Here is a 457627-nt window from a genome sequence, read left to right on the forward strand (position 1 = left end):
ACGGTGTGCACTCCGGGAATGCCGAACACCTGCTCGACCCCGTAATCCTCGAGTAACTTGACCAGTACTTCGCCACACGTCGCCATGTCGATTGCCCTTTTTGTTCGTTTGAGACACCGAGTCCCTGGTCGGAGCGGGCTTGCTCGCGAAGGCGGTGTGTCAGCCAACATCAATGGGGATGACACACCGCATTCGCGAGCAAGCCCGCTCCCACAAGAGTCCGTGGAATGAGCTCATTGAACGGGCGGCAGGTAGCGGCAACAATCGATTAAAAGTCATACTAGCCATGTCCTCACGTCATAGCTTGGTTCCCCATGAAACGACTGCCTCCCCTGCCCGCCCTGCACACGTTTCTGATCACCGCGCAGTGCTGCAACTTCACCCGGGCGGCCGAGCAGTTGCACATCACTCAGGGCGCCGTGAGCCGGCAGATCGCCGGGCTGGAGGATCATCTGGGGTATGAGCTATTCATCCGTCTGGCCCGAGGCCTGGAACTGACCGCCGAAGGACGCGACTGGCTGCCACGGGTGGAAAAGATCTTCGGTTTGATCAGCGAAGCCACCGAGCAGATCGGGCGCAAGCGGCAAACCCTGCAACTCAAGGCCCCCAGCTGCGTGATGCGCTGGCTGGTGCCGCGCCTGCTGCAATGGCAAAAGGAACGCCCGGACGTGCCGGTCAAACTGACCACCACGCTGGCCCATGGCGTCGACTTCCAGCGCGAGCAATTCGATGCGGCGGTGATCTACGGCACGCCGCCGGACAACTCCTCGACTGCCCTGCACCTGTTTGATGAACAACTGACACCGGTCTGCTCGCCAGCATTATTGAAAGGCCCGCCGGCGCTGAGCGAACCGGCCGACCTGCAACAGCATCTGCTGCTGCATCCGACCCGCGACACGCAGGACTGGACCGTGTGGCTGACCGCCGCCGAATTGCAGTTGAGCAACGTCAACAACGGGCAGCATTTCGAGACGCTGGATCAGGCAATGTCGATGGCGTCGCATGGGACGGGGGTGGCGATTGGCGACTGGTCGCTGATCGGCGACGACCTGCGCGCCGGACGGCTGGTGATGCCGTTTGATCTGAAGGTGAAGACGGGGCTGGGGTACTACGTGGTGATGCCGCAGGGCGGGGAAGCGTCGCCGCAGCTGGAGGAATTGATGATCTGGCTGGTGGAACAGGCGCATACCCGCTGAAACACCACATTCCCCTGTAGGAGTGAGCCTGCTCGCGATGACGGTGGGTCAGTGACATTTACTTCGACTGACACACTGCTATCGCGAGCAGGCTCACTCCTACAATTGGAACGTGGGGAGCATCAGTAGCCGACGGTAAACCGCTGACGCGAATGCTTCGGCGTTTCCACTTCGTCAATCAGCGCAATCGCATAATCGGCGAAGGTGATCCAGCTGCGACCTTCAGCACTGAACAGTAAATGATCCTTGCCAACGCGGAAGGTGCCGGTGCGCTCACCTTCGACAAACTCTGCCGATGGCGAGAGGAAGGTCCAGTCCAGTTCCTGCTCCGAACGCAAGGCATCGAGAAACGCCGCGCCAGCACTGGCCTCGGTTTTGTACTCGGCGGGGAAACCCGCACTGTCGATCACTAGGCTGTCGTCCGGCAGCAACAGCGAACCGGCACCGCCGACCACCAGCAGACGCTTCACACCCGCCTGCTTCACCGGGCCGACCACGGCACTGGCCGGTACCGTGGCGAAGTGCGCGGCGCTGATCACCACGTCGTGACCGGCCACTGCCGCTTGCAGCGCCGCCGAATCCAGCACATCGACATTCTTGCTGACTACACCGGCACGCGCGCCGATCTTCGAGGTGTCGCGGGCGATGGCGGTGACGCTATGCCCGCGACGCAGGGCTTCTTCCAGCAGTTGGCTACCGGCACGGCCGGTGGCACCAATGATTGCGATCTTGCTCATGACATTCTCCAGTTGGCTTGAGAGTTTCAACGACGGCATAAATCTAATCTTGAAGCGGTATTCCCTGTGGCGAGGAAGCTTGCTCCCGCTGGAGGGCGAAGCACTCCCCGCCTGTTTCAGATTCAACGTATTGGCAGGTTTTGCGCCTGCCGCGCAGGCGAGCGGGAGCAAGCTCCCTCGCCACAAAAGTCCTCTGGACCTCTGTTTCAGATCAATCGGGTTACCACTTCATCTCGCCCTTGGCGACTTTGGCGCTCAGCTCCAGCGAGCTTTCTTCGCCGAGTGTCGGGTAGCGCTTTTTCATCGCCGCGATCAGTGCAGCGGAATCCTTGGCATTGGCGGTTTCTTCGTCGAAAGCCTTAATGTAATCGGCAGTGAATTTCACGCTGGCCAACGAACGGCTGCTCTCGCCCAGGTAGTGACTGGGCACTACGGTTTTCGGCTTCAGGGTTTCGATCGCGTGCAAGGTTTGCAGCCAGTCGGCGTGGGATTGCGCAGTCTGGGTATCGGCCATCCACACATGAATGTTCTCGGCGACCACCACGCCACCGACCACCGCCTTGAGCGACGGAATCCACACGAAGCTGCGATCCGGTTGTTTGCCGTCCAGACCGACCACCTGCAATTTCTGCCCTTCGAGCATCAGGCTATCGCCCTTGAGCACGCCCGGCACGATGGTTTTGGCCGGTACGTCGTTACCCATTTTCGGGCCCCAGAAGGCGAGTTTGCCGGCGACGGTTTTGTTGATGTGATCCACGGTCGGCTGCGAAGCCAGCACCTTCGCGTCGGGGAAAGCCTGGGTCAGGGTGTCGAGGCCGAAGTAGTAATCCGGGTCACCGTGGCTGATGTAAATGGTGGTCAGGTGCTTGCCGCTGGCGCGGATCTTTTCCACCACCTGCTCGGCCTGGGCCTTGCCGAATTGTGCATCGACCAGGATCGCGTCTTTCTCGCCGCTGACCAGCACCGAGGTCACCGGGAAGATCGCGTTGGTGCCCGGGTTGTAAACGTCCAGTGTCAGGTTGGCGGCAGCGGCGTGGGCCGCGAAACCGAGGGTGGCGGTGGCCAGCAAAACGCGCTTGAGGGTAGTGAAGCCGATCATTTGTTGCTCCGTGGTCCGAATGCCGTGTTTGGCGATGGGACAGAGCTTAGTTGCCTGACTCGGTACAAAAAATGCGATGCTTGGACATAGTTTGTTTCTGAAAGCGGGCAAATCATGGATCGTCTTCAAGCAATGCGCGTGTTTGTCACGGTGGTGGATCTGGGCAGCCAGTCGGCGGCGGCCGATCATCTGGACCTGTCACGGCCAGTGGTGTCGCGTTATCTGGCGGAGCTGGAAGACTGGGTCGGTGCGCGCCTGATGCACCGCACCACGCGCAAATTGAGCCTGACTGCCGCTGGCAGCGAAATTCTGCCGCGCTGCCGGCAGATGCTCGAACTCTCAACCGACATGCAGGCTGCCGTCAGCGAACCCGACGAGGCACCGCGCGGACTGCTGCGCATCAGTGTCAGTACCTCGTTCGGTCAGGCGCAACTGGCCGATGCGATGGCGGCGTACGTCAAGCGCTACCCCGGGGTCAGCGTCGACATGCAGATGCTCGACCGCACGGTGAATCTGGTGGATGAGCGCATCGACCTGGCGATCCGCACCAGCAATGACCTGGACCCGAACCTGATCGCCCGGCGCCTGACCGTCTGCCGCTCGCTGATTTGCGCCGCCCCGGCCTATCTGCGCGATAACCCGCCGCCGCAGCGGGTCGAGGACCTGAGCCGGCACAACTGCCTGACCCACTCGTATTTCGGCAAGAGCCTGTGGCATTTCGAGGAGGACGGTGAGCCCGTTTCGGTGCCGGTGCAGGGCAACATCAGCGCCAACGAGGCCAGCACATTGTTGCGCGCCACCCTGGCCGGTGCCGGCGTGGCGATGCTGCCGACTTATCAGGCCGGGGTGCATGTGCATACCGGTGAGCTGGTGCGCCTGCTGCCGGATGCCGAGCCACGGCAGATGAACATCTACGCGGTCTACGCCTCACGCAAGCACATGCCGGCGGCACTGCGCAGCATGCTGGATTTTCTCGTCGAACGATTCCCGGAAAATCCCGACTGGGATATGGGCCTGTAAATACGATTCCCCTGTGGAAGCGGGCTTGCTCGCGAAGGCGGTGTATCAGTCTGGATTGTCGTCGACTGACACCACGCCTTCGCGAGCAAGCCCGCTCCCACAGGGGGGGGGTCACATAGGCGAAATCCGTGGCTGGCAACTCTGTACCGCTGACCTATGCTGAAAGTAATACCGCAGGGTATGCGTTCAGAGGTCTACGCCATGAACATCAGAACAAGAAGGTACTTCGCGATTTTCATCACCTGCGCCGCCACGCTAGCGCTGTACGGCACCGCGGCCTGGCGGGTCGAGCAGTTGCGACAACTGCCGCGCGAATACGCCAGCTGCAATTTTGAGCGCTGTATTCCGCACAACGCGACGCTTAATGCGCTGCGCTGATGTAGCTGAAGCGAACCCTGTAGGAGTGAGCCTGCTCGCGATAGCGGTGTGTCTGTCACCTGCAATATTGGTCATGACGGCGCTATCGCGAGCAGGCTCACTCCTACAGGGGATATGTGGTGGTTACAGATTCACTGTTCGGCCTTCAACCGGTCGCGAAAGGCTTTTGGCGAAATCCCCACCCTGCGCCGGAACAGGCGCGTGAAGTTGGTCGGATCGGAAAACCCCAACAGCTCCGACATCTCGTAAATGGTCATGCTGGTGTAGGTCAGCAAACGTTTGGCTTCCAGTAACTGGCGTTCGTGCATGATCTGCAGCGCCGGCTGCCCTGCCAGTTCGCGGCAGGTGCCGTTGAGGTGTGACACCGAAATCCCCAGGCGATGGGCCAGGTCTTCGACCTTCACATGCTGGCGGTACGTCTCCTCCACCAATTGAATGAACCCGTTGAGGTATTCGCGCTGGCGTTGCGGCCGCTGGCTGGCGTTATGGCGCACGAGCGCCTGCCGGCTGACCCAGACCATGATCACGCTGACCAGCGAATGCATGAGCATTTCCCGCGCGGGTTGATGGCCGTTGTACTCGGCCTGCAAAGCTGAAAACAGACTGTTCAGGTACTCCGCGTCCTTGCCCGCCGGGTAGTGCTCGGCCTGGGCCAGTGCGTGCACCGAGCTGCCCAGCTGCGCCTGCAAGTGATTGATCAGCGGATTGGCGAGGGTGACGACAAATCCCTCGACGTCCTCGGAAAAGCGAAATCCATGCACCGACAGTGGTGGCAAAACCTGAATGGCGGGCTGGTCGAGCTGCGTGCGTTGTCCTTCGATTTCAAGCTCTGCCTGACCTTTGAAGACGAAGAGCAACTGGCACAAATCGGCATGACGGTGGGGTTTGATTTCCCATTGATGTTCGCGGCTGCGTTTGGAAATGGTTTCACAGTGCAGCAAGTCAGGGGTCGGCCAGTCCAGGCTTTCACCGTAGAGCTTGAACACCGGAATCGAAGGCAGGTCAGGCTTGTTCATCACTTCAATCCAGGCCTCGAGGTTGCGGGCGATAATCGCACCGATTGGCAGAATGTACAGGTATCGGCTCAGTTTTCACCTTCAATTGACAGACCCGCAAGGGAAAAATGCAAGCACTCGATCCATAAAAATCATTCACCGGCGCCTGTCGCGTGAAGCTTGCGAGTCATAAAAACAATGAAAACGCTGAAAACCCAAGTCGCCATCATTGGCGCCGGTCCGTCCGGATTGCTCCTCGGTCAGTTGCTGCACAACGCCGGCATCGACACCCTGATTCTCGAACGCCAGACACCCGACTATGTCCTCGGACGAATTCGCGCCGGCGTGCTTGAACAAGGCATGGTAGAGCTGTTGCGCCAGGCCGGCGTAGGCGCGCGCATGGATGCCGAAGGGCTGGTGCACGCCGGCTTCGATCTGGCACTGGATGGGCGTCTGGCACACATCGATCTGCAGGGTTTGACCGGCGGCAAAACCGTCATGGTTTACGGTCAGACCGAAGTCACGCGCGACCTGATGGCCGCTCGTCGGGAGGCTGGCGCACTGTCGTTTTATGAAGTGAGCCATGTCGTTCCTCACGGCATGAAAAGCGACGAGGCGTTTGTCACCTTCGAAAAGGATGGCGAAACCTGGCGCGTCGATTGCGATTACATTGCCGGTTGCGATGGTTTCCACGGCGTCGCCCGGCAGTCGATTCCCGAGGACTGCCTGAAGATCTTCGAACGGGTCTATCCGTTCGGCTGGCTGGGGATTCTCGCCGACACCCCGCCAGTGCACGAAGAGCTGGTCTACGCCCGGCACGAACGCGGCTTTGCCCTGTGCAGCATGCGCTCGGCCACGCGCACCCGTTACTACCTGCAAGTACCGGCTGAAGAAAACGTCGCGGACTGGTCCGACGAGCGCTTTTGGGCTGAGCTGAAAACCCGCCTGCCCGCCGAGCTTGCCGAAAAACTGGTGACCGGCCCGTCGATTGAAAAAAGCATCGCGCCGCTGCGCAGTTTTGTCGTCGAGCCGATGCAGTACGGACGGATGTTTCTGCTCGGCGATGCCGCGCACATTGTGCCGCCCACCGGCGCCAAAGGCCTGAACCTGGCCGCCAGCGATGTCAGTACGCTGTTCAACATTCTGCTGAAGGTTTATCGCGAAGGGCGCATCGATCTGCTGGAGAAATACTCGGAAATCTGCCTGCGCCGGGTATGGAAAGCCGAACGTTTCTCCTGGTGGATGACTTCGATGCTGCACCGCTTCGACGAACATGATGATTTCAGCCAACGGATCAGCGCCTCGGAACTGGACTACTTTGTCAGCTCCGAAGCGGGTCGAAAAACCATTGCAGAAAATTACGTCGGACTTCCGTACGAGGCTATCGAATAGCCTGCTACCGACTTACACTGGCGAGCATCCACCCGCGCGCAATGGCCGTGCGGGTCCATCACTGCCCGCAGGCTCGCCCGTGACCAATCTCAATCACCCTGAAACGCCCAAACCGGCCATTCGCAGCGTGCTGGTCGCGTTGATGATGGCGATTTTTCTCGGCGCGCTGGACCAGACCATCGTCGCCGTCTCGATGCCCGCCATCTCTGCCCAATTCAAGGACGTCAGCCTGCTGGCCTGGGTGATTTCCGGGTACATGGTGGCAATGACTGTGGCGGTGCCGATCTACGGCAAACTCGGCGATTTGTACGGGCGACGCAAACTGATGCTGTTTGGCATGGGCCTGTTCACCCTCGCCTCGCTGTTCTGCGGCATGGCGCAAAGCATGGAACAACTGGTGCTGGCGCGGATTCTTCAGGGCATCGGCGCCGGCGGGATGATCTCGGTGAGTCAGGCGATCATCGGCGACATCGTCCCGCCGCGCGAACGCGGGCGTTATCAGGGTTACTTCAGCAGCATGTACGCGGTGGCCAGCGTCGCCGGGCCGGTGCTCGGCGGCTACATGACCGAGTACCTGTCGTGGCGCTGGGTATTTCTGATCAATCTGCCACTGGGGTTGGGCGCCTGGTGGGTTGCCAATCGCAACCTGCGCGGGCTGCCGATTCCGCAGCGCAAACCGATCATCGATTACTTCGGCACGCTGTTGATGATCATCGGTTTGACCGCCCTGCTGCTGGCCATCACCCAGGTCGGTCAGGGGCATTCGTGGCGCAGCAGCGAGGTGCTTGGCCTGTTGGCCTGTGCGGTGCTGGTGCTGGCGGTGTTCGTCTGGCATGAACGCCGGGCGCGTGAGCCGCTGCTGCCGATGCACCTGTTCACCAACCGCAATGCGTTGCTGTGCTGGTGCACGATTTTCTTTACCAGTTTTCAGGCAATTTCGCTGATCGTGTTGATACCGCTGCGCTTTCAGAGTGTCACCGGCGCCGGGGCCGATAGTGCCGCGCTGCACCTGTTACCGCTGGCCATGGGCTTGCCGATCGGTGCCTATTTCGCCGGCCGGCGCACGTCGATCACCGGGCGCTACAAACCGCAGATCCTGACCGGCGCGATCCTGATGCCGCTGTCGATTCTCGGCATGGCCTTCAGTCCACCGGAAGCGACGTTGCTCAGTGGCGTGTTCATGCTGCTCAGCGGGATTGCCGGCGGCATGCAGTTCCCGACGTCACTGGTCGGTACGCAGAACTCGGTGGAACAACGCGACATCGGCGTCGCCACCAGCACCACTAACCTGTTCCGTTCACTGGGTGGCGCGGTGGGTGTGGCGTTGATGTCGGCGCTGTTGCTGGCGTTGTTGCAGGATTCGAGTTTTGCCCATCTGGCGAGCAACTCGCTGCTCAGCGAAGGGCATTCGGGCAATGTGCTGCTCGACGGTTTGAACGCCGCACCGGGCGATGCGCAGAACGCCTTGCGCGCCGAGCTTTCGGTGACGTTCCGGCATCTGCTGTGGGTGAGTACCGCGGTGTCGCTGCTGGGGCTGGCGGCGGCGATCGCGATGCCGAACAACCTGCTGCGCGGGCGCGAGCACGGCGCCAAATAACAGCAACATCGCTAAACCCTGTAGGAGTGAGCCTGCTCGCGATGAGGGTGTGTCAGTCGACATCACTGTTGAATGACACTCCCTCATCGCGAGCAGGCTCACTCCTACAAAGGCAGTTCACTCAAGGACTGTAGTAACCCACCGCCACCAGAAAATGCCCGACCTTCTTCAGGTAGGCATGCTTGTCCTCGACCTTGCCGGTCACCGGATTTTTCCAGCGGTATTCGTATTCGCCGTCGTCCTGTTTGGCGATCAGCGCCAGAATCGGCTCGCCCACCGGTTTGCCTTCCGGGTCCTTGATCTTGCTGAAATCGGTGTTGATCAAGCGCAGGTTGGTGCCGTGGGCAACGTAGCGTTGGGTGTCCAGATCGACCACGAACACGTACAGGTCATCCTGCAGATACCCGCCCTTGAGCGAGTTGATGGCCGTCAGCGTGCCCTTCTCGTTTTTCCCCAGATCGGTTGCAGCCTTGTCGAGAAGTGCCTTGGCCTGCTCGGCTGATGCACGCGGCAGGTAATAACCGACTGCCAGAATCCGCTGGCCGATACGCTGGTAATACACATGCTTGCGCTCGACCTTGCCGTCCGCCCAGTTCTGCCAGCGGTATTCGGCTTGCTGGATGCCGTTGCCTTCCGGCACCAGCAAGGCGTCCTTGAAGGCTTTCTGTAAATCCGGCGCAAGCACTTCGCTGACGTCACGGCCGATCAAGGCTGAGGATGGCCCGCCGCTGGCGAGCATCACGCCTTTGGTGTCGACCACGAACACATAGCGATCCTTGTCGACGAACTCGCCCTGACGGCTGAACGCGGCGAAGGCCTTGTCGCCATTGTCGTGGTAATAGGCCAGCGCCTTTTCCAGCAAAGCGATGGCAGCCTTGCTGTCGTCCTTTTGTGTGGCGGCGTTGACCTGCCCTGCCCCCACAAAAAGCATCACCCCGAACCACGCCACTTTATGCAAAAACCCCATAACGCATCCCTCGTTCTTGTTGGTGTTTCAAGAGCGTAGACGGCTTGGGGTCGGACGGAGGTCGAAGATGAATCCGGAAGTTGCCGCATTTCCTGTGGCGAGGGAGCTTGCTCCCGCTCGGCTGCGAAGCAGTCGCAAAACCTGCAAATGCGCTCTACCTGAACGAAAGCAGGGGAGCGCTTCGCACTCCAGCGGGAGCAAGCTCCCTCGCCACAAAGGTTCCTGAGTCAGGCCTTACGGCCGGGCATTGATCTGCTGCTGCAGGTTCTGGATCTGCGCCTGCAGGGTATTGATGTTGCGGGTCATCTGCCCCCGGAACGCATCAAACTCGGCAGTATTGCCGCCACCCTGGGCAGCGGCCGGGCGGTTGTCCTGTTCGCTTTTGAGGACGACGATTTCCTGCTCCAGACGCTCGATCGCCGCGCTCGGATTGCCTTGCTTTTTCAGCGCGGTGATATCAGCGCCGAGGCTTTTCAGTTGAGCGTCATAACTCTTGAGCTGCGCATCGACCTTGCCGGTGTCGGCCGGGGCGCTTTTCAGGGTCGCCAGTTCGGCGCTCAAGGCTTTGACCTGAGCCTGCAACTGGGTATTGGCGTTCTGTTGTTCGGTGGTCTGCGCGGTCATCTGCGCCAGACGCTTGTCCAGATCACTGGTCTGACCCACCACGCCTTGCTGCTGTTTGCTTTGATCCAGCAACTGGGTTTCCAGCTGTTTGATCTGCAGCTTCAGGGCTTCGCTGTCGCTGTTGACGTTGCTCTGACTGGCGACGACCTTGCCGGAAATGTCCTGCAGGCGTCCCGCCGCTTCCTCGCTGATGCGCGCAAAGCTTTCCTGGGTCGCGACCAATTGCTGCTCCATCAGCGAAATCTGCTGGAAACTCCACCAGGCCAGACCGATGAAGGCAAAGAACAATGCGCCGACCAGTGCCCACAACGGCCCGGTACTCGCAGCCTTGACCTTGACCACCGGCGGCGTGCGCGAGTGCACGGAGGTGCGGGCGGTGGGCGGAATGTCATCGTCGTCAAAGGTGTCGGCCCGCAGGCTCGGTACATCGTCGAAATCGTCGTTGGCATCGTTACGCATGGACATTGAGGCAACCTTTGTGGAACGCGGTGATGGCTAAATGCTGCGAAGTATAACCGCCGCAGCCGCAGGGATTGACCCTCAAGCGGCAGTGCGGTTCATTGCCGGCCGAGCGACTTGTATCAACGGATGTCCTGAGCTTTCCACCAGCCACAGAACTCGTCGAGGGCCGACCACAGGCTGACTTTCGGATCGTAGTCCAGATAATGCCGGGCGCGGCTGATGTCGAGGGTGAAATTTTTCTTCATGACCTGCATGCCTAGCCGCGACAGGGTCGGCTCCGGGCGTCCCGGCCAGAGTTTGCACACGCCTTCGTTGAGCGCAGCAACGCTGTAGGCCAGACCGTACGAGCGGTATTTGCTGACCTGCGGCACTTCCATCTTGCGCATCACATAATTGACCACATCCCACAGCGGCACCGGCGCGCCATTGCTGATGTTGTAGGCCTTGCCCAACGCGGAACCGGCTGCCAGCAGACTACTGAGCAGCGCTTCGTTGAGGTTCTGCACGCTGGTGAAGTCGACCTTGTTCAGACCGTCGCCAATGATCGCCAGACGCCCCTTGCGCTGCATGTTCAGCAGGCGCGGGAAGATGCTCATGTCGCCGGCGCCAGTGACGAAACGCGGGCGCAGGGCGATGGTTTCCAGACCGAATTCCTGCGCGCCAAAGACCTTTTGCTCGGCCAGGTATTTGGTCGCCGCGTAGTGATGTTTGAAGCGCTTGGGCACTTGCTCTTCGGTCAGGCCGAGGTGATCGCGGCCATCGAAATAGATCGACGGCGACGACAGATGCACCAGCCGCCGCACGCGCTGCTTGAGGCAGGCTTCGACGACGTTTTCGGTGACCTGCACGTTGCCCTGATGAAAGTCCTGATAGCGCCCCCACAAGCCGACGGCGCCGGCGCAGTGCACCACGGCTTCGACGTCGGCGCAGAGCTCACGCACCAAGTCCGCATCGGTGAGATCGCCCGGGACGAACTCGGCGCCACGGCGCACCAGATGCTCGACGCTTTCGGCCCGGCGACCGTTGACCCGCACGTCCAGGCCCTGCTCCAAAGCGAAACGCGCAAAGCGTCCGCCAATGAAGCCGCTTGCGCCGGTGACCAGAATTTTCATGTAACGCTCCGATGTCTTTCGTTTACCTGATACGTCTGTCTTGACGCTGACCGTCAGCCCAAGGGCACCAGCCAGCGCGGTGAAGAACGTAGCAATTGCTCGGTCAGCAAGGCCAGCAGCTGACCGCCATTGCGCCAATGATGCCAGTACAACGGCACATCGATCGGTTTATCTGGCAACAGTTCGCGCAATACGCCGCGTTGCAGTTGATCGCGCACTTGCAGTTCCGGCACCAGTCCCCAGCCAAACCCGGCTTCGGTCAGGCGCACAAATCCTTCGGAGGACGGGCACAAGTGGTGCTCGAATCCGCCATCGACACCCAAGGATGCGAGGTAGCGATGCTGGAGAAAATCGTCCGGGCCGAACACCAGCGCCGGGGTCCTCGGCAGCTGTTCGGCGCGCACGCCGTCGGGGAAATGCCGCTCGATAAACCCCGGACTGGCCAGCGCCCGATAGCGCATCGCCCCGAGCAACACGCTGCGCGCACCGGCCACCGGGCGTTCGCTGGCACAGACACACGCCGCAACCTCCCCAGCACGCATGCGCTTGAGGCCAACGGTCTGATCTTCCACCACCAGATCCAGCAATAAATGCTGTTCGGCGCAGAAATCGCCCACGGCTTCGGCCCACCAGGTGGCGAGGCTGTCGGCGTTGATGGCGATGCGCAGACGCTCCGGCAGGCCTTCTTCGTCGAGCGCCGGCACCAGGGTCTGCAAGTCACGTTCGAGCAGGCGCACCTGCTGCACATGGTTGAGCAGCCGCCGGCCGATCTCGGTCGGCGATGGCGGCGTGCCGCGTACCAGCACCGGTTGGCCGACCCGCGCTTCCAGCAATTTGATCCGCTGGGAAATCGCCGATTGTGACAAGCCCAAAACCTGCGCGGCGCGTTCGAATCCGGCCTGTTCGACCACGGCAGCCAGCGCGGAAAGTAATTTGTAGTCGAACATCAGTTTTCCTAATGAGCGATCAGCACTATTGGTTTTTCTTATACCGCTTTCGACCGGAGAATAGCCAGCAAGCACTCTTTATCAAGGAACACTGCAATGGCTGGCGAAACCTCACTCACGACCTTGCTGCGCAGCATGAGCCCGCAGCTCAACGCCGGCGAATATGTGTTTTGCACCCTGCGTGACGACCCGTTGCCGAGCGGTGTGGAGATTGTCGGCAACTTTCGCGAACAGGAAGGCCTGACCGTGATCCTCGAACGCTCCCAGGCTGAACACGCCGGGTTCAGTTTCGATTATGTCGCGGCGTGGATCACCCTCAACGTGCATTCGGCACTGGAAGCAGTCGGCCTTACCGCTGCGTTCGCCAGCGCGCTGGGCAAGGCCGGAATCAGTTGCAACGTGATCGCCGGTTACTACCACGATCATTTGTTTGTCGGTCAGGCCGACGCCGAGCGCGCCATGCAAGTACTGCGCGATCTCGCAGCCAACGCGGAGTAAATCTTATGTGGCAAAGCTATGTGAACGGATTGCTGGTGGCGTTGGGGCTGATCATGGCGATCGGTACGCAGAACGCTTTTGTGCTGGCGCAGAGCTTGCGCCGCGAACATCACCTGCCCGTCGCCGCGCTGTGCGTCGCCTGCGATGCGTTACTGGTTGCTGCGGGCGTGTTCGGCCTGGCGACCGTGTTGGCGCAGAACCCGACATTGCTGGCGATCGCACGCTGGGGCGGCGCCGTCTTTCTGATCTGGTACGGCAGCCAGGCGCTGCGCCGGGCGTTCTCGAAACAGAGTCTGAATCAGGGTGAAAACCACACTGTACGCTCGTTGCGCGCAGTGATGCTCAGCGCGCTGGCGGTGACGCTGCTCAACCCGCACGTTTATCTGGATACCGTATTGCTGATCGGCTCCCTCGGTGCGCAGCAGTCAGTACCGGGCGCTTATGTCGTAGGCGCGGCGAGTGCTTCGCTGCTGTGGTTTTTCACCCTCGCCCTTGGTGCGGCATGGCTTGCACCGTGGCTGGCGCGGCCGAGTACCTGGCGGATTCTTGATCTTCTGGTGGCAGTGATGATGTTCACGGTGGCGGGCCAATTGATTATCGCCAACTGATTTATTCCAAAAGGCTCTGGAACCTCTATCCCACACAGTTGTTGCGTGGTTAAGCCTTGACCCCGGTGCTATGATCCGAACCCTGCGCCGCAAAGAGTAAAAACTCGTCGGTGCATTTCTGGCCGCCCGTGATCGGCCTTGCGCTCACCGCAACAGACCTGATTAGGAGAATCATCATGGCTTTCGAATTGCCGCCGCTGCCTTACGCACACGATGCCCTGCAGCCGCACATTTCCAAGGAAACCCTGGAATTTCACCACGACAAGCACCACAACACCTATGTCGTGAACCTGAACAACCTGGTGCCAGGCACCGAGTTCGAAGGCAAGACCCTGGAAGAGATCGTCAAGACTTCCTCGGGCGGCATCTTCAACAACGCCGCTCAGGTCTGGAACCACACTTTCTACTGGAACTGCCTGGCGCCAAACGCCGGCGGTCAACCAACCGGCGCACTGGCTGAAGCCATCAACGCGGCTTTCGGTTCGTTCGACAAGTTCAAGGAAGAGTTCAGCAAAACCTCGATCGGCACCTTCGGTTCCGGCTGGGGCTGGCTGGTGAAAAAGGCTGACGGTTCCCTGGCCCTGGCCAGCACCATCGGCGCCGGCAACCCGCTGACCAGCGGCGACACCCCGCTGCTGACTTGCGACGTCTGGGAACACGCTTACTACATCGACTACCGCAACCTGCGTCCGAAGTACGTTGAAGCGTTCTGGAACCTGGTCAACTGGAAGTTCGTCGCTGAGCAGTTCGAAGGCAAAACCTTCACCGCTTAAGCTGCGCGCCAGTCAGAAAACCCGGCTACGGCCGGGTTTTTTTATGCCTGCTATTCCCCCGTAGGAGCTGCCGCAGGCTCGGGCCGCGATCGGACGATCTTTTGACTTTGATCTTGAAAAATAAAATCAAAGGATCGCAGCCTGCGGCAGCTCCTACAGGGAATAGCGTTTTTCTCACAATGAACGCTGGCTCCGGCCACTTGCTGGTGCAGCCCAGCGGGCTAACATCAAACCGAGGAAAATTTGTTCCAGACGGCTCAAGTTGAGGACTGAAACTACCGACACAGTACAAATAGAGTTGACACTCCAGGCCGTTGTATTTCGGCAACGCCACGGGCAAATATCTCGGGACTTGATTGTCCCTTTGACTGCCAACACGGGATTGCCAATACTCATGGCAACTTGACGCTACCCGCACGGAACAAGGAATAACCCTTTGAAGCTGGAACTCAAGAACAGCTTGTCGGTGAAGTTGCTCCGGGTCGTGCTCCTTTCGGCATTGATCGTCGGCGTGGTCTTGAGCTGCGCCCAGATCGTTTTCGATGCCTATAAAACCCGCCAGGCGGTGGCCGGCGACGCCCAGCGTATCCTCGACATGTTCCGTGATCCCTCGACTCAGGCGGTCTATAGCCTGGACCGGGAAATGGGCATGCAGGTGATCGAAGGCCTGTTTCAGGACGACGCGGTGCGCCAGGCCTCCATCGGCCATCCCAACGAAGCGATGCTCGCGCAAAAGTCCCGTGAGTTGCAGCACTCCAACAGCCGCTGGCTGACTGACCTGATTCTCGGTCAGGAACGCACCTTCACCACCCAACTGGTCGGTCGCGGCCCGTACAGCGAGTATTACGGCGACCTGAGCATCACCCTCGACACCGCCACCTATGGCGAGAGTTTCATCGTCAGTTCGGTGATTATTTTCATTTCCGGCGTCTTGCGCGCCCTGGCCATGGGCCTGGTGCTGTATCTGGTTTATCACTGGCTGCTGACCAAGCCGCTGTCGCGGATCATCGAGCACCTGACCGAAATCAATCCCGATCGCCCCAGCGAGCACAAGATTCCGCAGCTCAAGGGTCACGAAAAGAATGAACTCGGCATCTGGATCAATACCGCCAACCAGTTGCTCGAATCCATCGAACGCAACACCCACCTGCGTCACGAAGCGGAAAACAGCCTGCTGCGCATGGCTCAGTACGACTTCCTCACCGGTCTGCCGAACCGCCAGCAATTGCAGCAGCAACTGGACAAGATTCTGGTCGACGCCGGCAAGCTGCAACGCCGGGTCGCAGTGCTGTGTGTGGGGCTGGATGATTTCAAAGGGATTAACGAGCAGTTCAGCTACCAGACCGGCGACCAGTTGCTGCTGGCGCTGGCCGACCGCCTGCGCGCCCACAGCGGTCGCCTCGGCGCCCTCGCCCGGCTTGGCGGCGACCAGTTCGCCCTGGTGCAGGCCGATATCGAACAGCCTTATGAAGCGGCAGAGCTGGCGCAAAGTATCCTCGATGATCTGGAAGCGGCTTTTGCCCTCGACCATCAGGAAATCCGCCTGCGCGCGACCATCGGCATCACCCTGTTCCCGGAAGACGGCGACAGCACCGAGAAGCTGCTGCAGAAGGCCGAGCAGACCATGACCCTGGCCAAGACCCGCTCGCGCAACCGCTATCAGTTCTACATTGCCAGTGTCGACAGCGAGATGCGTCGCCGTCGCGAACTGGAGAAAGACCTGCGTGACGCGCTGATTCGCGACCAGTTCTACCTCGTCTATCAGCCGCAGATCAGCTATCGCGATCACCGCGTGGTCGGCGTCGAGGCACTGATTCGCTGGCAGCATCCGGAACACGGTCTGGTGCCGCCGGATCTGTTCATCCCGCTGGCCGAACAGAACGGTACGATCATCGCCATAGGCGAATGGGTGCTGGATCAGGCCTGCAAGCAGTTGCGCGAATGGCACGATCAGGGCTTTGTCGATCTGCGCATGGCGGTCAACCTGTCCACCGTGCAACTGCACCACGCCGAGTTGCCGCGGGTGGTCAACAACCTGCTGCAGATCTACCGCCTGCCGCCGCGCAGTCTGGAACTGGAAGTCACCGAGACCGGCCTGATGGAAGACATCAGCACCGCCGCCCAACACCTGCTGAGCCTGCGCCGCTCCGGGGCGCTGATCGCCATCGACGACTTCGGCACCGGCTATTCATCATTGAGTTACCTGAAGAGCCTGCCGCTGGACAAGATCAAGATCGACAAGAGCTTCGTTCAGGATCTGCTGGATGACGACGACGATGCGACCATCGTTCGCGCGATCATCCAACTGGGCAAAAGCCTGGGCATGCAGGTGATCGCCGAAGGCGTGGAAACCGCCGAGCAGGAGTCCTACATCATCTCCGAAGGCTGTCACGAAGGTCAGGGTTACCACTACAGCAAGCCGCTGCCTGCCCGGGAGCTGACGGCCTACCTCAAGCAAGCCCAACGCACCAATGCTGCCATTCTCTAGAAGATCAAAAGATCGCAGCCTGCGGCAGCTCCTACAGGGATCGCGTGCCCCTGTAGGAGCTGTAGAGTGAAACGAGGCTGCGATCTTTTGATCTGCGCCATCACACTGGCGTAAATAAGAAATATTTCCAGCCACAGCCCTTTACACATAATGCGAAAGATTTGCATTATGTCGCAGTTTTGCGCACCCCCAGCGCGAGTCCACTCAACTATCGAAGCAGGATGTTCGCCATGATTCGTATGCCTCTGGCTACCGCCAGTCTGCTGGCCATCGCTATTTCCCTCGCCGGTTGCGGCGAAGGCAAAGACAAGGCTGCCGCCCCGGCCGCGCCGACGCCGGCCGCCAGCACCGCTGCCGCTCCAGCACCTGCCGCTGCCGGTAAAGTCGATGAAGCTGCGGCCAAGGCTGTGGTCGCGCATTACGCCGACATGGTCTTCGCCGTATACAGCGATGCCGAATCCACTGCGAAAACCCTGCAAACCGCGGTCGACGCGTTCCTCGCCAAGCCGAACGCCGACACTCTGAAAGCCGCCAAGGCTGCCTGGGTCGCCGCCCGCGTACCTTACCTGCAGAGCGAAGTGTTCCGCTTCGGCAACACCATCATCGACGACTGGGAAGGTCAGGTGAACGCCTGGCCGCTGGACGAAGGCCTGATCGACTACGTCGACAAATCCTACGAGCACGCGCTGGGCAACCCGGGCGCCACCGCCAACATCATCGCCAACACTGAAGTGCAGGTCGGCGAAGACAAGGTCGACGTGAAGGACATCACTCCGGAAAAACTCGCTAGCCTCAACGAGCTGGGCGGTTCCGAAGCCAACGTCGCCACCGGCTACCACGCCATCGAATTCCTGCTCTGGGGCCAGGACCTGAACGGCACCGGCCCGGGCGCCGGCAACCGTCCGGCGTCGGACTACCTGGAAGGCGCCGGCGCCACCGGCGGTCACAACGATCGTCGCCGTGCCTACCTCAAAGCCGTGACCCAACTGCTGGTCAGCGACCTGGAAGAAATGGTCGGCAACTGGAAGCCGAACGTGGCTGACAACTACCGCGCCACCCTGGAAGCCGAACCGGGCGAATCCGGTCTGCGCAAAATGCTGTTCGGCATGGGCAGTCTGTCGCTGGGCGAACTGGCGGGCGAGCGCATGAAGGTCTCCCTGGAAGCCAACTCCCCGGAAGACGAACAGGATTGCTTCAGCGACAACACCCACAACTCGCACTTCTACGATGCCAAAGGCATTCGTAACGTGTACCTGGGCGAGTACACCCGGGTTGATGGCACCAAGCTGACCGGCGCCAGCCTGTCGTCGCTGGTGGCCAAGGCCGACCCGGCCGCCGACACCGCGCTGAAAGCCGATCTGGCCGCTACCGAAGCCAAGATCCAGGTCATGGTCGATCACGCCAACAAGGGTGAGCACTACGACCAGTTGATCGCGGCCGGCAACACCGCCGGCAACCAGATCGTACGTGACGCCATCGCCGCACTGGTCAAGCAGACCGGCTCGATCGAAGCCGCTGCCGGCAAGCTGGGCATCAGCGACCTGAACCCGGACAACGCTGATCACGAGTTCTGATCACGCGCGTTCGACTGAAAAAGGCGACCTTCGGGTCGCCTTTTTCATGCCTGCCATGCACGACCCTCTGTAGGAGTGAGCCTGCTCGCGATAGCGGTGTGTCAGCCAGAAATTAGTCGAATGACACTCCGCTATCGCGAGCAGGCTCACTCCTACAAGGTTTTTGCATTGGTCTTGAGACTTGCCCCATATCAAGCAAACGATAATTCCTCTTATTCAAACCCCCTCGCCCTGTTAGACTTTGCGCCTTTGTTTTCGCCCGTCCGCAGGATGTCTGATGCCCTCGCTGCCGCTTCGCTTGTCCGCACTGTTTCTGGCCCTGGGCCTGAGTGCCTGCGATGACGCCCCGCGTTTTACCAAGGCTGAGCCGGGTGAAGCGCGTTCGGGCGGGGCGGCGACCGTGCGCAAGACCGATCAGAATGCGTTCTCCCTGCCCTCGGCCAACCTGCCGCCGTCGCGTCGGGTCGACTTCAGCGTCGGCAACAGCTTCTTCCGCAGTCCGTGGGTGATCGCCCCGTCGACCACCACCGCCCGCGATGGCCTCGGCCCACTGTTCAACACCAACGCCTGCCAGAACTGCCACATCAAGGATGGTCGTGGGCACCCGCCAGCGCCGGATGCGGCAAACGCGGTGTCGATGCTGGTACGCCTGTCGATTCCCGATTCACCGGCCTACGCCAAAGTCATCGAGCAACTCGGCGTGGTGCCGGAGCCGGTCTACGGCGGCCAGTTCCAGGACATGGCCGTGCCCGGCGTCGTTCCGGAAGGCAAGGTGCGCGTCGAGTACACCCCGGTGCCGATCCGCTTCAAGGACGGCACCGAAGTGGAGCTGCGCAAACCGGTTCTGCAATTCACTCAGTTGGGCTACGGCCCGATGCACCCGGACACGCGTTTCTCGGCCCGGGTCGCGCCGCCGATGATCGGCCTCGGCCTGCTCGAAGCGATTCCCGAAGACGCGATCCTCGCCAACGCCGCCGCGCAGGCCAAAGAGAACAACGGCATTAAGGGTCGCGTAAATCGGGTCTGGGACGATGAATTACAGAAAACCGTGGCCGGCCGTTTTGGCTGGAAAGCCGGGCAACCTAATCTCAATCAGCAGAATGTACATGCGTTTTCCGGAGACATGGGCCTGACCACCAGCCTCAGACCCTTCGATGACTGCACCAACGCGCAAACCGCGTGCAAGCAGGCACCCAACGGCAATGGCCCGGACGGCGAGCCGGAAGTCAGCGACAACATCCTGCGCCTGGTGCTGTTCTATACGCGCAACCTCGCAGTGCCGGCACGTCGTGGCGTCAACGACGAACAAGTACTGGCCGGCAAGAATCTGTTCTTCCAGGCTGGCTGCCAGTCCTGCCACACGCCCCAATACACCACCGCCGCCAACGCCGCCGAACCTGAACTGGCCAATCAAGTGATTCGCCCGTACAGCGATCTGCTGCTGCATGACATGGGCGATGGTCTGGCCGACAACCGCACCGAATTCCAGGCCTCCGGCCGCGACTGGCGCACCCCGCCGTTGTGGGGGATCGGTCTGACGCAGGCAGTCAGTGGTCACACCCAGTTCTTGCATGACGGTCGCGCCCGCAATCTGCTCGAAGCCGTGCTCTGGCATGGCGGCGAAGCGCAGCAGGCGCAGCAACAGGTTTTGTCTTTCAACGCCGAACAGCGTGTCGCGCTGCTGGCGTTTTTGAACTCACTTTAAACACTTAAAAGAATCGGGAGCCCGACATGTTCCGTCCCAAGTTGTTGTTCGCCAGCCTTGCCGCGCTCGCCCTCGGCGCCTGCTCGCCGCAGGATCCGCAAGCGGTCACCTCGGCGGCCATCGCCAAATCGGTGATCCTGCCGACTTACACCCGCTGGGTCGAAGCCGACAAGCAACTGGCCGTCAGCGCCCTCGCCTACTGCCAGGGCAAGGAAACCCTGGAAACCGCCCGCGCCGACTTCCTGCACGCGCAGAAAGCCTGGGCCGAGCTGCAACCGTTGCTGATCGGGCCGTTGGCCGAGGGGAACCGTTCGTGGCAGGTGCAGTTCTGGCCGGACAAGAAAAACCTCGTTGGCCGTCAGGTCGAGCAACTGGTGGTCGCGCAACCGCAAATCGACGCCGCCGCTCTGGCCAAATCCAGCGTCGTGGTGCAGGGCCTGTCGGCTTACGAGTACATCCTGTTCGATGAAAAACCGGACGTCGCCAACGCTGAGCAGAAAGCCAAATACTGCCCACTGTTGATCGCCATCGGCGAGCGCCAGAAGCAATTGGCCGAAGAAATTCTGCAGAGCTGGAACAACACCGACGGCATGCTCGCGCAAATGAGCAAGTTCCCCAACCAGCGCTACGCCGACTCCCACGAAGCGATCGCCGATCTGCTGCGTGTACAGGTCACCGCACTCGACACCCTGAAGAAAAAACTCGGCACGCCAATGGGCCGCCAGAGCAAAGGCGTGCCGCAACCGTTCCAGGCTGATGCGTGGCGCAGCCAGTCGTCGCTGACCGCGCTGCAAGCCAGCCTCGCTGCAGCCAAAACCGTCTGGGAAGGCGTCGACAACAAAGGCCTGCGCGGTCTGTTGCCGGCCGAGCAGAAACCGTTGGCGGACAAGATCGACGCTGCCTACGCCGCGTCACTGAAACTGTTCGACAGCAGCCAGCGCTCGCTGACCGAAATGCTTCAGGACGACGCCGGTCGTCAACAACTCAACGATCTCTACGACAGCCTCAACGTCGTCCATCGCCTGCACGAAGGCGAACTGGCCAAGGCGCTGGGCATCCAACTGGGCTTCAACGCCAACGACGGTGACTGATGAGGGCAAGTGCCATGCTGCGACGCCAGGCTCTGACTTTAGGTAGTTTGCTGCTGGGAGCAGTGACACTGGGCGGCTGGACGCTGTTCAAGCGCAAGGATCAGAGCCCGCTGTTGCTCTCGGCGCGCGACGACACCGACGGCAGGCATTACGCCGTCGGTTATCGGCTGGATGGTACGCGGGTGTTCGCCACCGAGGTCGGCCAGCGCTGCCACGACATCATCAACCACCCGACGCTGCCGATCGCGCTGTTCGTCGCCCGCCGCCCGGGCACCGAGAGCTACCTGATCGACTTGCGCGACGGGACGTTGCTGCAAACCGTGACTTCGCAGCCGAACCGGCATTTCTACGGCCACGCCGTGGTGCACAAGGACGGCGAATACCTGTACGCCACCGAGAACGACACCACTGATCCGGGGCGTGGCCTGCTCGGGGTGTACAAGTTCGAAGGCGAGCGGCTGGTGCACAGCGGCGAGATTTCCACCCATGGCCTCGGCCCGCATCAGGTCTCGTGGATGCCCGATGGCGAAACCCTGGTGGTGGCCAACGGCGGGATCCGCACCGAGGCCGAAAGCCGCGTCGACATGAACCTCAACGCCATGGAACCGAGCCTGGTGCTGATGCAGCGCGACGGCACCCTGCTGAGCAAGGAAACCCTTTCCCAGCAGATGAACAGCGTGCGTCATCTGGGCATTGCCAGCGACGGCACCATCGTCGCCGGCCAGCAGTTCATGGGCGCCTCGCATGAGCGCTCCGAGCTGTTGGCGATCAAGCGTCCGGGCCAACCCTTCGTGGCGTTCCCGGTGCCGGAGCATCAGTTGCAGTCGATGGGTCACTACACCGCCAGCGTCGCAGTCCACAGCGATCTGCGTCTGGTGGCGCTGACCGCGCCGCGTGGCAATCGCTTCTTCATCTGGGACCTGGACAGCGGCGAAGTGCGTCTCGACGCGCCGCTGCCCGATTGCGCCGGCGTTGGTGCGGTGAAGGATGGTTTCGTCGTGACCTCGGGTCAGGGCCGCTGCCGCTACTACGATTGCCGCCAGGATGAGCTGCTGGCCAAGCCGCTGGAATTGCCGGCAGGGCTCTGGGACAACCATCTGCACCTGATGGCCTGAATCAACGCTGTAACTGTGGCGAGGGAGCTTGCTCCCGCTGGACTGCGCAGCAGTCCCATGCTCTTGAGTTAAAAAGCGGGGCCGCTTCGCGCCCCAGCGGGAGCAAGCTCCCTCGCCACAGGGGTTTTATTCGTCCTCACTGTAATAACTGCCAGTTGGAATCCCTACCTGACTCGGAGTAATGTGCCCGCCTGTCTCACCTGATTTATCCAAGGAACTGGAAATATGCTGCGTCGCCGCATGCTGATCATGTTGGGTGTTGTCTTGCTGGTCGTCCTGGTATTGGGCGGGTACAAAGCCTTTTCGATCTACACCATGATCCAGGGCTTCTCCAAACCAAAACCGCCGATCAGCGTCGCCGTGGCCCGCGCCAGCGAACAGCCGTGGCAGATGCGTCTGCCCACCGTCGGCTCGCTGAAAGCCTTGCAAGGCGTCGAGCTGAGTCTGGAAGTCGCCGGCACCGTCACCGAACTCAAATTCGAATCCGGACAGAAGGTCAAGGCCGGGCAACCACTGCTGCAGCTCGACAGCGCGGTCGAAACCGCCCTGCTGGAAACCGCCAGGGCTGACCTGGGACTGGCACAACTGGATTTCGGTCGCGGCAGCCAACTGGTCGATAGCCGCGCGATCTCCAAAGGCGAGTACGACCGTCTCTCCGCCGTGTTGCAAAAGAACAAGGCCACGGTCAATCAGCTCAACGCTTCGCTGGCGAAAAAACGCATCCTTGCGCCGTTCAGCGGCACTATCGGCATCCGTCAGGTGGACGTCGGCGACTACCTCGCCAGCGGCAGCAAAATCGCCACCCTGCAGGATCTGAGCAGCCTCTACGCCGACTTCTATGTGCCGGAGCAATCGGTGCCAAAACTGGCCATCGGTCAACCGGTGCAGATCGGCGTCGCGGCCTATCCCGGGCAGAACTTCCCCGGCGCCATCAGCGCGATCAACCCGATTGTCGAAAGCACCACGCGCAATATTCTGGTGCGCGCAACCCTGGCCAACCCCGACGGTAAATTGCTGCCGGGCATGTTCGCCAGCCTTGAGGTGTTGCTGCCCGATCCGCAGAAACACATCGTGGTCCCGGAAAGCGCGATCACCTACACCCTGTACGGCAACTCGCTGTACGTGGTCGGGCAGAAAAAGGCCGAGGACGGCAGCGTCGAAAAAGACGACAAGGGCCAACCGGTACTGATCGCCGAGCGCCGCTTCATCGAGACCGGTGAGCGCCGCGATGGCCTGGTGATGATCAACAAGGGCGTGCAGAGCGGCGAACAAGTGGTGACCGCCGGCCAGATCAAACTGGACAACGGCGCACACATCGCCATCAGCGACGACAAGACCCTCGGCGAGCAGAACAGTCCGCCTCGCGCCGACTGATCAAGGAATCCCCATGGCTTTTACCGATCCGTTCATCCGCCGCCCGGTGCTCGCCACCGTGGTCAGCCTGCTGATTGTGCTGCTGGGTTTCCAGGCCTGGAGCAAGCTGCCGCTGCGCCAGTACCCGCAAATGGAAAACGCCCTGATCACGGTGACCACCGCCTACCCCGGGGCCAACGCCGAGACCATTCAGGGCTACATCACCCAGCCGATGCAGCAAAGCCTGGCCAGCGCCGAGGGCATCGACTACATGACCTCGGTGAGCCGGCAGAACTTCTCGGTGATCTCGATCTACGCGCGCATCGGCTCGAATACCGACCGTCTGTTCACCGAGCTGCTGGCCAAGGCCAACGAGGTGAAAAACAAACTGCCGCAGGACGCCGAAGACCCGGTACTGAGCAAGGAGTCGGCCGACGCCTCGGCGCTGATGTACATCAGCTTCTTCAGCAAGGACTTGAGCAACCCGCAGATCACCGACTACCTGTCGCGGGTGATCCAGCCGAAACTGGCGACCCTGCCGGGCATGGCCGAGGCGGAGATTCTCGGCAATCAGGTGTTTGCCATGCGCCTGTGGCTCGACCCGGTGAAGCTCGCCGGTTTCGGCCTCAGCGCCAGCGACGTGACCAACGCGGTGCGCCAGTACAACTTCCTCTCCGCCGCTGGCGAGGTGAAAGGCGAGTACGTGGTCACCAGCATCAACGCCAATACCGAACTGAAGTCCGCCGAAGCCTTCGCCGCCATTCCGCTCAAGGTCAGTGGTGACAGCCGCGTGCTGCTCAGCGATGTCGCGCGGGTCGAGATGGGCGCGGAAAACTACGATTCGATCAGCTCGTTCGGTGGCACGCCGTCGGTGTACATCGGCATCAAGGCCACGCCCGGGGCCAACCCGCTGGATGTGATCAAGGAAGTGCGCAAGCTGATGCCGGAACTGGAAGCGCAGCTGCCGCCCAACCTCAAGAGCGAGATCGCCTACGACGCCACGCTGTTTATTCAGGCCTCGATCGATGAAGTGGTGAAAACCCTGTTCGAAGCGGTGCTGATCGTCATCGTCGTGGTGTTCCTGTTCCTTGGCGCGCTGCGCTCGGTGGTGATCCCGGTGGTGACCATCCCGCTGTCGATGATCGGCGTGATGTTCTTCATGCAGATGATGGGCTATTCGATCAACTTGCTGACCCTGCTGGCGATGGTGCTGGCCATCGGTCTGGTGGTGGATGACGCGATTGTGGTGGTGGAGAACATTCACCGACACATCGAGGAAGGCAAGACGCCGCTGGAAGCCGCACTGGAAGGTGCGCGGGAAATCGCCATGCCGGTGGTGTCGATGACCATCACCCTGGCGGCGGTGTATGCGCCGATCGGCTTCCTCACCGGACTGACCGGGGCCTTGTTCAAGGAGTTCGCCCTGACCCTGGCCGGTGCCGTGGTGATCTCCGGGGTCGTCGCCCTGACCCTGTCGCCGATGATGTGCGCCCTGCTGTTGCGCCACGAAGAAAACCCCACTGGCCTGGCGCACCGCCTCGACCGCATTTTCGACGGTCTCAAGCGCCGCTACCAGAGCATGCTCCACGGCACATTGAACACGCGGCCGGTGGTGCTGGTGTTCGCGGTGATCGTGCTGTGCCTGATCCCGGTGTTTCTCAAGTTCACCAAGTCGGAACTGGCACCGGATGAGGACCAAGGCATTATTTTCATGATGGCCACGGCCCCACAGCCAACCAACCTTGATTACCTGAGCACCTACACCGACGAATTCATCAAGATCTTCAAGGAGTTCCCGGAGTACTACTCCTCGTTCCAGATCAACGGCTACAACGGCGTACAAGCGGGCATCGGCGGCTTCCTGCTCAAGCCGTGGAACGAGCGCAGTCGCACGCAGATGCAGATCCTGCCCGAGGTGCAGGGCAAACTGGAAGGCATCCCGGGCTTGCAGATCTTTGGCTTCAACCTGCCCTCCCTGCCCGGCACCGGTGAAGGCCTGCCGTTCGAGTTTGTGATCAACACCGCCAACGACTACGAGTTGCTGCTGCAAGTGGCCGACCGGATCAAGAAACGCGCCATGGAGTCCGGCAAGTTCGCCTTCGTCGACCTTGATCTGGCGTTCGACAAGCCGGAAGTGGTGGTCGATATCGACCGTGCCAAAGCCGCGCAGATGGGTGTGTCAATGCTTGACCTCGGCAGTACCCTGGCGACGCTGCTGGGCGAGGCGGAAATCAACCGTTTCACCATTGAAGGCCGCAGCTACAAGGTGATTGCCCAGGTCGAGCGACCGTTTCGCGATAACCCCGGCTGGTTGAACAACTACTACGTGAAGAACACCCAGGGTGAGCTGCTGCCGCTGTCGACACTGATCAAGGTCAGCGACCGGGCGCGACCGCGCCAGCTCAACCAGTTCCAGCAACTCAACGCGGCGAAGATTTCCGGATTCCCGTTGGTCAGCATGGGCGAGGCCATAGACACCGTACTGCAGATCGCCCGGGAAGAAGCGCCAGCCGGTTTTGCCTTCGACTATGGCGGCGCCTCACGCCAGTACGTACAGGAGGGCAGCGCGCTGTGGGTAACTTTCGCCTTGGCGCTGGCGATCATTTTCCTGGTGCTGGCGGCGCAGTTCGAGAGCTTCCGTGATCCGCTGGTGATTCTGGTGACGGTGCCGCTGTCGATCTGTGGAGCGTTGATCCCGCTGTTCCTTGGCTGGTCGAGCATGAACATCTACACCCAGGTCGGGCTGGTGACCCTGATCGGGCTGATCAGCAAGCACGGGATCCTGATCGTCGAATTCGCCAACCAGTTACGCAAGGACAAGGGTCTGACCGCGCGCGAAGCAGTCGAAGAAGCGGCGGCAATCCGCTTGCGCCCGGTGTTGATGACCACGGCGGCGATGGTGTTCGGCATGGTACCGCTGATTCTGGCGACCGGTGCGGGCGCCGTGAGCCGGTTCGATATCGGCACCGTGATTGCAACGGGGATGTCGATCGGCACCCTGTTTACGCTGTTCGTGCTGCCGTGCATCTATACCTTGCTGGCGAAACCGGATCCGCAAGAAGCCGCATAACCCCTGTAGGAGTGAGCCTGCTCGCGATGGTGGTCTGTCAGCTGAAAATGATGTGAATGACGCACCGACATCGCGAGCAGGCTCACTCCTACAGAGGATCCAAGTTGGCCAGGGAATAAAAAGGCCTCGCATCTGCGAGGCCTTTCATTTTGGCTTCAACCGGTTCAACTCTGTGGCCTCATCCCTTGAGAAAGTCCGAACATGAACAGCAATAAATCATGATCAGGTTGAGTGGCCACGGAGGCTTTCGCCACCCGTGGTACTGCGCAGCGAGCATCGCCTGTGGTAGCACCGATCACCTGCATGCGGGGCTGCTCCCAGGCTGCCACCGCCAATGAAGCAACTGCCAAGGCTCCAACCAGAAACAAACCTCGTGCAATTTCGAGTTTCATCGCTATAAACCTTTGATAGCGCTGCCAAACGCCGTCTCGTAAAAGTAGACGAGTTTTTTCCAGTCCGTATCGCTGAACGACGAATGGCGCCGCAATTGCTTCATGTCATGGGAGGCCGCGCGATAAGCGGTCAGACGCTGGCGGCATTTTTCCAGATCGATCAATGCGACTTCGACCTGTGCCGAATCACCTTCGCCGGTCACCCGTACAAAAACGTGTTTGATGTAGATGCAGCTGTGCTGCCAACGGCCCTTGTGCATGCGCGCAAGGTTTTCGGCGAGGTCTTTAAGGACGCGCTCGTAAACCGCTTCGCCATATTGGGCACGGCCGCCGGCGGCTTCCCACTTTTCCAGCTCGTCGAAACCGTCCAGCGACTTGGTCACCAGCAGCGCACGCCACTTGTACTGCGGATCGGGCTGCGCGCCGCAGAAAACGATTTGCGGAACACGCACACCGAGACGGCTGACACCGGTCAGCGCATCCAGCTCACGCAAGACTGTCGGCCGCCCAAATGGGTGCAGCCAACTGCGATAGATATGTCCGGTCTGGCGCTTGGCATACAGTAACTGGCCGTCACTGCCCACGACTCGTTGCACACCACTTTCCCCGCCCCGGCGCACGTTGGGTTCTTCCACCCATTCACCGCGCTGGTTCCAGTAGTAATCGAAGCGATCCTGGGGAGCGACTTCCGTTTCGGCTGCTATTTGCACCGCCATCCTGCTACCTCTTGCGTAATACGTAGACCCGCCACATGGCATAGAGCGGAATAAAATCCAGTTGTTCCTGAATGCGAAAACCTGCCGCTTCGAATTCTTTTTCTACTGTCACAGCCGGTAACACAAACCGATTCTGGTAACCCTCCTGCCCACGCCGCTGTTCAGCGCGCTTGCGTTTCCAGGCCTTGAAATTACCGTCTACCCACAACGAAATGATGACGCTGTCCCGGGTGACACGTTCGAATTCGCGCAGAATCGCCCGTCGATGCTCGGCTTCACCGATGTGGTGCAGCAAACGCATGCAGAAAATGCTGTCGACGGCGTTATCGGGCAAAGCAATGTCGAACGCTGACGTGTGCAAGGGTTGTACCCGTTTCACGACGTCGGCCGGTTGCGCCTGCATCGCGGTCTTGATCATCGACTCGGAGTTGTCCGCGCCAATGATCACCCGGTTGGGCTTTTCCGCCAGCAACGGCCAGAAACGCCCTGCACCGCATGGCAGATCCAGAACCAGCCCCGGCTCGCCCGCTAGCGTCAACGCCTTGCGGGCCAACTGCTCGTCGCGCCAATGAGACAACCGACGACCTAAACCGTGCTGGTGCTTGCGCAAATATTTTTGTGCATGCTGGTCATCATACTTTTCGGAAAAATCGAGCTTGATCGGTCTGCTCATTGCGGAACTCCTGAATAACTGATGCCCCAACCATAGGTAGAGGCATGTCAGCGTCAGGTCGTCCCTTTGTGAAAATTACGTCAGGTAAACCGGCGAAGTATTACAGGGTTTTACAGGGAGAAAGCAATAGCGCGGGGCCATCAACTATTGTCAGCGCAGCCCCAGCGTCACCTCGAAACGGCAACCATTGGGTTCCACAGTACTCAACCTCACTTCCCAGCCTTGGTTCTCGCAGATCCGCTGCACCAGCGACAAGCCCAGGCCCAGGCCTTCGCCGCGCTTTTCATTACCACGCACAAAGGGCTGGAACATGGCTTCGCGCTTTTCCTCGGGAATGCCGACGCCCGAGTCTTCGACGATGAAACCGTGGTCGATGAGTGTCAGGCGAATGAATCCGTGTTCGGTGTAGTGGCAGGCGTTGCGCAGCAGATTACCCATGACCGCGCCGAGCAGGGTGGCGTTGAAGCATGTGTCCGGCGGGTTGCCCGGCTCGAACAACAGTTGCAGCCCTTTCGATTCGATCGGTTCGCGCCAGATACTCAGCAGTCCGTCGGCCACTTGGGCAAGGTTCTGCTGCGGCGCGGAACCGGCGTCTTCACGCTGGGCACGGGCGAGCATCAGGAAGGTCTGCACCAGTTCGCGCATTTCCTCGCTGGCTCGGGCAATTCGCTCGACCTGAGCCCGGCCGCGTTGATCCAGCCCCGGGTTTTCCAGCAGCAGTTCGCAGGAACTGGCCAGCACCATCAACGGCGTGCGCAGTTCGTGGCTGACGTCGCTGGTGAACAGCCGCTCGCGGGTCAACGCCTGACGCAGACGACCAAGCGTGGCATCGAACGCCACTGCCAGTTCACCGACTTCATCAGCCGCATAATCCGGGGCCAATGGCGGCGCCAACCCCAGCAACTGATCGCGATGCCGCACTTGTCGCGCCAGGCGCACCACCGGTGCCATGACCTTGCGCGCCAATACCCAGCCGAGGAATACCGCCAGCGCCAGACTGAGCACAAAACCCACCAGCACCACAGCGAACAGCACGCGTTCGCGCTCTTCGAAATCGCTTTGATCCTGCAGCAACACGTAACGACGACCGTCGACGATTTCGACCATCGCGTGATACGACAGCTGCTCGCGGAACACTTCGTGGAAGCCGGCATCGAGGTGACGCAGATCCTTGGGCAGTTCGAAATCACCCGGCCCGCCGCTGAAATAGAACAACTGATCCGGTTCCGGGCGATGGCTCCAGTCCGAGACGTTGTCCATCAGCAGCAGGCGCTGCAGGTCGCCGCCCAGTCCCGCCGAAATGAGTTTTTCCTCCACCAGGTGCACGGTCGCCACAATGCCCATGGCGAAGGCCCCGGCCACCAGCGCACTCATCAGCGCAAAGGCGATGATGATCCGCTGGGAAAGGCTTTGCTTAAACTCCATCACGCCCCTCGGCCAAGCGGTAACCCACGCCGTGCACGGTTTGCAGCAACGGCTTGGCGAATGGTTTGTCGATCACCTGACGTAATTGGTGGACGTGGCTGCGCAGGCTGTCGCTGTCCGGGCAGTCATCGCCCCACAGCGCTTCTTCGAGAATTTCCCGCCGCAGGACGTGCGGGCTCTTCTGCATCAAGACCGCCAGCAGCTTGAGGCCGACCGGGTTGAGTTTGAGCAACTTGCCCTCGCGGGTCACTTCCAGCGTGTCGAGGTCGTAGGACAAGTCGCCGACCTGCAGCGCACGGCGGCCGCCACCCTGAGTCCGGCGCATGACCGCCTCGACCCGCGCCGCCAGCTCGGACAAGGCAAACGGTTTGACCAGGTAATCATCAGCCCCGGACTTGAAGCCCTGCAGACGGTCGTCCAGTTGATCACGGGCGGTGAGCATGATTACCGGCGTGTCCCGCCGGGCATCTTCACGCAGACGCTTGCACAGGGTGTAGCCGTCGATTCCCGGCAGCATGATATCGAGCACGATCAGGTCGTAATGCTCGGTGGCGGCCAGGTGCAGGCCCGACAAGCCGTCCTGGGCGCAATCGACGGTATAGCCTTTGAGCCCCAGGTAATCGGCCAGATTGGCCAGGATATCGCGGTTGTCTTCGACCAACAGAATTCGCATTGGCATCTCCTCCGTACACAGTGACGGCCGTCATGGCCCGCGCAGCTTAAGGCCATCGCCGGTTCAGGGCTAGGGCCGGCATGCGCGCAAGTCCACTTGCCCGACCAAATCAAATAAACAACGAAGTTTTCACCATCGATTCACAACCTGGCGACAGCGGCGCCTCGACACTCCCGCGCCATTGACCTGAGGAAAAACGAGACAATGGACTCTTTCAAGACAGCGCCCATGCGCTTTCTGCTGCTTATCAGCGGCGCCTGGCTGATGATTTTTCTCCTGACTCGAGCGGTCTTGCTGCTGACTCACCTGGATGAGGCCGGTGGCCTTGCCCTGTCGGTGTTCGGCATCGGCGCGCTCTACGACCTCGGTTTCCTGGCATACGCGGCGCTGCCGATGGGCTTGTACCTGCTGCTGTGCCCGCCAAGCCTGTGGATTCGACGCGGACATCGCGGATTTCTGCGCGCTCTGCTGACCATCAGCCTGTTCGCCATGCTCTTTGTGGCCGTGGCGGAATGGCTGTTCTGGGATGAGTTCGGCGTGCGCTTCAACTTCATCGCCGTCGATTACCTGGTGTACTCGGATGAAGTGCTGAACAACGTCCTCGAGTCGTACCCGATCGGCAAACTGCTGAGCCTCCTCGCGGTACTCGCCGTGGTGATCAGTTTTGCCCTGCGCAAGCCGTTCAATGCCGCGATGAATGCGCCGCTGCCAGCGCTGCGCGGGCGTCTGCTCAGTGCGTTGGGCCTGTTGATCGTCGCAGGTCTGAGCCTGCAACTGCTCAGTCAGGACGCCCCGCGTGCCCAGGGCGGCAACGCTTACCAGAACGAACTGGCCAGCAATGGCCCGTATCAGTTCTTCGCCGCGTTCCGTAACAATGAACTGGACTACACCCAGTTTTACCAAAGCCTGCCGGCGGAAAAAGTCGCCAGTCAGATCCGTGCCGAATTGAGCGAAAGCAACGCTCGCTTCGTCGGCCAGGACCCGGAGGACATCCGTCGGGTGATCGACAACCCGGGAACCCCGTGCCAGCCGAACATTGTGCTGGTGACCATCGAAAGCCTCAGCGCCAAGTACCTGGGCAGCAATGGTGACGGTCGCAACCTGACGCCCAACCTCGACGCCTTGCGCAAGCAGAGCCTGTATTTCAGTAACTTCTACGCCACCGGCACCCGCACCGACCGTGGTCTGGAAGCGATCACCCTGGCCATCCCGCCAACGCCGGGGCGCTCGATCGTCAAGCGCATCGGCCGTGAAAGCGGTTTTGCCAGCCTTGGCCAGCAACTGAGCGCCGTGGGTTACGACAGCGTGTTCGTCTACGGCGGCCGCGGCTACTTCGACAACATGAACGCGTTCTTCAGCGGCAACGGCTATCGCGTCGTCGATCAGAGCAGCGTCGATGAAGCCGATATCCACTTCAAGAACGCCTGGGGCATGGCCGACGAAGATCTGTATCGCCAGACCCTGAAACTGGCGGATGCCGACTACGCCAAACAGCAACCGTTCCTGCTGCAACTGATGACCACCTCCAACCATCGTCCTTACACCTACCCGGACAACCGGATCGACATCAAATCCGGTAACGGTCGTGATGGCGCGGTGAAGTACACCGACTATGCGATCGGTCAGTTCCTTGAGCAGGCGCGGCAGAAGCCTTGGTTCGACAACACGATCTTCATCTTCGTCGCCGACCACACCGCAGGCAGCGCCGGCAAGGAAGACTTGCCGATCGCCAACTATCAGATCCCGCTGTTCATCTACGCGCCGAAAATCATCGAGGCACGCGAGAGCGCACAACTGGCCAGCCAGATCGATCTGGCCCCGACGCTGCTGGGCTTGCTGAACCTGGATTACACCTCGACGTTCTTCGGTCGCAACCTGCTGCAGGACAACGCGCTGCCACCGCGCGTGGTGGTCGGCAACTATCAGCATCTGGGTCTGTTCGACGGCAAGGATCTGGCGATCCTCAGCCCGCGCCAGGGCTTGCGCCGGCATGACGATGCGCTGACTGAAAGCCGCGAATCGCGGGTCAGCAGTGACGATCCGCTGGTCGACCGGGCGATCTCCTACTACCAGACCGCCAGTTATGATTTCAAACAGCAGTTATTGAGCTGGAAGCCGGCAAAGGACAGCATTGTCCAGGTCAGCCAACAGTAGCCGTCAATAGTGTGGGAGCGAGCCTGCTCGCGAATGCGCTGTATCAGTCACAGCTGTGGTGACGGGGTGATTGCTTTCGCGAGCAGGCTCGCTCCCACAGGGGACGGTGTGAAGCCTGAAATCCGGGCAATAAAAAACCCCGCCGGCTCATCGCAGGCGGGGTTTTGCGTTACAGGGTCAAGGCTGGCTTACATCATGCCGCCCATGCCACCCATGCCGCCCATGTCTGGCATACCGCCGCCAGCCGAGCCTTCTTTCTTCGGTGCATCAGCAACAGCTGCTTCGGTGGTCAGGATCAGACCGCCGATCGAGGCTGCAGCTTGCAGAGCGGAACGGGTGACCTTGGTTGGGTCCAGGATGCCCATTTCGATCATGTCGCCGTATTCGCCCGAAGCAGCGTTGTAACCGAAGTTACCTTTGCCGTTCTTCACTTCGTTGACGACTACGCTTGGCTCGTCACCGGAGTTGGCAGCGATCTGGCGCAGCGGCGCTTCGACAGCGCGACGCAGTACAGCGATACCGACGTTCTGGTCAGCGTTGTCGCCGGTCAGTTCGGTCAGAGCTTCCAGAGCACGGATCAGCGCAACGCCACCGCCAGGTACCACGCCTTCTTCAACGGCTGCACGGGTTGCGTGCAGGGCGTCTTCAACGCGGGCCTTCTTCTCTTTCATTTCAACTTCGGAACCAGCGCCAACCTTGATCACTGCAACGCCGCCGGACAGCTTGGCCAGACGCTCTTGCAGTTTTTCACGGTCGTAGTCCGAGGAAGTTTCGGCAACCTGGGCGCGGATCTGAGCGATACGTGCTTCGATGTCGCCTTGTACGCCAGCACCGTCAACGATGATGGTGTTTTCCTTGGACAGGGTCACGCGCTTGGCGTTACCCAGGTGCTCCAGGGTGGTGCTTTCCAGGCTCAGACCGATCTCTTCGGAGATCACGGTACCGCCGGTCAGAACGGCGATGTCCTGCAGCATGGCCTTGCGACGGTCGCCGAAGCCTGGAGCCTTGACGGCTGCAACCTTGACGATGCCACGCATGTTGTTCACAACCAGAGTCGCCAGGGCTTCGCCTTCAACGTCTTCGGCAACGATCAGCAGTGGGCGGCCGGCTTTGGCAACGGCTTCCAGCACTGGCAGCATTTCGCGGATGTTCGAGATCTTTTTGTCGACCAGCAGGATCAGCGGGCCGTCGAGCTCGGCAACCATGGTGTCCGGCTTGTTGACGAAGTACGGGGACAGGTAGCCACGGTCGAACTGCATGCCTTCTACAACCGACAGTTCGTTTTCCAGGCCCGAGCCTTCTTCAACGGTGATCACGCCTTCTTTACCGACTTTTTCCATGGCTTCGGCAATGATGTCGCCGATGGAGTTGTCGGAGTTGGCGGAGATGGTACCTACCTGAGCGATAGCCTTGGTGTCAGCGCATGGCTTGGACAGGGCTTTGAGCTCTTTGACGATCGCGATGGTCGCTTTGTCGATACCGCGCTTGAGGTCCATCGGGTTCATGCCGGCAGCGACGGCTTTCAGGCCTTCGTTGACGATCGACTGAGCCAGAACGGTCGCAGTGGTAGTACCGTCACCAGCGTCATCGTTGGCACGGGAGGCAACGTCTTTGACCAGCTGCGCGCCCATGTTTTCGAAGCGATCTTCGAGTTCGATTTCTTTGGCGACGGAAACGCCGTCTTTGGTGATGGTCGGAGCGCCGAAGCTCTTCTCGAGAATCACGTTACGGCCTTTCGGGCCCAGGGTCGCTTTTACCGCGTCAGCCAGAACGTTGACGCCTTTGAGCATCTTGGAGCGAGCGGCATCGCCGAACTTAACTTCTTTAGCAGCCATGATCGATATTCCTTAAATACTTTGTAGTAACGGGAAAATGAACGGGGGTATCAGCCTTCGATAACAGCGAGGATTTCGTTCTCGCTCATTACCAGCAGGTCTTCGCCGTCGACTTTCACAGTGTTGCTGCCGGAGTAAGGACCGAACACAACCTTGTCGCCTTCCTTCACGGACAGTGCACGCACTTCACCGTTTTCCAGAGCCTTGCCCGGGCCTACAGCGAGAATCACACCGTGGTTGGCTTTTTCAGCAGCCGAACCTGGCAGGACGATACCGCCAGCGGTTTTCTTTTCTTCTTCGCTGCGACGGATGACGACGCGGTCATGCAGAGGACGAAGCTTCATTGTCGATCTCTCCTAATTGTGGTTTTCATCGGCCGGTGTAGTCCCGGCGGGTTTAACAAATCCGGCCTGCGCCGGTTGCGGTTCGTCGAGCGAGCCGCGGAAGTCTGTCCGGCTCAAATGCCGGAAACCTTTCGGTGACCGATACATAAGGGCGCATATGCTTATTACAAGGGCGAGGGCAGAAAATTTTTCATCAATTGCCCCTTGAATGCCGCGCATAAACAAACGGCACCCGAAGGTGCCGTGTCGAAGCAGGGGTTACTTGCTGTCGCGATGTTCGAACTCGCCTTCGATCACATCACCCTCGCGGCCCAGAGGCTGGCGCGGTGCAGGACCGCCACGGGGTTGCAGGTCGTCGGCAAAGGCACGTTGACGCATCGCCTGTTCTTCGGCGCGCTGACGCATTTTATTGGCCAGCAGACGACGGGTGAATGGCAACAGCATCACCAGACCGACCACGTCGCTGATGAAGCCCGGCAGGATCAACAGGCCACCGGCCAGTGCCAGCATCAGGCCTTCAAGCATGGTCTGCGCGGGCAATTCACCGCGATTCAGGCTTTCACGGGCACGCAGTGCCGTGGCCAGACCGGCGACGCGCAGTACGAACACACCGAACATCGAGCCGAGAATGATCAGCAGCAGGGCCGGGAAAAACCCGATCGCCCCTGCCACTTTGACGAATACGAACAGCTCCAGCACCGGAAACAGCAGAAAGAGCAACAAAAAAGGGCGCATCAAAGATTCCTCAACGCAAGAAATGCCTTGCAGTAAGCCTTAGATGACGTCGCCCTTTCGTGAATTCAAGCGTCGGCCACCGCATTTTTTGGCCAGACCTCGGCGTGAGCCAGAGAAACCAAGGCTTCGCGCACTTGTATCGGCGTATGACAAGGTGCTTGAAACGGTAGCCAGTACAACGCCTGACCGATGCGCAGGTGCATGCCTTCGCTGTCGATTCCGGCCAGTTGCGCCGGGACGGTTTTCGGTAGGCCGGTCAGCTCAACGTAATGGGCGATAGCTTTGGCGTGATCGCTGTTCATGTGCTCGACCATGCTGATTTCAGCCTTGCCGGCAAACGGGTTGGCCAGGGTCACTTGATCGACCCAGTGAATCGCGCCGAAACCGCCGATGTAGCGGTGCCGCACCGGATTGAGCACCCAGAAATCAAAGTCGTGGGCCTTGTGGTAGTTCTTTGAATCGGGGAAATACCGGTAATAACGCTCGGCGGCGGCTTCGATGGCAGCCGGGTCTTCGAGCTTCTGCGCTTCGGCCAGATAGGTCAGGCGACCAACGGCCTGCACGTCGTCGGCCTCGCGCTCACCCACCAGCAGCGAACATTTCGGATCTTTCTGCAGGTTGTGGGTGTGCTGGGCGATGCGGCTGATCAGGATCAGCGGGCGGCCCTGGTCATCCAGGCAATACGGCACCACCGAGCCGAACGGAAAACCGGGCATCGATTTGGAGTGAGTGGACAATACGCCACGGTATTCCTTGAGAAGCAATTCTCGGGCATTCTTGGCCGCTTCAACGCTCAATTTATGACTCCTTAAATAGAATCCGTCGAAAAAACGGACAGGCGCCTGGGGATAAGTCCCGGTCACGCCATCGGGCAATGCTCATGTGCAATCTGGCCATAACCGGTACGGATCGAGCGTCGCCAATAACAAAAACCACTCAGACCGGCTATCGGGGCATGCGAATGCAACTCAACGACAAAGTAATCATTATCACCGGCGGTTGCCAGGGTTTGGGCCGCTCCATGGCCGAGTATTTCGCCGGCAAAGGCGCGAAGCTCGCGCTGGTCGACCTCAATCAGGAAAAACTCGACGACGCGGTCGCGGCCTGCAAGGCCAAGGGCGTCGAGGCGCGCAGCTATTTGTGCAACGTGGCCATTGAAGAACAGGTCGAGCACATGGTCGCGCAGGTCGCCGAAGATTTCGGCGCGATCCATGGCCTGATCAACAACGCCGGGATCCTGCGTGACGGCCTGCTGCTCAAGGTCAAGGACGGCGAAATGACCAAGATGAGCCTGGCCCAGTGGCAGGCAGTGATCGACGTCAACCTGACCGGCGTGTTCCTGTGCACCCGTGAAGTCGCGGCGAAAATGGTCGAGCTGAAGAACAGCGGCGCGATCATCAATATTTCTTCGATCTCCCGTGCCGGTAACGTCGGCCAGACCAACTACTCTGCCGCCAAGGCTGGCGTGGCCGCAGCCACCGTGACCTGGGCCAAGGAACTGGCGCGTTACGGTATTCGTGTGGCAGGCATTGCGCCGGGCTTCATCGAAACCGAGATGACTCTGGGCATGAAGCCGGAAGCGTTGGAGAAAATGACCTCGGGTATTCCGCTCAAGCGCATGGGCAAGCCGGAAGAGATCGCCCATTCGGCGGCGTACATCTTCGAGAACGACTACTACACCGGGCGGATTCTGGAGATGGATGGCGGGTTGCGTATCTAAGCGCCACCTCAAAACCAACTGTAGGAGTGAGCCTGCTCGCGATTGCGGTCATTCATTCAACATTTTCGTTGAATGTTAATCCGCTATCGCGAGCAGGCTCACTCCTACAGGTTTTCAGCGTTACCGATTGATCAATCGTCGCTGATGCTGATATTAGGCATCGCCGGCGTCGCCGCTTCCTGCAACACAATGCGTGCGCCGACGTGGCGGGCCAGTTCCTGATAGACCATGGCAATCTGGCTGTCCGGTTCGGCGATCACCGTTGGCTTGCCGCCATCGGCCTGCTCGCGGATCAGCATCGACAGTGGCAGCGAAGCCAGCAGTTCGACGCCATATTGGGTCGCCAGTTTTTCGCCACCGCCCTCACCGAACAGATGCTCGGCATGTCCGCAGTTCGAGCAGATGTGCACCGCCATGTTTTCCACCACGCCCAGCACCGGAATGTTGACCTTGCGGAACATTTCCACGCCTTTGCGCGCGTCCAGCAACGCCAGATCCTGCGGGGTAGTGACGATCACCGCACCGGCCACCGGGACTTTCTGCGCCAGGGTCAACTGGATGTCGCCGGTACCTGGCGGCATGTCGATCACCAGATAATCCAGGTCGCCCCACGCGGTTTGCGTGACCAGTTGCAGCAGTGCGCCGGAGACCATCGGCCCGCGCCAGACCATCGGCGTGTTGTCGTCGGTCAAGAACGCCATCGACATGACTTCCACACCGTGGGCCTTGAGCGGCACGAACCACTTCTGATCCTTGACCTCAGGGCGGGTGCGCTCCGGGATACCGAACATGATGCCCTGGCTCGGGCCATAGATGTCGGCGTCGAGAATCCCCACCTTGGCGCCTTCGCGGGCCAGCGCCAGCGCGAGGTTGGCCGCAGTGGTCGACTTGCCCACGCCGCCCTTGCCCGAAGCCACGGCGACCACGTTCTTGACGTTGGCCAGCCCCGGGATCTGGGCCTGGGCCTTGTGCGCGGCGATCACGCTGTTGACCTCGACCTTGGCGATCGTCACCCCATCGAGGTTTTCGATGGCCAGTTGCAGCAACTGCGCCCAGCCGCTCTTGAACAGACCGGCGGCGTAACCGATTTCCAGCTGCACATTGACGCGATCACCGACGATCTCGATGTGCTTCACGCAACCGGCGCTGACCGGGTCCTGGTTCAGGTAGGGGTCGGTGTATTGGCTGAGGACGGCTTCCACCGCTGCGCGAGTGACGGCACTCATGGGCAACTCCGATAACAAGACTGGGAAAAGATGGCGGGTATCGTACCCCGCAGATTGATTTGTGGTCAGGCGATTTATGCTTTGACTCGACTTTGTGGCGAGGGAGCTTGCTCCCGCTCGACTGCGCAGCAGGCGCAATCAGGCTTATCAGGTCTTTCCGACATTACCGGGATGGGGCGGCTTCGCCACCCAGCGGGAGCAAGCTCCCTCGCCACAATGTATTGCGGTCAGTCCATCCGGTTATTGCAGTGGCCGCATCCGGAAACAGGTGCACAGGGTGAAAAATATGCGCCAGCGCTTTATAGTGGCCGACCTCCGTTTCATCAAGTAGCGAAGCCCCACATGTCCGAACCACGCAAGATCCTCGTCACCAGCGCCCTGCCCTACGCCAACGGTTCGATTCACCTTGGCCATATGCTGGAATACATCCAGACCGATATGTGGGTGCGCTTCCAGAAGCATCGCGGCAATCAATGCATCTATGTCTGCGCCGACGACGCCCACGGTTCGGCGATCATGCTGCGCGCGGAAAAGGAAGGCATCACCCCGGAACAACTGATCGCCAACGTGCAGGCTGAACACAGCGCCGACTTTGCCGAGTTCCTGGTCGACTTTGACAACTTCCACTCCACTCACGCCGAAGAAAACCGCGAGCTGTCGAGCCAGATCTACCTGAAGCTGCGTGACGCCGGGCACATCGCACAACGCTCGATCACTCAGTATTTCGACCCGGAAAAGAAAATGTTCCTGGCCGACCGCTTCATCAAGGGCACCTGCCCGAAGTGCGGCACCGAAGACCAGTACGGCGACAACTGCGAAAAATGCGGTGCAACCTACGCGCCGACCGATCTGAAAGATCCGAAGTCGGCGATCTCCGGCGCCACTCCGGTGCTCAAGGATTCCCAGCACTTCTTCTTCAAGCTGCCGGACTTCCAGCAGATGCTGCAGACCTGGACCCGCAGCGGCACCCTGCAGGATGCCGTCGCGAACAAGATCGCCGAGTGGCTGGACGCCGGCCTGCAGCAGTGGGACATCTCCCGCGATGCGCCGTACTTCGGTTTCGAGATCCCGGACGAGCCGGGCAAGTATTTCTACGTGTGGCTGGACGCGCCGATCGGCTACATGGCCAGCTTCAAGAACCTGTGCAATCGCACGCCGGAGCTGGACTTCGACGCGTTCTGGGGCAAGGACTCGACCGCCGAGCTGTACCATTTCATCGGCAAGGACATCGTCAACTTCCACGCCCTGTTCTGGCCCGCCATGCTCGAAGGCGCCGGCTTCCGCAAGCCGACCGGAATCAACGTGCACGGCTACCTGACCGTCAACGGCCAGAAGATGTCCAAGTCCCGTGGCACCTTCATCAAGGCCCGCACCTACCTAGATCACCTGTCGCCGGAATACCTGCGCTACTACTACGCAGCCAAACTTGGCCGTGGCGTCGACGACCTCGACCTGAACCTCGAAGACTTCGTGCAGAAGGTCAACTCCGACCTGGTCGGCAAAGTCGTCAACATCGCCAGCCGCTGCGCCGGTTTCATCCACAAGGGCAACGGCGGCCTGCTGGTCGACAACAATGCCGCGCCAGAGCTGACCGAAGCGTTCCTCGCCGCTGCGCCGAGCATTGCCGACGCCTATGAAGCCCGCGACTTCGCCCGCGCCATGCGTGAAACCATGGCCCTGGCCGACCGCGCCAACGCCTGGATCGCCGACAAGGCCCCATGGTCGTTGAACAAGCAGGAAGGCAAGCAGGATGAAGTCCAGGCGATCTGCGCCACTGGCATCAACCTGTTCCGCCAGTTGGTGATCTTCCTCAAACCGGTGCTGCCGCTGCTGGCCGCCGACGCCGAGGCCTTCCTCAACGTCGCCCCGCTGACCTGGAACGACCACACCACGTTGCTGGCCAACCATCAGTTGAACGAGTTCAAACCGTTGATGACCCGCATCGACCCGGTAAAAGTACAAGCCATGACCGACGCCTCGAAAGAAGACCTGACCGCCAGCCAGACCGACACCGGTGCCGCCGCGCCTGCGGGCAATGGCGAACTGGCCAAGGATCCGCTGTCGCCGGAAATCGACTTCGACACCTTTGCCGCCGTCGACCTGCGCGTGGCTTTGATCGTCAAGGCTGAACACGTTGAGGGCGCCGACAAGCTGCTGCGCCTGACGCTGGACATCGGTGACGAGCAGCGCAACGTGTTCTCCGGAATCAAGAGCGCTTACCCGGACCCATCGAAACTCGACGGTCGCCTGACCATGATGATCGCCAACCTCAAGCCGCGGAAAATGAAGTTCGGCATCTCCGAAGGCATGGTGATGGCCGCCGGCCCTGGCGGTGAAGAAATCTACCTGCTGAGCCCGGACAGCGGCGCCAAGCCGGGTCAACGCATCAAGTAAGACCCAGCGCTGAAACGATCCCACAGGCATGTTCTGCAGGCCTGTGGGATTTTTCATATCTGGCCCACCCATCGCGGGTGCCGGATAATGCCTAACCTTAAGTGACACCCGCCCGTTGCTGCCGGCAGAACCATGACCGAACTTGCGCTTACGCTGATCAGTGCCGCCCTGCTCAACAACTTCGTGTTGCACTGGCCGCTGGGCGTCGATCCGTTGCTGGCCGGCAGTCGGCGCCAGGTGCATGCGCTGGGGCTGGCGACGGCGTGCCTGATGCTGAGCGTCGGCTTCATCGGTTATGTGCTCTGGCACTGGCTGCTGGTGCCGCTGCAACTGCAGGCCCTGCACCTGTTCGTGTTCCTGCCGCTCAGCGTGCTGCTGATCACGCCGCTGCTGAAGCTGCTGACTCGCGCGCTGCCTGACTGGCCCTTCGATGGGCTATGGCCGTTGTTGCTGGGCAATGCCGGCGTGCTGGGGCTGGCCTTGATCAATGCACAAAATGATCGCGGCCTGCTGCAGGCAACGGCGTTGAGCCTGGGTGCCGGGCTGGGCTTCTGGCTGGTGCTGAGCCTGTTCAGCGACTTGCGGGAACGCACGGCGGACAACGACATTCCCCTGCCCTTTCGCGGCTTGCCGATCGACCTGATCGGCGCCGGATTGATCGCAGTGATTTTTCTCGGATTCAGTGGACTGATCAAAACATGAGTCTGATTCAACTCATCGATGCCCTCCTGCCGCAGACCCAATGCGGCAAATGCGGCCACCCCGGGTGCAAGCCCTATGCGCAAGGCATCGTCGATGGCGAACCGATCAACAAGTGCCCGCCCGGCGGTGACGAAACCGTCGCCGCCCTGGCAGAACTGTTGAAAGTGCCGGTGCTGGAACTGGACGTCAGCCGTGGTTCGGCACCGCCGCAAGTGGCCTACATCCGTGAAGCCGAGTGCATCGGCTGCACCAAGTGCATACAGGCCTGCCCGATCGACGCCATCGTCGGCGCGGCAAAACTGATGCACACCGTGCTGATCGACGAATGCACCGGTTGCGACCTGTGCGTGGCGCCGTGCCCGGTGGACTGCATCGAAATGCACCCGCTGCCGCTCGGCACCTTGCCGGTGGTCGGTGGCCTGGCTTCCAGCCTTGAAGAACAACGCGCGCGCGCAGCTAAACGCGATCATGCGCGCCAGCGGTTTGAACGCCGCAACGCCCGCCTGCAGCGCGAAGAACAGCAGAAACAGGCTGAGCGCGAAGCCCGGGCGCAGCGCGCAGCGCAACCGGCGGTGGCCACTCTTGATCCGGTGCAGGCTGCTCTGGAACGGGTGCGCGCGCAGAAAGCCGCGACCGCCGACGCGGCATTGAAGAAAGCCAAGATCGATGTCGCCATGAGCCGCGCGCAATTGCACAAATCGCTGAAAGCCTTCGGCCATCCGCCGACCTTCGAACAGCAATCGCAACTGATCGTGTTGCAACAGCAGTTTGAAGCCGCCGAACAGGCGTTGGCGAAACTCGAAAGCAGCGCCGCCGCCACTCCAGCCGCTGCGGCCCCGGTTCTGACGAAAGATGCCGACCTGAAGCGGGCGAAAATCCAGCTGGCCATGCGTCGCGCCGAACTGAAAAAGGCCCAGACCGCCGAAGCACCAACGGAGCAGATTGCCACGCTGGAACAGGCACTGCGTGACGCCGAGCAAGCGCTTCACGCCGCTGAGGCGGCAAGCGAGCAGCCTGCGCCTGAGCTGGTGCGGGTGGAAAAGCGCCCGATCGACAATCAGCTCCGCCAGTTGAAAACCGAACTGGCCTACGCCCGCGCCGACCTGAACAAACTCGAACGCCGCGCCGACACGCCGAACGACATCCTCGACAAGGCCCGCGCTCGCCTGCAGGCCGCCGAGCGTCAGGTACAAGACCATGTCGCTTCGTGAGACACCGGACGATCGCCTGCAACAGGCGATGAAGCTGGTGCTGCTGGCCACGCTGCCGGGGCTGTTGGCGTTGTTCTGGTTTTACGGCTGGGGGGTGTTGATCAACCTGATCCTGGCGGCGAGCACCGCGCTGTTGATCGAAGCCTTCATCGTCCGCCTGCGCCGACAGCCACTGCAACCGACGCTCAGCGACGGCAGCGCACTGGTCACTGCGACACTGCTGGCCGCCGCCCTGCCACCTTATTGCCCGTGGTGGCTGACCGTGACGGCGGTGGCTTCGGGTCTGTTGTTCGGCAAGCATTTGTACGGTGGCATCGGCAAGAATCCGTTCAACCCGGCGATGCTCGGTTTCGCCTTGGCGATGCTGCTGTTCCCGCAGCCGATGACCCACTGGCCAGCGCATGGCATGAATCTGCAGGCCGCTTTTGCACAAGTCTTGAATCTGGGCCCGGCCCCGGACGCCTGGGCTCAGGCCACCGCGCTGGACAGCCTGCGCATCAACAAAAGCCTGACCATGGATGAGCTGTTCGCGGCCAACCCGGCGTTCGGCCGTTTCGGTGGACGCGGTGTGGAATGGATCAATCTGGCGTTTCTCGCCGGTGGACTGTTTTTATTGCAGCGCCGGGTGATTGCCTGGCACGCGCCGGTCGCCATGCTGGGCAGTCTGTTTGTCGTCAGCCTGCTGTGCTGGAACGGCTCAGGTTCGGATTCCCATGGTTCGCCGCTGTTTCATCTGCTGAGCGGCGCGACCATGCTCGGTGCCTTTTTCATCATTACCGAACCGGTGTCCGGCGCCAAAAGTTCGCTGGCCCGGCTGCTGTTCGGCGTGGGTGTCGGCTTGCTGACCTATCTGATCCGCACCAGGGGTGGCTATCCGGACGGCGTTGCGTTTGCGGTGTTGCTGATGAACCTCTGCGTGCCGGCCATGGAACGCTTTGCGGCCGCCCGCCAGACGCAGGTGAACTCATGAACCGCGCGGCCTCTGTCATCACGCTGGTGCTGATGGCCGGCACCGGTCTCGGCCTGACCTATCTGGTGCAGCGCGTCAGTGCACCGCAGATTGCCAACGAACAACGCCTGCTCGACAGCCGCACGCTGCTGGATGTGCTCGCGCCCGATGCCTATGACAATCAGCCGCTGGAACAGCCGCTGGCGTTGATTGATACGACGTTGAGCCACAGCACCCTGCTGGCAGGTTACCGCGCTACCAGACTGGGGCAGCCGGTGGCGGTGTTGATGCGCACGCGGACCGAGGGCTATGCCGGCGTTATCGAACTGCTTATCGCCATTGATGCCAACGGCAGGCTGCTGGGGGTGAAAACCTTGCGGCACAATGAAACACCGGCGCTCGGCGGACTTATCGGCGACTGGCCGAATCACTGGCTGGCGACTTTTACCGGTAAATCACGCAACGCACCTGACGATGCGGGCTGGGCACTGAAAAAAGATCAGGGACAGTTCGATCAACTGGCGGGCGCGACCATCACGTCCCGGGCAACCGTCAATGCCATTCATGACGCCCTGCGCTACTTTGACGAACACCGGGCAACCTTGCTGGGGAGCGGATCATGAGCCGGCCAACGAATCTGACAAAAACGTTGATGTTGATGCTGCTGCTTGGCACCAGCGCAACCCTGTCGGGCGCGCTGGGGATGCTGTTGATGTCGAGCGCTGTGGTGGTGGTTTACGGCACATGCATCGGCCCGCTGCGCTCGAAGTTGTCGGGCATTAGCCTGATGCTGGCCAGTGTGTTGCTGGCCGCCACCCTGACCAGTTGCGCCAATATCCTCGCGCAACGCTGGGCGCTGCAGTGGCACCAGGCACTCGGAGTCTATGGCGGGCTGATCGCCTTGCAATGCGTGGTGCTGGAATACAATGGATTCTTTCGTCAGGCGCTTGCCCAGCGCCTGAGTTTTTTTGGCCTGGCGAGCGGGCTGCTACTCGCGCTGGCGGCACTGCGTGAACTGTTCGGTCAGGGCCACCTCGGCCGTGGCCTGTCTGAACACTGGCAAGGCCTGGTTCTGTTCAGCGACGGACTGCACTTGCTCACTCTGATTCCCGGCGCCTTTATCCTGCTCGGGCTACTGCTCGCTGCCCGCCAGGCATGGACTCGCTCGAACGCTCTCTCCAAGGAAGCACATCACCCATGAATGCCGCAAAACGTCTGGAAATCTTCCGCAGACTTCATGAAGACAATCCCGAGCCGAAGACCGAGCTGGCCTATTCCTCGCCGTTCGAATTGTTGATCGCGGTCATTCTCTCGGCGCAATCAACCGATGTTGGCGTCAACAAGGCCACGGCCAAACTGTTCCCGGTGGCCAATACCCCGGCTGCGATCCACGCGCTGGGCGTCGAAGGGCTGTCCGAATACATCAAGACCATCGGCCTCTATAACAGCAAAGCGAAAAACGTGATCGAGACCTGCCGCATGCTGGTTGAGCTGCACAATGGCCAAGTCCCGCAGACCCGTGAAGAACTGGAAGCGCTGCCAGGCGTGGGTCGCAAGACGGCCAACGTGGTCCTCAACACCGCTTTTCGCCAGTTAACCATGGCGGTCGACACGCACATTTTTCGCGTGAGCAACCGCACCGGCATTGCCCCGGGCAAAAATGTGGTTGAAGTGGAAAAGAAGCTGATGAAGTTTGTGCCAAAAGACTACCTGCTGGACTCCCACCACTGGCTGATTTTGCACGGTCGCTATGTGTGCCTGGCGCGCAAGCCGCGCTGTGGCAGCTGCCGGATCGAAGATTTGTGCGAGTACAAACACAAAACCTCGGACGATTGATTGGCTATTGGAATAATTGATTCTTCGATTGAAAAAATCTTTTTTACCCGCAGCAGGAATATCGATATAAGGAGCGCCAAAGGCAGTCTTAGCCTGGAGTTCACCTTATGACTGACAGCAAAGAACAACTGGACGTAGATGAAGATTTTACCGCGGTGGAAACCGACGACGCCGAACCGGTGGTCGAGGTCGCCAAGACCAATCTGAGCAAACGTCGCACCATCGATAACATGCTTGAGGAGCGCCGACTGCAAAAGCAATTGGCCGATTACGATTTTGATCTCTGACACTTGAAAGCCTCCCGAACCGGAGGCTTTTTACTTTCTGCACAATCCGACACTGAGCGGCCCATGCTCCGTCGGCATTAATGATCATCAGACCAGTCCGTTGCGTTGTGCCAATTCAATCAGGTCCACCAGCGAGCGGGCATTGAGTTTCAATAACAGACGGGTCTTATAAGTGCTGACCGTCTTGTTGCTGAGAAACATGCCATCGGCAATTTCCTTGTTGGTCTTGCCACGCGCCAATTGCTGCAACACCATCATTTCGCGCCCGGAGAGGCGATCCACCATATCGGCCTCACTGGCATTACCAAGACTGGTACGCACGGTGTGCAGGGCCTGGTTTGGAAAATAGCTGTAGCCGGACAGTACAGCTTTGATCGCACTCAGCAACTCAGTCAGATCCTGTTGTTTACATACATACCCCGCAGCACCCGACTGCATGCAGCGCATTGAAAAATGCCCCGGTGCCTGGGAGGTCAATACCAGAACTTTCAACGGCATGGGTGTCGAGTTCAGACGCGCAATAACTTCAAGACCATCGAGTTTCGGTATTCCGATATCCAGAATAACGATATCCGGCATCTGTTCACGTGCAAGTTGCAAAGCATCCACACCATTATCCGTTTCTGCAATGACTTCGTAGCCATGACGCTCCATCAGCATACGCACAGCAAGACGAATGACGGGATGATCATCCACGATCAGCACTTTATTCATGGGCAAGTCCAGTTTCGCTGTTCGAATTTTTAGAGCACGCACAATAGCCCAGTCACTTCTGACATGGCACAAGAGAGTTTCATTGCAATCCCAGCAAAGGACATTCCCTACAGCAAATAAAGATTATTCCTACAAAAAAATCCATACAGGCGATTTTTAAATGGGATGACGTATCTTTCCGCCTTCACATCGATGCGAAAAACATGACGCCCTGGAAGCCACGCGTACTCCTCCGTTGAAGCAGAAGGCTCTGTGAGCGTCTGAAAAAACGCGATAATTCATTGACTGCGCGTCGCTACGCACCGTCAGCCCCCGGCGGATTATAAATTGTAAAAAACAACATGAAACCCATCAAAAACACTTTGAAAAATCAACGTCTGAAACAAGATACTTCTACCCAAGCGATTTTTTTTAATATAAAAATAGCCCAACTACCAAGTTGTAGCCCTCCATACAAAACAATTCAACACAAGCACTGGAAATATATTTAATGAGCACTCCCCATGATAAAAATCAAAAGAAAAATAACCAACCCCATGACTGTAATTGCGATATTTGCATTTATTTCCGAATCATCAGCTGCCATTTCCCTGCCCTTCCTTGATAACACCGAAAGGGAGGTCTATATCTGGTTCCTGATCAGCTTTCCGTTCTACTTGTTGCTGCTATTCTTTTTAACGCTGAACTTCAACTACCGTTCGCTTTATGCGCCTTCGGATTTCGATAAGGACGACAGCTTCCTAAAAAATTTCGAGGAGTTGAAACAGCGCGAGCTCCACTCCTGCTCGCCTCCAGCAAAAGCATTTGTGGCAGCAGGCGAAACATCAGCTGCAAACGGATTGGAATGGACTTTGTCTGTCCATAGCATCGACCTCAGGCAACTCCCCCCTGGCGGCGCTGGCGAATCCTGCGCGGAGCGACCGTGGATTGAGCACAACATTCAGCTGCCTAAATCCATCGGCACATTGTGTGCCTTAGATGTACGGCGGTTGAGCAGCGCTCAGGCGTTCAATGCGCTGGTCGAACACTTTCCGCATCTTGGCAAGCAACCGCCCAGGGCCGTGGTATTTCTGACCGACACTGCGTGCGAAGTTTTGCTCAAGCAAATTATCCCCGGCCTTATCAAACAGTCGAAAAAAAGCGGTGGCGCCAAACTTCTCGTTGCTTACAACGTGAGCACGCAAAGCACCACGGTTTTGAAAGGAGCATGAACGCAGAGTAGATGCCAGAAGTGGACATTCAAGAAAATGCCGGAGTTAACGGTAACGATCAAAGCTATGGATTAACGCCAGACAAACACAGAAATGAAAATGGCGGCATTGTCATTGAGACAAGCCGCCATTTTTACAGCCCTGTAAGGCTTAGAACAGCTTGCGGCCTTTGTTGGCAGCAATGCGCATGCGCAGCGCGTTGAGCTTGATGAAGCCCGCCGCGTCGGCCTGGTTGTAGGCGCCGCCGTCTTCTTCGAAGGTCGCGATATTGGCGTCGAACAGCGAATCGTCGGACTTGCGGCCGGTAACGATCACGTTGCCTTTGTACAGTTTCAGGCGAACCACACCGTTCACGTTGACCTGCGAAGCGTCGATCATCTGTTGCAGCATCAGACGCTCCGGGCTCCACCAGTAGCCGGTGTAGATCAGGCTGGCGTACTTCGGCATCAGCTCGTCTTTGAGGTGAGCGACTTCGCGGTCCAGGGTGATCGATTCGATGGCGCGGTGCGCGCGCAGCATGATGGTACCGCCCGGGGTTTCGTAGCAGCCACGGGACTTCATGCCCACGTAACGGTTTTCAACGATGTCCAGACGACCGATACCGTGAGCGCCACCGATCTTGTTCAGCGTTGCCAGTACGGTGGCCGGAGTCATTTCGACGCCGTCCAGCGCAACGATATCGCCGTTACGGTAGGTCAGTTCCAGATATTGCGGGGTGTCGGGAGCCTTCTCCGGGGAGACGGTCCAGCGCCACATGTCTTCTTCGTGCTCGGTCCAGGTGTCTTCCAGCACGCCGCCTTCATAGGAGATGTGCAGCAGGTTGGCGTCCATCGAGTACGGGGACTTCTTCTTGCCATGACGCTCGATCGGGATCGCGTGCTTCTCGGCGTAGTCCATCAGCTTCTCGCGGGACAGCAGGTCCCACTCACGCCATGGCGCAATCACTTTCACGCCAGGCTTGAGTGCGTAGGCACCCAGTTCGAAACGCACCTGGTCGTTGCCCTTGCCGGTGGCGCCATGGGAAATGGCGTCGGCGCCGGTTTCGTTGGCGATTTCGATCAGGCGTTTGGCGATCAGCGGACGTGCGATGGAAGTACCCAGCAGGTACTCGCCTTCGTAAACGGTGTTGGCGCGGAACATCGGGAACACGAAATCGCGCACGAATTCTTCGCGCAGGTCATCGATGTAGATTTCTTTGACGCCCATGGCCTGAGCCTTGGCGCGAGCCGGCTCGACCTCTTCGCCCTGACCCAGGTCAGCGGTGAAGGTCACCACTTCACAGTTATAAGTATCCTGCAGCCACTTGAGGATCACCGAAGTGTCCAGGCCGCCGGAATACGCCAGAACGACCTTGTTTACGTCCGCCATGCCATCACTCCACGGGGTTCTACGGAAAGCCGAGGAGTCTACCGCTCAAATGCGATAATTTACAGAGGCGCGACAGCTTAAGACGACAAAGCGACAGAATCTGTCGAGAGCGCGACGATGACCGATGGGTCAGGAAGTCGCCGCAGCATTGGCTGGTGTGCTGGCTTGCGGCGCTGGCGCGGTAGTCGGCGCCACTCGCGCAAGCTTCACGCTGACCCGACGATTCTTCGCCCGGTTGGCCGCATTGTTGTTTGGCACCAGCGGGTATTGCTCGCCATGGAAACGCACGGTGATTTGCGATTCGGCGATACCGTTGGCCTTGAAAAAATCGACCACTGCCAGCGCGCGACGGCGCGACAGTTCACGGTTGGTCAGACGGTTGCCGCTGTTGTCGGAGTAGCCATCGAGCTCGATGTGATTGACCGTCGGATCGGCCTTCATGAACTCGAGCATTACCTGCAACTTGGCTTTGGCGGCGGCATCCAGATCGGTGCCTTCACCGGGGAAGCCGACCTGAGACTGTTTTACCTGATCGAAATTCTGCGGCAGCAATTTCGCCACACACGTCTGGTAATCATTGAACGCTTTGCTGAACTTTACCGGCAGCAGACGCACTTCCGAAACCCGGCCATCGCCAGACGCACGGCGCACCACCGGACTGCGACCATCGAGCAGACCGCTGATCAATCCGCCGGCCTGGGATTGTGAGCTGTTGAACAGCACGTTGCCGGTACCGATCCTGACGCTGCCCAGGTTGATGTCGTTGCGCCCCGGCTGCCATGGCGCCGCCGCCGCAAGCAACGTCGCCGAACCTCCGCCGAGCATGGCGTTGTAGGCATTGAGGCGGAATATCGCCTGCTCGCCGGCCTTGCGCACAAACTGGCCCGAACCGAAATCGGTGATCGGCTGGGTCAGGCGGCACTCGAACTTGTCGCCCTCGACCGTCCACTCAATGTTCTCCAGACGCGTCTGGTAAGTCAGCGCCATCGCGGGGAGGCTGGCAAACACACTGAGCAAGGCTAAATATCGCTGGCGCACGGGAGGCTCCATTGGCTTCTGTCACACAAAGACCGATTCACACTATGTTTACGGCATACCTACGGGATATCGGAAGGTTCCTGCAAAACTTGATAGCGGGTGCCTGCAAGAGTCTTTTCCGGTAGCATTCCCCTCAGTTTGACCCGCCTGGAATCCCCTCATGTCCGACCGCCTGACCCTGCTGCGTCCCGACGACTGGCACATTCATCTTCGCGATGGTGCCGTGTTGACCAATACCGTTGCCGATGTTGCGCGCACCTTTGGCCGCGCCATCATCATGCCCAACCTGGTACCACCGGTGCGCAACGCCGCTGAAGCCGACGGCTATCGCCAGCGGATTCTCGCTGCCCGCCCGGCCGGCAGTCGCTTCGAACCGCTGATGGTGCTGTACCTCACCGACCGCACCCAGCCCGAAGAAATTCGTGAGGCCAAGGCCAGTGGTTTCGTGCACGCCGCCAAACTGTACCCGGCCGGCGCCACCACCAACTCCGACTCCGGCGTGACCAGCATCGACAAGATCTTCCCGGCGCTGGAAGCCATGGCTGAAGTCGGCATGCCGCTGCTGATCCACGGCGAAGTCACCCGTGGCGATGTCGATGTCTTCGACCGCGAAAAGATTTTCATCGATGAGCACATGCGCCGTGTGGTCGAGCGATTCCCGACGCTCAAAGTAGTGTTCGAACACATCACCACCGGCGACGCCGTGCAGTTCGTCAACGAGGCTTCGGCCAACGTCGGCGCCACCATCACCGCGCATCATCTGCTGTACAACCGCAACCACATGCTGGTGGGCGGGATTCGGCCGCACTTCTATTGCCTGCCGATCCTCAAGCGCAATACCCATCAGGAAGCCCTGCTCGACGCCGCCACCAGCGGCAGCGCCAAGTTCTTCCTCGGTACCGACTCGGCGCCGCACGCCCAGCACGCCAAGGAAGCCGCCTGCGGCTGCGCCGGCTGCTACACCGCGTACGCCGCCATCGAGCTGTATGCCGAAGCGTTCGAACAGCGCAATGCGCTGGACAAGCTCGAAGCATTCGCCAGCCTCAACGGCCCGCGCTTCTACGGCCTGCCGGTCAACACCGATCACATCACCCTGGTTCGCGAAGAATGGACCGCCCCGACCAGCCTGCCATTCGGCGAGCTGAACGTTATCCCGCTGCGCGCCGGTGAAAAACTGCGCTGGCGCCTGCTGGAGGAACACGCGTGAGTGAAGACCATTTCGACGATGAACTGGACGGTCAAGGTGGCGGCGGCGGTTCCCGTCATCCAATGGCAGCGCGTTTTCGCGGCTACCTGCCGGTTGTTGTCGACGTAGAGACCGGTGGCTTCAACTCGGCCACCGACGCTCTGCTGGAGATTGCCGCGACCACCATCGCCATGGATGAAAAGGGGTTTGTCTACCCGGATCACACCTACTTCTTCCGTGTCGAGCCGTTCGAAGGCGCCAACATCGAAGCAGCCGCGCTGGAGTTCACCGGGATCAAGCTCGATCACCCGCTGCGCATGGCCGTCAGCGAAGAAACCGCGCTGACCGACATCTTCCGTGGCATCCGCAAGGCGCTGAAGGCCAATGGCTGCAAACGGGCGATCCTGGTCGGCCACAACAGCAGTTTCGACCTTGGCTTCCTGAATGCTGCGGTTGCGCGTCTGGACATGAAGCGCAACCCGTTCCACCCGTTCTCCAGCTTCGACACCGCGACACTGGCCGGTCTGGCTTACGGTCAAACCGTCCTGGCCAAGGCCTGTCAGGCAGCGGACATCGACTTCGACGGCCGTGAAGCGCATTCGGCGCGTTACGACACCGAGAAGACCGCTGAGCTGTTCTGTGGCATCGTCAACCGCTGGAAACAGATGGGCGGCTGGGAAGATTTCGACGACTGATCCTCGTCGGACAAATCCCGCGCATAAAAAAACCGGCCACATGGGCCGGTTTTTTGTACCGCGACGTTGCGCCTTACAGGGCAGCAGCGTTCTCGGTCAGGTAAGCCGCAACGCCTTCTGGCGAAGCGTTCATGCCTTTGTCGCCTTTTTTCCAGTTCGCAGGGCAGACTTCGCCGTGCTCTTCGTGGAATTGCAGCGCGTCGACCAGACGGATCAGCTCTTCCATGTTACGGCCCAGCGGCAGGTCGTTGATGATCTGCGAGCGGACAACGCCCTTGTCGTCGATCAGGAACGCGCCACGGAAAGCCACGCCGCCTTCGGACTCAACGTCGTAGGCCTTGGCGATTTCGTGCTTCATGTCGGCAGCCATGGTGTATTTCACCTGGCCGATGCCGCCATTGTTCACTGGGGTGTTGCGCCAGGCGTTGTGAGTGAAGTGCGAGTCGATCGACACGGCGACCACTTCCACGTTGCGCGCCTTGAAGTCGGCCATGCGGTTGTCCAGAGCGATCAGCTCGGACGGGCAGACGAAGGTGAAGTCCAGTGGGTAGAAGAACACCAGGCCGTATTTGCCTTTGATGGCCGAGGACAGGGTGAAGCTGTCAACGATCTCGCCATTGCCGAGTACGGCCGGGACGGTGAAGTCTGGGGCTTGTTTGCCTACGAGTACGCTCATGGATATCTCCTGGTGAATAACTTGAAGTTCAGGGTCCGGGCCAGCCTGCCACCCTGAGGCGACAGCCCTGTGACACGAACCCTCTTCGCAAGGGCCGACCATCATACACTGCGTTTTTCGCCTGTCCTTAACGGTTTTTTGCCCAAGGCGGATAACGGAACAGCATTTTCGGGGCCAGGCAATTCGCCATTAATCACCGTTCGTCAGTGACCAGCCTTTCGATCGAAAACCATTCAGAAAGCACTTTGACAATCATTCTCGTTAACATTAAGATCCATCGCAATTGAGTCACAACCAGCGACGGTTCTCACTTATGTATGTTTGTCTCTGCACTGGCGTCACCGACGGACAAATCCGCGAAGCGATCTATGAAGGTTGCTGCAGCTACAAAGAAGTCCGCCAGGCCACCGGCGTCGCCAGCCAATGCGGCAAATGTGCGTGCCTTGCCAAGGAAGTGGTTCGCGAAACCCTGACCAAGCTGCAAACCGCTCAGGCTGCGATCCCCTACCCCGTAGAATTTACCGCGGCATAATCACCCCTATTTCAAAGAACCGGACATATGTCCGGTTTTTTTATGCCTGCAAATCAAGCGCTTAGGCGCTAGACGCGGAACACAAACATTCTTATTCAGATTTAATTTCATTTATTATTCAATAACTTAGGTTTGACACTTATAAATACCAAGCTCAAACTCCGCCTTATATACAGCTAATACAGGGCAGGACTCCCATCATGAAAGGCGACATTACAGTCATCCAGCATCTCAACAAAATCCTTGCCAATGAACTGGTCGCGATCAATCAGTACTTCCTGCATGCACGCATGTATGAAGATTGGGGCCTGAACAAGCTGGGCAAGCACGAGTACCACGAATCCATCGACGAGATGAAGCACGCGGACAAGCTGATCAAGCGCATCCTGTTCCTCGAAGGCCTGCCGAACGTCCAGGACCTGGGCAAGCTGCACATCGGTGAGCACACCCGGGAAATGCTGGAATGCGATCTGCGTATCGAGAAGACCGGCCACGCCGATCTGAAAGCCGCCATCGCCCATTGCGAATCGGTTGGCGACTTCGGCAGCCGTGAACTGCTCGAAGACATTCTTGAGTCCGAAGAAGAGCATATCGACTGGCTGGAAACCCAACTGGGCCTGATCGATAAAGTCGGCCTCGAAAACTATCTGCAATCGCAGATGGGCGAAGAGTAAGTTAGCGCACGCTGAATCCGAGACACTAAAAAGCCCCGCCCTCTTTCGAGGTGCGGGGCTTTTTATTGGCAAATCCCGGATCAGATGCAGATCCCTGTGGGAGCGAGCTTGCTCGCTCCCACAAAAGCCGGATCAGGCTTCGGACTTGTTCGCAGCAGCCGCTTCGACAGCCGCCTTGATGGTGCTTTGCAACGAACCGTCTGCAGCCATCTCGGTCATGATGTCGCTACCGCCGACCAGCTCACCGCCAACCCACAGTTGCGGGAAAGTCGGCCAGTTGGCGTACTTCGGCAGATTGGCGCGGATTTCCGGGTTCTGCAGGATATCCACGTACGCAAACTTTTCGCCACACGCCATCACGGCCTGCGCAGCTTTCGCGGAGAAGCCACACTGCGGGGCATTCGGCGAGCCTTTCATGTAAAGCAGAATGGTGTTGTTGGCAATCTGCTCTTTAATCGTTTCGATGATATCCATGGAGCACCTCGGCTGAACTTTCCGACTCATGGGTCGGCACGGTGACGCATTGTAACGGAATCCCGAGCGCCATGCTCGGTCTCCCCGACGGTCATGTTCAGGCCGCAGCCACGGTCACCGGCACGCCATTGAGCGCGGCGTTCCCCGACAGTTCATCAAGCTGGCATTCATCCGTCAGGTCGTTGGCACTCGAACCTGGCTGCCCACTGGCGATTGCCATTTGCACACCTGGCCGCGCATGCCCCCAACCGTGCGGCAGGCTGACCACGCCTTTCATCATGTCCAGACTGCCGATCACCTCGACCTCGATCTGCCCTACCCGCGAGCTGACGCGAACTAACTGACCATCGTTAAGCCCACGGCTGGCGAGATCATCCGGGTGCATCAGCAATTGATGCCGTGGCTTGCCCTTCACCAGCCGATGGTAGTTATGCATCCAGGAGTTGTTGCTGCGCACATGCCGACGGCCAATCATCAACAGCTCATCAGCGGCTGGCGCCTGCAAGGCCGCGAAACGTGCGAGGTCTGCGAGGATCTCCGGTGGTGCGGCCTGCACCCGTTGATTCGGCGTCTTGAGGCGTGCAGCCAGATTAGGCTTCAACGCCCCAAGATCAATCCCGTGCGGATGATCGAACAACGTCGCCAATGACAGCTTTTGCTCGGACGCATCTCCGTACAGCCCCATGCGCAGGCCCATGTCGATCATCTTCGCCGGCGGCATCGTCGGTTTCAGCTCCTTGCCAGTCTTCTCGGCAAACGCCTTGGCCAGACCGACAAAGATCTCCCAGTCGTGTAATGCGCCGTCGGGCTTGGCGAGAATCGCGCGGTTGAAGCGGGTGACATTGCGCACCGCGAACAGATTGAAGGTGGTGTCGTAATGATCGTTCTCCAGCGCCGAGGTCGACGGCAGGATCAGGTCGGCGTAACGCGTGGTCTCGTTGATGTACAGGTCGATGCTGAGCATGAACTCCAGGCCATCCAGCGCCTGCTCCAGTTGCCGGCCGTTTGGCGTCGACAACACCGGATTGCCGGCCACAGTGATCAGCGCGCGAATCTGCCCTTCGCCTTCGGTGAGCATTTCTTCGGCCAGCGCCGACACCGGCAACTCGCCGCCGTACTCGGGTCGCCCGGAGACCCGGCTTTGCCATTTGTTGAAATGCCCGCCCGAGGTCGATGCCACCAGATCCACCGCTGGCTCTGTGCACAAGGCACCGCCGACGCGATCGAGATTGCCAGTCACCAGATTGATCAACTGCACGACCCAATGGCATAGCGTGCCGAAGGCCTGAGTGGAAACGCCCATCCGGCCGTAGCAAACAGCGCTTGGTGCAGCGGCGAAGTCCCGGGCCAGTTGGCGGATCTGTTCAGCGGGAACGGCGCACAGCGGGCTCATGGCTTCGGCAGTGAACGTGGCGACGGCTGCGCGCACTTCATCAAGGCCATCAACCGGCAAGTGACAGTCACGGGTCAGGCCTTCATTGAACAAGGTGTTGAGCACCCCGAATAGCAACGCCGCGTCGCCACCCGGCCGCACGAACAAGTGCTGATCGGCGATGGCTGCCGTTTCGCTGCGCCGCGGGTCGACCACCACCACTTTGCCACCGCGCGCCTGAATCGCCTTCAGGCGTTTCTCGACATCCGGTACGGTCATGATGCTGCCGTTCGATGCCAGCGGGTTGCCGCCGAGGATCAGCATGAAATCGGTGTGATCGATGTCCGGAATCGGCAACAGCAAGCCGTGGCCGTACATCAGGTAACTGCTCAGGTGATGCGGCAACTGATCGACCGAGGTCGCCGAGAAGCGGTTGCGCGTCTTCAGCAGGCCGAGGAAATAGTTGCTGTGGGTCATCAGCCCATAGTTGTGCACGCTGGGGTTGCCCTGATAGACCGCCACCGCGTTCTGCCCGTGACGTTCCTGAATCGCCGCCAGACGTTCGGCCACCAGCGCAAAGGCCTCGTCCCACTCGATCGGCAGCCATTCGCTGCCGACCCGGCGCATTGGCTGGCGCAGGCGGTCGGGATCATTCTGGATGTCTTGCAGGGCCACGGCCTTGGGGCAGATGTGCCCACGACTGAAGGTGTCGAGCGCATCGCCCTTGATCGAGGTGATCGCGACGTTGCCATCGGTTTCGGTGGTCTCGATAGTCAGACCGCAGATGGCTTCGCACAGGTGGCAGGCACGGTGATGGAGAGTCTTGGTCATGGCCAGTCTCTGTCTTGTTCTGGGCAGGCAATCACGCCCGCGGGAACAAAACTATGGCCCCGACGCAGATCCTGCGCCAGCGACGTTCGTCTTGTGAATCGACGGTTATCAGGCGAGCCGATAAACCGCCATGATCAGTTCGACGGCAGCTGCGGCGGCGCAGCCAGCTGAATTTCCTGAATGGTTTCGATCTGCTCGTGGGCGACATGCACGCCGGTGAGTTCGCCGATCAACCGCCAGTGCTCGTCGAGCCCGGCACTGATGGTCGCCATGCGATCGATCATGTGGCGGCCGGCGGTCTTGACCACTTCGTCCTCGCTACGCAGCAGTTCGAAGGACATTGAAGTGACCGACGCGGTGAGATGCGTGAGTGAGCGAGCCGTGTGGCCCAGCAGTTCCATTAACAGTTTTTCTTTCGATTCCATGCGGAGGCTTCCTGCGTCGCTCGAAACTTATTTATAACCCAGCACTTTGCTTTAGCAAATGTTTCAGTCTGAGCATCCGACCAAGTGATGGCGTGGCGCCACAGTCGTAAACCGACCTGGTCGACCTGATCCCCGCCACGGCGCATTGCCAAGCCCGGCGAGGCCGGTGTACAAAGAGGCTCGCGGCTGTCCTGAACCCGGCTTCAAATGCGCGGCTGCAACATCCAGTGCGCTCTCCGAATCCCGCAAAAACCGTAGCCTATTGGCGTAACGCGACATTTAGTGTCAATATCGCGCCTTCCCCTATTTCGTCGCCCCGTGCGGCTTACGCCGCAGGTCTCGCCCGTTGTTCCGTTAAACAAGGCTTTGAGCATCTGCGGTCTGTAGCAAAAAGGTAGTCAATGATGAGCGCAAGGCACTTTCTCTCCCTGATGGATTGCACGCCCGAAGAGCTGGTCAGCGTGATCCGTCGAGGCGTTGAGCTCAAGGACCTGCGTAACCGCGGCGTACTGTTCGAGCCGCTGAAAAACCGCGTCCTGGGGATGATCTTCGAGAAATCCTCGACCCGTACCCGGATCTCCTTCGAGGCCGGCATGATCCAGCTCGGCGGCCAGGCGATCTTCCTGTCGCCGCGTGACACCCAACTGGGCCGTGGCGAGCCGATCGGCGACTGCGCCATCGTCATGTCGAGCATGCTCGACGCGGTGATGATCCGTACCTTTGCCCACAGCACCCTGACCGAATTCGCCGCCAACTCGCGCGTGCCAGTGATCAACGGCCTGTCCGATGACCTGCACCCGTGCCAGTTGCTGGCCGACATGCAGACCTTCCTCGAGCACCGTGGCTCGATCCAGGGCAAGACCGTGGCCTGGATCGGCGACGGCAACAACATGTGCAACAGCTATATAGAAGCGGCGATCCAGTTCGACTTCCAGTTGCGCGTTGCCTGCCCGCAAGGCTACGAGCCCAATCCTGAATTCGTCGCCCGCGCCGGGGATCGCGTGACCATTGTCCGCGATCCGCAAGACGCCGTGCGCGGTGCGCATCTGGTGAGCACCGATGTCTGGACTTCGATGGGTCAGGAAGAGGAAACTGCCAAGCGCCTGAAACTGTTCGCACCGTTCCAGGTGAACCGCGCCCTGCTCGATCTGGCGGCTGAAGATGTGCTGTTCATGCACTGCCTGCCAGCGCACCGCGGTGAAGAAATCAGCCTCGACCTGCTTGATGACCCGCGTTCCGTCGCCTGGGATCAGGCAGAAAACCGTCTCCACGCACAGAAGGCCCTGCTCGAGTTCCTCGTCGAACCGGCATATCACCACGCATGAGCCATGAACTACTGCTGAACCTGCGCAACCTCGCTTGCGGCTATCAAGATCAACGCGTGGTGCAGAACCTCAATCTGCACCTCAACGCCGGTGACATCGGCTGCCTGCTCGGCTCGTCCGGTTGCGGCAAGACCACCACCCTGCGCGCGATTGCCGGTTTCGAACCGGTGCACGAAGGGGAAATCCAGCTCGGCGGCGAGACCATCTCCAGCGCCGGTTTCACCCTGGCGCCGGAGAAACGCCGGATCGGCATGGTGTTCCAGGATTACGCGCTGTTCCCGCACCTGAGCGTCGCGGACAATATTGCCTTCGGCATCCGCAAGCACCCGAACAAGGAGCGCGTTACCGAAGAGCTGCTGGAACTGGTCAATCTGAAGAACCTCGGCAAGCGCTTCCCGCACGAGCTGTCCGGCGGCCAGCAACAGCGAGTTGCTCTCGCCCGCGCCCTGGCGCCGGAACCGCAATTGCTGCTGCTCGACGAGCCGTTCTCCAACCTCGATGGCGAACTGCGCCGCAAGCTCAGCCACGAAGTGCGTGACATCCTCAAGGCCCGTGGCACCAGTGCGATTCTGGTGACCCACGACCAGGAAGAAGCCTTCGCCGTGAGCGATCACGTCGGTGTGTTCAAGGAAGGTCGGCTGGAACAGTGGGATACGCCCTACAACCTCTATCACGAACCGGCGACACCGTTTGTGGCGAGTTTCATCGGTCAGGGCTATTTCATTCGCGGCCAGCTCGGCAGCCCGGAATCGGTGCAGACCGAACTCGGCGAACTGCGCGGCAACCGGGCCTACACCTGGCCGGTGGGCGGCGCGGTGGATGTGTTGCTGCGTCCGGATGACATCGTTTATGCGCCGGACAGTGGGTTGAAAGCGCGGATCGTCGGCAAGACTTTCCTCGGTGCCTCGACCCTGTATCGCCTGCAACTGCCGACCGGTGCACAGCTGGAATCGATCTTCCCCAGCCATGCCGACCATCAGGTGGGTGCGGAGGTGGGGATTCGAGTAGCGGCTGAACATCTGGTGTTGTTCCAGGCATCGGGCAGCACCGCCGCACAAGTCCCGGCAGTGGAAAACGGCGTGCGCCGCTACAGCACCGCCCTCTGATCCGCGCTGGATCAAAACTGTGGGAGCGGGCTTGCTCGCGAATGCGCTGTGTCAGTCAACGATGAAGGTGACTGATACCCTGCATTCGCGAGCAAGCCCGCTTCCACATTTGGTTTTGGGTTCAGCCCAAGATCAGTGTGCCACTGGCAACCAGCGTCGCATTCCCGCCGATCTTCACCCGCTCCCCCTCCAGCCGACAGAACAGCTCCCCGCCCCGCGCCGAGCGCTGGCACGCGGTCAAACTGGATTTGCCCAGACGTTTCGACCAGTACGGAATCAGGCTGCAATGCGTCGAGCCGGTCACCGGGTCTTCATTGATGCCGATCGCCGGGGCGAAATAGCGCGAGACGAAATCATGCTGGTTGCCGCGCGCGGTCACGATGGCGCCGAGCCACGGCAGTTTCGCCAGCGCGACCATGTCCGGCTTGCAGTCGAGCACTGCCTGCTCCGACTCCAGCACCACAAACAACTCGTTGGAGCCGAGCACATCCACCGCCTCGACGCCCAGCGCGCGCTCGACATCCAGCGTCACGCCAATTTCTGACGGCACAATCGACGGGAAGTCCAGCCACAGGCGATCGCCCTCGCGACTGACGCTCAGCGGCCCCGACTTGCAGGTGAAGTCCAGCCGCTCGGCGTTTTCCTTGTAGACCTCGAACAACACATAGGCGCTGGCCAGTGTGGCATGCCCGCACAACGGCACCTCGGTGGTCGGAGTGAACCAGCGGATGTGCCACGCTGCGCCTTCGCGCACCACAAACGCGGTTTCCGCCAGGTTGTGTTCGGCGGCGATCTTCTGCATCAAATCGTCCGCGAGCCAGGCATCGAGCCGATACACCATCGCCGGGTTGCCACTGAACGGCCGATCACTGAACGCATCAACCTGATGAAATTCGAGCTGCATAACCTTCTCCCTGAATGAGTCGGCAGAGCATGCAGCCGCGCTGCGCTCAGCGCCAGTGACAGAAGCGGGCAATTTTCTTCATACAGAACGCAAGGTCATGCACGACCGATGTCGGCGAATTTGGCCTGGGTGTGTTCAGCCAGAACCGCCGGCGCCAACTCGACTTCCAGGCCGCGTCGGCCAGCACTGACATAAATAGTCGCAAAGCCTTGGGCCGAGTTATCGATGAAGGTACGCAGACGCTTCTTCTGCCCCAGCGGACTGATGCCGCCCAACAGGTAACCGGTGGAACGCTGCGCCGCCGCCGGGTCAGCCATTTCGACTTTCTTCACGCCCGCCGCGTGGGCCAAGCCTTTGAGGTCAAGACTTCCGACGACCGGCACCACCGCCACCAGCAATTCACCTTTTTCGCTGGCAGCGAGCAGCGTCTTGAACACCTGCGCCGGCTCCAGCGCCAGCTTCTCGGCGGCCTCCAGCCCATAGGATGCGGCTTTCGGGTCATGTTCGTAACTGTGCACGCGATGTTCGGCACGAACTTTTTTCAACAAGTCCAACGCAGGGGTCATGGCAGCTCCAGGCTCGGCATCAACAGAAAAATCATGCGCCGGATTCTAGGCCATCACCTCGCAAAAGGCTCTAGCGCAAGCCCCGTTTTCCGGGCTTTGCGGGCATATCGCCGAACTAGCGCCGCGTTCACTCGCAGGATCATTCAGCAGGCTGATAGTTTAATTGTGACCGGCGGTTCACTTTCGACCTTTGACAGGTTTGTTTCTTGTCTATATTTTTTCGAATCTGAATAATGTAAGAATTATCATCACCGCAGCACCCAGCAGTAACCGGGAACAGGATGGGGATCCTGCCCCGGGGAAAATCGCGCCTTGCCCTGACGGCAAACGCGCCAGACAACAACAAAAATCGAGGTTTTCAATGACAACTGCTTTACAGCAACCTTCGCTTTCCGGCCAATGTCTGGCCGAGTTTCTGGGGACTGCACTGCTGATCTTCTTCGGCACCGGTTGTGTCGCCGCGCTCAAAGTCGCGGGCGCCAGCTTCGGTCTGTGGGAAATCAGCATCATCTGGGGCGTCGGCGTGAGCATGGCGATCTACTTGACCGCCGGGGTTTCCGGCGCGCACCTGAACCCCGCCGTGAGCATTGCCCTGAGCATTTTCGCCGACTTCGAAAAGCGCAAACTGCCGTTCTATATCCTGTCGCAGATCGCCGGCGCGTTTTGCGGTGCGCTGTTGGTGTACACGCTGTACAGCAATCTATTCTTCGATTACGAACAAACTCACCACATGGTGCGTGGCACCGCCGCCAGCCTTGAGCTGGCCTCGGTATTCTCGACTTTCCCCAATCCGGTACTGTCCACCGCTCAGGCATTCCTGGTCGAGATGATCATCACCGCGATCCTGATGGGCGTGATCATGGCCCTGACCGATGACAACAACGGTCTACCGAAAGGCCCGATGGCACCGCTGCTGATCGGCCTGCTGATCGCGGTGATCGGCAGCTCGATGGGCCCGCTGACCGGTTTCGCGATGAACCCGGCGCGTGACTTCGGTCCGAAACTGATGACTTTCTTCGCCGGCTGGGGTGAAATTTCCTTCACTGGCGGTCGCGATATTCCGTACTTCCTGATTCCGATTTTTGCACCGATTGTCGGTGCCTGCCTCGGCGCTGCCGGGTATCGCGGGCTCATCGCCCGTCACCTGACCGGCGCCACACCTGCTACAAAGGATGCAGAACCGGCCATTGACGGCAAACCAAGAACTTCTTGAAACAGTCGGCGCGGGTTCCTGCCCTTTAGAGCCCGCGCCACGGCCCACTCTCCCTTATTTCGTCCAAGGCAATCGACATGACCGACATTCAGAATAAGAACTACATCATTGCCCTCGATCAGGGTACGACCAGCTCCCGCGCGATCATTTTCGACCGCGACGCGAACGTGGTCTGCACCGCCCAGCGCGAATTCGCCCAGCATTACCCGCAAGCCGGCTGGGTCGAACACGATCCAATGGAAATCTTCGCCACCCAGAGCGCAGTGATGGTCGAAGCACTGGCCCAGGCCGGTCTGCATCACGATCAGGTGGCCGCCATCGGTATCACCAACCAGCGTGAAACCACCGTGGTCTGGGACAAGACCACCGGTCGTCCGGTGTACAACGCCATCGTCTGGCAGTGCCGCCGCAGCACCGAGATCTGCCAGCAGCTCAAGCGCGATGGCCACGAAGAGTACATTCGCGACAACACCGGCCTGGTCACCGACCCGTATTTCTCCGGCACCAAGCTGAAGTGGATCCTCGACAACGTCGAAGGCAGCCGTGAGCGTGCGCGCAACGGCGAACTGCTGTTCGGCACCGTCGATAGCTGGCTGATCTGGAAATTCACCGGCGGCAAGGTGCACGTCACCGACTACACCAACGCCTCGCGCACCATGCTCTTCAACATTCACTCTCTGGAGTGGGATTCGAAGATGCTGGAAATTCTCGACATCCCGCGCGAGATGCTCCCGGAGGTCAAAGCCTCTTCGGAAATCTATGGTCGCACCAAGAGCGGCATCGCCATCGGCGGTATCGCCGGTGACCAGCAAGCGGCACTGTTCGGCCAGATGTGCGTCGAGCCGGGCCAGGCAAAAAACACCTACGGCACCGGCTGCTTCCTGCTGATGAACACCGGCGACAAAGCGGTGAAATCGCAGCACGGCATGCTCACCACCATCGCGTGCGGCCCACGTGGCGAAGTGGCGTACGCTCTGGAAGGCGCGGTGTTCAACGGCGGTTCGACCGTGCAGTGGCTGCGCGATGAACTGAAGATCGTCAACGACGCTCACGACACCGAATACTTCGCCAATAAAGTGAAGGACAGCAACGGCGTGTATCTCGTACCGGCCTTCACCGGTCTCGGTGCTCCGTACTGGGACCCGTATGCCCGTGGCGCACTGTTCGGCCTGACGCGTGGCGTACGCGTGGATCACATCATCCGCGCTGCGCTGGAATCGATCGCCTACCAGACCCGCGACGTGCTCGACGCCATGCAACAGGACTCCGGCGAACGCCTCAAGGCCCTGCGCGTGGACGGCGGCGCAGTGGCCAACAACTTCCTCATGCAGTTCCAGGCCGACATCCTCGGCACTCAGGTCGAGCGTCCGCAAATGCGTGAGACCACTGCTCTCGGCGCAGCGTATCTGGCCGGTCTGGCGTGCGGTTTCTGGGGCAGCCTCGACGAACTGCGCGGCAAGGCCGTGATCGAGCGTGAGTTCGAACCGAGCCTGGAAGAAGTCGAGAAAGAGAAACTGTACAAAGGCTGGAAAAAAGCCGTCAGCCGCACCCGTGACTGGGCGCGTGAAGACGCTGAATAAGCCAACCTTCAGAGACTGATAGGCAACTAACTGGTCGGGAGCGGATTCCTGCGGCATCATGGGCAAATTTTGCACGGCAGCCCAAAGGAAGCCCCATGAATCTGCCTCCCCGTCAGCAGCAAATCCTCGAGCTGGTCCGCGAACGCGGCTATGTGAGCATCGAGGAAATGGCCACGCTGTTCGTTGTTACCCCGCAAACCATCCGCCGCGACATCAATCAGCTCGCGGAAGCCAATCTGTTGCGCCGCTACCATGGCGGCGCGGCCTATGATTCAAGCGTCGAAAACACCGCCTATGCGATGCGCGCCGACCAGATGCGCGACGAAAAACAACGCATCGGCGAAGCCATCGCCGCGCAGATCCCCGATCATGCCTCGCTGTTCATCAACATCGGCACCACCACCGAATCGATTGCCCGCGCCCTGCTCAATCACAACCATCTGAAGATCATCACCAACAACCTGCACGTCGCCTCGATGCTCAGCGCCAAGGATGATTTCGATGTGCTGCTGACTGGCGGCAACGTGCGCCGTGACGGCGGTGTGGTAGGTCAGGCGAGCGTGGACTTCATCAATCAATTCAAGGTCGATTTCGCACTGGTGGGTATCAGCGGCATCGACGAAGACGGTAGCCTGCTCGACTTCGATTATCAGGAAGTGCGCGTGTCGCAGGCGATCATCGCCAATGCGCGGCAGGTGATTCTGGCGGCGGACTCCAGCAAGTTCGGGCGCAACGCGATGATCCGCCTCGGTCCGATCAGCCTGATCGACTGCCTGGTGACCGATCAGCAGCCGGTGCCGGCACTGGCGCAGTTGCTGAGCCAGCACAAGATTCGTCTGGAAGTCGTTTAAACCCCACTTGGTGCAGCTCCCCTGTGGCGAGGGAGCTTGCTCCCGCTGGGCTGCGAAGCGGCCCCAAAACCATCCAACCCAATTCATCCAGCCACGCCTTGCGCACCGGATTTACGACGGCTGCGCCGCCGAGCGGGAGCAAGCTCCCTCGCCACAAAAGTGCCTCAGCAATTCTAAATGTTCGAAAATTTTCTTTTAGCCGCCCTTCGATGAGTTTTTTCAATCGAACGTGACTGGCTGCGCGCGTCTTTATGGGCTACCATTTTCGCAAATGAACATTTATGTTCGATTTCCAAGACAGAAAATCAAAAGAGCCCGAGGCCAGCCGATGTCCACATCTACCTTGCGTACGCCCCCTATCTCCGAGATCTACGACGTTGCCGTGATTGGCGGCGGGATCAATGGCGTGGGGATCGCAGCGGATGCCGCCGGTCGCGGGCTTTCGGTGTTCCTTTGCGAAAAGGATGACCTGGCCAGCCACACCTCGTCGGCCAGCAGCAAGCTGATCCACGGTGGCCTGCGCTACCTCGAACATTACGAATTCCGTCTGGTGCGTGAAGCGCTGGCCGAGCGCGAAGTGCTGCTGGCCAAGGCGCCGCACATCGTCAAGCCGATGCGTTTCGTGCTGCCGCACCGTCCGCACCTGCGCCCGGCGTGGATGATCCGCGCCGGTCTGTTCCTCTATGACAACCTCGGCAAGCGTGAAAAGCTGCCAGGTTCGAAAAGCCTGAAGTTCGGTGCCGACAGCGCATTGAAAAGCGAAATCACCAAAGGCTTCGAGTACTCCGATTGCTGGGTCGATGACGCCCGCCTCGTCGTTCTGAATGCCATGGCCGCCCGGGAAAAAGGTGCCCATGTGCACACCCAGACCCGTTGCGTCAGCGCCCGCCGCGCCAAGGGCCTGTGGCACCTGAACCTGGAACGCGCTGACGGCAGCCTGTTTTCGATCACCGCCAAAGCTCTGGTGAACGCGGCCGGCCCGTGGGTCGCCAAGTTCATCCGTGACGACCTGAAGATGGAATCGCCGTACGGCATTCGCCTGATTCAGGGCAGCCATATCATCGTGCCGAAGCTGTATGAAGGCGATCACGCGCACATCCTGCAAAACGAAGATCAGCGCATCGTCTTCACCATTCCGTACCTGAATCACTTCACCCTGATCGGCACCACTGACCGCGAATACACCGGTGACCCGGCGAAAGTGGCAATCACCGACGGCGAAACCGATTACCTGCTGAAAGTGGTCAACGCCCATTTCAAGCAGCAGATCAGCCGCGACGACATCCAGCACAGCTACTCGGGCGTGCGTCCGCTGTGCAATGACGAATCCGACAACCCGTCCGCCGTGACACGCGATTACACCCTGGCGCTGTCCGGTGGCGGCGAAGAAGCACCGCTGCTGTCAGTGTTCGGCGGCAAGCTGACCACCTACCGCAAACTCGCCGAGTCGGCGATGGCCCAACTGATGCCGTACTTCACCCAGATGCGCCCGAGCTGGACCGCCACCGCGACCCTGCCCGGCGGCGAAGACATGACTACCCCGCAGGCCTTGAGCGCGCAGATCCGCGACAAGTTCGACTTCGTCCCGACCGAGATCGCCCGCCGCTGGGCCACCACCTACGGCAGCCGCACCTGGCGCATGCTCGAAGGCGTAGAGTCGCTGAATGACATGGGCGAACACCTCGGCGGCGGGCTCTACACCCGCGAGGTCGATTACCTGTGCAGCGAAGAATGGGCCACCACTGCGCACGACATTCTGTGGCGCCGCAGCAAACTGGGCCTGTTCACCACCCCGGCCGAGCAAGAGAAACTGGCGGCTTACCTGGGCAAGGTCGAGCAAGCCCGCAAGACTGAAGCGGCCTGACGTTTACAGCGCTTGAAACGAAGCCCCTGAATCTCACGATTCAGGGGCTTTTTTGTTTATCCGGGCTGGCCACTTTACCTGTGGCGAGGGAGCTTGCTCCCGCTGGGTCGCGCAGCGGCCCCATTTATAAAAGCGGGCCTGCTGCGCAGTTCAGCGGGAGCAAGCTCCCTCGCCACAAAGGTCGCGCTGCCGAAAACAACCGACGACAGATCGTTCGGATTTCCGAACGCGACCTCCCGGTCAATTCGGATAACCGGATCAGCCTCAGCCAAAAACACCGACACAAAACTTTAATCACCTTATAAATCAAGCCATTAGCCACTATCGACTGGTCTGGCACGACTCATGCTCTACACTCTCTCGACGAATGCCTGCTGTGCCAACACTTCAGGAGCCGTCAGGCATTCGAAGCACAAAAGGGCCGACGAACTGGCTCCATAAAAAAAACAATTCGAGGAAAATTTGATGCGCATCGTTCCCCATATCCTGGGCGCAGCCATTGCGGCCGCTCTGATCAGCACGCCAGTTTTCGCCGCCGAACTCACCGGCACCCTGAAGAAGATCAACGATTCCGGCACCGTCACCCTCGCTCACCGCGACAGTTCCATCCCGTTTTCCTACATCGCGGATGCTTCCGGTAAACCCGTTGGCTACTCCCACGATATTCAGTTGGCCATCGTTGAAGCCCTGAAAAAAGACCTGAACAAGCCAGACCTGCAGGTCAAATACAACCTGGTGACCTCGCAAACCCGTATCCCGCTGATCCAGAACGGCACCGCGGATATCGAGTGTGGTTCCACCACCAACAACGCCGAGCGCGCCCAGCAAGTCGACTTCACCGTCAACATCTTCGAAATCGGCACCCGTCTGCTGGTCAAGAAAGACAAGGATGGCAACCCGTCCTACAAAGACTTCGCCGACCTCAAAGGCAAAAACGTCGTGACCACCGCCGGCACCACGTCCGAGCGCATCATCAAAGCGATGAACGCCGACAAGCAGATGGGCATGAACATCATCTCCGCCAAGGACCACGGTGAATCCTTCAACATGCTGGAAAGCGGCCGCGCCGTTGCCTTCATGATGGACGACGCCCTGCTGGCCGGTGAAGAAGCCAAGGCCAAGAAGCCGGCCGACTGGATCATCACCGGTACGCCGCAGTCGTTCGAAGCCTACGCGTGCATGGTTCGCAAGGACGACCCGGCCTTCAAGAAGGCTGTGGATGACGCCATTGTCGGCCTGTTCAAGTCCGGCGAGATCAACAAGATCTACAGCAAGTGGTTCGAGAGCCCGATTCCACCAAAAGGCCTGAACCTGAACTTCCCGATGAGCGACAAGGTAAAAGATCTGATCGCCAACCCGAGCGACAAGCCGGCGCCTGACGTAAAAATCTGATTCCTGACTAACCTTATCACCTGAGGGAGCCATCCTCCCTCAGGCGTCTGTTACCTGCTGGTTTTACAGTGGAACACTCGACCTGGCGGTTTTCGAGCCGATCGCGTGTGCCCGGCGTTCAACGTCGGACGGGAAAGGATCTTCCCCAAGCGGGTGCTTGTACATCGATCGATTTCGAGGGGAGACCCTAATGAATTACAACTGGGACTGGGGCGTGTTCTTCAAGTCCACCGGCGTTGGCAGCGAGACTTATCTCGACTGGTACATCGCCGGCCTGGGCTGGACCATTGCCATCGCCATCGTGGCATGGATCATCGCCTTGCTGCTGGGCTCCATTCTGGGGGTCATGCGCACGGTGCCGAACCGCCTCGTATCGGGCATCGCGACCTGCTACGTCGAACTGTTTCGCAACGTGCCGCTGCTGGTGCAGCTGTTCATCTGGTACTTTCTGGTGCCCGACCTGCTGCCGCAAAACCTGCAGGACTGGTACAAGCAGGATCTGAACCCGACCACCTCGGCCTACCTGAGTGTCGTCATCTGCCTGGGTCTGTTCACCGCTGCCCGGGTCTGCGAGCAAGTGCGCACCGGCATCCAGGCGCTGCCACGCGGCCAGGAATCCGCCGCCCGCGCCATGGGCTTCAAGCTGCCGCAGATCTACTGGAACGTGCTGCTGCCGCAGGCCTACCGCATCATCATTCCGCCGCTGACCTCGGAATTCCTCAACGTGTTCAAGAACTCCTCCGTGGCGTCCTTGATCGGCCTGATGGAACTGCTGGCGCAAACCAAACAGACCGCCGAGTTCTCGGCCAACCTGTTTGAAGCCTTCACCTTGGCCACGCTGATCTACTTCACCCTGAACATGAGCCTGATGCTGCTGATGCGCATGGTCGAGAAGAAAGTTGCAGTGCCCGGCCTGATCTCCGTGGGGGGTAAATAATGGACTTCGATTTCAGCGGCATCATCCCCGCGATCCCGGGCCTGTGGAACGGCATGGTCATGACCTTGCAGTTGATGGTCATGGGCGTGGTCGGCGGCATCGTGCTGGGGACGATCCTCGCGCTGATGCGCCTGTCATCCAGCAAACTGCTGTCGCGCGTGGCCGGCGCCTATGTGAACTACTTCCGCTCGATCCCGCTGCTGCTGGTGATCACCTGGTTCTACCTGGCGGTGCCGTTCGTGCTGCGCTGGATCACTGGCGAAGACACGCCGATCGGTGCGTTCACCTCCTGCGTCGTGGCCTTCATGATGTTCGAAGCCGCGTACTTCTGTGAGATCGTCCGGGCCGGCGTGCAGTCGATCCCCAAAGGCCAGATGGCCGCCGCGCAAGCGATGGGCATGACCTATGGCCAGACCATGCGTCTGATCATCCTGCCCCAGGCGTTCCGCAAGATGACCCCGTTGCTGCTGCAACAGTCGATCATCCTGTTCCAGGACACCTCGCTGGTCTACACCGTGGGCCTGGTGGACTTCCTCAACTCCGCCCGCTCCAGCGGCGACATCATCGGTCGCTCCAACGAGTTCCTGATCTTTGCCGGTGTCGTCTACTTCATCATCAGCTTTTCCGCCTCGCTGCTGGTCAAGCGTCTGCAAAAAAGGTTTGCCGTATGATCTCCATCAAGAATATCAACAAGTGGTATGGCGACTTCCAGGTGCTGACTGATTGCAGCACCGAGGTCAAGAAAGGCGAAGTGATCGTGGTCTGCGGCCCATCGGGGTCGGGCAAGTCGACCCTGATCAAGTGCGTCAACGCGCTGGAGCCGTTCCAGAAAGGCGACATCGTTGTCGACGGCACCTCGATTGCCGACTCCAAGACCAACCTGCCGAAACTGCGTTCGCGCGTCGGTATGGTGTTCCAGCACTTCGAGCTGTTCCCGCACCTGACCATCACCGAGAACCTGACCATCGCGCAGATCAAGGTGCTGGGCCGCAGCAAGGAAGAGGCGACCAAGAAAGGTCTGCAACTGCTGGAACGCGTTGGCCTGTCGGCGCATGCGCACAAGCACCCGGGGCAACTGTCCGGCGGTCAGCAGCAGCGTGTGGCGATTGCCCGCGCACTGGCCATGGACCCGATCGTCATGCTGTTCGACGAACCGACCTCGGCGCTCGACCCGGAAATGGTCAACGAAGTGCTCGACGTGATGGTGCAACTGGCCCAGGAAGGCATGACCATGATGTGCGTGACTCACGAAATGGGCTTCGCGCGCAAAGTGGCTGACCGGGTGATTTTCATGGACGCCGGCAAGATCATCGAAGACTGCAAGAAAGAAGAGTTCTTTGGCGACATCAGCCAACGCTCCGAACGCGCGCAGCACTTCCTCGAGAAAATCCTGCAGCACTAAAAGCAACACCGATTTGCCCTTGTGGCGAGGGAGCTTGCTCCCGCTGGGTCGCGCAGCGGCCCCAAAACCTGCCAATGCGATCGATCTGAAACACCGCATTGAATGGATTTACGACTGCTTCGCAGCCGAGCGGGAGCAAGCTCCCTCGCCACAGGTTCCAGGCTCGACCAAACCAGTGCGTCGTCCGCGGCAGCGCTGGTTGACCCAAGGCAACTGTGATGAAATGCGACCCCAATCTCTATCGCGCAGCGCCGCCATCACTTGCCGTGAAGCCCCGTCTGATTCGCCATCTGTTCCTGCCGCCGCTGATCATCATCCTGATGATCGGACTGGGTTACATCGGCTTCTGGACCAGTGAGCATTTCGGCATCCGCAGCCTCAGCGAAAATGGCCAGCGTCAGCTCGAACTGCACGCGCGCACGGTCGAAAGCGAGATCAGCAAATACACCTACCTGCCCAGCCTGCTGGAACTGGAAACCAGTGTCCCGCAACTGCTGGCCGACCCGACCCCGGAACACCGGCAAACGGTCAATGCATACCTTGAAGGCCTGAACCGGCGCAGCCGCAGTCGGGCCATCTACGTGATGGACACCACCGGCCGCGTCATGGCCACCAGCAACTGGCGCGACGTCGACAGTTATCTGGGTGAAGACCTGTCCTTTCGCGCCTATTTCCAGAACGCCGTGCGCGGCGAGCCCGGACGTTTCTACGGGATCGGCAGCACCAGCGGCGAACCCGGTTACTACCTCGCCCATGGCCTGGAAGAACACGGCAAGATCATCGGCGTCGCCGTGGTCAAGGTGCGCCTCGAAGCGCTGGAAGAACGCTGGCAGCGCGCACGCCTGGAAGCCTTCGTCAGCGACGAGAACGGCATCATCATTCTCTCCAGCGATCCGGCACGGCGCCTGAAATCGGTGGTGCCGCTGAGCGATGAAACCAAAGAGAAGCTCGCCCGCAGCCTGCAGTATTACTGGTTCCCGCTCAACGAACTGCAACCGCTGGCCCGCGAAACCCTGGCCGACGGTGTGGAGAAACTGACCTTCCCGGCCAACAGCGAATTGAGCGCCGATGACGACAGCATCAGCTACCTGGCGCAGACCCGGCCGCTGAGCGACACGCCATGGAATTTCACCCTGCTCACACCGTTGCAGGACTTGCGTCGTGAAGCGGTCAATCAGGCAATCCTGGTGGCGGTGGCTTTCGCGCTGGTGGCATTCCTGCTGATCGCCTGGAACGAGCGGCGCAAGGTCATCGCCACCCGCCTCGCCGCCCGCGAAGCCTTGCAGGAAGCCAACAATCAGCTGGAGCGGCGGATCACCGAACGCACCGGCGACCTGCGCGCCAGCAACGAACGGCTGAAGAGCCAGATCCGCGAGCGCCGCCAGGCCGAAGAGACCCTGCGTCGCGCTCAGGACGAACTGGTGCAGGCCGGCAAACTCGCGGCCATCGGCCAGATGTCGACCAGCATCGCCCACGAACTGAACCAGCCGCTGGCGGCGATGCGCACCCTGTCCGGCAACACCATTCGCTTTCTGGAACGCGGCCAGCTCGACGTCGCCAGCACCAACCTCAAGACCATCAACGACCTGATCGACCGCATGGGCCGGATCACCGCCAGCCTGCGCTCGTTCGCCCGCCGTGGCGATGACAAGGGCCAGGCCAGCCTCGGCAAAGCGGTGGACGCGGCCCTGCAAGTGCTCGGTGCCCGGGTCGAGAGCGCGTCACTGCAACTGCATCGGCAATTTCTCGACGTGCAGGTGCAGATCGACCAGACCCGCCTCGAACAGATTCTGGTCAACCTGATCGGCAACGCCCTCGACGCCATGCAAGCGCAACCTTCGCCGCAGCTGTGGCTGGAAGGCGAAGAGTTCAACGGCAAATATCGCCTGCGGGTGCGCGACAACGGTCACGGCGTCGATGCCGAAACACGCAAGCATCTGTTCGAGCCGTTCTTCACCACCAAACCCGGTGAACAGGGTCTGGGCCTCGGGCTGACCCTTTCCGCCAGCCTCGCGGCCGCCACCGGCGGGCACCTGGGTGTCGAACACCCGGCCAGCGGTGGCACCACCTTCGTCCTCAGTTTACCGTTGGTAAGCCCTACTCCTGCCGAGCCAATATGAACCACGACCTTAGTGTGCTGATCGTCGAAGACGACCCCCATGTGCTGCTCGGCTGCCAACAGGCGCTGACCCTGGAAGACATTCCCTGCATCGGCGTCGGCAGTGCCGAAGAAGCGCTGGAGCGGGTCGGCGACAACTTTGCCGGGATCGTCATCAGCGACATTCGCCTGCCCGGCATCGATGGCCTGGAACTGCTGACGCGCCTCAAGGCGCGCGACCGCAGTTTGCCGGTGGTGCTGATCACCGGTCATGGCGACATCTCCATGGCGGTCGGCGCGATGCAGAAAGGCGCCTACGATTTCATGGAGAAACCGTTCTCGCCGGAGCGCCTGGTGGACGTCGCTCGTCGCGCGCTGGAGCAACGCAGCCTGGCTCGGGAAGTGTCTTCGCTGCGGCGGCAACTGGCCGAGCGCGATTCTCTCGAAGGCCGAATCATCGGTCGTTCACCCGCCATGCAGAACCTGCGCGAGTTGATCGCCAACGTCGCCGACACTTCGGCCAACGTGCTGATCGAAGGCGAGACCGGCACCGGCAAGGAACTGGTCGCCCGCTGCCTGCACGACTTCAGCCGCCGCCACAGCAAGCAGTTCGTCGCGCTGAACTGCGGCGGCCTGCCGGAAAACCTCTTCGAAAGCGAGATCTTCGGCCACGAGGCCAACGCCTTCACCGGCGCCGGCAAACGGCGCATCGGCAAGATCGAACACGCCGACGGCGGCACACTGTTCCTCGATGAAGTGGAAAGCATGCCCCTGCCGATGCAGATCAAGCTGTTACGGGTATTGCAGGAACGCACCCTCGAACGCCTCGGTTCAAACCAGAGCGTGGCGGTGGATTGCCGGGTGATTGCCGCGACCAAATCCGACCTCGACGAAGCGAGCAAGGCCGGTGAGTTCCGCAGCGACTTGTACTACCGCCTCAACGTGGTGACCCTGGAACTGCCGCCACTGCGCGAGCGCCGTGAAGACATCCTGCAACTGTTCGAGCACTTCAGCCAGCAGTCGGCGCTGCGTTTCGACCGGGTGTTGCCGGAGCTGGACAACCAGACCCTGTCGAACCTGATGAGCCACGACTGGCCGGGCAACGTGCGCGAACTGCGTAACGTCGCCGAGCGCTTTGCCCTCGGTCTGCCGGCCTTCAAGAAATCCGGCGCCAGCGGCGGCGGTCAGGGTCTGGCATTTGCCGAAGCAGTGGAAGCGTTCGAACGCAACCTGCTCAATGACGCCTTGCAACGCAGCGGCGGCAACCTGACCCAGGCCAGTCTGGAACTGGGCATGGCCAAGACCACGCTGTTCGACAAAGTGAAAAAATACGGGTTGAGCCACTGATGGATCTGATACTCAAAGCGGCACTCGGCGCGGCGGTGGTGGTGATCCTCGCTGCGCTGTCGAAAACCAAAAACTACTACATCGCCGGGCTGGTACCGCTGTTTCCGACCTTTGCCCTGATCGCCCATTACATCGTCGGCAAGGGCCGCTCGATCGACGATCTGAAGGCGACGATTGTGTTCGGCATGTGGTCGATCATTCCGTACTTCATCTATCTGGCGACGCTGTACGTGATGGTTGACCGCATGCGCCTGGAGGCTTCACTGGCGGTGGCGGTGGTCGCGTGGCTGATCGCGGCGACCGTGCTGGTCACGGTCTGGGTACGCCTGCACAGCTGATCACAGCCTGGGCTTCACTCATGATCTGCCGGATCGCCCCGATACATCCGCCAGCTCTTTGAGTGACCGTGATGGCCTCTTCGCGAGCAAGCCCGCTCCCACATTTGAAATGCGCTCCCCTTGTGGGAGCGGGCTTGCTCGCGAAGAGGCCCGAATCAACACCGCCAAAACCTCGGCTATAACAGCTTGCCGCCTGCCACCGGTTCGATCTGCGCCCAGTGCGACGTGTCTTCACGATGCGCCTGCAAATACGGCAACACCGCCGCCAGCAAGGGTGCCTTGAACGCCTCCTGAAAGCGATGGGCCAACCCCGGAATCAGTTTCAACTGACTGCCGCGAATGTGCGCCGCCAGATGCACGCCGTGCATCACCGGCAACAGCGGATCGGCCGTGCCGTGCACCACCAGCGTCGGCACGCGCAATTGATTGAGCAAGGCCACCCGGCTCGGCTCGGCGAGAATCGCCATGATCTGCCGCTTCACGCCTTCAGGATTGAACGCCCGGTCGTAGGCCTCCGCCGCCTGATGCAGCAACGCCTGCCGGTCATCGGTCACCGCGGGGCTACCGAGCGCGGCCAGCAGATCGGCCTGCTGCTCCAGTGCCACCTCGCGATTCGGCGCGCCACGCCGGGCCAACAATTGCACCAGTGCAGCACTGGGCGCCGGCAAACCTTCGGCGCCGGAACTGGTCATGATCAGCGTCAGGCTCTCCACCCGTTGTGGCGCCATTGCCGCCAGATGCTGGGCGATCATCCCGCCCATGCTCGCGCCCAATACGTGAAACTGCTCGACGTGCAACGCGTCCATCAAGCCCAGCGCATCGTCGGCCATGTCCGTCAGCGAATAGGGCGCCGACACCGGCAAGCCGAGTTTGTAGCGCAGCACTTCAAAGGTCAGGTTGGCCTCGACCGGTGCCTGCCGCCAGGTCGACAGGCCGACATCGCGGTTGTCATAGCGGATCACTCGAAAACCCTGCTGACACAGCGCAACCACCACTTCGTCCGGCCAGTGGATCAACTGACCGCCCAGGCCCATGACCAGCAACAGCGCCGGATCCGAAGCACGGCCGATGCTCTGGTAGGCAATACTCACTTGTTGCAGATCGACATGCTCGGTCGGCACATTCACGTCGCAACGCCCCGCCGCGAACGCTGACGTACCGAATAAAAACGCGGCCAAAACGGCCGCGAGCGAAAAAAATCCCTTGATCATGAAAAACACCGAAACGCAGAACCCCAGTAGAGCGCGAGTCTGATGAAGTTTGTTCAAGCGCGCTGCCACAGTTGCGTGACAGTTTGATGAAGATTGCCGAGCGGTCATTTGTGCAGGCCGTTCAGCAGGCGGACACACTCTGTAAACAGAACACCGCAAAGCGATACTCGAGTACCGCACCCGCCTCCGACGGCTGACCTCTAATGGCTTGAAATCCGGCTCAGCCCGGCCTTTCAAGTCATTGGAATCCTTTCGTCATGTTCGACCTCCCCACCCCCGCCACGGTCGATTTCGGCCTGCCCCATTCGTTGCCGAAGAACCTCGATCAGAACCTCTACCAACAGGCCAGCGCGCGTCTGCGCGATTGTCATCGGCAGTGGCTGGAATTGATGGCGCAAGCCACACGCGACGACTGGGATCAGCGCGCAACCGGCACGCCGTTTTCGCGTAGGGATCAGGCGCTGCTTATCTATCGTCAGCACTTCGAGGCGAGCTGCCTGTATGCCCATGCACAAGGAACTCTGCAGGCTGCGCCCCTGCAGAGGCTGCTGACCAGCGTTGACCCGCAGACCATACGCAGCGACGTTGCCATCCGCCAGCCACGGCTCGCACGTCGTGATGAGAGCCAGCTCACCTTGCCCGGGGCGCTGCTGATTCGTCTCGACCCGACGCAACATTTACTGTATCTGCCCTCGCACGACCCGGCACTGCAGCTGTTCAGCCAACACGCCGATCTGCAGGACTGGCTGTTCAGCCATTGCCGGCAGAGCGGGCAATACTCACAGCTGGAGGCGGTGACGCTGGTCGAGCCGGTGCTCGGTCAGGATCCGCTGCGCCTCAACCTGCAAATGCTGTTCACGGCTTCAGCGTCGACGAGCGATTTCCACAAGCTGATCGGCGCACCGTCCGAACATTCGATCGACGCATTGCCTGCCTCCGACGACGTCGCGCTGTTCGGTCTGCTGAGTCCGGGCATTCCTTTCAACCAGCGCAGTCGGGCGCTTGACGTTGAGCAGCGGGCCCTCGAACGCTTGCTCGGCGATACCGCTGCGGCAGAGCTGAACAACCCGCAACGGCAACAACTGGCGCAGCATTTCGACGCGCTGAGTGAAGCCCGGCAAGCCAGCCACGCTGCGGCATCAGCACTGCTCGAAAGCCGCAATCCGCTGAAAATGCTCGAGCTGCGCCATGCCACGAACGTCCATCACCACGCCCTGCTTCAGGCCCGTGTCGCCGGGCTGCGCGCCGAGGTCGAACTGCAAAGGGCGCTGGATCAACTGACCGTCGAGGAGCATCGGCGAATCATCGCGATGCTGGACGCACCGGGGCGCCACTTGCCGACGACGGACGGCGTTATCGCCCGCCTATCGCTGGCGGCGGCAGACCAGAACAATACCGCCGTCGAGGAGCTGCATGGCGTACTGATCATAGCGACGACCGCCGCACTGGAGCCTGAGTCGAGCGACAGCCTGCTGCTTTACTGGCCGGGTGAGTTCGGCGGGCTGCAACGTTTTACTTCACGTACAGCGCTGGAACAGGACCTGTTCAAACGCTCGCCGAACGACGGCGGGCTGACCCTGTACCTGACGCCGCTCACGGGGGACCCTCTGGCCTGGTCCCTTGATCGACAGCTTTATGAATGCGAACAACAGGCCGCGCAGATCCTGCTTGACAACCCGCTGCCCGGCCGTGCCGACCAACGCCGGGCCGAGATGGAAAAGCTGCGCGAACAACACCTGCCGCGCCTGACCGTAGCGGTCGCGCAGGCCCGCGAACAGGCATTTACCGAACGTCAGGCGCAAGACCGCAGCGCAGCGCTGGCCGGCAACCTGCCTGCATGGTTTGAAAAGCTGGACGACGCGCCACGTGCACGGATCAAAACGCTGATCAGCCAGTACCTCGGCGCCATGCAACGCGCTCATGCGTTGCTCGAACGGGAATTACCGCCGCGTCAGGCCTTCGCCGAACAGCGCATCGACGCCCGCTTGCGCGCAGACTTCGCGCTCAAACAAAGCGTGAGCGTGAGCCTCGATCTGCCCGACTCGACTTTCTGGCAAAAGACCGTGATGGAAGGCGCCGCGCCTGGCACACCGCAACGCAATATTCTGACCGCGAGCGACAAGCGCGGCGAGCTCACCCTTGAACAACTGGCACAGGAAAACATCGATCAGGACATGGAGTGGCGCCTGTCCTTCATGCGGGCCAGGATCAGCGCCGAGAACGCCACTGATCGACAGCGCCTCGAAGCCGGGATCACCCCGGTCTATTTGCGCATACTGGTAACGGAGCTGGATCTGCCCGGACGTTACGAAGAACTGATTCGCCAGACGTTTTTCGGCGCACCGGGAGAACCGGCGTTTCAGCAGGCCTGGCGCCGTGAATGCCTGAGCGAACCGTGGCGGCTGATGCTCCGGTTGCAAGGTGAATTCGCCCTGCTGCAACGGCACATCGACAGTGCCGGCCATGCCGTGCTGAAGGTCGCCATCGATGCGACTACACCTCAGGCGTATGCCGTTAATGGACAACGCATCGCGCTGCTGCCGGTGCACCTGACGGTCGGTGGAGAGGACACCGCGCATCAGGGGCCGAGCACGCTCGCGGGTGTCACGTTCATTGTCGAGCAAACCAGTGGCCTGACCCTGCTCTACTTGCCCGACAGCACCGACGCGATCTTCCTGCGTCAGTACGAAACACTGGAACAGGCGCGGGTGGATCTGTTCAAGCGTTGTGTGGACAGCAAAATGGTCAGCTACCTGGCCGGACGCGCGGTGAGCGGCGAGTTTGCCAGCCATGTCAGCCGGATCAACCAGGCACAACTGCGCAATTTCGATGCGCTGATCGGCGTCGGGACGGCCTGGCCGGCGACCACATCGCTGGCCACTCATTTACTGAACGTGCACATGGGCCGGTTGCTGGAGGCCCATCGCAGCAGTTCACGTTCCAACGATGCGTTGTATCTCGAACGCTGTGCACTGAAGTCCGGGGCGTTGTTCAACTATCTGAAAATGGCTATCGGCATGTTGCCGTTCGTGGGCGCGGCCGTGGCCCTGTATGACGCCTGGAACAGTGCCAATCTGGCGGTCGCGGCGTTCTTGCGCGGCGAGCTCGGACATGGTCTGGCGGAGGTGGAAGCGGTGCTGCTGTCGCTGATCGACGCGGCAATGGATGTGCTTCCCGGAACCGTCTCGGCCCCAGCAGCCGCACGTCTGGCCAGCCGCCAGCGGCAACGCGCGACATTGGGCAGATCCGCCGCGATGCCGACATCCTGGCAATGGGCCAGGCAGTCGCTTGAGCGTTTCAAGGGTTACGAGTACGAATTCGACATCTCCCTCGCCGGCCTGCAACCGGCCACCCACGGTGTCTATCGCAACGTCTACCGCCACGCCGATGGCGACTTCATCGTTCGTCAGGGCCGCATCTATCGGGTTCAGCTCAGCGATGCGCCACGCGGCTGGAGGCTTTACGGCACATGGATGCGCAGCTACAAACAACCGATCGCCCTCGACGAAAACGGCCAGTGGAACACCCACTACGCGGTGTACGGCACCGTGCTGGACGGTGGCGGTGCAGGCGGCGGCGCTGTGCTCGGACATCTTGCCGACGGCATGGACCCGCTCTGGCCCGCGCCAATTCGCCAGTGGTTGCCGCGCTGGTGGACCGATCGGCAACTGCGCCGGCAATTGACCCTGACCAACACCGCCGACGCCTATACCCGGCGCCTTGATACCCAGACACGTGCTTCCAACCAGTTGCTGGAGAACTACCAGAAACTCGACGTTGCCCAGCGCAAGCCACTACACACAACAGTCGACGCAGCATGCCTGAATGACATCGACCTCGCGATCGCCCAATACGACAACCTTGCCGAACTGTTGCCCCTGAGCCATGGCCGCAAGCGTCTGCAGATCGAAGACATCCGCAGCCGCTGTGCCTGGATCGTGGTCGACCGCGCCGTACAGCGCGTCACCGTCGCCCGCGACCGCTTGCTGGAACACCTGAACCGGATCGACGCGCTGGTCGCCGAGTCCGATGCCACCCCCTTCGACAATACAGCGACCCATATAAAACTCATGGCCCGGCGCAAGCAGGTACGCAAGGATTTCCTCAAGGAGTTCGATCAACTGCACGCGATCACCGAGCAGGCCAACCTGTGGAACAACCGCATCAGCAAACAAGCGCAGAAAGTCCGGATGGCGAAAGACATGACCGCGCTTAATCGCAACCTTGGCGATAACACGCACCACTACCTGAGGACTGCGCATCTGCTGGAAATCATTACCCGCTACGACGCGGTCACCGACCTGTCTTGGGTGTATTTTCATACCCAACTCAAAGACGCCCGGGTCAAGGTCGGGCGCGCGCTCCTGACCCAGCATCACCTGCCAGAAGTCAGCGCCAGCCTGGTCGAGCGCAAACAGGTAATCGAGGATTGCCTGCAGATCTACGCCGGTTTCCGTCGTCAGCTCAACGCCTGGACGCTGGGTTATGCGCAGCATCTGGATCTGGAACAGGTCGGGCCATTCCTTGATGGCCTGACCAAGGTCGAAGCACACGCGCGGCACTCGATCAAACAGCGCCCGCCGATCAGACCGAGAGAGCCGGGCGGCAAGCAACTGTTCGAAACCGAGGACAACCAATTGCTGATCGGTACCGAAAGCATTGACGCCGGCACCCGGGAAAAACGCTTCACCGTCGAAGGCATCGACGGTTTCCGCGAAACCTGGCTGCCGCGCTCCAGCGGCAAATATCATCTGCAAGCCCGCCCCGCACCCGCCGCAACAGCGCTGCCGACCGATGTTCAACCATTGCTCGCGGAAGCGCGAAAACGTCTGGAGGCGGTTGCGGCCTACAGCGCCAAGGTGCAGGGCTACACCCGTCAGGACATGTTGCCGGTGGATCTGGAACACATGTTCAGCAGCGAAGCGACCGAGCTGAGCACCCGCGCCCAGGCCATCGAACGGCTGTCGCCGAGCGAACCGCTGGTGCTGCAGTTGCACGCCATGGCCGATGAACTGCGACGTAGCGGTCGTACCCTGCGCATTGATCAGTCACTGCGCAGCAAGACACCCACCGAAGGCTATCTGGATTATTTGCTGCAACAGCAAGTGGTGGAGATTCGCAAGGAAGGAGCGCTGCGGGCACTGGGCAAACGCGCTGACGGACGCAAGGATTTCCTTCAGGAATACCAGGTGCGCGACCTCACCCGCACGCCCCCGCGCACGTTGTGGTATGCGCACTTTCACTACACCTCGGACAAGGTGCCGTTCGCCGACTTCGTCAAAGCGCATCTGAAATTGCCGGAGCAACGCAATCTCGGTTTGCAATGGCAGCAGGCCCAGGCTGCCGGCGGCACACAGGTCGAGACGATCTGGCGCGGCGACATCGGCAAACCGCTGGGCATCCAGCACTTCGCTGATCTCTAGAGCAAAACCGGCGGGGCACTGACTGTGCCCCGCTGCTGTTTGAGCGGTCGACAGCGCCTTCAACATGAGACAAACTCACCGTCTTCGAATTTGTCACAAATTTTCCTCATGGGGCCAGCCGTGCTTGAAATCCGTCATCTGAAAACCCTGCACGCCCTGCGCGAGGCCGACAGTCTGGTCGATGCCGCCGACCGCCTGCACCTGACCCAATCGGCGCTGTCGCACCAGTTCAAGGAACTGGAGGAACGCTTGGGTATGCCATTGTTCGTGCGCAAGACCAAACCGGTGCGCTTCACCAGCGCCGGCCTGCGCCTGCTGCAACTGGCAGATGCGACCCTGCCACTGCTGCGCGCCGCCGAACGTGACATCAGTCGTCTGGCCGGTGGCACCGCCGGACGCCTGCACATGGCGATCGAATGCCACAGCTGTTTCCAGTGGCTGATGCCGACCATCGACCAGTTCCGCGACGCCTGGCCGGAAGTCGAACTCGACCTCGCCTCGGGCTTCGCCTTCGCCCCGTTGCCGGCACTGGCCCGCGGCGATCTGGACCTGGTGGTGACTTCCGATCCGCTGGACATCGCCGGCATCACTTACGTGCCGCTGTTCACTTACGAAGCGATGCTCGCGGTGGCCAACCAGCACCCGCTGGCGAGCAAACCGTACATCGTTCCCGAAGACCTGCTGACTGAAACGCTGATCACCTACCCGGTGGAACGCGATCGGCTGGACATCTTCACCCGCTTCCTCGAACCGGCCGACATCGAACCGGCGCAGGTGCGCACCTCGGAGCTGTCGGTGATGATGATGCAACTGGTCGCCAGCGGCCGTGGCGTCTGCGGCATGCCGCACTGGGCGCTGCACGAATACAGCTCGCGCGGTTACGTGAAGGCCAAGCGGCTGGGAGAGAAAGGTCTGTTTGCCACGCTGTACGCGGCGATCCGCGCCGACATGCTCGATGCACCGTACATGCGCGATTTCCTGCTGACGGCCAAGGACACTTCCTTCTCGACGCTGGATGGGGTCAGCGCGGTTCGCTGAACTGCATTGTGGGAGCGGGCTTGCTCGCGAATGCGGTGTCTCAGTCACAGGGATATCAACTGACCGATTGCCTTCGCGAGCAAGCCCGCTCCCACAAGGGCTCAGTGAGAAATCAGAGTTGTCGCCACATGTGAATCTTGTCGAAGTAGTCTTCGCCGACCCGTACCGCCAGCGGCTCCAGTCCGAACTGGATGAAGCCGCAGCGCTGGTACAGCTTGAACGCGGCGTCGTTGCCAGCGGTGACGGTCAGTTGGATCAGTTTCAGTGCCGGATGGGTGTGCGCTTCGGCGATGGCAGCCTGCACCAATTCACGGCCCAGACCGTGCTGGCGAAAATCGGCTGATACGTACATGCCGAACAGGGTCGACTTGTGCCGGGCCTTTTCCCGAGGTTCGAACGCCAGGCCGACGATGCCGGCCAGTGTGCCTTCCTCGAACGCGCCGAACACCGCGTCGAGCTTGCTGGTCAGCCGTGCTTCCCACCAGCTCAGCGGCATCACCGCGCGCTCGCGCACGCTGGAGGTGAACGCCTGCGGATGGCGGTCGTAGGCTTCGAGCATCAGCTCGCGGTAAGCCAGCGCATGACTGGCGTCGAGGCGCTCGATCCACATGCTCAGGCCGTCCTGCGTTGTTCAAGCATCAGGCGCACCGCCAGAGCGGCGAGTACAAAACCCATGAAATAACGCTGCAGCGCCAGCCATGTCGGGTTGCGCACGAACCAAGAAGCGATGCCTGCCGCGAACAGCGCGATCAGCAGATTGACGCTGAAACTGACGCTGATCTGGGTCAGGCCAAGAATGATGCTCTGGGTGAACACCGAGCCGTGTTCGGGGGTGATGAATTGCGGAAACACCGAGAGATAGAACACGGCGATTTTCGGGTTCAGTGCGCTGGTGAGAAAGCCCATGGTGATCAGTTTGCGTGACGAATCCGCCGGCAGTTGCTGCGCTTCGAACGGCGAGCGCGCACCGGGTCTGACCGCTTGCCAGGCCAGCCACAGCAGGTAAAGCGCACCGGCCCACTTCAGCACTTCATAAGCCATCGGCACCGCCAGAAACACCGCGGTCAAACCCGCCGCTGCAGCAAACATATGCACGAAAAATCCCGCGACCACACCAAGCAACGAGGTGACCCCGGCCTTGCGCCCCTGGCAGATCGAACGCGAGATCAGGTAGATCATGTTCGGCCCCGGCGTCAGCACCATCAACAGCGCCGCGGCGGCGAAGATCAGCAAGTCTGGAAGCGGGATCATGGTGGGCGTCCTGTGCGTGGAGGATCAGGCGATCGCGGTCAGTGAGCTGCGATAAAACGGCAGGATCAGGTCGCGTGTCAATGGCGCCAGAACCAGACCCGCGTCAGTGGCCGGATCGATCCAGATCACTTCCTCGATTTCGGCAGCGGGCGTCACATCGGCGTCGATGGTTAGTTGAAAGATCTCCGCTTGCACGACGAATCCCGGCTCGTTGGCGGCCGGTGCCGAGAACTGGCCAAGGAAGCAGGCCTGCGCCGGGTCGATTTGCAGGCCCAGCTCTTCTTCCAGCTCGCGGGCCAGTGCGTGCACCGGCAACTCATGCGCTTCGATCTTGCCGCCCGGTTGCATGAACGCCGTGGTGCCGCGCTTGCGCACCAGAAGGGTCTGGCCTTCGGAATTGAGCAGCAGCGCAGCGGCAATTCGAATGAGGCCGGAAGGCTGAGTGGGAAAAGTCGACATACAAGAAAAGCCTTTGGCGCAAAAACGGCAAGCATCACATGCTTGCCGTTACCGAGCAAAGCCACTGCCGAAGATTTTACGTGGCTTGCTGAAAATCCATCTCCGGCGGCTGACGACGAAAGCCGCCGGTGAGCACCGCCAGATACACCACGCCAATCGCCAGCCAGCTCAGGCCCAGATACACCGCCAGGTGATCGAGGCTGACCATCAGCCACAAGTCCGCCACCAGCCCGATGAACGGGAAGACCAGAAACAACACCAGCTCACGCGGGCCCTTTTTCTCACCACCGATCCAGTAGTAAAAAATCACCGACAGGTTGACCAGGCTGAAGGCCAGGAACGCGCCGAAGTTGATGAACGAGGTCGAGGTGGTCACGTCGAGTTTCAGCGCCAACAACGCCACCACTGCACACAGCAGGATGCTGTTGACCGGTGTGCCGAAGCGCGCATGCAAGGTGCCGAAAAACGACTTGGGTAACACGCCGTCGCGGCCCATCGCAAACAGCAGGCGCGAACCGCTGGCCTGGGCCGACAACCCCGAGGCGAACTGGCCGACGATCAGGCCGATGAGGAAGATCGAGACGAACAGATCACCGCCAATGTTGCGCGCAATTTCATAGGCTGCCGAGTCGACGCTGTCGAACTGGTATGACGGGTGCGCGATCTGCACGAAGTACGACACCCCGACGAAGATCAGTCCGCCGATCAGGGTGATCAGCATGATCGCCCGTGGAATGGTGCGCCGTGGGTCGCGGGTTTCTTCGGTCAGCGTGCTGACCGCATCGAAGCCAAGGAACGAGTAGCAAGCGATGGCCGCGCCGCTCATGATCAGCGGCATCTGCATATCGCCGTTGAAGAATGGCTTGATCGACCACAACGGCGTGCGCGCATCGCCGCCAACGTAGTGCACGCACAGCGCGACGAAGGCGATCAGCACCAGAAATTGCACCAGCATCAGCAAGGCGTTGATGCCGTTGGCCAGTTTCAGACCGATGATGTTGATCGCGCTGGTGATGCCGATGAACGCCAGTACCCAGATCCACTGCGGGATCGACGGGAAAGCCGACGCCAGATACGCCGCGCCGATCAGCCAGATCGCCATCGGCAAGAACAGATAATCGAGCAGCACCGCCCAACCGGCGATGAAGCCGAGCTTGGGACTGATCGCCTTGCGCACATAACTGTAGGCAGAACCGGCGACCGGGAACGCGGCGGCCATGCGCCCGTAGCTCATGGCGGTGAAGAACATCGCCACCAGTGCCGCCAGGTACGCGGCCGGGACCATGCCGGCGGTGGATTGCGCGAGGATGCCGAAAGTGCCGAGGACAATGATCGGCGTCATATAGGCGATGCCGAACAGCACCACCGACCCTAATGACAGGGTGCGTTGCAAACGAGCCATGAGCGACTTACTCCGAATGTTATTGGATTTATGGCAGAGCCGAGTTCGGCGAATGTTTCGGGTGTGGCGTTGTTGTTTTTGGATCAAACAGGCGTGTTGTCTGGACTGGCCTCTTCGCGAGCAAGCCCGCTCCCACAGTGACCGCGTTCCCCTGTGGGAGCGGGCTCGCTCGCGAAGACGTCAGCGCGCTCGACACGCAATTCGGATCAACACAACGGAATCAGCAACTCACGCAGTCCAGAAGCGTGCTCCACCACCTCCCCCGGCAGTTTCAAACGCTGATCATCCAGATAGCGGTAATCCTTGCGCGCAATCGCCAACCGGTCGAAATCCAGCTCGACGCTGAACTGCCCTTCCTCACGCCCCGCTTCGAACAGCAATTCCCCCAACGGATCGACCAGCGCACTGCCACCGGCAAACATCAAACCGTCGTCCCCCGCCTCAACGCGATTGACCATCAGCGCAAACGCCTGATTCTCCTGGGCGCGGGCCATGATTGCGGTACGGTGGGTCGGCGCATACGGATCCATGTTGCCGTTGGTCACGATCAGCAATTCGGCGCCCAATTGCGCCAGTGCGCGGGCGGACTCAGGGAATTCGATGTCGTAGCAAATCAGCAGGCCGACGCGCACACCGTTCCACTCGCAAGTGGCATAGCGGTCGCCCGCCTCGAACACGCCGCGATCCGAAGCCCAGAGGTGGGTCTTGCGGTATTTGAGCGCGATGCCTTCCGGGGTGATCAGCAGCGTGGTGTTGTAGAAGCGCCCGTTGTCGTTCTCGGCCATGCCGATCACCACGGCGATGTTGCGCTCACGGGCGGCGGCCTGCACGGCGCTGACGGTCGGGCCATCGACCGGCTCGGCGATCTGCGCCACCGTGTCGGCGTTCGGGAAGCCCATCAGGTGGGTTTCCGGGAACACGATCAATTGTGTTTCGGCAGCGCACGCGGCAATCGCCGCGAGAGCACGTTCGAGGTTGTACGCCGTGTCTTTGTCACGGCCCGCCAGTTGGGCGAGTTCGACTTTCATCGCGAGTCCTTGTGGTCATGGCCGGGCGCTGAAAGATTGCCCGGTGGCTGTCTGTGGGCCAGTATGCGCAGCAAGCAACCGGCCAGGGAATCACGCGGCCGGGGTAACCCGATAGGGGTAGATCCATGACCGTTTCGTTTGATGACATCACCTGGCACCGCGCCGTCGGGCAACTGATCGACGCGCTCGACAAGCCGAATTTCTGGGCGCAACTGGTGCGTTTGCTCGACCAGTACGTGGCGTTCGATAGTTGGGTGGTGCTGCTGTTCAGTGCCGATCAGCACCCGCAGGTGTTCGCCGAATGCCCCGGCGAGGACGGCAGTCCCGACCCGCTGTTTCAGGATTATCTGCGCGGGTTGTACCTGCTCGACCCGTTCTACACCGCCTGCCGCGAGCAGTCGCGCACCGGGTTGTACCGCCTGTCGGAGGTGGCGCCGGAGCATTTCGAGCTGACCGAGTATTACCAGCGATACTTTCGTCTGAATGTGGTCGCCGACGAAATCCAGTTCAATTGCCAGCTCGAAGGCGAACGCACGTTGTGCCTGTCGCTGGGCAGTGAAAAACGTTTCACTGGCGAACAGATTGCCTTGCTGTCATTGATCCAGCCGTGGGTGCTGGGCCTGTTGCGTCAGCGCCTGCCGTACGAGATCAACCAGACCGTGGCCCTCGCTGCCGCGCCTGCACCCGCTGACTGGCGGGTGCAACTGGAAGCGTCGGTGCAACAACTCAAGGGTGCGCAACTGACCGCCCGGGAGCTGGATGTCGGGCGTTTGATGCTCAGCGGTTGCTCCAGTAAAGAAATCGCCCGTAAGCTGGAAATCTCCGTAGAAACCGTGAAAGTCCATAAGAAACACATGTACAGCAAGCTGGGGATCAAATCCCAGTCGGAGCTGTTTTCGATTTTTCTCCAGGCGCAGAACGCCTGATACAGCGCTGTGAGCTTTTCTGTGGGAGCGAGCTTGCTCGCGAAAGAGCCGTCATAACCGACATATGCGTTGACTGGCCCACCGCTTTCGCGAGCAAGCTCGCTCCCACAGGGATCTGCGGCGCTGAACAATCCAAGTCCGAACCAAGGAAACCGTATGAGCCTGTCACTCCTGAGCCGCTACGCCTTCTTTGCCGTCTGCGTGATTTTCACCCTCGCCAGCCTGCCCTTTCTCGAACACGACTGGCTGTGGCCGATCACCGCCGTCACCGGCGTGCTGAGCCTGCTCGGTCTGTTCGACCTGCTGCAAAGCCCGCACGCGGTGCGCCGCAACTACCCGATCCTGGGCAACATCCGCTATCTGGTCGAAGGCATCCGCCCGGAGATCCGCCAGTACCTGCTGGAATCCGACAGCGACGCCCTGCCCTTCTCCCGCGCCCAGCGCTCGCTGGTCTATTCGCGGGCGAAAAATGAAAGCGCCGACAAACCTTTCGGCACGCTGATCGACGTCTATCAATCGGGCTTCGAATTCATCGGCCACTCAATGCGCCCGGCGCCGTTGAGCGACCCGAGCAGTTTCCGCGTCACCGTCGGCGGGCCGCAATGCACGCAGCCGTATTCGGCCTCGGTGTTCAACATCTCGGCGATGAGCTTCGGCTCGCTCAGCGCCAACGCGATCCGCGCGCTGAATCAGGGCGCCAAACTCGGCAACTTCGCCCACGACACCGGCGAAGGCAGCATCAGCCCGTATCACCGCGAACACGGCGGCGACCTGACCTGGGAACTGGGCAGCGGCTACTTCGGCTGCCGCACCAGCGACGGCCGTTTCGACCCGGAACGCTTCGCCACTCAGGCACAGAATCCGCAGGTGCGGATGATCGAAATCAAGATGAGTCAGGGTGCCAAACCCGGCCACGGCGGGATCCTGCCCAAGCACAAGGTCACCCAGGAAATCGCTGACACCCGCGGCATCATGATGGGCGAAGACTGCATCTCGCCGTCACGCCACAGCGCGTTCTCCACGCCGATTGAAATGATGCATTTCATCCAGCAACTGCGTGAACTGTCCGGCGGTAAACCGGTGGGTTTCAAGTTCTGCCTCGGGCATCCGTGGGAGTTCATGGGCATCGCCAAGGCCATGCTGGAAACCGGCATCCTGCCGGACTTCATCGTGGTCGACGGCAAGGAAGGTGGCACCGGCGCAGCGCCCGTGGAGTTCACCGACCACATCGGCGTGCCGATGCGCGAAGGCCTGCTGTTCGTGCATAACACCCTCGTGGGCCTGAACCTGCGCGACAAGATCAAACTCGGCGCCAGCGGCAAGATCGTCAGCGCCTTCGACATCGCCAGCGTGCTGGCCATCGGCGCCGACTGGGCCAACTCGGCACGCGGTTTCATGTTCGCCATCGGCTGCATCCAGTCGCAGAGCTGCCACACCAACAAATGCCCGACCGGCGTCGCCACCCAGGACGCTCTGCGCCAACGCGCCCTCGTTGTCCCGGACAAGGCCCAGCGCGTCTACAACTTCCACCGCAACACGCTCAAGGCGCTGGCGGAAATGCTCGCCGCAGCAGGCCTTGAGCATCCGTCGCAACTGTCGGCCAAGCACCTGGTGCGCCGCATGTCGGCGACCGAGATCAAACTGTTCTCGCAGCTGCATGTGTTTCTGAAACCGGGGGAATTGCTGACTGGGGAAGTGAATGGCGAGTTTTACTCGCGGATGTGGCAGATGGCGCGGGCAGACAGTTTCGAGCCGCAGGAAGTGGCGGCAGCATGATGATCGATGCGCCGGTCCGACCGGCAGGCTGGCGCATCAGCTCCGCTGCTGGCGAAACAACACAAAGCGGAAAAAGCCGTAGCCCGACGTCAGGTTCAGCGCGGTAAACACCGTCACCGTCAGCAAGCCATGCCAGCCACGGGTATCGGCAATCGAGCCGATGCCGAAGCTTGCTCCTCCCAGCAGACACATAAACAGCAAATAACCGAATACCGACGTTTTGCTGTCAAAGATGTAGAGCATATTCACGTAAAACGAGAACGCCGCCGCCACGCAAAACGCGGCGAAGTTACTGGCTGCCTGGGTCAACCCGACGGCGCTGCACAAAACAAAAAACATCTGCCAGTGGATAAATGCATCGGCGATTCCAATCACTGTCAGCGCTGGAAATCCTTTCATGTTCATTCCTTGCCATGGCTTCGTTCGGCTGACTTTTGAAGCTAGGGCAAGGCGCTTGAGCGGTCTACTGTCAGAAATTACAGGTACAGGGTGGATTGCGACAAACGGTCAGGCTCACCACTGCAGCAATCTGTCTTGTTGAGAGGTTGTATCGCTCTTTCAGACTCGTGGTTAAAGCCCCTGTAGCGTCCATGAAAAAAGCCTCGACCAATGGGCCGAGGCTTCTTTATGACCGCACTTTCAGCTTACGAAGCCGAACGCACCGCACCCTGCGTTTCGCCGGTCGGCTGCAACTTGAACACGTAGAACAACACGGTCAGCAGCACCAGGAACACCGGCCCCACATACAGCGCCACGCGCGTGTCCGGGAAGTACGCCATCAGGCCGACCACCAGCACCAGGAACGCCAGCGCGAAGTACGAGCTGACCGGGTACAACCACATCTTGTATTTCAGGCCGGCACGTTCGCTGGCGCTCAGGCCTTTGCGGAATTTCAGTTGCGCCAGCAGGATCATCACCCAGGTCCAGATCGCGCCGAAGGTCGCGATCGAGGTGACCCAGACGAAGACTTTCTCCGGCACCAGGTAGTTGAGCAGCACGCCGATCAGCAGCGCGAAAATCGACAGCAGCAGCGCGCGGCGTGGCACGCCATTGGAGGTCTTGGCGAACCCGGCCGGAGCCTGGCCGTTCTGCGCCAGGCTGTAGAGCATGCGCCCGGTGCTGAAGATGCCACCGTTGCACGACGACAGCGCCGCAGTAATCACCACGAAGTTGATGATGCCGGCGGCGGTCTTGATCCCCAGACGCTCGAAGGTCATCACGAACGGGCTGCCCTGAGTGCCGATTTCGTTCCACGGGTAGATCGACAGGATCACGAACAGCGCGCCAACGTAGAACAGCAGAATGCGCCAGAACACCGAGCCGATGGCATCGGGAATGGTCTTCTGCGGGTTCTTCGCTTCACCGGCGGTCAGGCCGATCATCTCGACACCGAGGTAGGCGAACATGACCATCTGCAGGGACATCAGCACACCGGTCACGCCGTTGGGCATGAAGCCGCCGTGGGCCCACAGGTTGGAAATCCCCAGCGCCACGCCGTCGTTGCCGAAACCGAAGGCAATGATGCCGACGCCGCCGATGACCATGGCGATGATGGTGACGATCTTGATCAGGGCGAACCAGAACTCGAACTCACCGAAGGCTTTTACCGCGATCAGGTTGATCGAGCCCATGCTGATCAGCGCCGCGAGGGCCCAGATCCAGCGCGGTACATCGGGGAACCAGATGCCCATGTACACGGCGACGGCGGTGATTTCCGCGACGCAGGTCACCAGCCACAGGAACCAGTAGTTCCAGCCGGTGAGAAAGCCCGCCAACGGGCCGAGGTAGTCCTGGGCGTAGCGGCTGAACGAGCCGGCCACCGGGTTGTGTACGGCCATTTCACCGAGGGCGCGCATGATCACCAGGATCGCCAGACCGCCGAGAATGTAAGACAGCATGATCGCCGGGCCAGCCATTTCAATGGCCTTGGCCGAGCCGAGGAACAGGCCGACGCCGATACAGGCACCGAGTGCCATCAGGCGAATATGCCGTTCGCCGAGTTCGCGTTTAAGCGGGCCGCCGTGAGCGGTCTCGCCATGGGGCAGGTGATTGCCGACTGGCATAGGGATACAACCTCGTCTTGTTATTGGATATGACCACCGTGTGTCGAAGCCTCGACCGATAGGCCTCAGCTTCCCGACACCGCGCCTGCTTCGTGGGCAGACGCGTCATGCAGGACCCTGCCTGCAAGATCAGCGGGGCGTGCAGTATAGAAAGCTTGATACAGGGATTTTCACTCTATAATCAACAACATTCAGCTAGAAGTCTCGGCAGAAAGCCGCTTTGCGGAGAGATATTACCTGATATGCGTAGGAATATTCACCACAAAAAAGGCTGGCGAGTATTGCACGATGATGGTGCACCGTCATGGCCCTGCTTTGGTGGTATTGCGTGGGGGACGGCTCTAGCACAACTGTTTCAATGAACTTTACTGTCTAATCTCCTGTGGCGAGGGAGCTTGCTCCCGCTCGGCGGCGCAGCCGTCGTGATACCCGCGCACGCGGTGTTTCAGACAGATCTCGATTAGGGGGATTGGGGCTGCTACGCAACCCAGCGGGAGCAAGCTCCCTCGCCACAGAGGATGCGACATCTGGAAATTTTCGGACAGTCATCGCGGACCCAATTTTTGAATGCTGCGACTAGCGTGAATAAGGATTGAACTCGCAAAGGACGCAACGGAATGCGTAAACCCCTACATTCACATCGGCTCCGCCGAGGGCGTTGTTCGGAGTCAGGACGTGCTTATCTCATAACCGCCGTGGTGTATCAGCGACGCAGAATATTCAGCGATTGGCAGGTGGGGCGTTTGTTGGTAGCGGAACTCCGGCGAGCTCATGACCAGCGATGGGTCGACTCGATCGCCTGGGTGGTGATGCCTGATCACCTTCACTGGTTGGTCCAGCTGGAAGAAATACATATTGAACGTCTGATGCAAGCGGTGAAATCCCGAAGCACATTGTCGATCAACCGTGCCCTGAACCGAAAAGGCGCGTTTTGGCAAACCGGCTATCACGACCGCGCCATCCGTGATGGTGAGGACTTGAAACCGTTCGCCCGTTACATCATCGCCAATCCTCTACGGGCCGGCCTGGTAGAAAAAATTGGTGACTACCCACTCTGGGATGCCTGCTGGCTCTAAAGCTCCCACCCCCCCTGTGGCGAGGGAGCTTGCTCCCGCTCGGCGGCGCGGCCGTCGTATTACCCGCGCACGCGGTGTTTCAGACAGATCGCGATTAGGGGGATTGGGGCTGCTACGCAACCCAGCGGGAGCAAGCTCCCTCGCCACAGGTGCAGTTTTCTTCAGAAACCACCCCCACTCAAACCCCGTACTTTTTTTCCCCCATCACCAACCACCGTCTAAGCTTCAGTCAAGTCCGATCAATCTGCGTGAATGGATCAATCGACTATGGGCGCTTTGTGGCAAACCGATTCGAGTAAAGCCGTGGTTCCGACTGAACGTGTGGATGAAGCGCCTGTTCCCCCCCAAAAACGCCGCAGCCGACATGGCTGGAAGGCGTTCTGGTTGTTGCTGCTGATTATCGCCATCGTGGTGGGTCTGGCCGCGAGCAAGGAAATGCGCACCTCGCGTTTCCAGTCCCGTGAGCTCAGCCAATACGCCGCCTCGCTCAAATATCAGTTGGAACCCGGCCCCAGCGAAGCGATCCGCTATCCGGGCAATGGGCCGTTCGATTTGCGTCTGGGCTACAGCTCCCTCGACGAATTCCTGCCGCGTCTGCTCAAGCGCAATTACGTGATCACCGAGCAGTCGCGGTTTTCGCCCGCGCTGCTGAGCTACACCGACAAGGGCCTGTTCGTGCCCTATTCGGAAAAAATCCAGGCCGGGCTGTCGATTACCGATTGCCGCGCTGCGCCGTTGTATCAGTACAAGTACCCGCAGCAGCTGTATTCGAGTTTCGCGGCGATTCCGCCGGTGGTGGTCAGCAGTCTGCTGTTCATTGAAAACCGCTTTCTGCTCGACCCCAGACAACCGCTGGCCAACCCGGCGGTGGACTGGCCGCGCTTCGGCATGGCCGCCTGGTCGCAGGTGGCGAAGTTGTTGAGCCTGCCGGGGCAATCGGCGGGGGGCAGCACCCTGGCGACGCAACTGGAAAAGTACCGGCACTCGCCCGATGGACTGACGGTGTCCGGCGCCGAGAAGATCCGTCAGATGATTTCCGCCAGCGTGCGCGCCTATCAGCCGGGGCCGGAAACCCTCGGCGCGCGGCAGAACATCATCCGCGACTACCTCAACAGCGTGCCCCTCTCCGCCGTGCCGGGGCATGGCGAAGTACACGGCATGGCCGAAGGTTTGCGGGTCTGGTACGGCAGCGATTTCAACCAGGCCAATGCACAGCTGAACAGCCCGGCCACTGATCCGCAAGCCATGGCCGACAAAGGTCTGGCCCTGCGCGAAATGCTCTCGCTGATGATCGCCCAGCGTCGCCCTTCGCATTACCTGAACAAGGGCCGTGAAGAACTCGCCAACCTCACCGACAGCCACTTGCGCCTGCTCAAGCAGAACGGCGTGATCGACGCCGCGCTGGCCGATGCCGCACTGGCGAGCAAGGTCACCTACCGCGACTGGCAGACCCAGCCGACCATCCAGCCGATCGAAACCAACAAGGGCATCAGCGTCGCCCGCAGCCGTCTGGCGAGTATGCTCAACCGTCCGCTGTATGACCTCGATCGCCTCGACCTGTCGGCCACCAGCACCTTGCAGGGCGAATTGCAGACCCAGGCCACCGACTACCTGAAAAAACTCGCCGACCCCACGTTTGCCGGGCAGATCGGTTTGATCGGCGAACGCCTGCTCACCCCCACCAGCACCACCCAGGTGCGCTACAGCTTCACCCTGTTCGAACTGACCCCGGACGGCTCGCGCGTACGCGTGCAGACCGACAGCACCGACCAGCCGTTCGACATCAATGAAGGCAGCAAACTGGAACTCGGTTCGACGGCGAAGATGCGCGTGCTCACCACTTATCTGCAGATCATCTCTGAACTGCACGACAAGTACGGCGCCATGAGCGTGCCGGAACTGAAGAAAATCGAAGTGCCGGATCAGGATCGCTTGAGCCAATGGGTGATCGATTACCTGATCCAGAACAAGGATCACGATCTGTCGAAAATGCTCGGCGCCGCGCTCGACCGCAAGTACTCGGCCAGCCCCGGCGAGGCGTTTTTCACCGGTGGCGGCCTGCACGTGTTCAACAACTTCCGCAAGGAAGACAACGGCCGCCTGCCGACCCTGCGCGATGCGTTGCGCGAGTCGATCAACCTGCCGTTCATTCGCCTGATGCGCGATGTGGTGCGTTACGTCACCTACTCCGGCCCCAACAGCAGCGCCGAGTTGCTCAAGGACGACCGTGACCCGCGACGTCAGGAATACCTCGCCAGTTTTGCCGATCGCGAGGGCACTTCGTTTCTGCTCAAGTTCTGGAAGAAGTACAGGAACAAGGACACCCAGGCGCGCCTCGACACCTTCCTCGACAGCATGCGCCCAACGCCGATCCGCATGGCCGCCGTGCACCGTTATCTGCTGCCCGATGCCAGTCAGGAAGATTTCAACAGCTTCGTGCGCGCGCACCTCAAAGGCGCCAAGCTCAACGAGAAACTCACCGACGACCGTCTGATCCGGCTGTACGACGCTTACGGCCCGGGTACCTACGATCTGCCGGATCAGGGCTTCATTGCCAAGGTTCACCCGCTGGACCTGTGGCTGATGGGCTACCTGCTGCACAACCCGGACGCCACCTTCAGTCAGGTGGTAAAGGCCAGCCAGTTCGAGCGTCAGGAGGTCTACAGCTGGCTGTTCAAAAGCAAACACAAGGGCGCCCGTGACAGCCGCATCCGCACCATGCTGGAGATCGAGGCGTTCCTGGAAATTCACCAGCGCTGGCAGAAAGTCGGCTATCCGTTCGATCACCTGGTACCGTCACTGGCCACCGCCATCGGCAGTTCCGGCGACCGCCCGGCGGCACTGGCGGAGCTGATCGGCACCATCCTCAACGATGGCGTGCGCATGCCAACCCTGCGCATCGACAGCCTGCACTTTGCCGCGGGTACTCCCTATGAAACGCGCCTGACCAACGACCCGCATGTGGGCAAACGGGTGATGCCATCGGAGGTCGCCACGGCATTGCGCGAAGCCCTTTCGCAAGTGGTGGACTCGGGCACAGCGAAACGGGTTTCCGGCAGTTTCAAAATCGCCGACGGCACCCCGCTGGTCATGGGCGGCAAGACCGGCACCGGCGACAACCGCATCGAAGCCATCGGCTCCGGCGGGCGGATCCTCAGTTCGAAGTCGATCAACCGTACCGCGACCTTCGTGTTCTACATCGGCAACAACCACTTCGGCACGCTCACCGCGTTCGTCCCCGGACGCTCGGCGGAGAATTTCAAGTTCACCTCGGCGCTGCCGGTGCAAGTGCTCAAGGGCATGGCGCCGATCCTCTCGCCGTACCTGCAACCGGGTACGCACACGATGTGCCAGGCGCCGGAGGTCACCGCCGCCCGCTAAGCCACGAAAGCAATGTGACGTGGTGGTAACTGTGTATTTTTCACTCTCTGTTTTTCGAAGCCTCCATGCGCAACCCCGGCGGTTTCAACCGGGTATTTGCGCTTTTTTCACCCACTGTCCTTGCCTAGGCTGATCGCTCCATTTTTGATCAAGGACGATCCAGCAATGCCCACCCTTTCCCCGCAGGGGCAACCGCCACGCACGGCGCACCTCGTCTCACCGGATGTCAGTGTTCATTATCAGACGATCGAAAAAGCCATCCCGGCCTGGCTGCGCGCAAGCTCAGCCAAGCGGGTCAATGAATTGCAGCTGCACCGACTGAAGCTGCCGGCCTGGTATCAAGAGGTATCGGACGCCGAACATCTGCGTCTGCAACAGCAGATGCAAAATGCCTGGAAAGCACAAAACGATGTGGACAAGGCCTTGAGCAGTCTGCAAGACGTCTACGCCTTCGCCAAACCGTTATTACAGCAGGCACTGCACCAGCGCTTCGGCGTCGAGGACGATGTCGAGAACACCTGGCTGCGTCTGTACGCACCCGTCAACAGCGCGTGGTGGACCCATGACTTTGCCGGCGCAACCACCAGCCGCACCGTCTCGCTGCTCGACGCTGCATTGCATAATTTTTCCCGTGATGAAGCGTTCAGTCCGGACTCGGAGTTCATCACCCGCCCCGATGCCAACGGCCACTTCACGGTCAGGCCGCTCAAGCACAAACTGAGTATCGAGCAGTTCAAGTCACTGTGCCGCGAGCTGAATATCGGCGCCCGATACGAGCAGCATTTGAACGATTTTCTGCGCTCGGGCAACCGCGTGGCCCGCCAGGTTTTGCAGTACCGGGTCATCTTCAGTCAGAAAAGTACATTGAGCGTCTGTGCCCAGTTGGCCCTGGCGAAAAAGGACATTGACCGCGATGCCTACGAGGTCATCCAGGGCATGCTCGATGACCGGCGCAACCTGCGCTGGCGCGGGCGAGCCATCAACTACTACAACCTCGCCATGATGGATACGGCGCTGACCGGCATCACCCTCATCGCCCCTGACGTGGACTCCGCCAATGCCCCGGTTCCGGTGATTGCCTATGTGCCCCATGACCCGGAGCATCCGCTCAGACAATACGCCTCGGCGCTGGACTTCATGGCGGAACTGACGCGGCAACTGCGCGACCGCGACTCCGCCGGCAGCTATCAGCGGTTTTTCAGCCAGTTCGTCAACCATCAGCAACGCGGGCATTTTTTTGCAGGCTTGAACGCCCGCCTGAGCACCGTGAAATGGCACGCCGTACCGCCGGGAACCCACCTGCCCAGTTGGCGCGAAACGCCTGTGGATCACCCCGACCTGCGCTTTCGTCTGACGAAAATCCAGGACGACCGCGATACCCGTTACACCGGCAGTCTCTGGGCTTACTTCCATCAGCAGAAGCTCAACAAGATTTTCAATGACGCGCGGGAGATCGCCATTTCCACCGAGTATGCCGACCGCATGGCCCGCTGGGCCTGGTGGGACAACCTGGGGAAAATCCTCTCGGATATCTTCAACGTGGCGCTGCTGGTGGTGACCCCGCTGGTGCCGGGGCTCGGCGAGTTGATGCTGGCGTACACCACGTATCAACTGCTCGATGGCGTCTTTGAAGGCATCGTCGACATGGCCGAAGGGCACCTGGCCGAAGCGGGTGAGCAAGCCATCGGCGTGCTGCAAAGCATCGTCCAGCTCGGTGCCTTCGCCGCTGGCGCCAGCCTGGGACGTGTCGCACGGGTCAAGCTGTCGTCGTTTGTCGAAGGCCTGAAACCGGTGCAGTTGGCCGATGGCCAGACCCGCCTGTGGAATCCGGATCTGGCGCCCTATCGTCTGCCGGAACAGACCCTGCCGAGCCCGGCCCGCCCCGATGCGCACGGCGTTCATACGCTGGGGGACAAACAGCTGCTGCGCCTGGATCAACACCTGTTCGAGGTGACCAAGGATCCGGTTTCCGGGAAACACCGCCTGCGCCATCCGCGACGTCCCCGGGCCTACGCGCCGACACTTGCGCACAACGCAGACGGGGCCTGGGTCTGTGAAACGGAAAACCCGCGTCTGTGGGACGGGCAAAAACTGATGCGGCGCATCGGTCATCGCACCGATGGTTTCAGCGACGCGCAACTGGAGCACATGCGCCTGCTGACCGGCACCGACGAGGACATGCTGCGTCGCATACATGTTGACAACACCCCGCCGCCACCGTTGCTCAGCGACACACTGGAGCGTCTCGGCCCGGCGCGCGCGGTGCAGCCCGACGCGCCACTGTCGCCGGCGGCCAGCCAGGTGCTCGTGGATTGTCCACAGTTGACGCCGGTTCTCGCCGAACGGGTGGTGTCCCATGCCCGGCCGATGGAACAGCAGCAAGCCACGACGCAACGCCGTCTGCCCTTGCGTTTGCGCACGAGCGCCCGCGAGGTGCAGTTTGAATTGCAGTCCGTGCGCGCCGCCCAGGGTTTGCAGCAGGAGGCCCTGAGCAACATCGACAGCGAACGGCTGATCCTCGGCGCGCTGCGGCATTACAGCGATACCTTCGGTGCGCTGCGGATCGAAATCCGTGAAGGCACGTTCGACGGCGAGTTGCGTTGCGAGGCCGGAGCACCGGTCGCCGAGCGCGTGCGGGTGCTGGTGCGGGTCGCTGCCGATCGCTATCAAGTGCGCGATGGCGCGGACCTGCCGATCCACCCCGCCAGTGGCTTGTACGAGGCAATCCTGCAGGCGATCAATCACGATGGCCGCAGTGCCCTCGGGTATCGAACCGACGACATCGAACCGTTCAAGCAGTGGATCATCGCCAGAACCCAGGCCCCCAGCGAGCGGCGCACGCTACTCGCCAGCCCGCCGATCCGCCCGATCGCTGAATACAACACCCTGTTTCTGGTACGCGGCCCGGGCCTGAGCCGCAATGCCGCCACGCTGGAGCAACGCATCCAGGATCTGCATCCGCATTTCAGCCCGAGCGAGGTCGAAGCGTTTGCCAGTGCCCTGACCGAACGCGGCGAGCCGCTCAAGGCCATCGAGGAGCACGAAAACGAACTCGATGAACTGCGGGTCATCGTCCATCGCTGGCGCTATCAGCAACCGCAGACCTGGGGGCCGGGCAGTCAGGGCTTCCGTGACGGTGGCGGGCTGCATATCTACGAAAGTCTGCTGGACTGCTTCGAACGCAGGAACGCGCACCTGGGCAACCGCGCCGACCCGTCGGCCTATGCACTGGATCTGTCGCGGGAACTGCTGTCCACGAATCTGGAAACCTGGTGGGCGAAACGTCCGCCGCTGAAGAAGTTTCTCGACAAGGTCACGCTGCTCAACCTCGACAACGCGCGTTTTTCCCCCGACGCCAACGGCCTGCTCAAGGATTTTCCGAACGTGGTCGAGCTGAGCGCCAAATACTGCGAGCTGACGCGTTTGCCGGACCGCATCGGGACTACGATGCGCCGCCTCGAACGTCTGCGCCTGAACAACAACCACATTGTGCTGGACCGCTCCGCCGTCGAACGGCTGGGCAGCCTGACCTACCTCGAGGTGCTGAGAATGGACGACAACCCGCTGGGGCTGTCGCCTGATCTGTCGCGCATGCCGCGCTTGAAGGTGGTGGCGCTGAAGAACACCGGCCTGACCACCTGGCCGGGCGGCATTCTGGCCAAGCCACGGCCACGCGGTTTGCTGCTCGATCTGCGCGGCAACCCGCTGACGGTAATCCCCGACGTGCCGAGTGGTTCCGATGCGCAATGGCTGGTGGCGCGCACGCGTCTGGACGTCGCCGCCCTGTCTGATCTCAACCAGTTGCGTTACCAGGACAGTCGCCGTTCGATGGCACTGCCACCGGAGCCGATCATGCCGGTCGCCATCCCGGGTACCTCGATCATTTCCAACTACGGCGCCGACTACTGGTCCGACGTGCCGGGCTGGGGCATTGATCGCGAAACACCGTGGACAGAGCTGGTGGAAGATCCCATGGCCGCACCGTTCATGGCGACGTTGCTCAGCGTGCGTGAGTTTGCCGATTTCCGCGCTGGCGGAACGGCGCGCGAGCAGTTGATGCAACGCGTCTGGCGCATGCTCGACGCCGTGCACGTCGACAGTCGCTTGCGCGAAAAACTCTTCACCATGGTGGTGGCGCCCGTGGATTGCGCCGATGCCGGTGCGCAGCTGTTCAACCACATGGGGGTGAACGTGCTGGCTTATGAGGCGCATGCCTATTCGGTCGAGCCGAAGGAACTGGAACTGAAACTGGTGACGCTGGCCAAAGGCGCGGCGCGCCTGGAACAAGTCAACGAAATCGCCCGGGCCGATGTCGCCAGCCGTGGCGGCAACCCCGACGACGTGGAGGTTTATCTGGCCTACCAGACCGGCCTGGCCAAACGTCTCGGCTTGCCCTGGCAGTCCGAGGGCATGCTGTACCGGCCGGTGTCCGGCGTCACTGACGCGATGATCGATCAGGCCTGCGACACGGTACTGGCGCTGGGAGAAGGCGATGGCCTGGTCAACCAGATGCTTGAGCTCGACTTCTGGAAAGAGTATCTGATCGAGCGCTATCCCGTGCGCCTGGAAAGCAACAAGCGTCTGTTCCAGCACCGCTACGAAGCCCTTGAATCGCTGCGCGAAATCCAGCGCCAGTGGGTGCAATCGACCGTGGCCGAGGAACGCGCAGCCTTGCGCGAACAGCTCAAGACGTTGATGAACGATCTGCCGGCGCCGGCAACCGTGGTGTTCAATGAAGAACCGATCAGCGACACGCTGTTCGAGCGGCTGCTGGTCGATCTGGCGGATGACGAAAAAGAGCTCGCGCGTCGCCTGACCCGTGAAGCCCTGACCCGCGCCGGGCTTTGATAACGGTGCGCCGGTCTGCCCGTTGCACATCGGGCAGACCGGGCAACCTCAGGGCGCCGCCGCATTGAAGATCAGGTGCACGTTGCCATAGTAATTCCCCGGTTTGTAGCCGCCGGCAGGCGTGATCGGCTGGATCTCCAGCGCGTAACGCCCGCCGGCCCTGGCCTGCTCTGCAGAAACCACCTGACGCGGCGTCTCGTGAGTCAGCACGGTATCGGCGAAACTGACGCGCAGATAAATGTTCTGCTCCTCGCGACCATTGGACAGAAACGCTGCGTTCTCCAGGCGGGCCTCGATGGCACTGGTGTCGTGCCTGAGGTCGAAGTGTTTGCGCAATCCGCCGAGGCTCTTGGTGCTGATATTCCACGGCAGAATCTGCGCACGATGAATCCAGTCCGTTTCGGCCGGTATCACATAAAACCCCAGCGTCGGAATATCCACCGACACCTCGAACCGGTGCTCTTCGCGTGCCGTAAACGATTCTGCGCTGAACAGGGTCAGCACGCCCGCGCACAGGATCATCAACGATGGCTTGATCATTTCAGGCCCCCCCTGATGATTGGCCGGCTACGCGCAGGGACTTCTTGCTGTCGCCTTCCACCAGATTGAAGCGGTATTCACGTCCGGCCTGCTTGTCGAACTCGAAACTGTTGCCTGCGCGGATGTGGTGTTTGGTGGTTGGCTGGCAGGCGGTTTCGTCTTTCAGCGCACAATTGCGGAACTCGTCGATCAGCACCACGGTGTTGCCGTTATTGCGCACTCGATACGTGGCCGGGGTGTCTTCAATCACGCTGTCGAAGTGACTGCTTTTCGGGCGCACAAAGAACACCGTACCGAAACCGGTCATGACGTTGACCCCGGCCGACAGCGTGGTTTTGTATTGCTCACGCTCTTCGGCGGACACGGCGAATTCGTCTTCCTTTTCCGGCACCACCGGAATGAACCGCACGCGGAAATAGCGCTCGCGGTCACGCTCGCCCATCATCAACAGACGCGTACCCTGCATGCCGTTGGCCGGCACGATCAGTCGCGCGGGGCTGGCCATCAGGCCGTCTCGACTGCTCATGTCGGCCTGGCTCTTGACCTCGATTTCCCGCGAGGTGCCGTCGGCGTCGTAGAGGATTTCGAGGATGTTGACCTTGACGAATGCGGTGCTGTCGCCGCTGTTGAATACCCGTTTCAGGTACGTGCTCTTGTCACCGTCGAGGTAGTCGTAGACCGTCCCGACATTGATCTGCGGGCCGGCCTGCAGGGCAAAGGGCAGCCCGCTCAAAACCATTGCTAACACCAGACGCTTCATCACCTTGATTCCTTGGTCGTTGAACACAATGCCGAGTCGACTCATCGATACGCAGCCCATCAGATATCCGAGTCCCAGATCACAATGACGATGCCGGAATACGAGCCTCCCGCACCGGGTTGCAGCATCCCGGCCATCGAATATGGCGGAACTTCGAAGTGCAGGGTTCCCGGCGTTCGATCCACGTAGAAACCCGGTTTGAAATACTGCTCATTCCCTGGTCCTGGCCTCAGTCGCAAGCGCCTCACAGGCTGGCCGGCAAGGTCGGTTATCCCGTTGGGCAGGCTGACGCTGACGAACAGCTCCACTCGACGGTTAGCTTCACGGTCCTCCAACGCGCATTCGCCATTCAATCCTGGGCCGCAGCCTATCGACATCTTGAAACGCGATGACGCCGAGATGTTGAAGGTCTGGTCGCGGAACAGCCCGACCGGCCGCCGTCCGGCCTGCAGCCAGCTCTGCCAGCCACCGACGGGGACCATGCGGATCTTTTCACCACCGGGAGGAATTTCAACCTTGAGGGTGTGCTGCACATTCAGATTGAAATTCAAGGTCAGAGACGAACTAGACGGCAACATCACATCGCCAAAATCGAAATCCGCATTCGGTCCGACGCGGTAGGTCAGCGAACCGCTGTAGTCACCCGACGACATGCCCAGCGGGTCGGGGGTGACCAGTTCATAGGCAAAATCGAGGTGCTCAAGACGCAACCACGGCACATCAAACTTCGCCTGTTTGGTGCAGGCAGCGGCCGCTGGCGTTTTCCAGAAAAACGAGTATGAATCGGGGGAATACCAACCCACACCGCTGTACTGACAGGGTTCGGGTGCATAGACCCAACTCAAGCCCCACAACAGGTTGTGGGCGCTGCGATCGTCTTCGGCGCCCTCCACCAGTTTCATCACCTTGTCGGTCACATAACGCGAACCGATACCGACGATCCGCACCTTGACGATTTTTGGCTCGCGGGTGGTCTCGTGATAGACCGTCAGCTCACGCCACTGCACGGGTACCTGAAACGTTGCCCCTTGCCGCGGCGAAGGGTGATTCGCCGCAATCGGCGCACGAGCGTTGAACTGAATCGGCACCTGCAAGCTGAATATTTCGTGCTGCTCGCACTGCGCCGGATCGTAGGTGCAGTAACCACTGGAGGGCGTGGTGTTCTGGAACTTGTTGCGGTGCGGATAAGACGAGTCCGGCTTGAACTCGGCGGTGATCGACACCTGTTCGGCGTGAGCCGCAGATACCGTGCCGGCGACCAGCACAACAGCGGCCAGCCCGCAACGCAGGTATGTAGCCAAGGGTGAGACGTTCATGTCTGCAAATCTCCTGAAACAGGCCTTATCAACCCGCGGTGTGGGCCTTATGGGTGACGTCGGCCAATGTGTCCGGCGAGCAGCGCAAATCGCCGATCATCAGCACGTTGTTTTCGCGGCGGTGGTTGTCGATATCGAGCCGGAACTGGCACAGCAGTTGATCGGCGTAGCGCACTTCGAGGGTCGGTGAGCCGGCGTGCATTTCCATCGAGAAAAACCCGTCGACTTCGCTGACCCCGCGGCTGGCGTGATTGATCACGTGATGGCCCTTGAGCGGCTGGCCCTGCGGGTCGAGCAGGCGTCCGAGTACGGTGACGGTTTTCATCACCCGCACCTTGCGGTACTCCACACCGCCCTTGTTCAGGTGGTAGCGGGTACGGGACGGTTCGATGCTGGCGGCCGGAACGTGATTGCCTACGAAATCGAAGCCCACCGAGCTGTTGCGGTACGCCGTGAGCGGGATGAAATTGCGCCCCGGCCGCAGCGCTGAACTGCCACCGCTGAGGTCGTCGGCGCGCAGGGCGATGCCGGCGATATCCGACTCGACATCGACGATCATCCCGGCGCCACGGCCCTGATGCTGGCTGGTCATGAGCAGTTGCTGACCGCCGACGATCACGCTGCTGTCGAGGTTCACGCCACCGGTGAAGTTGCCGTTGTAGGACGAGCGCTGCACGAAGCCGTCGCCATTGACCCAGTCGGTACGAAAGTTGGCCAGGCTCGAAAGACCGACGCCGTAGGTGTCGGTCAGCGCCGTGACCGAAACGCTTTGCAGAATGTGATCCTGCAGATCCTTGCGGTAGCCGATCGAGCCATTGTTGTCGCGCCCGCCATCGCGGGCGGTGCGGCTGCCGATGCTGCCGGAAATCTGCTGGCCCGGGCCGCCCAGCGCCATGTTGATGCTCAGGTCGATCCCGCGATTACGCGCCTCGCCACTGCTGTAACTGCCCGGCCGGTCGAACAGCGACAAGCGCCAGTTGGCATCGCTGCCAAACAGCTCGGTGCGTTGCGTCCAGCCCAGGTCCATGCCCACGCCTTCGACGTTGCCTGTGCTGTGCGAAACCCGCGCACTCAAAGAACTCTTGCGGCTGATGCGATGGTTGAGCGCCAGCGACGAGTTGCTGGTTTCGCCGGTGAACACATTGCGCTGCCGTACGCGAGTGCCGTCGGGCAGCGTGTCGTAAGTGTTGCGGGTGTCGAGCCAACTGCGGTTGTGGCTGACCACCAGGCTGCCGGCGCCATAGTTGTATAGGCCCTGCACATCGGCGCCGGTGCCGTGGTCTTCGGTCTGATAGAGGTTGGCGAAGAGGCTGATGCTGTCGGCCAGGCTCCAGTCGATCGAAGTGCCGTACTGCAAGGTATCGCGTACCTGACGCGCCGACAGGCCGAGGATCACCCGCGGGTGCAGCAGGTAGTTGAGGGCGGCGCCGGCGGTGAGATCACCGCTTTGCTGTTCTTCCCAATTGCTCAGCAGTTTGCTTTCCTGCCCGGCGAACACGTTGTAGCGCCAGCGCTGGTCGAGGTTTTGCCAGTTCACCGGTTTGTAGACCAGCTCCTGAGTGGTCGCGGTGGTCTGGCCATCCTCGATCAGGCGCACTTCGACTTCGTAGATGCCACCGGGCAAGGGCCGGGTGTCCAGCGTCTGTAAACCGGCCGGCACGGCTTGCGTGTTGATCAACAGGCCATCGCGATAGATCTCCACCGACGCCTGGCGATTGGCCGTGACGAAAATCGGGTAGACGCTGGGCCGCGGGCTGTCGACCGCCAGGCTGTCGGAGCTGCCATACATCACGCCCACCGCCGTATCGGGGCTGGTGCCGAACGACCGGGGTTGGCGGGTCAGGCCTTCGGAATTGGGGGTGAAATAGCCCAGGCGGAAAAAACTGCCCTGCAGTTCGCGCTGGGTGTAAAGCTCGTGTACCGCATGATAGGTCTTGGTGTCCGGCCCGCCGAGGCGCGCCAGTTGCATATTGAAGGCCTGGCTCCAGTTGCCGAGACTGGCACTGGCTTCCAGACCGAAACGTCCGCCCAGATCCTGATTCTGGCCGCCATTGAGGTTCAGTTGATTGCGCAGCATCAGACCGCTGCTGCCACCCTCGGGCTGCTCATGGAAGCGTTGCGTCTGCAGATCGCGCTCGGCATTTTCGGTGGCGATCGAGAGCAGTGAGTTTTCCAGGTTGTAATGCACCGCCAGCAGTTGCTCGGGGCATTGCCCGCTGCAGCTGCCAAGCGCTACGCCGGATTTGAGGAGACTGGCCCAGGTTTCGCGCTCGACGGCGCTGATACGGCTGTCACTGGTGTCGGTGAAGTCGAGCAAGGTAATGCGATCATCGCGCGACAATATAATCATTGCCTCGCCCAGCGGTTGTTGATCAAGTTCGACACGAACCGCCAAAGGCACATCAAAGAAATGCTCTTCAAAGTCCGCCGGAAGACCTTTCGCCTGAGCCAGCAAACTTCGCGGGGTATTATCGACTGGAGGCGGCGCCGCCAGTACGCTGCTGCTCAAAAGCAACGCAAGCGCAGCCGCGATGGGCGTCATCGGATACATGGATTAATACTCTGATTACCGGAAGTAAAAGCCCGGCCGGGCAACTTCAAAGTTGCCGGCCGGTTACGTTACTGGACAAGTAACGTCAGGTATTGCCGTTATGAATCAAACCGAAGGTTCGACGACCAGCATGACCACACCGGTGTAGTCGCCAGCGGCCGGTTTGGCACCGGTAGCGCTGATCTTGAAGGGCGCGCGATAACGCGTATTGGACTCGGTATCACCCACTACTTCCTGCGAGGTGGTGGTCAGCGTCTTGCCGTTGAGTTCGACTTTCAAATCGATGGTGTTGCTACCGCCAATCAGCTTCGGCACCCCTTCCAGACGTGCATGAACCTTGCCGGCAGTGTGCAGCACGTCGAAGTGCCCGTTGACTTCGCGCATCGAATTGGTGGCCGGGTTGTAGCTCATGTCCTGATCCTTGTTGACCAGATCGGCATCCACCGGCACCGCATAGAAGTCGTCAGCCGGCACGTGCGCCACGAGACTGATGGAGTGCTTGGCTTCAGTGGCGGCAAACGCCATCGAAGCGCTCATGGCCAGGACAGTCAGAGGGGCGGCAAAGGCGAGTTTCTTGAGCATCATTGAATACCTGTCTTATATAAATTAGTTGAGTCGTCGAGCAGTCAAGGCGAACAGAACAGTCACGAGCAGTCAGTGCTCACCGTTAACTTTCAACGCCGAAGAATGTTCAACCAATTTATCTTTAAAGTAAGCAGGCAACGTCCTGCGACCTTGTAGCCTGGACGCCATTAGATGAGAAAGAAAAAACCGCGAAATTCAGGAAAGTTCCAGTCCAACTGTAAGATACAGACTACAGCGCGCCAGCCTAATGACTGCACGCGCCACAACTTCACAGCAACTTCCGTAAGACATGTACCACACTTTCCCGGAAATAAAGGGCGAAACGGAATATTAGAGAATCTGCACTAATCTGCGCCTTTGCCAGGGGATTTAATACTGCGTTTTCTTGATCATTTTCCGGTTTTTTCGACCGCAGATTCGATCGGTCAGGTGTGCGCCGTTGGTCAGGAGCCCTTGTCAGCGCGCAAAGATATATCTTAAGTTGTATCTAAACACGACGAGAGAGCAGGAAAATGAGAGACCATCATTCCCCCCATCATCACCGCGAACACGGCGACGGCCGTGACGGCTTCGAAAAACGCCCCGGGCGTGAACGCGGCGGACGCGGCCCACGGGTGTTCGCCCCCGGTGATTTGAAATTGTTGCTGCTGGCGCTGATCGCCGAGCAGCCGTGCCACGGCTATGACCTGATCCGCCAGATCGAAGGCATGTTCGACGGCGCCTACAGCCCAAGCCCCGGGGTGATCTACCCGACCCTGACCTTTCTTGAAGAAAGCGACTTGATCAGCGGCGACGCCGAGGCCGGCAAAAAACGCTACAGCGTGACCGACGCCGGTCGTTTGTCCCTAAGCGAGCAAGCGGTAGCGCTGGATGGCGTGCGCATGCGCATCGACGTCAGCAAACGCTCGTTGCGCGGCCATGACCGGCCGCCGGAAATCCACGAGGCGGTGCACAACCTGCGTCACGCCTTGCAACTGCACCACGGACGCTGGAGCGCGGAAGAAATTCAACGGGTTGCCACGCTGCTCAACGACACCGCCAAAGCCATCGTCGACGGCCCTGCCGTTCAAACTGCCCCGGAGAAAGCCGAATGACTGCAGTCGATACCCAAACCATTCACCGTGTGATGCACGAAATCAAACGCCGCAAACTCGAAGTCCTGCGCGTGGTCGACCTGACCCCGCGCATGCGCCGCATCACCCTCGGCGGGCCGGAGCTGGCCGGGTTCATCAGCCTGGGCACTGACGATCACGTCAAACTGCTGTTCCCGCAGAACGCCGAACAGGCTGCAGCGCTGGAGACCATGGTGCTCGGCGCCGGCAAGGACAACGGCCCGCTGCCCGAGATGCGCGACTACACCCCGCGCCGCTATGACCTGGAAAAACTCGAGCTGGACATCGACTTTGTCCTGCATGGCGACGGCCCTGCCTCGACCTGGGCCGAACAAGCCACGCCGGGGCAATTCCTGCACATCGGTGGGCCACGCGGCTCGATGATCGTGCCGGACATCTTCGACAGCTACCTGCTGATCGGCGACGAAACCGCCCTCCCCGCCATCGCCCGCCGCCTCGAAGGTCTGGCGGCCAATCGCAAGGCGCTGGTGGTCATCGAAGTGGAAAACGGTGCCGAGCAACAGGTGCTGGAAAGTGCAGCGCAGGTCAATGTGATCTGGGTACTGCGCGAGGGCAGCAAGGACAACCTGCTGACCACGGTCAAACAGTTGCAGGTGCCCAAGGGTAATCTGTATGCATGGGTGGCGACCGAGACCAAGGTCTCGCGACAGATTCGCCGGGTGTTGCTGGATGAGCATGGGCTCAATGAGCAGTTCGTCAAAGCCGTCGGCTACTGGCGCGCCGAAGGTTCCGCAGAAGAGTGATTTGCCCTTGTGGGAGCGGGCTTGCTCGCGAATGCGATCGATCATTCAACCATGATGTTGACAGACCTGACGCCTTCGCGAGCAAGCCCGCTCCCACATTGACCTTTTAACTTCGTCCTGACTGCCAGCGGTCGATCCCGATCACCAGCAAGCCAATCAGCACAAACCCCACCAATATCCCCCCGGCATTGATGAACACCTGTGCATAACCCAGCAGCGCCACATCGATGAACGGATACGCATACGCGCCAAGCAGATGCCCGCGCAGCAACGCGTAAATGAAATATACCAACGGGTAAATCAGCCACAGCGGCAGGTGCCACAGGCGTAACGTCCCTTTGGGCACGCAGCACCACCAATAGCCAAGAAACAGCAGCGGCATCACGTCATGCAGTAATTCGTCGGCAACAAACTGCCAGCCCTGCGGGTGCCACAAATGCCGCAGCAGAATGCTGTAGGCCAAGCCGACCACCGCGATGCTGACCGCAATCCCGCTGCTGACCCACGGCTGGAGAAACCAGCGCTGTGCGGCGGATTCACGCCCGGTGGCAGCGCAGGTCAGCACCGTTGCCACCAGGGTGTTGGTCAGCACCGTGAAGTAACTGAAGAAACTCACCAGCCCCCCCAACAGGCTGGCATCGACACTCAGTCGCGCAAGGAAAATCAGATACAGCTGAATACTGAGCCCGGCCCAGCCGAGACTGGCGATGACAGTGATCAGGCGTCGCCGCGCAACGGCGTCCATCTCAGACCGGGCGCTTGGTGCGCATCAGCTTCACGTACAAGCGCTCGACCTTTTCCCGCGCCCACGGGGTTTTGCGCAGGAAGGTCAGGCTCGACTTGATGCTCGGATCGCTCTTGAAGCAACGGATATCGATGCGCTCGGCCAACCCCGACCACTCGTAATGCGCCACCAGCGCATTGAGGATCTGTTCGAGGGTTACGCCATGCAGCGGATCGGGAGTGTGGTCGTTCATGCCAGGCCTTTGGACGGAGTGAAAATGCACAAGCCGCGCACCTTAGCCGAGGGGCCGGTCAGGTGGAAGGCCTTGCATCAAATGTAGGCCAACCGCAGAAGATCGCAGCCTGCGGCCACCGCCACAATGCGCCCGTTTGCCGCACTGTTACCGAATCAGAAACGCTGCATGTCTGCAAAAGCCCTTTGTCTTTTTGTTACAGATCATTATCCTGCCGCCCTTCAGCTGAATCGCTTCACTGCCTGCGTCAAATTGAAGCGCTCGGTTTACCCCCGGAAAACACCAAAAAAAGACTGACCCATGCCTGATTTTTCCTTCTCCAGAGACAGCGCTATCTCAGCCCTGCGCCTGCTCGGCGGCTGCACCGCGCTCGGCTTCGCCACCTACGCCCAGGCAGCCCCCGCCTTCGACAGCGACTCACCGTGGATGCTCGGTGACTGGAACGGCACGCGTACCGAACTGGCGGAAAAAGGCTACGACATCAAACTCGATTACACCGGCGAAATGGGCAGCAATCTGCACGGCGGCTACGACCACGATCGCACTGCGCGCTACAGCGATCAGTTCGGCGTGGGCACGCATCTGGACCTGCAAAAAATCCTCGGCTGGGACGATGCCGAATTTCAACTGACCATCACCAAGCGCAGTGGCAACAACATCAGCAACGACCGGATCAACGATCCGCGCGTGGGCGGCTTCACTTCGGCCCAGGAAGTCTGGGGCCGTGGCCAGACCACGCGCCTGACGCAGATGTGGTACCAGCAAAAATTCTTCGACCAGAAGCTCGACATCAAGGTCGGCCGCTTTGGTGAAGGCGAAGACTTCAACAGCTTCCCGTGCGACTTCCAGAACCTGGCGTTCTGCGGCTCGCAGGTCGGCAACTGGGTCGGCGGCATCTGGTACAACTGGCCGGTCAGCCAATGGGCGCTGCGGGTCAAGTATCACCTGACCCCAGAGCTGTACGCGCAGGTCGGCGCCTACGAGCAAAACCCGTCAAACCTCGATCGCGGTAACGGCTTCAAACTCAGCGGCAGCGGCACCCAGGGCGCCGTGCTGCCGGTGGAGCTGGTGTGGACGCCGAAGCTCAATGGCCTGCCGGGCGAATACCGTGCCGGTTACTACTACAGCAGCGCCAAGGCCTCTGACGTCTATAAAGACCAGAACGGCCAGCCTGCTGCACTGAGCGGCGAAGCCTACCGCAGCGCGTCGAGCAAGCACGGCGTGTGGTTCGGTGCGCAGCAGCAAGTCACCAGCCTCGCCAGCGACCACTCGCGCGGCTTGAGCGTGTTTGCCAACGCGACGATGCACGACAAGAAAACCAACGCGATCGACAACTACGTGCAGGCCGGCGTGGTCTACAAAGGCCCGTTCGATGCCCGCGCCAAGGACGACATCGGTTTCGCCCTGGCCCGCGTGCACGTCAACCCGGCCTTCCGCAAGAACGCCGAAGCGAGCAATCAGGCGCAGGCGGTTTACGACTACGACGACCCGTCCTTCCTGCCGCCGCAGGACACCGAATACAGCGCCGAGCTCTATTACGGCGTGCACCTAGCCAACTGGCTGACCGTGCGCCCGAACCTGCAATACATCCGCCATCCCGGTGGCGTGAACGACGTCGACGACGCCCTGATCGGCGGGATCAAGATCCAGTCCTCGTTCTAAAGATCTGCGCAAATCCCAAATGTGGGAGCGGGCTTGCTCGCGAAAGCGGTGTGTCACAAAACGGATGCATCGACTGACACGACGCCTTCGCGAGCAAGCCCGCTCCCACAGAGATTGATGAAATTCGTTAGCCAGACAAGTTTTTATCTGAACCATACCTGTGCCCAATCGTCATCTAAAGTGACTACAGCGCGGGACTACATAAACGTCACGGAGAATCACACTATGAGCACCGAAAGTGCTTCGAGTCGGGGCCGTCTGCTACCGAGCCTGCTCGGCATTCTGCTTCTACTGATGGGCCTGGCCATGCTGGCCGGGGGAGTCAAGCTGAGCATGCTCGGCGGCTCGCTGTACTACCTGCTGGCCGGTATCGGCATTGCGCTGAGCGGCATTCTGTTGCTGCTGCGTCGTCGTGCAGCGCTGGGCCTGTACGCCATCGTGCTGTTCGCCAGCACGGTCTGGGCCCTGTGGGAAGTCGGTCTGGACTGGTGGCAACTGGTACCGCGTCTGGCCCTGTGGTTCGTTCTCGGCCTCGTGATGTTGCTGCCGTGGTTCCGTCGTCCGCTGCTGCTCAATGGCCCGGCGCCGATGGGCACGGGTGGCCTGACCGTGGCCGTGGTGCTGGCCGGTGTGACTGCCCTGGCCAGCCTGTTCACCCACCCGGGCGAAACCTTTGGCGAACTGGGCCGCGACACCGCGGACATGACCAGTACCGCACCGCAAATGCCTGAAGGCGACTGGCAGGCCTATGGCCGCACCGAATTCGGTGACCGCTACTCGCCGCTGAAGCAGATCACTCCGGCCAACGTCGGCAAGCTGCAAGAAGCCTGGCGCATCCAGACCGGCGACCTGCCAACCGCAGATGACCCGGTCGAGCTGACCAACGAAAACACCCCGCTCAAAGCCAACGGCATGCTCTATGCCTGCACCGCGCACAGCAAAGTGCTGGCGCTGGATCCGGACACCGGCAAGGAACTGTGGCGCTTCGACCCGCAGATCAAGAGCCCGGTCGGCTTCAAGGGCTTCGCCCACATGACCTGCCGTGGCGTGTCGTACTACGACGAAGCCGCTTACGCCAAGTCTGAGAACGCTGCCTCGGCCGTTATCTCCGAAGCTGGCAAAGCCGTTGCTCAGGCTTGCCCGCGTCGCCTGTACCTGCCAACCGCCGATGCGCGCCTGATCGCCCTGAACGCCGACACCGGCAAGATCTGCGAAGACTTCGGCAAAAACGGCGTGGTCGACCTGACCCAAGGCATCGGCCCGTTCACCGCCGGTGGCTACTACTCCACCTCGCCAGCGGCGATTACCCGTGATCTGGTGATCATGGGCGGTCACGTCACCGACAACGAGTCGACCAACGAGCCATCGGGCGTAATCCGCGCCTTCGACGTGCGCGACGGTCACTTGGTGTGGAACTGGGACAGCGACAAGCCGGACGCCACCGAGCCATTGGCGCCGGGCGAAACCTACAGCCGCAACTCGGCCAACATGTGGTCGCTGGCCAGCGTCGACGAAAAACTCGGCATGGTTTACCTGCCACTGGGCAACCAGACTCCAGACCAGTGGGGCGCCGACCGCACTCCAGGCGCCGAGAAATTCAGCGCCGGCATCGTCGCCCTCGACCTGGCCACCGGTAAAGTGCGCTGGAACTACCAGTTCACCCACCACGACCTGTGGGACATGGACGTTGGCAGCCAGCCAACCCTGCTCGACATGAAAACCGCCGACGGCGTGAAACCGGCGCTGATCGCCCCGACCAAACAGGGCAGCCTGTACGTCCTCGACCGTCGTGACGGCACGCCGATCATCCCGATCAAGGAAATCCCGGTTCCGCAAGGCGCCGTGAAAGGCGACCACACCGCACCGACCCAGGCCCGTTCGGACCTCAACCTGCTGGCCCCGGAACTGACCGAAAAAGCCATGTGGGGCGCCAGCCCGTTCGACCAGATGCTGTGCCGCATCCAGTTCAAGGAACTGCGCTACGAAGGCCAATACACGCCTCCGTCGGAACAGGGCAGCCTGATCTACCCGGGTAACGTCGGCGTGTTCAACTGGGGCGGCGTCTCGGTCGACCCGGTTCGCCAGATGCTGTTCACCAGCCCGAACTACATGGCCTTCGTTTCTAAAATGGTGCCACGCGAGAAAGTCGCCGCCGGCAGCAAACGCGAGAGCGAAACCGCTGGCGTGCAGCCAAACACCGGCGCGCCATACGCGGTGATCATGCACCCGTTCATGTCGCCACTGGGCGTTCCGTGCCAGGCCCCGGCCTGGGGCTACGTCGCCGGTATCGACCTGACCACTGGCAAAGTCGTGTGGAAACGCAAAAACGGCACCAGCCGCGACAGCTCGCCGATCCCGATCGGCTTCACCCTGGGCGTGCCAAGCATGGGCGGCTCGATGGTCACTGCGGGCGGCGTCGGCTTCCTCAGCGGCACCCTCGACCAGTACCTGCGTGCCTACGACGTGAACACCGGTAAAGAACTGTGGAAATCGCGTCTGCCTGCAGGCGGGCAAGCGACCCCGATGACCTACACCGGCAAGGACGGCAAGCAATACGTGCTGCTGGTTGTTGGCGGTCACGGCTCGCTGGGCACCAAGATGGGTGACTACGTGATTGCGTACAAACTGCCGGAATAAGTTTTAGCGGCGGTAAAGGAAGGCGATGCTCCGTGAGGGGCATCGCCTTTTTTGTGCACATCGATGTTGAATTCACCCCAAACACTGTAGGAGTGAGCCTGCTCGCGATAGCGGTATTTCAGTCAATACTTTCGGTGACTGATTTACCGCTATCGCGAGCAGGCTCACTCCTACAAAGGAAGGTGTTCCTCCTACAGAAGCGCGTTGTGAGCGGGAGATTTCCGACAGGATGCGTCGGTTGTGCCTCGGAAGTCGGGTGGATAGGCTTTGGTGGTCGCTGGAAATTCAGCGGCCGGGCGTCGCGGCCTGATAACTGATGCATAATCGCCAACCTGACAGCACCTCGGATGCCTGTTGGTTGTGTCATGGCGGCTGTGCGCGGGATACCTTCTTTGGGGGTATGCCGATTCCTCAGTTATCGGTCCGCGAACCCGCGTACAGCTGCCACCTCAGATTGCGTCGCGGCAATTGAAGGTAGCTCCACTTCACCAACTGAGAATTCATCATGATCAAACCCACACCGAATCCCCCCGAAACCTCCCCCTACGAATCCCTCGATTCCAGAAAACTCCACGACGCCGCCGAGCGTGCGCTGGATCACTACCTGAAACCCTCCGCCGCCACGGTGAGACTCCACAAGCCCAGCAGCATGTTCCAGGTCGCCCCGGACATGGACAACGAAAGCCTGCTGGTTCACGCCTGCGAATCACTGGCCCAAGCCAGCCTCATGACCAGCGACATCGCCGCGTACATCGACATCCCGCAGCGCCGGACGATTCTGGCCATTCAGCAAATCATCATGCTCGCCGAACTGGCGGTGAATCGGGTGCTGGATAATGTGGAAATCACCCAATCTGCGGCACACAACTGAGCCATAGTGGGAGCGGGCTTGCTCGCGAAAGCGTCAGCACATCCAACACTTGCGGTGACTGACACACCGCTTTCGCGAGCAAGCCCGCTCCACAGTGGAATTGGGTGAGTCAGGTGGAGATTGGTCGGCTCGTAGACCGCCATCGCGAGCAGGCTCACTCCTACAGTTTGAACCCGGTGCATTCAGGTAGAGATTGGTCGGCTGTCAGGCCGCCATCGCCGGCAAGCCAGCTCCCACAGCTTTGATTTGTGTATGCCCCATGCGGCGCAGCCGCCCCACTCAAAACAATGAGCGCAAGCTCGAGTACCGCTCTTGATCTTGATCCACGGGCGACGTCGGAAGGCTTCGTTCCGGGATTGAGCCGGGGGTGGGAGCGCAGCGACCGTTTGGCGCAGCCAAACACAGCGAGAGGAGGTGCAGCGAAGCAAACCGGAGGCGCTGCCCCACGGATCAGTCCCGGAGCGAAGGAACCCCGAGCCCCAGCGAGCGGGCCGTACGCAGGAGCAAGCCTTTTTTTGCTTACTTTTTTGAGGCGTTTGTCAAAAAAGTGAGTCGCCGTAAGGGCGAAACCCTAAGTAGCCGTTACCGAAAAAACGGATATGTACACAAAAAAACCAAGAACCTGGTCGGCCCAAAGGCCGCCAAGATCCAGAGCAGCCCCTGTCAAAACCCTGAACGCACAAGCAGAAACACCGCCCCCCATTGAAACCACCCAAAGCCTGCCCCATCTAAGACCCATACCCCATTGCGCAGGTGCCCCATGAGCGACCAGCAAGAATTCCCGGACAACCCAGACGACACCGAAGCGGAACACATCGAACACACCTCCTCCGGCAAAGGCCTGGCCCTGCCCGGCCAGAACCTGCCGGACAAGGTCTACGTCATCCCGATCCACAACCGCCCGTTCTTCCCGGCCCAAGTGCTGCCGGTCATCGTCAACGAAGAACCCTGGGCCGAAACCCTCGATCTGGTGAGCAAATCCGACCACCACTCCCTGGCCCTGTTCTTCATGGACACGCCCCAGGAAGACCCGCGCCACTTCAACACCGGCGCCCTCCCCGAATACGGCACCCTGGTCAAAGTCCATCACGCCAGCCGCGAAAACGGCAAACTGCAGTTCGTCGCCCAGGGCCTGAGCCGCGTGCGCATCAAGACCTGGCTCAAACACCACCGCCCGCCGTACCTGGTCGAAGTCGAATACCCGCACCAGCCGACCGAGCCGACCGACGAGGTCAAGGCCTACGGCATGGCGCTGATCAACGCGATCAAGGAACTGCTGCCGCTCAATCCGCTGTACAGCGAAGAGCTGAAGAACTACCTCAACCGCTTCAGCCCCAACGATCCATCGCCACTCACCGACTTCGCCGCCGCCCTCACTTCGGCGACAGGTAATGAGCTGCAAGAAGTGCTCGACTGCGTGCCAATGCTCAAGCGCATGGAAAAAGTCCTGCCGATGCTGCGCAAGGAAGTCGAAGTCGCGCGCCTGCAAAAAGAAATCTCCGCCGAGGTCAACCGCAAGATCGGCGAGCATCAGCGCGAATTCTTCCTGAAAGAACAACTCAAGGTGATCCAGCAGGAGCTCGGCCTGACCAAGGACGACCGCAGCGCCGACCTTGAACAATTCGAGCAACGCCTGGAAGGCAAAGTCCTGCCGGCACAGGTGCAGAAACGCCTCGAAGAGGAAATGAACAAACTGTCGATCCTCGAAACCGGCTCGCCAGAGTACGCGGTCACCCGCAACTACCTCGACTGGGCGACCTCGGTGCCGTGGGGCGTGTACGGCGAGGACAAACTCGACCTCAAGTACGCGCGCAAGGTACTCGACAAACACCACGCCGGCCTCGACGACATCAAGGACCGCATCCTCGAATTTCTCGCGGTCGGTGCTTACAAAGGCGAAATCAGCGGTTCGATCGTGCTGCTGGTCGGCCCGCCGGGTGTGGGTAAAACCAGCGTCGGCAAATCCATCGCTGAATCCCTCGGCCGGCCGTTCTACCGCTTCAGCCTCGGCGGTATGCGTGACGAGGCCGAGATCAAGGGCCACCGCCGCACTTACATTGGCGCGCAACCGGGCAAACTCGTCCAGGCGCTGAAAGACGTCGAAGTGATGAACCCGGTGATCATGCTCGACGAGATCGACAAGATGGGCCAGAGCTACCAGGGCGACCCGGCCTCGGCGCTGCTGGAAACCCTCGACCCGGAACAGAACGTCGAATTCCTCGACCACTATCTGGATCTGCGCATGGACCTGTCGAAAGTCCTGTTCGTGTGCACCGCCAATACCTTGGATTCGATTCCCGGCCCGTTGCTGGACCGGATGGAAGTGATTCGCCTGTCGGGCTATATCACCGAAGAAAAAGTCGCCATCGCCAAGCGCCACCTGTGGCCGAAACTGCTGGAAAAGGCTGGCGTGTCCAAGGGCAGCCTGAGCATCAGCGACAGCGCGCTCAAAGCCTTGATCGACGGTTACGCCCGTGAGGCAGGGGTGCGCCAGCTGGAAAAACAGATGGGCAAACTGGTGCGCAAAGCGGTGATGAAACTCATCGAAGACCCGAAAGCCGTGATCAAGCTCAGCCCGAAAGACCTCGAAGCCTCGCTGGGTCATCCGGTGTTCCGCAATGAACAAGTGCTGTCCGGCACCGGTGTGATCACCGGTCTGGCGTGGACCAGCATGGGCGGCGCGACCCTGCCGATCGAAGCCACGCGGATCCATACGCTCAACCGTGGCTTCAAACTCACCGGGCAACTGGGCGACGTGATGAAAGAGTCGGCGGAGATCGCCTACAGCTACGTCAGCTCGCACCTCAAACAGTTCGGTGGCGATGCGAAGTTCTTCGACGAAGCCTTCGTCCACCTGCACGTACCGGAAGGTGCCACACCGAAAGACGGCCCGAGCGCCGGCGTGACCATGGCCAGCGCCCTGCTCTCGCTCGCCCGCAATCAGCCACCGAAAAAAGGCGTGGCCATGACCGGCGAACTGACCCTGACCGGACATGTACTGCCAATTGGCGGGGTACGCGAGAAGGTGATCGCGGCGCGGCGGCAGAAGATCTTCGAACTGATCCTGCCGGAGCCGAACCGGGGTAACTTCGAGGAACTGCCGGATTATCTGAAGGAAGGCATTACCGTGCACTTTGCCAAGCGCTTTGCGGATGTGGCGAAAGTGTTGTTCTGATTCAGACATTGGTCGTTATCAATCAAACAACGATAACGACCAATACTTCTTCGCATAGCCGAGCACTTCTTAATTGCCAAGCGATATAAAAAACTGACATTTCTGACAGTTCCGAAGTTTTCCATCTTGAATAAGCTCTACCTTGTTTCTCCCCCCAGGTCAGACACAGGAGCTTCAAGATGAATAACTCAAAAGATGCAAGGACGTTTGCTCGCGGTATTTTGACAGCCTACATTCCAGAGGACGTCAACTTCTCGACCGATAAACTAATCATAAGTACTCATAAAGAAATCCTAGCCCTGGAAGGAACCTACCTCCGTACTGACCAACCGAACTTTTCAAGAAACGTCAGGGTTTTCCTGACAAAAAAAGACCAGAAGTATCCGCACAATGGCTGGCATAACTTTCCTGCAGAAAATATCAGAGTCGAATATGACGGAAATTTTAACGCCGATTTTTTTAGGACCATTCCGGGAGAAGGCGTTATTTTTCTCAATCTTGACCCTGCCACCCATTGCTACTCCTATGCTATGGATATAAGTTTCACAAAAGAGGGCAGTAACGAAAGTTTTCATGTTATCTGCTCATCTACAATGATCCATCAATAATCTGCTGCTGATCAAAATCAGCATTTTTGCATCGGCCGGCGCTACGTTGCCGGACTATCTGAAGGAAGGCATTACCGTGCACTTCGCCAAGCGCTTTGCGAATTTGGCGAAAGTGTTGTTCTGACAGTTATCCAGAGCCTGACACGCCGCCTTCGCGAGCAAGCCCGCTCCCACAGGGTTCTGTAGTGAACACAGCATTTGTGGTCACCACACAACTACTGTGGGAGCGGGCTTGCTCGCGAAGGCGTCTGTGGCAACACCACAGAACCGCCTGACCGTCACACTTTGTCTCATTCTCAGTTATGCTCGCCGTTCGTCGTCAACGCCGGAGCCACTGAGCCTATGTCCGCCACTCGCCTGTTTGTCCCTCTCGCCCTCTCTTTGCTGGCCGCCTGCGCCACGCAGCCAAAACAGAACGTGACCGTGGAAAACCAGAGCGAATGCCCCGTGCAGTTAACCAATGGACAAAACCTGATCGTGATGCTGCCGAGCAACCCGACCACGGGCTATCGCTGGGCAATTCAGGATTCGGCCGGCGGCGTGCTGCATGCCCTCAGCCCTGAGGTCTACAGCAGCCCGAAAGACTCGGGCATGGTCGGTGCGGGCGGTTTCTCCACTTGGCGCTTTCAGGCCTTCGCCACCGGCACCGGCCGCCTGCGCCTGACCTCACAGCAGCCGTGGGAACCGGAAGTTGAACCGGCAGAAACCTTTGACTGCGCCATCTCGGTGAATTGATCGTGGGCTGGCTGATTCTGGCGCTGATGGGCGCGGTGACGTTTCTTTACGGCGTCAGCACCCATGCGGCGCTGCTGTGTCTGTTGGTCAAACCGTTACCGGTGCTGGCGCTGCTCGGCTGGCTGCACGACGCGCCACCCAGCGACTATCGGCGCTGGATCAGTCTGGGGCTGATTTTCTCTGTGCTCGGTGACGTGTTGCTGGCGTGGCCGGGGGATTTGTTTGTGTTTGGTCTGGGTGCGTTTCTGGTTGCGCATCTGGCGTACCTCAAGGCTTACCTCAGCGATTGCAAACGTCTGGCGCTCTTGCCGCTGGTGCTCGCGCTCGGCGTCGGCGCGGTGCTGCTGGGGATTTTGATTTCCAGTGGCCTCGGGCCGTTGCTGGTGCCAGTGCTCGTCTATGGCACCGCGATCAGCGCCATGCTCTGGCGCGCCCTCGCCCGCCTCGGCACCGACGTGCCCAAGCGTTCAGCGCTGCTGGCGGCGGCGGGTGCGCTGGCGTTCGTGTTCTCCGACAGTGTGATTGGCATCGACCGCTTTGTGGCGCCGTTTCACGCCGCGCCGTATGTGATCATCCTCAGTTATTGGCTGGGGCAGTGGGGGATCACGGCCTCCGCGTTCTCCAAAAACCCCCACTAACCCCTGTGGCGAGGGAGCTTGCTCCCGCTGGGTTGCGAAGCGACCCCAAAATCGCCACACGAGATACTGCAGGTATATCCGGTAATCAGGTTTTGCGACTGCTGCGCAGCCGAGCGGGAGCAAGCTCCCTCGCCACAGGTGTGTGCTTAAGGCTTGCTTGCGGCGCTTTATCCGACAACCCAAGCAACCCCGCGCCAACTTGGCTAAAATGCCGGCCTTTTCCACCAACACCGCCGGAACCGCCGTGAGCAAAGAACCCGATCGCATTTTCGCCCAGCCGATGGCCCAGGTGCCTGACTTCGCCTTCAACGAGGACGTGGTGCGGGTGTTCCCGGACATGATCAAGCGCTCGGTGCCGGGTTACCCGACCATTGTCGAAAACCTCGGCGTACTCGCGGCGCAATTCGCCCAACCGAACAGCGTGCTGTACGACCTCGGTGCTTCGCTCGGCGCCGTGACTCAGGCCCTGCGCCGTCACGTGCGCACCGACGGTTGCCGGGTGATCGCGGTGGATAACTCGGCGGCGATGGTCGAACGCTGCCGTGAATACCTCAACGGTCAGGATTCGATGTTCCAGGAGCTGCTCCCGGTCGAAGTGATCGAAGGCGACATCCTCGCGCTCGAATTCAAACCGGCCTCGGTGGTGGCGCTGAACTTCACCCTGCAATTCATCGCCCCCGAGCAGCGCACCGCGTTGCTCTCGCGTATCCGCCAGTCGCTGCTGCCCGGCGGCGCGCTGATTCTGTCGGAGAAACTGCGCTTCAACGATGCGCAAGAGCACGCGCTGCTCACCGATCTGCACGTCGCGTTCAAACGCGCCAACGGCTACAGCGAACTGGAAATTGCCCAGAAGCGCAGCGCCATCGAAAACGTCATGAAGCCCGACAGCCTCGAAGAACACCGCGAACGCCTGTTGGCCGCCGGGTTCTCGAAAGTCGTGCCGTGGTTCCAGTGTCTTAACTTTGCCTCGTTGATTGCCTTGCCATGATTGATCTGTCCCCCCTCGCCCGCCGTCTGGCCGGCACCCCGCTGGCCGACTGGGCCAACACCCTGCAAGTGCAACTCGACAAGAAAATGGAGAAAGGTCACGGCGATCTGGAACGCTGGCAGAGCGCGCTGGACGCGTTGCCGAAACTCCAGCCGACTGAAGTCGATCTACTCAACGGCCTGAAACTCGACACCGACTGCGACGACGAAACCCGCGCACAAATGCGCACCGCGCTGATGGGCCTGTCGCCGTGGCGCAAGGGGCCGTTCGACCTGTTCGGCGTACACGTCGACACCGAATGGCGCTCGGACTGGAAGTGGTCGCGGGTGGCCCCGCATCTGGACCTGAAGGGCAAACGCATCCTCGACGTCGGTTGCGGCAACGGTTACTACATGTGGCGCATGCTCGGCGCCGGTGCCGACAGCGTGATCGGCGTCGATCCGAACTGGCTGTTCTTCTGCCAGTTCCAGGCCGTGCAGCGTTATCTCTCGGAGCCGAATGCCTGGCACCTGCCGTTCCCGTTCGAAGACCTGCCGCCGAACCTCGAAGGCTTCGACACGGTGTTCTCAATGGGTGTGTTCTACCACCGTCGTTCGCCGATCGAGCATTTGCTGGCGCTGAAGGATTGCCTGGTCAAGGGCGGCGAGCTGGTGCTGGAAACGCTGGTGGTCGAAGGCGACAAGCATCAGGTGCTGGTGCCGGAAGATCGCTACGCACAGATGCGCAACGTGTGGTTCCTGCCATCGGTACCGGCCCTGGAATTGTGGCTGCGCCGAGCAGGCTTTACCGATGTGAAATGCGTGGACGTCAGCACCACCACCGTTGAAGAACAGCGCGGTACCGAGTGGATGAAGTACCAGTCGTTGAGCGACTTCCTTGATCCCGAGGATCACAGCAAGACCATCGAAGGGCTGCCGGCGCCGATGCGCGCGGTGATTGTGGCCCGTAAGTAACCCTCTCAAACACCGCATAACCTTGTAGGAGTGAGCCTGCTCGCGATAGCGGTCTGACAGTCAAAGCAATGTTGAATGTCAGACCGCTATCGCGAGCAGGCTCACTCCTACAGTTGGGGGTTGTGTTTATTCAGATGGCTTTGCGCGACGGGCTCTGAAGAATTCGGTCAGCACTGCTCCACATTCTTCGGCCAGCACCCCACCTTCATACAACACCCGGTGATTCAAAAAGCCCTGGGTAAAGAACTGCCCCTGACTCTGCACAATCCCGGCCTTCGGCTCCAGCGCGCCATACACCACCCGCGCAATGCGTGAATGCACGATCAGCCCGGCGCACATGCTGCACGGCTCCAACGTCACGTAGAGCGTGCTGCCCGGCAGGCGATAGTTATTCACAGCTTGCGCAGCGGCGCGGATCGCGACCATTTCCGCGTGGGCACTCGGGTCGCTGGTGGTGATCGGGCAGTTGTAACCACGGCCGATGATCTCGCCGTTCTGCACCAGCACCGCGCCCACCGGCACTTCGCCGAGGGCTGCGCCTTGGGCGGCGAGATCCAGGGCTTCGCACATGAAATCGCGATCACGGCTGCGGTCGATGATCGCGGCGGGGCGAATCTGGCGCATCACTTCACCTCGATGGCGGCCATCAGGCCGGTTTCCATGTGGTCGATCACGTGGCAATGGAACATCCACACCCCCGGGTTATCCGCCACCAGCGCCACTTGCGCACGCTCGTTCTTGCCCAGCAGATAAGTGTCGGTGAAGTACGGGGTGATCTTGTGCCGGTTCGACGCAATCACCTTGAAGCTCATGCCGTGCAGGTGAATCGGGTGCTGATACTGAGTCATGTTCTTCAGTTCGAAGATGTAGCTCTGGCCCAGCTTCAGGCTGGCAATCGGCCGATCGGCGCAGGTTTTGTCCGTGATGTCCCAGGCCTTGCCGTTGATCTGCCACAGACTCGGTGGCTTGCCGTTGTCGACATTCACCGACACCGAACCGACCCATTCGAAATTGAAGTTGAGTTTCTCGGCATTCGCCAGATCCGGCTCGGCCACCGGGTTGGCGGGCAAGGCTTTCGGCCACTCGGTCGGCGCATCGTTATTGGCTACCGAACGCAAAGTCCCCAGTCGCACCGGGCCGTTGCGCAGCGACAACTCTTCACCGGCCGGCGGCGCCTTGATCGCCAGGCAAATGCGCATGCCGGGGCCGAGCCAGTATTCCTTGCCCAGCGGCCGCGGCTCGATCGGGTTGCCGTCCAGCGCATAGATCTGCGCCTCAACGCCGGGGATGTTGATGCGATACGTCAGGGTGTTGTCGAGGTTGAGCAAACGCACCCGGGTGATCTGCCCCGCCGGCAACTCGATCACCGGCGTTGGCACGCCGTTGATGGTCGACAAGCGCCCCGCCGTACCGCCACGGGCCGCTTCACGGGGGATGCTGAATTCGACGAAATTGCCTTGCTCGTCAATGTGCCAATTCTTCAGGCTCAGGGTTTTTTCGTACTTGAAACCGGTCGGCTCGCGCTCTTCGACAATCAACGGCCCGACCAACCCGCGCCCCAGCTCTTCGCTGCTGCTGACGTGCGGGTGATACCAGTAGCTGCCGGCGTCCGGCACGCGGAATTTGTAATCGAAGTATTCACCGGGCAGCACCGGCAATTGCGAGACGTAAGGCACGCCGTCCATCTCCAGCGGCAGACGAATGCCGTGCCAGTGAATGGTGGTCGCCACCGGCAGGTGGTTGATGAAGCGCACCCGCAACCACTCGCCCTGACGCACACGCAATTCAGTGCCCGGCGCCGATGGGCCGAACGCCCAGGCTTCGGTCTTGTGCCCCGGCACCAGCTCAACGTCCAGTGGCGCCGCGATCAGCTCGTAGTCGTGGCCCGCGTCAGCATCGGCCATCTTGCCCAGCCAGTAGCGCGACGCACCTCCCGCCCCGACACCAACGACAACAAGACCGGCCAGGCCACCGAGGATTTGGCGACGGGTAAAGGACATGAACTCAACTACCTCACGTATCTGCGTCGGGCACCGGGCCCGCAAAAGGCAAATACGATACACCTGCAATTGCGAAACAGTAAGGGCAGCGCGGCGGATGGACGCAGTTGCGCCTCGCGCGTACATCATTTCGATCGCTCAGGTGACATAACTATGTAGTGCACATGCAGCGAACAGCCGGGCCATCCTGTGCCACCCGTTTCTCAAGGACAGAGAGCCCGATCACATGACCAACCCGATGCCCAACGCCGCCGACAAGGCCGCGCTCAAGGCGATTGCCGCCACCGTCATCCAGACCTGCCCGAGCCTGCAGGACGCCGCTCGACAGGTCGCCAGCGACCTGCTGAACAAATACCAGGTTCACGGCCTGGATCCGGATCAAGTGTATTTCCACCGCTTCAACGCCTCGCAAAGCAGTTCGAAAGCCTTCACCGGCTGGGAGCATGTGCACGCCACGCCCACTTCAAGCATGACCCTGACCCAGTTGGTGATTCACCGTTTCCGCGTCGCCGATCAGGACAACGCCGACCTGCTCGACGTCTATGGCGGCTTCTACACTGCCGGCCCCGATGCCCGCACCTTCGATGACAGCAATGAAGTGCGCCTGCATGGCAACGACGTACTCAGGGACTTCTGGAGCATCGACTTCAGCGCGCTGTACGACGCTCAACTGAACGCATACTGGAACACCCGCGGCAGCAACTTTCGTATCCTGGCCAAGTGCAATTTCCTGATCAAAGCGCTACAGGCGCGGGATAAACGTCAGCTGAGCGACGAGGATTTCCAGTTCGTCACGCAAGCGGTGATCGGCTCGCTGACGTGGCCGGTCAGCCTGCCAATGCTGCAGGCCCAACACCCTTGCCCGAACAGTGTGCGCACGCTGGACATTGCCGGTTACGCCGCTACCAACGTCCTGCGCTTCGTCGCGCCCCAGGGTCGGCAGATCCTCTACCTGCCCGGCAACGGCGATGCCTTCCATGTACTGGAAAGCGCCACCGACCTGCACTTCTGGATCCTGCAGCGGATGAACACACCCGTCGTGCGCGAGACATTCCTTGCGCATTTCTCGCTGGCCGACCGGCAGCAGATCAACGCCAATCTTGGTGACCTGATGAATCGCCTGGTGGCGACGTGGGGCCGCTACGATCACTCGATGATCAATCAGGACAACCGCGCGGTCAGTGGCGACGCCTTCACTTGGCTGAGTGACTCGACCCGCGTGGCGATGTTTGCCGAAGCCAGCCTGTCCCTGACCTCCAACGGTGACCTGCGCAAGAAGCTGTGGATCGGCTACCTCAGCGCCGGGGTCAAGGTGTTCGGGCCAATGGCCGTGGTCGGCTGGCCAGTCGCATTGCCGGTGATCGGCGCCAGCATTGCCAACATGGGGCTGAACATCGATCAGGCGGTCAATGGCAAAACCGCCGCCGAGCGCAAGGCCGGGATTCTCGGTGCGGTGCTCAGCGGCATCGACATGCTGTTCAACCTACTGGCACTCAAGGGTCCGGGATCGCTGGCCGAGGTCGGCCCCGAAGTGGATGCCGCCGAAGCGGCGGAGATGGCTGACCTGACCGATAAAGGCGGGACGCCGATGGGTGGGCCTCAACTGCCGATTGCCACGCCCTTGATTGAAGACACCCCACGACCGGTCGTTCCGCCGAACTGGCAAGCCAATGAGTTGCTCGACGGCATTACACCGGTGAGCGAGCCCGGAAAATTCCAGGGCATTTATCTGCTCGATTCAAACCCGTCGACCGCCATTTTGATGGATGACACCGCCTATTACGTACGCTACGAAGCCGACATCAACGGCAGCGGACACTGGGCGGTCATCGATCCCGAGCATCCCCACGGCTTTACTCGTTCGATCCCGGTACGCCTGAACCCTGAGGGTGAATGGGAAACCATGCCCCGTGCAGGACTCAGCGGCGGCGGCAAGTCTTCGGGTCTGGCCGGTTCAAGCAGCCGCAACCCGGTGGCCGCCCTGCCCGCCTCGCAATACGACGTACCTGCACCACTCAAGGCACACCTGGAAGAAGGCGCAGCGGGACTGAATGACGAAGCCTTGCGCGATTTCTACGACAGCCTGAACGAGTTCGATGCCTACCGGGATTTCAAGGTTATCCGCAAACGCCTGTATCACGATGCACTAGATTTTTTCAGCACGCTGCGCCTGCCCGATCGTCCTCCGGTGCCCGCCCTTGCGGCAGATGCGACCGCCGAAGAAATCATCGAAAAAATCCTCGAACATGCCCGGGGCCTGGTTATCGGCGAGAGCCACACGGCCATCGGCAGCAAGCAATGGCTGATCGAGAACATGCAATTGCTCGCCAGCAAACAGGTGAAGAGCCTGTACATGGAGCACCTGCTGACCGACTTCCATCAAGCCGCGCTGGATGAGTTCTTCCGCACGGGCAACATGCCGCAAAAACTCGAGGCCTATCTCAAGGCACTCGACGTCGGCAACATGACCGATCCGCTGGAGCGCTACACGTTCCTGGAATTGGTCAAGGAAGCCAGAAAGCAGGGGATCCATGTACAAGCCATCGATTGCATGGCGAGTTACCGACTCAACGGCATGGACTTGCCTGCGGGCAACAACACCGCGCGGCAGAAAATGATGAATTACTTCGCCCGCCTGATGATCCGTGCCGATCAGTCCGCACGCGGCGCGCACAAATGGGTGGCGCTGATGGGCAACTCTCACTCCAACACTTTTGATGGGGTTGCTGGCGTCAGCGAACTGGAAGAGGCGATCGGCATTCGCGTCGAGGATGTTGCCGAAGGGACTTCACGGGGCATTGAAGTGGATCCCGGGAGAATCCTGCCGTTGGGCGGTACGGCGCATGATCGTTCCGCGTTGGTCAGAGGCGACTTGCGCCTGCAAATCGAAACTCCCTGGACCGCGCACACCATGACCGAATTCGAAACCCTGCTGCCTCGCCATGGCATGTACTCCCTGAAGCAACAACCCAACCTGACATTCATCGTGCATCGCAGCCGCACGCGAGAACTGGTACGGACCGTCATCGACACCGACGGCAAACATTTCTACATCGAACGCCCCGGCTGGCCTTCGGTGAGCGGTAAACGCTACCCGAGCATGAAAGCGCTGCTGCAAGCTCTGGATGACATGGGCATGCAACTGGGTGGCTGGTCAAAACCGCTATAACGCCAAAACAGAAAAGCCGTGTGAAACGAATTTCACACGGCTTTTCGATTGCAGCGATCAAGCCTTTACGGCTTGCTCGGCATTATTCCCACTCAATGGTCGCCGGCGGCTTGCTCGACACGTCATAAGTAACGCGCGAAATGCCTTCGATTTCATTGATGATGCGGCCGGAGACGGTTTCCAGCAGTTCGTAAGGCAGGTGTGCCCAACGTGCGGTCATGAAGTCGATGGTTTCCACGGCACGCAGGGCCACGACCCAGGCGTAACGACGGCCATCGCCGACCACGCCAACCGATTTCACTGGCTGGAACACCACGAATGCCTGGCTGACTTTGTGGTACCAGTCGGCTTTGCGCAGTTCTTCGATGAAGATGTGGTCGGCACGACGCAGCAGGTCGGCGTATTCCTTCTTCACTTCACCGAGGATGCGCACGCCCAGACCCGGGCCCGGGAACGGGTGACGGTAGACCATGTCGTACGGCAGCCCCAGTTCCAGACCCAGACGACGGACTTCGTCCTTGAACAGTTCGCGCAGTGGCTCGACCAGTTTCAGGTTCATCTCTTCCGGCAGGCCGCCCACGTTGTGGTGCGACTTGATCACGTGCGCCTTGCCGCTTTTCGCGCCAGCCGACTCGATCACGTCCGGGTAGATGGTGCCTTGCGCCAGGTACTTGATGTTGTCCAGCTTGCAGGATTCGGCATCGAACACGTCGATGAAGGTACGGCCGATGATCTTGCGCTTCTTCTCTGGATCGGCTTCGCCGGCCAGGTTGTTGAGGAACTGCTCTTCAGCGTTGGCGCGGATCACCTTGACGCCCATGTTCTCGGCGAACATGGCCATCACTTGCTCGCCTTCGTGCAGACGCAGCAGGCCGTTGTCGACGAAGACGCAGGTCAGTTGATCGCCGATGGCTTTGTGCAGCAGCGCCGCAACCACCGAGGAGTCAACGCCGCCGGACAGACCCAGCAGCACGTTGTCGGTGCCGACCTGTGCGCGGATGTTGGCAATGGCGTCTTCAGCGATCTTCGACGGAGTCCACAGGGCTTCACAGCCGCAGATGTCGAGCACGAAGCGCGAGAGGATGCGACCGCCCTGCTTGGTGTGGGTCACTTCCGGGTGGAACTGCACGCCGTAGTAAGCGCGTTCGTCGTTGAACATGCCGGCGATCGGGCAGCTTGGGGTGCTGGCGAGGATGTGGAAGTCTTCCGGCATCTTGGTGACCTTGTCACCGTGGCTCATCCACACGTCGAGACCGAACAGGCCGTCGGCGTCGATGTGGTCTTCGATGCCGTCGAGCAGGCGGCTCTTGCCGACCACGTCAACGCGGGCGTAACCGAACTCACGCAGCTCGGAACCTTCAACCTTGCCGCCCAGTTGCTCGGCCATGGTCTGCATGCCGTAGCAGATACCAAAGACCGGCACGCCCAGGTCAAACACCGCTTGTGGGCAGCGCGGGCTGTTGGCTTCGTGCACGGACTCGGGGCCGCCGGCGAGGATGACGCCTTTAGGTGCGAATTCGCGGATCGCCTCTTCGTCCATGTCGAACGGGTGCAGCTCGCAGTACACACCGATCTCGCGCACGCGGCGGGCAATCAGTTGGGTGTATTGCGAACCGAAGTCGAGGATCAGGATGCGGTGAGCGTGAATGTCGAGGGCCATGATTCAGTCTCGTCTAAGTAATTCAGAAACAGTCGTGATTCAGAAACAACTCGGGGCTGAATAAAACAGCCCCGGTTGCTTAACGATTTGCTTGAAGCATCAACCTACGCGGTAGTTTGGCGCTTCTTTGGTGATCTGCACGTCGTGAACGTGGGATTCGGCCATACCGGCACCTGTGATCCGCACGAACTCAGGCTTGGTGCGCATTTCTTCGATGTTGGCGCTGCCGGTGTAACCCATCGAGGAACGCAGACCGCCCATCAACTGGTGGATGATCGCCGTCAGGGTGCCTTTGTACGGCACACGGCCTTCAATCCCTTCCGGAACCAGTTTCTCGGCGCCTGCCGAGGAGTCCTGGAAGTAACGGTCGGAAGAACCTTGCGCCTGGGACATGGCGCCCAGCGAACCCATGCCGCGATAAGCCTTGTACGAACGGCCCTGGAACAGTTCGATCTCGCCCGGGGCTTCTTCAGTACCGGCGAACATCGAACCCATCATCACGCAGGACGCACCGGCTACGATGGCCTTGGACAGGTCACCGGAGAAACGGATGCCGCCGTCGGCGATCAACGGCACGCCAGTGCCTTCAAGGGCAGCGGCGACGTTGGCGATGGCACTGATTTGCGGCACGCCGACACCGGCGACGATACGGGTGGTGCAGATCGAGCCAGGGCCGATACCGACCTTGACCGCATCGGCGCCAGCTTCGGCCAGGGCCTTGGCGGCTGCGCCGGTGGCGATGTTGCCGCCGATCACCTGCACTTCAGGGAAATTCTCTTTGACCCAGCGAACGCGGTCGATCACGCCCTTGGAGTGACCGTGTGCGGTGTCGACCACCACCACGTCCACACCGGCGTTGACCAGCGCGGCAACGCGGTCACCGGTGTCTTTACCGGTACCGACGGCAGCGCCAACACGCAGACGACCTTGATCATCCTTGCTGGCCAGTGGGTAGGCTTTGGCTTTTTCGATGTCTTTGACGGTCATCATGCCTTTGAGGGCAAACTTGTCGTCGACGATCAGGACTTTTTCCAGGCGGTGCTTGTGCAGCAACTCGCGGACTTCGTTCTTGTCGGCGCCTTCACGCACGGTGACCAGACGCTCTTTAGGCGTCATCACTTCACGTACGGTGGCTTCCAGACGGGTTTCGAAGCGGACGTCACGGGAGGTGACGATGCCGACCAGGTCGCCATCGTGCAACACCGGAACGCCGGAAATGTTGTGCATGCGGGTCAGTTCGAACAGGTCACGCACCGTGGCATCAGCCTCAATGGTGATCGGATCCTTGACGACGCCGGCTTCGAACTTCTTGACCTTACGCACTTCGGCAGCTTGCTGCTCGATGGTCATGTTCTTGTGGATGATACCGATACCACCTTCCTGAGCCATGGCGATTGCCAGACGGGCTTCAGTGACGGTGTCCATGGCGGCAGAAACCAGAGGGATATTCAGCTCGATGCCACGGGTAAGGCGGGTCTTGAGACTGACTTCGTTAGGAAGCACCTCGGAATAACCAGGCACTAGGAGAATGTCGTCGAATGTCAGAGCTTCTTGGCTGATACGCAGCATCGCGGGGGCTCCCGAGCGGGAAAATGGAAGCGCGCCATTATAGTCAGACACCCCCTGCTGTTCAATGTAAAACTCAGCTTTATATCAATGTTGCTGATATACGGAGACCCCCGCCGCTACAGCTCCACCTTGACCCAAGAGACAGGTTGATCGAGCCAATCGGCGAACTCGTCGATAAAGCTCTGCTTGAACCCTGCTTCCAGCCAGTTGTTGAAGATGAAACCCAAGTTGGAAAATGCACATTCCTGCAAGTACAGAAAGCCGTTGATATCGTCTTCATGCCCGCATTCCGGGCAGGTGAAGTTGTCGGTGCGGCCTGGAAACCAGTCTTCAAGGCTTTCGAACAGCGCTTCGCCGACTTCGCGGCGGCACTCGGCGCACCCGGCTTCTTCGAGAAAGCCCTTGGCCGGCGTGTAGATGCAGCGCTTGACGATGATCTCCAGGCCATTGATCGGCTCACCGAAGGGCAGCGCCTCGGGGTGCAGCACCACCGCACGCGCGCCGTCGGCAATCGCATGGGCCATGCGATTGCCGGTGCGGCCGCAAGTGGTCAGCTGTTCTTCGATGATGTTCTTGCGCACCAGCCAGCGCACTATCGCCCGCGCCCGGGGTTCGTGGACCGGCAGGGTGGAGATTTTCGGGACGATGATGCTTTGCGAATTCATGGTGCAAGCCTGCTGCAAATACCGAGATTTACCCCTGTAGGAGTGAGCCTGCTCGCGATAGCGGTGGGTCAGACACATCAAGATCAACTGATACACCGCTATCGCGAGCAGGCTCACTCCTACAAAGGAATTGCGGCCGGCAGCTTAATCCCTGAAGAAATCCGGTCAAGTACTCACGCCATACTAATAATGTAGCGCCCGATCAACGCAATCCCGCTCGCCAGCACCAGCCAGGTCACCAATCGCACAAACGCCTCGCGCGACAATCTCATGGTCAACCGCCGCCCGATCCACAAGCCCAGCGCCATGGCAGGCAACAGACAAACCGCCAGCATCAACAAGGGTAGCTCGGCATACACCCCGGCGATGGCGAACAGGCTCAAACGCACCACCGTGCTGCAACTGATCAGTGCACTTTGCGTGGCCCGCGCCGCGTCCTTGGGCAGGCGGCTGTTGAGATAGATCGCATATAAAAAGCCGCCGCTGCCAAACAGCGCGCCAAACAGCCCGCCTACCGTGCCCATCGGTAGCGCCCATGCGGCAGACAACTGCGTCGGCCGGGTTTTCACCCACAGGCTGTAAACCGCATAAGTGCTGATGAATAACCCCATCAACAGCAGCAACAGATCGGATTTGAGGTTGAGCAGGAAAATCACCCCCAACGTGCATCCCACCGCCATGCACGGCAGCAGCCGTAACAACTCAGGCTTCGCCACATCCCGGCGCGAGGGCAGCAGATTGCCGAACGCCGCGACGAAATCCAGCAGCACCAGCAGCGGCACGATTTTCGACAACGGCATGAACAGAATCAGAATCGGACCCGCGACCAGTGCGGTACCGAACCCGGCAATCCCGAACACGATATAGGCCAACGCGATTCCCAAGCCGATCACCACCCAGCCACCCGCGCCCCACGCCCATTCACTCAACAACCCCACCACGCTCATCGATCCGCTTCCTTTATAAGCCTGTGATGACTTTAGCCAGCACCAAGCCTTGCGACTAATATGATCAAAGTCGCTCACCCATCTCGAAAAGGCATACCTGATGCTTTCAACCCGCCAACTGCGCTACTTCGTGGAAATCGCCGAATGCGGCAGTTTCAGCGCCGCCGCTGAACGCCTGTTCATCGCGCAGTCAGCGCTGAGCCGGCAGGTCAAGGACATGGAAGCGCGCCTGCAAACCCCGCTGTTCGAACGCACCGCGCGCCAACCCCGGCTCACGGCGGCGGGTGAGGCGTTTTTGCCGCGGGCCAGAAACCTGCTCAATGAACTGAGCAAAGCCAGCGTGATGGCCACTGAGGTCGGCAATGGTCAGCTCGGCACCTTGCGCCTGAGTCATTCCAGCACCGTGTCGATCAGCGGGCATTTAATACATCGGATCAGCACTTATCTCGATCAGCAGCAAGGCGTGTCGCTGGACATCGGCAAGTTGTCCTCCGAAGCGCAGCTTGAGGAACTCGCGGAAGGACGCCTCGACATTGGCCTGTTGCGCCTGCCGGTGTTGCGTCAGCGCGAAGGCATTCAGGTTGTGCCGTTGTTCACCGAACGCCTGCTGCTGGCGGTGCCGAACGATCATCACCTGGCCGATTCAGCCGCTGTCGAATTGGCGCAACTGAAGGACGAGCCGTTTATCTCGATCCCGCATCCGCAGCGTGGCGGGCTCAGCTATTTGTGTGCCGACCTGTGTATGCGTCAGGGCTTTTTTCCCAAAGCGGCACGAGTGATGTCGCGCAAGACTACGCAATTGCAGTTGATCCAGGCTGGATTCGGCATCGCCCTGCTGCCCGAATCAATGCAGGACATCGCCCCCGGCGGTGTACGATTTCTGCCGCTGAGCGATCCCGACTGCCAAAGCACCGTCGCCCTCGCCCATCGCCAGAATCCCACGCCACTGGTTCAACACTTCATCCAGACCTTCACAAATTCCCCCTGTGGGAGCGGGCTTGCTCGCGAAAGCGGCGTGTCAGTCGAAACTTGATTTGCCTGCCACACCGCTTTCGCGAGCAAGCCCGCTCCCACAAGGGGTTTTGTGTTGGGTCATGGTGATCGGTAGGCGAATGCCTTTAAACTGCGCCCCATGATTAAAGATCCCTTTGCAAGACTTGGCCTGGACCGTGAAGTCCTGACCGTCAGCCAGCTCAACGGCCGCGCGCGGGTGTTGCTCGAAGACGTGTTCAGCAACATCTGGGTCGAAGGCGAAATCTCCAACCTCGCCCGCCCGGCGTCCGGTCACGTGTATTTCACCCTCAAGGACAGCGGGGCGCAGGTGCGTTGCGCGCTGTTCCGCAATAATGCGGCGCGGGTGCGCCAGGCGTTGAAGGACGGCCTGGCCGTGAAGGTGCGCGGCAAGGTCTCGCTGTTCGAAGGGCGTGGCGACTATCAGCTGATTCTCGATACCGTGGAGCCGGCCGGTGACGGCGCGCTGCGCCTGGCCTTCGATGCACTGAAGGAAAAGCTCAGCGCCGAAGGTCTGTTCAGTGCCGAACGCAAAGTCCCGCTGCCGGCGCATCCGCAGCGCATCGGCATCATCAGTTCGCCGACCGGCGCGGTGATTCGCGACATCATCAGCGTGTTCCGCCGCCGGGCGCCGCAGGTGCAACTGACGCTGATTCCGACTGCCGTGCAGGGCCGTGAAGCCACCGCGCAAATCGTCCGCGCCCTGAAACTGGCCGACGCCCGTGGTTTCGACGCGCTGATCCTCGCCCGGGGCGGTGGTTCGCTGGAAGACCTCTGGTGCTTCAACGAAGAGGCCGTGGCCCGCGCGGTCGATGCCTGCGTGACGCCGATTGTCAGCGCCGTCGGGCATGAAACCGACGTGTCGATCAGTGATTTCGTGGCTGACGTGCGCGCACCAACGCCCTCCGCTGCCGCCGAGCTGTTGGCCCCGGATTCGAGTCACCTGATCCGTCAGGTCGAAAGCCTGCACCGGCGTCTGGTGATGCGCATGCGCGACCGACTAATGCGCGATCGTCTGCGCCTGGAAGGCATGGCCCGCCGCCTGCGCCACCCCGGCGAACGCCTGCGTCAGCAAGCACAACGCCTGGATGACCTGGACATGCGCATGCGCCGGGCCTTCGAGCGCCAACTGAATACCCGCCGCGAGCGTTTGATCCGTCTGGAAACCCGCCTCGCCGGGCAACATCCGGGACGCCAATTGGCGATGCTGCGCCAGCGCCTCGACAGCCTCGCCGAACGTCTGCCGCGAGCCATGCGCGAAGGTCTGAAAAGCCGTCGCCTGCAACTGCACAGCCAGATGCAGACGCTGCATGTGGTCAGTCCGCTGGCAACCCTCGGCCGGGGCTACAGCATTCTGCTGGATGAACGCGGGCACGCCATTCGCAACGCCGCGCAGACCCACACCGGCCAACGCCTGAAGGCCAGACTGGGCGAAGGCGAACTGCAAGTGCGCGTCGAGGACAATCACCTGACGCCTGTCACCCTTTCTTTACTGGACTGATCCATGCCGCGTTTTCTTGCTCCGTTATTGTTACTGTGCCTGACCTCCTTCAACGCCCACGCCGACAGCTACATCACCCGTTTGCTGAACAAACCGGTGCCGGGCGGCGTCGCGGTGGTCGATCTGGGCAGCGCCGCGCAGGCACCAAAAGCCACCTATCAGGGCAAACCGGTGCTGGTGGTGAAAGAACAGAACAACTGGCTGGCGATTGTCGGTGTGCCGCTGACGGTCAAACCCGGCAGCCAGCAGATCAGCAGCGGTGGGCGCAATCTGCCGTTCACGGTTGGCAACAAGAAATACCCGGAACAGCACATCACCCTGAAGAACACTCAACAGGTCAATCCGAACCCGGCCAATCTCAAGCGCATCGAGGGTGAACTGGCCGAGCAGATCAAGGCTTACCGCAGCTTCAGCCCGAACACTCCGAGCAACTTGCTGCTGGACAAACCGGTCAACGGGCCGCTGTCGAGCAAATTCGGTGTGCGCCGCTTCTTCAACGGCGAAGAGCGCAACCCCCATGCCGGCCTCGACTTTGCGGTGCCGGCCGGCACGCCGATCAAGACCCCGGCAGCGGGCAAAGTGATTCTGACCGGCAACTACTTCTTCAACGGCAACACGGTGTTTGTCGATCACGGACAGGGCTTTATCAGCATGTTCTGCCACATGTCGAAAATCGACGTGAAGGTCGGCGATCAACTGGCCCGTGGCGCGGTGGTGGGCAAGGTCGGCTCGACCGGCCGGGCGACCGGGCCGCACATGCACTGGAACATCAGCCTGAATGATGCGCGGGTGGATCCGGCGATTTTCATTGGTGCGTTCCAACCATAATTCCTGATTGAGGCTACCGGCCCCTTCGGGAGCAAGCCCTCCTCCCACACTGGATTTGTGTTGTGAACACGATCAACTGTGGGAGCGGGCTTGCTCGCGAAGGCTGTACATCCCTCAGCACAAATACTGCTGACACCCCACCAGTTTCAATTGCGCCCCAATCCAACCCCGCGCAAAAATCAATAAGATCATCCGCCTGAAGCACAATAAAATCGCGCCGATCGCAGCTTTTCGAGTATTCCTCTCAATTTTTTTCGACTGCTTGCCATCCTCTCCCCTCGCGGTTAGGGTTGAAGGCATGAAAACCTCTCACACCCTTATTCAGCTTCGCCAGCACCGCAGTCTGTGCCTCGTCAGCGCACGACTGCCGGGCTGAATCGCTGCGCCTCGTCCCAAGCTGTTCCCCGAACATTCGTTCCACCGGCAGGCCGCCTCTTTTCGGCCCAGACAATAAGGATTTTCCCGATGAGCATGCTCAAAGACCCGTCTTCGAAATACCGCGCTTTCCCCGTCATCAATCTGCCGGATCGCACCTGGCCGTCGAAAACCATCGACGCCGCGCCGATCTGGTGCAGCTCCGACCTGCGTGACGGCAACCAGTCGCTGATCGAGCCGATGGACGCGGTGAAGAAGCTGCGCTTCTGGAAAACCCTCGTACAGGTCGGTGTGAAGGAAATCGAAGCCTCGTTCCCGGCCGCTTCGCAAACCGACTTCGACTTCGTGCGTACCCTGATCGAAGAAGGCCACATCCCGGACGACACCACCATTCAGGTGCTGACCCAGGGCCGCGAAGACCTGATCGAGCGCACCTTCGAATCCCTGCGCGGGGCGAAGAAAGCCATCGTTCACCTGTACAACGCCACCTCGCCGTCCTTCCGGCGCATCGTCTTCAACCAGGATAAGGACGGCATCAAAGCGATCGCGGTCAACGCCGCCAAGCTGTTCGTCAAATACGCAGCGATGCAGCCGGACACCGAGTGGACTTTCGAATACTCGCCGGAAACCTTCAGCGCCACCGAGCTGGAGTTCGCCAAGGAAGTCTGTGACGCGGTGATCGAGGTCTGGAACCCGACGCCTGAGCACAAGATGATCCTCAACCTGCCGGCCACCGTTGAATGTGCAACGCCGAACGTCTACGCCGACCAGATCGAATGGTTCGGTCGCAACATCAACCGTCGTGACAGCGTGATCATCAGCCTGCACACCCACAATGACCGTGGCACCGGCGTCGCCGCTACCGAGCTGGGCCTGATGGCCGGCGCGGATCGTGTCGAAGGCTGCCTGTTCGGCAACGGCGAGCGTACCGGTAACGTCGACCTCGTCACTGTGGCACTGAACATGTACACCCAGGGCGTTGACCCTGAGCTGGATTTCTCCGATATCGACGGCGTGCGCAAAGTCGTTGAAGAGTGCAACCAGATCCAGGTGCACCCGCGCCACCCGTACGTCGGCGACCTGGTCCACACTGCATTCTCCGGCTCGCACCAGGACGCAATCCGCAAGGGCTTCGCTCAGCAGAAACCGGACACCCTGTGGGAAGTGCCGTATCTGCCGATCGACCCGGCCGACATCGGTCGCAGCTACGAGGCGGTGATCCGCGTCAACAGTCAGTCGGGCAAGGGCGGTATCGCCTACTTGCTGGAGCAGGAATACGGCATCAGCCTGCCGCGTCGCATGCAGATCGAGTTCAGCCAGGTGGTGCAGCGTGAAACCGATCGCCTCGGCCTGGAGATGACCGCCAAGCAGATCCACTCGCTGTTGATCAGCGAATACCTGCAAGCCAACACCCCGTACGCGCTGGTCAGCCATCGCCTGCAGGAAGAAAACGGCAACAGTGCCGTCGAAGTGGAAGTGGCGAGCAAGGGTCAGGGCGAAACCAACCTGCACTGGCGCGGCAAGGGCAACGGTGCGCTGGAAGCCCTGGTGGCCGGCCTGCCGATTCCGGTGGAGATCATGGACTACAACGAACACGCGATCGGCGCGGGCACCAACGCCAAGGCAGCGGCTTACATCGAGCTGCGCGTGAATGGCGAGCGTGCGGTGCACGGCGTGGGTATCGATGAAAACATCACCACTGCCAGCTTCAAGGCGCTGTTCAGTGCGCTGAACCGCTCGTTGAGCCAGCCGGAAGCGAAAGCGGCTTAAGCCTTCGCTGAAATGCAAAAGGCCCCGGAGTGTGAATTCCGGGGCCTTTTTTATGCCTGCTGGTTTTGTATTGCCTGATCTGGCCTCTTCGCGAGCAAGCCCGCTCCCACAGGGTAATGCGCTCTACCTGTGGGAGCAGGCTTGCTCGCGAAAGCGCTCGCTCAGGCGAAGCGAATATCAAGTGAATTCGAAGGTATCCGCATCCAGATTCGCCGGAAAGCGCTCGCGATACGCCGCCAATGACGCGGCCTCCAGCACAACCTTGAACACGCCGTCGGCCTCCCCCGCCGCCAGCAACGTCTCGCCCTGGAAATCCAGCACCTGACTGTCGCCGGTATAGGCAAAGCCCTTGCCGTCGGTGCCGATCCGGTTCACCGCCGCCACGTAGCACAGGTTTTCAATCGCCCGCGCCGGCAACAAGCGGTTCCAGTGCAGACGCCGCGCCCCCGGCCAGTTGGCGGTGTACAGCAGCAGATCGGTGTCCTGCGCGTCGCGACTCCACACCGGGAAGCGCAAGTCGTAGCAAATCAGCGGGCGAATGCGCCAACCCTTGAGCTCAAACTGCACTTGGCGCTCGCCGGGGGTGTAGTGGTTGTGCTCGCCGGCCATGCGGAACAGGTGGCGCTTGTCGTAATGCCAGACTTCGCCGTCCGGGCGTGCCCACAGCAGGCGATTGCGATGGCTGCCGTCCGCCGCCTGAATGATCACGCTGCCGGTGATCACCGCATTCAGTTTCGCGGCCTGCACCTTCATCCATTTGCTGGTCGGGCCATGCTCGGCTTCGGCGAGGGTTTCCGATTCCATGGAGAAACCGGTGGTGAACATCTCCGGCAGGATGATCAGGTCGGCGCCCCGGGCCTGCTCCAGCAGCAACTCAAAGTGCTCGAGGTTGGCCTGACGGTCATGCCAGGCCAGGCTGGTCTGGATCAGCGCCAGATTGAGATCGGGCAATGCACTCAGATCACGCATAGTTTTGCCGCTGCCTCGCGCAGCGTCTCCTCGCGTTTGGCGAAGCACAGGCGCACCAGGCGCTGGCCTTGCGGTGGATTCTGATAGAACACCGATACCGGAATGCTCGCCACGCCGTGTTCGCGGGTCATCCAGATCGCCATGTCGACGTCGTTCAAGTCAGGGCGGATCTGCGAGTAGTCGACCAACTGGAAATACGTGCCGGTGACGCGGGTAAAAGTGAAGCGCGACGGCGCCAGCAAATCGCAGAATAGGTCGCGCTTGGCCTGATAGAAACCCGGAAGCTCTTCGACGTGTTCCGGGTGCTCGGCCATGTAATCGGCCAGGGCATATTGCAGCGGCGTGACACCGCAGAAACTGACGTACTGGTGCACTTTGCGCAGCTCGGCGGTCAGCGCCGGGGGCGCAACCACGTAACCGGTTTTCCAGCCGGTGACGTGGTAGGTCTTGCCGAACGAGCTGACCACGAAGGCGCGCTGATACAGCTCTTCGTGAGCCAACACACTGACATGCGGCACGCCGTCGAACACCAAGTGTTCGTACACCTCGTCGCTGATCAGATAGATGTCGCGACCACGGATCAACTCCGCCAGTTGATCCAGTTCGGCACGGCTGATCAGTGCACCGCTCGGGTTGTGCGGTGTGTTGATGACGATCATTTTCGTGCGCGGGCTGAGGGCCGCGGCGAGCTTGTCGAAATCGATGGAGAAATCGTGCGGGTTCAGTTGCACATGCACGCAGCGGCCACCCGCCAACTGCGTCGCCGGCTCATAGCTGTCGTAGCACGGATCGAACACGATGACTTCGTCGCCGCTGTGGATAACCGCCTGAATCGCACAGAAGATCGCCTGGGTGGCACCCGGCGTCACGGTCACTTCGCTGTCGGCGTCGACTTTCACGCCATAGCTGCGCGCGATTTTCGCCGCGATCTGCTCGCGCAGCGCCGGCAGGCCGGTCATCGGTGAATACTGGTTATGGCCGCTGGCGATATGCCGACCGACCGCGTCACGCAGGGACTGCGGGCCGTCGAAATCAGGAAAACCCTGGGACAGGTTAATCGCTCCGGTCTGCGCCGCGAGCTGAGACATCTGCGTGAAAATAGTGATGCCGACATCCGGCAGCTTACTGGTGATCATCGAGGGGTTCCCTGCTCTACACCCGGCTCTGACGACGGCGCGGGAGAGCCCGAGAATAGCCCATCCGGCGCCCATAAAAAAAGGGCGCCCGACTGAGCACCCTCTTTATCGCCGAACCCTGCAGGAGCTGCCGCAGGCTGCGATCTTTTGATCTTGCCTTCAAAGCAAAGTCAAAAGATCGCAGGCTTCGCCAGCTCCTACAGAAGCGGTTGAGCGTTCCCACGCAATTGTGGGAACAATCAACTTGATCACTTCTTGTCGCGGCGCTTCTTGCTGGCTTTCTTGTTGTGCGACATCAAACGACGCTTCTTGTTGACCTGGCGGTCGGTCAGCGTGTTCTTGTTGCCTTCGTACGGGTTCTCGCCACCTTTGAACTCGATGCGGATCGGCGTACCGACCAGCTTCAGCACACGGCGGTAAGTGTTCTCCAGATAGCGCACATACGACTTCGGCACTTTCTCGATCTGGTTACCGTGGATCACGATGATCGGCGGGTTCGCACCACCCAGGTGAGCGTAACGCAGCTTGATCCGGCGGCTGTTGACCATCGGCGGCTGGTGCTCGCTGACCGCGTCTTCGAGAATCTGCGTCAGGCGGCTGGTCGGCCAGCGGGTAACCGCAGACTTGAACGAGTTCTGCACCGAGGCGTAGAGGTTGCCCACGCCAGTACCGTGCAGCGCCGAGATGAAGTGAATGTCGGCGAAGTCGACGAAGAACAGCCGACGTTGCAGCTCGACCTTCACAAAGTCGCGCTCGCTCGGGGTCATGCCGTCCCATTTGTTGATTGCGATCACCAGCGCACGGCCGGCTTCGAGGGCAAAGCCCAGCAGGTTGAGGTCGTGATCGACCACGCCTTCGCGGGCGTCCATCACGAAGATCACCACGTTGGCGTCTTTGATCGCCTGCAGGGTTTTGACCACGGAGAATTTTTCGACTTCTTCGTGGATCTTGCCGCGCTTGCGCACACCGGCGGTGTCGATCAGCGTGTACTTCTCGTCGTTACGCTCGAACGGGATGTAGATACTGTCGCGGGTGGTACCAGGCTGGTCGTAGACGATTACCCGGTCTTCACCGAGCATGCGGTTGACCAGGGTCGACTTGCCGACGTTCGGACGGCCGATGATGGCGATCTTGATCCCGTCTTTTTCGCTCGGGCCAGGAATGCGCTTGGCTTCCTCGCCTTCGGCAACGATCTCTTCCTCTTCGCCTTCCGCCGGTTCGTCATCATCACGCGGGAAATCGCTCAGTGCCGCTTCCAGCAGTTGAGTGATACCACGGCCGTGAGCACCAGCGATCGGGATCGCGTGGCCCATGCCCAGCGGGGCGAATTCAGCGCGGGCCATTTCCGGGTCGATATTGTCGACCTTGTTGGCAACCACGTGGGAACGCTTGTTACGCTTGCGCAAGTGTTCGGCGATCATCTGGTCGGCGGCGGTGAAACCGGCCTTGGCATCTACCAGGAACAGCACAACATCCGCTTCTTCAATGGCCAGCAGCGACTGCTCGGCCATTTTTTCGTCCATACCGTGTTCGTCACCGGAGATACCGCCGGTGTCGATCAGAATGTAGGAACGCCCTTGCCACTTGGCCTCACCGTACTGGCGATCACGGGTCAGACCGGACAAGTCGCCAACGATGGCGTCACGCGTCCTGGTCAGGCGGTTGAACAAGGTGGATTTGCCGACGTTCGGTCGGCCCACCAGGGCGATTACGGGAACCATGCGGCTCTCCACTTCGTTATTTCAGAAAATACAAAAGCCGCTGCGAGGCAGCGGCTGGTGCTCGGGGCAACACTGTGGGAGCGGGCTTGCTCGCGAAAAACCGTAGCAGCACCGCGTTTATTCAGGCTGTACGCGTCTTCGTTGACGCCCTTCGCGAGCAAGCCCGCTCCCACAAATGAAGCTGCCTGGGGCGTTAACCCCAAGCATAGTGTTACTTGATGGTCAGGGCTTCCAGTTTGCCGCTGTTGCCATACACATAGATCGTGTTGCCCACCACCAGCGGACGGGCACGCAGGCCGTCACTGTCGATACGCTCACGACCCACAAAACGACCGTCCACCTGACTCAACAGGTGCAGGTAACCTTCCATGTCACCAACGGCTACGTAGCTGGAGAACACTTCCGGCGCCGACAGCTGGCGGCGAGCCAGCGAGTCGTTGCTCCACAGTGCAGTGGTCGAACGCTCGTCAACGCCTTCAACGGTGCCCGAAGACAGGCTCACGTAGACGTTGCCGAAACCCTGGGCAACACCGGCATAGCTCGATGCATCGCGCTGCCAGAGCTGGCGACCGCTTTGCAGATCGAGTGCCGCAACGCGACCCTGATAGCTGGCGACGTACAGGGTTTCACCGGACAGCAGCAGACCGCCGTCGATGTCGACGACGCGCTCCAGTTCCGAACGACCGGTTGGAATCGCGACCCGTTGTTCCCAGACCGGCACGCCGTTGGAAATGTCCAGGGCAACCACTTTACCGGTCGACAGGCCAGCCACCGCGAGGCGGTTGGTCACGACTGGCGCGCTGGTGCCGCGCAGGGTCAGGACCGCAGGGGTGCTGTCGTAAGTCCAGCGACGGTCGCCGGTAGCAGCGTCCAGGCCGATCAGACGATCGTCCTGAGTCTGTACCACGACAACGTCACCGTTGTTGGCCGGCGGCGCGAGGACTTCGCTGGAAACCCGGGCGCGCCACTTCTCTTCGCCGTTGATGGCGTCGAGGGCAACGATTTCACCCTTGAGGGTACCGATCGTGACCAGACCATAACCTACGCCAACGGCGCCGGAAACAGGCAGTTCAAGATCCTTTTTCCACTTCACGTCGCCATTGCTGCGATCCATGGCCATCAGCACGCCGGTCACATCGGCCGCGTAGATGGTGTCACCATCGATCGCCGGCACCAGCATGTTGTAGGTTTCGCCCTGACCGTCACCGATCGAACGGCTCCACTGCTTTTGCAGAACCACTTCTTCTTTGAAGTCGGTCAGCTCGGCCGGTGGCAGTTCTTTTTTGCTGTTGCTGCTGCAACCCGCGGCCAGAATGGCCAGAGCCAGCAATGCTGCATGCTTCCAACGGATCACGTCACGCATCCCCTTTGGCCAGGTCGTCGAGCTTTATTTGAAGGCCACCGACTGCCGCTTCATCCGACAGTGCCGCCTTGGCTTTTTGATACGCGGTGTTCGCCTCGTCGGTACGACCCAACTGAACCAGCAAGTCACCCTTGAGTTCTTCGCGAGTGGCCAGGAACGCCTTGTCGGCATCACCGTCGAGCAGCTTCAGGGCTTCATCGGCCTTGTTCTGCGCACCCAGCACCTGCGCCAGACGCTGACGGGCGATTTCGCCCAGCGCCGGGTTGGCTGGTTTGGCAACGATGGCTTTGAGTTCAGTCGCAGCGTCATCCAGCTTGCCGCTGTCGACCGCAACCTTGGCCACGAACAGGCTGCCGTACTGCGCGTACGCGGTGCCGCCGAATTCGCTGTTGAGCTTGCCGGCCAGATCCGCAACGCGGGCAGCGTCAGGCTTGCCATCCGGGGTCAGCGTGGTTTCCAGCAGTTGCTGGTAGAGCACCGAGGCGCCTTGCGACTGGTTGCTCTGATACTTGTGATAAGCCTGCCAGCCGAACACGATGACCAGCGCCAACAGGCCGCCGGTGACCAGAGGTTTGCCGTTGCGTGTCCACCAGTCCTTCAAATCCGCCAACTGTTCGTCTTCGGTACTCGACACCCCAATACTCCTTAATCGCTAAATCGGCTGTTTAGACAGCTTCAACCCTGCACGACGCAGGTGGCCAGGTGAGCGGCAAGCGCATCCCAGGCAATGCTTTGTTGTTCGCCCTGGCCACGCAGGGGTTTGAAACCTACCACTTGCTGGGCCATTTCGTCGTCACCCAGGATCAGTGCATACAGCGCACCGCTCTTGTCGGCTTTCTTGAACTGGCTTTTGAAGCTGCCGGCGCCGGCATTGACTTGCAGGCGCAGGTTCGGAAGCTGGTCACGCACCCGCTCGGCCAGGGCCAGACCGGCCAGTTCGGCCTCCTCGCCAAAGGCGCACAGGTAGACATCGACCTGACGGGAGATTTCTTCCGGGATCTGCTCCAGGGTTTCGAGCATTAACACCAGACGCTCGATGCCCATGGCGAAACCCACGCCGGCAGTCGGCTTGCCGCCCATCTGCTCGACCAGACCGTCGTAACGACCGCCCGCGCAGACAGTGCCCTGGGCGCCGAGCTTGTCGGTGACCCATTCGAATACGGTTTTGCTGTAGTAATCGAGGCCGCGCACCAGTTTCGGGTTGAGCACATACGGGATGCCAACCGCGTCCAGACGCGCCTTCAGACCTTCGAAGTGCGCACGGGATTCGTCATCCAGATAGTCGGCCATCTTCGGCGCATCGACCAGTACCGCCTGAGTGTCGGCATTTTTGGTGTCGAGCACGCGCAACGGGTTGGTTTTCAGGCGACGCTGGCTGTCTTCGTCGAGCTTGTCGTGGTGCGCCGAGAGGTACTCGACCAGCGCTTCACGATAGCGACCACGGGACTCGCTGGTGCCCAGACTGTTGAGTTCGAGCTTGACCGCATCACGGATACCCAGCTCGCCCCACAGGCGCCAGGTCATGATGATCAGCTCGGCGTCGATGTCCGGACCGTCGAGGTTGAACACTTCCAGACCGATCTGGTGGAACTGGCGATAACGGCCTTTCTGCGGACGCTCGTGGCGGAACATCGGGCCGATGTACCAGAGTTTCTGCACCTGGCCACCGCCGGTGATGCCGTGCTCGAGCACCGCACGCACGCACGCCGCGGTGCCTTCCGGACGCAGGGTCAGGGAGTCGCCATTGCGGTCTTCGAAGGTGTACATCTCTTTTTCGACGATGTCGGTCACTTCACCGATCGAGCGCTTGAACAGCTCGGTGAATTCGACGATCGGCATGCGGATTTGCTTGTAACCGTAGTTATCCAGCAGACGCGCGACAGTGCCCTCGAAATAACGCCACAGCGGGGTCTGTTCGGGCAGGATGTCGTTCATGCCACGAATGGCTTGCAGAGACTTGCTCACTTTAAATCCTTAAATTCGTTCGGCTTTCAGTCGGGCTCAGCCGCGCGCGATAACCGCAGCGTCAGCTTCGACCTTTTCGGCCGCTTTCTGGCGGATCAGCTTTTCCAGCTCGTCCACCAGATTGTCATTCGTCAGTTTCTGCGACGGCTTGCCGTCGATGTAAATCAGGTTTGGCGTGCCGCCGGTCAAGCCGATATGGGCTTCCTTGGCTTCGCCGGGGCCGTTGACCACGCAACCGATCACCGCGACATCCAGCGGCACCAGCAGGTCTTCAAGGCGCCCTTCCAGCTCGTTCATGGTCTTGACCACATCGAAGTTCTGCCGCGAGCAGCTCGGGCAGGCGATGAAGTTGATGCCACGGGAACGCAGATGCAAAGACTTGAGAATGTCGTAACCGACCTTCACTTCCTCGACCGGATCGGCCGCCAGCGAGATGCGGATAGTATCGCCAATCCCCTCGGCGAGCAGCATACCTAGGCCCACGGCGGATTTCACTGTGCCCGAACGCAAGCCACCGGCTTCGGTGATGCCCAGGTGCAGCGGCTGAACGATTTCCTTGGCCAGCAGACGGTAGGCTTCAACGGCCATGAACACGTCGGAGGCTTTCACGCTGACCTTGAAGTCCTGGAAATTCAGGCGTTCTAGGTGCTCGACGTGACGCAGCGCGGACTCGACCAGCGCAGCCGGGGTCGGTTCGCCGTATTTCTTCTGCAGGTCTTTTTCCAGCGAGCCGGCGTTGACGCCGATACGGATCGGAATCCCGCGGTCACGGGCGGCATCGACCACGGCGCGCACCCGGTCTTCACGACCGATGTTGCCCGGGTTGATGCGCAGGCAATCCACACCCAGTTCGGCGACGCGCAGAGCGATCTTGTAGTCGAAGTGGATGTCGGCAACCAGCGGCACCTTGACCAGTTGCTTGATCTTGCCGAACGCCTCGGCGGCGTCCATGTCCGGTACCGAAACGCGGACGATGTCGACACCGGCGGCTTCCAGACGATTGATCTGGGCGACGGTGGCAGCCACATCATTGGTGTCGCTGTTGGTCATGCTCTGCACAGCGATAGGCGCATCGCCGCCAACAGGTACGTTACCGACCCAGATCTTGCGCGAAACGCGACGTTTGATTGGAGATTCGCCGTGCATGACTTATTGACCCAACTTCAGGCGAGCAGTCTCGCCACTGGTGAACGGAGCGATATCGACCGGTTGGCCGTTGTAGCTGACCTGTGCGGCGCGAGCTACACCCAGGCGTACCGCCAATGGCGGCTTGCCGGAAACCGAGACGCTGTCGCCTTTATGTTTCAGACCGCTGAACAGCACTTTGCCACGACCGTCGGTGACCTGTGCCCAGCAATCGGCGGTGAACTGCAGCTGCACCTGGCCGTCGCCGGCCGCTGGGACAGCTGCTTCTGCGGTCGGCGCAGGGGTAGCCGCTACCACTGGTGCGGTGACGGTCGGCGCTGGTGTGGCCGGAACGTTCGGTGCCGGAGTCGCCGGAGTGGCCACAACCGGGGCCGGCGTATGAACCGGTGCGGCTGGCGTGGTTGCAGCCGGGGCGGCTGGTGCGGTGGCCGGAGCAACTGGCTCGGCACCGGTCGATTCCGCGGTGGTTTCCGATTGTGGCAGTGCCAGCGCGGTTGCGGCTTCGGCCTGACCTTCGGCAACGGCCTGGTCTTCCGGCTCGTCGATCGGGTGAATCTGCGTGGTGCCGTCGGCGCCTTCGACTTCAACGTGCTCCGGGGCCAGGCTGGTCACATCCTTGCTGCGCTGCGAGGTCTGATCCTGCCACCAGACGAAACCGCCGCCGATGACCGCGACCAGCAACAACAGACTGACGATGCGCAAAATAGTGTGGGAAACCCGTACCGGCTCTTCGATACGGCCCAGCGCGTGCACATTGCTGCCCTGGGAGTCGGTACCGGTGGACTGGTCGAATTGCTGAACCAGCACGGTCTGGTCCATGCCAAGCAACTTGGCGTAAGCGCGAATGTAACCGCGAGCGAAGGTATGCCCTGGCAGCTTGTCGAAAGCGCCAGCTTCAAGATTGCTCAGGGAAGTCACGGTGAGGTTGAGCTTGAGGGCCACTTCGGCCAGCGACCAGCCATTGCTTTCGCGGGCCTGGCGCAAAGTCTCACCGGGATTAACGCGAGTCGCTGCTACAACTTCGGGATGCGCCGCTTTCATCATTGCTCCGACAGGTATTGCTGATATTCCGGCGTACCGGGATAGAGTCGTTTTAATTGCAGGCCATAACTGGCGGCCTTGTCGCGATCTTCAAACACTTTTGCCAGCCGAACACCGAGCAATAGACTACGTGCATTTTGCTCGGTTAGCAGGCTGAAACGGTCGTAATAGTCACGCGCGGGCACATAATGCCTGTCTTCGAAGGACAACTCAGCCATTTCCAGCAAAGCGCGCGGTTGTTGACGGTTCAGCCGCAGGGCTTTTTCCAGTTGCTGCTGTGCCAGATCCCGCTGACCGAGTTTCGAGGCGGTCATGCCGAGGTTCTCGAAGACTCGCGAACGCTCAGGATACAGGGTATCGGCGGCTGCCTGCTCAAAACGCTCGTAGGCTTCCTTGTAACGCTGTTCTTCGTAGAGAAAACTGCCGTAGTTATTGAGGATTCGTGCATCGGTGGGACGCGAGGACAGGGCTTTGCGGAAATGTTCGTCGGCCAGCTTCGGCTCCATTTCGGCCTGGAACACCAGCCCGAGGGCAGCGTTGGCATCAGGATCGGAGCCGTCCAGCTCCAGCGCCTTCTTCAGCGGCACCTTGGCGCGCTCGGTCATCCCTTGCTGCAAGTATCCCAGTCCCAGCTGCACGTAGGCGGCACGCGCTTCGTCGCGGCCCTTGCTGGTCTTCATCGGGTTGTAGTCACCCGACAGGACACAACCAGCACACAGGCTGGCCATCAGCAACAGCAGCGCAAAGCGCAGGGACATAGAGATCCTCTCTTAGTTAGTGTTCGCGGCGTTCTGTGCCAGATCGCTGTCGGCGCTCAACTCGCGCACGGCGATGTAACGTTCGCTGCGACGGGTGCGATCCAGCACCTGCCCTACCAATTGACCACATGCGGCGTCGATGTCTTCACCACGGGTGGTGCGCACAGTGACGTTGAAACCGGCCTGATGTAACTGATCCTGGAACCGACGAATGGCGTTGTTGCTCGGCCGCTCGTACCCCGAATGCGGGAACGGGTTGAACGGAATCAGGTTGATCTTGCACGGAATGTCTTTGAGCAGTTCGATCATTTCCACGGCGTGCTCAAGCTTGTCGTTGACGTCCTTGAGCAAGGTGTACTCGATGGTCAGCACACGTTTCTCACCCAGGGCGGACATATAGCGCTGGCACGACTCGAGCAGCATCTTAAGCGGATATTTCTTGTTGATCGGCACCAATTGGTTACGCAATGCGTCATTCGGTGCGTGCAGGGACAACGCCAGGGAGACGTCGATGTGCTTGGCCAGCTCATCGATCATCGGCACCACGCCCGAAGTGGACAGGGTCACGCGGCGCTTGGAGATCCCGTAACCGAGGTCATCCATCATCAGATGCATGGCGGCCACGACGTTGTCGAAGTTCAGCAGCGGTTCGCCCATGCCCATCATCACCACGTTGGTGATGGCGCGGTCGATGGTGGCGGGAACACTGCCAAAGGATTTGTTGGCAATCCACACCTGACCGATGACTTCGGCGGCGGTGAGGTTGCTGTTGAAGCCTTGCTTGCCGGTGGAGCAGAAACTGCAGTCCAGGGCACAGCCTGCCTGGGACGAAACGCACAGCGTGCCGCGTTTGCCCTGGGGAATGTACACGGTCTCGACACAGCTGCCGGACGCCACGCGCACCACCCACTTGCGGGTGCCGTCGCTGGAAATGTCCTCGCTGACCACTTCGGGACCACGGACCTCAGCAATAGCCTTGAGCTTGTCGCGCAAGGCCTTGCTGACGTTCGTCATGGCGTCGAAATCATCGACGCCAAAATGGTGAATCCATTTCATTACCTGACCGGCACGGAAACGCTTCTCCCCGATTGAGTCGAAGAATTTTTCCATTTCCGGCTGGGTCAGACCCAGCAGGTTTGTTTTAACAGTCGATGTAGTCATGGATTCACCTTCACTCTTTAAGCAATGCTTAGCGAGTGGTTACTTCAGTAGCTGCGAAGAAGTACGAGATTTCGCGAGCAGCAGCGGCTTCGGAGTCCGAACCGTGAACGGCGTTGGCGTCGATCGACTCGGCGAAGTCAGCACGGATGGTGCCGGCAGCAGCTTCTTTAGGGTTGGTAGCGCCCATCAGCTCACGGTTCAGAGCGATAGCGTTTTCGCCTTCCAGAACCTGAACAACAACAGGACCGGAGATCATGAAAGCAACCAGGTCGCCGAAGAAACCGCGCTCTTTGTGCTCAGCGTAGAAGCCTTCAGCTTCTGCTTTGGACAGTTGCTTCAGTTTCGAAGCTACAACGCGCAGGCCTGCTTTTTCGAAACGAGTGGTGATCTCGCCGATGACGTTTTTTGCAACAGCGTCAGGCTTGATGATGGAGAAAGTACGTTGAACAGCCATGGTGTAACTCCAGAAACAGTAATTTGCGAAAAATTAAACCCGCGAATTATACGCGGGTTCTTGGGTATTGCCTAACCTGCGGGGACGATCAGTCCAATTCTTTGGCCCAGAGTTCCTGAACCGCCTCGAGCACTTTCTCGCCGACCCGGCCAGAAGTGCTGTCGAAATCCGGCAGCTCAAGAATCATCTGCTGCAGACGGACGAAACCTACAGAGTACGGATCGAGCCCCTCATGGGTCTCGGCCAGCTCTTCGGCAATACGTTGAACATCATTCCAACCGTAGCTCATGACAGTCTTACCAGTCAGTGCGGCGCTTCGGCCGCATGGTTAAGCGAATATTTCGGGATCTCGACGGTGATGTCTTCTTCACCAACGATAGCCTGACAGGCCAGGCGCGATTGCGCTTCCAGGCCCCAGGCGCGATCGAGGAAGTCCTCCTCCAGCTCGTCCGCCTCTTCCAGCGAGTCGAAACCCTCGCGGATGATGCAGTGGCAAGTGGTGCAGGCGCAGACGCCGCCGCAGGCGCTTTCCATCTCGATGTGATGCTCGTGAGCCAGCTCGAGAATCGAAGTGCCGGGTTCGGCCTCGACGACCATGCCTTCAGGGCAGAACTTCTCGTGGGGCAGAAAAATGACCTGCGGCATCAGATATCCTCGATTTCATTCAGATTGCGCCCCGACAGAGCGGCTTTCACCGTCAGATCCATGCGGCGGGCAGCAAAAGCATCGGTCACTTGCGACAGACGCTTGGTCTGCTGCTCGATGGCATAACCATCGGTGCCTTTCATCAGTTCGGCCAGTTCCTGCATCTGCAGTTCGATGACCATGCGCTCTTCGGCGTCGAGCAAACGCTCGCCATCGGCCTCAAGAGCGCCCTGCACCGCTTCGATCAGGCGCCGGGCATCGACTTGCTGCTCACGCAGAACGCGAGCGACCTTGTCGTCATTGGCGTGCTGGAACGAGTCCTTGAGCATCTTGGCGATTTCGCCGTCGGTCAGACCGTAGGACGGCTTGACCTGAATGCTCGCTTCAACGCCCGAACCCAGTTCACGGGCGGAAACGCTGAGCAGACCGTCGGCATCGACCTGGAAGGTCACGCGAATCTTCGCCGCACCGGCCACCATCGCCGGAATGCCGCGCAATTCGAAGCGCGCCAGAGAGCGGCAGTCACTGATCAGCTCGCGCTCACCCTGCAACACGTGGATCGCCATGGCCGACTGGCCGTCTTTATAAGTAGTGAAGTCCTGCGCACGGGCGACCGGGATGGTGGTATTGCGCGGAATCACCTTCTCCATCAGCCCGCCCATGGTTTCCAGCCCCAGGGAGAGTGGAATCACATCGAGCAGCAGCAGTTCACCGCCATCACGCTTGTTGCCAGCCAGCGTATCCGCCTGGATCGCGGCCCCGATGGCCACCACTTGATCCGGGTCGATTTCCGTCAATGGCTGACGACCGAAGGCTTCGGCAACGGCTTCACGTACACGTGGAACGCGGGTCGAACCGCCGACCATGACCACGGCATGCACGTCTTCCAGTTCGATACCGGAATCACGCACGGCGCGACGGCAGGCTTTCAGGCTGCGCGCAACCATTGGCTCGATCAGCGCATCGAAGGCTTCGCGGGTCAGCTGCGCTTTCCAGTCACCGTAGGCAACTTCGACGCTGGCCGAGTCGGTCAGGGCTTCTTTGGCCGCACAAGCGGTTTGCAGCAGATTGCGCTGTGCGCCCGGGTCGAGGTCGGCGGACAGGCCGGCGCTCTCAATGATCCAGCCGGCAATCGCGTGATCGAAGTCATCGCCACCCAGCGCGCTGTCGCCGCCGGTGGCCAGCACTTCGAAAACACCGCCAGTCAGACGCAGAATCGAAATATCGAACGTACCGCCGCCCAGGTCATAGATTGCGACCAGACCTTCGGCGTGTTGATCCAGACCATACGCCACGGCGGCAGCGGTCGGCTCATTGAGCAGACGCAGCACGTTCAGACCGGCGAGTTTCGCCGCATCCTTGGTGGCCTGGCGCTGAGCATCGTCGAAGTATGCCGGAACGGTGATCACCGCACCGACCAGCTCGCCACCCAAGGTCGCTTCAGCACGCTGACGCAGCACCTTGAGGATATCGGCGGAGACTTCGACCGGGCTTTTCGGGCCTTGTACGGTGTCGATGAACGGCATGTGCGATTCGCCGCCAATAAAGCGGTATGGCAGTTGCTCGCCCAATTGCTTGACGTCGGACAGACCACGCCCCATCAGGCGCTTGACCGACAGCACAGTGTTCAAGGGATCGGAGGACGCGGCCAGTTTGGCCGACTCGCCAACCTCGACGCGGTCGGCGTGATAACGCACGGCGGACGGCAGGATGACCTGCCCATCAGCGTCGGCCAGTGGTTCGGAAAGACCACTGCGCAACGCAGCGACCAGCGAATTGGTAGTGCCCAAGTCGATCCCCACAGCCAGACGACGCTGGTGCGGTTGAGGACTTTGGCCGGGTTCGGCGATCTGCAGTAGGGCCATCGTGATCAGGACTTATCTGTATATCAGGCGTGCGACCGGAGCGGCACTGGGTTAATCGTCGAGGCGCTCTTCTAACTGGCGCACTTCGTAGGTGAGCTTGTCGAGGAACTGCATGCGCCGCATCAGGCGTTCGGCCTGTTCGCGCTGCGCTGCATCATCCCAACAGGCTGCGAAGCTTTCGTTGAGTTCTTCCTGAGCCACTTTCAGGCGCCGCTTGAATACCGCGACACCGTCGAGGTCGGCACTGTCCTGAAGGTCTTCGAGCTCTTCGCGCCATTGCATCTGCTGCAAGAGAAACTCGGGATCATGGACCGTGACTTCCATCGGCACTTCGTGCCCGCTGATGGTCAGCAGGTAGCGTGCGCGCTGGGCCGGGCTCTTGAGCGTCTGGTACGCGTCGTTGAGCCGCGCAGACTGCTCGAGCGCCGAGCGCTGCTCGCGCTCGGAAGCGTCGGCAAAGCGGTCAGGATGAACGCCGCGCGCCAACTCACGATAGCGCGTGGCCAACTGCTCGAGATCCAGACGGAAGCTCGGTTGCAGCTCGAATAAAGCGAAATGACAAGGAATACCCACGACAAGCCTCAGATGTTGAAGCTTTCGCCGCAGCCACATTCACCGCGTACATTGGGGTTGTTGAACTTGAAGCCTTCGTTCAACCCTTCCTTGACGAAATCGAGCTCGGTGCCGTCCAGGTAGGCCAGGCTTTTCGGGTCGATGATCACTTTTTCGCCGTGACTTTCGAACACCTGATCCTCGGCAACCACCTCGTCGACAAACTCCAGCACGTAGGCAAGGCCGGAACAGCCTGTGGTGCGAACACCCAGACGAATCCCTTCACCTTTGCCGCGCCCGTCGAGGGAGCGTCGCACGTGTCGAGCAGCCGCTTCTGTCATGCTGATAGCCATCGTTGACTCCTTACTCGTCGCGCAATGCTTAGATCAAGCCTTTCTTCTGCTTGTAGTCGCGAACAGCCGCCTTGATAGCGTCTTCAGCGAGTACCGAGCAGTGGATTTTCACTGGCGGCAGGGCCAGTTCTTCGGCCAGCTGAGTGTTCTTGATGGTCTCGGCTTCGTCCAGGGTCTTGCCCTTCATCCACTCGGTGGCCAGGGAGCTGGAAGCGATTGCCGAACCGCAGCCGTAGGTCTTGAACTTGGCGTCTTCGATAACACCCTGATCGTTGACCTTGATCTGCAGACGCATCACGTCGCCGCACGCCGGAGCGCCGACCATGCCGGTGCCGACATCCGGGTCTTCCGCGTTCATCTTGCCGACGTTGCGCGGGTTTTCGTAGTGGTCGATGACCTTTTCGCTGTAAGCCATGGTGCTTAATCCTCACTCATCAGAGAGTCGCTCTTTAAGCCCTGCAACCTGAGGTCGCAGGGCCGGTTCGCGGCGACTTGAAATCAGTGTGCCGCCCACTCGATTTTCGAAATGTCGACACCGTCTTTGTACATGTCCCACAGCGGCGACAGAGCGCGCAGCTTGGTAACGGCCTCGCAGACTTTCTGCGCGGCGTAGTCGATTTCTTCTTCGGTGGTGAAGCGGCCGAAGGTGAAACGGATCGAGCTGTGCGCCAGTTCGTCGTTGCGGCCGAGGGCGCGCAGAACGTACGAAGGTTCCAGGGAGGCCGAGGTGCAGGCCGAACCGGACGATACCGCCAGATCCTTGAGCGCCATGATCAGCGACTCGCCTTCAACGTAGTTGAAGCTCAGGTTCAGGTTGTGCGGAACGCGGGCGGTCAGACTGCCGTTGACGTACAGCTCTTCCAGATGCTCGACCTGCTTGTAGAAGCGGTCGCTCAGGGCTTTGATGCGCACGTTTTCGGCAGCCATGTCTTCCTTGGCCACACGGAACGCTTCGCCCATGCCGACGATCTGGTGGGTCGCCAAGGTGCCGGAACGCATGCCACGCTCATGGCCACCGCCGTGCATGGTCGCTTCGATGCGCACACGCGGCTTGCGGCTGACGTACAACGCGCCGATGCCTTTAGGGCCGTAGGTTTTGTGGGCGGAGAACGACATCATGTCGACTTTCAGCTTCTGCAGATCGATCTCGACCTTGCCGGTGGACTGAGCGGCGTCGACATGGAACAGAACGCCCTTCGAACGAAGCAGTTCGCCAATGGCAGCGATGTCGTTGATGGTGCCGATTTCGTTATTCACGTGCATCACCGACACCAGGATGGTGTCTTCGCGCAGTGCTGCCTCGATCATCGCCGGGGTGATCAGACCGTCTTCAGTCGGCTCGAGGTAGGTCACTTCGAAACCTTCACGCTCCAGTTGGCGCATGGTGTCGAGGACAGCCTTGTGTTCGATCTTGCTGGTGATCAGGTGCTTGCCCTTGGAGGCATAGAAATGTGCCGCACCCTTGATAGCCAGGTTGTCGGACTCGGTAGCGCCCGAGGTCCAGACGATTTCACGCGGGTCGGCGTTGACCAGGTCGGCCACCTGACGACGAGCGTTTTCGACGGACTCTTCAGCTTTCCAGCCGAATACGTGGGATCGGGACGCCGGGTTACCGAAGTTTCCGTCGACCAGCAGGCATTCACTCATCTTTTGCGCAACGCGCGGATCGACCGGGGTGGTCGCAGAGTAATCAAGGTAAATCGGCAATTTCATGGACTATCTCCTAAATCAGGGCTGGCGTTCCGCTAGCTCTTCGGCTGTCATTCGACGGCGGACGCTTCAATCTTGTCCAGGCGTGGCGCCTTGCTGTTGCAACGGCGCTGGTCCTGACGCTGGGCTACTTCTTGCACCTCACGGCGAGTCACAAGATCAGCCAAGCTGATACCACTTAGAAATTCGTGAATCTGCAGGCTCAGGTCGCACCACAAGTGGTGAGTCAGGCAAGTGTCGCCGGAATGGCAATCACCCTGGCCCTGGCACTTTGTAGCATCGACCGATTCGTTGACCGCATCGATCACCTGAGCCACCTGGATGCCCTGCATGTCGCGCGACAGCTGGTAACCACCGCCTGGACCGCGAACGCTGGAAACCAGGTTACTGCGGCGCAGCTTGGCGAAAAGCTGTTCGAGATAGGACAGGGAGATGCCTTGGCGCTCGGAGATATCGGCCAGGGACACCGGCCCGTGCTGCGCGTGCAACGCCAGGTCAAGCATGGCGGTCACGGCGTATCGGCCTTTTGTAGTCAGTCGCATGGACAATTACCACGGAGTTCGGAATGGGCGGGAGTATGCAATTCCCGAGCATTTAAGTCAACTATAAGACCTAGTGCTTTAGTCGGGTTTACCCGCAAAAGAGCGCGCGCATCATAGCAAAGGCTGGCGGCGTACAGCCAGCGGTACCGCGTTATCGTTCTTCGCGAGCAAGCCCGCTCCCACAGGGGAGATGCATTCCAATGTGGGAGCGGGCTTGCTCGCGAAAAGCAGCGCCGCGGTTTAGCTGGCCTGGCTCTGATCCTTGCCCTTCACGCAGGCAAAGTCTTCTTCACGCAGCTCAGGCAGATCTTTCGCACAGTAATTACTGCCCAGATCCTTCAGCGCGCCGCACATCCCCTCCAGCCGTCCGTCCACCGCTTGCAGGTGATCGAGCAACTGACCGATGGCGCGAGCCACCGGGTCAGGCATGTCTTCGCTGACCCCGTAGGCATCGAAACCGATCTTCTCGGCCATCGCCTTGCGCTTGGCGTCCTGCTCTTCATCGGTTTTGACGATGATCCGCCCCGGAATCCCCACCACTGTAGCGCCCGGCGGCACTTCTTTGGTGACAACTGCATTGGAACCGACTTTCGCGCCAGCCCCCACCGTGAACGGCCCCAGTACTTTGGCGCCGGCACCCACGACAACGCCGTCACCCAGCGTCGGGTGGCGCTTGCCTTTATTCCAACTGGTACCACCAAGGGTCACTCCCTGGTAAATGGTCACGTCATCACCGATCTCGGCGGTCTCACCAATGACGATGCCCATGCCGTGATCGATGAAGAAGCGCCGACCGACCTTGGCACCCGGATGAATCTCGATCCCGGTCAGCCAGCGACCGAAATTCGATACCAGCCGCGCCAGCCATTTCAGCTCGTTGCGCCACAGCATCCCGGCCAACCGATGAATCCAGATCGCATGCATGCCGGGGTAGCAGGTCAGGACTTCAAAAGCGTTACGCGCCGCCGGGTCTCGATGGAATACGCTCTGGATATCTTCACGCAAACGCTCAAACATCATTCAGTCCTTCCGCTTAAGAAGCTCACCACGGGCCGCTTTTTGGGTTTCCGTGAGGATGCCACGCAAAATATTCATTTCCGCCCGGCTGACCGAGCTGCGTCCGTACAACCGGCGCAGGCGCGCCATCAAGTGCCGCGGCTTTTCCGGATCAAGAAATTCGATGGCGACCAGCGTCTGCTCCAGATGCTCATAAAAGCGCTCCAGCTCATCCATGGTCGCGAGCTCGGCGCTTTTCACCGAGGCCACTTCTTCTTTTTCGATCTTGGTCGGCTGCCCTTGAGCAGCCAGCCACGCCATGCGCACTTCGTAGCTCAACACCTGCACCGCCGCCCCGAGGTTCAACGAGCTGAACTCAGGATCGGAGGGGATGTGTACGTGAAAGTGACATCGCTGCAGTTCCTCGTTGGTCAGGCCGGAATCCTCACGACCGAACACCAGCGCGATCTCTGCACCCTGCCCGGCCTCCTCGACCACTTTGCTCCCGCATTCGCGTGGATCCAGCAATGGCCAGGGAATGCGGCGGTCACGGGCACTGGTGCCGAGCACCAGATTGCAGCCGACCAGGGCGTCTTCCAGAGTGGCGACGACCTGCGCGTTTTCAAGAATGTCACCGGCACCGGAAGCACGGGCATCGGCTTCGTGATGCGGAAACAGGCGCGGTTCGACCAGCACCAGCCGCGACAGACCCATGTTTTTCATGGCGCGCGCGGCCCCGCCGATGTTGCCGGGGTGGCTGGTATTGACCAGGACGACACGAATGTTCTGCAGCAAGGGAGGCGCTCTCGGACACAGGAAAGGGGTGCAAATCTTACAGAACAGCCTACCGTTAAGCTATGAAAGCGAACAGCGACCTTCACCTGAAGAAAAGTTCTGATAGAATGCGCGGCTTTCTTTAACAACCTTAGGTGACACATCCATGCAGCCCATGCTGAATATCGCGCTGCGCGCCGCCCGCAGCGCCAGTGAACTGATCTTCCGCTCCATCGAGCGCCTGGATACCATCAAGGTCGACGAAAAAGACGCCAAGGATTATGTATCCGAGGTCGATCGCGCCGCCGAACAGAAAATCATCGATGCTCTGCGCAAGGCTTACCCGAATCACTCGATCCAGGGTGAAGAGACCGGCATGCACGTCGGTAACGGCATCGAAGGCGAAGAGTACCTGTGGATCATCGATCCACTGGACGGCACCACCAACTTCCTGCGTGGCATTCCTCACTTTGCTGTCAGCATTGCCTGCAAATACCGCGGTCGCCTGGAACACGCTGTGGTTCTGGATCCGGTTCGCCAGGAAGAATTCACCGCCAGCCGTGGTCGCGGCGCTCAACTGAACGGTCGTCGTCTGCGCGTCAGCGGTCGCACCAGCCTCGAAGGCGCCCTGCTGGGTACCGGCTTCCCGTTCCGTGACGACCAGATGGACAACCTCGACAACTACCTGGGCATGTTCCGCGCCCTGGTTGGCCAGACTGCCGGCATCCGCCGCGCCGGTTCCGCCAGCCTGGACCTGGCCTACGTGGCTGCCGGTCGTTTCGACGCGTTCTGGGAATCGGGCCTGTCCGAGTGGGACATGGCTGCAGGCGCCCTGCTGATCCAAGAAGCCGGCGGCCTGGTGAGCGACTTCACCGGCGGTCACGATTTCCTTGAAAAAGGCCACATCGTTGCCGGCAACACCAAATGCTTCAAGGCAGTGCTGACGGCGATCCAGCCGCACCTGCCGGCTTCGCTGAAGCGCTAAGCTTCCGGCGAAACGCAAAAAGCACCCTTCGGGGTGCTTTTTTTATGTCTGCGATTTCAGCTTCCACTCGAATCCACTGTGGGAGCGGGCTTGCTCGCGAATGCGGTCTACCATCCAGAATTAATGTTGGCTGACGCGCCGCCTTCGCGAGCAAGCCCGCTCCCACAGGGTCTCTGTGGTGAGGCTTGAATCGCAGGCACAAAAAAGCACCCCGCAGGGTGCTTTTTCATTAATCGATCAGACCGTTATTGAGCCGGCTGATTCTGCGACAGAATCAACTTGCCTTCCTTGTCGACCGGAATCTGATTGCCCGGATCGCGATCCATCCGCACTTTGCCTTCCTTGCCATCCAGCGAATAACGCACGTCGTAACCTACGACCTTGTCACTGATGTCATTCACGGTGTTACAGCGAGTCTGGGTGGTGGTGTAGGTGTCGCGGTTCTGCATGCCTTCCTGCACCTTGTTACCGGCATAACCGCCACCGACCGCGCCAGCGACCGTTGCAATCTTCTTGCCGGTACCGCCGCCAATCTGGTTACCCAGCAAGCCACCCGCTACCGCACCAATCGCGGTACCGAGGATCTGGTGTTGATCCTTGACCGGTGCCTGGCGGGTTACAGCAACATCCTTGCACACTTCACGTGGAGTCTTGATCTGTGTTTTGACCGGTTCTACGGCCAGCACTTGCGCATACTCAGGGCCGCTTTTAACCAGGCTGTAGGTGGCAACAGCACCCCCGGCAGTCACACCGACAGCACCCAATACCGCACCAACCAGCAACGACTTGTTCACATGAACCTCCTGACCATCACATGCGGGACGCGCCCGCGCTTCTCCCAGCCTTGGAGCATAAAAAAAGGCGCGAGTTCAACTCGCGCCTTTTCCGGGCTGACAACCGGTGAAGCGATGGCCGTTATGGACGGTCGTCGACTTCCTTCTCGGTGTTGGCCGGAGGAATCAGATCCTCGGTGCTCAGGTTCAGCCAGATCAGCACCACGTTCGCGATGTAGATCGACGAGTAGGTACCCGCCAGCACACCGATGAACAGGGCAATGGAGAAGCCGAACAGGTTGTCGCCACCGAAGAACAATAGCGCAGCGATCGCCAGCAAGGTAGAGATCGACGTCGCCATGGTCCGCAGCAGGGTCTGGGTGGTCGAGATGTTGATGTTCTCGATCAGCGAAGCCTTGCGCAGCACACGGAAGTTCTCACGAACCCGGTCGAACACGACGATGGTGTCGTTCAGCGAGTAACCGATGATCGCCAGTACCGCCGCCAGCACCGTCAGGTCGAAGGTGATCTGGAAGAACGACAGGATACCGATAGTCACGATCACGTCGTGAATCAGCGAAACGATGGCGCCGACCGCGAATTTCCACTGAAAGCGGAAAGCCAGGTAGATCAGGATGCCGCCGAGCGCCAGGAGCATGCCGAGGCCGCCCTGATCGCGCAGTTCCTCACCTACCTGCGGGCCGACGAACTCGACACGCTTGACCGTCGCCGGGTTGTCGCCGCCGACTTTCTGCAGCGCGTCTGCTACCTGATGGCCCAGCTGCGGGTCTTCACCCGGCATGCGCACCAGCAGGTCGGTGGTCGCACCGAAGTTCTGCACGATGGCTTCGTGGTAACCGGAAGTCGCCAACTGCTCGCGCACCTTGGTGACGTCAGCCGGACGCTCGTAGGTCAGCTCGATGAGCGTACCGCCGGTGAAGTCCAGACCCCAGTTCATGCCCTTGTGGAAAACGCTGAACAAGGCCAGAACGGTGAGAAACACAGTGACGCCGAACGCGAAGTTGCGAACGCCCATGAAGTTGATTGTACGTAACATGGCAGCCCCTTAAATCCACAACTTCTTGAAGTCACGTCCGCCGAAGATCAGGTTGACCATTGCGCGGGTCACCATGATGGCCGTGAACATCGAGGTAAAGATCCCGAGGGACATGGTCACTGCGAAGCCCTTCACCGGGCCGGTACCCATGGCGAAGAGGATGCCGCCGACCAGCAGAGTGGTCAGGTTGGCGTCGAGAATCGCGGTGAATGCCCGGCCGAAGCCTTCGTTGATTGCACGCTGCACGGTCATGCCGGCAGCGATCTCTTCACGGATCCGCGAGAAGATCAGCACGTTGGCGTCGACCGCCATACCCATGGTCAAGACGATACCGGCGATACCCGGCAGGGTCAGCGTTGCACCCAGCAGCGACATCAGCGCCAGCAGCAGCACCATGTTCACCGCCAGTGCGACCGTGGCGATCACACCGAAGAAGCGGTAGATGGCGATGATGAACAGCGAGACGAACAGCATGCCCCACAGCGATGCATCGATACCTTTGGTGATGTTGTCAGCACCCAGGCTCGGACCGATTGTGCGCTCTTCCGCGAAGTACATCGGAGCGGCCAGACCACCGGCACGCAGCAGCAGCGCCAGTTCGGACGATTCGCCCTGACCGTTCAGGCCAGTGATGCGGAACTGCGCACCCAGCGGCGACTGAATGGTCGCCAGACTGATGATCTTCTTCTCTTCCTTGAAGGTCTGCACCGGCACGTCTTTCTCGACGCCGTCGACAACCTGCTTGGTGTAAGTGGTCACCGGACGCTGTTCGATGAAGATCACCGCCATGCTGCGACCGACGTTCGAACGGGTCGCGCGGCTCATCAGCTCGCCACCGTGACCATCCAGACGGATGTTCACTTCAGGTGTGCCGTGCTCGCCGAAACCGGCCTTGGCATCGGTGACCTGGTCACCGGTGATGATCAGGCCACGTTCGATCTGTGCCGGAGGACGGTTGCCTTCGCGGAATTCGAACGATTCGGAAGTGGCTTTCGAAGCACCCGGCTCTGCAGCCAGACGGAACTCGAGGTTGGCGGTCTTGCCGAGAATACGCTTGGCTTCGGCAGTGTCCTGCACGCCCGGCAGCTCAACCACGATGCGGTTGGCGCCCTGACGCTGAACGATCGGTTCGGCAACACCCAGCTCGTTGACGCGGTTACGTACCGTGGTCAAGTTCTGCTTGATGGAGTATTCACGGATTTCCGCCAGCTTGGCCGGGGTCATCGCCAGACGCAGCACCGGTTGACCGTTGAGGTCGGCCGGAACAATGTCGAAATCGTTGAAGTTCTTGCGGATCAACGCACGGGCCTGTTCACGGGAGTCAGCATCGCTGAAGCCCAACTGAATGGCGCCATTGAGTTGTGGCAGGCTGCGATAGCGCAGCTTCTCTTTGCGCAGCAGGCTCTTGACGTCGCCTTCGTAGACTTTCAGGCGGGCGTCGAGGGCTTTGTCCATGTCCACTTCCAACAGGAAGTGCACACCACCGGACAAGTCCAGACCCAGCTTCATCGGGTGCGCGCCGAGGCTGCGCAGCCATTGCGGGGTGGTTTGTGCCAGGTTCAATGCAACGACGTAGTCATCACCCAATGCCTTGCGCACAACGTCCTTGGCCGGCAGCTGGTCTTCAGCCTTGCTCAGACGGATCAGGCCGCCCTTGCCGTTGGCCGCCAGCGAGGCTGCCTTGACGTTGATCCCGGACTCACGCAGCGCGGTGCTGACGCGATCCAGATCGGCCTGATTGACCTGCAGTGCCGTGCTGGCGCCGCTGATCTGAATGGCCGGGTCATCAGGGTATAGATTGGGAGCGGAATAAATCAGACCGATCGCCAGCACCGCCAGGATCAGAATGTATTTCCACAGAGGATATTTGTTCAGCATCACGCCGCCCGTTATGAACGCGGGGCGCCTTGCGCGCCCCGTCGATTGAGTAGAAGTTGGAACCTTAGATCGCTTTCAGCGTGCCTTTTGGCAGCGTGGCGGCGATGGCGCCCTTCTGGAATTTCATTTCCACGGTGTCGGAAACTTCCAGAACCACGAAGTCATCGGCCACTTTGGTGATCTTGCCGGCGATGCCGCCGGTGGTGACCACTTCGTCGCCCTTCTGCAGGCTGCTCAGCAGGTTCTTCTGCTCTTTGGCGCGCTTGGCCTGTGGACGCCAGATCATCAGGTAGAAGATGACCAGGAAGCCGACCAGGAAAATCCACTCGAAGCCGCCGCCCATTGGGCTTGCAGCAGCCGGTGCAGCTGCGTCAGCCATGGCGTTAGAGATAAAAAAGCTCATTTAGCACTCCAGTTGCAAATGTTGAATCTTGGGGTCAGAAAACTCAGTCCAAAGGCGGAACGGGGAGCCCGCGTTTGGCGTAGAAGGCATCGACAAAGGCGGCCAATGTACCCTGTTGAATAGCCTCGCGCAAACCAGCCATCAGCACCTGATAATGGCGCAAGTTATGGATGGTATTGAGCATGCTGCCGAGCATTTCGCCGCACTTGTCCAGGTGATGCAGATAAGCGCGAGAGAAGTTCTGGCAGGTATAGCAATCGCAGGTCGGATCCAGCGGCGAATCATCATGGCGATGGAACGCGTTACGGATCTTCAGCACGCCTGTATCAATGAACAGATGCCCATTGCGGGCATTACGGGTTGGCATCACGCAATCGAACATGTCCACACCGCGGCGCACACCCTCAACCAGATCTTCCGGTTTGCCAACGCCCATAAGGTAACGAGGTTTGTCAGCCGGCATCATGCCCGGCAGATAATCCAGCACCTTGATCATCTCGTGCTTCGGCTCGCCCACCGACAGACCGCCGATGGCCAGGCCATCGAAGCCGATCTTGTCCAGACCTTCGAGCGAGCGCATGCGCAGATCCTGGTGCATGCCGCCCTGAACGATACCGAACAGCGCCGCGGTGTTGTCGCCATGCGCGTTTTTCGAGCGCTGGGCCCAACGCAGCGACAGCTCCATCGATACGCGGGCGACGTCCTCATCAGCCGGGTACGGCGTGCATTCGTCGAAGATCATAACGATGTCGGAACCGAGATCGCGCTGCACCTGCATCGACTCTTCCGGGCCCATGAACACTTTCGAGCCGTCGACCGGGGAGGCGAAGGTCACGCCCTCCTCCTTGATCTTGCGCATCGCGCCGAGGCTGAACACCTGGAAGCCGCCGGAGTCGGTGAGGATCGGGCCTTTCCACTGCATGAAATCGTGCAGGTCGCCGTGCTCCTTGATCACCTCGGTGCCCGGGCGCAGCCACAGGTGGAAGGTGTTGCCCAGAATGATTTCCGCGCCAGTGGCGACGATGTCACGCGGCAACATGCCCTTGACCGTGCCGTAGGTGCCCACCGGCATGAACGCCGGGGTCTCGACGGTGCCACGCGGGAAGGTCAGCCGACCACGACGAGCCTTGCCATCGGTGGCAAGCAGTTCAAAGGACATGCGACATTCGCGACTCATTCTGTTTCCTCTGGGCCTGTGTGTTCAGGGGCAGTCGGGGCGGGATTACGGGTGATGAACATCGCATCACCGTAGCTGAAAAAGCGGTAGCCGTTGTCGACGGCGGCTTTATAGGCGGCCATGGTTTCGGGATAACCGGCGAATGCCGAAACCAGCATCAACAGCGTGGATTCCGGCAAATGGAAGTTGGTGACCAAGGCGTCGACCACATGGAACGGCCGGCCCGGGTAGATAAAGATGTCGGTGTCGCCACTGAACGGCTTGAGCACGCCATCGCGCGCGGCACTTTCCAGCGAACGCACGCTGGTGGTGCCCACGGCAATCACCCGCCCGCCACGCTCACGGCACGCGGCAACGGCGTCGACCACATCCTGGCCGACTTCCAGCCACTCGCTGTGCATGTGGTGATCTTCGATCTTGTCGACGCGCACCGGCTGGAACGTCCCCGCACCGACGTGCAGCGTGACGAACGCGGTCTCGACGCCCTTGGCGGCAATCGCCTCCATCAGCGGCTGATCGAAATGCAATCCCGCCGTCGGCGCCGCCACCGCACCAAGACGCTGGGCGTACACGGTCTGATAGCGCTCGCGATCCGAACCTTCGTCCGGACGGTCTATATAAGGAGGCAACGGCATGTGCCCGACACGATCGAGCAGCGGCAGCACTTCTTCAGCAAAGCCCAGCTCGAACAACGCATCATGACGCGCAAGCATCTCGGCTTCGCCACCGCCGTCGATAAGGATCTTCGACCCCGGCTTCGGCGACTTGCTGGAACGCACATGGGCCAGCACGCGATGCGTATCGAGCACGCGTTCGATGAGGATTTCCAGCTTGCCGCCCGAAGCTTTCTGCCCGAACAGCCGCGCCGGAATCACCCGGGTATTGTTGAATACCATCAAATCGCCCGGGCGCAAATGCTCAAGCAAATCAGTGAATTGACGGTGTGCAAGGGCGCCGCTCGGCCCATCAAGGGTCAGCAGGCGACTACCGCGACGCTCGGCCAAAGGGTGGCGAGCGATCAGCGAATCAGGAAGCTCGAAGGTAAAGTCAGCAACGCGCATGATGGGGTTCGTCTAGCAGGGCCGGAAAGTCTAGCGGAATTATCAAAAATTGACCATGAAACGTGATTGACCAACGGTAATCACCTCTCTATACTTCGCCGCCATTGAGCCCTGATGGCGGAATTGGTAGACGCGGCGGATTCAAAATCCGTTTTCGAAAGGAGTGGGAGTTCGAGTCTCCCTCGGGGCACCATACAAATCCTTGTAAATCAAGGACTTAGATAAGGGGTAGAAAGAAATTTCTACCCCTTTTTCTATCCAAAAATTCTATGCTCCTCCCCCCGTTTCCAGCGTTTTCCCACCGATATACCCCCGCTTAGACACGCAACGGATTGCCATTTTGGTAGTGCCTTGCTTCACCCCAAAATCACCCGAAATTGCAATCCATTCGATTATCTGCGCACATTCGACCTGACACGCCGTTTGCATTCGTTTTGACCCCCGAATACACCTAGTTTGATCAATACACGGTGTGGCGTTGACCGACAGAAGCGGAGCCTTGCTTCCACCTGTGACCGTACCTGTTCATAAATGAGATGGCTAGCTAACGGGTCATATTGGATTGTGGAGATTCCCGATGGATCGAGTACAGGCTCACGTAGCAAGACTGATGCGCTCAATTCTCTTGAGACCCGGCGCTGAGGACAAAATACCGGCAGCGCAGTTTTTTGCAGGGAGAGGAAAGCCGTTTACTTTCTCAGGTGGAATTGGACTCACTTGGTGGTACAGCCCAGATACCTTCAATGCCATTGATACGGTAACAGCTCTTATCATCGAAACCGAACAGGAGTTCAGAGACTGTGATACCGAGTCCGTTAATAACATTGTCACTTCAACATTACAGAAAGTTTGTTTAGATTCACCGCTTTTCAATGGTGACGACGTAGCTTTTGGTAGAAAGCCAAACCTTTTTGAATGTAGGGGTGCTGTATCAGTTACCGAATTTACCAAGACAATTCTGGAAGAAATCAAACAAAATCTTAGAAGCGTGATAGGAAAAAGATGCACGATTTACCCCTTGCCCAGATTTAAAGGACCATCTCTTTCCCTTTCTGAAGAGGGATTGCATCTAATTTCAAGTAGCGATGAGGTGGCGTGGAATAATTTCTCCGCACGAGGATATATTTTTGATAGCTGGACACCAAGCTCACCGTTCACAGCCAATAGCAACTTTTCATTCAATGGCGGCTATGACTTTAATTATGTTTTGATTGGCGAAGATTACGGAACACAAAAAGGAGCTAAATTTGCAAGCAGTTTAAAATTCAGAATGTTTATTACTGTACTTTTTGCTCATGCCTCAGAGGCTTCCAAATACGGCTACAACAAATCAATAGCTCAGCCTTTCACCAACTGCATACAATTCCCTCATGAAACTACACCTGACAACTTATTAACTCTTAGTGATTGCGGCGCACTCTCTCCTTTTTACGCATCAGACATTATAATTACTGACAACCTAACCAAAAAAGTAGCAGAGTGGTACGAGTCGCTTAATCAATGCCCTGCTGAATATAAACAACGTATAAAAAAATCCGCAAATTTCTTCAATCGAGCCATGAACTCTGAGGATATAGAATCATATATCAACTATTTTATCGCACTTGACGCTTTATTTGGACAGCGCGGTTCTGTAGAGGCGTCCATCATAGCTGGGGTAGGCAATCTCGGACTGGATGAAAAACTCAAAGAAAAAGCATCATGGCTTTTTGATTTAAGAAATGAGCTTGTTCACGGTGGAAGTCGCTATATTTCCGAATGGCCGAAGCACCAACGGTATACAAAGCATTTTGGAAGTAAGCCCCTGAATGATTTAAAAGAGCTTGCTCAAAAGGCGATACTAAAAGCACCTTCTACATTTCCAATTTCAACAACTGATGAAACGCCCAAATCACCTTAAAAGCTCTTACTTTCGAGCTGCCATTGATGCCTGACTGAACGGTTTCAGGGACAGACCACATTTTGAAAACGTGGTCAGCCCCTTATTGACGCCCGGTGGCTTTCTGCCGACTGATTGCTTTCTGCAATTCTGCAGCTAACCTCCATCATTGCTAGCCATCGCGATTTCCGCGAGTGCGGCACACATGGTTAGAACTCTTCAGTCATTACCGATCCGACACACGGAAGCGAGGACTAGCAAATGGCATCATTTATCGTGAATAGAAACGTTCAAGCAAATGGCGACTACGAAGTGCACAACACGACGACTGGCTGTCAGTTCATGCCGCTGCCTGCCAATCAGGCATCACTGGGAAATCACCTATCGTGCACTGGTGCTGTAAGCGCCGCTCGAGTGGCAAACCCGACCCTACGGATTAATGGTTGTTACTATTGCTGCAATCCTTGCCACACCAGCTAGATTTTCGACCACCGAAAGGGGATTTATGCCTATATCTGGGGCTGTGCAATCATAGGGCCAAGCATGCTGTATCCCTACGTGTCCCCGAACCGTGAATCTGGCTGTAGGCCACGGATTACATGGAAGATTCCACTTTCCCTCGGGCACCAAAATCAAGAAAGGTCTTGCTTAGCAAGGCCTTTTTTTCGTCTGTCGGAAAGTGGACGCGCAATGCAGAACGCTCACCACCGCGCAGGTAGCACGTGGCATGGCACGGACTCAGGTATCGGAGTCGGTTGCAGACTCAATCTGAGCATTTCCCCCAAACAACCGCGCTGCTATCGCCCGCCCCCGCTCCAGCCCCTCCTCCGTCAACCAGACCGACTTGTTCCTGTTCACCGGATTACTAATGAAACCCTGTCCGTGCAATCGGTTCATGATCTCGAAGTCGAACCCTTTCCAGGCATTTCCTTTATCGGAACTGAATGCTGCCAACAGGGCAAGCACGGCGTCTTCCATCAGTTTGTCGTCGTATTCCATGGTCGTCACTCCATTCGTATCCAACAGTTAACGCCGAGTGTGTGAAGGCTCACCATAATACTCGCCGACCTGCGAGGGAAATACCGCTCAATCCCGTGAAGGTTATTGATCGGCTTCCGCGTGCCCGGCCTCGCCTTTGGGCTGCACTTGTTGATCTCGCTCCGTATAATCACGCCCCTCTGAAAGTAGTCCACCGCATCGGTGGTTGCATCTACGCATTAACACCCACATTGACGGACGTCGCTAAGGCCCCCCATGGAAACGTCACTGGAAACAGTCGCCCTTTTCTCCCTCAAGCTCGCTTACGAGGAAGATGGCCTGAGCCCGATCCTGCGAGACGACATGGTCATGGGTGATTATCAGAAAGACGTATTCGAACTGCTGGTGCGACGCGGGGATGTCGAGACCATTCAGTTCAAGATGAATGAATGCCTGGGCTTGGCGATGAATGCCTTGGGCGGCGTCGAGAAACCGCTGGGACGTGAGTTGCACAAGTTGTCCGCTGAGTTCAGCGAAGCGCGTTCGCTAGAGCAGCTGGATCAGCCGCTCCTCGCGCTCAAGGGTTACTTGAAAGACATCTTGTAATGGGCTTTGCCGTTACAGCAGATGCTTCGAGATGTACTTGGAAATCTCCACCATCGACGTCTTCCCGGTGAACTCGAACTTCACTTTCCCGAGTGACGAGAAGTAAATCTCCAGCTCCGAATCCAGATCGAAGGTGCCCGAGGTTTCCACGGAGTAGGCGACGATGTTCTTGTATGGCAAGGAGGTGAAATCCTTCTTGCTGCCGGTAATGCCCTGAACGTTGACCGCGATGATGCGTTTGTTGGTAAACACCACGCCATCACGCATCGCCTTGTAGGAGTCGATCACTTCCTCACCGTCCAGCAACAGCGCGCTTACGCGCTCGGCGTACTCATCGTTCTGCTTGAGTTTGAAGAAGCCTTTGTTGTTGAAGTCGATCATCTGTCCATCCTCATCTTCAAGAAAACATCCCGGTATTTTTTTGGTTCAACGACGGGCTTTCAGCACGCGGATATCGGTTGGAAACCCATCCGCACCCACAATCTTCTTCCAGCCCACATACTGAAACTCGCCCCGCTCATCAATGTAGTCGCCCTTCTCCACCGACCGGCCACCGACGATCGCCACGCGTTTTTCCTCGCCACAGCCGCCATCCGACGGGCGAACGGTGTAGATCACGTACGGCTTCACATACTGCGTAGCGCGGAAGTGTTGGCCGCAGATTTCGTCGACGGTGATGAGCATGGTTTTCAGGCGGGCTTCGCCGTCCATGTCTTCGTGCAGTTTCAGGAAGGAGATCTCGCCAACGTCGCTGTAGCCGAGTGAACGGGCGCGTTTGTATTCGGGGGAGTTCTGGTGGGCGATGCGGCCTTGTTCGGCGGCCTGGTTCATTTTGGCGGCGAACTCGGCATTGCCTTGCGCAATGGTTGCCTCGGCCTGGGCGGCGACGTTTTCGCATTGCGCGAATTCGCGGGAACCGAGGTATTGGGGCGTCAGGTTCGAGCGGCGCTGGTTCATGCTCCGCAGGCTGTTGTCGAGGTCGCCGATCACCTCATAGGCGCTGGGTACGCGACCGCTCTGGACGTCGGCGATTTTCTCCTGCATTCGCTGGCAGTTGGCGAGGTAATACTCCCAGCTGCTTTCCGGGGGCTCCTTCCACTCGGCGAATGCCGGGGTAATGACAGCGGCGCAGGTGATTGCACAAAGCGTGCGCAGAGCAGAAGCGACTTTTGACATGAGTAGTCCATTACAGGAATCAAGAAAGTGGCGCGACGCTACTATTTTGCTATCTTGCCGTCCACTGTCGGCAAGGTGCCGAGCGTTTGTACCGCGACTGGTTTCGAAGGATAGATACGATGGATGTTGTGTTTTTCTTTATCGCCTGGATAGGCATGTGGGTCTGGGTCGTCAGGCAGCGTGGTGCGTGGAACCTGCTACTCGCCAATGTGTTGGGTGCGGCCAGCGGCATGATTGTCGGCCTGGTGGTTTCGCAGCTTTGTGTCGGTCTGTTCGGTTCTAGCCGGCCACCGGTCCCGGGGGTCATGGGATCGCTTCTGGAAATGCTGGCGACTGCCGCGGCGCTGACCGGCGTATGGATGCTGGTGGCACGTCGCTCGCAGGTCGAACACCCTGTCGCGCGTCAGCTACTGGCCGGCCTTTGCGGCGTTGTGGCCGGCATAACGGCGATCATGTTTTTTGTTCAGATCAATCCGCCCAATCTCGGCATGTGAATGTCTTCGTGGCGTCAGACCTCTATTTTGATATCTTGCCGTCCATCTTCAGCACTCACCGCCAGTGGGTGCTGTTTTGCAGGCTATTGAAGGGTTAAGGAAAGGATCGAATGGAGTTTCTGAGTTTTCTGGCATTTATCGCCGCCTGGGGTTTGATGTGGCGCTGGGTGGTGAAAAACCGCGGCAGCTGGAATCTGTTTTACGGCAACATTGTTGGCGCGGCGGGCGGCTTTATCGTCGGCATGGTGGTGCTGTCGATCTTCCTGTCGTTATTCCCGTCGGCGCATAAGCCCAAGCGGGCGCCAACCGAAGACGTGATTACCCAGAACGAAGTGACCACCAGTCTGCTGCCGGAAGCCGAGTCGGATACGACGGCCGTGCCACTGGAAAACGCTCCCGGGTTCGCCGCTATCGAGCCAGACAATCAGCCTTCGCCCCGCGACTCCGCACTGCTGCCGAACTACGCCAGCCGGGCACCGAAGTCGATGTCGGAAAAAGCCGTTCTGGATCAGAGCGACGCGCAGGGCCGCAAAGCGTTCACCGCGCTGCGCGACAAGCTTGGGCAGAATGCCGACAGTGATAAATCGATGCTCGCGTATGTCATGTGCAGCCCTTACGTGACCGGGGCTTTGCGCTTCCCGGCGTCGGCGCGTTTCGCCGACAGCTCTGCCATCGTCACCCAGCGCTTCAAGGATCAGGTCTACACCCTCAGCAACAAGATCACCGCGCGCAACATGAACGGTGATGACGTCACTTATCGCTTCGACTGCTCGGTGCAGGAGCAAGCCGCGTCCGCCGAATGGCGACTGCTCGCGCTGAAGCTGCAGAAGGCTGACTCTTAAGCCTCGTTTAAGGGTTTCAAGGCGTCGGCTGCGCTATCATCGCCGGCTTGTGCGCCTTGAGCTCTTTGCCCCCGAATGTCCTCAATACCTGCTGATCTGAACCCGCTGCCTCCCGTGTTGGCCGGCCCGCTGCTGCGACGGCTGGAACCGACGCGAGTGGTGCTGTGGCTCGTCGGTACACGTTCACTGTCGCTTACCTTGCGCCTGCACGGTGTAGGAGACATTCCTCTCGATGCCGGGAAATGCGCGGTCATTGCTGTAGGCCGTCATGCGTTCGTCCATTTGATCGACGTTGCGCTCGACAGCCCCCTGCCCTGCGACACGCGCATCGACTATGACCTGCTGATCGACGGCCAGACGCCCATCGCCGAATGGGCGCCGCACCTGCTGTACGGCGATGCCCGCAGTCCAAACCTTGTCGTGCGCTCACGGATTGATCAGTTGCTGCATGGCTCCTGCCGCAAGCCCCATCATCCGGCGGCTGACGGTCTGCTGTGCGTTGACCAACTGCTGTCAGGCGAAATCGATCCGCAGCAACGCCCGGCCCTGCTGATGATGAGCGGCGATCAGGTTTACGCTGACGATGTGGCCGGCCCGATGCTGCGGGCGATTCATGCCTTGATCGAACGTCTCGGCCTGTTCGACGAACACCTCGAAGGGGCCGTGGTCAGCGACAGCGCCAAACTCTACGAACACCCGGCCAGTTACTACCACCGTGCGGATCTGTTACCGGCGCTGGAGAGCAACGAGACATTGCGCGAGCGATTTTTCGGCGGTGCGCGTAAGCCGATTTTCACCAGCAGCAGTGCTGACAATCATCTGGTGACGTTTGCCGAAGTCATGGCGATGTATTTGCTGGTGTGGTCACCGGTTGCCTGGGGGTTGATCAATCCTGCTGCTCCATCGCTGACGCCTGAACGCTTGAAGCGCTATACCTTGGAGCAGACCCGCATCGACGCGTTCAAGGCTGGATTGGACAAGGTCGCCCGCGCGCTGGCGCATTTGCCGAGCCTGATGATTTTTGATGACCACGACATCACCGATGACTGGAATCTTTCCGCGCAATGGGAGGAAACCGCCTACGGCCATCCGTTCTCCAAACGCATCATCGGCAACGCGCTCATCGCCTATATGTTGTGTCAGGGCTGGGGCAACAATCCGGATGCGTTCAAGGATGTGCTGGAGAACACACGACGTCTGAGCGCCAGTGGTGACGATCGTTATCTCGACAGCCCGGTGCAGGACGCGCTGATCGATGACCTGCTGCGCTTTCAACATTGGCATTTCGTGCTGCCGAGCAGTCCCGCGCTGGTGGTGCTCGACACCCGCACCCGGCGCTGGCGCAGCGAAATGGCACTCAAGCAACCTTCCGGGCTGCTGGATTGGGAAGCCCTGAGCGAGCTGCAGCAGGAACTGCTCGATCATCCGTCAGCAATCATCGTTTCCCCCGCACCGATCTTCGGCGTGAAGCTGATCGAAACCGTGCAGAAGGTTTTCAGCTGGTGCGGCTATCCGCTGCTGGTCGACGCGGAAAACTGGATGGCACATCGTGGTGCCGCGCAGGTGATCCTGAACATTTTCCGACACACCCGCACACCCGGAAACTACGTGGTGCTTTCCGGCGATGTGCATTATTCCTTCGTCTACGAAGTGCTTATCCGACACCGCAAGGCCGGGCCACGGATCTGGCAGATCACCAGCAGCGGGATCAAGAACGAGTTCCCGAAAACCCTGCTGGAATGGTTCGACCGCCTCAACCGCTGGCTCTATTCGCCGCGCTCGCCGTTGAACTGGTTCACCAAACGCCGGCGCATGCGCATCGTGCCGTACACCCCGGAACATGCCGAAGCGGGTGAGCGACTGTGGAATTCGGCGGGGATCGGCCAGGTGTTTTTCAATGAGCAGGGACAGCCGAGCGAGATCATTCAGCACAATTCGAACGGGGCGGTGAAGACGCGGATGCTGGCGCCGGAGTTGGGGGATTATCCCGATTAACATGCACCTTTTCCAATGTAGGAGTGAGCCTGCTCGCGATTGCGGTAGGCCATTCAAAATGTATATCGCCTGATACACCGCTATCGCGAGCAGGCTCACTCCTACAGGGGGTTCGGTTGCGCGTCAGTGCGCGGTCACGGCGCGCCCCACACCTCTGACAATCATCTCCACCTCCCGCTCATCAATCGTCAGCGGCGGCAGCAGCCGTATCGTCTTGCCACGCGTCACATTGATCAGCAGCCCATGATCGCGCGCAGCAATCAGCGTCAGATCGCGAATCGGCTGTTTCAACTCGATGCCGATCATCAAACCCTGCCCACGAATCGCCAACACATTGGGATTGTCTGCCAGTTCGGCGCGCAGGCGGGTGAGTAGGCGCTCACCCTGCACCCGGACATTTTCCAGCAAGCCTTGCTCTTCGATGATTTCCAGCACCGTGCAACCGACCCGGCAGGCCAGCGGATTGCCGCCGAAGGTGCTGCCATGGCTGCCGGGGGTGAACAGATCAGCCGCCCTACCCCGTGCCAGACAGGCGCCGATCGGTACGCCGTTGCCGAGGCCTTTGGCCAGGGTCATGACGTCCGGCACGATGCCTTCATGCTGGAACGCGAACCACTGGCCGGTGCGGCCGATGCCGGTCTGGATTTCGTCGAGCATCAACAGCCAGGCGTGCCGATTGCACAGGTCGCGCAGGGCTTTGAGGTAGCCGGGCGGCGCCAGTTGCACACCGCTTTCGCCCTGGATCGGCTCGAGCAGAATCGCCACGATCCGCTCGCCATATTTTTGCTGCAGCTGATCCAGCGCCGCCAGATCACCGAAAGGCACTTTGACGAAATCTCCCGGCAGATCATTGAAGCCCAGACGCACCGCCGGCCCATCACTGGCCGACAAGGTGCCCAAGGTGCGGCCATGAAATGCGTTGGCCATGACCACCACCAGCGGCTGTTCGATGCCTTTGCGCCAGCCGTACAAGCGCGCCAGTTTCAGTGCGGTTTCGTTAGCCTCAGCACCCGAGTTATTGAAGAACGCGCGATCCATGCCCGACAGCTCCGTCAGCCGTTTGGCCAGTTGCTGCTGCCAGTCGATGCTGTACAGGTTGGAGGTGTGCAGCAGCATTGCAGCCTGCTCGCTGATGGCCGCGACGATCCGTGGGTGCGAGTGCCCGACATTGGTCACCGCGACGCCTGCGACGGCATCCAGATACTCACGACCGGCCTGATCCCACAGGCGAGTGCCCAGGCCTCTGGTGAAACTCAGAGCCAGCGATTGGTAGGTGTTCATCAGGGCGGCGGTCATGACTTCAAACTCCAGTGAAGGTCGGTGTGTTTGCAGTATGGTTAGCCACCAGAACTGGATAAACTCGGCAAAACTTCAATCATTTAAAAGCAGAGCTTGATAATGGACCTGTTGCAGGCAATGAGCGTGTACGTGAAGGTCGTGGAAGCGGGCAGCATGACGGCAGCTGCGTTGCAGTGCGAAATGTCCACGACCATGGTCGGAAATCACCTGCGCGCCTTGGAGCAACGGCTCGGCGTGCAACTGTTGCAGCGCACTACTCGCCGCCAGCGACTGACCGAATTCGGCAGCGTTTACTACCAGCGCTGTTTGGACGTTCTGGGTCTGGTGGCCGACTCCGAGCGCTTGGCCGAACAGGCCCTCGACGAGCCGCGCGGCCTGCTGCGCATCACCGCACCGCTGACTTTTGGCGTCGAACGCCTGGCCCCGGCGCTCAGTGAATTTTCCCTGCAATACCCGCAGGTGAAGATGGACGTGGTGCTGACCAACAGCCGACCGGACTTGCTGGAAAGCGGCCTCGACGTGGCATTTCGGCTAGGGCATTTCGAGCAGTCGAACCTGATCGCCCGGCCGCTGATCGACTACACCCTGACCGTGTGCGCCTCGCCGGCCTACGTCGCCCGACGCGGCATGCCGATCACCCCGGAAGACCTGCAACAACACGACTGCCTGTCCTTCGCCTACCCTGCCGGCGACGACTGGCAATCGGTGGAAAAACGCTGGCGCCTCAGCGGCCCGGACGGCGAGATTCTGGTGGATGTCAGCGGCCCGATGCTGATGAACACCTCTGCCGGCCTGCATCAGGCCGCACGCACCGGCATGGGCATCGTCATGCTGCCGGACGCGCTGGTGGAACAGGATCTGCGCGACGGCAAACTGGTGACGGTAATCCCCGATTACCAGCCCCCAAGCCGCCCCCTGCATCTGCTGTATGCGCCGGATCGTTATCGTTTGCCGAAGCTGCGTCGGTTTGTCGAATTCGCGATGCAGACGTGGGGCAGAGCCTGACGCCGGTCGCGATCAACTACGCTCGAATAACTGCCACCAAGGACGCTGTCAGACTATGAACACCCACATCACCATACGTAATCTGCTGCGCGCTGAAGTGGAGCCAGTCCGGCTGTTCCTCGGCCAACATGGCTGGGGACACCGAACAGGCTCCAGCGATTACTTCGCTCAACTGATCGAAAACTCGCAACGCACTGCCGTCGCACTGAGCGGCGAGCAAATCATCGGTTTCGCCCGGGGCATCACCGATGGTTTATCCAACGGTTATCTATCAATGGTCGTGGTTGATGGCCAGCACCGCCGCGCTGGCGTCGGGCGCGCACTCGTCGAGCACGTCATGGGCGATAACGCTGAAATCACCTGGATGCTGCGGGCAGGACGAGAAGGCGCGGATGCGTTTTTTGCGAGTCTGGGGTTTCACTCATCGGTAATAGCCATGGAGCGTCCGCGCCTGAAATAGCGAGGCGCATACCGCTCATGTGTGGATGCCGATAGAAAACTCGACCGGCAGACCGGTTGGTCCGTGACAACGCCGCCCCGCTCCCCTAAATTAACCGGCCTGAAAAAGACCTCGCGCTTTCTCGTCTCCACTCAAGTTAAAAAAGTAGTGAAATTTCAATGTCCGATTTCAACACCGCTGAATCCGTAGTCACCGAATCGTCCAAAGCGGAATACGAAAACTCCATCAATCTTTCACAACACCTTCCACAAGCCAAAATCATCAGCGAGATGGTGCTGGATGCTTTCCAGTCGACCCGCGAAAGCGACCAGATCCGCGAGCTGCGCGCCGCGATCCGTCAGGCGCACGACAGCTTCGATGACGACAAGGCCTACGAGCTGATGGGCCAGCTCAAGGCGCTGAAAGACGCCGAGGCCGCCGACCTCGCCGCCCTCGAAGACCTGAGCAGCAAGTTCTCGATCGGCCGCATCCTGTCCTGCTTCAAGGACGATCCGGCGTTCCAGGAAATCGTTTACGGCCTGGCCCTCAAGGTGCTGAATCAGACCCATCAGTCGATCAGCAACCCGAGTGGCGGCAAGGGCAAGGCTGCCAAGAAGAAAGAACTGGAAATCTTCACCATCAGCAAGGACGGCAGCAGTGTGACCCTACCGCTGCGCACTCCGCGTTCGCGCCTGAACGTTGACCGTGAAGCGCTGGAGTTCCTCGGTTTCACCTTCGTCGGTGAAGGCGAAGAAGCCGAGCTGGAAGGCGAAACCTTCGTCGACAACGCTGGCACCGAACACGCGATCAACCGCAAGAACATCATCACAGCGCTACAACAGCAGACCGCGTTCGATGGTTACAGCATCGCCGCGCAGTAATCCCGGCACCGACAAAAAAGCCCCGCTCTGAGATTCAGGCGGGGCTTTTTGTTGGGCGGTTCGCCGGTCAGATTTCCGGCTGTACCGCCGCGATCATGTCGACTTCAATCGCGGCGTTCTTCGGCAACTGATAGACACCGACCGTAGTGCGAGTGTGCCGACCGGCATCGCCGAGCACATGGCTGAACACATCCGATGCACCGTTGGCCACTTCGCTCAGATCCACGAAGTCCGGAGTCGACTTCACATACACCGTGACCCGCAACAACGCCCGAATCTTGTCCAGCGAACCCACCGCATCGACGATCAGCGCCAGGCAGCGCATGGCACTGATGCTGGCGGCGGCTTGCGCATCCTTGAGGTTCAGTTCCAGCCCGACGCGACCCGGGTACTGAATCTTGCCATTAGTGCGCGGCACCATACCGCTGATGTACAGCTCATCATGATGACGGATCAGCGGCGCGTAATTGCCGCCGGCGGTGTTCTCACCATAGATGTCGTAGTTCAGCTCTTGGGCCAGGGCAATAAAACGCTCGTCGCAAGTCATCCTCTCAGTCATTTCGCCCAGCCTTATGATCAGTGCATGAAGAACCGCAGGTTAAGACCGATGATTGCCGGAGATTCGATTTGTGGCAGGTCATCGACATAGTTGGATCCAAATCTAGGTGTTTCACGAAGTGATAGCAACCGGCCGCTAAGGCATCCTTCGCCACATTTTCACGGTGTGCCGCCATCTCTGCGACGCCCTGCATTAACTCAGCAAACAGATCGCGGTTTTTCATCCAAACCTGCCCCATTAGAAAATAGCCTCTGGGATCCTAACTAATGAAAAGTTTTCTGAAGGTAGGAGATCTCTCTATAAGCAGACAGTCGTTTCCCAAAGACACGCTCAACCTTAAATAGCACCCAACAAAAAACCCCGCACATCTCTCAATGTGCGGGGTTTTTCGTGAAGCCATCCAGCCTTACGGCGCGTACGTCAGCAGCAGCTCGGCCGGCACCTTGAAGTCCAGGGACATCATGACGCTCAGGGCGGTGATGGTGAAGATCGAGAACACGAACAGCTTGCGTGCCCAGACCGTGTCATCCACCGCCTTGTAGCCGGTCCAGGCCATGTACAGCCAGTACATGCCCATGGCCGCGGCGACCGCGAGGTAGCTCATGCCGGCGTAACCGCTGAAGGTCAGCATCAAGGTCGCCACGAGGAACGCCAGGATGTAGAGCAGGATGTGCTTCTTGGCCACTTCGATTCCGCGCTTGACGGGCAGCACCGGAATCGATGCGGCCAGGTAGTCGTTGAAACGGAAGATCGCGATGGCGTAGGAATGCGGCATCTGCCACAGACTGAACATCACCAGCAGGGTCAGTGCGGCCATGTCGAAGCTGTTGGTTACGGCAACGTAACCGATCACTGGCGGCATGGCGCCCGACAGACTGCCCACCAGCGTGCCGTGAACCGACTTGCGCTTGAGGTACAGGCTGTAGAAGCCGACGTAGATGATGAAGCCGATTACTGCGAACAGGGCGGCCAACGGGTTGGCCACCTTGTACAACAAGGCAACGCCGAGAACACCAAGGATGGTCGCGTAGACCAGGGCCAGTTTCAGGGAGATCAAGCCCTGCACCAGCACCCGGTTCTTGGTGCGTTCCATCTTCAGGTCGATGTCGCGGTCGATGCAGTTGTTGAACACGCAACCGGAGGCCACAACCAGGGATGTGCCGATCATGGCGGCCAGGAACACCGCCAGATCTACATGCCCTTTCGAGGCCAGGAAGAACCCGCCTGCCACAGAAAGCACGTTACCGAAAATGATCCCCGGTTTGGTGATTTGGATAAAGTGCTTGAGCGACATCGGGTCTACCTCACTTCGCCATCATGTACGTGTGGATGCTGAACATGATCCACAGCGACAGGCCAACCAGCAGCAGGATCACGATGGCCGTAAAGACAAACGCGATCACGTTGTTACGTTGTGCAATCGAACGGTCCAGGTGCAGGAAGTAGTACAGGTGAACGATCACCTGGATTACCGCGAACAGCAGGACGATTGCCAGCGTGGTGGATTTCGGCAAGGTCGGGTACATCACCAGGCCGAACGGAATGACGGTCAGGATCACCGACAGGATGAAGCCGATGGCGTACGACTTTACGCTGCCGTGGCCAGCATCATGGCTGTCATGGGAGTGTGCATTAGCCATTACAGGGTCCCCATCAGGTAAACAACGGTGAATACGCAGATCCACACCACGTCCAGGAAGTGCCAGAACAGGCTCAGGCAGCTCAGACGGGTCTTGTTGGTCGCCGTCAGGCCGTGCTTGTTGACCTGGTACATCATGATGCCCATCCAGATCAGACCCGCGGATACGTGCAGACCGTGGGTACCGACCAGGGTGAAGAACGCCGACAGGAAGCCCGAACGGCTAGGACCGAAGCCCTCGGAGATCAGCAGGTGAAACTCGTTGATCTCCATGGCGATGAAGCCTGCGCCGAGCAGGAAGGTCATGAACAACCAGCCCAGAACCTGCTGCTTTTTACCTTTGTACAACGCCAGCATGGCGAAGCCGTAGGTGATCGAGCTGAACAACAGCAGAGCGGTTTCGCCCAGCACGTATGGCAGTTCGAAGATGTCGTGGCCCGACGGGCCACCGGCGACGTTGTTTACCAGTACCGCGTACACCGCGAAGATCGACGCAAACAGAATGCAGTCGGTCATCAGGTAGAGCCAGAAACCGTATACGGTCATCTCGCCCGAGTCGTGGTGATGGTCATCGTGCCCATGGTCACCATGGGCGTGTCCAACATTGGTCACTAAGTTCGACATGGTTTAAGCCTGTTCCAACGAGGTTACACGGGTGGCATTGGCCGGGATTTTCCCTGCCGCGACCAGACGCTTGTGCTGCTCGGCTTCGATGCGCTCGATCGTTTCAACCGGAACCATGTAGCCCTGGTCGTCACGTGCGGCGTGGATCACGAAGTAGATGACAGTGCCGGCCAGGCTGGCGATCGCCAACCACCAGATGTGCCAGATCATCGCGAAACCGAAGACGGTCAGCAGTGCGCCCATCACCACGCCAGTGGCGGTGTTGTTCGGCATGTGGATCGGCTCGTACTTGGCCGGAGCCTGGTACGCAGTACCGTTTTCCTTGGCTTCGGTGAACGGGTCGATGCAGTCAGCCTTAGGCAGCACAGCGAAGTTGTAGAACGGAGGTGGCGACGAGGTCGACCATTCCAGAGTGTGGGCATTCCACGGGTCACCGTGTTCGCACATGTTCTCTGGCTTATTGCGGTCACGCACACTGACGTACAGCTGGATCAGTTGGCAGGCGATACCGACAGCGATCATCACCGCACCGAACATGGCAACGTACAGGTACGGTACCCACTCAGGGTTGGTGGTGGCGTTCAGACGACGGGTCATGCCCATGAAGCCCAGTACGTAGAGCGGCATGAACGCGACGAAGAAGCCCGAGATCCAGAACCAGAACGCTGCTTTACCCCAGCCTTCGTGCAGCTTGAAGCCGAACGCTTTCGGGAAGTAGAACGCGAAACCTGCGATGTAACCGAATACCGCACCGCCGATGATCACGTTGTGGAAGTGCGCAATCACGAACAGGCTGTTGTGCAGAACGAAGTCAGCACCCGGGATGGCCAGCAGTACGCCGGTCATGCCGCCGATGGCGAAGGTCACCATGAAGCCCAGAGTCCACAGAACCTGGCTGGTGAAGCGCAGACGGCCCTGGTAGATGGTGAACAGCCAGTTGAACAGTTTCACACCCGTCGGGATGGAAATCAGCATCGTCGCCAGACCGAAGAAGGCGTTGACGCTGGCACCCGAACCCATGGTGAAGAAGTGGTGCAGCCAAACCATGAAGCCCAGTACCGAGATCGCGCCCGAAGCGTAGATCATCGAGTGGTGGCCGAACAGTTTCTTGCCGGTGAACGCCGAGATCACTTCCGAGAAGATGCCGAATGCCGGCAGGATCAGGATGTAAACCTCAGGGTGGCCCCAGGCCCAGAACAGGTTGACGTACATCATTGGATTGCCACCAAGTTCATTGGTGAAAATGTGGAAATCCATGTAACGGTCGAGGGTCAGCAGTGCCAGGGTAGCGGTCAGGATCGGGAACGAAGCCACGATCAGAACGTTGGCCCAGGTGCAGGTCCAGGTGAAGATCGGCATGTCCATCAGTTTCATGCCAGGGGTACGCATTTTCAGTACGGTAGCGAGGAAGTTGACCCCCGTCAGCGTCGTACCCAACCCGGATAGCTGTAGCGCCCAGATGTAGTAGTCCATCCCCACGCCAGGGCTGTATTGCAGACCCGACAGCGGTGGATAGGCAACCCAGCCGGTCTTGGCGAATTCGCCGACGCCCAGGGACAGGTTGATCAGCACAACGCCGGACACCAGCAGCCAGAAGCTCAGGGAGTTCAGGAACGGGAAGGCAACGTCACGCGCGCCGATCTGCAGCGGCACTGCAAGGTTCATCAGGCCGGTGAAGAATGGCATCGCCATGAAGATGATCATGATCACACCGTGAGCGGTGAAGATCTGGTCATAGTGTTCAGGCGGCAGGTAGCCAGGCGAACCCTCGGTGGCCATGGCCAGCTGGGTACGCATCATGATGGCGTCGGCAAAGCCACGCAGCAGCATGACCATGGCAACGATGATGTACATCACACCGATTTTCTTGTGGTCGACCGACGTCAGCCACTCGGTCCACAAGTAGGTCCACTTCTTGAAGTAGGTGATTGCAGCGAACAACGCCAGACCACCGAGCGCGATCATCGAGATGGTGACCATCACGATCGGCTCGTGGAAAGGGATCGCTTCCCAACTTAATTTACCAAACATCGTTTACTCCTCTGCCCCGGCAGCTGAATGCGAATTCGAGTCCATGTCCGTTGCCGCCACTTCTTTCTCTTTCTTCTCGTGCTTCAGCGGCTTGCCCGGTTTCATGCCTTCGTACTTGTCGACGATGGTCTGGAACAGGTTCGGCGTGACCGAGGAGTAGAGCTCGACTGGATTGTTCTGGCTTGGCTTGGCAAGGGCTGCGTATTCAGCTTGTTCAAGCTGTTTAGGTGCCTTTTTGACTTCACTTACCCAGGCGTCGAAATCTTCCTGAGAAGTTGCGATCGCTTTGAATTTCATACCGGTGAAACCAGCGCCGCTGTAGTTGGCGGAGATACCGTCCATTTCAGCGTTGCGGTCAGCGATCAGGTGCAGCTTGGTGGTCATGCCCGCCATCGCGTAGATCTGGCCGCCCAGGCCCGGGATGAAGAACGAGTTCATCACGGCGTCGGAGGTGATCCGGAAGTTGACCGGGGTGTGCGCCGGGAACACGATCTTGTTGACCGTGGCAATGCCTTGTTCCGGATAGATGAACAGCCACTTCCAGTCCAGTGCAACGACTTCGATGGTCACCGGCTTGACGTCGGATTCAATCGGACGGTACGGGTCCAGTTTGTGGGTCGAAATGTAGGTGATGTAACCCAGGGCGATGATGATCAGAACCGGGATGGTCCAGACCGCCACTTCGATTTTGGTCGAGTGCGACCATTTCGGGGTGTAGACGGCATCCTTGTTGGACGCGCGGTACTTCCAGGCGAACAGGAAGGTCATGACGATAACCGGCACAACGACCAACAGCATCAGCAGCGTGGCGGTGATGATCAGGTTGCGCTGTTCCAGGCCGACCTGGCCCGTTGGATTGAGCAGGGTCATGTTGCAGCCTCCCAGCAACAACGTGCCGAGCAGCGGCACTAGGCCTAGTAATCTGGGGTACCTGTTTTTACTCATCTCACGACCTCTAAAGCAGCTTGCGCAATGCAGTTGGGTTTTGATCGCCAACACTTCACCCTGCCAAGGGTTGGCATTTTCTTTGGATTGAATAAGGGCCGCCCGTCGCGCGTCAGACGCTCGACAAAACCTTGGGACAGCGGTCAGTTCTTATTCGAATTCGTGGTCAAAGGCCTTGTTACAGACCAATTCCATTTGGTGCGGAAAGTTGGAAGGCACCGACACCTGGGTGTCGCAAAAGCCTTTCGGCCCGCTCGACACCCGACTTCCTGTCCAGTTCCTTAATAAAGGCTGAACAGTGCCGGGAATTCAGTGCGGGCGATTGTAGATAGGTAGCGCCCTATACACCATGTCTTATCCCGAAATAATTTTTATCGCTCAGAGCAACAATCCATCACCGTTTTTGCAAAAGTTCCGCATGTTATCGAAATCGATTCTCAACAAAAACACCAAAAAATGTAGGCCTATACACCTCAGTTCAGACAGCTCCGAAGGGATTTTCCCGGCAGCGAATCGGCGCAAAGCCCGATATTCAAAGGCCTCTGGCCATCTGCCAGAGCCTGTTAAAACTGCCTGATCTGGCACCTGCGTGCAAAACCAGAAAAACGCCGAAACAGACCAATCCTTTTTTGTAACATTACGCCAATCCGGGTCGCCGAAAGCCCCTGCGACAGGGCGCGTGTGACAACATGTCGCACATCTGCCGCACTCTCCATTGCCGTTCGTCACGGTGATTTCACAATCACTCTGAAATGCAAAACGCCCCGATCGGCTGATACGCAAATCGGGGCGTTTTCTGTATCGGCCAATCTGCCGAAGAGTTGATTCAGCGCAGTGCTTTTCGGTTACGCGAGGTCAGCAGCGGCACCAGGATCACCACCAGCACGAACGCCACCAGCGCCCATTGCGCCAGCGAAAGGCCGAGGATCGGCGGGTACGGCGTCGAGCAGAAACCGTCGACCTGGAAGCCCAGCGGGAAGATCTTCGCCAGCGGCAGGTCATCGACAATCGGCTGCAACACATCGATGCCGCAGCTCACCGCCGGATAGAACTGGGTGTACACATGATGCCCGGCGACACCGGCACCGGCGATTGCGCAGATCACCACCAGCACTTCGAACACCGTGATGCTGCGGCGGGTGCGCATCGCCGCGCCAATAAACGCGAACAGCGCAATCAGCAGCAATGCATAACGCTGCAGGATGCACAGCGGGCATGGCGCTTCGCCCAGCACGATCTGCATGTACAGCGCGCCACCAATCAACGCCAGGCAGATGATGCCCAGCAGCACCAGAAAGCGCCGCTCACGTCCCAGTCGAATCGTTTCCTCGCTCATCGCGTTTCCCTTGTATGTCCATGGTTCAGCTGGCTGGCGGCTGCGCTTGCAGTTGCGCCAGCAGGCTGATGTTGTCTTCGATATGCCAATTGGCCGCGATGCGACCGTTGTCGATCTGATAGATATCGGTTGCCCGGAAGTCTACACGCTGGCCCTGTCCTTTGAGAGTCTTGAACGTCCCGCTGAAATGTCCGCGAAAGTGCAGATGCACCACCACGCGGTCACCGGCAATGATCATTTGCTCGATCTCGCAGCTCAGGTCCGGCACCGGTGCGATCAACGCCGATTCGGCCGAAGCAAACGGACTGGCCAGCAAAGCTGGCCGACAAGCCAAGCATTGCCAGGTTCGAACGAGAGGAGAAGATGATGTGCGACATGGGTGCGATCCTGATCAGTCAAGCGAACGAGCGCCTATCATCAGCATCGGGGAATAAACGATAAACCGGTTAAGAAACGATTAACCTTTAAACAGAATTTAAGAATCGAGACCGCGTAACGGCCTTCGCGAGCAAGCCCGCTCCCACATTGGATCTGCATTGAACACAAATCCTGTGGGAGCGGGCTTGCTCGCGAATGAAGGCAACCCAGTTCTGGATTATTCCAAAGCAGCAGCCGGCCCGAAGAACTCATACCGGCTCTGCTGCTCCGGCACACCCAGCGCCTTCAAATGCCGCTTGATCGCTCCCATGAAGCCCTTCGGCCCGAGGAAGTAAGCATCGACGTCACGTTGCGCCGGCAGCCATTCACCCAATTGCTCTTGGCTGAGGATCCCGACTTTGTCCGCCGCCGGACTAACGCCGTCGTCTTCGGCGTAGCAATAAAAGCGCTTGAGCTGCGGATGACGCGCCGCCAGCCCATCGATCCAGTCGCGGAACGCATGCACGCTGCCATTGCGCGCGCAGTGGATAAAGTGCACCGGGCGCTCGGTTTGCAGCGCCGCTTCAAGCATCGCCAAAGTTGGCGTGATGCCGACCCCGCCACTGATCAGCACCAACGGCTTGTCGCTCTCAGTCAGGGTGAACTCGCCTGATGGCGGGAACAGCTGGATGCTTGCGCCGACGTGCAATTGATCATGCAAGTGGTTGGACGCACGGCCACCCGGTTCGCGTTTGACGCTGATGCGGTACTGACCTTTATTGGCCAGTGCCGACAGCGAGTAATTGCGGCGGATTTCTTCGCCATCGAGGATCAGCTTCATGCCGATGTACTGACCCGGTTCTGCAGCAAGGATCGGACCTTTGTCCGCCGGCTCGAAGTAGAACGAAATGATTTCCGCGCTCTCCTCGACCTTGTCCACCACGATGAACTCCCGCGCGCCACGCCAGCCGCCGACCGCTTGTTCTTTCTGGTCGTAGATCGCGGCTTCAGCGCCAATCAGGATTTCGGCCAGTTGCCCATACGCCGCGCCCCATGCGCTCATCACTTCCGGCGTAGCGATTTCGTCGCCGAGCACTTCTGAGATGGCACGCAGCAGGCAGGTGCCGACAATCGGGTAGTGCTCCGGGAGGATTTGCAGGGCGACGTGCTTGTTGATGATCTTCGCCACCAGATCGCCCAACTGGTCGAGCTGATCGATGTGTCGGGCGTACATCAATACACCGTTGGCCAATGCACGTGGCTGGTCGCCACTGGCCTGGTGCGCCTGGTTGAACAGCGGGCGAACCTCAGGGTATTCAGAGAGCATCATGCGGTAAAAGTGGGTGATCAGCGCTTCACCACCGCTTTCCAGCAGCGGCACAGTGGATTTGATAATGGCACGATCCTGGACGCTAAGCATAAGAGTGACTCCTGAGCTTCTTGAGAATTACCTTAGGCTTATCAGTTTTCGTGCCAGATTAATTATCGTTATAAATCAATAGCTTGTTTTTTAAGTAGTCATTTAGACCTGAAGCGCTTTATAGTCATCGCGACTACATCGAGTCTCTTTGACTACAAGACCATGACCGCCAAGTCCTTGCTCACCGCTCTACTGCCATTGGTCTCCGACCTGTCCCGCGAACTGCCCGAGGGCGAGCGCTATCGACGCCTGCTCGAAGCCATGCGCGCCCTGCTGCCGTGCGATGCCGCCGCACTGCTGCGCCTGGACGGCGAATGGCTGGTGCCGCTGGCGGTGGATGGCTTGAGTACCGACACCCTCGGCCGGCGCTTCAAGGTCAGCGAGCATCCACGCTTCGAGATCCTGCTGGACGGCGCCGGGCCAACGCGGTTCGCCGCCGACAGCGACTTGCCGGATCCTTACGACGGTTTGGTCGATGGTCTGGGCGATCACCTCGAGGTACATGACTGTCTCGGCTGTCCGCTGTTCGTCGATGAAAAACTCTGGGGCCTGATCACCCTCGACGCGCTCGATCCGGAGCGTTTTGAACCAATCGAACTCGACGCCCTGCAAGCGTTCGCCAGCCTCGCCTCGGCCACGGTCAACGCCGCCGAACGCATCGAACGCCTGGCACTGCGTGCCGAAGACGAGCACCAGCGCGCCGAGGTCTACCGCCAGGCCAGCGGTCAGCAGCGCGAAATGATCGGCCAGAGCAAGGCGCACAAACGGCTGGTGGAGGAAATCAATCTGGTCGGCGGCAGCGACCTGACCGTGCTGATCACCGGCGAAACAGGGGTCGGCAAGGAACTGGTGGCGCAAGCGATCCACGCCGCCTCCCCGCGCGCCGACAAACCGATCATCAGTCTCAACTGCGCCGCTCTGCCCGATACGTTGGTCGAAAGCGAACTGTTCGGCCACGTGCGCGGCGCCTTCACCGGCGCCACCAGCGACCGCCGCGGCAAGTTCGAACTGGCCAATGGCGGCACGCTGTTTCTCGATGAAGTCGGCGAACTGTCGCTGACCGTACAGGCCAAGTTGCTGCGCGTGCTGCAAAGCGGCCAGTTGCAGCGGCTCGGCTCGGACAAGGAACATCAGGTCGATGTGCGCCTGATCGCCGCGACCAACCGCGATCTGGCCGAAGAAGTGCGCAGCGGCCGCTACCGCGCGGACTTCTATCACCGCTTGAGCGTGTACCCGCTGCGAGTCCCGGCGCTGCGCGATCGCGGCCGCGATGTGTTGCTGCTCAGCGGCTTCTTTCTGGAACAGAACCGCTCGCGCATGGGCCTTAACAGCCTGCGCCTGAGCAGCGACGCCCAGGACGCGTTGCTCGCCTACACTTGGCCGGGCAACGTGCGCGAGCTGGAACACTTGATCGGCCGCAGCGCACTGAAGGCGCTGGGCAATTGCAAGGTAAGGCCGAAGATTCTCAGTTTGAGCGCGGCGGATCTGGATCTGCCGCGTGAGGCTGTGGATAACTCGGTGGAGCCGGTTGCCGAGGTGCCCGCGATGCCGTTGATCAGCGGCGATTTGCGCAGCGCGACCGAGCAATATCAGCGGCAGTTGATCAGTGCTGCGCTTGAGCGTAACCAGGATAACTGGGCCAGCGCGGCGCGGGAGTTGGGGCTGGATCGGGCGAATCTTGGGCGGATGGCTAAACGCCTTGGGATGAGATAGACCTCCATTGTGGCGAGGGAGCTTGCTCCCGCTCGGCTGCGCAGCAGTCGCAAAAGCAGCGGACATGACCAACCTGATACACCGCGATGGATGGTTATGGGAGCGCTTCGCACTCCAGCGGGAGCAAGCTCCCTCGCCACACCGTTTGACCCGGATTGAGGATTGAGCCTAAAGCCTGCCCCCGACAAGTCGATAACCCGGCATCAATAGTTTCTGGCGATTTGCACCCTCGCCCATCACCTTTTTCCACAGAAGGTTTATATGTCTTCCACCAAAGCCCGCGCAGATTCACTTTCGCTTCTGCTGTTTACCTTGCGCAGCGGCAAGCTGATGGCGATCAACCTGCTGAAAGTCAGTGAAATCATCCCCTGCCCGCCGCTGACGAAAATGCCCGAGTCGCACCCGCACATCAAAGGCATCGCCACCCTGCGCGGTGCGTCGCTGTCGGTGATCGACCTCAGCCGTGCCATCGGCGAGCGACCACTGGAAGACCCGAACGGCGGCTGTCTGATCGTCACCGATGTCAGCCGTTCGAAGCAGGGCCTGCATGTGCAGGCGGTGAGCAAAATCGTCCATTGCCTGACCACCGACATCAAGCCGCCGCCGTTCGGCTCCGGCGGTTCGCGCGCCTACATCACTGGTGTGACCTCGGTCGACGGCACGCTGGTACAAGTGCTCGACATCGAGAAAGTCATCCACAGCATCGCCCCGGCGCAGATCGAAATGGCCCCGACCGACCTGAGCATGGAAGACGCCGAGGTACTGGGCAACGCACGGATTCTGGTGGTCGACGACAGCCAGGTGGCGTTGCAGCAATCGGTGCACACCCTGCGTAACCTCGGCCTGCAATGCCACACTGCGCGCAGTGCCAAGGAAGCCATCGACTGCCTGCTGGATCTGCAAGGCACCGCGCAACAGATCAACCTGATCGTCTCCGACATCGAAATGTCCGAGATGGACGGCTACGCCTTCACCCGCACCCTGCGCGAGACGCCAGACTTCGCCCACCTCTACGTGCTGCTGCACACCTCGCTCGACAGCGCGATGAACAGCGAGAAAGCGCGCCTGGCCGGGGCCAACGCGGTGCTGACCAAGTTCTCCTCGCCGGAACTGACCCAGCGCCTGATCGAAGCGGCCAAACACGTCGCCGCCAACGGTCACTGAGTTTTGGGCCAGACGTACTGTTTTTTGATGCGGCGCGACCTTCGCGAAGGCGTGCCGCCGATCCACTGGCCGGAAGGCATTGAGCTGAGCACTTATCGTCCGGAACTCGCTGCGGCCGTGCATCAGCTGATGCAACTCGGCTACCGCGAGGGTGGCGGCCGCGTACCGGCACTGGAGGAATGGCAGCAGCGCTTCGAGAGCGATGCCGAATACGATCCTGAATTGTGCTTTATCGCCCGCGATAACGAAGGCCTGATCGGCGTGGCGCAATGCTGGACCAGTTCATACATCAAGAATCTGGTGGTGCATCCGCGCGCTCAGGGTCGTGGACTGGGTCGAGCGCTGTTGCTGAATGCGTTCAAGGTGTTTCAGCAACGCCGTGAAGGTTTTGTCGATCTGAAGGTGCTGGAAGATAACCTGCGGGCGCAGCGTTTGTATGAAAGCGCCGGGATGATTGTGGTTCGCCGGGAGTTGGTACCGGACTGAAAGTCCGTCATCGCGAGCAGGCTCACTCCTACAGGGGAAACGCATTCCAAAATGTAGGAGTGAGCCTGCTCGCGATGAGGCCATCACTGACAACTTTTCACCCCTGACATACTCCAACCTTGGCCACCCACGTCCAAGGACGCCCACGATGAAAGCCCTCTCCCTGAGCCTGCTCTGCCTCACCGCCCTGGCCTCCCAGGCCCACGCCTCCAGCCCCGACGCCTGGGCTGCCTACGACAAAACCGTGCTCGCCAGCTGCACCAAGGCCAGCGGCCTGAAAGACGCCAAACCCGTCGGCAGCCCCGCGCAATTCGATGACCGCGTCGGCTACACCGCCGTGCTGCTGCAAGGCCAATACCCGCAAAAACACATGAAAGGCCAGCAAGGCACTGAGCTATGCCTGTACAGCAAAAAGTCGAAAACCGCGTTCGTCACCGAATGGGACTCGATCCGCCCCACCAACAAGCCTTGAAGGCTGGCGCACAACTTGCTTCGATCAGCCCCAGCCTGACGACTTTACGTCGCCGTTTCACACTCTGATTGAAGATTGATCGTGCAATGAATACGACCTTTTCCTGCGTCGGTTGCGGCAAATGCTGCACCGACCACCATGTGCCCCTGACCCTCGCCGAAGCCCGCATGTGGGCGACTGATGGCGGTCAGGTGATCGTGCTGGTGGAGGCGTTTCTCGGCAACGGCCTGGGCCTGCCGGCGCAGCAGCGAGAACACGCCGAACGGCGCTCGCTGGTGGTACGCAGCGGCACGACCGAGGCCCACGTGGCCATCACCTTCGCCGCGTACAACGTCGGGCGCTGCCGGAATCTTGACGAAGAAAACCTGTGCCGCATCTACGAACGCCGGCCGTTGGTGTGCAGGATTTATCCGGCAGAAATCAATCCGCACATCCCGCTCAATCCTGCGGCCAAGGATTGCCCGCCAGAGTCGTGGCAACAGGGGCCGCTGCTGATTGTCGGTGGGGAGTTGGTCGATCAGGAACTGCTGGAGCTGATCCAGCGCTCGCGCCAGGCTGATCGCGATGACATCCGCATCAAGGATGCGATCTGCGCCGCGCTGGGGATTCGCACCACGGCGCTCAAGGGCGACGGGTTTACCGCGTATTTGCCGCAGATGGACGCTTTTGCGGCCGTGATCGATCAGGTTTCAGCACAGCCGCTGAGTGAAGCGTCCAGCGAATGGCTGTTTCATTTGTCCGGGGATGATGTGGCCGGGCAGTTGGTGGCGGCCGGGGCACTGGTGGTGACGGAGCCGGCGCAGACGTATGCATTCATTTCGCTGCGGGCGGCTTGATCCGGATTCTGTACTGCCTGCAATCGCCCCTTCGGGAGCAAGCCCCCTCCCACAGGGTTTTGAGTTGTACACAGAATAAATGATCAACTCACAAACCTGTGGGAGGGGGCTTGCTCCCGAAGAGGCCGACCCAGACAACCTCAATCCCGAACCTGCCGCCGCCCCCAGAACTCCCGCGCCAGCAACCGCAAATCCCCCGCCAGCCCCGCCACATCTTCAGAATTGCGCTGACTCTGCCGCCCCTCATCCACCGTCAATTCGGACGCCGTGCGAATGCTGACGATATTGCGGTTGATGTCTTCGCTCACCGCGCTCTGCTGCTCCACCGCCGCGGCGATCTGCAGGCTCATCTCGGTGATCTGCTCGACCCGCTCACTGATCCCGTCCAACGCCCGCGCCGCGCGCTGTGCCTGTTCGACGCTGTTATCCACATGCTCGCTGCTCTGCTGCATCACCAGCACGGCGTCCCGTGCACCGTTTTGCAGGGTGCTGATCATCCGCTGGATCTCGTTGGTCGACTGCTGCGTGCGCTGCGCCAGCCCACGTACTTCATCGGCCACCACCGCAAAGCCGCGCCCGGCATCGCCAGCACGCGCCGCTTCGATCGCTGCGTTGAGCGCCAGCAGATTGGTCTGCTCGGCGATGCTGCGGATCACCTCCAGCACCCCGGAAATCTCGCTGCTGTGGCCTTCGAGCTGATGAATCACCTCGGTCGCCCGCCGCAACTCCTCGGCCAGACGCAACACCGCACTGCGACTTTCACCGACCAGCCAATGCCCTTCACGGGTTTCCGTACCGGCCATGTCCGCCGCCACCGAGGCCTGCTGCGCATGGCTGGCAACTTGCGCGACGCTGGCGGCCATCTGATGAATCGCCGCCGCCACCTGATCGGTCTCCGCCTGCTGCGCCAGCGAACTGTTGTGACTGCTTTGCAGATGATCGACCAGTTGCGCCGCGTGCCCGGCCAACTGTTGCGACGCATCGCCGATACGCCCGACCACCGCGCCGACCTGCGCTTCGAGCATCTGCAGGGCAAACTCGATCTGGCCGAACTCATCGCGGCGCCCGGTATAGATGCTCTGGCTCAAGGGATTGTCCGCGATCTGCCGCGCGCGCTCGGTCAGGCGTTCCAGCGGCCGCAAGATCCAGCGCACGCCCAACGCGCAGAGACTGCTGCCGACAACAAATGCCAGCCCATCGATCCATGCCGACTCCGGACGCAACAAGGCCTCGATCCCCAACACCAGCCCCAGCAACGCACTGGCCAACGCCGTGATCCTGCCGCGCAGGCCTAACGTGGGCAGCGGCCGCCGCCCCTTCATTTCTCCGCGCAACTGCGCGTACACCCGCTCCGCCGCCGCCACCTGCCGTGCATCCGGCCGGGTGCGTACCGACTGGTACTCCACCGCCACGCCGCTCTGCGTAACCGGCGTGACATAGGCGCTGACCCAATAATGATCGCCATTCTTGCAACGATTCTTCACCAGCCCCATCCACGAACGCCCGCGCTTGAGCGTCTGCCACATGTGCGCAAACGCCTGCGCCGGCATGTCCGGATGGCGCAACAGGTTGTGTGGTGTGCCGAGCAATTCGTTGCGGCTATAACCGCTTATTCTGATGAAGTCATCGTTGGCGTAGGTGATCGCGCTGGTCAGATCGGTGGTCGAAAGAATGTTCGCGTCCGGCGCCACATCGACGTTACGGCCGGTTACCGGGAGATTGATCTTCATGGAAAGCGCGCTCGTTTTATGGGAAGAGTCGGCAGGGCTGCTGACTCTAAGCGCACCAATTGGTCAAATATTGATCTGGCTCAGGATCTGAGCACTTAGCCATCACTGCGACCGAAAATCGCAGTCGATGGCTGAAGGCGGGATGAAACTCAGCGCTTGCCCATCGAGCGACGGGTGCCCGGCGGCGCCATGCCCGGGGTCTTGGTGTGGCCATTCTTGGCGCCGTTCTTGTACCAGGGCTGATTCGAACCCTTGGCAGCCGCCAGTTCACCCGGTTTGAACGGGAACTTGAAAGCCGGAATCTCGGGTTTGGTCTCGCTGGCGTCAGTCAGCTCGGCCGGGACATCGCTCACGGCGTCGTCAACCGGCGGTTGGATCGGGGAAGTCATAAAAGCTCCGCAAAGCAAAAAGTCCGGCCCGAACAGTGAGCCGCGAAGGCGCGCAGTATACCTGCGCGCCTTCCGACAGCACCTGAAGATTTGCAGCGCGCGCCGAACGGTTTAGAAGTAGGTGATGGTGCAATGTTTGCCAAATTGGGAATGATCGGTCCCTTTTTGGGACCGGCTAACAACAATAGCCGGCAGAGATGCGTCGCCCGCACAAACGCCTTCGCGAGCAAGCTCGCTCCCACAGGTGGAGTGCGCTTTTCTGTGGGAGTGAGCCTGCTCGCGATGAACGATGACACGGCGCTCGGACGAATCAAGTGCGTGGATCAACCCGATCCAGCGCCCGGTTCACCGCCAGTTCGGCGAGCATGACGATCTGCTGGATCGCCAACGCCGTGCTGCGTTGCGGACCGCCGAGTTCATTGGCGAAATTGCTGGCCATGGCACTGGCAGAGGCCAACGATTCGTAAGCGTGGGCGAGCAGGGTTTCGGTGTCGATGCCTGGGTTGACCAGAAACATGGTGCTTGGCTGTCGCGGCTGGGCGGGTTGTGGACTGAGGTAGAAATCGAGCGCGCGTTTGATGGCTTCGCGGTTTTTGGCGAGGTCTTCAGCGCGGATGGCTTCGGCGAGCGGGGTTGTGGTTTCTACGGGAGGATCGGGTACGGGTTTCGACATTGAATTGATCTCTAATCATCTGATTAAAGCCATCTCTGTCGTTCTCACGCGACGAAGAGGTGGCAGCTATGTGCGGAGTGAGAAACCGGTAAGAGATCAACCCGGCCGAACCGAAGTCCGCCCGCACACAGCCGCCATAGAAGATCGTCGGCAGCAAATAAGCTGACGGCGATTATGGTGCGGCTGGCGCTTGATTAAAACCTCTCAGCGGGTTCTCACACCCGATCACCGATTTGCGGTGACAACCAAAGCCTAGAGACCGCACTTCCGACGGACAACCTGAAAACCTTGTGGGAAGGTTCTGGTTATTTGGCCACAGAATTAAACAGCCTCAGACCATGGGACGGATAGGCTGGCTCCCCACAATTGAATTGAGTGCATTCAGTTGAATATTGGTCGGCTATCAGGCCGCCTTCGCGAGCAAGCCCGCTCCCACAGTGGGATTGGGTGAGTCAGTTGGAGATTGGTCGGCTGTCAGGCCGCCATCGCTGGCAAGCCAGCTCCCACACAAGAGCAAAGCAAAAGCGAGATCAAAAGATCGCAGCCTCCGGCAGCTCCTACAGGGAAGATAAGTACAACCCGCACGCGGCGCATGCCGCCCCACTCCAGGATGAGCGCAAGCTCGGCTGTCGCTCTTGATCTTGATCCACGGGCGACGTCGGAAGGCTGAGTGGAGGGATTGATCCGGGGGTGGGAGCGCAGCGACCGTTTGGCGCAGCCAAACACAGCGAGAGGAGGTGCAGCGAAGCAAACCGTAGGCGCTGCCCCCGGATCAATCCCGCAGCGAAGGGACCCCGAGCCCCAGCGAGCGGGCCGAACGCAGGAGCAAGCCTTTTTGGTTACTTTTTCGGCGTCTGGAAAAAGTGACCCGCCGTAAGGGCGGAACCGTAATCAGCCACACCCGCAGAAACGGATATACACCCCGGCGAAACTGACAGCGCTGACAGCTAGCCGTCACCCTACTGACCTGCAGACAGGTTTATAAAGACATCAACCCTGCCCAAACTCCGTCCGGCGCCCACCCCGCATGCGAATCCAAAAGAACAAAGCCCTGCTCGCCATCCTGTTGATCGTCCTCGCAGGCGCAGGTCTGTGGTACACCCTGAAACCCGCCCCGACCAAACTCGCCACCCCCACCGCCATCCCCGTGCGAGTGATCGCGGTCAGCGAAAAAGACGTCCCCCGCTACACCACCGGCATCGGCTCCGTACTCTCATTACACAGCGTCGTAGTACGCCCACAAATAGACGGCATCCTCACCAAAATCCTCGTCAAGGAAGGCCAACTCGTCAAAGCAGGCGACCTGCTCGCCACCATCGACGACCGCTCGATCCGCGCCAGCCTCGACCAGGCCCGCGCACAACTGGGCGAAAGCCAGGCGCAACTGCAAGTCGCCCTGGTCAACCTCAAACGCTACAAACTGCTCAGCGTCGACGACGGCGTCTCCAAGCAGACCTACGACCAGCAACAAGCACTGGTCAACCAACTCAAAGCCACCGCCCAAGGCAACCAGGCCGCAATCGACGCGGCGCAAGTACAACTTTCCTACACGCAGATTCGCTCCCCGGTCACCGGCCGCGTCGGTATTCGTACAGTCGATGAAGGCAACTTCCTGCGCATGACCGACACCGCCGGCCTGTTCACCGTGACCCAGATCGACCCGATTGCCGTGGAGTTCTCCCTGCCGCAGCAAATGCTGCCGACCCTGCAGGGCCTGATCAACGATCCGCAGCACGCACAGGTCAAGGCCTACATCGGCGCCGACACCGACGGCGAAACCGGCAACCTGCTCGGCGAAGGTCACCTGACCCTGATCGACAACCAGATCAACGCCAACACCGGCACCATCCGCGCCAAGGCCGAATTCGACAACGCCAGCCAGAAGCTCTGGCCGGGCCTGCTGGTGACGGTAAAAATTCAGACGGCACTGGATAAAAATGCGCTGGTGGTGCCGCCCACCGTCGTACAGCGCGGTCTCGATCAACACTTCGTTTACCGCGTGAATGGCGACAAAGTCGAAGCCGTACAAGTGCAGATGGTCTATCAGGGCAGCGGCCAGGACATCATCAAAGGTGTGAAGGCCGGCGACGTGCTGGTGACTGACGGCCAGTCGCGGCTCAAACCCGGCTCGACCGTGCAGGTCATGAGCGAGCCGCCACAGGTGGTGCAAGCGGAGCCGAAACCATGAAGGCGCACAAAGGCGTCTCCACCTGGTGCATCGATCACCCGGTCGCGACGATTCTGCTGACCATCGCATTGGTGCTGGTCGGCGTGATTGCCTTCCCGCGCCTGCCGATCGCCCCACTGCCGGAAGCGGAATTTCCGACAATTCAGGTCTCGGCGCAGTTGCCCGGCGCCAGCCCCGACACCATGGCCTCGTCCGTGGCCACGCCGCTGGAGGTGCAATTCAGCGCCATCCCCGGCATGACCCAGATGACTTCCAGCAGCGCGCTCGGCTCCAGTCTGCTGACCCTGCAATTCACCCTCGACAAGAGCATCGATACCGCCGCCCAGGAAGTCCAGGCGGCGATCAACACCGCTGCCGGCAAACTGCCCAAGGACATGCCGACCCTGCCAACGTGGAAGAAGGTCAACCCGGCCGACAGCCCGGTGCTGATCCTCAGCGTCAGCTCGACGCAAATGCCCGGCACCGAACTCAGCGACCTGGTGGAAACCCTGCTCTCGCGTCAGATCAGTCAGATCGACGGTGTAGGCCAGATTAACATCACCGGTCAGCAACGTCCGGCGATTCGCGTGCAAGCCTCGGCCGACAAACTGGCGGCGATCGGCCTGACCCTGGCCGATATTCGTCTGGCGATCCAGCAGACCAGCCTCAACCTCGCCAAAGGTGCGTTATACGGCGAATCGAGCATCTCGACGCTGTCGACCAACGACCAGTTGTTCCATCCCGAGGACTACAGCCAACTCATCGTTTCCTACAAGGACGGCGCCCCGGTTCACCTGCGCGATGTCGCCAAAGTCGTTAACGGTTCGGAAGATGCCTACGTTCAGGCCTGGGCCGGTGATCGACCCGGGGTGAACCTGGTGATTTCGCGGCAACCTGGCGCCAACATTGTCGAAACCGTCGACCGCATTCAAGCCGCCCTGCCCGGCCTCGAAGCCATGCTCCCGGCCTCGGTGCAGGTGAAAACCCTGATCGACCGCACCCAGACCATCCGCGCCTCGTTGCATGAAGTCGAGATCACCCTGTTGATCGCGATCCTGTTGGTGGTGGCGGTGATGGCGCTGTTCCTGCGCCAGTTGTCGGCAACCCTGATTGTTTCAGCGGTGCTCGGCGTATCGCTGATCGCCAGTTTCGCTTTGATGTACCTTCTCGGGTTCAGTCTGAACAACCTGACGCTGGTAGCGATTGTCGTGGCCGTGGGGTTTGTCGTGGACGATGCGATTGTCGTAGTGGAGAACATCCACCGACACCTTGAGGCCGGCGACGACATGCGCGAGGCGGCGATCAAAGGTGCCGGCGAGATCGGCTTCACCGTGGTTTCGATCAGTTTCTCGCTGGTGGCGGCGTTCATTCCGCTGCTGTTCATGGGCGGCGTGGTCGGGCGGCTATTCAAGGAATTCGCCCTGACGGCGACCTCGACCATTTTGATTTCGGTGGTGGTGTCGTTGACCCTCGCGCCGACGCTGGCCGCGCTGTTCATGCGCAAACCGGTGCATCACGCCCACGACAAACCGGGCTTCAGCGAACGCCTGCTCGGCTGGTACGAAAAAGGTCTGCGCCGCGCCCTCGCCCACCAGAAACTGATGATCGGCGTGTTCGGTTTGTCCCTCGCTTTGGCCATTGCCGGTTACATCTTTATCCCCAAAGGTTTCTTCCCGGTGCAGGACACCGGTTTCGTCCTCGGCACCACCGAAGCCGCTGCGGATATTTCCTACGGCGACATGGTGAAAAAACACCTGGCGATGGCCGAAATCGTCGCCGCCGATCCGGCCGTTCAGGCGTTTTCGCACTCGGTCGGTGTGTCCGGCAGCAACCAGACCATCGCCAATGGGCGCTTCTGGATCGCCCTGAAAAAACGCGGTGACCGCGACGTCTCGGCCAGCCAGTTCATCGACCGGATTCGTCCGCAATTGATGAAAGTCCCGGGCATCGTCCTGTACCTGCGCGCCGGCCAGGACATCAACCTCAGCTCCGGCCCGAGCCGCGCGCAGTATCAATACGTGCTCAAGAGCAACGACGGCGCGACCCTCGCCACATGGACGCAACGCCTCACGGAAAAACTGCGCAGCAACCCGGCGTTCCGCGATATTTCCAACGACCTGCAACTGGGCGGCAGCATCACCCACATCAGCATCGACCGCAGTGCCGCCGCGCGTTTCGGCCTGACCGCCAGTGATGTCGACGAAGCGCTGTACGATGCGTTCGGTCAGCGCCAGATCAATGAGTTCCAGACCCAGGTCAATCAGTACAACGTGATTCTCGAGCTGGACACCAAGCAGCGCGGCAAGGCCGAAAGCCTCAACTATTTCTATCTGCGCTCGCCGCTGAGTGGCGAGATGGTGCCGCTGTCGGCGCTGGCCAAATTCGATGCGCCGACCATCGGCCCGCTGTCGATTGCCCATGACGGCATGTTCCCGGCCGCCAACCTGTCGTTCAACCTGGCGCCCGGCGTGGCGTTGGGCGACGCGGTGATCCTGCTCAATCAGGCCAAGGCCGAGATCGGCATGCCCACCGCGATCAGCGGCAATTTCCAGGGCGCGGCGCAGGCATTCCAGAGTTCGCTGGCCAGTCAGCCGTGGCTGATTCTCGCGGCGCTGGTGGCGGTGTACATCATTCTCGGCGTGCTGTACGAGAGCTTCGTGCATCCGCTGACGATCATCTCGACCCTGCCGGCGGCCGGTCTTGGTGCGGTGATCATGCTGTGGATCTGCGGTCAGGACTTTTCGATCATGGCGTTGATCGGGCTGGTGTTGCTGATCGGTATCGTCAAGAAGAACGGCATCCTGATGATCGACTTTGCGCTGGAAGCCCAGCGCAATCGTGGACTGGCGCCGCAGGATGCGATTTTCGAAGCGTGTCTGACGCGGTTCCGGCCGATCATCATGACCACCCTCGCCGCCCTGCTCGGTGCGTTGCCGCTGATGCTCGGTTACGGCACCGGCGCCGAACTGCGCCAACCGCTGGGAATCGCGGTGGTGGGCGGCTTGCTGGTCAGCCAGATGCTGACGCTGTTTACCACGCCGGTCATATACTTGTGGCTTGAGCGGCTATTTCACAGGCCCAAACCAATGCCCACGACGGCACTGGCGACCACAGACTGAGGCAGGGTCATGCGCGTTCTGATTATCGAAGACGAGGAAAAAACCGCGGACTATCTGCACCGCGGTCTGACGGAACAGGGTTACACCGTGGACCTGGCCCGCGACGGCGTCGAAGGCCTGCATCTGGCGCTGGAAAGCGACTACGCGGTGATCGTCCTCGACGTCATGTTGCCGGGCCTGGATGGTTTCGGCGTGTTGCGCGCATTGCGTGCGCGCAAGCAGACCCCGGTGATCATGCTCACCGCCCGCGAGCGCGTCGAAGACCGAATCAGGGGCCTGCGTGACGGCGCCGACGATTACCTCGGCAAGCCGTTTTCCTTTCTGGAACTGGTGGCCCGCCTGCAGGCGCTGACCCGGCGCAGCGGCGGTCATGAACCGGTGCAAGTGAGCATCGCCGACCTGTGGATCGACCTTATCAGCCGCAAGGCGACCCGCGCCGGCACCCGGCTGGATCTGACCGCCAAAGAGTTTTCGCTGCTGAGCGTGCTGGCACGCCGACAAGGTGAAATTCTCTCAAAAACCGCGATTGCCGAGATGGTCTGGGACATCAATTTCGACAGCGACGCGAATGTCGTCGAAGTCGCGATCAAGCGTCTGCGCGCCAAGCTCGACGGGCCGTTCGACGAGAAACTGCTGCACACCATTCGCGGCATGGGGTATGTGCTGGAGAGCCGTGGTGTCCAGTAACTCGATTGCCCTGCGCCTGAGTGGCATGTTCACCCTGGTGGCGCTGCTGGTGTTTCTGTTGATCGGCGGCGCGTTGTATCAGCAGGTCGACAAGGGCCTGGGCCTGCTGCCGGAAGCCGAGCTGGACGCGCGTTACAGCGTGCTCGAATCGGCCCTCAATCGTTATGGCACCCCCGAGCATTGGGTGAAGATCAACGCCAAGCTCAAGCTGCTCGGCGAAGAGGACAAGCGCATCCGTTTCTGGGTGGTCAGCGGCGATCCCGGTTACGAGTACGGCGCGCCGGACGCGCGGATCCGCGCCTTCGCCAACGGCCCGACGGGCATGCATGACCTGCAGTTGCCCGACCATCCCTATCCGCTGAAAGTGCTGCTGACCGAACTGCCGGCCAAGGATCAACGCCCACCCCTGCGCTTCATGATCGGCATCAACACCGAAACCTTCCACGAGACTCAGCACAACCTGCTGATCGCCTTGGTCAGCCTGGCGATTATCGGTGTGCTGCTGGCGTCGGCGCTGGGGTATTGGGTGGCGCGGATCGGCCTCAAACCGCTGATCAAACTGTCCCATGAGGCCCAGCGCCTGGCACCGCCACTGCGGGCCGGACGCCTGCGCATGTCACCCTTGCCGCCGGAGCTGGAACAGTTTGTCGACTCGTTCAACTCAACCCTGGAGCGGGTCGAACAGGCCTATTCGCGCCTGGAATCGTTCAACGCCGACGTCGCCCATGAGCTGCGCTCGCCATTGACCAACCTGATCGGTCAGACCCAGGTCGCGCTGACCCGCGGGCGCTCCGCCGAACACTATTTCGAAGTGCTGCAATCGAACCTCGAAGAGCTGGAACGCCTGCGTTCGATCATCAACGACATGCTGTTTCTGGCCAGCGCCGATCAGGGCAGCAAGGCCACCAAACTGACCGAGACTTCTTTGGCCGATGAAGTCGCGACCACGCTGGAGTACCTGGATTTCATCCTCGAAGATGCGCAAGTGCAGGTGCACGTGAGTGGCGATGCGCAGGTGAGCATCGAGATCGCGCATCTGCGTCGGGCACTGATCAATCTGCTGAGCAACGCCGTGCAGCACACCGAGCCGGGCAAGGTGATCGAGGTGCGCATCGAAGTTGAAGAGCATCAGGTCAGCATCGGCGTGGCCAACCCGGGCTCGCCGATTGCCAGCGAGCACTTGCCGCGATTGTTCGAGCGCTTCTACCGGGTCGATGCCTCGCGCAGCAACAGCGGCAACAACCATGGATTGGGGCTGGCGATCGTCAAGGCGATTGCGTTGATGCATGGTGGGGATGTGTTTGTGCGCAGTGATCGGGGGATGAATACCTTCGGCATCCACCTCCCCGTTTAATCGCTGATTAAAGTCCCCTGTGGCGAGGGGATTCATCCCCGATGGGTTGCGAAGCGACCCCAAAATCAGCAATCGCGATCTTCCTGACACAACCAGTACAAAGGATTGAGGGCTGCTTCGCAGCCCATCGGGGATGAATCCCCTCGCCACAAGGAATGGCGTTCACCCGTGATTGATCTTTGCTTCTGCTGTAACAGTCATTTATGAAAATCACGCTGTTTCCCAACGCCCGGCAACCTTATCTTTGCCCGCACCAAACAGCACTTGCCAAGCAAGAAGGTTTTCCAGATGTCCAACAGTATGGGTATTGCCAGCGCTTTCGTTTTGTCCTCATTGATCCTGTCGCCGATGGCGATGGCTGAAGAATCGCAAGCGTTCGTAGCGCAGAATGCCGCTCGTGCTCACGCCTTCGAGCAGTCTCAGGCAGAAGTGATGGTCAAGTCGCAGGACGCCTCGCAAGCCCCTCAAGCCGCCACTTCCCAGGCTCAAGCATCCGAGAAAGACAGCTGAGTCGCGCACCGCGAAACATTTCCCTCGACGCGGTTGTTTGGCTCTTCCCGTTCAACCGTCGTCCTTCCAGGCCGCTGCCTTTCAGCGGCCTTTTTTCGTTGTGGTCTGAAAGCCGTTTGGTTCGTCTGTAAAAAACAAGAAATATCCCGCACCTCAAGACATTGAAGTGTCAGTTGACCCAAGGAGCTCCATCGCAAGTGCGTTACCCAGTCCGCTTCACCCCGCTGTTCATTGCAATTGCCGCAACGATTGCCCCCGCCGCCCATGCCGACGAAGCCGCCAGGGAAGGTTTCGTCGAAGGTTCGAGCCTCAACCTCAACGCTCGCAACTACTACATGAATCGCAACCGTCTGCAGCAGACGGACGACAACATCGAGTGGGGCCAGGGTTTTCTCGGGATCTTCCAGTCAGGTTACACCGAAGGCACGGTCGGCTTCGGCATCGATGCCCACGCCATGCTCGGGCTGAAGCTCGACGGTGGTGGCGGTACCGATGGCTCGAGCATCCTGCCGATCAGCGATGGCAACGGCAAAGCGCCGGGTTCGTTCTCGACCGCGGGCGGCACGTTGAAAATGCGCGCGTTCGATACCGAGCTGAAGGCCGGTGACCTGTTCCTCACCAACCCGGTGATTGCCGGCGGTGATTCGCGCATGCTGCCGCAGACCTTCCGTGGCGTCAGTCTGACCAACCACAGTTTCGACGGCTGGATGTTCGAAGGTGGCCAGGCCAGTTTCACCAAGCCGTACAACCAGAGCGGTCGCCAGCGCATCGGCACGTCCTACGGCAAACTCGCCGAGGGCGACGAAAGCCGCCACCTGAACTGGGCCGGCGTGTCCTGGAGCGGCGTCGAAGGCCTGACCAGCAATCTGTACGCCGCCGAGCTCAAGGACATCTGGAACCAGTACTACTACGACCTCGACTACACCTGGCAGTTGAACGATCTGGTCAGCCTCAACCCGGGCCTGCACTTCTATCACACGCAGGACACCGGCGACGCGCTGCTGGGCGACATCGACAACAACACCTACAGCCTGCATTTCACCGTCGGCATCGGCAACCACAGCGTCACGGCTGCGTACCAGCGCGTGAACGGCAACACGCCGTTCGACTACATCAGCCAGGGCGACAGCGTTTACCTCGATAACTCGCAGCAGTACTCGGACTTCAACGGCCCGAACGAGCGCTCGTGGAAGCTCAAGTACGCCTACGACTTCGCCGGTCTCGGCTTGCCGGGCCTGACTTCGGCGGTCTCCTATTCGCGTGGCACCGTGGACCTGACCAAGGTCGATCCGCACAGCAAGGGCTATGCTTCGTGGTACAGCGCCGACGGTCGCAACGCCAAGCACTGGGAACGCGATCTTGATCTGAAATACGTGGTGCAGAGCGGCCAGGCGAAAGACCTCGCGGTACGCCTGCAATGGGCGACCAACCGGGGTGGCAACGGCTACGGCGCGATCGATACGGACACCGATGAATACCGGGTGATTGTCGACTACCCGATCAACGTCTTCTAAGATCCCCCTGCACCACGGTCTTGAATTGAGAGATGTACCCTGTGGGAGCGGGCTTGCTCGCGAATGCGCTGCATCAGTTGACATCCATGTTGAATGACACGGCGCATTCGCGAGCAAGCCCGCTCCCACAATGGAATACCGTCACTGACTTCATGCAACTACGCTAATAAGATCCTCTCAACCGACAGCCCCCATCATGATCGCGAGCCGTACCCCACCTCTGGCGGGCAAGACCGGACGCCCCGAATTGCTGCTGATCTGCGGCAGTACGCTGACCGTGATCGCGATTCTGTGCATCGTCACCTTTCTGCTGATTCGTGAGCACGCCAACGCTCAGGAATCGGCCACCCGCAGTGCCACCACCATCGCCCAGCTCATCGACGCCGATGTCTTGCGCACGGTCGAGTTGTACGACTTGACCCTGCAAGGCCTGATCGCCGCCGCGCAACGCGACGACTTGCGCTACGTCACCCCGCAGATCCGCCATCTGGCACTGTTCGACCGCTCGACCACCGCACGCTTCAAGGGCGACATCCTGCTGCTCGACAAGCAAGGCGATGTGGTCGCCGACTCATCCCGTATCGAACCCAAGCCAGGCAACTTTGCCGACCGCGATTACTTCCTCGCCCACGCCTTCAACCGCGATACCGGCATGTTTATCAGCCGCCCGTTCAAGACCCGCTGCGATTGCGACGAAGCCAATCAATGGCGCATCAGCTTCAGTCGGCGGATTTCCTCGGACACCGGCGAATTCGCCGGCGTGGCCGTGGCCTCGATGAAACTCGACTACTTCGATCAACTGTTCAACAGCCTCGACATCGGCAAAGGCAGCACGCTGAACATCATCAACAGCGACGGCATCCTGCTTGCGCAGAAGCCGTACCTGCAAAGCGATTCCATCGGCAAGAGTTTCGGCAACCGGCCCAACGTGGTGCGGATTCTCGGCGACAAGGACGGCAGTGGCAGTTTCACCAGCACCTCGAGCATGGATCATCAGCAACGGCTCTACACCTACTCGCGGGTCGGCAATCTGCCGTTGACGGTTATGGTCGCGCTGTCCAGTGATGAGGTGTTCGGCACTTGGCGCCGCACCGCGCTGTTGATCAGCGGCGCCACCGGCGTGCTGTGCGCCGGGCTGCTGTGGCTGACCTGGCTGCTCGCCCGTGAGCTGCGCCTGCGCCAGCGCGCCGAACGCGAACTGGCGCTACTGGCCGCCACCGATGCGCTGACCGGCGTGGCCAACCGGCGGATGCTCGATCAGGCGCTGCGCCACGAATGGTTCCGCGCCCAGCGCTCGGGCAAGTCGCTGTCGGTGATGATGATCGATGCCGACCACTTCAAGGCCTTCAACGACCGGCATGGGCATCAGGCCGGTGATCAGGCGTTGCGTGAATTGGCCAAGGTGATTACGGCGAACGTGCGACGACCGGCGGATCTGGTCGCCCGTTACGGCGGCGAAGAGTTCTCGGTGATCCTCGCCGAGACCGATGGCCATGGTGCACAGCAGATTGCCGGGCATATTCGTCAGGCGGTGGAGCAGATGCCGAGGGTGGAGGGCGCGGATGTGGCGATGACCGTCAGTATCGGCATCAGCACCTGGACGGCGGTGGTCGAGATGTCGCTGGAGCAACTGCTGTTTGCGGCGGACAAGGCGCTGTATCAGGCCAAAGAAGGTGGGCGCAACCGGGTAGTAGTGGCTGGCTGATTTTTTCGGCGATTGAACTGGCCTCTTCGCGAGCAAGCCCGCTCCCACAGGGGACCGCATTCCAAAAAATGGGAGCGGGCTTGCTCGCGAAGAGGCCTGAACAGGCAACATCAAATTCAAGGCATAAAAAAAGGCCATCCGAGGATGGCCTTCAAAAAACTAGAGAGGTTTTTTACTTACACTGCCGCAACCGGGCGCATGTAAGAGATTGGTGCGGTGCTGGCGTCTTCGAACGTCACGACTTCCCACGCATCTGTCTGCTCAATCAACTTGCGCAGCAGCTGGTTGTTCAGTGCATGACCGGACTTGAAGCCTTTGAACTCACCAATCAGGCTGTTACCCAGCAGGTACAGGTCGCCAATCGCATCGAGGATCTTGTGCTTCACGAACTCGTCTTCGTAGCGAAGGCCGTCTTCGTTCAGTACACCATCGGAATCCACCACGATCGCGTTTTCAACGCTGCCGCCGAGTGCGAGGTTGTGCTTGCGCAGGTACTCGATATCACTCATGAAACCGAAAGTACGGGCGCGGCTGACTTCTTTTACGAACGAAGTGCTGGAAAAATCCACGCTTGCACTTTGGGTGCGGTCCCGGAAAACCGGGTGATCGAAGTCGATCTCGAAGCTCACCTTGAACCCTTCGAAAGGGACGAAAGTGGCGCGCTTGTCGCCGTCTTCCACTGTCACTTCACGCAGGATGCGGATGAATTTCTTGGCGGCGTCCTGCTCTTCCAGGCCAGCCGATTGAATCAGGAATACGAACGGTCCAGCGCTGCCATCCATGATCGGGACTTCGGACGCGGAGAGCTCGACGTAGGCGTTATCGATGCCCAGGCCAGCCATGGCCGAGAGCAAGTGCTCTACCGTGTCCACTTTGACGTCGCCGTTGATCAGCGTCGTCGACATAGTGGTTTCACCGACGTTTTCCGCGCGGGCAGGAATCTGCACCACAGGGTCGAGGTCAGCGCGACAAAACACAATGCCAGTGTCGACAGGCGCAGGCTTGAGGGTCAGGTAGACCTTCTCCCCGGAATGCAGGCCTACACCTGTGGCACGGATAATATTTTTCAGTGTGCGTTGTTTAATCATGGCTTGGGCCGCTTCAGCGCAAATTGCGAACTGGTATCAACAAAGGCTGGCGATAATAGCAGACCGAGCCTTTGCTGAACACCAATCACCGTCATAGCCCTGATACATTCCATCAATCGGCCTGACGACGCAGGAATGCCGGGATGTCCAGGTAATCCAGATCGTCCTGCGGGTTCATCTTCGCGGCAGTCGCAGCACCGGCCTGAGCCTGGTTGCGCATGACGGTCGGACGGTCCAGGTCACGGTAGTTCACCGCCGGAGCTTCCTGACGCGCAGGAGCCGGTTGTTGAACCTGAGCGGCAGCCATGGAGGTGTGAACGGTGTTGTCGATGACCTTCACAGGCTTCTCGATTTTCGCGCCCAGACCGGTGGCAACCACGGTGACGTGTAGTTCGTCGCGCATGTCCGGATCGATAACGGTACCGACCTTGACCATCGCGTGCTCGGAAGCGAAGGCTTCGATGATGCTACCCACGTCGGAGTACTCACCCAGGGACAGGTCAGGGCCGGCGGTGATGTTCACCAGGATGCCGCGTGCACCTTGCAGGTTCACGTCTTCCAGCAGCGGGTTGCGGATGGCCGCTTCGGTCGCTTCACGTGCACGGTTCGGACCGCTGGCGCAGCCAGTGCCCATCATCGCCATGCCCATTTCGCTCATCACGGTACGCACGTCGGCGAAGTCGACGTTGATCATGCCCGGACGCTTGATGATGTCGGAGATACCGCGAACGGCACCGGCCAGTACGTCGTCAGCCTTGGCGAAAGCCGACAGCAGGCTTGCGTCTTTACCGAGGATGGTCAGCAGCTTCTCGTTGGGAATAGTGATCAACGAGTCGACGCTTTCGGAGAGCATGCGGATGCCTTCGTCGGCGATCTGCATACGCTTGCGGCCTTCGAACGGGAACGGACGGGTCACGACCGCAACGGTCAGGATGCCCATTTCCTTGGCCACTTCGGCGATGATCGGTGCAGCACCGGTACCGGTACCGCCGCCCATGCCAGTGGTGATGAACACCATGTTGGTGCCCTGCAGGACTTCGGCAATGCGCTCACGGTCTTCGAGAGCGGCCTGACGACCTACTTCAGGGTTGGCGCCAGCGCCCAGACCTTTGGTCACGCCGGTGCCCAGTTGCAGGATGGTGCGCGCGCCGATGTTTTTCAGCGCTTGAGCATCAGTGTTGGCGCAGATGAATTCGACGCCTTCGATGTTGCTCTTGACCATGTGGTTGACAGCGTTGCCGCCGCCACCGCCAACACCGATAACTTTGATTACCGGGCTTGCGGGGATGTTGTCTACGAGTTCGAACATTTTCCCTCTCCTTACATTCTCTAGTTTTTTCGCCTACTGCATTTTTGTAGCGGTGTTGCGGTAAAGCTTTAGAAGTTGCCTTGAACCCACTTCTTCAATCGGTCCAGCAACGGCGCCTGTGGCTCCTCGTTGCTGTAGCTGTCGCGGCTGCCGATGCCCGAGAACGAGATCCCGTCGGACTGCTTCTGCAGGCCGTACATCAACAAGCCAACGCCAGTGGAATAAATCGGGTTGCGCACCACGTCATCCAGGCCCTTCACGCCATGCGGCACACCCAGGCGCACCGGCATGTGGAAGATTTCTTCGGCCAGTTCGGTGGCGCCTTCCATCTTCGAGGTACCGCCGGTCAGGACGATGCCCGCCGGGATCAGGTCTTCGTAGCCGCTGCGGCGCAGCTCTGCCTGGATCAGGGTGAACAGTTCGTCGTAACGCGGCTCGACCACTTCGGCCAGGGCCTGACGCGACAGTTCGCGCGGTGGACGGTCGCCCACGCTCGGCACCTTGATGGTTTCGCCGGCACCGGCCAGTTTGGCCAGGGCGCAGGCGTAGCGGATCTTGATCTCTTCGGCGTACTGGGTCGGGGTGCGCAACGCCATGGCGATGTCGTTGGTCACCTGATCACCGGCAATCGGGATCACCGCGGTGTGGCGGATCGCGCCTTCGGTGAAGATCGCGATGTCGGTGGTGCCGCCGCCGATGTCGACCAGGCACACGCCCAGCTCTTTTTCGTCGTCGGTCAGTACCGAGTAGGCCGAGGCCAGTTGCTCGAGAATGATGTCGTCGATTTCCAGACCGCAGCGACGCACGCACTTTTCAATGTTCTGGGCGGCGTTGACGGCGCAGGTGACCACGTGAACCTTGGCTTCCAGACGAACGCCGGACATGCCCAGAGGCTCGCGCACGCCTTCCTGGTTATCGATCACGTAATCCTGCGGCAGGGTGTGCAGCACGCGCTGGTCAGCCGGGATCGCCACGGCCTGGGCGGCGTCGAGTACGCGCTCCAGGTCAGCCGAGCTCACTTCGCGGTCACGAATCGCCACGATGCCGTGGGAGTTCAGACTGCGGATGTGATTGCCGGCCACGCCGACGAACGCCGAGTGAATGCGGCAGCCCGCCATCAGTTGGGCTTCTTCGATCGCGCGCTGGATCGATTGCACGGTGGACTCGATGTTCACCACCACGCCCTTCTTCAGGCCGCGGGACGGGTGAGTACCGATACCGACGATTTCCAGCGTGCCGTCGTCCGCGACCTCGCCTACCAGCGCCACCACCTTGGAGGTGCCGATATCCAGACCGACGATCATTTTGCCGCTTTGCACGTTTGCCATGGGTCCTGCCTCTTCTTAATTCTTTGCGACAGCGGGTTGGGCTGTCGTCGGCGCTACTGGTTCCCGCCAGCCAACAGCAAGGCCGTTGGCGTAGCGCAGATCGATGCGCGCAATGTTCGTAATCTGGTCTTTAAGCGTCTTGTCATAGATGGCAATGAAGCGGCGCATCTTTTCCACCAGGTTGCCGCGTCCCAACAGCAACTCGATGCCGGGGCCGGAGCTGCCGGCACCGGTGGTCAGGAACCAGCTGCCACGTTCACGCAGTTCCAGGCGCGCGATCGAGAAGCCCAGCGGCCGGAGCATCTGGCTCAGCACCTGATACTGCTGCATCACCTGCTGCTGGGCCCGTTGTGGGCCGAACAGCTGTGGCAGGTGTTCGTAGTTCGCCAGTTCCTTCGGCGTGAACGCCTGGCCCTGGTTGTTCAGCAGCGACTCGTCGCCCCAACGGGCCACCGGCAGTTGCTCTTCGAGGCGGATCACCACTTGGTCCGGCCACACCCGGCGTACTTCGGCGTGGGCGATCCACGGCATCTGCTCAAGCTCGGTACGCATCCCGGCCAGGTCGATGGTGAAGAAGCTCGACGCCACGTATGGGGCGATTCGCTGCTGCACCGCTTGCTGACTGATGTAGCTCAGGTCGCCCTGCACGGCGATCTTGGTGATCGGCCGATCGGCGTACGGCAGCAAACGCTGTGCGCCTTCGTAGGTACCGAACCCGAGCGCCACCAGCAGCACAGGCCAGAACAGGCTTTTCAGAAAGCCGAAATTGGCTTTCGGCAGGCGCGCGGACATCGGCTCTTTGGCCACCATTCGGCTGGCACCCCGCGGCACCGGCTTGCGGCCGGGTGCGGGTGGCTGATGTCTGAGATGAGCGCCTTGCATGGTCTTAACCTCGCGCCTCTGTATTACCGGAGCCTTCAACACTGGCGGCCAGAATGGCCAGAACCAGTTGCTGGAAGTCCAGACCGGCAGCACGGGCCGCCATCGGCACCAGGCTGTGATCGGTCATGCCCGGTGCGGTGTTCACTTCCAGGAACCAGAACTGCCCGTCGGCGTCCTGCATCACGTCCGCCCTGCCCCAACCGGCAATACCCAGCGCCTCACAGGCCTTGGCCGTGAGATCCATGAGTTCCTGTTCCTTGGCGGCATCCAGCCCGCACGGAATGCGGTACTGGGTATCGTTGGCGATGTACTTGGCGTCGTAGTCGTAGAACGTGTGCGGTGTACCCAGGGCGATAGGAGGCAACACCTGGTCACGCAGGGTGGCGATGGTGAACTCCGGACCTTGAATCCATTGCTCAACCAAGACTTGCGAATCGTAGGTACTGGCCGCTTTCCATGCGTCGATCAACTCGGACGCAGAACTCACTTTGGCCATCCCGATACTTGAACCTTCATGCGCCGGTTTGACGATCAAAGGGAAGCCCAGTTCCGTCGCCGCGGAAATACAATCGGCTTCGCTGCACAGCACGGCGTGACGCGGCGTCGGAATCCCGAGGCTGTGCCAGACCTGCTTGGTGCGCAGTTTATCCATCGCCAGTGCCGAAGCGAGAATGCCACTGCCGGTGTACGGAATGCCGGCGCATTCGAGCAGGCCCTGCATGGAGCCGTCTTCACCGCCACGACCGTGGAGAATGATGAACGCGCGGTCGATCTTTTCGTTCAGCAGACGCTGCAGAAAATCCTCGCCGACGTCGATCCCGAACGCGTCCACGCCCGCACTTTGCAGCGCGTCGAGCACAGCATTACCGGATTTCAGCGAAACCTCACGCTCGGCACTCATGCCACCGAACAGCACGGCGACACGGCCGAAGTCTTTCGGCGCGATGGTGGAGAACAGGTTGGCGTAGGCAGCAGTCATTTCAACTTCCCCTCGACCGACGCGGCCACGGCGCCGGCGAACAATTCACTTTTCAACAGCTTCGGCGCGAGACCGCCGATATCCCCGGCGCCCTGGCACAGCAGGATGTCGCCGGCACGCAGCAGTGGTTTGACCAGCGGCGCGAGGTCGACACCGCGCTCGATGTAGATCGGGTCGAGCTGACCGCGCTGGCGGATGCTGTTGCACAGCTTGCGGCTGTCCGCGCCCGGGATCGGCTCTTCGCCGGCCGGATAGACTTCCATCAGCAGCAGCACGTTGGCGTCGGCCAGTACATTGACGAAGTCGTCGTACAGGTCACGGGTGCGGCTATAACGGTGCGGCTGGTAGACCATCACCAGACGGCGCTCCGGCCAGCCACCGCGCACGGCTTTGATCACCGCGGCGACTTCGGTCGGGTGGTGACCGTAGTCGTCGACCAGCATCACGTTGCCGCCGTCCACCGGCAGTTCGCCGTAAACCTGGAAACGTCGGCCAACGCCCTGGAACCCGGACAGGCCCTGGACGATGGCTTCGTCGCTGACGCCTTCGTCGGTGGCGATGCAGATGGTCGCCAGCGAGTTGAGCACGTTGTGGTTGCCCGGCATGTTCACCGACACATCGAGCGGCTCGCGATCCGGGCGTAGCACAGTGAAGAAGGTCTGCATGCCTTGCTGGCGCACATTGATCGCGCGCACGTCGGCGTCTTCGCTGAAGCCGTAGGTCACGGTCGGACGCTTGACCAATGGCAGGATTTCACGCACCACCGGATCGTCCAGGCACATCACCGCCAAACCGTAAAACGGCAGGTTGTGCAGGAACTCGACGAAGGTTTTCTTCAGTTTGTTGAAGTCACCGTCGTAGGTCGCCATGTGGTCGGCGTCGATGTTGGTCACTACCGCTACCAGCGGTTGCAGGTGCAGGAAACTGGCGTCGCTTTCGTCGGCTTCGGCGATCAGGTAGCGGCTGGTGCCGAGTTGGGCATTGGTGCCCGCGGCATTCAGACGACCACCGATGACGAACGTCGGATCGAGGCCACCAGCGGCGAACACCGAAGCGATCAGGCTGGTAGTAGTGGTTTTGCCATGAGTACCGGCGACGGCGATGCCGTGGCGATAGCGCATCAGCTCGGCGAGCATCTCGGCACGCGGTACCACCGGGATACGACGCTCAAGAGCGGTCGCCACTTCCGGGTTGGAGGTGTTGACGGCGCTCGAGACCACCAGCACGTCGGCGGTCGCAGCGTTTTCAGCGCGGTGGCCGATATAGATGTGCGCACCGAACGATTCCAGACGCTCGGTCACCGGCGAAGCTTTCAGGTCGGAACCGGACACTTCATAGCCCAGGTTCAACAACACTTCAGCGATGCCGCACATGCCCACGCCGCCGATACCGACGAAGTGGATGCGACGGATGCGGCGCATTTCCGGTTGCGGCATGGCTTTCTGATTCTCAACCATGGGCCACCTCCAGGCAGGTATCGACCACGCTACGGGTGGCATCGGGTTTGGCCAGACGGCGGGCCGCTTGGGCCATTTCTTCGAGTCGTTGCGGTTGCATCAAGACCTCTGTCAGGCGCGCGGCAAGATCCGCGGCACCAGTCGTTCTTTGCGGCATCACGAAGGCTGCGCCTTCACGGGCCAAATAATCGGCGTTGCGGGTCTGGTGATCGTCGATCGCGTGGGGCAAAGGCACCAGCATCGAGGGCAGACCAACGGCAGCCAGCTCACTGATGGTCAGCGCGCCAGCGCGGCACACCACCAGGTCAGCCCAGCCATAGGCCTGGGCCATGTCTTTGATGAACGGCTGCACCTGCGCATCCACGCCGGCGGCGCGGTAGCGCTCTGCAGTCACTTCATCGTGGTTTTTGCCGGCCTGATGAAACACTTCCGGGCGCAAATCGGCAGGGACTTGCGCCAGGGCTTCAGGCAGCAACTTGTTCAACGGTTCTGCGCCCAGGCTTCCGCCGAGGATCAGCAAACGCGCTTTGCGACCGGCCAGGGCTGGTCGCGATGTTTCGAGGAACAGCTCGCTGCGCACCGGGTTTCCGGTGGTACGGCGGGTGTCCGACAGAGTAAAGGTGTCGGGGAATGCTTCACACACCCGGGCGGCGAACGGCACCAGCAACCGATTGGCGGTGCCGGCCACGGCGTTCTGCTCGTGAACGATCACCGGCACACCGGCCAGTTTCGCGGCAATCCCGCCAGGCCCGGTCACATAACCACCGAAGCCGACCACGCAGACTGGACGCAGCTTGCGAATCACCGCCCGCGCCTGCCACACCGACTTGAGCAACATGAACGGTGCCTTGAGCAGCGACAGCTTGCCCTTGCCACGCAACCCGGTGGCATTGATGCGATGCAGTTCAAGACCTGCAGCCGGCACCAGTTCGTTTTCGATCCCGCGTGGGGTGCCGAGCCAGTGCACGGTGTAGCCACGCGCCTGGAATTCGCGGGCACAGGACAATGCCGGGAACACGTGGCCGCCGGTGCCGCCGGCCATGATCAATACGTTAGCGCCCATGGTTCGGCTCCTCGGCGAAGTCGCTCTCATGGAACTCCATCTCTTCACTGCCCAGGTGGGTTCGACTCTCCCACTCGATCCTCAGCAACAAGCCAAGGCAGGCGCAGCAGATCACCAGGGAACTGCCGCCGTAACTGAGGAACGGCAGGGTCAGGCCCTTAGTCGGCAGCAGACCGACGTTCACCCCGATGTTGATCAGGAACTGACCGATCCACAGGAACGACAGACCGTAAGCCACATAAGCGGCGAAGAACTGTTTGGCCTTCTCGGCCCACAAACCGATGTACATGCCGCGAATACACACGAAGACGAACAGCGCGACGGTGCACAGCGAACCGACGGCGCCCAGCTCTTCGGCAAGCACCGAGAACACGAAGTCGGTGTGCGCTTCAGGCAGGTAGAACTGTTTCTGCACGCTGTTGCCCAGGCCAACGCCGAGCCACTCACCGCGACCGAAGGCGATCAACGCCTGCGACAATTGATAACCGGCGCCGAACTGGTCGGCCCACGGGTCGGCGAAGTTGGTCAGACGTGCCATCCGGTACGGCTGCATCTGAATCAGCAGCACCACGGCCCCGACGGCCAATACCACCATCAGCGAGAAGCGGAACAGCCCGACCCCGCCAAGGAACAGCATCGCTGCAGCGGCCCCCATCATTACCACGGTGGCACCGAAGTCCGGCTCCATCAGCAACAGGCCCGCCATTGGCAGCAGCACGATGAACGGCTTGAAGAAGCCCATCCAGCTCTCGCGCACTTCTTTCTGCCGACGCACCAGATAACCGGCGAGGTAGATCACCACAAACACCTTGGCGATCTCGGACGGCTGCACGTTGAAGAAACTGAAACCGATCCAGCGCATCGATCCGTTCACTTCACGGCCGATCCCCGGGATGATCACCATCACCAGCAGACCGAACGCGCCAATCAGCATCATCCAGCCCAGGCGCTGCCAGGTGGCGATCGGAATCATCATGGTAACGATGCAGGCGCCCAGACCCAGCGCCACGTAGATCAGGTGGCGAATCATGTAATACAGCGCGCTGCCCGATTGCGCCGCCGCCACTTCGGTGGAGGCCGAGGCGATCATGATCAGGCCCAGGCCCAGCAGCGCCAGGCAGCCGGCGAGCATCGGGAAGTCGAGGTCGATGCCACGGCCGGTGATGATCGGCGACGGGTACGGCTTGATGATATTGCGCAGGCTCATGCCAGATCCTCCACAGCGCGGACGAACTGGTGACCACGGTCTTCGTAATTCTTGAACATGTCGAAACTGGCGCAGGCGGGCGACAGCAGCACCACGTCACCCGGCTGGGCGACCGCACGGCATTGCGCGACAGCGTCGACCAGCGACGTGGCGCGAATCAGCTGCACGGCGTCGCCGATAGCCTCGCCGATCTTGTCGGAGTCGCGGCCCATCAGGATCACGGCGCGGCAGTTGGCCGCTACCGGATCGCGCAAATCGTTGAACTCGGCGCCCTTGCCGTCACCACCGGCGATCAGCACAACCTTGCCGTCGATGTCCGCGCCCAGGCCTTCGATGGCGGCCAGTGCAGCACCGACGTTGGTGGCCTTGGAATCGTTGTAATAACCGACGCCGTCGAGATCCCGCACCCACTGGCAGCGGTGTTCGAGGCCGGTGAAGTTACGCAGGGCATCAAGCATGGCGTCGAACGGAAGGCCGACCGCATGCCCCAGCGCCAGCGCCGCGAGGGCATTGGCCTGGTTGTGCGCGCCGCGCACTTTCAGTTCGCGCACCGGCATCAGGTTCTGGAATTCGAAGGCCAGGTATTTCTCGCCGTCTTCCTCGCGCAGGCCGAAAGCCTTGAAATCCGGTTTGTTCAGACCAAAGGTCCAGCATGGCTGGCCCTCGCCGATCAGCGGACGGCTGAGTGCGTCCTGACGATTGACCACGAACTGCTTCGCGCCACGGAAGATCCGGTGCTTGGCCAGGTGATACGCCGGCAGACCACTGTAGCGGTCCATGTGGTCTTCGCTGATGTTCAGCACGGTGGCCACTTCAGCGTTGAGCTGATCGGTGGTTTCCAGCTGGAAGCTCGACAGCTCCATCACGTACAGCTCGACGTCATCGCTGAGCAACTCCAGCGCTGGCGTACCGAGGTTGCCGCCCACCGCGACGCGCTTGCCGGCCGCAGCCGCCATCTCGCCGACCAGGGTGGTGACGGTGCTTTTCGCATTGGATCCGGTGATGGCCACGATCGGCGCCCGCGCGTTGCGCGCGAACAGCTCGATGTCGCCGGCCATTTTCACGCCACGGGCTGCAGCGGCTTGCAGGGCCGGGGTCGCCAGCGCCAGGCCGGGGCTCACGTAGAGCTCGTCGGCACGGCACAGGAATTCGACGTCCAGCTCGCCACAACGCACTTCCACGTGCGGATAGTCACGCTTGAGCGTGGCCAGTTCCGGTGGATTGTCCCGCGTATCGGCGACGGCAAACGACACGCCCCGGTTCGCCAGGAAGCGAACCAGGGACATGCCGCTCTTGCCGAGGCCGACAACGATGCGGAAGTGGTCAGAAGCGATCAGAGACACTCGTTCTACCTCAGCTTCAGGGTGGCAAGGCCGATCAGCACGAGAATCACGGTGATGATCCAGAAACGGACGATCACGCGTGGCTCGGGCCAGCCCTTGAGTTCAAAGTGGTGGTGTATCGGAGCCATGCGGAACACACGGCGACCGGTCAGCTTGAAAGAAGCAACCTGGATAACCACCGACAGGGTTTCCATCACAAACACGCCGCCCATGATGAACAAGACTATTTCCTGACGGACGATCACTGCGATGGTGCCCAGTGCCGCGCCGAGTGCCAGAGCACCGACGTCACCCATGAACACTTGCGCCGGGTAGGTGTTGAACCAGAGGAAGCCCAGACCGGCACCGATCAGTGCGCCGCAGAATACGATCAGTTCGCCCGCGCCCGGCACGTAAGGGATCAGCAGGTATTCGGCGAATTTCACGTTACCCGACAGGTAGCAGAAGATGCCCAGACCGCCGCCGACCATCACGGTTGGCATGATCGCCAGACCGTCGAGACCGTCAGTCAGGTTGACCGCGTTGCTTGAGCCGACGATCACGAAGTAGGTCAGCACGATGAACCCGGCGCCCAGCGGAATGCTGTAGTCCTTGAGCATCGGCAGGATCAGCGTGGTTTCCACCGGTGTGGTGGCGGTCATATAAAGGAAGATCGCCGCGCCCAGACCGAACACCGACTGCCAGAAATACTTCCAGCGGCTTGGCAAGCCACGGGAGTTCTTCTCGATCACTTTGCGGTAGTCGTCGACCCAGCCGATGGCACCGAACAGCAGGGTCACCAGCAGCACGACCCACACGTAGCGGTTGCTCAGGTCAGCCCAAAGCAGGGTGCTGACACCGATGGAAGACAGAATCAGCGCGCCGCCCATGGTCGGCGTACCCGACTTGGACAGGTGCGATTGCGGGCCGTCGTTACGAACAGATTGACCGATCTGACGGTTCTGCAAAGTGCGGATCATCCACGGGCCATAGCACAGCGACAAAACCAGCGCGGTCAGCACACCGAGGATCCCGCGCAGGGTCAGGTACTGGAAGACCGCGAAGCCTTTGTAGAACTGTTGCAGATACTCCGCTAGCAGCAGCAGCATTAATGTTTCTCCAGACTGGGCCCGCACAGAGCCGCAACGATGTTTTCCATCGCTGCACTGCGCGAACCCTTGATCAAAATGGTGGTGTTTGTGTCCTGCTCGGCGTCGAGGGCCTGGATCAGTTCGGCTTGCGTGCCGAAGTGATGCGCTTCTTTACCGAATGCGTTCACGGCGTGGACCATGTTCGGCCCGACCGCGTAAAGCGCGGAAACCTTGCCCCGGGCGTATTCGCCCACGTCGCGGTGCCCCTGCTCCGCCCAGTCGCCCAACTCGCCGATATCTCCGAGCACCAGGACGGTGCGGCCGGAAAAGCCGGCGAGTATATCAACGGCAGCGCACATGGAGGTGGGGTTTGCGTTGTAAGTGTCATCGATCACGCGCATGCCGTTCTTCGCCAATTGCGCGACGGTGCGACCCTTGACCGGTTGTACCGCGCCAAGCCCGGTGGCGATGCCAAACAGCGACACGCCCAAGGCGTGAGCGGCAGCGGCGGCAGCCATGGCGTTGGCGACGTTATGGGTGCCGAGCAGGTTCAGTTGAACGTGCTCCACACCTTCAGGTGTATGCAGGTTGAAGGCCGGGCAACCCCGGGCATCGGTGCTCAGGTCACTGGCGTAGAAGTCTGCCTGCGGATTGCTCAGGGAGAAGGTCAGCACCTTGCGTGCGCCGGCGCGGAGCTTCCAGATGCCAAAGGCCTTGTCATCGAGGTTAAGCACAGCGACGCCATCCGACGCCAGTCCGTCGATGATCTCGCCTTTGGCTTCGACGATTTTTTCCGGCCCGCCGAACTCGCCAACGTGGGCGGTGCCAGCGTTGTTGAGGATCGCCACGTGTGGCTTGGTCAGCCCGACGGTGTAGGCGATTTCGCCCAGACGCGAAGCGCCCAGTTCGATTACGGCGGCGGTGTGTTCCGGGGCCAGTTCGAGCAGGGTCAGCGGTGCGCCGAGATCGTTGTTCAGATTGCCGCGCGTTGCCAGCACCGGACCGCGGGTACGCAGGATGCTTGCGAGCATTTCCTTGACCGTGGTCTTGCCGCTGGAGCCGGTGATGGCCGCGACTGGCTGGGTGAACGCGGCGCGGTTCAACGCACCCAACTGGCCGAGGGCCTGGCGGGTGTCCTTGACCAGCAGTTGCGGCAAGGTGCTGTCGACGACCTCGCGCTCGACCAGTGCCGCGACCGCGCCTTTGCCGGCGACGTCGTTCAGATAGTCGTGACCATCGAAGCGCGGGCCAGTCAGGGCAATAAACAGTTGGCCAGCGGTGATCGCACGGCTGTCGATGCTGACGCCATCGAAACTGGCATCGGTGCTGATCAGACGGGCGTCGAGCACGTTGGTCAGTTCGCTCAATGTCAGGGCCTTAAGCATGGGCCACCTCCCACGCGGTGAGGGCGTGATCGGCCTCGACCAGATCGGAGAAAGCGTGCCGCTCGCCGTTGATTTCCTGATAGTCCTCGTGACCTTTACCGGCCAGCACGATCACGTCATCCGCCGAAGCACCGGCGATCAGCTGGGCGATCGCCTGACCACGGCCGGCGACGAAAGTAACTTTATCCACAGCGGTGAAACCGGCGCGGATGTCGTCGAAAATCTGTGCCGGGTCTTCCGTGCGCGGGTTGTCATCGGTGACCAGCACGCGGTCAGCCAGACGCTCGACTACTTCGGCCATCAGTGGACGCTTGCCGCGATCACGATCACCGCCGCAGCCGAACAGGCACAGCAACTGGCCTTTGACGTGTGGGCGCAGCGCAGTCAGAACTTTTTCCAGGGCATCCGGGGTGTGGGCGTAATCGACCACCACCAGCGGCTGAGTGCCGCCCCCCAGTCGCTGCATGCGTCCGGCAGGGCCTTCGAGTTTTGGCAGCACCTTGAGAATTTCGTCGAGCGCGTAATCCAGACCGAGCAAGGCGCCGACTGCCGCCAGTACATTGCTCAGGTTGAAACGACCCAGCAGCGTGCTGCGCAGATGATGTTCGCCCTGCGGCGTGACCAGCGTGGCGCGTACGCCGTGGTCATCGAACTGCGCTTCGCGGACATAGAGATAGGCGCTGCTGTCGAGCAGGCTGTAAGTGATCAGGCGCGAATCGCGTTTTTCGGCGGCCAGTTGCCGACCGAAATCGTCGTCGAGGTTGACCACGCGGCACTTCAGGTCATTCCAGGCGAACAGCTTGGCCTTGGCCTCGGCATACGCCTCCATGGTGCCGTGATAATCCAGGTGATCGCGAGACAGGTTGGTCATCACCGCGACGTCGAACGCCAACGCGGTGACCCGGCCCTGATCCAGACCGTGAGACGACACTTCCATGGCCACGGCTTTGGCCCCGGCCTTTTTCAGGTCGCCAAGAGTTGCTTGCACGGCAATCGGATTCGGCGTGGTGTGCAGACCACTTTCCAGCGCGCCATAGAAGCCGGAGCCCAGCGTACCGACGATGCCGCAGTGCTGACCGAGCAGATCCAGTGCCTGCGCGACCAGTTGGGTCACGCTGGTCTTGCCGTTGGTGCCGGTGACACCGATCAGGTTCAGGTGATGGCTCGGCTCGCCATAAAAGCGCCCGGCGATGTCGGACAACTGCGCCGCCAGGCCTTTGACCGGAATCAACGGCACTTCGGTGATCGGCAGCACGGTGGCGCCTTCCACTTCATAGGCAACCGCCGCCGCGCCGCGCTGCAAGGCATCGGCGATGTGCGCACGGCCATCGAACTTGCCGCCCGGCACGGCGAGGAACAGGTCACCCGCGCGTACGTTGCGGCTGTCCAGCGCCAATTCACGGATCAGCAGATCGTGGCCGGCGTGGGGGAATATCTTGTTCAGACTTAATGACATCAGCCGCGCCCTCCATTGGCTTTCAGCGGAACGACCGGGGTGGCGTTGGCCTGTTGGGTGGTCGGCAGGTTGTCCGGGGTGACGTTCATCAGACGCAGGGTGCCGGACATCACACGGCTGAACACCGGCGCCGACACCAGACCACCGAAGTAACCGGCCTTGGACGGTTCATCGATCACGACCACGATGGCGTAACGCGGATCGCTCATCGGGCCGAAACCGGCGAACAGCGAGCGGTAGGAGTTTTCGGCGTAGCCCTTGGTACCCACCGACGTTTTACGTGCAGTACCCGACTTGCCGGCCACGTGATACGCAGGCACCTGCGCACGGAACACGCCGCGCGGTGCTTCGATCACTTGCTGCAGCATGCCTTGCATGGTTTTCGCGACCGCTTCCGGCAGTACCTGGGTGGTCTGCGGCGGTTTGTCGGTTTTGATCAGGGTCAGTGGTGCCAGACGACCGTTGTTGGCCAGTGCCGAGAACGCGTGCACCAACTGGATCGCGGTCACGGAAATACCGTAGCCATACGACAGCGTCGCGGTTTCAGCCTTGCGCCATTCGCGGTAGTTCGGCAGGTTGCCGACGCGCTCGCCCGGGAAGCCGAGGCCGGTGTCCTGACCGAGGCCGACTTTCTGTGCGAGGCGGAAAATGGTTTCGCCACCAATATCGAACGCGACCTTACTCATGCCGACGTTACTGGAATTGATCAGGATGCCGGTCAGGTCGAGTACCGGGCCTTCGGTCTTCGACACGTCCTTGATGGTGTACTTGCCGATCTGCAGGGAGCCCGGGTACACCTCGACGGTGTCGCTCGGTTTCCAGCGGCCGGTTTCGATCGCGGCACTCATCGAGATCGCTTTCATGGTCGAACCCGGTTCGAACACGTCGATCATCGCGCGGTTACGCATCATCGCCGGCTGCAGATTGCGACGGTTGTTCGGGTTGTAGGTCGGCTGGTTGACCATGGCGAGAATCTCGCCGGTCTTCACGTCCATGATCACCAGGCTGCCGGCCTTGGCGCCGTTCTCGATGATCGCGTTGCGCAGCTCGCGGTTGGCCAGGTATTGCAGACGCAGGTCAATCGACAACGCCAAGGGCTTGCCGGCCTTGGCGTTCTTGGTGACCTGGACATCCTTGATCAGCCGACCGCGCCGATCCTTGATGACCTGCCGTTTGCCCGGCACCCCGGCCAGCCACTCGTCGTAGGCCAGCTCGACTCCTTCACGCCCGTGATCGTCAATGTCGGTAAAGCCGACCATGTGTGCGGTGACTTCACCGGCCGGGTAGAAGCGGCGGAATTCTTCGATACCGTAAACGCCCGGCACTTTCAGGTCGAGCACAGCCTGACCTTGCTCGGGGGTCAGCCCGCGCACCAGGTAGATAAATTCTTTGTTGGCTTGCGCTTCGAGGCGTTCAGTCAGGGCTTTCGGGTCCTGACCCAGCGCGGCGGCCAGTGCTGGCCACTTCTCTTTGGCGGTCTGCATTTCCTTGGCGTTGGCCCACAGCGTGGTCACTGGGGTACTCACGGCCAAAGGCTCGCCGTTACGGTCAGTGATCAGACCACGGTGAGCAGGAATCGGAATATGACGCAGGCTGCGCGCATCGCCCTGACCTTTGAGGAAGTCACGGTCAACCACCTGCAGGTCGATGATGCGCCAGCAGATCGCCGCAACCATCACGCCGAGCAGTGCCACCATCAGGCGGAAGCGCCACGGGAAGAGTGCGCCTTCAAGTTTCATCATGGCGCCACCATCTTCACGTCAGCCGCGCCAGGGATGTGCATTTTCAGTTGTTCGGTGGCCAGCACTTCGATGCGGCTGTGCGCAGTCCAGGTGCTTTGCTCGAGAATCAGGCGCCCCCACTCGGCCTGCGCCTTGTCGCGCACGCTGAGTTCGTTATAAAGATTGTTGAGCAACTGCCGGTTCCAGTGCGCGCTGTAGGACACGCCGATGGCCGACACGAGCACGCCGATAAACAGCAGCAGCATGAAGAAGCTGCCGCCCGGCAGGGGCTTGGCGAAAAGCTTGCTCACCGCAACTTCTCCGCGACGCGCATGACAGCGCTACGGGAACGTGGGTTGGCTTTGAGTTCGGCGTCGGAGGCCGTCTGCGCTTTGCCATGGATTTTGATTTTCGGTTCGAACGCCACATGGCGCACGGGCAGGTTGCGCGGCAGGTTGTCGGCTTCGCCTTTCACCAGCTTGCGCATGAACAGTTTGACGATGCGGTCTTCCAGCGAGTGGAAACTGATGACCACCAGACGGCCACCGATCTCCAGAGCATCCAGTGCGGCTTCGAGGCCGGCTTCCAGATCGCCCAGTTCGTTGTTGACGTGAATGCGCAAACCCTGGAACGCACGGGTCGCCGGGTTCTTGCCCTTCTCCCACGCCGGGTTGGCGACTTTCAGAACTTCGGCAAGATCAGCGGTGCGCTCGAACGGCTTGATGTCGCGGCGCTCGGCCACGGCGCGGGCCATGCGCCCTGAGAAACGTTCTTCGCCGTATTCCTTGAACACCCGGGCGATTTCTTCCACCGGCGCGGTGTTGACGAATTCGGCGGCGCTGATGCCACGGGACGGATCCATGCGCATGTCCAGCGGACCGTCATTGAGGAAACTGAAGCCGCGCTCGGCGTCATCCAGCTGCGGCGACGACACGCCGAGATCGAGCAGGATACCGCTGACCTTGCCGCTCAGACCTTGCTCGGCAACCACCGAACCCAGCTCGGCAAAGCTGCGCTGCACAACGACAAAGCGGCCGTCTTCGGCCGCTAGCGTTTGCCCGGTGGCAATCGCTTGAGGATCCTTGTCGAATCCGATGAGTCGACCGTCCGTCCCGAGCTGGCTGAGGATCAGCCGACTGTGCCCGCCGCGCCCGAACGTGCCGTCCAGATAGCAGCCATCAGGACGTACGGCGAGAGCCTCGACGGCTTCGTCAAGCAGTACGGTGATGTGGTTAAAGCCGCTATCAATAGTCACAGGATCAAATCACGCAGTTCGTCAGGCATGGCGCCCGGTTGTTGAATAGCAGCAAGGTCAGCGGCAGACACCGCGTTCCATGCATCCTCGTCCCACAATTGGAACTTGTTCAGTTGGCCCACCAGCATCGCTTTCTTATCAAGCTTGGCGTATTCGCGCAGACGCGGTGGAACCAGAAAACGACCACTGCCGTCGAGTTCGAGGTCGACGGCATTACCAATCAATAAACGCTGCAGGCGACGGTTCTCTTCGCGAAGCGAAGGGAGTGCGCGCAACTTGGTTTCAATGATTTCCCACTCGTCGAGCGGGTAGACACACAGGCACGGATCAACAGCATCAATGGTCACGATCAATTGGCCGGAACTACGCGAAACGAGCTCGTCACGGTACCGGCTCGGCATGGCGAGACGGCCCTTTGCATCGAGACTGATAGCGTTAGCTCCGCGAAACACGTCAGCGTTTCTCCAATTTTTATCGTTTTGAGCTCAAAAAACCCACTTCATGCCACTTTCCGCCACTTGCGCACACTATAGGAATGCGCCCACCACACCGTCAAGGCGCGGATTAAAGGAAAACCCTTACAGAACGGAGATTTAGGAGCTTAAAAGGAGGGGTAACGACAATTTGGCGGATACTTTTGACCAATAACTTGATGCGGCACTGAAAGCTGCGCTCGGAAGTTAAAGTAATTTGTTAAGAGTAAGATTTTTTCGGTATTACAAAAGCGCTTCTGCTGTTGATTGAAGCAAGGTGGGAAATGGCTATTACCGCATTTGCCGCTGCCGGACTTTAGCGCAGGCCTGCCGATAATAACCAGCCCTGACGCCATTGATTCAAGCAGGGAAAGAAAAAGGTGGAGAGTCGATCTGTAAGCCGGGTTCTGTCTTGAACAGTCATTCGTCTACGATGGCCATCACTGGACATCTTTAGCAACCTACCCGGTCCCAGCGCGGGCCACGCCTTGGGACCCTATTTGGTCTTGCTCCAAGTGGGGTTTACCTAGCCACGAACTGTTGCCAGACGTGCGGTGCGCTCTTACCGCACCTTTTCACCCTTACCGGCGCCGAAGCGCTTAGGCGGTTATTTTCTGTGGCACTTTCCGTAGGCTCACGCCTCCCAGGCATTACCTGGCACTTCGCCCTATGGAGCCCGGACTTTCCTCCCCCCCCTAATTTTCATAGAGGGCAGCGACTGTCCGATCGACTCTCCGCCGCGCAGGTTAACGGCAGAGCGCCTGAAGAACAAGCGCTAATAGCCGTAAAACCTGTCTGCGCGACGGGTTACTCGCCCTTCTGCTGATCGAGTGCGACCTGGTACAGGACGTTTTTGCGCTCACCGGTGATTTGCGCAGCCAGGGCGGCAGCGCGCTTGAGCGGCATCTCTTCGAGCAGCAGATTGAGCACGCGCATCGCCTCGCTGCTGACTGCATCTTCGGACTCCGGTGCAGACCAGCCGGCGACCAGCACCACACACTCGCCGCGCTGCTGGTTGCTGTCGGACTCGACAAATCCACGCAACTCAGCCAGCGGCAAACCTTTGAGGGTCTCGAAGGTTTTGGTGATTTCCCGGGCCAGCAACGCCTGACGCTCGCCACCAAACACCGCTTCCATGTCTTGCAGGCATTCGAGAATGCGATGCGGGGCCTCGTAGAAAATCAACGTGCGCGGCTCCTCCTTTACTGCTTCCAGGCGCGCCTTGCGCCCTACCGGCTTGGCCGGCAGGAAGCCTTCGAAGATGAAGCGGTCGGAGGGCAGACCCGCCGCCGACAACGCCGCGATCAACGCACAGGCGCCCGGCACCGGCACCACATTGATCCCCGCCGCCCGCGCCTGACGCACCAGGTGGTAACCCGGATCGGAAATCAGTGGCGTCCCGGCATCGGAAATCAGCGCGACGTTATCGCCCGCCAGCAAACGGGTAATAAAGCGGCTACCTTCATCACGTTCGTTATGTTCGTGGCACGCGGCCAGCGGCGTGGCAATGCCGAAGTGCTGCATCAGTCGCGCCGAGTGCCGCGTGTCTTCGGCGGCAATCAGTGCAACCTCGCGGAGGATCTTCAGGGCCCGGGCGCTGATGTCGTCCAGGTTGCCGATGGGCGTCGCCACCACATAAAGCGAGCCAGCAGCGGAATTCAAAGGACCTGGAGCAGTCAAAGCGCACACCTCGTGTTCGGTAAAAACCGGCATTGTAACGCGTCACGAGGCTTGCGATGCGTTCCGGCCGACGCCGGTTTTGCGCGTCTTTGTGCGATGCCGCAACATTTGCTTCAGCTAAATTGACGGTTTCACGCCAGTAACATCGCGCCCCGGCCAGTGCTTGGGTACAATTCCACGCTAATTTGATCGAGTATCAGGAACACTTACATGATCGCTTGCCTGCGGCTGTTCACTGCCCTCTGCCTCGCTGCCTTGCTGGCGGCCTGCGCCAGCTCCCCCTCCTCCAGCCTTGGCGAACTTCCACGGACTCCGGATGCCAGCATCGAGCAACTGCTCGAACAGGCGACCCAGGCCAAGACGCCGGAAAAAGCCGCCCTGTTGCGCCTGAGCGCGGCAGACCTGGCTTATCGCCAGGGCAACGCCGGGCAGTCCGCGCAGATCCTGCAACAAGTGCCGATGGAGCAGTTGAAGCCAGGCCAGCAGATCTTCGCCAGCACCCTGTCCGCTGAACTGGCGATGACCCGCAATCAGCCGAAAGCTGCGCTGACCGCTCTGAGCCATCCGAGCCTGCAACACTTGGGCGAGATGCCTGAAGAGCAGCAAGTGCGCACCGGCACCGTGCATGCCCGCGCACTGGAAGCCGACGGTCAGACACTCGCAGCCGCTCGCGAGCGCGTGTTCATCGCGCCGATGCTGCAAGGCGAAGCCGCGAGCAAGAACCACGAAGCCATCTGGACTCTGATTGGCTCGCTGCCGACCGACCAACTGCAACCCAACACCACCGACGACCTCGGCGGCTGGATGAGTCTGGCACTGGCAGTGAAATCCGCCGGCACCCTGGAACAGCAGCAAGCGGCGATCGATACCTGGCGCGCGCAGAATCCAAAGCACCCGGCGGCGATCAACTTGCCGTTGCCACTGACCAAACTCAAGGAACTGGCCAGCCAGCCCCTGAGCAAGATCGCCCTGCTGCTGCCGCAAGACGGTCAGCTGGCAGCGGTCGGTAAAGCACTGCGCGAAGGCTTCATGGCGGCGCACTATCAGGCTCAACAGGCCGGGCAAAAGCCGCCAGCGATCGAGTTCTACGACAGCTCCAAGCTGACCTCGATGGACGAGTTCTACCGCAAGGCTCAGGCTGATGGCGTGCAACTGGTGGTCGGCCCGCTGGAAAAACCGCTGGTCAAACAACTGAGCACTCGCCCTCAACTACCAATCACCACCCTCGCGCTGAACTACAGCGAAGGCGATCAAGGCCCGGCGCAACTGTTCCAGTTCGGTCTGGCGGCTGAAGACGAAGCTCGCGAGGTCTCGCGTCGTGCCCGCGCCGACGGCCTGCATCGCGCGGCGATCATGGTGCCGAAAGGCGAATGGGGCGACCGCGTACTGCGCGCTTTCAGCCAGGACTGGCAGGCCAATGGAGGCAGCATTGTTGCCACCGAACGCGTCGATCAGCCGGTGCAACTGGCCCAGCAGATCGCCGACATGTTCCAGCTGCGTCAAAGCGAAGCCCGCGCCAAGAGCCTGCAGAACGCCGCTGGCACCAACGTAGCCGCGCAGCCGTCGCGTCGTCAGGACATCGAGTTCATCTTCCTCGCAGCCACGCCGCAACAGGCGCAGCAGATCAAGCCGACCCTGAACTTCCAGTACGCGGGTGACGTTCCGGTGTACGCAACTTCCCACGTCTACAGCGCCAGTGGCGATGTGAACCAGTACAACGACATGAACGGCGTGCGCTTCTGCGAAACCCCATGGTTGCTGGACAACAGCGATCCACTGCGCCAGCAAGTGGTTGCGCAGTGGCCGCAAGCTGCCGGGAGCCTCGGCCGCCTGTACGCGATGGGTGTGGATGCCTACCGCCTGGCACCGCGTCTGGGCCAACTCAAGGCCCTGCCGGACAGCCGCATTGACGGTGAGTCGGGTAGCCTCGGCATGACCCAGACCCAGCGTGTTGTGCGTCAGTTGCCTTGGGCGCAGTTCGTCAGCGGTCAGGTTCAGCGCCTGCCGGACACCCCGCGCTGATGCCCGACGGCTCGCACCTGCAAAGCGGCAAGGATGCCGAGCGCCAGGCGCTCGAGCATCTGCAACACCAGGGTCTGCGCCTGCTGGCGCAGAACTGGTCATGCAAACGGGGCGAGCTTGATCTGGTCATGCTTGATGGCGATACAGTAGTATTCGTCGAAGTCCGCTACAGAAAAAACACTCAATGGGGTGGCGCGCTCGCTAGCATCGATGAGCGCAAACGGCAGAAACTGATTTTCGCCGCGCAGTATTTTCTTCAGCGCGAGTCACGCTGGGCCGATTCTCCCTGCCGCTTCGACGTGGTGGCCATCGACAGGCACCCCGATCAGTTGAACTGGTTGCAGAATGCGTTCGATGGTTGATTCTCTGCACACCACCCCGGACACTTTCACCGACAATTTTTGCTCTTTGCTTTGCGGGCTGCACATTCACGTGCCGAACAGCCGCGCCACTTAAGGTCACACAGATGGACATGCAATCCCGAATTCGCCAGCTTTTCCAGGCCAGTATCGACACCAAGCAACAGGCGATGGACGTACTTGCACCGCACATCGAGCAAGCCAGCCAGATCATGGTCAACGCCCTGCTCAACGAAGGCAAAATGCTTTCGTGCGGCAACGGCGGCTCTGCCGGCGACGCCCAGCACTTCTCCTCGGAGCTGCTCAACCGCTTCGAGCGCGAACGCCCGAGCCTGCCGGCCATCGCCCTGACCACCGACAGCTCGACGATCACCTCGATCGCCAACGACTACAGCTACAACGAAGTGTTCTCCAAGCAAATCCGCGCACTGGGTCAACCAGGTGACGTATTGCTGGCGATTTCGACCAGCGGTAACTCGGCAAACATTATTCAGGCGATCCAGGCCGCACATGATCGCGAAATGATTGTCGTAGCATTGACTGGCCGCGACGGCGGCGGCATGGCTTCGCTGCTACTGCCTGAAGACGTCGAGATTCGCGTACCGGCCCATGTCACTGCACGTATTCAGGAAGTCCATCTGCTGGCGATCCATTGCCTCTGCGATCTGATCGACAGCCAACTGTTCGGGAGTGAAGAATGACCCCTAATCGCCTTGGCCTTTTGGCCTTGACCCTGTGCCTCGGCATCAGCGGCTGCACCTCGGTGGTGAACGCCAGCCGTGAAGCGCCGATTGAAGACGACCGCGGCACCCGAACCTTCGGCAGTAAAATCGACGACTCGCTGATCGAAACCAAAGTCGGCGTCAACGTGGCCAAGGCCGACCCTGGCCTGGACAAGGACTCGCATATCGTCGTCACCAGCTTCAACGGCGTGGTGCTGCTCGCCGGCCAGACGCCGCGTGAAGACCTCAAGGCCAAGGCCGAACAGGCCGCCAGCGACGTCCAGCGCGTGAAGAAGGTGCATAACGAACTGCAAGTGATTGCACCTTCGAGCTTCCTCGCCCGCCAGAACGACGCCTGGCTGACCACCAAGATCAAGACCCAGATGCTGACCGATGCCAGCATTCCCGGCTCGCGCATCAAGGTCGTGACCGAGAACGGCATCGTCTATCTGCTGGGCCTGCTGACCAAGCAGGAAGCCCAACAGGCGACCAATCTGGTGCAGAGCGTTTCCGGTGTGCAGAAAATCGTGAAACTGTTCGAATACATCGACTGACTGATACCCACGCAATAAAAAAGGCGACCCTCTCGGGTCGCCTTTTTTATTACTTCACCACTTTCAGGCTTGGCCGGCCGCTTGGTCGCGGCGGCTCGCTGTCCGGTGGCGGCAAGTCGTCATCCGGCTCGATATCGTCTTCGTCATCCATCGGCGACTCGAGATCGAACACCATGCCCTGCCCGTTCTCCCGGGCGTAAATACCCAGGATTGCACTGATCGGCACATACAGACTGTGCGGAACGCCACCGAAGCGACCCTCGAAGGTCACCACGTCGTTGTCCATGTGCAAGTGCCGCACGGCGCTGGGCGAAATGTTCAGGACAATCTGCCCGTCACTGGCGAAGCCCTGCGGCACCTGCACTGCCGGGTATTCGGAATTGACCAGCATGTGCGGGGTGCAATCGTTATCCACAATCCACTCGTAGAGCGCGCGGACCAGATAAGGTCGACTGGAGTTCATAGCGGCTCCTTAAGCCTTAGCGCATATCGCGTTCGACGCCAGACAGACTCGCCTGGAAAGCCTCACGCGCAAACTGGCGCTCCATATAATCAAGCAGCGGCTTGGCCGGCCGCGGCAGTTCAATACCCAGAATCGGCAAACGCCAGAGTATTGGCAATAGGCAGCAATCCACCAGACTTTGTTCCTCACTGAGGAAAAACGGCTTGTCGGCAAACAGCGGCGACACGCCTGTCAGGCTTTCACGCAATTCCTTACGCGCCACGACACGCGCGGCCTCCTTGGACTTGGGATCAAGAATCAGATCCACCAGACCACACCAGTCGCGCTGAATACGGTGAATCAGCAGACGGCTATTGGCACGCGCCACCGGATAAACCGGCATCAGTGGCGGATGCGGGTAACGCTCATCCAGATATTCCATCACCACGGTCGACTCCCACAACGCCAGGTCGCGATCGACCAGTGTCGGGAGACTGCCGTAAGGGTTCACCTCAATCAGTTTAGGCGGCTGGCGACCAGCTTCCACGTAAATGATTTCGGCGCTGACACCCTTCTCTGCAAGCACGATGCGCACTCGGTGGGAATAGTGGTCGGCGGGGTCGGAGTAACAGGCCAACCGATTGGTCACGCCCATGGCGATCCTCCTCGCTTGTTGAAATTATCGGAACCGGAAAAACGCGCGCGCCCAGAGGGCGCCTCCCGCAACGCCTGGCGAACCAGACGTCGCGTTATCGGAGGCGCCCTTGGGCGCGCGCGATTAACAGCAATGCTTGAAGCGTATCAGTGCACGTCTTTCCAGTATTCACGCTTGAGCAGATAGGCGAACACAAAGAAGAACGCCAGGTACAGCAAGACGTAAGTACCGATGCGCTGATGTTGCAGCTTAACCGGGTTAGCCGAGTAAGCCAGGAAGGTTACCAGATTCTTGACCTTCTCATCGAACTGCTCTTCGTTCAGAGCACCGGATTTCGGCACGATGGTCAACTGATCGCACGCTTCGTGGGTCAGCGGCGTACCGGTCAGCGGATCGTATTGCTTCTTGCCATCCTCGACGATCTGCACTTGCTTGCAGCCCACCACCTGACGTCCTTGCAGGCCGACCAGCACGTTAGGCATGCCGACGTTCGGGAAGACCTTGTTGTTCACGCCCCAAGGACGTGCCGGATCTTCGTAGAACGAGCGCAGGTAACCGTAGAGCCAGTCAGTGCCACGCACACGCGCCACCAGGGTCAGGTCCGGCGGTGCAGCACCGAACCAGGTCTTGGCGTCCGCCGGCTGCATGCCGATGTTCATGTGGTCGCCGATCTTGGCGCCGGTGAACACCAGCTTCTCGAGCATCATCTCGTGGGGAATGCCGAGGTCATCGGCCACCCGCTCGTAACGCTGAAACTTGGCACTGTGGCAACCCATGCAATAGTTGGCGAAGGTTCGCGCACCATCTTGCAGAGCAGCCTTGTCGGATACGTCGATGTCGACTTTTTCCAGCTCCGGACCACCGTGTTCGGCGGCGAAAGACAGCACAGGCAGAGCAGCGAAAATCAGAGCAAAAAATAACTTTTTCATCAGCCAGTCACCCTTTCCGGAACCGGTTTGGTCTTCTCGAGCCTGGTGTAGAACGGCATCAGAATGAAGTAGGCGAAGTACAGGAAGGTGCAGATCTGCGACACCAGCGTGCGCTCCGGCGTCGGAGCCAGTACGCCCAGAATGCCAAGGATCACGAAGGAAATGCAGAACACCACCAGCCAGATTTTGCTCATCCAGCCCTTGTAGCGCATCGATTTGACCGGACTGCGATCCAGCCATGGCAGGACAAAGAGCAAGGCAATCGAGGCGCCCATGGCGATAACGCCCATGAGTTTGTCCGGGATCGCACGCAAGATCGCGTAGAACGGCGTGAAGTACCAGACCGGTGCAATGTGCTCCGGCGTCTTGAACGGGTTAGCCGGCTCGAAGTTAGGTTTTTCGAGGAAGTAGCCACCCATTTCCGGGAAGAAGAACACGATAAAGCAGAAGATAAACAGGAACACCACCACACCGACGATGTCTTTCACGGTGTAGTACGGATGGAAGGCAATGCCATCCAGCGGGATGCCGTTTTCGTCTTTGTGCTTCTTGATGTCGACGCCATCCGGGTTGTTCGAACCTACCTCGTGCAACGCCAGAATGTGCAGCACCACCAGACCGAGAATCACGATCGGCAGGGCCACCACGTGCAAGGCGAAGAAGCGGTTCAGGGTGATCCCCGAGATCAGGTAGTCACCACGAATCCACTGGGTCAGATCGTTACCGATGACCGGGATAGCACCGAACAGCGAGATGATCACTTGGGCACCCCAGTAGGACATCTGGCCCCACGGCAGCAGATACCCCATGAAGGCCTCGGCCATCAGCGCCAGGTAGATCAGCATGCCGAACACCCAGACCAGTTCACGGGGCTTCTGATACGAACCGTAGAGCAGGCCACGGAACATGTGCAGATAGACCACGATGAAGAACGCCGAAGCGCCGGTGGAGTGCAGCAAACGCAGGATCGAGCCGTACTCGACGTCGCGCATGATGTATTCGACGGAAGCGAACGCCTCTTCTGCCGACGGCGTGTAGCTCATCGTCAGCCAGACACCGGTGACGATCTGATTGACCAGCACCAGCAGCGCCAGCGAGCCGAAGAAATAGAAGAAGTTGAAGTTTTTTGGCGCGTAATACTTGCTGAGATGGTCTTCCCACATTTTGGTCGCGGGGAAGCGTGCATCAACCCAATCCATGAACTTGCTCATCACGCTTTCTCCGTATCGACGCCAATGACAATCAGGTCATCGGTCTCATAGGAATGCGGGGGAACTGGCAGGTTCAAAGGCGCGGGTTGCGACTTGTAGACGCGGCCAGCCAGATCGTAGTGGGAGCCGTGGCACGGGCAGAAATAGCCACCGACCCAGTCTTTACCCAGATCCGCAGGCGCCACTTCGGGACGGAAGGTTGGCGAGCAACCCAGGTGAGTGCAGATCCCTATCAGCAGGAGAATTTCCGGCTTGATCGAACGCACTTCAGGGTCGACATAGGTAGGTTGCGTGGAGTTTTTGGAAGTCGGATCGGAGAGCTGGCCCTCGATCTTCTTGAGATTCCCCAGGATTTCCGCAGTACGGCGGACAATGAACACCGGCTGGCCGCGCCACTCGGCAATCATCTGCTGTCCTGGCTCGATCTTGCTGACATTCACTTTCACCGGTGCACCGGCGGCTTTCGCCTTGGCACTGGGAAACCATGACCCCACGAACGGGACCGCAGCCCCCACCGCTCCTGCAGCACCCACCACGGATGTGGCTGCTACCAAGAAGCGACGCCGGCCTGCATTCACGCCGTCATTGCTCATTCAGTCCTCTCCCATCAGCTTTGTGGCCTGTTAAATCAGGCATCTACTAAATAAATCAATGTTACTTATAAAAATTTTGCCGAGATGGTAATGAAAAGCCCCAATTCTGACAAGGGAATTACCCGGAGCTCACACCCTCAAGCCTTGCAGTATAGGGGGTCTACGAATGTGGCAAGTTGTCACAGCGCAATTCTTTTGATAAATCGCAGGCATAAAAAAACGCCCGGTTCCGTGAGGAATCGGGCGTTCTTTTTTGAACGTGGAAACGAATTAACGCTTCGAGTACTGCGGACGCTTACGCGCTTTACGCAGACCAACTTTCTTACGTTCAACTTCACGGGCGTCGCGAGTAACGAAGCCAGCTTTGCGCAGAGCGCTACGCAGGGTTTCGTCGTAGTCCATCAGAGCGCGAGTGATGCCGTGGCGGATTGCGCCAGCCTGACCACTTACACCACCACCGATGACAGTGACGTAGATGTCGAACTTCTCGACAGTCTCGGTCAGTTCCAGCGGCTGACGAACTACCATGCGGGCAGTTTCGCGACCGAAGAACGAGTCCAGGGAGCGGTTGTTGATGGAGATGTTACCAGTACCCGGACGCAGGAAAACGCGTGCGGTTGCGGTCTTGCGACGGCCAGTGCCGTAATTTTGAGTCGCCGACATAATGAACTATTCCGTTAAATCTTCAGTTCTTGGGGCTGCTGAGCAGTATGAGGGTGTGCAGCGCCCGCATAGACTTTCAGCTTACGGTACATGTCACGACCCAGCGGGTTCTTAGGCAGCATGCCTTTAACCGCGGTCTCGATCACGCGCTCAGGGGCTTTGGCGATCAGCTTTTCAAAGTTGATCGACTTGATGCCGCCCGGGAAACCGGAGTGGGAGTAGTACATTTTGTCAGTGGTTTTAGCGCCGGTTACACGGATCTGCTCGGCGTTGATTACGACGATGTAGTCGCCGGTGTCAACGTGAGGAGTGTACTCAGGCTTGTGCTTGCCACGCAGACGGCTCGCGATTTCGGTGGCCAGACGACCCAGGGTCTGACCAGCAGCGTCGACGACAAACCAGTCGCGCTTTACTGTTTCCGGTTTAGCAGTAAAAGTTTTCATTCTTTATAGCCTCAGGGGCCGCCTGTAAATAAGACGGCGGATCTTACTGAATAGTGCGTACTTTGACAAGTCAAAGGCAGCCGGATACAGACGCTTTCGGGGGCTCGGGTCGGCGCGTCCGTTCAACGGCAAGATTCTTCGGCGGCGGCGCATCACTTCCACTGCAGAAAGAGGTCGGCAATTATGCAGATTGCGAAAAAATTTTCAACCTGCTTTTATGATTGTTTTGCCCAAGGAGCACCCGATGGACTATCGCCAGCTAGGCCGTACCGACCTGAACGTGAGTGCAATCTGCCTCGGCACCATGACCTGGGGCGAGCAAAACACTGAAGCTGAAGCCTTCGCCCAGATCGAACGGGCCAAGGAAGCCGGGATCAATTTCATCGACACCGCCGAGATGTACCCGGTGCCGCCGAAAGCCGAAACCTATGCCACCACCGAACGTTACATCGGCAATTACTTCAAGCGTCGCGGCGACCGTGCCGACTGGATCCTCGCCAGCAAGATCGCCGGCCCCGGCAACACCATCGACTACATCCGCGACAAAAACCTGCGCCACAACCGCCAGCACATCACCGCCGCGGTGGATGCCAGCCTCGAGCGCCTGCAGACCGATTACATCGACCTGTATCAGTTGCACTGGCCGGAGCGCAGCACCAACTTTTTCGGACAGCTGGGCTACAAGCACAAGATCGAGGCCAACCTGACGCCGCTCGAAGACACGCTCGAAGCCCTCGACGAGCAGGTCAAGGCCGGCAAGATCCGCCATATCGGCCTGTCCAACGAGACGCCGTGGGGCACCATGCGCTTCCTCGCGCTGGCCGAAGCCCGTGGCTGGCCGCGTGCGGTGTCGATCCAGAATCCGTACAACCTGCTCAATCGCAGCTTCGAAATCGGTCTGGCGGAAATCGCCATCCGTGAACAGTGCGGCCTGCTCGCCTATTCGCCGCTGGCGTTCGGTTTTCTGTCGGGCAAGTACGAGGGTGGCGCGCGCCCAGCGAAAGGCCGCCTGAGCCTCTACAGCCGCTTCAGCCGGTATTTCAATCCGCAATCGGAGGCTGCCTGCAGCCGTTACGTGGCCCTGGCTCGTGAGCACGGTCTGGATCCGGCGCAAATGGCGCTGGCGTTCGTCACCCAGCAACCGTTCGTCACCAGCAACATCATTGGTGCGACGACGCTTGCGCAACTGGACAGCAACATTGCCAGTTTTGATCTGAAACTTTCCGATGAAGTGCTGGCGGGAATCGAGGCGATTCACAAGGATCATCCGAATCCGGCGCCTTGATCGACCGCTAAAAGCTTCGCGAGCAGGCTCGCTCCCACAGGTACAGCGTGATCCTTGTGGGAGCGAGCCTGCTCGCGAAGAGGCCAGTCAACTCACTGCAAATTTCAAAGCGACCGCGCAATGATCTCCTTCATGATTTCATTGGTGCCGGCATAGATGCGCTGCACGCGCGCATCCGCCCAAGCTCGGGCCACCGGGTATTCCCACATGAAGCCGTAGCCGCCATGCAACTGCACGCACTCGTCGAGCACCTTGCATTGCAGGTCGGTGCCCCAGTATTTGGCCATCGCTGCTGTCGGAACATCGAGCTTGCCTTGCAGGTGCAGTTCCAGGCACTTGTCGACAAATACCCGGCCGATCTGAATCTCGGTAGCCATCTCCGCCAGTTTGAAGCGCGTGTTCTGGAAGTCGGCGATCGCCTTGCCAAACGCCTTGCGATCACGGGTGTAATCCAGCGTCCATTTCAGCGCGGCTTCGGCTGAGGCCAGACCGCCGATCGCTACCGTCAGCCGCTCCTGTGGCAATTCCTGCATCAAATAAGCGAACCCTGCCCCGGCCTGCCCCAACAGGTTTTCTTTCGGCACGCGTACGTCCTGGAAGAACAATTCCGACGTGTCCTGAGCCTTCATTCCGACCTTCTCCAGGCGTTTGCCCTTCTCGAAGCCCGGCGTATTCGCCTCAACTACAAACAGGCTGGTGCCCTTGGCGCCGGCCTTCGGATCGGTCTTGGCGACCACAATCACCAGGTCAGCGAGGAAGCCGTTGGTGATGAAGGTCTTGGAGCCGTTGATCACGTACTCGTCGCCATCCAGCACGGCGGTGGTCTTGACCCCTTGCAGGTCGGAACCGGCACCCGGCTCGGTCATGGCAATCGCGCTGACCATCTCGCCAGAGACCAGTTTCGGCAGGTATTTTTGCTTCAGCGCTTCGCTGCCGTAATGCAGGATGTAAGGCGCGACGATGTCCGAATGCAGCGAGAAACCGATACCGGTCAGACCGAGACGACCGACCTCCTCAATCACCACCGCGCTGTACAAAAAGTCCGCGCCCAGGCCGCCATATTCTTCCGGCAGGTGCGAGCAGAGCATCCCCGCTTCCCCTGCCTTGTTCCACAGCTTGCGGTCGATGTGGCCTTGTTTCTCCCATTGCGCATGGAACGGCACGGCCTCTTTTTCGAGGAAGGTTCGTACGCTGTCGCGGAACAATTCGTGCTCGGAACTGAACAAGGTTCTGGGGATCATGCGGCACCTTTCATTCTTGTTGGAGGAATATGATCTTCAGAGACTAAGCCTCACCTCCGACACAGGACACTGGACACATCCGACAAAAAATAAGACGATCCAGCCGTCTGGTGACCACTTTCCCTTATAAAAACAAAACAAAAGTTGAATTATGTCCAAGCAAGTCTCTACGCCCTTGCGGCGCGTCAGCATCCTGGCAATCGACCGGGTTTTCGCATCCACTCTCATGCAGGCCAAGGACTTCTTCCATCTGGCCAGCCTGCGTTACGGCAAACAACTGGGCCACGGCCTGACACCGGCGTTCGAAACCCGCCTGGTCAGCCCCGACGGCAAACCGGTGAACAGCTTCAGTGACGTGATGATGCCGGTGGACGGCGGCCTGGAAAACGCCGACGTCATCATCCTCCCGGCGTTCTGGGACGACTTCGAAACGCTTTGCGGTCGTTACCCACAGATTCTGCCGTGGCTGCGCGAACAGCATGCCCGCGGCGCCGTCCTCTGCGGCGAAGCCACCGGGGTGTTCTGGCTGGCCGAAGCCGGACTGCTCAACGGCAAGGAAGCGACCACCTACTGGCGTTTCTTCAATGCCTTCGCCGAACGCTTCCCCAAGGTGTACCTCAATCAGGACAAGCACCTGACCGACGCTGACAATCTGTATTGCGCCGGCGGCACCACTTCGGCCTGCGACCTCTATATCTACCTGATCGAACGCTTCTGCGGCGCCAACGTGGCGCAGGCCGTGGCCCGCGACATTCTGTATGAAGTGCAACGCAGCTATTCGCCGGGACGTATCGGTTTCGGCGGGCAGAAGCTGCACCAGGACGTGATCATCCTGCAGATCCAGCACTGGCTCGAAGAGCATTTCGCCGACAAGTTCCGCTTCGAAGACGTGGCACGCGAGCACGGCATGAGCATCCGCAACTTCATGCGCCGCTTCCAGACCGCGACTGGCGACAAGCCGCTGCACTACCTGCAACGCCTGCGCATCGAGACCGCCAAGGGTCTGTTGTCGGGCAGCCGCAAGAGCATCAAGACCATCAGTTATGAGGTCGGCTACGACGATGCGAGCTTCTTTGCGCGGCTGTTCCGCCAGCACACCGAGCTGTCGCCGAACCAGTATCGGCAGCAGTTTCAGCAGGCCGCGTAACTCGCTGCCCACGCACAAAACCCCTGTGGGAGCGGGCTTGCTCGCGAAAGCGTACTTTCAGTCGGCATCTATTTAGCTGACACACCGCATTCGCGAGCAAGCCCGCTCCCACAGGGGTACCGCGTCGTACAAAAAAGGGCCTGCAAATGCAGGCCCTTTTTTGTATGCCGAATCTGTTTAAGGCTTGTGCGCCCGCGACAGAAACTCGTGCGATTGCATTTCAAGCAGACGGCTCAGCGTACGCTGGAACTCGAAGTTCAGGCGCCCGCCGGTGTACAGGTCTTTCAACTCGACTTCGGCAGAAATGATCAGCTTGACGTTACGGTCGTAGAACTCGTCGACCATGTTGATGAAACGCCGGGCGATGTCGTCGGTGGTGACGCTCATCTGCTCGACGCCGCTGAGCAGCACCGCGTGGAAGATCTTGCCCAGTTCGATGTAGTCGTTCTGGCTGCGCGGGCCGTCGCACAGTTCGCGGAAGTCGAACCAGGCCACGTCGTCGCAGGTGCGCAGCGCACGGATTTCGCGGTTCTCGATGATCAGCACATCGTTTTCCACCGCCGCCGTGCATTCCGGTGTCAGTGCCTTGAAGCTCTTGCGCAGGCTTTCATGCGCGGCTTCGTCCAGCGGATAGTGGAACAGCTCCGCTTGTTCGAGGTGGCGCAGACGATAGTCGACACCGCTGTCGACGTTGACGATTTCGGTGTTCTGCTTGATCAACGCGATGGCCGGCAGGAAGCGTGCGCGTTGCAGGCCGTCCTTATACAGGCCGTCCGGAACGATGTTAGAGGTCGCAACCAGGGTCACGCCGTTCTTGAACAGCTCTTCCATCAGCGTGCCGAGGATCATCGCGTCGGTGATGTCCGAGACGAAAAATTCATCGAAGCAGATCACTCGCGACTCGGTCGCAAAGCGCTTGGCGATGATGGTCAGCGGGTTTTTCTCGCCGCCGAGGGTTTTCATCTCTTCGTGCACACGCTTCATGAAGCGGTGGAAGTGAGTGCGGGTCTTTTCCTTGAACGGCAGCGCTTCAAAGAAGGTGTCGACCAGGTAAGTCTTGCCGCGACCCACGCCGCCCCAGAAGTACAGGCCCTTGACCGGCGTCTGATCCTTCTTGCCAAACAGCTTGCCCAGCAAACCCGGCTTGTTCTGCTCGGCCGCGATCAGATCGTCGTACAGGCGCTGCAGATGACGCACGGCAGTTTCCTGCGCGGCATCATGGAAGAAGTCCGGGCGTTTCAGATCAGCTTGATATCGTTCTAGGGGCGTCATAATTCGTTAGCAAGGCAACAAAAACGGGCCGTCACTGTAGCGACGGCCCGTAGGAATGGCAATCAGCCCTTGGTCGGGCCGCGCCGCGGATTAGTCCTGAACCGGGGTCAGTGCTACGCGCAAAGCTTCGATAGCGGCGTCCCGCGCAGCAGCATCGGCAAACGCCGGGCTGTCACCAACGCACTCACCTTCCAGCCAAACGCTGAAGCTCAGGTCTTCAGTGCGAATGTCCAGCGCCTGACCGGCTTGCAGTTGCTTGGTCACCTGGCCGGCGGTTTTGCCGTCGGCGAAGTTGCGCGACAGCAGCAGTTGCTCGCCATCGGCCGCCAGCAAACGGAAGCGGAAGCTGCCGTCGTCTTCACGGAAGCTGACGAAACGTGCAGCTTTCACGGCTTTCTTTTTGGTGGTCGCCGCGACTTGCACCTGATTGACGAACGAACGCAGGCCAACCGCTTCCCGCAGTTCGTTGAGGAACGGCGTCGCCACCGCACGAGCCTTTTGCGCGCCGTGTTGCAGGATGTCTTCCAGATCCGCCGGGCGCTCGATCAGTTGGTGATAGCGCTCGCGGGACTCACCCAGTTCATTGTCGAGCAACTGGAACAGACGATTCTTCGCCTCGCCCCAGCCCAGACCGCCGAGCAGTTCGCTGCGGAATTCGTCCGCCTGCGCAGGTGTGGCGAAGGCCTGGAACAGAGTGAACAGATGCGAGTTGTCCGGATCTTTGGCTTCGCCCGGCGCTTTGGAGTCGGTGACGATCCGCGAGATCGCGTCCTTCATCTCTTTGGCGCTGGAGAACAGCGGGATGGTGTTGTCGTAGCTCTTCGACATCTTGCGCCCGTCGAGGCCGGGCAAGGTCGCCACGCTCTCCTCGATCAGCGCTTCAGGCATGGTGAAGAACTCTTTGCCCTGGCCGAACAGGTGGTTGAAGCGCTGACCGATGTCACGGGCCATTTCCACATGCTGGATCTGGTCGCGACCGACCGGCACCTTGTGCGCGTTGAACATCAGAATGTCCGCTGCCATCAGCACCGGGTAGCTGTAGAGGCCCATGGTGATCCCGGCATCCGGGTCTTCGCCGCTCTCGACATTCTTGTCCACCGAGGCCTTGTAAGCGTGCGCCCGGTTGAGCAGGCCCTTGGCGGCGACGCAGGTCAGCAGCCAGGTCAGTTCAGGGATTTCCGGGATGTCGGACTGGCGATAGAAGGTCACGCGATCGACATCCAGGCCACCGGCCAGCCAGGTCGCGGCAATTTCCAGACGCGAGCGCTGAATGCGCAGCGGGTCATCGCATTTGATCAAGGCGTGGTAGTCGGCCAGGAAATAGAACGAATCGGCATTGCTGTCGCGGCTGGCGAGGATCGCCGGGCGGATAGCGCCGGCGTAGTTGCCCAGGTGCGGCGTGCCGGTGGTGGTGATGCCGGTGAGGATACGGGTACGGTTCGTCATGGGTAATCGCTTGTCAGACTGCAATCAATTCGAGAGACGCGGCAGGATCAGATCCTTGAGATCGGTCAGCTTGCCATGAAAAAAGTGTCCGCATTCTGCCACTTTCAGCAACTGATGGGGACGCTGGAGTTTTTCCGACCAGTCATAGACCAGCTGCGGATCGATCACTTCGTCGGTTTCCGGCTGGATCACGGTCAGCTCGCCGTGCTGTGGCAGTTGATCCTGATCGCCCAGACGCATCACCGCCGGCGCGACCATGAACAACTGCTTGAGCTGCACGCCCTGCGCTTCAAGACGACCGCCGAGACTTGCTGCAACAAATCCGCCGAAGGAGAAACCGAACAGGGTCAGCGGCAGATCCGGATGCTTTTCCCGTAGCCATGCTGCGACAGCCTGGGCGTCATCGACTTCACCGCTGCCCATGTCGTGGGAGCCTTCGCTGGCGCCGACACCGCGATAGTTGAAACGCAAGGTAATCAAACCTGCGTCGCGCGCGGTGCGCTGCAGGGTCGAGACGACCTTGTTGAGCATGGTGCCGCCCTGCACCGGGTTCGGATGGCAGATCAGCGCGATGCCGATTGGCTGCTCGTTATCGAGGTACAGCGCTTCGATTTGGCCGACTGGGCCGGCAATGACTACAGGGGTTTCACGCATCAGCAAGGAAGGAACTCCGTGACCTCGAATCGGGTCGACTCGTCTAGCAAATTGTCTGTGCCAATCTATTGCGAGTGAATCGCGGTATACAGCGCAGGTTCGAGCCGTTAACGTAAAGCAAAGCCGTTTATAGAGGAAGGACTCGTGGAACACTCGCTCTTAGTTTGGTTGTTACCGACTCTTGCCCTGGTTGTGGGTGTCGCCATTGGATTCCTGATCGCTCGCGTCGCACCGAATGCCGCGCCGAGCCGCACGCAGCGTCAGCTGGATGATATCCAGGAGCGTTTCGACAGCTATCAAAACGAGGTGGTCACCCACTTCAACAGCACCGCGATGCTGGTCAAGAAGCTGACCCAGAGCTATCAGGAAGTGCAGGATCATCTCGCCGAGGGTGCCAACCGCCTGGCCCTGGACGAGCAGACCCGTCAACGCCTGATCGCCGCTTTGCACGCCGATGCCGCGCAGGCACCGCGCGAACGCCTGACGCCGCCGCGCGATCAGGAGCCACCACGCGACTACGCGCCAAAAGCCCCGAACTCGCCGGGCATGCTCGATGAGCATTACGGCTTGAAGAAGTAATCAGTCTTCGCTGCAAGCAAAAAGCCCCCGGACAATTCGGTTGTCCGGGGGCTTTTTTTGTATCTGATGATTTGAGGGTGCTTGGTTCGGCCGCTTCGCGAGCCAGCCCGCCCCACAGGGTTACGTGGTGAACACAGACCTTGTAAACAACATCCATCCCTGTGGGAGCGGGCTTGCTCGCGAAAGGGCCAGCACGGGCAACCCAAAAAAATACCCGGTCACAAGACCGGGCATTTCTTCACTCAAGCATTCACTTACGGATACTGCTGAACCGTCCCCGGCTGTTGCTGCTGACCACCATACTGCTGGCCCGGAATCGCTTTCAGGTTGACCTCCACGCGGCGGTTCTGCGCGCGGCCATTGACGTCACCGTTGCTGGCAATCGGGTTATCCGGGCCGGCGCCACGGGCCGACAGGTTGGCACCGCTGACACCCTGCGAGGTCAGGTACGTGGCCACGCTCTGCGCACGACGCTGAGACAGGTCCATGTTGTGCTGGCGGCTGCCGGTGCTGTCGGTGTAGCCGACGATTTCGATCTGGTTCTGGTTGAACTCTTTCAGCGAGTTCGCCAGGTTGTTCAGCGGCTGATAGAAACTTGAAGCGATATTCGCCGAATCGGTGGCGAAGGTGATATTGCCCGGCATGATCAGCTTGATCTGATCGCCCTGACGCTGCACTTCAACCCCGGTGTTGGCCATGCTGGCGCGCAGCTTTTTCTCTTGCTGGTCGGCGTAGTAACCGTAACCGGCCGCCGAGGCACCCACCACCGCCGCGCCGATCAAGGCACCCTTGCCACGGTTGTTGTGATCGATGGCGGCACCCGCCAAGGCGCCAGCCAGCGCACCGAGACCGCCGTACTTGGCGGTTTTGCTCATGCCTTGCGAGCCACCGTCGGCCTGCCCCTGATTGTCATACGGGTTGGGCGAGGCGCAGCCGGCCAACATGGCCACAGCGGTAGCAACAATAATCAAACGAGGCGTGGTGAACATGAAGAGCTCCTGGTTTTTTCGCATTCTGTGTGGCAGCGGCCCTAGGCAATAGACCTGTGCGGGCGTTGGATCATGACAATGCCGAAAAATTCCGCCGCACGCTCATGACAAAATGTTTAGGCGCGCACGAACGGGTTTTCGCGCATTTCATCCCCCAGACGCGTATCCGGGCCATGCCCGGCAACCACGATTGCGTCTTCGTCGAGCGTGTACAGCCGCTGCTTGATCGATCGCACGATGGTCGCCTGATCGCCGCCCCACAAATCCGTGCGCCCTACGCCGCGACGAAACAGCGTGTCGCCGGCAATCAACAGCTTAGCCTCGGAAAACCAAAAGCTCATGGAACCGGGTGTATGTCCCGGCGTATGCAGCGCCACACCGCAGCCACAGGCCAGTTCTTCATCGTCGCTCAACCAGCGATCCGGCGACGGCACCGGCGTGTACGGCACACCGAACATCTGGCATTGCATTTCGAGGTTGTCCCACAGGAACTGGTCTTCCTTGTGCAGATGCAGGGTCGCGCCAGTCTTTTCCTTCATCTGCCCGGAAGCGAGGAAATGATCGAGATGCGCGTGGGTGTGGATGATACTGACCACTTTCAGACCGTGAGCATCGAGGCGCGCCATGATCAGGTCAGGATTGCCGCCCGGATCGACGACGATGGCTTTTTTAGTGATCGGGTCGCCGATGATCGTGCAGTTGCATTGCAGCGGGCCGACGGGGAAGGTTTCGCGGATGAGCGCAGGCGCTGGAACAGTCATGGGGCAATCCTGATCAATATTCGACGGCGGCGAAAACCGCTGATGCCGAAGATTTTAGCGGGACTAGATCATTAACCCCAGCGCCTTGGCGCGGGCCACCGCCTGCGTACGCCGCTCAACCCCCAACTTGCTGTTGATATGGCTGGCATGGGTTTTCACCGTATGCAGAGAAATGAACAGTTGCTCGCTGATTTCCTGATTGGAACAGCCTTGGGCAATCAAACGCAGCACCGCCAGCTCGCGACTGCTGAGTTGTTCGGCAGCGGCGCACTCAACCACTGGACGAGTCGCCACCTGCGGAAAATGCGTCAGCAACTGTTGTCCCGCCAACGCCGGTGAGTTGTGCAATTGGCTGCGCAACCAGTCAGGATGTTCTCTGATCAGTGCGTCAAATGGCTGTATCACGCCGCCCGCGGCCGCTTCCAGCGCCTGGTTCAATGCTTTGCGTGCCTCGGATTCGCGGCCACTGCTCAGCAACAAATTCACTTTCTGCGCCAGCGCCATCACACACAGCAACTGGCGTCCGGTTTGCTGACCGTTTTCCAGCAACACATTCAAGCGTCCTTCGGCGAGCATCGGCTGTCCTTTGATCACATCGAGCAACGCCTGCTGCAGTTCGACGTGCAACGGCAGCTGTGGATGAAATTCCGGTGGCGCCGCTGCACGTTCGCCGGTGTAGGTCTGGCCCAGGCGCGCCAGCCAGGCTTCAGCCAGATCGGTACGGCCTTGCACCAGCCACAGTTCGCATTTGACCAGGGTAATCATCGCCAGGTAGTAGATCGGCGGCACATCCCAGATATGCATCAGACGCTCGGCTTCGGCGAGCTCGGCGAAGGCCTTGGCGAACTCGCCAACGCTGCCGTCCAGACGGGCGATCACGCAGTGGCCGATCAACACGCTGATATCGCGGCAGGCCCGCGCTTCGGCCAGACCACTCAGCAATCGGGCCCGGGCCTGCTGCGGTTGCAAGCGCATGGACAGCAGAAAACCTTCATACAGCGTCAGCCGCGCACGCACCGCGTACAGACGTTGCGCCGACAGCCCGCGCAGACGATCAAGGCCCTGATGCACCTCATCCAGGGCGCGCAGAATTTCCCCGCGCGACTGCAATACCCGCGCCCGGTCGTAATGCGCCAAGGCTTCGAACAGCGGATTGCCGACCCGCTGCGCAAGCTCGAGGGATTCGCGATTCAAGCCTCGGGCGCGCCATAGGTCGCCGTCGGCAATCGCCAGATTGGACAGGGTCGACAGGCACATCAGGCGTTGCCCATAACGTTTGACTGGCAGACTTTCCAGCGCCTCGCTGCAATAGCGTTGAGTCAATTCACGATGCCCGCGCCCACGGGCGATAATCCCGCTGAGCGCCAGCCATTGCGCCAGCATCGACTTTTGCGCAGAGGCCGAAGGCGCCGGCAGAAAACGACTCAGATGGCTGGCCAGCTCTTCAGCGGCATCCAGTTGACAGGCCAGCCCGAGCGCCCAGCTATAGAGCACGATCAAGCGTGGCGTGCTGATCAGCAGACTGTCGGGCAAGTCCATTTTCCAGCGCAGCAGCATGCCCACGTTCTGCTCGGCGAGCAGTTGTTCCTCGGACAGGTTCTGCACCAGATTCGCTGCGACATCCAGATGGCCGGCGCGCAAGGCCTGCTCCACCGCTTCGTCGAGCAGCCCTTGAGCATTGAACCAGCGGCAGGCGCGCAGGTGCAGGGTCGCCGCCGGCACCAGCGTCTGGGTCACGGGACGGCTGCGCAGCAGATCGGAAAACAAATGGTGATAGCGATACCAGTGACCGTGTTCGTCCAGTGGCACCAGAAACACCTGGTGCGCCAACAGAAACCGCAGGATTTCGGCGCTGTCGTGGGCTTCGCGCACCGCGTCGCAAAGTTCGCTGCAAAAGCGCTCCTGCGGTGCGGTGTCGTAAAGAAACGCCTGCACCTCGGCGGGCAGGCAATCGATCACTTCTTCCAGCAGATAGTCGCGGATCAGCCCTTCCCCGCCATTCAGCGCTTGCGGTAACGCGGCCTCGCTGCCGGCTTCGGATGCCGCGAGCAACCAGAAACGCAGTCCGGCCACCCAGCCTTCGCTGCGCTGGATCAGGTTTTCCAGGGCTTCGCCGCGCAATGAACTGCTGTGTCGATCGAGCAGCGTCAGGGCTTCATCGTGGGTCAGGCGCAAGTCCTGCTCATGCAGTTCGAGCAACTGGCGCGACAGGCGCAGACGCGCCAGATGCCAGTCCGGACGCTGTCGACTGGTGACCATGACCAGCAAGCCGTCAGGCAAATGATTGAGGAAAAACTGCAGGCAACGGTCAAGCACCGGCCCTTGGGCGAGATGGTAATCGTCGAGCACCAGCAATAAGGGCGTGGTTGGTTGCAGTTGCAGGGCCAGTTCATCGAGCAAGCCATCGAGCCATTCTTCGAACGCGAACGGCTGATGGCGCTGGCGCATCTTCAACAGGCCGAGTGCACGGCTGCCCAGTTCCGGAAAGTAGTCCTGCAGCCCCTCCAGCAAGCGCTCGAGAAAGCGCCCTGGATCGTTATCTCGCGGACTCAATCCCAGCCAGAGACTTTGCCAGTGCGCCGGCAGACTCTGACAGAACTCCACCGCCAGCGAACTCTTGCCGAACCCGGCGGGGGCGCTGACCAGCAACAGGCGCCCTCCGAGCCCGGCCTGCAGGCGCTCGCAAAGACGTGGTCGCAAGACGTAGCCGTCGGGCAACGGCGGGCGGAAAAAACGCCCGTCCAATGACGCGACGGTAACGCTTGCGGGACCCGGAAGTGGGGACAGATCAGTCATGGCCGGCTCTTGTTCGAATTGCTGTTGGCGGCGTTGCAGATGTCCGCAGACTAGCCTTAAACGAACCGGTTATGAAGGTTGCTGCTACAAATGGCTACAAAAAGGCTACACCCTCCTGTGGCCCCAGCACCTGCAAAAGCAAAAAAAAACGCCCCGAACCAGTCGGGGCGTTTTTCACGAGGATGCGGCCTCGGGTTGCAGCGGGTTAGCGAACACCATCCTGACGCAATGCGGCCGGGGTGAAATCGCTGGTGGTGGCGGTGAAGCCGAAGTCATACGCCTGCTTCTCTTCGTTCTTCATGCCCAGCGCCAGATAACGGCCGGACTGCAAGTCGTAGAGGGTTTCCAGCGCGTACCACGGCACTTGCTTGTCGTAGTAGTTCTCGGCGTGCGCTTCAGCCACGCGCCACAGTTGACCACGACCGTCGTAGTGATCGATTACCGCTGCCTGCCAGGTATCTTCATCGATGTAGAAGTCACGCTTGGCGTAGATGTGGCGCTGACCTTCCTTCAGCGTCGCAACGACGTGCCAGACGCGGCGCAGCTCGTAACGTGCCAGATCCTGGTTGATGTGGCCGGCCTTGATGATGTCCGAGTACTTCAGCTTCGGATCATCGAGCTTGTAGCTGTCGGAGGCGATGTACATCTCTTTCTTGCCTTCAAGCTTCCAGTCGTAACGATCCGGAGCACCGTTGTACATGTCGAGGTTGTCGGAGGTACGCAGGCCGTCGGCAGCAGTACCCGGGCCGTCATACGACACTTGCGGTGCACGACGCACCCGACGCTGACCGGCGTTGTAGACCCACGCCGAACGCGGTTCCTTGACCTGGTCGAGAGTCTCGTGCACCAGCAGTACGCCACCGGCCAGACGCGCCGGCGCGGTCACTTTCTGCTTGAAGTAGAACAGGATGTTGCCCGGGTTCGCCGGATCGTAGTCCTTCATCTTGTCGCGGAACACGAACTGATCCTGGAAGTACACCAAACTGTACGAGCCGTTCGGTTGCGGCGTGGCTTGCGTCACCAGACGGGTCACGCTGCCGCCGCGATAGCGGGTGATGTGGTTCCAGATCACTTCCACGCCGGTTTTCGGAATCGGGAACGGCACGGCGGTATCGAAGTTTTCCAGACCGTTGCCGCCGGAGACCAGATTGGTGCTGGTGGCATTCTTCTTGATCGCGGCAAACACTTCATCCGGCACGGTGGCGCCGCGATGAGACGGGTAGACCGGCATCTTGAAGGTTTCCGGGTAGCGCTTGAACATCGCGTACTGGCCCGGGGCGAGCTTGTCCTTGTACTTGTCGGCATCCTTGGCGGTGATGGTGAACAGCGGCTGCTCACTGGCGTAAGGGTTGGACAGGAAACCCTTGCTGTCGACGCTGCCGGCGTTTTTCGGCAGCGGTTTCCAGGCCGGGATCGAACCGTCGGCGTTACCGGCCATTTCCGCGCCCATCGGCGTCAGGCTTTTGCCCAGTTTATCCGCTTCGGCAGCAGGCACCGCCGCCATGACGCTGGTCGCCAGCAGCGACAGACCCAGAACACCGGCGTGGAACAGACTCTTTGTTATTTTCATAAATTCGTTCGTCCTGAAATGCAGTGCTTAGAAGTTCACGCCGAAGCTGAGCGCCACGAAGTCGCGGTCATCCACGGTGGTGTACTTGCCGTCGAAGAAATTGGTGTAGGCCAGACTCGCGGTGTAGGTGTTCTGGTATTCGGCATCGACGCCCAGGCTGACCGCTTTGCGACCTTCCTCGAAGTTGCCGCCAGGGCCTGGCGAGTAACCGCTGACGTCGTGGGACCAGGCCACGTTCGGCTTGAGGTTCACGCCGGCGAACACGTCGTTGTATTCCCAGATCGCACGACCACGGTAACCCCACGACATCGAGGTGGTGAAGCCGTCGTTGTCGCAATTACGGCTGCGGTTGTTCTGCGGTGACCCCGGCCCTGCACCATTGATGGTGCTGGCGTTGAGAATGTTGGCGCAGGTATTCACACCGCCAGTGGCCGGCAACTCGCCTGGGCCATACACCGGATCGCGGCCATAACGCTTGTCGGACCGGCTTTCCAGCCCGCCGACGTAGGTCGCACCGACTTCACCGACGAGGGTCAGACGGCTGGCACCCATGACCTGATCGAAGAAGTGCGTGAACGTGGTCTGGATCTGGGTGATTTCCTTGCGCTCATAGCCATGCAGATCCTGGCCAGGAACGCCATTGAGTATCGAAGCGTTGGTCAGTGCGCCGCCGATCGGGCGCACACCTGCGAACAGGATGTCGGTGGAGTTCAGTTGCACCGGGGCGTTCGGGCGGTAGCTGATCTCACCGCTCCACGCCGTACCGGTAGGCAGGGTGGTGGAGAAGCTCAGACCGTAGAGGCGAATGTCTTCAGGATATTCAATGAAGTAGTTCGAGTTGCCCGCGACCAGCAACGGTGCGAGTGCCGCAAAAGGCCCCGGCAGTGCGCGCGCGGTGTTGTAGACCGATTGTGGTGCGCCGGTGGCGCTGAAGATCGGCGCACGGCTGTGGTAGTTCATGAAGTAGGCGCCGAACTCGGTGTCGAGCGGTTCGTACATGTACTTGAAGGACGCGCCCCACTGACCGCTGTCACGGGCATCGCGGTCCGGACCACGGCGTACCAGAACACCTTCTTCGTTGACGTTGACGCCGTTGGCCGCCAATGGCCCCAAGGCGATGGCCGGGATTTGCGAACGTTTGTTCAGCACCCGCAGATTGCTGTCGCAACCGTCGGCAACGATGTCCGGCTGGGAGAAGAATGTGCCGCAGTTGTCGACGACGGTCTGGTCCCATTCCAGTTGATAGAACGCTTCGGCCGAGAGGTTATCGGTGAGGCTCTGGGACACGTAGAACATGTTGACCGGAATCAGGCCTTCCTTGATCTCGGCGCCCGGACGACGGAAAGCGGAGACGTCGATCGGGTTGATCGAGTTGATACCGCCGCCGATGAAGGTACTTTCACCCCAGCTCACCACCTGCTTGCCCAGACGCACGGAGCCCGGCTGATCGGCAATCGCGTAGTTGTGGTAGACGAAGGCGTCGAGGATCTGCCCGCCAGCGGATTTGGCGCCCTCTTTGCGGTTGCTGTCGCTGATGTCCTTGAACTGGCGGCTCTCGTCCTTGAGTTCGAAGTCGTACCAGTATTTGCCACGGACGAACACCCCGGTGTCGCCGTATTTCAATTCAAGGTCATGGATGCCCTTGAAAATCTTCGAGAAGGTTTCGCCGCTCTTGAAGTTGGCGTGACCGTCATCGGAGGTCTGCGACAGGCCATGGCCACCATTGTTGACGCCGATGAGGTTCTTGTTCGGGCTCTGAGTAGACCAACTGGCACCGATCGACAGGGACGAGTCGAACTGTCCTTCGATTTCACCGACGTTGAAACTGACGCCGAATGCGGGCCCGGCGAGCGAAGAGGCAAGACTGACCGCCAGAGGCAGTTTCGCCCGGCGCCAGAACTGGTTTACTGAGGTCATCGACGCTACTCCATGTGCATTATTGTTATGGCAGTGAGTACTTTTAAAAACGCCTGGAAGACCGGGAGCCAGTAGCCACCCGACGTCACTCCAAAATTGCATCGCCCCTGTTCGTGCGTGTGCCCCGTTCTTAAAAATCCTTGAGCGGACTATAGCCAGCAGGTGGTACTGCTTGATCCCTCTAAAGTGTGATTTGCAGCTGCCGGCCACTCTGGAACAGTCCTTTCGCCAGTCCGACACATGTCGGCACGGCAAGGATGGCTGATTTTTTCGATTTCACAAGCCAAGCGCTTGCTTGGTGGGTCTGGCGCGCCGGTTTCGGCGCGCCAGCGGACACTCAAAGTGTCGAGAGGAAGGTGCTGTTGTTGGCCTGCCATTCGGTGATGTCGAGGCGAATGCGCTTCTTGTCGAGCTTGCCGACACTGGTCTTGGGAATTTCCGTAACAAGGGCGATCTGGCTCGGAATCGCCCACTTGCTCAAGTGCCCCAGTTCCACGAAGGGCTTGAGGTGCTCCTTGAGCTCGCGGGCACCGATCTCGTGCCCTTCGCGGATCACCAGCAGCGCAAACGGCCGCTCGCCCCACTGCGGATCAGCAATGCCCACCACTGCTACTTCACGTACCGCGACGTGACGGCTGATCAGGTCTTCGAGGTCCAGCGAGGAGATCCATTCGCCGCCGGTCTTGATCACATCCTTGATGCGGTCGCGGATGTCGATCACGCCCATGCTGTCGAGCGTCGCCACGTCGCCGGTGTGCAGCCAGCCGCCGGCCCAGAGTTCGGCGCCCTTCTGCGGCTCGTTGAAGTAGCCTTCGGTGAGCCACGGCGCACGCAGCACCAATTCGCCCTGGGTTTCGCCATCGGCGGGCAGGAAGTTGCCCTCGGCGTCGACGATTGCCGCTTCCACCAGCGGCCCGGGCACACCGGCCTTGATCCGGTAAGTGGTGCGCTCGTCTTCGGTGCCGGCCATCAGTTCGTCGTTCAGGTGGGCACAGGAAACCAGTGGCCCGGTCTCCGACATGCCGTACGCCGCCGTCAGCTGAATGCCCCGGGCCTTGGCGGTTTCATACAGTGTCCGGTTCAGCGCACTGCCGCCGATGACGATTTTCCAGCCGCCAAAATCATTACCCTGCGCGCCTTTGGCGTTGAGCAGCATCTGCAGGATGGTCGGCACGCAGTGGGAGAACGTGACCTTCTCCTTGCGCCACAGCTCGACCAGGAATTCCGGGTCGTAACGCCCCGGATAAACCTGCTTGAGCCCGAGCATGGTCGCCACGTACGGCAAGCCCCAGGCATGCACATGGAACATCGGGGTGATCGGCATGTACACGTCGTTGGTGCCGAGCAGGCGCACGCTGTCGATCGCGCCCATGATCGTCGACACGCCCATGGTGTGCAGCACCAGTTGCCGATGGGTGAAGTACACACCTTTCGGGTTGCCGGTGGTGCCGGTGGTGTAGAAGGTGGTGGCGACCGAGTTCTCGTCGAAATCCTGAAAGTCGTACTGCGGGCTGGCGGCGGCCAGCAGTTGCTCGTATTCGCCAACCAGGTTCGGCAGCTCGGCAGTCTTCTCCGGCAAATCGGTGAGCAGCAGGGTTTTCCCCACCGTGGTCAAGTGCGGCGCGATGGCCTGGTACAGCCCGACGAACTCGCTGTTGACCAGCACGAAGCGGTCCTCGGCATGGTTCATGGTGTAGAGGATCTGCTCCGGCGAAAGGCGCACGTTGATGGTGTGGATCACCGCGCCGATCATCGGGATGGCAAACATGCATTCGAGGTAGCGATGGCTGTCCCAGTCCATCACTGCCACGGTGTCACCCGCCTTCACCCCGGCCGCCGTCAACACGTTGGCCAGCCGCGCCACCCGCTCGATCAGGGTCGGGTAGCTGTAGCGCAACTGGTCTCGGTAGATGATCTCGCGGGTTTTCTCGTAACGGGCGCCAGACATCAGCAGCCGTTTGATCAGCAATGGATACTGGTAGGCCCCATCGGCCGGGGGAATGACGCGAGTCTGCAACATATGAATCCCTTTTCTGGCTGCACGGTGTTGGCGTAGAGCGCATTACTCTAGAGCCGTTATACCCCAGTAAAATCAGCCGAAGGAATGATTTGCACAGCCGTACAAATGCTAGCTTTGCGCCAGCATTTGCCGGTATTCAGCGTCGGTCAGGCTGTTTGCCCGACAGCTGCTTCGGAAGGTGTGCGTGGGAAAACCACAGCCGCAAGGAAGGTCAACGCGCCAAAACCCGCCAGAATCAAGTAAAGCCCGACAAACCCATGGCGCGGTTCGACGTAGGCAATCAGCGGAATCGCCGTCGCACTGGCGCCGAACGACAGGCAGTAACGCAGGGCGAAGACCCGTGACTGCCACTGCGGCGCGACGAAATTGGCGACCATCGAGTCGTTTACCGTCACCTGACCGAACACCACGAACATGAACGCCGCACCGAGCACGATCACTGCCCAGCCATCGACATACGCCATGGCGTACAACAGGGGCGCCTGAAACAGCGTCAACACCATAAACGGCCATTTCAGGCTGACCCGGTGCAGCACCTGGCCAATGCTCAACTGCGCCACCGCACCAAAGGCATACGCCAGGCTGACCACCACGCCGAGGGTTTGCGGCGAGGCGAACAAGTCATGCAGACGTTCCTCAAACAGCTTCGGGTAGGTCATGGTCGTGGCGTTGAACACCACGCCACCGGTGGCCGTTGCCAGCGCCAGCACCGTGAACACCATGACCATCGAAATGCGCTGCCCGGCGGCGCCCTTCAGTGCGCTGTGTGGACGCTGCGGGATCGGCTCTTCACGCACCTGCACGGCAAAGCCGACTCCCAGCATGATCGCCACCACACCCGGTAACACAAAGGCCGAACGCCAGCCGAACTGCGCCACCAGCAAGCCGGTGATCAGCGCCGAGAACGCCACGCCGAGGTTGCCCCACATGCCATTGATGCCAATCTCCCGGCCGCGATTCTGCGCGTAAGCCACCAGCATCGCGGTGCCCACCGGATGGTAGATCGCGGCGAAAATGCCGATCAGGGTCAACCCGATCACCAGCATCGTCGGGCTGGTGCTCAGCCCGGTGAAGATTGCCGAGGCGCCGATGCCGAAGAAGAACACCAGCATCATCTGCCGCCGGCTCCAGTGATCGCCCAGCCAGCCGGCCGGTAACGAACAGGCGCCAAAGGCAATGAACCCACCCAGCGACAGGCCGATCAGCGCGGCGTAGTCGAGACCGAAGGCTTGAGTCATGCCGAGCACGGCGGCGGGAAAAATCAGCATGAACATGTGATCGATCACATGAGCGGCGTTGACGTAGCGTATGACGTTTCGAGATTGATTCATGGCAGCACGCTTGTGTTTGTTATGGGCGGAGGGTTGTCAGCGGCTTTATGCTAAGTTGGCGAAAAAGCGCATACCTGCCATTCAGGTCATCGAATCAGACATGTTGATCAGCCACTTCGAACACGGCCCGGTGAGTGCCTATCCCCGGGATTATCTGGACGGTGAGCACCAGCCGCTGCACCTGCACCGAGAGGCGCAGTTGCTGTATGCCGTCCGAGGGATCATGCGGGTGGTGACCGACCTCGGTGCCTGGGTGATTCCGCCAAGCCGCGCGGTGTGGATTGCGCCGCAAGTCGCGCACGAGATATTCATGTCCGGCGATGTGCAGATGCGCTCGCTGTTCATCGCCCCCGAGCTATCACCGGCCAGTCTGCAACAGTGCTGCGTGCTGGCGGTGACGCCGCTGCTGCGCGAGTTGATCCTGCGCGCCGTACAAGGCCCGCCGCACGCGGACAATCCGCTGATCCAGCAGTTGATGCTGGAAGAGCTCGCCAGCCTGGAAAACCTGCCGCTGCACATTCCGATGCCCACCGACCGACGCCTGCAGAACATCTGTCTGGCGTTGCTGCACACTCCGGATCACCCCAACACCCTGGAAGACTGGGCACAGCAGGTCGGCGCCAGCTCACGCACTCTGGCGCGGCTGTTCCAGCGACAACTGAAGATGAGTTTCAACGCCTGGCGCCAGCAACTGCGCCTGATGGAAGCGCTGCCGCGCCTGCTCGCCGGGGACAGCGTGCAGCGCGTGGCGCGGGATCTGGGGTACGGCAGCGCGCGGGCGTTCAGCGCGATGTTTCGCCGTTTGCTCGGGGAAAATCCCCGGGAGTATCTGAATAATCTGAGCAAACTCAGCGAACTTGTGTAAGGCCCTGTGGGAGCGAGCCTGCTCGCGAAAGCGGTCTTTCAGCCACCAGTAATGTCGACTGATCCACGCATTCGCGAGCAGGCTCGCTCCCACAGTTTTAAGTCGCGGTTCTGAGATCAATGCATCTCGGTAAACGCGATTTTCACGCCGAGAGCGATCAGCACCGCGCCCATGGTGCGGTCGAACCAATGGCCCATGCGGGCAAAACCGGCACGTACACGTTGCTGACTGAACAGCATCGCCACCAGACAGAACCAGAAAGCGGTCGCGACGGCCAGGTAAACCCCATAACCCGCCTGCACCGCCAGCGGCGTGTGCGGGTTGATCACCACGGTAAACAGCGACAGGAAGAACAGCGTGGCTTTCGGGTTCAGGCCGTTGGTGACGAAGCCCGAGGTGAACGCGCCGCGCGCCGTGCGTGCGCCGGCCTCTTTGTGCAGATCATCGGCCACGACTTTCGCCGGCTGCGCGCGCAACGCCTTGAAGCCGATATACAGCAGGTAAGCAGCGGCGGCCCATTTCAAGGCGTTGAACAGCACGATCGACTGCGACACGATCAGGCCGATGCCCAGCAGCGAATAACCCACATGCAGGAAAATCGCCGTGCCCACACCCAGCGCGGTCCAGGTGCCGGCGCGACGACCATGGGTCACGCTCTCGCGCACCACCACGGCAAAGTCCGGGCCGGGGCTGGCCACGGCCAGCAGATGGATCAGTGCAACGGTCAAGAACTCGGTCCAGTACATGGGGGCTCCTCTTGGGGTGAACATCAGCTTGAACACATCGCCCGAATGCTTTTCCCCTGTGGGAGCGGGCTTGCTCGCGAATGGCGTTGTGTCAGGCAACCTTTGTGGTTCTGACACGCCCTCTTCGCGAGCAAGCCCGCTCCCACAGGTTTTGTAAGCACCTCGGACACTGCGTAACGTTTTGTTTCATCTGGTAGGCTCGGCAGATTACGCCTTCCGTTCCAAGCACAAAAGGTACAGTTGATGACGAACCCGCGCCGCGCCGTATTCCTCGATCACCCGTCTCTGGATCTCGGTGATCTCGACCTCAGCCCGTTGCGCGCCTGCTTTAGCGACCTGCAACTGTTCGCCCAGACTGCATCGGAACAAGTCGCCGAACGCCTGCACGGTGCCAGCGTGGCGATCACCAACAAGATCCGCATCGACGCCGCCGCGATGGCCGCCAACCCGGATCTGCAACTGATCCTGATTACCGCCACCGGCACCAACAACGTCGATCTGGACGCGGCCCGCGCCCACGGCATAACCGTGTGCAACTGTCAGGGTTACGGCACGCCGTCGGTGGCGCAACACACAATCATGTTGCTGCTCAACCTCGCCACCCGCCTCGCGGATTATCAAAAAGCGGTCGGCGAAGGTCGGTGGCAGCAAGCCAGACAGTTCTGCCTGCTCGACTACCCGATCGTCGAACTGGAGGGCAAAACCCTCGGCCTGCTTGGTCATGGCGAACTCGGCGGTGCGGTCGCGCGACTGGCGGAAGCGTTTGGCATGCGCGTATTGCTCGGGCAGATTCCCGGCCGCCCCGCCCGCCCGGATCGTCTGCCACTGAACGAACTGTTGCCGCAGATCGACGCCCTGACCCTGCACTGCCCACTCAACGAACACACCCGGCACTTCATCGGCGCCCGCGAGCTGGCGTCGATGAAACCCGGCGCCTTTGTGGTCAACACCGCTCGTGGCGGCTTGATCGACGAGCAAGCCCTGGCCGATGCCCTGCGCAACGGTCACCTCGGCGGCGCCGCCACCGATGTGCTCAGCGTCGAACCGCCGGTCAACGGCAATCCCCTGCTGGCCGCCGACATTCCACGGCTGATCGTCACTCCGCACAACGCCTGGGGCAGTCGCGAAGCGCGGCAACGCATCGTCGGCCAATTGACCGAAAACGCTCAGGCGTTCTTCAGCGGTACAGCGCTGCGGGTCGTCAGTTGATAAACTGCGGCACTTTTTTTTCAAGGAGCAGTTATGGATCCGCGCAGTGAAGTACTGCTTCGTCAGGCCGAGTTATTCCAGGGTTCGTTGTTGCTGGCCGGTTTGCCTGCCGACGATCTGCTCGGGCGCCTGCCCAATGCGTTCGGCTGGTGCTGGCATGCCGGCGATCAAGCGGCTCTCGATGCGCGCTTCGAAGGTCGCAGCCATTTCGGCGTAAACGTGCCGGAGCGCGAGTTCGACAGCGCGGTGGTGTTTTTGCCCAAGTCCAAGGATCTGACCGATTACATCCTCAACGCCGTGGCCGCACGTCTGCCCGGGCGTGAGGTGTTTCTGGTCGGGGAAAAACGCAGCGGGATCGAGGGTGCGTCCAAGCAGCTCAACCCGTTCGGCAAGCCGCGCAAGCTCGACAGCGCGCGCCATTGCCAGCTGTGGCAAGTCACCGTGGCCAACGCGCCTGAAGCAAAATCCCTGGAAAGCCTGGCGCAGACTTATGAGCTGCCACTGGCCGAAGGCCCGTTGAAAGTCATCAGCCTGCCGGGCGTATTCAGCCATGGCCGACTGGATCGCGGCAGCGCCCTGCTGCTGGAGCATCTGGACAAACTGCCGAGCGGTCATCTGCTGGATTTCGGCTGTGGCGCCGGAGTTTTGGGCGCGGCGGTCAAACGTCGTTATCCGCACAATCAGGTGACCCTGCTCGACGTCGATGCCTTCGCCGCCGCCAGCAGTCGCCTGACGTTGGCGGCTAACGGTCTGGAAGCCGAAGTGCTGACCGGTGACGGCATCGACGCTGCACCGATGGGTCTGAACGCGATTCTGAGCAACCCGCCGTTCCATGTCGGCGTGCACACCGATTATTTCGCCACCGAGAACTTGCTGCGAAAAGCAGCCAAACATCTGAAAAACGGCGGCGAACTGCGCCTTGTTGCGAACAGCTTCCTGAAGTATCAGCCACTGATCGAAGAGCATCTGGGCGTGTGCGCGATCAAGGCCGAAGGCAATGGTTTCCGGATTTACCGGGCCAAGCGCGGTTGAAAATTTGTTCTTGCTCTATCGGTTTTGCGAAGGCAGAATCCGCTCCGTCCTAGGGGAGTAGTCTCCCACGAGCGCCAAGCTCGTCCGGCATACGTCAACATACTTGATCCTCAGATCATGGCGTATGCGACCCAAGCGTCCGCACCAGACGGATCGCAGGGTTTGACAAGACCTATGACACGCACACCTTACCCGGGGCGGGAAGGCTGTACGTGTCATAGCCGTGTCGACCCGCCCCTTAGGAAAATCCTGATGCTGGACTCGTTACTCGTTCCCACCGCAATCGTTGCCTTGGCCGAAATCGGCGACAAGACGCAACTGCTCGCGCTGATTCTCGCCGCTCGCTTTCGCAAACCCTGGCCGATCATTGCCGGTATCGTTGCTGCGACCCTGGCCAACCACGCGGCAGCCGGTGCGGTAGGTGCCTGGTTCGGCAGCTTCTTCTCCGATTCGGTGTTGCACTGGATTCTTGCCGCAAGCTTCGCTGCCACGGCGCTATGGACCTTGGTCCCGGACAAGATGGACGACGATGAAGCCAGCACCGCACGCAAGTTCGGCCCCTTCCTGACCACGCTGATCGCCTTCTTCCTCGCGGAAATCGGTGACAAGACCCAGATCGCCACCGTGATGCTGGCGGCGCAATACCCTGAGCTGTGGCTGGTGATTATCGGTACCACCCTGGGCATGTTGATTGCCAACGTGCCGGTGGTATTGGCGGGTAACTTTGCAGCGGAGAAATTGCCACTGACCTTGATCCGTCGCCTGGCGGCTTCGGCGTTCCTGATTCTGGCGATCGTGGCGGTGTACAAGGCAATGCAGAGCAGTGGCTGGGTTTAACCCCTGAGTCTTTCACATCATTGTGGCGAGGGAGCTTGTCGAATCGTCGCACCGTCCCGCTCGGCGGCGCAGCCGTCGCAAACCCTGCCAATGCGGTTTAACTGTTAATCCGCGATTGCAGGGTTTGGGGCCGCTTCGCTGCCCAGCGGGAGCAAGCTCCCTCGCCACAAAATCAAGTTCGCCTTGCCTGGGTTCTGATCAGGACTTCGGCGCTTTCTCGTACAGTGGCATCACCTTCGGAATCGCCGCCTGCAGCGAGGCGATCCGGCTGGTCGATGCCGGGTGAGTGCTCATGAACTCCGGTGGCGAGCCTTCTGACGCCTTGCTCATCTTGTTCCACAGGGTGATCGCCGCATTCGGGTTGTACCCGGCACGGGCGGCCAGCTCCAGACCGATCAGATCAGCTTCGTTTTCGTTGGCACGGCTGTTGGGCAAGGTCATGCCGTAGTTGGCCACGGTGTCGGCCAGCGCCAGACTGTCCTGACCCAGACCGAACAACGCACCGGCACCCTGCTTGGCCATTTCAATGCCATAGGCTTTGGACATCGCCTCACGACCGTGCTCGCGCAGGGCGTGGGCGATTTCATGGCCCATGACCGCAGCGATTTCATCGTCAGTCAGCTTCAGGCTGTCGATCAGCCCGGTGTAGAAAATGATCTTGCCGCCAGGCCCGCAGTTGGCGTTGAGCTCGTCGCTCTTGATCAGATTGACTTCCCACTGCCATTGCGCCGCATCCGGACGGAAGTTCGGTGCCTGGGCAATCAGCCGGTTGGCAATCGCCTGAACCCGCTTGGCCTCCGGGCTGGTCTTGTCCAGCACACCTTTGCTCGACGCTTCGCCGACGGTCTTCTGATAGGACTGGGCATACATCTGGTCGACCTCTTGCGAGGACAGCATGCTGAACATGTACTGCTTGCGCTCCACCCCCACGGCTCCGCCGCTGGTGGTGTTGACCGACTGACAACCGGCCAGCAACAGCGCTGCGCTCAGTGCACTTACAACCAATGTCTTGTTCATTCAAAAGCTCCCTGAAAACCTGCGCGTATCCTAGGCGGGTAATTGTATCGGCGCCAGATACAACAGACGTGTTGCAGGGTCTTTCGGAAATTTCCCACCGCTGCTGTCGTAAAAAATTCACAGCAACCGGCAAGCCTGCTGCCGCTGCGTCGCGCACCGATCCATTTGCGACATCCTCCGCCGTTTGTTTCGCTCAACGCTCATGGCGCCATGCCTGCTGCCGATACAACAGCGCAGACGTCCTCTTGCGTGCGGAGCTCCCATGAAGTTCAAGTCGATCCAGTTTTCCGTCGCCGCCCTGGCTGGCGCCATCGTCCTCAGCGTGGTTGCTGCGCTGGTGCTGTACGCGCTGTTCTCCGGCGCCCGCACCCAGGAAATGGTGCAACAGCGCACCCAGGCGCAGTTCGAGCAAGTCATCGAACAACGCCTGACCTCGCTGGCGCAGACCCAGGTCAGCCAGATCCAGCGCGAACTCGAAGCGCCGTTGCTGATTGCCGGCGGACTGGTGCGGGTCAACGCGCTGCTCGGCACACCGGGTGCCGATGGCCAGCCGCGACTGAGCATGAGCCGCGAGCAACTGATCAGCCTGATCAAGGAAAACGTCGAAAAGAATCCGAAGATTCTCGGCACCTACATCGGCTGGGAAAAAAACGCACTGGACCACAATGACGCGGCCTACATCGGCAGCGCCGTGATCGGTATCGATCCCGCCAACGGACGCTTCCTGCCGTGGTGGTTCCGCAATACCGACGGCAGTCTGGGCGTGGACAAACTGGCCGATGTCGACGATCAGAAAACCCTGTCCACCGGGGTGCGCGCCAGTGAGTACTACCTGTGCTCCAAGGAAACGAAAAAGCCTTGCGTGATCGATCCGGCGCCGTACAAGGTCGGCGACAAGATCGTGATGCTCGCCTCGTTCATTGAGCCGATCATGCTCAACGGCGCATTCCAGGGCATCGTCGGCGCCGACCTGTCGGTGAACTTCATTCAGGAAATGCTCCTCGGCGCCAACCAGAAGCTGTACGGCGGCGCCGGACAAATGACCCTGATCGGCGGCAACGGCCGGATCGTCGCCTACACCAAGGACACCAGCAAATTCGGGGAAAAGGTCAGCGACATTCTCGACGCCGAGCAGATCGCCAACATGGCCAACCTCAAGCGCGGCGAAGTCACCTACTCGGTCAACAAGGACAAGGGGCGCATCGAGCTGTACCTGCCGTTCGGCATCGGCCAGACCGACGCACGCTGGACCTTGATGCTGCAACTGCCGCTGAACGCAGTGATGGCGGATCTGCAGACACTCCAGGCCGACCTCGATGCACAACGCAAATCCGACACCTTCGGCATGGCCATGGTCGGTCTGATCATTGCCGCCATCGGTCTGCTGGTGATCTGGCTGGTGGGCCACGGCATCGCCCGACCGCTGAAACAGATGGTCGCCATGCTCGATGACATTGCCAAAGGTGAGGGCGATCTGACCCGTCGCTTGAGCAGTGATCGCAGCGATGAACTGGGCTCGATTGCCAAGGGCTTCAACACCTTCCTCGCCAAGTTGCAGGCGATGATCACGCAGGTGGTGACGTCGGTGCAGAGCGTCAGCGATTCCTCGGAACACACTGCCGACATCGCGATTCGCACCAACATCGGCATTCAGAAACAAATGGCCGAGATCGATCAGGTCGCCACCGCCGTGCAGGAAATGACCGCCACTGCCCAGGACGTGGCGCGCAACGCCACCCAGGCGGCGCAAGCGGCGAGTCATGCGGATCAGGCCGCAGGCCAGGGCATGCAGATCGTCCGTGATACGTCGAACTCGATTGGCGTGCTGGCGGTGGAAATCGGCAAAGCGGTGGAGGTGGTGCAGACGCTGGCCAAGGACAGTGAAAACATCAACGCGATCCTCACCGCGATTCGCGGAATCGCCGAGCAGACCAACCTGCTGGCGCTGAACGCGGCGATCGAAGCGGCGCGGGCCGGCGAACAAGGGCGCGGCTTTGCAGTGGTGGCGGACGAGGTACGCAATCTGGCGCAGAAAACCCAGAAAGCCACCGAAGAAATCCAGAGCATGATCCAGCAACTGCAACAAGGCACCCGCGATGTGGTGCGGGTCATGGAAGACAGCCAGCACCGCACTGACGAAAGCGTGCAGCACGCGGCGAAAGCGGCCGAGGCGCTGGAGACGATTACCCAGGCAGTATCGGTGATCAATGACATGAACACGCAGATTGCCAGTGCGGCGGAAGAACAGAGTGCGGTGGCGGATGACATCAACCGCAACGTGATCAATATCGGTCAGGTGGCGAGTGAAGTTGCCGGCGGTGCGGATGAGTCGAGTTCGGCCAGTGCGGGTCTGACTAAATTGGCGGAGCAGCAGCGGCGGTTGATCAATCAGTTCAAGGTCTGAAAAGCGAAAAGCCCCTCACCCTAACCCTCTCCCAGAGGGAGAGGGGACTGACCGAGTTATCTCCCGTCATACATCGACCTGAAATAACCAGTCGATTATGGATTCAAAGCTGAGCGCTCAAGTCGGTGTATTTCGTCAATATCCCCCAATCATTCCCCTCTCCCTCAGGGAGAGGGTTAGGGTGAGGGGCTTTTGACTTAACCCGGGGTCAGGCATTCCGGCCCATTGAGCTTCGGATCATTCACCAAATTCGCCAGCACCCGCTCGCGCAACGCCGCCGGCTCACTGGCGAGCAAGCCCTGCAGCACATGCAGCGGCGTCTCGGGATCGAGCCAGGCCGCCTGCCCTGCCTCATCGAGAATCAGCGGTCGGCGCTGACTGGCCGCCGGCTGAGTGATGACGGCGGTGCTCAGCCACACCTGCTCCTGCACCGGATACGCCTCCCAGATCGCCGCGAAAAACAGCGATGAACCCTCCCCCGGCGTCAGCCAGTAAGGACGCTTGCGCAGATTACCGCGCCATTCGTAGAAACCGTTGGCCGGCAGCAGGCAGCGACGCAGGCGCAGCGCTTCGCGGAACATCGGTTGCTCGGCCACCGTTTCGGCCCGGGCATGCGCCGGTGTTTTCGACAGATCGGTCAGCCACGGCGGTGTCAGGCCCCAACGGGCGCGGGCCAGCGTGCGTTGGCCGTCGGCCTCGGCACGCAGCATCAACACCGAATCATTGGGGGAAATGTTCCACTGCGCCTGCTGATCGGCGGGAAATCCGGGCAGGGCCGCGAAATCGCGGTTCCAGCGAAACAGGGCATAACGTCCACACATGGGGCAACACGACTCAGAAATAAAACGAACGTCAGCCTAACAGACCAGCGTCCCGGGGAAGCTCTCCGGTTCATCGCCGGGCAGCGGCAGCGCGGCATTGTACGCGGTGATCAGTTCGCGGGCGTATTCGGCCTGATCGTTATCGACCGACAGGCCGAGCAGGCCGAAGATCGGCAATTCACCGGTACCGCCGAGCAGATCCCGGCCCACCAGATGCGCCTCGATGCCTTCACTGGCGAGCATGCCCTTGAGCATCTCGCCTTCCATCAGGTTTTCCGGTTCGTAGATTCGCTGCATGGGCGCCCCTCATTCGTTTTCGCTGAAAACTTCCAGAAACCAGTCCTTGCCATGCACCTGCAAGACAAACGTGATCGGTCGACAACACACCTGACAGTCCTCGATGTAGGTCTGATCGCCGCCAGACAGATCCACTGTCGTCTCGACCGTTTCCCCACAATAAGGACATTCGTATTCAGCGCTTTCCAGCATCGCGGTCTCCCAGGTGACTTGTGCGTATAATCGCCGGTCTATTTGCAGGGCTATTTTTGTCTGGCTACCTTTTCAGACCGTGCCCCGTTGGTTTTCGATCAAAACCTTTACTTACCCTAGCCGTTTCCAACAAGAGAGCATGATGGGCGAATTCGATGCCATCCGACCTTACGACGACAGCGAAGTACCTGCGGTACTGGCAAGACTGCTCGGCGACAAGGCGTTTCTAGATATCCTCACCCACTTCCGCTTCCCGCGTTTTGCCGGTGCCTTCGGCTGGATGCTCAAACCACTTATAGCCCATCGGCTGCGTCGTGAGTTTGCCGACGTGACCTCCGTGGCCACTTTGCAGGACAAAGTCGAGTTCTACGTCGACCACACCATCGAGCGCGCCACTGATGGCGTGACCTACACCGGTGTCGAGCAATTCAAGTCCGGCAGCGCCTACCTGTTCATCGCCAACCACCGCGACATCGTGATGGACCCGGCCTTCGTCAACTACGCGGTGTACCACGCCGGCCTGCCGACTCCGCGCATCGCGATCGGCGACAACCTGCTGCAGAAGCCTTTCGTCAGCGACCTGATGCGCCTGAACAAGAGCTTCATCGTGCACCGCTCGATCACCGGGCGTCGCGAAAAGATGGCGGCGTATCAGTTACTGTCGGCGTACATCAACCACTCGATCCGCAACGATTGCGCCTCGATCTGGATCGCTCAGGCCGAGGGCCGGGCCAAGGACGGCGACGACCGTACCGAGTCGGCGATCCTCAAGATGTTCCACATGAGCCGCAAGGACGAACCGTTCGGCGAGGTCATCCAGTCGCTGAACCTGACCCCGGTGTCGATCAGCTACGAATACGACCCGTGCGACCAGGCCAAGGCCCGCGAGTTGTATATCCGCGCCACCACCGGCACCTACGCCAAGGCGCCAGGCGAGGATGACGTGAGCATCGCCAAGGGCATTACCGGCTACAAGGGCCGGGTGCACGTGAACTTCGCTGCGCCGATCACCGAGCTGTTCGAAGACACCAAGCAATTGGCGGTCGAGATGGACAAGCAGATTCTCGGCGGATATCGCCTGTTCCCGGTGCATTACCTGGCGTATGCGATGTGGGCCGATGCCGATCCGCAACTGAACGTGCCGAAGGCTGCCGAAGTGTTCCCGGCGGATGAACTGGCCAAGGCGCAGGAAGAATGGCAGCGCCGACTGGACGCCTGCCCTGAGGAGCACCGTCCGTATCTGGTGCTGCAATATGCGACGCCGGTGCGCAATCAGTACCGCGTAAAAGCCGGGTTGCCGTTGTAAACAGGCATAGCGGAGCCCCTGTGGCGAGGGGATTTATCCCCGATGGGTCGCGAAGCGGCCCCAGGATTCTGCCTGAATAATCATGGGCCTGCTGCGCAGGCCATCGGGGATAAATCCCCTCGCCACAAGGTTTTGCATTCGCTTCAGAAGCGGGTGCTGATCCAAGAGACGATCAGGGCCAGGCCGAGGCAGGCAAAACCGAAGCGGTAGAAAAAGCGGTTCATGCGCAACGTCGCCCAATCCAGAATCGGTTCGGCGTTCGGTTGGGCCTGGCGTTGCGCGGCGATGCTGGCCATGGCGCGTTGTTCACGACGGCGGGTCGCGTGCAGCAGCCAACTGCCCGGGAAGGCCAGGGCCAACGCCAGCAGGTTGATCAATTTGGCGGGATGGGCGGTAAACAGCGTCATCAAGTGCAGCGACATCACAGACCTCGGAACTGAATCGGTGTGGCAGGCGCCAGATCGACGACCGCGGCGCGGATTCTACCGAAACACGCCTCCACTACCCTACCCTTTGCGACAAATAACCTGACAATCGACCGATGGCTGTCCTGTGTCACGGCATCGTCATTTACATCGGCCACCATGCGCGCCTCGAAACACACATGGAACGCGACATGCTGCACGCCGAAAACCAGGATCGCCTGTACCTCATCACCCCGACCGACGAACAACAGAGCCTCGTCGGCAGCCTTGCCTTCAATGTTCAGGACCGCCACTGGCTGGTGTATTGCGCCCTCGGCGGGCATCAGCATGCGGATTTGCCGGAGACTGATTTGCTGACGGGTGTCAGCGTGCTTGATTTTTATTCCCAAGCAGCCTGAAAAGTAAAAGCTCCCTCACCCTCACCCTCACCCTAACCCTCTCCCGGAGGGAGAGGGGACTGACCGAGTTGTTTATTCGAGGTGCATCGACCTGAAAACTCGAGGTGAACGCCAGTTCTGAAAAGCCCCCGATCGGCTCCCTTCCCCCTCGCCCCCCTGGGGGAGAGGGCTGGGGTGAGGGGGGGTACGATTCCATGCCCCACAAAAAAGCCCGGAGCCATCACTGGCACCGGGCTTTTTCACATCAGCCGGACAGCTTACTCGGCGAGCACCTGACCCACGGTCGGGTCCTTGAACAGGCGAGTCAACGCGTCGCTCAACACGTCGCTGACCAGTTTGGTGTTGGTTTCCTGGTTCGGCGCCATGCCGAAGCGCTGGTCCAGCGAAGCGCCGTAACGGCCGCTGTAGCGACGGTTGCCGCTCTGCACGTCGGAACGGAAGGTCGCGCCGATGGTGGCTTCGGTCACGTACATGCCTTCTTTCGGCGACTGGTACTTCAGCTCGGTCAGGGTCACGGTCAGCTGCGGCGCGTTCATCGCGTTGCTGGTCGGGGTGAAGCCGAGCAGACGCACGGCGGCTTCAGCCTGAGCCTGCAACTTTGGCAGGATCTGCTCGCGCTGCACGGTGATCGCGCTGGTTTCCGGGTACAGGCCGCCACGGGTGCCGAGGGTTGGCGACGGACGACCGTCAACCACGCGCACCACCACTTGCTGGCCATGGCCGACCGGGGCCAACTGCGTGGTCAGCTTCGGTTCCGGGCTCAGTTGTTGCGGGCTGTGGGCGCAGCCAACCAGAGTCAAACTGGTCACAGTGATCAAACCGAACAACAGGCGTTGCAACATGCTCTTTTCTCCAGAATCAGGCACAAACAGGCCGGCAGTATAGCGGTGGGCCACTGCGGGTCACCAGCACCCGACAGTGAATACTCAAATGTCTGACCCGGCCGTGGGAATGCGGTTCCTGTCACAGATTATTCACCGCCCATACACGTTGGCGTCACGGCCGCCTGGCAAGCTTCAAACCAGTCCCCAACAAGGTACTCGCCATGCGCTATCTGATCTCGTTGTTCGCCCCACGTCCGCTGCACCGCAGCTTTGCCCTGCTCGACCGCAACGGTCATTGCCAGGCATTCAAACAGTGCAGCCTGCAACCGATGGGCGATGGCTGGGTGGAAATCGAAGAAATCCGTCTCAACTGGCTGCACCAGCCACTGCCCGCCAGCGCCCGCGTCATACCGTCGCAGCCCCGCGCACGCGTGCAAGCGATGTTGAGCATCTGACCGGATGCCTAATAAAAGTCATTAAACACGACCAACTGCCCGCATTTCTTCGATACAATCTCCCCCCGATTATAAGGACGTCTCCTGATCGGGCCCCGCAACACCGGCAATGCCCAGCATTAGCCATCAAAATCGCCCACAGAGAGCCGCCCACACAGATCGAGTGAAGTTGGCGCGCTTGCCTGTTCTTCCGGCAAAACCCCGCTTTTCGCGAATCTGCAGAGCTGTCATGACGCTCGGCCACCGCGTTGTTTTGCCTTTGCGGGCAAGGTGCCAGGCCTGGACAGCCCTTTTTGAGGTTCACGTCTTCAAAAGAGCGTGAAAAAAACGGGTTTTCACAACTTCACAAGAGTGTGGCGAGCAAATGAAAAGTTTTGCGTCTGAACATGCACCATTAGCGTCTGAAACAGCCCAACGACACAGGACCGGGGATACCTCGAACATCGGAGCCTGAAGCCTGTCCGCTACGGATTTGGTTGCACAAAACGGATTGTCTCGACCATAAGTCGAATTGCCAGCTGAGTGCCGAAATGAGTTCATGGAGCTCTTGAAAGCCAAGCCGCATACATCCGTCGAAGTTGCGAAAAATTGCGAAGATTCGGACATGGCGAACCTGACCATGGATAGCCTGGACACCACTGACCTGTCCCGGAACGCCTGGCAGCCATGCCGACAATTTGGTGCTGCAGATTTTGGAGACGCGTTAAATGGCGCATAACGAAGCAGTCGACGTAGTTCTGGTTGGGGCCGGCATCATGAGTGCCACCCTGGCAGTACTGCTCAAAGAGCTCGACCCGGCGATCAAGCTGGAAGTCGTCGAGCTGATGGATTCCGGTGCTGCGGAGAGTTCCAACCCGTGGAACAACGCCGGTACCGGGCATGCCGGCCTGTGCGAGCTGAACTACACGCCGCAAGCCGCTGATGGCAGCGTCGACATCAAGAAAGCCGTGCACATCAACACCCAGTTCGAAGTGTCCAAGCAGTTCTGGTCGTACCTGACCAAGAAGGGCACGTTCGGCTCGTGCAAATCCTTCATCAGCCCGGTGCCGCACCTGAGCTTCGTCCAGGGCGACAGCGGCGTGTCCTTCCTCAAGTCACGCTTCAACGTACTGAGCAAGCATCACGCCTTCGCCGACATGGAATACACCGAAGACAAAGCGAAGATGGCCGAGTGGATGCCGCTGATGATGCCGGGCCGTTCGCCGGACGAAGTTTTGGCCGCGACCCGCGTGATGAACGGCACCGACGTCAACTTCGGCGCCCTGACCAATCAGTTGCTCAAGCACCTGACCAGCGCACCGGACACTCAGGTCAAATACTGCAAGCGCGTCACCGGCCTCAAGCGTAACGGCGCCGGCTGGACCGTCAGCATCAAGGACGTCAACAGCGGCGCCAGCCGTGAAGTCGACGCCAAATTCGTCTTCCTCGGCGCTGGCGGCGCGGCCCTGCCGCTGCTGCAGGCTTCGGGCATCGAAGAAAGCAAAGGCTTCGGCGGCTTCCCGATCAGCGGCCAGTGGCTGCGTTGCGACAACCCGGAAGTGGTCAAGCACCACCAGGCCAAGGTCTACAGCCAGGCCGCCGTAGGTTCGCCACCGATGTCGGTGCCGCACCTGGACACCCGCGTGGTCGATGGCAAGAAATCCCTGCTGTTCGGGCCATACGCCGGTTTCACCACCAAGTTCCTCAAGCACGGTTCCTTCATGGACCTGCCGCTGTCGGTGCGCGCCGGCAACATCGGCCCGATGCTGGCAGTGGCGAAGAACAACATGGATCTGACCAAGTACCTGGTCAGCGAAGTGATGCAATCGATGGAGCAGCGTCTGGAATCCCTGCGCCGCTTCTACCCTGAGGCGAAAGCCGAGGACTGGCGCCTGGAAGTGGCCGGCCAACGGGTACAGATCATCAAGAAAGACCCGAAAAAAGGCGGCATCCTGCAATTCGGTACCGAACTGGTTGCGGCGAAAGACGGCTCCCTCGCCGCGCTGCTCGGCGCTTCGCCAGGTGCGTCGGTGACCGTTTCGATCATGCTGGAACTGATCGAGAAATGCTTCCCGGCCAAGGCCAAGGGTGAGTGGGCGGCCAAACTGGCGGAGATCTTCCCGGCCCGCGAGAAGGTTCTGGAAACCGATGCTGCGCTGTATCGCAAGATCAACACGCAGAACAACATCGCGCTGGAACTGGTTGAAGAAAGCAGCGAGACCCCAAGCTTCGCTTGATCTTGCGGCATAAAAAACGCCCCGTACTCATTGAGTGCGGGGCGTTTTTTTATGGCCAGTATTTGAAACACTGACCTCTGTGGCGAGGGAGCTTGCTCCCGCTTGAGTGCGCAGCGCTCACAAGAGTTTGGGGCCGCTGTGCAGCCCGGCGGGAGCAAGCTCCCTCGCCACAGGGATGGTGTTAGGCGCGGGCTTTTTCGATCAGTTCGATGTAGTCCGGAGCGTTGCGCTGATCGGCGATCAGGTCAACGAAGGTCTTGCCGTGCTCGTCCTTGCCATCGACGTCATAGCCAGCTTCAACGAAGAAACCCAGGAAGCGCTCGAAATCGTCGATGCGCAGGCCACGGTAGGCCTTGATCAGTTTGTGCAGCGACGGCGAAGTGGCGTCGACCGGTTCAAAATCGAGGAACAGCTTGATCTGCTCATCGCCGATCTCGTCACCAATCACCTGTTTCTTATCTTTACGCATTGCCGACTCCAGCTCGCAGACATTACACGGGGCGGGCAGTTTACCCCTGCCCTGCCACCAGGCTCAACGCGAACGAACGGCTCCGGTGTGCAGATCGGCCCAGATGTGTCCGTTGGCGTAACTGAGGAACTGTACATACACGGTGTCGTTGCGCAGCAGATCGATCACCACCCGGTATTGGGCCAGTGGGTAAAACAGGGTCAGTGTTTTGCTCTTGTCGTCATAAACCGGTTTTTTCAGGCTTTTGCTTTCGCCATCGAAATTGACCAGCACCTGAGTGATGGTCGCTCCTTTGTTCAACGACTTGCCCTTGAGGCGGATCATCAACGCAGAAGTTACCGGAATCGGCTGCTGGTTGGACTGGCGTTGTGCGCCGACCACCACCGAATAATCGGTGACCTGCAGCAGTTGTTGCTGCTCGGGTTCGGCATCGCGCAGGGTCAGGTCGTCCGGCGGCAGGAATTGACTGTGCATCGGCGCCGGAGCGGCGGCCAGGGGCAGGCTGAGGGTCAGCAACAGGGCGGCAAGGCTGCGCAACAGAAGGCTCATGACAGACTCCGGGGGTCGGGGCCGAGCACTCTAGCCGGGTTTCACGCAGTCCTGCAAAGCAAAAAAGGCGCAGGTCGCGTTGTCAGCAACCTGCACCTTTTTTGATCCAGCCCCGGATCAATCGAACTGTGCGCGCATCCAGGCCTGGTATTCAGCTACACCGGGCGCGCCTTCTCGCGGGGCCCAGTGAGCGAGTTCGCCCTCTCCGACTGGACGATAAGGGCCGGCCTTGCACTCGAACATCAGACTGTCGGCTTCCAGAACCACCAGGCCATGGAAAGTGCCCGTCGGCAGATCCACACCGACACACTCGCCACCGGCCTGAAGAATCTGTTTTTTCACCACGACACCGGTTTCGTCAAAAATCAGCAGCCCCAGTCGCCCCTTGAGCACCAGCAATGTTTCCGCCTTGTTCTCACCCAGATGCCGGTGCGGAGGAATATAAGTGCTCGGTTGCAGGCCCACCGCCATGCGATGACAGGCCTCTTCCATCTGGTGAAAATTGTGGTGCTGGCGCCCACGGGGACTGGCCGCAGCTTTCTCGGCCAGTTCAGCGAACAGCGTTTGATCAAGAAAGCCCGGTGTGTTCATTGATTACATTCCCTTGACAGCGAAGATCCCGTTGGCGTTGCGCCAGTAGCCTTTGTAGTCCATGCCGTAACCGAAGATGTAGCGGTCAATGCACGGCAGGCCGACGAAGTCTGCCTTCAGGTCAGGACGCGCCTTGCGGTCGTGATCCTTGTCGATCAGCACGGCGGTGTGCACTTTGCGCGCGCCGGCGTGTTTGCAGAAGTCGATGATCGCGCCCAGGGTGTGACCTTCGTCGAGGATGTCATCGATGATCAGTACGTCGCGGTCGATGAACGAGACTTCCGGCTTGGCTTTCCAGAACAGATCGCCGCCGCTGGTTTCGTTGCGATAACGGGTCGCGTGCAGGTAGGAAGCTTCCAGCGGGAATTGCAGGTGAGTCAGCAGTTTTCCGGAGAAGATCAGGCCGCCGTTCATCACGCAGAACACCACCGGGTTGCTGTCGGCCAGTTGTTCGTTGATTTGTGCACCGACGCGGGCGATAGCGGCCTCGACTTCAGCTTCGGTGTACAGGCAGTCAGCCTCTCGCATGATTTGACGGATATGCTCGAGATCAGCGGACATGGCGCTCTCCAGGGGGATGTTTTCGGAAAAGCGGGCAAAGGTACGCATCCCGTGAGGTCGAATCAAGCCTTAATGGACTAACGTACTCAATGTCCTATAGGACATCACCCTCGGATAGATTAATCTAGGCCGGTTTTTTTGCCCGCCGCCGGAGTTTTTCCATGCCCATCCTCGAGATCCGCCATCCGCTGATCCGCCATAAACTCGGCCTGATGCGCCGCGCCGATATCAGCACCAAGAATTTCCGTGAGCTTGCTCAGGAAGTCGGCGCCCTGTTGACCTATGAAGCTACAAAAGATTTGCCGCTCGAATCCTACGATATCGCAGGTTGGTGCGGCACTGTGTCGGTGGAGAAAATCGCCGGCAAGAAGATCACCGTCGTGCCGATCCTGCGCGCCGGCATCGGCATGCTCGAAGGCGTGCTGAGCCTGATCCCGGGTGCCAAGGTTTCCGCTGTGGGCGTTGCCCGCAATGAAGAAACCCTGCAAGCGCACACTTATCTGGAAAAACTGGTTCCGGAAATCGACGAACGGTTGGCGATGATCATCGACCCGATGCTCGCCACCGGCAGCTCCATGGTCGCGACCATCGACCTGCTGAAGAAAGCCGGCTGCAAAGACATCCGTGCGATGGTGCTGGTTGCCGCGCCGGAAGGCATTGCCGCTGTGGAACAGGCTCACCCGGACGTGACCATCTACACCGCCTCCATCGATGAGCGCCTGAACGAACACGGCTACATCATTCCTGGGCTTGGCGACGCCGGTGACAAGATCTTCGGCACCAAGCAGAAGGACGCGTAAGCATGCAGCAAGAGTTCAACGATCCGCTCTGGCGCACGGTGCTGTCCGGCGCGCAGATGCTGTTCGTGGCTTTCGGCGCCCTGGTGCTGATGCCGCTGATCACCGGCCTTGACCCGAACGTGGCACTGTTCACCGCAGGTCTGGGGACGATTCTGTTCCAGATCGTCACCGGGCGTCAGGTGCCGGTGTTCCTCGCGTCGAGCTTTGCCTTCATCACCCCGATCATTCTCGCCAAGGGCCAGTTCGGCCTCGCCGCGACCATGGGCGGCGTGATGGCGGCCGGTTTCGTCTACACCTTCCTCGGCCTGGCCGTGAAGATCAAAGGCACCGGTTTCATCGACCGGCTGCTGCCGCCGGTGGTGATTGGTCCGGTGATCATCTCGATCGGTCTGGCCATGGCGCCGATTGCCGCGAACATGGCGATGGGCAAGGCGGGGGATGGTTCCGAGCTGATCCACTACCAGACCGCGATGATGATCTCGATGCCAGCACTGCTGACCACGTTGATCGTGGCGGTGTTCGGTAAAGGCATCTTCCGTCTGGTGCCGATCATTTCCGGGGTGCTGGTCGGTTTTGCCATGTCGTTCTATTTCGGCGTGGTCGATACCGCGAAGATTGCGGCGGCGCCATGGTTCGCCCTGCCACACTTCACCGCGCCGGAGTTCAACTGGCAGGCGATCCTGTTCATCGTTCCGGTGGCGCTGGCTCCGGCCATCGAGCACATCGGTGGCGTGATCGCAGTAGGCAGCGTGACCGGTCGTGACTACCTGAAGAAGCCGGGCCTGCATCGCACCCTGCTCGGTGACGGCATCGCCACCACTGCGGCCGGTCTGTTTGGCGGCCCGCCGAACACCACCTACGCCGAAGTGACCGGCGCGGTGATGCTGACCAAGAACTACAACCCGAAAATCATGACCTGGGCGGCGATCTTCGCCATCACCCTGGCGTTCATCGGCAAGTTTGGCGCGCTGCTGCAAAGCATTCCGGTGCCGGTGATGGGCGGGATTCTGTGCCTGCTGTTCGGCTCGATCGCGGCAGTGGGGATGAACACTTTGATCCGTCACAAGATCGACCTCGGCGAAGCGCGCAATCTGGTGATCGTGTCGGTGACTCTGGTGTTCGGTATCGGCGGCGTGCTGGTCGGTACCGGTACTGGCCCGGACGACTTCGGCCTCAAAGGCATCGCGCTGTGCGCGGTGGTAGCGATTGCGCTGAACCTGATTCTGCCGGGCAATGACAGCTGGAAGCACAAAAAGGCGGATGAGCCGCTGATCTGAGTGTCTGGATGCTTGTTGTCTGACAGACAGCTTTCGCGAGCAAGCCCGCTCCCACAGGGGATCTTCAGCGCACCGAAGATCAAATGTGGGAGCGGGCTTGCTCGCGAAGCTTTTGGCTTTAAAGCGCCAGCGGCGCTCGTTCACACAGGGTTGCCAACGCCTTCGCCCATTGCGGGTCATCATTCAGGCACGGCACCAGCACCAGCTCCTCGCCCCCCGCCTCGCGGAACTGTTCCTTGCCGCGATCACCGATCTCTTCCAGCGTCTCGATGCAATCGGCGACAAACGCCGGGCACATCACCAGAATCCTCTTCACCCCGCTTTGCGCCAACTCGTCCAGCCGCGCTTCGGTGTAAGGTTCGATCCACTTCGCCCGCCCCAGACGCGACTGAAACGACACCGACCATTTGCCATCGGCAATGCCCGCGCGCCTGGCAAACTCGGAGGCGGTGCGCATGCACTGGGCGCGGTAACAGGTGGCCAGGACTGCCGGCGAAGCGTTCTTGCAGCAATCCTCGTTTTTCAAGCAGTGATTGCCGGTCGGATCGAGCTTGGTCAGGTGCCGCTCCGGCAAGCCATGGAAGCTCAGCAACAAGTGATCGTAGTCCTGCTGCAAATGCGGTGTGGCGCTGGCGACCAGCGCGTCGACATATTCCGGCTGGTCGTAAAACGGTTGCAGCACTGAAAGCTGCACGTCGAGTTTGTTCTCGCGAATCACCCGCTTGGCTTCTTCGATCACCGTGGTGGTGGTGCTGTCGGCGAACTGTGGATAAAGCGGCGCCAGCGTGATGCGCTTGTGCCCCGCAGCCACCAGTTGCAGCAATTTGGTTTCAATCGAAGGCTCGCCGTAACGCATGGCCAGTTCCACCGGACCGTGGGTCCACTGGGTGGTCATCTGCTGTTGCAGACGGCGGCTGAGCACTACCAGCGGCGAGCCCTCCTCCCACCAGATCGAAGCGTAGGCATGGGCCGATTGCTCGGGACGCTTGATCAGGATCAGCGACACCAACAGCCGCCGCACCGGCCACGGCAGGTCGATCACGTACGGATCCATCAGAAATTGATTGAGGTAGCTGCGCACATCGGCCACCGAGGTGGAGGCCGGGGAACCCAGGTTGACCAGAAGCAAGGCGTGATAGGTCATGCATCGTCCTATTTCAAAGGCGGCCGGAGAGATCATCCAGAGCCGCGCGCAAATCCGTGAACTGGAAAGTGAAACCCGCTTCCAGCAAGCGTGCCGGCACGGCCCGTTGGCCGCCCAGCAACAGCAATGACATTTCGCCAAGCCCGACCTTCAGCGCCAGGGCCGGCATCGGTATGAACGCCGGACGGTGCAGCACGCTGCCCAGCGTCTTGGCAAATTCGCGATTGCGCACCGGTTTCGGTGCGCACGCATTATAAGGACCGCTCGCCTGATCGCGGTGCAGAAGAAAATCAATCAGGGCGATTTGATCATCAATATGAATCCACGGCATCCACTGCCGGCCATTGCCCAAAGGCCCGCCCAGCCCGAGTTTGAACGGCAGCAACAGCCGCGACAAAAAGCCGCCCTCGGCCGACAGCACCAGCCCGGTACGCACCAGCACCACGCGGACGCCCAACGCTTCGGCGCGCTGGGCGGTTTCCTCCCAGGCAATGCACAACTGGCTGGCGAAATCGTCAATCACTGGCGGCGACTCTTCTGTCAGCTCGCGTTCACCGCCGTCGCCATACCAGCCGACAGCAGAACCGGAGATCAGCAACGCCGGTTTCTGCTGACGTGTTTCCAGCCAGGCCAGCAGGGTTTCGGTGAGGGTGATGCGGCTGCTCCACAACAACGCCTTGCGCCGATGGGTCCATGGCCGATCCGCGATCGGTGCACCGGCCAGATTGACCACCGCGTCCAGCGGCGCGTTGCCGAAGTCCTCCAGACGCGCAATCGCGCGCACCTGCGCGCCACAGATTTTCGCGACCGTTTCCGGACGTCGACTCCATACCGTCAATTGATGGCCCTGCCCCGACCAGTGTCGGCAGAGCTGACGGCCTATCAAACCAGTACCGCCGGTCAGCAATATGTGCATGACATCTTCCTCGCGTGGCGTTTTACCCGGATCACTAGTCTATTTTTATAAGCAGGGATCTTTTCTATCGGGCAGGCTCTATTGTTTAACCATAGGCCAAGCTGTCAGAACGAGAACGCTAGAAGTTATACCAAAAAACAAAATTGTACAGGTTTCATTGACGGCGTAGTCTGTACAGAAAGGTAAACGAGGCCCCTATGACTGTACCTATCGCAATCATCGGCACCGGCATCGCCGGACTCTCCGCCGCCCAGGCGCTGACAGAGACCGGACACACCGTCCAGCTCTTCGACAAAAGCCGCGGCAGTGGCGGACGCATGTCGAGCAAACGCAGCGACGCCGGTTCTCTGGACATGGGCGCGCAATACTTCACCGCCCGCGACCGGCGTTTCGTCACCGAGGTGCAACGCTGGCAAAATCTGGGCTGGGTCGCCGAATGGACGCCGCAGCTCTACACCTTTCACGGCGGGCAACTGAACCTGTCGCCGGACGAGCAGACCCGTTGGGTCGGCACGCCACGCATGAGTGCGATCACCCGGGGCTTGCTCGACGGTCTGGAAGTGCACTTCGCCTGCCGCATCACCGAGGTGTTTCGCGGGGAAGAGCACTGGCACCTGCAGGACGCCGAAGGCTTCACCCATGGTCCCTTCAGCCATGTGGTGATCGCCACCCCGGCGCCGCAAGCCACCGCACTGCTGGCCGCCGCACCAAAACTCGCTGGCGCCGCCGCCGGGGTAAAAATGGACCCGACCTGGGCCGTCGCCCTCGCCTTCGATACGCCACTGGATACACCGATCGAAGGTTGCTTCGTGCAGGACAGCCCCATCGACTGGCTGGCACGCAACCGCAGCAAACCGGGGCGCGACACCACGTGCGACACCTGGGTGCTACACGCCAGCAGCGCCTGGAGCCGGCAACACATCGACCTGTCCAAGGAAGCCGTCATCGAGCAACTGCACGGTGCTTTCGCCGAACTGCTGCATAGCGCCATGCCCGCACCGACCTTCAGCCTCGCCCATCGCTGGCTCTACGCACGCCCTGCTAGCGGCCACGAATGGGGCACGCTGGCCGATGCCGATCTGGGCTTGTACGCCTGCGGCGACTGGTGCCTGTCGGGGCGTGTCGAAGGCGCCTGGCTCAGTGGCCAGGAAGCTGCACGCCGCTTGCACGAACACCTGCAATGAACCGCATCAATCCGCAAAAGCTGCTGCTGTCGAAGTGGACAGCAGCCCACCCGCAAAACCGCGAAAAGCATTTTCTGGTGACCGAACTGTTCCGTGATGAGGAAGGCACGGTGCTGGAGATCGAGTTGCAGGCGGTGTTGACCAAGCGCGCAGAACGCCTCGACTGGCAGACGTTGAAGAACAACGATCACTGGTTACTGGGCTGGCAATAGAGATCCTGTAGGAGTGAGCCTGCTCGCGATGGCGTCGCATCATTCAACATCAATGCTGCCGACATACCGCTATCGCGAGCAGGCTCACTCCTACAGGGGATTGGGGAATCCGGAAAAACTTATACAAATGAGTTGACTTGTACACGCATGAATCTATGCTGAGGAAAAGTTGTACAGAAATAAGCGTCTGTACAGGAATAGATTCGAGGTGTGCATGTCCGATCTTTCTGCTTCCCGGCCCAAAATCGCCATCAGCGCCTGCCTGATGGGCGCCGAAGTGCGCTACAACGGCGGGCACAAGGAATCGCGGTTGTGCAGCCGCACCCTTGCCGAGTATTTCGAATTCGTCCCGGTGTGCCCCGAAGTCGCGATTGGCCTGGGCATTCCCCGCGAGCCGATCCGGCTGGTCGGGGATACGGAAAATCCCGAAGCCGTCGGCACCGTCAACCCGCAAATCAATGTCACCGAACCGCTGGCGGCCTACGGGCAGAAAATGGCCGGCGAGCTCAATGACATTTGCGGCTACATCTTCATGCAGCAGTCGCCTTCGTGCGGTCTGGAGCGGGTCAAGGTCTATCACGCCAACGGCGCGCCGGTGAACGGCGGTGGCCGCGGCATCTATGCCCAGGCATTTTGCGCACAGCACCCAGACTTGCCGGTGGAAGAAGCCGGGCGCCTGAACGATCCGGTGTTGCGGGAAAACTTCATCACCCGCGTGCTCGCCTACAGCGCCTGGCAACAGGTGCTCGAACAAGGCCTGAGCCGCCGCGCGCTGACCGAATTCCACTCGCGCTACAAATACCTGCTGATGGCGCACAACCCTGAGCAGTACAAAGCCTTGGGCAAACTGCTGGGCAACATGGCCCAGACCGACCCGGTCGAACTCGGCCCGCGCTATTTCAGCGAGTTGATGAGCGCGTTGAAGAAATGCGCTACCCGCCGCACCCACAGCAACGTGCTGCAGCACATCAGCGGCTACCTGAAACAGGCGATCAGCCCGGAAGACAAACAGGAAATGCAGCATGTGATCGGCCAGTACCGCCACGGCATCGTGCCGCTGGTGGTGCCGTTGACTCTGCTCAAACACCACTTTCGCCAACACCCGGATCCGTACATTGCGCGGCAGGTTTACTTGCAGCCGCATCCGGAAAACCTCAGCCTGCGAAACGCCATTTGATGAACGACAAACTCGACAGCAGCGCCCAGGAAGACCTCGGCGCGGACTTCAAGAAAGCCCTCGACGAGGGCTGGCTACCTATCCGCGAAGTCGCGCGGCAGACTGGCGTCAATGCCATCACCCTGCGCGCCTGGGAGCGCCGTTACGGGTTGATCGTGCCGCAGCGCACGCCCAAGGGGCATCGCCTGTATTCCAGCGAACATGTGCAACGAATCCTGACCATCCTGACGTGGCTCAACCGAGGCGTGGCCGTCAGTCAGGTCAAACCGTTGCTCGACGCTCCGCAAGCCTTTACCGAGACGGTGGAGAACGACTGGCAACGGCAGCGCCAGTCTTTGCTCGGCGCCGTCATCCAGCTCAATGAGCGCAACCTCGACGACAGCATCAACCAGGCGATGGCCCTGTACCCGCCACGCACCCTGTGCGAGCAATTGCTCCTGCCGCTGCTGGCCGAACTCGAGCAGCGCTGGCAAGGCCAGTTCGGCGCGCAGATGGAGCGTGTGTTCTTTTATTCCTGGTTACGCAGCAAATTCGGCGCGCGCATCTACCATAACAATCGGCAGTTACACGCTGCGCCGTTGTTGCTGATCAATCACTCGGACCTGGCACTGGAACCTCACCTGTGGCTATGCGCGTGGCTGATCAGCAGCGCCGACTGCCCGGTGCAAGTGTTCGACTGGCCGCTACCGGCCGGAGAACTGGCGCTGGCGGTCGATCATCTGCAAGCGCGGGGAGTGCTGCTGTATTCCAGCAAGGCGATGAATCTGGCGCAACTGCCAAAACTGCTGAATGGCATCGGCACTGCAAAAATGCTCGTCGGACCAACGGTATGCATCCACCAGACCGAGTTGTCCGCAAGAACCCCTGAGATCGCTGATTTGATCCTGGCCGAAGACCCGCTCTCGGCACATCAGGAACTGGTTCAGCGTGGGCTGATTTAATGGAAACCGCGATGCAATTGATCTGGCTGCGCAGCGACCTGCGCCAACATGACAACACCGCCCTCGCGGCCGCTGCTGCGCGCGGCCCGACGGTTGCCGTGTATCTGTTGAGCCCGCAGCAATGGCTGGAACATGACGACGCGGCGTGCAAGATCGACTTCTGGTTGCGCAACCTGCGCGAATTGAATACCAGTCTCGGCGCGTTGAACATCCCGTTGTTGCTGCGTACCGCCGACCATTGGGATCAGGCCCCGGCGGTGCTGCTTGAGCTGTGTCGGCAACTGAACATCGAGGCCGTGCACGTCAACGAAGAATACGGCGTCCACGAAAGCCGTCGCGATGCCGCAGTCGCCGCGGCCCTGAAAGCCAAAGGCATTACTTTTCACAGCTACCTTGATCAACTGCTGTTCAAACCCGGCACGGTACTGACCAAAACCGAAACCTACTTTCAGGTGTTCAGCCAGTTCCGCAAGGTCTGCTATGAACGCCTGCACCGCTCGATGCCGGCGCTGGTCAAGACGCCCGGCAAACAGGCAAAGCTGAACATCGACAGCGATCCGGTACCGGCATCTGTCGCCGGTTTTGCAACGCCGAGCGAGTCTTTGCGCGCACTGTGGCCGGCCGGCGAACAGGAAGCCCGGCGCCGTCTCGACACCTTCGCCGACGCACAGATCGACTACTACCAGAGCGAACGCGACTTCCCGGCCAAACCCGGCACCAGTCAACTCTCGGCCTATCTGGCCGCCGGAGTGATCTCGCCGCGCCAATGCCTGCATGCGGCCCTGCAAAGCAATCAGGGCGAGTTCGACAGCGGCAAGGTCGGCGCGGTGACCTGGATCAACGAGCTGCTGTGGCGCGAGTTCTACAAACACATTCTGGTCGGCTACCCACGGGTTTCGCGCCACCGCGCGTTTCGCCCGGAAACCGAGGCCCTGGCCTGGCGTGATGCGCCAGACGAGTTGGCCGCCTGGCAAGAGGCGCGCACCGGTTTGCCGATCATTGATGCAGCCATGCGCCAACTGCTGGAAACCGGCTGGATGCATAACCGTCTGCGGATGGTGGTGGCGATGTTTCTGACCAAAAACCTGTTGATCGACTGGCGCGAAGGCGAGCGCTTTTTCATGCGCCACCTGATCGACGGCGACCTGGCGGCGAACAATGGCGGCTGGCAGTGGAGCGCCTCGACCGGCACCGATTCGGCGCCGTACTTCCGTATTTTCAACCCGATCAGCCAATCGGAAAAATTCGACAGCGAAGGCCTGTTCATCAAGCACTGGCTGCCTGAGCTGGCTGGTTTGAACAAGAAGGAAGTACACAACCCGGCCAGCGCCGGCGGACTGTTCGGCGTCGCGGATTATCCGGCACCGATCGTCAATCTGGGGGCCTCGCGCGAACGCGCGCTGGCGGCTTTCAAGAACCTGCCGTCGCGCTCGTCTATGGAAGAAGTCCATGAGTGAATTCCTGCGCCGCTTCGCCCGCCAGTTCGCCGAGTTGAACAAAGACAACTTGCAACGTCTGGGCGAGCTGTACAGCGATGACATTCATTTCACCGATCCACTGCATGAAGTACAGGGGCTGAAGCAACTGCAGCATTACTTCAGCGAGCTGTACGCCAACGTCAGCGAACTGCGCTTCGATTTCCACGGCTTCGACCAGATCGCTGACGGTGAAGGTTACCTGCGCTGGGTCATGAGTTACCGCCACCCGCGCCTGGCCGGTGGTCAATTGATTCGCGTCGCCGGGTGTTCGCACCTGCTCTGGCGCGACAAGGTTTATCGCCACCGGGATTATTTCGATGCCGGGGCCATGCTGTATGAACATTTACCCGTATTGGGCCGGGTGATCGCCTGGTTGAAAAGGAGAATGGGATGAGTCGTACACCTCCACGGCGGTATTGGCTGACCGGTGCCAGCAGTGGCATCGGCGCAGCACTGGCTGAAGACATTCTGAAAAGCGGCGCGCATCTGGCTGTCAGTTCGCGTCAGGTGGCACCGCTCAAAGTGCTGTCGCAACGTTATCCGGGGCAGGTGCTGGTGGTGCCCGGCGACCTGACCAACAGTCAGACCGTGCGCGAAATCGGCCAGCAGATCGAACAGGCCTGGGGCTCGCTGGACAGCGTGATTCTCAATGCCGGCACCTGCGAGTACGTCGATGCGCGACAGTTCGATGCCTCGATCATCGAACATGTGGTGCGCACCAACCTGCTCGCCAGCAGTTACTGCATTGAAGCGGCCCTGCCGTTGCTGCGCAAAGGCACAGCGCCGCATCTGATCGGCATGGCCAGCTCAGTCACCTACCTGCCGCTGCCTCGGGCCGAAGCCTATGGCGCGTCGAAGGCCGGGCTGCGCTATCTGTTCGAATCGCTGCGGATCGATCTGGCCGTCGAGGGCATCGATGTCACGATCATCAGCCCGGGTTTTGTCGAAACGCCACTGACTGCCAAAAACGACTTCCCGATGCCGTTGAGCTGGCCTGTGGATAAAGCCGCACGGCATATTTTCGCCAAACTCAAGGATCGTCCGCTGGAGATCGCCTTTCCGGCGCTGTTCATGGCGGCGCTGTGGCCATTGTCGAAGCTGCCGGCGCGCCTGCAACTGGCAATCGGCAAGCGCATGGTGCGCAGCAACCCACCGCTGCGAGACCCGATATGAAGATCGCCATTGTCGGCAGCGGAATCGCCGGCCTGACCTGCGCCCACCTGCTCAATCGCCGACACGACATCACGGTGTTCGAGGCCAGCGACTGGGTCGGCGGTCACACGCACACCGTGCAAGTCACCGTTGATGGCCGCGAATATGCGGTGGACACCGGCTTTATCGTGTTCAACGACTGGACCTACCCGAACTTCATTCGTTTGCTCGGCCAGCTCGGCGTGTCGTTCAAGCCGACCGAAATGAGCTTCTCGGTTACCGACCCGGACTCCGGCCTGGAATACAACGGCAACAACCTCAACAGCCTCTTCGCCCAACGCAGCAACCTGCTGTCCCCGGGGTTCTGGGGCATGTTGCGCGACATCCTGCGCTTCAATAAAGAAGCTCAGCGCGACCTCGCCGAACAGCGGATCGCCGCCGACACCACGCTCGACGATTACCTCAAGGCTGGCGGTTATGGCGAACGTTTCATCCTGCATTACATCGTGCCGATGGGCTCGGCGATCTGGTCGATGCCAATGGCCGAAATGCTCAATTTTCCGCTGCAGTTCTTCGTGCGATTCTTCAAAAATCATGGACTGCTGTCGGTCAGCGATCGCCCGCAATGGCAGGTGATCGAGGGTGGCTCCAGCGCCTACATTGCGCCGTTGACCGCGGCGTTCAGCGACAAGATTCGCCTCAGTTGTCCGGTGACCCGCATCGATCGCGACGAACACGGCGTGGTTATCCACAGCCCGGCCGGCATCGAGCGCTTCGATAAAGTCGTGCTCGCCTGCCACAGCGACCAGGCCCTGCAATTGCTGGGCACGCCAAGCCAGGCGGAACGCTCGATCCTCGGCGCCCTGCCCTATGCCGATAACGAAGTCGTGCTGCATACCGATACCCGTCTGCTGCCGACCCGCAAACTGGCGTGGGCCAGCTGGAACTATCGCTTGAGCGGCGCCGGCCATACCCACGCAGCCGTGACTTACGACATGAATATCCTGCAGGGCATTCAGAGCGACACCACGTTCTGCGTCAGCCTCAATCAGAGCGCCGGGATCAGCCCGTTCAAGGTGCTCGCCAAATACACCTACGCCCACCCGCAATTCAGCCTCGCGGCCGTGGCGGCGCAGAACCGCTGGGCCGAACTCGACGGTCAGCAGCACACCCACTATTGCGGCGCCTATTGGGCCAACGGCTTTCATGAGGACGGTGTGGTCAGCGCGTTGCGCGTGGCCGCCGCATTCGGGGAAAGCTTATGAACAGCGCCCTGTACAGTGGCTGGATCGGCCATCGGCGGTTTTCGCCAAGACGCCACGAATTCCGTTACCGGATCGGCCTGTTGTACCTCGATCTGGCCGAACAGGATGCCGTGTTCGGGCTGTCGCGGTTTGCCAGTCGCAGCCGCTTCGCACCCTTTTCATTTCGCGAAACCGATTACCTGAAAACCTTCACCGGCAGCGGCATGCGCCTGATCGACGCGGTGCGACAGCAGGTCGGCGCCGCCATCGGCCACCAACCGCAAGGTTCGATCTGCCTGCTGACTCAACCGCGCAGTTGGGGTCTGGCATTCAATCCGGTGAGCTTCTTTTATTGCCACGAGGCTGACGGGCAACTGGCGGCGATCCTCTGCGAAGTGACCAACACGCCATGGCGCGAGCGTTATCACTACGTGTTGCCGGCCAGTGCACCGACCAGTCTGCATGACTTTCATCAGCATTTCGCGGTGGCCAAGGCCTTTCATGTCTCGCCGTTTCTGCCGCGTGATCTTGAGTACCGCATGAGTTTCAGCCCGGCCGCGCAAACCCTCGGCGTGCATATGGCCGACTGGCAGGGTGAGCACAAGCTGTTCGACGCCACACTCAATCTGCAGCGGGAAAATCTGAGCCGCCATAGCCTGCACCGCTACTTGCGACGTTTTCCGTGGATGACCGCGAAAACCTGTCTGGCGATCTATTGGCAAGCCCTGCGCCTGTTGCTCAAACGCGCCCCGATTTTTGCTCATCAGGCTGCCGACGGCAGCTTCCAAACCGCCACCGTGCCTCCCAAGGAGCACCGCCATGAAATCCTCTAGCCTGTCTGTCAGTCGCTTCAGCACCAACGGCTTGACCGGCTCGCTGCTGCGCCGCGGTGTATTGCGGCAACTGAGCCAACTCAAAAACGGGCAATTGCTGGTGGTCGAGGATGGCGAACGCCTGATGTTCGGTACGCCGGGCAGCCACCTGCTCGGCGAAATCCATGTGCAGGACGCGGCGGTGTGGGGCATGGTCGCCGGCAACGGATCGATCGGTGCCGGCGAAGCGTTTATCCACGGTTACTGGAGTTCGCCGGACCTGACGGCGGTCGTGCGAGTGTTCGTCAGCAACCTCGACGTACTCGACGCCATGGAGCGCGGCCTGGCTCGCCTCAGCCGGCCGCTGGTGCAAGGCCTGCACTGGCTCAACCGCAACACGCGCAAGGGCTCGCAGAAAAACATCGCCGCGCACTATGACCTCGGCAACGACCTGTTCGAACAGTTTCTCGACCCGACCATGATGTATTCGGCCGCGCAGTTCCTCAGCCCGGAAGACAGCCTGGAACAGGCCCAGTTGAACAAGCTGGAACGGATCTGCCAGAAGCTCGCACTCAAACCCGAAGACCATTTGCTGGAGATCGGCACCGGCTGGGGCAGCATGGCGCTCTACGCCGCGCAGCATTACGGTTGCCGTGTCACCACCACAACGCTGTCGAAAGAGCAGTATGCGTTTACCGCCAAGCGCATTGAAGCTCTGGGCTTGCAGGATCGGGTAACGCTGCTGCTCACGGACTACCGCGACCTCACCGGCGAATACGACAAACTGGTGTCGATCGAGATGATCGAAGCGGTCGGCCATCGCTTCCTGCCGACCTACTTCAAACAGTGCGCGCACCTGCTCAAGAGCAACGGCCTGATGCTGTTGCAGGCGATCACCATTCGCGAGCAGCGCTACGAGCAGGCCAAGCGCGGCGTCGATTTCATCCAGCGCTACATCTTCCCTGGCGGCGCCCTGCCCAGCGTGCAGAAAATGCTTGAAGTGGTCAGCCACGAAACAGACATGAACCTGCTGCACATGGAAGACTTCGGTCTGCACTACGCCCGAACCCTACGCCTGTGGCACGAAAACTTTCGCCGTGCCCATGGCCGCTTGAGTGAGTTGGGTTATGACGATTACTTCCTGCGACTGTGGGAGTTTTACCTGTGCTACTGCGAGGGCGGGTTTCTGGAGCGCACCATCGGCACTGCGCAATTGCTGCTGGCCAAACCGGCGGCCATGCCGGCGCCGTTGCTCGGACGCTTCGATGCTTGAGCGGCTGACCAATGCCGTGCTGTTCCAGGTCGGCTGGCTGGCGTGTGTCATCGGCGGCGACAGTCTGTGGCTGCTGCTGGCGCTGGCGGTGCTGGTGATTCATCTGGGCTGGATCAGCAGTTGGGCGGCGGAAGGCCGTTTGATCCTCAGCGTGGTGCTTGTCGGCACAGCCGTAGACAGTCTGTTGCGCGCTGCAGGGGTGTTCGAATTCCAGGATCAGTCACCACTGATTCCGCTGTGGCTGATGCTGCTCTGGGCCTTGCTCGCCACCACGCTACGTCACTGCCTGCAATGGAGCGCCCGCCCGTGGTGGCTGGCCAGCGGACTCGGTGCCGTGGGCGGCGCCGTGTCCTATTACGGCGGCGGACAGCTGGCCGGGGTGCGATTTCCTTACGGTGAAGTGCCGACTCTGATCGGCATTGGCCTGCTGTGGGCGCTGCTGTTTCCGTTGTTGCATGCGATGGCTCGGCGGCTGGCCCACTGAGCGTCTGTCAGACCTTTCACACGATAACCGGCGGCTGCCTTACACTGCGCAGCATGAAAACCATTCCCCACCAGCAAATCACCGAGCCAGCGGTCACGTGTTCGACCTGCGCAGCGTGCTGTTGCCAGCTCGAAGTGATGCTGATCACCGACACCGGCGTGCCTGAGCGCTTTATCGATACTGATGAGTGGGGTGGTGAAGTGATGCTGCGTCTGGACGACGGCTGGTGCGCGGCGCTGGATCGCGACAGCATGATGTGCACGATCTATGAGAAACGTCCGCTGATCTGTCGCGAATTCGAGATGGGTGCACCGGAGTGCATTGAAGAACGCAAAGGCATTGCCACTGCCTACTGTTGATTCCGAAAAACACCGCTGAAACAAATGTAGGAGTGAGCCTGCTCGCGATTGCGGAGTACCAGTCAAACAAATGTTGGCTGACACTCCGCAATCGCGAGCAGGCTCACTCCTACAGAGGTTATGTGTAGCGCTTACAGCGGCATCGTGTAATGCAGCGCGTAGCTTTCTACACCGTCGTTGCTGCTGGCCAGACCGGCGTTGGAATAGTGCGTCGCACGAATCCCCACTTCATGCCCGCCATTGAAGCGCAGACCAAAACCGATACGGTCTTCGAACTGGAAAGAGCCGCCAATGTTGTTGCTTTCATACTTGGTGTTGGAGAACGCTGCCACACCAATACCCGCTTCAACATACGGCTTGACCGACTGACCGGCAAACTCGTAAACGAATACCGGCGAGAACGACAGGCTGTTGTTGCTGGAAGTCTTGTCACCTTCCCAGTAAGTGTAAGCGCCGCTCCAGTAACCGGTCAGGCGACCGACGTCACTTTGCAGCCAGCTCTTGTCCCAATCGAAATTCATGCCCAGACGATAAGTCATGGTCGAATCGCTGGTCGCACCCACTGCAAACTCAACGCCTGCCGCTTGTGCGGTAATACTTTGCCCCATCAGTGCAGCCGCAATCGCGGCCAAGCAGAATAGTCGCTTCACTTTGAAACTTCCTTTTCCGGAACGATCGTTTGGTTTTCTAGATAACTCATCGCTATAGAAGCTAGCGCGTGATTAGAAGTTCAGCTGTTTTTTTAGTTATTTCACATTTTTTTTACAAGTTGAATTTTTCGACGTTGCCGACAACTTGCCCCAGCAGGGGCAGGGTTCTGCGGAAGAACTCGGGGTCGGCACTGGTCCAGAATCTGACCGGACGGTTCGGGCCATCGGCCAGCAGGTCACGTTCAGCCAGCAACCGTTGCAGTTGCCGCGCTACGGCTGCGCCAGTGTCGATCAGACTGATGCTCTCGGGGAGCATGGTCTTGAGCAGCGGCTTGAGAAACGGATAGTGGGTGCAGCCGAGGATGATTGTGTCGCAACCGTTGGCCAGCAGCGGCTCGACATAGTGCTGCAGCAATGTGCGCAACTCGGCGCTGTGCAGATCGCCGCTTTCGATCAGCTCGACCAGTCCGGGACACGGCTGGGTAATGACCCGCACATCGGTGGCGAAACGGTCGAGCAACGCAGCGAACTTGGCGCTCTGCAAGGTGCCGGTGGTAGCGAGCACGCCCACCACACCACTGCGGGTCGCGGCGGCGGCGGGTTTGACCGCCGGCTCCATGCCGACAATCGGCCACTGGGGGAAATCCCGGCGCAGATCGGCGACAGCGGCCACCGTCGCGGTGTTGCAGGCGATCACCAGGGCCTTGGCGCCCTGCTCGCGGAAAAACCTGGCCATCACGTTGCAGCGCTGACGGATGAACTCCGGGGTTTTCTCGCCGTAGGGAATGTGCCCGCAATCGGCGAAATACAGCAGTGATTCCTGAGGCAGCAAACGCTGGATTTCAGCCAGTACCGACAAGCCGCCGACCCCGGAGTCGAACACCGCGATCGGTGCCTCACGCATGCTGCGAACCACAGACGCTGCAGCCCGGATCGCGCTTGACCCGCAGCTCACGGAAGCGCGAACCCAGCGCATCGATCAACAGCAGACGCCCCACCAGTGGTTCACCAAAACCGACCAGCACTTTCAACGCTTCAAGCGCCTGCAGGCTGCCGACCAGCCCCACCAGCGGCCCGACCACACCGGCTTCGCTGCACGTCAGTTCGGCTTCGCTGCCATGCCCGTACAGGCAGTGGTAGCACGGACTTTCCGGACGGCGCGGGTCGAACACCGACAACTGCCCTTCCAGACGAATCGCCGCGCCGCTGACCAGCGGTTTGCGCGCTGCCACACACGCGGCGTTGACCGCCTCGCGAGTGGAGAAGTTATCGGAACAGTCGAGCACCAGATCCACCGCCGACACGGCGGCGACAAGGGAGTCCTCGTCCAGCGCCTGACGATTGGCAATCAGTTGAATCTCGGGATTGATCGCGCCCAGGCGCTTGAGCGCCGAGTCGACCTTGCTCATGCCGACGCTGTCGGTGTCATGAATGATCTGGCGTTGCAGGTTGGTCAGGTCGACCGTGTCGAAATCCGCCAGATGCAACTCACCGACACCCGCCGCCGCCAGATAAAGCGCCACCGGCGCACCGAGACCGCCGAGGCCGACGATCAGCACGCGGCTGTCTTTGAGCTTCAGTTGCCCATCAATATCGATGTGTTGCAGCAGAATCTGCCGGCTGTAGCGCAGCAATTCCTGATCATTCAGCACGGCAGGCGCCCCAGGCTGATCCGTTGATGGCCGCCCAGATCGATGCGGCTGTGGACTTCTTCAAAACCACGGGTGAGCAACAGATCACGCACGGCTTCGGCTTGATCATAGCCGTGTTCGAGCATCAGCCAGCCGCCGGCTTCCAGATGATCCGGGGCCTGGGCAACGATCAGGCGCAGATCGTCGAGCCCGTCGACACCGGCCACCAGCGCACTGGCCGGTTCGAAGCGCACGTCGCCCTCGACCAGGTGCGGGTCGGCGGCGGCGATGTACGGCGGGTTGCTGATGATCAGATTGAAGCGCTGACCTTCAAGAGCACTGAACCAGTGGCTGCTCAGCACCGTGGCGTTGTTCAGGTTCAAGCGCTGGCGGTTGCGTTCGGCCAGGGCCACGGCTTCCAGCACGCGATCCACCGCCGTGACTTTCCACGCCGGACGCTCGCTGGCCAGGGCCAACGCAATCGCGCCGCTGCCGGTGCCCAGATCGAGAACCTTCGCCGGCGTTGCCGCCAGCAGTTCCAGCGCGGCCTCGACCAGCAACTCGGTGTCCGGGCGCGGGATCAGCGTGTGCGGCGCGACTTCCAGATCGAGCTTCCAGAACCCCTGCTGACCGAGGATGTAGGCCACCGGCTCGCCACTTCGACGCCGTTGCAGGTACTCGTTAAAAATCAGCACCGCTTCGCTGGGTACGATGCGCTCGGGCCAGGTGTGCAGGAAGCTGCGCGATTTGCCCAGTGCCGCCGCCAGGAGCAATTCGGCATCCAGGCGCGCCGTGGGCGAGTCCGGCAATTCGGCAGCGCGCAACAGACTGGCAATGATGGTCATTTATTCACCTATCGCTGCAAGTTGGTCGGCCTGGTATTCGGCCAGCAATGGCTCGATCACCGCTTCAACGCCACCGGCGAGGATTTCATCTAGGGAGTACAGGGTCAGGTTGACGCGATGGTCAGTGACCCGGCCCTGGGCAAAGTTGTACGTGCGAATGCGCTCGGAACGGTCACCGGAACCCACGAGCAACTTACGCTCGCTTGCGATGGCATTCGCCGCCGCTGCGGTTTGCTGATCGTTGAGCTTGGCCGACAGCCAGGCCATCGCCCGCGCGCGGTTCTTGTGCTGGGAACGCTCTTCCTGACACTCGACGACGGTGCCGGTCGGAATGTGCGTGATGCGGATCGCCGAGTCAGTGGTGTTGACGTGCTGACCACCGGCCCCGGAGGAACGGTAAGTGTCGACACGCAGATCCGCCGGGTTGATCTCGATGGCTTCGCGCTCGTCCGGCTCGGGCAACACCGCCACGGTGCAGGCCGAGGTGTGGATACGGCCCTGAGATTCGGTAGCGGGTACACGCTGTACGCGGTGCGCGCCGGATTCGAACTTCAGCTTGCCGTAAACGTTGTCGCCTTCAATGCGGGCGATGACTTCTTTATAGCCACCGTGCTCGCCTTCGTTTTCCGAAAGGATCTCCACGCGCCAGCCACGTCGTTCGGCGTAACGCGAGTACATGCGAAACAGATCGCCAGAGAAGATCGCCGCCTCGTCGCCACCGGTACCGGCGCGAATTTCGAGAAAGACGTTACGACCGTCATTGGGATCCTTGGGCAGCAACATGCGCTGCAGATCATCTTCCAGCCTGATCAGCAATTCCTTGGCTTCGCGGACTTCTTCCACGGCCATTTCACGCATGTCCGGGTCGCTGTCCTTGAGCAGCGCCTGGGCGCCTTCAAGATCACTTTGTACGCCGAGCAGCTTTTTATAGCCTTGTACCACCGGCTCAAGTTCGGCGTATTCCTTGGAATAAGCGCGGAATTTGGCCTGATCGGCAATGACTTCGCCGTCGCCGAGCAGCGCGGTCAGTTCCTCGAAACGGTCCTGGAGGGTGTCCAGCTTGTTGAGCAGTGACGCTTTCATTGCGGTTTTTTATCCGAAAAACTATCCGGTGAGCCCTCGAGGGCAAAGAGTTCCTGGGCCATGGCCAGCGCATCGAGGCGGCCTTCGGCAGAAAGCTTTTTCAGCTGCACGCTTGGAGCATGCAGCAGTTTGTTGGTCAGGCCCCGGGCCAGTTGCCCGAGCACGTCTTCGGCGTTGCCGCCGTTGGCCAGCAGACGCAGGGCTTTTTGCAGCTCCTCGTCGCGCAGGCGTTCGCTCTGTTGCCGATAGGCCTTGAGCACATCGACCGCCGCCAGCTCACGCAGGCGTACCATGAAATCGTCGGCGCCGACCGAGACCATCTCTTCCGCCGCCTGGGCTGCACCCTGACGACTCTTGAGGTTCTCGGCGACCACTTCGTGCAGATCATCCACGCTGTAGAGGTAAACGTCGTCGAGTTCGCCGACTTCCGGCTCGATGTCGCGCGGTACGGCGATGTCGACCATGAAGATCGGCTTGTGCTTGCGCTGCTTCAGCGCACTTTCGACCGCGCCCTTGCCGAGAATCGGCAACTGGCTGGCGGTCGAACTGATCACGATATCGCTGCGCACCAGTTCCGCCGGGATGTCCGAGAGTAGCACCGCGTGGGCACCGAACTGCTCGGCCAGCAGGCTGGCACGTTCCAGCGTACGGTTGGCAACCACGATGCGCTTGACCCCCAGTTCATGCAAATGGCGGGCGACCAGAGTGATGGTCTCGCCGGCACCGATCAGCAGGGCCTGGCTGCGTTGCAGGTCGCTGAAAATCTGTTTGGCCAGGCTGACGGCGGCAAACGCTACGGACACCGGGTTTTCGCCGATGGCAGTGTCGGTGCGCACTTGCTTGGCGGCATTGAACGTCGCTTGAAACAGCCGCCCCAGCAGCGGGCCGATGGTCCCGGCTTCACGCGCTACGGCGTAGGCCGATTTCATCTGACCGAGAATCTGCGGTTCGCCCAGCACCAGCGAGTCGAGCCCGGAGGCGACGCGCATCATGTGACGAACTGCCGCATCATCTTCATGCACATAAGCACTCGCGCGCAGCTCATCGAGGCTTAAATGGTGATAATCGGCCAGCCAGCGCAGAACCAGATCAGCAGACAGCTGATCCTGTTCTATATAAAGCTCACTGCGATTGCAGGTGGAGAGGATCGCAGCTTCGCGGCTGTCGGTGAGTCGGCAGAGCTGCTGCAAGGCCTCAACCAGCTGCTCAGGGGTAAAGGCCACGCGCTCGCGGACGTCTACTGAAGCAGTCTTGTGGTTAATACCGAGTGCAAGGAAGGCCATTCAAGGTCGCTGATGGTGACGTGAAGCCGGCAATTGTCCTACTTCGTCAGATTCAGAACAACTACCGCTGACTATTGTCCCAATTGTCGGCCACTATAAAGGCCACATTCGAGACTCGGTTATGTTTGGCCGAAGGCTTGTGTCATGATGATCCGACCGCAGGTTAGTCGTCCTCTTCCTATATGAATAGATCTTCCGCGTTGCTCCTCGCTTTTGTCTTCCTCAGCGGCTGCCAGGCCATGGCCCCCGTTTCGCCGGACGCTACCCCGCCGGTCGAAGACACCGCGTCCACACCTGAAAAACCCAAGGTCTACAGCTCGTTCAGCGAGGAAACCGTTTTCAGCCTGTTGAGCGCCGAACTGGCTGGCCAGCGCAATCGTTTCGACATTGCCCTGGACAACTACGTGACCCAGGCAATCAATACCCAGGACCCGGGGGTTTCCGAGCGCGCGTTCCGCATCGCCGAATACCTCGGTGCCGACCAGCCTGCGCTGGATACTGCGCTGATCTGGGCGAGAAACGCTCCGGACGACCTCGAAGCGCAGCGCGCCGCCGCCGTGCAACTGGCGCGCGCCGGGCGTTATGACGACTCCATGGTCTACATGGAGAAAGTCCTGCAGGGCAAGGGCGACACCCATTTCGACTTCCTCGCGCTGTCGGCCGCCGATACCGATCAGGAAACCCGCAACGGCCTGATGAAAAGCTTCGACCACCTGCTGCAGCGCCACCCGAAAAACAGCCAGCTGATTTTCGGCAAGGCCCTGCTGCTGCAACAGGACGGCGACAATAAAGCCGCACTGACTCTGCTCGAAGACAACCCGCCGGAAGAAGGCGAGATTGCTCCGATCCTGCTGCGTGCACGCCTGCTGCAAACCATGAATCGTGGCGACGAAGCCCTGCCGCTGTTGCAGAAAAGCATCAAGAAATACCCGGACGACAAACGCCTGCGCCTGACCTATGCGCGCACGCTGGTCGAACAGGACCGGATGGAAGACGCCAAGGTCGAGTTTTCCACCCTCGTCCAGCAATATCCGGAAGACGATGAACTGCGTTACTCGCTGGCGCTGGTGTGCCTGGAGGCCAAGGCCTGGGACGAGGCCAAGGGTTATCTGGAAGACCTGATCGCCCGTGAAAGCCATGTCGATTCGGCGCATCTGAACCTCGGTCGCATCGCTGAAGAGCGCAACGACCCGCAGGGCGCGCTGATCGAATACGCGCAGGTCGGCCCGGGCAACGACTACCTGCCGGCGCAACTGCGTCAGGCCGATATTCTGATGAACAACGGCAAGACCGCCGAAGCCCAGAGCAAACTGGCCGCCGAGCGCGATGCCCAGCCGGATTATGCGATCCAGCTGTATCTGATCGAATCCGAAACCCTGTCGGCCAACAAACAGGACGACAAGGCCTGGAAAACGCTGGATAAAGCCTTGCAGCAATACCCGGACGATCTGAATCTGCTCTATACCCGCGCGATGCAGGCGGAAAAACGCAATGACCTGGCGCAGATGGAAAAAGACCTGCGCCTGATCATCAAGCGCGACCCGGACAACGCCATGGCGCTCAATGCGCTGGGCTACACCCTGTCCGATCGCACTACCCGTTACGCTGAAGCCAAGACCCTGATCGAACAGGCGCACCAGATCAATCCGGAAGACCCGGCGGTACTCGACAGCCTCGGTTGGGTGAATTACCGCATGGGCAATCTGGACGACGCCGAGAAATACCTGCGTCAGGCCCTCGAGCGTTTCCCGGACCACGAAGTCGCCGCGCACTTGGGCGAAGTCCTGTGGGTCAAGGGCAATCAGCGCGAAGCCAAACAAGTCTGGGGCAAGTACCTCAAAGATCAGCCCGACAGCACCATCCTGCGCAGCACCATCAAGCGCCTGACCGGATCCGAGACTCTTTAACTCATGTTTTTGCGCCACGTTATTGTTTTCAGTTTCATCGCCCTGCTCGCCGGTTGCGCGGGCTTCGGCGCTCGCGAATCGGTCGAGGGCCACGGCAGTCCGGCTCAGTGGGCCGCGAACAAACAACAGCTGACCGGCCTCGACGGCTGGCAGATCGACGGCAAGATCGGCATCCGTGCACCGAAAGATTCCGGCAGCGGCACGCTGTTCTGGCTGCAACGCCAGGACTACTACGACATTCGCCTGTCCGGCCCGCTGGGTCGTGGCGCGGCGCGTCTGACCGGGCGCCCGGGCAAGGTCTCGCTGGAAGTCGCCAATCAGGGCCGCTATGACTCCGAGTCGCCGGAAGCGCTGCTCGAAGAGCAACTCGGCTGGAAGCTGCCGGTGTCGAATCTGGCCTGGTGGGTCCGTGGCCTGCCGGCACCCAGCAGCAAAAGTCGTCTGACCCTCGATAACGACAGTCGCCTGGCCAATCTGGAACAGGACGGCTGGAAGGTCGAGTACCTCAGCTACGCCGAGCAAAATGGTTACTGGCTGCCCGAGCGGATCAAGCTGCACGGCACCGATCTGGACGTAACGCTGGTGATCAAGACCTGGCAACCGCGTAAATTGGGGCAATAAAGCATGACCGCTCCACGTCTTACGCTGCCGTCGCCGGCCAAGCTCAACCTGATGCTGCACATTCTCGGGCGCCGCGCAGATGGCTACCACGAACTGCAGACGCTGTTTCAGTTTGTCGATTACGGCGACGAAATCACCTTCGCCGTGCGCGATGATGGCGTGATTCAGCTGCACACCGAATTCGCTGGTGTGCCCCACGACAGCAACCTGATCGTGCGTGCGGCAAAAATGCTGCAGCAACAGTCCGGCTGCACACTCGGCATCGACATCTGGATCGACAAGGTGCTGCCCATGGGCGGCGGCATCGGTGGCGGCAGCTCCAACGCGGCGACCACCCTGCTCGGCCTCAATCACTTGTGGCAACTGGGCTGGGATGAAGATCGCCTCGCCGCACTGGGCCTGTCGCTCGGCGCCGACGTGCCGGTTTTCGTCCGTGGTCACGCGGCATTTGCCGAAGGCGTGGGCGAGAAACTGACCCCGGTCGAGCCCGAAGAACCGTGGTATCTGGTGCTCGTGCCGCAAGTCTCTGTAAGTACGGCAGAAATTTTTTCCGATCCTTTGTTGACACGTAACACGCCGCCCATTAAAGTGCGCCCCGTTCCCGAGGGAAACAGTCGAAATGACTGCTTGCCGGTGGTTGCAAGGCGTTATCCAGAAGTACGTAACGCATTGGATTTGTTAGGTAAATTTACCGAAGCAAAACTCACCGGAACTGGAAGTTGTGTGTTTGGGGGCTTCCCAAGCAAAGCTGAAGCTGATAAAGTCTCGGCCCTTCTGACAGAGACCCTTACAGGGTTTGTAGCGAAAGGAAGCAACGTTTCGATGTTGCATCGCAAGCTGCAAAGTCTGCTCTAAAAGGAATCAAGTGCCAGGCACTTGAAGCAACAGATACAGGGGCGTCGCCAAGCGGTAAGGCAGCAGGTTTTGATCCTGCCATGCGTTGGTTCGAATCCAGCCGCCCCTGCCATTTTCTATACTCATCCAGGTTACCCTCAGCCTCTAGGTACTGCGCGTGTCCAAGATGATGGTCTTTACGGGGAATGCTAACCCCGATCTGGCTCGGCGTGTTGTACGTCAGCTGCATATCCCTCTCGGTGACATCTCTGTCGGCAAATTCTCCGACGGCGAAATTACTGCCGAGATCAATGAAAACGTTCGCGGTAAAGACGTTTTCATTATTCAGCCGACTTGCGCTCCGACCAACGATAACCTGATGGAACTGGTAGTGATGGCTGATGCCTTCCGCCGCTCCTCGGCTACTCGTATTACTGCTGTTATTCCTTATTTTGGTTATGCCCGTCAGGATCGCCGTCCGCGTTCCGCACGTGTGGCTATCAGCGCGAAAGTCGTTGCTGACATGCTCACCGTAGTCGGCATCGACCGTGTTCTCACGGTTGATCTGCATGCTGACCAGATTCAGGGCTTCTTCGATATTCCGGTAGATAACATCTACGGCTCCCCGGTTCTGGTGGATGACATTGAAGATCAGCGCTTCGAAAACCTGATGATCGTGTCCCCGGACATTGGTGGCGTCGTGCGTGCACGGGCTGTTGCCAAATCCCTGGGCGTGGATCTCGGGATCATCGACAAACGCCGTGAGAAAGCCAATCACTCTGAAGTGATGCATATCATCGGTGATGTCGAAGGGCGTACCTGCATTCTGGTCGATGACATGGTCGATACCGCCGGCACTCTGTGCCACGCGGCCAAGGCCCTGAAAGAGCATGGCGCAGCCAAGGTCTTTGCCTACTGCACACACCCTGTGCTGTCGGGTCGGGCCATCGAGAATATCGAAAATTCCGTGCTGGACGAGCTGGTGGTGACTAACACCATCCCGCTGTCCGCTGCAGCACAAGCCTGTGCACGTATCCGTCAACTGGATATCGCACCGGTTGTTGCCGAAGCGGTTCGCCGCATCAGCAATGAAGAATCGATCAGCGCGATGTTCCGTTAAGGGCCCTGCCCTTCTCGAAATGTCTCGTTGACGAAAAGCGCCCCGCCCCGGCATTCCTGTCGGGGCGGGGCTTTTTTGCCCATACCGTGTTTGGCGCTGGTCGCAAACGCCACTCGGTCATGGCTATTTTGGAGATACAAAATGAACGATTTTACTCTGAATGCTGAAGTGCGTTCCGACCTGGGGAAAGGTGCGAGCCGCCGCCTGCGTCGTCTCGCCGCTCTGGTTCCAGCTGTTGTTTACGGTGGCGACAAAGCCCCTGAATCCATCAGCATGCTGGCCAAAGAAGTTGCCAAACTGCTCGAAAACGAAGCGGCTTACAGCCACATCATCGAGCTGAACGTTGGTGGCAAGAAACAAAACGTCGTCATCAAAGCTCTGCAACGTCACCCGGCCAAAGGCCACGTGATGCACGCTGACTTCGTACGCGTTGTAGCTGGCCAGAAACTGACCGCTATCGTTCCTGTGCACTTCATCAACGAAGCTGCTCCAGTGAAGAAAGGCGGCGAAATCTCGCACGTTGTTGCCGAGATCGAAGTTTCCTGCCTGCCAAAAGACCTGCCTGAGTTCATCGAAGTCGACCTGGCTAACGCTGAAATCGGCACCATCGTTCACCTGTCGGACCTCAAAGCTCCTAAAGGTGTCGAGTTCGTTGCTCTGGCACACGGCGATGACAAGGCAGTAGCCAACGTCCACGCTCCACGTGTTGCTCCAGAAGCTACCGAAGAAGGCGCAGCAGAGTAATTTCACTCTGTTCGTCGGAGTGAGTGAAACATCGCGGACTGGAACGTAGCGAGAAAGCGGGCGAGAACGCGGAGTTTACATTCATGGTAAATGAGCAATTTTCGTCCACTTTCGCCGCCTTCACTGATCGCGGCGATGTTAGCCACCACTCCAAGGAAGGGCCCCTATCGTGACTGCCATCAAACTGATCGTTGGCCTGGGTAATCCAGGCGCCGAATACGAACAGACCCGGCATAACGCAGGGGCCCTTTTTGTTGAGCGCATCGCTGCCGCGCAAGGTGTGAGCCTTGTGGCCGATCGCAAATATTTCGGCCTGACCGGGCGCTACTCGCATCAGGGTCAGGATGTTCGTCTGCTGATTCCCACCACCTACATGAACCGCAGCGGCCAGGCCGTGGCGGCACTCGCCGGTTTCTTCCGCATCAAGCCTGAAGAAATCCTGGTGGCGCACGACGAACTCGACCTGCCTCCGGGCGTCGCCAAGCTCAAGCAGGGCGGCGGCCACGGCGGTCACAACGGGTTGCGCGACATCATCGCGCAACTGGGCAATCAGAATACTTTCTACCGCCTGCGGCTTGGCATCGGCCACCCGGGCGTCGCCAGTATGGTTTCAAATTTCGTCCTGGGTCGTGCGCCACGCGCCGAACAGGAAAAACTCGATGCCAGCATCGACTTTGCCCTCGGCGTGCTGCCGGATATCCTCGCCGGTGAATGGAACCGCGCGATGAAAAACCTGCACAGCCAGAAGGCCTGACTCTAATCCGAGGGGAAACACCATGGGATTCAATTGCGGCATCGTCGGCCTGCCTAACGTCGGCAAGTCCACCCTGTTCAACGCCCTGACCAAATCCGGTATCGCGGCCGAGAACTTCCCCTTCTGCACCATCGAGCCGAACAGCGGCATCGTGCCGATGCCGGATCCACGTCTGGAAGCCTTGGCGGCCATCGTCAATCCGAAGCGCATCCTGCCGACCACCATGGAGTTCGTCGACATTGCTGGCCTGGTGGCCGGCGCCTCGAAAGGTGAAGGTCTGGGCAACAAGTTCCTGGCCAACATCCGCGAAACCGACGCCATCGCTCACGTGGTGCGCTGCTTCGAAGACGACAACGTGATCCACGTTTCCAACAGCGTCGATCCGAAGCGCGACATCGAAATCATCGACCTGGAACTGATCTTCGCCGACCTCGACAGCTGCGAGAAGCAACTGCAGAAAGTCGCGCGCAACGCCAAGGGCGGTGACAAGGACGCCGTGGTTCAGAAGGCTCTGCTGGAGCAACTGATCGCACACTTCACCGAAGCCAAGCCTGCACGCAGCCTGATGAAGAACATGAGCGCTGACGAAAAGTCGGTGATCAAGGGCTTCCACCTGCTGACCACCAAACCGGTCATGTACATCGCCAACGTCGCTGAAGACGGTTTCGAGAACAACCCGCACCTGGACGTGGTCAAGGCCATCGCCGAAGAAGAAGGCGCCATGGTTGTTCCGGTGTGCAACAAGATCGAAGCGGAAATCGCCGAGCTCGACGACGGCGAAGAGAAAGACATGTTCCTCGAGGCCCTGGGCCTGGAAGAGCCTGGCCTGAACCGCGTGATCCGCGCCGGCTACGAAATGCTGCACCTGCAGACCTACTTCACCGCCGGTGTCGAAGAAGTCCGCGCCTGGACCGTCAAAGTCGGTGCCACCGCACCACAAGCCGCCGGCGTGATCCACACCGACTTCGAAAAAGGCTTCATCCGCGCCGAAGTCATCGCCTACAACGACTTCATCCAGTACAAGGGCGAAGCCGGTACCAAGGAAGCCGGTAAATGGCGCCTGGAAGGCAAGGACTACATCGTCAAAGACGGCGACGTGATGCACTTCCGCTTCAACGTGTAAGCGACACGCCCAAGAAAAAGCCGCGTTTGATACGCGGCTTTTTTGTGCCTGACAGATTTGTTTGCAACACCACCAATCCCCCTGTTGGAGCGGGCTTGCTCGCGAATGCGGTGGGTCAGCCACATTAATATCGACTGATATACCGCATTCGCGAGCAAGCCCGCTCCCACAGTTGGAATTGTGTAGGTCAGGCCTTTTTGGTGCGCGGCAGGAAGATCGCCAGCACGCCAAACAACGGCAAAAACGAACACAGGAAGTACACGTACTCAATCCCGTGCACATCCGCCAAGTGCCCCAGCAGCGCCGCACCAATCCCGCCGAAACCAAACATTAAACCGAAGAACACTCCGGCAATCATCCCGACATTGCCCGGCACCAGTTCCTGCGCGTAAACCACGATCGCCGAGAACGCCGAGGCGAGGATGAAGCCGATCACCACGCTGAGGACAGTGGTCCAGAACAGATCGACGTGCGGCATCAGCAAGGTGAATGGCGCCACACCGAGGATCGAAAACCAGATCACCGCCTTACGCCCGATCTTGTCGCCGATCGGCCCGCCGAAGAACGTCCCCGCCGCCACTGCACCGAGAAACAGGAACAGGTGCAGTTGCGAACTGGCCACCGACAGGTCGAATTTCTCGATCAGGTAGAAGGTGAAGTAACTGGTGAGGCTGGCCATGTAGAAATACTTGGAGAACACCAGCAGACCGAGCACCACCAGCGCACTGATCACCCTGCCCTTCGACAGCCCGTGAGTCGCCGCCTGACCGGCCTTGAGTTTGAACAGGTTCAGGTGATGGGCGTACCAGCGGCTGATGCGATACAGCACGAACAGCGCAAACACCGCGAATAAACCAAACCACGCCACGTTGCCCTGACCGAATGGAATGATGATCGCCGCCGCCAGCAACGGACCGAACGCGGAACCGGCGTTACCACCGACCTGGAAGGTCGATTGCGCCAGACCGAAGCGTCCGCCGGAGGCCAAACGCGCGATCCGCGAAGCCTCGGGATGAAAGGTCGAGGAGCCAATACCGATCAGCGCCGCCGCCAGCAGAATCAATGGAAAACAGCCGACCACCGACATCATCACGATGCCAATCAGCGTGCAGATCGAACCCGCCGGCAACAGCCACGGTTTCGGATGGCGGTCAGTGTGATAACCGACCCACGGCTGCAACAGCGACGCGGTCAACTGGAAGGTCAGCGTGATCAGGCCGACCTGAGTAAACGTCAGGCCATAATTGGCTTTGAGCATCGGATAAATCGACGGCAGCACCGACTGAATCAGGTCGTTGATCAAATGCGCCAGCGCCACCGCGCCGATGATACGCATCACCAGTGGGCTGCTTTGCGGAGCAGCGGGCGCCGAGGCAGCGGCGGTCTGAGCGTTGCTGATAGCCATGAAGGTTTCCGTACAGCAGATGGATGCACGCAGGCAGGTGCGTCAATGTGCCATTTTTCGGTGCGCCAGCGCCATCCCCTTAGCCAGCTAACTAACCAACCGAATAACAGACCAATCTCTGTAGGAGCTGCCGAAGGCTGCGATCTTTTGATCTTGCTCCTTAAAAACAAGATCAAAGATCGCAGCCTTCGGCAGCTCCTACAGGGGAAAGGGTGATAGCGCAACGCCATGGTCTGAATCTTGCCTTGCTTCTCCCCTCGAACGCGGCGGCCTTACAAAGGTCACCGAGAATGGGAAGTTTCGCTACAGAGCCGGCCTACAGAGCGGGCGAGAGTGAACTTTCGAGGCCTTTTAGAGGGCACAGGTCGCGATCGGAATGAGCGCGATGCACGCCAATGGTGCGTGGTGTCCAGAGGAGTCATGAGGCATGCAGGCTTTCTTGTCACCGGGGATCAAATTGCTGGGGCGGTTTGGATTCGCGCGTAAATTCCAGTTGTTGTTTCTGCTGTTCATTCTGCCGTTGGCCGGCAGCCTGTTGATGATTGGCCAGGACTATCGCAACAAGCTCAATCTGATTTCCGGCGAGCGTGCAGGCGTGCGCCAGTTGCTCAGCCTCGATGCGCTGGACAACCTGCTTGCCGCCCAGCGTGACCGCGCCGCCCGTTGGCGCGCCACCGAAACCAATCGCCAGCCGACCCCGGCTACCCTCGCCGCCATGGCGGCGTTTGACGCGGTGCAACCAGCCGTCCAGCAAGCCACCAGTGATTTGGGTAACGCGCTGAAAAATGAAGGTGCCGAAGGCGAAACTTTCGCTCGCTATCAAGCCCTGCAAACCGCGCTCGGCGGTCTGGATTCGAAAAGCCTGAGCAGCGTCGGCTGGTGGCCGGACGGTTACGATCGTTTCACCAACGCCCTCAGCGCCCTGCAAGCCTTGCGTGAGCAGATCGTCATGGACAACCGCCTGACGCTGGCGCCATGGCTGGAAACCTATCTGCTGACGCAGATCTCCACGCAGCACGCACCGGATCTGATCGAGCGTGTGGGCCGCCTCGCCGCCGTCGGTCAGGCTTCGGTGGTCTCGGGCCAATTCACTTTGCAGAGTCGTTTGCAGCTACGCGACCTGCGCGGGCGGATTGGCGACGCCCGCGAACAGCTTGTCAAAACGGCAGGTCTGCTCGAAGCGCGTCTGCCGAGCGATCTGCAAAGCTGGGCCGGCCAGTACCACGACAGTCTCAAACGTCTCGATGCCGGGCTGAAAGTGCTGGATGACGGCGTGTTCGGCGGCAGTATTAGCCTCAAGCCTGAAGACTTCGAACGCAGCCTCGATGCACTGTTGGGCGATCTCGCCTCATTGCGCCAGCAATCGCTGCTGTCGCTGGATCAGCGCCTGGATGCTTACCACGCCTCGGCGATTCGCCAGTTCATCATGGTCGCCGCCGTGTTCGGTTGCCTGTTGCTGGCGGCGCTGTACCTGTTCGTCTGTTTGCAGGCTTCGATCCGCCGCAGCGCCAGCGGCATTACTCTGCTGGCCGAAGCCCTGCGTGACGGCAATCTCAGCCTGCAAGTGCCGGTCGTGGGCCGCGATGAGCTGGCGGCGATCAGTACCGCGCTCAACGTTGCCGTGGTGCAACTGCGCGCCAGCATGCTCGGGGTCGATCACGAAACCTCGCAACTGAGTCACGCGGTGCGCAGCCTCAACGATCACTCCAGCGGCGCGCTCAACGAGGTCGAAGCGCAGCAGTTGCAGATCAGCCAGATCGCCGCCGCTGCCACGCAACTGGCCGCCACTTCGCAAGGTGTGGCGCAAAGTTGCGAACAGGCCTCCGGCAGCGCCCAGCACACCCGGCGCATCGCCGCCGACAGCAGCCGCGACAGTCAGCGCACCACGGCGAGCATTCAGCAGCTCAATCAACGCCTGAACGAAACTGCCGCGGCACTCGGTCGAGTCAGCGAACAGGGGCAGCAGATTCAACTGGTGGTCGACACCATTCGCGGCGTCGCCGAGCAGACCAACCTGCTGGCGCTCAACGCTGCGATCGAGGCGGCACGCGCCGGCGAACAAGGGCGCGGGTTTGCCGTGGTCGCCGATGAAGTGCGCAGCCTGTCGCAGCGCACCCAGTCATCGACCGCGCAGATCGCCGGCACCGTCGACAGCTTGCGCGCCACGGTCAACGAAGCAGTGAGCCTGATGGAAGCCGCATGCGGCCAGGCGCAATCGGATGCCGAAGCTGTAACCGGTCTCGGTGAACGCCTCGGCGAAATCGCCAGCGCGGTGCAGAGTGTCACTGACACCCTGGCGCAAATCGCCACCGCTGTGGAGGAACAGGCGAGCACCGCCGATGAAGTCAGCGGCAATATCCAGCAGGTTGATCAGGCGGCGATGCGTTTGCTTGAAGGTGCGCGGGCGGTGAACCTCGCAGCGGATACGCTGAGCCAGGGCAGCCATGCGTTGAGCGCCAATACCGCGAGATTCCAGCTGCGTTGACGCCCTGCCCGGCCCCGATTTCCGGGGTCGGAGGATAAGCGGTTGAAAATAAGAAGAAATATTTTAAATTTACGCTTGACGCTTTTCCATTTCAGGGGAATAATGCGCGCCACTTGGCTACATAGCTCAGTTGGTTAGAGCATAGCATTCATAATGCTGGGGTCCGGGGTTCAAGTCCCTGTGTAGCCACCAAGTACTAAAAACGGCTTACCGAAAGGTAGGCCGTTTTTTTATGCCTCGAAAAAACCGTCCTCTGTGGTGAGGAGATAAATCCCTCACCACAATGCCAGGCCTGACCTATTCAGGCTGCTCTGCCGACAGGGCCGCCAATCCCTTCGCCCAGATTTGCCGAGTGCGCAACCCGACCATCGCCCGCCAGTCAGGATCGGCCGGATAGAACTGCTCCAGCAGTTTCAACTTGATCGCCCGCCCCGTCGCATCCAGCGGATCGCCATGCAAATGCAGCCAGTGATCATCGCGCAAATAACGATGCACCTCCGGCCCCGGATACGTTCCGCATTCGATCACGAATGGCATCAATTGCACGCCCGGCAACGCATTGAGCAATGCCTGTGAGGTGTAGCCGGTAGCCGTCGCCGCGACACCGGTTTCACTCAACGTTTCGGCGCCGGTGTGCAAGGTGTACAACCATGGGCCGTAGATCGACTGTGCTTGCGCCAACGCCGGGTAAGGCGCCTGGGTGATGGTCAGCAACATCGGATGACCGTATTCGCCGGCGCCGGTGTGCAGGTCGAAACACATCACGGTTTCCGCACCGGTCAGATGCGCATCGATGATCTGGTGCAAAGTGCGATTCGACCAGCTCGGCGCGCGGCCACCATAGAACAGTCCATCGGGATGGCTATGCTGACCGCCCTCGACAATCGACATCACCGCCGGCCAGCCGTGTTCGGCAATCTGCGCGTCGAGCAAGGCATCGGCCCGCGCGCGCTCCGGGCCGTGCAAATCGGTGCAGGCGTAGATCTCGTGCAGCGTGGCGTAGGCGCGGTTGTCCGGTAGCGGGGCGGTGAAATCCAGGTGATTGCGGTTGAGGTCGATATTGTCTTCGTTGACCCGGCGCAGCCACGCCGTACCCCACGGGTTGATCAGGTGAATCATCACTACCGCGACATCGTTGGGCAGCGAGCCCGGCACGAAAGTCTTCAGCCAGTCGATCTGGCAATCCGAGCCGTAATAGCCCTCGACTCCGTGAGTGCCGCTGAGTGTGACCAGCCGGCGCTTTGCCTGTGGATCACCGAGCACAGCGACATCAGTGCTCAGCGGTTCGCCAAAAGGGCCGCAATGCGGATGGGCGTAGGAGGTGAGCGTGGCTCCGGCAGTTTGGGCGGCGGTCAGAAACTGTTCGCGTTTATCGCGGTAACTGGACTCGGTGGGAAACTCGCTGTGCATGTCGGCCTCTTGTGGTTTTTATGGCTTGACCTTTGTAGGAGTGAGCCTGCTCGCGATAGCGGTGGGTCAGTCAACTTGGATGTTGAATGTTATGGCGCCATCGCGAGCAGGCTCACTCCTACAGGGGGATGTTTGCGGTCGTTCGATTGAGGTTGACCCTAGCGAACATCCGCCCGGAAAAGAAAGACAAAAATGCCCACCGGTTTGCGTCGCGACCGAGCGGTCGATAAAGTCCGTCAGACCTTTCACCCCACGGACGGAGAGCCACACGTGCTTCCAGCCCTGCCCCTGAGCCGCTTTCGCCTGCCTGCCCTGACACTGATCATCAGCGCCCTGACCCTCGCCGCGTGCAACGCCCCGCCCTCCTCGACCTTGCCGCTGGCGCCGGAAGCCGCTTCGGGTTACCGCACCGACCTGCAGACCCGCCACGCCAGTAAACACATGGCCGCTGCCGCCAATCCGCTGGCTGCCGAGGCGGGGCGCGAGATGCTGCGCAAAGGTGGTTCGGCGATTGATGCGGCGATTGCCATGCAGGCAGTGCTGACCCTGGTCGAGCCGCAATCCTCCGGGATCGGTGGCGGTGCGATGATCGTGTTGTGGGACGGCAAACAGGTGCGCACCTATGACGGACGCGAAACCGCGCCGGCCGGTGCCACCGAGAAGCTGTTCCTACAGGCCGACGGCAAACCGATGCCGTTCCCGCAGGCGCAGATCGGCGGTCGCTCGGTGGGCACTCCGGGCGTGTTGCGCGCACTGGAACTGGCCCATAAACAACACGGTCGCCTGCCATGGGCCACGCTGTTCGAGCCGGCGATCAAACTCGCCGAGCAGGGCTTTGCGATTTCGCCGCGCCTGCATTCGCTGCTGGAATCCGACCCGGTGATCCGCAAATCGCCGGACATGGCTGCTTACTTCCTCAACGGCGACGGCAGCGTCAAAGCCGTCGGCACGCGTCTGCAGAATCCGGCATTGGCCGCCGTATTCAAGCGCATCGCCAACGAAGGTCCTGACGCGTTGTACAAAGGCCCGATTGCCGAAGAGATCGTCGCCAAAGTGCAGGGCCACGCCAACCCCGGCAGCCTGTCGCTGAATGATCTGCAAGGCTACAAGGCCAAAGAGCGCGCACCGCTGTGCACCGATTACAAACGCTGGCAGGTCTGCGGCATGCCGCCACCGTCGTCGGGCGGGATCGCCGTGGCGCAGATTCTCGGCACTTTGCAGGCGCTGGAAACCCGCGATCCGCGCCTGTCGCTGACGCCGCTCAAACCAGTGAAAACCAACAAACCGGCCGGTATCGAACCCGATCCAAAAGCCGTGCACTTGATCGCCGAAGCCGAACGCCTGGCCTACGCCGACCGCGCGCAATACGTCGCCGACAGCGATTTCGTCCCGGTGCCGGTCAAAGGTCTGGTCGACCCGGGCTATCTGGCCAACCGCGCCAGCCTGATCGGCGAACGCAGCATGGGCAGCGCCCAACCGGGCACACCGCCGGGCGTACAAGTGGCCTACGCCCCGGATCGCTCGCCGCTGCGCATCTCCACCTCGCAAGTGGTCGCGGTGGATGACCTCGGTGGCGCGGTGTCGATGACCACCACCATCGAAGCGGCGTTCGGTTCGCACCTGATGGTTCAGGGCTTTCTGCTGAATAACCAGATGACCGACTTCTCGTTCATCCCCGAAGAGAACGGGCAGAAAGTCGCCAACCGCGTCGAACCCGGCAAACGCCCACGCTCGTCGATGGCGCCGACGCTGATCTTCGATCGCAACAGCGGCGAATTCCTCGCCAGCGTCGGCTCGCCGGGCGGTTCGCAGATCATCGAATACGTGGCCAAGACCACCGTCGGCCTGCTCGACTGGAACCTCGACCCGCAAAGCGCCATCAGCCTGCCCAACTTCGGCAGCCGCAACGGCCCGACCGAACTGGAACAAGGTCAGTTCAGCCCGGCGTTGATTCAGGCGTTGAAGGACAAGGGCCACACGGTCAATGAAATCGACATGACCAGCGGCACGCAGGCGATCGTTAGGATCAAGGATGCGCAGGGTAAAGCGTCGTTGGCCGGTGGTGCCGATCCGCGGCGTGAAGGGGAAGCGTTGGGGGATTGAGGTGGCAAGGGTTGAAGAAAAGGCCTGCCGCAAGGCAGGCCTTTTGCGCAACACACTGCGTATTTCAAATCAGGATGTTTAATAGCGGCCAAGCAAACGCAGAACCGTCCCACAAGGTTTTCAGGTTGTCCGTCGGACGTCAGCTCTCTAGCCTGTGAACGTCGCTGCCAATTCAGCGGCCGGGATTGGAAACCCCGAGTAGAACCGAGCGCACAAGCTCCTTCCATAACGTATCCTTGCGCACTTCAATGTGTGCACTCCGTTATGGCGGCTGTGCGCGGGAGACCTTCGGGTCAACCGGGTTCTCCGTTCCCCGGGTTTCCAACCTGCGTACAGCTGCCACCCTTTCGTTCGGAAACCGAATGGGTCAGCTCCAATCCTGATCGGAGAACACCATGAAAAAGCCAACACCCAATCCCCCCGAAACAGATATCGACCCAACCTCTCCTTACGCCTCCATCGACAGCAAAAAGCTCCACGAAGCCGCCGACCGCGCCCTTGATCATTACCTCAAACCCGCCGCCCACATCATGGCGCCTACGCGCAGTTACGAACCGATGTACCTTGCCAACCCGGTATATGACACCGAATCCCTATTGGCCAATGCCAGCGAAACACTAGGCTCGGTCACCGAAATGCTCAACAACTTCGCCGCCGTACTGGACACCTCGCACCGCAAGACCGCGCTAGGCATCGCGCAAATCGTCATGCTCAGTGAGCTGGCGGTGAATCAGGCGCTGGATAACGTTCAGCCGGTCGCGTAGTTATCGCAATGCATAAAAAATCCGATGCCGGGCAGGCATCGGATTCTCAATTCCTGGCGTTGTCCAGAATAGACCTGGCGTGCCTTATTGCCCTAGAGGCAGCCCCCCTTTGAAGTGAAGTAATCCATGAACGCACGCCCAATTCATAACGAAGAAGACTATCGTGCGGCGCTCAAAGACGTGTCTGCACTTTTCGACAACGAGCCAGTACCGGGTACTCCTGAAGGTGATCACTTTGACAGCATGATCAGCCTTATCGAAGCTTACGAGGCCAAACAGTTTTCCCATCCAGGAACTACGGCTCAGCGATTAGCCACCAGATGCGCCCCAAACAGCAGATAACAACCACCGGCCAATCGATCCAGCCATTGCCGTGAACGCTCATAAACACTCGCGATCCGGCGGCTGGCGAAGAACAGCGCCACGCTGCAATACCAGCTGAACGACAGCGTGGCCATGGTCAACACCGCCAGCGCAAGCAGCAGCGGTGGTACATGGGCCGGCATCGCGGTGGCGAAGATGGTGGCGACGAACAGTGCCGATTTGGGGTTGGTCATGTTGCCCAGGAAGCCTCGCCCATAAGCGCCGAGCAAGGTTTGCTGCGACTCATCCAGCGTACCGGCGGCAATCGGCGCTTTGCGTTTGAACTGCTTGAGGCCGAGGTAGATCAGGTAGCAGCCGCCGGCGATCTTGAAGCTCAGGTACAAGGTTGGCGCCGCGCTGAACAGGGTCTGAATCCCCAAGCCGCCGGCCAGCCCCCACAACACGGTCCCGGTAGCGACGCCGAGCGCCGCGACCACGCCATGACGGCGTGAGCGACTGACGGCCAGTTGGGCGATGTTGAAGAAGTTCGGCCCAGGCGTAACCACCGCGACCGTCCACAACAGCGCCAGCGACAGCAACGGGGCGAGATAACTCGAAGGGGAAAGGTCCATGGGCGGGCGCCTGATTGGTTCGACAATGCCCCACACCTTGCTACATCCGGCGCAGGTTTTCCATCAGGCGAATGTCACTGCGGCAGGGTTTTGCCGTCCACCGCATCGCCAATCGTCAGGAAATGCCCGCCGGCCACGTGGTGCAGCGTGCGCAAGCCGTCGTGCCCGTCGAAATGCCAGCGGCCGTCGCTGAACACCCGCTCATCGGCCTGGGCGGCGATGACTTCGGCGAGGAACAGGTCGTACTGCTCGTGGTTGCGCGGTTCCGGCAGCAAGCGGCATTCGAGCCAGGCCACGCAGCCTTCGAACAGAGGCGCCTCGACGGTTTCACCGGCGAAGGTTTGCAGGCCATAAGCCTGAAACTTGTCCTGCCCCTGATTCTGATGGATTTCCAGACCCGAGGTATTGCCGACGGTTTGCACGATGTCAGCCTGATTGACGCACGGCACGTTGAGCACAAAAGTGCCGGAGGCTTCGAGCAACTGGCGGGTCCAGGTGGACTTGTCGAGGACGACGGCGACTTTCGGCGGTTCGAAATCCAGCGGCATCGCCCAGGCGGCGGCCATGATGTTGCGCTGGCCGTCATGGGCAGCGCTGACCAGCACGGTCGGCCCGTGATTGAGCAGGCGGTAGGCTTTGTTCAAGGGCACCGGGCGGCGGTGGGAGGCGCTCATGGGGATCTGCTCCGGGGAAAAAGGAACAGATTGTAGCGCCACCTGCAACTGTAGGAGTGAGCCTGCTCGCGATCGCAGTAGTTCAATCAACATGGAGGTTGAATGTCAGACCGATATCGCGAGCAGGCTCACTCCTACAGGGTTTACTACAGGTCAGTTAGAGAGTTGATTGGCGAACTGGCCGACCGCATCCACCACTTTCTGCGCGCCGTCCTGGATCTCGACGATCACCGTCCCCGCCTCCGCCGCCAGCGCCAGGCCCTGCTCGGCCTGCAGCTTGCCGTCGGTCATCAGGGCCACGGCGTTGCGCGCCATTTCCTGATTCTGCCGCACCACGGTGACGATCTCTTCGGTCGCCTGGCTGGTGCGCGAGGCCAGTTGCCGCACTTCGTCGGCAACCACCGCAAAGCCTCGGCCCTGTTCCCCAGCGCGAGCCGCCTCGATGGCGGCGTTGAGCGCCAGCAGGTTGGTCTGTTCGGCAATGCCGCTGATGGTTTTGACGATGGTACCGATCACCTGCGACTGCTCGTTCAGTGCCTCGATGCCCTCACCAGCCGCCTGCATGTGGCGCGACAGATCACGCATCACATTCACTGCCTCGGTGACCACTGTGGTGCCACGTTGCGCGGTGCTGTCGGTTTGCTGCGAAGTGCTGTAGGCAATGCTGGCCGCGTCGGCGACCGCTTGTTCGCGGTTGACCTGATCGGTAATCACCGTGGCGAACTTCACCACTTTGTACAGTTTGTTGTTGGCATCGACCACCGGGTTGTAGGACGCCTCCAGCCACACCGTACGACCATGGCTATCGACGCGCTTGAAGCGGTTGGCGACAAACTCTCCATTGTTCAGGCGACGCCAGAAATTCTGGTACTCGGCGCTGTTGTATTCCTCAGGGGTGCAGAACATCCGGTGATGTTTGCCTTTGATCTGCGCCAGGCTGTAACCCATGCCATGCAGAAAGCGCTCGTTGGCATTGAGCACGTTGCCATTGAGGTCGAACTCGATCACCGCCGTCGAACGCACCAGCGCACCGATCAGGTTTTCGTGTTCGCGAGAGGCTTCGATGGTGCGGGTCAGGTCGCTGGAGAAGATCGAGAAATGCTTGATCCGCCCGTCCGAAGAGCGCACCGGCTGCACGATGGAGCGCAGCCACGCCTCTTCGCCATTACCACGCAACAGGCGCACGGCTCCGGCGAAATGCTCGCCACGGGTCAGTGCGGCCTTGAAACGATGATGAAAGTCGTCGGCCTTCACGTGCGCCGGGACGATGTCTTCTATGGCGCGCCCCACCAGATCCTGGCTCTTGTAGAGCATCTCGCCAAGGAAGTTCTGGTTGACCGACTGAATCCGGCCATCAGGTTCCAGGGTCAGCACCAGCATCTCGCTTTCCAGGCTTTCCTTCACCTGCAGCAGGCTGGAGAGTTCTTCACGAAGAGTGGCCAGCTCTTGCTTGAGGCGTTTGTTGAACATGGGAAAGTACCAATAGGCAGGTAGAAAGCGGGATGCAGCCTAACCATCGGCCTTGGAAAACTTTTCTGAAGAGCGTTTGAGACCGGTCAGTCAAAAATAATCTCAATAGGCCATGGCTCTGACTATCACCGCGCAGGCCGGTTACAAAAGCCGCCGCTCTGGCCCGGCCACTTCAGGTATTCTCCGGGAAAATTGCAACAACATGTTGCAGGTATACGCCCGATAAGGAGTGCCGTTTTGGATTTATCGACCGCTGCCTGGATGGTGCATGACACCCGCCTGATTCTCTGCTGCCTGCTGGCGATTGCGATGATTATCGTGTTGATCAGCGCCACTAAACTGCCGCCCTTTCTCTCGATCCTGATCGGCACCTTCATTGCCGGTGTCGGTGCCGGTTTGCCGCCAGAAGACGTGGCCAAGGCGTTCAGCAAAGGCGCCGGGGCGATCCTCGGTGAGGCCGGGATCATCATTGCCCTGGGCTCGATGCTCGGCGCACTGATGGCCGAGTCCGGCGCCGCCGACCGCATCGCCTCGACCTTGCTTGGGCTGGGAAAGGGCAAATCGCTGCCGTGGGTGATGGCGCTGGTGGCGATGGTGATCGGCCTGCCGCTGTTCTTCGAAGTGGGGCTGGTGATGATGGTGCCGATCATCTTCGTCATGGCCCGCCGCTCGGGTCAGCCATTGTTGAAAATCGCCATTCCGGCGCTGGCCGGGATGACCACCCTGCATGCCCTGATGCCGCCGCATCCCGGGCCGCTGATCGCGGTCAGTGCGTTGCATGCTGACCTTGGGCTGACCATGTTGTTGGGTTTCAGCATTGCGATTCCAGCCGTGATTCTGGCGGGGCCGATCTACGGCAACTGGCTGTCGAAACGCATGCACATCGATGAGCCGGCAGAGCTCGGCGCACTGTTCAGCGCCCCGCCGAAAGCGCCGCGCCAGCCGAGCTTCGGCATGTCGCTGCTGATCATTCTGTTGCCGGTGCTGCTGATGCTCGGCAGCACCCTGGCGAAAGTCGCGATGCCTGCGCAAAGCAGCGTCGCCCTGACCCTGAAGTTTCTCGGCGAACCGTTGGTGGCGCTGGGCATTGCAGTGATGGCGGCGGTGATCTGCCTCGGCTGGGCCAACGGCATGCCGCGCGAACAGGTCGGCGGCACCCTGCGTAAAAGCCTCGCGCCAATTGCCGTGTTGCTTCTGACCATCGGCGCTGGCGGCGGCTTGAAGCAGACCTTGCTGGACGCCGGTGTCAGCCAGACCATCAGCAAAGTCGCCGAAGGCGCGCACATGCCGTACCTGCTGCTGGCCTGGCTGATTGCCGTGGCACTGCGTCAGGCTACAGGTTCGGCGACAGTCGCGACCACGACGACGGCGGGGATTCTGGCGCCGATGATGGCGGGCCTCGCCGCGACGCAAAGCTCACTGGTGGCGCTGGCGATTGGCGCCGGCTCCGTGTTCTTCTGCCACGTGAACGACGCCGGCTTCTGGATGGTTCGCGAGTACTTTGGCTTGCAGCTCAAACAGACGATCTGGGTCTGGTCGATTCTGCAAACCATTGTCTCGGTGGTGGGACTGGTGGGGACGTTATTGTGGTGGCACTGGTTGACCTGATCAGCCTTCAGGAACAGGGCGCCACCGAACGGCGCCCGACACCGGGCATGCGCACACCGAAGTACGCCGCACTGACGATGCCGACCGCCCCCATCAACGCACAGAACATCACGCAGATCCACGGACTCCACGGCATCAGACCGATCAGCAGCAGCGGTGTAATGCTGGCCCATGCGGCATAGGCAATGTTGTAGGTGAAGGAGATGCCCGACACGCGAATCCGCGCCGGAAACAATCCGACCATCACCGATGGCACCGCGCCGACCACACCGCAGCCCAGGCCGGCGACGGCATACGCCAGCCCCACCCAGTTGCCGCCCATGATCAAACAGCTATAAAGCACACCAATGCCCAAGGGCAACAGCAGGCTATACAGCATGACCGTGCGCCAGGCACCGATGCGATCGACCAGCAACCCGGCAATCACACAACCGATGTTGAGAAAGACAATGCCCAACGCACTCAAGGCGAAGGTGTGGCTGGCGGTCATGCCGAAGGTTTTCTGCATCATGGTCGGGGTGATGACCACGAACACCACCACCGCCGACGTCAGCACACAGGTCAGCAGCATCGCCGGCAACATCGCCAGACGATGCTCGCGCAGCACCGTGCGCAGCGGCAGTTCGACCCGTGCTTCACGCTGGGCTTCCATGGCCATGAACACCGGGGTTTCGCTCAGCCAACGGCGCAGGTACACACCGATCACGCCGAACACACCACCGAGCAGGAACGGATAACGCCAGGCGTAATCGAGAATTTCTGCGGGGGTGAACATCTGCGCGAGGAAGGTCGCGGTCAACGCGCCAATCAAGTAACCGAAGGTTAGCCCGGCCTGCAAAAAGCCCAGCGCGTAACCGCGATGGCCGGCAGGCGCGTGTTCGGCGACGAACACCCAGGCGCTCGGCACTTCGCCGCCGACCGCCGCGCCTTGCAGGATGCGCAACGCCAGCAACAGCAGCGGCGCGAAGTAACCGATCTGTGCATAAGTCGGCATGATCCCGATCAGCAGGCACGGCAGCGCCATCATCAGGATGCTCAGGCTGAAGACCTTTTTCCGGCCCAGACGATCGGCGAAATGCGCCATCAGAATTCCGCCCAGCGGACGCGCCAGATAACCGGTGACGAAGATCCCGAAGCTCTGCAGCAGACGCAGCCACTCGGGCATTTCCGGCGGGAAGAACAACTGGCTGAGGGTCAGGGCGAAGAACACGAAAATGATGAAATCGTAGATCTCCAGCGCCCCGCCGAGGGCCGCAAGACCGAGGGTCTTGTAGTCGGAGCGGCTGAACGGCGCCGGTCGCGCTGTGGATTGGGCAGTCATGGCAAAGAACTCTGGCAGGCAAAAAACCAAGGCGCCCATGGTCTACGCAAATGCGCGGATGGACAACCCGTTAGACCATAGTCCCGGTTTGGCAAAACCTGCTCACAAAACAGCCTGGCTTGATTTACTGTTTAAGCCTGTCCTGCTAGGTGAGCCCCTCCGCCGGCGAGCCGGGCCGGGAACCTTGTAGGAGTGAGCCTGCTCGCGATAGCGGTATGTCTGTCACCTTTATGTTGAGAGTGCCGACGCTATCGCGAGCAGGCTCACTCCTACAGGAGATGTGTGTTTCGCCTGCTGTATCAAAAATAACCATAAAAATCCGAGGTACTCCCTGTGGCCGTTGATATCGAAGATAGCCGCTCCGCGCGCTTTGCCTTGCGCTGTTCAAGCTTTGCCGAACGCTGGTTCCCCGACTCCTGGGTGTTCGCTGCGTTGGCCGTGATCATTGTCGCGCTGGCCACCCTGGCCATGGGCGCCAAGCCCACCGATGCCGCGATGGCGTTCGGTGACGGGTTCTGGAGCCTGATCCCGTTCACCATGCAAATGGCTTTCGTGGTGATTGGCGGCTACGTGGTCGCCAGCTCGCCACCCGCCGTCAAACTGATCGACAAACTGGCGCGCATCCCGAAAAACGGCCGCTCCGCCGTGGCCTGGGTCGCGCTGATCTCGATGGTCGCCTCGCTGTTGAACTGGGGCCTGTCGCTGGTGTTCGGCGGTTTGCTGGTGCGCGCCCTCGCCCGCCGCACCGAGCTGAAAATGGATTACCGCGCAGCCGGCGCTGCGGCGTACCTGGGCCTCGGCGCGGTCTGGGCGCTGGGCCTGTCATCATCGGCGGCGCAATTGCAGGCCAACCCGGCCAGCCTGCCGCCGGCGATCCTGTCGATCACCGGGGTGATTCCGTTCACCCAGACCATCTTCCTCTGGCAGTCCGGCGCCATGCTGCTGGCGCTGATCGTGATTTCGATCATCGTTGCTTACGCCACCGCGCCCGGACCGAACTCTGCGCGCGACGCCAAGGATTGCGGCATCGACCCGGCGTTCAACCTGCCGCCGCTGCAACCACGCACCCGGCCCGGCGAATGGCTGGAGCACAGTCCGCTGCTGATCATTCTGCTGGTGTTGTTGGCGGCCGGCTGGCTGTTCCACGAGTTCTCGAGCAAACCGGCGATCACCGCGATTTCCGGGCTCAACACCTATAACTTCCTGTTCATCATGCTCGGCGCTCTGCTGCACTGGCGCCCGCGCAGCTTCCTCGATGCGGTGGCCCGCGCGGTGCCGACCACCACTGGCGTGCTGATCCAGTTCCCGTTATACGGCTCGATCGCCGCGCTGCTGACCACGGTCAAAGGCGCCGATGCGCAAACGCTGGCGCATCACATCTCAACGTTCTTCGTCAGCATCGCGTCCCACGACACCTACGCGTTGCTGATGGGGGTGTACTCGGCGATTCTCGGCTTCTTCATCCCGTCCGGCGGCGGCAAGTGGATCATCGAAGCGCCGTACGTGATGCAAGTGGCCAACGATCTGCAATACCACCTCGGCTGGGCGGTGCAGATCTACAACGCCGCCGAAGCACTGCCGAACCTGATCAACCCGTTCTACATGCTGCCACTGCTGGGCGTGCTCGGTCTGAAGGCGCGAGACCTGATCGGCTTCTCGTTCGTGCAATTGCTGGTGCACACGCCGCTGGTGCTGTTCTTGCTGTGGGTGCTGGGGACGACATTGGCGTATACGCCGCCGGTGATGCCGTGAACCCGGTTTAAAAACTGACAACATAAAACCTGTGGGAGCGGGCTTGCTCGCGAATGCGTTGTGTCATTCACCAATGATGTGGCTGATACCGCGGATTCTCGAGCAAGCCCGCTCCCAAATCAGTGCACAACCCTCCTCAAGTTGTAACCCGACCGTCACATTCAATTGTTAGCGTCCGCCCGAAACAAACTGAAACAATTAAGCTGAACGGGCTGACAGATGAAAGACGAAACAGACGGCACTGACACACCTGAATCCGACAACCCCACCGACACCAGCCGCCGCCGCTTCCTTGGCGGTGTTGCCGTCCTCGGCGTGGGTGCCACGCTCACCGGCTGCGGTAACGCCAGCAACCCGCCGGGCAAACCGGTCGAGCGCCCGCTGACGCCAGCCGAGCTGGACAAGGCCCTGCGCGAGCAGGTGAAAACCGTGGTGGTGATCTACGCCGAGAACCGCAGCTTCAACAATCTGTTCGGTGATTTCCCCGGTGTCGAGAAACCACTGTCAGCGCTCAAGCCTGCCGATTACCAGCAACGTGATCGCGACGGCAGCCTGTTGCAGACGCTGCCGCCCGTCTGGGGCGGCGTGTTGCAGATCGGCCCGCAAACCCTCGATGGCGTGACCTATCCCAGCGCCACGCAGTTTCAGGAAAACCTGCCCAACGCACCGTTCGCCCTCAAAGGCCCGAACGGCGAAGACCTGCCGTTCGGTCTGGTCACCCGCGACTTGTGGCACGTGTTCTATCAGAACCAGATGCAGATCAATGGCGGCAAAAACGATGGCTTCGTCGCCTGGGCGGATTCCGGTGGGCTGACCATGGGCCATTACGCCCAGAGCCGTTATTCCCTGCGTCTGTGGGACGTGGCCCGGGAATTCGTACTGTGCGACAACTTCTTCCAAGGCGCTTTCGGTGGCTCGTTCCTTAATCACCAATACCTGATCAGCGCCACCGCGCCGTTCTATCCGGATGCAGCCAATTCGGTGGCCAAGTCGCAGATTGCCGCGCTGCAAAGCAATGATCCGACCGATCCGCGCCTCAAGCCGCTGGAGCAGTCACCGACCAGCGCCATGACCGGCCCGCCGCAGTTCGGCCCAAGTGCGCTGACCCCGGACGGCTACGGTGTGAACACCCTCGCCCCGCCGTACTGGCCGACATGGATTCGCGACCCGGAGCGCCCGGCGTACTCCAAACCGGATCTGCCCAACGTGATGGTGCCGCAGACCCATGAGCACATCGGTGACAAGCTGTCGAAAAAGAACGTCGACTGGGCCTGGTACGCCGGCGCCTGGCAAGCGACGCTGGAGCAGTACAAGGACTCGGGCGGCATTCCGAAGATCCCCAACTTCCAGTATCACCACCAGCCGTTCAACTACTTCAAGCAGCAAGGCCCGGAGAACCCGCAAGAGCGCAGCAAACGCCTGCGCGATGCCGGTTTGGGTGACGAGTCGAGCAGCAACAAGTTCTTCGCCGATGCCGAGGCCGGCAAGCTGCCGGCGGTGAGTTTCTACAAACCGCAAGGCAACCTGAACATGCACGCCGGGTATGCCGACGTGGCTTCCGGCGACCGGCACATCGTCCGCGCCCTGAAGGTGCTGCGCGAAAGTCCTCAGTGGAAGAACATGGTGGTGGTCGTGACGGTCGATGAAAACGGCGGCTGGTGGGATCACGTGGCGCCGCCCAAGGGTGATCGCTGGGGGCCGGGGTCGCGGGTGCCGGCGCTGGTGGTGTCGCCATTCGCCCGCAAAGGCACGGTGGATCACACGGTTTACGACACGGCGTCGATCCTGCGCCTGATCACCCGAGTGTTCCAACTGGAAACCCTCGACGGCCTCAGGCAGCGCGATGAGGCAATGATCGCCCGTGGCCAGAAACCGATGGGCGATCTGACCAACGCCCTGCATTTTCAGGCCTGAAAACCCCGTCCTGCGGGCTGACGCAAAAATCCGTGAATGACCGCTTCTCTGTGCAACACGGCTGATCCAATATGAAGCGCCCCAAAACCCCGGGGAACCCACGCTGAAAAGGATCTGAGCATGTTCAAACTCGCAGGATTTACCCCCGCAGCACTTACCCTCGCCGCGCTCACCCTGAGCGCGGCTGCCCACGCCGATGTCGACCTGAAGCTGGGCAGCACCGAGCGCGTCACCCGCCTCTTCGCCTACCCCAACAACTGCAGCGTGATCTGCTATCGCAACTGGTCGCTGGAGCAGACCGTCGCGCATTACCTGAGCCAGAGCGTGCAGCGCGATGGCTACAGCAATGCCAAGGTGTTGGTGAAGAACGATAACGGGCAGATTTACGCCGAGATCAGCGGCGTTCCCGAAGGCTACGACAAGCCGCTGTCGGCGCTGCTGGACGCCGGTGATCTGGCCTATACCGGCGCCAGCAAGCTCAATGCCGATGGCAAATGGGCGTACAGCTGGTATCTGTTCCTGCCTTTAGGCATGGCCCTGGAAAACCGCAAGAGCGTCGAACTGCTGCACTTCCCGCCGGACTATTCGCTGACTCAGGCGCAGGATTACCTGCGCTCGAACACCACCGACCGCTGGGCCACGCTGTTGACCGCCAACGGCATCCCGACCGACCAGACGCCGGCCTATCAGACCATCATCGACATCGCGCCAATCGCCGCGCCGTCCAACGCCGGCAGTGATCTGGAGGGCGTCTACGACTACTTCAAGGATTACCAGACCACGCTGGTCAAGCAGTTCAGCCAGACCAGCGCCGGCACCACCCTGCCGATGGTCGCGTTCGGTGCGCCGGTGCGTAACTGGATCAAGCAGCAATACGGGCCGACGGTGGGCGTTTTGGGTCTGGCGACCATCAGCCCGAGTGCTGGGGTGAACGTACCGGTGTTGGGATCGAACCATCCGAGCTACATCTGGTACGCCGCCGACCCGGACAGCTACAACGGCGATGAAGCAAAAGCCGATGCCGCCGGGCTGAAAGTCATGGGCCAGGACTTGAGCGCCGCCTGCTGGCAGGCCGGGATGGGCAGCAAACCCGGCACCGACGCGAAAACCCTGCTTGATAGCTGCACGCAAACCTGGCAAGTGACGCAAAAGGTCAAGACCTGCGAATTGTTCTACACCTCGATCCGCAACCTGACCCCGGCCCAGGCTTCCGCCAAGTGCTCGACCACCCCGGTTAAAGCCCAGTTGCAACAGCTTCAGGGCGAATTGCCGGACACCGCCGTTCCTCCACCACTCCTCTGATCTGCTGAAAAAGCTTCCCGTGTCAGTCAATGCTGACGCGGGGAGCAGCCAATTACCCCTGTCAGATCTGACAGTAGACGGTAAGCGGTATACGCGGGAGGATTGGATCCAAACATGTTGCAGCGCTGACAGGACGTCAGACCAGGGAAGTCGCAGCATTTTGCCGACAGGGACCGTTATGAATAATCACGCCCATCAACACAACATCCCACGCGACGCGCCCGGCATCTACCCGTTTGCCGGATTGCCGGTGCGTCTGGGTTTCCCATCCACCGAGGATTTCGAAATCGTGCAGGACCACCAAGGCCACGCGGCGGTGGTGGCGCGCCGGGCGTTCTTGCGCATAACCCGGATGTGTCGGGTATCCGGGCAACTGCTGCCCTATCGCTGCCGACAGACACGCCAGTTACTGGCCGGCATTCATCTCTACGACCCGCGCTTTTGCGGGTTGCTCGAACACGCCTGCGATCCGAATGTATTTCTGGACATGAGTGAGCTGTGGCTGTGGGCACTACGCGACATTCAACCGGGTGAACGCCTGACCATCGACTTCGCCGCCACCGAAGACCGCCTGTTGCAGCAGTTCGCCTGCAACTGCGGTTCGCCACGCTGTCGTGGCTGGATCACCGGAAACGATGAACCACCCACGATCGAGGGCCAGCAGTTTTTGCAACGCTGGCGGCATCCACACTGATCGGGATTACACCGCCCCGACCGGACGCAGACGGTATTGCGGCGGCAGTTGCTCGAAACCGCTGATGGTGGTGTTCAGGCTTTTCCAGCGACCGTCCTTGATGCCGTAAATGCAGCCGTGAATCGACAGGCTCTGGCCGCGATGCCAGGCGTTCTGGATGATGCTGGTGTGGGCGACGTTGGCCACTTGCTGGACGACGTTGAGCTCGCACAGCCGGTCGACCTGTTCTTCCTCGGTCGGCAGCTTGGCCAGTTCTTCACGTTTTTCGTAGTACAGGTCACGGATCGAGCGCAGCCAGCCATCGATCAGGCCGAACTGGCGATCCTGCATCGAAGCGCGCACACCGCCGCAGCCATAGTGGCCGGTCACGAGGATGTGTTTGACCTTGAGCACATCAACCGCGTACTGGATCACCGACAGGCAATTGAGGTCAGTGTGCAGCACCACGTTGGCGACGTTGCGGTGTACGAACAGATCGCCCGGCAGCATGCCGACGATCTCGTTGGCCGGTACACGTGCGTCGGAGCAGCCGATCCACAGATATTCCGGGGTCTGCTGGCGCGCGAGTTTGGCGAAGAAATCCGGGTCTTCCTTGGTGATCGCGTCAGCCCAACGCTCGTTGTTATCAATCAGGTCTTGTAAATCGTGCATGGTTAAGGCCTCAAGAAAGATGCGCTGGTATGACAGACGACCGCCCATCGGGGTCACGCAAGAACCGCAGGTGTTTTTCTTTGGAATTCTCGGGTGCCCGGTGAGTCCACTCAGTAAGGCCCACAGTATGAGGATTTGCCATGACTGATTCACGACGTCCGTACGATGCGGTGCAACCGGAACCCATTGATGACAACGAAGACCGCATGGGCTCGGTGCACGAGCTGGATTTCGATGAAGACGAACCCAGCGCGAAAATCGGCGACGAGATTCCGGAACGTGAACGTGAGCAACTGATGCCCGCTGAACGAGTGCGTGAGGCCGGGCTTACCGGCGCATCGACTGCAGACCACGAACCGACCGACGATGACTTGAGCCCGGAAACGCTGATTCACGAGGACGGCGCACGTGATGCCGAAGAGGCTGGCGAAGGCAATCAGGCCGATTGGGATCTGAGCATTGTCGACGAAGATGACATCGGCGGCGGCAATGGGCTGGATGAGGCGGAGCTGGCGCGGCGTGATCCGCTGGATGGCAATCGCTGATTGGTAGCGCCTGTAAGGACGCCTTCGCGAGCAAGCCCGCTCCCACAGGGATTTGAGGCACGACTCAAAACTAATGTGGGAGCGGGCTTGCTCGCGAAGCTTTTAAACAAGATCAGTCGACCAGGGTGCAAGCCATCACTACGGCGTCTTCACGTCCACCCACCGCCGGATAATAATCCCGCCGCCGGCCAATCTCGTTGAAGCCATAGCGCTCGTACAACCTGAACGCAGCAGTATTGCTGTCGCGCACTTCCAGGAAACATTCCCGGGCCTCGGCCGCATACGCCCGCGACATCAGATGTTCGAGCAGCGTGAGCCCCAGCCCACGCCCCTGATTCTCCGGTTTGACCGTGATATTCAGCAGATGCGCCTCGTCGAGAATAATCTGCACCACCCCGTGGCCGACCTGCTGCTGGCCTTCGAACATCAGCCAGATCTGGTATTTGCCCAGCCCGTCGAGAAAAATCCCGCGGGTCCAGGGATGGCTGTACGCCGCGTATTCGATCTTCAATACCGCGTCCAGGTCCGCCTCGGTCATCGGGCGGAACGATACAGCTTCACTCATTCGATGGTTTCCAGCGCGCCATCAGCCGACGCATGGCTTGCCACACAGCGGCCTTGCGCTGTGGCTCTTCCATTAACAATTCCAGACCCGGAATGGCCCAGGCCAGGCCCAGGCCTTCAATCTGCAATTCACTGTTGAACGCTTCGGCGTCCGCTTCACCGGCAAAGCGTATTGCCGGCAGGCCGATCAGCCACAGGCAGGCGCAGGGTGCCGCTTCCATTTGTACCGAGAGGAAGCCCTGAACAAAGTCACGCGCGGCTTCCGGGCCCTGATCCATAGTGCCGCGGTTCAACCACGGCCAGCGCACCGGCTCGCCGACGATTTGTGGCGCATCCGGCAAACCGGCGGCGCGCAACATGTCTTTAAGCAGCAGATAGGCCGGATCGCGGCTTTGGAACGCTTCGCCTGTGGGTAACTCGACCAGCAGCAGACAAGCCCCGGCGCGCAGCAATTGCAGGGAAAAACGCGGTGGCGGCACGGGTGTGGGCTTGGCGACAACCGGCGCCTCTTCGACCTCTTCTACCGGTTTGGCGCCATTGCGGGTACTGGCGAGCGACGGGCGCGGCACTTCGATCTTCGGCCGTTCGACCGGACGGGCGGCAGGCTGCACCGGAGCTTCGGCCTGCACAACCGGCATCACCACGACCTCTGGTTCAGGCTCGGGCATGTCCAGCAGCTCGGGCCGCGACGGGGCGGCGAAAGGCAATTCGGTGCGCGGCAGCCAGTTGACCACCTGCATGGCGTTCAAATAGGCGCGGCGGCGGGACTCGATAAGCAAAGGTCGGCCACTTGTGGATAACTGAAAGTGTGCTGATTCTACCGCCCTTCGCTCAAGATCGCCCGTTGTTGATCGATAGTCTTTCACGAGGCGCCTTACCTACGCGCTTTAATACAAAGAATGCGACAGCCCGTCCCGAGAGTGAAGCGCATCCCTCGTGATGCAGTACAATCGCCGCTTTTAATCGCCAACCAGCCGGCCATTCCGATGATCGAACCCAAGCGCGTCTTGCGCGCCCTCGCTGAACACTGGGCACTTCTGGAGCCACTGTGCGAGCACTTCGACCAGGGCACCCTGAGCCTCAACGAACTGCGCACGCAACTGGCCGCCCAACAACTGGACAGCACGCCGCAGGACATCACCAGCCTGCTCGACGTGTGGATTCGCCTGGACATTCTGGTGCCCGTGGCGAAAAGCCCGAACCGTTTCGAGCTCAACGCGCAGATCCACGACTTCCTCGCCTACCTGCGCCGTGAGCACCGTCTGGGCCTGTGCCTGGAAATCGAAGCCTATCTGCGCCACCTCGAACGGCTGGCCGGCTACATTCAGGACGCGTTCGATGTGCGCGACGGCAACGACCTCGCCCGTCAGCTGCGTTTGCTCGACATGCGCGTGCGCGATGTGCTGAAGAAACTCGACAACGACGAACAGGCACTGGTCGCCGTGGCCGAACGGGCCAAGACCAGCGACCGGCAGATTCCGCTGCGTCAGCGTTACGCCGAAGTGCTGGCGACCTGGGACGAATACGTTGAGCCGATGATCGATCTGGTGAACGCCGACGGCGCCTTCGAACAAGGCGTGCGCAAGGTCGAAACCGTGCTGCTGAAGATGCTCAGCGAACAGCAACGCCTCGGCCATCTGGTCGATGACGACATGCTGCTGCGCACCCACGCGCGCATCCTCGAAATGCAGACCAGCGCCCAGTTGACCCTGCGCCACGCCCGCGAACTGCTGCTGCCGCTGCGTGAAGAGGCGCGCCGCCACAACGCCGTGACCCGTGGTGCAGCGCTGGCGCTGGCGGCGATTCGCCGCAAAGGCATCGACGCCGTGCCGCAAGCGGCGATGCCGCTCTTCACGCGGCCGCAAAGCACCTTCCTCGGCAGCGCCAGTCAGGTCGAGGCCTACGTCTACGCCCTGGCGCGTTTCGAGCCGAAACCGGCGCGTTTCCCCAAGGCGCACAAGACCCAGAAATCCGGCGATGCGCCGCGTGCACCGCGCACCGTGCGCGAGATGGTCGAGCGTTGCGAAGAGTCCCTGCCAATGCCGGATCTGATGACCTGGCTGCTGGAGCAGGAACCGGACGGCGCCACCGACGAATTGCTCTACTGGTTCTCGCGTCTGTCGCGAGAAAAACGCTTCACCCGCGAGCGTCTGGAACGCCGCGAATACCACACTCACGAGCACCAGGTCAGCCTGCGCTCCTTCGCCCTGCTCTCGGCCCGCGACTCCGCCGCCGAGGATTCTGCGAGCATCCCCAATGCATCTTGATCTATCCGAACTGTCCCAACTGGCGCCGATCTTCCGCGAGCTGTTCAAGGGCTATCATGTCAGCCGCCGCGACCCGGAACTGTACGCGCAACTGTCAAACTTCCAGGATCAATACCGCACGCTGTTCAAGGCGCTGGGCTTCGAGCTGGTCTGCGACACCCGTGGCTTCTACTACTTCGTGCCGGACATGGCCGCTGCGGCGGTGAACAAGACCGCTCAGCGTCTGGCGCTGTTCACCTTCATTCTCGTCGAGCATCTGGCCGATCAGGGCCGTGACCCGATCGCCGTGCTCGACGGCGGCAGCCTCGGCCGTGAAGAACTGCCGTCGCTGCTGGATAAATACCGCGACCTGTTCATCCAGGCCGAAGTGCAGACCGTTGAAGAACTCGAAGAAAAAATCATGCGCCGCATGACCCAGCTCGGTTTCGCCGGCGAAGAAAACGGCGTGTACCGTTTCCTGCCACCGATGCACCGTTTCCTCGATGTGTGCCTGTCGGTGCAGCAGGACCGCGATCTGGCAGCCAGCGTACACAGCGTGCTGCCGCTGCCGGCGCCGGTGCTGATCGACGAAGAAGCCGAAGCCAAATTCCTCGAGACCGACGATCCGCTCGATCTCAGCGAGTTTGAAGAAGAGAGCGAAGAAGAGAGCGAAGAAGAGAGCGAAGAAGACGCACTGGCTAGAGCCATTGCCGAAGAACAGGAGTCCGACGCATGAGCCAGGAACGCTACGGCATCCGCCGCTTTGCCCTTTTGAACACCGCCGGTTACAGCCTCGGTCTGTTCCCGCTGGAAGAACCGCTGTCGGTTTACGGCGCGAACAACCTCGGTAAATCCGCCTCGATCAACGCTCTGCAGTTCCCGATTCTGGCGCGCATGTCGGACATGAGTTTCGGCAAGTACAGCCTGGAACAATCGCGACGTTTCTACTTCGCCTCCGACACCAGTTACATCCTTGTCGAAGTCAATCTGCCGCACGGCCCGCACGTGATCGGCGTGGTCGGTCGCGGCCCGGGTGGCGGTTTCGGTCACCAGTTCTTCGCCTACGCCGGCAAGCTCGACCTGGCGCACTACCAAAAGAACGACACCTGCCTGCGGCAGAAAGAGCTGTTCAGCAACCTTGAGAAAGAAGGCCTGAAAGCCTACGAACTCAAACCTGATGAACTGCGTCGTCTGCTGGTGGGCGGGCACACCTCTATCCCGCTCGACCTGACCCTGATCCCGCTGCGCTCCACCAGCGAGCAGAGCCTGAAAACCTTCCGCGCACTGTTCATCAACCTGCTGCACATGCGCGAAATCACTGCGGCCAAGTTGAAGCAACTGTTCCTCGATGCCTTCGAGCACAGCCTGCGTTCCGGCAGCGTCGACTACATCGCCGCGTGCGAAGAAGCCTTCCGCGATGTGCGCCGGATGGAGCAGGACTACAACTCGCTGGTCGCTGCCGGCCCGCTGGTCGAAGCCTTGGCCAACGGCGTGAAACAGCGCGACGTGCTGCGCGGCAAGCTGCATCGCCTGTCGCCGCTGCTCGACTCGTTGCTCGGCACCTGGTCGGACTACGCCACGGCGCGCAAGGAAGAGCTGACGATTCAGGCCGAGCACTACCGTCGCGAGCAGGACGATCTGCAAAACGATCAGCGCGGTGGCACGCAGGAACTGATGCGCCTGGAGCGGGAAATCTCCGGCATTCAGCGCTGGCTTGGCGAGTTGTCGGTACTGAAGAACCGCTTCGCGCTGGTCGATGACGTCAAAGTGCTGGAGCAACAGCTGCTCGCGGCCAAGGACGCGCACGACGAATTGGCCGGTGCGCTGGCACAGTCCCGGCAGTTCAGCGCCGAAGATCTGGAAGAGCGTCTGCGCGATCTGGAAAAACGCCTGAAGTCGGTGAAGCAGCAACTCGATCACGCCGACAACAACAGCTACGCGCGCCTGCGTGAGGAGTTCTCGCAGCAGGACGTCGAGCGCCTGATGCGCCTGTTCAACAGCGCGCTGTTCAGCTTGCCGCTGGGCGAACACGGCATCACTCTCGACGAGGATGGCGAGTGGGTCAAATCGGTCGAGCTGATCCTCGATGGCTTCAAGGGCGAGCGCTTCGAAGTGCCGGGCCTGTCGATCGACATCTCGCACATCGAGCCGCCGGCGCTGCAAGCGCTGGCCGACCGCGCCGCGCTGCGTGACCAAAAAGAGCGTCTGGAAAAAGAGCTCAAGCAACTCAAGACCCAGCAGGCCGTGGCCGCCGACCGCGCCGCGAGCAAGACCCAGACCGAAGCGCTGTACCAGCAAGTGCTGGATGCGCAGAAAGCCTTGGAAGATTTCCGTCGCACCCAGACTCTGAGCGCCGAAGAAGGCGACAAGCTTGAGCAGTTGGCGCAGATGGAAGCGGCGCAGGACGAACTCAAGCGCTCCAGCGATGCGTTCACCGAACGCGTCCAGCAACTGTCGGCCAAGCTGCAACTGGTCGGCCGGCAGATCGCCGACATGGAAGCCAAGCAGCGCACCCTCGACGACGCCCTGCGCCGCCGTCAGCTGCTGCCGGCGGATCTGCCGTTCGGTACGCCGTTCATGGATCCGGTCGACGATTCGATGGACAACCTGCTGCCGCTGCTCAACGACTATCAGGATAGCTGGCAAGGCTTGCTGCGCGCCGACGGTCAGATCGAAGCGTTGTACGCGCAGGTGCGCCTCAAAGGCGTGGCCAAGTTTGACAGCGAAGACGACATGGAGCGCCGTCTGTCGCTGCTGATCAACGCTTACGCGCACCGTACCGACGAAGCCCTGACGTTGGGCAAGGCACGGCGTGCGGCGGTCACCGACATCGCCCGGACCTTGCGCAACATCCGCAGCGACTACGACAGCCTCGAGCATCAACTGGCGCTGTTCAACCGCGAGATCAACAAGCGTCAGGTGTCCAACCTGCAGAGCTTCCGCATCGTCCTGGCGCCGAACAAGGAAGCGCTCAAGCACATCGACCAGATCATCCACAGCGCCGGTCAGTACGAAGAAGGCGAAACCCTGTCGGTGTTCGATCTGAGCCAAAGCGCCGAACAGGACAACAAGAACGAAGAGGCCAAGGAATATCTGGCACGGCTGGTGGCGGCGAACCACAACCAGCTCGGCCTCAAGGACTTGTTCGAACTGGCCTTCGAGATCACCAAGGTCAACGGTCAGCCGGTGATTCACACCGACATCGACGGCGCGGCCTCCAACGGCACCACCATGACCATCAAGGCGCTGACCAACATGTACTTGTTGCTGCACTTGATGGATCGCGACCTCGCTGGTCGCGTGCGCCTGCCGTATTACCTCGACGAGGCGGCGGACATCGACGAGAAGAACCAGGCCGCGCTGCTGGAAACCAGCCTGCAACTGGGCTTCGTGCCGATTCTGGCGAGTGTGAAACCGCAGGTCTGCGCCAGTGTCGCGATCGACCTGGAAGGCGGCAGCGGCCCGGCGGGGATCTACATCGATGAGGCGGACTGGAAGTACATCCGCCGGCATGATGTGGTGAAGGCCACCATCAATGTGCAAGCCGATGAGCCGGAGCTGGATGAGGTTTGACCGGCTTTAGCTGAAGGCAAAAAAAGGGCCGCGATCTGTTGGGATCGCGGCCCTTTTTTATGGCTGGGGATTTGTGCTGACTTTTAGTGCCCTATCGCGAGCAGGCTCACTCCTACAATTTGGAACGCGTTCCCCTGTAGGAGTGAGCCTGCTCGCGATGGCGCCACTTCAGACACCACAGAATTACTTACCGAGCGAAATCTTCGGCGCCCAGGTCAGCCACTCATCCTCGAACTTGTCGAACAGCGGGAACGTTTGCTCAGGCCGTGCCGGGTTGCCCATGCGTTCACCGTCTGGCGTGGCGAAGGCGATACCACCCTGAATCGCCGTCTCCAGCGACTCCGTGCGTACCGTCAGGCCGTTGAACAAGCCGATGTCGAAACCGACGCCGCTGGTGTTCCAGAATCGGCTGCCACTGCGCACCAACGGCGCGTATTTCGGCTCGATCAAAATGTGCACCAGCACCCGGTCGGCCGTCTGGCCCAGTTCATAACCGGTGACCTTGCCCACGGTAATTTCGCGATAGGTCACGGGTACGCCCGGTTTCAGCGAGCCACGGCGCGCGGCGCTCAGCACCAGACTCAAACCGGCCTCTTGTTTGCTCGCTTCCGGCGGATTGGCCAGCGCAACGAAGTTCTTCTGCGGGCCGAGGTTTTTCGCCGCCGGCTGCACTTCCACATATTGCCCGGTGACCAGGGTTTCCAGATTCTGGGTCTTGATCAGCCCCAACTCCGGCTTGACCACCCAGAACTGACTGCCGACCCGGGCGATCTTCTCCGGCACTTCAGTGATTCGTGCGGTGATCATTACCGATTGCAGATCATCGGTGAGATCGACGTCTTCAATCTTGCCGACATCCAGCCCTTTGAATCGAATTGGTGTACCCGGGCGCAGACCATCGGCGCGATCAACCTTGATCGTCACCACAGTGCCTTTCTGGTTGGCTTCATCATGGTTGGCGAACAGACGGAAGCGTGGAATACGCTTTTGCAGCGGCGCCTTGGCTTGCGGCGTTTCGAAAGCGATACCGCCAGCCATCAACGTTTGCAACGACTCGCTCTTGACCTGAATCCCGCCGGTCAGACCACCGGTGAGGGTGATACCACTGACATTCCAGAAGCGCGTAGAAGCGTTGACCAGGTTCTCGTACTCCTTCTCGATATGCACGCCGATGACGATTTGTTTTTTGGTCTTGGAGAACTGATAGCTCTGTACCGAACCGACCTTGACCTGCTTGTACAAAATCGGGCTGCCGACGTCGATCGAACCAAGAACGTCGGTGAACAGCACCAGGTGCAGACCCGGTGCGCGCAGGTCCAACGGCGGCGCTTTTGGCCGCGCCTCGAATTCGCGTTTCGGCGCAGCACCTTTGTCGCCCGGACGCACGGCGATGTAGTTACCTTTCACCAATGCTTCGAGCCCGGTGATACCGGCCAGGGAAATCGACGGTTTGACCACCCAGAACTGCGTGCCCTCGACCAGATAGTCTTCGGCCAGAGGATCAAGCGTCAGCTCGGCCGTGGCACTGTTCAGATCCGGATCAACCTTCAGCGCTTTCAGATTACCGACCTGAATGCCTTTGTACATCACCGGCGTACGACCGGCCTGCAGGCCTTCGAAGTCACTGAGTTTGACCTTGACCCGAATGCCGGCAGCCGCTGCGTCGAAATCCTCATACAAGCGGAACGGCAGGCTTGGATCGGTGGGCGGACTGTCCTTGCGATTCTCCGGGGTGGCGAAGGCGATACCGCCGGCGACGATGCTTGCCAGAGACTCGCTGCGTACTTTCACCCCAGACAGGTTGGCGTCGATGCTGATGCCGCTGGCATTCCAGAAACGCGTGTGTTTGCGCACCAGTTTGGCGTAGGTCGGCTCGATGAACACTTTGAGCTCCACGGTGCTCTGGTCTTCAGACAGCACGTAGCTTTTGATCTGACCGACTTTGATCTGCTTGTAGAACACCGGACTGCCGCGGTTAAGCGAGCCGAGGCGATCGGCCTTGATGGTCAGATGCAGGCCAGGCTTGGAGTCCGACAGCGGCGGCTCCTCGGCCAGCGCCTTGAACTTGCGGGTCGGTTCACCTTCACCGGGACTGATGGCCACGTAGTTACCTGAAACCAGGGTTTCCAGACCGGTGATACCGGCCAATGTCACGCTCGGTTTCACCAGCCAGAAACGCGTGCTGGTCTTGAGGTATTGCTCGACGTCCTTGTTCATCTCGACAGTGGCAATCACCCCTTTGGAGTTGCCCTCGTCATCAAGTTTGAGCGTCTTCACCTTACCCACCGGCATGCCCTTGTAGACCACTTCGGTCTTGTTGGCCTGGATGCCTTCACCGCTTTCGAAACGCACCTGAATCTCGATACCGGTTTCGTTATAGGCACGCCAGCCGAGCCAGCCACCGATGATCAGGGCAATCAGAGGCAGTACCCAAATGGCAGACCAGTTGGAGGCCGGTCGGGTTTTCGCTACAGGCAAATCAGTCATGGTCGTCGTCCGACTCCGTGTTATCCCAAATCAGTCGGGGATCGAAAGTTACTGCGGCAAGCATCGTCAGAATCACCACACTGGCGAAGGCGATGGCGCCAAGGTTGGCTTCGACACTGGCTAGCCGGCCGAAGTTGACGACCGCCACCAGGATGGCGATCACAAAGATGTCGAGCATCGACCAGCGACCGATGAACTCGATGAAACGGTACATCCAGATCCGCTGCCGCGCGGACAACGGCTGACGCCGCTGCACCGAAAACAGCAGCAGCGCGATGCCGACCAGTTTGAAGGTCGGCACCAGAATACTGGCGATGAACACCACGGCGGCAATCGGGATCATGCCGTGCTGCACCAACTGGATCACGCCGGACATGATGGTGCTGGGATCGCCCTGCCCCAGCGAACTGACCGTCATGATCGGCAACACATTGGCCGGGATGTAGATAATCGCAGCCGTGATCAGCAGGGCCCAGGTTCGGGCCAGACTGTTCGGACGACGAGCGTGAACCAGCGCACCGCAGCGGGTGCAGGTCTGCTCGTCGGTGTCCGCATCCTGTCTGTTCAATTCATGGCATTCGGTACAGATCAGAATGCCCGCATCAATCGCCCGCATGGGCATCCTCTCCTGATAACGCCTGCCAGATCTGATGCGGTGACATCACCACTTCCAGCCAGACCTGAACCAACAACAACCCGATGAAACACGCCAGACCGAGGCCGACGGTGATGGCCGCCATGTCCGCCAGTTTGACGATCGCCACGAGGACGCCCATGAGGTAAACCTCAAGCATGCCCCAGTCTTTGAGGTGGTGATAAATGCGGTAGAGCAATAAGCCGTAACTGCGTCCGACGTTGAATCGAATCGTCAGCAAAACGAATAACTGGCACAGCAACTTCAGCAACGGAATAGCCATACTGCACAGGAATACAACGATCGAAACGCCCTGCATGTCCGTATTGAACAAGCCGAGCACGCCGCTCCAGACCGTATCCTGCGAAGATTGTCCGAGGATATTGAGTTGCATGATGGGTAAAAAGTTTGCCGGGATATACAGCAATAATGCTGCGATCACCAAGGCAAGGCTGCGCTGCACCACATTATGGCGATGCGCGTACAACTCGTAACCGCAGCGCGGGCAGAGTGCTTTCTCGCCATGGGCAAGCTTGGGCTTGCGCATCAGCAGATCGCACTCATGACAGGCCACCAAGTCTTCCAGCGGTAAATCTGACAGCCCTTGGGCGTCAACCGGATCTGACATAAAGGCTCTGGCTCCGAAAAAGATGGGGCTATTCTAGTGTTCTGATTCGAAAATAACTGTGCAAAATTGTTCGTTGCCTAAGTAAAAATACTTTCTTGCGGGCAAAACAAAACCCCAACTGCTTTCGCAATTGGGGTTTCGGAATTTAATCTTGACGATGACCTACTCTCACATGGGGAAACCCCACACTACCATCGGCGATGCATCGTTTCACTTCTGAGTTCGGGATGGGATCAGGTGGTTCCAACGCTCTATGGTCGTCAAGAAATTCGGGTACTGACTCGTGACCTGTTGGCCTCGCTTCAGCAAATCGGGTATGTGATACAGGTGTTTGTGAGCATCGCGAACTTTCGGTTCATTGCGTCTTCACACACCGCAATCTGGTCTCTTTCGAGCATTCAGATTGCTTGGGTGTTATATGGTCAAGCCTCACGGGCAATTAGTATTGGTTAGCTCAACGCCTCACAGCGCTTACACACCCAACCTATCAACGTCGTAGTCTTCGACGGCCCTTCAGGGAACTCAAGGTTCCAGTGAGATCTCATCTTGAGGCAAGTTTCCCGCTTAGATGCTTTCAGCGGTTATCTTTCCCGAACATAGCTACCCGGCAATGCCACTGGCGTGACAACCGGAACACCAGAGGTTCGTCCACTCCGGTCCTCTCGTACTAGGAGCAGCCCCTCTCAAATCTCAAACGTCCACGGCAGATAGGGACCGAACTGTCTCACGACGTTCTAAACCCAGCTCGCGTACCACTTTAAATGGCGAACAGCCATACCCTTGGGACCGGCTTCAGCCCCAGGATGTGATGAGCCGACATCGAGGTGCCAAACACCGCCGTCGATATGAACTCTTGGGCGGTATCAGCCTGTTATCCCCGGAGTACCTTTTATCCGTTGAGCGATGGCCCTTCCATACAGAACCACCGGATCACTAAGACCTACTTTCGTACCTGCTCGACGTGTCTGTCTCGCAGTCAAGCGCGCTTTTGCCTTTATACTCTACGACCGATTTCCGACCGGTCTGAGCGCACCTTCGTACTCCTCCGTTACTCTTTAGGAGGAGACCGCCCCAGTCAAACTACCCACCATACACTGTCCTCGATCCGGATAACGGACCTGAGTTAGAACCTCAAAGTTGCCAGGGTGGTATTTCAAGGATGGCTCCACGCGAACTGGCGTCCACGCTTCAAAGCCTCCCACCTATCCTACACAAGCAAATTCAAAGTCCAGTGCAAAGCTATAGTAAAGGTTCACGGGGTCTTTCCGTCTAGCCGCGGATACACTGCATCTTCACAGCGATTTCAATTTCACTGAGTCTCGGGTGGAGACAGCGCCGCCATCGTTACGCCATTCGTGCAGGTCGGAACTTACCCGACAAGGAATTTCGCTACCTTAGGACCGTTATAGTTACGGCCGCCGTTTACCGGGGCTTCGATCAAGAGCTTCGCGTTAGCTAACCCCATCAATTAACCTTCCGGCACCGGGCAGGCGTCACACCCTATACGTCCACTTTCGTGTTTGCAGAGTGCTGTGTTTTTAATAAACAGTCGCAGCGGCCTGGTATCTTCGACCGGCATGAGCTTACGGAGCAAGTCCTTCACCCTCACCGGCGCACCTTCTCCCGAAGTTACGGTGCCATTTTGCCTAGTTCCTTCACCCGAGTTCTCTCAAGCGCCTTGGTATTCTCTACCCAACCACCTGTGTCGGTTTGGGGTACGGTTCCTGGTTATCTGAAGCTTAGAAGCTTTTCTTGGAAGCATGGCATCAACCACTTCGTCACCCAAAGGGTAACTCGTCATCAGCTCTCGGCCTTAAGATCCCGGATTTACCTAAGATCTCAGCCTACCACCTTAAACTTGGACAACCAACGCCAAGCTGGCCTAGCCTTCTCCGTCCCTCCATCGCAATAACCAGAAGTACAGGAATATTAACCTGTTTTCCATCGACTACGCTTTTCAGCCTCGCCTTAGGGACCGACTAACCCTGCGTCGATTAACGTTGCGCAGGAAACCTTGGTCTTTCGGCGTGGGTGTTTTTCACACCCATTGTCGTTACTCATGTCAGCATTCGCACTTCTGATACCTCCAGCAAGCTTCTCAACTCACCTTCACAGGCTTACAGAACGCTCCTCTACCGCATCACTTGCGTGATACCCGTAGCTTCGGTGTATGGTTTGAGCCCCGTTACATCTTCCGCGCAGGCCGACTCGACTAGTGAGCTATTACGCTTTCTTTAAAGGGTGGCTGCTTCTAAGCCAACCTCCTAGCTGTCTAAGCCTTCCCACATCGTTTCCCACTTAACCATAACTTTGGGACCTTAGCTGACGGTCTGGGTTGTTTCCCTTTTCACGACGGACGTTAGCACCCGCCGTGTGTCTCCCATGCTCGGCACTTGTAGGTATTCGGAGTTTGCATCGGTTTGGTAAGTCGGGATGACCCCCTAGCCGAAACAGTGCTCTACCCCCTACAGTGATACATGAGGCGCTACCTAAATAGCTTTCGAGGAGAACCAGCTATCTCCGAGCTTGATTAGCCTTTCACTCCGATCCACAGGTCATCCGCTAACTTTTCAACGGTAGTCGGTTCGGTCCTCCAGTCAGTGTTACCTAACCTTCAACCTGCCCATGGATAGATCGCCCGGTTTCGGGTCTATTCCCAGCGACTAGACGCCCTATTAAGACTCGCTTTCGCTACGCCTCCCCTATTCGGTTAAGCTCGCCACTGAAAATAAGTCGCTGACCCATTATACAAAAGGTACGCAGTCACCCAACAAAGTGGGCTCCCACTGCTTGTACGCATACGGTTTCAGGATCTATTTCACTCCCCTCTCCGGGGTTCTTTTCGCCTTTCCCTCACGGTACTAGTTCACTATCGGTCAGTCAGTAGTATTTAGCCTTGGAGGATGGTCCCCCCATATTCAGACAAAGTTTCTCGTGCTCCGTCCTACTCGATTTCATGACTAAGAGATTTTCGCGTACAGGGCTATCACCCACTATGGCCGCACTTTCCAGAGCGTTCCGCTAATCTCAAAGCCACTTAAGGGCTAGTCCCCGTTCGCTCGCCACTACTAAGGGAATCTCGGTTGATTTCTTTTCCTCAGGGTACTTAGATGTTTCAGTTCCCCTGGTTTGCCTCTTGCACCTATGTATTCAGTACAAGATAACCATCTTATGATGGCTGGGTTCCCCCATTCAGACATCTCCGGATCAAAGTCTGTTTGCCGACTCCCCGAAGCTTTTCGCAGGCTACCACGTCTTTCATCGCCTCTGACTGCCAAGGCATCCACCGTATGCGCTTCTTCACTTGACCATATAACCCCAAGCAATCTGGTTATACTGTGAAGACGACATTCGCCGAAAATTCGCAAAACTCTTAAGAGTCACTCACAAATTTTACCTTAGCCTGATCCGCTACCAGTGAAAGTAACGTTCAGTCTATCTTTCTATCACATACCCAAATTTTTAAAGAACGATCTAATCAAAAGACTAGAAATCAGCATTCACCATCACAGCGATGGAATGCTCATTTCTAAGCTTTCAAACTTCAGAAGCAGTGGTGGTGGAGCCAAGGATCGAACCGCTGACCTCCTGCGTGCAAGGCAGGCGCTCTCCCAGCTGAGCTATGGCCCCGTATTTCTACAGGTTTCCCACACAAAAATTGGTGGGTCTGGGCAGATTCGAACTGCCGACCTCACCCTTATCAGGGGTGCGCTCTAACCAACTGAGCTACAGACCCAATTTCGGGCTGCTTCTATCGTCTTCTTCAATGAATCAAGCAATTCGTGTGGGAACTTATGGAGCAGCTGATGTCGTCGATTAAGGAGGTGATCCAGCCGCAGGTTCCCCTACGGCTACCTTGTTACGACTTCACCCCAGTCATGAATCACACCGTGGTAACCGTCCTCCCGAAGGTTAGACTAGCTACTTCTGGTGCAACCCACTCCCATGGTGTGACGGGCGGTGTGTACAAGGCCCGGGAACGTATTCACCGCGACATTCTGATTCGCGATTACTAGCGATTCCGACTTCACGCAGTCGAGTTGCAGACTGCGATCCGGACTACGATCGGTTTTGTGGGATTAGCTCCACCTCGCGGCTTGGCAACCCTCTGTACCGACCATTGTAGCACGTGTGTAGCCCAGGCCGTAAGGGCCATGATGACTTGACGTCATCCCCACCTTCCTCCGGTTTGTCACCGGCAGTCTCCTTAGAGTGCCCACCATTACGTGCTGGTAACTAAGGACAAGGGTTGCGCTCGTTACGGGACTTAACCCAACATCTCACGACACGAGCTGACGACAGCCATGCAGCACCTGTCTCAATGCTCCCGAAGGCACCAATCCATCTCTGGAAAGTTCATTGGATGTCAAGGCCTGGTAAGGTTCTTCGCGTTGCTTCGAATTAAACCACATGCTCCACCGCTTGTGCGGGCCCCCGTCAATTCATTTGAGTTTTAACCTTGCGGCCGTACTCCCCAGGCGGTCAACTTAATGCGTTAGCTGCGCCACTAAGAGCTCAAGGCTCCCAACGGCTAGTTGACATCGTTTACGGCGTGGACTACCAGGGTATCTAATCCTGTTTGCTCCCCACGCTTTCGCACCTCAGTGTCAGTATCAGTCCAGGTGGTCGCCTTCGCCACTGGTGTTCCTTCCTATATCTACGCATTTCACCGCTACACAGGAAATTCCACCACCCTCTACCATACTCTAGCTTGCCAGTTTTGGATGCAGTTCCCAGGTTGAGCCCGGGGATTTCACATCCAACTTAACAAACCACCTACGCGCGCTTTACGCCCAGTAATTCCGATTAACGCTTGCACCCTCTGTATTACCGCGGCTGCTGGCACAGAGTTAGCCGGTGCTTATTCTGTCGGTAACGTCAAAATTGCAGAGTATTAATCTACAACCCTTCCTCCCAACTTAAAGTGCTTTACAATCCGAAGACCTTCTTCACACACGCGGCATGGCTGGATCAGGCTTTCGCCCATTGTCCAATATTCCCCACTGCTGCCTCCCGTAGGAGTCTGGACCGTGTCTCAGTTCCAGTGTGACTGATCATCCTCTCAGACCAGTTACGGATCGTCGCCTTGGTGAGCCATTACCTCACCAACTAGCTAATCCGACCTAGGCTCATCTGATAGCGCAAGGCCCGAAGGTCCCCTGCTTTCTCCCGTAGGACGTATGCGGTATTAGCGTTCCTTTCGAAACGTTGTCCCCCACTACCAGGCAGATTCCTAGGCATTACTCACCCGTCCGCCGCTGAATCCAGGAGCAAGCTCCCTTCATCCGCTCGACTTGCATGTGTTAGGCCTGCCGCCAGCGTTCAATCTGAGCCATGATCAAACTCTTCAGTTCAAACATCTTTGGGTTTTTAAGAAACCCTAAACTTGGCTCAGCAATCGTTGGTTACATCTTTGATTTCTCGCGGAGTAACTTGTGATGCTGATAATCTTGTTGACTATCAGTCTGACTCCACAAGCACCCACACGAATTGCTTGATTCAGTTGTTAAAGAGCGGTTGGTTAAGATCTTTCGTCTCAACCGAGGCGCGCATTCTACAGCAGCCTCATTTGCTGTCAAGTGATTATTTTCAGAAGTTTTCGAAGAATTCTTCAACAACTTCAACCACTTGCGCTTCCGATCTCTCGTCAGCGGGAGGCGAATTCTACAGCGTTACACGCTGCTGTCAACACCTCTTTTTCAACTTCCTTTTGGCTTCGATGAACTGAAGCAACTCGCTGTCGAAACCTACATAACTCATTGAATCTCAAGGAGTTTTCCGTTTCGACTGCGCCGGAAGTGGGGCGAATTATAGACATCTGAAATCTGCCGTCAACCGATAATTTCAGATTTATTGCAAAACCTGCTTTTTAGCCAGCAACCGCGGGATTCGACGGGCAACCGCAGGTACACGTAGCAATAGGAGCATCGCGCCTATAAAGGCATAGATCGCCCACTCCCTGAGATCTGCCCGCACAATCCATAGCATATGCAGCAATCCGAGCCCCAAAATCACGTACACCAACCGATGCAGTTTCTTCCAGCGCACACCCAAGCGGCGCTGACTGTAGCGATTGGACGTAACCGCCAACGCCAACAGACCAAGAAAACCCAGCGTCCCCACAATAATGTACGGCCGCTTACGCAACTCCACGCCCAACTGTGACCAGTCGAAACCAAGGATGAACGCCATATAACTGAACAGATGCAGAACCACATAGGCAAAACACCAAAGTCCCAACTGACGGCGTACAGCAATCCAGCCCGCCCAACCCGTCAATTTCTGCAACGGCGTCATGCTCAAAGTGATCAACAGCAATACCAGCGTCCCCAGCCCCAATCGATCAACCAGGACTTTGCCAGGATCCGGCCCCAGCAGATCAGCGAACGCCTGATAAAACCAAAGCAATGGCCAGATCGCCGCTGCGATGAAAACACCTACACGCCAGAACGGATATCGCATCAGTAGTTCTTCCGCAGATCGAGCCCTGTATATAAAGAAGCGACTTCATCCGCGTAGCCGTTGAACATCTGCGTATCACGCACATTCGGCTTGAACAGACTGTTCGGCAGGCGCCGTTCCCGCGCCTGAGTCCAGCGCGGGTGATCAACCGCCGGATTCACGTTGGCATAAAAACCGTATTCATCTGCCGCGATGCTCTGCCAAGTCGTCTTGGGCTGCTCGCTGATCAGACTGATCCGCACAATGGACTTCACACTCTTGAAGCCATACTTCCACGGCACCACCAGACGCAGCGGCGCACCGTTCTGATTCGGCAACTCACGGCCATACATGCCAACCGCCAGAATCGCCAGGGGATTCATCGCCTCGTCCAGGCGCAAGCCTTCTACATAAGGCCAGTCGATCAGGGCAAAACCCGAGCGCTGACCTGGCATGCTCTTGGGATCCTGCAGGGTTTCGAAGCGAATGTATTTGGCATTGGAGGTCGGCTCGACCTGTTTGAGCAGCGCAGAAATCGGAAAACCAATCCACGGGATAACCATCGACCACGCCTCAACACAGCGAAGGCGATAAATACGCTCCTCCAACTGGTACGGTTTCATGAAGTCTTCCAGCGCGTAACGCCCTGGCTTACCCACCTCCCCATCGACGACAACGCTCCACGGCTCGGTTTTCAGCGAACCGGCATTGGCGGCCGGATCGCCCTTGTCGGTACCGAACTCGTAGAAGTTGTTGTAATGGGTTGCGTCTTTATAAGGCGTGATCGCCTCATCCTTGACGTTGACTGCGCCCCACTTGGTAGAAGGAAGCTTCTCGGCAAACCAGGCAGGCGCCTTGCCCGGTTCGACATCGGCATAACGCGCCGTATCCTCGGCACTGGCCCAACGCGGCAGACTGCTCACGGCGATACCGGCCGCGGTAGCTCCGAGCAATTGGCGACGGGACAGATAAATGGATTCAGGCGTGACATCCGACTCGTGGCAGTCGGACGCTTTGGGGACTTTGATCAACATGGCAACTCCGCAGCTTTGGAGGACTGATGCACCCATAGACTGCGGAGTATGCGGGAAATTACATCACTCGGCTTTTTTGTGCCGACGAAGATGCAACAGGTACTGCACCGGGCCAGAAGCGGCGTAGGCGAGGAACACCAGCAGCAGGATGCGCGGCGGATCGCTGAAGACCACGGCGAATACCAGCACCACCGCAAGGATCGCCACGAACGGCACGCGACCTTTCAGATCCAGCTCTTTAAAGCTGTTGTACTTGATATTACTGACCATCAGCATGCCGGCCGCCGCAACCATCAGTGCGACCAGGAACGACATCTTCGAACCTTGAATACCGTAATCGCTGAACGCCCAGACAATCCCCGCGACCACACCGGCAGCCGCCGGACTGGCCAGACCGATGAAGTAGCGCTTGTCAGCCGTACCCACCTGAGTATTGAAGCGCGCCAGACGCAACGCTGCGCCGGCCACATAGATGAAGGCAACCATCCAGCCGACCTTGCCCATGTCACCCAATGCCCAGCCAAAGGCCAGTAGCGCCGGTGCGACACCAAAAGCGACCATGTCCGAAAGCGAGTCATACTCGGCACCGAAGGCACTTTGCGTATTGGTCATGCGCGCTACGCGGCCATCAAGACCATCGAGCACCATGGCCACGAAAATCGCGATCGCGGCAAAGGCGAAATACTTGCTCGCATTCGCAGAGTCACCGGCGCTCAAGGCAGCCTGGGCACTCATCGAGTTGATGATGGAATAAAACCCTGCAAACAGGTTCGCAGTGGTGAACAGATTCGGCAGCAGATAGATACCACGATGCCGGACTTTACGACCTTCTGCGTCGTGCCCTTCCTCGATGTGCTCATCGATGGGCAGCAGGCTTTCGGCGTCAGAAGCCTGGTTCGGCTCTTCGGGACGTTCGCTCATGGACATTACCTTGCAACGGTTTGGAGAAAATTCGACAGAGGCTTGAGGACGACAGTTCGGCCACAAACGATGCAGCTTTATACCAGAACCACCGCCTCAAACGAAAAAACGCGGCCGAGGCCGCGTTTTTCGTACAAGGATGACGACTTAGTTTTTGGCTTTGTCGACGATCTTGTTGGCACCGATCCACGGCATCATGGAGCGCAGTTGCTCGCCGATGATTTCGATACCGTGAGCGGCATTGTTACGACGCTTGGCGGTCATCGAAGGGTAGCCGGTTGCGCCTTCGCTGATGAACATTTTGGCGTATTCGCCGTCCTGAATACGTTTCAGGGCGTTGCGCATGGCCTGACGGGATTCGGCGTTGATCACTTCCGGACCGGTCACGTACTCGCCGTATTCAGCATTGTTGGAGATCGAGTAGTTCATGTTGGCGATACCGCCTTCGTACATGAGGTCAACGATCAGCTTCAGTTCGTGCAGGCACTCGAAGTAGGCCATTTCCGGCGCGTAGCCAGCTTCAACCAGAGTTTCGAAACCGGCTTTCACCAGCTCAACGGTACCGCCACACAGAACGGCTTGTTCGCCGAACAGGTCGGTTTCGGTCTCGTCCTTGAAGGTGGTTTCGATGATGCCGGTACGACCGCCACCCACGCCAGCTGCGTAGGACAGCGCAACGTTTTTGGCGTTGCCCGAGGCGTCCTGGTAGATCGCGATCAGGTCAGGTATACCGCCGCCCTTCACGAACTCGGAACGTACGGTGTGGCCCGGAGCTTTCGGCGCGATCATGATCACGTCGAGGTCGGCACGCGGAACAACCTGGTTGTAGTGAATCGCGAAGCCGTGGGAGAAGGCCAGGGTGGCGCCTTTCTTGATGTTCGGCTCGATTTCGTTCTTGTACAGCTGGGACTGGAATTCGTCCGGGGTCAGGATCATGACCAGGTCGGCGCCAGCAACAGCGGCAGCCACGTCGGTCACTTTCAGGCCGTGAGCTTCGGCTTTGGCAACAGTGGCCGAACCTTTACGCAGACCGACGGTAACGTCGACACCGGAATCTTTCAGGTTGCACGCCTGGGCGTGGCCCTGGGAACCGTAACCGATGATGGCAACTTTCTTGCCCTGGATGATCGACAGGTCGCAGTCTTTATCGTAGAAAACTTTCATGAATTTCCCCTATATATCCAGGCCGTTCAGGCCATTCGCTAATTTGGTTTAGATGCTGAGTACTTTGTCGCCGCGGGCAATGCCGGTCACGCCGCTACGGACGGTTTCCAGAATCGATGCGGTGCCGATGGATTGAATGAAGCTGTCGAGCTTGTCGCTGGTACCGGTCAATTGAACGGTATACACGCTGGCGCTGACATCGACGATCTGTCCACGGTAAATATCGGTGGTGCGTTTGATCTCGGCGCGCTGGGCGCCAGTGGCCTTGACCTTGACCAGCATCAGCTCGCGCTCGATGTGAGCGCTTTCCGACAGGTCCACCAGCTTGACCACTTCGATCAGCTTGTTCAGGTTTTTGGTGATCTGCTCGATGATTTCATCGTGGCCGACAGTGGTCAGCGTCAGACGCGACAGCGTCGGGTCTTCGGTTGGCGCAACCGTCAGGCTTTCAATGTTGTAGTTGCGCTGCGAGAACAGGCCGACTACGCGAGACAAAGCGCCGGGTTCGTTTTCCAGAAGCAGGGAAATAATGTGCCGCATGATTAAGTACGCTCCGTCTTGCTCAGCCACATATCGCGCATGGAGCCGTCTTTGATCTGCATCGGATAGACGTGCTCGCTGGTATCGACCGAAATATCGATCACCACCAGACGATCTTTCATGGCGAACGCTTCTTCCATCTTCGACTTCAAATCTTTCGAATCGGTAATGCGCACGCCGACGTGACCGTAGGCTTCAGCCAGTTTGACGAAGTCAGGCAGCGACTCCATGTAAGAGTGCGAGTGACGGCTGCCGTAGCTCATGTCCTGCCACTGACGAACCATCCCCAGAACGCCGTTGTTCAGGATGACGATTTTCACCGGCAAGCCGTATTGCAGGCAGGTCGACAGTTCCTGAATGTTCATCTGGATGCTGCCTTCGCCAGTGACGCAGGCAACGTCGTCATCCGGGAAGCTCAACTTGATGCCCATGGCCGCCGGGAAACCGAAGCCCATGGTGCCCAGACCACCGGAGTTGATCCAGCGGTTAGGCTTGTTGAACTTGTAGTACTGCGCCGCGAACATCTGGTGCTGGCCCACGTCGGAAGTGATGAAGGCATCGCCCTTGGTCACTTCGCACAGGGTCTCGATCACGGTCTGCGGCTTGATCAGGCTGCCATCGCCCTTTTCATAAGGGAACAGGCCGCGATCACCGCGCCATTCATCTACCTGCTTCCACCAGCTGGCGACGGATTCCTTGTTCGGGGTCTCGCCGATTTCCTTGAGGATCGCGACCATTTCGGTCAGGACGCTCTCCACCGGGCCAACGATTGGCACGTCGGCCTTGATGGTCTTGGAGATCGAAGCCGGGTCGATGTCGATGTGGATGATCTTGGCGTTCGGGCAGAACTTCGCCGCGCCGTTGATCACCCGGTCATCGAAACGCGCGCCGACAGCGAGGATCACGTCGGCATGGTGCATCGCCAGGTTGGCGGTGTAGCTGCCGTGCATGCCGAGCATGCCGATGAACTGCCGGTCGGTACCCGGGAAGCCACCCAGGCCCATCAAGGTGTTGGTCACTGGCAGGTTGAGCATTTTCGCCAGTTCGGTCAGCGGTGCGGAACCGTTGCCGAGGATCACACCGCCACCGGAATAGAGCACAGGACGCTTGGCCGCCAGGAGCATTTCTGCCGCCTTGCGGATTTGCCCGGAGTGGCCGCGAACGGCCGGGCTGTAGGAACGCAGCTTGGCTTTTTTCGGGAAGACGTATTCGAACTTCTCGGCCGGGTTGGTCATGTCTTTCGGGATATCGACCACGACCGGGCCCGGACGACCGGATTGCGCCAGGTAGAACGCCTTCTTCATGACTTCCGGGATTTCCGAAGCGTGCTTGATCATGAAACTGTGCTTCACGATCGGCCGGGAGATACCGATCATGTCGGTTTCCTGGAACGCGTCGGTGCCGACCATGGTGCTTGGCACCTGACCGGAAATGATCACCATTGGAATCGAATCCATATAGGCGGTGGCGATACCGGTGATGGCGTTTGTGGCGCCAGGACCTGATGTCACCAGTACCACGCCGGCTTTACCGGTGGCACGGGCGTAGCCGTCAGCCATATGGGTAGCCGCTTGTTCGTGACGAACCAGGATGTGGGTCACTTCCGGTTCTTTGAACAGGGCATCGTAAACATGAAGGAGAGCACCACCCGGGTACCCGTAGATATATTTGACGCCTTCGTCACGCAAGAAGCGGACGAGCATCTCACCGCCAGATAAAAGCTCCACGTTGTTCACCTCTAAAACGCCAGAATACCGTCCACACAAAAGGGGCGGGTCTTAATAGGTTTACTTCTCGGCAGAGCATGAGCGACGGTGGTCGCCGACTACGTCAGCACTGACTGAGCAAGTATTGGGATCGTCCCAAGTGTTGCGGGCCTTTCCCACCCAGCGCGAGGTAACGCGTTGCGGGTGTAACAGGTCGACGCGGATATGCGCCTCATGATCTACCGAGTGGGTCTGCTTCTGGCAGTCCCTCTACAGCGGACTTTGGATTCTTCTGTTTCGCCCTCTCCAAGTCAAGCCGTCAATGTGCTTAATTGTGGGTAAGCACATGAGAACGCAAGAAAAAACCTGAAAACAGCTACTCTGTTAGCGTCAATTGCGCAATTTTGCCAAGGAATCAGCATGCGAACGCTTCTGTTAACTCTGCTGGTCGGCCTCAGCCCATGGTGCTCGGCCGCTCAGATCTACAAATGGGTCGATGCCCAAGGCGTCACGCACTTCGATGCGCAGCCACCGCAAGGGCTGCCGGCGGCGACTGTGCAGACGCCCTCCTCGCCCCCACCGAAACCTGCCGCCATGCCTGGCAGTGGTGCGCTGGGCGATCAGAAAGCCATCGACGACAAGGTGAAGAAACAGGTGGCGGAGCAGCAGGCGCAGCTCAAGGCATTTTGCGAACAGGCACGGACGAACCTGGCGCAATTGCAGAATAATCCGCGGTTGAGGGAGGAAGTGGAGGGACAATTACGGCGGCTGGATGATGCGCAGCGTCAGGAGCGCATTGTCGAAGCGCAGAAGCAGATTGCGCAGAACTGCGAATAGTCATCTGTAGGAGCTGCCGCAGGCTCGGGCCGCGATCGGACGATCTTTTGATCTTTGAAACCAAGATCAAAAGATCGCAGCCTGCGACAGCTCCTACAGAGGCTTAGCGCGAGGCGGTAATCAGCAGGTCGAACTCTTTGAGCAGCACCTGCAGCTGGCGGTCCTTGCCCTGCAGATTGCGCTGGGCGAAGACCATTTCAGCCATTTCCTGAATGCCCGAGGCATTGGGCAGCGGCAGATCCTGTTCGAGGATCATCTTCATTCGCGGCAGGAAGATCCATTGCAGCCATTGCTCAAAATCCAGCGTGTCGACCGAAAACGGTTCGACACTGCTCAGGGCTTCGGCCGATGGCTGGACCTCGTCCCACCAACCCTGCGTGCGCAGTTCGCGCTCGATCAACAGCAACTGATCGGCGATTTTCGGGAAACGGGAATCCATCACAGCGAAACCTTGGCCTTCTGACGAGCCAGCGCCGCACCGGCGGAGTCGCCCTGCTTCTCACGTGACTGCGCGATGATTTCCCACAGGCTGGCCTGCAAGTCCGGACGACCGTTGGCCATGGTCAGCGCCCGACGAGCGAACTGCTCGGCCTGCGGCGCATCGCCTTGAGCCATGCGTACTTGCGCCAGACGATAAAGCACTTGCGGCTCACGCGGGGCAACGCGTTGCGCGCGCTCGAGGCTGGAAGACGCACCGTTGAGGTCACCACCGGCCTGTTGCTGCTGTGCGGTGGTCAGCAAGGCGAGCACCGGACCGTCCAGTTGCTCGTCCGCCGACAGACCACCGCCACTGCTGGCCGAAGGAATCCCGCTTGGCGTCGAAGGCATGCTGTAACTGCCGGAGTTGATCGGCGCCGACTCGACCGGCGTCGGGTTGTACGGCCCTGCGGTGATACCGCCAGACGCCGGGCCCGGCACGATCGGCGAGGAGCTGATCGGCGCCGATGTCGTGGCGCCGCCACCCGGTACCATCACCACCACGCCGGTATCGCCTTGCGGGATGGCCTGAGATTGCGCCTGGCCCTGGACTGGGCGTGTGACTGTCGTCTTGCGAAAACCGCCGTTGGCCGACAGCCGTTCGCTATTGGACACGGCCGTGCCGGAATCCACCACTGGGATCGAACCACGCTGTACGGTAGAGCAGCCGCTGAGCAAAGCCACGGCGGTCACCGCTGGAATCAACCACTTGTTCACTTGAAACCCTCTTTGCTTAATTCATCCAGCCCTTGACCCAATCCATCACCGACTCCGGCGAGGCAGGCGTTTCGCTTGCACACGCGGCGCCGGGTGGCGGTTCGCTGCCGCGAATATACGGCATCTGTACCGCCCCCGGACAGTTGGCATCAGAGCCTTGCCCGGTACGCGAATCGACCCACGCCTGCACGATGTTGTCCGGCTGCGGCATGTCCAGCGGCAGCGGATCGGCCTTGCGCATGAAACTGGTCCAGACCTGCAACGCACCGGTCGCACCGGTAAACGGAGTCTTGCCGTTGTCGTCACGACCGAGCCAGACCACGGCCAGCAAATCCTGACTGAAACCGGCGAACCAGCTGTCACGCGAATCGTTACTGGTACCGGTTTTGCCGGCCAATGTCAGAGTCTTGGGCAGCACGTTATAAACCGAGCTGCCGGTACCTTCACGCATCACGCGCTGCATGGCGTTCTGGATCAGATAGATGGACGCCGGATCGAAACGCTGCTCGATCTGGAACGGATAACGCTTGAGTGGCTCGCCATCGGCGGTCAACACGCTGCGAATCCCGCGCATCGGTGTGTTGAAACCACCGTTGGCGAGGGTCTGGTACATGGTCGCGACTTCGATCGGGGTCATGCCACCGGCGCCCAGCAACATAGACGGGAATGCAGGGAACTCACGCGTCACACCCAGACGACCCAAGGTCTTGAGCACGTTAGGCACGCCGACTTCCAGACCCAGACGCGAGGTCGACAGGTTGTAGGAATGCGCCAGGCCTTGATAGAGGAACACGGTACCGTGGGAGCGGCGATCATAATTCTGCGGTTTCCACACCTGACCGTTCGCGCCTTTGACCGACAACGGATCGTCGGACAGCCAACTGGTCAGTGTGTACTGGCTCGGTTTCTCCAGCGCGGTCAGATAAACCGCCGGTTTGATCAACGAACCGATCGGCCGAACCGCGTCCAGTGCGCGGTTGAAACCGGCATAACTGGCCTGACGGCTGCCGATCATCGCTTGCACTTCACCGGTTTCCGGATTGGTCACGACCATCGCCGCTTCCACGTCATCAGAGCCTTTGCGCCCGGCCAGACGTTTAAAGGTGTCGTTGACCGAGGCTTCTGCTTTCATCTGCAGGATCGGGTCGAAACTGGTGAAGATCCGCAGGCCTTCTTCGGTCAAGTCTTCGTCGCGGTAGTCTTCGCGCAACTGGCGTTTGACCAGATCGATAAAGCCTGGGAACGAGCTGTCGGCAAGCTTGCCGCGCGTGGTCACGCCCAAGGGCATTTTCTTCGCCGCTTCAACCTGTTCGGCAGTCGCCACGCCTTGCTGCTCAAGCACGTCGAGCACCAGATTACGGCGTTCCAGCGCACGCTCCGGATTGCGCCGCGGGTTGTAGTAAGACGGGCCCTTGACCATGCCGACCAGCAACGCGACCTGATGCAGCTTCAGCTCGGACAATGGCTGACCGAAGAAGAACTGGCTGGCCAGACCGAAACCGTGCACCGCACGCTGACCGTCCTGCCCGACGAAGACTTCGTTGAGGTAGGCCTCAAGAATTTCCTTCTTGTCGTAGTGCAGCTCCAGCAGCATCGCCATCATCGCTTCGGTGAGCTTGCGGCTCAGGCTGCGCTCGTTGGTGAGGTAGAAGTTCTTGACCAATTGCTGGGTCAGCGTACTACCGCCCTGGGTCATCTTGCCGCCAGAGGTGTTGATCCAGATCGCCCGGGCAATCGACTTCGGCGACACGCCCCAGTGGCTGTAATAGTCGCGGTCTTCAACTGCTACCAGGGTTTCCAGCAGATACGGCGGCACCTGATCGAGCTTGATCAGGATGCGGTCTTCAAGATTTTTCGGGTAGATGCCGCCGATCATCAGCGGCTCAAGCCGCACCACGGACAATTTCCCGCCATTGAGCCCCGAAAGCTCGGCCACATAGTCGCCGGAGAAGCGCACGCGTACTGGCTGGGCTTTTTCCAGGCCTTCATAGAACTGGAAGCCGCGGGTATTCAGATCAACGGTATTGCCGTTGACGGCGGCAGCGCCGGGGCCATTGCTCACGGCTTCGCGGCGATAGCCCAAGGCATCGAGTTCAGTGAGGAAATCGTCCTTGCTGAGCTTTTGTCCGACGAACAGCTCAAGCGGACGCGCGTATACCTTGGCCGGGATGGTCCAGCGCTTGCCGGAGAACTTCTCCTGCACCACGGCATCGAGGTAAACGGCGAAGCCGGCCAGCACCACAAGGCCGACCAGGCTGAGTTTAATGGCCCAGCTCAACCACGGGCTAAGGCCCTTGGAGGCTGGTTTTTTCTTGGTACGGGGGGATCGAGTTCGAGTCATGGCGGCGGATTATACGCACTTTATTCATCCTCAACAGGAGCGCTCCGAGGTTTGCGTCGGGCTGGCGAGCGGCCATAATGGCGACCTCGAATTTCCCAGTCTCTGAAGGATCGCCCGTGAGCCAGTCCCTGATCGCTGCCCTGCAAAACCCGGCCCTCTACCCGCACCCTGTCGAAGGGTTCCAGGTCATCGAAACCCATATCTCGTGGGTGATCCTCACTGGCCCCTTTGCTTATAAAGTGAAGAAGCCGGTGAATTTCGGCTTCCTCGACTTCACCGGCTTGGAGTCGCGCGCACATTTCTGCGCTGAAGAACTGCGTCTGAACCAACGTCTGACCGATGATTTGTATCTGGACGTGTTGCCGGTGACCGGCAGCGTCGAGGCGCCGCAACTGGGTGGCGACGGCCCGGTGATCGAATACGTGCTGAAAATGCGTCAGTTCCCGCAGGCAGGTTTGCTCAGCACCCTGCAAGCCAACGGTGAGCTGACCACCCAACACATCGATGAGATGGCCGAGCAGATTGCCAAATTCCACCTCAGCGCACCGAAGGTTCCGGCCGAGCACGAAGCCGGCACCCCGGATGCGGTGATGGCCCCGGTCGCGCAAAACTTCGAACAGATTCTGCCGTTCCTCAGCGATAAAAACGATTTGCTGCAACTTGAAGCGCTGAAAGCCTGGGCCGAAAGCAGCTTCGAACGCCTCAAGCCCCTGTTCGCCCAACGCAAGGCCGAGGGTTTCACCCGCGAATGCCACGGCGACATCCACTTGGGCAACGCCACTGTCATCAACGGCAAAGTGGTGATCTTCGACTGCATCGAGTTCAACGAACCGTTCCGCTTCACTGACGTCTGGGCCGATACCGGTTTCCTGGCGATGGACCTGGAAGACCGCGGTCTGAAATCCCTCGCCCGCCGCTTCATCAGCCAGTACCTGGAGCTGACCGGCGACTATCAAGGCCTCGAAGTGCTGAACTTCTATAAAGCCTACCGCGCGCTGGTTCGTGCCAAAGTCGCGCTGTTCAGCATGCCGGCGGACGCCACCCCGGTGCAACGCGCCACTACCCTGCGCCAGTACCGCAACTACGCCAACCTCGCAGAAAGCTACAGCACCATTCCTTCGCGCTTCATGGCAATTACCCACGGCGTATCGGCGGTCGGCAAGAGCCACGTGGCCATGCGTCTGGTCGAAGCGCTGGGCGCGATTCGCCTGCGTTCCGACGTCGAGCGCAAGCGCCTGTTCGGCGAGCAAACCGTAGCCAACGATGTGCAGGCAGGGATTTACAGTGCTGATGCCAGCGCCGCGACCTATGCCCGTCTGCATGAAATCGCTGAAGTGATCCTGCACGCCGGTTTCCCGGTGGTGATCGACGCGACTTACCTCAAGCGCGAACAACGCGATAGCGCGGCAAAAATCGCTGAAGCCACCGGCACACCGTTCCTGATCCTCGACTGCAACGCGCCGCAAGCGGTAATCGAGAGCTGGCTGGCGATTCGTCAGGCCGACCAGAAAGATCCTTCCGACGCCACACTGGCCGTGATCGAGGCCCAGCAAGCCAGCCGCGAAGCCCTGACGCCAGAAGAAATCCTGCGCAGCAAACGCGTGCAAACCAATGAAAGCGGGACGCTCGACACCGTTGTGGCGCAGATCCGCCAGCGTCTGCCGGGCCTGTAAGAAACTATTTCGGCCGTGAAGCCCTCGCTTGCTTCACGGCCGTCAAATAGTGGCACTATACTGGCGTCATAAAACCAACAGGTGATCTGACATGAGCCAGCCGAAACTTCTCGATACCCCGCTTTATGCCTTGCTGCACAAAGACGACATCACAGGCTTCAACAAGGAACGCCCGCAAGACGGCCCGATCGACATGGTCGGCGGCGACTTTCGTGGCCTCGATCTGCGTGAACTGAACGCCGATGGCGTGGATTTCCGGGACGCGTACTTTCGCTCCGCCGATTTGCGCGGCATCGATTTCCGTAATTCATCGCTGGAAGGCGCAAGCCTGGCGCACGCACAGATTTCCGGAGCGTATTTTCCGCCGGAGCTGAGTGCCGACGAGATCCTGATGTCGATGAATTTTGGTACACGCCTGCGTTATCGCACCCGCTGATCCTTTTTTATCTTTCTCTGACCCGACGCCTTTCCCCTGTGGGAGCGGGCTTGCTCGCGAAGGCGTAGTGTCAGTCGATACATCTGTTGGCTGAAAGGCCCCCTTCTCGAGCGCCCACTCCCACCTTCATTTTCCGCGTTTCTTCCCTCCTTTCTGCGTTCGCAGCCCCTTTCTTAGTAGCGTTTGCGTCTAATCCGACCAAACAACCACGCTTTTCCTACTGATGGCTACACTCCTGAGAAGATCGCCCACGCAGCATTCGGCCGTCGCAAGGAGGCTTGATGAATGATGAACTGCAACACCTGAAGAATCTTGGCAAGACGTCGGCGCAGTGGCTGCATGCCGTGGGCATCCACAGCGCCTCGGACTTGCGTCGCCTGGGGGCGGTAGACGCCTATCGGGCCGTGCGCACCCGCGGGTTTCGCGCATCAAAGGTGTTGTTGTACGCGATCGAAGGGGCGCTGATGGATGTGCACTGGAACGACATCCCGGCCGAACGCAAAGACGCCTTGAACAAGCAGCTCGAAGCGATTTCCTCGCGCCACAAGAACTGAACAGGCACTGACGGCCATGTATCTGCTCGGAGAACAATCGGCACCGGTCGATGCACTGATCAATCGCTTGCAGAGTTTGCCCGCGCGCTGGCTGGAAGGGCTTGCGCCGTGCGGGCCAGCCTTTGAGCCAGAAATTTCTGACAACCTGATGGCGCAGCTCCCACACGATCAGTTGTTTCTGCTGACAGAAGGCGTGATCCACGGCGACATCGGCGGCCGTGCGCTGTTTTACTGGCAGGAAGGCGATCTGATCGGGCTGCAGCAAGGTGACGCCTGGGCCGATTGCCGACTGCGCAGCGACGGGCCATTGCGCTTGTTGCCCTATCGGCGAAGCGATCTGTTCCAGCATTTGTATGCCGAGCCGGGCCGGGCCGAGCAATGGCTTGAATATTTGCTAGGGCAGATGGCGCTGCTGGCTCATGCGGTGGCCGAACTGAAACCGCGGGAGTTTCGCAGCACCAATGGCTTCAAGCGGGTCGAGAGCGGTGAAGTACTGATCCAGCAGGGCGATGCCGCCGATCACGTCTTCGTGATCATCGATGGGCATGCCGAAGCATTTGTTGACGGGCACAAGGTTGGCGAAGTGCCCAAGGACGAGATTTTCGGCGCCATGGCGGTGTTCACCGGCGAGCCGCGTAACGCTACCGTCATTGCTCGCGAGCCGAGCACAGTGATGCTGATTCCCGGCGAGCAGTTTCTGAACATGACCCGCAACAATCCGAAGATTGCCCACAGCCTGATCGAGAGCATGGCCCGACGCATCGGCCAGCTCAATCAACAGATCACACAACTGAGTGCCGTCAAACCTCCACGTTGAGTCCCGTATTTCCGGGGTATTCCGGCCATTCGCACGACTAAATCAAGCAAATGGAAAAACAGTGGTTGACTCGCTAATGAGAATCGCTATGATTATCACAACTGGTCGCGAGATCAGTCGATATTCTGAAAAGCCCTTGGTTCGGACTCTCAGATTATCTCCTCATCAGGCTAATCACGGTTATTTGACCCGGTTTTTACCGGGTCTTTTTTTGCCTGTGGAAAAGTCATTGGCCGAACTGCTTGCGCATCTGCGCGCAGTAATCCTGCGCGGGCATGGCCGGGGTGTACCAGACGTAATCGGCCATCGCCACAGTCACCTCAGCGCCCTGCTCGGCCAGCATCAGCACCGTTGGCGCCCGGGCTGCGCCCAGATCCAGAACATGCAGCGGCACGCCAGCATCCTTGCGCGCATGCCAGGCACCCGCCAGCAGCAAGGCTGGCGTCGGCGCTGCCAGCAAACGTTCAGCCATGCGGCGATCGCGCTGTTGCTGAACCGCGAGCATCGCCGGCATCTGCGATTTGGGCAGCAAGCCGCAATGTGATTCGCTGATCTGCTCAAATAGCTTGGCTTTCACCGAGGCCGCATTGCTGCGAACACCGCTCAGGGCTGGCGGCTGACGATAGAACGCGCGGATATCGCTGTTATCCAGATTGGCCGCCAACAGCGGATAGGGCTGCGTGAGAGCAAACCGAACAATCGGTCCATAGAGATTCCAGTCCCAACCATCCTGCCAGGACAGCGCGGCGGCAAGATCGGTGGGCGGCGTTGCGGCATGACGAACCTGATCAACTTTCGGCTGTTGATCAGGCGTGAGCATCTCCAGCAACAGACTGCCCTGAGGGCGTTGCTCACCGAGCGCCCGCAACAGCCACAACTGCGCAGCGTGATGATCGGCGCTGTCATGTTGCTCGCCAATGATCAACTGTTGCGGCTTGGCCAGACGCGTCAGCAGTTCGTGCGATGTCAGCACCTGGCCGCTGTGCAGATCGCGAATCTCACCGCTGACCGGTGGCGGTGCCGCAACATGCTGACACCCCGTCAGCCACAACACCGCTAACAACCAGATCCCGCGCATACCATCACCTCAATGAGAAATCAGCGGGCGATGATCAGCGGATGCCCACGCTCCGGGTGCGGCTGCACCAATACTTCGAGACCGAACACGGCTTTGAGCGAGTCCGGTCGCAAGACTTGCTGCGGCGTATCCAGCGCCACCGGGCGCCCGCCTTCGAGCAGCAACACCCGATCACAATAGCGTGCCGCCAGATTCAGATCATGCAGGATGACCAGCACCGCTGCGCCACGATCGGCAAACTCGCGCACCGCTTGCAGCGTGGTGTGTTGATGCAAGGGATCGAGCATCGAGGTCGGTTCATCCAGCAACAGGGTTTGCCCGGTCTGCCCGGGCCATAACTGCGCCAGCACCCGCGCCAGATGCACACGCTGGCGCTCGCCCCCCGACAATGCCAGATAACTGCGCCCGCTTAGATGCCCGGCATCTGCAGCGTCCAGCGCTGCCGCAACAATCTCGTCATCGCGCACCCGACCACTTTGATAAGGCAAGCGGCCCATGCCGACCACTTCTTCCACGCGAAAGGCAAAATCCAGCGTTGAGACCTGCGGCAATACCGCCAGACGTTGCGCGCGCTGCGTACCGGTCCAGTGATTCAGCGCCTTGTAGTCGAGCAACACCTCGCCCTCACTCGCCATCAGCTCTCCGCACAAGGCACCGAGCAAGGTGCTTTTGCCGGCACCGTTCGGCCCGAGCACACCCAGCACCTCACCGGGCTCAAGTTGCAGGGTGACGTCACTGAGGACGGTCTTGCGCCCGCGGCGGATGTGCAGATTGTGCGCACGCAACATCAGGCACGTCCTCGCAGCAGCAGATAGAGGAAGAACGGCGCGCCGATAAACGCGGTGACGATACCGATCGGCAATTCCGCCGGCGCCAGCGCCAGCCGCGCCACCAGATCCGCCAGCAACAATAGACTGGCACCGGCCAATACCGAGGCGGGCAATAGCACACGGTGATCCGGCCCGGCCAATAAACGCACCAGATGCGGCACCACCAGCCCGACGAAGCCAATCATCCCGGCTGCTGCCACCGCTGCGCCAACACCCAACGCCGTGCAGAACACCAATTCACGCTTGAGCCGTTCGACATCGATCCCCAAGTGCCCGGCTTCGGACTCACCGAGCAACAAGGCATTCAGGGCCTTGGCGCGGCGCGGCAACCACAGCGCGACGCCGGTGCTGATGATCAGCAACGGCCACAGACGCGCGTAACTCGCACCATTGAGGCTGCCCAGATTCCAGAAAGTCAGCGTGCGCAAAGTCGCGTCATCCGCCAGATAGGTGAACAACCCGACTGCCGAGCTGGCCAGCGCTGTCAGGGCGATCCCGGCCAACAGCATGGTCGCGACGTTAGTCTGACCGTTGCGCCGTCCAAGCCGATAGACCAGCGCCGTCACCCCCAGCCCACCGAGAAACGCGCACGCCGATAACAGATACGGCCCGAACCAATCCGGCAACCCGCCAAAAAACGAACCGCCGACGATCGCAATCGCCGCCCCGAGTGCCGCGCCGCTGGAGACCCCGACCAACCCGGGATCGGCCAGCGGATTGCGAAACAAACCCTGCATCGCCACACCTGACAATGCCAGCACACCACCGACGGCCAAGCCGAGCAAGGTGCGCGGCAGGCGAATCTGCCCGAGGATCAGCTCAGCCTGCTCCAGACCGTCCGGCGCCAACGGCACACCGACCATGCGCAATGCAGCGCGTAACGTATCGAACAGCGGCAGGCTCACCGGCCCCAGCGCCAACGACAGCCAGATGGCCAGCAAACACAGGAGCGTCAGGCCGATAAACAGGCTTCGTGGTTTGACCAGTACGGTCATTGGCCACTCGCAGTCGGGTAGAAGCCGTCAGACAAATTCTTCAGTGCCGCCGGTAAACGCGGCCCGAGCCCGCCGACCAGCAGCGTCGGATCCAGCTCCAGCACCCGTCCGGCCTTGGCCGCGCGGCTTGAATTGAGAATGGGGTTTTCCTTGAACAATGCCGCTTTTGCCGCCTCACCGCTCAACGCGCGATCAGCAAACACCAGCACTTCAGGATCGAGCCCGGCCAGCGACTCCACGGAGAACGGCTTGTAACCGGTATGTGTCGCCAGGTTGTGCCCACCGGCCTGTTGCAATAGCCAGTCGGCGGCCGTGTCCTTGCCGGCAATCAACGGTTTGCCGCCGGCATGCCCGATCAGCACCAGCACGCCGGGCGCCTTTTGTTTGGTCTGCAACTCGGCGACTCGCGCTTTCTGCGCGGTCAGTTGCTGTTGATAACTTTCCAGCAACTGCGCCGCCTGCGCTTGCGCGCCCAGCAACTGCCCCAGATGCGTGAGGTTTTTTTCCAGGGTCGGCAAATCCGGCTGTGCCGAGAACAGTTCGACCCGCACCTTCGCGCTCTTCACCTGAGCGATAACCGGCGGCGGGCCCATTTCCTCGCTGCCGATGAGGATATCCGGGCGCAGACTGAGAATGCCCTCAGCCGACAGACTGCGTTGATAGCCGATGCTTGGCAGCTGCTTCAACGATTGCGGATGCTGACTGGTAGTGTCGACGCCGACTAGCTTGGGTTCGCCGCCCAACGCACTCACCCACTCCGATAGCGCGCCACCGGCACTGACCCAACGTTGCGGCAAATCGGCAGCTGTCGCCTGAAGGCTGGCGAGCAGTCCGACACACAGCACAACAACGCGGGTACTCAGGCGCATACGCAGCTTTCCTTGAACAGTTTTCCCGGGCAGCACACCGGCAGGCCAAGTATCCTTGGCGGCGGCTGAGAGTGGGCGAAGGCGGCCATTTGATAATTGTTTGCATTTAAACGTCAAGCTCGGACATTTCCTGAAACGAGCCGACACTTGAGGATAGCCATGAAGTTTTTGTGCGCCGGTACCGATCTCGCTGAGGCCGGCAGCCGTGGGTTCGACATCGATGGCAACAAACTGTTTGCCGTGCGCCGCAATGGCCAGGTCTATGTTTATCTCAATCTCTGCCCGCATCGCAGCGTCGGTCTGGAATGGCAGCCCGACCAGTTTCTCGACCCGAGCAACAGCCTGATCCAGTGCGCCACCCACGGCGCACTGTTTCTGATCGAGGACGGTGAATGCGTCGCCGGGCCCTGCGCCGGGCAATCGCTGACCGCCATCCCCAGCCGCGAAGATGCCCAAGGGCTGTGGATAGATGTTTAACCGTTGAGCAAAACGTCCAGCCGCCGGTCGATCACCATCTCTTCGTGGTTCAAGCGCACGCCGTAGGCCAGCACTTCGACCCCGCATGCAACGGCCTCGCGCAGGGCATCCGCGTAGGCCGAATCGATTTCCTCGGCAGGTCGCACGGCCTCGATGCCGCTGAGATTGACGCAATACAACTGCACCGCACGAATACCGTCACGGGCCAGATGCGCCAGCTCGCGCAGGTGTTTGGCACCACGCTGGGTAACCGCGTCGGGAAACGCCGCCACGTTGGTTCCATCGAAGCCTAACGTGACGCTTTTTACTTCCACGTAGGCCGGGCCACTCGGGTATTCGAGGCGGAAATCGATGCGGCTCTTTTCCTGACCGTACGCCACTTCGCGTTTAAGCGCCGTGAAGCCGTTCAACTCACTGATGACTCCGGCCTGCAGCGCCTCTTCAACCAGCGCGTTGGCGCGGCCAGTGTTCACGCAAAACAGCCGGCCCTGCGGGGTTTCACCGATTTCCCAGGTGCCGGGCAGCTTGCGCTTCGGGTCGTTTGAGCGACTGAACCACACCTGCCCGCCTTCGACCTGGCAGTTGAGCATCGAGCCGGTATTCGGGCAGTGCAGGGTCAACAGCTCGCCATTGACCGTTTCAACGTCCGCCAGAAAACGTTTGTAGCGGCGAATCAGCCGCGCCTCTTCCAGAGCCGGATAAAAGCGCATCAGCCTTGCCAGCTCTTCAAGCCGCGAGCGATACGTTCCACCGCTTCCTGTAAGCGAGGGAGGTTTTGCGTGTAAGCGAAACGCACATGGTGGCTGGCCTGATAACGCCCGAAGTCCAGCCCAGGAGTAAAGGCAACGTGCTCGGTTTCGAGAAAATGACGGCAGAACGCGAAGGCATCACCGCCGAACTGGCTGATATCGGCATACAAGTAAAACGCCCCTTCAGGCTCGACGGCGATATTGAAACCCAACTCGCGCAATGCCGGCAGAAGGAAGTCGCGGCGGCGGCCAAATTCTGCGCGGCGTTCTTCGAGGATGCTGATGGTGTCCGGCTCGAAGCAGGCCAAAGCGGCGTACTGCGCCATGCTCGGGGCGCTGATGTACAGGTTCTGGGCGAGTTTTTCCAGCTCACTGACGGCCGCATCCGGCGCCACCAGCCAGCCGAGACGCCAACCGGTCATACCGAAATATTTGGAGAAACTATTGAGGACAAAGGCGCTGTCATCGACTTCCAGCACGCTGGCGGCATCGGTGCCGTAAGTCAGGCCGTGGTAGATCTCGTCCACCACCAGGTGCCCGTGCCGCGCCTTGATCGCTGTGGATAACCCGGCCAGTTCATCGCGGGTCAGGATGGTCCCGGTGGGGTTGGCTGGCGACGCCACCAAGGCGCCAACGCTGTCGTGGTCCCAGTGCCGCGCCACCAGATCCGGAGTCAGTTGGTAACGCACGTCCGGCCCGACCGGGACCAGTTGCGCCGCGCCTTCGACCAGACGCAGGAAGTGCCGGTTGCACGGGTAACCCGGGTCGGCCAGCAGCCAGTGTTTGCCGGGATCGACAAGCAAGGCACTGGCCAGCAACAGGGCGCCGGAGCCACCCGGCGTAATCAGGATCCGTCGTGGATCGATGTTCAAACCGTAACGTGTCTGATAGAACCCGGAAATCGCCTCGCGCAACTCGGGAATACCCCGCGCGGCGGTGTAGCGGGTCTTGCCTGCCGTCAGCGCCGCTTGCCCGGCACGGATGATCGGCTCGGCGGTGGTGAAGTCCGGCTCGCCGATTTCCAGGTGGATCACGTCGTGACCTTCGGCCTGCAGTTCGTTGGCCCGCGCCAGCAGCGCCATCACATGGAACGGTTCGATCGCACGACTGCGCGCACTGTAAGGCTGAGCCATTGGTTTTCCTTCGACGGGGAAAAAGAGACGATTCTACCCATCTGCCGGAACGAGCGAGAACCCGTCGCGGTCACAGCCTCAAGAACGCTGGACTGTAACGATATGCGCGTACGCTCCAGGATTGACTAAAATCAGAGATTGATCAGGTCTCCATCACTGTCAGACATGGCCTGCCAGACTTCTGCAAGCGCCACCCGCCGGGGCGTCGACATCCGGGAGTAGCGCAGGCCGAATTGATCTGGTAAGTTCGCCCGCTTGCAGCCGCAGGGCCGGCAGGTGTCGGTGATGGAGCAATCCTGCGCAATGGATTACAAGAGTAGAGGCGGTCCATTTCATGCCCACCCAAGCAAAGCAACAGCAGCAAGTGACGATCAGCGGCTTCGAACCTTACGTTCCGAAGGAAGGCGAGGAGTACATGGGCGCCCCGATGCGCGCGCACTTCACCAAGATCCTGAACAAGTGGAAACAGGACTTGATGCAGGAAGTCGACCGTACTGTTGATCACATGAAAGACGAAGCGGCCAACTTCCCTGACCCGGCCGACCGTGCCAGCCAGGAAGAAGAATTCGCCCTCGAGCTGCGCGCCCGCGACCGCGAGCGCAAGCTGATCAAGAAGATCGACAAGACTCTCGAACTGATCCAGGACGAAGAGTACGGTTGGTGCGAATCCTGCGGCATCGAGATCGGCGTCAAGCGCCTCGAGGCCCGTCCTACCGCCGATCTGTGCATCGACTGCAAGACCCTGGCGGAAATCAAAGAAAAGCAGGTCGGCAAGTAATCTCGACCTGAACGAAAAACGGAGCGTGCGAACGCTCCGTTTTTGTTTCTGCCTTTTGCCTTTGCCCTTTTGCCTTGCTTTAGTGGGAGGGGGCTTGCTCCCGAAGGCGGTACGTCATTCAACATCAAAGGTGTCCGAACCGACGCTTTCGCGAGCAAGCCCGCTCCCACAAGGGTAATGTTTCTGCCTTCTGCCTTCTGCCCTGATTGCGCTTTTGGTGGGAAGGGGCTTGCTCCCGAAGGCGGTACGTCATTCAACATCAAATATGTCTGAGCCGACGCTTTCGCGAGCAAGCCCGCTCCGACAGGGGTAATCTGCGCGAATCCTGAAAAGTTATATTGTCCACATGACTGCCAAAACCGCCCCCGCCTACATCGGCCGCTTCGCCCCCACCCCCAGTGGCCACCTGCACTTCGGCTCGCTGGTTGCCGCCCTCGCCTCTTACCTCGACGCGCGCGCGGTCGGCGGGCGCTGGCTGGTGCGCATGGAAGATCTCGATCCGCCCCGGGAAGAACCCGGCGCGCAGGCGGCGATTCTCAAGGCGCTGGAAAGCTACGGGTTCGAATGGGACGGCGAAATGGTGCGCCAGAGTGACCGGCACGCTGCCTACGCCGAAGTCCTCGATAATCTGTTCAATCACGGCCTCGCTTACGCCTGCACCTGTTCGCGCAAACAGCTGGAGCCGTACCACGGAATTTATCCGGGACTGTGCCGCAATGCCGGCCATGAGCAGCAAGACGCGGCGATCCGCCTGCGCGTGCCGGAGCTGGAATACCACTTCATCGACCGCGTGCAGGGCGAATTTCGCCAGCACTTGGGGCGTGATGTCGGCGATTTCGTGATTCGCCGCCGCGACGGCCTCTACGCCTATCAACTGGCCGTGGTGCTGGATGACGCCTGGCAAGGCATCACCGACATCGTGCGCGGCGCCGATCTGCTCGACTCCACGCCGCGCCAGCTCTACCTGCAAGAACTGTTGGGCCTGCGTCAGCCGCGCTATCTGCACCTGCCATTGATTACGCAGCCGGACGGCAACAAGCTCGGCAAATCCTACCGTTCGCCGCCACTGGAAGCCGATCAGGCCACTCCGTTGCTGCTTCGGGCCTTGCGTGCGCTGGGGCAGAACCCCGGCGCCGAGCTGGCCCACGCTTCACCGCAGGAATTACTGAAATGGGGCGCGGCCCACTGGGATGCATCCAGGATCCCGCGCACACTGACCCTGCCCGAAGCTCAACTGCTATGACGACACTTGCAGTCGTGCGCCCATCCGTTACCATCGCCGCACGTTTTCGGGCACGCGCATAAAAAAGAGAGGCCGGGATGTACATCTATCGCTTGGTCCTGCTTCTGGTCGTGGGAATCTATCTGTTTTCGCCAGCCATCATGGATTGGTGGATCGACGCCACGGGCGCCTGGTATCGGCCGTATCTGCTCTGGTTGATCCTGATTGTCGTGACCTTCATCCTGCAGAGCCAAAAAGATGCCGATGAGCTTTAGCCTGACCCAGATGATCCTGATCAGCGCCGCGTACCTTGCAGTGCTGTTCGGCGTCGCCTGGATCAGCGAACGGGGCATGATCCCGCGGGCGATCATTCGCCACCCGCTGACCTACACCCTGTCGCTGGGGGTCTATGCCAGTGCCTGGGCGTTTTACGGCACGGTGGGCCTGGCCTATCAGTACGGCTACGGCTTTCTTTCCAGTTACCTCGGGGTGTCCGGCGCGTTTCTGCTGGCGCCGGTGCTGCTGTATCCGATTCTGAAAATCACCCGCACCTATCAACTGTCGTCGCTGGCGGATCTGTTCGCCTTCCGCTTTCGCAGCACCTGGGCCGGCGCGCTGACCACCATCTTCATGCTGATCGGCGTACTGCCGCTGCTGGCGTTGCAGATTCAGGCGGTGGCCGATTCCATCGGCATCCTCACCGGCGAGCCGATCCAGAGCCGCGTCGCGCTGGCGTTCTGTGCGCTGATCATTCTGTTCACGATTTTCTTCGGTTCGCGGCATATCGCCACCCGCGAGAAACACGAAGGGCTGGTGTTCGCGATTGCCTTCGAATCGGTGATCAAACTGATCGCCCTCGGCGGCGTCGGTCTGTATGCGTTGTACGGCGTGTTCGACGGCCCGCAACAGCTTGAACTGTGGCTACTGCAAAACCAGACCGCCCTCGCCGCGTTGCACACACCGCTGCAGGAAGGCCCGTGGCGCACGCTGTTGCTGGTGTTCTTCGCCTCGGCGATCGTGATGCCGCACATGTATCACATGACCTTCACCGAAAACCTCAATCCGCGCTCGCTGGTCAGTGCCAGCTGGGGCCTGCCGCTGTTCCTGCTGCTGATGAGCCTGGCGGTGCCGCTGATTCTCTGGGCCGGCCTGAAACTCGGCGCCACCACTGACCCGGAATACTTCACCCTCGGTATCGGCATTGCTGCCAACAGCAAACCGCTGGCCCTGCTCGCGTACGTCGGCGGGCTGTCGGCGGCCAGTGGCCTGATCATCGTCACCACCCTGGCGCTGTCGGGCATGGCGCTGAACCACCTGGTGCTGCCGCTCTATCAGCCGCCGGCCGAAGGCAACATCTATCGCTGGCTGAAGTGGACGCGCCGGGCGCTGATCGTCGCGATCATCATGGCCGGTTTCTGCTTTTACCTGATGCTCGGCGCCGGACAGGACCTGGCCAACCTCGGCATCGTCGCCTTCGTCGCCACCTTGCAGTTCCTGCCCGGCGTGCTCTCGGTGCTGTACTGGCCGACCGCCAACCGGCGCGGCTTTATCGCCGGCCTGCTGGCGGGGATTCTGGTGTGGGTGGTGACCATGCTGCTGCCGCTGGTCGGCAATCTGCAGGGTTTCTACATTCCGCTGCTGAACATGATCTACGTGCTGGACGACACCAGTTGGCACATGGCAGCCATCGCCTCGCTGGCAGCCAACGTGCTGATGTTCACGCTGATCTCACTGTTCACCAACGCCAGCCCTGAAGAGGCCAGCGCCGCCGAAGCCTGCGCGGTGGATAACGTGCGCCGTCCGCAACGCCGCGAACTGCACGCTGCTTCACCCCAGGAATTCGCCACGCAACTGGCCAAACCCTTGGGTGCAAAAGCCGCGCAAAAAGAAGTCGAACAGGCCCTGCGCGATCTCTATCTGCCGTTCGACGAACGCCGCCCTTATGCGCTGCGCCGCTTGCGCGACCGGATCGAAGCCAACCTCTCCGGCCTGATGGGCCCGAGCGTGGCGCAGGACATGGTCGAAACCTTCCTGCCGTACAAGGCCGGCGGCGAAAACTATGTGACCGAAGACATCCACTTCATCGAAAGCCGTCTCGAGGACTACCACTCGCGCCTCACCGGGCTGGCCGCCGAGCTCGACGCCTTGCGCCGCTACCACCGCCAGACTCTGCAGGAGCTGCCAATGGGCGTCTGCTCGCTGGCCAAGGATCAAGAGATCCTGATGTGGAACAAGGCCATGGAAGAACTCACCGGCATCGCCGCGCAACGGGTGGTCGGCTCGCGCCTGAGCACCATCGCCAATCCGTGGAAGCAGTTGCTGCAAGGCTTCATCAACCTGCCCGACGAGCATTTGCATAAACAGCACCTGGCCCTCGACGGCCAGACCCGCTGGCTGAATCTGCACAAAGCGGCGATCGATGAACCGTTGGCACCGGGCAACAGCGGCCTGGTGCTGCTGGTGGAAGACCTGACCGAAACACAGATGCTCGAAGACAAACTGGTGCACTCCGAACGACTGGCGAGCATCGGCCGACTGGCGGCGGGTGTGGCCCACGAAATCGGCAACCCGATCACCGGCATCGCCTGTCTGGCGCAGAACCTGCGCGAAGAGCGTGAAGAAGATGGCGAACTGACGGAAATCAGCGGGCAGATCCTCGAACAGACCAAGCGCGTGTCGCGCATCGTGCAGTCGCTGATGAGTTTCGCCCACGCCGGCAGCCACCAGCACAGCGACGAACCCGTCTGTCTGGCCGAAGTCGCGCAGGACGCGATTGGCCTGCTGGCGCTGAACCGGCGCAACTTCGAAGTGCAGTTCTATAACCTGTGCGATCCCGATCACTGGGTCGAAGGCGATCCGCAGCGGCTCGCCCAGGTACTGATCAATCTGCTCTCCAATGCCCGCGACGCCTCGCCGCCGCACAGTGCCGTACGGGTCAAGAGTGAAGCCGGCGAACACACGGTCGATCTGATCGTCGAAGACGAAGGCAGTGGTATTCCGCAGAACATCATGGACCGATTGTTCGAACCTTTCTTCACCACCAAGGATCCGGGTGAAGGTACCGGTCTGGGCCTTGCACTGGTCTATTCCATCGTTGAAGAGCATTATGGACAAATCACCATCGACAGCCCGGCTGATGTACAAAGCCAGCGCGGCACCCGTATCCGGGTGACATTGCCGCGTCATGTCGAAGCGACGTCCGCTGTGAACTGAGACCGTCGAGAGTATCGAATCAATGCCGCACATTTTGATCGTCGAAGACGAAACCATTATCCGCTCCGCCTTGCGCCGCCTGCTGGAACGCAACCAGTATCAGGTCAGCGAAGCCGGTTCAGTGCAGGAAGCACAAGAACGCTTCAGTATTCCCACATTCGATCTGATCGTCAGCGACCTGCGCCTGCCTGGCGCCCCCGGCACCGAGCTGATCAAGCTTGGCCAGGGCAAGCCGGTGCTGATCATGACCAGCTACGCCAGCCTGCGCTCGGCGGTCGACTCGATGAAGATGGGCGCGGTGGACTACATCGCCAAGCCTTTCGATCACGATGAAATGCTCCAGGCGGTTGCGCGGATCCTGCGTGACCATCAGTCGGCGCCTGCCGCCAGCGAAGTGCCTGCCGGCAAAACAGCCAATGGCAGCGGCAAGTCGTCTGTCGACAACAGCAACGGCGAGATCGGCATTATTGGCTCGTGCCCGCCGATGCAGGATCTGTACAGCAAGATCCGCAAAGTTGCGCCGACCGATTCCAATGTCCTTATCCAGGGCGAGTCCGGGACCGGTAAAGAGCTGGTGGCCCGCGCCCTGCACAACCTGTCCAAGCGTGCCAAGGCACCGATGATTTCGGTGAACTGCGCTGCCATTCCGGAAAGCCTGATCGAGTCCGAACTGTTCGGCCACGAAAAAGGCGCGTTCACTGGCGCCAGCGCCGGTCGCGCCGGTCTGGTGGAGGCGGCGGACGGCGGCACGCTGTTCCTCGACGAGATCGGCGAACTGCCGCTGGAAGCTCAGGCCCGTCTGCTGCGCGTGTTGCAGGAAGGCGAGATTCGCCGCGTGGGTTCGGTGCAGTCGCAAAAGGTCGATGTGCGCTTGATCGCCGCGACCCACCGCGACCTCAAGAGCCTGGCGAAAATCGGCCAGTTCCGTGAAGACTTGTATTACCGCCTGCATGTGATTGCCCTGAAACTGCCGGCATTGCGCGAACGTGGCGCCGACGTCAACGAAATCGCCACGGCGTTCCTCGCTCGCCAGAGTGCGCGCATCAACCGTACCGACCTGAAATTTGCCGCCGATGCCGAACAGGCCATCCGGCATTATTCCTGGCCGGGCAACGTGCGCGAGCTGGAAAACGCGGTGGAGCGTGCAGTGATCCTGAGCGAAAGCCCGGAAATCTCTGCCGACCTGCTGGGCATCGACATCGAGTTGAGCGATCTGGAAGACGACGAGTTCATCGGCCTGCCGCCACAAACGGCCGGTAACGCCAGCAACAGCAGCCATGAGCCGACCGAAGACCTGTCGCTGGAGGACTACTTCCAGCACTTCGTCCTCGAACACCAGGACCACATGACCGAGACCGAACTGGCGCGCAAACTGGGCGTCAGCCGCAAGTGCCTGTGGGAACGCCGTCAGCGCCTGGGCATTCCACGGCGCAAGACCGGGGTCACCAGCGAGAGCTGAACGTTACCTGTCGAGTGCGCGGGTAACGCTTGAAGACGTGAAAAAACTGTTACCTCAGTCCTTTCACGTAACAGAAGCCGGGGTTATCGGTAACGAAACCCCGGCTTTTTTTCGCCCCGAGAAAACCGTTATATCGACTTAACCCCTTGTTTTATTGGGCTTCGCAAAAGTTGGCACGGCACCTGCTATGTGTTTTGTACAAGAACAATAACAAGCAATGCACAAGACAATAAAAATAAGACGAATCGACTCACGCACAATAAAAACAAGACGGCGAGAGGCGCAGCTAACTGATTCTTTTGGAGAGGCGTTGTATTTGGGGCTAGCCCCACGACCAGGACGAGAACAACAAAAACTGTCCTAAGACAGAGCCTGTACTGGTTGGATCGCAAGATCACTGCAACACAGCGACCAAAGCAATCCGTTTGCTCTTGGCTCCCGATTGGGAGGGTCATGAAGGAAAAGCTTCATGGCGAGGGCACTCAACAAAAACAAGAAGCCCGAATCAATAATAAAAAGAGCACGCAACTACTTCTGGGGGAGCTTCGGCTCCCCTTGTAGTTTCTTCCCCGCAGCAAAAACCCGCCTCCAAAGCCTTTAGCCTGCGACTTACAGCGCAAATCCGCTGCGTCCTACACCATCCCCCGACTAAATGCTAGAATCTGCGCCCATCATGCGGTCATTCTTTGGTATGGCCGAACATTCCTTCAAACAGTGCATCCCATGCTGAAGAAGCTGTTCCAGTCATTCCGAACTCCCGTGCGTCGTACGCAACACATCCGCAGCACCCCTGAAGTGCTCAACAGCGGCCAACATTCGCTGCAAAAGGGGCAATTCAGCCGCTACGCGGTCAATATCGTCGAACGCCTGCAGGGCGCCGGCTACCAGGCCTATCTGGTTGGCGGCTGCGTGCGTGACATGCTCCTCGGCATCACGCCCAAGGATTTCGACGTCGCCACCAGCGCCACCCCCGAGCAAGTCCGTGCCGAATTCCGCAATGCGCGGATCATCGGTCGCCGCTTCAAACTGGTGCATATCCATTTCGGTCGCGAAATCATCGAAGTCGCGACCTTCCGCGCCAATCACCCGGTCAATGAAGACGACGAAGACAGCAACCAGTCTTCGCGTAACGAGAGCGGGCGGATTCTGCGCGACAACGTTTATGGCACCCTGGAAGAAGACGCGCAACGTCGCGACTTCACCATCAACGCGCTGTATTACGACCCGGTCAGCGAGCGCATCCTCGACTACGCCAACGGCGTGCACGACATCCGCAACCACCTGATCCGCCTGATCGGCGATCCGAAGCAGCGTTACCAGGAAGACCCGGTGCGCATGCTGCGCGCCGTGCGTTTCGCCGCCAAGCTCAATTTCGGCATCGAAAAGCACACCGTGCAGCCGATCCGCGAACTGGCACCGATGCTGCGCGAGATTCCGTCGGCCCGCCTGTTCGAGGAAGTGCTCAAGCTGTTCCTCTCCGGCCACGGCGCGATCACCTTCGAGATGCTGGTCGATCTGCAATTGTTCGCCCCGCTGTTCCCGGCCAGTGCCGACGCACTGGAGCACAACCCGGAATACACCCACACGTTGATCAGCGAAGCGTTGACCAATACCGACCTGCGCATCAAGCAAAACAAACCGGTGACCCCAGCGTTCCTGTTTGCCGCCCTGCTGTGGCCTGCCCTGCCGGCCCGCGTATTGCGTCTGCAAGAGCGTGGCATGCCGCCGATTCCGGCGATGCAGGAAGGTGCGCACGAGCTGATCGCCGAGCAGTGCCAGCGCATCGCCATTCCAAAGCGTTTCACCATGCCGATCCGCGAGATCTGGGACATGCAGGAACGCCTGCCACGCCGCAGCGGCAAACGCGCCGACCTGCTGCTGGACAATCCACGCTTCCGCGCCGGTTACGACTTCCTGCTGCTGCGTGAAAGCGCTGGTGAGCAGACCGACGGTCTGGGCGAATGGTGGACGGACTATCAGGACGCCAACGACAGCGAGCGTCGCGAGATGATTCGCGAACTCAGCGGCAAGGGTGATGACGCCAGCGGCGCGCCGCGCAAACGTCGCCGCAGCAGCGGCTCCAAGCGCAAGCGCGCCGGGGCACCGAGCGCATCGGGCGAATAAGGCATGGAACGCATCTATATCGGCCTGGGCAGCAATCTCGCTGACCCGGCCGAACAATTGCGCAACGCGCTCAGCGCGCTGGGGCAATTGCCGCAGACTTCCCTTGCTGGTGTTTCGGCGTTCTATCAGAGCGATTCACTGCTGCCAGGGCAACCGCGTTACACCAACGCGGTCGCCGCCCTCGACAGTGACCTCGCGCCGCTCGATCTGCTCGATGCGCTGCAAGCGATCGAAAACGATCAGGGTCGCGAGCGTCTGGAACGCTGGGGGCCGCGTACGCTGGATCTGGATATCCTGCTGTTCGGCGATCGCCTGATCGACGAGCCACGCCTGAAAGTCCCGCATTATCAGATTCAGGAACGGGCGTTCGTGCTCTATCCCCTGGCCGAACTGGCTCCCGAGGATTTGCTCCTGGCCGATGGCCGCGCCCTCGCCGATCTGCTCACCGCCTGCCCGTTCGTCGGCCTCGAACGCCTCTCTCAAGCTTGAAAACATCCCCCTGTGGGAGCGGGCTTGCTCGCGAAGGCGTCGTGTCAGTCACTCAATCAGTCAACTGACCCACCGCTTTCGCGAGCAAGCCCGCTCCCACATTGAGTATTCCGATTCTGATTTTTTGTCGGACAAAAAACCCGCCAATCAGGCCCGCCGCGCCGCTGAAACGCATCAGTAACGCCGGTAACACTCCCCTCGTAACAATGCGGTAACACACGCAATTGACTTCCGCTTGGCTCCTCACGACTATAGGCGTCCCGCTGCCGCCAACCCGGCACATACGGGCGCAATCCAGGCCTTATAAGCACGACAAAAGAGCGTGCGCCTGAGTAGACGAAGAATCACGCGCGTTACTCGCAGTAGTTTCCAGAGCGCCTGAACGAGGATTTTTTACATGCCAGCCATCACCCTGACCACGCTCCAGAGCCTCAAGCAGAAAGGTGAAAAGATCACCATGCTGACCTGCTATGACGCGACCTTCGCCCACGCCTGCAACGAGGCCGGTGTCGAAGTGCTGCTGGTGGGCGACTCCCTCGGCATGGTTCTGCAAGGGCACGACAGCACCTTGCCGGTGACCACCGCAGAAATGGCCTACCACACCGCCTGCGTCAAACGCGGCAACACCGACGCCCTGATCCTGGCTGACCTGCCGTTCATGGCCAACGCCACCCTCGAACAAACCATGACCAATAGCGCCATGCTGATGCAGGCCGGTGCGCACATGGTCAAGGTCGAGGGCGCGCTGTGGCTGGCGGAGTCGATCCGCCTGCTGGCCGAACGCGGTGTGCCGGTCTGCGCGCACATGGGCCTGACCCCACAGGCCGTGAACATTCTTGGTGGCTATAAAGTGCAGGGCCGCAACGAGAACCAGGCGCGGCAGATGCGTGCCGACGCGATCTCGCTGGAACAGGCCGGTGCTTCGATGCTGCTGCTTGAATGCGTGCCGAGCGAGCTGGCGGCGGAAATCAGCCAGGCGGTGAAGATTCCGGTCATCGGCATCGGCGCCGGTAGCGATACCGACGGCCAGGTACTGGTGCTGCACGACATGCTCGGCCTGTCGATCACCGGCCGCGTACCGAAATTCGTCAAGAACTTCATGCAGGGTCAGGACAGCATCCAGTCCGCCCTGAAGGCCTACGTCAACGAAGTCAAAGGCGTTACTTTCCCTGGGATCGAACACGGATTCTCTGCATGAACACTGTTAAAACCGTACGCGAACTGCGCGCTGCCGTGGCGCGCGCCCGCAGTGAAGGCAAGCGCATCGGCTTTGTGCCGACCATGGGCAACCTGCACAGCGGTCATATCGCGCTGATCACCAAAGCCACTCAGCGCGTGGATTTCGTGGTCGCGAGCATTTTCGTCAACCCGCTGCAGTTCGGCGCCGGCGAAGACCTCGACAAGTATCCGCGCACCCTGGCGGCGGATCAGGAAAAACTGCTGCAAGCCGGCTGTCATCTGCTGTTCGCCCCGACCGTCGAAGAGATGTACCCCGACGGCATGGCCGGGCAGACCCGGGTCAGCGTGCCGCAACTGTCTGAAGGCCTGTGCGGCGCCAGCCGTCCGGGGCATTTCGAAGGTGTGGCAACGGTGGTCAGCAAGCTGTTCAACATGGTCCAGCCGGATCTGGCGATCTTCGGTCAGAAGGACTTCCAGCAACTGGCGGTGATCCGCGCGCTGGTGCATGACCTGAACATGCCAATCCAGATCATCGGCGAACCGACCGTGCGCGCGGCTGACGGCCTGGCGCTGTCATCGCGCAACGGCTTCCTCAACGAAGATCAACGTGCGGTGGCCCCGGTGGTCTATCGCACCCTGAGCACGATTGCCGAGTCGATCATGCACGGTGAGCGCGACTACCCGGCGCTGATCGCCGCCCACGTGCAACAGCTGGAAGCCGCCGGCCTGCGTCCGGATTACCTGGAAATCCGCCACGCTCTGACCTTGCGTCCGGCGACGGCAGAAGACCGCGATCTGGTGATTCTGGTGGCCGCGTTCCTCGGCACCACGCGGTTGATCGACAACCTGCACCTGAACCTCGATACCCCGGCTTAAAAAACAGCGCAATCCCCCTGTAGGAGTGAGCCTGCTCGCGATGAGGGCCTGACTTTCGACACCTTTGTTGAATGACAGTCCGCTATCGCGAGCAGGCTCACTCCTACAGTGTTTTTCAGTGTTCTGAAATTTGCATTTCAAGCCATATTGCCGCCCCCAAAGCCTTCGGGCACACTGCCCGCCGTTTGCTTCCAACCCGGGAAATCCCTCATGCACGCCATCATGCTCAAGGCCAAACTGCACCGCGCCGAAGTCACTCACGCGGTACTCGATTACGAAGGTTCCTGCGCCATTGATGGCGAATGGCTGGACTTGTCCGGCATCCGTGAGTACGAGCAGATCCAGATCTATAACGTCGACAACGGCGAGCGCTTCACCACCTACGCGATTCGTGGCGAAGAAGGTTCGCGGATGATTTCTGTCAACGGCGCAGCCGCGCATAAAGCCAAGGTCGGCGACCGCGTGATCATTTGCGCCTACGCCCATTACAGCGAAGCGGAACTGCTCAATTTCAAGCCGCGCATGCTTTACATGGCGCCGGGCAATGAGCTCAGCCACACCAGCAACGCCATTCCGGTTCAGGTGGCCTGAGCCGCTTCGACGCGTCACTCCCCTTCCGTTGGTCGGCCCGTTCCCGGTATTGATGTTAAAAAAGTACAGGGAACAGGTCAGAAGAAGTCAAGACAGATCGCAGCGCGAGGTTTACTGTATTCGCCCTGCGTTGAAAAATCGTGTCGACGTATTTGACCCTCGCCCAAACATGGCGTATCGGTCTGTTCTGTGTTCAAAAGGCCGTTCAAGTAAAAAGGAAAACCGCAGCGATGGCGTACTACCGCACTCCTCATGACGTTACCGCTCTGCCTGCCTGGCAAGCGTTGAAAGATCACCGCCAAGCCATGCAGGATTTCAGCATGCGCGAAGCCTTCAACGCCGATCCGCAGCGCTTCAATCAGTTCACCCTCAGCAGCTGCGGACTGTTTCTCGATTATTCGAAGAACCTGATCAACGCCGAGACCCGCAACCTGCTGGTGGGTCTGGCCAATGAAGTCGATCTGAAAGGCGCGATCAAAGCGCTGTTCGACGGCGAAATCGTCAACGCCTCCGAAGGCCGCCCGGCGCTGCACACCGCCCTGCGCCGTCCGGTAGGCGACAAGCTGTCGGTCAACGGCGTCAACGTGATGCCGGAAGTGCACAAGGTGCTGAACCAGATCACTGATCTGGTCGGCCGCATCCACGACGGTCTGTGGCGTGGTTACACCGAGAAGCCGATCACTGACGTGGTCAACATCGGCATCGGTGGCTCGTTCCTCGGCCCGGAGCTGGTCTCCGAAGCGCTGTTGTCCTACGCGCAGAAAGGCGTGCGTTGCCATTACCTGGCGAACATCGACGGCAGCGAGTTCCACGAACTGACGCAAAAGCTGCGCGCCGAAACCACGCTGTTCATCGTTTCGTCGAAATCCTTCAACACCCTCGAAACCCTGAAGAACGCGCAGGCCGCCCGCGCCTGGTATCTGGCTCAGGGCGGTTCCGAAGCCGAGCTGTATCGCCACTTCATCGCGGTATCGAGCAACAACGCTGCGGCAGTCGCGTTCGGCATCCGTGAAGAAAACATCTTCCCGATGTGGGACTGGGTCGGCGGTCGTTACTCGCTGTGGTCGGCCATCGGTCTGCCGATTGCCCTGGCCATCGGCATGTCCAACTTCAAGGAACTGCTGTCCGGTGCCTACACCATGGACCAGCATTTCCAGAGCGCACCGTTCGAACAGAACATGCCGGTGCTGCTGGCCCTGCTCGGCGTGTGGTACGGCAACTTCTGGGGCGCGCAAAGCCACGCGATCCTGCCTTACGACCACTACCTGCGCAACATCACCAAGCACTTGCAACAGCTGGACATGGAATCCAACGGCAAGAGCGTGCGTCAGGACGGCACCTCGGTGTCGACCGATACCGGCCCGGTGATCTGGGGCGGCGTCGGCTGCAACGGTCAACACGCCTATCACCAGTTGCTGCACCAGGGCACCCAACTGATCCCGGCCGATTTCATCGTGCCGATCGTCAGCTTCAACCCGGTCTCCGATCACCATCAGTGGCTGTACGCCAACTGCCTGTCGCAGAGCCAGGCGCTGATGCTCGGCAAGACCCTGCCGGAAGCCGAAGCCGAACTGCGCGAAAAAGGCATGAGCGAAGAGCAGGTGCACAAACTCGCGCCGCACAAGGTGATCCCGGGCAACCGTCCGAGCAACACCCTTGTGGTCGAACGCATCAGCCCGCGTCGCCTCGGCGCGCTGGTCGCCATGTATGAGCACAAAGTGTTCGTGCAGAGCGTGGTCTGGGGCATCAACGCCTTCGACCAGTGGGGCGTGGAACTGGGCAAGGAACTGGGCAAAGGCGTTTACAACCGTCTGGTCGGCAATGATGAAACCGTCGCTGACGATGCTTCCACCCAGGGCCTGATCAACTACTTCCGCGGTCGTCACCGCGGGTGATTTGAAAGCAAAACCCACAGGATTTGGATCAACCAGAATCCTGTGGGCAAGCAAATTCCCTTGTAGGAGTGAGCCTGCTCGCGATAGCGGTATGTCTTTAAGCATTGATGTTGACTGACACCCCGCTATCGCGAGCAGGCTCACTCCTACAGTTGTTTTGGGTACATCTGAATTCAATACCAGCCATCAGATTCCTGATGCGGCTTGAACCCTTGGCCCTCTCGGCGCATCTTTATTCTTCGCACAACAAGAATAAGGAACCGTCATGTTCGATATCAGCACGTTCCCCAAAGCCGATGCCGTCCGCCGGGCTGCGCAGTTGAGTCAGGACGACTACAAGCGCCTGTACCGCGAATCGATTGAACACCCCAGCACCTTCTGGGCCGAACAGGCCTCCCGCTTCCTCGACTGGAGCACACCGTGGCAGACCGTTCAGCGCTACGACCTGAAAACCGGTGAAGCGGCCTGGTTTGCCGGCGGCCAACTGAACGTCAGTTACAACTGCATCGACCGCCACCTCGCCCAGCGCGGCGAGCAGACCGCGATCCTCTGGGAAGGCGACGACCCGGCCGAATCAGCACGGATCACCTACAAAAAACTCCACCATCACGTCTGCCGCCTGGCCAATGTGCTGAAAAGCCGTGGGGTGAAAAAAGGTGATCGGGTGTGCATCTACATGCCGATGATCCCCGAGGCGGCCTACGCCATGCTCGCCTGCGCGCGGATCGGCGCGATTCACTCGGTGGTGTTCGGCGGCTTCTCCCCGGATTCATTGCGTGACCGCATCCTCGACGCCGACTGCCGCACCGTGATCACCGCCGATGAAGGCGTGCGCGGCGGCAAGTTCGTGCCGCTCAAGCACAACGTCGACAAGGCCCTGCAAAGCTGCCCGGACGTCAGCACCGTCGTTGTAGTCGAGCGCACCCAAGGCAAAGTCGATTGGGTCGAGGGCCGCGACCTCTGGTATCACCAGGCCGTGCGCGACGTCAGCGATGATTGCCCGCCGGAACCGATGGACGCCGAAGACCCGCTGTTCATCCTCTACACCTCCGGCAGCACCGGCAAACCCAAAGGCGTGCTGCACACCACTGGCGGCTACCTGCTGCAAGCGGCGATGACCTTCAAATACGTGCTCGATTACCGCGAGGGCGAGGTGTTCTGGTGCACCGCCGACGTCGGCTGGGTCACCGGCCACAGTTACATCGTCTACGGCCCGCTGGCCAACGGCGCGACCACGCTGATCTTCGAAGGCGTGCCGAGTTATCCGAGCACTTCGCGCTTCTGGCAGGTGATCGACAAACACCACGTCAACATCTTCTACACCGCGCCGACGGCTCTGCGCGCGTTGATGCGTGAAGGTGCCGAACCGTTAAAGGAAACGTCGCGCGCCAGCCTCAGATTACTCGGCAGCGTCGGTGAGCCGATCAACCCGGAAGCGTGGGAATGGTACTTCAACGTGGTAGGCGAGCAGCGCTGCCCGATTGTCGATACCTGGTGGCAGACCGAAACCGGCGGGATCATGCTCAGCCCATTGGTCAGTGCACAACGCATCAAACCGGGTTGCGCCACGCAGCCGATGTTCGGCGTGCAACCGGTACTGCTCGATGAGCACGGCAAAGAGATCAAAGGCGCCGGCAGCGGCGTGCTGGCGATCAAATCCAGCTGGCCGGCGCAGATCCGCAGCGTCTACGGCGATCCGCAAAGAATGGTCGACACCTATTTCAAACCCTACCCCGGCTATTACTTCACCGGTGACGGCGCACGCCGCGACGAGGACGGCGATTACTGGATCACCGGGCGCATCGACGACGTGATCAACGTCTCCGGCCACCGCATCGGCACCGCCGAAGTGGAAAGCGCGCTGGTGCTGCACGACAGCATCGCCGAGGCGGCCGTGGTCGGTTACCCGCACGACGTCAAAGGCCAGGGCATCTACGCCTTCGTCACGCCCATGAACGGCGTCGAGCCGAGCGATGAGCTGAAGAAGCAACTGCTGGCCCACGTCAGCAAGGAAATCGGCAGCTTCGCCAAACCGGACCTGATCCAGTGGGCGCCGGCCTTGCCGAAAACCCGTTCAGGCAAGATCATGCGGCGGATCCTGCGCAAGATCGCCTGCAACGAACTCGACAGCCTCGGCGACACTTCGACCCTGGCCGACCCGAGCGTGGTGCAGGGCCTGATCGACAAGCGCCTGAATCAGTAACGTCTGCGGCGCGGTCAACCGGCCGCGCCCGTCCACCCGCAATGAGTTGTCATGGAATTCATCCGCAGCCGTATCGAACAGCAACTCATGAGCCTGACCGGGCTGTCGCTCGGTCAGCTTGACCTGGAAAATCCCAAGGGCGATCCCGGGCTGTTCGGCCCGGACTCGATCAGTTGGCAAGTGCACGGCGATTTCAGCAGCATGCTGATCGGCGGCATCAGCGCGTTGTTGCTGCAAGCCCTGCATCCGCTGGCGCTGGCCGGGGTCTGGGATCATTCGAACTTTCGTCAGGACATGCTTGGACGCCTGCGCCGCACCAGCCAGTTTGTCTCCGGCACCACCTTCGGCTCGCGCCGCGACGCCGAATGGCTGATCGACAAAGTGCGCACCATTCACCTGCAAGTGGTCGGTACCGCACCGGATGGCCGGCCCTACGCGGCCAGCGATCCGGACCTGCTGACCTGGGTGCATGTGGCCGAGGTCAGCAACTTCCTCGCCGCGCATTTGCGTTACCGCAACCCGCAGCTGTCGTTGGCGGATCAGGATCGCTACTACGCGGAAATTGCCGTGGTTGCCGAGCGCCTGGGTGCGCGGGATGTGCCGAAATCGCGGCAGGCCGTGGCCGACTACCTGCAACGCATGCGCCCGCAATTGCTCTGTGATGAACGCAGCCGCGAAGTCCTGCGCCTGCTGCTTGATGCCCCAGCCCCGAGCGTGCTGGCGCGGCCATTTGGCGATTTGATGATGAAGGCCGGCATCGATCTGTTGCCGGACTGGGCCAGCGCCATGTTCGGCATACGGCAGAAGCCGCTGCAACGCCAGTTGATCCGCGCCAGCGTCAAGCGCAGCGCGCCGATGCTGCGCTGGGCGATGCGCAACGGGTCGGTGCAACGGGCGCAGCGGCGAATGGGTCTGTTGAGCTGATCCATACTCAAAACCCTGTGGCGAGGGAGCTTGCTCCCGCTGGGTTGCGCAGCGATCCTCGGAATGTTGCGAGCGCTTCGCACTCGAGCGGGAGCAAGCTCCCTCGCCACAGATCTGCGCAATGTCTCAGGGCATCGGTAACTGCTAAACTCCCGCGCCCACATTCTCACCAGCAAGGCGCACGCATGTCTTCCTTGAATCAGGCGCTGCGCGCCGCCCTCGATAAACGCCAGGATCTGCTCGCTGAGCTGCACAGCCAGGGCACCGATTGCTATCGGCTGTTCCACGGCAGCCAGGAAGGCGCCGGTGGCCTGACCGTCGACCGCTACGGCCCGCAATTGCTGGTGCAGAGTTTTCACCAGACCCTGGAGCGTGACGACCTGCTGCAACTGCACACCATGGTCAATCAGACCTTGGGCTTCGAAACCCTGCTGGTCTACAACGACCGCTCCCGCGGCAACTCGCGGATCGATCGCGAAGACAGCGTCTACAAAGCCGACGCCGCCGCGCTGGCCGATCTGGTCGGACACGAATGGGGCCTGAACTATCGCGTGCGCGGTCGGCATGCCGGGCAGGATCCGCTGCTGTTCCTCGATCTGCGCAACACCCGGGGCTGGGTCAAGGATCACGCCAAGGGCAAAAGCGTGCTCAACCTGTTTGCCTACACCTGCGGCGTCGGCCTGAGTGCCGCTGCCGGTGGCGCGCGTGAGGTGTGCAATCTGGATTTCGCCGAAGGCAATCTGGCAGTCGGCCGAGAAAACGGTCTGCTCAACCCGCAATTGCCCGAGATGCAATTCATCCAGTCCGATTACTTCCCGGCGATCCGTCAGCTCGCCGGCCTGCCGATCAGCCAGCGACGCGGGCAGAAACTGCCGAGCTATCAGCGCCTCGAACAGCGCCAATACGATCTGGTGCTGCTCGACCCACCGGCTTGGGCCAAGAGCGCGTTCGGCACCGTCGACCTGCTGCGCGACTATCAGAGCCTGCTCAAGCCGGCGCTGCTGACCACCGCCGACAACGGCGTGCTGATCTGCTGCAACAACCTGGCAAAAGTCAGCATGGACGATTGGCGTGAACAGGTCCTGCGTTGCGCCGAGAAGGCCGGGCGACCGGTGCGCGAATGGAGCGTGATGACTCCGGGCGCGGACTTCCCGTCCATGGACCAGCAACCGCCGCTGAAAACCCTGATCCTGCAGCTGTAAACCCAGAGCGCGGCACACGACCTGTGGGAGCGGGCTTGCTCGCGAATGCGGTGCATCAGTTAACAACGAAGTTGACTGACACCCCGCATTCGCGAGCAAGCCCGCTCCCACATTGTTTTGCGATCCTACAGAACAATCTGAACAATCCTGCCCCACGCGAGGTACTTCGGAACCAGAATCGCGTGCCATACTCCAAGGCACTCCGATTCAGAGATGAAGCCGCACATGCCCAAAGGATTGATTCGCGCGATTGGCGCCTTGTTGACTGCTCTGGCCCTCTACAGCCTGCTGGGGTTTCTGATTTTGCCGGGCATCGCCCTGCGTATCGCCAACCAGCAACTGGCGAACTACGCCACGGTGCCTGCGCATATCCAGCGCATCGAACTCAATCCGTTCAGCCTTGAAGTCACCCTGTGGGGCCTGGTCGTCGGTGAGCCAGGCAAGGAGCAGGTCGGCTTCGAGCGGCTGTACGCCAACCTGCAACTCGACAGCCTGTGGACCAAAGCGCTGCACCTGGCGGACATCGAACTGGACAAGCCGAAGACCGAAATCCTCTTCGCCAAGGACGGCCAGCTCAATCTGCTGGGCCTGTTCAAGATTCCCGCCAGCGAACCGACCCCGGCCGACCCGAATGCCAAGCCGTTCCCGCTGCGCATCGATCGCATCCAGCTGGCCGGCGGCAACGTACATTTCCAGGACGCGCGGCCGAGTGAACCGATCGAGTTCATCTACGACAAACTCGACTTCGAGCTGAAAAACCTCAGCACCCTCCCCGACGATAACGCCGACATGACCTTGATCGCCGCCGGCCCGGCCGGTGGGCAGATCGACTGGAAAGGCAACTTCAGCCTGATCCCGTTCACCTCCGAAGGCACCTTGAAAGTCACCGACGGCAAGATGAAGTCCTTCTGGCCTTACGTGCGTGACGCGCTGCCGCTGGTGCTCGAAGACGGCGTGCTGAATCTCAGCACCGAGTACAAGCTGAATCTGTCGAAAGAAACCGAACTGCTATTGAACAACGTCGCAGTCAGCATTGCACCATTCGCGATCAAGGCGCCGGACGGCCGCCCGTTGGCGAAACTTGAACGCCTTGATGTCAGCGAGACCTCACTGGACCTGGCCAAGCAGCAAGTGGTGGTTGGCAAGATCCGCAGCAACAAGCTGGAAACCTGGGCCGCGCTCGAAGCCGACGGCCAGCTCGACTGGCAGAAGCTGTTCGCCAGCCAGCCATCGAAACCTGCCGCCAAGGCCGCCGCCGAACCCAGGACCGCTCCGGCCGCCGCCGACTCGCCGAAAGAGCCGGCCGCGCCGAGCAAGCCCTGGCAAGTGCTGCTCAAAGACGTCCAGCTACGCAACTACACCGTGCATCTCGCCGACCGCTCGGCCAACCCGCCGGTGGCACTGGATGTGACGCCGCTGAACATTGATCTGCAGGATTTCGACAGCCTCAACGGCTCGCCCTTCAAGGTCAGACTCGACAGCGGTCTGGGCAAACAAGGCAAGATCAACGCCGACGGGGTGGTCAACCTTGCGCCGGTCACCGCCCAGCTCAACGTGAAAACCCAGGACATCGACCTGCGCGTCGCACAGTCCTACATCAATCCGTTCATTCGCCTGGAGCTGCGCAGCGGCATGCTCGGCAGCGACCTCAAGGTCAACCTCAAGAGCACCGAACCACTGGCACTCGGCGTGACCGGGCGTGCGCAAATCGATCAACTGCACACCCTCGACACCCTGAAAACCCGCGACTTCCTCAAGTGGCAGCAAGTGGTGGTTGAAGGCATCAACTATCAACACGGTGACAGCCTGTCGATCGACAAGGTCAACCTGTTCCAGCCGTACGCGCGGTTCATGATCAACGATGACCGCACCACCAACATCGACGACCTGCTGATCCCGCAGCCTGCCGACAATGGTGCGAAAAACGCCGCGGCGAAGCCGGCCAGCAAGGACAAGCCGCTGGGCATTCACATCGGCGCGATTGCTATCAACGACGGCTCGGCCAACTTCGCCGACTTCAGCCTGACGCCGAATTTCGCTACGGCAGTTCAACAGCTCAACGGCCAGATCGGCACCATCGACAGTCGTCAGGCGAAACCGGCGAGCGTCGACATCAAGGGCAAGGTCGATCGCTATGCACCAGTGACCATCAAAGGCGCGGTCAATCCGTTTGATCCGATGGCCAGTCTCGACATCGCCACCAGTTTCAAACGCGTCGAGCTGACCACCCTGACCCCGTATTCCGGCAAGTTCGCCGGTTACCGCATCCGCAAGGGCCGGCTCAACCTCGACCTGCACTACCTGATCACCAAGGGCCAGTTGAAGGCTGAAAACAAAGTGGTGGTCGAGCAACTGCAACTCGGCGAGAAAGTCGACAGCCCGGATGCCGTGAGCCTGCCGCTGAAACTGGCGATTGCCCTGCTCAAGGACGTCGATGGCAAGATTTCCATCGAACTGCCGGTGACCGGCGACCTCAATAACCCGCAGTTCAGCGTGATGCCGATTGTCTGGCAGACCCTGCGCAACCTGATCGTCAAAGCGGCTGCCGCGCCGTTCAAGCTGATTGGCGGACTGGTCAGCGGCGGTGGCTCCGAGGATCTCGGTACCGTGTCCTTTGCCGCGGGTTCAAGCGAGCTGAGCAAGGACGCCGAATCAGCGCTGGACAAACTGTCCCAGGCCCTCAAGGAACGTCCGGCCCTGCGCCTGGAAATCGAAGGCACCGCCGCGCAAAGCAGCGACGGCCCGTTGATCGCCGAACAACGCCTGGAGCGCGAATACCAGTACAACTACTACAAGATGCTCCAGCGCCGTGGCGACAAGGTGCCGGCGCAAGCGTCCCTGCTGCAAGTGCCGGAAAGCGAGAAAGGCCCGCTGCTTGAAGGCATCTACCGTACCCGTCTGAAAACCCAGCCTCCGGCCGAATGGAAGGATCTTGGCAAGGAAGAACGCACGGCGAAAATGCGTGATGGCGTGATCAAGTTCTGGAGCTCCAGCGATGTGCTGCTGCGACAGCTGGGTCAGGAACGCGCCAGCAGCATCAAGGACTATCTGGTCGACAAAGGTCAACTGGCGGATGACCGGGTGTACTTCATCGATGCCAATCTGGGTGAAGCCGAAAGCGATGGCCGAGTGGTGACGCAAATGCATCTGGACGCCGAATGATGAACCACAAATGGCTGCTTGCGCTGACGCTGGTGCTCGCCGCCAGCCCGGCTCTGGCCTCTGACACGCTGCGCTGTGGCAGCCAGTTGGTCAGTCTCGGCGACCGCGCCAGCGAAGTGCTGCAGAAGTGTGGCGAACCGGTCAGCCGCGATGTCCTCGGCTATAAGCGCAGCGCCAACCGCCGCGAAGAGTTTCAGGTCGAGGAATGGACCTACGGCCCGAGCAACGGCATGTACCAGTACCTGCGCTTTGAAGGCAATCGTCTGCGGCAGATCAACAGCAAACGCGGTAACTGAACCACAACCTGTATCCCCTGTGGGAGCGGGCTTGCTCGCGAATACGGTGTGTCAGTGATGAATAGGCATGCTGACACACCGCATTCGCGAGCAAGCCCGCTCCCACATTTCGTTTTTTATCACCCGAAAATAGAACAGGCCCCGACACAAGTGGCGGGGCCCGTAATGGTCACATCCGTGTGACCGTTCGCATGAACTCTAAAATTGCGGCAGACGTATTGCTCGGCCCGTCTGTCGCGTCTTCTCCCGGTCCAGGCGAGAAGTCATGCCTTACTCGGCTTTCAGGCCGTCAGCGGAGACCGCTTTGACGCCTTTGATTTTCTTGGCGATCGCCACAGCTACGTCTTTCTGCGATTCAGTTACAGCAGTAGTCGACGAAAGCGATACAACGCCTTTGTTGGTTTCTACTTTGATGTCGGTACCAGGAATGCCTTTTTCGGTGACCAGGTCAGCTTTGACTTTGGTGGTGATCCAAGTGTCAGAAGTAGCTTCTTTAGCCTGGGTGACTTCACCGGCAGCCAGAGTCATTGGAGCCTGAGTAGCTTGGGTGGATTGTGCAAAAGCACCGGAAGCCATGGTCAGGGTCAGCGCGGTAGCAGCAGCGGCAGTGATAGCGAACTTCTTCATACGAGTAACTCCTGTTTTTCTGGAAAGTCTGCTGGTTGTCTTGTCAGCAGGGTTACTGGGTATATTGCGAACGCTGTGCCAACTTTTCGAAAGACAATAAATCGTTATAAATCAAATAGTTATGAATTAAGCAAATTTTCGGAATCATGCATTTTGCATGACATGTGCATTATCGACATGCAAGTTGCGGTTTTTCGGAAAGTTCCTAACACGCTGAAATTATTGAAGCTTTTTCCAGTGCCAAAACACAAAAAAAATGCCCCGCAAAGCGAGGCATTTGCCTTCAGACCATCGCATCAAGTGCCGCTGGCGGTGCAGCCTTTTGGTGAATAGTCAGCATTGACTGTCGTGGCGCAGGTCCACACACCAGAGGTGTTGCCTGTTGCGGCACCCGAGCGACTGAGTGTGATGGTTTTGCCTAAGACAGGACCCGGTGCGTTCACCAGTGTGCAAGTGATCGAGCCGGCACCGGTCGAGGCAGTTCCCGACGCCGCCAATGTGCAGTTCGAAGTGGTGGCTGAAGCGCCCCCCGCCACCAGTGTCAGCGTAGGGTCAGTACCTTGATTGATGGTGTCTTCGAACGGCACCTTCAGCGCGCTGATTTCGGCCAGACCTGCCGTCACCTTCGAACGCGCCTGATACTTGGAGTATTGCGGCAGGGCGATAGTCGCCAGAATACCGATGATCGCCACCACGATCAGCAGCTCGATCAAAGTGAAACCTTTTTGGTTGTTCATAGACAGGCTCTCCATGCATGAGTCGGAATCTCATGATCTGCAAAGGGCTCAGCATAGGCCGTGCCAACCGCTTGCAGACCCCGTGCGCTCGGCATAAAGGCGCCGTGTCGCGCTTTCCTACAACCCGTAACCGCACTATCTGACACTTTTTGTCACCTGTACCGGGCGTGTTTGGCGCTGTCACTTGACTAGGCTATAAGTCATGAACTGTCTGCATCCGGAATCCCCATGAATGACATCGCTCTGAGCGGACTGGCCAAGCAATTGGTACAGGCCGAACTGCTTACGGAAAAAAGCGCCCAGCAGGCCTGGCAGCAGGCGCAGCGCAATCGGCTGTCGCTGGTCAGTTACCTGGTACAGAACAAACTGGTGAAGAGCTCACAGGTCGCCGAGATTGCTTCCGAGCATTTCGGCATGGCCTTCATGGACCTCAATTGCCTGGACAAGGAAACCCAGCCCAAAGGCCTGGTCAGTGAAAAACTGGTGCGCCAGCACCACGCCCTGCCCTTGTGGCGTCGTGGCAACAAGCTGTTCGTGGGCATTTCCGACCCGAGCAATCATCAGGCGATCAATGACATTCAGTTCAGCACCGGGCTGAGCACCGAAGCCATTCTGGTGGAGGACGACAAGCTCACCGAGGCCATCGAGAAATTCTTCGACACCCACGCCAGCGGCCTCGAAGAAATGGCCGACGTCGATCTCGACGGCGTGGATGTCGAGTCCGTCGACGACAGCCGCCAGGACGCCATCGGCGGACTCGACGCCGATGACGCGCCGGTCGTGCGTTTCGTGCACAAGATGCTGCTCGACGCGATCAAGAGTGGCTCCTCCGACCTGCACTTCGAACCTTACGAAAAGACCTTCCGGGTGCGGGTGCGCACCGATGGCATCCTGCGCGAGGTGGCCAAACCGCCGATCCAGTTGGCCGGGCGAATCGCCGCACGCCTGAAAGTCATGGCTAGCCTCGACATCTCGGAACGGCGCAAACCCCAGGACGGGCGGATCAAGATGCGCCTGTCGAAGAGCAAGTCCATCGACTTCCGGGTCAACACCCTGCCGACCCTGTGGGGCGAAAAAGTGGTGATCCGGATTCTCGACCCGTCCAGCGCGCAGATCGGCATCGATGCATTGGGTTACGAACCGGCGCAGAAAGAACTGTACCTGGCCGCGCTCAAGCAGCCGCAGGGGATGATTCTGGTAACCGGACCTACGGGCTCGGGGAAAACCGTGTCGCTGTACACCGGCCTGAATATTCTCAACACCGTCGACATCAACATTTCCACCGCCGAAGATCCGGTAGAAATCAACATGGAAGGCATCAACCAGGTCAACGTCAATCCCAAGCAGGGGCTGGATTTTGCTCAGGCCCTGCGTTCGTTTCTGCGGCAGGACCCGGACGTGATCATGGTCGGCGAGATCCGTGACCTGGAAACCGCCGAAATCGCGATCAAGGCCGCGCAGACCGGCCACCTGGTGCTGTCCACGCTGCACACCAACAGCGCCGCCGAAACGCTGACCCGCCTGCACAACATGGGCATTCCCGGGTTCAACATCGCCACCTCGGTGAGCCTGATCATCGCCCAGCGCCTGGCGCGCAAGCTGTGCAGCCACTGCAAGAAACCCATCGAGATCCCCCGCGAAACGCTGATCAAGGAAGGTTTCCCGCCGGAACAGATCGGCGGTTTCACGATCTATGAGCCGGTCGGTTGCGACCTCTGCAATGGCGGCTACAAGGGACGCGTGGGGATTTACGAAGTGGTGAAAAACACCCCGGACCTGCAACGGCTGATCATGGCCGAAGGCAATTCGCTGGAAATCGACAGCCAGATGCGTCGCGACGGCTTCGACGACCTGCGCACCTCTGGCCTGCGCAAGGCCATGCAAGGCATCACCAGCCTGGAAGAAATCAACCGGGTCACCAAGGACTGAACATGGCGGTCAAGGCAGCGAAAATCAGTATCTACGCCTGGGAAGGCACGGATCGCAAAGGCAGCAAGGTCACGGGCGAGTTGAGCGGGCAGAACCCCGCGCTGATCAAGGCCCAGTTGCGCAAGCAGGGGATCAATCCGGGCAAGGTACGGAAGAAATCCACCTCTTTGCTCAGCCTCGGCAAACGCATCAAGGCCCAGGACATCGCCCTGTTCACCCGGCAGATGGCAACCATGATGAAGGCCGGCGTACCGCTGTTGCAGTCGTTCGACATCATTGGCGAAGGCTTCGACAACCCGGCGATGCGCAAACTGGTGGACGAGGTGAAGCAAGAGGTAGCGGCCGGCAACAGCTTCGCCGCAGCCTTGCGCAAGAAGCCGCAGTATTTCGATGAGCTGTATTGCAACCTGGTGGATGCCGGCGAGCAATCGGGCGCCCTCGATACGTTGCTCGAACGGGTCGCGACCTATAAGGAAAAAAGCGAAGCACTCAAGGCCAAGATCAAGAAAGCCCTGACCTACCCCAGCGCCGTGGTGCTGGTGGCAATGGTCGTCACCGGGATTCTGCTGGTAAAAGTGGTGCCGCAGTTTCAGTCGGTATTTTCCGGCTTCGGCGCCGAATTGCCGGCCTTCACCCTGATGGTGATCAGTCTTTCGGAGTTCATGCAGCAATGGTGGTGGGTAGTGCTTGGCGCTCTGATCGCGGCAGTGTTCGGCATCCGCCATGCGCTGAAGAAATCCCAGGCATTGCGCGACCGCAAGGACACCTGGCTGCTGAAGCTGCCGCTGGTGGGCACGCTGATGTACAAATCGGCAGTGGCGCGATTCGCCCGCACCCTGTCGACCACCTTCGCCGCTGGTGTGCCACTGGTGGAGGCACTGGATTCGGTGGCCGGCGCCACCGGCAACGTGGTGTTCAAACGCGCGGTGCAGCGCATCCGTCAGGACGTCGCCACCGGCATGCAGCTGAATTTCTCGATGCGCAGCACCGGAGTCTTCCCCAACATGGCGGTGCAGATGACCGCCATCGGTGAGGAATCGGGCGCGCTGGATGACATGCTCGACAAGGTCGCCGGTTTTTATGAAGAGGAAGTGGATAACATGGTCGACAACCTCACCAGCCTGATGGAGCCGTTCGTCATGGTGGTGCTCGGGGTCATCGTCGGCGGGCTGGTCGTGGCCATGTACCTGCCGATTTTCCAGCTTGGCTCAGCGATCTGACATGCCTATCGACGAACTCTTCAGTTTTTATCCGCTGGCCTTTGTGTGCACCGCCCTGCTGCTGGGTCTGGTGGTCGGCAGTTTTCTCAATGTACTGGTCTGGCGTCTGCCGAAAATGCTCGAGCGCGATTGGCGCCAGCAGGCGCAGGACGTCCTCGGCCTGCCGAGCGAAACACCACTGCCGACCTACAACCTGATGCTGCCGCACTCCGAATGCCCGCACTGCGGCCACCGGATTCGGGCATGGGAAAATATTCCGCTGCTCAGCTATCTGCTTCTGCGAGGGCGCTGCTCCGCGTGTGCCGCCCCCATCAGCAAACGTTATCCCCTGACCGAACTGGCCTGCGGCCTGCTCTCGGCATTCGTCGCCTGGCACTTGGGGTTCGGCTGGCCGGCCGGTCTGTTGATCGTCCTCACCTGGGGCCTGCTGGCGATGAGCCTGATCGACACCGAACATCAATTATTGCCCGATGTGCTGGTGTTGCCGTTGTTGTGGCTGGGGCTGATCGTCAACAGTTTCGGGCTGTTCGTCTCGCTGCACGCGGCGTTGTGGGGTGCGGTGGCCGGTTACATGGCGCTGTGGTCGGTGTTCTGGCTGTTCAAGCTGCTGACCGGCAAGGACGGCATCGGCCACGGCGATTTCAAGCTGCTGGCGCTGCTCGGGGCCTGGGGCGGCTGGCAGATTCTGCCGCTGACGATCCTGCTGTCATCGCTGGTGGGGGCGATTGTCGGGGTGATTCTGCTGCGTCTGCGTGAGCAGAAAACCTCGACGCCGATGCCCTTCGGCCCGTATCTGGCAATTGCCGGCTGGATTGCCTTGCTCTGGGGTGGTCAAATAACCGACTTCTATTGGCAGTTTGTCGGTTTGAAATGAATACCCCTGTGGAAAAACCCTGGATTCTCGGCCTGACCGGCGGCATCGGCAGCGGTAAAAGCGCCGCGGCCCAGCACTTCATCGATCTCGGAATCCATGTAGTCGACGCCGATCACGCAGCGCGCTGGGTGGTCGAGCCGGGGCGTCCGGCACTGGCGAAAATTGCCGAACACTTCGGCCCGGGCGTGCTGCAGGCCGATGGCACGCTGGACCGTGCGGCCCTGCGCAAATTGATCTTTGAAGTGCCTGAAGAACGCCGCTGGCTCGAAGCCCTGCTGCATCCGTTGATCGCCGAGGAAATCGCTCACCATCTGGCGCTGGCAAAATCGCCTTATGCGATTCTGGTGTCGCCGTTGCTGATCGAATCCGGGCAGTACGCGATGACCCAAAGAATTCTGGTGATCGATGCCCCGCAACAACTGCAGATCGAACGCACCTTGCAGCGTGACCAGACCAGCGAACAGCAGGTCCAGGCGATCCTCAAGGCCCAGTCCAGCCGCGAAGACCGCGTGAGCCGTGCCGACGATGTGGTGGTCAACGACCGCGACCTCGCCTGGCTGCACAGCGAAGTCGAGCGCCTGCATCACTTTTACCTGACTTTATCCGGAGGCCAGTCATGAGCCCTACAACCGTCGAATGCCCAACCTGCGGCGCCCCCGTGGAATTCACCCCAGAGAACAAATTCCGCCCGTTCTGCTCTGATCGCTGCAAGCTGATCGACCTCGGCGCCTGGGCGTCGGAAGAGCACAAGATTCCGGTCGCCCCGGATGCCGAAGACGAAATGTTCTCCGGCGATTTCGACCCGCGTCACTGATCGCGATCAGGGCCGCATGAAGCCGTAGTCCTGATCGTCGTCGAGGTTTTCCGCGAGAAAGCGCAACTCGTCGGCCAGGTCTTCGGCGTTGCGCACCGTCTTGCTCTGCTGCACCACCGCGCTGAGCAAGGCACGCAAACTCAGGCCCGGATCGAAGCCCACCTCCAGCGCCATGTCCAGACTCTGCCGCGTCTCCTGCCTCGCCCACTCGTAAACACTCATGCCGCTGCTCCTGAAAGAATTTGGCCGAGCATGAAATGCCGCGCGGGGGGCGGATTTGATGTGGATCAAGACTTGGGATCGTCGTCCTTCCACGGCGCCGAAAGGTAGCGGGTGCGGTTGAAGGTTTCCAGCCACTCCGGGCTGAACACCACCAGCGCGCTGATCACCATGCCGTTGATAAAGGCTTCGGGAAAAATCAGCAGCCACAGGTAGCCGATGAAGTCTTCCAGCCATTCCGGCATGGCAAACAGGCCGTCGTACCAGAGCAGGCCCAGACTCAGCGTCAGACATAGCAATGCGGACAACGCTGCGGCAAAGAACCCCGAACAGAAGATATACACAAACGGATTACGCGGCTGGGCGCGCTCGACGAGGATCGCCACACACTCAGTGATCAACACCGGCAACAGGATCAGCAACGTCCCGTTGACCCCGACCGCCGCCAGATCCTGACGTCCGAGCAACACCAGCCCGAGCTGCGCCACCAGCCCGCCGACGATCGCCAGCGGCCAGTCCAGTAACAACGTCACCGCGGTCATGCCGATGAAGTGGTAAGAGACCCCGGTGTCGAAATCCCTGCGCACCATCCACAGCAGAAACAAGGCGAACACCGTGCCGAACAGCAGATGCTGACGACGGCTGTCACTGAACAACTCGACCCACGGCGCACGGCAGATCGCCCACAGCAGCACCGGCAGGTAAATCAGCCAGCCGAGTGTCAGGCTCGTCGAGGACAGCAGGTCTGCACCGATCATGTCTCCCTCACTTTTATCAGGAAAACTCCTACATCCCCTGTAGGAGCTGCCGCAGGCTGCGATCATTTGATATTGCTGTTTGACAGTCAAAAGATCGCAGCCTTCGGCAGCACCTACAAGCGCTTAACGTGCGCCCCGTCAGCATCAGCCAATGCAAAGCTTTCTGCTTGTCGCATTTGAACGCTAAGCTTGGCCTATGGATGACTCAGATTATTTACGCCTGCTGACCATCGCGGCCGAGCAGGCCAATGCGTTCCTGTCCAATGCCCGCAAATGGGAGCGTGAGCGTTGGGTCTGCCAGCGCCTGCTGCAAGGCTTGAACATTCCTTACCGCGTCGATGAGTTCGCCCCCGCCGGGGAGCCGCCGGACGTGCTGTTTCGCGATGCCAATTTCGAAGTGTTCTTCGTTCTCGATGAAGGCCGCCGGCTCAACGACGAATGGCGCGACGAACTGCAACGCCGGCGCAGTGCGTTTTCCCTCAGCCAACTGGTGCGCCGTGAAGCCAAGCCGCGGCGGATCCCGGCCAACGAGTTCCTGTTGCGACTGGCACCGACCTTGCGCAAAAAAGCCCACAACTACAAGGAACGCGGCATGGATCTGGGCGAACTGGACATCATTGCCTTCGCCAGCCTCAAGCGCGAAGTGCTGGACCTCAACAGCCACTTTCCACCGCCCACCGAGTATCTGCGTCAGGGTTGGCGCTCACTGTCGCTGGTCGGCCCGACGTTCGCCCGTGTGTTGTTCGCCCATCCTGATGCGCCGGACTTCCTGCGCAGCAACCTCGGTCGCAGCATCGTCTTCGATGTCGGGATCAGCCTGTGACGCCGCTACAGCAGTTGATCGCCGACGTGCCGCAGACCGGCCGCGTGCGCTGGATCGGCGTACGCCCGGAGTCTCGCGGGCCGATGCTCGAACTTGACGCCGTGGAAGCGCGACTGGAGGCCGGTCTGACCGGCGATCACGCCCGCCCCGGCGTGCGCAATGCCCGACAGGTGACGTTGATTCAGTTTGAACACCTGGCCGTGATCAGCGCGCTGATGGGCCGACCTGAAGATCAACCCGTGAGGCCTGAAGATCTGCGGCGCAATCTGGTCATCAGCGGTATCAACCTGTTCAGTCTCAAGGGGCGGCGTTTTCGCATCGGCCAGGCAATTTTCGAGACCACCGGCTGGTGTCAGCCCTGCGCACGCCTGCAAAACAACCTCGGCCCCGGCACCTTTCAAGCGGTGCGCGGGCATGGCGGAATTACCGCACGAGTGTTACAAAGCGGGATCATTCGCCTCGACGACGGTGTTTCGGTCGAACCGGTTCCGGCCAGTGGCTATGCTGCGTTCAATCCGGGATAAAAACCGCTGTAGCTTCCAAACCTTCAGCAACGTCTACCTGACGAGGCCTTTATGACCAGCCGCCTGAACCCCGAAGACCAGAAGCATGTCGAAGAGTACCTGCAGTTGTCCCAACACCGTGTCGAGCGCCGGCCTTTCCGGCCGTGGATGCTCTTGGTGCTGGTGCTGGCAGTGACCATTGGTCTGGGCCTGCTGAGCCGATTTATCAGTTACCTGACGTTATGAGCAGCATTGCGCTCGCGAAGGTGATTGCACCGATTTCCTTTAAAAACCTTGCGAGTTATCCCTATGTCCCATCGTATTGTTATTGTCGGCGGCGGCGCCGGCGGTCTGGAGTTGGCTACCCGTCTGGGTAAGACTCTGGGCAAGCGCGGCACGGCCAGTGTGATGCTGGTCGACGCAAACCTGACGCACATCTGGAAGCCCCTGCTGCACGAAGTGGCCGCCGGATCGCTGAACTCTTCCGAAGACGAACTCAACTATGTTGCCCAGGCGAAATGGAACCACTTCGAGTTCCAGCTGGGGCGCATGAGCGGACTCGATCGCGCGCAGAAGAAAATCCAGCTGGCCGCCACCTACGACGAGAACGGTGTCGAACTGGTACCGGCGCGTGAAGTGCCCTACGACTCGCTGGTGATCAGCGTCGGCAGCACCACCAACGATTTCGGCACCCAGGGCGCAGCGCAGCACTGCCTGTTCCTCGACACCCGCAAACAGGCCGAACGCTTTCACCAGCAATTGCTCAATCATTACCTGCGCGCGCATGCCGGGCAGACCGATGTGGTCGAACAGATCAGCGTGGCGATTGTTGGTGCCGGCGCCACAGGCGTCGAGCTGGCGGCAGAACTGCACAACGCCGCACATGAACTGGCAGCGTACGGTCTGGACCGAATCAAACCGGAAAACATGCACATCACCTTGATCGAAGCCGGCCCACGGGTGCTGCCAGCGCTGCCAGAGCGCATCAGCGGCCCGGTGCACAAGACTCTGGAGAAACTCGGGGTCAACGTGATGACCAACGCTTCGGTCAGCGAAGTAACCGCTGACAGCCTGATCACCGCCGATGGCAACGTGATCAAGGCCAGCCTGAAAGTCTGGGCCGCCGGGATTCGCGCGCCGGGTTTCCTCAAGGACATCGATGGCCTGGAAACCAACCGCATCAATCAGCTGCAAGTGCTGCCGACGTTGCAGACCACCCGCGACGAAAACATTTTCGCCTTCGGTGACTGCGCCGCGTGCCCGCAACCGGGTTCGGATCGCAACGTGCCGCCGCGTGCACAAGCCGCGCACCAACAGGCATCGCTGCTGGCCAAGTCACTGAAGCTGCGCATCGAGGGCAAAACCCTGCCGGAGTACAAATACACCGACTACGGCTCGCTGATTTCGCTGTCGCGTTTTTCGGCTGTGGGTAACTTGATGGGTAACCTGACGGGCAGTGTGATGCTGGAGGGCTGGCTGGCGCGGATGTTCTATGTGTCGCTGTATCGCATGCACCAGATGGCGCTGTACGGGCCTTTCCGCACGGCGATGCTGATGCTGGGCAGCAAGATCGGTCGCGGCACCGAGCCTCGTCTGAAGCTGCATTGATTTAAAAACGGTGGGAGCGGGCTTGCTCGCGAAAGCGGTGTATCAGTCGACATGAATGTTGAATGACACGACCTCTTCGCGAGCAAGCCCGCTCCCACATTTGTTTCTGCGGTGCGGCGAGGTTTCTCGCAGGCAAAAAAAATCCCCGTATCTTTCGATACGAGGATTTTCAATATGGTCGGGGTAAGGGGATTCGAACTCCTGACATCCTGCTCCCAAAGCAGGCGCGCTACCGGACTGCGCTATACCCCGGTAAAAAAAAGGCGACCTATCAAAGATCGCCTTCTTCGATCAGCGCTTTTGGCCTCTGATCTTAAGATTCGATCCCAGTGTTACCTGGTTTCAAAAATGGTGGGTCGTGTGGGATTCGAACCTACGACCAATTGGTTAAAAGCCAACTGCTCTACCAACTGAGCTAACGACCCAAAAATGGTCGGGGTAAGGGGATTCGAACTCCTGACATCCTGCTCCCAAAGCAGGCGCGCTACCGGACTGCGCTATACCCCGGCTTGAAATTGGCTCCGTGACCAGGACTCGAACCTGGGACCCAATGATTAACAGTCATTTGCTCTACCGACTGAGCTATCACGGAACTACATATTTCAATTTACAACGGTGAAACTTACAGCTCTTAGACGTCGTTCGCATCGCTGCGTTCGTGTGTCTGAGGCGCGCTATTCTACAACCTAGAACACCTCTGTCAACCCCCTAAATCGCTTTCAAGTTAATGATTTGCAACTTATTTCAGATTTCAGCTCAGTGAGCTGAGATGCTGCGGGTGACTGACTGCGGGGCGCACTTTACAAGCCTTTTCCTTAGAGTTCAACAGCCTAACGAAAAAAAGGCCTCGCAAAGCGAGGCCTTCCTTATTTCATTGGCTTTGCCGATCAGTCGAAAACGATTTCGTCGTTCACGACCTTGCCGGTTGCCGTATCGCCCGGCAGGAAATGGCCCGACAGGATCAACTGCGCCAACGGGTTTTCGATCCAGCGCTGGATCGCACGTTTCAGAGGACGTGCGCCATAGACCGGGTCGTAACCGACGGCAATCAGCTTGTCCATCGCTTCCGGGCTCAGTTCCAGCTTCAGCTCGCGCTCGGCCAGACGGCTGCGCAGACGACCCAGTTGGATCTCGGTAATGCCCGCGATCTGATCCCGCGCCAATGGCTCGAAGATCACCACTTCGTCGACCCGGTTGATGAACTCGGGACGGAAGTGACTGGTCAGCGCGTCCATTACCGCTGCACGCTGGGCCTCACGGTCACCGACCAGCTCCTGGATCTGCGACGAACCGAGGTTCGAGGTCATGACGATCACAGTATTGCGGAAATCCACGGTACGCCCGTGACTGTCGGTCAGACGTCCATCCTCCAGCACCTGCAGCAGAATGTTGAATACATCCGGGTGCGCTTTCTCGACCTCGTCCAGCAGGATCACCGAGTAAGGCTTGCGACGCACCGCTTCGGTCAGGTAACCGCCCTCCTCGTAACCCACGTAGCCTGGTGGTGCACCGATCAGCCGCGCCACGGAATGTTTCTCCATGAACTCGGACATGTCGATCCGCACCATCGCCTCCTCCGTATCGAAGAGGAATTCGGCCAGCGCCTTGCACAGCTCGGTTTTACCGACACCGGTCGGGCCGAGGAACATGAACGAGCCGCTTGGACGATTCGGATCCGCCAGCCCGGCACGCGAACGCCGTACCGCGTTGGAGACCGCAACCACCGCTTCGTCCTGGCCGATCACACGCTGGTGCAACAGGCTTTCCATCTTCATCAGCTTGTCGCGCTCGCCTTCGAGCATTTTCGACACCGGAATACCGGTCCACTTCGAAACGACTTCGGCGATTTCCTCTTCAGTCACCTTGCTGCGCAGCAACTGGTTTTCGCTCTTGCCGTGCTGGTCGACCATTTGCAGGCTGCGTTCCAGATCCGGGATCACCCCGTACTGCAATTCGGCCATGCGGTTGAGGTCGCCTTTGCGGCGCGCCGCTTCCAGTTCCTGACGCGACTGCTCGATTTTCTGCTGAATCTGCGCCGAACCCTGTACCTCGGCTTTTTCCGAGTTCCAGATTTCTTCCAGATCCGAGTACTCACGCTCGAGGCGGACAATTTCTTCCTGAAGTTTTTCCAGGCGCTTCATCGCCGCTTCATCGCTTTCTTTCTTCAGGGCCTGGGATTCAACCTTGAGCTGAATCAAACGACGCTCCAGACGATCCAGCACTTCCGGCTTGGAGTCGATCTCCATGCGGATACGGCTGGCGGCCTCGTCGATGAGGTCGATGGCCTTGTCCGGCAGCTGCCGGTCAGTGATGTAGCGATGGCTGAGCTTGGCCGCGGCGATGATCGCGCCGTCGGTGATCGCCACTTTATGGTGAACCTCATAACGTTCCTTGAGGCCACGCAGGATGGCGATGGTGTCTTCTTCGCTCGGCTCGTCCACCAAGACTTTCTGGAAACGCCGCTCAAGCGCCGCATCCTTCTCTATATATTGGCGGTACTCGTTGAGCGTGGTTGCGCCGACACAGTGCAGCTCACCGCGCGCCAGTGCCGGTTTGAGCATGTTGCCGGCATCCATCGAGCCTTCGCCTTTACCGGCGCCGACCATGGTGTGCAGTTCGTCGATGAACAGAATGATCTGCCCTTCCTGCTTCGACAGCTCGTTGAGCAGCGCTTTCAGGCGTTCCTCGAACTCACCGCGATACTTGGCACCGGCAATCAGCGCGCCCATGTCCAGCGACAGCAGACGTTTGCCCTTGAGGCCGTCCGGCACTTCGCCGTTGATGATGCGCTGGGCCAGACCTTCGGCAATCGCGGTTTTACCCACGCCAGGTTCACCGATCAGCACCGGGTTGTTCTTGGTGCGGCGCTGCAGAACCTGAATGGTGCGGCGAATTTCGTCGTCACGGCCGATCACCGGATCGAGCTTGCCGTCTTCAGCGCGCTTGGTCAGGTCGACGGTGTATTTATCCAGCGCCTGACGCGACTCTTCGTGGTTGGCGTCATTTACCGCCTCACCACCGCGCAGGTTGTTGATCGCGTTTTCCAGGGCTTTCTTGCTCACGCCCTGGCCGAGCAGCAGTTTGCCGAGCTTGCTGTTCTCGTCCATCGCGGCGAGCAGCACCAGCTCGCTGGAAATGAACTGGTCGCCCTTCTGCTGGGCCAGACGATCGGCCTGATTGAGCAGACGCGCCAGGTCCTGCGACATGTTGACGTCGCCGGTCGGGTTCTGGATTTTCGGTAATTGATCGAGCTCTTTGGTCAGCTCTTTGCGCAGGCTGTTGACGTCGAAGCCGACTTGCATCAACAGGGGTTTGATCGAACCACCCTGCTGTTCAAGCATCGCCTGCATCAAGTGCGCCGGCTCGATGGCCGGATGATCGTGGCCAACGGCCAGAGATTGGGCGTCGGACAACGCCAACTGTAATTTGCTGGTTAAACGGTCTATACGCATGGGGTCACCTTCCTTTTGAGCAGGCCGGACCTAAAAACCATCCTGAATAAAGAAACCTGCCAGATACCACTGTAGATGCGGTCGATTCTGGGAGATTCAAGCGTCAGCGAGTTGATTCAAGTCAGGCAAGTCTAGCGGGTGAGCCAGACAAGGGAGGCGAAACGGCCAGTGCGCGACGCACGGCGGTAAGAAAAGAAGCGTGGATCGGTCACGGTGCAGAAACCGCCGCCATAAACCGCAGTGACACCGCGTTCAGCCAGGCGCAGGCGCGCCAGCTGATAGATGTCAGCCATGAACTTGCCAGCATTGTGACTGGGCACGAAGGCGGATGCCGCTTCCGGCAATTGATTGACGAAGACTTCGCGTACTTCCGGGCCGACTTCAAAGGCTTTCGGGCCGATGGCCGGGCCAAGCCAGACCAGTACGTCCGCCGCAGCGGTGTCGAGATGATCGAAGGTGGCTTCAAGTACGCCCGCCGCCAACCCGCGCCAGCCGGCATGAGCCGCCGCGACGCGAGTACCGGCACGGTTGCAGAACAATGTCGGCAGGCAATCCGCGGTCATCGCCGTGCAGGCAATCCCGGGAGTCGCCGTCCAACTGGCATCGGCGGTGGCAACCACGCCCGGATCAGCATGGGCCACGGCAGTCCCGTGTACTTGCTGCAACCAGGCAGGCTTGATCGAGAACTGATCGGTCAGACGCCGACGATTCTCGGCGACCGCTTCCGGGCGATCATCGACGTGGTCGCCCAGATTGAGGCTGTCGAACGGCGCCTCGCTGACACCCCCCTCGCGGGTGGTGACACAGGCCTTGACGCTGGCCGGCGCAGGCCAGTCCGGCGTCAGCCAGTTCATCCGACGAATGCCTCGCGATCCTGCTTGAGCAGGGTCAGCAGCCAGACGAAATCTTCCGGCAGCGGCGATTCCCAGCTCATGCGCTCACCGGTGGTCGGATGATCCAGCTCAAGGAAGCGCGCGTGCAGCGCCTGACGCGGGAAGTGCTTGAGCGACTCGACCATGGTCGGGTTCGCGGCAGGCGGAATGCGGAAACGACCGCCGTACGCCGGGTCGCCGACCAACGGGAAGTTGATGTGCGACATATGCACACGGATCTGGTGGGTCCGGCCGGTTTCCAGTTTGACCCGCACATGCGTGTGGGAACGGAAACGCTCCAGCACGCGGTAGTGACTGACGGCGGGCTTGCCACCTTCCATCACGGCCATGCGCTGGCGCTGCTGACCATGACGGCCGATCGGGGCGTTGATCTTGCCCCCGGCGGTCACGACACCGATCACGATGCACTCGTAGATCCGGCTGACGCTGCGGCTTTGCAGCTGGGCAACGAGCTTGGTCTGCGCCTGAATGGTCTTGGCCACCACCATCAGACCGGTGGTGTCCTTGTCCAGGCGATGCACGATACCGGCGCGCGGGACATTGATGATGTCCGGCACGTGGTGCAGCAAGGCATTGAGCAAGGTGCCATCGGCGTGGCCGGCAGCCGGGTGCACCACCAGGCCCGCAGGCTTGTTGATCACCAGGATGTCGTCGTCTTCATAGACGATGTCGAGCTCGATGTCCTGGGCGATCCACTCGCCCTGGGCTTCCTGCTCGGCAGTCAGCTCAAGGACGGCACCGCCATGCACGATGTCGCGCGGGCGGATGACCGCCCCGTCCACAGTCAGGCGACCTTCTTTGATCCAGGCGGAAAGGCGCGAGCGTGAGTGCTCAGCGAAGAGTTGGGCGGCGACTTGATCGAGGCGTTGGCCGCCCAAATCGGACGGCACCTCTGCGCGAAGTTCAATTTTATCGGACATGCTCTGACTGGCGTCGGCACAGCCTTTGGTTTCGGCTGCGCGCTTGTGGTTAAATACGGCGTCTTTTGCCCCGAGGCTTTTCAACGGGGCGCTCATCATAACAGGACGGCCCCGCCCAAGACAGCGGCCGTCATAGGGACGCAAGCCGCCATGCAAGTGAAACACCTGCTGCTGATCGCCATCCTCGCATTGACCGCTGCTTGCTCATCGAAGGAAGTCGTCGACGAAAACCTGAGCGAAGCCGAGCTGTACCAGCAGGCTCAGACCGACCTGGACAACAACAGCTACACCAGCGCCACGGCCAAGCTGAAGGCTCTGGAGTCGCGCTATCCGTTCGGTCGCTACGCGGATCAGGCACAGCTTGAACTGATTTATGCCAACTATAAAAACGCCGAGCCGGAAGCTGCCAAGTCCGCCGCCGAGCGTTTTATCCGTTTGCACCCACAGCACCCGAACGTGGACTACGCCTACTACCTCAAGGGCCTGACCTCGTTCGACCAGGACGTCGGCCTGCTGGCGCGCTTCCTGCCGCTGGACATGACCAAGCGTGACCCGGGCGCTGCGCGCGACTCTTACAACGAGTTCGCCCAGCTGACCAGCCGCTACCCGAACAGCCGCTACGCACCGGACGCCAAGCAGCGCATGATCTATCTGCGCAACCTGCTGGCCGCGTACGAAATCCACGTCGCCGACTACTACCTGACCCGTCAGGCTTATGTAGCTGCAGCCAACCGTGGTCGTTACGTGGTGGAAAACTTCCAGGAAACCCCATCGGTCGGCGACGGCCTGGCGGTGATGACCGAGGCTTACCAGCGTCTGCACCTGGACGAACTGGCCGCCACCAGTCTGGAAACCCTGAAGCTCAACTACCCGAACCACCCGAGCCTGCAGGACGGCCAGTTCGTGCCTTCGGTTGCCGAATCCGACAACCGTTCGTGGCTGAGCAAGGCCACTCTGGGCCTGATCGAATCGCGTCCGCCGCTGCCGCCGGGAGAAACCCGCGCCAACCAGGACGTGCAGAAGCAGTTCCAGGACGCGAAAGACGCGATCCCGAACGAGCTCAAGCCTAAAGACGAAAACGGTGACGTGATCGAGGAAGAGCATCATGAAGCCGAAGGCAACAACGAAGACCGTTCGTGGTTCAGCTACATGACCTTCGGCGTGTTCGACTGATCACACCGGGTGTCACAAAAAAGGGAGATCTGCGGATCTCCCTTTTTCATGGCTGCGCGTTAATAGTCTGTGCGCCTGGCGGCGCCTTGGCTAAACTGCCGGATCATTAGCCGAAAAGCCGCCCATCATGCTTCGTTTACTGTTCTGGATTGTCCTGATTTTTGCTGCGGTATGGCTGTGGCGTAAATTCAAGGCGCCCGCCTCGTCTGCCCAATCGCCCCGCGAGCAAGACGCCGCGCCGATGGTGCGCTGCGCCCACTGCGGCGTGCACCTGCCCCGCGACCGCGCGCTGAACCTTCAGCAACAATGGTATTGCAGCCAGGCTCACCTTGAGCAAGGCCCGGGTGCCAGTGATCGCTGAGGTCGCCAACGCCGACCGTAAACAGGCTCAGCGCCTGCTGCGCCTGTATCATCTCTACCGTTTGAGCGTCGGCATCACGCTGGTGCTGCTGATCTCCAGCAACATGGACAACCGCCTGCTGACGTCGGCCGACGACGAACTGCTGCGCAGCGGCAGCTGGTTGTATCTGGTGCTGAACATCCTGCTGGTGGTGTTTCTGGAAAACACCCGGCGGCCGACGCAGTTGTTCAGTCTGGCGCTGGTGGATGTCCTGCTGCTGTGCGGGTTGTTCTACGCGGCGGGCGGGGTGGCCAGCGCGATCGGCAACCTGCTGATCGTCTCGGTGGCGATCAGCAACACCTTGCTGCGCCGGCGCATCGGCCTGCTGATTGCCGCCATCGGCGCACTCGGCATTGTCGGCTCCAGCTTTCTGCTGGGCTTCAGTCACCCCCTGAGCGCCAATGACTATCTGCAAGCCGGGACCCTCGGCGCCTTGTGTTTTGCCGCATCGCTGCTGGTCCAGGGCCTGATCCGGCGTCTGGAAGTCAGCGAAAATCTCGCCGAACAGCGTGCCAGCGAAGTCACCAGTCTTGAAGCCCTCAACGCCCTGATTCTGCAACGCATGCGCACCGGCATCCTGGTGCTCGACGAACAGCGTCGGGTGCAACTGGCCAACCACAGCGCGAAAAACCTGTTGGCCCAATCGCATCTTGAAGGTCATTTGATCAGCGACTACTCGCCGGCATTGGTCGAGCGTCTGCAACTGTGGCTGAGCAACCCGACCCTGCGCCCGCAGAGCCTGAAGATTCGCGGCAACGGCCTGGAACTGCAACCCAGCTTCATCGCCCTCGACCAGAGTCCCAACCAGCAAACCCTGGTGTTCCTCGAAGATCTGGCGCAAGTCGCGCAACAAGCCCAGCAGCTCAAACTCGCCGCGCTCGGGCGTCTGACCGCGGGCATCTCCCATGAAATCCGCAATCCACTGGGCGCCATCAGCCATGCCGCGCAGCTATTGGCGGAGTCCGAGGAACTCGATAGTGCTGATCGGCGTCTGACGCAGATCATTCAAGACCACTCCCAGCGCATGAACCGAGTCATCGAAAACGTCCTGCAACTGTCGCGCCGCCAGCAGAGCGCTCCGCAACGGCTGGATCTCAAGCCGTGGCTGGAACAGTTCGTCGCCGAGAGCCGCGAACAGGCCACTGAGCGGCAAATGATTCATTTGCGGATCAATTCCGGGGACTTCATCACGTTGATGGATCCCGACCAGCTCACGCAGATTCTCGACAATCTGTTACGCAACGGCTGGCGCCACAGTGCCCTGCTGCACGAGCAGGCCGAGGTCTGGCTGGCGCTGTTCGTCGACCCCGAAAGCCAACTGGCGGTGCTCGAAGTGCAGGACAATGGCCCGGGCGTCCCGTCCGATCAGCAGGCGCATCTGTTCGAGCCGTTTTTCACCACCAGTAGCCAAGGCACCGGCCTTGGGCTTTATCTGTCCCGTGAGCTGTGCGAAAGCAACCAGGCGCGCCTAGACTTCAAACCACGCCAAGGCGGCGGCTGCTTTCGCATCACCTTTGCTCACGGACGGAAACAAAGTTGAACACGAGCCCACGGCAAAAAATCCTCATCGTCGACGACGAACCGGATATCCGCGAACTCCTGGAAATCACCCTGGGACGGATGAAACTCGACACCTTCAGCGCACGCAACCTAGGCGAAGCCCAGGCGCTGTTGCAACGCAATGCGTTCGACCTGTGCCTGACCGACATGCGCCTGCCCGACGGCACGGGGCTGGACCTGGTGCAGCACATCCAGCAACGTCATCCGCAACTGCCGGTGGCGATGATCACCGCGTATGGCAGCCTGGAAACAGCGATCAATGCGCTGAAGGCCGGCGCCTTCGACTTCCTCACCAAGCCGGTTGATCTCACGCGCCTGCGTGAACTGGTCAGCACCGCACTGCGCATGCCTGCCGCCGGCGGCAGCGTCACCTCGATCGACCGCCGACTGCTGGGCGACTCGCCCCCAATGCGCGCTCTGCGCAAACAAATCGACAAGCTCGCCCGCAGTCAGGCTCCGGTCTACATCAGCGGCGAATCGGGCAGCGGCAAAGAGCTGGTCGCGCGGCTAATCCACGAACAAGGGCCGCGCGCGCAACAGCCGTTTATACCGGTCAACTGCGGGGCGATCCCTTCAGAGCTGATGGAGAGCGAGTTTTTTGGCCATCGCAAAGGCAGCTTCACCGGCGCGGTGGACGACAAACCGGGGCTGTTTCAGGCCGCGCACGGCGGCACCCTGTTTCTCGATGAAGTGGCGGATCTGCCGCTGTCGATGCAGGTCAAGCTGCTGCGGGCGATTCAGGAAAAAGCCGTGCGCAGCGTCGGCGGCCAGCAGGAAACCGTGGTCGATGTGCGCATTCTGTGCGCCACGCACAAAGACCTGGAAGCGGAAGTCGCCGCCGGGCGCTTCCGTCAGGATCTGTATTATCGGTTGAACGTGATCGAACTGCGGGTGCCGTCCCTGCGCGAACGGCGCGACGACATCGAAGTGCTGGCTGCGCAGATGCTCCAGCGCCTGGCCAGCAACAGTGGCCAGCCGGCAGCCCAATTGCACCCGCAAGCGCTTGAAGCACTGAAGCGTTATCGTTTTCCCGGAAATGTGCGAGAACTGGAGAATGTCCTCGAACGCGCGCACACGCTGTGCGAAAACCAAGTGATCGAGGCCGAGGATTTGCGCTTGAGCGAAGGGAGTTGCGCAGTAGAGGACGGTATTGCCGACCTGACGCAGATCGACAACCTTGAGGATTATCTGGAGAACGTCGAGCGCAAGCTGATCCTGCAGGCACTGGAGGAAACCCGCTGGAATCGCACGGCGGCGGCGCAGCGCTTGAGCCTTTCGTTTCGGTCGATGCGCTACAGGCTGAAGAAACTCGGTCTGGATTGAGGGCCCCTTCGCGAGCAAGCCCGCTCCCACATTGGATTTTGTGACCGACAAAGATCAACTGTGGGAGCGGGCTTGCTCGCGAAAACGGTCTGCCAGCCACCAGAGAACTACCTGACTAAATGCGACCTTCAGGCGCATACGGCGCCGGATCGATAATCGGCGCCCGCCCCAGCATCACATCGGCAAACAACTGACACGACGCCGGCGCCAGCACCAGGCCATTACGGTAATGCCCGCAGTTCAGCCACAACCCCTCAAACCCCGGCACCCGGCCGATATACGGAATCCCCTCCGGCGAGCCCGGGCGCAAACCGGCCCAGTGCCCCACCACTTCGGCCTCCGCCAGTGCCGGCAGCAGCTCGACCGCCGAAGCCTTGAGGCTCTGCAACGCGACATCGGTCGGGGTCTTGTCGAAGCCTTCGTGCTCCAGCGTACTGCCGATCAGAATGTGCCCGTCGCGACGCGGAATCGCATAACGTCCTTTGGCCAGCACCATGCTCGGCAGGAAATCCGCCGCACACTTGTAGAGAATCATCTGGCCCTTGACCGGCTCGACCGGCAGCGTCAGGTCCAGCGTCTTGAGCAGATCACCGCTCCATGCCCCGGCGGTCAGCACCACCTGATCGCCACTGGTCACGCCTTTGGACGTCTCGACGCCAACCACCCGCGCGCCTTCGCGAACAAACCCGCTGACTTCGCATTGCTCGTGAAGGGTCACGTTAGGCAGCGCCAGCAAAGCGGCTTTCAACGATTTGACCAGACGCGGGTTACGCACATTGGCCACATCAGCCATGTAGATCGCCCGGGAGAATCCACCGCCGAGCACCGGCACTGCGTCGTGTGCTGCAGAGATATCCACAGCCCGCAGCGGACGGTTTTCCCGTTCGGCCCAGGCCAGTGCTTCGGCTTCATCGTCCAGATCCAGCCAGTACAGGCCGGTGGTGTGCACTTCGGGATCAACCCCGGTATCGGCAAATAGCCGCTCGCCCAGCTGTGGATAAAAATCCTGCGACCAATGCGCCAGTGCGGTGACCGCCGGGCTGTAGCGCCACGGGTACAGCGGCGAAACAATGCCGCCGCCGGCCCAGGACGATTCCTGGCCGACGTTCGAGCGATCCAGCAGCACCACGCTGCGCACTTCGGAGGCGAGGTTGTAGGCGGTCAGCAGGCCAATCACCCCGCCACCGACAATCACCACTTGCTGTTGCCTGGTCATGTTTGATCCAACCGTAGAAAAGACAGTGGGCGCAAAAGGCGCCCTCAAGAAGGTACCTCAGCGGCCCCAGCAATCCTTGGTGGTCAGCCCGGTGGTAGCGTTGTTCATGCTTCTGACGCCAGTGTTGGTGAGGGTGAAGTCCCCGCACTTGTCGGTGGCCATGGCAGTGCCAGCCTTGCGCGTGGCGGTCAGCAGGAAGGTCTGGTCAGCGATCATCGGGGTGATGGTGTAGTAATCATTGCCCGTGCTCAGACCGGTGATGCCGGTGTAGACGTTGTTTTTGGTATAGAAGCGTTCGAGGCTCTGCGCCTGCTCCGAGAGCAGTGACACCACTTCGGCACGCCGGCCCTTTTTCAGGTATTCGGTGTAGCCCGGTGCAGCGATGGTGATGATGATGCCGATGATCGCAATCACGATCATGATCTCGATCAGGGTGAAGCCTTGGTTGACTCTGCGCATGCCTCAAACTCTCACTTACTGTATTTGTCGCCACATGATACGACGGCTGCCGCCGCCGGATTTTTCCACCAGTGTGGTGACGGTGCCACTGGAATCGTTGACGATCTTGCGCGTCGCGCCATTGACGATGGCGTTCAGGGTCGGAATCCCGCCGGTGAACACCACGCCGCTGGAAATCGTGTCGTTGCTGTCGACCACGCCATCGGCGTTGGTGTCGAGCACCGCGTAGTTGAGCATCTTACCGCTGAACGCATCGAGTTCGACCAGTTTGCCGGTGCCGAAACTGGCGCACGGGTCGGTGGTGTCGACACTGGCGGTGGTAAACACGATGCGCCCGAGCACCAGACTGGCCTGATTGATCACCCGCTCGCCGGTCAGCACGTTGTTGTACACCAAGGGCAGATACCAGCCCTTTTCCGCCGGATAAGTCGTATCGTTCTGGCTGGTGGTGATGAACTGCCCCGTACTGCCGGAGAACACTCCGGTCACTGCTTGCGTCTGCAGGCTGCTGACTGTCAGCTGCCCGGAACCGCCGTCGGCATCCCACACCGAATAAAATGCCTGCAGGTCCTTGTTGGTCTTGTCGGCGGTTTCGTTGAATTTGCCGGTGCCGAAAAATACCTGTTTGCCGCCCTGCGAATTGTCCGCCAGCAGCGGCTGCGCGGTGATCGGCTGAGTCGCTCCGCCCGCCGTGGTGAACAGCGGCTTGCCGGAAAACGCCACGCCCCAACTGTCGGTCGACGTCGCGCTCAGATCGAATTTCCACATACGCCCTTTCAAGTCACCGCCGTAAGCGGCCTGCACCACGTTCGACGAATTGACCTTGAGCTTCACCGACGACAGGCCATTGGTGGTTTCGGTGCTGTCGATCACGATTTTCTTGATCAGCGAACCGTCACGCACATCCAGCACATACAACGCCGCCACACCGGAGTTGCTGCCATAGCCATTGGCGATGAATGCCGCCCAGCGACCATCGGCCAAGCGTGCCACTTCCGGTCGGGCATAGGCGTAACCCAGATCATTGAATGCATTGGCGGTGTTTGCCGTGGCGGGCGCACTGACCTCCCACAGGGCGCTGAGCACATTGCCGGCGGACGCGTCGAACAGTTGCAGCGCGTAGAAAGTCTTGCCGCCGGCGCCGGTGCCGCCAATGGCCAGGGTTTTCCAGGCGCTGTTGATTTGCGCGTCATACACACCGACCTGACCGTCCACCAGAAACTTGTGGCTGACGCCGTTGATGTAAGCAGGATCTGCAATCAGCCGCAGCGACGGCAACACGCTGGACGGCATGTAGGCATAGCGTCGAGTGCCGTTGGCCGAGTTGATCACATTGACGAAACCGTCGTTGGCATTCACCACCAGACTCGAATTCATATTCGCCGCTTTGGTGGTCAGGTACGTGGTGTAGGTGGTGTCACCCGAGAGGTCGGAGGCGGTTTTGTCGCCGGGCGAGGCCAGCACCAGCGGCGAGTTGACGATGTCGCCGAGCAATACTCTGCGCACCTTCAGCCCGGCCTTGTTGGTGCCCTTGCTCCACTCCACCAGATCGTTACCGCTGATGCCGGTGGGCAGGCCCTGGCTGAGCGTGGTCTGCTGGGCAGCGGAAAAGTTGCCGTAGGCCAGAGTGACGGCGGCGTTGCTGCCGGTGTTCCATGATTGATAAGTCGGTGCGGTAGCGCCCGGGACGATTGTGGTGTCGGTACTCCACAACGCTGCCGAGGTATTCACCGCGCCAGCCGAGGTGAAACCGAAGGACTTGATCGTCCCGCGCCAGTCTTTGGGGTCATAGCTGGTCTGGAAATAACGGGTGCCACTGGCCAGCGTGGTGCCGCTGGTGACCCCGCTGCCGCCAGAGCCGGCCTTGGAGGTGATGTCGCTCAACGCCGAGGACAGTGCGGCATTGAGGCCCGTGCTGTCGGTCGCCTGGTAATACCTGCCCTGCCCGTAAGCAGCGGCGTCCGACAACATGTCATTGTCGGCGGTAAAACCCACGGTGTAGGTGTTCATGTTCTGCTTGGGAAAATCCACCGCGTTCCAGCTTTTGCCGGCGGCGTCAGTACCGGTCGAACGCATGTCGATGTCGAAGGCGAATTTGGCAATATCGTCGAGATACAGCGTGTCGCCCTCGCTATCACCATTGAGGTTGTTGCCGTCATTGTTGATGCCGTCCCAGTTCGGCAGGCGACTGCCACCCAGCGGATCATTGCTCGGGAAGGTGCGGTCGTAAGTCGGCAAACCGTCGGTGATCACCACGCCGTAGTTCTTCTGGCAACGGTACTGGATCGGGCTGGTGTAGGTCGTCGGCGTGCTGTTGTAGTACGGGGCCATGCCACGCATGTAGCGAGTGATTTCGTAATAGGTTTCCGCCAGCGGCGTATTGGCCACGGCGCTCAAACCGTTGATCGCAGAAATCAGCGCGTTGTAGTTGGCGTCGGCCTGTGCCTGGGTCACGCTGCCGGACACCGGTGACAAGTCGCTGATCGAACGCGCGATGTAACCGCCATTGCCCGAGTTGTTACTGGTGGCCGGATTGAAGGTCGACAGGCCCATGCGCAAGGTACGGTTGCTGGTGACCAGCGCGGTGGACACGTTGCGCGCCACGTTGATCCGATAGTCGTTGGGAATTGCCCCGTTGGTGAAGTCGCGGGTGCCGTTGTTGATCGCCAGCCCGACAACGTAGGCGATGTAGTCCCCGGTGTAGCGGGTGTTGCCGCCACCCACCGGATCCGGCAGTTTCAGGCACAGCGGCGCAACACTGTTGTTGTAAAAGGCATAGGCCCCACCGGAACAACCGGAGGTCGGCAGGCTTGAGAGAAACACCGAATCACCGGTAATGGCGGTCGAACTCAGGCACAGTCCGAGCAACGCGTTGCACTGCCGGGCGGGTGTGCGATCAACGCCGGGATCGAATCCTGGCGCATAAATAATGCTGTTCATGCTGCCGGAATCGTCGATCAGCAACATCACGTTGGGCGACACTGCCGCCGCGCTCAACAGCGGCGAATCGGACGGAGTAAACGCATACGCCGGCGCCGCCAGATACAGGCCCAGCAACACGCCGGCCAACAAGGTCCGGAAGCGCTCAATACTTCGCATAGACACTCTCCACCACACTGCGCGAAGTACCGGCGATGCCGACTGCCGTCACTCGATACAGGGTCGCCGAAGTGTTACTCGGCACGTTCACTGCCGTCAGGGTCGTGCCAATGTTCTGCACCCCATAAAAGCCGTTACCGGCTGCGATCCACGTGACCCCGGAAGTCGAATTGAACCCCGCCGCGCTGACCACCGATGACTCCGCCGGGGGCGCACATTGCGTGGTACTGGCGCAGACGGCCAGCGAATAACTGTCGAGCTGCACCGCACTCTCGCCGATACGCAGCGCGGCCTCTGCGGTCTGGAACGACTGATTACGCAGGCTGACGCTGCCGGCCATTTTTTCCTGCAGGTTGGCGCTTTGCATCGAGGACAGGCCGATCAGTGTCAGCAGCAACAAAAACACCAGACTGACCAGCAACACCATACCGCGCTGGTTTTGCCGCTGCTCGAAAGTCATCCTCATCGGCCCGGCCCTCATTGCAGGCGGTTGCGCAAAGCGGCAACCACGTTGAAGGTTTGATTGGCCACCCGGTTGTTCGGGTCAGTGAGAGTCAGGCTCAGGCGCACACTGCGGATGCGCGCCGGATCGCTGGGGTTGGCGCTGTAGGAGGACGCCGCGACGTCGGTAGCCGACGCGGCCAGACCGAAGGTCACGTTAAAGGCACTGACGTTATTCACCAGCACCTGCTGGGTCGGATTGCCGCTGCCGGTGCCCATGAGGATCTGGTTGTTGCTGAAGCTATAGATCAGGCGGCGGATCGGAAAGGCGATCTGCCCGCTCGCCGCCGCGCGCAACCCGGTATAGGCCGTGGCGCTGTTGCGGCAATCGGAGATCACCGTCCAGGTCGGCGTACCGCCACTGCCGCCAACGTCAGCAGTGACCAGAGTCAGTTTGAGATTGCTGTTATCCCAACTGATCGGTGTGACTTGCGCCGCGTTGAAATCCCCTGCCGAACTCGCGTCGGTAATGCTGCCGAGGCAGCCGAACATGCCGACCATGCGCAGTTCCTGAATCATCTTGCTCAGGACAAAACGTGCGTCTTCTTGCATCGCGGCCGCGGTGTTCTGGCTGACGTAAGTGTTTTTAGCGGTGAGAAACGTCTGCACCACGCCCAGCACGATGATCAGCCCGAGCGCCAGGGCAATGAGCATTTCGATCAGGCCGAAACCACGGTTGTATTGCTTCATGGCGTGGCCACCGGATCGACCGTGGCACGGCTGGTCAGGACGAAACTGCGCGTGGTACCGCTGGCATTCGCGGCCCGTGAGTCATTCCAGTTGATGGTGATGGTGTACACCCGCTGATTGCGGGTGATCGTGCCGGTGGCGCTCGGCCCGCCGAAATTGACGATGCTGGTGGTGAAATCGTAGAGATCCTGATCGCGGGCGACACTGAGGTTGCCCGAGGTCGGTGGTGTCACCGTGTAATCGGCAGCGGCGTTGGCGCGGATGCGATCCATCATGTCGTAGGCGATAAAACTCGCCTGGCTGGTCATGCGCGAACTGTCGGTGTACTTCAGCGAATTCACTTGAACAGCTGCCGCGCCCAATATGCCAACGGTCAGAATCAGCAACGCGACCAGCACTTCGATCAGCGACATGCCCTCCTGTGCCTGTGTGCTCCCTGCCCTCATCCGCAACTTCCACCCAATTGAATTCGTCCGTTCAGACACACGTTCAGCGTCCTGCTTTGCGTTCCCAGCGCGTAGCTGATGACCACCGCCGTCGACGGCGCCGCCAGGCCGCCCAGATTATTGAAATCCAGTGCGGTCACTCCTGAGGGTAGCGTCAGAGTCGCGCCGCTGCTCATCGCTGGAACAACCCGCAATACATTGGCCGAAGTGCCAGTACTGTCGTAGACCGACAATTCGCCGGTCCACACGCTGCCGCCGGCGCTCGGGCGCAAGCGTGTGGTCACGCCACGATCAATCGCCTCCAGCCGCGCATAGTTGATGGCGCGCTGCAAGTCGCCCATTTCGGTATCGGCCTTGCTGCTCTGGATCGAGCGAGTGAAACCCGGCACCGCCAGGGTTATGAGGATCACCATCACCGCGACCGCAGCCAACAACTCAGGCAGCGTGAAACCTTTTGTATGACGATCCATCGATGCCCTCCGTTGCCGTCGGCTATACCTGCTTCTACAAACTAGAACATTCAACCGGCCTGCGTCGGTTGATTTGCCCTGCCCGGCGCACGGATCGCGTCTGGCCTCATGCTTCAGGGAGGAAGTGCTCATGCCGCAACAGGGTTTCAGTCTGATCGAATTGCTTATGGGACTGGCGATTGGCGCAATTGTTCTGGCGCTGGTCAGTCCGGCGTTTGCCGCCTTCAACGAATCGACTCAGCGCGACCATGCGGCGCAGTCGCTGCTCGACGGGATTCGCAACGCCCGCACCCAGGCCATCACTCGCAATCAGAGCGTGGTGATCCATGGCATCAATGGCGACTGGAGTCAGGGCTGGCGGATCATTCTGGATATCAGCGGCAAGGGGCCGCAGGACAGCAGCAATCCACTGCTGCAGGAACAAGCGAGTGACGGGCGGACACCGATTGTCGGCAATTGGGCGGTCAGTCGTTATGTACGTTTCAGCAATCTGGGACAACCGCTGATGCCCGGGCGGGCCTTTCAGGCAGGGACATTACATATCTGTTCGGCACGCGAGCCGGTCAGCCAGCGCCAGGTGGTGCTGGCGGCGACCGGCCGGGTGCGCCTGACCAGCGCGAAGGCTGAGCAGGCACTGTGCCTGAAGGCGAAGAGCGTCAGATCGAGCGGACGCGCAGCTCTTTCGGCATCGAGAACGTGATGTTCTCTTCGCGGCCGGCCAGTTCATCGGCACCGGTCGCTCCCCAGGCTTGCAACTGCTGGATCACGCCACGCACCAATACTTCCGGCGCGGAAGCACCGGCGGTGATGCCGATGCGCTCGACACCATCGAACCAGCTCTTCTGCAGGTCTTCGGCGCCGTCGATCAGGTAGGCCGGCGTGGCCATGCGTTCAGCCAGTTCGCGCAGACGGTTGGAGTTGGAGCTGTTCGGACTGCCGACCACCAACACCACGTCGCATTCGTCAGCCAGTTGCTTGACCGCGTCCTGACGATTTTGCGTGGCGTAGCAGATGTCGTCCTTGCGCGGGCCACCAATGGCCGGGAAGCGTGTGCGCAGGGCATCGATCACCCGACTGGTGTCGTCCATCGACAGAGTGGTCTGAGTCACGAACGCGAGCTTTTCCGGGTTACGCACTTGCAGGTCGGCTACGTCTTTCTCGTCTTCGACGAGGTAGATCGCGCCGCCATTGCTAGCGTCGTACTGGCCCATGGTGCCTTCGACTTCCGGGTGACCGGCGTGGCCGATCAGGATGCACTCACGGCCGTCGCGGCTGTATTTCGCGACTTCGATGTGCACCTTGGTCACCAGCGGGCAAGTGGCGTCGAATACCTTCAGGCCACGGCCGGCGGCTTCATTGCGCACGGCCTGGGAAACGCCGTGGGCACTGAAGATCACAATGACGTCGTCCGGTACCTGATCCAGTTCTTCGACGAAAATCGCGCCACGGCTGCGCAGGTCTTCGACGACGAACTTGTTGTGCACCACTTCATGACGCACATAGATCGGCGGCCCGAAGACTTCCAGGGCGCGGTTGACGATTTCGATCGCCCGGTCCACGCCGGCGCAGAAGCCACGGGGGTTGGCGAGTTTGATTTGCATGCTGTGCCTCGTGTCTTGCGCGCGAAAAAAATTTACGTCCTGCTGATCGAGCACATTGCTCAAATACAGCAAAAATCCAATGTGGGAGCGGGCTTGCTCGCGAAAGCAGTGTGTCAGACAACTTCTATGTTGAATGTCAGTCAGCATTCGCGAGCAAGCCCGCTCCCACAATTGTTCTGCGGTGTCACTCAGATCGCTTTGACGTTGATGATCTCGACGTCAAAGGTCAGCGTCTTGCCGGCCAGCGGGTGGTTGAAGTCGATGGTCACTTGCGCGTCGTCGAACTCTTTCACCACACCCGGCAGCTCAGTATTGGCCGCATCATTGAAGATCACCAGCAAACCCGGCGACAACTCCATGTCGACGAACTGCGAACGCGGGATGATCTGTACGTTTTGCGGGTTCGGCTGGCCGAAAGCGTTTTCCGGCTCGACGGTCAGCGTACGCTTGTCGCCGGCCTTGAAGCCGAACAAAGCGGCTTCGAAACCCGGCAGCAGGTTGCCGTCGCCAACCTTGAAGGTCGCCGGGGCCTTGTCGAACGTGCTGTCGACCGTATCGCCGTTCTCCAGGCGCAATGCAAAGTGCAAAGTGACTTCCGTGTTCTGACCGATGCGTTGCTCAGCCAATACCTGTTCAGTCATGAACGGCTTCTCCGGTTTTCTTCGATTTGAACATGTCCAGTGCCAGCATCACCGCACCGACGGTGATGGCGCTGTCGGCGAAGTTGAACGCTGGGAAGTACCAGCGGTTCTGCCAGTGCACCAGAATGAAGTCGATCACATGGCCCAGGGCAATGCGGTCATACAGATTGCCCAGTGCACCGCCCAGCACCAGCGCCAGTGCGACGGCCAGCCAGGTTTCGTTGCGGCCCAGGCGTTTGAGCCAGACCACCAGCACCGCACTGACCACGATCGCGATCAGCGCGAACAGCCAGCGCTGCCAGCCGGAGCTGTCAGCCAGGAAGCTGAAGGCCGCGCCGGTGTTGTAGGCCAGGGTCCAGCTGAAGTAATCGGGAATGATCACGATCTGCTGGAACATTTCGAGCTTGCCTTCGAAGTAGAACTTGCTGGCCTGGTCGATGACCAGAACCAGCAAGCTCAACCAGAGCCAGCTCAGCCGTCCGAAACGGCCAACGGCGTTAGGCATAGTGACGAACCTCGCCTGCGCCATCGATGTTGTCCACGCAACGGCCGCAGATTTCCGGATGCTCCGGGTTCACGCCCACGTCTTCGCGGCAATGCCAGCAACGCGCGCATTTCGGGAAGGCCGATTTGACGATCTTCAGTTTCAGGCCGCTGACTTCGGTGGCTACCGCGTCCGCAGGTGCCTGAACGAAAGGTGCCACGCTGGCAGTCGAAGTGATCAGGACAAAGCGCAGTTCGTTGCTCAGTTTGGCCAGGTCGGCGCTCAGCGCTTCTTCGGCGAACAGCGTCACTTCGGCTTGCAGGTTGCCACCGACGGCTTTGGCCGCACGCTGGATTTCCATTTCTTTGTTGACCGCAACCTTCACTTCCATGATGCGATCCCAGTACTCGCGACCCAGCTCGAAGCCTTCCGGCAACTCGGTCAGACCTTCGTACCAGGTGTTGAGCATCACCGATTCGTTGCGCTCGCCCGGCAGGTATTGCCACAGTTCGTCGGCGGTGAACGCGAGGATCGGGGCGATCCAGCGTACCAGCGCTTCGGAGATGTGGAACAGCGCGGTCTGGCACGAGCGACGGGCCTTGCTGTCGGCGCCGGTGGTGTACTGGCGATCCTTGATGATGTCGAGGTAGAAACCACCGAGCTCCTGCACGCAGAAGTTGTGGATCTTCGAGTAGACGTTCCAGAAGCGGTATTCGCCGTAGTGCTCTTGCAACTCGCGTTGCAGCAGCAGGGTGCGATCCACGGCCCAGCGATCCAGTGCGAGCATTTCTTCGGCCGGCAGGAGGTCGGTGGCCGGGTTGAAACCGGTCAGGTTGGAAAGCAGGAAACGCGCCGTGTTACGGATGCGACGATAGGCGTCCGCGCTGCGCTGCAGGATCTGCTCGGACACGGCCATTTCGCCGGAGTAGTCGGTCGACGCGACCCACAGACGCATGATGTCGGCGCCCAGGGTGTCATTGACTTTCTGCGGCGCAATCACGTTGCCCAGCGATTTGGACATCTTGCGGCCGGACTCATCGACGGTGAAGCCGTGGGTCAGCAACTCGCGGTACGGCGCGTGGTTGTCGATGGCGCAACCGGTCAGCAACGACGAGTGGAACCAGCCGCGGTGCTGATCGGAACCTTCCAGGTACAGGTCGGCGCGCGGGCCGGTTTCGTGACCCATCGGGTGCGAACCGCGCAGCACGTGCCAGTGCGTGGTACCCGAGTCGAACCAGACGTCGAGGGTGTCGCTGATCTTGTCGTACAGCGGCGCTTCGTCGCCCAGCAGTTCGGCGGCGTCGAGTTTGAACCAGGCTTCGATGCCTTCGACTTCAACGCGTTTGGCGACCTCTTCCATCAGTTCGACGGTGCGTGGGTGCAGTTCGCCGCTTTCCTTGTTCAGGAAGAACGGGATCGGCACGCCCCAGTTGCGCTGACGGGAGATGCACCAGTCCGGACGGTTGGCGATCATCGAGTGCAGGCGCGCCTGGCCCCAGGCCGGAACGAACTTGGTGTCTTCGATGGCTTTGAGCGAGCGCACGCGCAGGGTGTCGCCGCTGACCGGCTCCTTGTCCATGCCGATGAACCACTGCGCGGTGGCGCGATAGATCAGCGGGGTTTTGTGGCGCCAGCAATGCATGTAGCTGTGTTCGATGACGGTGGTGTGCAGCAGCGCACCGACTTCGGTGAGTTTTTCGACGATGGCCGGGTTGGCCTTCCAGATGAACTGGCCGCCAAAGAACTCCAGCGACGGCACGTACACGCCGTTGCTTTGTACCGGGTTGAGGATGTCATCGTTGACCATGCCGTACTTCTTGCAGGTCACGAAGTCGTCCACACCGTAGGCCGGGGCGGAGTGAACCACACCGGTGCCGGCGCCCAGTTCGACGTAGTCGGCCAGGTACACCGGCGACAGGCGGTCGTAGAACGGGTGACGGAAGTTGATCAGTTCCAGCGCCGAACCCGGCGCGGTGGCCAGTACGCTGCCTTCAACGCCGTAACGCGACAGGCAGGACTCAACCAGCTCTTCAGCCAGAACCAGCAGCTTGTCGCCAATATCGACCAGGGCGTAATTGAATTCCGGGTGGACGTTCAGCGCCTGGTTGGCCGGGATGGTCCACGGGGTGGTGGTCCAGATCACGATCGAGGCAGGCTTGCTCAGCGACGGCAGACCGAACGCGGCGGCCAGTTTGGCCTCGTCAGCGATCGGGAAAGCCACGTCGATGGTCGAGGACTTCTTGTTCTCGTACTCGACTTCAGCTTCGGCCAGCGCCGAACCACAATCGAAGCACCAGTTCACCGGCTTGAGGCCCTTGAACACGAAACCGCCCTTGACGATTTCGGCGAGGGCGCGGATTTCACCGGCCTCGTTCTTGAAGTCCATGGTCTTGTACGGGTTGGCGAAGTCGCCCAGCACGCCGAGGCGGATGAATTCGCTCTTCTGCCCTTCGATCTGCTCGGTGGCGTAGGCACGGCACAGTTCGCGGGTCTTGTCCGCGCCCAGGTTCTTGCCGTGGGTCACTTCAACCTTGTGTTCGATCGGCAGGCCGTGGCAGTCCCAGCCCGGAACATACGGCGCGTCGAAGCCCGACAGGGTCTTCGAGCGGATGATCATGTCCTTGAGAATCTTGTTCAGTGCGTGACCGATGTGGATCGTGCCGTTGGCGTACGGAGGGCCGTCGTGCAGGACGAACTTCGGACGATCCTTGCCAATCTCGCGCAACTTTCCGTACAGGCCAATACTGTCCCAGCGCTGCAGGATCTGCGGTTCGCGCTGTGGCAGGCCGGCCTTCATTGGGAAGGCGGTGTCCGGAAGGTTTAGCGTGGCTTTATAGTCGGTCATTTAAGGCTCTTCATTAGCGATGGGCGCTAGGTGCGGCTAGTGCACGGGCGGCGGCGACATCCGCGTTGATCGCCGTTTTCAGTGCCTCCAGGGAGGCGAAACGCTGCTCTTCACGCAGCTTTTGGTGGAAAACCACCGTCAGACGCCGGTCATACAGATCGCCGGCAAAATCCAATAGATGAACTTCAAGGTGGGCTTTGCCGTCACCTTGAACCGTAGGCCGCACGCCAATATTGGCGACGCCGGGCCAGGTCTTGCCGTCGATGTCCACATCCACCAGGTAAACCCCGGTGAACGGTACGCGACGACGCTTGAGTTGAATGTTGGCAGTGGGCGTACCCAGTTGCCGGGCCAGTTTCTGGCCGTGCAGCACTCGACCGGCAATCCGGTACGGGCGGCCGAGCAAGCGTTCGGCCAAGGCAAAATCGGCGGCGGCCAACGCGTTGCGCACCTGGGTGCTGCTGACGCGAATGCCGTCCAGCTCGACGGTTTGTGCGGCTTCCACGGTAAAACCGTGAACCTGGCCGGCCTGCAGCAGAAAATCGAAATCGCCGAGGCGATCGCAGCCAAAGCGGAAATCGTCGCCGACTTCCAGATGCTGCACGCCGAGGCCGTCCACCAGGATGGTATCGACGAACTCACTGGCGCTGAGCTTGCTCAAGCGCTGGTTGAATGCCAGGCACAACACCCGGTCAACGCCTTCGGCGGCCAGCAGCTGCAGCTTGTCGCGCAAGCGGGCCAGACGCGCCGGCGCGGTCTCCGGGGCAAAGAATTCCCGTGGCTGCGGCTCGAAAATCACCACGCAGCTGGGTACGCCCAACTCAAGCGCACGCTCACGCAGTCGGGCCAGGATAGCCTGGTGACCACGGTGAACACCGTCAAAGTTGCCAATAGTGGCGACGCAGCCCCGATGCTGGGGGCGCAAGTTGTGGAGGCCTCGAACCAGCTGCATAACGCGCTTCTTGCTCATAAAGTGGTCGATTATAACCACACCCGACGGTCGACGACAGGCAACACCGTAACGCAAAGTGATCGAGCCGACAAAACTGCCGGCCCGTGCCCGGTTATAAAGGCTGAAACCTCAGCTCAAAGCCTTGCGATTGAAGTCGCGCAGGCGGAAACCGAGCAGCAGCAACATACCGAAATACGCCACCACACCAGCAACCACCAATGCCCCCAGACGCAGGAAGCGCTCCAGCATGTGCCCCTGATCCCAGGCCGGCATGAAATGCATGCCCAGCAGCAATACCGCCGACATCACCGCCACCGCCACCACCAGCTTGAAGCCAAACGTGTACCACCCTGGTTGCGGCTGATACATCTTTTGCTTGCGCAGTTGATAAAACAACAGACCGGCATTCAGACAGGCACCAGCACTGATCGCCAGCGCCAGGCCGGCATGAGCCAGCGGGCCGATCAGCATCAGGTTGAACAGCTGCGTGCACACCAGTGTGAAGATTGCGATTTTCACCGGAGTGCGGATGTTCTGCTGCGCATAAAAGCCCGGCGCCAGCACCTTGATCACGATAATCCCCAGCAGACCGACAGAGTAAGCAATCAGTGCGCGCTGGGTCATGGACGCATCAAAGGCGCTGAATTGACCGTACTGAAACAACGAAACAGTCAGTGGCTCGGCGAGAATCCCCAGTGCCAATGCACACGGCAGCACCAATATGAAACACAGGCGCAGGCCCCAGTCGAGGATCCGCGAGTATTCGTGGCGATCCTTGCTCGCATAAGTCTTGGCCAGCGTCGGCAGCAAAATGGTGCCCAGCGCTACACCGAGCACGCCGGACGGCAATTCCATCAATCGGTCGGCGTAATACATCCACGACACCGAGCCGGCGACCAGAAACGAGGCAAAAATGGTGTTGATGATCAGCGAAATCTGGCTGACCGAAACGCCGAGGATCGCCGGCAGCATCTGCTTCATCACCCGCCACACGCCGCTATCGCGCAGATTCAGGCGCGGCAGCACCAGCATGCCGATCTTTTTCAAGTGCGGCAGTTGGTAGAGCAACTGCGCCAGACCACCGACCAGCACAGCCCAGCCGAGGGCCATCACCGGTGGATCGAAATACGGCGTCAGGAACAGCGAGAACACGATCATGCTGACGTTGAGCAGGGTCGGCACGAAGGCTGGCACCGAAAATCGGTTCCAGGTATTGAGGATCGCCCCGGCCAGCGAGGACAGGGAGATCAGCAATATATAAGGGAACGTCACCCGCAACAGATCGGAAGTGAGCTGGAATTTTTCCGGCGTATCGGCAAACCCCGGCGCTGTGGCCCAGATCACCCATGGCGCAGCGATCATGCCCAGCGCGGTGACCAGTGCCAGCACCAGCGTCAGCAGGCCCGAGACATAAGCAATAAAGGTACGGGTCGCCTCTTCACCCTGCTGACTTTTGTATTCCGCCAGAATCGGCACGAAGGCCTGCGAGAACGCGCCCTCGGCGAAGATTCGCCGCAGCAGGTTAGGCAATTTGAAGGCAATGAAGAAGGCGTCCGTGGCCATTCCGGCGCCGAACGTGCGAGCGATGAGCGTGTCACGGACGAACCCGAGAATCCGGGAAAGCATGGTGATAGAGCTGACGGCGGCCAACGATTTGAGCAGATTCATTGAGGGAATGTGTGCCTGTCGATAAACAGCAGGCGAACAATGCGCCTACTTGTGCGATACTCTGCGCCGCAACAGCACAGAGCCAAAGCTCGCGAGTTTACAGGTCAAGCGCCGGAAATAAATATCCCGCCTCTTTACACCTACCACTTAGCGGAACGTTTCAAGCGCCCTTGACAAGACTTCTCTTCATCGGCATGATTCGCGGCCTATTTTGTTTGCTATTTCCTAAAAAGTCTTTCGAGGAGCTCGACGGTGGCCAACTCACCTTCCGCCAAAAAACGTGCAAAACAGGCTGAGAAGCGTCGCAGCCACAACGCCAGCCTGCGTTCCATGGTTCGTACCTACATCAAGAATGTAGTTAAGGCCATCGACGCAAAAGACGCTGAAAAAGCTCAAGCTGCATACGTTCTGGCTGTGCCAGTTATCGACCGTATGGCCGATAAAGGCATCATCCACAAGAACAAGGCTGCTCGTCATAAGAGCCGCCTGAATGGCCACGTCAAAGCACTGAAAGAAGCTGCTTAATCGACGTAGTCATTAAAAACCGACCTTAGGGTCGGTTTTTTATTGCCTGCGATTTAGCGAATGCAGCACAAAAAATGTAGGAGTGAGCCTGCTCCGGGCGGCGCTCCGACGATGGCGCTGTATCAGTCGATGCATATATTGACTGATACAACGCCATCGCGAGCAGGCTCACTCCTACAGCTGTTTCTGCGGTGTTATTGCTGGACCGGCACCCACGGCACGATCGGGATCGCGGTCACCGCATTCTGCGGGCTACCTTCGATCACGCGATCGCTGTAGACCAGGTACACCAGCGTGTTGCGCTTCTTGTCGAGGAAACGCACCACCTGCATGGTCTTGAACACCAGCGACGTGCGCTCCTTGAACACCTCGTCGCCATCCTTCAGTTCGCCCTTGAACTTGATCGGACCGACCTGACGACAGGCAATCGACGCCTCGGCGCGATCCTCGGCCAGCCCCAGGCCACCCTTCACCCCGCCCGTCTTGGCGCGAGACAGATAGCAGGTCACGCCGTCGACCTTCGGATCATCGAAAGCCTCGACCACGATCCGGTCATTCGGGCCGACGAACTTGAACACCGTCGACACCTGACCGATTTCCTCGGCCGAGGCCAGCAATGGCAGCGCCATCAGCAGACCCAACAATCCTTTTGCCATGCGCATGCGTATTTTCCCTTAGACCAGAATCAGATTGTCACGATGAACCAGTTCCGGCTCAGCCATGTAGCCCAGCACGCCGACAATTGCATCTGACGACTGACCAATGATTTTTTGCGCCTCAAGCGCACTGTAGTTGGCCAGGCCACGGGCAATCTCGCGACCGTCCGGCGCCACGCAAACCACCATTTCGCCACGGCGGAAACTGCCCTGGACCAATTTGACGCCGACCGGCAGCAGGCTCTTGTTACCTTGCGACAATGCCGACACCGCCCCCTCGTCCAGCACCAGTGTGCCGCGAGTCTGCAGATGCCCGGCCAGCCACTGCTTGCGCGCCGCGAGCATGCCGCGCTCAGGCGACAGCAGCGTACCGATGCGCTCGCCAGCCTTCAGGCGATCGAGCACTCGTTCCAGACGCCCACCAACGATGATCGTGTGCGCCCCGGAACGCGCCGCCAGACGCGCCGCACGCAGCTTGGTCTGCATGCCGCCACGCCCCAGCGCGCCACCGGTACCGCCCGCCACCGCATCCAGGGTCGGATCGTCGGCGCGCGCTTCGTAAATCAGTTGCGCATCCGGATTGTTGCGCGGATCGGCGTCGAACATGCCATCGCGATCGGTGAGGATCACCAGCAGATCGGCCTCGACCAGGTTGGCCACCAGCGCCGCCAGCGTGTCGTTGTCGCCGAAACGGATTTCGTCGGTGACCACGGTGTCGTTTTCGTTGATCACCGGGATGACTTTCAGCTCCACCAGTGCACGCAGGGTGCTGCGGGCGTTGAGGTAGCGCTTGCGGTCGGACAGGTCATCGTGAGTCAGGAGAATCTGCGCGGTGTGTCGGCCATGCTCGGCAAAGCTCGATTCCCATGCCTGCACCAAGCCCATCTGACCGATTGCCGCGGCAGCCTGGAGCTCGTGCATCGCACTGGGTCGTGCGGTCCAGCCCAGGCGACTCATGCCGGCAGCCACGGCACCGGAGGAAACCAGCACCAGCTCGACCCCCGCCTCATGCAGGGCGACCATCTGCTCGACCCAGACACCCATTGCCTTGCGATCCAGCCCCTTGCCGTCCGCCGTCAGCAAAGCGCTGCCGATCTTCACGACCCAACGCTGCGCACCTGTCACTTTGCTCCGCATCATCTTCAACCTTAGCTTGAGGACAGCGCGACCCAGCGCCGCCCATGACGTTATTTGTGACTTGCGATTTCCAGATACTAAAACGCCGCTCGATTGAGCGGCGCTTAAGTTTACTGCAACGAATCAGTCGCGCACGTAAATGATTTCCGGACCGTCTTCATCATCCACATCTTCTTCGTCCCAGTCATCGTCGCCGATGTCGTGGACCGACTTCACGCCGCTGCGACGCAGGGCACGCTTGTCATCCAGCGCCTGCAACTGGGCACGGGCTTCGTCTTCGATGCGCTGATCGAGGTCGGCCAGCTCTTCCTTGTACGCCGGGTCGTTAGCCAGGCGATCGGCACGATCTTCCAGATAACGCATGATGTCGCGAGTCAGGCGCTCGGTGCCTTCTTTGGCGATGGCCGAGATCACGTAAACCGGACCTTCCCACTGCAGGCGATCAACGATTTCCTTGACGCGCTCTTCGTGCTCTTCTTCAAGGATCTGGTCGCATTTGTTCAGCACCAGCCAGCGATCACGCTCGGCCAGCGACGGACTGAACTTGACCAGCTCGTTGACGATCACTTCAGCCGCGTCCGGTGCGCTGGTGTCATCCAGCGGCGCCATGTCGACGAGGTGCAGCAACAGACGCGTACGCGCCAGGTGCTTGAGGAAGCGAATGCCCAGACCAGCACCGTCGGAAGCACCTTCGATCAGCCCCGGAATGTCGGCGATGACAAAGCTTTTCCAGCGGTCGACGCTAACCACACCCAGGTTCGGCACCAGCGTGGTGAACGGGTAGTCGGCAACTTTCGGCTTGGCGGCCGATACCGAACGGATAAAGGTACTTTTACCGGCGTTCGGCAAGCCCAGCAGACCAACGTCAGCCAGTACTTTCATTTCCAGTTTCAGGTCACGCTGCTCACCCGGTTTACCCGGAGTGGTCTGGCGCGGCGCACGGTTGGTACTGGATTTGAAACGGGTATTGCCCAGACCGTGCCAGCCGCCCTGCACTACCATCAGCTTCTGGCCGGCCTTGGTCAGGTCGCCAATCACTTCCTGGGTGGCCGAGTCGATCACAGTGGTACCGACCGGCACGCGCAGGATCAGGTCTTCACCCTTCTTGCCGGTGCAATCGGTGCTGCCGCCGTTGGAGCCACGCTCGGCATCGAAGTGCCGGGTGTAACGGTAGTCGACCAGGGTGTTGAGGTTTTCGTCGGCCATCATGTAGATGGAACCGCCATCACCGCCGTCACCGCCGTTCGGGCCGCCGTTTTCAATGAATTTTTCCCGACGGAAACTCATGCAGCCATTGCCGCCGTCGCCAGCTTTTACGCGGATCGATACTTCGTCTACAAACTTCATAACTCAACGCCTCTCGCCATACGGACGAGCCGAAAAACAATCAAGACATAAGACTCTTGCAAAAATGAGCGCAGCGCCCCCAAACCACGACCTGCATCGCACGCCGACAGCCCATACAAACAGTTTTGCAAGAGACTCACCCCACAAACGAAAAAGCCCCGTCGCAAGACAGGGCTCTTCCAGCGATCTCGCGATTAAGCCGCGACAACGCTCACGTAACGACGACCGAAGGCGCCTTTTACTTCAAACTTGATCACGCCTTCGATTTTCGCGAAGAGGGTGTGATCCTTACCCATGCCAACGCCGTAGCCAGCGTGGAATTGGGTGCCGCGCTGACGCACGATGATGTTGCCGGCCTTGATGACCTGGCCGCCATACATCTTCACGCCAAGGCGTTTGGCTTCTGAGTCGCGACCGTTACGGGTACTACCACCAGCTTTTTTGTGTGCCATGAGTTCAATTCTCCTAGTGAGGAATTAGGCTGTAATTAAGCCTGAATACCGGTGATTTTGATCTCGGTGAACCACTGGCGGTGGCCCATACGCTTCATGTGGTGCTTACGGCGACGGAACTTGATGATGCGGACTTTATCGTGACGACCTTGGGAGATCACTTCAGCCTTGACGGTTGCGCCAGCAACAACAGGTGCGCCGATGTTCACGTCGTCGCCATTGGCGACCAGCAGAACGCGGTCAAAAGTCACGGATTCGCCAGTAGCGACTTCCAGTTTTTCGATCTTCAGGTATTCACCTTCAGCGACCTTGTATTGCTTACCGCCGGTAACGATTACTGCGTACATGGTATTTCTCCGATAATCCTGCTCACCCAGCTCTTTATAAGAAGAGGTATTGGCTGGCATGGCTGCATGGGGCTGGAACGGCCCAAGTGCAATTGCGTAAGGCAGGTGCTGCCCAGGAAGTTCAGGGTGCGCGATTGTACGCAAGCCGCGAGAGTCACGCAAGAGGCCGTCCATCGCGCCTTGACAGGCCCCGGTGGGGGTCCTAGCATGCCGCGCAACCCTTCTGGAGCAACTGTCGCTGATGCAACCCCAAGCTTTCTACCGCGCGGTGGCGGACGATTTTAACGCCGTCGACGGCATCATCAAGAAGCAGCTGACTTCCCGAGTGCCGCTGGTATCGAAAATCGGCGATTACATCACCTCGGCCGGCGGCAAACGCCTGCGTCCTTTATTGGTGCTGCTGTGCGGCAAGGCCCTGGGTCGCGAAGGCGACGACATGCGCCTGCTGGCCGCCACCATCGAATTCCTGCACACCGCGACCCTGCTGCATGACGACGTAGTCGACATGTCCGGCATGCGCCGTGGCCGCTCGACCGCCAACGCCATGTGGGGCAACGCCCCGAGCGTGCTGGTCGGTGATTTCCTGTACTCGCGCTCGTTCGAAATGATGGTCGAGCTGGGTTCGATGCCGGTAATGAAGATTCTGTCCCAGGCCACGCGCATCATCGCCGAAGGCGAAGTGTTGCAGCTGTCCAAGGTACGTGACGCCAGCACCACCGAAGAAACCTACATGGAAGTCATCCGCGGCAAGACCGCGATGCTCTTCGAAGCCTCGACCCACAGCGCCGCCGCACTGGCCGGTGCCACCGCCGAGCAGAGCGAAGCCCTGCGCACCTTCGGTGATCACCTGGGCGTGGCGTTCCAGCTGGTCGACGACCTGCTGGACTACAAGGGCGACGCCGAGACCCTGGGCAAGAACGTCGGTGACGATCTGGCCGAAGGCAAGCCAACCCTGCCGCTGATCTACACCATGCGTGAAGGCACGCCGGAGCAGGCTGCCCTGGTGCGCCAGGCGATCCAGAAAGGCGGGATTGAAGATCTCGAAAGCATCCGCATCGCCGTGGAAGCCTCGGGTTCACTGGAATACACCGCACAACTGGCCCGCGATTATGTGGCCCGTGCGATCAAGTGCCTCGACGCGCTGCCGGCCAGCGAATACCGCGATGCACTGGTGGAACTGAGCGAGTTTGCGGTCGCCCGCACGCACTGATCTGCCTTCTGTGGGAGCGGGCTTGCTCGCGAAAGCAACCTGTCATTCGACATTAATGTTTAATGACACACCGCATTCGCGAGCAAGCCCGCTCCCACAGTTGTTTCTGCGCTATGCCCTGCTGCGCGTAAAACCCTATACAATGTGCGACTTTTAGCGATCCCCTCCAAGGAGCCTTAGTGAGCACGTTGCCACCCTGCCCGAAATGCAATTCCGAATACACCTACGAAGACGGTGCCCAACTGATCTGCCCAGAGTGCGCCCACGAGTGGTCGGCCAGCGGCGAAGCCGAAGTGGCATCCGATGATGCCGTGAAAAAAGATTCGGTCGGCAACGTGCTGCAGGACGGCGACACCATCACCGTGATCAAGGACCTGAAGGTCAAGGGCACCTCGCTGGTGGTCAAGGTCGGCACGAAGGTCAAGAACATCCGCCTGTGCGACGGCGACCACGACATCGACTGCAAGATCGACGGCATCGGCCCGATGAAGCTCAAGTCCGAGTTCGTCAGAAAGGTCTGATCCTGCTGTCAGCCATCCCGCGCCCGACGCGGGATGGTGCTACGCCCTCCTCGCTTTCCCCTCGCGCATTCTCGCGTAATAGCCAGACGCCAGCCGTTTTGACCTTACGCAATCTTTACCCGGAAAAAATCGCATTCCGCCAATAGGCACTTGCTATTTGACGAATAAGAATTATTCTCATTGAAACCTTTCAAGGAGATGAGACCCATGACTTATTTGATCGACGCCTGGCTGGATCGCCCACACCCGTACCTCAGGATCCTGCATCGGGAAACCGGTGAAGTCTGTGCAGTACTGGAAGAAGAAGCCCTGCATGAGCTGCAGGATCAGGGTGATCTGGACGTCAGCAGCCTGAATTCCAGCGAACCGCTGGTGCTCAAGGAGCTGGTGCGCAATCTGTTCCTGTTCTGCTATGCCCGGGCCTTGCGCCCGACCAATGAGCTGCATCACAAGATTGAAATATGAGTAGCGCGGTAAAAACTGTGGGAGCCAGCCTGCTGGCGAAAGCGCTGTGTCAGGCAACGAATGGGTTGCCTGAAAGGACGCCTTCGCGAGCAAGCCCGCTCCCACATTATTGACCTGTCACCGGGACAGGCCAGGCATTACAGAACGTCCAGCAGCTCGACGTCGAATACCAGGACGCTGTGCGGCGGGATGCTGCCAACGCCTTGAGCACCGTAAGCCAGTTCGCTTGGCACGTACAGGCGCCATTTGCTGCCGGCGTTCATCAGTTGCAGGGCTTCGGTCCAGCCGGCGATCACGCCGCCCACCGGGAATTCTGCTGGCTGGCCACGATCGTAGGAGCTGTCGAACACAGTGCCGTCGATCAGCATGCCGTGGTAGTGAGTACGCACGGTGTCTTCACGGGATGGCTTGGCGCCTTCGCCTTGGGTCAGCACTTCGAATTGCAGGCCGGAAGCCAGGGTAGTGATGCCTTCTTTCTTGGCGTTTTCAGCCAGGAAAGCACGGCCTTCACCTGCGGCGGCTTCAGCCTTGGCAGCGGCTTCGGCTTGCATGATCTCGCGGATAACCTTGAAGCTGGCGGACATTGCTTCCTGATCGACACGGCTTGGCTTGCCGGCGAATGCGTCGGTCAGACCGGCCAGGATGGCGTCCAGGCTGACACCCGGTGGCGGGTTGTCGCGCAGCTGGTCACCCAGCTGACGGCCGATACCGTAGCTGACGCGGGTTTCGTCGGTGGACAGATTTACTTCGGACATGACACTGCTCCGCTGTGCGGACGGCCATCAGACTTGCCGTGCGTGCACAGCGCGTCCCGGCGCGCCCGGAACCTAAAAGGGCGAGCAGACTAGCACAGATGCCCAGCGATGGGGCGCAAGGCCTACAGGGCCGAACGCCAGGCCAGTGGCACTTTCAGGCTTTCATCGACGCTGCCGCCCAGGCCGCACATCTCGTCGTGCACCGAGGTGTGCACAAGGTTGAACGGCAGCACCGGAAAGTTATGCAGCAAATCCCGGGCATGCTCCACCGAGCGCAGCTGCAGCATCTCGCCCTTGAAATCACTCAACGGATACGCCGCCCCGTGCATCCGGGCCTCAAGCAGATAAATCCCGCCCTCCATGGAGATCAGGTTCAGCTCATCGACCTTTCTGGCGATGGCAAACGCATTCAACTCTTGCAGGTTCATGAACACACCTCGTGCAGTGGCGAGCCAGGACCTCTACAGGGATATGCCCGCGCGCACCAAAGCACAAGCCACAAACGACACCGCCCGTCTGTTTCGCAACAGACGGGCGGTGTTTTTGCAGCGATCAATCAATGATCAGTGCTTGGTGAGCTTGTCCAGGTAACCCATCGCGAACGCCGAAATCACGAAGGTCATGTGGATGATCACGTACCACATCAGGTGCTCGGGATCGACGTTCTTGGCATCCATGAAGATCCGCAGCAGGTGGATCGAGGAAATCGCCACGATCGACGCCGCCACTTTCATTTTCAGCGACGAGGAGTCCATGGTGCCCAGCCAGCTGAGCTTCTCTTTGCCTTCGTCGATGTTCAGCTCGGACACGAAGTTCTCGTAGCCGGAAATCATCACCATCACCAGCAGGCCGCCCACCAGCGCCATGTCGATCAGCGACAGCAGCACCAGAATCAGCTCGGACTCGGCCATGGAGAACACGTTGGGAATGACATGAAACACTTCCTGGAAGAATTTCAATGCCAGCGCCAGCAGCCCGAGGGACAGCCCGATATAGATCGGCGCCAGCAGCCAGCGCGTGGCGTACATTGCATTTTCGATAAAGCGTTCCATTGACTCTCACACAATAAGGATTGAAATCGGTGGCGAGTATACCAGCCGCCCGTGACAGCCAGAAACCGCCCGGCTCGCCCCCCCCATCACCGCAACCTGCGTGTGTAGGTGATTTTATTTCTGCTACTGTCCAAACCATTGACCGCCTAGCGAAAGTGGACAGGACGACTGGAAATGCATGTGCGATTGCCGTTGACGACTACCGGAATTTGCCTCGCTCTACTGCTGGTCGGCTGCTCGCCCGGTGAAGAGAAAAAACCCTCGGTCAGCCTCGAAGCAAAGACGGCAACCTTCGAACATTCACTCGACGCCATCGCCGACCCGAAACTCAAGGACGCCGTGACCGAACTCGGTGGTTCGCTGCTACTGCTTGAACGCGCGCAGCTCAAGCTCGACAGCACCCCGCTGAAAACCGTCTACGGTGAAGACGCCCTCGGCATCCTCAAGCACTACCCTTCGCCGCAGGCGCTGGTCGATACCTTCATCAACGGTCTGTTCGTGCTGCACAAGGACGCCAGCTCCGACTACCTCACCGACCTGCAACCGGTGTTCCCGTTCAACCTGAACATTCCCGGAGGTTTTCTGTTCCCGCATGGCGTGGAATGGCAGTCGGTGACCCTGAGCAACAAACGCGTGATCGCCTATCAGCCGGAGTGGTCGGAAACCGATCCCGGCATTCAGTTGAGCCCGTCCAGCTCCAATGTCACCAACCCCGATGACCTGACCGTGACCTACCCGTTCATCGAAGGCCTGAACGTGGACAAGAAGACTCAGCCGCGACCAGTGAGCCTGCAGGGAAAAGTCGAAGTCATCACCCCCCGCCGCTTGTTCAGCTTCAACCTGAGCCAGAAGGACGTCGGCCAGACCCGCACCGATGACAACCTCAGCGTCACTCTGCTGAAGCTGGAAAAGAACTACGCCGAAGTCGAGTTCAGCAACAACCTGCCACTGGCCCCCGAGGTCGAAGGCGCGCAGCTCAATCCGTTGATCGTTCAGGCCCGCGACACCACCGGGCACTATCTGGTGCGCGCAGGTTCGATCAATGAGAGCCCGGCACAAGTGGCGTTCTACGAGAAACAACTGGCGCATCTGCAACAGCAGAAAACCTGGAGCGAGGCGCTGGAAAAACAACTGGAGGACGAACAGCACGCCTTCGAACAGCAACATCCACGCCGCTACAACAAGGTCTACTTCAACGGCCCAATCGACACCCTGGAAGTCAGCGTACTGGATTTCTCATCGGCAACCGTAACCCGCAAGGCGCTGGATCTGCCGGTGCGTACCTTCAGTCAGCACACCACGGACAAAACCATCCAGCCGCTGGACCCGGCGGTGGTGGTGTATGACGATATGGCGCCGAACTGGCTCAAAGGCGCGAGCCTGACCGAGGAGGAGCTGAAGGCCGGCATTCGCATCCATCAGTCCGTGGAAGAGCCCAGCGCCGCACGCATCGAGTTCTCCCACCGGCGAACTTTCAACGATGAGCTGCTCGGTGATGATTTCAACCCGGGAGAAAGCCCGGTGACATTCTTCACCGAGAAACGCAGCGGCAAACTCGATGAGCCGATCGAACTGCCACCCGAGGCCTATCAGGTCGATCCGCTGCAAGCGACCATCACGTACGATTTGAACCTGTTCCCGGAAACCCCGGCGATTGCCGTGGGCTCGATGCCGCTGTTTCTCGCGACCATCGACAAGCAAACCTACGACGCCAAGTCGCTGCCCAAAGGCCTGGAGATCAAGAACAACATGCTGGTGGTGGATCTGAAACGATTCCCGGCCAACGCCTGGCGGTTCTTCGTCAAGGACGACAGCGGCAACTACCTGAAACAGATCCTCTCAGTCAGTCATGACGCGAGTGCAGAAGGCCCGGCGCTATTCGGCGTGCATTACTTCTATGGCCGTCCGACACAGGTGGAGACCTATCAGCGAACCGAACTCAATACCGTGCAATACGGCTTTGAGGTCAAGCTCGACAAGGTGCAGGTGCCCGACACTGCGCCGTGATTGCGCCTAGTGGTCGAACAAGCCAACCGTACGCCCGCGTCCGCCGTTGATCTGGCGCAGCTGTGCCTGCAGGTGCAGGCTCCAGATCTGTGGATCGTCGGCCAGCTCGTAACCGTGCATCGTCAGGCTTTCCACAATGGTGTCGAGAATAGACTCGGCGGCGACCGGCCCGTGAAACGGGCCTTGGGCCTTGATGGCGGAAGGTTGTTCACCGGCCATGCCGGCGGCGAAGAGCAAGGTCCACATGCCGTTATCGCCGGCCAGCGGTTTGACGGCGCATTCGATGCGGGTCACAAGACCCAGGCACTGACGGGTGAGGCAGAGGTTGCGCGACATGGCGGCGACCCTCGGTAAAGCCTGTATTCAGCCTTCACGCGAAGGCTGTTTCGATCCAGTGATACTGTCGATGTCCTTGAGCAGAGAATAGAAGAAAAGTCCGCCGCGCAAGCCGGATAGAACCAGAAGGCGCCGAATGGTCATTGTGTGAATTCTGACGCCAGAGTAGTGGCACTTTTCCCGAAGATCAGCGCAAAAATCAATCTGGAAAACAACTGTGGGAGGGGGCTTGCTCCCGAAGGCGGTGCCTCAATCAACTAATGTGTCGATTGGTACGCCGCCTTCGGGAGCAAGCCCCCTCCCACAATTTTTACCGCGTTTGCGTTCAGGCTGGCTTTGCTTCGGCCAATGCCTCTTGGGCCAGTTCCTTTTCCGCCTCTTTAAGGTCGTCTTCGCTGATCATCTCGGCAATCACCCGCAGACGCTCGACCACGCGCGCGTTGACGCTGCCCTCGGGGAACTGACCGTCAGCATCCGGCTCACCGGCCGGCTCGCCGACCAGCAGGCTCAGCGCTTCGTCAGCCTGCCGCACCGCGTATACGTGGAACTGCCCGGCGCGCACCGCCGCCAGCACCTTCTCGTCGAGCATCAGCGTGGCGACGTTGGCCTGCGGAATGATCGCGCCCTGTTCCCCCGTCAGCCCGCGTGCTTCGCAGAGACGGAAGAAGCCTTCAATCTTCTCGTTGACCCCGCCGACCGCCTGCACTTCGCCGAACTGGTTGATCGATCCGGTGATCGCAAAGCACTGCTTGAGCGGGGTCTTCGACAGCGCCGAAATCAGCGTGCAGGCCTCGCCCAGCGACGCACTGTCGCCATCAACGTAACCGTAGGATTGCTCCAGCGCGATGCTCGCGGAAATCGCCAGCGGGAATTCCTGTGCGTAACGGCTGCCCAGATACCCGGTGAGAATCATCACGCCCTTGGAGTGGATTGGCTGGCCGAGGTTGACCTCGCGCTCGATGTCGACAATGCCGCTGCCGCCCGGGTACACCGTGGCGGAAATCCGCGCCGGCACACCGAACGCCGAATCACCGACCTCGAGCACGGTCAGCCCGTTGCACTTGCCGACCGCGGCGCCGTCGGTGTCGATCAGGATGATCCCGGCGAGCATGTCGTCGAGAATCCGCGCCGAGACCCGACCGGTGCGAGTGGCCTTGGCTTTCAATGCGCGCTCGATATGCCCGGCATCGGTCATTTCATCACCGGCCAGATGACGAATGAAGTCCGCCTCGCTGACCAGTTGGAACAGATCGCCGATCCGCGCCGACAAACGTCCCTGATGCTCGGCCAGCCGCGCGCTGTAGGTCGCCAGACGCGCCACCGCATCGGCGGTCAGCGGTGCCATGCCTTCTTCCGAAGTGCGGGTTTTCAGCAACTGGGCAAATTGCTCCAGGCTTTCGTCGACCATCGGGATGTCTTCGTCGAAGTCGACCAGCACGCGGAACATCTCCTGGAAGTCCGGATCCAGGTCCTGCAGCGTGTAGTACAACTGTCGCGCACCGATGATGATGACTTTGACCTGCAACGGAATATGTTGCGGGTTGAGGGTCACGGTGGCGAAACGGCCCATCTCGCCCAGCGGCGACTCCATTTTCAGTTTGCGCGATTGCAGGGCGCGCTTCAGCGCGTCCCACACGAACGGCTCGCTGAGCATTTTTTCCGCTTCAAGAATCAGAAAACCGCCATTGGCCCGATGCAACGCACCTGGGCGCAACTGCCGATAAGTGGTGTAGAGCGCGCCCTGATCGGTGGTGTACTCGATGCGCCCGAACAGGTTTTCGTAAGTCGGGTGCGGCTCGAAAACCACCGGCGCCCCGCCGCTGGCCGGATGACCGACCACCAGGCTCGGCGCGTATTGCTCTTCCAGCAGCTTGCGCGCCACGGCGTCGGTCTTGCTGTCGTCGACCAGTTGCTCGACCACGGTTTTCAGCAAGTACACCTGCATCGCTTGCAGGTAACCGCAGACCGCAGCGTTCTCGGCGTACTTCTCGGACAACGGCGAGAGCAATGGCTGCAAGGCCAGGGTGATGGTTTCTTCGTTGAGCTGACGCAGTTGATTGTTCGACTCGCGCTTCCACTGCGGCAGGCTGGCGAGTTCTTCGTTCAGACGCTCTTCGAGGCCGGAGATGTCTTCGTGAAACCGTTCGCGCTCGGCTTCCGGCAATTGGGCGAATTCCGCTTCATCCAGCGCCTTGCCTTCAAGCATCGGCGTGAAAGCGATATTGCTGCTGTCGCGGTACAGGGCGACGTCCTTCTCCAGCGCCAGTCGCTCGATGATATCGAGGGCCTTGTCGTAGCGCTGGTTGAAAGCGCGGTCGATGGCGCTTTTCTTCTGCTGGTAGGAGGGGTGTTCGAACACGGCCGGAAAGGTTGCCAGCAGGTTATCGATCAGGCCGTTGATGTCACCGATGAACGAGGCCGCCGTGCCAGAAGGCAATTCCAGCGCGCGGGGCTCGCGCGGCTCATCGAAATTGTTCACGTAGACCCAGTCCGCCGGGGTCTGCAGACGCTTGCCTTCAGCCTTCAGGTAGCGTTTGACGAACGAGAAGCGACCGGTGCCGGGCTCGCCCATGACGAAGACGTTGTAACCGGGGCGTGGCATTGCCACACCGAACTGCAAGGCTTCGACCGCACGTTCCTGGCCAAGCACACCGCGAAAGGGCTCCAGATCATTGGTGGTAGTGAAGCTGAACTGTTCAGCGGAAAACGGACGAGTCAGCGCTTCGGGCGCTATACGCAGGCTGGCAGCAACAGGATCAGGCATCGGGCTTCCTTAACAATCAGGCGGGGCAGATAGCGGCATTCTGGCGCTGCCCGTGCCCCACTGGCAAGGCGCGCCACACGACAAAGCATAGACAACCGGGTGACCCTGCCCCGCCCCCCGACAAATCGGGGTTATCGCCAAATCTTTTGTAAAAACTCACGGAACCCCAGGAACGTGCCTAAACTCCAAACTGCGCGGCTGGAACTAATACTGGCCCACTGGCACCGTCAGGTGTCAGAACCCTGTCCATTGGTATGCACATAAAGAGAACAAAGCTATGAAACGGATTCTTCTCGGTACTCTCTTCACCGCTGTATCCATCAACGCCATGGCGCAAGCCCCGGGTGGCCCGGATTGCGGTTGGGGCAACATGCTGTTCGAAGGTCAGCGTGGCACCCCGGCACACTTCTTGGCATCCACCACTAACGGCACCTCCGGTAACGCTACGTTCGGTATGACTTCCGGCACCAACGGTTGCTCGACCAATGCGTCGCTGACCTACGGCGGTAAATCCTGGTTCGCCATGAATGGCATGATGAACGAGCTGTCCGAAGACATGGCCAAGGGCAACGGCGAAGCGCTGACGACCTATGCCGTGGTACTGGGCGTGGCGCCGGAAGACCGTGCGCACTTCGCTGCTGTCACTCACGAGCACTTCCAGCAGATCTTCAGCAAGGCTGACGTGACCGCCGAAGACGTGCATACCAACACCCTGGCCGTGCTGAAGTCGGACCCACGTCTGGCCAAGTACGCAACTCAGGCTTAAGCTCGACCGCACCCGCTTCTTTCGGGAAGCGGGTTTTGTTTTTTATGGCCCGCCCTTTTTGAGCGATGCAGGTCAGTTCTGACATGCGCTGAACCCTGTGGCGAGGGAGCTTGCTCCCGCTGGAGTGCGCAGCGCTCCCGGTTCTTTTAAACGGGGCCGCTGCGCGCCCCAGCGGGAGCAAGCTCCCTCGCCACAGGTTCGGTGCTGTTTGACTTGTCTGTATTAACGCCCGGGGTCTTTGTTTTTCTTTCGACTTAAGTTGCCATTTATGCTCAAACGCCTTGCCTGGCTGGCGCTGTGTGTCTGCGCCCCGCTGTCCGCCGCGCCTCACATCGACCCTCAACGTTTGCAGCAACTGGCCAACGACCGCTTCTGGATTTCCCTTGGTCACTACGAAACCGCCAAGCTCGGCGGCTGGCGCAGTTATGTCAGCGACAAGAAATTCTTTCTTGCGCCCGATGGCAACGAACACCCCGACAATGAACTGGCCGCTACGGTACAGGCGCTGTACGCCCCGGCCAGTCTCGGCGAGCAACATGCGCAATGTGTTTATCCGGCCCGCACCCGTTGGCTGAAAGCACAGCTCAATCTCAGCGATCTGCCGACACCTGCATGCGCCGAGTACAAGAAGTGGTTCAAGGACGTCTCGCCGCACAGCGCAGTGATGATCTTCCCGGCGGCCTACCTCAACAGCCCGTCGTCGATGTTCGGCCACACCCTGCTGCGTATCGACCAGGCTGACGTGCAGGCCGACAAGACCTCGCTGCTCAGCTACGCAATCAACTTCGGCGCCTACATCGAAGGCTCCGACAACAGCATCCTCTACGCCTGGAAAGGCTTGATGGGCGGCTACCCGGGGCTTTTTGCGCTGGTGCCGTATCAGGAAAAACTTTCCGAGTACCGCAGCCTGGAAAACCGCGACCTGTGGGAGTACCGGTTGAACCTGACGCAAGCAGAAACCGCGCGCATGGTCGAGCATGTGTGGGAGCTGAAGCAGATCCAGTTCGACTATTTCTTCTTCGACGAAAACTGCTCCTATCGCCTGCTCGAACTGCTGCAAGTGGCGCGTCCGAGCCTGCGCCTGACCGAGCAATTCCCGCTGACCGCTATCCCTACCGACACAGTCAAAGCGGTGAAAGAGGCCGGGCTGGTGGAAAGCATCGAATATCGTCCGTCCCGCGAGCGTGAATTGCTCAGCCGCGCCGAACCGTTGAACAGCGATGAACAGCAATGGGTGCTGAAGGTCAGCGCCGATCAACAGGTGTTGCAGGAGCCGACCTTCAAGGCCCTGCCCCGGGATCGACAGGCGCTGATCATCGATGCGGCGTATCGTCTGGAACGCTACCGCGCCAACGGTCAGGAACGTGATGCGCAACGAGCGCAGCGCAGCTTTGAACTGCTGCGGGCGATCAACAAGAATCCGGCACCGGAGCTGCAGATCCCGCAACCGGGCCTGCCCGAAGACGGCCACGAATCACGCACCTGGCAGGCCGGCGTCGGCACCCGCGGTGATCGTGCGTTCGGTGAGTACGGTTTGCGCATGGCCTATCACGATCTCAACGACAACGCCGAAAGCTTCCCGCTCGGTGCGCAGATCGAAATCCTGCAGATGAAGTTGCGTCAGTACGAAGGCAACCAGTGGCAATTCCAGCAACTGGACCTGGCGACCATCCGCTCGCTGACCCCGCGCAATGAGCTGCTGCAGCCACTGTCGTGGCAAGTCACCGGCGGCCTCGAGCGGGTGCCGGGCAAGCATGATGACGAGACGCTGGTCAGCCACGTCAACGGTGGCGGCGGCGGCACATGGGCGCTAGGTGATGACGTATTGGGTTTTGCTCTCGGCACCGTGCGCGTTGAACACAACAATGACTTCGCCGAATTCGTCTCCCCGGCCGGCGGTTTCAATACCGGTGTGTTGTGGAAAAACCCGTTGGGCAATCTCAGCCTGGAAGCCAAGGGCGATTACTTCTTCAATGGTGAAGTGCGCCGTAGCTTGAGCCTGAATCAGCAATGGGAGCTGTCGCGCAACCTCGGTTTGCGCCTGACGGCACAGCGTGAGTTCAGCCACCTCGCCACCCCGGAAACCGAGGTCATGCTTGAAGTGAAGTGGTATCACTACTGACCTGAAGCCCAATCAATAACCCCTGTGGGAGCGAGCTTGCTCGCGAAAGCGTCGTGTCAGGCGATTCAAATCTCGGCTGATCCACCGCTTTCGCGAGCAAGCCCGCTCCCACAGGGTTCTCCGGTATTCAACGAATTACTTACATGTCTTTCACCAACGCCCGACGAATCCGCTTCTAGACTTTCCCCATAAGCCGAGAATCGGCGCGGGAGAGTGCGATGTGGCGGTGTGCGGGATTGCTGGGTGTTTTGCTGTTGCTCGGGGGTTGCCAGACCACCCATGAAGACTTGATCGCCAAAGGTTATCCGCCAGCCTTCGCCGACGGCTTTGACGATGGTTGCGTCAGTGGCCGGCAAGCCGCCGGTTCGATCAGCGGCGAGTTTCGCAAGAACGTGCCGCGCTATCTCAAAGACAAGCAATACGCCGAAGGCTGGATCGACGGCTTCCGCCAGTGCCAGGCGATGCTGGAAAACAAGGATCGCGAGGAGTATCGCAACGAGCACTGGGACGAACGCGAGCGCGCCTGGCAGCAGCAAAAAGATCAGGACGCCGGGCGAGCTTATCGCGCGCAATAGGTCGCTTCCAGACATCCAGTGAAACCAAATGCCGGCGACCATGGCCCAAACTCTATGCACAGGAGGACAGCATGAGCCGCGCTTTCGTCAACGAGGACAACGCCGCCGCGCAAGCCGATCAGCCCGTCGAACGACAGGTCAGCGCGCAGCCCAATTACGTCACACCGCAGGGATTGGCGCAGTTACAGGCCAAAGTCGCCGAACTGCAAGCCCTGCACGCCGAGCAATCGGCCAAGGGCGAACAGGCCGACAAGCAACGTCTGGCCGATCTGCAACGGGATCTGCGTTACTTCAACCAACGCCTCGCCAGCGCGCAGGTCGCGGCCCCCGCGACTTCTACCGACAAGGTGCAGATTGGCAGCTGGGTGACGTTTGCCGACGAACACGACACCGAGAGTCGGGTGCAACTGGTCGGCGAAGATCAGGCCGACGCCAGTCAGGGCCTGATCAACTGGGCTTCGCCGCTGGGCCGGGCATTGCTCGGCGCCCGGCTCAATGACGAAGTCCTGTGGCAACGCCCCGCCGGCGATCAGATGATTGAAGTGATTCGCATCGAACCGGCTTAAACCACGCCCTGCGCGAGCATCGCATCGGCGACTTTGACGAAGCCGGCGATGTTCGCGCCTTTGACGTAATTGATCCGCCCGTTCTCTTCGCCGTAATGCACGCAGGCGTGGTGGATCGACTGCATGATCGCGTGCAGCTTGCTGTCCACCTCACCCGCCGTCCACAGCAGGCGCATGGCGTTCTGCGACATCTCCAGCCCACTGACCGCGACCCCGCCGGCGTTCGACGCCTTGCCCGGGGCGAACAGAATGCCGGCCTCGATGAAGATATCCACAGCCGCCAGCGTGGTCGGCATGTTCGCGCCTTCGGCCACGCACACGCAGCCATTGCGCAGCAGCGTACGCGCCGCGTCGGCGTCGAGTTCGTTCTGCGTGGCGCAGGGCAGCGCGATGTCGCACGGCAGCGACCACGGCAACTGACCGGCGCGGAACTCCAGACCGAACGCGGTGGCCAGTTCGCTGATGCGTCCGCGTTTGACGTTTTTCAGTTCCAGCAGTGCCTGCCACTGTTCTTCGCTCAGGCCCGATTCGCAGTACAACGTGCCTTCGGAGTCGGACAGCGAAATCACCTTGCCGCCCAGGTCCATGACCTTGCGCGCCGCGTACTGCGCGACGTTGCCAGAACCGGAAATCGCCACACGTTTGCCTTCGACGGTCTGCCCGCGGCGCTTGAGCATCTCCTCAGCGAAGTACACGCAACCGAAACCGGTGGCTTCCGGACGAATCAGGCTGCCGCCGTAGGTCATGCCTTTGCCGGTCAACACGCTAGTGAACTGGTTGCTCAGGCGTTTGTACTGACCGAACAGGAAGCCGATCTCCCGTGCCCCGACACCGATGTCACCGGCCGGCACGTCAACGTCGGCGCCGATGTGGCGGTACAGCTCGCTCATGAACGCTTGGCAGAAACGCATGACTTCGGCGTCGCTCTTGCCCTTCGGATCGAAGTCCGAACCGCCCTTGCCGCCGCCCATGGGCAACGAAGTCAGGGAGTTCTTGAAGGTCTGCTCGAAGGCGAGAAACTTCAGCACGCCCAGGTTCACCGAAGGATGGAAGCGCAAGCCGCCCTTGTACGGGCCGATCGCGCTGTTCATCTGGATGCGGAAACCGCGATTGACCTGAACCTTGCCCTGATCGTCGACCCACGACACGCGGAATACCACCGCCCGCTCCGGCTCGCAGATGCGCTCCAGAATGCCCGAGGTCAGGTAACGCGGATTGGCTTCAAGAAACGGCCACAGACTGCGCAGGACTTCTTCAACGGCCTGGTGGAACTCGGGTTGATCCGGGTCGCGTTTTTTCAGGCGGGCGAGGAAGGATTCGACGGATTCGATCATGGGAAAAGTCTCGGCAAATTTATTGTCGTTGGAAGCGATTGAGCCGGACTGTAGCAAACGAATTGCGCACAGGAACAGCGCAAAATGTCGCAGTTATGAAATTAAATGGTGCACAGGATATAAATCAGGCGGTTTTTTGAGCGGGTTTTGCACCTGAATGGGGAGAACAAATTGAAGTGATGCACCAACAGTTACACCGATATCGCGAGCAGGCTCACTCCTACAGGAGACCGCATTCCAATTGTAGGAGTGAGCCTGCTCGCGATGGCCACGACTCGGTATCACTGAAAAAAACTCAAAAAAAACGGAGCCCGAAGGCTCCGCTTTTTCAAACCACCAACCCGAATCAGGCCAGTTTTTTGTGGCGTACCCGGTGTGGCTGGGCCGCCGCTTCGCCAAGACGCTTTTTGCGGTCGGCTTCGTACTCGGTGTAGTTGCCTTCGAAGAACACCGCTTGCGAGTCGTCTTCGTACGCCAGGATGTGAGTCGCGACGCGGTCCAGGAACCAGCGATCGTGAGAGATCACAATGGCGGCGCCCGGGAAGTCCAGCAGGGCTTCTTCCAGGGAACGCAGGGTTTCAACGTCGAGGTCGTTGGACGGTTCGTCGAGCAGCAAGACGTTGCCGCCCTCCTTCAGGGTCAGCGCCAGGTGCAGACGACCGCGCTCACCACCGGACAGGTCCTTGACGAATTTCTGCTGGTCGCCGCCCTTGAAGTTGAAGCGCCCGACGTAAGTGCGCGACGGAATCTCGTAGTTGCCGATGCGGATCTGGTCCGAACCGTCGGAGATCTGCTGGAACACGGTTTTGCTGCCGTCGAGGTCTTCGCGGCTCTGGTCGACGCAGGCCAGTTGCACGGTTTCGCCGATTTCGATGCTGCCCGAATCCGGAGTTTCCTTGCCCATCAGCATGCGGAACAGGGTCGATTTACCGGCACCGTTACCACCGATCACGCCAACAATGGCGCCCTTCGGCATGGAGAACGACAGGTTGTCGATCAGCACGCGATCGCCGTAGCCCTTGGTGACGTTCTTGAACTCGATGACCTTGTCACCCAGACGCGGACCGGCCGGGATGTAGATCTCGTTGGTTTCCGAACGCTTCTGGAATTCCTGCGACTGCATCTCTTCGAAGCGTTGCAGACGTGCCTTGGATTTCGACTGGCGGGCTTTCGCGCCTTTGCGCACCCACTCCAGTTCTTCCTTCATGGCTTTTTCGTGAGCCGACTGCTGCTTGGATTCCTGCGCCAGACGATCGGACTTGGCTTCGAGCCAACCCGAGTAGTTGCCCTCGTAAGGAATGCCCGCGCCGCGGTCGAGTTCCAGAATCCAGCCAGCAACGTTATCCAGGAAGTAACGGTCGTGCGTGATCGCGACCACGGTGCCCGGGAAGTCGTGCAGGAAGTGCTCCAGCCACGCCACGGAGTCAGCGTCCAAGTGGTTGGTCGGTTCATCGAGCAGCAGCATGTCCGGGGCGGACAGCAGCAGACGGCACAGGGCCACACGACGTTTTTCACCACCGGACAGGTGTTCGACCTTGGCGTCCCACGCCGGCAGACGCAGGGCGTCGGCAGCGACTTCCAGTTGACGCTCAAGGTTGTGACCATCGCTGGCCTGCAGGATCGCTTCGAGCTTGGCCTGTTCGGCAGCCAGCTTGTCGAAGTCGGCATCCGGGTCGGCGTAAGCGGCGTAGACCTCGTCCAGGCGCGCTTGCGCATCCTTGATCACGCTGACGGCTTCCTCGACCACTTCACGCACGGTCTTGGTCGGATCAAGTTGTGGCTCTTGCGGCAGATAACCGATGTTCAGGTCCGGCATCGGACGGGCTTCGCCCTCGAACTCGGTGTCGACGCCGGCCATGATTTTCAGCAGCGTGGATTTACCCGAACCGTTGAGGCCGAGTACGCCGATCTTGGCGCCGGGAAAGAACGACAGCGAAATGTTTTTCAGGATTTCCCGCTTCGGCGGAACAACTTTGCCCAGCCGATGCATGGTGAAGACGTATTGAGCCATGGAGAACCTTGGGTCAGTGACAGATGAATGATTGGAGCGCAGGCGATGCCCGGCCAGACCGATGCGCGTCGTTCACTAGACCACTTGATGGCCATCAATGCGTGCGCGCGGAAAAAAGTCTGATTCTAGGAGCTGGAACGCTCCCGCGTAACCGGCAAAGCTACCTGAATGACGGAAGGCAGTCCAGCCGAGAGGGGCTGGCACTTCGCCACAACTCAAGGCATGCTAGCCGCCCTTCGGGCGTCCGGCTTATAGTGCACGTCGCGCCAGTCCAGCCAAACCGCAGGATTTCAGCTTGTCCAACGTTACCCCGCCAGCTTCTGTGAGCGCGTCCAATCCGGGGACCGGCTCGCCCCTGCGCGGAACATTGAAGGGTGCATTGGCGACGCTGGTACTTTTGCTGCTGGCCCTGCTGTTCTGGCAACTGCTCGATCAATTGCGCGAGACCCAGAAAAACCAGCGCCAGTACACCATCGACTACACCGCCGACCTCGCCTCGCAGGTCAGCCTGAACATGTCGCTGAATGCGCAAATCGCCCTCAACCTGCTACCGATCGTCGAACAGCCGCAGTCGTCCGACGAACAACAGGCGCTGCTGCGCAAGCTCCAGCAATCGCTGCCGGAACTGCGCAGCCTGGCCCTGCTCAGCCCGTCCGGGAAAATCCTCAACGACAGCGCCAGCGACAGCCACGACGCCGATTACCTTGGTGAACTGGTGCGCCGCAGCCGCGCTCAGGCGCATTACTTCAGCAACGCCGACGACGGTTCGGTGGTACACCTGTTATTGCATCAGGCCAGCGGCAGCACGCGCGGTTATTGGGCGTTGCGCCTGACCCCGACGTTTTTCGATTCGCTGACCCAGCAGGGCGAAACCGGCATCCGTCCGTTGTGGCTGGTGGAAAACCGTCTCAACCATCAGATCATCAGCCGCGACGAGGCAAGGCCTTCGGCCCGGCCTGGCGTCTTGAGCCCGGACGACATGGCCAACACCGTGCTGACCGTGCCGTTGAGCAGCAGCGACTGGCAATTGCGCGGGCTGTTCGACCGCCAGCGCGTGCTCGAAGAACTGCTGCCGGCGTTTATCGGCAAATGCCTGTTGGGTCTGGCGTTCTCGATGCTGCCGGTGATCGCTCTGCTCAACATGCGCCGGCGCCAGCGCCAGTTACATGAAGGCCGCCGGCGTTATCAGGACATCTTCGAAGGCACCGGCGTCGCCCTGTGCGTACTCGACCTCTCGGGCCTCAAGCAGTTGTTCGACAAGGCGCAGATCCAGACCAGCGACCAGCTCAAGGCCTGGCTCGACCAACCGGTCCAGCGCCAGCAATTGCTGCAGGAACTGCGCGTCACCGAGGTCAATCAGGTGGCGCTGCAACTGCTCAACGTCAATTCCTGCGAACACGCCTGGCAGTTGCTGATCGACGGTCAGCCGCACAACCAGTGCGCCATCGGCCACCAGGTGCTCGACGCGGTTCTGCAGCAACAGAATCAACTGGAACTGGAAATCAGACTGCCGGACATCAACGGCCGCGATCAGCATCTATGGATGGTTCTGCGCCTGCCACAGGAACAGCACGACTACAAAGCGGTGATTCTGAGCATCAACGACATCACCAGCCGCAAGCTGATCGAACTGTCGCTGCTGGAGCGCGAAGGCTTCTGGTCGGACGTGGTACGCACTGTGCCGGATCATCTGTACGTGCAGGACGTCATCAGCCAGCGGATGATTTTCAGCAACCACCACCTCGGCCAGACCCTTGGTTACAACCGCTCCGAGTTGCACCAGATGGGCGAGTACTTCTGGGAAATCCTCCTGCACCCGGAAGACGCCGACTATTACCACCGCTCGCGGCAGATGCAGCGGCACGCCGGTTACAGCCAGTTGTTGCAGTGCCAGTTGCGCTTCCGCCATCGCGACGGCAAGTGGCGGCGCTTCGACATTCGCGAGCAGGCCCTGGCCCGTGACAAACATGATCAGGTCACGCGGATCATCGGCGTGGCCAAGGACATCACCGAGCAGATCGAAGCCAGTGAATCCCTGCGTGACAGCGAGCAGCGCTACCGCATGCTCGCCGAAAGCATCAGCGACGTGATTTTCTCCACCGACAGCAAGCTGTCGCTGAACTACGTCAGTCCGTCGGTGCAAGCGGTACTGGGTTACGACGCCGAGTGGATTTTCCAGAACGGCTGGCAATCGACCATCGCCAACCCGCAGCAGCTGTCCGGCATCTACACCCTGATGGATCGGGTCAGCAAAGCGCTCGACAAACCTGAGCAACTCGCACAACTGCGAAGCCAGGTACAGACGCAGATGTTCCTGTTCGACTGCCTGCGCGCCGACGGTCGCAAGATTCCGATCGAACTGCGCCTGGTGCTGGTGTGGGACGAGCACGGCGCGTTCGAAGGCGTGCTCGGCGTCGGCCGCGACATCAGCCAGCAGCGCCGCGCCGAGAAAGACCTGCGCATGGCCGCCACGGTATTCGAGCACTCGACTTCAGCGATCCTGATCACCGACCCGGCCGGTTACATCGTGCAGGCCAACGAAGCCTTCAGCCGGGTCAGCGGTTACGCGGTGTCGGAAGTGCTCGACCAGTTGCCGAACATGCTCACCGTCGACGAGCAACAGGACGCGCACCTGCGCTACGTGCTCAAGCAATTGCACCAGCACAGCACCTGGGAAGGCGAAGTCTGGCTCAAGCGCCGTAACGGCGAGCATTACCCGGCGTGGGTCGGCATCACGGCGGTGCTCGACGATGAAGGCGATCTGGCCAGTTACGTGTGCTTCTTCAGCGACATCAGCGAGCGCAAGGCCAGTGAGCAGCGGATTCACCGCCTCGCCTACTACGACGCCCTGACCCACCTGCCGAACCGCACCCTGTTCCAGGATCGTCTGCACACCGCGCTGCAATCGGCCGAACGGCAGAAGTCGTGGGTGGTGCTGATGTTCCTCGACCTCGACCGCTTCAAACCGATCAATGACTCCCTCGGTCATGCTGCCGGCGACCGCATGTTGAAAGACATGGCCACGCGGTTGCTGGCCTGCGTCGACGATGACGATACCGTGGCACGCATGGGCGGCGACGAGTTCACCTTGCTGCTGCAACATCGTTCCAGCCGCGAAATGGCGCTGAACCGGGCGATTCATGTGGCCGAGCAGATTCTTGCCAGTCTGGTGCGCCCATTCGTGCTGGAAGGCCGCGAGTTCTTCGTCACCGCCAGTATCGGCATCGCCCTGAGTCCGCAGGACGGCAACGAACTCAGCCAGTTGATGAAGAACGCCGACACCGCGATGTACCACGCCAAGGAGCGCGGCAAGAACAACTTCCAGTTCTATCAGGCCGACATGAACGCCAGTGCGCTGGAACGTCTGGAGCTGGAAAGCGACCTGCGTCATGCGCTGGAGCAGAACGAATTCGTCCTGTATTACCAGCCGCAATTCAGCGGCGACGGCAAACGCCTGACCGGCGCCGAAGCGCTGCTGCGCTGGCGTCATCCGCGTCGCGGGCTGGTGCCGCCGGGGGATTTCATTCCGGTATTGGAAGAGCTCGGTCTGGTGGTCGACGTTGGCGACTGGGTCATCAGCGAAGCCTGCCGCCAGCTCAAGACCTGGCACCAGAATCGGGTGCGCGTGCCGAAAGTCTCGGTGAACATTTCGGCGCGGCAGTTCTCCGATGGCCAACTCGGTACGCGTATCGCCACCATTCTGCGGGAAACCGGGCTGCCACCGGCGTGCCTGGAGCTGGAACTGACCGAAAGTATCCTGATGCGCGAAGTCAGCGAGGCGATGCAGATCCTCGCCGGGCTGAAGAACCTCGGCCTGAGCATTGCGGTCGACGATTTCGGCACCGGTTACTCGTCGCTGAACTACCTCAAACAATTCCCGATCGACGTGCTGAAGATCGACCGCACCTTCGTCGACGGCCTGCCGTCCGGCGAACAGGACGCGCAGATCGCCCGCGCGATCATCGCCATGGCCCACAGCCTCAATCTGGCGGTAATCGCCGAGGGCGTGGAAACCCATGAGCAACTGGACTTCCTGCGCGAGCACGGTTGCGATGAGGTTCAGGGCTATCTGTTCGGACGGCCGATGCCGGCGAGCCGGTTTGAAGCGCAGTTCAGCAATGATGCGCTATTCATGTTCGACTGATTTTTTGCGGCACCGCCAATGACGCCTTCGCGAGCAAGCCCGCTCCCACATTTGACCCGGTTTCTTCAGGATAAATGCGGTCCATTGTGGGAGCGGGCTTGCTCGCGAAAGGGTCGGTACAGACGCCGGAAAAATCTGCGGTGCAGCCATCCCCAGCAGGCTGGCTGCCACAGGGACTTGCCGTGGATCAGTATTCTCCGGTTGAAACGCGGCCATTGTGGGGCCAGCGAAAGCACCGCACATCTGGCATGAACGCCACTTGTCTGCGACATGATGTCGTTTCATATGCCATCCAAAACCCATTGGGTTAGAATGCCCCCCTTTTCTGCCCCCGATCCTTGAGGACCGCCATGTTCAGCCGTGATTTGACTATTGCCAAGTACGACGCCGATCTCTTTGCCGCCATGGAGCAAGAAGCTCAGCGCCAGGAAGAGCACATTGAGCTGATCGCTTCGGAAAACTACACCAGCCCTGCGGTGATGGAAGCTCAAGGCTCGGTACTGACCAACAAATACGCCGAAGGCTACCCGGGCAAGCGCTACTACGGTGGTTGCGAGTACGTCGACGTTGTTGAGCAACTGGCCATCGACCGCGCCAAAGAGCTGTTCGGCGCCGATTACGCCAACGTTCAGCCGCACGCCGGCTCCCAAGCCAACGCCGCTGTTTACCTGGCTTTGCTGCAAGGTGGCGACACCATCCTGGGCATGAGCCTGGCCCACGGTGGTCACCTGACTCACGGTGCCAGCGTTTCCTCCTCCGGCAAGCTGTACAACGCCGTGCAGTACGGCATCGACGCCAACGGCCTGATCGACTACGACGAAGTCGAGCGTCTGGCGGTTGAGCACAAGCCGAAAATGATCGTGGCCGGTTTCTCTGCCTACTCGCAGATTCTCGACTTCCCGCGCTTCCGCGCCATCGCTGACAAAGTCGGTGCCTACCTGTTCGTCGACATGGCTCACGTGGCCGGTCTGGTCGCCGCTGGCGTCTACCCGAACCCGGTGCCTTTCGCTGACGTGGTCACCACCACCACCCACAAGACCCTGCGCGGTCCACGTGGCGGTCTGATCCTGGCGCGCGCCAACGCCGAGATCGAGAAGAAGCTGAACTCCGCAGTATTCCCGGGCGCCCAGGGTGGCCCGCTGGAGCACGTGATCGCCGCTAAAGCGATCTGCTTCAAGGAAGCGCTGCAGCCTGAGTTCAAGGCTTACCAGGAACAAGTGGTGAAGAACGCCCAGGCCATGGCCGAAGTGTTCATCGAGCGCGGTTTCGACGTGGTGTCCGGCGGTACCAAGAACCACCTGTTCCTGCTGTCGCTGATCAAGCAGGACATCTCCGGTAAAGACGCCGACGCCGCGCTGGGCAAAGCGTTCATCACCGTGAACAAGAACTCCGTGCCAAACGATCCACGCTCGCCGTTCGTCACTTCCGGCCTGCGCTTCGGTACTCCGGCTGTGACTACTCGCGGCTTCAAAGAAGCAGAGTGCAAAGAGCTGGCCGGCTGGATCTGCGACATCCTGGCTGACCTGAACAACGAAGCGGTGATCGACGCCGTTCGTGAGAAAGTCAAAGCCATCTGCAAGAAACTGCCGGTGTACGGCGCGTAATCGCGACGTCAAATCCGCAGCATGAAAAACCGGCCAAGTGATTGGCCGGTTTTTTTATGCCCACATTTTTTCAAACGCCTGAACCGCTCAAGAACGGGACTCACCGCACAACTGGTCAGACCGGTCATGCCAATTCGTCAATTTTCACTTGCGATCCGCAAAAATCCGCGACTAGACTGCACCCGCACTGGACATACCGGTAAGACCACAATAATTAAGTCCTGAATCTGATGCGCCACGCGCACGGCAGCCAGGACACCGACCAGGATTCCTCCCATGCTCAGATGGTGCTCGCGTTCAATCTTCCTCCAAGTGGTTCTCGGACTGGTGCTCGGCATCGTCTGCGGGCTGACCCTTCCCGAATATTCCGCTCAGCTCAAACCGCTGGGTGACGGCTTCATCAAACTGATCAAGATGCTCATCGGCCTGATCGTGTTCTGCGTGGTGGTCAGCGGCATCAGCGGTGCGGGCGACCTGAAGAAGGTCGGGCGCATCGGCCTTAAGTCGGTGATCTACTTTGAAGTGCTGACCACCCTCGCCCTGGTGATCGGTCTGGTGTTCGCCTTCAGCACCGGGATCGGCAGCGGTGCGAATATCCATCTGGAGCAACTGTCTGCCGCCGACATGGGCGATATCGCCGAACGCGGCCAGCACATGCACACCACCACCCAGTTCCTGATGGACCTGATCCCGACCTCGGTGCTCGGAGCTTTCGCCGACAACAACATTCTGCAAGTGCTGCTGTTCTCGGTACTGTTCGGCAGTGCGTTGAATCTGGTCGGTGAAGCGGCCTCCGGAATCTCGCGGCTGATCAACGAACTGAGCCATGTGATTTTCCGGATCATGGGCATGATCGTGCGCCTGGCGCCGATCGGCGTGTTCGGCGCCATCGCCTTCACCACCAGCAAATACGGCCTCGATTCGCTGCAACACCTAGGCAGTCTGGTCGGCCTGTTCTACCTGACCTGCATGGCATTCGTCAGCGTGATCCTCGGCGTGGTGATGCGTGCCTCGGGCCTGCGCCTGTGGCCACTGCTCAAGTACCTGCGCGAAGAGTTGCTGATCGTCATGGGCACCGCTTCTTCCGACGCCGTGCTGCCACAGATCATGCGCAAACTCGAACACCTGGGGATTGGCAGCTCGACGGTCGGCCTGGTGATTCCCACCGGCTATTCGTTCAACCTCGACGGTTTCTCGATCTACCTGACCCTGGCCATCGTGTTCATCGCCAACGCCACCGGTACACCACTGGCGATGACCGATCTGCTGACGATTCTGCTCGTGTCGCTGATCACTTCGAAAGGTGCCCACGGCATTCCCGGCTCGGCGCTGGTGATTCTGGCCGCGACGCTGACGGCCATTCCAGCGATTCCGGTAGTGGGTCTGGTGCTGGTACTGGCAGTGGACTGGTTCATGGGCATCGGCCGGGCGCTGACTAATCTGATCGGCAACTGCGTCGCCACCGTGGCCATCGCCCGGTGGGAAAAGGACATCGATGTGCAACGCGCAAACAAAGTACTTAGCGGTCAGCAGGGCTACACCTTTCAACCGCGTAAAACCGGAACTCCGGCGCACCAGCAAGAGTTCTGATTTTCAACCCCGCAGGAGCTGCCGCAGGCTGCGATCTTTTGATCTTGTTTGCGGCATCCCCAACGGGCTTACGGAGCAAGACAAGTGATCACCACATCAACCGTCGTCAACTCAGTCGTAGAAAAACTGCGCGCCGCCCTCGCCCGTGGTCAGTGGCGCTCCGGCGACATGCTGCCGGGCCAGCGCGAACTGGCCGAACAACTGGGCATCAGTCGTCCGAGCCTGCGCGAAGCGGTGATCGTCCTGGAAACCCTTGGCCTGGTGCGCTCGATGCCGGGCAAAGGCGTGGTGGTGCTCGACGCCCAGCTCAGCGACAGCCAGAGCCACGACAGCGCGGTGGCCGGCGCCAGCCTCGAAGACGTGCTGCAACTGCGCTACACCCTTGAGCCATTCATCGTCGGCCTGGTCGCGCAGTCGATCAGCAGCAAGGAAGTCGGCCAGTTGCGCCTGACCCTGATGGACATGCGCGAAGCCCTCGAAGCGGGCGACAGCGAAGCCGGGGTCAGCGCCTACATCGCCTTCCACGAGGAGCTGTTCACCCTGACCTCGAACCCGATCTTCCAGAGTGTGGTGCAGCAAACCAGCAATGCCCTCAAGCAAAGCGCCGAAGTGCTGCGCAATTCGCCCGAGCATCTGGCTGAACGTCTGGAAGAAAACGAAGCGGTAGTGCGCGCAATCCGCAGCAAGAACAGCGCCCAGGCCAGCGCCGAAATGCGTCGGCACATTCTGTGCGAAGGTCAGCGGATGGGCATTGAATTGAACATTCCGGATGACAACCTCAGCCGTTGATGCACTCGAACTGGAGACCGGCCATGAACAGCTTCGCTTCACTGCAATATGATCGCGAGATCCCTGCCGCCCCGCCGTTTGCCCGGGAACTTCGCCACGAAGCACCGGAGGACGACCCCTACCCGCAGATATTCGAAGCAATCCTGGATCAGCGCCTCACCGCGGCCAGTCGCTTCACAGAAGAAAGTCTGGTGCAGATGTTCGGTGCGAGCCGCAGCCAGATACGTCGGACGCTGACCCAGCTGTCCCATGAGCAGGTCGTCATCCTGCGCACGCATCAGCGCCCGAAAATTGCCATAGCTGCCCCCGAACAGACCCGCCAGATACTCCACGCACGGCGCCTGACCGAAATCATGCTGCTTGAGCTTACCTGCCAGCAGCAACCTGCCGGTCTTGAAGCACTGCGCGAACTGATTGAAAAACAGCGGCGATCCCGCGCCCTTGGCCAGCACGGAGCCGCCATTCGGCTGTCCGGCGAGTTCCACCTGCAACTGGCCAAACTGGCAGGCAATGCTCCCCTGGCGCACTTTCTTGGTAGCCTGGTGCCCATGACGTCTCTGGCGCTGGCCCAATGTCGACAGCAGACCAACCGGGACACGACGGTGCAAACACACACCACCATTGTCGATGCAGTGGAGCGCAATGACGTCAATGCCGCGGTTCGTCTGATGAATCGACATCTGAGCGATCTTGAACAGCAACTGCTGGGTCTGGCGCCGTGAAGAAGGTCAGTGCCAGCGCATCGGGCAACGTCGAATCAATCGCACTCAACAATGCCTGACCGACGCCGGCGATGCCCAACATCATCCCCAGCACAGGCACACTGTCTTGCGAAATCAGATCCTCACTGAAAAAGTTGTCGGCAGTCTCGGAAAATGCCTGCAAGGCTCTCGCGATACCCTGATGATTTTCAGTGCGGCGGTACAGTGACAACAGACACATCAGATTGCCGAAATCACCGTGACACTGGCTGTAACCGGAGCCTAGGCCATGGCACCAGAGGTTGCTTTCACATCGGCGGATATCGCGCTCGACCGTCTCCAGGTGTTCGGCGTCCATCATGTCTTTGAGCGAATGCCTGAGCTGCAGCCTGGCGATCAGGATTCCGGCATCGCCGTGGCACCATTTGCTCATGTGAGCGGGTTGCGACGGTTCACGTAAATCCAGCCAGAACCCATGGTTCATCTGACGATTTTCGTCCTCCAGCAGGTCCTTTATCAGCGCAATCAACGTCGCGTCTGCTGTGACTTCATAGACCTTGGAGAGCGCATGGAGTATTCCCGAAATCCCATGGGAGAATCCGGTCAGCAACGGGGTGGAACAGGTCTTGCGCACAAATCGCCCACTGTCAATTGCCAGTTCCGCCCGGATGGCGGTCGAGAGCTTTTCGATCAAGGGAATCAGGCGCTTTTGCGGCCGAAGCAGATAGAGATTCGCCAGCAGCGTGACGGTCCCGCACCAACCGTTAAGGAAATCGAAGTCATCCCCCTGCCGTGGATAATCATCAAGCCTGTGCAGTAACTCATCGATCGTCGCACGGTGGATGTCCCGGCCTGTCACCCGCTCATGATTGACCAGCACATAGAGGTACGACGCCAGACCAAAATAGGCACTGGCGGCCATGTCACTGTCAAAATGCTCGTGGGATCTGCCCATGGAATCGACGATTTGATCAGCCTTGGCCAAGTGCTCTGCGCGGCCACTGACACGGAACAGACTCATATAAAAAACCGCGAGTCCGCCCATGCCGCTGTAGAGACTGTTGGTCATGGGTGACAGGTATTTACGCCGGGTTGTCGGGTGCTCGTTCAGGAACCCCCACGCCACGTCCCCTTCGGCACCTTCAATACGCAACCGCTCTATGGCCGCCGCGACCTTGAGAGCGCCTTCCAGATAATCCGCCGGCTGCAGGCTCGGTACGCCTTTGGCGATGTGCCGCCGGTGCATCGGCATCGCCCCATTGCCCGAAGGGAACAGGCACTCCTTCAGAATAGAGGTCTGGAACGTTCTGTCCGCAGGGCACAACGCGCTCAGTTTTCGTTGGCAGCTTTCCAGAGGACTTTCGATGTCGAGCGCGGCCACAAACGTCCCGTGGGAATCGTGTATCCAGTTCGAGGCGATAGGCATGGTGAAACTTGGAATGTTGCCACTCTGCATATCCCCCACCTCGTAGGCGGCCACATTTTTTGCAATGAGCGATGCATTCGACTCCGACCACAGGGTCGCCAGCAACAGCTGCCTCTGGAGCATGCATTGCGTGAAGCGTGGGTGCAGTGTCAGTTCAAGAAAGTCTATATAACGCTGGGTATTTTTGAGCAGCACGCGTGTTTTTAAGTGGGGAGCCTGGTGCCGGATACAGTCAAGCACCGCTGCCTGATGTTTCACCACCTCATCGTAGGCACATTCAAAGCCCTTCAGAAAAGCCTCCTGAAAAAGCTCTACTGAATACGTCACCCCGTTGAAAACCGGTAAATGTTTGATCATCGGGGTTTTGCTGACCTGTATGCGCCGCAGATGGTACAAGCCTTGCTCGCGGATCAATTGCCTGGCCGTCGTGCTGAATTGTTTTTGAGACGTCAGGCCACTGAAATCGTTGTCCGAATTCGGCGAATAGGGAACAAAACCACTGCTAAAGACTGAGCGGCTATTGAGCTTGAGGGTTTTGAACAAAGCGCCGTTGCCGGGAAGATCATCTTGCAGATCGATCATGGAGGCAGTGAATAGACACTCGAGATCGATCAAGACGGGACTGCTCCCGCACGCAATGATGTTTTCGTAATGAAAGTCGATGCCGTTCAAGGCGTGGACAAGGGCTACCTGCGCACCCGCGCGCCTGTAGAACAGAGCCAGATCGGCCTCGCTCCCGCAGGCGCGATTATCGATGTACTCAATCCAGCTATGATCTTCCATACATACCAGTAGCGGGGCACGAGCGGAAAAGCCTTCATCAGCGCTTTTTTCGTACAGCAACGCCAGCAGCGAGCCATAGAGCTGCGCTTCTCTGTTTGTTCGTGGTTTGTAAACCAGTGATTGGCTCCCGACCCGTACTGCGCAAACCGTTTCACCATTGGCGTGGGGATCTCCCATTCCAAGTTCGATCGAGTCGATTCGTCGGCCAGACAAACCAAACACGCTGGCAAGCATGCACACATCATCAGCAAAGTGAAAAATGATGTTGTAGAGATAACCTGCGATCCCTTCCAACTGTTTGAACAGTAAGTCGGCAACCACCGGATAGTCCAAAAGGAACTGGCCTGATCCGCCCGCGCTTAAATATTGCTCGAACGATTCCAGATCGGAATCAATGCCCTCGGCCAGTCGAGTATTAAGGAAGTGCACCAGGGATTTTTCAGAAACTCGTTTTACACAGGCCAGTACATAATGCCTGACACCTGAAATCAATGATCCCAGATGACACCATTCATGAATGGGTTTGTATCGACTGTCGCTCTGAAACGCATATTCAAAGTAACCAAACATACAATCGTAAAAGCCTGAAAATGGTTCGCCCCCTGCTTTGCGTATCCAGTCTTTTTCAGACATGGACATAATCAGTCGAACTTTCGCCTCAAGCTTCTGCAGAGACGTACATCGTTTTTCCAGCACAGGTTGTCTGGCGTTATTTTCAAACCATTCAATCAGGTCGTTTTTGCCCATACCAAAATAACGCAACAGGGCATGATCGTCTTTATGCAACATCTCCAGGGTACTACGCAGGATGTCGACATCGACGCCACCTCCAGAACCCGATGATTTGCGCTCTTGAAACGTCAGAATGTCAGCAAGCATTTTCTCCACCTTGAGCAGTATGGCGGATTATCCATCCGCCATATGTTACAGAAGGCCTTAACAGCCGAACGTGCAACCCAGGCTCTCGCAGGTGATAGCAGTCGTTGCCATTACTTCAACACCGGCCATCTTGTTGACGCCTGCTTTTACATAGGCTTCAAAATCGCCGGCAAAATCACCAGACATTTCCAGAACTTTATCTTTCATATACTTCTCCTGTTATTAAATTGATATATGCCTTTGAGTGGCACATTTCAAAATTAACACAGGAGCGTAAAATGCCTACTTTAAAAAACCAACCGGATGTGTCCAACACCAATTAAAACCATGCACAAACCTGCACTAGCAATATGCTGCAACTTTCTAGAAGTCAAACTACAAAGCAATACCCCAAAAAGAACCAACACTCGCTGAAAAAACAACGAGTGTCGTTTGCCATGAACCTCAAACTCTCAATTGATAGTCAGCCGGGCAAAACCTTCTCGAATTTTATCTTCCGGCAGATCATCGGCAATAAACACGATGACACTTTCCCGGGCCTCACCCTCGGCCCACTCGGTGTCCCAGTCAAAACCGTAAAGTTTCAAAACGCCCTGAAACACCAGCCGCCGATCCTCGCCAGCAATGTTCAGTACGCCCTTGTAACGCAGTAACTGCTTGCCGTGCTCTTCCAGCAGCTCATTCATGAACTCACTGAGCTGATCGATATCCAGCGGCTGGTCTGTGCGCAGCACCAGGCTGGAAATGCGGTCGATGGAGGGCGCCTTGCTTACCGGACGCAGGCTCACCCCGCCGCCCAGGTCGGCGTTGAGGTTGAAGCCGCGCACGTCGAGCAGTTCCGCCAGATCGATGTTGCCGTGCTCGACCACGCGGATTGGCGCACGACGGTTGATTCGCGTCAGGCGTTCGCTCAATGCGTTGAACGTGGTCTCATCGACCAGATCGGTCTTGCTCACCAGCAAGCGATCGGCGAAACCGATCTGCGCCTGGGCGATGGTCTGGGTCAGGTGCTGGTCGGCATGGGCGGCATCCACCAGGGTGATGATGCCGTCGAGCAGATAACGCTCGCGCAGTTCCTCATCGATGAAAAAGGTCTGCGCCACCGGGGCCGGGTCGGCGAGACCGGTGCACTCGATCATCAAGCGATCGAAGGCGATTTCGCCGTTGTCCAGGCGTTCGAGCAGCAGGTACAAGGCCTTGGTCAGGTCAGTGTGGATGGTGCAGCAGACGCAGCCGTTGGCCAGGGTCATGACTTGCACCGGCTCCTCGCCCAGCAATTGGCTATCGATGCCGGCGTCGCTGAACTCGTTTTCGATCACGGCGATTTTCAGGCCGTGCTCGGCTTTCAATAGATGGCGCAGCAAAGTGGTCTTGCCGGCACCGAGGAAACCGCTGAGTACCGTTACGGGTATGGGAGAAGACAAAACACGATCTCCTGAAAGAATCACAAAACAAATGTGGGAGCGGGCTTGCTCGCGAAAGCGGTGTGTCAGTCACCACACGATCAACTGACACTCCGTATTCGCGAGCAAGCCCGCTCCCACCGGGGGATTACCTCAACCGCAGGCTGTCAGCTCAACAGCACTTCGGCCCACCCTTGCCACCGTAACGCGCTTCCTGACGTTCGCGGAAGAACATCTCGTAGCTCATCACCGGTTTGTCCGGGTGCTTGGTTTGCATATGCTCGACGTAGGTGTCGTAGTCGGGCATGCCGACCATCAGGCGCGCGGCCTGACCGAGGTATTTACCGAGGCGACTCAGGTCATTGAACATGCTGCAATCCTCTGGTTACGCATCCGGCAGGGCCTGGAATGGCGATTCTTTATCCGTACGCTCTTTTTTGCCCCAGGCGGCGATGCCGACCTTGAGCGCATAGAACAGGATGCTGAAGACCACGAACAGGAACAGCGCGGTGAGCGTTGCGTTGGTGTAAGCGTTGAAGATCACGTGCTGCATCTGCTCGACGCTTTTTGCCGGTGCCAGCACCTGACCGTTGGCCAGCGCATCGCTGTATTTCTTGGCCAGCGACAGGAAGCCGATCGCCGGGTTGGCGTCGAACAGCTTGATGAAGCCCGCGGTCGTGGTGCAGATCAGCAGCCAGGTGGCCGGCAACAGGGTGACCCAGATATAGCGCTGGCGCTTCATCTTGATCAGAACCACGGTACCGAGCATCAGCGCAATACCGGCCAGCATCTGGTTGGAGATACCGAACAGCGGCCACAGGGTGTTGATGCCGCCCAGCGGATCGACCACGCCCTGGTACAGCAGCCAGCCCCACATCGCCACGCAACCGGCGGTAGCGATCAGGTTGGCGGTCCACGACTCGGTGCGCTTGAGCGCCGGAACGAAGGAGCCGAGCAGATCCTGCAGCATGAAGCGCCCGGCACGGGTGCCGGCGTCCACAGCCGTCAGAATGAACAGCGCTTCGAACAGGATCGCGAAGTGGTACCAGAACGCCATGGTGTTTTCACCCGGCAGGACACTGTGCAGGATCTGCGCGATACCGACCGCCAGGGTCGGCGCACCGCCAGCACGCGCCAGAATGGTTGTTTCACCAATATCGTGCGCCACGGCTTGCAACGCCTCAGGCGTAATGGCGAAGCCCCAACTGGTGACCACTTGCGCAACGGAGGCCACATCACTGCCGACCACGGCCGCCGGGCTGTTCATGGCGAAGTACACGCCAGGCTCGATCACCGAAGCAGCAACCATCGCCATGATCGCTACAAACGATTCCATCAGCATGCCGCCATAACCGATGTAACGCGCGTTGGTTTCGTTATCCAGCAGCTTCGGCGTGGTGCCCGACGAGATCAGCGCGTGGAAACCCGATACCGCACCGCAAGCGATGGTGATGAACAGGAACGGGAACAGGCCGCCCTTCCACACCGGGCCGGTGCCGTCGACGAACTGGGTCAGCGCGGGCATTTTCAGCTCGGGCATGGTCACCAGAATGCCGATTGCCAGAGCAACGATGGTACCGATCTTGAGGAACGTGGAGAGGTAGTCACGCGGCGCCAGAATCAGCCACACCGGCAGCGACGCAGCGACGAAACCGTAACCGACCAGCATCCAGGTAATCTGCACGCCGGTGAAGGTGAACGCCTTGGCCCACACCGGATCGGCGGCGATCTGCCCACCGAGCCAGATCGAACCCAGCAGCAGCAATACGCCGACCACCGAGATCTCACCGATGCGGCCCGGGCGGATGTAGCGCATGTAGATGCCCATGAACATCGCGATCGGGATGGTCGCCATCACCGTGAAAATACCCCATGGGCTCTCGGCCAGGGCTTTCACGACGATCAGCGCCAGCACCGCAAGGATGATGATCATGATCAGGAAGCAGCCGAACAGTGCGATGGTGCCGGGAATGCGGCCCATTTCTTCACGCACCATGTCGCCCAGCGAGCGGCCGTTGCGCCGGGTCGACATGAACAGAACCATGAAGTCCTGCACCGCGCCCGCCAGCACCACACCGGCAATCAGCCAGAGTGTGCCGGGCAGATAGCCCATCTGCGCCGCCAATACCGGGCCGACCAGAGGTCCGGCGCCCGCGATCGCGGCGAAGTGGTGACCGAAAAGAATGTGTTTGTTGGTCGGCACATAGTCCAGACCGTCGTTGTTGAGCACGGCGGGGGTGGCCCGACGCGGATCCAGTTGCATCACATTGTTGGCGATGAACAGACTGTAGTAACGGTACGCAACCAGATAAATGGCCACGGCTGCGACCACGATCCACAAGGCGTTGATCGCCTCGCCGCGGCGCAATGCCACTACGCCCAGGGCGCACGCTCCTACGATTGCCAGCACTAGCCAGGGTAAGTGGCGTAGCAGGCTATTATTATTTTTCATTTTATTATTCCAGCCAGGGTGGACAAGAAAGACAGCCACCCCGAGTTTAGCGCTTACGGCGCCAAAGGCCATACCCCGACGTTGGTCTAGACGGCTTGTCGATTGGCAGCCACCCAACGGTCGGGTCTATAGTCAGCGAACTCTTCCGAGGATTGCGCCATGAGCGAACACCCAGCCAATCGCCGTCGCTTCAAACGTATTGCGTTCGATGCCAGAACCGAGTTGCGCCAAGGTGAATATATCTGGCCGGTGAAACTGATCGACCTGTCGCTGAAGGGGCTGTTGATCGAACGGCCGGAGCCTTGGCTGGGCGATCGGGAAGAGGATTTTTTCGTCGACATTCATCTGAGCGACGATGTCGATATCGAGATGGATGTGCGTCTGACCCATGAAGAAAATGGCCAGTTGGGGTTTGTCTGCCGGCATATCGGTCTGGAGTCGATCGAGCGTTTGCGGCGATTGATCGAGTTCAACCTGGGCGATCCGCAGGAGTTGGAGCGCGAACTGGGCGCCCTGATCGAAATCTAGAAACCACCACAAATCCCTGTGGGAGCGGGCTTGCCCGCGAAGAGGCCGTGTCAGTCAACATTGATTTCGACTGACACACCGCTTTCGCGGGCAAGCCCGCTCCCACAGGGTATGCGACGTATCTGAAAGATTATTCGAACAGTGCGTCGAGCGCCTGCTCCAAACGGGTCACGGCAATGATCTGCAGGCCCGGCGGCGCCTCCTTCGGCGCATTGCCCTTGGGCACGATCGCCCGTTTGAAGCCATGCTTGGCCGCTTCCTTCAGGCGCTCCTGCCCACTCGGCACCGGACGCACTTCGCCGGACAAGCCCACTTCACCAAACACCAGCAGATCATGCGGCAATGGCCGGTTGCGCAGGCTCGACATCACCGCCGCCATCAACGCCAGATCCGATGCTGTCTCCAACACCTTCACCCCGCCGACCACGTTGAGGAACACGTCCTGATCGTGGGTCGGAATGCCGCCATGGCGATGCAAAACCGCCAGCAGCATCGCCAGACGGTTCTGATCCAGCCCCAACGTCACCCGCCGTGGATTGGCCAGATGACTGTCATCGACCAGCGCCTGCACTTCCACCAGCATCGGCCGGGTGCCTTCCCAGGTGGCCATCACCACACTGCCCGGGACTTCTTCCTGAGCTCGGGTGAGAAAAATCGCCGACGGGTTGGAGACTTCTTTCAAGCCCTTGTCGGTCATACCGAACACGCCGAGTTCGTTGACCGCACCGAAACGATTTTTCACCGCCCGCAGCAATCGCAAACGGCCATCGGACTCGCCTTCGAAATACAGCACGGTATCGACCATGTGCTCCAGCACCCGCGGGCCGGCGAGCGCGCCTTCCTTGGTAACGTGACCAACGAGAAAAATCGCCGTGCCGCTCTGCTTGGCATAACGCACCAGCAGCGCCGCGCTCTCGCGTACCTGCGACACGCCGCCGGGGGCCGACTGCAATTGTTCGGTGAAAATCGTCTGGATCGAGTCGATCACCATCACCTTGGGCTTTTCCTGGCGAGCGGTGGCGATGATGGTTTCGATGCAGGTTTCGGTCATCACCCGCAGTTGATCCTGGGGCAACCCCAGACGGCGGGCACGCATGGCCACTTGTTGCTGGGATTCTTCGCCGGTGACGTACAGCGCGGGCATGCTCTTGGCGAGGTTGCACAGGGTCTGTAACAGAATCGTCGACTTGCCGATGCCCGGGTCACCACCGATCAGCACCACCGAACCGTCGACCAGACCGCCGCCCAAAACCCGATCCAGCTCACCGGAGGCGGTGGAGAAGCGCGGAATCTCCTCGATGCTGACTTCGGCCAGGGTCTTGATCTGCGCTTGCTGCCCGGCCCAGCCGGTACGTCCGGTGGGCGCCGTGGCGCCACCGCTCTCGATCATGGTTTCGGTCAGGGTGTTCCAGGCGCCGCACTCGCCGCACTGGCCTGCCCATTTGGGAAAGGTTGCGCCGCACTCGGTGCAGCCGTACATGCGCTTGGCCTTGGCCATCTGGATCCCCCGGCAAAAACCGCGATGATAACGCAGCCACCGCTCAGCGCGGCACGGCGGTGCGGATTTCGCCGTTGGCCAGACGCGCGGCGCTGTTGCCCAGCGGATCCTCGGCATTGAGGTCGGCGCCCTTGGCCTTGAGTGCGTCGAGCAGTTCAACGCGCTTGAACAACCCGGCGTACATCGCCGCTGTCTGGCCTGCGCCGTTACGCTGATCGGGGCTGCAATCGGTGGCCATCAGGCGGCGGGCGATCTGGATTTCGCCTTTGAAAATCGCGCCCATCAGCGCCGTGTTGCCGCGCTGGTCCTGCGCGCAGGCATCAGCGCCTGCCGCCAGTAACCGGTCAACTGCCGCGCCCTGGCCGTGATACGCCGCCAGAATCAACGCGGTGTAGCCCTTGCTGTCGCGAGTATCGAGGGAGTAACCGGATTCGATAAAGGTCTCGAGCATCGGCACATCGCCACGCCGGGCGGCATCGAAATAGTAATCCTGCAACTGCGCCTTGATCGCCTCAGGGCTTTGCCCGGCCAGCGCTGAGAAGGACAGGCAAACGAGCAACAGTAAAAGAAAGGCACGCATAAACGCTCTCCTTGGGCAGAGCGGGGCCTGAGTCAGGCCCCGCTCTGCATGGCGTCGAGATCAGTCGACCAGTTTCGCTGCCAGCGCCTTGACCCGGCTCAGGTCACCCTTGGCCACTTTGGTCACACCAGTGCCGTACTCCGGATCGGCCTTATAAAGGAAGGACAGGATGATGTGCTTGCTCTCGTCATCGGTGGTCGCCAGCGAACCGCCGAAGCTGGCGATCAGGTCCTGACGCTCCTGCTGACTGAACGAGCGATACAGATCACCGGCCTGTTTGAAGTTCTCCTCACGCTGAATCTTCGCCTGCTGGGTGCTGCCCGACAGTGCCAGCTGGCTGTAACGCGCGCTTTGCGGCTCGTCACGCGGTTGCAGGCGACTCGGCTGATAGTTCACGCCTGACGCCGTGGCACCGAAGTTCATCGCACCGTCCTGATTGCCATTGTTGACGGCAACTTTTGGCGCATTGATCGGCAGTTGCAGGGCATTGGCACCCAAGCGGTACATCTGCGTATCGGCATAAGAAAACACTCGACCTTGCAACAGACGATCTTCCGAAGGCTCGATTCCCGGAACAACATTGGCCGGGGCCATCGCAACTTGTTCGGTTTCCTGGAACACATTGGCTGGATTACGGTTCAACACCATTTGTCCAACTTTTCGCTCGGGAACATTCGGCCAGATCTTGGTGGCGTCCAATGGATCGAAATCAAACTTGGACAAATCTTGCGGATTCAGTACTTGGATGTACAAGTCCCATTTCGGGAAATCACCCTTGTTGATATGACTGACCAGATCATTAGTCATATGACTGTAATCCTTGCCCTGAACTTTTTCGACTTGTTCAGGTGTCAGGTTTTTGATGCCCTGCAAACTCTTCCAGTGAAACTTCACATAGTGTACTTCGCCTTTGGCGTTAACCAACTTGTAGGCATGCACACCATTACCATCCATTTCCCGATAACTGGCTGGAGTACCCGAGTTGGAATACAGCTCGGTCAGCGTGCGAGTGGCTTCCGGCACGTGGGAGAAGAAGTCGAAACGACGCGAGTCATCGTCAAGGTTGGTGCGTGGATCGGGTTTGAACGCATGGACCATGTCCGGAAACTTGATCGCGTCGCGAATGAAGAAGGTCGGGAAGTTGTTGCCGACCAGGTCCCAGTTGCCATCAGCGGTGTAAAACTTGGTGGCAAAACCCCGTGGATCGCGCAGGGTTTCCGGGGAGTGGTTACCGTGTACCACCGCGGAGAAGCGCACGAACACAGGCGTCACCTGCCCGGCAGCGAACACCTTGGCCTTGCTCAGATCGCTGAGGTCGTTGGTCACGGTGAACGTGCCATGGGCACCGGTACCGCGGGCATGCACCACACGCTCGGGAATGCGCTCACGGTCGAAACGCTGGAGTTTCTGGATCAGTTGCACGTCTTGCAGCAGCACCGGGCCGTTGGCGCCGGCGGTTTGCGAGTTCTGATTGTCGCCCACCGCTGCACCGTTATCCCGGGTCAGGGGCGCGGCATGCACGGAGAAGGTCAACAGGCTGGCGGTGAGTACGCCGAGCGTACGGCGATGGGGAAAAGCCCCCAGTCCAAGGGTGGAATTCATATCAGGTTCCTCTGGTTCTTTTGGGCGCATCCAGGTGCGCCAACCAGAGGCTAGAGGGCTAAGTCCGCGAACATAAATAGAAAGTTCGTAACCCGACGATTGAAAATTTTGGCTTCCCGATCAGCGTGTTACGGCGTATTTCGCGCGCGATTAGTGGCACTTTGCAAACTAAACGCGGATTTATCGGTCGATAAAAACGGGCATTGTAAGAAGGTGTTTCGCGCAGGACGCGTTTGCTGATTTACACTGCGTACACCAACCTCATCTGTAACAAGGAAATAACCTATGGGCGTGCTAAGTGAGTTCAAGGCCTTCGCGGTCAAAGGCAATGTGGTCGACATGGCCGTCGGTATCATCATCGGTGCCGCCTTCGGCAAAATTGTTTCGTCGTTTGTCGGCGACGTGATCATGCCGCCAATCGGCCTGTTGATCGGAGGGGTGGACTTCAGTGATCTGGCCATCACGCTAAAAGCCGCCGAGGGCAACGCCCCTGCCGTGGTACTGGCTTACGGTAAATTCATCCAGAGTGTTCTGGATTTCATGATCGTTGCTTTCGCGATTTTCATGGGTGTCAAAGCCATCAACCGCCTGAAACGCGAAGAAGCCGTGGCCCCTTCCCTGCCACCGGTTCCGACCAAGGAAGAAGAGTTGCTCGGCGAGATCCGCGATCTGCTCAAGGCCCAGAACAACCAGCCTTGACTGCTTCATGACTGAAAACGGCGCCTGATGGCGCCGTTTTTTTACCAGTAGTTTTCCACCGCCACCTGCCCCGGCCGCCGCGTCAGGCTCAGGCTCATATGGCGTTTCTTCAGCAGCGCTCGAGTGTCGTCGATCATCTGCGGATTGCCGCAGAGCATGACGCGCGAGTGCTCGGGGGTCAGTTCAACGCCAGCTTCACGTTCCAGCTCGCCGTTTTCAATCATCGTGGTGATGCGACCGTGCAAGGCGTCCGGCAATTGTTCGCGGGTAACCGTGGGGATAAACCGCAGTTTATGCGCATGTTCAGCCAAGTAATCACGCCTGGACAGTTCTGCAATCAAAGGCTGATAGGCCAGTTCCCGCGCCTCACGCACGCTGTACACCAGAATGATCCGCTCAAAACGCTCCCACACTTCGAAGTCCTGCAGAATCGACAGAAACGGCGCAAGCCCGGTCCCGGTGGATAACAGCCACAAATCCCGGCCGTCGACAAACCGATCCAGCGTCAGGTAACCAAAGGCCTGGCGCTCCACCAGCAGGGTATCGCCGATCTGCAACCGGCTCAGCTCACTGGTGAATTCGCCACCCGGCACCACGATGGAGAAGAACTCGAGAAACTCGTCGAAGGGTGAAGAGACCATCGAGTAGGCACGCCAGACCGTGCTGCCATCAGCCTTGGTCACTCCCAGACGCGCGAATTGTCCTGCGCGAAACCTGAAACCCGTATCGCGCGTGGTGCGCAGGGTAAACAGGCTGGGGGTCAAGGGCTGCACGTCGAGCAAGGTCTGGGCAGTAAATTTCTCTGCGCTGACTGTCATGGGGGCACTCCACAGATAAGACCCTGACAGTCTCGCGCAAACCCGGAGCATAAACACCACTGTTTTTGTAGTGATTTACCATTCAGACAGCGCGAAAAAAATGAGAAGTAAACGCAAATGCCGTTAATACAGCGTTATTCAAAGCGCCATTGAATGACAGGTTAAATACAACGCGTTACTGATGACTAATAACCTTTCCAGCAACTAACCGCCCCCTCCAAGAGCAAAAAAATTCAACGTTATCTGTAAGACCTGTCCTACACTCGGTTGCGTGCAGGATCCGATTGGATCCAGACAAGCACCCTACGGACGACTCATGGAGAGTGAGTGATGGAAATGTGGAAGGAGTCGCAATTAAAGCAACTGACTTTCGCAAGAGAAATAGAGACCGCTTATCCGATCTTGCTGCGATTCGCTCAAAATATTGGCTTCAATTTTTGTGCCATCTCAATGACATCAAACAATCGGAACGCTGACTTCAAAGCCTTGCAAATCAATAACTATCCGAGGGAGTGGAATCAACTTTATGAAAGGCAAAACTACAGTAAAATCGACCCGGTAATAGCACACTGCAGTCATTCAATGCTGCCGATTGTCTGGACTGAAAACGTGTTTTCCCAAAGCCTGTCGCTGTGGGACGCGCAACAGAAACATGGATTGCGACACGGTTGGTCACAGTCGTTCCACCATGAAGAGAGCGGGCTGTGCAGCACCCTGAGCCTTGCGAGGAAAAACGGTCCATTAAGTCCGCTCGAGTTGTACGAGCATTTTGGCTATATGTTTTACGCGACCAGCCACCTCAGTGACCTGTTCGCCAAAACCTTGCCCAAACCGGCCAAAAAGCCCGCGCCCCCGCGCCTTTCACCGCGAGAACTGGAAGTGCTCAAGCTCTCGGCGCTCGGCAAGACGGCCTATGAGATTGCCAGGATCCTCTGCCTGAGCGAGCGGACCGTGAATTACCACGTGCAAAACGTGATTCTCAAACTCAACGTCTGCAACAAGATTTCTGCGGTCATTGCCGCCAAGAGTTGCGGCCTTCTCGACATGCCTGCGCGCTAAAAGCTGCGAGTATTTCAACGGAAAAAAACGTACCATTTGCGACCTTCCTGAGTGATGACGTGAACCTTGACGTTGTATTTCACTCGGACGGTTCCGCTGCGCGACACCCTGGGCCGCGGGCCACCCGTTGATCAACCAGAGTTCCCGTACCATGCCCTTGCTCGAAACGCCCTTTGCCCAACTCGACCTGATCCGCCAGCCCGAGCAGCAGAATGAACCTCTGCAAGCGTTCGATGCGGCTGACGAATACCTGCTCAATCATCTGGCTGCGCAGCAACCGACGGCAGACACCCGGGTACTGGTACTCAACGACAGCTTCGGGGCTTTGGCTACGAGTCTGGCGGGCAAGGTTCAGGTCATCAGCAGCGGCGATTCGTATCTGGCGTTCCAGGGCCTGGAAAAGAATCTGGTGCGTAACGGCCTGCCGTTCGATGCCGTGCGCGGCATTGCGGCGAGTGAGCCGTTGGTCGGGCCGTTCGACAAGGTGCTGATCCGCGTCCCCAAGACGCTCGCGCTGCTGGAAGAACAACTGATTCGCCTGCAAGGGCAACTGGCACCCAGCGCTGAAGTGGTAGCTGCGGCCATGGTCAAGCACCTGCCGCGCGCTGCCGGCGATCTGCTGGAGCGTTACATCGGTCCGGTACAGGCGTCACTGGCGGTGAAGAAAGCTCGCCTGTTGATCGCAACGCCTGAGTCCAAAGTCCCGGCAACCTCGCCCTACCCTTCGCGCTATCAGCTTGACGAGCCAGCCATCGAATTGCTCAACCACGCCAACGTGTTCTGCCGTGAAGGTCTGGACATCGGCACCCGGGCCTTTCTCCCGCACCTGCCCAGGAACCTCGGCAGCGCCCGCGTCGCCGACCTCGGCTGCGGTAACGGCGTACTGGCCATCGCCAGCGCCCTGCACAACCCTGATGCGCATTACACGCTGGTCGACGAATCGTTCATGGCCGTGCAATCGGCCGCCGAGAACTGGCGCGCCGCGCTGGGCGAGCGCGAAGTGCTCGTGCGCGCCGGCGATGGTCTGGCCGGACAGGAACCGCAATCGCTGGACGTGGTGCTGTGCAATCCGCCGTTCCATCAACAACAGGTGGTCGGCGATTTCCTCGCCTGGCGCATGTTCCAGCAGGCCCGCGAGGCGCTGGTGGTCGGCGGTGCGTTGTATATCGTCGGCAACCGGCACCTGGGTTATCACAGCAAGCTGGCGCGGCTGTTCCGTGGCGTCGAGCAAGTGGCAGCCACACCGAAATTCGTGATTCTCAAAGCCCGCAAGTAAAGCATCAGGCAAAAAAAACCCTCCGCGGTACAGAGGGTCATAAAACCGTGCCAAGGGCAACGGGACGGGATGTTTCAGTGCGTGGTCAGGCCGGCCGCGTTCATGAACAGGCGCATCAGGCTGGCGGCAATGAACAGCGCGCCGACGCTACCGATCCAGATCAGGGCCAACCAGCCGAGCCGCTGCCACAACGGCTTTTTTTCGGCTTCTTCAATTTCGCGCAGGGAATGTTTGCCGTTCATTGCATCGTTCCTCTTGGGCGGTGACGTCGCTGAGGACGCCACCGCGAGCAGGTTTGCTCCCTCAGGGTGAGCAGAGCCGCAGATCAGTGGTAACCGTCTTCATGGGTGACCTTGCCGCGGAACACGTAGTAGCTCCAGAAGGTGTAACCCAGGATGAACGGGATGATGAACAGCGTACCGACCAGCATGAAGCCCTGGCTCTGCGGCGGTGCGGCGGCGTCCCAGATTGAGATCGACGGCGGCACGATATTCGGCCACAGGCTGATGCCCAGGCCGCTGTAGCCGAGGAAAATCAGCACCAGGGTCAGCAAAAACGGCATGTAGTTGGCATTGCGCGCCACCGCGCGGATCAGCCCGTACAGTGTCACCAGCACCAGAATCGGCACCGGCATGAACCAGAACAGATTCGGCATGCTGAACCAGCGTGTCGCGATCTCGGGGTGAGACAGCGGCGTCCACAGACTGACGATGCCGATCACCGCCAGCAGCACGAACGCCAGCGGCCGTGCCAGGTTGTGCATCTGTTCCTGCAACTTGCCTTCGGTCTTCATGATCAGCCAGGTGCAGCCGAGCAAGGCATAGGCAACCACCAGCGCGGCACCGCAGAACAGGGTGAACGGTGTCAGCCAGTCCAGTGAACCGCCGGCGTATTGCCGATTGACCACCGGCAAACCGTCGATGAAGGCCCCGAGTGCCACGCCCTGGAAGAACGTCGCCGCCACCGAGCCGCCGATGAACGCCTTGTCCCACAGGTGACGCTTGTCGTCCTTGGCCTTGAAGCGGAACTCGAACGCCACGCCGCGGAAAATCAGGCCGATCAGCATGAAGATCAACGGCAGGTACAGCGCCGACAGCACCACCGAATAGGCCAGCGGGAACGCGCCGAACAACGCCGCGCCGCCCAGTACCAGCCAGGTTTCATTGCCGTCCCATACCGGGGCAACGGTGTTCATCATCACATCACGGTCGGTCTTGCCGGGAATGAACGGGAAGAGAATCCCGATCCCCAGATCGAAGCCGTCCATGACCACGTACATCATGATGCCGAAGATGATGATCACGGCCCAGATCAGCGGAAGATCAATACCCATGATTCAAATCTCCTTGGTCAGGCGAACGTCGTCGCCGTGATCGGCATCGGCCGAATCGTCGGCAGCGGACAACGGACGGGCCGGTGTGCGTTTCTTGCCTGGACCGCCGTCTGGCGTTTCTGTGCCCTCGCTGATCTTCGGCCCTTTGCGCACCAGGCGCATCATGTAACCAAGGCCCGCACCGAACAGCGCGAAATACACCACGACGAACATGATCAGGGTGATGCTCATCTGCATGAAGCTGTGATTGGACGAAGCGTCCGCCGTGCGCATCAGCCCGTAGACCACCCACGGCTGCCGACCGATTTCAGTGGTGAACCAGCCAGCGAGGATCGCGATCAGGCCGGACGGCCCCATCCACAACGCCAGATACAGGAACGGCCGCGAGGTGTAGAGCGAATCGCGCTTGCGCAGCCACAGGCTCCACAGACCGGTGAAGATCATCAGGAAGCCGAGACCGACCATGATCCGGAACGACCAGAACACGATGGTCGAATTCGGCCGGTCTTCAGGCGGGAACTCCTTGAGCGCCGGCACTTGCTTGTCCAGCGAGTGAGTCAGGATCAGGCTGCCGAGGTACGGGATCTCCACGGCGAACTTGGTTTTCTCTTCCTTCATGTCCGGCCAGCCGAACAGGATCAACGGCGTCGCTTCGTTGCCATTGTTTTCCCAGTGGCCTTCGATCGCAGCGATTTTCGCTGGCTGGTGCTCAAGCGTATTGAGGCCATGGAAGTCGCCAATGACCGCCTGGATCGGCGCCACGATCAGCGCCATCCACATTGCCATCGACAGCATGGTGCGGATCGCCGGGTTGTCCTTGCCGCGCAGCAGGTGCCAGGCCGCCGACGAACCGACGAAGAAGGCCGTGGCGACGAACGCAGCGGTCGCCATGTGCATCAGGCGATACGGGAACGACGGGTTGAAGATGATCGCCAGCCAGTCGGTCGGGATCACTTGACCGTTGACGATCTCGAAGCCTTGCGGCGTCTGCATCCAGCTGTTGGAAGCGAGAATCCAGAATGTCGAGATCAGCGTGCCGATCGCCACCATCACCGTGGAGAAGAAGTGCAGTTTGCGTCCGACTTTGTTCCAGCCGAACAGCATCACCCCGAGGAAACCGGCCTCGAGAAAGAATGCCGTGAGCACCTCGTAGGTCAGCAACGGCCCGGTGACGGAACCGGCGAAGTCCGAAAAACGGCTCCAGTTGGTGCCGAACTGGTAGGCCATGACCAGACCGGAGACCACACCCATGCCGAAGTTGACGGCAAAGATCTTCGACCAGAAGTGGTAAAGATCCCGGTAAGTGTCGTTATGGGTTTTCAACCACAACCCTTCAAGCACCGCCAGGTAACTCGCCAGACCAATGGTGATGGCCGGGAACAGGATGTGGAACGAGATGGTGAACGCGAACTGAATTCGGGCGAGATCGAGTGCCTCTAAACCGAACATAAGTCTTCCTCTGTCAGGTAATACCGGCATCGGGGCTTGTGGCCCCTGCCTACTGCCCCCACGGATATGGAGTGCGGCGAATTCTGATTCGTTCTTTTTTAACAGCCATCGCAACGCAGGGAGTCTGGCCAACGGGCCACCAGAGCACGGCCCGGGAGGGTCTTGATCTGGATCAAGCAACGTTAAAAGAGTAGTCCCATTTCCGACGAAGAACGGCGTGGTCGTTTGCCGCGTGACAAGTTGCCTCATTGCCTGGGCAATGCTCTGAAACAGATGTCCCAGAGCCAGGAAACCCTCCGTGGCGAGGGAGCTTGCTCCCGCTCGGCTGCGCAGCAGGCGTAAAAAGGTTTTCCAGCGTTTGCCTGAAAGCAGGATTGTGCTGGGTCGGGGCCGCTTCGCGACCCGGCGGGAGCAAGCTCCCTCGCTACAGAGAACGGGGTATCCGGATAATCGATGTCTGGCTAACTAAATTTTCTGTCATAGCAACTTCCTGTTACAGACTGGTGATAATCTCGCCGTTCCCCTTCGAGCCAGACCTGCCTTCAGATGCCCAGCCAAGAGCCCCTGCTGTTACGTCACCATCGTCCGTTTCTCGCGTTCTGGTTCGCCCGGATTTTCACCGCCAGTGGCTTTCAGATGCTCACGGTGGCGATCGGCTGGAATCTGTACCAGTTGACCGGCAACGTGCTCGACCTGGGCCTGGTCGGCCTGGTCGAGTTCGCGCCACGGGTGCTGTTCATGCTGCACACCGGGCATGTCGCTGACCGTTATGACCGACGCCGTGTCGCTGCGATCTGTCAGTCGTTGCAGGCGTTGATCGCCCTGGCGCTGGCCATCGGCAGTGCGACCGACCACGTCACCCGGGAAATGATCTTTATCCTCGCCTTCCTGCTCGGTGCGGCGCGCTCCTTCGAAATGCCGACGACCCAGGCGCTGCTGCCGAGCATCGTGCCCAGCGCCCTGTTTCCACGGGCGGTCGCTGCAGCGCAATCGGCTCAACAGTCAGCCACCATTGTCGCCCCGGCCCTCGGTGGCTTGCTTTACGCGTTCGGCAGCGTCTGGGTCTATGGCCCGACGGTCCTGCTCTACGTCATCGCCTGCACCTTGATGCTCAACCTGCCCGCCCGACAAACGCCGCTGAACAAAGGCAAAGCCACCCTGGATTCTTTGCTGGCGGGCATCCGCTTCATTCGCAGCCGCCCGGATATTCTCGGGGCGATTTCGCTGGATCTGTTCGCGGTGTTACTAGGTGGCGCTACGGCGTTGCTGCCGGTGTTCGCCAAGGACATCCTGCTCACCGGGCCGTGGGGCCTGGGTCTGCTGCGTTCGGCACCGGCGGTCGGCGCACTGGGGATGTCGCTGTTCCTCGCGCGATTTGCCGTCGAGCGCAACGTCGGTCGGGTGATGTTCACGGCGGTCGGCGTATTCGGCGTGGCAACCATCGCCTTCGGCCTGTCGACCTCGTTCTGGTTCTCGCTGGCGGTGCTGGTGGTGCTCGGCGCGGCGGACATGATCAGCATGGTGATCCGCGCGTCCTTCGTTCAACTGGAAACCCCGGACGAAATGCGTGGCCGGGTCAGCGCGGTGAACGGCCTGTTCATCGGCGCCTCGAACCAGCTGGGCGAATTCGAATCCGGCCTCACCGCGCACTGGTTCGGCACTGTCCCGGCTGTGGTGATGGGCGGAATCGGCACGCTGGTGGTCACCGGGACCTGGATCAAACTGTTCCCGACCCTGGCCAACCGCGACCGGATGCATGTGCCGGTGGAAGAGGCGAAGGTCTGAGGCACATCAGCGAAATCAAAAGGCCAAGCACAAATTGATCGAAAAGGTGCGGTACATAGATACCGCACAGAGTGTAATGTATCGCCTTACACTCGCCGCCATGATCAAATCCTTTCAGCACAAAGGCCTTCGTGGCTTCTATGAAACAGGTTCGACCCGCGGAATTCGCGCCGATCACGCAAAACGACTGGCGCGCATGCTGCAATTCATGGACCGCGCAGCACTTCCCGCAGATCTTGATTTGCCGGGTTGGCGTCTGCATCCACTGAAGGGTGAACTGTCCGAATACTGGCCGCTCAGTGTTTCAGGCAACTGGCGGGTTATCTTTCGTTTTGTCGGTTCGGACATCGAATTGGTCGATTATCTGGACTACCACTGACAGGAGGCAGGCTCATGCCCATGCACAACCCGCCACATCCCGGTGAAACTCTGCTCATGGATGTCTTGCCAGAGTTAGGCATCAGCGTGAGTGAGTTGGCCAGACATCTGGGCTTCGCCCGCCCTCACCTTTCCCGCGTATTGCACGGCCATGCACCGATCAGCCCGGATCTGGCGGTACGGCTGGAGCGAGCAGGCATTGGCAAGGCGCGTGTGTGGCTAGGCGTTCAAACCGATTACGATCTGTGGCAAGCAGAGCATCGGGAGCAACCAGCCATTACGCCTATCGCTGCCCACGCCTGAAGCCATCAAACCAACATCTCCCCCCCCAATTTCGCCCGCAATGCCTTGCCACCAAGCTGCTCCACCAGCGTCAGGGCAAACGCCAGTGCGCCACCGGAGCCTTGGGCGGTGATGCAGTTGCCGTCGACCACCACCGGGTGATCAACAAACGTACAGCCTGACAATTGATGGCTGGCACTCGGCAGGCAGGTCATGCGTCGTTGGCGTAATACGCCGGAGGCTTGCAGGGCGATGGCCGGGGCTTCGGCGATGGCGGCGAACAGGCGACCCGCGCTCGCCTGGTCCTTGAGCAATTGTTGCAACGGCTGATGCGCCGCGAGGTGCTGGGCGCCGATGGCACCACCGGGCAGGACAATCAGATCGAAGGTCTGCGCCAGCACATCAATCAACATGCCGTCCGCCGTCAGGCGTGTGCCGCGGGCGCAGGTCAGCATGCGCCGGCCCTCGATACTGGCCGCCACGACTTCAACGCCGGCGCGGCGCAGCACGTCGATCAGGGTTACGCTTTGCAGATCATCGATGCCCTCGGCGAGGGTAATCAGGGCTCTAAAGGTCATGGGCGCCATCCGCTGAGTGATCTTTAAAGCGTAGTCAGCTTTGCCCTGCCTGTTCGATGACC

Annotated in this window: 409 protein-coding genes, 8 tRNA genes, 3 rRNA genes, 1 other RNA gene, 5 pseudogenes and 1 riboswitch (1 of these 427 only partly in view); of the genes and pseudogenes, 198 read left to right on the forward strand and 228 right to left on the reverse strand. The window is 60.0% G+C overall.

Annotated elements, in window-relative coordinates:
* Positions 1-86, reverse strand: partial view of a 5-guanidino-2-oxopentanoate decarboxylase gene (locus AC1RBR_RS21145; protein ID WP_492566455.1) — the 5' end (the start) only. 1552 nt of this gene lie to the left of the window's left edge; 86 of the gene's 1638 nt are visible here — the first part of the coding sequence; its start codon is at positions 84-86; the stop codon falls past the left edge of the window.
* Positions 87-314: 228 nt separating this feature from the next.
* Here AC1RBR_RS21145 and AC1RBR_RS21150 point away from each other — a divergent pair, with 228 nt between their 5' ends.
* Positions 315-1196 (forward strand): LysR substrate-binding domain-containing protein, encoded by an 882-nt coding sequence (locus AC1RBR_RS21150; protein WP_492566457.1) that lies wholly within the window; start codon positions 315-317, stop codon positions 1194-1196.
* 122 nt (positions 1197-1318) lie between these two features.
* Here AC1RBR_RS21150 and AC1RBR_RS21155 read toward each other — a convergent pair whose 3' ends face one another.
* Both AC1RBR_RS21155 and AC1RBR_RS21160 read right to left on the reverse strand, forming a co-directional pair.
* The gene (locus tag AC1RBR_RS21155) at positions 1319-1933 is read right to left on the reverse strand and encodes an NAD(P)-dependent oxidoreductase (RefSeq protein WP_492566459.1); all 615 of its coding nucleotides are present in this window, start codon (positions 1931-1933) and stop codon (positions 1319-1321) included.
* Between the two features lie 220 nt (positions 1934-2153).
* Complete coding sequence (locus AC1RBR_RS21160; protein WP_492566461.1) at positions 2154-3032, reverse strand: MBL fold metallo-hydrolase; 879 nt, start codon at positions 3030-3032, stop codon at positions 2154-2156.
* Between the two features lie 114 nt (positions 3033-3146).
* Here AC1RBR_RS21160 and AC1RBR_RS21165 point away from each other — a divergent pair, with 114 nt between their 5' ends.
* Both AC1RBR_RS21165 and AC1RBR_RS21170 read left to right on the forward strand, forming a co-directional pair.
* Positions 3147-4052: a LysR family transcriptional regulator gene (locus AC1RBR_RS21165; protein ID WP_492566463.1), complete on the forward strand. Its 906-nt coding sequence runs from the start codon at positions 3147-3149 to the stop codon at positions 4050-4052.
* A 201-nt stretch (positions 4053-4253) separates the two neighbouring features.
* Positions 4254-4430 (forward strand): hypothetical protein, encoded by a 177-nt coding sequence (locus AC1RBR_RS21170; protein ID WP_007964044.1) that lies wholly within the window; start codon positions 4254-4256, stop codon positions 4428-4430.
* A gap of 131 nt (positions 4431-4561) precedes the next feature.
* Here AC1RBR_RS21170 and AC1RBR_RS21175 read toward each other — a convergent pair whose 3' ends face one another.
* The gene (locus tag AC1RBR_RS21175; RefSeq protein ID WP_492566465.1) at positions 4562-5446 is read right to left on the reverse strand and encodes a helix-turn-helix domain-containing protein; all 885 of its coding nucleotides are present in this window, start codon (positions 5444-5446) and stop codon (positions 4562-4564) included.
* A gap of 177 nt (positions 5447-5623) precedes the next feature.
* On the opposite strand from AC1RBR_RS21175, the gene pobA reads away from it, so the two are divergent.
* Both pobA and AC1RBR_RS21185 read left to right on the forward strand, forming a co-directional pair.
* Positions 5624-6817 (forward strand): 4-hydroxybenzoate 3-monooxygenase, encoded by a 1194-nt coding sequence (gene pobA / locus AC1RBR_RS21180; protein WP_492566467.1) that lies wholly within the window; start codon positions 5624-5626, stop codon positions 6815-6817.
* Positions 6818-6896: 79 nt separating this feature from the next.
* Entirely contained in the window at positions 6897-8414 is a 1518-nt protein-coding gene (locus AC1RBR_RS21185) for an MDR family MFS transporter (RefSeq protein ID WP_492566469.1), read from the forward strand.
* A 121-nt stretch (positions 8415-8535) separates the two neighbouring features.
* Here the strand turns inward: AC1RBR_RS21185 and AC1RBR_RS21190 are convergent, their stop codons facing one another.
* The 4 genes from AC1RBR_RS21190 to AC1RBR_RS21205 form a co-directional block, all read right to left on the reverse strand.
* On the reverse strand, positions 8536-9381 hold the full coding sequence (locus tag AC1RBR_RS21190) for a cache domain-containing protein (RefSeq protein ID WP_095136982.1): 846 nt from the start codon (positions 9379-9381) through the stop codon (positions 8536-8538).
* A 234-nt stretch (positions 9382-9615) separates the two neighbouring features.
* The gene (locus tag AC1RBR_RS21195; RefSeq protein ID WP_095136981.1) at positions 9616-10470 is read right to left on the reverse strand and encodes an ATPase; all 855 of its coding nucleotides are present in this window, start codon (positions 10468-10470) and stop codon (positions 9616-9618) included.
* A 116-nt stretch (positions 10471-10586) separates the two neighbouring features.
* Entirely contained in the window at positions 10587-11579 is a 993-nt protein-coding gene (locus tag AC1RBR_RS21200) for an NAD-dependent epimerase/dehydratase family protein (protein WP_027612479.1), read from the reverse strand.
* 53 nt (positions 11580-11632) lie between these two features.
* Entirely contained in the window at positions 11633-12526 is an 894-nt protein-coding gene (locus tag AC1RBR_RS21205; protein WP_492566471.1) for a LysR family transcriptional regulator ArgP, read from the reverse strand.
* Between the two features lie 96 nt (positions 12527-12622).
* Here AC1RBR_RS21205 and AC1RBR_RS21210 point away from each other — a divergent pair, with 96 nt between their 5' ends.
* From AC1RBR_RS21210 to AC1RBR_RS21255, 10 genes are all read left to right on the forward strand, one after another.
* A complete protein-coding gene (locus AC1RBR_RS21210) occupies positions 12623-13024 on the forward strand; it encodes an ACT domain-containing protein (protein WP_492566473.1) in 402 nt (133 codons plus the stop codon).
* A gap of 5 nt (positions 13025-13029) precedes the next feature.
* Positions 13030-13632, forward strand: a complete 603-nt coding sequence (locus AC1RBR_RS21215) for a LysE/ArgO family amino acid transporter (protein ID WP_492566475.1) — start codon at positions 13030-13032, stop codon at positions 13630-13632.
* 176 nt (positions 13633-13808) lie between these two features.
* Complete coding sequence (locus tag AC1RBR_RS21220; RefSeq protein ID WP_003227660.1) at positions 13809-14405, forward strand: superoxide dismutase; 597 nt, start codon at positions 13809-13811, stop codon at positions 14403-14405.
* A 436-nt stretch (positions 14406-14841) separates the two neighbouring features.
* On the forward strand, positions 14842-16893 hold the full coding sequence (locus AC1RBR_RS21225) for a putative bifunctional diguanylate cyclase/phosphodiesterase (protein ID WP_027612474.1): 2052 nt from the start codon (positions 14842-14844) through the stop codon (positions 16891-16893).
* Positions 16894-17123: 230 nt separating this feature from the next.
* Complete coding sequence (locus tag AC1RBR_RS21230; protein ID WP_492566477.1) at positions 17124-18467, forward strand: imelysin family protein; 1344 nt, start codon at positions 17124-17126, stop codon at positions 18465-18467.
* A 277-nt stretch (positions 18468-18744) separates the two neighbouring features.
* Positions 18745-20172 carry a di-heme oxidoreductase family protein gene (locus AC1RBR_RS21235; protein WP_492566479.1) on the forward strand — a complete coding sequence of 476 codons (1428 nt, stop codon included), beginning with the start codon at positions 18745-18747 and terminating at the stop codon, positions 20170-20172.
* A 26-nt stretch (positions 20173-20198) separates the two neighbouring features.
* Complete coding sequence (locus AC1RBR_RS21240; protein WP_492566481.1) at positions 20199-21263, forward strand: imelysin family protein; 1065 nt, start codon at positions 20199-20201, stop codon at positions 21261-21263.
* 14 nt (positions 21264-21277) lie between these two features.
* Positions 21278-22378, forward strand: a complete 1101-nt coding sequence (locus AC1RBR_RS21245; protein WP_492566482.1) for a DUF1513 domain-containing protein — start codon at positions 21278-21280, stop codon at positions 22376-22378.
* A 225-nt stretch (positions 22379-22603) separates the two neighbouring features.
* Complete coding sequence (locus AC1RBR_RS21250) at positions 22604-23752, forward strand: efflux RND transporter periplasmic adaptor subunit (RefSeq protein WP_492566484.1); 1149 nt, start codon at positions 22604-22606, stop codon at positions 23750-23752.
* Between the two features lie 13 nt (positions 23753-23765).
* Positions 23766-26801 carry a multidrug efflux RND transporter permease subunit gene (locus AC1RBR_RS21255; protein ID WP_492566485.1) on the forward strand — a complete coding sequence of 1012 codons (3036 nt, stop codon included), beginning with the start codon at positions 23766-23768 and terminating at the stop codon, positions 26799-26801.
* Between the two features lie 164 nt (positions 26802-26965).
* Here the strand turns inward: AC1RBR_RS21255 and AC1RBR_RS21260 are convergent, their stop codons facing one another.
* From AC1RBR_RS21260 to colR, 5 genes are all read right to left on the reverse strand, one after another.
* Positions 26966-27193 carry a hypothetical protein gene (locus tag AC1RBR_RS21260; protein ID WP_492566487.1) on the reverse strand — a complete coding sequence of 76 codons (228 nt, stop codon included), beginning with the start codon at positions 27191-27193 and terminating at the stop codon, positions 26966-26968.
* A gap of 2 nt (positions 27194-27195) precedes the next feature.
* On the reverse strand, positions 27196-27909 hold the full coding sequence (locus tag AC1RBR_RS21265; RefSeq protein ID WP_095136969.1) for a lipopolysaccharide kinase InaA family protein: 714 nt from the start codon (positions 27907-27909) through the stop codon (positions 27196-27198).
* Positions 27910-27913: 4 nt separating this feature from the next.
* Positions 27914-28582 (reverse strand): class I SAM-dependent methyltransferase, encoded by a 669-nt coding sequence (locus AC1RBR_RS21270; protein ID WP_095136968.1) that lies wholly within the window; start codon positions 28580-28582, stop codon positions 27914-27916.
* Between the two features lie 150 nt (positions 28583-28732).
* Positions 28733-30007 (reverse strand): sensor histidine kinase, encoded by a 1275-nt coding sequence (locus AC1RBR_RS21275; protein WP_204895247.1) that lies wholly within the window; start codon positions 30005-30007, stop codon positions 28733-28735.
* The gene (colR, locus tag AC1RBR_RS21280) at positions 29997-30680 is read right to left on the reverse strand and encodes a two-component system response regulator ColR (protein WP_041068401.1); all 684 of its coding nucleotides are present in this window, start codon (positions 30678-30680) and stop codon (positions 29997-29999) included. The genes AC1RBR_RS21275 and colR overlap by 11 nt, the downstream gene beginning before the upstream one ends.
* A 204-nt stretch (positions 30681-30884) precedes the next feature.
* Here colR and AC1RBR_RS21285 point away from each other — a divergent pair, with 204 nt between their 5' ends.
* Entirely contained in the window at positions 30885-32834 is a 1950-nt protein-coding gene (locus tag AC1RBR_RS21285; RefSeq protein WP_492566488.1) for an LTA synthase family protein, read from the forward strand.
* A gap of 188 nt (positions 32835-33022) precedes the next feature.
* Here the strand turns inward: AC1RBR_RS21285 and groL are convergent, their stop codons facing one another.
* The 4 genes from groL to AC1RBR_RS21305 all read right to left on the reverse strand — a co-directional run bounded on the left by groL (position 33023) and on the right by AC1RBR_RS21305 (position 36545).
* Entirely contained in the window at positions 33023-34669 is a 1647-nt protein-coding gene (groL, locus tag AC1RBR_RS21290) for a chaperonin GroEL (protein ID WP_007964008.1), read from the reverse strand.
* 50 nt (positions 34670-34719) lie between these two features.
* A complete protein-coding gene (locus AC1RBR_RS21295; RefSeq protein WP_007916610.1) occupies positions 34720-35013 on the reverse strand; it encodes a co-chaperone GroES in 294 nt (97 codons plus the stop codon).
* 258 nt (positions 35014-35271) lie between these two features.
* Positions 35272-35748, reverse strand: a complete 477-nt coding sequence (locus tag AC1RBR_RS21300) for an FxsA family protein (RefSeq protein WP_034153496.1) — start codon at positions 35746-35748, stop codon at positions 35272-35274.
* A 65-nt stretch (positions 35749-35813) separates the two neighbouring features.
* The gene (locus AC1RBR_RS21305; protein ID WP_492566489.1) at positions 35814-36545 is read right to left on the reverse strand and encodes a HugZ family pyridoxamine 5'-phosphate oxidase; all 732 of its coding nucleotides are present in this window, start codon (positions 36543-36545) and stop codon (positions 35814-35816) included.
* Positions 36546-36709: 164 nt separating this feature from the next.
* Here AC1RBR_RS21305 and AC1RBR_RS21310 point away from each other — a divergent pair, with 164 nt between their 5' ends.
* Positions 36710-37468, forward strand: a complete 759-nt coding sequence (locus AC1RBR_RS21310) for an SDR family oxidoreductase (protein WP_136492797.1) — start codon at positions 36710-36712, stop codon at positions 37466-37468.
* Positions 37469-37599: 131 nt separating this feature from the next.
* On the opposite strand, the gene apbC is transcribed toward AC1RBR_RS21310, so the two are convergent.
* Positions 37600-38694, reverse strand: a complete 1095-nt coding sequence (apbC, locus tag AC1RBR_RS21315; RefSeq protein ID WP_027612056.1) for an iron-sulfur cluster carrier protein ApbC — start codon at positions 38692-38694, stop codon at positions 37600-37602.
* A gap of 342 nt (positions 38695-39036) precedes the next feature.
* On the opposite strand from apbC, the gene metG reads away from it, so the two are divergent.
* The 8 genes from metG to AC1RBR_RS21355 all read left to right on the forward strand — a co-directional run bounded on the left by metG (position 39037) and on the right by AC1RBR_RS21355 (position 46073).
* Positions 39037-41088 carry a methionine--tRNA ligase gene (gene metG / locus AC1RBR_RS21320; RefSeq protein WP_115988997.1) on the forward strand — a complete coding sequence of 684 codons (2052 nt, stop codon included), beginning with the start codon at positions 39037-39039 and terminating at the stop codon, positions 41086-41088.
* Between the two features lie 132 nt (positions 41089-41220).
* Positions 41221-41790 carry an Rnf-Nqr domain containing protein gene (locus AC1RBR_RS21325; RefSeq protein WP_492566491.1) on the forward strand — a complete coding sequence of 190 codons (570 nt, stop codon included), beginning with the start codon at positions 41221-41223 and terminating at the stop codon, positions 41788-41790.
* Positions 41787-43001 carry an electron transport complex subunit RsxB gene (gene rsxB, locus AC1RBR_RS21330; protein ID WP_492566493.1) on the forward strand — a complete coding sequence of 405 codons (1215 nt, stop codon included), beginning with the start codon at positions 41787-41789 and terminating at the stop codon, positions 42999-43001. Before AC1RBR_RS21325 ends, rsxB begins: the two co-directional genes overlap by 4 nt.
* Positions 42988-43971 carry an RnfABCDGE type electron transport complex subunit D gene (locus tag AC1RBR_RS21335; protein ID WP_492566495.1) on the forward strand — a complete coding sequence of 328 codons (984 nt, stop codon included), beginning with the start codon at positions 42988-42990 and terminating at the stop codon, positions 43969-43971. The genes rsxB and AC1RBR_RS21335 overlap by 14 nt, the downstream gene beginning before the upstream one ends.
* Positions 43968-44573 (forward strand): RnfABCDGE type electron transport complex subunit G, encoded by a 606-nt coding sequence (locus tag AC1RBR_RS21340; protein ID WP_492566498.1) that lies wholly within the window; start codon positions 43968-43970, stop codon positions 44571-44573. Before AC1RBR_RS21335 ends, AC1RBR_RS21340 begins: the two co-directional genes overlap by 4 nt.
* On the forward strand, positions 44570-45151 hold the full coding sequence (locus tag AC1RBR_RS21345) for an Rnf-Nqr domain containing protein (protein ID WP_492566500.1): 582 nt from the start codon (positions 44570-44572) through the stop codon (positions 45149-45151). Before AC1RBR_RS21340 ends, AC1RBR_RS21345 begins: the two co-directional genes overlap by 4 nt.
* Entirely contained in the window at positions 45148-45786 is a 639-nt protein-coding gene (nth, locus tag AC1RBR_RS21350) for an endonuclease III (RefSeq protein ID WP_095136956.1), read from the forward strand. The genes AC1RBR_RS21345 and nth overlap by 4 nt, the downstream gene beginning before the upstream one ends.
* A 107-nt stretch (positions 45787-45893) precedes the next feature.
* Complete coding sequence (locus tag AC1RBR_RS21355) at positions 45894-46073, forward strand: PA3496 family putative envelope integrity protein (RefSeq protein WP_253150078.1); 180 nt, start codon at positions 45894-45896, stop codon at positions 46071-46073.
* An 87-nt stretch (positions 46074-46160) separates the two neighbouring features.
* On the opposite strand, the gene AC1RBR_RS21360 is transcribed toward AC1RBR_RS21355, so the two are convergent.
* Entirely contained in the window at positions 46161-46787 is a 627-nt protein-coding gene (locus tag AC1RBR_RS21360; RefSeq protein WP_003227711.1) for a response regulator transcription factor, read from the reverse strand.
* Between the two features lie 503 nt (positions 46788-47290).
* On the opposite strand from AC1RBR_RS21360, the gene AC1RBR_RS21365 reads away from it, so the two are divergent.
* Positions 47291-47998 carry a hypothetical protein gene (locus AC1RBR_RS21365; protein ID WP_492566502.1) on the forward strand — a complete coding sequence of 236 codons (708 nt, stop codon included), beginning with the start codon at positions 47291-47293 and terminating at the stop codon, positions 47996-47998.
* Between the two features lie 150 nt (positions 47999-48148).
* Here AC1RBR_RS21365 and AC1RBR_RS21370 read toward each other — a convergent pair whose 3' ends face one another.
* Positions 48149-49366: an argininosuccinate synthase gene (locus tag AC1RBR_RS21370; RefSeq protein ID WP_027612065.1), complete on the reverse strand. Its 1218-nt coding sequence runs from the start codon at positions 49364-49366 to the stop codon at positions 48149-48151.
* 129 nt (positions 49367-49495) lie between these two features.
* Complete coding sequence (locus tag AC1RBR_RS21375) at positions 49496-50404, reverse strand: flagellar protein MotY (RefSeq protein ID WP_492566503.1); 909 nt, start codon at positions 50402-50404, stop codon at positions 49496-49498.
* Between the two features lie 160 nt (positions 50405-50564).
* Between AC1RBR_RS21375 and pyrC the strand changes: the two genes are divergently transcribed.
* The gene (gene pyrC / locus AC1RBR_RS21380) at positions 50565-51611 is read left to right on the forward strand and encodes a dihydroorotase (RefSeq protein WP_492566505.1); all 1047 of its coding nucleotides are present in this window, start codon (positions 50565-50567) and stop codon (positions 51609-51611) included.
* Positions 51608-52285, forward strand: a complete 678-nt coding sequence (rnt, locus tag AC1RBR_RS21385) for a ribonuclease T (protein WP_007963973.1) — start codon at positions 51608-51610, stop codon at positions 52283-52285. Before pyrC ends, rnt begins: the two co-directional genes overlap by 4 nt.
* Positions 52286-52358: 73 nt before the next feature.
* On the opposite strand, the gene AC1RBR_RS21390 is transcribed toward rnt, so the two are convergent.
* Positions 52359-52961 carry a peroxiredoxin gene (locus AC1RBR_RS21390; protein WP_007963972.1) on the reverse strand — a complete coding sequence of 201 codons (603 nt, stop codon included), beginning with the start codon at positions 52959-52961 and terminating at the stop codon, positions 52359-52361.
* 313 nt (positions 52962-53274) lie between these two features.
* Between AC1RBR_RS21390 and AC1RBR_RS21395 the strand changes: the two genes are divergently transcribed.
* Both AC1RBR_RS21395 and bfr read left to right on the forward strand, forming a co-directional pair.
* A complete protein-coding gene (locus AC1RBR_RS21395) occupies positions 53275-53493 on the forward strand; it encodes a bacterioferritin-associated ferredoxin (protein ID WP_003227725.1) in 219 nt (72 codons plus the stop codon).
* A gap of 200 nt (positions 53494-53693) precedes the next feature.
* On the forward strand, positions 53694-54167 hold the full coding sequence (bfr, locus tag AC1RBR_RS21400; protein ID WP_007963971.1) for a bacterioferritin: 474 nt from the start codon (positions 53694-53696) through the stop codon (positions 54165-54167).
* A 132-nt stretch (positions 54168-54299) separates the two neighbouring features.
* On the opposite strand, the gene grxD is transcribed toward bfr, so the two are convergent.
* The 3 genes from grxD to plzR form a co-directional block, all read right to left on the reverse strand.
* Complete coding sequence (gene grxD, locus AC1RBR_RS21405) at positions 54300-54641, reverse strand: Grx4 family monothiol glutaredoxin (RefSeq protein ID WP_016773402.1); 342 nt, start codon at positions 54639-54641, stop codon at positions 54300-54302.
* A 97-nt stretch (positions 54642-54738) separates the two neighbouring features.
* Complete coding sequence (locus AC1RBR_RS21410; RefSeq protein WP_492566507.1) at positions 54739-56844, reverse strand: molybdopterin oxidoreductase family protein; 2106 nt, start codon at positions 56842-56844, stop codon at positions 54739-54741.
* 134 nt (positions 56845-56978) lie between these two features.
* Entirely contained in the window at positions 56979-57269 is a 291-nt protein-coding gene (gene plzR / locus AC1RBR_RS21415; RefSeq protein ID WP_027612069.1) for a PlzR type 4 pili assembly inhibitor, read from the reverse strand.
* Positions 57270-57673: 404 nt separating this feature from the next.
* On the opposite strand from plzR, the gene argF reads away from it, so the two are divergent.
* Together argF and AC1RBR_RS21425 are read left to right on the forward strand one after the other, a co-directional pair.
* Complete coding sequence (gene argF, locus AC1RBR_RS21420) at positions 57674-58594, forward strand: ornithine carbamoyltransferase (protein WP_095136949.1); 921 nt, start codon at positions 57674-57676, stop codon at positions 58592-58594.
* Positions 58591-59700 (forward strand): ABC transporter ATP-binding protein, encoded by a 1110-nt coding sequence (locus AC1RBR_RS21425; RefSeq protein ID WP_492566508.1) that lies wholly within the window; start codon positions 58591-58593, stop codon positions 59698-59700. Before argF ends, AC1RBR_RS21425 begins: the two co-directional genes overlap by 4 nt.
* Positions 59701-59821: 121 nt before the next feature.
* Here AC1RBR_RS21425 and AC1RBR_RS21430 read toward each other — a convergent pair whose 3' ends face one another.
* Both AC1RBR_RS21430 and ybaK read right to left on the reverse strand, forming a co-directional pair.
* On the reverse strand, positions 59822-60604 hold the full coding sequence (locus tag AC1RBR_RS21430; protein ID WP_115984345.1) for a PhzF family phenazine biosynthesis protein: 783 nt from the start codon (positions 60602-60604) through the stop codon (positions 59822-59824).
* 95 nt (positions 60605-60699) lie between these two features.
* The gene (ybaK, locus tag AC1RBR_RS21435) at positions 60700-61170 is read right to left on the reverse strand and encodes a Cys-tRNA(Pro) deacylase (protein ID WP_003227741.1); all 471 of its coding nucleotides are present in this window, start codon (positions 61168-61170) and stop codon (positions 60700-60702) included.
* A 361-nt stretch (positions 61171-61531) separates the two neighbouring features.
* On the opposite strand from ybaK, the gene AC1RBR_RS21440 reads away from it, so the two are divergent.
* The 11 genes from AC1RBR_RS21440 to AC1RBR_RS21490 all read left to right on the forward strand — a co-directional run bounded on the left by AC1RBR_RS21440 (position 61532) and on the right by AC1RBR_RS21490 (position 74192).
* A complete protein-coding gene (locus AC1RBR_RS21440) occupies positions 61532-62383 on the forward strand; it encodes an MIP/aquaporin family protein (protein WP_027612073.1) in 852 nt (283 codons plus the stop codon).
* A gap of 77 nt (positions 62384-62460) precedes the next feature.
* Positions 62461-63963, forward strand: a complete 1503-nt coding sequence (gene glpK, locus AC1RBR_RS21445) for a glycerol kinase GlpK (RefSeq protein WP_095136946.1) — start codon at positions 62461-62463, stop codon at positions 63961-63963.
* Positions 63964-64058: 95 nt separating this feature from the next.
* Positions 64059-64814, forward strand: coding sequence for a DeoR/GlpR family transcriptional regulator (locus AC1RBR_RS21450; RefSeq protein ID WP_007916700.1), 756 nt, complete (start codon positions 64059-64061; stop codon positions 64812-64814).
* Between the two features lie 328 nt (positions 64815-65142).
* Positions 65143-66678 carry a glycerol-3-phosphate dehydrogenase gene (gene glpD / locus AC1RBR_RS21455; protein WP_492566509.1) on the forward strand — a complete coding sequence of 512 codons (1536 nt, stop codon included), beginning with the start codon at positions 65143-65145 and terminating at the stop codon, positions 66676-66678.
* Positions 66679-67143: 465 nt separating this feature from the next.
* Complete coding sequence (locus AC1RBR_RS21460; protein ID WP_095136944.1) at positions 67144-68070, forward strand: glutamate/aspartate ABC transporter substrate-binding protein; 927 nt, start codon at positions 67144-67146, stop codon at positions 68068-68070.
* 190 nt (positions 68071-68260) lie between these two features.
* On the forward strand, positions 68261-69007 hold the full coding sequence (locus AC1RBR_RS21465; protein ID WP_095136943.1) for an amino acid ABC transporter permease: 747 nt from the start codon (positions 68261-68263) through the stop codon (positions 69005-69007).
* On the forward strand, positions 69007-69678 hold the full coding sequence (locus AC1RBR_RS21470; RefSeq protein WP_003227756.1) for an amino acid ABC transporter permease: 672 nt from the start codon (positions 69007-69009) through the stop codon (positions 69676-69678). The genes AC1RBR_RS21465 and AC1RBR_RS21470 overlap by 1 nt, the downstream gene beginning before the upstream one ends.
* The gene (locus AC1RBR_RS21475; protein ID WP_480403870.1) at positions 69675-70409 is read left to right on the forward strand and encodes an amino acid ABC transporter ATP-binding protein; all 735 of its coding nucleotides are present in this window, start codon (positions 69675-69677) and stop codon (positions 70407-70409) included. Before AC1RBR_RS21470 ends, AC1RBR_RS21475 begins: the two co-directional genes overlap by 4 nt.
* 218 nt (positions 70410-70627) lie before the next feature.
* The gene (aauS, locus tag AC1RBR_RS21480) at positions 70628-72529 is read left to right on the forward strand and encodes a two-component sensor histidine kinase AauS (protein WP_492566510.1); all 1902 of its coding nucleotides are present in this window, start codon (positions 70628-70630) and stop codon (positions 72527-72529) included.
* Positions 72526-73854: a two-component response regulator AauR gene (gene aauR / locus AC1RBR_RS21485; protein WP_492566511.1), complete on the forward strand. Its 1329-nt coding sequence runs from the start codon at positions 72526-72528 to the stop codon at positions 73852-73854. Before aauS ends, aauR begins: the two co-directional genes overlap by 4 nt.
* Before the next feature lie 8 nt (positions 73855-73862).
* A complete protein-coding gene (locus tag AC1RBR_RS21490) occupies positions 73863-74192 on the forward strand; it encodes a GlpM family protein (protein ID WP_177439989.1) in 330 nt (109 codons plus the stop codon).
* A 176-nt stretch (positions 74193-74368) separates the two neighbouring features.
* Here the strand turns inward: AC1RBR_RS21490 and AC1RBR_RS21495 are convergent, their stop codons facing one another.
* On the reverse strand, positions 74369-75403 hold the full coding sequence (locus AC1RBR_RS21495; protein WP_492566513.1) for an alpha/beta fold hydrolase: 1035 nt from the start codon (positions 75401-75403) through the stop codon (positions 74369-74371).
* Between the two features lie 257 nt (positions 75404-75660).
* On the opposite strand from AC1RBR_RS21495, the gene AC1RBR_RS21500 reads away from it, so the two are divergent.
* Complete coding sequence (locus tag AC1RBR_RS21500) at positions 75661-80826, forward strand: dermonecrotic toxin domain-containing protein (RefSeq protein ID WP_492566514.1); 5166 nt, start codon at positions 75661-75663, stop codon at positions 80824-80826.
* A 120-nt stretch (positions 80827-80946) separates the two neighbouring features.
* Entirely contained in the window at positions 80947-81864 is a 918-nt protein-coding gene (metR, locus tag AC1RBR_RS21505; protein ID WP_007968856.1) for a transcriptional regulator MetR, read from the forward strand.
* Positions 81865-81976: 112 nt separating this feature from the next.
* Here metR and AC1RBR_RS21510 read toward each other — a convergent pair whose 3' ends face one another.
* From AC1RBR_RS21510 to AC1RBR_RS21530, 5 genes are all read right to left on the reverse strand, one after another.
* Positions 81977-82474 carry a GNAT family N-acetyltransferase gene (locus tag AC1RBR_RS21510; protein ID WP_166497559.1) on the reverse strand — a complete coding sequence of 166 codons (498 nt, stop codon included), beginning with the start codon at positions 82472-82474 and terminating at the stop codon, positions 81977-81979.
* A gap of 2 nt (positions 82475-82476) precedes the next feature.
* Complete coding sequence (locus AC1RBR_RS21515; RefSeq protein ID WP_492566516.1) at positions 82477-83115, reverse strand: LysE family translocator; 639 nt, start codon at positions 83113-83115, stop codon at positions 82477-82479.
* Positions 83116-83139: 24 nt separating this feature from the next.
* Positions 83140-83574, reverse strand: coding sequence for an NUDIX hydrolase (locus tag AC1RBR_RS21520; protein ID WP_492566518.1), 435 nt, complete (start codon positions 83572-83574; stop codon positions 83140-83142).
* 76 nt (positions 83575-83650) lie between these two features.
* Positions 83651-84976 (reverse strand): APC family permease, encoded by a 1326-nt coding sequence (locus tag AC1RBR_RS21525; RefSeq protein WP_492566519.1) that lies wholly within the window; start codon positions 84974-84976, stop codon positions 83651-83653.
* 206 nt (positions 84977-85182) lie between these two features.
* Positions 85183-86004 carry a carbon-nitrogen hydrolase family protein gene (locus AC1RBR_RS21530; RefSeq protein ID WP_492566520.1) on the reverse strand — a complete coding sequence of 274 codons (822 nt, stop codon included), beginning with the start codon at positions 86002-86004 and terminating at the stop codon, positions 85183-85185.
* Positions 86005-86129: 125 nt separating this feature from the next.
* Here AC1RBR_RS21530 and AC1RBR_RS21535 point away from each other — a divergent pair, with 125 nt between their 5' ends.
* Positions 86130-86930, forward strand: a complete 801-nt coding sequence (locus tag AC1RBR_RS21535; protein WP_492566521.1) for a helix-turn-helix transcriptional regulator — start codon at positions 86130-86132, stop codon at positions 86928-86930.
* Between the two features lie 156 nt (positions 86931-87086).
* Positions 87087-88706 carry an FMN-binding glutamate synthase family protein gene (locus AC1RBR_RS21540; RefSeq protein ID WP_095136930.1) on the forward strand — a complete coding sequence of 540 codons (1620 nt, stop codon included), beginning with the start codon at positions 87087-87089 and terminating at the stop codon, positions 88704-88706.
* A 36-nt stretch (positions 88707-88742) separates the two neighbouring features.
* Here AC1RBR_RS21540 and AC1RBR_RS21545 read toward each other — a convergent pair whose 3' ends face one another.
* Positions 88743-89105 (reverse strand): GtrA family protein, encoded by a 363-nt coding sequence (locus AC1RBR_RS21545; RefSeq protein ID WP_492567264.1) that lies wholly within the window; start codon positions 89103-89105, stop codon positions 88743-88745.
* A 245-nt stretch (positions 89106-89350) separates the two neighbouring features.
* Positions 89351-90769: an amino acid permease gene (locus AC1RBR_RS21550; protein ID WP_095136929.1), complete on the reverse strand. Its 1419-nt coding sequence runs from the start codon at positions 90767-90769 to the stop codon at positions 89351-89353.
* 617 nt (positions 90770-91386) lie between these two features.
* Between AC1RBR_RS21550 and AC1RBR_RS21555 the strand changes: the two genes are divergently transcribed.
* The 3 genes from AC1RBR_RS21555 to AC1RBR_RS21565 all read left to right on the forward strand — a co-directional run bounded on the left by AC1RBR_RS21555 (position 91387) and on the right by AC1RBR_RS21565 (position 100074).
* Positions 91387-91845: an REP-associated tyrosine transposase gene (locus AC1RBR_RS21555; protein ID WP_492566523.1), complete on the forward strand. Its 459-nt coding sequence runs from the start codon at positions 91387-91389 to the stop codon at positions 91843-91845.
* A gap of 267 nt (positions 91846-92112) precedes the next feature.
* Entirely contained in the window at positions 92113-95226 is a 3114-nt protein-coding gene (locus tag AC1RBR_RS21560; RefSeq protein ID WP_095136928.1) for a transglycosylase domain-containing protein, read from the forward strand.
* 165 nt (positions 95227-95391) lie between these two features.
* Positions 95392-100074 carry an NEL-type E3 ubiquitin ligase domain-containing protein gene (locus AC1RBR_RS21565; RefSeq protein ID WP_492566524.1) on the forward strand — a complete coding sequence of 1561 codons (4683 nt, stop codon included), beginning with the start codon at positions 95392-95394 and terminating at the stop codon, positions 100072-100074.
* A gap of 48 nt (positions 100075-100122) precedes the next feature.
* Here AC1RBR_RS21565 and AC1RBR_RS21570 read toward each other — a convergent pair whose 3' ends face one another.
* The 5 genes from AC1RBR_RS21570 to AC1RBR_RS21590 form a co-directional block, all read right to left on the reverse strand.
* Complete coding sequence (locus AC1RBR_RS21570; RefSeq protein WP_492566525.1) at positions 100123-100614, reverse strand: CS1 type fimbrial major subunit; 492 nt, start codon at positions 100612-100614, stop codon at positions 100123-100125.
* Between the two features lies 1 nt (position 100615).
* On the reverse strand, positions 100616-101374 hold the full coding sequence (locus tag AC1RBR_RS21575; protein WP_492566526.1) for a molecular chaperone: 759 nt from the start codon (positions 101372-101374) through the stop codon (positions 100616-100618).
* A gap of 59 nt (positions 101375-101433) precedes the next feature.
* A complete protein-coding gene (locus AC1RBR_RS21580; RefSeq protein WP_492566527.1) occupies positions 101434-102690 on the reverse strand; it encodes a hypothetical protein in 1257 nt (418 codons plus the stop codon).
* Positions 102691-102718: 28 nt separating this feature from the next.
* Positions 102719-105241, reverse strand: coding sequence for a CS1-pili formation C-terminal domain-containing protein (locus tag AC1RBR_RS21585; RefSeq protein ID WP_492566529.1), 2523 nt, complete (start codon positions 105239-105241; stop codon positions 102719-102721).
* 105 nt (positions 105242-105346) lie between these two features.
* Positions 105347-105823: a CS1 type fimbrial major subunit gene (locus tag AC1RBR_RS21590; protein WP_027612105.1), complete on the reverse strand. Its 477-nt coding sequence runs from the start codon at positions 105821-105823 to the stop codon at positions 105347-105349.
* Between the two features lie 515 nt (positions 105824-106338).
* Between AC1RBR_RS21590 and AC1RBR_RS21595 the strand changes: the two genes are divergently transcribed.
* Positions 106339-106920, forward strand: coding sequence for a PadR family transcriptional regulator (locus tag AC1RBR_RS21595; protein ID WP_047599328.1), 582 nt, complete (start codon positions 106339-106341; stop codon positions 106918-106920).
* Complete coding sequence (locus AC1RBR_RS21600; RefSeq protein ID WP_443532687.1) at positions 106917-107702, forward strand: siderophore-interacting protein; 786 nt, start codon at positions 106917-106919, stop codon at positions 107700-107702. The genes AC1RBR_RS21595 and AC1RBR_RS21600 overlap by 4 nt, the downstream gene beginning before the upstream one ends.
* A gap of 106 nt (positions 107703-107808) precedes the next feature.
* On the opposite strand, the gene AC1RBR_RS21605 is transcribed toward AC1RBR_RS21600, so the two are convergent.
* Complete coding sequence (locus AC1RBR_RS21605) at positions 107809-108447, reverse strand: Pr6Pr family membrane protein (protein ID WP_492566532.1); 639 nt, start codon at positions 108445-108447, stop codon at positions 107809-107811.
* Between the two features lies 1 nt (position 108448).
* Positions 108449-108679 (reverse strand): VF530 family protein, encoded by a 231-nt coding sequence (locus tag AC1RBR_RS21610; RefSeq protein WP_027612109.1) that lies wholly within the window; start codon positions 108677-108679, stop codon positions 108449-108451.
* Positions 108680-108979: 300 nt separating this feature from the next.
* On the opposite strand from AC1RBR_RS21610, the gene AC1RBR_RS21615 reads away from it, so the two are divergent.
* The 9 genes from AC1RBR_RS21615 (at position 108980) to cmoB (ending at position 120946) form a co-directional block, all read left to right on the forward strand.
* Positions 108980-110341, forward strand: coding sequence for a carbohydrate porin (locus AC1RBR_RS21615; RefSeq protein WP_492566534.1), 1362 nt, complete (start codon positions 108980-108982; stop codon positions 110339-110341).
* Positions 110342-110566: 225 nt separating this feature from the next.
* Complete coding sequence (locus AC1RBR_RS21620; RefSeq protein WP_492566536.1) at positions 110567-112978, forward strand: glucose/quinate/shikimate family membrane-bound PQQ-dependent dehydrogenase; 2412 nt, start codon at positions 110567-110569, stop codon at positions 112976-112978.
* Positions 112979-113483: 505 nt separating this feature from the next.
* A complete protein-coding gene (locus AC1RBR_RS21625) occupies positions 113484-113849 on the forward strand; it encodes a DUF6124 family protein (protein WP_492566538.1) in 366 nt (121 codons plus the stop codon).
* Positions 113850-114609: 760 nt separating this feature from the next.
* Complete coding sequence (gene lon / locus AC1RBR_RS21630; protein ID WP_492566539.1) at positions 114610-117024, forward strand: endopeptidase La; 2415 nt, start codon at positions 114610-114612, stop codon at positions 117022-117024.
* Between the two features lie 179 nt (positions 117025-117203).
* On the forward strand, positions 117204-117632 hold the full coding sequence (locus tag AC1RBR_RS21635; RefSeq protein WP_492566541.1) for a hypothetical protein: 429 nt from the start codon (positions 117204-117206) through the stop codon (positions 117630-117632).
* Positions 117633-117974: 342 nt separating this feature from the next.
* On the forward strand, positions 117975-118367 hold the full coding sequence (locus AC1RBR_RS21640) for a protease inhibitor I42 family protein (RefSeq protein ID WP_007964468.1): 393 nt from the start codon (positions 117975-117977) through the stop codon (positions 118365-118367).
* 2 nt (positions 118368-118369) lie between these two features.
* Positions 118370-119005 (forward strand): lysoplasmalogenase, encoded by a 636-nt coding sequence (locus AC1RBR_RS21645; RefSeq protein WP_492566543.1) that lies wholly within the window; start codon positions 118370-118372, stop codon positions 119003-119005.
* A 208-nt stretch (positions 119006-119213) separates the two neighbouring features.
* Positions 119214-119993, forward strand: a complete 780-nt coding sequence (gene cmoA / locus AC1RBR_RS21650) for a carboxy-S-adenosyl-L-methionine synthase CmoA (RefSeq protein WP_492566545.1) — start codon at positions 119214-119216, stop codon at positions 119991-119993.
* Positions 119990-120946, forward strand: a complete 957-nt coding sequence (gene cmoB, locus AC1RBR_RS21655; RefSeq protein WP_492566547.1) for a tRNA 5-methoxyuridine(34)/uridine 5-oxyacetic acid(34) synthase CmoB — start codon at positions 119990-119992, stop codon at positions 120944-120946. Before cmoA ends, cmoB begins: the two co-directional genes overlap by 4 nt.
* A gap of 126 nt (positions 120947-121072) precedes the next feature.
* Here the strand turns inward: cmoB and tadA are convergent, their stop codons facing one another.
* Both tadA and AC1RBR_RS21665 read right to left on the reverse strand, forming a co-directional pair.
* Positions 121073-121570 (reverse strand): tRNA adenosine(34) deaminase TadA, encoded by a 498-nt coding sequence (gene tadA, locus AC1RBR_RS21660; RefSeq protein WP_492566549.1) that lies wholly within the window; start codon positions 121568-121570, stop codon positions 121073-121075.
* Entirely contained in the window at positions 121570-122946 is a 1377-nt protein-coding gene (locus AC1RBR_RS21665) for a multicopper oxidase family protein (RefSeq protein ID WP_095136913.1), read from the reverse strand. Before AC1RBR_RS21665 ends, tadA begins: the two co-directional genes overlap by 1 nt.
* A gap of 226 nt (positions 122947-123172) precedes the next feature.
* Between AC1RBR_RS21665 and AC1RBR_RS21670 the strand changes: the two genes are divergently transcribed.
* Complete coding sequence (locus AC1RBR_RS21670) at positions 123173-126115, forward strand: membrane-targeted effector domain-containing toxin (protein WP_492566551.1); 2943 nt, start codon at positions 123173-123175, stop codon at positions 126113-126115.
* 82 nt (positions 126116-126197) lie between these two features.
* On the opposite strand, the gene guaA is transcribed toward AC1RBR_RS21670, so the two are convergent.
* From guaA to AC1RBR_RS21690, 4 genes are all read right to left on the reverse strand, one after another.
* On the reverse strand, positions 126198-127775 hold the full coding sequence (gene guaA, locus AC1RBR_RS21675) for a glutamine-hydrolyzing GMP synthase (RefSeq protein WP_003227864.1): 1578 nt from the start codon (positions 127773-127775) through the stop codon (positions 126198-126200).
* A gap of 99 nt (positions 127776-127874) precedes the next feature.
* Entirely contained in the window at positions 127875-129344 is a 1470-nt protein-coding gene (gene guaB, locus AC1RBR_RS21680) for an IMP dehydrogenase (RefSeq protein WP_027612123.1), read from the reverse strand.
* Between the two features lie 116 nt (positions 129345-129460).
* A complete protein-coding gene (locus AC1RBR_RS21685) occupies positions 129461-130009 on the reverse strand; it encodes a sugar ABC transporter ATPase (RefSeq protein ID WP_083368004.1) in 549 nt (182 codons plus the stop codon).
* A 173-nt stretch (positions 130010-130182) separates the two neighbouring features.
* Complete coding sequence (locus AC1RBR_RS21690) at positions 130183-130956, reverse strand: sulfite exporter TauE/SafE family protein (protein ID WP_492566553.1); 774 nt, start codon at positions 130954-130956, stop codon at positions 130183-130185.
* A gap of 100 nt (positions 130957-131056) precedes the next feature.
* On the opposite strand from AC1RBR_RS21690, the gene AC1RBR_RS21695 reads away from it, so the two are divergent.
* From AC1RBR_RS21695 to leuA, 4 genes are all read left to right on the forward strand, one after another.
* Complete coding sequence (locus AC1RBR_RS21695; RefSeq protein ID WP_492566555.1) at positions 131057-131989, forward strand: LysR family transcriptional regulator; 933 nt, start codon at positions 131057-131059, stop codon at positions 131987-131989.
* 99 nt (positions 131990-132088) lie between these two features.
* Entirely contained in the window at positions 132089-133468 is a 1380-nt protein-coding gene (gene xseA, locus AC1RBR_RS21700; protein ID WP_103367345.1) for an exodeoxyribonuclease VII large subunit, read from the forward strand.
* 3 nt (positions 133469-133471) lie between these two features.
* Positions 133472-134296, forward strand: coding sequence for a peptidoglycan DD-metalloendopeptidase family protein (locus AC1RBR_RS21705; protein ID WP_448178415.1), 825 nt, complete (start codon positions 133472-133474; stop codon positions 134294-134296).
* Between the two features lie 465 nt (positions 134297-134761).
* On the forward strand, positions 134762-136441 hold the full coding sequence (gene leuA, locus AC1RBR_RS21710) for a 2-isopropylmalate synthase (protein ID WP_027612129.1): 1680 nt from the start codon (positions 134762-134764) through the stop codon (positions 136439-136441).
* 177 nt (positions 136442-136618) lie between these two features.
* On the opposite strand, the gene AC1RBR_RS21715 is transcribed toward leuA, so the two are convergent.
* From AC1RBR_RS21715 to trmJ, 21 genes are all read right to left on the reverse strand, one after another.
* Complete coding sequence (locus AC1RBR_RS21715) at positions 136619-137410, reverse strand: amidohydrolase (RefSeq protein WP_492566557.1); 792 nt, start codon at positions 137408-137410, stop codon at positions 136619-136621.
* Positions 137398-138546: a pyridoxal phosphate-dependent aminotransferase gene (locus AC1RBR_RS21720; RefSeq protein ID WP_492566559.1), complete on the reverse strand. Its 1149-nt coding sequence runs from the start codon at positions 138544-138546 to the stop codon at positions 137398-137400. The genes AC1RBR_RS21715 and AC1RBR_RS21720 overlap by 13 nt, the downstream gene beginning before the upstream one ends.
* Positions 138547-138794: 248 nt before the next feature.
* Entirely contained in the window at positions 138795-140267 is a 1473-nt protein-coding gene (gene der / locus AC1RBR_RS21725) for a ribosome biogenesis GTPase Der (protein WP_027612132.1), read from the reverse strand.
* A gap of 211 nt (positions 140268-140478) precedes the next feature.
* Positions 140479-141630, reverse strand: a complete 1152-nt coding sequence (gene bamB, locus AC1RBR_RS21730; RefSeq protein ID WP_095136893.1) for an outer membrane protein assembly factor BamB — start codon at positions 141628-141630, stop codon at positions 140479-140481.
* Entirely contained in the window at positions 141623-142264 is a 642-nt protein-coding gene (locus AC1RBR_RS21735; protein WP_003227886.1) for a tetratricopeptide repeat protein, read from the reverse strand. Before AC1RBR_RS21735 ends, bamB begins: the two co-directional genes overlap by 8 nt.
* A 41-nt stretch (positions 142265-142305) precedes the next feature.
* Positions 142306-143595 (reverse strand): histidine--tRNA ligase, encoded by a 1290-nt coding sequence (gene hisS, locus AC1RBR_RS21740; RefSeq protein WP_095136892.1) that lies wholly within the window; start codon positions 143593-143595, stop codon positions 142306-142308.
* A gap of 36 nt (positions 143596-143631) precedes the next feature.
* Positions 143632-144741, reverse strand: coding sequence for a flavodoxin-dependent (E)-4-hydroxy-3-methylbut-2-enyl-diphosphate synthase (gene ispG / locus AC1RBR_RS21745; RefSeq protein WP_003227888.1), 1110 nt, complete (start codon positions 144739-144741; stop codon positions 143632-143634).
* Positions 144742-144744: 3 nt separating this feature from the next.
* The gene (locus tag AC1RBR_RS21750; RefSeq protein ID WP_204895288.1) at positions 144745-145782 is read right to left on the reverse strand and encodes a RodZ domain-containing protein; all 1038 of its coding nucleotides are present in this window, start codon (positions 145780-145782) and stop codon (positions 144745-144747) included.
* On the reverse strand, positions 145782-146540 hold the full coding sequence (gene pilW, locus AC1RBR_RS21755; protein ID WP_007964430.1) for a type IV pilus biogenesis/stability protein PilW: 759 nt from the start codon (positions 146538-146540) through the stop codon (positions 145782-145784). The genes AC1RBR_RS21750 and pilW overlap by 1 nt, the downstream gene beginning before the upstream one ends.
* A 12-nt stretch (positions 146541-146552) precedes the next feature.
* Positions 146553-147701 (reverse strand): dual-specificity RNA methyltransferase RlmN, encoded by a 1149-nt coding sequence (gene rlmN / locus AC1RBR_RS21760; protein ID WP_003227893.1) that lies wholly within the window; start codon positions 147699-147701, stop codon positions 146553-146555.
* 28 nt (positions 147702-147729) lie between these two features.
* Complete coding sequence (gene ndk / locus AC1RBR_RS21765) at positions 147730-148155, reverse strand: nucleoside-diphosphate kinase (protein WP_007964426.1); 426 nt, start codon at positions 148153-148155, stop codon at positions 147730-147732.
* Between the two features lie 88 nt (positions 148156-148243).
* Positions 148244-148444: a Fe-S cluster assembly protein IscX gene (gene iscX, locus AC1RBR_RS21770; RefSeq protein WP_492566563.1), complete on the reverse strand. Its 201-nt coding sequence runs from the start codon at positions 148442-148444 to the stop codon at positions 148244-148246.
* Between the two features lie 14 nt (positions 148445-148458).
* Positions 148459-148800 (reverse strand): ISC system 2Fe-2S type ferredoxin, encoded by a 342-nt coding sequence (gene fdx / locus AC1RBR_RS21775; RefSeq protein ID WP_007964424.1) that lies wholly within the window; start codon positions 148798-148800, stop codon positions 148459-148461.
* A complete protein-coding gene (hscA, locus tag AC1RBR_RS21780; RefSeq protein ID WP_492566565.1) occupies positions 148800-150665 on the reverse strand; it encodes a Fe-S protein assembly chaperone HscA in 1866 nt (621 codons plus the stop codon). Before hscA ends, fdx begins: the two co-directional genes overlap by 1 nt.
* A 51-nt stretch (positions 150666-150716) precedes the next feature.
* Entirely contained in the window at positions 150717-151238 is a 522-nt protein-coding gene (gene hscB, locus AC1RBR_RS21785; RefSeq protein ID WP_008084660.1) for a co-chaperone HscB, read from the reverse strand.
* An 8-nt stretch (positions 151239-151246) separates the two neighbouring features.
* Positions 151247-151570: an iron-sulfur cluster assembly protein IscA gene (gene iscA / locus AC1RBR_RS21790; protein ID WP_003227904.1), complete on the reverse strand. Its 324-nt coding sequence runs from the start codon at positions 151568-151570 to the stop codon at positions 151247-151249.
* 28 nt (positions 151571-151598) lie between these two features.
* Complete coding sequence (iscU, locus tag AC1RBR_RS21795) at positions 151599-151985, reverse strand: Fe-S cluster assembly scaffold IscU (protein ID WP_003227907.1); 387 nt, start codon at positions 151983-151985, stop codon at positions 151599-151601.
* Between the two features lie 83 nt (positions 151986-152068).
* Complete coding sequence (locus AC1RBR_RS21800) at positions 152069-153283, reverse strand: IscS subfamily cysteine desulfurase (RefSeq protein WP_041071812.1); 1215 nt, start codon at positions 153281-153283, stop codon at positions 152069-152071.
* Positions 153284-153330: 47 nt separating this feature from the next.
* On the reverse strand, positions 153331-153822 hold the full coding sequence (iscR, locus tag AC1RBR_RS21805) for a Fe-S cluster assembly transcriptional regulator IscR (RefSeq protein ID WP_003227911.1): 492 nt from the start codon (positions 153820-153822) through the stop codon (positions 153331-153333).
* A gap of 240 nt (positions 153823-154062) precedes the next feature.
* Positions 154063-154839: a serine O-acetyltransferase gene (gene cysE / locus AC1RBR_RS21810; RefSeq protein WP_003227913.1), complete on the reverse strand. Its 777-nt coding sequence runs from the start codon at positions 154837-154839 to the stop codon at positions 154063-154065.
* A 3-nt stretch (positions 154840-154842) separates the two neighbouring features.
* Entirely contained in the window at positions 154843-155613 is a 771-nt protein-coding gene (trmJ, locus tag AC1RBR_RS21815; RefSeq protein ID WP_041071810.1) for a tRNA (cytosine(32)/uridine(32)-2'-O)-methyltransferase TrmJ, read from the reverse strand.
* A 145-nt stretch (positions 155614-155758) separates the two neighbouring features.
* Here trmJ and suhB point away from each other — a divergent pair, with 145 nt between their 5' ends.
* Positions 155759-156577, forward strand: a complete 819-nt coding sequence (suhB, locus tag AC1RBR_RS21820; protein ID WP_007964419.1) for a type III secretion system regulator SuhB — start codon at positions 155759-155761, stop codon at positions 156575-156577.
* A 245-nt stretch (positions 156578-156822) separates the two neighbouring features.
* Here suhB and AC1RBR_RS21825 read toward each other — a convergent pair whose 3' ends face one another.
* The 6 genes from AC1RBR_RS21825 to queA all read right to left on the reverse strand — a co-directional run bounded on the left by AC1RBR_RS21825 (position 156823) and on the right by queA (position 162926).
* The gene (locus AC1RBR_RS21825; protein WP_027612139.1) at positions 156823-157371 is read right to left on the reverse strand and encodes a glycine zipper 2TM domain-containing protein; all 549 of its coding nucleotides are present in this window, start codon (positions 157369-157371) and stop codon (positions 156823-156825) included.
* A 121-nt stretch (positions 157372-157492) separates the two neighbouring features.
* Positions 157493-158407 (reverse strand): protein translocase subunit SecF, encoded by a 915-nt coding sequence (gene secF / locus AC1RBR_RS21830; protein ID WP_115984397.1) that lies wholly within the window; start codon positions 158405-158407, stop codon positions 157493-157495.
* A 9-nt stretch (positions 158408-158416) separates the two neighbouring features.
* Complete coding sequence (gene secD / locus AC1RBR_RS21835) at positions 158417-160285, reverse strand: protein translocase subunit SecD (RefSeq protein WP_095136887.1); 1869 nt, start codon at positions 160283-160285, stop codon at positions 158417-158419.
* 64 nt (positions 160286-160349) lie between these two features.
* Positions 160350-160688, reverse strand: a complete 339-nt coding sequence (yajC, locus tag AC1RBR_RS21840; protein ID WP_016773317.1) for a preprotein translocase subunit YajC — start codon at positions 160686-160688, stop codon at positions 160350-160352.
* Between the two features lie 43 nt (positions 160689-160731).
* Positions 160732-161847 (reverse strand): tRNA guanosine(34) transglycosylase Tgt, encoded by a 1116-nt coding sequence (gene tgt, locus AC1RBR_RS21845; RefSeq protein ID WP_161794909.1) that lies wholly within the window; start codon positions 161845-161847, stop codon positions 160732-160734.
* Positions 161848-161861: 14 nt separating this feature from the next.
* Entirely contained in the window at positions 161862-162926 is a 1065-nt protein-coding gene (gene queA / locus AC1RBR_RS21850; protein ID WP_095136886.1) for a tRNA preQ1(34) S-adenosylmethionine ribosyltransferase-isomerase QueA, read from the reverse strand.
* Between the two features lie 108 nt (positions 162927-163034).
* On the opposite strand from queA, the gene AC1RBR_RS21855 reads away from it, so the two are divergent.
* A tRNA-Leu gene (locus AC1RBR_RS21855) sits at positions 163035-163119 on the forward strand.
* Positions 163120-163503: 384 nt separating this feature from the next.
* Complete coding sequence (locus AC1RBR_RS21860) at positions 163504-164826, forward strand: hypothetical protein (protein WP_492566570.1); 1323 nt, start codon at positions 163504-163506, stop codon at positions 164824-164826.
* Between the two features lie 717 nt (positions 164827-165543).
* Here the strand turns inward: AC1RBR_RS21860 and AC1RBR_RS21865 are convergent.
* On the reverse strand, positions 165544-165804 hold the full coding sequence (locus AC1RBR_RS21865) for a DUF6429 family protein (RefSeq protein ID WP_492566572.1): 261 nt from the start codon (positions 165802-165804) through the stop codon (positions 165544-165546).
* A 255-nt stretch (positions 165805-166059) separates the two neighbouring features.
* Between AC1RBR_RS21865 and AC1RBR_RS21870 the strand changes: the two genes are divergently transcribed.
* Complete coding sequence (locus tag AC1RBR_RS21870; protein WP_492566574.1) at positions 166060-166389, forward strand: hypothetical protein; 330 nt, start codon at positions 166060-166062, stop codon at positions 166387-166389.
* A gap of 12 nt (positions 166390-166401) precedes the next feature.
* Here the strand turns inward: AC1RBR_RS21870 and AC1RBR_RS21875 are convergent, their stop codons facing one another.
* The gene (locus AC1RBR_RS21875) at positions 166402-166770 is read right to left on the reverse strand and encodes a PH domain-containing protein (protein WP_034156100.1); all 369 of its coding nucleotides are present in this window, start codon (positions 166768-166770) and stop codon (positions 166402-166404) included.
* Between the two features lie 45 nt (positions 166771-166815).
* Positions 166816-167565, reverse strand: coding sequence for a hypothetical protein (locus AC1RBR_RS21880; protein ID WP_492566576.1), 750 nt, complete (start codon positions 167563-167565; stop codon positions 166816-166818).
* 119 nt (positions 167566-167684) lie between these two features.
* Between AC1RBR_RS21880 and AC1RBR_RS21885 the strand changes: the two genes are divergently transcribed.
* The 3 genes from AC1RBR_RS21885 (at position 167685) to AC1RBR_RS21895 (ending at position 170896) form a co-directional block, all read left to right on the forward strand.
* On the forward strand, positions 167685-168059 hold the full coding sequence (locus tag AC1RBR_RS21885; RefSeq protein ID WP_049827877.1) for a hypothetical protein: 375 nt from the start codon (positions 167685-167687) through the stop codon (positions 168057-168059).
* A 110-nt stretch (positions 168060-168169) separates the two neighbouring features.
* Positions 168170-168901, forward strand: coding sequence for a hypothetical protein (locus AC1RBR_RS21890; RefSeq protein WP_492566578.1), 732 nt, complete (start codon positions 168170-168172; stop codon positions 168899-168901).
* A 75-nt stretch (positions 168902-168976) separates the two neighbouring features.
* A complete protein-coding gene (locus AC1RBR_RS21895; RefSeq protein ID WP_492566579.1) occupies positions 168977-170896 on the forward strand; it encodes an alkaline phosphatase D family protein in 1920 nt (639 codons plus the stop codon).
* A gap of 123 nt (positions 170897-171019) precedes the next feature.
* Here the strand turns inward: AC1RBR_RS21895 and AC1RBR_RS21900 are convergent, their stop codons facing one another.
* Positions 171020-172192 (reverse strand): acetylornithine transaminase, encoded by a 1173-nt coding sequence (locus tag AC1RBR_RS21900; RefSeq protein ID WP_492566581.1) that lies wholly within the window; start codon positions 172190-172192, stop codon positions 171020-171022.
* A gap of 102 nt (positions 172193-172294) precedes the next feature.
* Here AC1RBR_RS21900 and AC1RBR_RS21905 point away from each other — a divergent pair, with 102 nt between their 5' ends.
* From AC1RBR_RS21905 to AC1RBR_RS21915, 3 genes are all read left to right on the forward strand, one after another.
* Positions 172295-173200 carry a LysR family transcriptional regulator gene (locus AC1RBR_RS21905; protein ID WP_047599263.1) on the forward strand — a complete coding sequence of 302 codons (906 nt, stop codon included), beginning with the start codon at positions 172295-172297 and terminating at the stop codon, positions 173198-173200.
* A gap of 55 nt (positions 173201-173255) precedes the next feature.
* Entirely contained in the window at positions 173256-173660 is a 405-nt protein-coding gene (locus AC1RBR_RS21910) for a GNAT family N-acetyltransferase (RefSeq protein ID WP_456017888.1), read from the forward strand.
* Positions 173661-173818: 158 nt separating this feature from the next.
* On the forward strand, positions 173819-174520 hold the full coding sequence (locus tag AC1RBR_RS21915) for a hypothetical protein (RefSeq protein WP_492566583.1): 702 nt from the start codon (positions 173819-173821) through the stop codon (positions 174518-174520).
* 67 nt (positions 174521-174587) lie between these two features.
* Here the strand turns inward: AC1RBR_RS21915 and AC1RBR_RS21920 are convergent, their stop codons facing one another.
* From AC1RBR_RS21920 to hmpA, 9 genes and pseudogenes are all read right to left on the reverse strand, one after another.
* Entirely contained in the window at positions 174588-175079 is a 492-nt protein-coding gene (locus AC1RBR_RS21920; RefSeq protein ID WP_492566585.1) for a RidA family protein, read from the reverse strand.
* Positions 175080-175485: 406 nt separating this feature from the next.
* The gene (gene cyoE, locus AC1RBR_RS21925; RefSeq protein WP_003227980.1) at positions 175486-176373 is read right to left on the reverse strand and encodes a heme o synthase; all 888 of its coding nucleotides are present in this window, start codon (positions 176371-176373) and stop codon (positions 175486-175488) included.
* Positions 176374-176383: 10 nt separating this feature from the next.
* Positions 176384-176719 (reverse strand): cytochrome o ubiquinol oxidase subunit IV, encoded by a 336-nt coding sequence (gene cyoD / locus AC1RBR_RS21930; protein ID WP_041071757.1) that lies wholly within the window; start codon positions 176717-176719, stop codon positions 176384-176386.
* Positions 176719-177342 carry a cytochrome o ubiquinol oxidase subunit III gene (gene cyoC, locus AC1RBR_RS21935; RefSeq protein ID WP_003227982.1) on the reverse strand — a complete coding sequence of 208 codons (624 nt, stop codon included), beginning with the start codon at positions 177340-177342 and terminating at the stop codon, positions 176719-176721. The genes cyoD and cyoC overlap by 1 nt, the downstream gene beginning before the upstream one ends.
* Positions 177343-177345: 3 nt before the next feature.
* Positions 177346-179373, reverse strand: coding sequence for a cytochrome o ubiquinol oxidase subunit I (cyoB, locus tag AC1RBR_RS21940; RefSeq protein ID WP_492566587.1), 2028 nt, complete (start codon positions 179371-179373; stop codon positions 177346-177348).
* A gap of 3 nt (positions 179374-179376) precedes the next feature.
* The gene (cyoA, locus tag AC1RBR_RS21945; RefSeq protein ID WP_027612162.1) at positions 179377-180318 is read right to left on the reverse strand and encodes a ubiquinol oxidase subunit II; all 942 of its coding nucleotides are present in this window, start codon (positions 180316-180318) and stop codon (positions 179377-179379) included.
* A gap of 826 nt (positions 180319-181144) precedes the next feature.
* The gene (locus tag AC1RBR_RS21950) at positions 181145-181654 is read right to left on the reverse strand and encodes a disulfide bond formation protein B (protein ID WP_025109264.1); all 510 of its coding nucleotides are present in this window, start codon (positions 181652-181654) and stop codon (positions 181145-181147) included.
* Between the two features lie 25 nt (positions 181655-181679).
* Positions 181680-181922 (reverse strand): annotated as a pseudogene (locus tag AC1RBR_RS21955) (ester cyclase); the annotation flags it as partial.
* 327 nt (positions 181923-182249) lie between these two features.
* Positions 182250-183431: an NO-inducible flavohemoprotein gene (gene hmpA, locus AC1RBR_RS21960; protein ID WP_253151705.1), complete on the reverse strand. Its 1182-nt coding sequence runs from the start codon at positions 183429-183431 to the stop codon at positions 182250-182252.
* Between the two features lie 162 nt (positions 183432-183593).
* Between hmpA and norR the strand changes: the two genes are divergently transcribed.
* The 5 genes from norR to AC1RBR_RS21985 all read left to right on the forward strand — a co-directional run bounded on the left by norR (position 183594) and on the right by AC1RBR_RS21985 (position 188102).
* Positions 183594-185144: a nitric oxide reductase transcriptional regulator NorR gene (gene norR / locus AC1RBR_RS21965; RefSeq protein WP_492566590.1), complete on the forward strand. Its 1551-nt coding sequence runs from the start codon at positions 183594-183596 to the stop codon at positions 185142-185144.
* 261 nt (positions 185145-185405) lie between these two features.
* The gene (locus AC1RBR_RS21970; protein WP_007968390.1) at positions 185406-186308 is read left to right on the forward strand and encodes a chemotaxis protein CheV; all 903 of its coding nucleotides are present in this window, start codon (positions 185406-185408) and stop codon (positions 186306-186308) included.
* 27 nt (positions 186309-186335) lie between these two features.
* On the forward strand, positions 186336-186794 hold the full coding sequence (locus AC1RBR_RS21975) for a GNAT family N-acetyltransferase (RefSeq protein ID WP_492566592.1): 459 nt from the start codon (positions 186336-186338) through the stop codon (positions 186792-186794).
* A gap of 148 nt (positions 186795-186942) precedes the next feature.
* Positions 186943-187266: a hypothetical protein gene (locus AC1RBR_RS21980; RefSeq protein ID WP_492566594.1), complete on the forward strand. Its 324-nt coding sequence runs from the start codon at positions 186943-186945 to the stop codon at positions 187264-187266.
* A gap of 86 nt (positions 187267-187352) precedes the next feature.
* Positions 187353-188102 (forward strand): YkgJ family cysteine cluster protein, encoded by a 750-nt coding sequence (locus AC1RBR_RS21985; protein ID WP_492566596.1) that lies wholly within the window; start codon positions 187353-187355, stop codon positions 188100-188102.
* A gap of 140 nt (positions 188103-188242) precedes the next feature.
* Here AC1RBR_RS21985 and AC1RBR_RS21990 read toward each other — a convergent pair whose 3' ends face one another.
* The 4 genes and pseudogenes from AC1RBR_RS21990 to AC1RBR_RS22005 form a co-directional block, all read right to left on the reverse strand.
* Positions 188243-189346: a methyl-accepting chemotaxis protein gene (locus tag AC1RBR_RS21990; RefSeq protein ID WP_492567265.1), complete on the reverse strand. Its 1104-nt coding sequence runs from the start codon at positions 189344-189346 to the stop codon at positions 188243-188245.
* Positions 189347-189550: 204 nt separating this feature from the next.
* A pseudogene (locus AC1RBR_RS21995) lies at positions 189551-189832 on the reverse strand (PAS domain-containing protein); the annotation flags it as partial.
* Positions 189833-189981: 149 nt separating this feature from the next.
* Complete coding sequence (locus AC1RBR_RS22000; RefSeq protein WP_047296393.1) at positions 189982-190221, reverse strand: hypothetical protein; 240 nt, start codon at positions 190219-190221, stop codon at positions 189982-189984.
* Positions 190222-190531: 310 nt separating this feature from the next.
* Positions 190532-190894 carry a DUF6124 family protein gene (locus AC1RBR_RS22005; RefSeq protein ID WP_095136865.1) on the reverse strand — a complete coding sequence of 121 codons (363 nt, stop codon included), beginning with the start codon at positions 190892-190894 and terminating at the stop codon, positions 190532-190534.
* Between the two features lie 1027 nt (positions 190895-191921).
* On the opposite strand from AC1RBR_RS22005, the gene AC1RBR_RS22010 reads away from it, so the two are divergent.
* The 7 genes from AC1RBR_RS22010 (at position 191922) to AC1RBR_RS22040 (ending at position 201950) form a co-directional block, all read left to right on the forward strand.
* Positions 191922-193082, forward strand: coding sequence for an efflux RND transporter periplasmic adaptor subunit (locus AC1RBR_RS22010; protein ID WP_492566598.1), 1161 nt, complete (start codon positions 191922-191924; stop codon positions 193080-193082).
* Positions 193079-196180, forward strand: a complete 3102-nt coding sequence (locus tag AC1RBR_RS22015; RefSeq protein WP_115984425.1) for a multidrug efflux RND transporter permease subunit — start codon at positions 193079-193081, stop codon at positions 196178-196180. Before AC1RBR_RS22010 ends, AC1RBR_RS22015 begins: the two co-directional genes overlap by 4 nt.
* 9 nt (positions 196181-196189) lie before the next feature.
* Positions 196190-196867 (forward strand): heavy metal response regulator transcription factor, encoded by a 678-nt coding sequence (locus tag AC1RBR_RS22020; protein ID WP_003228008.1) that lies wholly within the window; start codon positions 196190-196192, stop codon positions 196865-196867.
* Positions 196857-198221: a heavy metal sensor histidine kinase gene (locus AC1RBR_RS22025; protein ID WP_492566600.1), complete on the forward strand. Its 1365-nt coding sequence runs from the start codon at positions 196857-196859 to the stop codon at positions 198219-198221. The genes AC1RBR_RS22020 and AC1RBR_RS22025 overlap by 11 nt, the downstream gene beginning before the upstream one ends.
* Before the next feature lie 288 nt (positions 198222-198509).
* The gene (locus AC1RBR_RS22030) at positions 198510-198731 is read left to right on the forward strand and encodes a hypothetical protein (protein ID WP_115984428.1); all 222 of its coding nucleotides are present in this window, start codon (positions 198510-198512) and stop codon (positions 198729-198731) included.
* Positions 198732-198928: 197 nt separating this feature from the next.
* Complete coding sequence (locus tag AC1RBR_RS22035; RefSeq protein WP_456017898.1) at positions 198929-200245, forward strand: OprD family porin; 1317 nt, start codon at positions 198929-198931, stop codon at positions 200243-200245.
* 196 nt (positions 200246-200441) lie between these two features.
* The gene (locus tag AC1RBR_RS22040; RefSeq protein ID WP_492566603.1) at positions 200442-201950 is read left to right on the forward strand and encodes a sensor domain-containing diguanylate cyclase; all 1509 of its coding nucleotides are present in this window, start codon (positions 200442-200444) and stop codon (positions 201948-201950) included.
* Between the two features lie 176 nt (positions 201951-202126).
* Here the strand turns inward: AC1RBR_RS22040 and lpxC are convergent, their stop codons facing one another.
* The 18 genes from lpxC to rsmI all read right to left on the reverse strand — a co-directional run bounded on the left by lpxC (position 202127) and on the right by rsmI (position 221679).
* A complete protein-coding gene (lpxC, locus tag AC1RBR_RS22045; RefSeq protein ID WP_007961638.1) occupies positions 202127-203038 on the reverse strand; it encodes a UDP-3-O-acyl-N-acetylglucosamine deacetylase in 912 nt (303 codons plus the stop codon).
* A 112-nt stretch (positions 203039-203150) separates the two neighbouring features.
* Complete coding sequence (gene ftsZ / locus AC1RBR_RS22050; protein WP_007961637.1) at positions 203151-204347, reverse strand: cell division protein FtsZ; 1197 nt, start codon at positions 204345-204347, stop codon at positions 203151-203153.
* Between the two features lie 68 nt (positions 204348-204415).
* Positions 204416-205675 (reverse strand): cell division protein FtsA, encoded by a 1260-nt coding sequence (gene ftsA / locus AC1RBR_RS22055; RefSeq protein ID WP_007989901.1) that lies wholly within the window; start codon positions 205673-205675, stop codon positions 204416-204418.
* A gap of 15 nt (positions 205676-205690) precedes the next feature.
* Positions 205691-206557 (reverse strand): cell division protein FtsQ/DivIB, encoded by an 867-nt coding sequence (locus tag AC1RBR_RS22060; RefSeq protein ID WP_095136858.1) that lies wholly within the window; start codon positions 206555-206557, stop codon positions 205691-205693.
* Positions 206558-206561: 4 nt separating this feature from the next.
* Positions 206562-207536: a D-alanine--D-alanine ligase gene (locus AC1RBR_RS22065; protein WP_027612179.1), complete on the reverse strand. Its 975-nt coding sequence runs from the start codon at positions 207534-207536 to the stop codon at positions 206562-206564.
* Complete coding sequence (murC, locus tag AC1RBR_RS22070; protein WP_007961634.1) at positions 207533-208993, reverse strand: UDP-N-acetylmuramate--L-alanine ligase; 1461 nt, start codon at positions 208991-208993, stop codon at positions 207533-207535. Before murC ends, AC1RBR_RS22065 begins: the two co-directional genes overlap by 4 nt.
* Positions 208986-210056: an undecaprenyldiphospho-muramoylpentapeptide beta-N-acetylglucosaminyltransferase gene (gene murG, locus AC1RBR_RS22075; RefSeq protein WP_027612180.1), complete on the reverse strand. Its 1071-nt coding sequence runs from the start codon at positions 210054-210056 to the stop codon at positions 208986-208988. The genes murC and murG overlap by 8 nt, the downstream gene beginning before the upstream one ends.
* Positions 210046-211263: a putative lipid II flippase FtsW gene (gene ftsW / locus AC1RBR_RS22080; protein ID WP_047599228.1), complete on the reverse strand. Its 1218-nt coding sequence runs from the start codon at positions 211261-211263 to the stop codon at positions 210046-210048. Before ftsW ends, murG begins: the two co-directional genes overlap by 11 nt.
* A complete protein-coding gene (gene murD, locus AC1RBR_RS22085; RefSeq protein ID WP_492566605.1) occupies positions 211260-212606 on the reverse strand; it encodes a UDP-N-acetylmuramoyl-L-alanine--D-glutamate ligase in 1347 nt (448 codons plus the stop codon). The genes ftsW and murD overlap by 4 nt, the downstream gene beginning before the upstream one ends.
* A 5-nt stretch (positions 212607-212611) precedes the next feature.
* Positions 212612-213694, reverse strand: coding sequence for a phospho-N-acetylmuramoyl-pentapeptide-transferase (gene mraY / locus AC1RBR_RS22090; RefSeq protein ID WP_025109289.1), 1083 nt, complete (start codon positions 213692-213694; stop codon positions 212612-212614).
* The gene (locus AC1RBR_RS22095) at positions 213694-215061 is read right to left on the reverse strand and encodes a UDP-N-acetylmuramoyl-tripeptide--D-alanyl-D-alanine ligase (protein ID WP_492566607.1); all 1368 of its coding nucleotides are present in this window, start codon (positions 215059-215061) and stop codon (positions 213694-213696) included. Before AC1RBR_RS22095 ends, mraY begins: the two co-directional genes overlap by 1 nt.
* Positions 215054-216517 carry a UDP-N-acetylmuramoyl-L-alanyl-D-glutamate--2,6-diaminopimelate ligase gene (locus AC1RBR_RS22100; RefSeq protein WP_166497704.1) on the reverse strand — a complete coding sequence of 488 codons (1464 nt, stop codon included), beginning with the start codon at positions 216515-216517 and terminating at the stop codon, positions 215054-215056. The genes AC1RBR_RS22095 and AC1RBR_RS22100 overlap by 8 nt, the downstream gene beginning before the upstream one ends.
* A complete protein-coding gene (locus AC1RBR_RS22105; RefSeq protein WP_177325626.1) occupies positions 216517-218256 on the reverse strand; it encodes a peptidoglycan D,D-transpeptidase FtsI family protein in 1740 nt (579 codons plus the stop codon). The genes AC1RBR_RS22100 and AC1RBR_RS22105 overlap by 1 nt, the downstream gene beginning before the upstream one ends.
* A complete protein-coding gene (ftsL, locus tag AC1RBR_RS22110) occupies positions 218256-218549 on the reverse strand; it encodes a cell division protein FtsL (RefSeq protein ID WP_095136854.1) in 294 nt (97 codons plus the stop codon). The genes AC1RBR_RS22105 and ftsL overlap by 1 nt, the downstream gene beginning before the upstream one ends.
* Entirely contained in the window at positions 218546-219493 is a 948-nt protein-coding gene (gene rsmH / locus AC1RBR_RS22115; RefSeq protein ID WP_007961626.1) for a 16S rRNA (cytosine(1402)-N(4))-methyltransferase RsmH, read from the reverse strand. The genes ftsL and rsmH overlap by 4 nt, the downstream gene beginning before the upstream one ends.
* Complete coding sequence (gene mraZ, locus AC1RBR_RS22120; protein WP_003228026.1) at positions 219490-219945, reverse strand: division/cell wall cluster transcriptional repressor MraZ; 456 nt, start codon at positions 219943-219945, stop codon at positions 219490-219492. Before mraZ ends, rsmH begins: the two co-directional genes overlap by 4 nt.
* A 401-nt stretch (positions 219946-220346) precedes the next feature.
* Positions 220347-220700, reverse strand: an RNA gene (rnpB, locus tag AC1RBR_RS22125) — RNase P RNA component class A.
* Between the two features lie 73 nt (positions 220701-220773).
* Entirely contained in the window at positions 220774-221679 is a 906-nt protein-coding gene (gene rsmI, locus AC1RBR_RS22130) for a 16S rRNA (cytidine(1402)-2'-O)-methyltransferase (RefSeq protein ID WP_492566610.1), read from the reverse strand.
* A gap of 177 nt (positions 221680-221856) precedes the next feature.
* Here rsmI and AC1RBR_RS22135 point away from each other — a divergent pair, with 177 nt between their 5' ends.
* From AC1RBR_RS22135 to AC1RBR_RS22150, 4 genes are all read left to right on the forward strand, one after another.
* A complete protein-coding gene (locus AC1RBR_RS22135) occupies positions 221857-223668 on the forward strand; it encodes a penicillin-binding protein activator (protein ID WP_480403927.1) in 1812 nt (603 codons plus the stop codon).
* On the forward strand, positions 223668-224030 hold the full coding sequence (locus AC1RBR_RS22140; RefSeq protein WP_007961623.1) for a YraN family protein: 363 nt from the start codon (positions 223668-223670) through the stop codon (positions 224028-224030). Before AC1RBR_RS22135 ends, AC1RBR_RS22140 begins: the two co-directional genes overlap by 1 nt.
* Before the next feature lie 104 nt (positions 224031-224134).
* A complete protein-coding gene (locus AC1RBR_RS22145) occupies positions 224135-224728 on the forward strand; it encodes a phosphoheptose isomerase (RefSeq protein ID WP_007961622.1) in 594 nt (197 codons plus the stop codon).
* Entirely contained in the window at positions 224725-225303 is a 579-nt protein-coding gene (locus tag AC1RBR_RS22150) for a BON domain-containing protein (RefSeq protein WP_095136851.1), read from the forward strand. The genes AC1RBR_RS22145 and AC1RBR_RS22150 overlap by 4 nt, the downstream gene beginning before the upstream one ends.
* A gap of 49 nt (positions 225304-225352) precedes the next feature.
* On the opposite strand, the gene AC1RBR_RS22155 is transcribed toward AC1RBR_RS22150, so the two are convergent.
* The 7 genes from AC1RBR_RS22155 to rplM form a co-directional block, all read right to left on the reverse strand.
* Complete coding sequence (locus AC1RBR_RS22155; protein WP_003228047.1) at positions 225353-225766, reverse strand: ClpXP protease specificity-enhancing factor; 414 nt, start codon at positions 225764-225766, stop codon at positions 225353-225355.
* A 16-nt stretch (positions 225767-225782) separates the two neighbouring features.
* The gene (locus AC1RBR_RS22160) at positions 225783-226400 is read right to left on the reverse strand and encodes a glutathione S-transferase N-terminal domain-containing protein (RefSeq protein ID WP_007961620.1); all 618 of its coding nucleotides are present in this window, start codon (positions 226398-226400) and stop codon (positions 225783-225785) included.
* A 146-nt stretch (positions 226401-226546) separates the two neighbouring features.
* Positions 226547-227329: a cytochrome c1 gene (locus AC1RBR_RS22165; RefSeq protein ID WP_007917027.1), complete on the reverse strand. Its 783-nt coding sequence runs from the start codon at positions 227327-227329 to the stop codon at positions 226547-226549.
* Complete coding sequence (locus AC1RBR_RS22170; protein ID WP_095136850.1) at positions 227329-228540, reverse strand: cytochrome b; 1212 nt, start codon at positions 228538-228540, stop codon at positions 227329-227331. Before AC1RBR_RS22170 ends, AC1RBR_RS22165 begins: the two co-directional genes overlap by 1 nt.
* The gene (gene petA / locus AC1RBR_RS22175) at positions 228540-229133 is read right to left on the reverse strand and encodes a ubiquinol-cytochrome c reductase iron-sulfur subunit (RefSeq protein ID WP_003228055.1); all 594 of its coding nucleotides are present in this window, start codon (positions 229131-229133) and stop codon (positions 228540-228542) included. The genes AC1RBR_RS22170 and petA overlap by 1 nt, the downstream gene beginning before the upstream one ends.
* Before the next feature lie 270 nt (positions 229134-229403).
* On the reverse strand, positions 229404-229796 hold the full coding sequence (rpsI, locus tag AC1RBR_RS22180) for a 30S ribosomal protein S9 (RefSeq protein WP_007961615.1): 393 nt from the start codon (positions 229794-229796) through the stop codon (positions 229404-229406).
* A gap of 14 nt (positions 229797-229810) precedes the next feature.
* On the reverse strand, positions 229811-230239 hold the full coding sequence (rplM, locus tag AC1RBR_RS22185; protein ID WP_003228062.1) for a 50S ribosomal protein L13: 429 nt from the start codon (positions 230237-230239) through the stop codon (positions 229811-229813).
* A 244-nt stretch (positions 230240-230483) separates the two neighbouring features.
* Here rplM and AC1RBR_RS22190 point away from each other — a divergent pair, with 244 nt between their 5' ends.
* Positions 230484-231524, forward strand: a complete 1041-nt coding sequence (locus AC1RBR_RS22190) for an NADP(H)-dependent aldo-keto reductase (RefSeq protein WP_492566613.1) — start codon at positions 230484-230486, stop codon at positions 231522-231524.
* A 104-nt stretch (positions 231525-231628) separates the two neighbouring features.
* On the opposite strand, the gene AC1RBR_RS22195 is transcribed toward AC1RBR_RS22190, so the two are convergent.
* Entirely contained in the window at positions 231629-232765 is a 1137-nt protein-coding gene (locus AC1RBR_RS22195; RefSeq protein ID WP_007961611.1) for an acyl-CoA dehydrogenase family protein, read from the reverse strand.
* 250 nt (positions 232766-233015) lie between these two features.
* Here AC1RBR_RS22195 and AC1RBR_RS22200 point away from each other — a divergent pair, with 250 nt between their 5' ends.
* On the forward strand, positions 233016-233912 hold the full coding sequence (locus AC1RBR_RS22200; RefSeq protein ID WP_171061848.1) for a GlxA family transcriptional regulator: 897 nt from the start codon (positions 233016-233018) through the stop codon (positions 233910-233912).
* A gap of 177 nt (positions 233913-234089) precedes the next feature.
* On the opposite strand, the gene zapE is transcribed toward AC1RBR_RS22200, so the two are convergent.
* The 3 genes from zapE to AC1RBR_RS22215 all read right to left on the reverse strand — a co-directional run bounded on the left by zapE (position 234090) and on the right by AC1RBR_RS22215 (position 237284).
* A complete protein-coding gene (gene zapE, locus AC1RBR_RS22205; RefSeq protein WP_115984443.1) occupies positions 234090-235184 on the reverse strand; it encodes a cell division protein ZapE in 1095 nt (364 codons plus the stop codon).
* 90 nt (positions 235185-235274) lie between these two features.
* On the reverse strand, positions 235275-236630 hold the full coding sequence (locus tag AC1RBR_RS22210) for a tryptophan--tRNA ligase (RefSeq protein WP_492566616.1): 1356 nt from the start codon (positions 236628-236630) through the stop codon (positions 235275-235277).
* Between the two features lie 24 nt (positions 236631-236654).
* A complete protein-coding gene (locus AC1RBR_RS22215; protein ID WP_492566618.1) occupies positions 236655-237284 on the reverse strand; it encodes an alpha/beta hydrolase in 630 nt (209 codons plus the stop codon).
* A gap of 144 nt (positions 237285-237428) precedes the next feature.
* Between AC1RBR_RS22215 and AC1RBR_RS22220 the strand changes: the two genes are divergently transcribed.
* Positions 237429-237863, forward strand: a complete 435-nt coding sequence (locus tag AC1RBR_RS22220) for a Z-ring associated ZapG family protein (RefSeq protein ID WP_007961596.1) — start codon at positions 237429-237431, stop codon at positions 237861-237863.
* 254 nt (positions 237864-238117) lie between these two features.
* Here AC1RBR_RS22220 and AC1RBR_RS22225 read toward each other — a convergent pair whose 3' ends face one another.
* The 7 genes from AC1RBR_RS22225 to AC1RBR_RS22255 all read right to left on the reverse strand — a co-directional run bounded on the left by AC1RBR_RS22225 (position 238118) and on the right by AC1RBR_RS22255 (position 249247).
* Entirely contained in the window at positions 238118-238852 is a 735-nt protein-coding gene (locus AC1RBR_RS22225) for a YiaD family glycine zipper/OmpA-like lipoprotein (RefSeq protein WP_095136845.1), read from the reverse strand.
* Positions 238853-238968: 116 nt separating this feature from the next.
* On the reverse strand, positions 238969-239613 hold the full coding sequence (locus AC1RBR_RS22230) for an MBL fold metallo-hydrolase (protein WP_027612196.1): 645 nt from the start codon (positions 239611-239613) through the stop codon (positions 238969-238971).
* A gap of 63 nt (positions 239614-239676) precedes the next feature.
* Positions 239677-242409, reverse strand: a complete 2733-nt coding sequence (locus tag AC1RBR_RS22235; RefSeq protein ID WP_443532555.1) for a winged helix-turn-helix domain-containing protein — start codon at positions 242407-242409, stop codon at positions 239677-239679.
* Between the two features lie 205 nt (positions 242410-242614).
* Complete coding sequence (locus AC1RBR_RS22240; RefSeq protein WP_115984448.1) at positions 242615-243979, reverse strand: DUF1329 domain-containing protein; 1365 nt, start codon at positions 243977-243979, stop codon at positions 242615-242617.
* Between the two features lie 27 nt (positions 243980-244006).
* Positions 244007-245896: a DUF1302 domain-containing protein gene (locus AC1RBR_RS22245; protein ID WP_095136839.1), complete on the reverse strand. Its 1890-nt coding sequence runs from the start codon at positions 245894-245896 to the stop codon at positions 244007-244009.
* A 337-nt stretch (positions 245897-246233) separates the two neighbouring features.
* A complete protein-coding gene (locus AC1RBR_RS22250; protein ID WP_095136838.1) occupies positions 246234-247916 on the reverse strand; it encodes a fatty acid--CoA ligase in 1683 nt (560 codons plus the stop codon).
* Between the two features lie 146 nt (positions 247917-248062).
* Positions 248063-249247, reverse strand: coding sequence for an MFS transporter (locus tag AC1RBR_RS22255; RefSeq protein WP_492566622.1), 1185 nt, complete (start codon positions 249245-249247; stop codon positions 248063-248065).
* A gap of 100 nt (positions 249248-249347) precedes the next feature.
* Between AC1RBR_RS22255 and AC1RBR_RS22260 the strand changes: the two genes are divergently transcribed.
* Positions 249348-250112: an AraC family transcriptional regulator gene (locus tag AC1RBR_RS22260; RefSeq protein ID WP_492566624.1), complete on the forward strand. Its 765-nt coding sequence runs from the start codon at positions 249348-249350 to the stop codon at positions 250110-250112.
* 116 nt (positions 250113-250228) lie between these two features.
* On the opposite strand, the gene AC1RBR_RS22265 is transcribed toward AC1RBR_RS22260, so the two are convergent.
* The gene (locus tag AC1RBR_RS22265; RefSeq protein WP_492566626.1) at positions 250229-250858 is read right to left on the reverse strand and encodes a LysE family translocator; all 630 of its coding nucleotides are present in this window, start codon (positions 250856-250858) and stop codon (positions 250229-250231) included.
* Between the two features lie 243 nt (positions 250859-251101).
* On the opposite strand from AC1RBR_RS22265, the gene AC1RBR_RS22270 reads away from it, so the two are divergent.
* From AC1RBR_RS22270 to AC1RBR_RS22280, 3 genes are all read left to right on the forward strand, one after another.
* Positions 251102-252067 (forward strand): 2-hydroxyacid dehydrogenase, encoded by a 966-nt coding sequence (locus tag AC1RBR_RS22270; protein WP_492566628.1) that lies wholly within the window; start codon positions 251102-251104, stop codon positions 252065-252067.
* A gap of 33 nt (positions 252068-252100) precedes the next feature.
* A complete protein-coding gene (locus AC1RBR_RS22275; RefSeq protein WP_003228088.1) occupies positions 252101-253099 on the forward strand; it encodes a methyltransferase in 999 nt (332 codons plus the stop codon).
* A gap of 39 nt (positions 253100-253138) precedes the next feature.
* A riboswitch (yybP-ykoY riboswitch) is annotated at positions 253139-253263 on the forward strand.
* Between the two features lie 88 nt (positions 253264-253351).
* Positions 253352-253936 (forward strand): TMEM165/GDT1 family protein, encoded by a 585-nt coding sequence (locus tag AC1RBR_RS22280; RefSeq protein WP_095136833.1) that lies wholly within the window; start codon positions 253352-253354, stop codon positions 253934-253936.
* Positions 253937-254134: 198 nt separating this feature from the next.
* On the opposite strand, the gene AC1RBR_RS22285 is transcribed toward AC1RBR_RS22280, so the two are convergent.
* Positions 254135-254953: a M48 family metallopeptidase gene (locus tag AC1RBR_RS22285; protein ID WP_095136832.1), complete on the reverse strand. Its 819-nt coding sequence runs from the start codon at positions 254951-254953 to the stop codon at positions 254135-254137.
* A 1351-nt stretch (positions 254954-256304) separates the two neighbouring features.
* Between AC1RBR_RS22285 and AC1RBR_RS22290 the strand changes: the two are divergent.
* Both AC1RBR_RS22290 and AC1RBR_RS22295 read left to right on the forward strand, forming a co-directional pair.
* Positions 256305-256502, forward strand: a pseudogene (locus AC1RBR_RS22290) (HAMP domain-containing protein); the annotation flags it as partial.
* A 111-nt stretch (positions 256503-256613) separates the two neighbouring features.
* Positions 256614-257357, forward strand: coding sequence for a methyl-accepting chemotaxis protein (locus AC1RBR_RS22295; RefSeq protein ID WP_492567266.1), 744 nt, complete (start codon positions 256614-256616; stop codon positions 257355-257357).
* Between the two features lie 197 nt (positions 257358-257554).
* Here AC1RBR_RS22295 and AC1RBR_RS22300 read toward each other — a convergent pair whose 3' ends face one another.
* Genes AC1RBR_RS22300 through AC1RBR_RS22310 form a run of 3 tightly spaced genes read right to left on the reverse strand, consistent with a single transcriptional unit; the run spans position 257555 to position 258667 of the window.
* Entirely contained in the window at positions 257555-258178 is a 624-nt protein-coding gene (locus AC1RBR_RS22300; protein WP_204895333.1) for an SOS response-associated peptidase, read from the reverse strand.
* Positions 258179-258214: 36 nt separating this feature from the next.
* Entirely contained in the window at positions 258215-258475 is a 261-nt protein-coding gene (locus AC1RBR_RS22305) for a putative signal transducing protein (protein ID WP_025109321.1), read from the reverse strand.
* Positions 258476-258484: 9 nt separating this feature from the next.
* Complete coding sequence (locus tag AC1RBR_RS22310) at positions 258485-258667, reverse strand: CPXCG motif-containing cysteine-rich protein (RefSeq protein ID WP_095136829.1); 183 nt, start codon at positions 258665-258667, stop codon at positions 258485-258487.
* A 142-nt stretch (positions 258668-258809) separates the two neighbouring features.
* Here AC1RBR_RS22310 and AC1RBR_RS22315 point away from each other — a divergent pair, with 142 nt between their 5' ends.
* Positions 258810-259973, forward strand: coding sequence for a 1-acyl-sn-glycerol-3-phosphate acyltransferase (locus AC1RBR_RS22315; RefSeq protein WP_177439983.1), 1164 nt, complete (start codon positions 258810-258812; stop codon positions 259971-259973).
* Between the two features lie 143 nt (positions 259974-260116).
* On the opposite strand, the gene AC1RBR_RS22320 is transcribed toward AC1RBR_RS22315, so the two are convergent.
* Positions 260117-260395, reverse strand: coding sequence for a hypothetical protein (locus AC1RBR_RS22320; protein ID WP_007967709.1), 279 nt, complete (start codon positions 260393-260395; stop codon positions 260117-260119).
* 194 nt (positions 260396-260589) lie between these two features.
* Here AC1RBR_RS22320 and AC1RBR_RS22325 point away from each other — a divergent pair, with 194 nt between their 5' ends.
* Complete coding sequence (locus AC1RBR_RS22325; protein ID WP_027612213.1) at positions 260590-260796, forward strand: hypothetical protein; 207 nt, start codon at positions 260590-260592, stop codon at positions 260794-260796.
* A gap of 257 nt (positions 260797-261053) precedes the next feature.
* Here AC1RBR_RS22325 and AC1RBR_RS22330 read toward each other — a convergent pair whose 3' ends face one another.
* Positions 261054-261638: a YajG family lipoprotein gene (locus AC1RBR_RS22330; protein WP_115984461.1), complete on the reverse strand. Its 585-nt coding sequence runs from the start codon at positions 261636-261638 to the stop codon at positions 261054-261056.
* A gap of 203 nt (positions 261639-261841) precedes the next feature.
* On the opposite strand from AC1RBR_RS22330, the gene AC1RBR_RS22335 reads away from it, so the two are divergent.
* Together AC1RBR_RS22335 and mqo are read left to right on the forward strand one after the other, a co-directional pair.
* Positions 261842-262075: a hypothetical protein gene (locus tag AC1RBR_RS22335; RefSeq protein ID WP_003228102.1), complete on the forward strand. Its 234-nt coding sequence runs from the start codon at positions 261842-261844 to the stop codon at positions 262073-262075.
* Positions 262076-262782: 707 nt separating this feature from the next.
* On the forward strand, positions 262783-264291 hold the full coding sequence (gene mqo, locus AC1RBR_RS22340; RefSeq protein ID WP_123587805.1) for a malate dehydrogenase (quinone): 1509 nt from the start codon (positions 262783-262785) through the stop codon (positions 264289-264291).
* A gap of 181 nt (positions 264292-264472) precedes the next feature.
* Here mqo and AC1RBR_RS22345 read toward each other — a convergent pair whose 3' ends face one another.
* The 4 genes from AC1RBR_RS22345 to AC1RBR_RS22360 all read right to left on the reverse strand — a co-directional run bounded on the left by AC1RBR_RS22345 (position 264473) and on the right by AC1RBR_RS22360 (position 266461).
* A complete protein-coding gene (locus AC1RBR_RS22345) occupies positions 264473-264760 on the reverse strand; it encodes a PA4642 family protein (RefSeq protein WP_492566632.1) in 288 nt (95 codons plus the stop codon).
* A 63-nt stretch (positions 264761-264823) separates the two neighbouring features.
* Positions 264824-265309 carry a hypothetical protein gene (locus AC1RBR_RS22350; protein ID WP_095136824.1) on the reverse strand — a complete coding sequence of 162 codons (486 nt, stop codon included), beginning with the start codon at positions 265307-265309 and terminating at the stop codon, positions 264824-264826.
* Between the two features lie 117 nt (positions 265310-265426).
* A complete protein-coding gene (locus AC1RBR_RS22355; RefSeq protein WP_492566634.1) occupies positions 265427-265900 on the reverse strand; it encodes a WbuC family cupin fold metalloprotein in 474 nt (157 codons plus the stop codon).
* 3 nt (positions 265901-265903) lie between these two features.
* Positions 265904-266461 carry a hypoxanthine-guanine phosphoribosyltransferase gene (locus tag AC1RBR_RS22360; protein ID WP_008086142.1) on the reverse strand — a complete coding sequence of 186 codons (558 nt, stop codon included), beginning with the start codon at positions 266459-266461 and terminating at the stop codon, positions 265904-265906.
* 161 nt (positions 266462-266622) lie between these two features.
* On the opposite strand from AC1RBR_RS22360, the gene upp reads away from it, so the two are divergent.
* Positions 266623-267261, forward strand: coding sequence for a uracil phosphoribosyltransferase (upp, locus tag AC1RBR_RS22365; protein WP_003228118.1), 639 nt, complete (start codon positions 266623-266625; stop codon positions 267259-267261).
* A 2-nt stretch (positions 267262-267263) separates the two neighbouring features.
* Positions 267264-268538 (forward strand): uracil-xanthine permease family protein, encoded by a 1275-nt coding sequence (locus AC1RBR_RS22370; RefSeq protein WP_007951684.1) that lies wholly within the window; start codon positions 267264-267266, stop codon positions 268536-268538.
* A gap of 118 nt (positions 268539-268656) precedes the next feature.
* Here AC1RBR_RS22370 and hemH read toward each other — a convergent pair whose 3' ends face one another.
* Positions 268657-269682: a ferrochelatase gene (gene hemH / locus AC1RBR_RS22375; RefSeq protein WP_492566636.1), complete on the reverse strand. Its 1026-nt coding sequence runs from the start codon at positions 269680-269682 to the stop codon at positions 268657-268659.
* Between the two features lie 13 nt (positions 269683-269695).
* Complete coding sequence (locus AC1RBR_RS22380) at positions 269696-270598, reverse strand: TIGR01777 family oxidoreductase (RefSeq protein ID WP_492566638.1); 903 nt, start codon at positions 270596-270598, stop codon at positions 269696-269698.
* Between the two features lie 197 nt (positions 270599-270795).
* Here AC1RBR_RS22380 and AC1RBR_RS22385 point away from each other — a divergent pair, with 197 nt between their 5' ends.
* The 12 genes from AC1RBR_RS22385 to AC1RBR_RS22440 all read left to right on the forward strand — a co-directional run bounded on the left by AC1RBR_RS22385 (position 270796) and on the right by AC1RBR_RS22440 (position 280914).
* Positions 270796-271782, forward strand: a complete 987-nt coding sequence (locus AC1RBR_RS22385; RefSeq protein WP_095136820.1) for an NAD(P)/FAD-dependent oxidoreductase — start codon at positions 270796-270798, stop codon at positions 271780-271782.
* Positions 271779-271994: a TIGR02450 family Trp-rich protein gene (locus tag AC1RBR_RS22390; protein ID WP_027612220.1), complete on the forward strand. Its 216-nt coding sequence runs from the start codon at positions 271779-271781 to the stop codon at positions 271992-271994. The genes AC1RBR_RS22385 and AC1RBR_RS22390 overlap by 4 nt, the downstream gene beginning before the upstream one ends.
* A 214-nt stretch (positions 271995-272208) precedes the next feature.
* The gene (locus AC1RBR_RS22395) at positions 272209-273171 is read left to right on the forward strand and encodes a YbgA family protein (RefSeq protein ID WP_095136819.1); all 963 of its coding nucleotides are present in this window, start codon (positions 272209-272211) and stop codon (positions 273169-273171) included.
* Positions 273171-274112 (forward strand): MerR family transcriptional regulator, encoded by a 942-nt coding sequence (locus AC1RBR_RS22400; protein ID WP_492566640.1) that lies wholly within the window; start codon positions 273171-273173, stop codon positions 274110-274112. The genes AC1RBR_RS22395 and AC1RBR_RS22400 overlap by 1 nt, the downstream gene beginning before the upstream one ends.
* A gap of 11 nt (positions 274113-274123) precedes the next feature.
* Entirely contained in the window at positions 274124-275569 is a 1446-nt protein-coding gene (gene phrB / locus AC1RBR_RS22405) for a deoxyribodipyrimidine photo-lyase (RefSeq protein ID WP_492566642.1), read from the forward strand.
* Entirely contained in the window at positions 275562-275984 is a 423-nt protein-coding gene (locus AC1RBR_RS22410) for a nuclear transport factor 2 family protein (RefSeq protein ID WP_115984468.1), read from the forward strand. Before phrB ends, AC1RBR_RS22410 begins: the two co-directional genes overlap by 8 nt.
* Positions 275981-276763 carry an SDR family NAD(P)-dependent oxidoreductase gene (locus AC1RBR_RS22415; RefSeq protein ID WP_492566644.1) on the forward strand — a complete coding sequence of 261 codons (783 nt, stop codon included), beginning with the start codon at positions 275981-275983 and terminating at the stop codon, positions 276761-276763. Before AC1RBR_RS22410 ends, AC1RBR_RS22415 begins: the two co-directional genes overlap by 4 nt.
* Entirely contained in the window at positions 276760-278007 is a 1248-nt protein-coding gene (locus AC1RBR_RS22420; protein WP_253151126.1) for an NAD(P)/FAD-dependent oxidoreductase, read from the forward strand. Before AC1RBR_RS22415 ends, AC1RBR_RS22420 begins: the two co-directional genes overlap by 4 nt.
* Complete coding sequence (locus AC1RBR_RS22425; RefSeq protein ID WP_166497589.1) at positions 278004-278819, forward strand: DUF1365 domain-containing protein; 816 nt, start codon at positions 278004-278006, stop codon at positions 278817-278819. Before AC1RBR_RS22420 ends, AC1RBR_RS22425 begins: the two co-directional genes overlap by 4 nt.
* Positions 278806-280071, forward strand: a complete 1266-nt coding sequence (locus AC1RBR_RS22430) for a class I SAM-dependent methyltransferase (protein WP_492566647.1) — start codon at positions 278806-278808, stop codon at positions 280069-280071. Before AC1RBR_RS22425 ends, AC1RBR_RS22430 begins: the two co-directional genes overlap by 14 nt.
* On the forward strand, positions 280064-280555 hold the full coding sequence (locus tag AC1RBR_RS22435) for a DUF2878 family protein (RefSeq protein ID WP_204895344.1): 492 nt from the start codon (positions 280064-280066) through the stop codon (positions 280553-280555). The genes AC1RBR_RS22430 and AC1RBR_RS22435 overlap by 8 nt, the downstream gene beginning before the upstream one ends.
* A 53-nt stretch (positions 280556-280608) precedes the next feature.
* Positions 280609-280914 (forward strand): YkgJ family cysteine cluster protein, encoded by a 306-nt coding sequence (locus AC1RBR_RS22440; RefSeq protein WP_400764008.1) that lies wholly within the window; start codon positions 280609-280611, stop codon positions 280912-280914.
* A gap of 131 nt (positions 280915-281045) precedes the next feature.
* Here AC1RBR_RS22440 and AC1RBR_RS22445 read toward each other — a convergent pair whose 3' ends face one another.
* From AC1RBR_RS22445 to hemA, 6 genes are all read right to left on the reverse strand, one after another.
* Positions 281046-281564 carry an acyloxyacyl hydrolase gene (locus AC1RBR_RS22445; protein ID WP_027612230.1) on the reverse strand — a complete coding sequence of 173 codons (519 nt, stop codon included), beginning with the start codon at positions 281562-281564 and terminating at the stop codon, positions 281046-281048.
* A 112-nt stretch (positions 281565-281676) separates the two neighbouring features.
* Entirely contained in the window at positions 281677-282468 is a 792-nt protein-coding gene (murI, locus tag AC1RBR_RS22450; protein WP_492566649.1) for a glutamate racemase, read from the reverse strand.
* On the reverse strand, positions 282461-283216 hold the full coding sequence (locus tag AC1RBR_RS22455; protein WP_492566651.1) for a molybdopterin-synthase adenylyltransferase MoeB: 756 nt from the start codon (positions 283214-283216) through the stop codon (positions 282461-282463). Before AC1RBR_RS22455 ends, murI begins: the two co-directional genes overlap by 8 nt.
* The gene (gene prmC / locus AC1RBR_RS22460) at positions 283210-284040 is read right to left on the reverse strand and encodes a peptide chain release factor N(5)-glutamine methyltransferase (RefSeq protein WP_492566653.1); all 831 of its coding nucleotides are present in this window, start codon (positions 284038-284040) and stop codon (positions 283210-283212) included. Before prmC ends, AC1RBR_RS22455 begins: the two co-directional genes overlap by 7 nt.
* Positions 284041-285123 carry a peptide chain release factor 1 gene (prfA, locus tag AC1RBR_RS22465; protein WP_027612234.1) on the reverse strand — a complete coding sequence of 361 codons (1083 nt, stop codon included), beginning with the start codon at positions 285121-285123 and terminating at the stop codon, positions 284041-284043. It lies immediately after the preceding gene.
* Positions 285120-286406 (reverse strand): glutamyl-tRNA reductase, encoded by a 1287-nt coding sequence (gene hemA / locus AC1RBR_RS22470; protein WP_047599168.1) that lies wholly within the window; start codon positions 286404-286406, stop codon positions 285120-285122. The genes prfA and hemA overlap by 4 nt, the downstream gene beginning before the upstream one ends.
* Positions 286407-286588: 182 nt before the next feature.
* Here hemA and AC1RBR_RS22475 point away from each other — a divergent pair, with 182 nt between their 5' ends.
* From AC1RBR_RS22475 to ychF, 8 genes are all read left to right on the forward strand, one after another.
* Positions 286589-288313 (forward strand): tetratricopeptide repeat protein, encoded by a 1725-nt coding sequence (locus tag AC1RBR_RS22475; protein ID WP_492566655.1) that lies wholly within the window; start codon positions 286589-286591, stop codon positions 288311-288313.
* A 3-nt stretch (positions 288314-288316) separates the two neighbouring features.
* On the forward strand, positions 288317-288934 hold the full coding sequence (gene lolB, locus AC1RBR_RS22480; protein WP_095136807.1) for a lipoprotein insertase outer membrane protein LolB: 618 nt from the start codon (positions 288317-288319) through the stop codon (positions 288932-288934).
* 3 nt (positions 288935-288937) lie between these two features.
* The gene (ispE, locus tag AC1RBR_RS22485) at positions 288938-289789 is read left to right on the forward strand and encodes a 4-(cytidine 5'-diphospho)-2-C-methyl-D-erythritol kinase (RefSeq protein ID WP_131671048.1); all 852 of its coding nucleotides are present in this window, start codon (positions 288938-288940) and stop codon (positions 289787-289789) included.
* Between the two features lie 37 nt (positions 289790-289826).
* A tRNA-Gln gene (locus tag AC1RBR_RS22490) sits at positions 289827-289901 on the forward strand.
* Positions 289902-289946: 45 nt separating this feature from the next.
* Positions 289947-290888 carry a ribose-phosphate pyrophosphokinase gene (locus tag AC1RBR_RS22495; RefSeq protein WP_003171603.1) on the forward strand — a complete coding sequence of 314 codons (942 nt, stop codon included), beginning with the start codon at positions 289947-289949 and terminating at the stop codon, positions 290886-290888.
* Between the two features lie 141 nt (positions 290889-291029).
* Entirely contained in the window at positions 291030-291632 is a 603-nt protein-coding gene (locus AC1RBR_RS22500; protein ID WP_007967646.1) for a 50S ribosomal protein L25/general stress protein Ctc, read from the forward strand.
* Between the two features lie 169 nt (positions 291633-291801).
* Positions 291802-292386: an aminoacyl-tRNA hydrolase gene (pth, locus tag AC1RBR_RS22505; protein ID WP_095136805.1), complete on the forward strand. Its 585-nt coding sequence runs from the start codon at positions 291802-291804 to the stop codon at positions 292384-292386.
* A gap of 22 nt (positions 292387-292408) precedes the next feature.
* Complete coding sequence (ychF, locus tag AC1RBR_RS22510) at positions 292409-293509, forward strand: redox-regulated ATPase YchF (RefSeq protein ID WP_007967645.1); 1101 nt, start codon at positions 292409-292411, stop codon at positions 293507-293509.
* A 187-nt stretch (positions 293510-293696) separates the two neighbouring features.
* Here ychF and AC1RBR_RS22515 read toward each other — a convergent pair whose 3' ends face one another.
* Complete coding sequence (locus tag AC1RBR_RS22515) at positions 293697-294914, reverse strand: MFS transporter (protein WP_492566658.1); 1218 nt, start codon at positions 294912-294914, stop codon at positions 293697-293699.
* 427 nt (positions 294915-295341) lie between these two features.
* Between AC1RBR_RS22515 and AC1RBR_RS22520 the strand changes: the two genes are divergently transcribed.
* Both AC1RBR_RS22520 and AC1RBR_RS22525 read left to right on the forward strand, forming a co-directional pair.
* Entirely contained in the window at positions 295342-297399 is a 2058-nt protein-coding gene (locus AC1RBR_RS22520) for a methyl-accepting chemotaxis protein (RefSeq protein ID WP_492566660.1), read from the forward strand.
* 115 nt (positions 297400-297514) lie between these two features.
* Positions 297515-297591: transfer RNA gene (locus AC1RBR_RS22525), tRNA-Met, on the forward strand.
* Between the two features lie 105 nt (positions 297592-297696).
* Here AC1RBR_RS22525 and AC1RBR_RS22530 read toward each other — a convergent pair.
* Positions 297697-298809 (reverse strand): M14 family metallopeptidase, encoded by a 1113-nt coding sequence (locus AC1RBR_RS22530; protein ID WP_492566662.1) that lies wholly within the window; start codon positions 298807-298809, stop codon positions 297697-297699.
* A 270-nt stretch (positions 298810-299079) separates the two neighbouring features.
* Between AC1RBR_RS22530 and ggt the strand changes: the two genes are divergently transcribed.
* The 3 genes and pseudogenes from ggt to AC1RBR_RS22545 all read left to right on the forward strand — a co-directional run.
* Positions 299080-300912 (forward strand): gamma-glutamyltransferase, encoded by a 1833-nt coding sequence (gene ggt, locus AC1RBR_RS22535; protein WP_492566664.1) that lies wholly within the window; start codon positions 299080-299082, stop codon positions 300910-300912.
* 395 nt (positions 300913-301307) lie between these two features.
* Positions 301308-301676: a DUF6124 family protein gene (locus AC1RBR_RS22540; RefSeq protein ID WP_492566665.1), complete on the forward strand. Its 369-nt coding sequence runs from the start codon at positions 301308-301310 to the stop codon at positions 301674-301676.
* A 126-nt stretch (positions 301677-301802) separates the two neighbouring features.
* Positions 301803-301958: pseudogene (locus tag AC1RBR_RS22545) on the forward strand (transcriptional regulator); the annotation flags it as partial.
* 20 nt (positions 301959-301978) lie between these two features.
* Here AC1RBR_RS22545 and AC1RBR_RS22550 read toward each other — a convergent pair.
* The 4 genes and pseudogenes from AC1RBR_RS22550 to AC1RBR_RS22565 form a co-directional block, all read right to left on the reverse strand.
* The gene (locus AC1RBR_RS22550; RefSeq protein WP_492566667.1) at positions 301979-302611 is read right to left on the reverse strand and encodes a LysE family translocator; all 633 of its coding nucleotides are present in this window, start codon (positions 302609-302611) and stop codon (positions 301979-301981) included.
* A 74-nt stretch (positions 302612-302685) separates the two neighbouring features.
* Positions 302686-303285, reverse strand: a complete 600-nt coding sequence (locus tag AC1RBR_RS22555; RefSeq protein ID WP_492566669.1) for a flavin reductase family protein — start codon at positions 303283-303285, stop codon at positions 302686-302688.
* Positions 303286-303438: 153 nt separating this feature from the next.
* Positions 303439-304047, reverse strand: a complete 609-nt coding sequence (locus AC1RBR_RS22560) for a methyl-accepting chemotaxis protein (RefSeq protein ID WP_372241231.1) — start codon at positions 304045-304047, stop codon at positions 303439-303441.
* Positions 304027-304755, reverse strand: a pseudogene (locus AC1RBR_RS22565) (PAS domain-containing protein); the annotation flags it as partial. The pseudogene AC1RBR_RS22565 and the gene AC1RBR_RS22560, both read right to left, overlap by 21 nt.
* Positions 304756-304992: 237 nt before the next feature.
* Here AC1RBR_RS22565 and AC1RBR_RS22570 point away from each other — a divergent pair.
* Positions 304993-306363 carry a GntT/GntP/DsdX family permease gene (locus AC1RBR_RS22570; protein WP_095136795.1) on the forward strand — a complete coding sequence of 457 codons (1371 nt, stop codon included), beginning with the start codon at positions 304993-304995 and terminating at the stop codon, positions 306361-306363.
* A gap of 7 nt (positions 306364-306370) precedes the next feature.
* On the opposite strand, the gene AC1RBR_RS22575 is transcribed toward AC1RBR_RS22570, so the two are convergent.
* Positions 306371-307684 (reverse strand): MFS transporter, encoded by a 1314-nt coding sequence (locus AC1RBR_RS22575; RefSeq protein ID WP_492566671.1) that lies wholly within the window; start codon positions 307682-307684, stop codon positions 306371-306373.
* 333 nt (positions 307685-308017) lie between these two features.
* Between AC1RBR_RS22575 and AC1RBR_RS22580 the strand changes: the two genes are divergently transcribed.
* The 4 genes from AC1RBR_RS22580 to AC1RBR_RS22595 all read left to right on the forward strand — a co-directional run bounded on the left by AC1RBR_RS22580 (position 308018) and on the right by AC1RBR_RS22595 (position 313346).
* Positions 308018-309436 (forward strand): short-chain fatty acid transporter, encoded by a 1419-nt coding sequence (locus tag AC1RBR_RS22580; RefSeq protein ID WP_095136793.1) that lies wholly within the window; start codon positions 308018-308020, stop codon positions 309434-309436.
* A 219-nt stretch (positions 309437-309655) separates the two neighbouring features.
* Complete coding sequence (locus AC1RBR_RS22585; RefSeq protein WP_492566673.1) at positions 309656-311350, forward strand: acid phosphatase; 1695 nt, start codon at positions 309656-309658, stop codon at positions 311348-311350.
* Positions 311351-311470: 120 nt separating this feature from the next.
* Positions 311471-312652 carry a hypothetical protein gene (locus AC1RBR_RS22590; protein ID WP_492566674.1) on the forward strand — a complete coding sequence of 394 codons (1182 nt, stop codon included), beginning with the start codon at positions 311471-311473 and terminating at the stop codon, positions 312650-312652.
* 178 nt (positions 312653-312830) lie between these two features.
* Entirely contained in the window at positions 312831-313346 is a 516-nt protein-coding gene (locus tag AC1RBR_RS22595; RefSeq protein WP_492566676.1) for an SET domain-containing protein-lysine N-methyltransferase, read from the forward strand.
* A gap of 6 nt (positions 313347-313352) precedes the next feature.
* Here the strand turns inward: AC1RBR_RS22595 and can are convergent, their stop codons facing one another.
* Positions 313353-313997, reverse strand: coding sequence for a carbonate dehydratase (can, locus tag AC1RBR_RS22600; RefSeq protein ID WP_095190641.1), 645 nt, complete (start codon positions 313995-313997; stop codon positions 313353-313355).
* A gap of 140 nt (positions 313998-314137) precedes the next feature.
* Here can and AC1RBR_RS22605 point away from each other — a divergent pair, with 140 nt between their 5' ends.
* The gene (locus AC1RBR_RS22605) at positions 314138-314542 is read left to right on the forward strand and encodes a serine kinase/phosphatase (RefSeq protein WP_202371199.1); all 405 of its coding nucleotides are present in this window, start codon (positions 314138-314140) and stop codon (positions 314540-314542) included.
* A 112-nt stretch (positions 314543-314654) separates the two neighbouring features.
* Here the strand turns inward: AC1RBR_RS22605 and rimI are convergent, their stop codons facing one another.
* Both rimI and AC1RBR_RS22615 read right to left on the reverse strand, forming a co-directional pair.
* On the reverse strand, positions 314655-315107 hold the full coding sequence (gene rimI, locus AC1RBR_RS22610) for a ribosomal protein S18-alanine N-acetyltransferase (protein WP_115987822.1): 453 nt from the start codon (positions 315105-315107) through the stop codon (positions 314655-314657).
* Positions 315100-315846: an energy transducer TonB gene (locus AC1RBR_RS22615; protein ID WP_492567267.1), complete on the reverse strand. Its 747-nt coding sequence runs from the start codon at positions 315844-315846 to the stop codon at positions 315100-315102. The genes rimI and AC1RBR_RS22615 overlap by 8 nt, the downstream gene beginning before the upstream one ends.
* Positions 315847-316092: 246 nt before the next feature.
* On the opposite strand from AC1RBR_RS22615, the gene mksB reads away from it, so the two are divergent.
* The 3 genes from mksB to mksF are packed head-to-tail and all read left to right on the forward strand — an operon-like array spanning position 316093 to position 320925.
* Entirely contained in the window at positions 316093-317373 is a 1281-nt protein-coding gene (gene mksB / locus AC1RBR_RS22620; RefSeq protein WP_167734176.1) for an Mks condensin complex protein MksB, read from the forward strand.
* Complete coding sequence (mksE, locus tag AC1RBR_RS22625) at positions 317363-318088, forward strand: Mks condensin complex protein MksE (protein ID WP_123589257.1); 726 nt, start codon at positions 317363-317365, stop codon at positions 318086-318088. Before mksB ends, mksE begins: the two co-directional genes overlap by 11 nt.
* Entirely contained in the window at positions 318085-320925 is a 2841-nt protein-coding gene (gene mksF, locus AC1RBR_RS22630) for an Mks condensin complex protein MksF (protein WP_095136782.1), read from the forward strand. Before mksE ends, mksF begins: the two co-directional genes overlap by 4 nt.
* Before the next feature lie 183 nt (positions 320926-321108).
* On the opposite strand, the gene AC1RBR_RS22635 is transcribed toward mksF, so the two are convergent.
* The 13 genes from AC1RBR_RS22635 to AC1RBR_RS22695 form a co-directional block, all read right to left on the reverse strand.
* Positions 321109-323412, reverse strand: coding sequence for a PqiB family protein (locus AC1RBR_RS22635; protein WP_443532483.1), 2304 nt, complete (start codon positions 323410-323412; stop codon positions 321109-321111).
* Positions 323405-324028, reverse strand: coding sequence for a paraquat-inducible protein A (locus tag AC1RBR_RS22640; RefSeq protein ID WP_083367911.1), 624 nt, complete (start codon positions 324026-324028; stop codon positions 323405-323407). Before AC1RBR_RS22640 ends, AC1RBR_RS22635 begins: the two co-directional genes overlap by 8 nt.
* Complete coding sequence (locus AC1RBR_RS22645) at positions 324015-324674, reverse strand: paraquat-inducible protein A (RefSeq protein WP_027612261.1); 660 nt, start codon at positions 324672-324674, stop codon at positions 324015-324017. Before AC1RBR_RS22645 ends, AC1RBR_RS22640 begins: the two co-directional genes overlap by 14 nt.
* 149 nt (positions 324675-324823) lie before the next feature.
* Positions 324824-324939 (reverse strand): 5S ribosomal RNA (gene rrf, locus AC1RBR_RS22650).
* A 153-nt stretch (positions 324940-325092) separates the two neighbouring features.
* Positions 325093-327984 (reverse strand): 23S ribosomal RNA (locus AC1RBR_RS22655).
* A gap of 349 nt (positions 327985-328333) precedes the next feature.
* Positions 328334-328410 (reverse strand) — tRNA-Ile (locus AC1RBR_RS22660).
* 81 nt (positions 328411-328491) lie between these two features.
* Positions 328492-330028: ribosomal RNA gene (locus tag AC1RBR_RS22665) — 16S ribosomal RNA — on the reverse strand.
* Together the 16S, 23S and 5S rRNA genes with 1 tRNA gene alongside form the textbook arrangement of a ribosomal RNA operon.
* A gap of 496 nt (positions 330029-330524) precedes the next feature.
* Positions 330525-331136 carry a protein-methionine-sulfoxide reductase heme-binding subunit MsrQ gene (gene msrQ / locus AC1RBR_RS22670; protein ID WP_253150563.1) on the reverse strand — a complete coding sequence of 204 codons (612 nt, stop codon included), beginning with the start codon at positions 331134-331136 and terminating at the stop codon, positions 330525-330527.
* Complete coding sequence (msrP, locus tag AC1RBR_RS22675; RefSeq protein WP_492566680.1) at positions 331136-332149, reverse strand: protein-methionine-sulfoxide reductase catalytic subunit MsrP; 1014 nt, start codon at positions 332147-332149, stop codon at positions 331136-331138. Before msrP ends, msrQ begins: the two co-directional genes overlap by 1 nt.
* Positions 332150-332212: 63 nt before the next feature.
* Positions 332213-333070: a CDP-diacylglycerol--serine O-phosphatidyltransferase gene (pssA, locus tag AC1RBR_RS22680; RefSeq protein WP_095140089.1), complete on the reverse strand. Its 858-nt coding sequence runs from the start codon at positions 333068-333070 to the stop codon at positions 332213-332215.
* Positions 333071-333217: 147 nt separating this feature from the next.
* Positions 333218-334234 (reverse strand): ketol-acid reductoisomerase, encoded by a 1017-nt coding sequence (gene ilvC, locus AC1RBR_RS22685; RefSeq protein ID WP_007959661.1) that lies wholly within the window; start codon positions 334232-334234, stop codon positions 333218-333220.
* Between the two features lie 48 nt (positions 334235-334282).
* Positions 334283-334774, reverse strand: a complete 492-nt coding sequence (ilvN, locus tag AC1RBR_RS22690; protein WP_003205610.1) for an acetolactate synthase small subunit — start codon at positions 334772-334774, stop codon at positions 334283-334285.
* A gap of 2 nt (positions 334775-334776) precedes the next feature.
* Entirely contained in the window at positions 334777-336501 is a 1725-nt protein-coding gene (locus AC1RBR_RS22695; protein ID WP_041065497.1) for an acetolactate synthase 3 large subunit, read from the reverse strand.
* 399 nt (positions 336502-336900) lie between these two features.
* Between AC1RBR_RS22695 and AC1RBR_RS22700 the strand changes: the two genes are divergently transcribed.
* Complete coding sequence (locus AC1RBR_RS22700; RefSeq protein ID WP_492566682.1) at positions 336901-337317, forward strand: DUF4124 domain-containing protein; 417 nt, start codon at positions 336901-336903, stop codon at positions 337315-337317.
* Positions 337318-337420: 103 nt separating this feature from the next.
* On the opposite strand, the gene AC1RBR_RS22705 is transcribed toward AC1RBR_RS22700, so the two are convergent.
* The 3 genes from AC1RBR_RS22705 to mrcB are packed head-to-tail and all read right to left on the reverse strand — an operon-like array spanning position 337421 to position 340852.
* Positions 337421-337756 carry a YqcC family protein gene (locus tag AC1RBR_RS22705; protein WP_007963922.1) on the reverse strand — a complete coding sequence of 112 codons (336 nt, stop codon included), beginning with the start codon at positions 337754-337756 and terminating at the stop codon, positions 337421-337423.
* Entirely contained in the window at positions 337756-338511 is a 756-nt protein-coding gene (locus AC1RBR_RS22710) for a tetratricopeptide repeat protein (protein WP_095140087.1), read from the reverse strand. Before AC1RBR_RS22710 ends, AC1RBR_RS22705 begins: the two co-directional genes overlap by 1 nt.
* Positions 338512-338527: 16 nt before the next feature.
* Positions 338528-340852: a penicillin-binding protein 1B gene (gene mrcB, locus AC1RBR_RS22715; RefSeq protein WP_492566684.1), complete on the reverse strand. Its 2325-nt coding sequence runs from the start codon at positions 340850-340852 to the stop codon at positions 338528-338530.
* 116 nt (positions 340853-340968) lie between these two features.
* Here mrcB and AC1RBR_RS22720 point away from each other — a divergent pair, with 116 nt between their 5' ends.
* From AC1RBR_RS22720 to AC1RBR_RS22735, 4 genes are all read left to right on the forward strand, one after another.
* Complete coding sequence (locus AC1RBR_RS22720; protein ID WP_095140085.1) at positions 340969-342525, forward strand: bifunctional aminoglycoside phosphotransferase/ATP-binding protein; 1557 nt, start codon at positions 340969-340971, stop codon at positions 342523-342525.
* A gap of 91 nt (positions 342526-342616) precedes the next feature.
* Positions 342617-342961, forward strand: coding sequence for a pentapeptide repeat-containing protein (locus AC1RBR_RS22725; RefSeq protein WP_095140084.1), 345 nt, complete (start codon positions 342617-342619; stop codon positions 342959-342961).
* Positions 342962-343242: 281 nt separating this feature from the next.
* Positions 343243-343515: a TfoX/Sxy family protein gene (locus AC1RBR_RS22730; protein WP_003228231.1), complete on the forward strand. Its 273-nt coding sequence runs from the start codon at positions 343243-343245 to the stop codon at positions 343513-343515.
* A 16-nt stretch (positions 343516-343531) separates the two neighbouring features.
* The gene (locus AC1RBR_RS22735) at positions 343532-344332 is read left to right on the forward strand and encodes a Crp/Fnr family transcriptional regulator (protein ID WP_481395791.1); all 801 of its coding nucleotides are present in this window, start codon (positions 343532-343534) and stop codon (positions 344330-344332) included.
* Positions 344333-344558: 226 nt separating this feature from the next.
* On the opposite strand, the gene AC1RBR_RS22740 is transcribed toward AC1RBR_RS22735, so the two are convergent.
* Genes AC1RBR_RS22740 through AC1RBR_RS22755 form a run of 4 tightly spaced genes read right to left on the reverse strand, consistent with a single transcriptional unit; the run spans position 344559 to position 348104 of the window.
* Positions 344559-345410: a ChaN family lipoprotein gene (locus tag AC1RBR_RS22740; RefSeq protein ID WP_492566687.1), complete on the reverse strand. Its 852-nt coding sequence runs from the start codon at positions 345408-345410 to the stop codon at positions 344559-344561.
* Positions 345411-345430: 20 nt separating this feature from the next.
* Positions 345431-346198, reverse strand: a complete 768-nt coding sequence (locus AC1RBR_RS22745) for a heme ABC transporter ATP-binding protein (RefSeq protein ID WP_492566689.1) — start codon at positions 346196-346198, stop codon at positions 345431-345433.
* Positions 346198-347181: a FecCD family ABC transporter permease gene (locus AC1RBR_RS22750; RefSeq protein ID WP_492567268.1), complete on the reverse strand. Its 984-nt coding sequence runs from the start codon at positions 347179-347181 to the stop codon at positions 346198-346200. The genes AC1RBR_RS22745 and AC1RBR_RS22750 overlap by 1 nt, the downstream gene beginning before the upstream one ends.
* Before the next feature lie 50 nt (positions 347182-347231).
* Positions 347232-348104 carry a heme/hemin ABC transporter substrate-binding protein gene (locus AC1RBR_RS22755; protein ID WP_492566690.1) on the reverse strand — a complete coding sequence of 291 codons (873 nt, stop codon included), beginning with the start codon at positions 348102-348104 and terminating at the stop codon, positions 347232-347234.
* Between the two features lie 159 nt (positions 348105-348263).
* Here AC1RBR_RS22755 and AC1RBR_RS22760 point away from each other — a divergent pair, with 159 nt between their 5' ends.
* A complete protein-coding gene (locus tag AC1RBR_RS22760; protein WP_492566692.1) occupies positions 348264-348581 on the forward strand; it encodes a Rieske (2Fe-2S) protein in 318 nt (105 codons plus the stop codon).
* Here AC1RBR_RS22760 and sfsA read toward each other — a convergent pair.
* Positions 348578-349291: a DNA/RNA nuclease SfsA gene (gene sfsA, locus AC1RBR_RS22765; RefSeq protein ID WP_103367314.1), complete on the reverse strand. Its 714-nt coding sequence runs from the start codon at positions 349289-349291 to the stop codon at positions 348578-348580. The genes AC1RBR_RS22760 and sfsA overlap by 4 nt on opposite strands.
* The gene (locus AC1RBR_RS22770; RefSeq protein WP_103367313.1) at positions 349291-350463 is read right to left on the reverse strand and encodes a pyridoxal phosphate-dependent aminotransferase; all 1173 of its coding nucleotides are present in this window, start codon (positions 350461-350463) and stop codon (positions 349291-349293) included. The genes sfsA and AC1RBR_RS22770 overlap by 1 nt, the downstream gene beginning before the upstream one ends.
* Positions 350464-350797: 334 nt before the next feature.
* Here AC1RBR_RS22770 and dksA point away from each other — a divergent pair, with 334 nt between their 5' ends.
* The 16 genes from dksA to AC1RBR_RS22850 all read left to right on the forward strand — a co-directional run bounded on the left by dksA (position 350798) and on the right by AC1RBR_RS22850 (position 372076).
* Positions 350798-351241, forward strand: coding sequence for an RNA polymerase-binding protein DksA (gene dksA, locus AC1RBR_RS22775; protein ID WP_027614094.1), 444 nt, complete (start codon positions 350798-350800; stop codon positions 351239-351241).
* A gap of 346 nt (positions 351242-351587) precedes the next feature.
* Positions 351588-352484, forward strand: a complete 897-nt coding sequence (gene gluQRS, locus AC1RBR_RS22780; RefSeq protein ID WP_492566694.1) for a tRNA glutamyl-Q(34) synthetase GluQRS — start codon at positions 351588-351590, stop codon at positions 352482-352484.
* A gap of 77 nt (positions 352485-352561) precedes the next feature.
* Complete coding sequence (locus AC1RBR_RS22785) at positions 352562-352738, forward strand: hypothetical protein (RefSeq protein ID WP_003176118.1); 177 nt, start codon at positions 352562-352564, stop codon at positions 352736-352738.
* On the forward strand, positions 352722-355676 hold the full coding sequence (locus AC1RBR_RS22790) for a sensor histidine kinase (protein WP_166497202.1): 2955 nt from the start codon (positions 352722-352724) through the stop codon (positions 355674-355676). The genes AC1RBR_RS22785 and AC1RBR_RS22790 overlap by 17 nt, the downstream gene beginning before the upstream one ends.
* 22 nt (positions 355677-355698) lie before the next feature.
* A complete protein-coding gene (locus tag AC1RBR_RS22795; protein WP_115986750.1) occupies positions 355699-357135 on the forward strand; it encodes a sigma-54-dependent transcriptional regulator in 1437 nt (478 codons plus the stop codon).
* 723 nt (positions 357136-357858) lie between these two features.
* Positions 357859-359259 carry a polynucleotide adenylyltransferase PcnB gene (locus AC1RBR_RS22800; protein WP_007963895.1) on the forward strand — a complete coding sequence of 467 codons (1401 nt, stop codon included), beginning with the start codon at positions 357859-357861 and terminating at the stop codon, positions 359257-359259.
* 3 nt (positions 359260-359262) lie between these two features.
* The gene (gene folK, locus AC1RBR_RS22805; protein ID WP_492566697.1) at positions 359263-359748 is read left to right on the forward strand and encodes a 2-amino-4-hydroxy-6-hydroxymethyldihydropteridine diphosphokinase; all 486 of its coding nucleotides are present in this window, start codon (positions 359263-359265) and stop codon (positions 359746-359748) included.
* A 397-nt stretch (positions 359749-360145) separates the two neighbouring features.
* Entirely contained in the window at positions 360146-360946 is an 801-nt protein-coding gene (panB, locus tag AC1RBR_RS22810) for a 3-methyl-2-oxobutanoate hydroxymethyltransferase (protein WP_027614100.1), read from the forward strand.
* Positions 360943-361803 carry a pantoate--beta-alanine ligase gene (gene panC / locus AC1RBR_RS22815; RefSeq protein ID WP_492566699.1) on the forward strand — a complete coding sequence of 287 codons (861 nt, stop codon included), beginning with the start codon at positions 360943-360945 and terminating at the stop codon, positions 361801-361803. The genes panB and panC overlap by 4 nt, the downstream gene beginning before the upstream one ends.
* A gap of 210 nt (positions 361804-362013) precedes the next feature.
* Positions 362014-362394, forward strand: coding sequence for an aspartate 1-decarboxylase (panD, locus tag AC1RBR_RS22820; RefSeq protein ID WP_003228271.1), 381 nt, complete (start codon positions 362014-362016; stop codon positions 362392-362394).
* A gap of 230 nt (positions 362395-362624) precedes the next feature.
* A complete protein-coding gene (gene pgi / locus AC1RBR_RS22825) occupies positions 362625-364289 on the forward strand; it encodes a glucose-6-phosphate isomerase (RefSeq protein WP_103367305.1) in 1665 nt (554 codons plus the stop codon).
* A 265-nt stretch (positions 364290-364554) separates the two neighbouring features.
* Positions 364555-366492, forward strand: coding sequence for an acetate--CoA ligase (acs, locus tag AC1RBR_RS22830; protein WP_492566701.1), 1938 nt, complete (start codon positions 364555-364557; stop codon positions 366490-366492).
* A 51-nt stretch (positions 366493-366543) separates the two neighbouring features.
* A complete protein-coding gene (locus AC1RBR_RS22835) occupies positions 366544-367416 on the forward strand; it encodes an oxygenase MpaB family protein (protein WP_492566703.1) in 873 nt (290 codons plus the stop codon).
* A 185-nt stretch (positions 367417-367601) separates the two neighbouring features.
* Positions 367602-368618 (forward strand): class I SAM-dependent rRNA methyltransferase, encoded by a 1017-nt coding sequence (locus AC1RBR_RS22840; RefSeq protein WP_492566705.1) that lies wholly within the window; start codon positions 367602-367604, stop codon positions 368616-368618.
* Positions 368619-368831: 213 nt separating this feature from the next.
* A complete protein-coding gene (locus AC1RBR_RS22845; RefSeq protein ID WP_492566707.1) occupies positions 368832-371780 on the forward strand; it encodes a DUF748 domain-containing protein in 2949 nt (982 codons plus the stop codon).
* Positions 371780-372076, forward strand: a complete 297-nt coding sequence (locus tag AC1RBR_RS22850) for a DUF2845 domain-containing protein (RefSeq protein WP_481395804.1) — start codon at positions 371780-371782, stop codon at positions 372074-372076. Before AC1RBR_RS22845 ends, AC1RBR_RS22850 begins: the two co-directional genes overlap by 1 nt.
* A 270-nt stretch (positions 372077-372346) precedes the next feature.
* Here the strand turns inward: AC1RBR_RS22850 and AC1RBR_RS22855 are convergent, their stop codons facing one another.
* Together AC1RBR_RS22855 and AC1RBR_RS22860 are read right to left on the reverse strand one after the other, a co-directional pair.
* On the reverse strand, positions 372347-372703 hold the full coding sequence (locus tag AC1RBR_RS22855; protein ID WP_047600285.1) for a BON domain-containing protein: 357 nt from the start codon (positions 372701-372703) through the stop codon (positions 372347-372349).
* Positions 372704-372999: 296 nt separating this feature from the next.
* Positions 373000-373440, reverse strand: a complete 441-nt coding sequence (locus tag AC1RBR_RS22860; RefSeq protein ID WP_027614108.1) for a pilin — start codon at positions 373438-373440, stop codon at positions 373000-373002.
* Positions 373441-373668: 228 nt separating this feature from the next.
* On the opposite strand from AC1RBR_RS22860, the gene pilB reads away from it, so the two are divergent.
* Genes pilB through yacG form a run of 5 tightly spaced genes read left to right on the forward strand, consistent with a single transcriptional unit; the run spans position 373669 to position 378277 of the window.
* Complete coding sequence (gene pilB, locus AC1RBR_RS22865; protein WP_492566709.1) at positions 373669-375369, forward strand: type IV-A pilus assembly ATPase PilB; 1701 nt, start codon at positions 373669-373671, stop codon at positions 375367-375369.
* Positions 375370-375371: 2 nt separating this feature from the next.
* Entirely contained in the window at positions 375372-376589 is a 1218-nt protein-coding gene (locus tag AC1RBR_RS22870) for a type II secretion system F family protein (protein ID WP_492566711.1), read from the forward strand.
* 1 nt (position 376590) lies between these two features.
* Positions 376591-377463, forward strand: coding sequence for a prepilin peptidase (locus tag AC1RBR_RS22875; protein WP_492566713.1), 873 nt, complete (start codon positions 376591-376593; stop codon positions 377461-377463).
* Entirely contained in the window at positions 377460-378083 is a 624-nt protein-coding gene (gene coaE, locus AC1RBR_RS22880) for a dephospho-CoA kinase (RefSeq protein ID WP_086792846.1), read from the forward strand. Before AC1RBR_RS22875 ends, coaE begins: the two co-directional genes overlap by 4 nt.
* On the forward strand, positions 378080-378277 hold the full coding sequence (gene yacG, locus AC1RBR_RS22885) for a DNA gyrase inhibitor YacG (protein WP_003228296.1): 198 nt from the start codon (positions 378080-378082) through the stop codon (positions 378275-378277). Before coaE ends, yacG begins: the two co-directional genes overlap by 4 nt.
* A gap of 6 nt (positions 378278-378283) precedes the next feature.
* Here yacG and AC1RBR_RS22890 read toward each other — a convergent pair whose 3' ends face one another.
* Positions 378284-378499 carry a hypothetical protein gene (locus tag AC1RBR_RS22890; protein ID WP_003228298.1) on the reverse strand — a complete coding sequence of 72 codons (216 nt, stop codon included), beginning with the start codon at positions 378497-378499 and terminating at the stop codon, positions 378284-378286.
* Between the two features lie 65 nt (positions 378500-378564).
* On the reverse strand, positions 378565-379254 hold the full coding sequence (locus tag AC1RBR_RS22895; protein ID WP_492566714.1) for an energy-coupling factor ABC transporter permease: 690 nt from the start codon (positions 379252-379254) through the stop codon (positions 378565-378567).
* A gap of 196 nt (positions 379255-379450) precedes the next feature.
* Between AC1RBR_RS22895 and AC1RBR_RS22900 the strand changes: the two genes are divergently transcribed.
* The 4 genes from AC1RBR_RS22900 to AC1RBR_RS22915 all read left to right on the forward strand — a co-directional run bounded on the left by AC1RBR_RS22900 (position 379451) and on the right by AC1RBR_RS22915 (position 382188).
* On the forward strand, positions 379451-380077 hold the full coding sequence (locus tag AC1RBR_RS22900; RefSeq protein ID WP_025108806.1) for a DUF1780 domain-containing protein: 627 nt from the start codon (positions 379451-379453) through the stop codon (positions 380075-380077).
* Positions 380074-380601, forward strand: a complete 528-nt coding sequence (locus tag AC1RBR_RS22905; protein ID WP_103367298.1) for an MOSC domain-containing protein — start codon at positions 380074-380076, stop codon at positions 380599-380601. Before AC1RBR_RS22900 ends, AC1RBR_RS22905 begins: the two co-directional genes overlap by 4 nt.
* Before the next feature lie 51 nt (positions 380602-380652).
* Positions 380653-380826, forward strand: a complete 174-nt coding sequence (locus AC1RBR_RS22910) for a DUF3094 domain-containing protein (RefSeq protein WP_007909875.1) — start codon at positions 380653-380655, stop codon at positions 380824-380826.
* 63 nt (positions 380827-380889) lie between these two features.
* A complete protein-coding gene (locus AC1RBR_RS22915; RefSeq protein ID WP_095140057.1) occupies positions 380890-382188 on the forward strand; it encodes an NAD(P)/FAD-dependent oxidoreductase in 1299 nt (432 codons plus the stop codon).
* A gap of 175 nt (positions 382189-382363) precedes the next feature.
* Here AC1RBR_RS22915 and AC1RBR_RS22920 read toward each other — a convergent pair.
* The 7 genes from AC1RBR_RS22920 to rluD form a co-directional block, all read right to left on the reverse strand.
* Positions 382364-382440 (reverse strand) — tRNA-Pro (locus tag AC1RBR_RS22920).
* 97 nt (positions 382441-382537) lie between these two features.
* Positions 382538-382613: transfer RNA gene (locus AC1RBR_RS22925), tRNA-Lys, on the reverse strand.
* 5 nt (positions 382614-382618) lie between these two features.
* A tRNA-Pro gene (locus AC1RBR_RS22930) sits at positions 382619-382695 on the reverse strand.
* Positions 382696-382704: 9 nt separating this feature from the next.
* Positions 382705-382780 (reverse strand) — tRNA-Asn (locus AC1RBR_RS22935).
* Positions 382781-383075: 295 nt separating this feature from the next.
* Positions 383076-385640, reverse strand: coding sequence for an ATP-dependent chaperone ClpB (clpB, locus tag AC1RBR_RS22940; protein WP_095140056.1), 2565 nt, complete (start codon positions 385638-385640; stop codon positions 383076-383078).
* 131 nt (positions 385641-385771) lie between these two features.
* Entirely contained in the window at positions 385772-386494 is a 723-nt protein-coding gene (gene pgeF / locus AC1RBR_RS22945) for a peptidoglycan editing factor PgeF (RefSeq protein ID WP_492566717.1), read from the reverse strand.
* A complete protein-coding gene (gene rluD / locus AC1RBR_RS22950) occupies positions 386491-387453 on the reverse strand; it encodes a 23S rRNA pseudouridine(1911/1915/1917) synthase RluD (protein WP_041065339.1) in 963 nt (320 codons plus the stop codon). Before rluD ends, pgeF begins: the two co-directional genes overlap by 4 nt.
* 150 nt (positions 387454-387603) lie before the next feature.
* On the opposite strand from rluD, the gene AC1RBR_RS22955 reads away from it, so the two are divergent.
* The 4 genes from AC1RBR_RS22955 to AC1RBR_RS22970 all read left to right on the forward strand — a co-directional run bounded on the left by AC1RBR_RS22955 (position 387604) and on the right by AC1RBR_RS22970 (position 391909).
* Positions 387604-388626 carry an outer membrane protein assembly factor BamD gene (locus tag AC1RBR_RS22955; protein ID WP_115986762.1) on the forward strand — a complete coding sequence of 341 codons (1023 nt, stop codon included), beginning with the start codon at positions 387604-387606 and terminating at the stop codon, positions 388624-388626.
* A gap of 127 nt (positions 388627-388753) precedes the next feature.
* On the forward strand, positions 388754-388987 hold the full coding sequence (locus AC1RBR_RS22960) for a PP0621 family protein (protein ID WP_027612810.1): 234 nt from the start codon (positions 388754-388756) through the stop codon (positions 388985-388987).
* On the forward strand, positions 388977-390566 hold the full coding sequence (locus tag AC1RBR_RS22965) for a sensor histidine kinase (protein WP_492567269.1): 1590 nt from the start codon (positions 388977-388979) through the stop codon (positions 390564-390566). Before AC1RBR_RS22960 ends, AC1RBR_RS22965 begins: the two co-directional genes overlap by 11 nt.
* Entirely contained in the window at positions 390563-391909 is a 1347-nt protein-coding gene (locus AC1RBR_RS22970) for a sigma-54-dependent transcriptional regulator (RefSeq protein WP_492566719.1), read from the forward strand. Before AC1RBR_RS22965 ends, AC1RBR_RS22970 begins: the two co-directional genes overlap by 4 nt.
* A 115-nt stretch (positions 391910-392024) precedes the next feature.
* On the opposite strand, the gene thiO is transcribed toward AC1RBR_RS22970, so the two are convergent.
* From thiO to AC1RBR_RS23005, 7 genes are read right to left on the reverse strand one after another with little or no spacing between them, the layout of a single operon-like run.
* Positions 392025-393125: a glycine oxidase ThiO gene (thiO, locus tag AC1RBR_RS22975; RefSeq protein WP_492566721.1), complete on the reverse strand. Its 1101-nt coding sequence runs from the start codon at positions 393123-393125 to the stop codon at positions 392025-392027.
* 57 nt (positions 393126-393182) lie between these two features.
* Positions 393183-393584, reverse strand: coding sequence for a type IV pilin protein (locus AC1RBR_RS22980; protein ID WP_492566722.1), 402 nt, complete (start codon positions 393582-393584; stop codon positions 393183-393185).
* Between the two features lie 15 nt (positions 393585-393599).
* The gene (locus AC1RBR_RS22985) at positions 393600-396683 is read right to left on the reverse strand and encodes a pilus assembly protein (protein ID WP_492566724.1); all 3084 of its coding nucleotides are present in this window, start codon (positions 396681-396683) and stop codon (positions 393600-393602) included.
* Entirely contained in the window at positions 396670-397149 is a 480-nt protein-coding gene (locus AC1RBR_RS22990; protein WP_095139306.1) for a pilus assembly PilX family protein, read from the reverse strand. The genes AC1RBR_RS22985 and AC1RBR_RS22990 overlap by 14 nt, the downstream gene beginning before the upstream one ends.
* 11 nt (positions 397150-397160) lie before the next feature.
* Entirely contained in the window at positions 397161-397874 is a 714-nt protein-coding gene (locus AC1RBR_RS22995; protein ID WP_492566726.1) for a PilW family protein, read from the reverse strand.
* Positions 397871-398320: a type IV pilus modification protein PilV gene (gene pilV, locus AC1RBR_RS23000; protein WP_492566728.1), complete on the reverse strand. Its 450-nt coding sequence runs from the start codon at positions 398318-398320 to the stop codon at positions 397871-397873. Before pilV ends, AC1RBR_RS22995 begins: the two co-directional genes overlap by 4 nt.
* On the reverse strand, positions 398317-398790 hold the full coding sequence (locus AC1RBR_RS23005) for a GspH/FimT family pseudopilin (RefSeq protein WP_253150419.1): 474 nt from the start codon (positions 398788-398790) through the stop codon (positions 398317-398319). The genes pilV and AC1RBR_RS23005 overlap by 4 nt, the downstream gene beginning before the upstream one ends.
* 130 nt (positions 398791-398920) lie before the next feature.
* Between AC1RBR_RS23005 and AC1RBR_RS23010 the strand changes: the two genes are divergently transcribed.
* The gene (locus tag AC1RBR_RS23010; RefSeq protein WP_492566730.1) at positions 398921-399490 is read left to right on the forward strand and encodes a GspH/FimT family pseudopilin; all 570 of its coding nucleotides are present in this window, start codon (positions 398921-398923) and stop codon (positions 399488-399490) included.
* Here AC1RBR_RS23010 and ispH read toward each other — a convergent pair.
* The 6 genes from ispH to murJ all read right to left on the reverse strand — a co-directional run bounded on the left by ispH (position 399447) and on the right by murJ (position 406981).
* Positions 399447-400391: a 4-hydroxy-3-methylbut-2-enyl diphosphate reductase gene (ispH, locus tag AC1RBR_RS23015; RefSeq protein ID WP_492566732.1), complete on the reverse strand. Its 945-nt coding sequence runs from the start codon at positions 400389-400391 to the stop codon at positions 399447-399449. The two genes, AC1RBR_RS23010 and ispH, sit on opposite strands and share 44 nt — an antisense overlap.
* Before the next feature lie 188 nt (positions 400392-400579).
* The gene (fkpB, locus tag AC1RBR_RS23020) at positions 400580-401017 is read right to left on the reverse strand and encodes an FKBP-type peptidyl-prolyl cis-trans isomerase (RefSeq protein WP_177325639.1); all 438 of its coding nucleotides are present in this window, start codon (positions 401015-401017) and stop codon (positions 400580-400582) included.
* Between the two features lie 7 nt (positions 401018-401024).
* Positions 401025-401537, reverse strand: a complete 513-nt coding sequence (lspA, locus tag AC1RBR_RS23025) for a signal peptidase II (RefSeq protein WP_007909836.1) — start codon at positions 401535-401537, stop codon at positions 401025-401027.
* Positions 401530-404361: an isoleucine--tRNA ligase gene (gene ileS / locus AC1RBR_RS23030; protein ID WP_253150420.1), complete on the reverse strand. Its 2832-nt coding sequence runs from the start codon at positions 404359-404361 to the stop codon at positions 401530-401532. The genes lspA and ileS overlap by 8 nt, the downstream gene beginning before the upstream one ends.
* A 13-nt stretch (positions 404362-404374) precedes the next feature.
* Positions 404375-405313, reverse strand: coding sequence for a bifunctional riboflavin kinase/FAD synthetase (gene ribF, locus AC1RBR_RS23035; protein ID WP_003228347.1), 939 nt, complete (start codon positions 405311-405313; stop codon positions 404375-404377).
* A gap of 129 nt (positions 405314-405442) precedes the next feature.
* A complete protein-coding gene (gene murJ, locus AC1RBR_RS23040) occupies positions 405443-406981 on the reverse strand; it encodes a murein biosynthesis integral membrane protein MurJ (protein ID WP_095139299.1) in 1539 nt (512 codons plus the stop codon).
* Between the two features lie 252 nt (positions 406982-407233).
* On the opposite strand from murJ, the gene rpsT reads away from it, so the two are divergent.
* Positions 407234-407506 carry a 30S ribosomal protein S20 gene (gene rpsT, locus AC1RBR_RS23045; RefSeq protein ID WP_003228351.1) on the forward strand — a complete coding sequence of 91 codons (273 nt, stop codon included), beginning with the start codon at positions 407234-407236 and terminating at the stop codon, positions 407504-407506.
* 194 nt (positions 407507-407700) lie between these two features.
* Here rpsT and AC1RBR_RS23050 read toward each other — a convergent pair whose 3' ends face one another.
* The 5 genes from AC1RBR_RS23050 to rplU all read right to left on the reverse strand — a co-directional run bounded on the left by AC1RBR_RS23050 (position 407701) and on the right by rplU (position 411445).
* Entirely contained in the window at positions 407701-408168 is a 468-nt protein-coding gene (locus AC1RBR_RS23050; protein WP_003228353.1) for a CreA family protein, read from the reverse strand.
* A 12-nt stretch (positions 408169-408180) separates the two neighbouring features.
* Positions 408181-409299 (reverse strand): glutamate 5-kinase, encoded by a 1119-nt coding sequence (gene proB / locus AC1RBR_RS23055; protein ID WP_064589259.1) that lies wholly within the window; start codon positions 409297-409299, stop codon positions 408181-408183.
* Positions 409300-409422: 123 nt separating this feature from the next.
* The gene (gene cgtA / locus AC1RBR_RS23060; RefSeq protein ID WP_003228358.1) at positions 409423-410646 is read right to left on the reverse strand and encodes an Obg family GTPase CgtA; all 1224 of its coding nucleotides are present in this window, start codon (positions 410644-410646) and stop codon (positions 409423-409425) included.
* A gap of 194 nt (positions 410647-410840) precedes the next feature.
* A complete protein-coding gene (gene rpmA / locus AC1RBR_RS23065) occupies positions 410841-411098 on the reverse strand; it encodes a 50S ribosomal protein L27 (protein WP_003228360.1) in 258 nt (85 codons plus the stop codon).
* Positions 411099-411133: 35 nt separating this feature from the next.
* The gene (rplU, locus tag AC1RBR_RS23070; protein WP_003228361.1) at positions 411134-411445 is read right to left on the reverse strand and encodes a 50S ribosomal protein L21; all 312 of its coding nucleotides are present in this window, start codon (positions 411443-411445) and stop codon (positions 411134-411136) included.
* Positions 411446-411686: 241 nt separating this feature from the next.
* Here rplU and AC1RBR_RS23075 point away from each other — a divergent pair, with 241 nt between their 5' ends.
* The 3 genes from AC1RBR_RS23075 to AC1RBR_RS23085 all read left to right on the forward strand — a co-directional run bounded on the left by AC1RBR_RS23075 (position 411687) and on the right by AC1RBR_RS23085 (position 413641).
* The gene (locus tag AC1RBR_RS23075; RefSeq protein ID WP_003228362.1) at positions 411687-412655 is read left to right on the forward strand and encodes a polyprenyl synthetase family protein; all 969 of its coding nucleotides are present in this window, start codon (positions 411687-411689) and stop codon (positions 412653-412655) included.
* 179 nt (positions 412656-412834) lie between these two features.
* Positions 412835-413176: a zinc ribbon domain-containing protein YjdM gene (locus AC1RBR_RS23080; protein ID WP_025108781.1), complete on the forward strand. Its 342-nt coding sequence runs from the start codon at positions 412835-412837 to the stop codon at positions 413174-413176.
* Positions 413177-413383: 207 nt separating this feature from the next.
* The gene (locus tag AC1RBR_RS23085) at positions 413384-413641 is read left to right on the forward strand and encodes a PA4570 family protein (protein WP_003228365.1); all 258 of its coding nucleotides are present in this window, start codon (positions 413384-413386) and stop codon (positions 413639-413641) included.
* Between the two features lie 137 nt (positions 413642-413778).
* Here the strand turns inward: AC1RBR_RS23085 and bamJ are convergent, their stop codons facing one another.
* From bamJ to AC1RBR_RS23100, 3 genes are all read right to left on the reverse strand, one after another.
* Entirely contained in the window at positions 413779-414396 is a 618-nt protein-coding gene (gene bamJ, locus AC1RBR_RS23090) for a BamJ family beta-barrel-assembly machinery protein (protein WP_003228367.1), read from the reverse strand.
* A 122-nt stretch (positions 414397-414518) separates the two neighbouring features.
* Positions 414519-414824, reverse strand: a complete 306-nt coding sequence (locus AC1RBR_RS23095) for a DUF6482 family protein (RefSeq protein WP_115986773.1) — start codon at positions 414822-414824, stop codon at positions 414519-414521.
* A 135-nt stretch (positions 414825-414959) separates the two neighbouring features.
* Positions 414960-415448 carry a TIGR00645 family protein gene (locus tag AC1RBR_RS23100; RefSeq protein WP_007950967.1) on the reverse strand — a complete coding sequence of 163 codons (489 nt, stop codon included), beginning with the start codon at positions 415446-415448 and terminating at the stop codon, positions 414960-414962.
* 174 nt (positions 415449-415622) lie between these two features.
* On the opposite strand from AC1RBR_RS23100, the gene AC1RBR_RS23105 reads away from it, so the two are divergent.
* Positions 415623-417455, forward strand: a complete 1833-nt coding sequence (locus tag AC1RBR_RS23105; protein WP_492566736.1) for a hypothetical protein — start codon at positions 415623-415625, stop codon at positions 417453-417455.
* A 6-nt stretch (positions 417456-417461) separates the two neighbouring features.
* Here the strand turns inward: AC1RBR_RS23105 and AC1RBR_RS23110 are convergent, their stop codons facing one another.
* On the reverse strand, positions 417462-417791 hold the full coding sequence (locus tag AC1RBR_RS23110) for a PA4575 family protein (protein WP_095139295.1): 330 nt from the start codon (positions 417789-417791) through the stop codon (positions 417462-417464).
* A 325-nt stretch (positions 417792-418116) separates the two neighbouring features.
* Positions 418117-420555: a Lon protease family protein gene (locus AC1RBR_RS23115; protein ID WP_027612829.1), complete on the reverse strand. Its 2439-nt coding sequence runs from the start codon at positions 420553-420555 to the stop codon at positions 418117-418119.
* Positions 420556-420832: 277 nt separating this feature from the next.
* Here AC1RBR_RS23115 and AC1RBR_RS23120 point away from each other — a divergent pair, with 277 nt between their 5' ends.
* From AC1RBR_RS23120 to AC1RBR_RS23135, 4 genes are all read left to right on the forward strand, one after another.
* Positions 420833-421321, forward strand: a complete 489-nt coding sequence (locus tag AC1RBR_RS23120; RefSeq protein WP_007909797.1) for a DUF3015 domain-containing protein — start codon at positions 420833-420835, stop codon at positions 421319-421321.
* A gap of 268 nt (positions 421322-421589) precedes the next feature.
* Positions 421590-423443, forward strand: a complete 1854-nt coding sequence (locus AC1RBR_RS23125; RefSeq protein WP_166497180.1) for an Lnb N-terminal periplasmic domain-containing protein — start codon at positions 421590-421592, stop codon at positions 423441-423443.
* A 218-nt stretch (positions 423444-423661) separates the two neighbouring features.
* Positions 423662-424018 (forward strand): hypothetical protein, encoded by a 357-nt coding sequence (locus AC1RBR_RS23130; RefSeq protein ID WP_443535434.1) that lies wholly within the window; start codon positions 423662-423664, stop codon positions 424016-424018.
* 71 nt (positions 424019-424089) lie between these two features.
* A complete protein-coding gene (locus AC1RBR_RS23135) occupies positions 424090-424584 on the forward strand; it encodes a GreA/GreB family elongation factor (protein WP_456017959.1) in 495 nt (164 codons plus the stop codon).
* Here the strand turns inward: AC1RBR_RS23135 and gdhA are convergent.
* Both gdhA and ettA read right to left on the reverse strand, forming a co-directional pair.
* On the reverse strand, positions 424581-425918 hold the full coding sequence (gdhA, locus tag AC1RBR_RS23140) for an NADP-specific glutamate dehydrogenase (RefSeq protein ID WP_166497178.1): 1338 nt from the start codon (positions 425916-425918) through the stop codon (positions 424581-424583). The two genes, AC1RBR_RS23135 and gdhA, sit on opposite strands and share 4 nt — an antisense overlap.
* A gap of 346 nt (positions 425919-426264) precedes the next feature.
* Positions 426265-427929, reverse strand: a complete 1665-nt coding sequence (ettA, locus tag AC1RBR_RS23145) for an energy-dependent translational throttle protein EttA (RefSeq protein WP_041065248.1) — start codon at positions 427927-427929, stop codon at positions 426265-426267.
* A gap of 295 nt (positions 427930-428224) precedes the next feature.
* On the opposite strand from ettA, the gene morA reads away from it, so the two are divergent.
* The 5 genes from morA to AC1RBR_RS23170 all read left to right on the forward strand — a co-directional run bounded on the left by morA (position 428225) and on the right by AC1RBR_RS23170 (position 436778).
* A complete protein-coding gene (gene morA, locus AC1RBR_RS23150) occupies positions 428225-432073 on the forward strand; it encodes a cyclic di-GMP receptor MorA (RefSeq protein ID WP_095139289.1) in 3849 nt (1282 codons plus the stop codon).
* 350 nt (positions 432074-432423) lie between these two features.
* On the forward strand, positions 432424-433677 hold the full coding sequence (gene glyA, locus AC1RBR_RS23155; RefSeq protein ID WP_003228394.1) for a serine hydroxymethyltransferase: 1254 nt from the start codon (positions 432424-432426) through the stop codon (positions 433675-433677).
* A gap of 276 nt (positions 433678-433953) precedes the next feature.
* Positions 433954-435267 (forward strand): C4-dicarboxylate transporter DctA, encoded by a 1314-nt coding sequence (locus AC1RBR_RS23160; protein ID WP_095139287.1) that lies wholly within the window; start codon positions 433954-433956, stop codon positions 435265-435267.
* Between the two features lie 84 nt (positions 435268-435351).
* Positions 435352-436056, forward strand: a complete 705-nt coding sequence (locus tag AC1RBR_RS23165; protein ID WP_492566740.1) for a FadR/GntR family transcriptional regulator — start codon at positions 435352-435354, stop codon at positions 436054-436056.
* Between the two features lie 23 nt (positions 436057-436079).
* Positions 436080-436778, forward strand: a complete 699-nt coding sequence (locus AC1RBR_RS23170) for a GntR family transcriptional regulator (protein ID WP_492566741.1) — start codon at positions 436080-436082, stop codon at positions 436776-436778.
* Here AC1RBR_RS23170 and lanM read toward each other — a convergent pair.
* The 5 genes from lanM to AC1RBR_RS23195 form a co-directional block, all read right to left on the reverse strand.
* Positions 436705-439845 (reverse strand): type 2 lanthipeptide synthetase LanM, encoded by a 3141-nt coding sequence (lanM, locus tag AC1RBR_RS23175; RefSeq protein ID WP_492566743.1) that lies wholly within the window; start codon positions 439843-439845, stop codon positions 436705-436707. The two genes, AC1RBR_RS23170 and lanM, sit on opposite strands and share 74 nt — an antisense overlap.
* 57 nt (positions 439846-439902) lie before the next feature.
* Positions 439903-440052: a hypothetical protein gene (locus tag AC1RBR_RS23180; RefSeq protein WP_158558385.1), complete on the reverse strand. Its 150-nt coding sequence runs from the start codon at positions 440050-440052 to the stop codon at positions 439903-439905.
* 245 nt (positions 440053-440297) lie between these two features.
* Positions 440298-441269, reverse strand: coding sequence for a GTPase (gene yjiA / locus AC1RBR_RS23185; protein ID WP_492566745.1), 972 nt, complete (start codon positions 441267-441269; stop codon positions 440298-440300).
* Positions 441270-441420: 151 nt separating this feature from the next.
* Positions 441421-441618, reverse strand: coding sequence for a YbdD/YjiX family protein (locus tag AC1RBR_RS23190; RefSeq protein ID WP_003228401.1), 198 nt, complete (start codon positions 441616-441618; stop codon positions 441421-441423).
* Positions 441619-441633: 15 nt separating this feature from the next.
* Positions 441634-443700, reverse strand: coding sequence for a carbon starvation CstA family protein (locus tag AC1RBR_RS23195; RefSeq protein ID WP_095139282.1), 2067 nt, complete (start codon positions 443698-443700; stop codon positions 441634-441636).
* 159 nt (positions 443701-443859) lie between these two features.
* Between AC1RBR_RS23195 and AC1RBR_RS23200 the strand changes: the two genes are divergently transcribed.
* Positions 443860-444228: a PilZ domain-containing protein gene (locus tag AC1RBR_RS23200; protein ID WP_492566747.1), complete on the forward strand. Its 369-nt coding sequence runs from the start codon at positions 443860-443862 to the stop codon at positions 444226-444228.
* 130 nt (positions 444229-444358) lie between these two features.
* On the opposite strand, the gene radA is transcribed toward AC1RBR_RS23200, so the two are convergent.
* From radA to katB, 3 genes are read right to left on the reverse strand one after another with little or no spacing between them, the layout of a single operon-like run.
* Positions 444359-445726 carry a DNA repair protein RadA gene (gene radA, locus AC1RBR_RS23205; RefSeq protein ID WP_007963764.1) on the reverse strand — a complete coding sequence of 456 codons (1368 nt, stop codon included), beginning with the start codon at positions 445724-445726 and terminating at the stop codon, positions 444359-444361.
* Between the two features lie 43 nt (positions 445727-445769).
* Positions 445770-446306 (reverse strand): ankyrin repeat domain-containing protein, encoded by a 537-nt coding sequence (locus AC1RBR_RS23210; protein WP_492566749.1) that lies wholly within the window; start codon positions 446304-446306, stop codon positions 445770-445772.
* Between the two features lie 60 nt (positions 446307-446366).
* A complete protein-coding gene (gene katB / locus AC1RBR_RS23215) occupies positions 446367-447908 on the reverse strand; it encodes a catalase KatB (RefSeq protein WP_492566750.1) in 1542 nt (513 codons plus the stop codon).
* Between the two features lie 285 nt (positions 447909-448193).
* Between katB and mscL the strand changes: the two genes are divergently transcribed.
* Positions 448194-448607, forward strand: a complete 414-nt coding sequence (gene mscL / locus AC1RBR_RS23220; RefSeq protein ID WP_095139278.1) for a large-conductance mechanosensitive channel protein MscL — start codon at positions 448194-448196, stop codon at positions 448605-448607.
* A 41-nt stretch (positions 448608-448648) separates the two neighbouring features.
* Here mscL and AC1RBR_RS23225 read toward each other — a convergent pair whose 3' ends face one another.
* Complete coding sequence (locus AC1RBR_RS23225) at positions 448649-449425, reverse strand: ferredoxin--NADP reductase (RefSeq protein ID WP_492566752.1); 777 nt, start codon at positions 449423-449425, stop codon at positions 448649-448651.
* A 330-nt stretch (positions 449426-449755) separates the two neighbouring features.
* Here AC1RBR_RS23225 and AC1RBR_RS23230 point away from each other — a divergent pair, with 330 nt between their 5' ends.
* Positions 449756-450484, forward strand: coding sequence for an autoinducer binding domain-containing protein (locus AC1RBR_RS23230; protein WP_492566754.1), 729 nt, complete (start codon positions 449756-449758; stop codon positions 450482-450484).
* Positions 450485-450635: 151 nt separating this feature from the next.
* Entirely contained in the window at positions 450636-451760 is a 1125-nt protein-coding gene (locus AC1RBR_RS23235) for a methyltransferase (RefSeq protein ID WP_492566756.1), read from the forward strand.
* Positions 451761-451834: 74 nt separating this feature from the next.
* On the opposite strand, the gene AC1RBR_RS23240 is transcribed toward AC1RBR_RS23235, so the two are convergent.
* The 3 genes from AC1RBR_RS23240 to AC1RBR_RS23250 all read right to left on the reverse strand — a co-directional run bounded on the left by AC1RBR_RS23240 (position 451835) and on the right by AC1RBR_RS23250 (position 454542).
* Positions 451835-452002, reverse strand: coding sequence for a DUF2474 domain-containing protein (locus AC1RBR_RS23240; protein ID WP_095139274.1), 168 nt, complete (start codon positions 452000-452002; stop codon positions 451835-451837).
* Between the two features lie 83 nt (positions 452003-452085).
* Complete coding sequence (gene cydB / locus AC1RBR_RS23245) at positions 452086-453093, reverse strand: cytochrome d ubiquinol oxidase subunit II (RefSeq protein ID WP_047602597.1); 1008 nt, start codon at positions 453091-453093, stop codon at positions 452086-452088.
* 3 nt (positions 453094-453096) lie between these two features.
* Entirely contained in the window at positions 453097-454542 is a 1446-nt protein-coding gene (locus AC1RBR_RS23250) for a cytochrome ubiquinol oxidase subunit I (RefSeq protein ID WP_492566758.1), read from the reverse strand.
* 546 nt (positions 454543-455088) lie between these two features.
* On the opposite strand from AC1RBR_RS23250, the gene AC1RBR_RS23255 reads away from it, so the two are divergent.
* The 3 genes from AC1RBR_RS23255 to AC1RBR_RS23265 all read left to right on the forward strand — a co-directional run bounded on the left by AC1RBR_RS23255 (position 455089) and on the right by AC1RBR_RS23265 (position 457008).
* Positions 455089-456327 carry an MFS transporter gene (locus AC1RBR_RS23255; protein ID WP_007963751.1) on the forward strand — a complete coding sequence of 413 codons (1239 nt, stop codon included), beginning with the start codon at positions 455089-455091 and terminating at the stop codon, positions 456325-456327.
* Positions 456328-456427: 100 nt separating this feature from the next.
* On the forward strand, positions 456428-456706 hold the full coding sequence (locus AC1RBR_RS23260; RefSeq protein ID WP_492567270.1) for a type II toxin-antitoxin system RelE/ParE family toxin: 279 nt from the start codon (positions 456428-456430) through the stop codon (positions 456704-456706).
* A gap of 14 nt (positions 456707-456720) precedes the next feature.
* Complete coding sequence (locus AC1RBR_RS23265; RefSeq protein WP_108183866.1) at positions 456721-457008, forward strand: HigA family addiction module antitoxin; 288 nt, start codon at positions 456721-456723, stop codon at positions 457006-457008.
* Between the two features lie 5 nt (positions 457009-457013).
* Here AC1RBR_RS23265 and AC1RBR_RS23270 read toward each other — a convergent pair whose 3' ends face one another.
* Positions 457014-457565: a DJ-1 family glyoxalase III gene (locus AC1RBR_RS23270; RefSeq protein ID WP_492566760.1), complete on the reverse strand. Its 552-nt coding sequence runs from the start codon at positions 457563-457565 to the stop codon at positions 457014-457016.
* Positions 457566-457627: the final 62 nt, after the last annotated feature.

The organism is Pseudomonas sp. GW823-FHT01D03 (genome assembly GCF_058798255.1).

What these genes read in the sequence shown, in the direction of transcription:
- AC1RBR_RS21150 (WP_492566457.1), top strand. Translation starts at nt 315, where the DNA reads ATGAAACGACTGCCTCCCCTGCCCGCCCTGCACACGTTTCTGATCACC.
- AC1RBR_RS21155 (WP_492566459.1), bottom strand. Translation starts at nt 1,933, where the DNA reads ATGAGCAAGATCGCAATCATTGGTGCCACCGGCCGTGCCGGTAGCCAA.
- AC1RBR_RS21160 (WP_492566461.1), bottom strand. Translation starts at nt 3,032, where the DNA reads ATGATCGGCTTCACTACCCTCAAGCGCGTTTTGCTGGCCACCGCCACC.
- AC1RBR_RS21165 (WP_492566463.1), top strand. Translation starts at nt 3,147, where the DNA reads ATGGATCGTCTTCAAGCAATGCGCGTGTTTGTCACGGTGGTGGATCTG.
- AC1RBR_RS21170 (WP_007964044.1), top strand. Translation starts at nt 4,254, where the DNA reads ATGAACATCAGAACAAGAAGGTACTTCGCGATTTTCATCACCTGCGCC.
- AC1RBR_RS21175 (WP_492566465.1), bottom strand. Translation starts at nt 5,446, where the DNA reads ATGAACAAGCCTGACCTGCCTTCGATTCCGGTGTTCAAGCTCTACGGT.
- pobA (WP_492566467.1), top strand. Translation starts at nt 5,624, where the DNA reads ATGAAAACGCTGAAAACCCAAGTCGCCATCATTGGCGCCGGTCCGTCC.
- AC1RBR_RS21190 (WP_095136982.1), bottom strand. Translation starts at nt 9,381, where the DNA reads ATGGGGTTTTTGCATAAAGTGGCGTGGTTCGGGGTGATGCTTTTTGTG.
- AC1RBR_RS21195 (WP_095136981.1), bottom strand. Translation starts at nt 10,470, where the DNA reads ATGTCCATGCGTAACGATGCCAACGACGATTTCGACGATGTACCGAGC.
- AC1RBR_RS21200 (WP_027612479.1), bottom strand. Translation starts at nt 11,579, where the DNA reads ATGAAAATTCTGGTCACCGGCGCAAGCGGCTTCATTGGCGGACGCTTT.
- AC1RBR_RS21205 (WP_492566471.1), bottom strand. Translation starts at nt 12,526, where the DNA reads ATGTTCGACTACAAATTACTTTCCGCGCTGGCTGCCGTGGTCGAACAG.
- AC1RBR_RS21210 (WP_492566473.1), top strand. Translation starts at nt 12,623, where the DNA reads ATGGCTGGCGAAACCTCACTCACGACCTTGCTGCGCAGCATGAGCCCG.
- AC1RBR_RS21215 (WP_492566475.1), top strand. Translation starts at nt 13,030, where the DNA reads ATGTGGCAAAGCTATGTGAACGGATTGCTGGTGGCGTTGGGGCTGATC.
- AC1RBR_RS21220 (WP_003227660.1), top strand. Translation starts at nt 13,809, where the DNA reads ATGGCTTTCGAATTGCCGCCGCTGCCTTACGCACACGATGCCCTGCAG.
- AC1RBR_RS21230 (WP_492566477.1), top strand. Translation starts at nt 17,124, where the DNA reads ATGATTCGTATGCCTCTGGCTACCGCCAGTCTGCTGGCCATCGCTATT.
- AC1RBR_RS21235 (WP_492566479.1), top strand. Translation starts at nt 18,745, where the DNA reads ATGCCCTCGCTGCCGCTTCGCTTGTCCGCACTGTTTCTGGCCCTGGGC.
- AC1RBR_RS21240 (WP_492566481.1), top strand. Translation starts at nt 20,199, where the DNA reads ATGTTCCGTCCCAAGTTGTTGTTCGCCAGCCTTGCCGCGCTCGCCCTC.
- AC1RBR_RS21245 (WP_492566482.1), top strand. Translation starts at nt 21,278, where the DNA reads ATGCTGCGACGCCAGGCTCTGACTTTAGGTAGTTTGCTGCTGGGAGCA.
- AC1RBR_RS21250 (WP_492566484.1), top strand. Translation starts at nt 22,604, where the DNA reads ATGCTGCGTCGCCGCATGCTGATCATGTTGGGTGTTGTCTTGCTGGTC.
- AC1RBR_RS21255 (WP_492566485.1), top strand. Translation starts at nt 23,766, where the DNA reads ATGGCTTTTACCGATCCGTTCATCCGCCGCCCGGTGCTCGCCACCGTG.
- AC1RBR_RS21260 (WP_492566487.1), bottom strand. Translation starts at nt 27,193, where the DNA reads ATGAAACTCGAAATTGCACGAGGTTTGTTTCTGGTTGGAGCCTTGGCA.
- AC1RBR_RS21265 (WP_095136969.1), bottom strand. Translation starts at nt 27,909, where the DNA reads ATGGCGGTGCAAATAGCAGCCGAAACGGAAGTCGCTCCCCAGGATCGC.
- AC1RBR_RS21270 (WP_095136968.1), bottom strand. Translation starts at nt 28,582, where the DNA reads ATGAGCAGACCGATCAAGCTCGATTTTTCCGAAAAGTATGATGACCAG.
- AC1RBR_RS21275 (WP_204895247.1), bottom strand. Translation starts at nt 30,007, where the DNA reads ATGGAGTTTAAGCAAAGCCTTTCCCAGCGGATCATCATCGCCTTTGCG.
- colR (WP_041068401.1), bottom strand. Translation starts at nt 30,680, where the DNA reads ATGCGAATTCTGTTGGTCGAAGACAACCGCGATATCCTGGCCAATCTG.
- AC1RBR_RS21285 (WP_492566488.1), top strand. Translation starts at nt 30,885, where the DNA reads ATGGACTCTTTCAAGACAGCGCCCATGCGCTTTCTGCTGCTTATCAGC.
- groL (WP_007964008.1), bottom strand. Translation starts at nt 34,669, where the DNA reads ATGGCTGCTAAAGAAGTTAAGTTCGGCGATGCCGCTCGCTCCAAGATG.
- AC1RBR_RS21295 (WP_007916610.1), bottom strand. Translation starts at nt 35,013, where the DNA reads ATGAAGCTTCGTCCTCTGCATGACCGCGTCGTCATCCGTCGCAGCGAA.
- AC1RBR_RS21300 (WP_034153496.1), bottom strand. Translation starts at nt 35,748, where the DNA reads ATGCGCCCTTTTTTGTTGCTCTTTCTGCTGTTTCCGGTGCTGGAGCTG.
- AC1RBR_RS21310 (WP_136492797.1), top strand. Translation starts at nt 36,710, where the DNA reads ATGCAACTCAACGACAAAGTAATCATTATCACCGGCGGTTGCCAGGGT.
- apbC (WP_027612056.1), bottom strand. Translation starts at nt 38,694, where the DNA reads ATGAGTGCCGTCACTCGCGCAGCGGTGGAAGCCGTCCTCAGCCAATAC.
- metG (WP_115988997.1), top strand. Translation starts at nt 39,037, where the DNA reads ATGTCCGAACCACGCAAGATCCTCGTCACCAGCGCCCTGCCCTACGCC.
- AC1RBR_RS21325 (WP_492566491.1), top strand. Translation starts at nt 41,221, where the DNA reads ATGACCGAACTTGCGCTTACGCTGATCAGTGCCGCCCTGCTCAACAAC.
- rsxB (WP_492566493.1), top strand. Translation starts at nt 41,787, where the DNA reads ATGAGTCTGATTCAACTCATCGATGCCCTCCTGCCGCAGACCCAATGC.
- AC1RBR_RS21335 (WP_492566495.1), top strand. Translation starts at nt 42,988, where the DNA reads ATGTCGCTTCGTGAGACACCGGACGATCGCCTGCAACAGGCGATGAAG.
- AC1RBR_RS21340 (WP_492566498.1), top strand. Translation starts at nt 43,968, where the DNA reads ATGAACCGCGCGGCCTCTGTCATCACGCTGGTGCTGATGGCCGGCACC.
- AC1RBR_RS21345 (WP_492566500.1), top strand. Translation starts at nt 44,570, where the DNA reads ATGAGCCGGCCAACGAATCTGACAAAAACGTTGATGTTGATGCTGCTG.
- nth (WP_095136956.1), top strand. Translation starts at nt 45,148, where the DNA reads ATGAATGCCGCAAAACGTCTGGAAATCTTCCGCAGACTTCATGAAGAC.
- AC1RBR_RS21355 (WP_253150078.1), top strand. Translation starts at nt 45,894, where the DNA reads ATGACTGACAGCAAAGAACAACTGGACGTAGATGAAGATTTTACCGCG.
- AC1RBR_RS21360 (WP_003227711.1), bottom strand. Translation starts at nt 46,787, where the DNA reads ATGAATAAAGTGCTGATCGTGGATGATCATCCCGTCATTCGTCTTGCT.
- AC1RBR_RS21365 (WP_492566502.1), top strand. Translation starts at nt 47,291, where the DNA reads ATGATAAAAATCAAAAGAAAAATAACCAACCCCATGACTGTAATTGCG.
- AC1RBR_RS21370 (WP_027612065.1), bottom strand. Translation starts at nt 49,366, where the DNA reads ATGGCGGACGTAAACAAGGTCGTTCTGGCGTATTCCGGCGGCCTGGAC.
- pyrC (WP_492566505.1), top strand. Translation starts at nt 50,565, where the DNA reads ATGTCCGACCGCCTGACCCTGCTGCGTCCCGACGACTGGCACATTCAT.
- AC1RBR_RS21390 (WP_007963972.1), bottom strand. Translation starts at nt 52,961, where the DNA reads ATGAGCGTACTCGTAGGCAAACAAGCCCCAGACTTCACCGTCCCGGCC.
- AC1RBR_RS21395 (WP_003227725.1), top strand. Translation starts at nt 53,275, where the DNA reads ATGTATGTTTGTCTCTGCACTGGCGTCACCGACGGACAAATCCGCGAA.
- bfr (WP_007963971.1), top strand. Translation starts at nt 53,694, where the DNA reads ATGAAAGGCGACATTACAGTCATCCAGCATCTCAACAAAATCCTTGCC.
- grxD (WP_016773402.1), bottom strand. Translation starts at nt 54,641, where the DNA reads ATGGATATCATCGAAACGATTAAAGAGCAGATTGCCAACAACACCATT.
- AC1RBR_RS21410 (WP_492566507.1), bottom strand. Translation starts at nt 56,844, where the DNA reads ATGACCAAGACTCTCCATCACCGTGCCTGCCACCTGTGCGAAGCCATC.
- plzR (WP_027612069.1), bottom strand. Translation starts at nt 57,269, where the DNA reads ATGGAATCGAAAGAAAAACTGTTAATGGAACTGCTGGGCCACACGGCT.
- argF (WP_095136949.1), top strand. Translation starts at nt 57,674, where the DNA reads ATGAGCGCAAGGCACTTTCTCTCCCTGATGGATTGCACGCCCGAAGAG.
- AC1RBR_RS21425 (WP_492566508.1), top strand. Translation starts at nt 58,591, where the DNA reads ATGAGCCATGAACTACTGCTGAACCTGCGCAACCTCGCTTGCGGCTAT.
- AC1RBR_RS21430 (WP_115984345.1), bottom strand. Translation starts at nt 60,604, where the DNA reads ATGCAGCTCGAATTTCATCAGGTTGATGCGTTCAGTGATCGGCCGTTC.
- ybaK (WP_003227741.1), bottom strand. Translation starts at nt 61,170, where the DNA reads ATGACCCCTGCGTTGGACTTGTTGAAAAAAGTTCGTGCCGAACATCGC.
- AC1RBR_RS21440 (WP_027612073.1), top strand. Translation starts at nt 61,532, where the DNA reads ATGACAACTGCTTTACAGCAACCTTCGCTTTCCGGCCAATGTCTGGCC.
- glpK (WP_095136946.1), top strand. Translation starts at nt 62,461, where the DNA reads ATGACCGACATTCAGAATAAGAACTACATCATTGCCCTCGATCAGGGT.
- AC1RBR_RS21450 (WP_007916700.1), top strand. Translation starts at nt 64,059, where the DNA reads ATGAATCTGCCTCCCCGTCAGCAGCAAATCCTCGAGCTGGTCCGCGAA.
- glpD (WP_492566509.1), top strand. Translation starts at nt 65,143, where the DNA reads ATGTCCACATCTACCTTGCGTACGCCCCCTATCTCCGAGATCTACGAC.
- AC1RBR_RS21460 (WP_095136944.1), top strand. Translation starts at nt 67,144, where the DNA reads ATGCGCATCGTTCCCCATATCCTGGGCGCAGCCATTGCGGCCGCTCTG.
- AC1RBR_RS21465 (WP_095136943.1), top strand. Translation starts at nt 68,261, where the DNA reads ATGAATTACAACTGGGACTGGGGCGTGTTCTTCAAGTCCACCGGCGTT.
- AC1RBR_RS21470 (WP_003227756.1), top strand. Translation starts at nt 69,007, where the DNA reads ATGGACTTCGATTTCAGCGGCATCATCCCCGCGATCCCGGGCCTGTGG.
- AC1RBR_RS21475 (WP_480403870.1), top strand. Translation starts at nt 69,675, where the DNA reads ATGATCTCCATCAAGAATATCAACAAGTGGTATGGCGACTTCCAGGTG.
- aauS (WP_492566510.1), top strand. Translation starts at nt 70,628, where the DNA reads ATGAAATGCGACCCCAATCTCTATCGCGCAGCGCCGCCATCACTTGCC.
- aauR (WP_492566511.1), top strand. Translation starts at nt 72,526, where the DNA reads ATGAACCACGACCTTAGTGTGCTGATCGTCGAAGACGACCCCCATGTG.
- AC1RBR_RS21495 (WP_492566513.1), bottom strand. Translation starts at nt 75,403, where the DNA reads ATGATCAAGGGATTTTTTTCGCTCGCGGCCGTTTTGGCCGCGTTTTTA.
- AC1RBR_RS21500 (WP_492566514.1), top strand. Translation starts at nt 75,661, where the DNA reads ATGTTCGACCTCCCCACCCCCGCCACGGTCGATTTCGGCCTGCCCCAT.
- AC1RBR_RS21510 (WP_166497559.1), bottom strand. Translation starts at nt 82,474, where the DNA reads ATGTGGATCGAGCGCCTCGACGCCAGTCATGCGCTGGCTTACCGCGAG.
- AC1RBR_RS21515 (WP_492566516.1), bottom strand. Translation starts at nt 83,115, where the DNA reads ATGATCCCGCTTCCAGACTTGCTGATCTTCGCCGCCGCGGCGCTGTTG.
- AC1RBR_RS21520 (WP_492566518.1), bottom strand. Translation starts at nt 83,574, where the DNA reads ATGTCGACTTTTCCCACTCAGCCTTCCGGCCTCATTCGAATTGCCGCT.
- AC1RBR_RS21525 (WP_492566519.1), bottom strand. Translation starts at nt 84,976, where the DNA reads ATGGCTCGTTTGCAACGCACCCTGTCATTAGGGTCGGTGGTGCTGTTC.
- AC1RBR_RS21530 (WP_492566520.1), bottom strand. Translation starts at nt 86,004, where the DNA reads ATGAAAGTCGAACTCGCCCAACTGGCGGGCCGTGACAAAGACACGGCG.
- AC1RBR_RS21535 (WP_492566521.1), top strand. Translation starts at nt 86,130, where the DNA reads ATGACCGTTTCGTTTGATGACATCACCTGGCACCGCGCCGTCGGGCAA.
- AC1RBR_RS21540 (WP_095136930.1), top strand. Translation starts at nt 87,087, where the DNA reads ATGAGCCTGTCACTCCTGAGCCGCTACGCCTTCTTTGCCGTCTGCGTG.
- AC1RBR_RS21545 (WP_492567264.1), bottom strand. Translation starts at nt 89,105, where the DNA reads ATGAAAGGATTTCCAGCGCTGACAGTGATTGGAATCGCCGATGCATTT.
- AC1RBR_RS21550 (WP_095136929.1), bottom strand. Translation starts at nt 90,769, where the DNA reads ATGCCAGTCGGCAATCACCTGCCCCATGGCGAGACCGCTCACGGCGGC.
- AC1RBR_RS21555 (WP_492566523.1), top strand. Translation starts at nt 91,387, where the DNA reads ATGCGTAAACCCCTACATTCACATCGGCTCCGCCGAGGGCGTTGTTCG.
- AC1RBR_RS21560 (WP_095136928.1), top strand. Translation starts at nt 92,113, where the DNA reads ATGGGCGCTTTGTGGCAAACCGATTCGAGTAAAGCCGTGGTTCCGACT.
- AC1RBR_RS21565 (WP_492566524.1), top strand. Translation starts at nt 95,392, where the DNA reads ATGCCCACCCTTTCCCCGCAGGGGCAACCGCCACGCACGGCGCACCTC.
- AC1RBR_RS21570 (WP_492566525.1), bottom strand. Translation starts at nt 100,614, where the DNA reads ATGATCAAGCCATCGTTGATGATCCTGTGCGCGGGCGTGCTGACCCTG.
- AC1RBR_RS21575 (WP_492566526.1), bottom strand. Translation starts at nt 101,374, where the DNA reads ATGAAGCGTCTGGTGTTAGCAATGGTTTTGAGCGGGCTGCCCTTTGCC.
- AC1RBR_RS21580 (WP_492566527.1), bottom strand. Translation starts at nt 102,690, where the DNA reads ATGAACGTCTCACCCTTGGCTACATACCTGCGTTGCGGGCTGGCCGCT.
- AC1RBR_RS21585 (WP_492566529.1), bottom strand. Translation starts at nt 105,241, where the DNA reads ATGTATCCGATGACGCCCATCGCGGCTGCGCTTGCGTTGCTTTTGAGC.
- AC1RBR_RS21590 (WP_027612105.1), bottom strand. Translation starts at nt 105,823, where the DNA reads ATGCTCAAGAAACTCGCCTTTGCCGCCCCTCTGACTGTCCTGGCCATG.
- AC1RBR_RS21595 (WP_047599328.1), top strand. Translation starts at nt 106,339, where the DNA reads ATGAGAGACCATCATTCCCCCCATCATCACCGCGAACACGGCGACGGC.
- AC1RBR_RS21600 (WP_443532687.1), top strand. Translation starts at nt 106,917, where the DNA reads ATGACTGCAGTCGATACCCAAACCATTCACCGTGTGATGCACGAAATC.
- AC1RBR_RS21605 (WP_492566532.1), bottom strand. Translation starts at nt 108,447, where the DNA reads ATGGACGCCGTTGCGCGGCGACGCCTGATCACTGTCATCGCCAGTCTC.
- AC1RBR_RS21610 (WP_027612109.1), bottom strand. Translation starts at nt 108,679, where the DNA reads ATGAACGACCACACTCCCGATCCGCTGCATGGCGTAACCCTCGAACAG.
- AC1RBR_RS21615 (WP_492566534.1), top strand. Translation starts at nt 108,980, where the DNA reads ATGCCTGATTTTTCCTTCTCCAGAGACAGCGCTATCTCAGCCCTGCGC.
- AC1RBR_RS21620 (WP_492566536.1), top strand. Translation starts at nt 110,567, where the DNA reads ATGAGCACCGAAAGTGCTTCGAGTCGGGGCCGTCTGCTACCGAGCCTG.
- AC1RBR_RS21625 (WP_492566538.1), top strand. Translation starts at nt 113,484, where the DNA reads ATGATCAAACCCACACCGAATCCCCCCGAAACCTCCCCCTACGAATCC.
- lon (WP_492566539.1), top strand. Translation starts at nt 114,610, where the DNA reads ATGAGCGACCAGCAAGAATTCCCGGACAACCCAGACGACACCGAAGCG.
- AC1RBR_RS21635 (WP_492566541.1), top strand. Translation starts at nt 117,204, where the DNA reads ATGAATAACTCAAAAGATGCAAGGACGTTTGCTCGCGGTATTTTGACA.
- AC1RBR_RS21640 (WP_007964468.1), top strand. Translation starts at nt 117,975, where the DNA reads ATGTCCGCCACTCGCCTGTTTGTCCCTCTCGCCCTCTCTTTGCTGGCC.
- cmoA (WP_492566545.1), top strand. Translation starts at nt 119,214, where the DNA reads ATGCCGGCCTTTTCCACCAACACCGCCGGAACCGCCGTGAGCAAAGAA.
- cmoB (WP_492566547.1), top strand. Translation starts at nt 119,990, where the DNA reads ATGATTGATCTGTCCCCCCTCGCCCGCCGTCTGGCCGGCACCCCGCTG.
- tadA (WP_492566549.1), bottom strand. Translation starts at nt 121,570, where the DNA reads ATGCGCCAGATTCGCCCCGCCGCGATCATCGACCGCAGCCGTGATCGC.
- AC1RBR_RS21665 (WP_095136913.1), bottom strand. Translation starts at nt 122,946, where the DNA reads ATGTCCTTTACCCGTCGCCAAATCCTCGGTGGCCTGGCCGGTCTTGTT.
- AC1RBR_RS21670 (WP_492566551.1), top strand. Translation starts at nt 123,173, where the DNA reads ATGACCAACCCGATGCCCAACGCCGCCGACAAGGCCGCGCTCAAGGCG.
- guaA (WP_003227864.1), bottom strand. Translation starts at nt 127,775, where the DNA reads ATGGCCCTCGACATTCACGCTCACCGCATCCTGATCCTCGACTTCGGT.
- guaB (WP_027612123.1), bottom strand. Translation starts at nt 129,344, where the DNA reads ATGCTGCGTATCAGCCAAGAAGCTCTGACATTCGACGACATTCTCCTA.
- AC1RBR_RS21685 (WP_083368004.1), bottom strand. Translation starts at nt 130,009, where the DNA reads ATGAATTCGCAAAGCATCATCGTCCCGAAAATCTCCACCCTGCCGGTC.
- AC1RBR_RS21690 (WP_492566553.1), bottom strand. Translation starts at nt 130,956, where the DNA reads ATGAGCGTGGTGGGGTTGTTGAGTGAATGGGCGTGGGGCGCGGGTGGC.
- AC1RBR_RS21695 (WP_492566555.1), top strand. Translation starts at nt 131,057, where the DNA reads ATGCTTTCAACCCGCCAACTGCGCTACTTCGTGGAAATCGCCGAATGC.
- xseA (WP_103367345.1), top strand. Translation starts at nt 132,089, where the DNA reads ATGATTAAAGATCCCTTTGCAAGACTTGGCCTGGACCGTGAAGTCCTG.
- AC1RBR_RS21705 (WP_448178415.1), top strand. Translation starts at nt 133,472, where the DNA reads ATGCCGCGTTTTCTTGCTCCGTTATTGTTACTGTGCCTGACCTCCTTC.
- leuA (WP_027612129.1), top strand. Translation starts at nt 134,762, where the DNA reads ATGAGCATGCTCAAAGACCCGTCTTCGAAATACCGCGCTTTCCCCGTC.
- AC1RBR_RS21715 (WP_492566557.1), bottom strand. Translation starts at nt 137,410, where the DNA reads ATGCGTGATCTGAGTGCATTGCCCGATCTCAATCTGGCGCTGATCCAG.
- AC1RBR_RS21720 (WP_492566559.1), bottom strand. Translation starts at nt 138,546, where the DNA reads ATGATCACCAGTAAGCTGCCGGATGTCGGCATCACTATTTTCACGCAG.
- der (WP_027612132.1), bottom strand. Translation starts at nt 140,267, where the DNA reads ATGGTTCCCGTAATCGCCCTGGTGGGCCGACCGAACGTCGGCAAATCC.
- bamB (WP_095136893.1), bottom strand. Translation starts at nt 141,630, where the DNA reads ATGCGTGACGTGATCCGTTGGAAGCATGCAGCATTGCTGGCTCTGGCC.
- ispG (WP_003227888.1), bottom strand. Translation starts at nt 144,741, where the DNA reads ATGCACGGCGAATCTCCAATCAAACGTCGCGTTTCGCGCAAGATCTGG.
- AC1RBR_RS21750 (WP_204895288.1), bottom strand. Translation starts at nt 145,782, where the DNA reads ATGAAAGCGGCGCATCCCGAAGTTGTAGCAGCGACTCGCGTTAATCCC.
- pilW (WP_007964430.1), bottom strand. Translation starts at nt 146,540, where the DNA reads ATGTCCCTGCGCTTTGCGCTGCTGTTGCTGATGGCCAGCCTGTGTGCT.
- rlmN (WP_003227893.1), bottom strand. Translation starts at nt 147,701, where the DNA reads ATGACTACATCGACTGTTAAAACAAACCTGCTGGGTCTGACCCAGCCG.
- ndk (WP_007964426.1), bottom strand. Translation starts at nt 148,155, where the DNA reads ATGGCTGTTCAACGTACTTTCTCCATCATCAAGCCTGACGCTGTTGCA.
- iscX (WP_492566563.1), bottom strand. Translation starts at nt 148,444, where the DNA reads ATGAGCTACGGTTGGAATGATGTTCAACGTATTGCCGAAGAGCTGGCC.
- fdx (WP_007964424.1), bottom strand. Translation starts at nt 148,800, where the DNA reads ATGCCGCAGGTCATTTTTCTGCCCCACGAGAAGTTCTGCCCTGAAGGC.
- hscA (WP_492566565.1), bottom strand. Translation starts at nt 150,665, where the DNA reads ATGGCCCTACTGCAGATCGCCGAACCCGGCCAAAGTCCTCAACCGCAC.
- iscA (WP_003227904.1), bottom strand. Translation starts at nt 151,570, where the DNA reads ATGGCTATCAGCATGACAGAAGCGGCTGCTCGACACGTGCGACGCTCC.
- iscU (WP_003227907.1), bottom strand. Translation starts at nt 151,985, where the DNA reads ATGGCTTACAGCGAAAAGGTCATCGACCACTACGAAAACCCGCGCAAC.
- AC1RBR_RS21800 (WP_041071812.1), bottom strand. Translation starts at nt 153,283, where the DNA reads ATGAAATTGCCGATTTACCTTGATTACTCTGCGACCACCCCGGTCGAT.
- iscR (WP_003227911.1), bottom strand. Translation starts at nt 153,822, where the DNA reads ATGCGACTGACTACAAAAGGCCGATACGCCGTGACCGCCATGCTTGAC.
- cysE (WP_003227913.1), bottom strand. Translation starts at nt 154,839, where the DNA reads ATGTTTGAGCGTTTGCGTGAAGATATCCAGAGCGTATTCCATCGAGAC.
- suhB (WP_007964419.1), top strand. Translation starts at nt 155,759, where the DNA reads ATGCAGCCCATGCTGAATATCGCGCTGCGCGCCGCCCGCAGCGCCAGT.
- secF (WP_115984397.1), bottom strand. Translation starts at nt 158,407, where the DNA reads ATGTTACGTACAATCAACTTCATGGGCGTTCGCAACTTCGCGTTCGGC.
- secD (WP_095136887.1), bottom strand. Translation starts at nt 160,285, where the DNA reads ATGCTGAACAAATATCCTCTGTGGAAATACATTCTGATCCTGGCGGTG.
- yajC (WP_016773317.1), bottom strand. Translation starts at nt 160,688, where the DNA reads ATGAGCTTTTTTATCTCTAACGCCATGGCTGACGCAGCTGCACCGGCT.
- tgt (WP_161794909.1), bottom strand. Translation starts at nt 161,847, where the DNA reads ATGTCCTTTGAACTGCTTGCCACCGATGGCAAGGCTCGTCGTGGTCGG.
- queA (WP_095136886.1), bottom strand. Translation starts at nt 162,926, where the DNA reads ATGCGCGTTGCTGACTTTACCTTCGAGCTTCCTGATTCGCTGATCGCT.
- AC1RBR_RS21860 (WP_492566570.1), top strand. Translation starts at nt 163,504, where the DNA reads ATGGATCGAGTACAGGCTCACGTAGCAAGACTGATGCGCTCAATTCTC.
- AC1RBR_RS21865 (WP_492566572.1), bottom strand. Translation starts at nt 165,804, where the DNA reads ATGGAATACGACGACAAACTGATGGAAGACGCCGTGCTTGCCCTGTTG.
- AC1RBR_RS21870 (WP_492566574.1), top strand. Translation starts at nt 166,060, where the DNA reads ATGGAAACGTCACTGGAAACAGTCGCCCTTTTCTCCCTCAAGCTCGCT.
- AC1RBR_RS21875 (WP_034156100.1), bottom strand. Translation starts at nt 166,770, where the DNA reads ATGATCGACTTCAACAACAAAGGCTTCTTCAAACTCAAGCAGAACGAT.
- AC1RBR_RS21880 (WP_492566576.1), bottom strand. Translation starts at nt 167,565, where the DNA reads ATGTCAAAAGTCGCTTCTGCTCTGCGCACGCTTTGTGCAATCACCTGC.
- AC1RBR_RS21885 (WP_049827877.1), top strand. Translation starts at nt 167,685, where the DNA reads ATGGATGTTGTGTTTTTCTTTATCGCCTGGATAGGCATGTGGGTCTGG.
- AC1RBR_RS21890 (WP_492566578.1), top strand. Translation starts at nt 168,170, where the DNA reads ATGGAGTTTCTGAGTTTTCTGGCATTTATCGCCGCCTGGGGTTTGATG.
- AC1RBR_RS21895 (WP_492566579.1), top strand. Translation starts at nt 168,977, where the DNA reads ATGTCCTCAATACCTGCTGATCTGAACCCGCTGCCTCCCGTGTTGGCC.
- AC1RBR_RS21900 (WP_492566581.1), bottom strand. Translation starts at nt 172,192, where the DNA reads ATGACCGCCGCCCTGATGAACACCTACCAATCGCTGGCTCTGAGTTTC.
- AC1RBR_RS21905 (WP_047599263.1), top strand. Translation starts at nt 172,295, where the DNA reads ATGGACCTGTTGCAGGCAATGAGCGTGTACGTGAAGGTCGTGGAAGCG.
- AC1RBR_RS21910 (WP_456017888.1), top strand. Translation starts at nt 173,256, where the DNA reads ATGAACACCCACATCACCATACGTAATCTGCTGCGCGCTGAAGTGGAG.
- AC1RBR_RS21915 (WP_492566583.1), top strand. Translation starts at nt 173,819, where the DNA reads ATGTCCGATTTCAACACCGCTGAATCCGTAGTCACCGAATCGTCCAAA.
- AC1RBR_RS21920 (WP_492566585.1), bottom strand. Translation starts at nt 175,079, where the DNA reads ATGACTGAGAGGATGACTTGCGACGAGCGTTTTATTGCCCTGGCCCAA.
- cyoE (WP_003227980.1), bottom strand. Translation starts at nt 176,373, where the DNA reads ATGTCGCTCAAGCACTTTATCCAAATCACCAAACCGGGGATCATTTTC.
- cyoD (WP_041071757.1), bottom strand. Translation starts at nt 176,719, where the DNA reads ATGGCTAATGCACACTCCCATGACAGCCATGATGCTGGCCACGGCAGC.
- cyoC (WP_003227982.1), bottom strand. Translation starts at nt 177,342, where the DNA reads ATGTCGAACTTAGTGACCAATGTTGGACACGCCCATGGTGACCATGGG.
- cyoB (WP_492566587.1), bottom strand. Translation starts at nt 179,373, where the DNA reads ATGTTTGGTAAATTAAGTTGGGAAGCGATCCCTTTCCACGAGCCGATC.
- cyoA (WP_027612162.1), bottom strand. Translation starts at nt 180,318, where the DNA reads ATGAGTAAAAACAGGTACCCCAGATTACTAGGCCTAGTGCCGCTGCTC.
- AC1RBR_RS21950 (WP_025109264.1), bottom strand. Translation starts at nt 181,654, where the DNA reads ATGAGCGAGGAAACGATTCGACTGGGACGTGAGCGGCGCTTTCTGGTG.
- hmpA (WP_253151705.1), bottom strand. Translation starts at nt 183,431, where the DNA reads ATGCTTAGCGTCCAGGATCGTGCCATTATCAAATCCACTGTGCCGCTG.
- norR (WP_492566590.1), top strand. Translation starts at nt 183,594, where the DNA reads ATGACCGCCAAGTCCTTGCTCACCGCTCTACTGCCATTGGTCTCCGAC.
- AC1RBR_RS21970 (WP_007968390.1), top strand. Translation starts at nt 185,406, where the DNA reads ATGTCTTCCACCAAAGCCCGCGCAGATTCACTTTCGCTTCTGCTGTTT.
- AC1RBR_RS21975 (WP_492566592.1), top strand. Translation starts at nt 186,336, where the DNA reads ATGCGGCGCGACCTTCGCGAAGGCGTGCCGCCGATCCACTGGCCGGAA.
- AC1RBR_RS21980 (WP_492566594.1), top strand. Translation starts at nt 186,943, where the DNA reads ATGAAAGCCCTCTCCCTGAGCCTGCTCTGCCTCACCGCCCTGGCCTCC.
- AC1RBR_RS21985 (WP_492566596.1), top strand. Translation starts at nt 187,353, where the DNA reads ATGAATACGACCTTTTCCTGCGTCGGTTGCGGCAAATGCTGCACCGAC.
- AC1RBR_RS22000 (WP_047296393.1), bottom strand. Translation starts at nt 190,221, where the DNA reads ATGACTTCCCCGATCCAACCGCCGGTTGACGACGCCGTGAGCGATGTC.
- AC1RBR_RS22005 (WP_095136865.1), bottom strand. Translation starts at nt 190,894, where the DNA reads ATGTCGAAACCCGTACCCGATCCTCCCGTAGAAACCACAACCCCGCTC.
- AC1RBR_RS22010 (WP_492566598.1), top strand. Translation starts at nt 191,922, where the DNA reads ATGCGAATCCAAAAGAACAAAGCCCTGCTCGCCATCCTGTTGATCGTC.
- AC1RBR_RS22015 (WP_115984425.1), top strand. Translation starts at nt 193,079, where the DNA reads ATGAAGGCGCACAAAGGCGTCTCCACCTGGTGCATCGATCACCCGGTC.
- AC1RBR_RS22020 (WP_003228008.1), top strand. Translation starts at nt 196,190, where the DNA reads ATGCGCGTTCTGATTATCGAAGACGAGGAAAAAACCGCGGACTATCTG.
- AC1RBR_RS22030 (WP_115984428.1), top strand. Translation starts at nt 198,510, where the DNA reads ATGTCCAACAGTATGGGTATTGCCAGCGCTTTCGTTTTGTCCTCATTG.
- AC1RBR_RS22040 (WP_492566603.1), top strand. Translation starts at nt 200,442, where the DNA reads ATGATCGCGAGCCGTACCCCACCTCTGGCGGGCAAGACCGGACGCCCC.
- lpxC (WP_007961638.1), bottom strand. Translation starts at nt 203,038, where the DNA reads ATGATTAAACAACGCACACTGAAAAATATTATCCGTGCCACAGGTGTA.
- ftsZ (WP_007961637.1), bottom strand. Translation starts at nt 204,347, where the DNA reads ATGTTCGAACTCGTAGACAACATCCCCGCAAGCCCGGTAATCAAAGTT.
- ftsA (WP_007989901.1), bottom strand. Translation starts at nt 205,675, where the DNA reads ATGGCAAACGTGCAAAGCGGCAAAATGATCGTCGGTCTGGATATCGGC.
- AC1RBR_RS22060 (WP_095136858.1), bottom strand. Translation starts at nt 206,557, where the DNA reads ATGCAAGGCGCTCATCTCAGACATCAGCCACCCGCACCCGGCCGCAAG.
- AC1RBR_RS22065 (WP_027612179.1), bottom strand. Translation starts at nt 207,536, where the DNA reads ATGACTGCTGCCTACGCCAACCTGTTCTCCACCATCGCGCCGAAAGAC.
- murC (WP_007961634.1), bottom strand. Translation starts at nt 208,993, where the DNA reads ATGGTTGAGAATCAGAAAGCCATGCCGCAACCGGAAATGCGCCGCATC.
- murG (WP_027612180.1), bottom strand. Translation starts at nt 210,056, where the DNA reads ATGGGCGCTAACGTATTGATCATGGCCGGCGGCACCGGCGGCCACGTG.
- ftsW (WP_047599228.1), bottom strand. Translation starts at nt 211,263, where the DNA reads ATGAGCCTGCGCAATATCATCAAGCCGTACCCGTCGCCGATCATCACC.
- mraY (WP_025109289.1), bottom strand. Translation starts at nt 213,694, where the DNA reads ATGCTGCTGCTGCTAGCGGAGTATCTGCAACAGTTCTACAAAGGCTTC.
- AC1RBR_RS22095 (WP_492566607.1), bottom strand. Translation starts at nt 215,061, where the DNA reads ATGCTTAAGGCCCTGACATTGAGCGAACTGACCAACGTGCTCGACGCC.
- AC1RBR_RS22100 (WP_166497704.1), bottom strand. Translation starts at nt 216,517, where the DNA reads ATGTCATTAAGTCTGAACAAGATATTCCCCCACGCCGGCCACGATCTG.
- AC1RBR_RS22105 (WP_177325626.1), bottom strand. Translation starts at nt 218,256, where the DNA reads ATGAAACTTGAAGGCGCACTCTTCCCGTGGCGCTTCCGCCTGATGGTG.
- rsmI (WP_492566610.1), bottom strand. Translation starts at nt 221,679, where the DNA reads ATGCCGGTTTTTACCGAACACGAGGTGTGCGCTTTGACTGCTCCAGGT.
- AC1RBR_RS22135 (WP_480403927.1), top strand. Translation starts at nt 221,857, where the DNA reads ATGATCGCTTGCCTGCGGCTGTTCACTGCCCTCTGCCTCGCTGCCTTG.
- AC1RBR_RS22140 (WP_007961623.1), top strand. Translation starts at nt 223,668, where the DNA reads ATGCCCGACGGCTCGCACCTGCAAAGCGGCAAGGATGCCGAGCGCCAG.
- AC1RBR_RS22145 (WP_007961622.1), top strand. Translation starts at nt 224,135, where the DNA reads ATGGACATGCAATCCCGAATTCGCCAGCTTTTCCAGGCCAGTATCGAC.
- AC1RBR_RS22150 (WP_095136851.1), top strand. Translation starts at nt 224,725, where the DNA reads ATGACCCCTAATCGCCTTGGCCTTTTGGCCTTGACCCTGTGCCTCGGC.
- AC1RBR_RS22155 (WP_003228047.1), bottom strand. Translation starts at nt 225,766, where the DNA reads ATGAACTCCAGTCGACCTTATCTGGTCCGCGCGCTCTACGAGTGGATT.
- AC1RBR_RS22160 (WP_007961620.1), bottom strand. Translation starts at nt 226,400, where the DNA reads ATGGGCGTGACCAATCGGTTGGCCTGTTACTCCGACCCCGCCGACCAC.
- AC1RBR_RS22165 (WP_007917027.1), bottom strand. Translation starts at nt 227,329, where the DNA reads ATGAAAAAGTTATTTTTTGCTCTGATTTTCGCTGCTCTGCCTGTGCTG.
- AC1RBR_RS22170 (WP_095136850.1), bottom strand. Translation starts at nt 228,540, where the DNA reads ATGAGCAAGTTCATGGATTGGGTTGATGCACGCTTCCCCGCGACCAAA.
- petA (WP_003228055.1), bottom strand. Translation starts at nt 229,133, where the DNA reads ATGAGCAATGACGGCGTGAATGCAGGCCGGCGTCGCTTCTTGGTAGCA.
- rpsI (WP_007961615.1), bottom strand. Translation starts at nt 229,796, where the DNA reads ATGTCGGCGACTCAAAATTACGGCACTGGCCGTCGCAAGACCGCAACC.
- rplM (WP_003228062.1), bottom strand. Translation starts at nt 230,239, where the DNA reads ATGAAAACTTTTACTGCTAAACCGGAAACAGTAAAGCGCGACTGGTTT.
- AC1RBR_RS22190 (WP_492566613.1), top strand. Translation starts at nt 230,484, where the DNA reads ATGGACTATCGCCAGCTAGGCCGTACCGACCTGAACGTGAGTGCAATC.
- AC1RBR_RS22195 (WP_007961611.1), bottom strand. Translation starts at nt 232,765, where the DNA reads ATGATCCCCAGAACCTTGTTCAGTTCCGAGCACGAATTGTTCCGCGAC.
- zapE (WP_115984443.1), bottom strand. Translation starts at nt 235,184, where the DNA reads ATGACGCCCCTAGAACGATATCAAGCTGATCTGAAACGCCCGGACTTC.
- AC1RBR_RS22210 (WP_492566616.1), bottom strand. Translation starts at nt 236,630, where the DNA reads ATGACGAACCGTACCCGTATCCTCACCGGCATCACCACCACCGGCACG.
- AC1RBR_RS22215 (WP_492566618.1), bottom strand. Translation starts at nt 237,284, where the DNA reads ATGCGTGAAACCCCTGTAGTCATTGCCGGCCCAGTCGGCCAAATCGAA.
- AC1RBR_RS22225 (WP_095136845.1), bottom strand. Translation starts at nt 238,852, where the DNA reads ATGTTCACCACGCCTCGTTTGATTATTGTTGCTACCGCTGTGGCCATG.
- AC1RBR_RS22230 (WP_027612196.1), bottom strand. Translation starts at nt 239,613, where the DNA reads ATGACTGTTCCAGCGCCTGCGCTCATCCGCGAAACCTTCCCCGTCGGC.
- AC1RBR_RS22235 (WP_443532555.1), bottom strand. Translation starts at nt 242,409, where the DNA reads ATGACTGATCTGTCCCCACTTCCGGGTCCCGCAAGCGTTACCGTCGCG.
- AC1RBR_RS22240 (WP_115984448.1), bottom strand. Translation starts at nt 243,979, where the DNA reads ATGAAAATAACAAAGAGTCTGTTCCACGCCGGTGTTCTGGGTCTGTCG.
- AC1RBR_RS22245 (WP_095136839.1), bottom strand. Translation starts at nt 245,896, where the DNA reads ATGACCTCAGTAAACCAGTTCTGGCGCCGGGCGAAACTGCCTCTGGCG.
- AC1RBR_RS22250 (WP_095136838.1), bottom strand. Translation starts at nt 247,916, where the DNA reads ATGTTGCAGACTCGCGTCATTCCCCCGGCCGATGGGGCCTACCAGTAT.
- AC1RBR_RS22255 (WP_492566622.1), bottom strand. Translation starts at nt 249,247, where the DNA reads ATGAATCAATCTCGAAACGTCATACGCTACGTCAACGCCGCTCATGTG.
- AC1RBR_RS22260 (WP_492566624.1), top strand. Translation starts at nt 249,348, where the DNA reads ATGTTGATCAGCCACTTCGAACACGGCCCGGTGAGTGCCTATCCCCGG.
- AC1RBR_RS22265 (WP_492566626.1), bottom strand. Translation starts at nt 250,858, where the DNA reads ATGTACTGGACCGAGTTCTTGACCGTTGCACTGATCCATCTGCTGGCC.
- AC1RBR_RS22270 (WP_492566628.1), top strand. Translation starts at nt 251,102, where the DNA reads ATGACGAACCCGCGCCGCGCCGTATTCCTCGATCACCCGTCTCTGGAT.
- AC1RBR_RS22275 (WP_003228088.1), top strand. Translation starts at nt 252,101, where the DNA reads ATGGATCCGCGCAGTGAAGTACTGCTTCGTCAGGCCGAGTTATTCCAG.
- AC1RBR_RS22280 (WP_095136833.1), top strand. Translation starts at nt 253,352, where the DNA reads ATGCTGGACTCGTTACTCGTTCCCACCGCAATCGTTGCCTTGGCCGAA.
- AC1RBR_RS22285 (WP_095136832.1), bottom strand. Translation starts at nt 254,953, where the DNA reads ATGAACAAGACATTGGTTGTAAGTGCACTGAGCGCAGCGCTGTTGCTG.
- AC1RBR_RS22295 (WP_492567266.1), top strand. Translation starts at nt 256,614, where the DNA reads ATGGCCGAGATCGATCAGGTCGCCACCGCCGTGCAGGAAATGACCGCC.
- AC1RBR_RS22300 (WP_204895333.1), bottom strand. Translation starts at nt 258,178, where the DNA reads ATGTGTGGACGTTATGCCCTGTTTCGCTGGAACCGCGATTTCGCGGCC.
- AC1RBR_RS22305 (WP_025109321.1), bottom strand. Translation starts at nt 258,475, where the DNA reads ATGCAGCGAATCTACGAACCGGAAAACCTGATGGAAGGCGAGATGCTC.
- AC1RBR_RS22310 (WP_095136829.1), bottom strand. Translation starts at nt 258,667, where the DNA reads ATGCTGGAAAGCGCTGAATACGAATGTCCTTATTGTGGGGAAACGGTC.
- AC1RBR_RS22315 (WP_177439983.1), top strand. Translation starts at nt 258,810, where the DNA reads ATGGGCGAATTCGATGCCATCCGACCTTACGACGACAGCGAAGTACCT.
- AC1RBR_RS22320 (WP_007967709.1), bottom strand. Translation starts at nt 260,395, where the DNA reads ATGTCGCTGCACTTGATGACGCTGTTTACCGCCCATCCCGCCAAATTG.
- AC1RBR_RS22325 (WP_027612213.1), top strand. Translation starts at nt 260,590, where the DNA reads ATGCTGCACGCCGAAAACCAGGATCGCCTGTACCTCATCACCCCGACC.
- AC1RBR_RS22330 (WP_115984461.1), bottom strand. Translation starts at nt 261,638, where the DNA reads ATGTTGCAACGCCTGTTGTTCGGTTTGATCACTGTGACCAGTTTGACT.
- AC1RBR_RS22335 (WP_003228102.1), top strand. Translation starts at nt 261,842, where the DNA reads ATGCGCTATCTGATCTCGTTGTTCGCCCCACGTCCGCTGCACCGCAGC.
- mqo (WP_123587805.1), top strand. Translation starts at nt 262,783, where the DNA reads ATGGCGCATAACGAAGCAGTCGACGTAGTTCTGGTTGGGGCCGGCATC.
- AC1RBR_RS22345 (WP_492566632.1), bottom strand. Translation starts at nt 264,760, where the DNA reads ATGCGTAAAGATAAGAAACAGGTGATTGGTGACGAGATCGGCGATGAG.
- AC1RBR_RS22350 (WP_095136824.1), bottom strand. Translation starts at nt 265,309, where the DNA reads ATGAGCCTTCTGTTGCGCAGCCTTGCCGCCCTGTTGCTGACCCTCAGC.
- AC1RBR_RS22355 (WP_492566634.1), bottom strand. Translation starts at nt 265,900, where the DNA reads ATGAACACACCGGGCTTTCTTGATCAAACGCTGTTCGCTGAACTGGCC.
- AC1RBR_RS22360 (WP_008086142.1), bottom strand. Translation starts at nt 266,461, where the DNA reads ATGTCCGCTGATCTCGAGCATATCCGTCAAATCATGCGAGAGGCTGAC.
- upp (WP_003228118.1), top strand. Translation starts at nt 266,623, where the DNA reads ATGCCCATCCTCGAGATCCGCCATCCGCTGATCCGCCATAAACTCGGC.
- AC1RBR_RS22370 (WP_007951684.1), top strand. Translation starts at nt 267,264, where the DNA reads ATGCAGCAAGAGTTCAACGATCCGCTCTGGCGCACGGTGCTGTCCGGC.
- hemH (WP_492566636.1), bottom strand. Translation starts at nt 269,682, where the DNA reads ATGACCTATCACGCCTTGCTTCTGGTCAACCTGGGTTCCCCGGCCTCC.
- AC1RBR_RS22380 (WP_492566638.1), bottom strand. Translation starts at nt 270,598, where the DNA reads ATGCACATATTGCTGACCGGCGGTACTGGTTTGATAGGCCGTCAGCTC.
- AC1RBR_RS22385 (WP_095136820.1), top strand. Translation starts at nt 270,796, where the DNA reads ATGACTGTACCTATCGCAATCATCGGCACCGGCATCGCCGGACTCTCC.
- AC1RBR_RS22390 (WP_027612220.1), top strand. Translation starts at nt 271,779, where the DNA reads ATGAACCGCATCAATCCGCAAAAGCTGCTGCTGTCGAAGTGGACAGCA.
- AC1RBR_RS22395 (WP_095136819.1), top strand. Translation starts at nt 272,209, where the DNA reads ATGTCCGATCTTTCTGCTTCCCGGCCCAAAATCGCCATCAGCGCCTGC.
- AC1RBR_RS22400 (WP_492566640.1), top strand. Translation starts at nt 273,171, where the DNA reads ATGAACGACAAACTCGACAGCAGCGCCCAGGAAGACCTCGGCGCGGAC.
- phrB (WP_492566642.1), top strand. Translation starts at nt 274,124, where the DNA reads ATGCAATTGATCTGGCTGCGCAGCGACCTGCGCCAACATGACAACACC.
- AC1RBR_RS22410 (WP_115984468.1), top strand. Translation starts at nt 275,562, where the DNA reads ATGAGTGAATTCCTGCGCCGCTTCGCCCGCCAGTTCGCCGAGTTGAAC.
- AC1RBR_RS22415 (WP_492566644.1), top strand. Translation starts at nt 275,981, where the DNA reads ATGAGTCGTACACCTCCACGGCGGTATTGGCTGACCGGTGCCAGCAGT.
- AC1RBR_RS22420 (WP_253151126.1), top strand. Translation starts at nt 276,760, where the DNA reads ATGAAGATCGCCATTGTCGGCAGCGGAATCGCCGGCCTGACCTGCGCC.
- AC1RBR_RS22425 (WP_166497589.1), top strand. Translation starts at nt 278,004, where the DNA reads ATGAACAGCGCCCTGTACAGTGGCTGGATCGGCCATCGGCGGTTTTCG.
- AC1RBR_RS22430 (WP_492566647.1), top strand. Translation starts at nt 278,806, where the DNA reads ATGAAATCCTCTAGCCTGTCTGTCAGTCGCTTCAGCACCAACGGCTTG.
- AC1RBR_RS22435 (WP_204895344.1), top strand. Translation starts at nt 280,064, where the DNA reads ATGCTTGAGCGGCTGACCAATGCCGTGCTGTTCCAGGTCGGCTGGCTG.
- AC1RBR_RS22440 (WP_400764008.1), top strand. Translation starts at nt 280,609, where the DNA reads ATGAAAACCATTCCCCACCAGCAAATCACCGAGCCAGCGGTCACGTGT.
- murI (WP_492566649.1), bottom strand. Translation starts at nt 282,468, where the DNA reads ATGCGTGAGGCACCGATCGCGGTGTTCGACTCCGGGGTCGGCGGCTTG.
- prmC (WP_492566653.1), bottom strand. Translation starts at nt 284,040, where the DNA reads ATGACCATCATTGCCAGTCTGTTGCGCGCTGCCGAATTGCCGGACTCG.
- prfA (WP_027612234.1), bottom strand. Translation starts at nt 285,123, where the DNA reads ATGAAAGCGTCACTGCTCAACAAGCTGGACACCCTCCAGGACCGTTTC.
- hemA (WP_047599168.1), bottom strand. Translation starts at nt 286,406, where the DNA reads ATGGCCTTCCTTGCACTCGGTATTAACCACAAGACTGCTTCAGTAGAC.
- AC1RBR_RS22475 (WP_492566655.1), top strand. Translation starts at nt 286,589, where the DNA reads ATGAATAGATCTTCCGCGTTGCTCCTCGCTTTTGTCTTCCTCAGCGGC.
- lolB (WP_095136807.1), top strand. Translation starts at nt 288,317, where the DNA reads ATGTTTTTGCGCCACGTTATTGTTTTCAGTTTCATCGCCCTGCTCGCC.
- ispE (WP_131671048.1), top strand. Translation starts at nt 288,938, where the DNA reads ATGACCGCTCCACGTCTTACGCTGCCGTCGCCGGCCAAGCTCAACCTG.
- AC1RBR_RS22500 (WP_007967646.1), top strand. Translation starts at nt 291,030, where the DNA reads ATGAACGATTTTACTCTGAATGCTGAAGTGCGTTCCGACCTGGGGAAA.
- ychF (WP_007967645.1), top strand. Translation starts at nt 292,409, where the DNA reads ATGGGATTCAATTGCGGCATCGTCGGCCTGCCTAACGTCGGCAAGTCC.
- AC1RBR_RS22515 (WP_492566658.1), bottom strand. Translation starts at nt 294,914, where the DNA reads ATGGCTATCAGCAACGCTCAGACCGCCGCTGCCTCGGCGCCCGCTGCT.
- AC1RBR_RS22520 (WP_492566660.1), top strand. Translation starts at nt 295,342, where the DNA reads ATGCAGGCTTTCTTGTCACCGGGGATCAAATTGCTGGGGCGGTTTGGA.
- AC1RBR_RS22530 (WP_492566662.1), bottom strand. Translation starts at nt 298,809, where the DNA reads ATGCACAGCGAGTTTCCCACCGAGTCCAGTTACCGCGATAAACGCGAA.
- AC1RBR_RS22540 (WP_492566665.1), top strand. Translation starts at nt 301,308, where the DNA reads ATGAAAAAGCCAACACCCAATCCCCCCGAAACAGATATCGACCCAACC.
- AC1RBR_RS22550 (WP_492566667.1), bottom strand. Translation starts at nt 302,611, where the DNA reads ATGGACCTTTCCCCTTCGAGTTATCTCGCCCCGTTGCTGTCGCTGGCG.
- AC1RBR_RS22555 (WP_492566669.1), bottom strand. Translation starts at nt 303,285, where the DNA reads ATGAGCGCCTCCCACCGCCGCCCGGTGCCCTTGAACAAAGCCTACCGC.
- AC1RBR_RS22575 (WP_492566671.1), bottom strand. Translation starts at nt 307,684, where the DNA reads ATGACTGCCCAATCCACAGCGCGACCGGCGCCGTTCAGCCGCTCCGAC.
- AC1RBR_RS22585 (WP_492566673.1), top strand. Translation starts at nt 309,656, where the DNA reads ATGAAAGACGAAACAGACGGCACTGACACACCTGAATCCGACAACCCC.
- AC1RBR_RS22590 (WP_492566674.1), top strand. Translation starts at nt 311,471, where the DNA reads ATGTTCAAACTCGCAGGATTTACCCCCGCAGCACTTACCCTCGCCGCG.
- AC1RBR_RS22595 (WP_492566676.1), top strand. Translation starts at nt 312,831, where the DNA reads ATGAATAATCACGCCCATCAACACAACATCCCACGCGACGCGCCCGGC.
- can (WP_095190641.1), bottom strand. Translation starts at nt 313,997, where the DNA reads ATGCACGATTTACAAGACCTGATTGATAACAACGAGCGTTGGGCTGAC.
- AC1RBR_RS22605 (WP_202371199.1), top strand. Translation starts at nt 314,138, where the DNA reads ATGACTGATTCACGACGTCCGTACGATGCGGTGCAACCGGAACCCATT.
- rimI (WP_115987822.1), bottom strand. Translation starts at nt 315,107, where the DNA reads ATGAGTGAAGCTGTATCGTTCCGCCCGATGACCGAGGCGGACCTGGAC.
- AC1RBR_RS22615 (WP_492567267.1), bottom strand. Translation starts at nt 315,846, where the DNA reads ATGCAGGTGGTCAACTGGCTGCCGCGCACCGAATTGCCTTTCGCCGCC.
- mksB (WP_167734176.1), top strand. Translation starts at nt 316,093, where the DNA reads ATGATCGAACCCAAGCGCGTCTTGCGCGCCCTCGCTGAACACTGGGCA.
- mksE (WP_123589257.1), top strand. Translation starts at nt 317,363, where the DNA reads ATGCATCTTGATCTATCCGAACTGTCCCAACTGGCGCCGATCTTCCGC.
- mksF (WP_095136782.1), top strand. Translation starts at nt 318,085, where the DNA reads ATGAGCCAGGAACGCTACGGCATCCGCCGCTTTGCCCTTTTGAACACC.
- AC1RBR_RS22635 (WP_443532483.1), bottom strand. Translation starts at nt 323,412, where the DNA reads ATGACTGATTTGCCTGTAGCGAAAACCCGACCGGCCTCCAACTGGTCT.
- AC1RBR_RS22640 (WP_083367911.1), bottom strand. Translation starts at nt 324,028, where the DNA reads ATGCGGGCGATTGATGCGGGCATTCTGATCTGTACCGAATGCCATGAA.
- AC1RBR_RS22645 (WP_027612261.1), bottom strand. Translation starts at nt 324,674, where the DNA reads ATGTCAGATCCGGTTGACGCCCAAGGGCTGTCAGATTTACCGCTGGAA.
- msrQ (WP_253150563.1), bottom strand. Translation starts at nt 331,136, where the DNA reads ATGCGATATCCGTTCTGGCGTGTAGGTGTTTTCATCGCAGCGGCGATC.
- msrP (WP_492566680.1), bottom strand. Translation starts at nt 332,149, where the DNA reads ATGTTGATCAAAGTCCCCAAAGCGTCCGACTGCCACGAGTCGGATGTC.
- pssA (WP_095140089.1), bottom strand. Translation starts at nt 333,070, where the DNA reads ATGAGCGAACGTCCCGAAGAGCCGAACCAGGCTTCTGACGCCGAAAGC.
- ilvC (WP_007959661.1), bottom strand. Translation starts at nt 334,234, where the DNA reads ATGAAAGTTTTCTACGATAAAGACTGCGACCTGTCGATCATCCAGGGC.
- ilvN (WP_003205610.1), bottom strand. Translation starts at nt 334,774, where the DNA reads ATGCGGCACATTATTTCCCTGCTTCTGGAAAACGAACCCGGCGCTTTG.
- AC1RBR_RS22700 (WP_492566682.1), top strand. Translation starts at nt 336,901, where the DNA reads ATGCGAACGCTTCTGTTAACTCTGCTGGTCGGCCTCAGCCCATGGTGC.
- AC1RBR_RS22705 (WP_007963922.1), bottom strand. Translation starts at nt 337,756, where the DNA reads ATGGATTCCCGTTTCCCGAAAATCGCCGATCAGTTGCTGTTGATCGAG.
- mrcB (WP_492566684.1), bottom strand. Translation starts at nt 340,852, where the DNA reads ATGACTCGAACTCGATCCCCCCGTACCAAGAAAAAACCAGCCTCCAAG.
- AC1RBR_RS22725 (WP_095140084.1), top strand. Translation starts at nt 342,617, where the DNA reads ATGAGCCAGCCGAAACTTCTCGATACCCCGCTTTATGCCTTGCTGCAC.
- AC1RBR_RS22730 (WP_003228231.1), top strand. Translation starts at nt 343,243, where the DNA reads ATGAATGATGAACTGCAACACCTGAAGAATCTTGGCAAGACGTCGGCG.
- AC1RBR_RS22735 (WP_481395791.1), top strand. Translation starts at nt 343,532, where the DNA reads ATGTATCTGCTCGGAGAACAATCGGCACCGGTCGATGCACTGATCAAT.
- AC1RBR_RS22740 (WP_492566687.1), bottom strand. Translation starts at nt 345,410, where the DNA reads ATGCGCGGGATCTGGTTGTTAGCGGTGTTGTGGCTGACGGGGTGTCAG.
- AC1RBR_RS22745 (WP_492566689.1), bottom strand. Translation starts at nt 346,198, where the DNA reads ATGTTGCGTGCGCACAATCTGCACATCCGCCGCGGGCGCAAGACCGTC.
- AC1RBR_RS22755 (WP_492566690.1), bottom strand. Translation starts at nt 348,104, where the DNA reads ATGCGCCTGAGTACCCGCGTTGTTGTGCTGTGTGTCGGACTGCTCGCC.
- AC1RBR_RS22760 (WP_492566692.1), top strand. Translation starts at nt 348,264, where the DNA reads ATGAAGTTTTTGTGCGCCGGTACCGATCTCGCTGAGGCCGGCAGCCGT.
- sfsA (WP_103367314.1), bottom strand. Translation starts at nt 349,291, where the DNA reads ATGCGCTTTTATCCGGCTCTGGAAGAGGCGCGGCTGATTCGCCGCTAC.
- AC1RBR_RS22770 (WP_103367313.1), bottom strand. Translation starts at nt 350,463, where the DNA reads ATGGCTCAGCCTTACAGTGCGCGCAGTCGTGCGATCGAACCGTTCCAT.
- dksA (WP_027614094.1), top strand. Translation starts at nt 350,798, where the DNA reads ATGCCCACCCAAGCAAAGCAACAGCAGCAAGTGACGATCAGCGGCTTC.
- gluQRS (WP_492566694.1), top strand. Translation starts at nt 351,588, where the DNA reads ATGACTGCCAAAACCGCCCCCGCCTACATCGGCCGCTTCGCCCCCACC.
- AC1RBR_RS22785 (WP_003176118.1), top strand. Translation starts at nt 352,562, where the DNA reads ATGTACATCTATCGCTTGGTCCTGCTTCTGGTCGTGGGAATCTATCTG.
- AC1RBR_RS22790 (WP_166497202.1), top strand. Translation starts at nt 352,722, where the DNA reads ATGCCGATGAGCTTTAGCCTGACCCAGATGATCCTGATCAGCGCCGCG.
- AC1RBR_RS22795 (WP_115986750.1), top strand. Translation starts at nt 355,699, where the DNA reads ATGCCGCACATTTTGATCGTCGAAGACGAAACCATTATCCGCTCCGCC.
- AC1RBR_RS22800 (WP_007963895.1), top strand. Translation starts at nt 357,859, where the DNA reads ATGCTGAAGAAGCTGTTCCAGTCATTCCGAACTCCCGTGCGTCGTACG.
- folK (WP_492566697.1), top strand. Translation starts at nt 359,263, where the DNA reads ATGGAACGCATCTATATCGGCCTGGGCAGCAATCTCGCTGACCCGGCC.
- panB (WP_027614100.1), top strand. Translation starts at nt 360,146, where the DNA reads ATGCCAGCCATCACCCTGACCACGCTCCAGAGCCTCAAGCAGAAAGGT.
- panC (WP_492566699.1), top strand. Translation starts at nt 360,943, where the DNA reads ATGAACACTGTTAAAACCGTACGCGAACTGCGCGCTGCCGTGGCGCGC.
- panD (WP_003228271.1), top strand. Translation starts at nt 362,014, where the DNA reads ATGCACGCCATCATGCTCAAGGCCAAACTGCACCGCGCCGAAGTCACT.
- pgi (WP_103367305.1), top strand. Translation starts at nt 362,625, where the DNA reads ATGGCGTACTACCGCACTCCTCATGACGTTACCGCTCTGCCTGCCTGG.
- acs (WP_492566701.1), top strand. Translation starts at nt 364,555, where the DNA reads ATGTTCGATATCAGCACGTTCCCCAAAGCCGATGCCGTCCGCCGGGCT.
- AC1RBR_RS22835 (WP_492566703.1), top strand. Translation starts at nt 366,544, where the DNA reads ATGGAATTCATCCGCAGCCGTATCGAACAGCAACTCATGAGCCTGACC.
- AC1RBR_RS22840 (WP_492566705.1), top strand. Translation starts at nt 367,602, where the DNA reads ATGTCTTCCTTGAATCAGGCGCTGCGCGCCGCCCTCGATAAACGCCAG.
- AC1RBR_RS22845 (WP_492566707.1), top strand. Translation starts at nt 368,832, where the DNA reads ATGAAGCCGCACATGCCCAAAGGATTGATTCGCGCGATTGGCGCCTTG.
- AC1RBR_RS22850 (WP_481395804.1), top strand. Translation starts at nt 371,780, where the DNA reads ATGAACCACAAATGGCTGCTTGCGCTGACGCTGGTGCTCGCCGCCAGC.
- AC1RBR_RS22855 (WP_047600285.1), bottom strand. Translation starts at nt 372,703, where the DNA reads ATGAAGAAGTTCGCTATCACTGCCGCTGCTGCTACCGCGCTGACCCTG.
- AC1RBR_RS22860 (WP_027614108.1), bottom strand. Translation starts at nt 373,440, where the DNA reads ATGAACAACCAAAAAGGTTTCACTTTGATCGAGCTGCTGATCGTGGTG.
- pilB (WP_492566709.1), top strand. Translation starts at nt 373,669, where the DNA reads ATGAATGACATCGCTCTGAGCGGACTGGCCAAGCAATTGGTACAGGCC.
- AC1RBR_RS22870 (WP_492566711.1), top strand. Translation starts at nt 375,372, where the DNA reads ATGGCGGTCAAGGCAGCGAAAATCAGTATCTACGCCTGGGAAGGCACG.
- AC1RBR_RS22875 (WP_492566713.1), top strand. Translation starts at nt 376,591, where the DNA reads ATGCCTATCGACGAACTCTTCAGTTTTTATCCGCTGGCCTTTGTGTGC.
- coaE (WP_086792846.1), top strand. Translation starts at nt 377,460, where the DNA reads ATGAATACCCCTGTGGAAAAACCCTGGATTCTCGGCCTGACCGGCGGC.
- yacG (WP_003228296.1), top strand. Translation starts at nt 378,080, where the DNA reads ATGAGCCCTACAACCGTCGAATGCCCAACCTGCGGCGCCCCCGTGGAA.
- AC1RBR_RS22890 (WP_003228298.1), bottom strand. Translation starts at nt 378,499, where the DNA reads ATGAGTGTTTACGAGTGGGCGAGGCAGGAGACGCGGCAGAGTCTGGAC.
- AC1RBR_RS22895 (WP_492566714.1), bottom strand. Translation starts at nt 379,254, where the DNA reads ATGATCGGTGCAGACCTGCTGTCCTCGACGAGCCTGACACTCGGCTGG.
- AC1RBR_RS22900 (WP_025108806.1), top strand. Translation starts at nt 379,451, where the DNA reads ATGGATGACTCAGATTATTTACGCCTGCTGACCATCGCGGCCGAGCAG.
- AC1RBR_RS22910 (WP_007909875.1), top strand. Translation starts at nt 380,653, where the DNA reads ATGACCAGCCGCCTGAACCCCGAAGACCAGAAGCATGTCGAAGAGTAC.
- AC1RBR_RS22915 (WP_095140057.1), top strand. Translation starts at nt 380,890, where the DNA reads ATGTCCCATCGTATTGTTATTGTCGGCGGCGGCGCCGGCGGTCTGGAG.
- clpB (WP_095140056.1), bottom strand. Translation starts at nt 385,640, where the DNA reads ATGCGTATAGACCGTTTAACCAGCAAATTACAGTTGGCGTTGTCCGAC.
- pgeF (WP_492566717.1), bottom strand. Translation starts at nt 386,494, where the DNA reads ATGAACTGGCTGACGCCGGACTGGCCTGCGCCGGCCAGCGTCAAGGCC.
- rluD (WP_041065339.1), bottom strand. Translation starts at nt 387,453, where the DNA reads ATGTCCGATAAAATTGAACTTCGCGCAGAGGTGCCGTCCGATTTGGGC.
- AC1RBR_RS22955 (WP_115986762.1), top strand. Translation starts at nt 387,604, where the DNA reads ATGCAAGTGAAACACCTGCTGCTGATCGCCATCCTCGCATTGACCGCT.
- AC1RBR_RS22960 (WP_027612810.1), top strand. Translation starts at nt 388,754, where the DNA reads ATGCTTCGTTTACTGTTCTGGATTGTCCTGATTTTTGCTGCGGTATGG.
- thiO (WP_492566721.1), bottom strand. Translation starts at nt 393,125, where the DNA reads ATGACCAGGCAACAGCAAGTGGTGATTGTCGGTGGCGGGGTGATTGGC.
- AC1RBR_RS22980 (WP_492566722.1), bottom strand. Translation starts at nt 393,584, where the DNA reads ATGCGCAGAGTCAACCAAGGCTTCACCCTGATCGAGATCATGATCGTG.
- AC1RBR_RS22985 (WP_492566724.1), bottom strand. Translation starts at nt 396,683, where the DNA reads ATGCGAAGTATTGAGCGCTTCCGGACCTTGTTGGCCGGCGTGTTGCTG.
- AC1RBR_RS22990 (WP_095139306.1), bottom strand. Translation starts at nt 397,149, where the DNA reads ATGAGGATGACTTTCGAGCAGCGGCAAAACCAGCGCGGTATGGTGTTG.
- AC1RBR_RS22995 (WP_492566726.1), bottom strand. Translation starts at nt 397,874, where the DNA reads ATGAAGCAATACAACCGTGGTTTCGGCCTGATCGAAATGCTCATTGCC.
- pilV (WP_492566728.1), bottom strand. Translation starts at nt 398,320, where the DNA reads ATGAGGGCAGGGAGCACACAGGCACAGGAGGGCATGTCGCTGATCGAA.
- AC1RBR_RS23005 (WP_253150419.1), bottom strand. Translation starts at nt 398,790, where the DNA reads ATGGATCGTCATACAAAAGGTTTCACGCTGCCTGAGTTGTTGGCTGCG.
- AC1RBR_RS23010 (WP_492566730.1), top strand. Translation starts at nt 398,921, where the DNA reads ATGCCGCAACAGGGTTTCAGTCTGATCGAATTGCTTATGGGACTGGCG.
- ispH (WP_492566732.1), bottom strand. Translation starts at nt 400,391, where the DNA reads ATGCAAATCAAACTCGCCAACCCCCGTGGCTTCTGCGCCGGCGTGGAC.
- lspA (WP_007909836.1), bottom strand. Translation starts at nt 401,537, where the DNA reads ATGCCTAACGCCGTTGGCCGTTTCGGACGGCTGAGCTGGCTCTGGTTG.
- ileS (WP_253150420.1), bottom strand. Translation starts at nt 404,361, where the DNA reads ATGACCGACTATAAAGCCACGCTAAACCTTCCGGACACCGCCTTCCCA.
- ribF (WP_003228347.1), bottom strand. Translation starts at nt 405,313, where the DNA reads ATGCAGCTGGTTCGAGGCCTCCACAACTTGCGCCCCCAGCATCGGGGC.
- murJ (WP_095139299.1), bottom strand. Translation starts at nt 406,981, where the DNA reads ATGAATCTGCTCAAATCGTTGGCCGCCGTCAGCTCTATCACCATGCTT.
- AC1RBR_RS23050 (WP_003228353.1), bottom strand. Translation starts at nt 408,168, where the DNA reads ATGCGCATGGCAAAAGGATTGTTGGGTCTGCTGATGGCGCTGCCATTG.
- proB (WP_064589259.1), bottom strand. Translation starts at nt 409,299, where the DNA reads ATGCGGAGCAAAGTGACAGGTGCGCAGCGTTGGGTCGTGAAGATCGGC.
- cgtA (WP_003228358.1), bottom strand. Translation starts at nt 410,646, where the DNA reads ATGAAGTTTGTAGACGAAGTATCGATCCGCGTAAAAGCTGGCGACGGC.
- rpmA (WP_003228360.1), bottom strand. Translation starts at nt 411,098, where the DNA reads ATGGCACACAAAAAAGCTGGTGGTAGTACCCGTAACGGTCGCGACTCA.
- rplU (WP_003228361.1), bottom strand. Translation starts at nt 411,445, where the DNA reads ATGTACGCAGTAATCGTTACCGGCGGTAAGCAATACAAGGTCGCTGAA.
- AC1RBR_RS23075 (WP_003228362.1), top strand. Translation starts at nt 411,687, where the DNA reads ATGCAACCCCAAGCTTTCTACCGCGCGGTGGCGGACGATTTTAACGCC.
- AC1RBR_RS23085 (WP_003228365.1), top strand. Translation starts at nt 413,384, where the DNA reads ATGACTTATTTGATCGACGCCTGGCTGGATCGCCCACACCCGTACCTC.
- bamJ (WP_003228367.1), bottom strand. Translation starts at nt 414,396, where the DNA reads ATGTCCGAAGTAAATCTGTCCACCGACGAAACCCGCGTCAGCTACGGT.
- AC1RBR_RS23095 (WP_115986773.1), bottom strand. Translation starts at nt 414,824, where the DNA reads ATGAACCTGCAAGAGTTGAATGCGTTTGCCATCGCCAGAAAGGTCGAT.
- AC1RBR_RS23100 (WP_007950967.1), bottom strand. Translation starts at nt 415,448, where the DNA reads ATGGAACGCTTTATCGAAAATGCAATGTACGCCACGCGCTGGCTGCTG.
- AC1RBR_RS23105 (WP_492566736.1), top strand. Translation starts at nt 415,623, where the DNA reads ATGCATGTGCGATTGCCGTTGACGACTACCGGAATTTGCCTCGCTCTA.
- AC1RBR_RS23110 (WP_095139295.1), bottom strand. Translation starts at nt 417,791, where the DNA reads ATGTCGCGCAACCTCTGCCTCACCCGTCAGTGCCTGGGTCTTGTGACC.
- AC1RBR_RS23115 (WP_027612829.1), bottom strand. Translation starts at nt 420,555, where the DNA reads ATGCCTGATCCTGTTGCTGCCAGCCTGCGTATAGCGCCCGAAGCGCTG.
- AC1RBR_RS23120 (WP_007909797.1), top strand. Translation starts at nt 420,833, where the DNA reads ATGAAACGGATTCTTCTCGGTACTCTCTTCACCGCTGTATCCATCAAC.
- AC1RBR_RS23125 (WP_166497180.1), top strand. Translation starts at nt 421,590, where the DNA reads ATGCTCAAACGCCTTGCCTGGCTGGCGCTGTGTGTCTGCGCCCCGCTG.
- AC1RBR_RS23130 (WP_443535434.1), top strand. Translation starts at nt 423,662, where the DNA reads ATGTGGCGGTGTGCGGGATTGCTGGGTGTTTTGCTGTTGCTCGGGGGT.
- AC1RBR_RS23135 (WP_456017959.1), top strand. Translation starts at nt 424,090, where the DNA reads ATGAGCCGCGCTTTCGTCAACGAGGACAACGCCGCCGCGCAAGCCGAT.
- gdhA (WP_166497178.1), bottom strand. Translation starts at nt 425,918, where the DNA reads ATGATCGAATCCGTCGAATCCTTCCTCGCCCGCCTGAAAAAACGCGAC.
- ettA (WP_041065248.1), bottom strand. Translation starts at nt 427,929, where the DNA reads ATGGCTCAATACGTCTTCACCATGCATCGGCTGGGCAAAGTTGTTCCG.
- glyA (WP_003228394.1), top strand. Translation starts at nt 432,424, where the DNA reads ATGTTCAGCCGTGATTTGACTATTGCCAAGTACGACGCCGATCTCTTT.
- AC1RBR_RS23160 (WP_095139287.1), top strand. Translation starts at nt 433,954, where the DNA reads ATGCTCAGATGGTGCTCGCGTTCAATCTTCCTCCAAGTGGTTCTCGGA.
- AC1RBR_RS23170 (WP_492566741.1), top strand. Translation starts at nt 436,080, where the DNA reads ATGAACAGCTTCGCTTCACTGCAATATGATCGCGAGATCCCTGCCGCC.
- lanM (WP_492566743.1), bottom strand. Translation starts at nt 439,845, where the DNA reads ATGCTTGCTGACATTCTGACGTTTCAAGAGCGCAAATCATCGGGTTCT.
- AC1RBR_RS23180 (WP_158558385.1), bottom strand. Translation starts at nt 440,052, where the DNA reads ATGAAAGATAAAGTTCTGGAAATGTCTGGTGATTTTGCCGGCGATTTT.
- AC1RBR_RS23190 (WP_003228401.1), bottom strand. Translation starts at nt 441,618, where the DNA reads ATGTTCAATGACCTGAGTCGCCTCGGTAAATACCTCGGTCAGGCCGCG.
- AC1RBR_RS23195 (WP_095139282.1), bottom strand. Translation starts at nt 443,700, where the DNA reads ATGAAAAATAATAATAGCCTGCTACGCCACTTACCCTGGCTAGTGCTG.
- AC1RBR_RS23200 (WP_492566747.1), top strand. Translation starts at nt 443,860, where the DNA reads ATGAGCGAACACCCAGCCAATCGCCGTCGCTTCAAACGTATTGCGTTC.
- radA (WP_007963764.1), bottom strand. Translation starts at nt 445,726, where the DNA reads ATGGCCAAGGCCAAGCGCATGTACGGCTGCACCGAGTGCGGCGCAACC.
- AC1RBR_RS23210 (WP_492566749.1), bottom strand. Translation starts at nt 446,306, where the DNA reads ATGCGTGCCTTTCTTTTACTGTTGCTCGTTTGCCTGTCCTTCTCAGCG.
- katB (WP_492566750.1), bottom strand. Translation starts at nt 447,908, where the DNA reads ATGAATTCCACCCTTGGACTGGGGGCTTTTCCCCATCGCCGTACGCTC.
- mscL (WP_095139278.1), top strand. Translation starts at nt 448,194, where the DNA reads ATGGGCGTGCTAAGTGAGTTCAAGGCCTTCGCGGTCAAAGGCAATGTG.
- AC1RBR_RS23225 (WP_492566752.1), bottom strand. Translation starts at nt 449,425, where the DNA reads ATGACAGTCAGCGCAGAGAAATTTACTGCCCAGACCTTGCTCGACGTG.
- AC1RBR_RS23230 (WP_492566754.1), top strand. Translation starts at nt 449,756, where the DNA reads ATGGAAATGTGGAAGGAGTCGCAATTAAAGCAACTGACTTTCGCAAGA.
- AC1RBR_RS23235 (WP_492566756.1), top strand. Translation starts at nt 450,636, where the DNA reads ATGCCCTTGCTCGAAACGCCCTTTGCCCAACTCGACCTGATCCGCCAG.
- AC1RBR_RS23240 (WP_095139274.1), bottom strand. Translation starts at nt 452,002, where the DNA reads ATGAACGGCAAACATTCCCTGCGCGAAATTGAAGAAGCCGAAAAAAAG.
- cydB (WP_047602597.1), bottom strand. Translation starts at nt 453,093, where the DNA reads ATGGGTATTGATCTTCCGCTGATCTGGGCCGTGATCATCATCTTCGGC.
- AC1RBR_RS23250 (WP_492566758.1), bottom strand. Translation starts at nt 454,542, where the DNA reads ATGTTCGGTTTAGAGGCACTCGATCTCGCCCGAATTCAGTTCGCGTTC.
- AC1RBR_RS23255 (WP_007963751.1), top strand. Translation starts at nt 455,089, where the DNA reads ATGCCCAGCCAAGAGCCCCTGCTGTTACGTCACCATCGTCCGTTTCTC.
- AC1RBR_RS23260 (WP_492567270.1), top strand. Translation starts at nt 456,428, where the DNA reads ATGATCAAATCCTTTCAGCACAAAGGCCTTCGTGGCTTCTATGAAACA.
- AC1RBR_RS23265 (WP_108183866.1), top strand. Translation starts at nt 456,721, where the DNA reads ATGCCCATGCACAACCCGCCACATCCCGGTGAAACTCTGCTCATGGAT.
- AC1RBR_RS23270 (WP_492566760.1), bottom strand. Translation starts at nt 457,565, where the DNA reads ATGACCTTTAGAGCCCTGATTACCCTCGCCGAGGGCATCGATGATCTG.